Below are 461,373 nucleotides of genomic sequence, written 5' to 3'. Positions count from 1 at the left end.
ACGACGCGCTGCGCAAGGCCGCGCACGACCGCGCGGTCAGGGCGGTGCTGCTGACCGGCTCGGGCCGGGCCTTCTGCGCGGGCCAGGACCTGCGCGAGCACGCCGACAACCTGGAGTCGGGGCACGGCCTGGCCAACACCGTGCGCCTGCACTACAACCCGATCATCGAGCTGATCAGCACGATGCCGAAGCCGGTGGTGGCCGCCGTCAACGGCGTGGCCGCGGGCGCGGGCGCGTCGCTGGCCTTCGCCTGCGACCTGCGGGTGGCCTCGGAGCGGGCGAAGTTCGCGCTGGCGTTCGCCGGGATCGGGCTCGCGCCGGACTCGGGCGCGTCGTGGACGTTGCAGCGCCTGGTCGGGCATGGCCGCGCCGCCGAGCTGATGCTGCTGGGCGAGGCGATCGACGCCGCCCGCGCGCTCGAGCTGGGCCTGGTCAACCGCGTGGTGCCCGCCGACGACGTCATGAAGGCCGCGACGGACCTCGCCGCACGCCTCGCGCAGGGACCCACGCTGGCGTACGCGGCCACGAAGCGGGCGCTCGCCTACGCCGCCACGCACGCCCTCGCCGACTCGCTCGCCCTGGAGGCCGACCTGCAGGACCAGTGCGCCGCCACCCAGGACCACCGCAACGCCACACGCGCCTTCCTCGCCAAGGAGCAGCCGACGTTCAGCGGAGAGTGACCGGCCGGTACGGGTGCACCTCGGCGGGGCCGGCGGTCACCTGCTCGACGGGGCCAGGGTGGCCGTGGAGACGCGTACGGGCCGCCGGCGGGCGGGATCACACCGGCGACGGCACAGCGGGCGCCTTCGAGCCCGTCACGGCTCCAAGCGCAGCCACGCCGTCGCGCTCACCACCTACGCGCGACGCAGTCCGCGAGGTGGTCGTTGACCAGCCCGATCGCCTGCATGAGCGCGTAGGCGGTGGTCGGGCCGACGAACACGAACCCGTGCCGCTTCAGCTCCTTGGCCAGCGCCTTCGAGCCTGGCGTGGCGGCCGGCACGTCGGCCATGGTGCGCGGCGCGGGCCTGTCGGGCTCGGCGTACCGCCACACCAGCTCCGACAGGCCGCCGGGCAGGTCGAGCGCGGCCCTGGCGTTGGTGATGGCGGCCTCGATCTTGGCGCGGTTGCGTACGATGCCCGCGTCGCCGAGCAGCCGCTCGACGTCCTTGCCCGTGTACGCGGCCACCTTCGGGATCGAGAAGCCGTCGAAGGCGGCGCGGAAGTTCTCCCGCTTGCGCAGGATCGTCAGCCACGACAGGCCCGACTGGAACGCCTCGAGCGACACCCGCTCGAAGACCGCGTCATCGCCCTTGAGCGGGCGGCCCCACTCCTTGTCGTGGTACTCGAGGTACATCGGGTCGGACAGACCGGCCCATGCGCAGCGGATCGGCTCGGTCACTTGCCCTGATCATCCCCCTGGCCGTTGAGCCCGGCCCGCACGGACGCATCGCGCTCCGGCTCGCCGTCCTTCTCCTCGGCCTTGTCGCCAGCCTTCTCGCCAGCCTTCTCGTCGGCCTTCTCGTCGGCCTTCGCCTGTGCCGCCTCGGTCGTGTCGGTCGTGTCGGCGGCCTGATCGCCGGCCTCGCCGCCGGCCTCCGTCTCACCGACGGGCTCGCCCGGAGCCTCCGCCCGGGCGTCCGCCTGATGCTGAGTCTGAACGCCGGGCACCCGCCACTCCGGGTCCTCAGGCGGGCTGGTCAGCCGGGCCCCGCCGTCCCACGACACCGAGGCGCCGCTGGAGGTCACCGGGTCGCCCGACTCCGGCAGCTCCCGGGACACGGCAGGGGCCTCGGGTGCGTGCTCGGTGCGCGGCCCGGCGCCCGGCGCGGCGTAGCTCTCCTGCCGCGCGTACAGCCGGTTGGACAGCAGCTCGGAGACCCGCTGCTCCAGCACCGCGATGCGGTTGTCGCGCGCGCTGATCGCCCCCGCGGCCCTGCGCAGCGTCTCGTCGACGCTCTGCGTGTGGTAGCCGACCAGGTTGACCGGCAGGTGGATGGCCATGACGTCGGCCGCCGTGAGCTGCCCGGCCTCCGGCAGGTCGAGCGAGGGCACGTCGGGCGGGAACTCGGTCAGCTCACCGCCCTTGCCCAGGGAGACCAGGACCACGCAGACCAGGATGGCGATGGCGGCGATGGCGAGTATGACCAGCACATGGGCATCGTACTCATTGCATCGGGGCACGAGGTCCCGCACATGCCGCAACCGGTACGTCACCGGGCGGCGCGGACACCGGTCAGCCGGACGCCTCGCCCAGCTCGGCGACGCTCGGTCTGACCGGCTGCGCACGCCCTTCGAGGTGCGCGAACGCCTCCTCGACCGTCGTGGTCCACGAGATGGCGTCGAACACGTCGGGACGGGTGAAGCCCTCGTCGTACATGCGCTCGACCAGCGCCTTGAGCGGGTCGTACAGGCCGAAGGGGTCGAGCAGCACCAGCGGGCGGTCGTGGATGCCGAGCACCCGGGCGCTCCAGATCTCGAACAGCTCCTCCAGCGTCCCGATGCCGCCGGGCAGCACGAGGAACGCGTCGGAGCGTGCGTCCATGACGCCCTTGCGCTCGCGCATGCCGTCGGTGACGATCAGCTCGTCCGATTCCTCGTCCGCCACCTCCATGTCCATCAGGACCTGGGGGATCACGCCGATCGTCCGGCCGCCTGCGGCGCGGGCGGCCGCGGTGACGGCGCCCATGCAGGACACGGAGCCGCCGCCGCTGACCAGCGTGTGGCCCCGCCGGGCCAGCTCGGTGCCGACACGGGCGGCCAGCTCGATGTATTTGGCGTGGATGGTCTGGCTGGAGGCGCAGTAGACACAGATGTTCACGCCGCCGAGCCTATTGAGGCTCCGCGTGCTGCGCCGCGGCGGCCGCGATCTCCTCCTCACGCTGCCGGGAGCGGGCCCGGTCGGACTCGACGATGATGCGCACGGCCTCGTCGGGGTCGTCGGTGACGGTGATCAGGTCGAGGTCCTGGGCGGCGATCTTGCCGGTGCCGAGCAGCTGGCTCTTGATCCAGTCGATCAGCCCGCCCCAGAACTCGCTGCCGAGCAGCACGACGGGGAACGAGGTGACCTTCTGGGTCTGCACCAGCGTGAGCGCCTCGAACAGCTCGTCCAGCGTGCCGAAGCCGCCGGGCAGCGTGATGAAGCCGCAGGAGTACTTGACGAACATCGTCTTGCGGACGAAGAAGTAGCGGAACTCGATGCCGAGATCGACGTAGTCGTTCATGCGCTGCTCGAACGGCAGCTCGATGCCGAGCCCCACCGAGATCGCGCCGTCGACCTCGCTCGCGCCCCGGTTGGCCGACTCCATGACGCCGGGCCCGCCGCCGGTGATCACCGCGTAACCGGCCTCGGCGAGCTTGCGGCCGAGCGCACGGCCCAGCGCGTAGTCGGTCGAGTCGGGGGACGTACGGGCCGAGCCGAAGACGGTCACGGCCGGAGGAAGCTCGGCGAGCTGGCCGAAGCCCTCCACGAACTCGGCCTGGATGCGCAGGACCCGCCACGGGTCCATGTGCACCCAGTCGGTCGGCCCCTGGGGGGCGAGCAGCCGCTGGTCGTGGGTGGAGCGGGGGACGAGGCTGCCGCGCACGAAAGCCTGGCCCTGTCGGCGTTCTCGACGGATCTTTTCCATGCGGATCACGCTAGCCCTTCTCGTGCGTGGCCGGTCCGAGCTCGGCCTCCTCGCCGCCCCTGCGCGTCTCCAGCATGCGTGCCGGGGACGAAACCGCAGGTGGCGGAGGTGGGAAGGCGTTCTGAAAAAACTTGTAAGAAGCAGGGAACCAGATTTCGGCCCGCCCGCGTCTAATCGGCGAGGGTGCTGCTCGGGACTGAAAGTGGTCTTCCCCGCCAAATGGCCGGCGAGGAAGGCCACTTTCACGTGAGGGGCCCGTTGGAAGAGTCCCGGTGGCCGTGTCAGGCGGACAGCCAGTCGAGCATCGCGCGCTCGCTTTCCACGATCTTCTGCAGCGACACGTACTCGCCCTGCTGGTGCGCGAGGTTGGGGTCGCCAGGGCCGTAGTTGACGGCCGGCACGCCGAGCGCGGAGAAGCGGGCGACGTCGGTCCAGCCCAGCTTGGCGCGCGGCTCGCCGCCGACCGCCGCCGTGAACGCCGCCGCCACCGGGTGCGTCAGCCCCGGCCGCGCCGCGGGTGCCGCGTCCACGATGTTCACCGCGAAGCCGTCGAAGACCTCGCGTACGTGCTGCTCGGCCTCCTTGATCGACAGGTCGGGCGCGAAGCGGTAGTTGACGCTCACCACGCACAGGTCGGGGATGACGTTGCCGGCCACGCCGCCGCGTACGCCCACCGCGTTGAGCCCCTCGTGGTATTCGAGCCCGTCGACCACCGGCCGGCGCGGCTCGTACGCGTTGAGCCTGGCCAGCACCGGCTCGATGCCGTGGATGGCGTTGACCCCGAACCACGAGCGCGCGCTGTGCGCCCGCTTGCCGGTCACCATGACCTCGGCGCGCAGCGTGCCCTGGCAGCCGCCCTCGATGACGCCGTCGGTGGGCTCCATCAGCACCGCGAAGTCGGCGGCCAGCCAGTCGGCGTGCTCGCGCGCGACCCTGCCGAGCCCGTTGCGCTCGGCCTCGACCTCCTCGCAGTCGTAGAAGACGTAGGTGACGTCGCGGTTGGGCGCGGGCAGGGTGGCGGCGAGCTTGAGCGCGACGGCCACGCCCGCCTTCATGTCGGTGGTGCCGCAGCCGTAGAGCAGGTCGCCCTCGACCCTGCTGGGCAGGTTGCCGGCGACGGGGACGGTGTCGAGGTGTCCCGCGATCAGCACGCGCTCGGAGCGCCCCAGCTCGGTGCGGGCCACGACCGTCTCGCCCGACCGGGTCACCTTGAGGTGCGGCAGCGCGGCGAGCGCTCGCTCGACCTCGTCGGCCAGCGCCTTCTCGCCGCCGCTGACGGACTCGATGTCCACGATCGCGGCGGTCAGGTCGCGTACGTCCTGGGTCAGGTCAAGCATCAGGTGTTCACTCCGTGTTCGCGCAGCACATCGTTGAGCGCCGCCTTGTCGTGCCTGCTCCCCGGCTCCAGGCGCTTGAGCACGGCCACGCACGGCAGGCCGAACGTGCCTCCGGGGAACTCTTTCTGCCGCGTGCCGCCCACCGCCACGCACCACGGCGGGATCACGCCGCGGGACAGCTCCTCACCGGTCTCGACCTCGATCACCGGCATCGACGCGGACAGGATCGTTCCCGCGCCGACGACCGCGCCCTCGCCGACCCTGGCGCCCTCGACGATCATCGCCCGGCTGCCGATCAGCGCGCCGTCCTCGATGACCACCGGCACCGCGTTCGGCGGCTCCAGCACGCCGCCGATGCCGACGCCGCCCGACAGGTGCACGTTCTTGCCGATCTGGGCGCAGGAGCCGACCGTGGCCCAGGTGTCGACCATCGTGCCCTCGTCGACGTACGCGCCGATGTTGGTGAACGACGGCATGAGCACCACGCCGGGCGCGATGTACGCGCCCCACCGCGCGATCGCGCCGGGCACCACGCGCACGCCCTCGAGCGAGCTCTTCAGCGGCACCCTGTCGTGGTGGTGGAAGTCGCCGACCTGCGAGCGCGTCATGCCGAGCACCTTGAAACCGAGCAGAATCGCGCGCTTGGCCCGCTCGTCCACCACGACCTCGCCGTCCACGAGCCTCGCGACCCTGGCCTCGCCCCGGTCGAGCAGGTCGATCGCGCTCACCACGAGGTGCCGGGCCTCGGCGTCGGCGGGCGACAGCTCGGCCCTGCGCTCCCAGAGCTCGTCCACCGCGGCGGGCAGCGGAGACGTCGTGCGCACGTTGCTCATGCCCTGGGAGCTTATCCGGCCGGGTAGGTTTTCCTGCGTGCGCCCGCGCTTCTCCCGTGCAGTCATCACCATCGCGATCATCGTTGCCGTGCTCGCCGTCGGCGTGTCCGTGGGCCTGTACCACCTGCTGAAGCGGACGCCCCGCCTCGCGGTGCAGGAGGAGCCGTTCTGCGTGGTCAAGACGCCTGAGGGGGTGCTGACGCTCTCCCCCGAGCAGGCGCAGATCTCCGCGACCATCGCGGCCGTGGCGGCGCGGCGGCGGCTGCCCGAGCGTGCCGTGGTCATCGCGTACGGCACCGCGCTGCAGGAGTCGAAGCTGCTCAACCTCGACTACGGCGACCGCGACTCGGTGGGCGTGTTCCAGCAGCGGCCCTCGCAGGGCTGGGGCACGAAGAAGCAGCTCCAGGACCCGGTCTACGCCACCAACAAGTTCTTCGCCGCGCTGGTCAAGGTGAAGGACTACCACAAGATGCCGCTGGCGGACGCGGCGCAGGCGGTGCAGCGGTCGGCGGGCGGCTACGCGTACGCGCCGCACGAGGGCGATGCGAAGATCCTCGCCGCCGCCTTCACCGGCCGGGTGCCGCGGGCCGTGGACTGCTGGTATCCGACCGACAAGACCCCCGCGCCGAAGCCGCGCACCGCCGCCGCGCGCAAACAGCTCGCCAGGGCCCTGGGCAGCACCGCGATCACCAGCAAGCGGCGCGGCTGGCTGGTGGCGGCCTGGTCGGTGGCCCACGCCGAGAAGTACGCGATCACCCGCGTCGGCTACAACGGCGCCACCTGGCTCAACGACATCGAGGCCGACGGCTGGCAGGACGGCGGCACGGCCGGTACCCGCCGCGTCGAGCTGTCGTGATGGTCGACACGCGCGGTCTGTCGTGACAGGTCAGGACGCGCACCCGCCTGTCGTGACAGGTCGGGGCGCGCGCCCTGTTCCGGGCGTGTTCGGAGTGATCAGGAGGCCCGAGCCGTCCCGGGGGTCAGGACGCGCGGCGGACGATCGAGATCGAGCCGGGCGGCAGCGGCTGGGCGTAGGCGGCGGTCCACGCGCGGCCCTGGATGCGCTCGAAAGACAGCAGCCGCCCGTCGGAGGCGCGGTAGTCGGCGAAGTCGAGCAGCCCCCGGTCGGGGTTTCCGGTGTCGCCCTCGCTCCTGAACGCCGCCGTGCCCCGCTCGATGGGGTGGAACTCCACGCCCTCCATGATCAGCGAGCTCTTGGCGGGGACCATGCCCTGGGTCGGCACATCGTTCCAGAGCTGCACCTCAAGGTGCGGCGGGTCGCCGGGACGCACCTCGACGGAGAGCCACTGCAGCCGCCGCGAGCTGTCGCGCAGCAGGAACTCCACCCACTGCTGGCCCTGCCAGGAGATGTGCATGGCGCCGAGCACGCGCGCGGGCGACCCGTGCACCTCGATCCGGTCGCCGACCTGGATCGTGCGAGGGTCGGTGTAGTCGGTGCCGGCTCGACCAGGGACGCTCACCGGCGCCGCCAGCGGGGCCTCGACTGAGGCGACCTCGGCCGGTGCGGCGGCGCTTGAGCGGCCCTTTCTGTCCTGCCGCAGGGTGGCCCAGAAGGCGCCAAGCAGCAGCAAGACGGTGGCGATGCTCAGCCCGAGAACGACCATGGAGGTCACGCTCATCGATCAGCTCGCTCCACTCGCGGTCTGCCTCGGCATAAGCCCTTATCAATTTATGCGCGCGAACCCGGCTCCCGCCGGGCTTCGCCGGGTGATCCTACTGGAGGCGGCGCACCGCCGCAGCGATCCGCTCATCGGTGGCCGTGAGCGCCACCCGGATGTGCCGCTCACCTGCCGATCCGTAGAACTCACCGGGCGCGACCAAAATGCCGATTTCGGAAAGCTTGCCGACCTGGTCCCAGGCGCTCTGGCCGTTCGTGGCCCAGAAGTACAGCCCGGCCGTCGAGTGGTCGATGGTCCAGCCGGCCTTCTCCAGCGCGGGCCGCAGCAGCTCGCGGCGGGCGGCGTAGCGCTCGCGCTGCCGGTCGGCGTGCTCGTCGTCGCCGAACGCGACCGTCATGGCGGCCTGTACGGGCTTCGGCATCAGCATGCCGGCGTGCTTGCGGATCTCCAGCAGCCGCTTGACCAGGGCGGGGTCGCCGGTCACGAACCCGGCGCGGTAGCCGGCCAGGTTGGAGCGCTTGGAGAGCGAGTGGACGGCGAGCAGCCCCTCGTGGGAGCCGCCGCAGACGTCGGGGTGCAGGATCGAGACGGGCCGCTCCTCCCAGCCGAGCTCGATGTAGCACTCGTCGGAGGCCACGACGGCGCCGCGCTCGCGGGCCCAGTCGACGACCTTGCGCAGGTGCTCGGCGGGCAGCACCCGGCCCGTGGGGTTGCCCGGGGAGTTGACCCAGATGAGATCGACCCGCTCGGGACCGAGCGCGAGCGTGCTGTCGGAGGCGATGCCCGTGGCTCCGGCGAGCCTGGCGCCCACGTCGTAGGTGGGGTAGGCCAGCTCGGGGAAGACCACCTTGCGGGCGCCCAGGTAAGAGGGCAGCCACGCGACGAACTCCTTGGTGCCGATCACCGGCAGCACGTCGCGCTGGTCGACGGTCACGCCATGCCTGCGCTCCAGCCACCCGGCCGCGGCCTCGCGCAGCTCCTTGGTGCCGTGGGTGAGCGGATAGCCGGGGCTGTTCGCGGACGCGATGAGCGCGTCCTGGACGATCTGCGGCACGGGGTCGACGGGCGTGCCGACCGAGAGGTCGACGATGCCGTCAGGGTGTGCCAGCGCGCGCTGCTTGTACGGCTCCAGCCGATCCCAAGGGAAGTCAGGCAGGTTGTTCACGGTTCTCCAGGGTGTTGCGTCGCCGTACGAGGCGCGCGCGTACGGGGCGCATCCGGCCGGATGCGCCCGTGCACGACGAGGAAACGATCGTCAGTGACCCTCGCCCTGCGGCGGCAGGGCGGCCACGATCGGGTGGTCCTTTTCGATCTTGCCGACCTTCGAGGCGCCGCCGGGCGAGCCCAGGTCCTCGAAGAAGTCCACGTTCGCCTTGTAGAAGTCCTTCCACTGCTCGGGAAGGTCGTCCTCATAGAAAATCGCCTCGACGGGGCACACAGGCTCGCACGCGCCGCAGTCCACGCACTCGTCGGGGTGGATGTAAAGCATGCGCTCGCCCTCGTAGATGCAATCGACGGGGCACTCCTCGATGCACGCCTTGTCCAGGACGTCCACGCAAGGCTGCGCGATGACGTAGGTCACCTCGAGCTCCTTCTTCTCCGCACCATGGCATGACTCTGACCGCGGTTTGCTACGCCCTAGTATTGCCGTGCTTGCTCGCTGGCCGAAACGGAGGGGGGCAAACTCGTGGCCGGACGCCTCGTCGTCGCCATCACAAGTCACGATATAGGCGCCCGGATCACTACCAGAAGGCGCGTGCCCGGCGGGTTTCGTGACGCGGTGGGCATCCTCGTGTCGTGGTCGGACGGGATTCTCAAGGTCCGCAAAAGGGATGGCACGGTGGTGGAGATCCCCGAGGAGACGCTGGTGGCAGCCAAGGTCGTACCGGCCGCGCCTCCTCGACCTGGGAGGATGTAGCGGTAAGTATTCAATCTGTGACCGTACGTACCTGCGCCGCCGCAGCAGCCATCCTCGCCAGCGCCGGATGCGGCGCGTCGTCCACCGACACCGCCACCACAGAGAACAAGAACCTGCCGCCCGTCAACGTCAAGGCCACCTCGCTGAAGTCGGGCTTCGGCACCATGGAGCGCCTCGTCGAGGCAGCGCAGCGCGAAGGCGAGCTCAACGTCATCGCCCTGCCCCGCGACTGGGTGAACTTCGGCGAGATCCTCGACACCTTCGCCGACAAGTACGACATCAAGATCAACGAACTCGAGCCCGCCGCGAACAGCAAGCGCGAGCTCGACGTCGCCACCCAGCTCAAACCCGACGTCTTCGACCTGACCATGGACATGGCGGTCTACGGGGCCGCCAAGTTCGCGCCGTACAAGGTGCAGGGCTGGCAGGACCTGCCCGACCACGTCAAGGACCCGTCGGGCGCCTGGTACGCCGCCTACGGCGGTTACATGTCGATCGGCTACGACCCGCGCGCGGTCAAGCCGCCGGCCTCCTTCGCCGACCTGCTCAAGCCCGGCTACCGCGTCGCGCTCGACGGCGACCCGCTGCGCTCGTCGGCGGCGTTCGGCGGCGTGATGGCGGCGTCGATGAGCTCCGGGTCCACCTCAGGAGCACCCAGGCCCGAGCAGGGCGTGGAGCTGTTCGCCAAGCTCAAGCAGGCCGGTCGGCTGACCGACATGTCCAAGGCCAACGTGGTCGTCTCGTGGGACCACCTCAACGCCGCGCGCAGCGCCCTGCAGGGCGACGCGTGGAAGGTCGTCATCCCCAAGGGGGCCGCGCTCGGCGGCTACCACGTGCAGGCGATCAACAAGGCGGCCCCGCATCCGGCCGCGGCCCGCCTCTGGCAGGAGTTCCTCTTCTCCGACGAGGGCCAGAACCTCCTGCAGAAGGGCTTCGCCCGCCCGGCGCGCGGCGAGGCGATGCTGATGAAGGGCACGCTCGACACCGAGCAGGCCGCCAAGCTGCCCAAGCCGCCCGGCCCGCCGGTGCTCATGACGATCCCGCAGACGGATGCGGCGAAGGCGTACCTGAAGAGGGAATGGACCAAGAGTGTGGGATGAGTCCCATGTGACTTGATATGTCGTAGGGACGATCAGGCTCTAAAGTGAACGGACAGCACGGCCACGGGGGCCCGATGTCTGACCGATTGTGAGCTGATCGTCTTGCGATACGACACGCCGAGCTTGGAGCGGTGGAACAGTCGTGCCTACGACAGCAGCTTCGGCTACGTCTCCACGCAGGGCGCGCCGCTTGTCGACCTGCTCGACCCGCGCCCCGGCGAGCGCGTGCTCGACCTCGGTTGCGGCACCGGGGTGCTGACCGCGCAGATCGCCTTCAGGGGCGCGGACGTCCTCGGCATCGACGGCTCGCCCGCGATGATCGAAAAGGCGCTCGCCCAATACCCGGGCATCAACTTCATCGTCGGCGACGGGCACGACTTCACGGTCGCGGACAAGTACGACGCGGTCTTCTCCAACGCCGCACTGCACTGGATGAGCCGCGACCCCCGCGCCGTCATCGCCAACGTCCGCGAGGCACTCATGCCTGGCGGACGTTTCGTCGCGGAAATGGGCGGAGCCGGCAATTGCGCCGAGCTGACCACCGCGATGCTGACCGCCTGGCGCGAATACGGCCTGCGCGAACCCGAGCTGCCGTGGTACTTTCCCACGCCTGCCGAGTACGCGCACCGCCTCGAACAAGAGGGGTTCGTCGTCAGGCTGCTGGAATACTTCGACCGTCCCACACCCCTCGACGAGTGCCCCGGCGGCGCCGCCGACTGGGTCCGCACATTCGCCGCGTCGGCGCTCGAAGGGCTTCCCCCAACATCGTGGAGCCCCTGCTCCGGCGCGTGAACGAACTCGCGGCGCCCGCACTCCGCAGGGAGACCGGCTGGATGGCCGACTACGTGCGTCTACGCTTTGCCGCCGTTCGGCGCTGATGCGTAGAGCATGATGCGTAGGGCTGTTTTGCCGGACTATGGTCTGTTCCGTGGGCGGCGAGATTATGGCTGCACCGCTGCGGCGGCGTGAGGGGCTGGTGAACGGAACGGGATGAATTTCTGCCTGAGCGACCTCGTACCACCGTTGAGGTGGAGCGACGCGTCGACGATCACGCTACTCACCGGGCAGCCGGATCTGCCGGACGCGTGGTGGCGCAGCCTGCCCATGCCCCGGGTGCTCGCGGCCATCGGCCCCGAGTCGCTGGGCGAGCTGCTGACGGAGATCGCCCTTGAGCACTGGCCCGCGGCTGCGGTCGGCGACGTGCTGCCCGCGCTGCACGTGCTGGATCCCGAAGAGGCCGACGAGCCCGCCGTCGCCATCGCGCTCGACCGGGCCGGCTCGTGGGCGGGGCTGCTCTCGCTGACCGTCCGCGAGCTGATGGATCAGCCCTTCATCCAGGCGCGGCCGGTGCTCAACACGCTGTTCTCCGCCGCGCTGCTCCGCTTCTCGCCCGTCAGGCCCGCCGACGACGAGGACGTGGACGTGGACGTGGTGCCCGCGGGGGCGGCGTCCGTGCCTGCCGTGATGCCGATGCCCGTGCCGGGCGCCGAGGCTCCGGCTCCCGCGCCCGCCGAGGCTCCCGAGCGCGCGGCCGCCGGCGTTCCCGCGCCGGAGGCCCGGCCCGAGCCGGTCGCCGGCGGCGCACCCGCACCCGAGCCGGTCGCCCATGAGGCGCAGATCCCGGCAGAGGCGCTTGCCGAGGACGCGGCCCCCTCCGTGGAGGCTGTTCCCGCCGTCGAGGCCGCGCACGAGGCCGAGGCGGCATCCGATGCGGCGCCCGAAGCGGTGCCCGATGCGTTGCCTGATGCGGTGCCCGATGCGGTGCCCGAGCAGGAGGCCGTTCCTGAGCAGGAGGCCGTCGCAGCGGCCGACGAGGCGTCCGCGGCAGACCGGGCCGAGGCAGACCGATTCGAGGCAGATCAGGCCGAGGTCGCCCAGGCCGAGGTCGCTCGCGACGCCGAGGAGCGTTCCGAGCAGGAGGCCGTCGCCGGGTCCGGCGAGGCCTTCGAGCCCGCCCAGGTCGAGGCGGCCCACGGCGCCGAGGGGCTCGCCGAGGAGGCGGCCGGGCCTCAGGAGGAGGCCGGATCCGAGCCAGAGCCCGAGCCCCAGGCGGCTGCGGGCGAGCCCGAGGAAGCGGCCGAGGCGGAGCCCGAGCCCGAGGTCGCGGCGGCGGGCGCCGGGCACGCCGGTTACGAGTTCACTCCCGAGGACCAGCACGGCGATGAGGAGCCCGCTCAGCCCGGCGGGCAGGAGCTGCCGCAGCTCATCGAGGCCGCCTTCGCCGGTCTCGACGACAAGAGCTGGGCGGTGGCGCAGAACCGCGTCTTCACCGACGAGCCGTCGGCGGCCGACCAGCTCGCCAAGCTCTTCGCGGTGCCCGAGGCCGAGATCATCTCCACGGAGATCGAGCTGCGCGCCAAGCTGGACCGGTGGCTGTCCAGCGACGAGGCGGCCCCGTTCCGTGCGCACCTGGACGAGCTGGTCAGGACGCTCGGCCAGGGCGCTCCCAAGGAGCAGGTGATCGCCGCGGCCGACTGGCATCGGGTGCAGATCCAGGCGCTTGACGTCCCCGCGTGGCAGGTCGTGATGACCGCGCTCGCGCCGCCACCGCCGCCTCCGGCCGTGCCGGAACCCCCGGCCGAGCCGCTGCCCAGGCGGAAGGCGCAGCGCCAGCAGCAGCCGTACCCGCAGCCGCCGGTGGAGCTGGTGCCGTCGGCCTTCGGCCCGGTGCACATGACGCCCGCCCCGCCGCCGGGGCCGCCGCAGTTCCAGGCGTTCACCCCGGTCGTCCCGCCGGCGGGCGATGCGAACGGTGTCGCGGGCGAGGGCGACAAGCCGTACCAGCCGCTGAAGGACGTCTCGCAGACGCGGCGCTGCTTCCGTCAGCCCGACGGCCGCTGGTGGCTGCGCATCGACGTGACGGCCGAGCAGCTCGCGGGCGGCGAGTGCGCGCTGCCCACGGGGTTCGCGTCGTACCTGGGGCTGTCCCCCGGCGAGAGCAAGACGGTCAGGAGCGCCGCGGGCGAGCTGACGATGTCCTGGCACGGCAGGCCGGTGCTGGAGTCGATCGAGCGGCTGCTGGTGGACGTGGGCGCCCGCGAGGGCGGCCACCTGTTCCTGACGCTGTCGGACGAGGGCGTGCTGCGCGCCAGGCACCTGCCCGCGGCCGCGGCGGGTGCCGAGAAGATCACCAAGGCGCTCCGGCTTGTCGGCTACACGGCTCCGGGCGGCACCAGGGAGCAGGCGGCCAGGGTGATCGCCACCCGCATCGGCATGCCCGGCCCCGTGTCCCTGCCCGACCTGCTCGACAGGCTCCGTGAGCGCGGGGACCGCGACCTGCTCGAACTGCTGGACTGAGCCGGTGCCGCGGCTCGCGATCGGCCCTGAGTTTCCCAGGGAGCTCAGCGCACTGGCCCCGCCGGTGCGCAGGGACGCCGTGGTCGCGCTGCGCCGGTTCCTGCTGAACGTGCCGGGCGCGCCGCATCCCGAGCGGGTGCGGGGCGCCAGGGACCCGCGGGTGGCGACCCTGCGCCTGGCGCAGGGCCACCGGGGCGTGGTGGTGCGGCAGCGGGACGTGTACTGGCTGCGTACCGTCCTGCCCGAGCCCGAGGCGTGGTCGTACGCCCGCCGCCACCGCTACGGCGTCAACCCGGTGCTCGGCGTCATCGAGGAGTGGGACGCCGAGGCCCTGGAACGGGTGGAGCCCGCGTTACGCCGCTCGATGCGCCCGTCCCGGCTGTTCGACGCCATCTGCGACGGCGACCTGCTCGGCCTCGGCCTGGACGCGCCGGCACTGCCGCTGTTCCGGCTGATCACGACCGAGGCCGACGTCACCGCGCTGGAGCCGCTGCTGCCGCCCACCCAGTACGCGCCGCTGGCGGTGCTGGCCAGAGGCGGCACGCTGGCCGAGGCGTGGCGCGAACTGGACACCCTGCGGCCGTCCGACGACGAGACCGGCCCGATCGACCCCGACGACCTGTACGCGGCGCTGCGGCGCAGCCCGGACCGCGCGGTGTTCGTGCCCGACAAGGTGGCGCTCGACCGGGTGCTGGAGGCGCCCGAGTGGTGCACGTTCCTGCGTCCCGCGCAGCACCGCCTGGCCAGGGCGGCGGGCTACGACCATCCCGTGCTGGTGATCGGCGGCGCGGGCACCGGCAAGACGGTCGTGGCCCTGCACCGGGCCGCTCACCTGGCCGGTCAGGGCAGGGGGCCGGTGCTGCTGGTGACGTTCTCGCAGAGCCTGGCCGAGGAGCTGTCGGCCCGCCTGGACCGGCTCATCGACGACGAGGTGGTCCGCAAGCGGATCGAGGTGGACAACGCCGAGCGGCTGGCGATCCGCATCGTGGCCGACGCAGAGGGCCGGCGTCCCGCGCTGGTGGGGCCGGGGTCGCGGTCGCTCGCGCAGATCACCGACGAGGCGCTGCGGGTGCTGTCGATCTCCACGGGCGACCTGCTCGACGACGTGGACCCGGGGCGCAAGCCGTACCGGCACGTGGTGGTGGACGAGGCGCAGGACATCAGCCCCGCGCAGTGGCGGCTGCTGCGCGCGGTGGTGCCGCGGGCGCGCGACGACCTGTTCATCGTGGGCGATCCGCACCAGCGGGTGACCGACACGCGGGTGGCGCTCGGCGCCGTCGGCATCCCCGCCGACCAGCACATGCTCGGGGTCTCACACCGGCTGTCGCGGGAGCTGCTGTCCTTCGTCGTACGGCTGCGCGGCGGCGGCCCCGCCCCCGGCCTGGTCAAGGGCGCCACCGTCATGTACGACTACACCGCGACCCACCACGGCGAGCGGCCGGTCGTCAGGGCGTACGAGTCGGAGGAGGCCGAGCTGGCCGGCCTGCGCACCACGGTCGAGTCGTGGCTGGCCGACGGCGTGCCGCCGGACGAGATCGCGGTCGGGGCGCGCGATCAGCGGCTGGTCCGCGCGGCCAAGCAGGCGCTCGACGGCCTGGACGTGCGGGCGCTGACCTTCCAGCACCTCAAGGGCCTCGAATTCGAGCGGGTGGCGCTGATCGGCGTGGCCGAGGGCGTGGTGCCGCGGCCGCTGCCGCAGGATCCGCCGCCCGATCCGTACGCGCGGGCTCGTGCGCTGGAGCGCGAACGGAGCATACTGTTCGTCGCTTGCACGCGTGCCCGTTCGATCCTCTATATCTCCCATTCCGGAAGGGGCAGCCCGTTTCTACCCCTCTGATCACATAGTCTGAACTGCGGATATATTCCCATTGCCGGTTGGACCTCAATGAACCTCAGCCTGAGCGACCTCGCTCCACCCCTGCGCTGGACCTCTCCTGGTCAGATCGCGCCGATCGTGGAGGAGCCCCAGCTGCCCGAGGCCTGGTGGCAGGCGATCCCGCTCGATCGGGCGTGCGCCATCATCGGCACGCAGACCGTGGCGGGCCACCTGGCCGACCTCGCCGCGGCCTGCTGGGGGCATCTCATGCTCGGCGACATCCTGCCCCTGCTGCGCTTCTCCGACCCCGCCGAGGCCGAGCGGACGCCGGAGGCCCTGGGCAGGGACGTGGTACAGAAGCTGTTCACCGGCGTCTTCGACCGGCTGCTCGAACCCGCGCCCGAGGCCGCGCCGTCCCGGCCGGACAAGCCGCTGCCCGACCTGATCGACGAGCTGTTCGGCGGGCTGGACGACCGGCAGCGGGCCATCGCCCGCGACCGGCTGTACGCCACCCGCAGGGTCACGCTCGACGAGCTGGCCCAGCGCTTCTCGGTCACCCGCGAGCGCATCCGGCAGATCGAACGCGACCTGCGCGAGCACGTGGACGCGTGGCTGGGCAAGCCCGAGGCCGCCGCGCTGGTCGCCCACGTCTCGTGGCTGCGCGGGCGGCTGGGCTCGGCGGTGCCGGCCGACGATCTCCAGGCGGCCGTGCCGTGGCACCGCGCCGAGCTGCGCTCGCTGGGCATCCCGGCCTGGCGCTTCGTCCGTACGCTGCTGACCGGCTACGAGGAGTCGGACGGCTGGCTGGTCGCGGGCGGCGCCGACGACCTGCGGGAGAAGACCCGCCAGCTCTTCGCCGACGGACCGCGCCCGTTGCCCGAGGCCATCGCCATGGTGTCGCAGCTCGGCGTGCGCGAGGACCTCGCCGAGCGGTGGATCCTGGCCGTGCCGCAGCTGCGCGTGCTCGGCCAGCACGTGGTGCCGTGGCCGCGCAGCATCAACGAGAAGGCCGAGGCGGTGCTGGCGGTGGCGGGCACGCCGCTGTCGCCTGAGGAGATCCAGGAGCGCATCGGCGAGGACTACAGCCTCGTCGGCATCCGCAACCAGCTCACCGCCGACGACCGGTTCCGCCGGGTCGACCGCAACAAGTACGGGCTCACGCGCTGGGGCGGCGACGAGTACCTCGGCATCCGCGAGATGATCGTCAGGGAGATCGAGCGGGCCGGCGGCGAGGCCCCGGTGAGCGCCATCGTGGCCAACCTGACCTCGCGCTACGACGTCAGCGAGAGCTCGGTGCGCGCCTACGCGGGCGGCCCGGGGTTCGAGCGGACGCAGCGCGGCTGGATCAGGGTCGCGGGCACGTCGCCGACCGGCGAGGTGGAGCCGTACCAGCCGCGCAAGGACGTCTCGGAGACGCGGCGCAGCTTCCGCTCCCGCGACGGCCGCTGGTGGCACCGGGTGGACATCAACGCCGAGCACCTGCGCGGCTCCGGCTCGCCGCTGCCGACCGGGTTCGCCGCCTACCTCGGGATGGCGCCCGGCGGGCAGCTCACGGCCTCCGCGCCGTCGGGCGACGTGGTGATCAGCTGGCACAACCAGCCGACCATGGGCTCGATCAGGAACGTGCTGCTGGAGTACAAGGCGAGCGAGGGCGACCACGTCTTCCTCACCGTCTCCGACGGCGGCGAGCTGCTGACCCGCTACCTGCCCGCCGCCCCTCCCGGCATGCCGCCCGTCAACCGGGCGCTCTACCTGCTCGGCTACACCGCGCCGGTCAGCTCCGAGATGGAGGGCCTGCGGCTCATCGGCGCCAGGATCGGGCTGTCCGACAACGCGACCCGCGAAGAGGTGATCGCCAGGCTGCGCGAGCGCGGCGACAGGGACATCCTCGGTTTCCTCGGCGTCTGACGGCCGGGCTAAGCTCGGGTGATGGTGCGGATCCACAACACGCGCTCCGGGCGGATCGAGGAGATCGCCGCCGGGCAGGCGCTGCGGATGTACGCGTGCGGGCCCGATGTCCGGCTCCGTGCGCACGTGGGCGATCTGCGTGCCTCCGTGCTGTCCGACCTCATCAGGCGGTTGCTGGAGCGGCGCAGGGTGCGGGTCGTGGCCTGCCAGGGCGTCAGTGACCTCGGCGTGCCGCCTGAGCTTGCGCGCGAGCGTGCGGAGGCGTTCGCGGCCGACGCCGCCGCGCTCAATGTCCGCCCTCCCGAGTACGCGCCCCGGGTCGGCGAGTCTGCCGAGCCGGTCATCGGGCTGATCGCCGCGCTTCTTGAGAAGGGGCACGCGTACGCGGCGGCCGATGGATCGGTGTTCTTCGACGTACGCGCTTTCCCTGCCTACGGGGAGCTCTCCGGTGGCAAGCCCGACCAGCACGCCCTCGCCGATGAGCGCAAGCGGTTCCCCGGCGACTGGGCGCTGTGGGAGCCCGCCGGCGGCGAGGCGGCCTGGCAGGCGCCGTGGGGGCGCGGCCTTCCTGGGCCGCACGTCGGCTGCTCGGCCCTGTCCCTGCGCTTCCTGGGCGCCAGGATCGACGTCCACACCGGCGGCGGCGACCTGCTCTTCCCCCACCATGAGAACGTGCGCGCCCAGTCCGACGCGGCCGCCGGGCACGAGGTGACGCGCCACTGGGCGCACGCCGGGCCCGTGCTGTTCGGCGGGTCCGCTTCTCCGCCGCTCTCCGAGGTGACCGAGGCCGGGCTCGACCCGCTCGCCGTGCGCATGGCGTTCCTGCAGCGCCGCTACCGCGAGCCGCTCGACCTGACGTGGGACGCGCTGCGCGCCGCCGACGGCCTGGTGCGCCGGTGGCGGGCCAGGGTGGCGGAGTGGTCGGAGTCGGTCAGCGCGCCCATGGCCACCGCGTACGCCGAGCGTGCCGAGTCCGCCTTCGCCGACGATCTCGACACCCCCGCCGCCCTGCGGGTGCTGCGCGAGCTGGAGCTGGACGCCTCGGTGGCCCCGGGTGCGAAGTTCGAGACGTTCCTGCACCTCGACTCCCTGCTGGGGCTCGACCTGTCGAGCGACATCGGCAAGCCGCACGTCCTGCCGCCGGGCGCCGGTGAGCTGCTGGCCGCGCGGGAGCGGGCCAAGGAGGCCGGTGACGCGGCGGCGGCCGACCGGCTGGGTGCGGAGCTTGCCGATCTCGGCGTTCGCGTGACCGACGCTCCCGAAGGTCAGATCTGGACCTGAGCACCGCTTTGACCTGCGACGATGTCGGCTCCGGGTCTGAGGAGTGATCGCGAACTGCCAAACTTGATGCCAGTTCGGCATGAAGGAGGTGGCGGTGAGGCCCTTTGCGTGGATGCCGTGGCCCCTGCGGTGGTTCGCTCGGGTGGTGATCGTCCTGCTGGCGCTTGCGGTGGTGCTGGCAGGGGTGTTCGTCTACACGGTGCGCAGGTCGTTCCCGCAAGTGGACGGGTCGTTACGGCTGCCCGGTTTGTCAGGAAGTGTGGAGATTTATCGCGATAAATCAGGAATCCCGCACATCTATGCCGACACCGCTGCCGACCTGTTCATGGCCCAGGGCTTCGTGCACGCCCAGGACCGCTTCTACGAGATGGACTTCCGCCGCCATCTGACCGCCGGCCGCCTGTCGGAGCTCTACGGCGAGGCCACCCTCGACAACGACAAGGCGCTGCGCACCATGGGCTGGCGCCGGGTCGCCGAACAGGAGCTGCCCGAGCTGGCCCAGGAGACGCGGGACTACCTGGCCGCGTACGCGAAGGGCGTCAACGCCTGGCTGTCCGCCAACCCGAACGCCTCCGACCGCAGCCTGGAGTACTCGCTGCTCAAGCTCCAAGGCAGCGGTGGCAAGCCGGAGAAGTGGACGCCGGTCGACTCGCTGGCGTGGCTGAAGGCCATGGCGTGGGACCTGCGCACCAACATGGAGGACGAGATCGACCGCGCGCTGGCGGCGACCAAGCTGCCCAGGGAGCGGGTCGAGCAGCTCTGGCCCGGCTACCCGTACGACCGGCACGCGCCGATCGTCAACGAGGGCGGCATCCGCCAGGGCCGCTTCGAGCAGCACCCCGAGCCGCCTCCCACGCAGCAGAACGCCACCAGGCGGGCGCTCGCGCAGGCCGCCAAGACGCTGTCGAACATCCCGAGCACGATGAGCTCCGGCGACCTCGCGGGCATCGGGTCGAACTCGTGGGTGATCTCCGGCGAGTACACCGCGAGCGGCAAGCCGCTCCTCGCCAACGACCCGCACCTGTCGCCGCAGATGCCGTCCGTCTGGTACCAGGCGGGGCTGCACTGCAGGAAGGTGAGCGAGGAGTGCCCGTACGACGTCACGGGGTTCACCTTCTCCGGCGTGCCCGGCGTGATCATCGGCCACACGGACAAGATCGCGTGGGGGTTCACCAACCTGGGGCCCGACGTGGCCGACCTCTTCCTCGAACAGGTCGAGGGCGACGCGTACCTGTACAAGGGCCAGCAGCTCCCGCTGGACGTCCGCGAGGAGAAGATCAAGGTCGCCGGCGGCAAGACGGTCACGCTGACCGTCAGGAGCACCGTGCACGGGCCGCTCATCAACGAGGTGATCCCGAGCGCGAAGCCGAGCGGCGAGGCCAACGCGGTGGCGCTGCAGTGGACCGCCCTGACGCCGGGACGGACGGCCGACGCCCTCTTCGCGCTCAACAGGGCGAAGGACTGGGACGAGTTCAAGGCCGCGGCCGCGCTGTTCGAGGTGCCCGCCCAGAACCTGATCTACGCCGACACCTCCGGCAAGATCGGGTATCAGGCGCCTGGGCGCATCCCCGTACGCGAGAACGGCGACGGCACCTGGCCCGTGCCCGGCTGGACCGGCGAGTACGACTGGAAGCCCGCGCCCATCCCGTACGACCAGCTCCCGAGCATCGAGGACCCGGCGGACGGCTTCATCGTCACCGCCAACAACGCCGTCATCGACCCCAGCCGCTACCAGCCCCTGCTCACCCAGGACTGGTCCTACGGCTACCGCTCCGAGCGCATCCGCACGCTCATCCGCGAGGCCATCAAGAAGGGCCCCATCGACGCGGCCACCATGGCCCGCATCCAGCAGGACACCCACAACGGCTTCGCCGACACGCTGGTGCCCGCCCTGCTGAAGGTGGACCTGGCCGGCCCCGCCGTACAGGCGAGGGACCTGCTGAAGTCGTGGGACCGGTCACAGAGCCTCGACTCGGCGGCCGCGGCCTACTTCAACGCCGTCTGGCGGCAGCTGCTCATCCTCACCTTCAACGACGACCTGCCGGAAGGGGCCAGGCCGACCGGCGGCGACCGCTGGTACGAGGTGGTCAGGCGGCTGCTCGACGCCCCCGACGACCCGTTCTGGGACGACGTGACCACGAAGAACTACACCGAGACCCGCGACGACATCCTGCGCCAGGCCATGGCCTCCGCGCACCAGGAGCTCGCCGACCGGCTCGGCGAGGACGTCAGGGCGTGGCGCTGGGGCGACCTGCACACGCTCGAACTCGTCAACGGCTCGCTCGGCACCTCCGGCATCGCGCCGATCGAGGCGCTGTTCAACCGGGGGCCGCTGAAGGTCCCGGGCGGTAAGGACGCGGTGAACGCGACCGGGTGGAACGTTCAGAACGGGTACGAGATCACGGCGGTGCCGTCGATGCGGATGGTCGTGGACCTGGCCGACCTGGACAAGTCGCAGTGGATCAACCTGACGGGGGCGTCGGGGCACGCGTACCACGAGAACTATTGGGACCAGGCGGAGGCATGGGCGCGCGGCGACCTGATGCCGATGTACTCGTCCGAGGCCGCCGTGAAGAAGGCCGCCGCCCACACCCTGAAGCTCAACCCCTGACCGGCTCTCCCGGGCCCCCGCTACGCAGCGGGGGCCGCCGCCGGGATCGCGCCGGCGCTCCAGCCGAGCCGCGCTCTTGACAAAATCGAGTCAACCCTGGCTGCCATTCCTCCTGCGCCACCACACCGCTTTGCGCGGATAACCGCCGTCGTCCAAATCGGCTGATCGTTCGAAGATGTTGTACGCCGCCGGATTACCGCAGACCATGACGGACACCAGCATGGCCAGCAGATAGAGCGGCAGCATGGGCAGCCCGAGGCACCAGGCCCACTGCGTCGCATGCCGGCCTTCATGCAGGACAAGCCGCTCACTGAGTGCGTTTCTCCTGGTCAGGACCACATTTCCAACGGTGAAGGCCGCGGCGGCGGGAAAGCGGTAGCGGTAGCCGAAGGCCAGGATGAGCCCGTTCGGGCCGGGTCGCCTGGTCGCGCCGCCGATGACGGCGATCAGCAATCCGAGTGGCGTAGAAAGATTCACATAGTTCGCCACACGCCGGAACCGGAAGCGTCCGTCCATGCGTCTCAGTCTTGACCAAGGTTGACAAGTCGGACCAACGAGACCCGTCCTGAAATCTCCCACAAGAGCAGGATTATGAGATTCTCAATCCTGGGCGCACTTCTCGGCACCGTCGCACTGGCAGGAGCCGGTGGAGTCGCAATCACCCAGACATCGTCGTCCGAACCCCTCCAACTCACTGGTAACCCCTCCCGACAGCGTGTGGCCTTAGCCGTAGACCCCACGACGGCAGACCCCACGGCCTCACCGCCCGCGACGCCTCCCACGGCGTCCACCACGACGTCGCCGCCGCCCGCCGAGACCCTGACCCCGGCCCCCACCCCGACGGAGAGCCCCACGAGCGGGGAGTTCACCGCCGAGACGAAGGTGGTCAAGCGAAGGGGTGTCTCCTATCTGAACGTCTCGGTCACCCATGAGAGCGCGGCCTTCTTCAACATCAAGCAGCGGGTGTGCAAGAGACGGTCGTGCAAGACGGCCGGCGTCGACCTGATCGTGGTCGGCGGCCAGGGCACCGCCAAGGCCCGGCTGGGCCGGGGCACGTACAGGAAGCGCGGGGAGCCGACCGTCATCGTGGCGCCGCTGCCCACCGTCACCGTACGCGAGACCGTCACCGTGACCGAACCCGGGCCCACCGTGACCGTCACCTGTCAGCCGTACGTGGAGCCCACGGAGTCCGTCCCGCCCTCCGACCCGGCGGAGACGCCCGCTCCCACGGAGTCCGTCCCGCCCTCCGACCCGGCGGAGACGCCCGCTCCCACGGTCTCCACGCCTCCGACGGACGGGACCACCCCCACGGAGACCCCGACTCCGGCCCCGACGCAGACTCCTGCGGAAACGCCTCCGGACACCCCCACGGACACGGCGGCCCCGTCGCCTTCCGTGCCGGTCCTCCCGACCGAGACGCCCACCGGCGTCCCGACGGAGACCCCGTCCGAGACCCCGTCCGAGACCCCGTCCGAGACCCCCTCCGAGACCCCGACGGACACGATCCCGACCTGCCCGCCGCCGTCGGAGCCTCCGGCGGAGCAGCCGACGGAGGAACCGACACAGGAACCGACGGAGGAACCGACCCCGACGGAAACCAGCGTCCCCACGGAGACCCCGACATCGACGGAGACTCCGACCGAGAGCACGGCGCCCGATCCGTCCCAGACGGGGAGCGTCCCGGTTCAGTAACGCCCCGCACGGGGTCACTCGGCTCATCGCCGGGACACCTCATCGCACAGTGAACGGGCCAGGCCGGCAGCGCCTGGCCCGTCACACGTCCGCATCCTCCGTCCGGCGCGGGCCGAACGTCACAGCGACTTGTAGCGGCCCTCGTGGTACAGCAGGGGCGCGGCGCCCGACGGGGTGCCGAGCGCCGTCACACCGCCCACCACGATCGAGTGGTCACCGCCATCGTGCACCGCCGTGGTCGTGCACTCCAGGGTGGCGATGGCGTCGTCGAAGAGCGCGACGCCCGACTCGCCCCGGTGGTGGGCCCAGGTGGCGAGCTGTCCGTTGAGCGGCCGGCCGCGGTGGGCGAAGAAGCGGGAGGCGTCCTCCATGGTGGCCGGCAGCACCGAGACGCCCCACACCCCGGCCTCCAGCACGGCGTCGTGGAAGCGCGCGATCTTCTCCGCGCAGAAGAGCACAAGCAGGGGATCGAGCGAGACGGAGGTGAAGGAGTTGATCGTCATCGCGTGATCGGCATCGCCACGCCTGGTCGTGACGATCGCGACTCCGGTGGCGAAGCGGCCGACGACCTTACGGAAAGTTGCAGGGTCTACGTGCCGCTCTGTGGAATGCACTCAGATACTTTATGCCTTTAGGTCTGGTTCTTTAACGGGGTACCCCCGCAAAAGCCACGAACCGCCTCCTGACGAGGGCGAAAGCAGATAAGCCGCGACAAGGCTCACCAAACCGCCGTACAGGTAGACGTAACCCGGAGTGCCGGCGGCGATCACCAGGTCGCCCGAGCCCAGCTCCAGCGTGAACGGCATCGTCACCAGCAGCCACCCGAGCGCCGTCGCCATGGCCCCGAGCCGCGCGCTCATCAGCTTGCCCGCGCCCAGGCTCACCCCGAACAGCGCCAGCACCCACAGCACGGCCGCGCCGGGCACCGGCCCGACCTGCCACTCCGGATGCGTGAACCCGCCCACGACCGCCATGACGACGCCGAGCACGAACAGCATGCCGTACGCGGCGCCGCCGAGCGCCGATTCGGCTTGGCTGCGATGTTCCATGTCGAACGAGGTTAGTGGATGCCCGCGAACAGATCGTTCTCGCGGTTGTGCGGCTCACCGAGGCCCCCGGCCTCGACCGGCGGTCCCGGCACCGAGGGACCCGGGACGCCGATGGCCAGCCTGTAGTGCTCGACGCCGAGGATCTCCTGGCCGATGTCGTTGGACAGGGCGTACCACGGCGGGCGGACGGTGATCTGGGTGGCGTGGGCGCGCATGGCCTCGATCTTGTTGCCGATCCAGGGCCGCGCGTCGATCTCGGTGGTGACCTCCTCGTCGGCGCAGCCGAACGGCATGTCGTCGACGTCCTCGATGAGGAAGCCGGTGTCGGCCTCGCGCAGCGCCTCCGTGCCGCGCCGCAGGATCGATCGGGGGACGGCGGTGTGGTAGAACTTCGCGATCTGCCACGGCTCGCCCTCGCCGTAGCCGGGCTTCGCCGCCAGCTCGAACGCCCTGCGCGAAACCCGGTGCGCCTGGATGTGGTCGGGGTGACCGTAGAAGCCGTTGTCGTCGTACGTGACCAGGACCTGGGGGCGTACCTCGCGGATGACCTTGACCAGCTCCCCCGCCGCCTCGTCGAGGTCGGCGCGCCAGAACGCCCTCGGGTGGTCGTTGGAGGCGACGCCCATCATGCCCGAGTCGCGCCAGCGGCCGGGCCCGCCGAGGAAGCGGTGGTCCTCCACGCCGAGCGCCTGGCAGGCGGCGGCCAGCTCGCCGACGCGGTACGGCCCGAGCGCGTCGTCACGATCGGCCGCCAGGTGCGCGAGATCGCCGGGGATGATCTCCCCCTCCTCGCCGAGCGTGCACGTCACGAGCGTCACGTGGGCGCCCTCCGCGACGTACTTCGCGATGGTGGCGCCGGTGCCGATCGACTCGTCGTCCGGATGAGCGTGCACCAGCAGCAGCCGTCGGTCAGTCATGGTCACGAGCGTAGCAATGGCAGGATTGAGGCCATGAGCGAGAGCTTCCCGCGCCTGAATGCCAGGACCCGCCGCTTCACGCTGGGCGTTCCCAGAGGCTTCACGATCTCCCCGGACGGCGGCCGGGTGGTGTTCCTGCGTACGAAGACGGGCACCGATCCGGTGACCTGTCTGTGGGAGCTCGACACCGAGACCCACGTCGAGCGCCTGGTCGTCGACCCGCGCGAGCTGCACGGCGAGGACGAGGAGAACCTTCCGCCGGAGGAGCGGGCAAGGCGCGAGCGCAGCAGGGAGGCGGCGGGCGGCATCGTCGCGTACGCCACCGACTTCCACGTGAGCAAGGTCTGCTTCGCGCTGTCCGGGCAGCTCTATGTGGCGGAGCTGGCCGGCGGGCGGACGCGCAGGCTGGAGACGCCAGGGGCGGTCATCGACCCCCGCCTGTCCCCCGACGGGCGGCATGTCGCCTATGTGACGGGCGGCGCGCTGCGCGTCCAGGACCTCGCGTCCGGCCATGACCGCGCGCTGGCCGAGCCGGAGTCGCCGACGGTGACGTACGGGCTGGCCGAGTTCATCGCCGCCGAGGAGATGGACAGGATGCGCGGCTTCTGGTGGTCGCCGCAGAGCGACGCGCTGCTGGTCGAGCGCGCCGACGAGGCGCCCGTCCAGGTGTGGCACATCGCCGACCCGGCCAACCCCGACCGTCCCGCGACCGCCCAGCGCTATCCCGCCGCCGGCACGCCCAACGCGATCACCGAGCTCTACGTGCTGGGGCTCGACGGCTCGCGGGTGGGGGTGCCATACGAGGAGGAGTACCTCGCCAACGCGGCCTGGGACGCCCACGCGCTGTCGATCGTCACGCTGACCCGCGACCAGCGCACGATGCGGCTGTTCGAGGTCGATCCGGCCAGCGGCGCCAAGACGCTCGTCCGCGAGGACACCGACCCCGCCTGGGTCGACATCGTGCCCGGCGTGCCCGCCCACCTCGACGACGGCTCCCTGGTGTGGGTGGCCAACTCCGAGGGCGGCCACCGGCTGTTCGTCGGCGACCGCGCCGTCACGCCGCCGACCCTCCAGGTGCGCGCCGTGCTCGACGTCGATCACGACAGCGTGCTGTTCACCGCGAGCGGCGACCCCACCGAGATCCAGCTCTGGACGTGGGACGGCCACTCGCTGCTGCCCGTCTCGACCCGGTCCGGGGTGTTCTCCGGACGCATGGCGGGCGGTGTCGGCGTGCTGACCGAGCAGAGCCTCGACGCCGAAGGGGTCTCCACGACGGTCGTACGCCGCGACGGGATGGCCGTACCGATCCCGTCCTTCGCCGAGCCTCCGGGCCTCGACCTGCGGGTCTCCATCGGCCGTTCCGGCCAGCGCGAGCTGGCCACCGCCGTGGTGCTGCCCTCCTGGCACGAGCCGGGCTCGCGCAAGCTGCCCGTGCTGATGGACCCGTACGGCGGCCCGCACGCCCAGCGGGTGCTCAACCGGCGGGCCTCGTACCTGGAGAGCCAGTGGTTCGCCGAGCAGGGCTTCGCCGTCATCGTCGCCGACGGCCGCGGCACCCCCGGGCGAGGCGTCGACTTCGAGCGCGCCGTGCTCAACGACCTCGCCACCCCCGCGCTCGAGGACCAGATCGACGCGCTGCAGGGCGTCGCCGAGCAGTACCCCGACGACCTCGACCTGTCGCGGGTCGCCATCCGCGGCTGGTCGTTCGGCGGCTTCCTGGCGGCGCTCGCCGTCCTGCGCCGCCCCGACGTCTTCCACGCCGCCGTGGCGGGCGCGCCGGTGACCGACTGGCGGCTGTACGACACCTGCTACACCGAGCGCTACCTCGGCGACCCCAACGAACAGCCGGAGGTCTACGAGAAGTCGTCGCTGTTCGCCGACGCGGCCAAGCTCGAACGCCCCCTCCTCCTCATCCACGGCCTGGCCGACGACAACGTCGTGTCCGCCCACACGCTGCGCCTGTCCTCCGCGCTGCTGGCGGCCGGGCGGCAGCACAGCGTGCTGCCGCTGTCGGGGGTGACGCACATGACGCCGCAGGAGGTCGTGGCGGAGAACCTGCTGCTGTTGCAGGTGGACTTCCTGAAGAAGGCGCTGGGCTAGCGGTCTTCACGCGGAAGGCCGGGCGGGATTCGTGTCCCGCCCGGCCTTTTTCGCGTACGGGGACGAGGGAAGGCGGGACGTGCGGCGTGGCGTACGGCGGGCTGACGGGCGATGCGGCGTACGGCGGACTAACGAGCGATGCGGCGTACGGCGGACTAACGGGCAGTGCGGCGTACGGCGGACTGACGGGCGATGCGGCGTATGGCGGGCTGAACGGCGGAGGGACGGCAGGCGGACTGGGGTCTGTCGAACCCAGGTCGTACAACAGGCCCCTGAAAACCAAACCCTGGTCCGACGCGAACCCGGCCCCGGCTCCGGCATCGTGATCGCCATGCTGAAGCCCCTGACCGTGGCCTTGACCCTGCTCACCACGCCCTTCCACCAGCCCGCCACCACCTTGCAGCAACCCTCGACCGCCGCAGAGGCACAAGCTTCCGGGGCGACCACGATCGGCTCCCGGTCGTCGCTTAACTGGCGACCCTGCCCGCAGAGCGGCGAGACGGGCGGCGGGGGCACGGAGATGGACTGCGCCGACCTAGAGGTGCCGGTCGACTGGCGGAAACCCGAGGGGCGGAAGATCACCCTCAAGGTGGGCAGGCTCAAGGCCACCGGCCCGTCGAAAGGCCAGGTTCTGGTGGCGTACGGCGGTCCGGGAGCCCCGGGCATCGCCATGACGCGTTCGCTCGCCGACTGGTGGACGAAGCTCCGCCGCCACATGGACGTCATCACGTGGGACACCCGCGGCTACGGCGAGCAGTTCGGGGGCCTGAGCACTGGCCTGCCCTGCTCGTGGACCCGCATCCCCATCGCCGCCGTGCCGCGCGACGACGCCGACTTCGGCCGCCTGTCCGACACCAACCGCGGCTACGCCGAAGCCTGCCGGCTCAAAGACCCTGAGCTGTTCGCCAACATGAGCTCGGCCGACCACGCCAGGGACATGGAGGCGATCAGGAAGGCCCTGGGCGCGGACAAGCTCAACTTCTACGGCGCCTCCTACGCAGGCTTCTACGGCCAGGCGTACGCCCGCCTCTTTCCTGACCGCGTCCGCACGATGGTCCTCGACGGCACGCTCAACCACAGCGCCGCCGACTGGACTCGCGAGCTGGAGGCGACGGCGAAGTCCAACGAGCAGTCCATGCGGCGCTTCTTCACGTGGTGCGCCGCGAACGGCTGTGGGGACGTACGAGCCCTCTGGCGCAAGCTGATCGCCCGCGCCGACCGCTCCCCCGTCCCCACCGGCACGGCGAACGTCGCCTACCGGGCCATCGACCTCCAGTCCTTCGCCCTCGGCCTCGCCCGCCAGGGTGAGACCGCCTGGCCCAAGCTCGCCGAGGCCATCCGCAAGGCCGCCAAGGGCGACGCCTCGGGCTTCGTCCCCGCCAAGGGCGCCCGCTACCCCGACCAGGCCACCCCGGTCACCGAGTGCACCGACTGGCCTCGCCCCGCCACCCGCAAAGAGCTGATGACCACTCTGGCCAGGCTCCGCAAGCTCGCGCCCAACACGGGGGCCGCCAACACCCCGGCCTCGGCCACCCTCAACTGCATCGGCTGGCCCGTCCCGGTGACCAATCCGCCGACCACCTTGCCTAAGGGCCTGCCGCCGCTGCTCGGTGCGGGCGCCTGGCACGAGTCGGACTCGGCGCAGCGCGTGCTCTCCCAGGTCCCCGGCAGCGTCGTCATCCGCCACGACGGCCCCGGCCACACCCTCTACGGCACCAACGCCTGCGCCCGCGACCACATCGACACGTACCTGACCACCCGCGCCCTCCCCTCCAAGACCACGACGTGCTGACCGCGGCGAGAACCACGAGGTTCCCCCCCGTCGAGCACGAGGCGCTGACCCCGGAGACCAAGACGCCACTCGGACAACCGAGAAGCCGCGCGGACGCCGAGAACCCACCCGGGCAAACAAGAAGCCGCCCGCACGACCAAGAAACCACCCGGACAAACGAGAAGCCGCCCGCACGGCCAAGAAACCACCCGGATAAGCGAAAAGCTGACCGGACGACCGGGAAGCCAGCAGGACGACCGAGAAGCACCAAAGAGGAACAGAACCCCAACCCGACACAACCACCCAGCAACAGCGCCGCTGATGACACCCGATCCCCTGATGACGCCCGGATCCCTGCCGGATCCCTGATGGCACCCCGGTCCCCGACACACCATCAAGGGATGTTGGAATGCAGACATGACGCTGGATCACCTTGTCTACGCCACTCCCAACCTCGACACCACCGTGGCCGAGATCGAGCAGCAGCTCGACGTACAGATGGTGGAGGGCGGGCGGCATCCAGGGCTCGGCACCCGCAACCGGCTGCTCGGCCTGGGCGGCAGGGCGTACCTGGAGATCATCGGCCCGGATCCGGAGCAGGAGCCGCCGACCGGGCCGCGTCCGTTCGGCATCGACACGCTCACCATGGCACGGCTGGTGACGTGGGCGGCGGCGGTGACGGACATCGACGCGGCGGTCGCCCGTGCCCGCGAGCGGGGCTACGACCCCGGCGACCCCCAGGACATGTCCCGCCACACGCCCTCCGGCGAGCTGCTGAGCTGGCGGCTCACCCCACCGTCCAAGGCGGGCCTGGTGCCCTTCCTCATCGACTGGGGCGCCACCCGCCATCCCACGGAGACGGGCCTGCCGACGGTCGAGCTGACGTCGTTCCGCGCCCGCCATCCCGACCCCGAGGCGATACGCCGCGACCTTTCGGCCCTGGACGTCCACCTCGACCTCGACCTCGACCACGGCACCACCCCCACCCTCACCGCCGTCCTGAGAACCGACCGCGGCTCCCTCACCCTCACCTGACCCAGCACCCGGGCCCGACCCCGTTCCGTCCACGGGTGACCTTGCAGGCAGCGCGGAACTCCCCAGGTTGGTCTCGACCGCCTACCTGCAGGCGGACCGTCCGGGACCGAGGACCGAATCAGGACTCAGTGCTGGGGTTGGAGTTGGGGTTGCCGTGCCAGCTGCGCCAGAGTGCCGCGTACGAGCCGCCCGCCGCGACCAGTTCGTCGTGCGAGCCCAGCTCCGTGATCCGGCCGTCCTCGACAACCGCCACCCGGTCGGCGTCGTGGGCGGTATAGAGGCGGTGGGCGATGGCGATGACCGTGCGGCCTTCCAGGACGGCGGCCAAGGAACGTTCGAGGTCGCGGGCGGCCCGGGGGTCGATGAGGGAGGTGGCCTCGTCCAGGACGAGGGTGTGCGGGTCGGCGAGTACGAGCCGGGCCAGGGCTAGCTGCTGGGCCTGAGCTGGTGACACGGCGTGGCCGCCGGAGCCGACCTCGGTGTCCAGGCCGTCGGGCAGGCCCAGCACCCAGTCGAGGGCGTCCACGGCCTTGAGCGCCGCGACGACCGCGGAGTCCGCGGCGTCCGGGCGGGCGATGATGAGGTTGTCGCGGATGGTGCCCTTGAACACGTGGTGTTCCTGGGTGACGAGGGCGACCTGGCCGCGCAGCTCGTCGAGCGGCAGCTCCACCAGCGGCACGCCGCCGACGGTGACGGACCCGGTGCGGGGGCCGTGGATGCCGGCCAGCAGCCGTCCGAGCGTGGACTTACCCGCCCCCGACGGCCCTACCACGGCCAGCCGCTCCCCCGGCCGGACGGTCAGGGACACGCCGTGCAGCACGTCGTGCCCTTCCCGGTAGGCGTACCGGACGTCGGAAGCGCGCAACACGTTCTCGTCGGATTCCGGCTCACCGAGACCACTCTCGCCCGACGCGCCGCCGGGCTCGTCCGCCGACCGCCCGCCGGCAGCCGCCATCACGTGTCCGTCCAGAGTGCAGTCCTGCTCGCCTGCCGACTGTCCGGCTGAAGCCTCAGGTTCGCCGGAGGCGGTCGCCGCTCGGTCAGCCGTGGCAGCGGCCGCAACATCAGCGGAGGCGAGGGCGGGGACTGTGCTGCTCGAGGCGGTCGCCGGGCTCGTGGCGGCGGTCACAGCACCGGTGGCAGCGGCCGCAGAACCAGCGGAGGCGAGGGCGGGGACTGTGCTGCTCGAGGCGGTCGCCGGGCTCGTGGCGGCGGTCACAGCACCGGTGGCAGCGGCCGCAGAACCAGCGGAGGCGAGGGCGGGGACTGTGCTGCTCGAGGCGGTCGCCGAACTCGTGGCGGCGGTCACAGCACCGGTGGCAGCGGCCGCAGCGCTGGTGGCAGACGTCCGGTCGGCGGCGGCTGCGGCCGGGGGCGCACCGACAGCAGAAGTGTCGTCGGGGGCGGAAACGGGACCGGCGCCGATGCTGCCGAGCGCGGCCGACACACCAGTGGCGGTGTCGTGCGAGGCTGTCGCCGATCCGGCTGCGATGCCCGCGCCAGCGGCCGAGGACGTGGAGCTGCCGGTTGCAGGCGTCGGACCGGTGGCGACGGTCGCTGCGTCGGCAGCGGTGCTGGCGGCCGGGGTGGTCGTCCCCACGCCGGCGGCAAGAGCCGCAACCGAGCCAGTCGCCCCAACTCCGGCGGTGGGGGTTGTGGCAGGGCCAGCGGACGAAGTGATCGATGCTTTGGGGTGGCGGTCATTCGGGACGTTGGAGACGCCCAGGAGGCGGGCCATCGACGCGCCGCCCACCTGGAGTTCGTCGATCCACATCAGGAACCGGTCGAGCGGGTCGATGAGCTGCTGGGCGTAGAGGGCGGCGGTGGTGACCTGCGACAGGGTCACCCAATCGCTGGTGTAGAAGAGGCCGCCGACGAGGAGGGCGGCGACGACGGGGATGACGTAGCCGAGCTCGACGGCGGGATACCAGGTGGTGCGCAGGCCGAGCGTGTAGCGTTCGGCGGCGTACGAGCGGGCGATGTCGCGGTCGGTACGCACCCGCAGGCGCTCGCGCAGGCCGAGCGCTTCGACGGCCCTGGCGCCTTCGATGGTCTCGGCGAGCCCTTCGGTGATGTCGGCGTAGGCGGCGTTCTCGCGCAGGTAGCCGTCGCGGGCGCGGGCGAGGTACCAGCGGGTGGCGATGTAGAGGATGGGCCCGGCGGCCAGCATGGGGAGCATGAGCAGCGGGCTGACGAGCAGCAGCGCGCCGACCGTGATCACGAACGTGACCATGGCGATGAGGGTCTCGGGCACGGCATGGCGCACGGTGCGCGACAGGGCGTCGACGTCGCGGGAAGTGCGGGTGATGAGATCGCCGGATCCGGCGCGTTCGACGGTGGACAGGGGCAGGGAGAGCACCCGGTCCACGAACTCCTCGCGCAGCTCGGCGAGCACCTTCTCGCCGAGTTTGGCGGAGGCGAGCACGGCATACCGTACGAGGACGCCCTGGAGCAGCAGGAACGCGCCGATGGCGGCGGCGACGAGCGGTACGTTGACGGCGACGCCGTACTGGACGTTCTGCACCAGCTCGCCGAGCTGCCACGGGGCGAGCAGGCCCGCGACGGCGGCCAGGCCGTGCAAGAGGAGGGCGACGCCGAGCTCGCGCGGGTATTTGAGGGTGAGCCGCCTGGCGTAGGCGCGCACCTGTTCGCGGTCGGCGACCGGCAGGATCTCGCGTGCCATGGGTGTTCAGTTCTCCCCGCGGGTCACGGTCGCCGCGTACGCGGGCGAGCAGTCGAGCAGCTGCCGGTGCGTGCCCTCGGCGGACACGCGGCCGTCTTCGACGTGGATGACGTGCTGGGCCCGGTCGAGCACGAGGGGGCTGGTGGTGCAGATCAGCGTGGTACGTCCGGCGCGCGCGGCGGCGAGGCGTTCGGCGATGCGGGCCTCGCTGTGGGCGTCGACGGCGCTGGTGGGCTCGACGAGGATGAGCACTTCAGGGTCGGCGAGCAGGGCCCTGGCGAGCCGCAGCCGCTGCTGCTGCCCGCCGGAGAACTCCCGCCCGGCCTCGGCCACCTCGGTGTCGAGCCTGTCGGGCAGGGCTTCGACGATGTCGGTGGCGCAGGCGGCGTGCAGGGCCCGGTGGATGTCCTCGTCGGTGGCCTCGCCCCGGACGTCGAGCTCGTCGCGGAGGCGGCCGTTGAACAGGCGGGCGCCGTTGTCTGCGACGAGGATGCGGGCGCGTACTTCGTCGACGGGGAGGGTGCGCAGTTCGGCGGGACCGAAGGTGACGTCGCCCTCGGTGTAGCGGCCGAGCCGGTCGGCGATGGCGGCGGCTTCGTCGGGGGTGGCGGCGGCGAGGGCGGTGAACGAGCCCGGCTGGAGGGTGACTCCGCTGTAAGAGTCGCGCAGTACGCCGCCCGGGCTGCTGCCGTTGCCGCCGGTGACCTCGGGGCGGATCGACAGGATGCGGATCACCCGGCCGGCGGCGACGTGGCCCTTGGTGAGCTTGTCGGCGGCCTCGGTGAGGGTGCGCAGAGGGCCGATGAGGAAGACCGCGTACAGGTAGAAGGAGACGAGCTGCCCGGTGGGGATGTCGCCGGCGACGGCGAAGTTCGCGCCGATGCCGGTGACGACGGCGATGAGCAGTCCTGGCAGCACGATCTGGGCGCCTTCGAGTACGGACTCAACACGCGCCACGTGGACGCCCGCCAGCCGCACCTCCTGGGACTCCTCGCGGTAACGCTGCGCGAAGACCTGCTCGCCCCCGACGCCGCGCAGCACCCGCAGCCCGGCGACGATGTCGGCGGCGCGGGTGGACAGCTCGCCGGTCAGCTCGCGCTGGCGGCGCTGGCGCAGGTGCAAGGGGCGGAGCAGGGGCCAGACGGCGAGAGCCATGACCGGCACCCCGAACAGCACGAGCAGGCCGAGCGGCAGCGAGGTGGACAGGAGGATGACCGTGACGGTGACGATGGCGACGACCGCGCCGCTGCCGCGCAGCAGGATGTCGATGCTGCCGCCGATGTGGGCGATGTCGGAGTTTCCGACGCTGACGACCTCGCCGGTGGACAGGCGTTTGGGCAGCGTGGCGCCGAGCCTGGCGGCCTGCCGGGAGGTGAGCTGGACGGTGCGGTACGCGGCGGCGAGCCAGTTGTAGACGGCCATGCGGTGCCGCATGATCCCGCTGAACGCCTGGACGAGACCCAGCCCGGACAGCACGGCCGACCACATGATCAGCGCCGAGGTGTCCTTGGCGGTGACGGCCTGGATGCCCTGCCCGAGTACGGCAGGCATGAGGGCCTGCACCCCCCACCACAGGACTCCGAAGCCGATGCCGAGGAGCAGGGAGGGCGCCTGGCGGCCGGCGTTCCACCACAGGTAGCGCAGCGGGCTGCGGATGTCGGGCACGCCGGGATCGGCCTCAGGAAGGGAGCGCATAGCCCGACCACCTTGACAAGACGTCACGTGGACCGGCAAACCGTTTTCATCCAGTTACACGGACAGCCTCGCAGGAGTCCTCCCGGCGATCTTTACATGGTGCTCATCCCGCCCGGAACGCCTCTCACCGCGCTCTTCCCGTCCAGCCCCGCAGCACGTGAGATTTCCGGCTTATTGGGCGATTTGTTCCGTTCTTACATCGTGTATCGAGGCCGCCCGGATCGCGCGCCGGAGCGCCCGGCAGGGGTACGGGTAGGCGAGAATCGACCCTTGTGAAGCACGGGTACACCAACAGCACGTTCGGCGACGGCGCCCTGGTCGTGAAGTGCTACCAGGGTCCCGAGGCGGCCTTCAGGCTGACCACCGAGAGCCGCTACCTGCGCCGCCTGCGCGGCCGCCTGCCCGTCCCCCGCGTCCACCAGGTCACCGCCACCAGCCTGACCACCCGCTACGTCGACGGCCTGCACGGCCAGGACCTCCTCGACGAGGGGCGGGCCGAGGAGGTGTTCACCGAGTGCGGGCGGATGCTGGCCCGCATCCACCGGCTGGGCATCGTCCACGGCGACTACGGGCCCCAGAACATGCTGTTCGACCCGGCCACGTACGAGACGGCCGCGATACTCGACTGGGAGTGGGCGCACCCGGGGCGGCCGGTCGAGGACATCGCCTGGGTGGAGTGGATCGTCCGCAGCCACCACCCCGATCACGTGCCGCTGCTGCCCCGCTTCTTCGCCGCGTACGGCGAACCGGTCCCCGCCTGGCCCGAGCGCCACGCCGCCATGATCGACCGCTGCCAGGCCCTGCTCGACTTCTGCGCCCGATGGGAGCCGGGCGGCGAGGGCGAGAAGCTGTGGCGCGAACGCCTCGACGCCACCACCGCCTGGAACGAGTGACCCCACGGCCGTCGCGCCACCACCGCCTGGACGGAGTACCCCCGCCCAGGCCACAGGTTGTGCGGTTTTGTCGGTGGCCTTTGCTTAGGTGCGGGCATGACGGAAAGCGTGATCCTTGTCCTCGGCGCCACCGGCTCCACCGGCCGCCGCGTTGCGGAGATCCTGCGGGCCGGCGGCCACACCGTGCGGGCCGCGTCCAGGAGCGGCGAGACCAGGTTCGACTGGTCCGACCCCGCCACTTGGGAGCCTGCCGTCACCGGCGCGTCGGCCGTCTACCTCATGGCGCCCGACGGCGTCCCGATAGACTCCGAGTTCGTGTCGCTGGCCGTGAGCCGCGGCGTCGAGCGGGTGGTGCTGCTGTCCAGCGGCGCCATCGAGGCGATGCGTGACGAGCGCCTGCTGGCCGCCGAGCGCACCGTGCGCGGCTGCGGCGCGGCGTGGACGATCTTGCGACCGAGCTGGTTCGACCAGAACTTCGACGAGGGTTTCCTGCGGCCCGCGGTGATGGCGGGCGAGCTGGTGCTGCCGCTCGGCGAGGTGCGGCAGGCGTTCGTGGACGCGGGCGACATCGCGGCGGTGGCCGCGGTGGCGCTGACGCAGGACGGTCACGCCGGCCGCTCGTACGAGATCACCGGCCCGCGCGCGCTGTCGTTCGGCGAGGCCACGGAGATCATCGGCCGCGCGATCGGCCGTGAGGTGCGCTACCGGGGCGGCGAGGAGGACTACATCGCGGTCAACGAGTTCGCGGAGGAGGCGATCGAGGCGGCGAAGGCGTTCGCCGCGCTGCGCGCGCTCGGCGATCAGCCGGCCTCCGACGCGGTCGAGCAGGTGACGGGACGCCCGCCGAAGTCCTTCGAGTGGTACGCGCGGGAGGCCGCCGCCGCAGGGGCCTGGCGCTGAAACCGCCGAGCGGGAGCCTGCCTCGCCGGGACCGCCCAACGGGGGCTTGCTTCGCTGGGGCCGCCGGCCACCCATGCGGGCGGCGCCCCACCAACAGCCTGACCTGGCGTTTCGGCGCGCCCGTACGGCGATCGCCCCCGGGCGCGCAACCCCCCGAACCGTAAAATAGGTGGGAAATCCTCTCTGGTCACGACACACTGATCACGACTCAGTGAGGAGATCCCTTTCATGCCGAACCAGCCCGCACCCAATCTGCTGTCGTGGGCCAGCGAGATCGACGAAGGCGCGATCATGCAGGCCGCACGCACTGCTCGCCTGCCGTTCGTCGCCGGTCACGTCGCTCTCATGCCGGACGCTCACGTCGGCATCGGTGCGACGGTCGGCTCGGTGATCCCGACCGAGAACGCGATCATCCCCGCCGCCGTCGGCGTGGACATCGGCTGTGGCATGGTGGCGACCGAGACCACGCTCACGGCCGCCGACCTGCCCGACTCGCTCGCCGCGCTGATGCCGCTGGTCGAGCGGCGCATCCCGGCCGGCGTCGGCAAGGGTCACGACGATCCCGGCATCGACCGTACGCTGAGCGACCTCGGCCTGCCCCACACCGACCTCAGCCCGAAGCAGACCAAGAAGGTCGCCGACCAGTTCGGCACCCTCGGCTCCGGCAACCACTTCGTCGAGGTCTGCCTCGACGAGCGCGACCGGGTCTGGACGGTGCTGCACTCGGGTTCGCGCGGCATCGGCAACCAGCTCGCCCAGTACCACATCACGAACGCCAAGAAGCTGATGAAGAAGCAGCAGGTCGGGCTCGAAGACCCCGACCTGGCCTACCTGGTGCAGAGCACGCCGGAGTTCACCGCGTACATCGAGGACATGCTGTGGGCGCAGCGCTACGCGATGGCCTCGCGCGCACGGATGGACCGGGTGCTGATCGACGCGCTGTTCAAGGTCGTCGGCAAGGGGCAGCGGGTCAGGACGATCAACTGCCACCACAACTTCACCCAGCAGGAGACCCACTTCGGCAAGTCGTTGTGGATCACCCGCAAGGGCGCCATCAAGGCCGACCGCGGTGACGAGGGCGTGATCCCGGGGTCGATGGGCACCCGCTCGTACATCGTGCGCGGGCGCGGCAACCCCGACTCCTACAACTCGTGCTCCCACGGCGCGGGACGCCGCATGTCGCGGACGAAGGCCAAGCGTGAGCTGTCGGTGAAGTCGCTGACCGAGGCCATGAGCGGCCGCACCTGGAACGCCGACCGGGCGGCGGCCCTGGTGGACGAGCACCCGGACGCGTACAAGCCGATCGACCAGGTCATGGCCGACCAGCAGGACCTGGTCGAGGTGCAGCACACGCTGCGCCAGATCTTCAACTACAAGGGGTGAGCCGGTGGCGATGCCGAAGAAGGGCTCGCGGCGCATCACCGTCGACGGCGGTGACTACCGCTGGCGGGTGCGCCGCAAGCCGTCCTCCTGCCAGGGCAACGCCTGGACGCCGCTGACGTTCTCCGTCGAACGGACGGAGGCGCCGGGCAACCTCCTGGTGGTGTCGCTGCCGTGCGCCCGGCCGGACAACTGGCTGGGCCGGCGCACGATCCCGGTCACGCCCGCTCTGGTGGCCGCCTCCATCAGGCGGGCGCTGGAGCAGGGCTGGGACCCCGGACGGCCGGGGCGCGCCATGAGGCTGGAGGTCACCGAGGACGACCTCACCGCGTTCCTGGGCGGGCCGCCGGACTACCTGATCCCCTTCTTGTGGGGTTTCATCCGGGAGCGTCCGGCCTCCGCCTGAGCAGGCGCCTGAGCCGCCGCCCGGCCGGGCAGCAGCGGGATGAGCGCCAGGACGATGGCGACGGTGGCGAACGAGATCCAGAACACGCCGCGCAGCCCGCTCATGGTCCCGGCCGCGGTCTGGACGACGAGCGTGACGACGGCGACCCCCAGGGCGGCGCCGAGCTGGTTGAGCATGTACAGCACGGAGCTGCCCTGGGCCACCATCGGCCCGGGGAGCGTCCGGTAGAGCGAGCCCATGGTGGGCGCGCTGAAGCAGCCGCTGCCCAGGCCGAACGCGAGCGCCGCCAGCGCGGGCCACACCTCGGGCGTGCCAGGTCCGATCAGCGTCAGCCCGTACGCGCTGAGCAGCGCCACGACCGCGCCTCCCGTGGCCAGGCCGCGCGCGCCCAGCCGGTCCGACAACCGGCCGGCCAGCGGCATGGCGATGGAGCCGCCGAGCCCGAGCGGCGCCATGAGCAGCCCGGCCGCGAGCACGCCGTGCCCGTGCGCCTGCTGGTAGTACAGGGGCAGCGCGAAGAGACCGGCGTACAGGCCCATGCCGCCGAGCCCCATGATCGTGACGCTGGCGGTGAAGCCGCGGCTGCGGAACAACCCCAGGTCGATGAGCGGGCGCTCGCCGCGCCGGGCGTGCCCGCCGTACGCGACGAGCAGCGCGGCCCCCGCGACCAGCGGCAACAGCACCTGCCAGGCCCCGAACCCGCCCTGCTCCGCCGTCTGCGACAGCCCCAGCACGACGGCCGCGAACCCGGGGCCGAGCAGCGCGAGGCCCAGCACGTCGAGCCGCGCGGGATCCGTGCCCTCCTGCGGGTCGGGTGGGATCACGCGCACGGCGAGCACCAGCGCGACGGCTCCGACGGCCACGCTGAGCAGGAACATCGCCCGCCACGACAGCGATCCGAGTATCGCCCCGCCGGCGATCGGCCCGAGTACGGGTCCGAGTGACAGCACCACGCCCATGAGGCCCATCACGCGCCCGGCCCTGCGCGGTCCCGCCGCCCTGGCGAGCAGGATCAGCACGAGCGGGTCGAGCAGGCCCGCGCCGAAGCCCTGCACCACCCGGAACGCGATCAGGCTGCCCACGTCCCGCGCCAGCCCGGCGGCCAGCGATGCGGCGATGAACACGCCGAGCCCGGCGAGCCACAGCCGTTTGCCGCCGTACCGGTCGACGGCCCAGGTGGTGAACGGGATGGTGGCCGTCACCGCGAGCAGGAACCCGGTGGACGCCCAGCCGACCGTGCTCAGCGAGGTCGTGAAGATCGAGGCCAGGCTCTCGGTGGCGACGGCGGCCATCGTGCTGTTGAGGATGCCCAGCATGCCGCCGAGCAGCACCACGGCGATGGTGGCGAGCAACCGCCCGTCCATCCGGCCGTCTTCATTTGAACTCATGGGTTCAACGTAATGACCTCATCCGTCTGAACACAACCCTCTCGTTCACCGATCTGAACTCTTGAGTACAATCGAGGGCATGAGCACCACTCGCGGCCGGATCGACAAGCGCCAGGCGATCCTGGAAGGCGCGTTCACCGTATTCGCCCGTGAGGGCTACGCGCAGGCGTGCGTGCAGGCCATCGCCCGCGAGGCCGGGGTGGCCAAGCCGACGGTCTACAACCACATGACCGACAAGGCCACGCTGTTCCGGCACTCCCTGGAGGCCGCCGCGCGGGCCGTGCTCGACGAGCGCATCGCCGCGCTCGAACCGCTCGCCGACCCCGGCGACGACCTGCGCGCCGCCCTGCAGCAGGCGGCCGGCCGCCTGCTCCGGCTGCACACCGACGGGCGCTCATGCGCGCTGCGGCGGCTGCTCTACTCCGAGGTCACCCACTTCCCCGACATCCTCGACATCGTCAAGGACAGCGGGCCCGACCGGCTCACCCGGGCGCTCGCCGACCGGCTGGCCAGGCTCACCCTCGCCGGCCGCCTCCGCGCCGGCGACCCCGACCTCGCCGCCGAACAGTTCCTCGCGCTGCTGCTCGGCCCTCTTGAGGCCCGCACCCAGCTCGGCACCCGGACGCTGCCGGAGGCGGAGCTGGACGCCATGGCGCAGGCGGCCGTCGACGCGTTCGCCCGCGCCTGGGACGTCTCCTGACCTCGCCCCGCTAAGGGCGCCACCGCCCAGCCCCTTCGTTCGGTTCACCGTTCTTCCTGACACTGGGAAGTGGTCCGAACCGCCTCATCGTTACCGGCGCACCGGGAGAAACCCGGGTCTTCAGTCGCCTGAGTAGAGCCGCCGCAGATCCACCAGCTCCACGTCCCGCCGCCCCCGCGCCGCCTCCACCAGCTCGCCCGTGAACCCTGCCCTGGCGAACAGCAGCAATTTCGGCGGCGCGTCCACCTGGGCGTCGGGCAGCAGCGCGCGCAGATGCTCAAGCCGCTGCAGCTGCGGAACGTCCATCGGAGTCAGCGTGCCCTTGGCCTCGCCGATGGCGATGATGCGGTCGGCCTCGGACGCGTTCGTCTCGGTGACCACGAGATCGAGCTCGTGCCCGCGCCGGTGCGCCCGGCAGCTCACCTCGCTGGGCCGCACGGCGCTCGCGAACCCGCCCAGCGTGTCGGCCGAGGCGTGCAGGAAGCACCACTCGCGGGCGAGATCCTCGAAGTGCGGGCCGTAGATCTTGGACGCCACGGTGTCGGCGCTCGACCGCCAGACCTGCTTCGCCTTGCCGGCCACCAGCTCGGGCTCCCGCCGCTGCGTGACCAGCTGGTGCAGCCGGACGATCGGCTCGGCGATCTTGAAGACGCTGCGCTTCTGCCGCAGGGCGTCCTCCACCTGCTCGACCAGCCCGATGCCGCGCAGGCCGGAGAGCAGGTGGCCCAGCGCGCTGACGGGCCGTCCCAAGGCGGCGGCGATCTCCGTGCGGCGGTGGTTGCCCGCACTGATGGCGGCCAGGACGGCGGCGTACGAGGTGGGGTCGGCGATCGACGGCTCCTCCCGCAGCAGCAGCCCGCCCTCGCGGAACATCGCCGACGCCGGGTTCAGCAACCGGCGCTGCACCCAGCCGTCGAAGGCGTCGACTCCGTCCGGGCCCGAGCCACCGCACATCTCCCGGTACGCGGGAGTGCCGCCGACCAGCGCATGGACCCGGAAGGCCAGCTCGGGATCCTCCGTCAGCCCCCAGAACGCACCCGCGTCCCTGAACCCGAAGGGCCGCACCACCAGTTCGAGCACCGCCCGCCCGCGCAGCGGTGCTCCCCCGCCCAGCAGCTCGGCCATCGTGGTGAGCGCGCTGCCGCACAGGATCAGACGCGTGCGGGTCCGCTCCTTGGCGTGCCCCGTGGGGCTGAGCGCCTGCTGCAGATACGACGGCAGCGCCGGGGTGGCGGCGATGAGATACGGGAACTCATCGATGATCACGGGCACGGCGCGCTCATCGCCGAGGCGCAGCAGCTCGTCGAGCCCTTCCCGCCAGTCGCGGAACGACACCGGCTGCCGCAGCCCGCGATGGGCGGCGTAGGCTGCGCCCAGATCGGCGAGGTTCTGCGTCTCGCTCTGCTGGGTCGCCGCGAACAGCAGACCGCCCGTGGCCTGGGCGAGGAGTTCGAGCATGAGCGTCTTGCCCTGGCGGCGCCGCCCGTAGACCAGGCCAAGCGTCGCGCCCTCGGTGGGCGCCTCGACGAAGTCGGCGAGCGCCGCCCACTCCTCGTCCCGCCCGAACAACCGCGCCGGCTTGTCCATGATGGCCCCTTATTGACGCTGAGAATGATGGCTGCAACTATAATAGGTATAACAATCATTGCTAGCCCTGCCATCTACTGCTCGTGACTATCGGGGTTCGGGGCCGAGGCTCCGGTTGGCCGCATGCCCCTGACGATCGCTCGACCTCGACCAGCTGTCGGCTCCCATCACGCACGGCTCGCGGTCCAGCAGCGTGACCAGGCGATGGAGGTCCCGGACGGCCGACGGACGAGACGACGACCGAACGGACGCAGGCGGAGCGGGAGGCGAGCAGACCGGCGGCTGTCTCCATGACAGCCGGATCGGCCGCCGGCGCCCCGGACCGGAAGGACACTCAGCCGGTGAAGGGCGTGCGGCGGGCCAGGTACAGGGCGGTGTCGACGCCCATCGTCACCTGCTCGCCGACCGCCTCCTCGAGCGCAGCGAAGAGATCCGCGCGGGTGGCGTCGTCGAGCATCCGATAGGCCGACTGCGTGGACAGGTACGCGACGTAGTCGGCCCCTGAGAGCGTCCGCTCCGACCGGTAGAAACGCGTCGACAGGTCCCCGAACTCAGGCAGCTTCTCCAGGTCGGTGTACCACCACGATCTGGAGAACAAGCCGTCGTCGGCAGGCTCGGTCTTAGGGGTGATGTGCGGGGCATACCGGCGATGCGCGGCAAGCACCTCGGCCGCCTGCTCGGGATCCTTGAGGTGGTCGCGTTCCAGAACAGAGCCAGCACCCCGCCCGGAGCGAGCGCCGCGACCGCCCGCTCCCAACGGATCTCCGGATCGATCCAGTGCCAGACCTGCGCGCTGAGCAGCAGCCCGAACGGCCGCTCCGGCCGATAGTCCTCGAAGGCGGACACGGTGATCGTGGCCCAGGCCGAACCCCTAAGGCCCACCGCGGTCAACCACTCAAAGACACCTCAGCCGACATCCAGCGTCCCGGCCCGGCCAACCCCCAAAGGGCTCCCTCGGTCAACCACCCACAGAAACACCCCCAGCCCACACCGGCAGGGACTCCCCCGGTCACCTCCGAAGGGACGCTCCCGCGGTCCGGGGTGGGCATCGCAGGCCCACCGCATCGGCGGGCAACGGGGTGGAATGAACCACCAGCCGAAGGCGTGCGCCGACAGGCGCCACAGAACAAAACAGCCTTTGCCCACCCGGCGCCAAGCGCCCCCAAAGCGAAGCCCTTTGGACCAAGGGCGGGAATCAGCCAGGCGACCACGGAAAAAGGGCAAGGGGTGGGTGGAGCCAGGCCCACCCACCCCTTACGCGAAAAGGGCTACTTGGAGTTCGCCTTCAGGTAGTCGCTGTTCATCCGCGCGATCGCGTCCAGCGGGATCCCCTTCGGGCAGACGGCGGTGCACTCGCCGGTGTTCGTGCAGCCGCCGAAGCCCTCGGCGTCCATCTGATCCACCATGGCCTTGGCGCGGGACAGGCGCTCGGGCTGGCCCTGCGGAAGCAGGCCGAGGTGGGTGATCTTGGCGGCGACGAAGAGGGAGGCCGAGCCGTTGGGGCAGGCCGCCACGCAGGCGCCGCAGCCGATGCAGGTGGCCGCGTCGAAGGCGGCGTCGGCGTCCTCCTTGCGGACCGGGATGCTGTGGGCGTCGGGCGCCGACCCGGCCGGTACGGAGACGAAGCCGCCCGCCTGGATGATGCGGTCGAACGCGCTGCGGTCCACCACCAGGTCCTTGACGACCGGGAACGGCGCGGCGCGCCACGGCTCGATGGTGATCTCGGCGCCGTCCTCGAAGTGGCGCATGTGGAGCTGGCACGTCGTGGTGGCGCGCTGCTCGCCGTGGGGTACGCCGTTGATGACCATGCCGCACATGCCGCAGATGCCCTCGCGGCAGTCGTGGTCGAAGGCGATCGGGTCGTCGCCTTCGAGGATGAGGCGCTCGTTGAGCACGTCCAGCATCTCCAGGAACGACATGTCCGGGGAGACGTCCTCAACCTTGTACGTCACCATGCGACCCTCGTCCGAAGGGCCCTTCTGACGCCAGACGTGTAGGGTCAGGTTCACTTGTAGCTCCGCTGGGTCATCTTGACGTACTCGTACTCGAGCGGTTCCTTGTGCAGGACCGGCCCGTCGGGGGTGTACTCCCAGGCGGACACGTGCGCGAAGTTCTCGTCGTCGCGCAGCGCCTCGCCGTCGTCGGTCTGGGATTCGGCGCGGAAGTGGCCGCCGCAGGACTCGGTGCGGACGAGGGCGTCCAGGCACATGAGCTCGGCCAGGTCGAAGAAGTCGGCCACCCGGCCGGCCTTCTCCAGCACCTGGTTGAGCTCTTCGGCGGTGCCGGTCACCTTGACGTTGTTCCAGAACTCCTCGCGCAGCTCGGGGATGCGCTCGAGGGCCTTGCGCAGCGACTCCTCGGTGCGCTCCATGCCGCAGTAGTCCCACATGAGCTTGCCGAGCTCGCGGTGGAAGGAGTCGGGCGTCCTGGTGCCGTTCACGGACATGAGCCGGTCGATCTTGCTGCGGACGCGGATCTCGGCCTCGGCCACGGCCTCCTCGTCCACGTCGCCGAACGGGCCGTCGGCGAGGTAGTCGCCGATGGTGGTCGGCAGCACGAAGTAGCCGTCGGCGAGGCCCTGCATGAGGGCGGACGCGCCGAGGCGGTTGGCGCCGTGGTCGGAGAAGTTGGCCTCGCCGATGACGAACAGGCCGGGGATGGTGGACTGCAGGTCGTAGTCCACCCACAGGCCGCCCATCGTGTAGTGGACGGCGGGGTAGATGCGCATCGGCACGTCGTACGGGTTCTCGCCGGTGATGCGCTCGTACATCTCGAAGAGGTTGCCGTACTTCTTCTCGACGGCTTCGCGGCCGAGCCGGTTGATGGCGTCGCGGAAGTCGAGGTAGACGCCGAGCCCGCCGGGGCCGACGCCGCGGCCTTCGTCGCAGACGTTCTTGGCGGCGCGGGAGGCGATGTCACGCGGCACCAGGTTGCCGAAGGCGGGGTAGATGCGCTCCAGGTAGTAGTCGCGCTCCTCCTCCGGGATGTCGCCGGGGGCGCGGGTGTCGTTCTTGCGCTTCGGCACCCAGACGCGGCCGTCGTTGCGCAGCGACTCCGACATGAGGGTGAGCTTCGACTGGTACTCGCCCGACACCGGGATGCAGGTCGGGTGGATCTGCGTGAAGCAGGGGTTGGCGAAGTACGCGCCGCGCTCGTGGGCCCGCCAGATGGCGGTGGTGTTGCAGCCCTTGGCGTTCGTCGACAGGTAGAAGACGTTGCCGTAGCCGCCGGTGGCGAGCACGACGGCGTCGGCGAAGTGCCGCTCGATCTCGCCGGTGACCATGTCGCGCACGATGATGCCGCGCGCCCGGCCGTCGGAGACGATCAGGTCGAGCATCTCGTGGCGGGCGTACATGGTGACGGTCCCGGCCGCGATCTGCCGCTCGAGCGCCTGGTACGCGCCCAGCAGGAGCTGCTGGCCCGTCTGGCCGCGGGCGTAGAAGGTGCGGGAGACCTGGGCGCCGCCGAAGGAGCGGGTGTCGAGCAGGCCGCCGTACTCGCGGGCGAACGGCACGCCCTGCGCCACGGCCTGGTCGATGATGTTCACCGAGACCTGGGCGAGGCGGTAGACGTTCGACTCGCGGGAGCGGAAGTCGCCGCCCTTGACGGTGTCGTAGAAGAGCCGGTAGATCGAGTCGCCGTCACCGCGGTAGTTCTTGGCGGCGTTGATGCCGCCCTGGGCGGCGATGGAGTGGGCGCGGCGCGGCGAGTCCTGGTAGCAGAAGGACTTGACGTTGTAGCCCAGCTCGCCGAGGGTGGCGGCGGCGGAGCCGCCCGCCAGGCCGGTGCCGACGACGATCACGTTGAGCTTGCGCTTGTTGGCCGGGTTCACCAGGCGGGCGCTGAACTTGCGCTTCTCCCAGCGCTCCTCGATGGGCCCGGAGGGAGCCTTGGTGTCCCGGATCTCGGGGCCTTCGGTGTACTTCACTTGACTACTCCGAACGTGATCGCGAGGGGCGGGGCCACGAAGCCGAGGACCAGCAGGGCCGAGACGACGCCGGCGGTCGCGCGCAGGACGCGGTAGCGGTTGCGGTTGGCCCAGCCGAGCGTCTGGAAGGCGCTCCAGATGCCGTGACGCAGGTGCAGGCCGACCATGACGACCGCGACGAGGTAGATCAGGGTCACCCACCACCGGGAGGCGTCGAAGCCGGCGATCATCCGGTCGGCGGGCTCGGAGTCGAAGCCCTTGGGGTTGACGACGCCGAAGGTCAGGTCGAGCAGGTGCCAGATCACGAAGAGCACGATCGTCACGCCACCCCAGCGCATGATGTGCGTGGTGTAGCCGCTCGCCTGGGACTTCTTGGTCACGTACTTGACCGGCCTGGCCTTGCCCGCGCGGCGGGAGAGCGAGATCGCGGCCCACATGTGCAGCGCGACCGAGGCGACGAGGACGATCTCGACGATGGTCAGCAGCGTGCGGTAGGGCGCGAGGGGCTCGAGCAGCGTGCGCAGCGCGTGGGCGTACTCGTTGAAGGACTCACGGCCGAAGAAGATCTTCAGGTTGCCGAGCATATGGCCGACGAGAAAGAGCACCATCACGGCGCCCGTGACGGCCATGACGACTTTCTTGCCGTTGGACGAACTGAAGAACCCGCCGGGCCTCTTGCCCGCCGGGGTTTTCTTGGGGGCTGAAACAGGCGCGGTGGCGGAGCCGCGCTCTATCGTGGCAGTCACATCCCAAAAGCTAGGTATCCAGCAATGATCCGTCCAAGTCATCGTGGACCTGGTTTCGATAGCTCAGGGCTATGATGCGGGTAGATGAGGCTTTCTCGGAGTTCCCGTCACGCGCGGATGCGAGGAAAATCACATGCAGTTCCAGCAGCTCGCGTACTTTGTGGCGGTCGCGGAGACCCGGCACTTCACCCAGGCGGCCGAGCGCATGCGGGTCGCGCAGCCCTCGCTGAGCAAGCAGATCAAGGCGCTGGAGGAGGATCTCGGGGCCCGGCTGTTCTCCCGCGCCCGGGGCAACGTCACGCTGACGGCGGCGGGTGAGGCGCTGCTGCCGCTGGCGCGCCGCATCCTGGCCGACGCCGACACCGCCAGGCAGGAGGTGGCCCAGCTCGCCGGGCTGCGCAGGGGCCGGGTACGCCTGGGCGCCACGCCCTCGCTGTGCGCCGGGCTGGTGGCCGACGCGCTCGCCCGCTTCCACCGCTCGTACCCCGGCATCGAGCTGCTGGTCGAGGAGGGCGGCTCACGTGACCTGGTCAAGGCGCTGGCCAGGGGGCAGCTCGACCTGTCGCTGATCATCATGCCGCTGCAGAGCGACGACCCCTCGCTGGTCACCGAGGAGATCCTGCGTGAGAACCTCGTCGTCGTCGCGCCCGTGCACGAGCGGCTCAAGGGCCCCTACCTGCACATCGAAGACCTGCGGAACCGGCAGATGGTGATGTTCAGGCGCGGTTACGACCTGCGCGAGGCGACGCTCGCGGCCTGCCGGCAGGCCGGGTTCGAGCCGCAGCTCGCGGTGCAGGGCGGCGAGATGGACGCGGTGCTGCGCTTCGTCGAGGCCGGGCTGGGCGTGGCGGTGGTGCCGTCGATGGTGCTCGACGGCCGTCCGGGGCTGCGCGGCACGCCGCTCGCGCCGCCGGGGCTGAGCAGGACGATCGCGCTGGCGCACCGCAAGGACGTGGAGCCGACCAGCGCCGCGCAGGCGTTCCGGCAGACGCTGCTGTCGTACGTGGTGGAGGCCGGCCGGGACGGCACGCTTCCGCAGGGGGTCGAGCTCATCGCAGAATGAGCACCAAGGGCACCGCCTGGGCGCCGCACTCCCCGAAGAGGTGTTTTGACGGCCAATCTCTCCGAAACGCTGACGTTGCTCCTCATCGAGGATGACGACGGTGACGCCTTCCTGGTCGAAGAGCTGCTGAAGGAGGCGGCGGCGCCGCCCCGCATCTTCCGCGCGCGCAGCCTGAGCGAGGCGCGGCAGAAGCTGACCCCCGAGATCCAGTGCGTGCTGGTGGACCTGTCGCTGCCCGACGCCAGCAGGCTGGAGGCGCTGGAGGAGGTCATCGCGCTCGCGCCGTTCACCGCCGTGCTGGTGCTGACCGGGCTCAGGGACGTCCACGTGGGCGTCGCGGCCGTGCAGTCCGGCGCGCAGGACTACCTGGTCAAGGGCGACGTGGACGCGAGGCTGCTGGCCAGGTCCATCCGGTACGCGATGGAGCGCAAGCGCGCCGACGTGGCGCAGCTCAAGCTCGTCCAGGCGGAGCTGACCGCCAAGGAGAACGCGCGGCTGGAGGGCGCGCTGCTGCCCGATCCGCTGCTGCGTACGCGGGAGATCGAGCACGTCACCCGCTATCTGCCCGGCAGCGGCGGCACGCTGGCCGGCGACTTCTTCGACACCGTGCAGACCCCCGACGGCTCGGTGCACGTGGTGATCGGCGACGTGTGCGGGCACGGCCCCGACGAGGCCGCGCTCGGCGTGGCGCTGCGCATCGCCTGGCGCACGCTGGTGCTGTCCGGGCAGACCGGCGACACGCTGCTGCGCACGCTGGACGCGCTGCTGCGGGCCGAGCGCCAGGCGCCCGAGATCTTCACCACCCTGTGCATGGCCACGATCTCGCCCGATCTGCGCCAGGCCACCATGCGCGTGGTCGGCCACCCGCCGCCCGTGCTGGTGCGGGAGGGCACGGTCGAGGTGGTGGACGGCACGCCGTCCGGGCCGCCGCTCGGCATCTTCCCCGACGCCGCGTGGTCGGTCATCGACGTGCCGCTGGGCGAGGAGTGGTCGATGATGCTCTACACCGACGGCCTGATCGAGGCGTCGGCGCACGAGCAGGGCCGGATGCTCGGCGTGGAGGGCCTGGTCGGCCTGGTACGCGCGCACGGCATCGCCGACCTCGACGCTTTGATCGGCCAGGTCGGCACCCTCACCGACGACCTGGCCGTGGTCATGCTGAGGAGGAAGAAGACGTGAGCATCCACCCGCTTCCTCCCCCAAGGAGCCGATCGGGCTCGGCCGGGTGCCGGTCGCCCGCTGGTTCCTGCTGTTCGGGGCGCTGGCCGGGCTGACGTTCGCCGCCGGGGTGGCGACGGTGATGACGATGGCCGCGCGCACGGCCGAGCTGAACCCGCGCCGCGAGGTGGCCGACCAGGTAGACCGGCTGATCGTGGCGCTGATCGTGGTGTTCGTGCTGCTGCTGGTCTGCGCCGCGGGCCTCGCGCTGGTCGTCAGGTACGCGGTGCTCAAGCCCATCGATCAGCTCACCGACCAGGTGCGCGCGGTGGCCGCCGGCGACTTCGACCGCGACCTGCACGTGGACCGCCCCGCCGAGCTGGCCGAGCTGTCCAGCCACATCGACTCCATGCGCGGCCGCATCCTGTCGGGCTGGCGGACGGCCCAGGACCAGGCCGAGGAGCTGCGCCGGTCCAACGGCGAGCTCGAGCAGTTCGCGTACGTGGCCAGCCACGACCTCCAAGAACCGCTGCGCAAGGTGGCGAGCTTCACCCAGATGCTGGAGCAGCGTTACGCCGACCGGCTCGACGACCGGGCCAGGCAGTACATCCACTTCGCCGTGGACGGCGCCAAGCGGATGCAGGCGCTCATCAACGACCTGCTGGACTTCTCCCGGGTGGGCAGGGTCACCGGCGGGCGCACGCCGACCGAGTCGGGCGCGGCGCTGGACCGGGCGCTGGACAACCTGTCGGCCGCGATCGAGGAGTCGGGGGCCACGATCACCCGTGACGAGCTGCCCACGGTCCTGGGGAACCAGACGCAGCTCACCCAGCTCTTCCAGAACCTCATCGAGAACGCCGTGAAGTTCCGCTCCGAGGAGCCGCCGCGCGTCCACATCGGGGTCAGGCGCGACGGCGGCATGTGGGAGTTTCGCTGCTCCGACAACGGCATCGGGGTCGAGCCCAAGTACGCCGACCGCATCTTCCTCATCTTCCAGCGGCTGCACGCCCGCGACGTCTACCCCGGCACCGGCATCGGGCTGGCGCTGTGCCGGAAGATCGTCGAGTATCACGGCGGGCGGCTCTGGCTCGACGGCGACGCGACCGGGCCCGGCGGCCACGGCGCCACGTTCCGCTGGACGCTGCCCGCCGCGGGAGACACGTGATGAACGAATGGCGGCCCATCGAGGTGCTCCTGGTGGAGGACGACCCCGGTGACATCCTGCTGACCAAGGAGGCGTTCGACCTCAACAAGGTGCGCAACCGGCTCAGCGTGGTCAACGACGGCGAGCAGGCGATGGCGTTCCTGCGGCGGGAGGGCGCCTACGCGGACGCGCCGCGCCCCGACCTGATCCTGCTCGACCTCAACCTGCCGCGCATGAGCGGGACGGAGGTGCTGCGTGAGGTCAAGGCGGACGCCGTGCTGCGGACGATCCCGGTGGTGGTGCTGACGACCTCAGAGGCGGAGGAGGACATTCTCCGGAGCTACCGCCTCCACGCCAATGCTTATGTCACAAAACCAGTAGATTTCGAGCAGTTTATCCGTGTTGTCCGGCAAATCGATGATTTTTTCGTGACGGTGGTTAAGTTGCCGGCGCAGGGGCAGCGCCTCTGACACGGGTACGTGACGGGAATCACAGCAAGTCATCGAAAAAGTGAGTGACCTCGCTCACAAAAAACGATCCTGTCGTCGTAACGTATCCCCCACCAACGCGCGCCCGAGCGGATCCCGCCGTGTGAGCGCGCCCAGCGAAACGACACCACGGACCCCCTGCGCGAAGGGTCCGCGGGAGGTGGAGAGGTCCGCGATGACCCAGACGACGCCCGAAGCTCCGGTTCGACGGCAGCGTGCGCAAGTCAGAGTACGCACCCTGCGAACAGACAGATGGTGGCTGGCCCCGCTCGTGACGTTCCTCGGGCTCGCCTCCTTCCTCGTCTACGGCGTATGGGCGATCATCGACAACAGCATCTTCTACGATCCGTACATCGCCCCGTTCGCCTCGCCGTGCCTTGCGGCGGCGACGTGCCCGGAAGGTGCCCAGCTGTTCGGATGGGCGCCGATCGGCGACTGGTACACGCTCTCGCCCGGCCTGCTCATCCTGGGCCTGCCCGGCGGGTTCCGTCTCACGTGCTACTACTACCGCAAGTCCTACTACCGCTCGTTCTGGCTGTCGCCGCCCGCCTGCGCGGTGCAGGAGCCGCACGGCAAGTACACCGGTGAGCGGCGCTTCCCGCTCATCCTGCAGAACATCCACCGCTACTTCTTCTACGCGGCCATCGTCATCGGCCTCGTCCTGGCCTACGACGCGGTGCTGGCGCTCGTGCACAAGCCGCTCGGCCTGGGCACCTGGATCCTGATACTCAACGCGGTGCTGATCAACGCCTACACGATCTCCTGCCACTCCTGCCGGCACATCACGGCGGGCCGGCTCAACCACTTCTCCCGCCACCCGCTGCGCTACAAGGCGTGGACGTTCGTCTCCAAGCTCAACGCCAAGCACCAGCAGCTCGCGTGGGCCTCGATGTTCTCGGTCATGGGTGCCGACCTGTACGTCCGCCTGGTGGCCAAGGGCATCATCGCCTTCCCGTACGCGTAAGGACAGCTTTCAAGTGGAAAACACGCACAACATCGAGCGCCACGAGTACGACGTCGTCGTCATCGGCGCAGGAGGCGCCGGCCTGCGGGCCGCGATCGAGGCCCGCCAGCAGGGCAAGCGCACGGCCATCGTCTGCAAGTCGCTGTTCGGCAAGGCGCACACGGTCATGGCCGAGGGCGGCGCCGCCGCCGCGATGGGCAACGTCAACCCCGACGACAACTGGATGGTGCACTTCCGTGACACCATGCGGGGCGGCAAGTTCCTCAACAACTGGCGGATGGCCGAGCTGCACGCCAAGGAGGCTCCCGACCGCGTCTGGGAGCTGGAGGCGTGGGGCGCGCTGTTCGACCGCACCAAGGACGGCAAGATCAGCCAGCGGAACTTCGGCGGTCACGAGTACCCGCGGCTCGCACACGTGGGCGACCGTACCGGCCTGGAGCTCATCCGCACCCTGCAGCAGCGCGTCGTCGCGCTCCAGCAGGAGGACTACGAAAAGCACGGCGACTACGAGGCCTACATCAAGGTCTTCGCCGAGTGCACGATCACGCGGCTGCTGAAGGACGGCGACGCGATCTCCGGCGCGTTCGGCTACTGGCGCGAGAGCGGCAACTTCGTGCTCTTCGACGCGCCCGCCGTCGTCCTCGCCACCGGCGGCATCGGCAAGTCGTACGTCGTGACCTCCAACTCCTGGGAGTACACCGGCGACGGCCACGCGCTGGCCCTGCTCGCCGGCGCGAAGCTCATCAACATGGAGTTCATCCAGTTCCACCCCACCGGGATGGTCTGGCCGCCCTCCGTGCGCGGCATCCTCGTCACCGAGTCCGTCCGCGGCGACGGCGGCGTGCTGCGCAACTCCGAGGGCAAGCGCTTCATGTTCGACTACATCCCCGAGGTCTTCAAGGACAAGTACGCGACCACGGAGGAAGAGGCTGACCGCTGGTACACCGACCAGGCCAACAACCGGCGCCCGCCGGAGCTGCTGCCCCGTGACGAGGTCGCCAGGGCCATCAACGCCGAGGTGAAGGCAGGGCGCGGCTCCCCCCAGGGCGGCGTCTTCCTCGACGTCTCCACCCGGCTGCCCGCCGAGGAGATCAAGCGGCGGCTGCCGTCGATGCACCACCAGTTCAAGGAGCTGGCCGACGTCGACATCACCGCGGAGCCCATGCAGGTGGGCCCGACCTGCCACTACATCATGGGCGGCGTCGAGGTCGACGCCGACACCGGCTCGTCCTGCGTGCCCGGCCTGTTCGCGGCCGGCGAGGTGTCCGGCGGCATGCACGGCTCCAACCGGCTGGGCGGCAACTCGCTGTCCGACCTGCTGGTCTTCGGCCGCCGCGCGGGCGCGGGCGCGGCCGCGTACGTCGACTCGCTGCCCGCCCGGCCCAAGGTCGCCGCCGAGCAGGTCGATGCCGCGAAGGAGGAGGCGCTGGCGCCGCTCGGCCGCAGCGGCGAGAACCCGTACGAGGTGCACCACGAGCTCCAGCGGACGATGAACGACCTGGTCGGCATCATCCGCAAGGCCAACGAGATCACCGAGGCCCTCGGTGTGATCGAGAAGCTGAAGGAGCGCGTCCGCATGGTCGGCGCGGGCGGCTCGCGCATCTACAACCCCGGCTGGCACCTCGCCATCGACCTGCGCAACATGGTGCTGGTGTCGGAGTGCGTGGCACGCGCCGCGCTCATGCGCGAGGAGAGCCGCGGCGGTCACACCCGCGACGACTTCCCCGCGATGGACCCGGAATGGCGCCGCAAGCTGCTCGTCTGCTCCACCGAGGACGGCTCGACGATCAACGTGGAGGTGAAGGTCCAGCCGCCGATGCGCGACGACCTCATCACCCTGTTCGACCGTGACGAGCTGAAGAAGTACCTCACCGACGAAGAGATGGCCGAATTCGACAGGATAGCGAAGACGTCATGAGCTACAAGGCAAAGTTCAAGGTCTGGCGCGGTGAGGGCGGCGAGGGCAGGCTCGAGGACTTCACGGTCGAAGTGAACGAGGGCGAGGTCGTCCTCGACATCCTGCACCGCCTCCAGGCGACCCAGGCACCCGACCTCGCCGTACGGTGGAACTGCAAGGCCGGCAAGTGCGGCTCGTGCAGCATGGAGATCAACGGCAAGCCGCGGCTCGGCTGCATGACCCGGATGTCCACCTTCTCAGAGGACGAGACCATCACGGTCACGCCGATGCGGACGTTCCCCGTCATCAAGGACCTCGTCACCGACGTGTCCTACAACTACCAGAAGGCCCGGGAGATCCCGTCCTTCACACCGCCCGCCGACGTCCGGCCGGGCGAATACCGGATGAAGCAGGTGGACGTCGAGCGCTCGCAGGAGTTCCGCAAGTGCATCGAGTGCTTCATGTGCAACAACGTCTGCCACGTCATCCGTGACCACGAGGAGAACAAGACCAACTTCTCCGGTCCCCGCTTCCTCATGCGGATCGCCGAGCTGGACATGCACCCGTACGACGTGGCCGACCGCAAGGAGTCCGCGCAGCAGGACCACGGGCTCGGCTACTGCAACATCACCAAGTGCTGCACCGAGGTCTGCCCCGAGCACATCAAGATCACCGACAACGCGCTGATCCCGATGAAGGAGCGCGTGGTGGACCGCAAGTACGACCCGCTGGTGTGGCTGGGCAACAAGATCTTCAAGCGCGGCGCGAGCTCCGGCACCACCAAGCCGTAGCCGCAGGGCCGCCGCGATCCCGGCGGGCCGCCCACGTGGCTCGCCCGCCGGGCCCGCGCATGGGCCGCCGCGTACCAGACGAAGGGTCTCGTACAAGGCGAAGGGCCGGAACCCCGACTGGGGCTTCCGGCCCTTCGCTTTCGCTGCTTGCCGTGGAAGAGGCGGCGGGACGCTACTTCTTCTTCCTGCCGAAGAGGCGGCGCTTGGCGCCGGCCTCTGGCATCACCTGGGTCGCGTCCTGCTGCTGCGCCTCCTGCTGCTGCTCTTCCGCCTGAGCCTGCGGCGGCTCCGGCTGGGGCTGCTGCGCAACGGGCTGCACGGTCGTCGCCTCCCCGTCGGCCGGCAGGTAGGGAGGCGGCTCGTACTCCTTGGCCGGTTCGAACAGCCCGCGCTGGTGCTGCTGCCACGGCTCGGAGTCACCCGGCTCCGCAGCCGAGGCCGGCCCGAGCGGCTGGTCCTTGTCAGGATCGAACGGGCCGGCCCCGCCCGGCGGAATGTCCGAGGCCGGCGGCTCCGGCGGGATCGCCGGCTCGAACAGGTCGCGCTCACGGGACTTCGGCGGCTCGCTGTAGGAGTCGAACTGGTCCGGGCCGAGCACCACCGGTTCCTGCGGCTGCTCGGCGGGCGGCGCCGGCTCCTGCGCGTAGCCGTGCGGGTAGGGCTGGTTGGGGTCCTGGTAGCCGGGCGGCGGAGCGGTCGGGAACGTCTGCACCGGCACGAAGCTGATGATGGGCGCGTACGCCGTGCCGCCCGGGTAGCCGGGGGCGGCGATGTGCGCCGTCGCGTAGCCGGGGCCCGCCGGGTAGCCGCCGGGCGGCATGGGCTGCGCGTCCGGGGGCAGCTGCGGGCCCGCCTTCCGCACGGCCGCCGCGTGGGCCATCCTGCGCAGCCGTCCCTCGAAGATGAGCACACCGAACAGCGCCAGCAGCACCAGCACCAGCGCCGGGATGCTGAGCTTCTGCGTCAGCGTGCGCTGGTCGTACTCGGGGGCGGCCTGCCGCAGCTCGAGCGGTACCTCCTCGGTGGAGGCGGCCTGCGACTGGCTGGGCGGCGGCGCGGTGGTGACCGGGTCGGTCGGCGCGACCGTCGGCATCTCGACCGCCGCGTCAGGCGTGGGCGTGCTGGACGTCGGGGTCACCGGGGGGACCTCGATGTCCGGCTGCGTGGGCAGCGGCTGCTGCGGCGGCGCCTGGGTGGTGGCCGGGGTGCTCGGCTTGGTCGGGGTGGGCGTGCTCGTGGTCTTGGTCGGCTTCGCCGTGACCGTCTTGGTCGTCGTGGGCTCGGGGCTCGCGGTGACGGTCTTGGTGACCGTCGTCGCCGGGGCCTCCTGCTCCTCCTCGGGCGGTGGCGGCTCACCGATGGTGGTGGTGACCGTGACGGTGACGTCGTCGGGCGGGTCGAGATCGCACACCTGACCCACGTCACACGGCTCGACCGGGTCGGCTGCGACTACGGAGGCGCTCGCGCTCTGCATGATGAACGGCGCGGCACCGGCACCCGACAGCCCGAGCGCAAGGACGATAGCGGACACGGCTGTCGCTCGTGTGCGTGCCACCGGTGCCCTCCGCGTACTCCCGAAACATTGGTCAAGGGAATACTAGTCGGGTCAAAGTAACAGTAAAGACGAAATTAGAGCACCTTTCTCCGGTTACTTCGTTTTTGTACCGTGACAACGAGCCACAAGCCGCACATCAGAACGCCGATGGCCGCCACGACCAGGGGAAACGCCTTCGGGCCATCAATGGGGCTCACCCACGCGATTGGCTTCGCCGGCTTCGCCCGTACGCCCATTTCCCACGGCAACGGAGCTTCACCTCCCGGCAACGCCCCGGCACCTCCGGCGTCACCCGCCGTACTCCCAGGCGGCGCGACACTGGGCGCGACGGCCTGCTGACCACCCGCCCCACCAGGCGCAGCAGCCCATCCACCCCCAGCGGCACCAGGCACGCCGGGCCATCCGCCTACGCCCGGCACGGAACCCGTGACGTCGCCGGACGCGCTCCCCGTGCCGGCCGCCCCTCCGGGCGCGGCGTCCGGCAACACCAGCCCCGGCGCTCCGCCCGTCACGTCTCCGGTCGTCCCTGGGCTCACGCTTCCGGTGGTACCCGCGCCCACGTCCTTCTGCGCGCTCGCGTCTTCCGCCGCTCGGGCCGCTGCGCCCCCGTTCGCGCCGCTCGCCGCATCCGCGCTCGCGTCCCCCGCCGCTCGGGCCGCAGCCCTGTGCGCACCGCTCGCCGCTTTCGTGCCCGCGTCACCGGTCGTGGTCGCGGGCCCGGTGGCCGGCGAGGCCGCCGCGTCGGCGCGTGCGCGTTTTCCGGCGTTCGCCGTTCCGCCGCCGCGCGTGGTTCGTCTCGCGTTCGCCGCACCGGCGCGCGTCCGCCTGCCTGGTGACGCGCCCGTGCTCGTGCGCGTCCGCCTTCCGGGCTTCGCGCCCGAGACGTCGCGATCCGCGTCGCGCGGAGTCGCCGCGACGTGCGCCCGTCCGGTACGTGCCACGTCGGTGTGAGCCTCGCCCGTCTGAGTCGCGCCGGCCTGCGCCTCGCCCTGTTGCGCCGCCCTCGCGGACGTTCCGCCTGCCCTCGCAGGCATTCCGTCTGCCCTGGCGGGTGTTCCACCTGGCCCGGCGGGCGTTCCGTCTGCTCTCGCGGGCGTTCCGCCCGCCTGTGTCGCGTCCGCCTGGCTCCCGGCCGCGCGTGTCAGGTCCCTGTGCGGGGTGGCGGACTGGGCCGGGTGCGAGCCCTGGGCGGCTCGTGCGGCGGTGGCGGGCAGGCGCTGGGCGGGGCCGCTGAAGGTGGCGGCGTCACCGGTGATCGGCCCCCGCACCCGTACGGCGGCCGTCTTGCTCATGGTCGTCAGCTTCCCGCCGTCCCGCACCCTGGCCACCGCCGCGACCACCACGCGCTTGGACCCCTCCGGCGCCCGCACGGTCACGTCGACCGCCTTCGTCCCGGAGACCTTGCCCAGCGCGCACACGCGAGCGCCCGGCACGACCGCGCCCTCGGCCACCGTCGCACCCGCAGTCGGACCGGTGGGCACGGTCCCGCTCGCCCCCGCCCCGGCCGCCGTCCCGTGCAGGCTCGCGCCGGAGGACGCCTGCTCGCCCAGCGTCGTGCCCGAGGAAGCCGTACCGCTCGGCAGGGCCTGCTGAGCGGACGGGGCGAGTGCCGCGCTCAGAGGCACGGGACCGGTCGGCTCGGCCGCCCCGGCGGCGATCAGCGCCCGCGCCGCCAGCCTCCCCGCCGCCTTGGGACCGACCGCCTCGGAGCCCGCCACCCCGGAGGCCGCCGGCCCGCCACCCGCCACCGCAAAATCAGACGCCGCATAATCAGACGCCGCAAAATCAGACGCCGCAAAACCAGACGCCGCAGCACCAGATGCCACGGAACCGGACGCCCCGGCAGCTCCGGAGCCCGCAGCCCTGGAACCCGTCGTCTGAGAGCCCGACCCATGCCCGCCACCGGTCACAGCTCGGGCATCGGCGGCACACGAAACCTCGGTCAGCGCCTCCACCGGGTTGGCCGCGACCGCCACCTTGGCGCCCTTGCCCATCCCGTTCAGCCGCACCCGGAAGCGCTGGACGTCCCCGGTCCTGACCCACTTGCCGACGTCCTCGCCTCCGCTGACCCGCTCGAGCACCAGCGACACCCCGGCCGCCGCCACGGGCACGGACGGCACCGCCACCAGGGTCAGCACGCCGGCGACGATCCACCCACGCCGCATCGCTCCCACTCCCCCACCGCGACGACAAATGACAAGTAGTTATGATTGTGTCACAGAGGGTGATGTCCTAATCCTGCGGGAGTAGGTTCTCCACCGCCCGCATGATGGGCAGATCAGCCGAAAGCCACGCGACGTCGTAGTACTCGCCCGGCCCGAGCCACCGCAGCGCCAGGTGCTCCTTGGCGACGGGCTCGCCGGAGGCCAGCGAGCAGAGCCAGACGCGCATGATGTACCCCTCGGCGAGCGGCCAGTCGGCGCCCACCCGGCGGCCGACCGTGACCTCGACCCCGAGCTCCTCGCGGCACTCGCGGATGAGCGCCGCCTCGTCGCTCTCGCCGGGGTCCACCTTGCCGCCGGGGAACTCCCAGCCGCCCGCCAGCGCGGCGGGTTCGGCGCGCTGCGCGGCCAGCACCCGCCCGCCCGGAGCCACGATGACGGCGGCGACGACTGTTCTCATAGCGCTGGATTCTGCAGCTTCTTCAGCTGCTCCTGCACATCGGGGTTCTGCAGGGGACGGGTGAAGCCGACGCGGTCCTGCCTGGCCATGTAGCTGGTGACCTTGATGGGCCCGCACAGCCGGCAGCGCGCCTCCAGCATCTTGCCCTTGGAGACGACGAGGCCGACATGGCCGGGGTTGTCCGGCGAGGTGCCGGGCCCGGAGTTGAAGAACACCAGGTCGCCGGGCTGCTCGTCGCCCTCCTTGATGCGTACGCCGAACGGCCACTGACCGAACGTCGTACGCGGGATCGACAGCCCCGCCTCCCGGTAGGCCGCGTAGATGACGCCGGAGCAGTCGAACGCGTCGGGACCGGTGCCGCCCCACAGGTACGGCTTGCCGCGCTGCGCCAGCGCGTACTGGAGGATCTTGGCCACCACGTCGCTCGGCGCCGCCTCGACGAGGGGGTCGTCGCAGTCGTCGGTCGCCTGCGGCGGCACCTTCACCTCACCCGACTTGGCGTACTTCCTGGCGATCTCCTCGACCTGGTCGACGTACCACCAGGCGCGGTTGTAGACGAACAGCGCCCGCCGCACGTTCTCCGGCGCGCCGTTGCGCTTGAGCATCTTGGCGGCGCCGAGGATGGCGTCGGCCGGGTTGTAGACGTCGCCGATGCCGTCGCCGTCGCCGTCGGAGGCGTAGCCGTTGAACTTCGACGACATCGAGATCCTGGCCTTGCCGCCCCACGTGGAGATGAGGAACTGCATCGGCCCCGCCGCGCCCGCGTGGTTGGTGCCGCTCTTGACGCCGGGCAGGTTGGAGCGGCCGTGGTCGGTCTCGCGCTTGCCCACCGCGGCCAGCACGTTCCACTGGACGCCGATCTTCTTGCCGTACTCCTTGTACAGCTCCAAGTACTCGGGCGGGATGTCGGAGGTGGCCGAGTCGGACGCCTCCTCCACCTGCACCTGGTCCTCGCAGTCGACGGTGGTGCCGCCGTTGCTGAGGAACGACGGCATCGACATGAGCAGCAGCGGCGAGACGACGACCGCGGCCAGGAGCAGTAACCCGGCCAGGCCGAGGAGCAGTGCGATGCGGCCTCGTGTGAGCTTCACCCCGAGGTGTCTCCCTCCTGGCCCTCGGTGGACGGAAGGATGTCGTAGATCCGCCAGTCGCTGCCGGACTGGCTGACCGTGACGGCGTATTCCTCGTTCGCCTGCTTCTCGCCGCTCTTGGCGGAGATCTGCCTGGTGGCGGTGACGACGAACACGATGGAGTTCTTCTCGACCTGCCTGATCTCCTTGAGCTGGGCGGTGGCGGTGGAGACGATCTCGTCGTCGTGGTTCTGCTCGACGGTGCCCGCCGACGTGAGGGTCCTGGCCAGCGTGTTGCCGAGCTCGGGCGTGGTGTACGCCTTGAGCCTGGCCGCGTACGCCGCCGGGTCCTCGTCGTAGCGGAAGGTGCCGTACTCGGCGGTGAACCGCTCGGCGAGATCCGCCGCCGCCGCGAGCTGCTCCTTGGTCATCGGCAGGTACGCGTACACGTCGAACGGCGCGGAGCTCGCGGTCGCCAGCGGCGTGCTGGTCGCCACGACGGTGCTGGTGGCGCTGGGGGCCGCCGGCTCCGCCGCCTCCTGGTCGGGCGAGTCGGGCCACATGGTCAGGTAGATGCCGACCGCCGCGATGACCACGACGACGGCGGCGAAGGCCACCCCCCGCCTGTCACCTGGCTGCGCCATATCTCAGTTCTCCGGGGTCTCAGTCCTTGTCGGGGTTGCTCGGCTTGAGCCAGAACGGCACGGAAGGGCTGTCGCCTCCGGAGTCGCCGCCGTCGCGGCTGCTGCGCAGCCAGAGCGGAGGCGCTTCCGATGCGCGGGATGAGGTCTCGCCGGAGCCGAAGATCCGGGTGCCCGGCGAGGTACCGCCGCCCGACCTGCCGCCGCCGGAGGAGGAGCGTGACGAGCCGCCGAACAGCCCGCCGCCGGAGCGTGAGCCGTTGCCGCCCGAGCGCGACCCGCCGCCGAACAGGCTGCCGCCCGACCGGGAGCCTCCGGAGCCCGATCCGCTGAAGCGGGACGTACGGGTGCTACGGGTGCCGTTCGCGGATCCGCCGCGCCGAGCCCAGCCGCCGCCTGACCCGCCGCCTGACCCGCCGCCGAACCAGCCGCCGCCGGAGCCGCCGCCCGACCCGGCCGCGACACCGGAGCCGCCGGACGAGCCGTTGGAGCCGGAACCGCCGACCCGCGGGCCGCCGGGACCCCGCGTACGCCCGGAGGTGCCGCCCAGGTTGAGCGGCGGCGCGGTGCCCCTGCGCGGCTCGGGAACCGCCCGTCCCGCCGCCTTGCCGCCCTGCTGGTCGGTGTCCAGCGGGGCCGCCGTCGCGGGCACGCGGGCGCCGGAGGGCGTGCCCTCGCCTTCCTGTACGCGAACCTGCCCGGCCGCGGCCGCGGATGCCGCCGAGGCCGCCGCGCCCGTGCCGCTGACCATGCCGGCCGCCCTGATGACCGGCTCGGCCTTGCGCAGGCCCCAGCGGCCGATCCTGGCCGAGGCGACCGGCGGCAGCACGCCGGCCGACCGCTCGAGCACCGGCGAGCTGGCCGCCTCGCCCAGCATGCGGGTGGTGACGGTGTGGCCGTTGATCGAGGCGAACAGGTGCTGGAACGGCCGCCGGTAGAAGAACACCGCGATCGTCAGCAGCGCCATGAACAGCACCTGCATGCCCCACGGCATGGCGGTGGAGATGATCAGCGCGTACCCGTAGATGAGCACGCTCAGCACGATGGTCAGCACGGCCTGCCGCAGCAGCGTGCCGATGAGCATCTCGACCCAGCGCATGGCGATGATGCGGCCGCTGCCCGGATGCACGCCGATCAGCAGGAAGATCGGCCCGAGTATCAGCAGCAGCAGGAAGCCCACCTTCAGCACCAGCAGCGAGACCGCCACGAGGAAGATGAGCAGCCCGGCCACCAGCGCGGCGATGAACGCGCCGACGGCCACGCCGAGCCGGTTGGACCAGTCGCGGCCCGAGAAGGTCGCGTAGCGGGGGTCGTTGCGCAGCTTGTCGGCGAAGTCGGCGTACTCGGACTGGCGGGCGCCCACGTCGGGCGCCGGTTGCCCGGCCACGGCCTGCGGGACCGACTGCATCTCCAGCACCTTGCGGCCCCAGTCGCGCACGATGGGCTGCTGCGGGTCGGAGGTGCCGAACAGGCCGACCAGCCACGGCTTGCAGACCAGCGTGGACCACAGGGCGTCGGCGTTCTGCTCGACGCCGGGCGTGCCGGCCTGCGCGTAGCCGCCCGCCTTGACCTGCGCGTCGGGCTGTCCCGGCGGCTGCAGGCAGGACGCGCCGCCCGCGCCGGGCAGACCGGCGAAGGCGGAGTTGACGACCTCGCCCGTCTTGTCCGTGACGACCTTGCCGAGGCCGGTGAAGTCGCCGGGACGGCTGAAGAACCAGACCGCCACGGTGACCGCCAGCACCATCCAGATGACGCCTTCCGCGGTGGTGGTGGCCCGCTTGCGGATCAGGCCGTACCAGGCCAGCCAGATGGCGCCGAGGATGACGATCGGCCGCAGGTACGGCCAGTACATGGCGTTGGCCAGGTTCGTGACGATGTCGTCGACGACGTCCTTGATCGACTGGAGCGGGCCCTCGGTCGCCGCCGCCTGATAGGTCGTGATCGTGAGCCGGTCGATCGCCTTGGCCGCGGTGAAGATGCCGTTGGCCCACATGTTGCCCAGCACGGCCACGTAATCGGAGCAGGTCAGCTCGTGCGTGTGCCAGAACTGCCCGCTCATGCCGAACTGGGCGTAGTTGGTGGTCGGGGCCTGCGGGCCGCCCTCGGGCGGGGGCGGCTGGATCAGGCCGTCGACGCCGCTGCCCACCATCTCGGGCGACAGCGGGCCCGACAGGTCACAGGGGGCCGCGGCCGCCGGCGTGGAGGCGGCGCCCACCACGATCGGCACCACCAGGATCCCGGTGACGAGCGCGAGCGCCAGTGCCAGCCGTCTGGGTAGTCGGATCTTCATGACCGTACCTCCTGCGCCCTGCCCACGCCCCCTTGAAGATCATCATGCCCGGCGCCGTCGGGTTTGTCGTGTGTCGGGTTCGTGTCGAGCCAGCGGAGCAGCTCCTCGGAGATCAGGTCTACTCCGATACGGCCCGCCCTGCCATCCAGATCGCGGAATATGCATTCGCCGTTGCCCAGCGAGCGCAGCACGGCCTTGTGCTCTTCCAGCGGTTCCACCCCGAGCAGGGACATGACGTGGTCCACCTCCACCCGTTCGGTGGACCTGAAGGCGAAGACCGACGACAGGCAGTTGGTCACCTGTTCGTTCAGCAGGTCTCCGGCGTTCTGCGAGACCAGGACGAGCGCCGTGTTGCGGGAGCGGCCCATCCTGCTCACCTCGGGCACCAGCTTGGCGCCCTCCGGCGTGGAGGTGATCGCCCACGCCTCGTCCAGGAAGATCGCCTTGGGCGCGCGCCGGTCGAGGCCGTTCATCAGCCTGCGCGCGAACTGGGAGACCAGGTAGAGCAGGGCCACCGAGAGGCGCTGCTCGTAGGAGTAGTCCTCCCTGCTGGTGGCCACGTCGGGCAGGGTCAGCCCGCCCAGCGTGAACACCGTCGTCCAGCCCTCGGTGTCGATCTGCTCGCCGCCCGAGGGGTCGAAGCAGAGCCGCGCCAGATGCATCTCCGACATCGAGCGCAGCACCGCGCCCAGGTTCTTCGACGCGGCGTCGTCGGCCTGCTCCAGATAGTCGACGACCTTGCCGAGCGACGGGTTCGGGCCGTTGGAGACCGCCGCCACCGCCTGGATCATCGCCGACTCGCGCTCCTCCGACATGCGCGGCAGCAGCAGCCGCAGCGTCTCGGTGGCCATCGTCTTCTTCGCCGCGATGTCGTCGCCGAACGAGAACGGGTCGAGCAGTCCCGGCGCCGCCGAGCCGAGCGGGATCACCCTCGCCTTGCGCCCGCGCTTCTCCAGCAGCTTCACCAGCGACTCCGCGTCGCCCTTCGGGTCGATCACCGCGACCGTCACGCCGCGCAGCGCCATCTGGTAGATCATCAGCAGCGCGAGCGTGGTCTTGCCGCCGCCCGGCTCCCCGGTGATCGCGATGGCCGTCGGCCGGTTGCGGGTCGCCGCCACCAGCGGGTCGAAGTGCACGATGCTGCGCGCCCTGCCGACCGTCTCCCCGATGTACGGGCCCAGCCAGCCCTCGCTGCCCTCGCCCAGCCGGTCGCCCAGCTCCACCGTGGCCGTGGCCATGCCGCCCGCGATCGTGCGCAGCGGCTGACGCTGGGCGTAGGCGTTGACCCTGACCTTCTCGCCCGGCAGCGACTCGCAGAACAGCGAGAACTGGTCGCCCGTCGAGTTGACCACGTCGATGCCCATGTCGCGGTAGTGCTCGACCACCGCCTCCACCCGCTGCACGCAGATGTCCTCGGTGGGGGCCGAGACGATCAGGCGGTGCCAGCCGTACACGAAGGGCAGGCGCTCCTTGGTGATGCCGTGCTCCAGCATGCGCGCGGCGTCGATCTGCTCGGCCAGCGCCAGCGGCGCCTCCGCGCCCGCCTCACGGATGTGGTGGTCCATGTCGCGGGCGTGCGCCAGCTTGCGCGCCACGTCCTTCGACGCCTTGACCGGCGGGATGAGCCGCATCCGCGAGGAGATCTCCACCGGGAACGGCAGCTGGTCCGCGAAGTGCATCCACGGCTCGCCGTCCGGGAACGGCATCAGGTCGGGAAAGCGCGCGAACGACAGGTACGCCACGTACGAGTCGCCCTGCGGCTGCACGATCCGCAGCAGCGACCTGCCGTTGTGGATCTCGCCCTCGACCAGCGACTCGATCTCGCCCCTGCCCCAGCGCCGCCGCGGGCTCGCCGACGGCGGCGGATCGCCGATCGCCCCCGCCGCCGCGTGCTGGAACAGCCACGCCACCTCTGTGGAGGTGGCGTGACGGGCGTACAGCGCGCTGGACGCGAGCGCCCTGCCGAGGCGTTCCGCGGACTCGGTCCACCGGCTGATCTCGCTGTCGGGCACATGGTCGTCCTCCATGCCCAGCGCCTTCTCCGTCTTCTGGTAGAAGCCGAAGAGCTGGGAGAGCACGCCGCTGCCGAGCTGCTTGCCGCGCGGCCCGAGCCGCACGCCCAGGTAGACCTCCTTGGTCCAGAAGTCCTTCGCCCAGACGTGCCGGTACATCTCCTCCAGGTAGTCGCGCCAACCGGGCCCCTCGTCGGAGGTGGCGTTCAGCGCCATCGCCCACTCCGCCGCCGGATACGCCCGGTGCGCGACCCGCAGATGGACCTCGGCGTCGGGCATCCTGATCGCGGCCAGCGCGATCGTGATGTTGGTGGCCAGCGCCTCGCGCTCCTCCGGAGTGACGAACTCGTAGCTGACCGTCGGAAGCCGGAAGTACGCCCATGCGCAGGTGTCCGTGAGCAGGATGCGGTCGTCGAAGTAGCGGACCGCGAGGCGCTGATGCGCTCGGGACGCCCTGCTCATGCCGCCCCCTCGGCGCATGAACGGGCCAGACCTGCTCGCTTGTTCACTTATCGCTCACCGATTCTCGTGCCCGGGGGGTCACTCGCCATCTCCTCTTCGCTCGGTCGTACGGTCTGCGCCGCGAAGCCCGCGACCACCACACCGGCGAGGGCGAGATAGGCCCGCCGCCCGGCCGCGCGCAACTGCCCGGGATCGACCACCTCGGCACCGCCGGGCGCCAGGTCGTCCTCCCAGGGGACCCTGACGATGGCCCGGCACCTGCCCCTGGCCACCGACTCCGCCTGCTCGACGTCGGCCATCGAACGCCTGCTGACGCCGTTGACCACCATCACCGCGCGCCTGCGCAGCTCCGCGCAGCCGTGCCCGTCGAGCCACTCGTACGTCATCGCGACCGCTTCCGGCGCCTCCTCGCTCGCCGGCACCACCAGCACGAGCTGGTCGGCGTACGGCAGCAGCCTGGCCGCCAGCGAGGCGGCCGGGTCGATGACGGCCAGCTTGTAGTGGCGGTCGAGCAGGCGCATGGATTCGCCGATCCGGCGGTCGGAGAAGAAGGACCGGTCCGCGAGCCGCTGCTCGGCGCCCGCGTCGGTGTCCGCGCTGATCACCTCGAGCCCCGAGGCGGTCCGCGTGGTGTATCCCCGCATCGTGAGATAGCCGCTGACCCGGTCGAGACCCGACAGCAACGACGTCAGGGTCTCCGGGGTCTCCGGCTCGATCTTGCTGGTGAGTCCGCCCCCGCCGGTGCTCGCGTCGACCGCGACCACCCGGTCGTCCCGGTACTGCGCGAACGTGTGGCCCAGCATGAGCGCCGTCGTACTCTGCCCGGCGCCGCCGGTGCAGCCCAGGACGACGATCCTGCGGCTGCCGCTGAACACGGCTTTCGCCCGCGCCTCGTCGAGCTCCGAGCCGTCCGTACGGACACTGGCGCCGCCGACGACCACCTGGGCGATCCGCCGCCAGCCGCCGGAGTCGCGCCCCACCACGGACTCGACCCTGCGCACCCGGCCTTCCCCGGCCCTCGGCCCCGGCACCGGCGCGGCCACATCCCCCCGCTGCCGCGCCACCTGCCGTCCTGCCTGCCGTCCGTCGGCCTCGGTGTGCCGCGCCGCCTCACGCCCAGCCTGACGATCGCCGGTCTCGCCGTGCCACGCCGCCTCACGCCCAACCTGACGATCGCCGGCCTCCGCCTGCCGGCCACCTGCCTCGGCCTGCCGCGCCGCGCCACGTCCGGACTCCTGCGCCGCCGCGCCGCGTCCGGACTCCTGCGAGTCCGCCGCACGCCTCGGACGCTCACGGGCCGCCTCGCCCGAGCGCTCAACGGCGGCCTCCCTGTGCGCACGACGCTCCCGCTCCAGCGGGATCACCCGCGCTTCAACCGCTTCGGCTTCACGAACGGCGACCTCACGGGCGGCAACCGCCCGCTCAGCCGCGTCCGGCTCACCACCGGCGACCCACTGCCCAGCCGCCTCCGGCTCACCGCCAGCGGCCGACCGCCCAGCCGCCTCCGGCTCATCACCAGCGGCCGACCGTCCAGCCGTCCCCGGCTCGCTGCCCGCAACCGCCCGCTCAGCAGCCGCCTTACGGCCGGCCGCCGAGCGCGACCGCCCGCGGACTGTGGTCGCCGGTTGCTCACCCTCGGCCGCCTGCGGGGCCTGCTCGCCGTCCGTCGGCTCAGCCGCGTGCTCACCACGACCCTCGGGAGCCGCCGCGCCGGCCGGGTGGCTGACGGTCTCTTCGGCGGCGGTCACCGACGGGGTTTCGTGCTCGCCTGCCGCCTCAGCGCGGGCCGCCACGGCTGCGCGGGCCGCTTCCCGGTCGGCTTGGTCGTCTTCCACGGTCTCCGCGACCGCCGGCTCGACTGTGCGCTCGCCGGGATCGCTCGTGGCCGGGCTCGGCTCGACCGCGGCATCCTTCTGCCGGTCGGGGCCCGCCTGCTCGGCGACCGGGGCGTCTCGCAGGTCACCCGCCGGGTCCGCCGTCGAAGCACCTCGCTCGCCGTCACCGGCCTCCGAGCCGGCGTCGCGTTGATCATCGCCAACCCGGCTCTCCGAGGCGGCAGCACTCCGACCGTCGTTGGTCCGAGCCTTCGCGGGCGCCTCAAGCCGGCCATCGTCGGCCCTCTGCTGCGAGGAGACATCGCGCTGGCCATCGTCAACCCGGCTCTCCGAGGCGGTGGCACTCCGAGCGTCGTCGGCACCGTCCTCCGCGGGCGCGACCTGCTGCTCGCCCGTGCGCAGCACCACGTCCTGTGCGCTGTCCGGCTGGGCGGTGTCCGGCTCAGTGTCCGGCTCGGTGTCCGGCTCGGTAGCCGGCTCGGCATCCTCACCGATCGCCCGGCCGCCGTCCGTGCCGTCCGCCGGGGTGGTGTCGTGGGCGGGCGTCCGAGCCGGGACCTCGCCCGCCACCGCACGCTCGCGCGGCCTGGACTCGTCGACGGGCATCTTGGGGAGCGGCGGGAGAGCGTCGTGCTCCGCAGGGCCGCCCGCAGCCGCATCGCTCGCCACGGCCGCTCGGGCGCCCGTCGCCTCGTTCGGGCCGCCCGCGACGTCTGCCCGGGCGCTCGTCGCCTCGTTCGGGCCGCCCGCGACGTCTGCCCGGGCGCTCGTCGCGTCGGCAGGGGCGTGCGTGGCGTCGGCCGGACCGACCGGCGCGTCGGTCGCAGTCGGGGTGAGGTCGGTGGTGGTGTCGCGGGCGGTCTCGGTGGGGCGGGCCGTCTGGTCGGCGTCCTCGCGGCGGGACGGGCGCGGGGCGGGCTTGGCGTTCGCGTTGAGCGGAGGCCAGACGCGATGCGTGCCCGACAGCAGCAGCGCGGGGTTGAGCCGGGGCGGCTGGCCTCTCCTGTGCTGGTCGCGGGCGATCTCTTCCTCGTGCCGTGCGTCCTGCGTACGCGCGTCATCCTCGGCACGGGGCGCCGCGTCCGCCCGTGCCGCCGGATCGGCGCGGCCCGCCGACTCGGACGGTGCGTCGGCGCTGGCCGCCAGCTTGCGCAGCCGCCGCAGCGCCTCCGTGTCGATCGGCTTGCCTCCCACAGAGCTTCCCCGCGCGGAGCTTCCTCCCGCTGAGCTTCCGCCCACCGGGGTTCCGCCCGTAGGGCTTCCCGTTCCACGGTCACTCGCTCTCGCGCTGTCGGAGGAGTGCGCCGCATCGCCAGAGGTGTCCGCCTCGGAGTCGCGCGTCGCCCCGCCAAAGGCGTCCGGTTCGAAGTCGCGCGTCGCCCCACCGGAGGCGTCCGGCTCGAAGTCAGCGGGCTCGGTGAAGTCGTCGAGGTCCGGAAGTACGGCGTGATCGGCGTCGCGCGGCACGGCCCGATCGGTGGCTCCGGTGCGGCGGGCGGTGCCGACGACCTCGTCCACGAGCGGCACCGGCTCCTGAAGCTCCTGAGCACGCCCAGAGCCCCCTGAGAGCCCCTCCTCGCGCCGTACAGACCCGCCCCCGGCCCCGGTGCCCGCGGGCAGCCCCGAAGCCTTCAGAGCGGGCGCTGTCCCCCTGCGCGACCCCCACCCCGTACGGGCGGACGTCGGCTCGGCCACGGGTGCCTGCGACGCGGCGGCGGCAGCGGCGGCGACGGCGGGACGGACCTGGCGCGGCCCGGTGACCGGACGGCCCGCGCGCCGGCGCTCCGCCTGGCGTTCCTTGCGCGCCGTCTTGGCGACCTTGCCCGCCCGCGTGGCCTTCGTGGCCTTGGCGCGGCGCGGCGCGGCACGCCAGACGCGCCCGGAGAAGGTGACGACGTCGGGCTCGGAGGAGGGCGCGAGGCGGTACCAGGCCTTGGGCTCGCCGAGGTAGCGCAGCTGGGACTCCAGCAGCTCGGTGAGGCGCTTGCCCTCGATGACGGGACGGGTGGACAGCCACGTGACGATGCCGGGCGGCACCAGGAACAGCACGTGCCAGGGCATCTCCACCGGCACGCCGATCAGGACCAGCAGGAGGGACCACGGGACGAACACCCCGACGAACACGCCGATCCAGACGATGGGCAGCGGCATCGGCAGGCGCAGGTCGTACAGCTTGTAGAGCCGCTTCTCGATACGCCAGATGTTCGTATACGTGGGCAGGTCCAACGCGGTCCTCCTCTCCACCCGCTCGTTAATGACCGCCGGAGAACGGTCTCAACCCTTACCTGATGCCTAGTGCGCCCGCGATCGCCCTCGCCGTCACCTCGATGATGTTGGGAACGTAGAAGATCACGCCGATGGCCACGGCCAGGATCAGGAACTGCACAAAACGGGTGATCTCCCGCGTGAAGAGGAAGAAGAGCGCGACCACGGAGACGACAACGAGGAACAGCGGCGCGAAGAACGCCCGCAGGAAGTCGGCGAGACCCCCGGTGTCGATGCCCGTGGAGGTCGGCGTCGGCGTCATCTCCATCAAGGTGAGCACTATGGTCTTCAAGATCACTTCTTGTCCTCCCGGGGGGTACCGTTCAGCAGCGCGGCCGTGCGTCTATCCAACGGATCGGCCGCCGCCGCGGATGTCGGCGACGAACCATTTGTCGCCCTGCTTCTCGACGGTCAGCCGGTAGGCCTGCTCCAGCGTGCCGCCGACCGCGGCGGGGTCGGTGGCGTCGGGAGAGGGCGTCGCACTGCCGTTCGGCACGGCCCACACCACGACCGCCTGGATCTCTCTTGTGGCACCCCCCACAGGCACCACGACTTCCTTGAGCTGCGAGAAGGTGAACGCGCCGCCGAAGCTGGGCAGGCTCTTGCCGGCGGCGACGTAACGCTGCAGCCCGGCCGTGTCGCCGGACGCGTATTCCTTGAAGAAACCTTCGAGCTGGGGCTTGAGCTCCGCCGCCGCCGCGTCGTCGGTCTCCGGTGCGGCGGCCTGGGGCACGTCGGCGGGCGCGGGCGCGGGCAGGACGGCGGGGCGGCCCGAGACGGCGAAGCGCCCGCTGGAGTCGCCGGAGTAGTAGATGGGCACGGTGAGGATCATGCGGCGCGGCCCGGTCTGGAAGGCCACGCTGACCACGGCGTTCTGGGCGTCGCTCACCTCGATGTCGTACGGCTGGATGGCGACGGCGGACAGCTTGCCGTAGCCGTCCCAGCCCATCTGCGGGTCCATGCCCGCGGCGAGGAATGCGGCGAGCTTGCCCGACCTGCTCGCGGCGTCTTCCGGGTTGAAATTCAGATAGACCCCGGCGAACTGGGCGGCGAATGCCATGCCCCGCTCGGTTGGGAATCCATGGTCGGCTGGTGCGGCGCCATTGGACGTCGCGGGCTCTTGCTGGGTAAACCGCTCAAATGGGGCACGAATCCCATTCACCACGATAACCACAATAAGCGCCCATAGAATGACGCGGCCGGTCCACACCAGCCAGCGTCCGCCGCCACCCGACCAGCCGCCGCGCCGCGGCCTGCGCGGTGGCGGCGCGTCGAAGTCAGCTGAGTCAAGGGTTGCGGGAAGCCCGGGGCCGTCAGCGATCCGAGGATCGTGGACGGTAGACCTACGAGCCATCACGCCTCCGCTCGCGCCGATCCCCCCGGCTGGCGCGGTGTCGTCCAGTGCCGATCCCCATCATCCGCGGTGAAGTAGTCACCCTATCCGGTCTCCGCCATTCTTCCAGGAAAGCCACGCCCATGCTGCGGCATGACAGTCCGCACGGCAAACCGAGCCCGTATGACAGGCCACAGTGCCGATTCCTGTCAGTTCCCGGAAGAAACGGCTTTTGACCAGGCCAGATGCCTAAAAACCGGTAGCGTGGCGGCCACGGATTCCTGTCCAAAACAGGCATGGACTGTCGCGACCTGCGGATTCGGCATGAGTCGTGCACAAGTGACCACGTACCCGCTACAAGCCCCGCGTCTCAGGTCCGGATCGATCTCCCCTGGGGAGTTCACTCGGAGGTGTCGATCAAGGTTCCGCCCGGCACGTCGAGGTCCCACCCGACGATCGGCGGAGGGGTTCCGCCCGGCGGCCAGCGGCGGCACCGATCCGCCGGGCGGTACGGCCTGGCGGGCGGTGCGGCGGAGGACGCCCCGGCGGCCGGTACAGCCCGGCGGCCGGTGCGGCCTAGCGGAGGACGGCCCGCCGGCCGGTTCAGCCCGCCGGCCGGTACAGCCCGGCGGCCTGGCGGAGGACCGTACGGAAGCGTACGGAAACGTCCCCGTCAGGCCGGTTCGGGGTCCTGGTGGCTGCGCGCCTGGCGGCGGCTGTGGAGGTCGACGACGGTCGGGCGGACCGTGCGCTCCAGCGAGCCGCGCAGGTCGGCGAGCATCTCGGCGGGCTCACGCTCGCGCATGCGGGTGACCATCTCGTTGCGCTCGTCCACTTTCCTGCGGAGGTACTCCTCGCGGTCGACGCGCAGGCCGTACATGAGCTCGACCCTGATGAGGGCCAGCTCCTCCTCCAGGCTGATGCCGGTCAGTGTGGGTGCCGGGCGTCGTTTCCTGATGATGCGCCGGATCATTGAGGGCCTCCCGAGTCAGCGTGAACGCCGTGACGATTCGACGCGCGGGGGCCCAAAACGGTTGACGCGTCAGCGTTCCCGGCGGCAGACATCCGGCCACCACCGGGAGATCACGCGCCGAAGACGGGCTGCACCGCCGACCGCCGTCGGTAACCTACCGCAAGGAAAGATCACTCAGGGTGATTGACGGCGGCCGGGGTGTCAGTGACGGGACGGCTCAGACGTTGAAGCGGAACTCGACGACGTCGCCGTCCTGCATGACGTAGTCCTTGCCCTCGATCCTGGCCTTGCCGGCGGCGCGGGCGGCGGCGATGGAACCGGCCTCCACCAGGTCGTCGAAGGAGACCACCTCGGCCTTGATGAAGCCGCGCTGGAAGTCGGTGTGGATCACGCCGGCCGCCTCCGGCGCGGTGGCGCCCTTGCGGATCGTCCAGGCCCTGGTCTCCTTCGGCCCGGCCGTCAGGTACGTCTGCAGGCCCAGCGTCTCGAACCCGACCCGGGCGAGCTGGCGCAGCCCCGACTCCTCCTGGCCGACCGACTGCAGCAGCTCCAGCGCCTCCTCCTCGTCGAGCTCGACCAGCTCGGACTCGATCTTGGCGTCGAGGAACACCGCCTCGGCCGGGGCCACCAGCGCCGACAGCTGCTCCCTGAGCGCGGTGTCGGTCAGCTCGTCGGCGTCGAGGTTGAACACGTACAGGAACGGCTTGGCGGTCAGCAGGTGGAGCTCGCGCAGCTCCGCGCCGTCGAGGCCGCTTTCGAAGATGGTCTTGCCGGTCTCCAGGACGGACTTCGCGGCCTCGGCGGCTTCGAGCGCGGCCTTCTTGTCCTTGTTGTGGCGGGCCTCCTTCTGCAGGCGCGGCAGTGCCTTCTCCACCGTCTGCAGATCGGCCATGATCAGCTCGGTGTTGATGGTCTCGATGTCGCGCTTGGGAGAGATCTCGCCGTCGACGTGGGTGACGTCGGGGTCGCTGAAGACGCGGATGACCTGGCAGATCGCGTCGGTCTCACGGATGTTGGCGAGGAACTGGTTGCCTCGCCCCTGGCCCTCGGACGCGCCCTTGACCAGCCCCGCGATGTCGACGAACTCGACCTTGGCGGGCAGGATGCGGGCCGAGCCGAAGATCTTGGCCAGCACGGGGAGCCGGTCGTCGGGCACGCCGACGATGCCGACGTTGGGCTCGATGGTGGCGAACGGGTAGTTGGCCGCGAGCGCGTTGCCGGACTTGGTCAGGGCGTTGAACAGCGTGGACTTGCCGACGTTGGGAAGCCCGACGATGCCGATGGACAGACTCATCGGAGCGGCTCCGTCTCTCGCTGAGGTCTCTGACTGCTGGTGGTCGCCTGGCTGCGCTCGTTCACGGTCAGCGAGTTTATCCGCTGGCGACGTACAGACAGGTAACCGGACGATAGCCACGGGCGGCGCGGAGGTAGTGGCCCGAGCGCCGGGGGCAGTCCTCGGGCGAGGTGGTGAACGCGAGCACCTTCGCCCAGGCGCGCGGATCGTCGCAGGGGACGCGGACGAGCGCGGACCTCGCGGTCACGTCGGCGGGCGGCCTGGCCACGCAGGCGCCCCTGTCGAGCACCTGCCCGCCCCGCCCGAGGCAGACGACCTGGGAGCCGGCTTCGAGCGTGTCGAGGGTGCCGGGCGGGCAGGCGTCCTGGTCGGTGGCGAGTGCGATGGCGCGGCCGTACCAGCCGGGGCCCGAGCAGGGGAGCTCGCGGCCGTCGAGCGAGACGCAGTCGCCGGATCTGAGCAGGCCGCCGCCGCCTCCGGGCGCGCCGGGGTGCGGCTCGACGAAGTTGCGTACGCACGCCGTCCTGCCCTGGCCGACGCGCAGCACGTCATCGGTGTCCTCTGGGCAGTCGCCCGGCCCCGGCGGGTCGGAGGCCATCGCGATCACCTCGGAGCGTCCGCCGTTGCACGCGGTCAGCGCGTACTCGGCCGTCACGCACGCGCCCGGCGACCAGCGCAGCACGGGCCGCTGGGTCTTCGCGCCCGCTCGCCGGCGCGCATGCGATGACGGCCCCGGCCAGCGCGATCAGCACGGACGTCACGGCCCCGCAGGCGGCCGCCGCCTTCGCAAGCGTGTCCATTGCTTCACTCTGCGTGACCGCGAACCGGCGGCACAAGCGGAACGCCCAAGCGTGTCGGGAAGAAGCGCGGGCCCAAGTTTTGCCATCATCGCTGGGATGGACGTCGTCGCGCTTGTCATCGGTCTCGCCATCGGGCTGCTCGTCGGGTTCCTCGTGGCGCGCACCCGCGCGGCCGTGCGGGTGGCCGAGGCGGACGCCAGGGCCAGGGCCGCCGAGGAGAAGCTCGTCTACGTCGAGGAGCAGCTCGCCGAACGCTTCCAGGCGCTGTCCACCCGCGCGCTCGACGTCAACAACGTACGGTTCCTCGAGCTCGCCGAGACCCGGCTGGCCGCCACCCGCGCGGAGGCGGCGGGCGAGCTGGAGCAGCGCAAGCAGGCCGTCGAGCACCTGGTCGAGCCGCTGAAGGACGCGCTCGCCCGGGTCGAGGAGCAGCTGCGCGACACCGAGACGGGCCAGCGGGTGGCCAGGGCGGAGCTGGCCAAGCAGATCGAGTTCGTCAGGCAGAGCAACGAGCAGCTGCGCGCCCAGACGACCGCGCTGGTCAGGGCGCTGCAGCGGCCCGAGGCGCGGGGGCGGTGGGGCGAGCTGCAACTGCGCAGGGTCGCCGAGATCGCCGGCATGCAGCGCTACTGCGACTTCGACGAGCAGGTCACCGAGGGCTCCATGCGGCCCGACATGGTCGTCAGGCTCGCCGGCGGCAAGAACATCGTGGTCGACTCCAAGGTCTCGCTCGCGGCCTACCTGGAGGCGGCCGAGACCGACGACGAGGCGATCGCCTCGGCCCGGCTCGACGCCCACGCAAGGCACGTGCGCGAGCACATCGACCGGCTCGCGGCCAAGTCGTACTGGCAGGGGTTCAACCCGTCGCCGGAGTTCGTGGTGCTGTTCATCCCCGGTGAGGCGTTCCTGGCCCCGGCGCTCGAACGCGACCCCGGGCTGCTGGAGTACGCGATGGCGCGCCGGGTGCACATCGCCACCCCGACCACGCTGATCACAATGCTGCGCACCGCGCACTACGCCTGGCAGCAGGCGGCGCTCAGCCAGAACGCGCGGACCGTGTTCGAGCTGGGCAAGGAGCTGTACGAGCGGCTGGCCTCGCTGGGCAGGAACGTCGAGTCGCTGGGCCGGGCGCTGACCCGGACGGTGGAGGCGTACAACAAGTCGGTCGGATCGCTCGAAAGCCGCGTCCTGGTCACCGCGCGCAAACTTAACGAGCTGGGCGTCGTCGAGGGCGAACTCGACACTCCCGAGATGCTCGAAGGGCTGCCCAGGCCCCTGGCCTCCCCCGAACTGCTCGAAACCTCATCTCCGATAACCCACGCGAACGGTAAGTTGGCCAACGGGTCGCAGTAAATGGGGGTGGGCCAACCGTGGCTGAGAAGGGCAGGCGTTCCGCCGTCAGGCTGACGGCTCGTGGTGCCATCGCGCTCGCCCTGGTCGCCACTCTGGCGGGCTACGTGCTCGCCGCCCTGCTCGGCGTCGAGCACATCGTGGGGGCCGCGTTCGTACTCGCGAGCACGCTCGGCGTGCTGATGGTCAACAAGCGCGACCTGCTGTCGCTGGTGGTGACCCCGCCGCTGACGTTCTTCTGCGCCACGCTCTTCGTCGAGCTCGGGAGGGCGTTCGGATCGGTGTCGATCGTGCAGTCGCTGGCGCTCGGCCTCTACACCTCGATGACGCGCGGCGCGCCGTGGCTCTTCGCCGGCTCGGCCATCGTGCTCGGCATCGCCTGGCGGCGCGGCCTGCGCGACAACGTACGCGAGCTGCGCGAAGAGCTGCGGGCGGGCGCCGAGGCGGCGCGCCCGCGCCAGACGTTCGTACCCGAGCCCGAGGGCTACTTCGAGCCCCGGGTCTACGGCACCCCGCGCGGCGAGGACTGAAGACTTAGGAGACGACCCGCAAGTCCTTGCGCAGCTCGTGGGGCAGCGCGAAGCGCATGCTCTCCTGCACCGGCTCGACCTCGGTGACGTCGTCGAACCCGTGGCGGGCCAGCCGCGCCAGCACCCCCTGCACCAGCTCTTCCGGCACCGACGCGCCGCTGGTGACGCCCACCGTGGTGACGCCTTCGAGCCACTCGTCCTGGATGTAGTCGGCGTTGTCGACGAGGTACGCCGCGTCGGCGCCGTAGTCCTTCGCCACCTCGACCAGCCGCTTGGAGTTGGAGGAGTTCTCAGAGCCGACGACGATGACGAGCTGCGCCTCGGCCGCGATCTCCTTCACCGCGCTCTGGCGATTCTGGGTGGCGTAGCAGATGTCGTCGCTCGGCGGGTCGAGCAGGTTGGGGAAGCGCTGCTTGAGGCGCGCCACCGTCTCGGTGGTCTCGTCGACCGACAGCGTGGTCTGCGACAGCCACACCAGCTTGTCCGGGTCTTTGACCTCGACCTTGTCGACCGCGTCGAGGCCGTCGACGAGCTGGATGTGCTCGGGCGCCTCGCCCGAGGTGCCCTCGACCTCCTCGTGGCCCTCGTGGCCGATCAGCAGGATCTCGTAGTCCTGCTTGGCGAAGCGCTTGGCCTCGTTGTGCACCTTCGTCACCAGAGGGCAGGTGGCGTCGATGGTGCGCAGGTTGCGCTGCTTCGCCTCCTCGTGCACCGCCGGCGAGACGCCGTGGGCCGAGAACACCACGATCTGGCCCTCCGGCACCTCCTCTGTCTCGTCGACGAAGATGGCGCCCCTGGCCTCAAGGGTCTTGACGACGTGCGTGTTGTGGACGATCTGCTTGCGTACGTAGACCGGCGCGCCGTACTGCTCCAGAGCCTTCTCGACCGCGACAACGGCTCGATCGACTCCGGCGCAGTAGCCCCGTGGCTTGGCGACGAGGACTCGGCGGGAAGTGGGGGTCTGGGGCTCCATACTTCTTATGCTACGTGGAGCGGCCATCCGGCCTGCGCGTGCATGCCGGCCCGCGGTGCGCCAGACTGGCCGTCCAAAACTGACCTCCCAGGGAGACGTACATGTCCTTCAGCGACGTGATACGCAACATCGCTAAAACCGTCACCAACAAGGACGAGCTTAAGGAAAAGGCCAAAGACCTGCCGCTGCTCGTCGTCCAGACCACGCTGAGCGCCGCCGGGCAGGCGCTGCTGCTCGTCGATCGGATGAAGAACTCGATCAAGGGGCTGGGCAAGGAAGAGCGCGAGGAGGAGCAGGAGACCCGCCCCTCCGCCGCCGAGCAGGTCGCCGCCGGGCCCGCCGAGACCGAGCCCGCCTCCGAGCAGGACAAGCCGGCGCGCAAGGAGCCGGTCATCTTCGCGCCGAGGCCCGAGCCGAACGGCGTCGCCAAGACCAAGCCCGACCCGGTCATCTTCGCCCCCACCAAGACCGAGCCCGCCAAGCCCGCCGAACCCGCCGAACCCGCCAAGCCCGAGCCCACCGAGACCGAGCCCGCCGTCGCTGAAGCGGCTCCCGAGAAGCCTGCCGCCACCAAGAGCTCCAAGACCTCCAAGCCGAAGGCCACGGAGTCCAAGGCCACCACCGAGGCCGAGCCGAAGGCCGCTGAGACCAAGACCGACGAGGCAAAGGCCGCTGAGGTCAAGACGGCCGAGACCAAGGCCGACGAGCCGAAGGCCGCTGAGCCGGTGGCCGCGCCCGAGCCCGCCGCCGCCACCGAGGAGCCCGCCAAGGCCCCAGAACCCGCCGCCGCTCCCGAGCCCGCCACCGCCGCGAAGGTCGATCTGGCCGAGCCGCTGCCCGGCTACTCGCAGCTCACCATCGCCTCGCTGCGCGCCAGGATGCGCGGCAAGTCGGCCGAGCAGATCAGCGCGTTCCTCGAGTACGAGAAGGCGACCACGGCGCGTCCCGAGGTCATCCGCATGTTCGAGAACCGCCTCGCCAAGCTCCAGGCCGCGGAGTAAATCGCCCCGGACCCCGTAGTCTTCCGGCATGACCTCGAAGACCTCGCCCGAGTCTCCCCTGCCGATCCGCACGGTCCTGCAGATGGTGGGCGGCTGGATCGGCAGACTCGGCACGGTCTGGGTCGAAGGTGAGATCACCGAGCTGAGCGCCCGAGGCGGCACGGTGTTCCTGACCCTGCGCGATCCGGTGGCCAACGTGTCCGCCAGGGTCACCGCCCCGCGCGGCGTGTACGAGGCCACGGTGCCCAGGCCGTCCAACGGCTCCCGCGTGGTGATGCACGTCAAGCCCGACTTCTGGGTCAACAGGGGTTCGTTCGCCTTCACCGCGCTGGAGATGCGCCCCGTCGGGGTCGGCGAGATGCTGGTCAGGCTGGAGCGGCTGCGGCAGCTCCTGGCCGCCGAGGGCCTGTTCAACGCCGACAGGAAGCGGCGGCTGCCGTTCCTGCCCGGCACGATCGGGCTCATCTGCGGGCGCGAGTCGGCGGCCGAGCGCGACGTGCTGGAGAACTCCCGGCGCCGCTGGCCGGCCGTGAAGTTCAAGGTCGAGGAAGTCGCCGTGCAGGGGCCGTACGCGGTGGGCGAGGTGACCGAGGCCCTGCGCAAGCTCGACGCCGACCCCGCGGTCGAGGTGATCGTGATCGCCCGCGGCGGCGGCTCGCTCGAAGACCTGCTGCCGTTCTCCGACGAGACGCTGGTACGCGCCGTCGCCGCCTGCCGCACCCCCGTCGTCAGCGCGATCGGCCACGAGCAGGACAGCCCGCTGCTCGACCTGGTGGCCGACGTACGCGCGTCCACGCCCACCGACGCCGCCAAGAAGGTCGTGCCCGACGTGGGCGAGCAGCTCACGCTCATCCGCCAGCTCCGCGACCGCGGCCGCCGGGTGCTGAGCGGCTGGCTGGACCGGGAGATGTCCTGGCTGACCTCCGTACGCTCGCGGCCCTCGCTCGCCGACCCCGTACGCGAGCTGGAGCGCCGCGCCGAGCAGGCGGAGGCGCTGCGCGACCGGGCCAGGCGGGCGCTGTCGGGCTCGCTCGACCGCGCCGAGGACGACCTGGCCCACCTGCGTGCCCGCCTGGTCGCCCTGTCCCCCGCCGCGACGCTGGAGCGCGGCTACGCGATCGTGCAGCATCCGTCGGGCGAGGTCGTACGTCTGGCCAGGGACGTCAAGCCCGGCTCCCGCTTGACGATCCGGCTGAGCGACGATCGGCTGCACGTACGCACGGAAGAGCCCGACGCGACGGACTGAGCCCGCGCGGAGAAGCATCTGGCGTGGAGGCCGGCTGTGAAGCGGCGGGAGCGTCGCGGAGGGGCCGTCAGGTGAGGATCGCCTCGGCGAGCAGGGTCAGGCCCGCCTTGATGTCGTCGGTGCTCATGCCGCGCTCGCGGCGCTGGTAGGCGATCAGGTCGGCGCCGGCGGCGGCGAGCAGCGCGTCGGCCACGTACGCGGCGGGCAGGCCGGGCCGCGCCTCCGACAGCAGCCCGGCCAGATGCATGTGGTACAGCAGGTAGGGGCCCGTTCCGGCCTTCGACTTGCGGCTGCGTTCCAGCATCACGTACAGGTCCTCCTGGGCCACGACGCGATCGACGAGCGCGCGCAGGAACGCGAAAGCGCGCTCGCGGGGCGGCGCGCCGGGGCCGAGCGGTGGCGGGCCGGAGATGAACGCGTCCTGAAAGCGCCGCTCGTGGTCGTCCAGCAGCGCGAGCAGCAATCCCGTACGGTCGCCGAAGCGCCGGTAGACCGTGCCCACGCCGACCCCGGCCGCGCGGGCGACCTCATCAAGCGACAGGTCCTCGGTTCCGTGCTCGGCGAGCATCCTGGTCGCCACGTCGATGATCTTCCTGCGGTTGCGCACCGCGTCGGCGCGTTCCTGCTGGGGTTGGCCGACGACGGGCAGGAATCTGCGTTCCCTCACAGGCCGAGCATACCCGTGACAAACGGAGAGTTTTCCGGCTACCCTGCCCCAAACGGAGATTTCTCCGATTAGCTGAGAGGGAGTGAAGCCATGAACGACTTCAATGCCGAGATCATCGAAGAGTTCCGGGCCAACGAGGGCCGGGTGGGCGGCATGTTCGAAGGCCAGCCGCTGTGCCTGCTCACCACCAAGGGAGCCAAGAGCGGCAAGGACGTCACGACGCCCGTCATGTACTTGAAGGACGGGGACGACTACATCGTGATCGCCTCCAACGCCGGCGCCGACAACCATCCCGCCTGGTACCACAACCTACGCGCGACCCCGGAGGCGACGCTGGAGGTGGGCACCGAGAAGTTCACCGCCAAGGCGTCTTTCGCGGAGGGCGACAAGCGCGACCAGCTCTACGCGCGCATGGTCGAGATCTCGCCCGGCTTCGCCGAGTACGAGAAGAAGACCACCCGCCTCATCCCCGTCGTCGCCCTCACCCCCACCGCCTCCTGACCGGGGCCACGCAACGCGAAGAGGCCGCATCCCCGCTGCTGAGGATGCGGCCTCTTCGCGTCAGTTACCGAGCCGTTCGCCGACGCGCCGGATCAGGGGATGTGCGGGATGCGCTTCTCGTACCAGTCGAAGTGGCCGGAGTTGCCGTCAGGCCCGAACGTGCCGTCGAACCGGAAAAAGCTGTTGGGCGGCATCGTGAACCGGACGACCTTGTCCCCAGGCCGGTCGTCGGTGTAGAGGACGTCGCCCCGGGTGTCGTTCCTGTAGTCCGTGACGATGAGGGTGAGCCGCTCGCCGTCCGGGACGTCGAGGCAGATCTCGTACGTGGTCTCGTAACCGTTGCCGGTCCAGGCGAAGCCGTCGACCCCCTTCCTCACCGAGTTGCCGGGCGCGAAGAGACCCTTCCAGACGTAGTCCCAGTCGCTGCGGACGGCCTCGCAGTCGATCGATGACGACGTGGCCGCCGAGGCGGGGCCGCCGGCGGCCAGTGCGGTGCCGAGCACGCCTGCGGCGATGAGGGCGGAAAGAGTGCGCTTCATTACTCCCCTTAGATGAGCGCTGACACAAGCCCTTACAAGAGCGACATCCAACCTGTTGGTTGAAGGCTCAACTAATGATGCGCCAGTCTCCACTCTTGATCAAGCCCGGACAAAGAAGGCCCCATTCAGTCGCCTGCCGTTAACCGCCGCGTTCACCGCGCGGGTGCCCGGACCGGGAGACCACGGCGCGAAGCGCGGCGGGGCGCGGTCGGTGTCGGTGGAGGCACGCAAGTCCGCCGAGTCACCGCACGATCGGGCGCGGTATGCCGGGCTCCGCTGCGGCCCTGGAACGCGGCTGTTCGCCCGGGGCCAAGCTCCTGCGGGCCGGCCTCGCGTGCCGCCGCAGAGGGGCTGACGCGAGGGATCCGGCGACGGCCGAGGGCCTGGAGCACGGCGGGATAAGCCCGGGTGGCCGGCACGGACCGAAAGGCCGACGCGAGGCCAGGGGCATGGCGCGGGGCTCAGGGCCGGGAGACCGGCGCACTGCCAGCAGACCAGCGCAGGGCCGGGAGGCAGGGTGCCGGGTGGGCGGCACGCGGTCGCGAGCGGTCGGAGAAGGTGGGGAAGGGGTCAGAAGGGGGTGTCGTCGGAAGAAGGCTGGTCGGAGCGGCGGGCCATGGCGGCGGCGAGCTTGACGCGGGCCCCCTGGAGCCACTCCTCGCAGACGGCCGCCAGCTTCTCCCCACGTTCCCACAGCTCGATCGACTGTTCCAGCGTCAGCCCGCCGGTCTCCAGCCGCCGCACGACTTCGGTCAGCTCTTCGCGTGCCTGCTCGTAGGAGAGTTTCTTCTCGCCCGCGGGCTCCTTCTCGTCTGCCACGCCATCCAGCCTAGACGCGTCAGCCCACCGGCCGCTGCTGCAGGCGGCCGGCGAGGTCGGCGAGTTCGGGCCAGTCGGCGGTGCCGGTGATGACGAGGGTGACGTCGGGCAGGATGCGGACGAGCGAGCGCTGGTTCTTGTCCTTGCGGTAGCGCTGCTCCCAGGTGACGCCGCCGACCTGCTGGGTGCCGACGGCCTTGTCGCTGTTGGCCATGCGGCTGGCGAAGCCGGCGGCGGGCTGCTCGTTGCTCTGGGCGAACATGGCGTGCTCGCGCTTGGCGGTGGCGTAGCCGAGGTAGAGCACCTTCGCGCCGTTCTCGCCGTCGGCGATCCTGTTGCTGTTGGGCACCCAGCCGGGCGGGTCCTCCTTGGGCGCCCACACGCCGTACGGGACGCTGTGGCCGAAGTTGGCGACGGTGATGGAGTAGTCGCGCCGCGGGATGTGCTCATCGCGGCTTTGCGGGGTGACCAGGAGGAAGAGCCCGGCCCCCGCGAGGCAGACGAAGAGGGCTACCGTGTAGCCGTAGAGACCTTGGGTGAACCGTCGCACACCTGGCGAGGTTACCCGCTGGAGTGGCCGGTCGCCGAAGCGGCCGGGCGGATGCCGCCGATGATGGCGAGAACGTCGTCGGCGAGGCGCGGGTCGCCGGTGCGTACGACCTCGGAGACGGCCGCCGCGAGCGCGCCGGTGATCACGACGACGAGCGCGCGGTCGTCCTCGAAGAGCGCGGCGTTGCGCTGTGCCCACTGCCGGAGCCGGTCGCGCATGATGACGTCGAACCCGGGCGGCCCGTCGCCGCGCAGGAACAGCGCGGCCAGCTCGCGCTCCTCCAGGCAGCCGTCCAGGTACGCGCGGGCGGCGCGGACGAACACGCCCATGGGGTCGGCCTCGCCGGCGGTGCGGGCCGCGCGGGCGGCCTCCTTGGTGCGCTGGGTCTGCCGGGCCTGGAACTCCTCCCACAGCGTGAGGTAGAGGTCGGCCTTGCCGGAGAAGTGGTGGTAGAGGCTGCCGACGCTGGCCTCGGCCCTCGCCACCACGTCGGTCACGCCGGCTTCGGCGAACCCCTTGGAGATGAACACCTCTCGGGCGGCGGCGAGCAGCGAGCTGCGGGTGGCCGCACCGCGCTCGGATATGCGCGGCTGCAGGGCGACGGCGTCGGCGTCGCTGGTCACTTCGCTCATACGGGATCTCCTCCACGGCGGGGGCGCCACGCACCATGTTGGAGTCGAGATCCTCGGCGCGCACAGCGTATGGCACAAATTCCGCGCTCAAGTTGCAGATTATCCCCCTCCGACCGGGAATAGACCGGCAACTACGATCGAGGGAGACGTCCCACGAGGAGGCCAGCCATCATGTCCGACCAGACTTCCGTGCCGCCGGCGCTCGCCACCAGTGAGCACGCCCCTGATCGCAACCTGGCGCTGGAGCTCGTACGCGTCACGGAGGCGGCCGCGATGGCGGCTGCCCGGTGGGTGGGCAGGGGCGACAAGAACGGCGCGGACGGCGCCGCCGTGAACGCCATGCGCCAGCTCATCAACACGGTCTCGATGAACGGCGTGGTCGTCATCGGCGAGGGCGAGAAGGACCACGCGCCGATGCTCTTCAACGGCGAGCACGTCGGCGACGGCAGCGGCCCCGACTGCGACGTGGCGGTCGACCCGATCGACGGCACCCGGCTGACCGCGCTGGGCATGCCGGACGCGGTGTCGGTGATCGCGGTGAGCGAGCGCGGCTCGATGTACGACCCGTCGGCCGTCTTCTACATGGAGAAGCTGGTCACCGGGCCTGAGGCGGCCGACGTGGTGGACATCGAGGCCCCCGTCGCCGAGAACATCAACGCGGTGGCCAGGGCCAAGCACTGCTCGCCGTCCGACGTGACCGTGGTCGTGCTCGACCGGCCCCGCCACGAGCGGCTGGTCAAGGAGATCAGGGAGGCGGGCGCGCGGATCAAGTTCATCACCGACGGCGACGTGGCCGGCGCGATCATGGCGGCCCGCCAGGGCACGGGCATCGACCTGATGCTGGGCATCGGCGGCACGCCCGAGGGCATCGTGGCGGCGTGCGCGCTCAAGTGCCTGGGCGGCGTCATCCAGGGCAAGCTGTGGCCGCGCGACGACGCCGAGCGTTCCAGGGCCGTGGACGCGGGTCACGACCTCGACCAGGTGCTCACCACGAACGACCTGGTGAAGTCCGACGATGTGTTCTTCGCCGCGACGGGCATCACGCAGGGCGAGCTGATGAAGGGCGTACGGTTCCGCGCCGGCTCGGCGGTGACGGAGTCGCTGGTGATGCGCGGGCGGTCCGGCACGATCAGGAAGATCGAAAGCGAGCATCAGCTCTGGAAGCTGCGGGCGTACAGCGCGATCAACTTCGACACCGCGGGCTGACCTGGAGCGGCCCCGTCACCCCAAGTGTCACCAGCGGCGCTTGCGGCGCGGCGGCTCCTTGACCTTGATCTCGCCCGCGAAGTTCGTGGTGCGCACCTCGATGACGGGCGCGCCGGGCTCGGTGGGCTGCTTGGTCAGCCGTACGGTCTTGTCCTTGGCGACCCTGATCACCTCGAGCCCTTCGGGCACGTGGATCTCCAGCCCGCCGAAGACGAGGGTGGCGTTGATGACGATGCGGCGGTTCTGCAGGATCGCGTCGCGGAAGTCGAGCTTGGTGGTGCCGAACATGGCGGTCACGTCGACCTCGGCGGGCACCACCCAGCGTCCACCGCGCTTCTCCTGCTTGAAGATGGCGGAGACGGGCCGGCCGTCGAGGTTGAGCGGCTGCTGGTCGGCGGGCAGCAGGTCGGTGGTGAGCGCGGCCAGCTCGCCGAGCGTGCGGGCGGAGTAGAGCACGCCGAGCCGCTCCTCCAGCTCGTCGAGCTGGAGCCGGCCGTCGGCGTGGGCGTCCTGGAGCACCTGCGCGATGCGCTCACGATCGGCGTCGGACGCGCGCAGCTCGTGTGGCTGCGGCAGGTCGCTCCGGGTCTGCGGCTTGCGGGCGGACACGAACTCTTCGGCCAGCCGCTCCCCGACTTCCTGCAGTTTCGGCAACCACGATCCCGCGCGTTCGTTCACATCTCCGACGATATCCGGCGGTCGCCCGGTTCGCTCGTCCTCGACGGTGAGGTGTCCGATGACCTCGGCGAACGGCCGCGTGCCGCGCGTGTCCCGCTTTCCCCGGCGTTTCGTCACGTGATTTATCCGGCGATTCTTCGGAATCCAGGCACCCCTTGTGGTCGTTTATCCGGCAAAAGGGAGGCTTGCGTGCATCGACCTGCGCGGTGGGGACTCGGCGCGGCAGGCGCCGGCATAGCAGTGATCGTGGGCCTGGACATCTCCAGCCTGGATGAGATGGATCCGTTCCGCCGGACCATCAGCGAGCACGGGCTGGGGCCGGACGGCTGGGTGTTCGGCCTCGGCGTGGGACTGCTTGCGGCGGGGTCGATCGCCATCGGCGTGTCGCTGGCCAGGAAGAGGCTGGCCGGGGTGCTCGGCACCATCGCGTTGATGGGCTGGAGCCTGGGCTTGTTCGTGACGGCCTGGTTTGAAAAGCACGACTGGTCGGTGGGACCGAGCCTGAGCGGCAGCATTCACCGGGTGGGCAGCTTCGTGGCTTTCCTGTGCCTGCCGCTGGCCGCGGTGCTGATCGCCCGGCCGTGGCACCGGCACAGGTCGCGGGCGACGCTGGTGGCGTTCGGGTTCGGGGTGTGCTCGGTGCTGTGGGTGGTGGGCATCGCCTCGATGATGTTCTACGCCTCCGCCGAAGGGCTGCCGTGGTATCGCGTCATGCCGTTGGGGCTGGTGGAACGCGGGCTGGCGGTCACGGAGGTGGCGGCGCTGCTGGCGCTCGGGGTGTGGGCGGCGGCCCGGCGGATCGACGTGGCCGAGCCCGAACGCGGACCGGCCGGGGCGGTGATGGAGACGTCCACGTAACCGTGGCGATCTCGTGCTGGTGCCGGACGGAGACAGCGGGCTAACCTGACCCAGCCTCACGTTTGACACCCCCCATTCAGGAGGCCGCCGTGCCGTCCTTACGTGATCGCCAGGCCCGCATCGCCACGTACGTCGTCTACGGCGTCCAGGGACTGTCCTTCGCCTCGCTCCTCATCCAGGTCGCCGCGCTCCAGGCCAAGCACGATCTCGACGAGGGCAGCCTGACGTTGCTGCTGCTGGTCGTACCGGTGTTCGCGGGCGCGGGCAGCGTGGCGGCCGGCGCGTTCGCCGCCCGCTGGGGCAGCAGGCCGCTGCTGCGCATCGCCCAGCCTGCCGTGGCCGCCGCCGTGGTGCTGTCCGGGCTGGCCCCGAACGTTCCGCTGCTGCTGCCGGTGCTGCTGCTGTTCGGCGTGGCCGTCGGCGCGGTGGACGCGGGCATGAACATGCAGGGCGTGGCCGTCGAGCGCCGCTACGGCATGCAGGTGCTGAACGGCTTCCACTGCGTGTGGAGCGCGCTCAGCATGCTCGGCGCGCTGTGGGCGTCGGCAGCGGCCGGCCTGCCGCTGCCGGTCATCATGGCCGCCCCCATGGTGCTCGCGGTGGCCTGCTCGCTCTACGCCGGGCGGCACCTGTGCTCCCCCGAGGAGGAGAAGGCCGAGCCGCAGGCGGAGACGGTCGCGGGGCCCTTCCCGTGGCGGCCGATCATCCCGCTCTGCCTGGCCATGGGCTTCCTGTACGTCGGCGACGCCGCGGTCTCCAACTTCAACACCGTGTTCATGAAGGACGTGCTGGAGGCGGGTCCCCGGGTGATCCCGCTGGCCTACGTCGCGTACCAGGCGACCACGCTGGCCGTCCGCCTCGCGGGCGACCTGGCGGTGCGCCGCTACGGTCCGGCCGCCATCGTGCGGATCGGCGGCGTGATCGCCACGGCCGGGTTCCTCGGCGTCGTGCTCGCGCCGAACCAGCCGCTCGCCATCGTCGCGTTCGGCCTGACCGGGGTGGGGCTGTCGGTGGTGGCGCCGCAGTCGTTCTCGGCGGCGGGGCGGCTCGACCCGGCGGGCACCGGCGTGGCCATCGCCAGGGTGAACCTCTTCAACTACGTCGGGTTCATCGCGGGCGCCGCCCTGGTCGGCGGGATCGCGGACGCGACGGACATGCGGGTGGCGTTCGCGGCGCCGCTGGTGCTGGCGGCGGCGATCATCGCGCTCGCGCCCGGCTTCGAGCCGAAACGCGCCCCCGCCACCACCTGACGGCGCCGGGCCACGCTCCCGCCCAGCGCTCCCGGCCGTCACCCCGACCGGCCTGCAAAACCCCGCATCCCGACCGGCCTGCAAAACCCCGCGTCCCGGCCGGCCTGCGAGACCCGCGCCCCGACCGGCCTGAAGGCCCGGCGTCAGCGGCGGACCTCCGCCACCTCCACCGGGCGGCCCTCGCGCAGCGACAGGTCGGCGGCCTCGGCGACGTACAGGGCCTCGAGCGCGTCCTCGATCGTGCACGGGCTGGACTCGCTGGTGAGGAACGCGTCGATCTCGGCGCGGTAGGCGGCTTCGAAGCGGGTGACGAAGTCGGGCCAGGGCTCGGCGCCGGTCTCGGGCTGCTCGGCCGAGTGCAACGGGGCGCGCGGGCTGAGGCCGACGGCCTGCGTGCGCCGGGTGCCGGCCAGCTCCATCCGCACGTCGTACCCGCCGCCGTTGTAGCGCGAGCCCTGGAGCGTGGCCAGCGTGCCGTCGTCCAGGGTGAGCAGCGCGGCGCTGTTGTCCACGTCGCCGGCCTCGGCGAAGACCGCGGCGCCGCGGTTGGCCCCGCGCGCGTAGACCGAGACCACCTCCCTGCCGGTGACCCAGCGCAGGATGTCGAAGTCGTGGATGTGGCAGTCGCGGAAGATCCCGCCGGACAGCGGCAGGTATTCGGCGGGCGGCGGCGCGGGGTCGGCGGTGACCATGTGGACGCGGTGCAGCTCCCCCAGCTCCCCGGCGCGCAGCGCGGCGGCCGCGGCCACGTAACCGGGGTCGAACCGGCGCTGGAACCCGATCTGCACCCGGTTGTCGCCGCGTGACTCCAGCACCTTGACGGTCTCGGCGACCGTGCCCGCCACCGGCTTCTCGCAGAAGGCGGGGATGCCGCGCTCGCAGGCCGCGATGATCAGGTCGGCGTGGGTACCGGTCGGCGTGGCGATGACGACGGCGTCCGCCTCGAAGGGGTCGCCCGGCCTGCCGTACGGGGACGTGCGTACGGGATCGGCCACGATCAGCTCGTCGACCAGCGGGTGCGCGGCGAGCGTGGCGGCATGGAAGGCGCCGATCCTGCCCAGACCCAGCAATCCCACGCGCATGACGTCCTCCCCCTCGTTCCGGAATCAGATTCTTTTTCTAGGCACGCCTCTCTCTGTCAGTCAAGGTTTGTCCAGACATTCTGACCTTCAAGCCTCGTACGGCCGCCTCCGCCTTGTGCGCGGGCAACCGGGCGAACCCCATGACCACGGCCGCGGGCCCCGGCGTCCGCCGCATCGGGCCCACCGCCTCGACCAGCAGGCCCAGCTCGGCGGCGGCCCGCACCGTGCGCGGCTCGTCCCAGCCGTCCGGCAGCTCCAGGTAGACGTGCAGCCCGGCCTCGATGCCGCGTACCCGCACCTCGGGCAGCTCGGCCGCCAGCGCGCTCACCAGGGCGTCGCGGCGGCGGCGGTACTCCCTGCGCATGCGCCGCAGGTGCTTGTCGTAGGCCCCGGTACGCAGGAAGTGCGCGAGCGCGTACTGGTCGATGACCGGCGAGCCGAGGTCCAGCTCACCGCGCGCCCTGCGGATGGCCTCGGCCAGGTCGGGCGGCGCGGCCACCCAGCCGAGGCGCAGGCCGGGCGCGAGCGCCTTGCTCACGCTGCCGCACAGGATCACCCGGTCGGGCGCGAGGCCCTGCAGGCAGCCGACGGGGTCGCGGTCGAAGCGGAACTCGGCGTCGTAGTCGTCCTCCAGGATCAGCCGGCGCCCCGCGTACGCCCACTCCATGAGCGCGGCCCGGCGCGCCGGCGACAGCACCACCCCGGTCGGGAACTGGTGCGCCGGTGTGACCAGCACGGCGTCGCCGCCCGCGCGGCGCACGTCGATGCCCTCTTCGTCCACCGGCACCGGCAGCACGTGCGCGCCCGTCCGCTTGATCAGCGGCACCTGGCGATGGCTCGTCGGGTCCTCGACGGCCAGCCGCAACGGGCGCTGCCCGTTGACGACGTGCCCTGCCATCACGTGCCCCGCCATAACGTGCAGGGCCAGGCTCAGCCCCTGGGCCACGCCGCTCACGACGATGAGGTTCTCGGGGCGCACGTCGGCCGCCCTGACCCTTCTGAGGTAGCCGGCCAGCTCCTCGCGCAGCTCAGGCACGCCGCCGGGGTCCCCGTAATCGAGGGCGTCCGAGGGTACGGTGGTCAGGACGTGCCTGACGGCCGCCAGCCAGCGTTCACGGGGGAAGTGGCTGAGGTCGGGGGAAGTGGGGCGATGGCCGTGATAGGGAACGGGGCTGGGACTGGCGCTCGCCGTCCCGCGGCGCACGGGCTGCGGCCTGGGCGGTGCGGCGGCGCGCTGCGGGGTGTTCGCGGGCGTCACCTGGGTGCCGACGCCGACCCTGGAGACCAGGAAACCCTCGGCGACGAGCTGCTCGTACGCCTCCACCACCACACCCCTGGAGACCTGGAGGTCCGCGGCGAGATCGCGGGTGGCGGGCAGGCGGGTGCCGGGTGCGAGCCGCCCGCCGCGTATGGAGTCGCGCAGCTCGGAGGCGATCTGCCCGGCGATGCCGCCCTTCGCGCGGTCTATGCGGATGTGGAGGTCGGCCATGTCGGTCCTTCGAATGGTCCTGTCTTCCGGCGCGACATTGGACTGTTTTCCCGAACCATTGTCTCCCTAGCATCGCACGCATGAGAAACGGCATCCTGGGCGCCGCCACGGCCATGTTCCTCGTCGGAACGCTGGCCGGGGTCGCGGGACTCATCGGCGCTTACCCCATCTACGGCGGCCAGGCCGTCCGGTATCTCGTCGCGGCCGTCGTCCTGCTCGCCATCACCAGGGCGCTCGGACTGCGGTTCGTACGGATGACCCGGCGCGAGGTGCTCTGCCTGGCCGGGCTCACCCTGCTCGGCCTGGTGTTCTTCAACGTCTGCGTGATCGAGTCCACCCGCGCCTCCGGCCCCGCGCTGGTCGGCACCGTGCTCGGCACCGTGCCGCTGGCGCTCGCGCTGGCCGGCGGCCGCCCCGCGCCCCGGCTGCTGTTCGGCGCCGCCGTGGTGGTGACCGGCGCGACGCTGGCCACCGGGCTCGGCAGCGGCACCACCGAGAGCCTGCTGTGGGCGCTCGGCGCGCTCGTCGGCGAGGTCAGCTTCTCCCTGCTGGCCATCCCGCTGCTGCCGCGCCTCGGGCCGATCCGCGTCTCGGCGTACTCGACCACGCTGGCCGTGCCCATGCTGGCCCTGGTCGGCTGGGTGAGCGAGGGCCCCGCCATGCTGCGCACGCCCACGCTGCCCGAGGCACTCGGGCTCGGCTACCTCGCGATCGTGGTGACGGTGATCGCGTTCTTCCTGTGGTACCGCTCGCTGCCCAAGCTGGGCCCGGGGCGGGCCGGGCTGTTCGCCGGACTCATCCCGGTGGCGGCGATCGTCACGGGCGCGGTGCTCGGCATCGCCATGCCCACCGCGTACGACCTGGTCGGCGCCGCTCTCGTCGTCACCGGCATCCTCGTGGGCCTGACCTCGGCGCGCGCGGGCGGCCAGGAGCCCGCCGTCCGGCCTTCGGAGGCGTAGAACGGCGTCGAGCTGCGTAGAGCCATTCCCTGGCCGGCTTCAAGGGCGCGTAATCTCTTGGAGCGACCGAAAGGATGGACATGGGCGAGTTCGACTACACCGACCTGCTTCCGCTTGGAGCCGACGACACCGAATACCGGTTGATCACTTCGGAGGGGGTGCGGAAGGTCGAAGCGGCCGGGCGGACGTTCCTCGAAGTCGATCCCGAGGCGCTGCGGCTGCTGACCGAGACCGCCGTTCACGACATCTCGCATTTCCTGCGCGCCTCGCACCTCGCCCAGCTCAGGAAGATCATCGATGACCCCGAGTCCAGCGGCAATGACCGCTTCGTCGCCCTCGACCTGCTGAAGAACGCCTCCATCTCGGCCGGCGGCGTGCTGCCGATGTGCCAGGACACCGGCACCGCCATCGTCATGGGCAAGCGCGGCCGCCACGTGCTGACCGACGGGCGCGACGCCGAGCACATCTCGCGCGGCGTGTACGACGCCTACACCAAGCTCAACCTGCGCTACTCCCAGATGGCCCCGCTGACCATGTGGGAGGAGAAGAACACCGGCAACAACCTGCCCGCCCAGATCGAGCTGTACGCCGAGGACCCCCACGGGCACCCCGACGAGTACAAGCTGCTGTTCATGGCCAAGGGCGGCGGCTCGGCCAACAAGTCGTTCCTGTACCAGGAGACCAAGGCCGTGCTCAACGAGAAGCGCATGATGGCCTTCCTGGAGGAGAAGATCAGGTCGCTGGGCACCGCGGCCTGCCCGCCGTACCACCTGGCCGTCGTCGTGGGCGGCACCTCCGCCGAGTACGCGCTCAAGACCGCCAAGTACGCCAGCGCCCGCTACCTCGACTCCATCCCCACCGAGGGCTCCGCCTCCGGCCACGGCTTCCGCGACCTGGAGATGGAGGCCAAGGTCTTCGAGCTGACCCAGAAGCTCGGCATCGGCGCGCAATTCGGCGGCAAGTACTTCTGCCACGACGTCCGCGTCATCCGCCTGCCCCGCCACGGCGCGTCCTGCCCGGTGGCCATCGCCGTCTCCTGCTCGGCCGACCGCCAGGCGCTCGCCAAGATCACGCCCGAGGGCGTCTTCCTGGAGCAGCTCGAGACCGACCCGGCTCGCTTCCTGCCCGACACCACCGACGGGCAGCTCTCCGACGACGTCGTGCGCATCGACCTCAACCGGCCGATGCCCGAGATCCTGGCCGAGCTGTCGAAGTACCCGGTCAAGACCCGCCTGTCGCTCACCGGCCCGCTCGTCGTGGCGCGCGACATCGCGCACGCCAAGATCGCCGAGCTGCTGGACAACGGCGGCGAGATGCCGCAGTACATGAAAGACCACGCGGTCTACTACGCCGGTCCCGCCAAGACGCCGAGGGGTACGCCTCCGGCTCGTTCGGGCCGACCACCGCCGGGCGCATGGACTCCTACGTCGATCGCTTCCAGGCGGCCGGCGGCTCCATGGTGATGCTGGCCAAGGGCAACCGCTCCAAGCAGGTCACCGAGGCGTGCAAGAAGTACGGCGGCTTCTACCTCGGCTCCATCGGGGGCCCCGCGGCCCGGCTGGCGCAGGACTGCATCAAGAAGGTGGAGCTGCTGGAGTATCCGGAGCTGGGCATGGAGGCGGTCTGGAAGATCGAGGTCGTCGACTTCCCCGCGTTCATCGTCGTGGACGACAAGGGTGAGGACTTCTTCGCCGACACCACCGGCCCCGTGCTGACCATCGGCCGCCGCTGAGGCCCGGTCGCGAGGCGCGTGCCGGACCCGCCGCTGGGGGCTCGCCCCCGGCGGCGGGGCGGTCAGGCGGCGATGCCGAACGGCGCGGGATAGGTGATCGTGCCCGACGGCACCGGCCCCGACCCGAACGGCAGGGCCATCATCGCCTCGTCGGGCGCGTCGAACGGCGCCCGGATGCCGTAGATGGACGCGCGGACGAAACCGAAGCGCGGATAGTAGGACGGGTGCCCGAGCACGAGCACCAGTTGCTCGCCGAGCGCGCGGGCGGCGTCGAGCGCGGCCGTGATGGCCGCGGCGCCGGCGCCTCGCCGCTGGTAGGCGGGCAGCACGGAGCAGGGCGCGAGTGCGAGCGCCGGCGTGTCGCCGACGTGGCAGCGGGTGAGCAGCGCGTGGCCGACGACCGTGCCGTCGTGCTCGGTCACGATCGACAGGCCGGGTATCCACGCGGCGTCTTCACGCAGCGCGTCGACCAGGTCGGCCTCAAGCGCGGTCGGGAACGCGGCGAGCAGCACCTGGCGGATCGCCTCTGCGTCGCGTTCCTCCTCTGGCCTGGTGACCCAGGCGTCACTCATGCGGCGACCGGCGCGCGGTGCGGAGCGACGACGCTGCCGTCGGGAAGCAGCAGGCCGGTGTCATCGAACAGCACGACACCGTTGCAGAGCAGGCTCCAGCCCTGGTCGGGGTGGGCCGCGATGACGTGGGCCCGCTCACGGTCGGGCGAGTCGGCACTCGGGCAAGGCGGGTAGTGACTGCACATCGCGCACCTCTCAGATAGCGCTCCTGATCGTTATCTTCATGATCTCTGTCAGCGGGCCGCAGGCAAGTGGTCAGTAGGGCAGGCGGCGGCCCGACGGCGTGCGAAGGTCGAGAGCGGCGGTCCTGACCGGCTTGCGCGGTCGGCGACGAACCAGGCTCTGTCGCATCTTCATCACGTCCTTCACGGTGTGTCCGCGGTGGCGGGGACCTCGGCCTACGGCTCCAGTCTGACGATGGGTACCGACACTTTCCCGCGAGTACGCCTGGGCGCTTCGCCGGGTTCCTATGCCTTGACCCTGCCCCCGTCTCCTTACGGCACTCTTTCAACTCGCTGACGGCACCCCGTGGTGCATGACGACCAGCCTGCCGTACGGCTGAAAGACCCCTACCAGGCATCATGCACAACCGTTCGCCCGCAAGCTGTGCCGATCGACACATCTGACGTACAAGCTGGGCAAACACCGGGTCAGCGAAGCTTCCACACGGACCCCGGTGGCGACGAATGGGAGGTGATCGCGTACGCTGGGCTACCGGAGGCGGGCCGCGAGGCCGCCGGACCCTCCGGTTGCTGATGTGACCAGGGGGTTTGCTGACGCGACGAGTCATACGGGTTGACTGAAGTTCGCAACAATTAATCGGCCCTGCCTCTACTGGTCGGTTTACACAAATAGGTAAGCTGCCTGCCATGCGTGCGCCTTCCGGTTACCTCCTCGCCGCGCGCTATCGGCTTCTTGAGCCGGTTGGTCGTGGCGGCATGGGCACCGTTTGGCGGGCACATGACGAGCTGCTCGACCGGGACGTGGCGGTCAAGGAGGTGCGGCTGCCCAAGGTCCTCGACGAGGAGCTGCGCGCCGAGCTGTGCGCCCGCACCGAGCGCGAGGGCCGGGCCACCGCGATGGTCGCGCACCCGTCCGTCATCACCGTCTTCGACGTGGTCACCGAGGACGACCGCCCGTGGATCGTGATGGAGCTGCTCCACGCCAAGTCGCTGGAGCAGATCATCCAGGAGGAGGGGCCGCTCGAGCCGCGCAGGGTCGCCGAGATCGGCCGGCAGATCCTCGGCGCGCTGCGCGCCGTGCACGCCAAGGGCATCCTGCATCGCGACGTCAAGCCGAGCAACGTGCTGGTGACCGAAGACCGCGCGGTACTCACCGACTTCGGGCTGGCCGCACTCGAAGGTGACGTCTCCATCACCCAGGCGGGCATCGTTTTGGGGTCCGCCGGTTACATCGCCCCCGAGCGGGTGCTCGGCTCCAAGGCCAGTCCCGCCGCCGATCTGTGGTCGCTCGGGGCGACCCTCTACACCGCCGTTGAGGGCAGGGGCCTGAGCGGCAGGCGTACGGCCGCCGCCACGCTCGCCGCGCTCACCAGCGGCGAGCCGATCCCGATGCCGAAGGCGGGGCCGCTCGCGCCCGTGCTCGACGCGCTGCTGCGGATCGACCCCGCCACCAGGCTCGATTCCGTACGCGCCTCTTTGATGCTGGCCAGGGTGGCCGCGGGCGGCTCTGCCGAGGAGCCGCTGCCGCGCGGCAAGTCGCCCAGCAAGTCATCGAACAGGTCATCGGGCAAATCATCGGGCAAGGCGCAGGGCAAGTCCCAGGGCGGCAGGATTCCGGCGTCCCTCGCCCAGCCCCCTTCGTACGCCGGCCCTCGCACCGGGGGCTGCACCGCGCCGACCCGCCCGCGGCGCCGTTCTCCGTGCCCTCGCCCAGGCTCGAACGTAAAAGCAGCGAGGGCGTCCATCGCAGGCGTGTCGAACAGCGGCCGCAGCCGTCGTCTTATGCTCGTTTCAAAGCGACGGTGATAAAGTTGTTCCTTCCTCGGCGGTTCTGGCCAAGAGAACTTCGCAAGCGAGGGTAAAGCACTTCCCAAGCGAGAATCGATATCTTCTTCTCATGCCGGAACAGCAGACACGCCTGCTCGCGGAGCGCTACGAGCTCGTCGCCCCGCTCGGCCGGGGCACGATGGGGACCGTGTGGCGCGCCCGCGACCGCGCGCTCGGGCGCGAGGTGGCGGTCAAGGAAATCCGCCAGGACCCCGGACTCACCGAGGAACAGCGGGCGGAGCTGCGCGAACGCATGGTCCGCGAAGGACGCATCGCCTCGCGGATCAACCACCCTTCCGTGGCCGCGATCCACGACGTCATCATTCATGACAACAGCCCGTGGATCATCATGGAGCTCATCGAGGCCCGCTCGCTTGAGCAGGTGATCGAGGAGGAGGGGCCGCTGCCGCCCCGGCTGGTGGCGGAGATCGGCGTCGACCTGCTCGGCGCGCTGCGCGCCGCCCACGCCCAGGGCATCACCCACCGCGACGTCAAACCTGCCAACGTGCTCATCACCGAGAGCGGGCGCGTCGTGCTGACCGACTTCGGCATCGCCAAGGCGGAAGGCGACTCGCGGCTCACCAAGACGGGCATGGTCATCGGTTCCCCCGGCTACACCGCCCCCGAGCGGGCCAGAGGCGAGTACACCGGGCCCGAGTCCGACGTCTGGTCGCTCGGCGCGACGCTGTACTTCGCCGTCGAAGGGCGGCCGGCGTACGAGCGCTCCACGGTCGCCGAGACGCTGGCGGCGCTGCTGACCGAGAACGCCGACCCGCCCACCCAGGCGGGGCGGCTGCGTCCCGTGCTGAACGGGCTGCTGAACAAGGACTATCGGCAGCGGCTGTCCGCTGCCAAGGCGGAGACCTTGCTGCGCATGGTCGCCGACACCCCCACGAGCGAGATGCCCGCGCTGACGGCCGAGGCTCTTAAGGCGCAGGAGGCCGCATTGCCCGACCCGTTCGCTAAGTCGCCCGCAGGATCCGGCAACGGGCCGCAGGGTCCCGCCGGACAGGGACGCGGCCCTCAAGGGCCGTCCGTGCCAGGACCTCAGGGCCCTGGCGGGCCCGTTCCCGCAGGGCCCGGCGTGCAGCGCCCCGGCGCCCCCGTTCCCGGCGCTCCTGGCGGACCCGGCATGTACGGCGGCCCCGGCGCACCGGGTGGCCCAGGCGCGCAAGGCCCGAGCGGACGCCCCGGCGGACCGGGCGCCCCGGGCGGACCCGGCGGACAGGGGCCGGGCGGCCAGGGAGGACCGGGTGTTCCTAGAGGTCAGGGCCCGGGCATGCAAGGCGGGCCAGGCGGGCCCGGTCAGGGGCCGGGGCAGCGACCGGCCGCGGCCGCCGGCGGCAGGGGCCCCGCATCGGGCCCGCAGGCCGCATCCGGACCTCAGGTGCCGGTGAGCGGCCCGAACTCGCCGACGTTGCCGCACATCAACACTCCGTATCCCCCGCCGGGCCGGCCGCAGGCCTTCGCCACCCCGGCCCCGGGCACCGCGCCCGGCACGGCACCGGGCAACGGCCCGCATGGGAACGCGCCAGGCAGCCCGTACGGGAATGTGCCGGGCACCGGCCCGCAGGGGCCCGCGCAGCCGCAGGGCAACGCGCCAGGAGCCCCGCAGGCAGCCGCCCAGGGCGGTGCGGCCGGCGCCGGAGAGGACTACGACCCCGAGCGGACGATCAGCATCGCCCGCCCCAAGGGCCCGTTCCCGCCGCCGGACCAGGGCGCGGGCGGGCAGCCGCCGCAGAACGAGGAGAGCGCGGCGGTCACCACCCGCATCCCGACCTCGCCCGGCCAGCAGGTCTACCCCGTGCCGCCGGGCCAGCAGGGCTCGCAGCCGAACGCCCAGCAGCAGGGCCCCCAGCAGCCCGGCCAGCAGCCGCCTGGTCAGCAGCAGCCGGGCCAGAGCCACGGCCTGGGCACGGACCTGTTCGCCATCGCCGGCCCACCGGAGAAGCAGACGCCGGCCAACCGCAACGGCATGCTGATCCTGATGGCGGTGGCCGCCGCGGCCGCCGTGGTGATCGCCATCCTCATCGTCGCCTTCTTCTCCAGCTGACCCGCACTCCGGCCGGCAGGCACGAACGGCGTGAATGGCCACTCGTGCCCTGACCACGCCTTGAGAGCCCCGCTCACCGGCACCACAAGAACCCGCCGGTGAGCGGCCGCAACCCGCTGGTGAGCGGCGGCCCCGGGCCGTAAGCGGCAGGCTCGGTGAACGGCCGCCCCGGCCGTAAGCGGCCGGCTCGGTGAACGGCAGGCCCAGCCGGTAAGCGTCGGGCCCGAAGAAGGCGCTCGCGCAGCGACGAGCCACCGCGACACCCGGCCTGTGAGGGGGCGGCCCGCGAACCCACGGCGCTCGCGCAGCGACGACCCGCCGGCAGCAGCGGGCGGCACCCCCTCCCAGCGGAAGCCTCGCGGAGGCGTGAGCGAATTCACCGCAGGCAAGCGGAGCGGACACCCGGCCGGCCCGCTCCCGCCGGACATCACCCGGCCGCCCGACAAAGCCCCTCAGCGGCGACCCGCCACCACGCCGAACGATCGACGGAAGCGGCAAAAGTGCAGGTCAGGCCCGTAATCCAGCGGAAGCCGCCCCGCCGGACACCTCCCCCACGACGCCCTCGGCGGCGGCCCGCCGCGAAAACGCGCCTGCTGAAGGGAATACGGGGGCGTGAGTAAGACTGGGGGTCATGAGTGAGTTCAGGATCGAACATGACTCGATGGGCGAGGTACGCGTGCCGGTCGGCGCGAAGTGGCGTGCCCAGACCCAGCGAGCGGTGGAGAATTTCCCGGTTTCCGGCCGCACGCTCGAAGCGTCGCACATCGCCGCGCTCGGCCTGATCAAGGCGGTGGCCGCGGAGGTCAACGGCGAGCTGGGCGTGATCGAGAAGGACATGGCGGAGGCGATCGCGCAGGCCGCCGCCGAGGTGGCGGAGAACGAGCACGACGACCAGTTCCCGATCGACGTGTTCCAGACCGGCTCGGGCACCTCGTCCAACATGAACACCAATGAGGTGATCGCGACGCTGGCCGAGGAGCGGCTGGGCCGCCCGGTGCACGCGAACGACCACGTGAACGCCTCGCAGTCGTCCAACGACGTGTTCCCGACGTCGATTCACGTGGCGGCGGCCACCGAGGTCAGCTTCCACCTGCTGCCCTCGCTGCGTCATCTGGCGGAGGCGTTGCGGGAGAAGGCGGCGGAGTTCGGCGGCGTGGTGAAGTCGGGGCGCACCCACCTCATGGACGCCACGCCGGTGACGCTGGGCCAGGAGTTCGGCGGCTACGCCACGCAGATGGAGAACGCGGTGGCCCGGGTGGAGTCGGCGCTGGAGCGCGTGCTGGAGCTGCCGCTTGGCGGCACGGCGGTGGGCACGGGCATCAACACGCCGCAGGGGTTCGCGCAGGCGGCGATCGCGAAGCTGCGCGAGGCGACGGGCATCCCGTTCGTGGAGGCGCGCGACCACTTCGAGGCGCAGAGCGCGCAGGACTCGATCGTGGAGCTGTCGGGGCAGCTCAAGGTGGTCGCGGTGTCGCTCACCAAGATCGCGAACGACCTGCGCTGGATGGGCTCGGGACCCCGGGCGGGGCTCGGCGAGATCAACCTGCCCGACCTGCAGCCCGGCTCGTCGATCATGCCGGGCAAGGTCAACCCGGTGATCCCGGAGGCCACGGCGATGGTCGCGGCCCAGGTGATCGGCAACGACGCGGCCATCACGTTCGCGGGCGCGTCCGGCAACTTCGAGCTGAACGTGCAGCTTCCGCTGATCGCCCGCAACATCCTGGAGTCGATCAAGCTGCTGGCGAACGTGTCGCGGCTGCTCGCCGACCGCTGCGTCAGCGGGATCACGGCGAACGTGGACAGGCTGCGCGAGTACGCCGAGTCGTCCCCGTCCATCGTGACCCCGCTGAACCGCTACGTCGGCTACGAGGAGGCGGCGAGGATCGCCAAGCAGGCCCTGGCCGAGCGCAAGACGATCAAGGAGGTCGTCATCGCGCGCGGTCACGTCGAGGCGGGCACCCTGACCGAGGAGCAGCTCGACGCCGTGCTCGATGTGCTCTCCATGACCAGGCCCTGAGCATCACCGGCGCTCACCGGCCGGCGGCCTGCCGCGTCGCCTGCGCCCAGCGGGTGAGCAGCGTACGCGCCGCGCCCGAGTCGACCGCGTCGGCCGCGCGCTTGACGGCGGCGGCCAGCGCGGGCGTCAGGTCGGCCGCGGGCGGCGTGCCGTCGGCGGCGACCAGCGCGGCGGCGGCGTTGAGCAGGACGACGTCGCGCACGGGCCCGGCCTCGCCGGCGAAGACCGCGCGGGCGACCTCGGCGTTGTGCCGGGCGTCGCCGCCGCGCAGGTCTTCGGGGCGGGCGCGGGGTATCGACAGCTCGAGCGGGTCGAAGGCGGTGCGGGTGACCCTGCCCTTGCGTACCACCCAGATCGTGGAGGGCCCGCAGGTGGTCAGCTCGTCGAGCCCGTCGTCGCCTCTGAAGACGAGCGCGGAGCAGCCGCGCTCGGCGAGCACACCCGCGATCACGGGCGCCATGGACGGGTGGTAGACGCCGACGGCCTGGGCGGGCGGCAGCGCCGGGTTGGTGAGCGGGGCGAGGAAGTTGAAGACGGTCGGCACGCCCAGCTCGCGGCGCGGCCCGGAGGTGCGTTTGAGCGCCGGGTTGAAGGCGGGCGCGAAGCAGAACGTGATGCCGGTCTCCTCCACCACCCGGACCACGGCGGCGGGCGGCAGGTCGATGACCACGCCCAGCTCTTCCAGCACGTCGGCGGCGCCGGCCTGGGACGAGGCGGCCCGGCCACCGTGTTTGACGACCTTGGCGCCCGCGGCGGCGGCCACGACGGCCGCCATGGTGGAGATGTTGACGGTGCCGGCCCGGTCGCCGCCGGTGCCGACGATGTCGACGGGGTCGCCGGGCACCCGGATGGCCGCCGATCTGGACAGCATGCCGTCGGCGAGCCCCGACACCTCGGCCACGCTCTCGCCCTTGGCGCGCAGCGCGACGGCGAACGCGGCGATCTGGGCGTCGGTGGCCCGGCCCGACATGATCTGCTCCATCGCCCAGGCGGCCTGGCGGGAGGTGAGCGACACGCCGTCGAGCAGCGTGGTGAGAAGCTGCGGCCAGGTGGTGGTCATGTGGTCCCCTTTCTCGTCTGTGCTCGACGGGGGGACACCCACCACACGGTGACGGCCGCCTCGTCGAGGCGGCCGTGTGCGCATCATGCCGGGAGGACCGCCTAGGAGGCGGACCACCACTGGGACAAATGCGCGATCATGCGCCCAACATAGCAGATGCCACTGATCCACATAGGTCGCCGCCCATCTATGTCGCTCGACCCCATGCTGCCCGCGCGGGAGAGCGCCTAGGGTGCGGAGTATGGCGAAGGAGCTGACGGGGCGTACGGCGCTGGTGACGGGCGCCGGCAGCGGCATCGGGGCGGCCTGTGCCCGGCGTCTGGCCGAGGCGGGGGCCGACGTGCTGGTCGTGGACGTGCGGGCCGAGCCCGCCGAGCAGGTGGCGGGCGAGGTGGGCGGCACCGCGGTGGTGGCGGACCTGGCCGATCCCGGCTTCGTGGCGGCGCTGCCCGACGAGCCGGTGGACATCGTGGTCAACAACGCGGGCTTTCAGCATGTGGCGCCGATCGAGGAGTTCCCGCCCGAGGTGTTCACCACGATGCTGAAGGTGATGGTGGAGGCGCCGTTCCTCATCGCGCGCAAGGTGCTGCCCGGCATGTACGAGCGGGGCTGGGGCCGGTTCGTGAACATCTCGTCGGTGCACGGGCTGCGTGCCTCGCCGTTCAAGTCGGCGTACACGACGGCCAAGCACGCCCTTGAGGGGTTCTCCAAGGTGGTGGCGCTGGAAGGCGCCCCCCACGGGGTGACCTCGGTGTGCGTCTGCCCCGCGTACGTGCGGACCGGGCTGGTGGAGGCGCAGATCGCCGACCAGGCGCGGGTGCACGGCATCCCGCCGGAGCAGGTCGTCACCGACATCATGCTGGAGCCGGCGGCGATCAAGCGGCTGATCGAGCCCGAGGAGGTGGCCGACCTGGTGGCTTACCTGTGCGGTCCCGGCGGCGCGTTCATCACGGGGGTGTCGCTGCCCGTGGACGGCGGCTGGACGGCGCACTAGTGGCCAGGCGGTTTCTCGAGCTGCTGGCCAGGGAGGCGTCGGCGGTCGAGTTCGAGGGGCCGATCATCGAGGCCAGGGCGGCGGGCGCGGACCCGGCGGAGATCGAGGAGCTGGAGCGGGCCAAGGTCGAGGCGCTGAAGGTGCGCGACATGCTCAAGCGGCGGGCCCGGCGCGAGGCGGAGCTGTCGGCCCTGTACGACACCGCCGGCGACCTGGCCGCCCTGCGCGACCTCGACGCCGTCCTGGAGGCCATCGTGCACCGGGCCAGGCAGCTCCTCGCGACCGACATCGCGTACATGACGCTGCACGACCCCGAGCGCGGCGACACGTACATGCGGGTCACGGACGGGTCGATCTCGGCGAAGTTCCGTGCGCTGCGGCTGGCGATGGGGCACGGGCTGGGCGGGCTCGTGGCGCAGACGGCGACGCCGTACGCGACGGCCGACTACTTCGCCGACTCCCGCTTCAAGCACCAGGAGCACATCGACGAGGCGGTCACCGAGGAGGGCCTGGTCGCGATCCTCGGTGTGCCGCTGCGGCTCGGCCAGCGGGTGATCGGGGTGCTGATGGCGGCCAACCGCAGCGCGCGGCCGTTCCATCAGGAGGAGGTGTCGCTGCTGGCGAGCCTGGCGGCGCACGCGGCGATCGCGATCGACAACGCCAGGCTGCTGCAGGAGACCAGGAACGCGCTGGAGGAGCTGTCCCAGGCGCACAAGACGGCGAGGGAGCACGGCGCGGCGGTCGAGCGCGCCGCGCTCGCGCACGACAGGATGACCTCGCTGGTGCTGCGCGGCGGCGGGATCGAGGACGTCGCGGCCGTGGTGACGGACGTGCTCGGCGGGTCGCTGGCGGTGCTTGACGACCTGGGCAGGGCGATCTGCGGCGACGTGGGCGAGCTGGACCCCGGGGTGTTCGAGGCGGCGCAGGCGTCGCGGGCGCTGGGACGTACGGTGCGCAGGGGCGACCTGCTGATCGCCTCGGTGGACGTGGGCGGCGAGCCGCTGTGCACGCTGATCCTGCGCAGCGACGACGCCGACGAGCGGATCCTGGAGCGTGCCGCGCTGGTGTGCGCGTTGCTGCTGCTGTTCCGCAGGAGCGTGGCCGAGGCCGAGGGCCGGGTCAGGGGCGAGCTGCTCGACGACCTGATCTCCCGGCCGGACTCGCCGGGCCTCGCCGACCGGGCGCGCAGGCTCGGCATGGACCTGGGCGCGCCGCACGTCGTGGTCGTGGTCAAGCACGGCGGGCAGCGGGAGCGCGCCGCGTTCTGGGCGTCATCGGAGGCGGCCGTACGCCACGGGCTCGCGGCCGGCCGGGGCGAGGAGGTCGTGCTGCTGCTGCCCGGCGACGACCCCGGCGGCCTGGCCAGGCGGGTGGCGGCGGAGCTGACGTCCTCGCTGCACAGCCCCGCCACGGCCGGTGCGGCCAAAGTGGCGGGCGCCTGGGCACAGCCCGGGCGGCAGAAGGAGACCGGCGGCGCGCACGCCGTCGCGGCGGCCTACCAGGAGGCGCGCAGGTGCGCCGACGCGCTCATCGCGCTCGGCCGCGAGGGCGACGGCGCCGGGGCGGTCGAGCTGGGCTTCGTGGGGCTGCTCATGGGCGACGGCCGCGACGTGCGCGGCTTCGTCACCAGGGTGATCGGCCCGCTCATCGAGTACGACGCGCGCCGGGGCACCGCGCTGGCCGAGACGCTGACGACGTACTTCGGCACCGGCGGCTCGCCGTCGCGTACGGCCGAGGCGCTGCACATCCACGTCAACACGGTCACGCAGCGGCTCGACCGGGTCGCCAAGCTGCTCGGCGAGGACTGGACGGACCCCGAGCGGGCGCTGGAGATCCAGCTCGCGCTCCGCCTGCACCGGCTGGGCCGCACGGCCGAACCACACAGCTAGGCGGAAGACTGTGGGCTCTCGCACCATATGAGTGACTCCGGTCACATCCTACGGTGACCGGCATGGCCACTTCCATCAAGAAGATCGTCGCCGCGAGCCTGATCGGCACCACCATCGAGTGGTACGACTTCTTCCTGTACGGCTCGGCAGCCGCCCTGGTGTTCAACAAGCTCTTCTTCCCCGAGTCCGACCCGCTGACCGGCACGCTGCTGTCGTTCCTCACCTACGCGGTCGGCTTCGTCGCCCGCCCGCTCGGCGGCCTGGTCTTCGGCCACTTCGGCGACCGGGTCGGCCGCAAGACGCTGCTGGTCGTCAGCCTGCTGATGATGGGCACGGCGACGTTCCTCATCGGCTGCCTGCCGACGTACGAGACGCTGGGCCCCGCCGCCGCGCTGGTGCTGACGGCGCTGCGGCTGGTGCAGGGCTTCGCGCTCGGCGGCGAGTGGGGCGGCGCGGTGCTGATCGTCTCCGAGCACGGCGACACGGCGCGGCGCGGCTTCTGGGCCTCGTGGCCGCAGGCCGGTGCGCCGGGCGGCAACCTACTGGCCACCGGCGTGCTGGCGGCCCTCGCGGCCCTGCAGTCGGACGAGGCGTTCCTGTCATGGGGGTGGCGGGTGCCGTTCCTGCTGTCGGGCGTACTGGTGCTGCTCGGCCTGTGGATCCGGCTGACGATCAGCGAGTCGCCGGTCTTCCAGGCGGCGCCGCCGGAGCCGCGCGCCCCGATCGTCGGGGTGCTGCGCCACCACGCCAAGGACGTGGTGATCGCGATCGGCGCCCGGCTCGCCGAGAACATCTCCTTCTACCTGCTGACCGTCTTCGTCATCACGTACGCGACGCAGAGCGGCGTGGACAACTCGACCGTGCTGAACGCGGTGCTGGTCTCCTCGGCCATCCACTTCGTGACGATCCCGATGTGGGGCTCGCTGTCGGACCGGCTGGGCCGCCGCCCGCTCTACCTCGCCGGCGCGGCCGGCATCGGGGTGTGGATCTTCGCGTTCTTCCCGCTGGTCGGCACCGGCAACTTCTGGGTCATCACGCCGGCGGTCACCGTCGGCCTGCTCTTCCACGGCATGATGTACGGCCCGCAGGCGGCGTTCTTCTCTGAGCTGTTCGGCACCAGGACCCGCTACACCGGCGTGTCGATCGGCGCGCAGCTGTCGGCCATCGTGGCCGGGGCGCTGGCCCCGATCATCGCCGTGGCCCTGCTGCGCGAGTTCGGCAGCAGCGTGCCCATCTCCCTCTACCTCGCGCTCGCGGCGGTGCTCACGCTGGCCGCCGTGTACGCGGCGCGCGAAACTCGGGGCAGCGACCTCGCGGAAAGGATCACCACGCGATGAAGGTCACCACTTCACGGCTCACCCAGCACGTCATGACCGTCGAGGGCAGGGACACCGGCGCGCCGGTGCTGTTCGTGCACGGCAACGTCTCCTCGTCGGCGTTCTGGCGCGACACCCTGCCGGCGGTGCCGGACGGCTTCCGCCCGCTGGCGGTGGACCTGCGGGGCTTCGGCGACAGCGACCCCGCGCCGATCGACGCGACCAGGGGCGTGCGCGACTGGTCCGACGACCTCATCGAGCTGATCGAGGCGCTGGGGCTGGACGGCGTGCACCTGGTCGGCTGGAGCCTGGGCGGCGGCGTGGTGCTGCAGCTCCTGCGTGACCGGCCGTCCCTCGTCGCGAGCGTCACGCTGGTCAACCCGGTCTCCCCGTACGGCTGGGGCGGCACCGAGGGTCCCGATGGGCGGCTGACGCACGCGGACGGCACCGGCTCGGGCGCGGGCGCGGCCAGCCCCGACTTCGTGGCCAGGCTCAAGGCCGGCGACCTGTCGGAGGAGTCGCCCACGTCGCCGCGGAACGTCTTCAGGTCCACGTACGTCAAGAACCCGGTCCCCGACGAGGACTTCTACCTGCGCTCGATGCTGACCACCCGCGTCGGCGAGTCGAACTACCCCGGTGACGCGGTCGCCTCCGACGCCTGGCCGGGCGTCGCGCCGGGCAAGACCGGCGTGCTGAACGCCATCTCCCCCGTCTACTTCCGGCTCGACGACCTGCACGAGATCGACCCCAAGCCGCCCATCCTGTGGATCAGGGGCGCCGACGACGTGATCGTCTCCGACACCTCGCTGCTCGACCTCGCCCACCTGGGACAGATCGGCGCGGTGCCCGGCTCCCCCGGCACGCCCGCGCAGCCCATGGTGACGCAGATGCGGGCGGCGCTGGAGCGCTACGGCGACTACCGCGAGGTGGTGCTGGACGACTGCGGCCACAGCCCGCACATCGAGCGCCCCGAGGACTTCCGCCGCGTGCTGGCCGAGCACCTCGGGGAGGCGTAGATGTTCGTCGCGCTCACGTTAGTGGCGGGTCTGCTCACGCCCCTGCAGGCGGCGCCGCAGCTCACCGTGCCGGGCGCCGAGCACGCGGTGGTCGCCAGGCTGGACGACCTCACCACGGCGGGCACGGTCGCGAGCGGCCACACCGACCCCGACGACTGGGCGGGCCTGCACTCGGCCGCCACCGTCAACCCCACCGGCGTGCCCGGCGTGCAGATCGACGGCTACTTCCCCGACACCTCCACCGGCAACACCACCCACGGCTGGAACCACGACTCCCAGTTCGTGATCAGGCTGCCCGAGAAGTGGAACGGCGGCCTCGTCGTCAGCGGCACGCCGGGCAACAGGGAGCAGTACGCCAACGACTACACGATCTCCGACTGGGTGCTGTCGAAGGGCTACGCGTTCGCCGCCACCGACAAGGGCAACGTGGGCGTGGACTTCCACCTCGATGGCCGCCGCCCGGGCGACGCCATCGCCGAGTGGAACGACCGGCTCACCCAGCTCACGGTCGCCGCCAAGGCCGTGGTCAAGCGCCACTACGGCAGGTCGCCCAGGCGCACGTTCGCGGCCGGCATCTCCAACGGCGGCTACCTGGTCAGGTGGCAGCTGGAGAACCGCGGGTGGCTGTACGACGGCGGCGTGGACTGGGAGGGCACGCTCTGGCGGCTCAAGGGCGACAACCTGCTGAACTTCCTGCCGGAGGCGCTGAAGGCGTACCCGGACGAGGCGGGAGTGCGGGCGGCCGGGTTCGCGGCGGGCTCGGAGTTCCTGTGGCCGTTCCACCGCGACTACTACTGGGAGCTGACCCAGGAGCTCTACCAGAAGGAGCTGGACCCCTCCTACACGGGCGCGCCCGCCGACTACGACTACGACGCGCGCCGCCCCTACGCGGCCATGGCGAAGATCGCGCTGACCGGCCGCATCACCAAGCCGCTGATCACGCTGCACGGCACGCTCGACACGCTGCTGCCCATCTCGCGCGACTCCGACGTGTACGCGAAGATGGTCGGCCCGCACCGCCCCTTCCGCTATCACCGCATCGAGGGCGGCAACCATCTCGACAGCCTCGTCGACGTCTATCCCGACCGGCTCAAGCCCATGCTGCCGGCCTTCAGAAGCGCCTTCGAGGAGCTGGAGCGCTGGGTCAGTCGGTGAGATAGCGGTGGCCGCCCGCGCGCGCCAGACGCACGATGTGGCGCGCGCCGGGCAGCCTCCTGCCGATCCTGTGCAGCACCGTGTCGCGGCCCATGGGCGAGCGCTGGGGGTCGGCCGCGGCGGCCGGCCTGGCCTCGACCTTGCCGCGGCGCATCTCCAGCGCGAAGCGCAGCCCGACCTCCTCGTCGGCCGAGCGCAGCCAGCACGTCCACGAGCCGGGACCGAGGTGCTCGACGCCCGGCAGCAGCCGCTTGACCGGCACCTTGGCGACGAGCTGGCCCGCGAGCCTGCCCGGCACCCCGGCCTCGACCAGGGCGGGCGCGCACACCTCGCGGGCCCGCTTGCCGGTGCCGCGCATCACCAGCTCCAGCGGCGGGCCGCCGCTCGGCGGCACGTACGGCACCGGCAGCACCACGTACGCGTGCCCGCCGATGTGCTTGACCTCCACGCCCGGCGAGACCAGCGCGATCGACTCGGAGAACGAGCGCGGCTCCACGGCCAGGCCCAGCTCGCCCTGGTCGCTCCAGCACGGCACCACCAGCCGCATCCTGGGCCGCTGTGCCAGCACGCCCAGGCAGTTGAGCGGCCCGTCCGGCCTGCTGACCCGGCTCCTCGCCTGGTTGGCGCCCGAGAACATGCGCACGTGCACCTCCCACTGGCCGGGCCGCAGCGGCTCGCCCAGCGCGGCCTGGGTGACGTCCAGCCGGGTCTCGGCCTTGATGCGCACCCGCATCTTGCGCCGGCCGTCCTCGATGCGCTCCACCTCCTGGGTCAGCGGCAGGAAGTGCACCAGGCCGGTCTCGGCGTGCCGGACGTACAGTTCGACCCGGGCCCGCTCGACCGCGTCGGTGATGTCGGTGATGTCGTCGGGCAGCTTCCTGGTGTCGAGGACGCGCGGGGGGATCCAGTGCAGACGGTCGCCGTCCACCCGGTAGCGGTCGGGCGTGCCGTCGCCGGTCACGACCTCCACGGTCACGCCGAGCACCAGCACGTGGGCGTCCCAGCGCACCTCGGTGAGGTCGGCGCGCAGCCCGGCCTTCTTGGTGGCGTTCGCCATGAGCACGATCTGGTCGAGGCGGCCCGCGCGCACGTACGCGGCGACCAGCCGGAGCTGCACCGGCAGGTGGCGGTCGAGGCGCTCGGGGAAGCGCCGCTCGGTCAGCTCCTGCGCCACCCGGAACAGGGCGCCGCGATCGATGGAGGAGTCGGCGAACTTGCTGGTCATCAGCGGGCGCAGCACGGCCGTGCGGAACCAGTGGGCGTAGACGCGGTCGCGCTGGCGGCCCTCGCCGAGGTACTTGTCGACGTCGTCGAGCAGCCGGTGCAGCTCCTTGACGATGGCCCTCGGGTCCTCCTCGGCGCGCCGCCGCTCCCCCAGGTGGCAGCAGACGTGCTCGGCCAGCACCGCGATGACCTTGGCGTGCAGGTACGCCCGCGTCACGAACGCCTGCTCGCCCATGCGGCCGCCCGGCACCGGAAAGCCCAGCTCGTGCTCCTCAAGGAAGGCGCGGCGGTAGAGCTGCTGCGGGACGAGCACGGTCAGCAGCCGGTCGCGCAGGATGTCGGCGCGTGAGGTGCCGCGCTCGAAGGCGGTCATCGGCGGGCCCCAGTCGCGCACCAGGCGGCCCACCAGCACGTCGGCGTCGCTCTCCACGGCGCGCTCGTACATGCGGGCCAGCGCGTCCTTCTCCAGCCGGTCACCCTGGCCGAGGAAGAAGACGTAGTCACCGGCCGCCGCGGCGAGCCCCACGTTGCGCCCGCGCATGGGCGAGCCCGTGTGCGGCAGGTGGAGCGCGCGAACGTTCTGCCTGATCGCGGCGATGGCGTCGAGGCGCTCGGCGATCCCGTCCGTGGACCCGTCGTCCACGAAGATCACTTCGTATTCGTCCGCGGGCATCGTCTGCTCCAGTGTGGAGCGGATGCACGCGTCGGCGGTGTCACCCGGATTGTGGACATCGACGATCACACTGACCTTCAGACCCATGCGGCCAGCGTGCGCCCGTATACAGGATCAGGCGCGACGGCTTGCCGATTGGAGAAGGAAAGTTGACCCGTTAATACCAACCCCGGGACTGAGAGTGGGCCCACGCGGCGCAGGGCGTGCCGTAGCGGCCCTTGATGTAGCCGAGGCCCCACTTGATCTGGGTGGCGGCGTTGAACTGCCAGTCGCTGCCCGCGCTGGCCATCTTGCTGCCCGGCAGGGACTGCGGGATGCCGTACGCGCCGGAGTAGCGGTTCATCGCCCGCTCGTTCCAGCCGCTCTCCTTCTGCCAGAGGCGCTCCAGGCAGCCCCACTGATCCTGGCCGAACCCGAACGAGGCCAGCATGCTCTTCGCGGTGGCCTTGTTGCTGCCCGGCGAGGGGGTGCTGCCGGGCGGGAAGTTCTGGGCGGGGTAGCCGTCACCGCCGGGGGCGCGCTTGGGGATGATCCAGTCGAGGTCCTTGCCCGCCGCGCCGGAGCGCTTCTTCTTGAGCTGGTCGGCCCGGTACGCCTGCTCCGCCTCGGCCTTGAGCAGGTCCGCCTTGGGGTCGGGGGCGTAGAGGTCGCCACTGGCCAGACGGCCGAGGTCCTCCACGGTGAAGGACTGCTTGGGTTCGTTGGCGTTCTGCACGGCGCGGTAGGCGACGAAGCCGCCACCGCCGGCGACGACGGCCACCGAGAGCACAGCGATGATCACCCGCTTGGGGGTGAGGCGCGAAGACCGGCGCCTCGGCGGAAGGTCTTCCTTCGGGGGGCGCTCTTTCAGCTTCGGACCGGGGCTCACGATGGATGAGCTTGCCCTGACCTAGGGGGTGCTCCGCAACCGAAACACGGGAATTGCTTGCCGTAAATTTCACCAACCACCAGGTTGACTCCCGATTTCCGAAATATTGTGACCTTGGTCACAGAGTCGTCACCCGTTGGACAGATGGCCGTCACGGACGGAAACACGTGCTCAACCAGAGTGCGGTTCTTATTGATCTTGTCTAGGACATGTCACAGTTCGGTGACACAACCCGTGCAATCAGGACATGGAATAATAATGTGCGCGTGGCTGGCATCCTCCTTGTAGAAGACGATCCCTCGGTGCGCACGGCTCTCGAGCTGGCGCTGACCCGGCAGGGACACTCCGTCACGTCGTACGCGACGGGCGAGGAGGCCCTCGACCACATCAGAGCCCGCCGTCCTGAGATCGCGATACTCGACGTCATGCTGCCCGGCATCGACGGCGTCGAGGTGTGCCGCCGCGTCCGCAAGCTCGACCAGCTCCCCGTCATCCTGCTCACCGCGCGCGGCGACGACCTGGACATCGTGGTGGGCCTGGAAGCCGGCGCCGACGACTACGTGGTCAAACCGGTCGAGCCGCGCGTCCTCGACGCCCGCATCCGCGCCGTGCTGCGCAGGGCCGAGTCGGCCGCCTCCGACCGCATCACGTTCGGCGAGCTCGTGATCGACAGGGGCGCGCTGAAGGTGACGCTGTCCGGCAAGGAGATCCACCTGACGCCGACCGAGCTGCGGCTGCTGCTGGAGCTCGTCCGCCACCCCGGGCAGGTGCTCAACCGCCGCTACCTGCTGCGCGCCGTCTGGGACCACACCCACATCGCCGACTCGCGCCTGGTGGACGCCTGCGTGCAGCGCATCAGGGCGAAGATCGAGCCCAAGCCCGGCGAGCCCGTCTTCATCCACACGGTGCGCGGCTTCGGCTACCGCTTCAACCCGCCGTGATCTCCCTCCTCCGCCGGCTCCCCCGTCTTCTCAGGCCCACCGGGCTGCGCGGCCGTCTGGTCATCACCTTCACCCTCGTCGCCGTCGGCGCGGCCCTGCTGGTCGCGACCATCGGGTACGAGCTGGCCAAGACCGCGCTCGTCACCAGGGCCGAGACCACCGCGCTCGACCTGGTGACCAGGGAGCTGAGCGGCATCACCTTCCCCGTCGGCGAGCTCAGGCCGGGCGAGGCCCCGCCGACCCAGCGCGACCTCGAACGCGTGGCGCACGCGCTCGGCGGCCCAGGGCGCAGCGTGTTCGTCGAGTACCGCAACATGCTCGCCGCCGAGGGCCCGCTGTCGATGAGCGACGTGCCCAACGAGCTGTACGGCCGGGCCAAGCAGAGCGTCGTCACCCAGCGCAAGTACATCCACGACGAGCTCTACCTCATCGTCGGGGCCGAGGTCTACCGGGAGAACGCCGGGGTGCCCGAGGCCACGGGGCTGCGCGCGTTCGCGTTCTTCCCCATGCACGACGACGAGGCGCAGCTCGCCACCCTGCGCAACACGCTGGCCAGGACGAGCCTGGTCATCGTGGTCATCGCGCTGGTCGTGGCGCTGCTGTCGGCCCGCCAGGTGCTGCTGCCGGTACGCCGCCTCAGCGCCGCCGCCAAGGCTCTCGGCGAGGGCAGGCTGGACACCCGCCTGCCCGTACACGGCCACGACGAGCTGGCCGGGCTGACCGCGCAGTTCAACGACGCCGCGGCCGCGCTGGAGCTGAGCGTGGCCGAGCTGCGCTCGCTTGAGGCCATGTCGCGAAGGTTCGTGGCCGACGTCTCTCACGAGCTGCGCACGCCGCTGACCGCGATGACGGCCGTGGCCGACGTGCTCTCGGAGGAGGCCGAGCACCTGCCCGAGGCGCCCGCCGAGGCCGTCAGGCTGGTGCTCAGGGAGGTCGAACGGCTGCGCGAGCTGGTCGAGCACCTCATCGAGGTCAGCCGCTTCGACGCCGGTACCGCCACGCTCAACCTGGAGCCGGTCAACGTGGCCGACAGCATCGCCGACTGCCTGGAGGTGCGCGGCTGGACCGACCAGGTGACGGTCAAGGCGTCACAGGGCTTGACCGCCAACCTCGACCCCAGCAGGTTCGACGTCATCGTGGCCAACTTGGTCGGCAACGCGCTCAAGCACGGCCTGCCCCCGGTGATCGTCACCGCCAGGGCCACGGAGAACGGCCTGGAGGTGAAGGTGCGCGACCACGGCAAGGGCATCCCGCCTGAGGCGCTGCCGCACGTCTTCGACCGCTTCTTCAAGGCGGGCGCCGGCCGCGCCCGCAGCCAGGGCAGCGGGCTCGGCCTGTCCATCGCCCGCTCGAACGTGCTGCTGCACGGCGGCACGATCTCCGTACGCCCCCAGAACCCCGGCACTCTCTTCACCGTCTGGCTACCGCACTCATGAAGATTCTCCGTGCCCTCACCATCGTGACCCTGCTGGCCGGGACGGCGGCCTGCGGCATCTCCCCCACCGACGTCCAGGACCGCGGCAACGCCCCCACCGCGAAGATCCCGCCGCCCTCCAAGACCATCTACCTCATCAGGGACGGCAAGCTCACGCTGGAGCCGGCCGACGTCGAGGACGACACCGTGGACAGCCTGCTCGGCGCGCTCTTCGACGCCTCGAGGAAGCCGCTGCTCGACGGGCGGGACACCGCGCTGCGCGGGTTCACGTACCTGCGGACCAAGAACTCCATCAACCCGCCGCAGCGGGACGAGATCCAGCTCCCGCGCACCTCGACGCTGACCGTCTACATCAGCGGCGAGGGCACGCTCACCAGGATCGGCATCGCGCAGATCGTGTGCACCGCGCAGCAGGACGCGGCGTTCGAGCAGGTGAAGATCGTGCGCCAGAACCCACACCGCCCCCCGAAGCTCGAGGGGCGGTTCACGTGCGGCGCGCTCAAATGATCACATGGTGATGTCTTCGAGCATCTCCGTGACCAGCGCGGCGATCGGCGAGCGCTCGGACCTGGTCAGCGTGACGTGGGCGAAGAGCGGGTGGCCCTTCAGCTTCTCCACCACCGCGACCACGCCGTCGTGCCAGGCCGACCCGCAGGTTGTCGCGCTGGGCCACGTCGTGGGTGAGCACCACCCGCGAGTTGGCGCCGATACGGCTCAGCACCGTGAGCAGCACCCCGCGCTCAAGCGACTGCGCCTCGTCCACGATCACGAACGCGTCGTGCAGCGACCGGCCCCGGATGTGCGTGAGCGGAAGCACCTCCAGCATGCCCCGATCCAGCACCTCCTCGATCACCTCGGGCGAGGTGATCGCGCCGAGCGTGTCGTAGACCGCCTGCGCCCACGGGCCCATCTTCTCGCCCTCGGTGCCGGGCAGATAACCGAGCTCCTGCCCGCCGACCGCGTAGATCGGGCGGAAGACGACGACCTTGCGGTGCTGGCGGCGCTCTAGGACCGCCTCGAGACCCGCGCACAGCGCCAGCGCCGACTTGCCGGTACCGGCCCTGCCGCCCAGCGACACGATGCCGATCTCCGGGTCCATCAGCAGTTCGAGCGCGATGCGCTGCTCGGCGGAGCGGCCGTGCAATCCGAAGACCTCGCGGTCGCCGCGCACCAGCCGTACGGACTTGTCCGGCTGCACCCGGCCGAGCGCCGAGCCCTTGGCCGACAGCAGCCGCAGGCCGGTGTGCGTGGGCAGGTCTCTGGCCTCCTCCAGGTCCGCGGTGCCCGCTTCGAAGAGCGTCTCGACGTCCTCGGCGGTCACCTGGATCTCGGCCATGCCCGTCCAGCCCGATTCGTGCACCAATTCGGCGCGGTACTCCTCGGCCGCCAGGCCGATCGAGGCGGCCTTGACCCGCATCGGCAGGTCCTTGGAGACGAGGACGACGTCGCAACCCTCGCTGGCCAGCGAGCGGGCCACGGTGAGGATGCGCGTGTCGTTGTCGCCCAAACGGAATCCCGCGGGCAAGATGGATGGGTCGCTGTGGTTGAGCTCAACCCTGATCGTGCCGTCCCCCGTGGGCATCGGCTCGTCCAGCCTGCCGTACTGGACACGCAGATCGTCGAGGTAGCGAAGAGCCTTCCTCGCGAAGTAGCCGAGCTCCGGATGGTGCCGCTTACCTTCCAGCTCCGTGATGACCACGATCGGAAGGACGACGTCGTGCTCGGCGAACCTGGTCATGGCCGCCGGGTCGGCCAGCAGGACCGACGTGTCCAGCACGTACGTGCGCTTGGCCGGCTGGTGGTTAGGGTTGATCGAGGACACTGCCACACGTTCTCCCCCGGGCGCCCATTGGTGCGGGCACCCTGCAGACGAGGTGGGAATCGGACCGGACCCGCGTCCCCGACCGCTCTTCGCCGCCGGCGCCGGAGTCCGGCCCCCTCGGCAAGTGATGGTGCAAAGGCGGGCCCTCTCCGAAATGTCCGACCTGTGACCGGACATTTCCAACGTTACGTCCTGGATACCCGATTGTCGCGTCAGGAACCGTAACGTCGGTGTCTCGCAGCGTAGTCGCGCAGCGCCCGCAGGAAATCGACCTTGCGGAAGTCCGGCCAGTAGGCCTCGTGGAAGTAGAACTCAGAATGAGCGCTCTGCCAGAGCATGAAGCCGGACAGGCGCTGCTCGCCCGAGGTCCGGATGAGGAGGTCCGGGTCGGGCTGGCCGCGAGTGTAGAGATGCTCCGCGATGTGCTCCACATCGAGCACCTCGACGAGGTCCTCGATGCTCGCTCCCTTGCTCGCATGCTCTTGGAGCAGTGAGCGCACCGCATCGGCAATCTCACGCCTTCCTCCATACCCAACTGCAACGTTCACAATCAGGCCTGGACGGTGTGATGACGCTTCTTTTGCATTCTTCAGGACATTCGCCGTGCGGTCAGGGAGCAGATCGAGCGCGCCGACCGGGATGATCCGCCAGCCCTCGGCCACCAGCTCCTGCGTCACGTCCTCGATGATGCGCAGCAGCGGCTCCAGCTCCTCCTTGGGCCGGTTGAGGTTGTCGTTGGAGAGCATCCAGACCGTGACCACCTCGACGCCGGTGTCACGGCACCAGGTGAGCAGCTCGGAGATCTTGTCGGCGCCCTTGCGGTGGCCGGAGGAGACGTCCTGGAAGCCCATGGCACGAGCCCACCGGCGGTTGCCGTCGATGATGACCCCGACGTGCCGAGGGATGCTGTCCTTCGACAGCTTGGCCTCCAGCCGGCGTTCGTACAGCCGGTAGACCAGATCGCGCAGGCCCACGGAGCGCCCTCCCCAGCGTTCGGTCTTTCATGCCCTAACAGGCAATTATCACCGCGAAACGCCCGTGCCTGCTCCGTCTCTCCGATTCCTCACCATATCTCTACCTGCCATGCACCCTTCCGCCTCATTCAGCAGCTCGCGCACGAACGCCGACAGCTCAGACGAGGTCAGCACCGCGCGCGTGCCGACGCCCGAGGCGGCCCACGCCTCGACGTACGCCCGGCGGGTCAGCCGCCACTCCCCTCGCCCCGACTGCCAGACCGGGATCGTCCTGAGCTGGCAGCGCAGCTCGCCGCCCGGCAGGCCGCACCTGGTGCGGTAGCGGAAGGAGAACAGCTCGCCGTCGGGCTCGTCGCCCGGGAAACGGTCGTCGGGGTCTTCCCAGCGCCGCGCCGCGCCCCTGCCCGCGCGGGCCTCCTCGACGCCCCGTGCCAGCCGGGCCAGGAACCAGCCGCAGCGCTCGCCCACGCTGCCGTAGGGGGTGCCGTCTCGGTGCAGCTCAAGGGTGACCTCGTACGGCGTGCCGACGCTGTCGGTGCACGCGACAGGAGTGACGGTCAGGTACGAGCCGTCGACACAACGTAGTCCTCCCATCCCCTCACAGTTTCCGGCGGAATGCCCGCTAAACCCTGCCCTGCCTGCGCCGATGGACGGCCTCTGGGGCGTGCGCCGGCTTCCGGGCGGACGCCCGCGAGGCCGGGGTGCCCGTGTGCCGGGCGGACGCCCGCGAGGCCGGGTGCCCGTGTGCCGGGCGGAGGTCTGTCAGAGCGCGCGTCCGCGCAGGCCGGGCAGGCGGGACCACCAGGGCCTTCTCCGCTCGTCCTCGGGGAACGTCCTGCCGCGCTCCCTGAGCCAGGCGGCGAAGTCGTCGGCGTCGGTGCGGTAGCTGGGCGGGGGCTCGGTCCTGGCACGCGCGTACGCGGCGAACTCGGCCGCGAGGTCGGGGCCCGCCGCCTCGGCCGCGTCCGGACGGAGCTTGGCGACGATGGCGCGCCGCTTGGCCAGCAGGCTGTGGGCCTGGACCCGCATCCGTTCCGGGTCGAACCCGGCCGGCGGCTCGCCTCCGGCCACGAGCGCCGCCACCACGCGCCCTTGCCGCTCCGCCAGCGCCGCCCGCGCCGCGTCCGCCGAGTGCGCCGAGTGCGCCTGATCCGCGCCCTGACCCGCGCCCTGGGCTGCGCTCTGCCCCACGCCCTGACCCGCGCCCTGGGCTGCGTCTCCCGCAGGCGCTTGCCCCGCGCCCGGCGCCGCGCCGCCCGCACGGGCCTGTCCCCCGCCCAACGCCGCGTTCTGCGGAGGCTCCGGGGTCGCGGGCTTCGTGGCGGGCTGGGACAGGGGTGGGCGCGGGGTCATCGGCGGGCTCCGGCCGCGGCCATCGCCGTCCTGATCCTGGCCAGCTCATCGGCCAGCACGGCGTCGCTGGGGTAGTCGTCGTCCCACTCCAGCAGCACCCCGGGCGGGGTGGTCCGCACGCACAGCTCGGTCAGCAGGTCGAGCACGGCCTGAGGGGCCTCCGTGGTGTGGGTGTCGTGCCAGATCCCGTGGGCCTCGTAGCCGCCGCCGACGTGCACGTACGTCAGGTGCTCCAGCGGCAGCACGTCCAGCGCCGCCACGGCGGGCAGGCCCAGGTTGACCTCGTTGTTGTAGAGATTGGCCACGTCGATGAGCAGCCCCACCCCCGTGGCCTCCACCAGCTCGGCCAGGAACTGCGCCTCGGTCAGCTCGTCTTCGGGCCAGCCGAAGATCGCGGCGACGTTCTCCAGGGCGAGCGGCACGGGCAGGGCGTCCTGGGCGCGGCGCACGTTCTCGATGACGACCCGCAGCGAGTCGCGGGTGCGCGGCACCGGCAGCAGGTGCCCGGCCTCGATGCCGCCGCCGCGTACGAACGCCAGATGCTCGCTGACCAGCGGCGACCCCAGCGCCTCCGCGCAGGCGGCCAGGTGGGCGAGCCGGGCGGGGTCGGGCGGTGCGGCGTCGCCGATCCCGAGCGAGACGCCGTGCGGGATCACCGGCAGGCCCCTCTCCCGCAGCTTCAGTAAGGACTCCGGCAGGTCGGCCGGCCAGACGTTCTCGGCGACCACTTCGACGAAGTCGACGCCTTCCATGCGCTCGATCGTCAGATCCAGCTCCGACCGCCAGCCGATGCCCACACCCAGCCGGTCCATCGCGACCTCCTCGCCCCCGCTCATCTGGTCTTCTCCCCTTTCGTCGTTACGCGCCGGGCCCCGCGCCTCCCGCGGGGGCCCGGCGTGCCTCACGGGCTGTCGTGCCGCGGTCATCAGCCTCCGCCGCCGCCCCAGCCGAAGGTGCTACGGGTGTGCGTGTGGCGGTAGTCGTAGCCGCCGTAGGTGTAGCCGGTGCAGCCGCTGATGAGGAGCCTGCCGGCGGCGCGGTGCCGCCGTCGTTCCTTGCGCCGGGACCGCTGGAGCTCCCGGCTCACGACGCTGCCGGGCAGCGCGGATGCCCTTGAGCGCGACCGCCAGGAGCTCTTCGTCGGAGCCCGTCTCCGCTCGCCGTGCCGCCGCCAGGGCCGCCCGGCCCGACGGAGTGACCGGGGCCCGCATGTACCGCCGGTGACCGCGGAGCGCGACCCACGCGGCCACGGCGGTGCCCCCGAAGACGAGCAGGGCGATCAGGCCGTACGTGCTGGGCGCGCCGAACAGCCGCAGCAGCCAGGCGCGCGATCGCGGTCTCGGCGGCGCGTTCAGGGCCGCCCGCCAGGTACGCCAGCTCGTAGACGTCCAGCTCCCGATGGCCGGACTGGGCGGCGGAACCCCCGCGTGCGATCCGCCGCCGGCTGGCGGCCGCCGCGGCGGCGACGATCCCTGTCGCCACCGCGGTCAACAGCAAGAACAGGTTCATGAACGACCTCCCTCGTGCGGCCGATCAGCGTCATGTCCGACGACACGACTCCTGCGTCGCGCACCGCGTTCAGCAGCCTCCGCCGCCGCAACCGCCACCACCACAGCCGCCGCCACCGCTCGACGAGCCGCCGCCGCAGCTCGACGTACCGATGCCGCAGGTTCCTGTCCCGGGCATGGTCGTTTGGCTGTAGGGCACGGCGCCGTAGCCGTAGCTCGCGCCCCCGTACCGGCTACGGGTGAGCCTGCCGGCCCGCCGGGACGAGGGCTGCTTGACGCTGCGCTGCCGAGGCGGTGTCCGCCGGAGCTCCACGCGCAGCCGGGTGTCGCGCACCGCGGTCACGCCCTGGAGCGCGACGGACACGGGCTCGTCGCGGGCGTCGTCCCCCGCCGTGCCGCCGCCAGGGCCGCCCGGCCCGACGGAGTGACCGGGGCCCGCATGTACCGCCGGTGACCGCGGAGCGCGACCCACGCGGCCACGGCGGTGCCCCCGAAGACGAGCAGGGCGAACAGCGCGTACGTGCTGGGCGCGCCGAACAGCCGCACCAGCGTGACGACGACGCCCGCGAGCGCCGCCACGCCCGCCCAGAGCAGCAGGCGGCTCCACCCGCGCAGCAGCGCCTTGGATCCGTCCGTCAGGAGCAGCCCCTCCCCCGACAGGCTCTTTCCGAGTTCCTGGACGGCCACGCTGCGCGCCACCTCCTGCTTCAGCGCGGCCACCGTCAGCCCGGACCGGCGTGCGACGACTCCGGCGACGGCCTCCTCGACGGGGTCGCCGTCCATCCGGCCGGCCTTGACCTTGTGCACGCGCCCGCTGCTGGCAAGGCGCGCCGCGCCGATGCTCACCAGGCGCGCGATCACGGTCTCCGCGGCCCGCTCGGGGCCGCCCGCCAGGTACGCCAGTTCGTAGCAGGTCAGGTTCCGGTAGGAGGATTCGGCGCGGGCCCCCGAGTGCGCGATCCTCCACCGGGCGGCCGCAGCGGCTGCGACGACGATCGCGACGGCCACCGCGGCGAGCAGCAGGAACAGGTTCATGAACGACCTCCCTCGTGCGGTCGATCAGCGTCATGTCCTGACATGACTCCTGCTTCGCACGGTAAGAGACTCGTCCGGCCTAACGGGGGTTTTGCTCCTTTAGCTCGCCGCCTTCACACTTCCGTCGTCACCGTCGAGCCGCTTCTGAGACGCGGAGGAAGCCGTGTGGCCGGAGGGAAAGCCGCGCGGTCCGGCGCCGGGGGCGCGCCGCGTCGTGGCACGCGACGCGAAGCCGGCCCGCCACCCACGGGAGGGCTCGGAGCGCGCCGCGTCGTGGCTCCGGCCCGCCATCATCTCCGGACACACGAACGGCGCCGACCGTTGCAAGAGCGGCCCGGACACGCGAACAGCGCCGACCGTTGCAAGAGCGGCCCGGACACGCGAACGGCGCCGGCCGTTGCGAGGGCGGCCGGCGCCGTTCGTGGTCCCGGCAGGGTGCGCCTCAGCGGCGGGGCCCCTGCCGGGGACCGGAATCAGCCGAGGCGATCGAGCAGGGCGTGGTACTCGTCCCACAGCTCCTTGGGCAGGTGATCGCCGAACTTCTCGAAGTGGGCCGGGATCAGCGCAGCCTCTTCGCGCCAGACGTCCTTGTCGACGGTCAGCAGCGTGCGCAGGTCCTCTTCGGACAGGTCCAGGCCCTCGGTGTCGAGGTCGGCGGGCAGCAGCCCGATCGGCGTGGGCGAGGCCTTGGCCTCGCCGTTGAGGCGCTCCACGATCCACTTGAGCACCCGGCTGTTCTCACCGAAGCCCGGCCATATGAACCTGCCTTCGGCGTTCTTGCGGAACCAGTTGACGTAGTAGATGCGCGGCAGCTTGGCTCCGGGTCGGCGGCCGATCTCCAGCCAGTGGCCGAAGTAGTCGCCCATGTTGTAGCCGCAGAACGGCAGCATCGCGAACGGGTCGTACCGCAGTTCGCCGACCTTGCCCTCGGCGGCGGCGGTCTTCTCGGAGGCGACGTTGGCTCCGAGGAAGACGCCGTGCTTCCAGCTCAGCGACTCCGTCACCAGGGGCACGGCGGTGGCGCGCCGGCCTCCGAAGAGGATCGCCGAGATGGGCACGCCCTTGGGGTCCTGCCATTCCGGTGCGATGGTGGGGCACTGGGAGGCAGGGGTGGTGAAGCGGGCGTTCGGGTGGGCGGCGGGCTCGTCGCTGTCGGGCGTCCAGTCGCGGCCCCGCCAGTCGATCAGGTGCGCGGGCGGCTTCTCGGTGAGCCCATCCCACCAGACGTCGCCGTCGTCGGTGAGCGCGACGTTGGTGAAGATGCTGTTGCCCCAGAGCGTCTTGATCGCGTTGGCGTTGGTGACCTCGCCGGTGCCGGGAGCGACGCCGAAGAAGCCGGCCTCCGGGTTGATCGCGTAGAGGCGGCCGTCCTCGCCGAAGCGCATCCAGGCGATGTCGTCGCCGATCGTCTCGACCTTCCAGCCTGGGATGGTCGGCTGCAGCATGGCGAGGTTGGTCTTGCCGCAGGCGCTCGGGAAGGCGGCGGCGATGTAGCGGACCTCGCCCGACGGCGGGGTGAGCTTGAGAATGAGCATGTGCTCGGCGAGCCAGCCCTCGTCGCGGGCCATGACGCTGGCGATGCGCAGGGCGTAGCACTTCTTGCCGAGCAGCGCGTTGCCGCCGTAGCCGGAGCCGTAGGACCAGATCTCGCGGGTCTCGGGGAAGTGGCTGATGTACTTGGTCGAGTTGCACGGCCAGGGCACGTCCTTCTGGCCGGGCTCGAGCGGAGCGCCCACGGAGTGCACGGCCTTGACGAAGTCGCCGCGCTCCTCGATGAGCCGCAGCGCCCTGTCGCCCATGCGGGTCATGATGCGCATGGAGACGGCGACGTACGCGGAGTCGGTGATCTCGACGCCGAGCTGGGAGATCTCGCCGCCGAGCGGACCCATGCAGAACGGGACGACGTACATGGTCCTGCCGCGCATGCAGCCCTTGAACAGCTCGCCGAACGTGCGGCGCATCTCGTCGGGGGCGATCCAGTTGTTGGTCGGCCCCGCGTCCTCCTCGCGCTCGGAGCAGATGAACGTGCGGTCCTCGACCCTGGCCACGTCGCTGGGGTCGGACTTGGCGTAGAAGCTGTTGGGCCGGGCGGCGAGACGCGTGAACGTCCCCTGCTCGACGAGAAGGTTGGTGAGCCGCGTCCACTCTTCCTCGGACCCGTCGCACCAATGGACGCGGTCGGGCCGGGTAAGTGCGGCTATCTCGTTCACCCACGCCGCCAATTTCTTATTGGTGGTGGGCGCGGTTACTTCTACGGAAACGGACACGACGCTGACTCCTCCACTCTCCCAGGGCCACGTCATCATTAACGACGAAGCGGCTTTCACGCCAATTGGCATAGACCTGTGGTCCAGGACGTCGCCGCAGGCAGCGGCCCTGACGATTGGGGGAGCCTACCCAAACGGAGGAGATTTAAAAGAGCGATTTTCCGGGCAGTGGTCCAAACCAATCAGGCTGGTCTAAACCAATTTCCGGAGTGGTTTAGTCCATTCGCCGGCCCGTTTCCGCTGGAGGGTCTCAGGAATTGATGTCGGGGCCCGCGGCGCGAACGCGGTCGACGTGCTGAAGCGCCTCTCTCAGATCGGCGAGCCACGTGTCGGTGTGTCGCCCGACGAGCCGTACGCACCAGGCGAGCGCGTCGCTGCGGCTTCTTGCCACGCCGGCGGCCACGAGCGTGTCGAGCACCTGGCGCTCGGCCTGGCGCAGACGGGTCATGACGGGCACGGAGAGTGTGGTGAACATCACAGTCTCGCCGCCGCACACCACGCCCCAGGACACCTTCTGGCGGAACTTGTGCTCCGCCTCCCTGGCGATCTCGATGCGCCGCTCCCTGGTCTCCTCCCTGAAGCGGCGGACGAGGCCGTCGATGAGCGCGGCCCGCTCGGCCTCGGGCACGTCCTGCGGCGGGTCGGGGAGCGTGCCGATGACCGCGATCTCCTCGCGGTCGATGATGATCTCGGGGACGCCGGTGAACCAGTCGCCGGGCAGCCGTCCGGCGAACCACCCGCGCACCTGCGCCGTGACGTCATCTGTTGCCATGTAATCAACATTACATGCTTGCGTCGTGCTCGGGCAGGAGGAACGGAGGTCTTTCCCGGGCGGGTTTCAGTCGGCGGACCCGCGGCCACCGCGACGGGGCCGGGTCGCTCTCATGCGTGACCCGCGGCCCCCGCAACGGGACCGGGTTTCGTCAGCGGACCTTCGCGGCGGCGATGGGGCTGACCCGGACGACGCCGGCCAGGTTCCGGGTGTTCACCGGGACGATCTTCACGACGTCTCCGGTACGCGGCGCATGCAGCATTTTCCCGTTACCCCAATAAATCGCCACATGGGAAATGTAGTCGGGATTTGTCGGGTCGTTCCGCCAGAACAGCAGGTCCCCCGGCTGCGCCTGCTCCAACGGCACCTGCGGCCCCGTCACCCACTGCTGGTGGGTCACGCGGGGCATGCGCACCCCGGCCTGCGCGTAGGCCCACTGCACGAGCCCCGAGCAGTCGAAGGAGTCAGGGCCCTCGGCGCCCCACACGTACGGACGCCCCAGCTTCGACGCCGCCGCCCTGAGCGCCGTCGTGAGCTGCTCGCCCGTCATGAACGACCCTGCGGGCCAGTTCTGGGTCACCTGCTGCTTCGGCTGCGGCAGCACCGGGTTGACCAGCGCGATCTGGGTGCCCTTGGGCAACCGCGCGAGGATGCGCTTGCGCAGCACGTCGGAGTCGGCCTTCGGGGCGCTGACGATGAGCGCGTTGTCGCGGGGCAGGCCCAGGCGGCGGCCCACGTCCTTGGAGACGACGGCGTCCACGGCGCCGAAGCCGGTGGTGGCGTACGCGCCGACCCGCAACTGCAGCGACGAACCGGCCCAGACGCGCCTGTGCAGCGCGAGACCGCCGTCGTTGCCCAGCACGAACGACACGGCCACATCGCCGGCCGCGATGTTCTGCCACAGCGCGTCGGATGCGGCGGTCACCTTGGGCGTGTAGGAGCGGAACGTGGACGGGTTGACCGCCAGCGTCTGCACCCGCTTGCCGTCCAGCATGATCGAGGCCGCGTCGGCCAGCTCAAGGGCCCGCACACCTGGCACCTTGGCGACCCGCTCCAGCATCTCCTGGGTGAACGGCTTGCGGGTGAGCACGAACAGGTTGGGTTTGTGCAGCTTGCGCAGCGGCGCGACCGGCTGCACGGCCGCCGCCGTCTGCGTCGGCGTCGCCTGAGCACGCTGGGGCCGCTTTTGGGCCAGCAGCGACTGCTTCGGCATGGCGCGCGGCGCCTCGGGCTCCATGAGGCCCTCGGGCCGCGCGAGTAACAGCACGTCGGCGGTCAGCACCGCGACCAGCGCCACCACGATGAACGGCACCAGCCTCGTCGTGTTACGCCTCCTGCGGCTCCGCACCAGGAAGCTGAGATCCTGGCGGATTCCCGACCCATGCGAAAACACCGCCGGGCCAGCGGGGACCCGGCGGTCGTCGTGCGGTGGTGTCAGTTGCCGATGTACGGCACAGCCTCGAGGATCTCGACGGTGTTCTGCCGTCCGTTGGGCAGGGAGTAGGTGGCCTTCTCCCCGATCTTCTTGCCGTTGATCGCCGCCCCGAGGGGGGACTTGGGCGAGTAGACATCGATCGGCGCTCCGCTCTCCTCGCGGGAGGCGAGCAGGAAGGTCACCTCTTCGTCGTCGCCGACGAACCGGATGGTCACGGTCATGCCGGGGCCGACGACGCCTTCGGTCTTGGGGGCCTCTCCCACCCGAGCGTTGTCGAGGAGTTGCCTGAGGTGGAAGATCCGGGCCTCCATCTTGCCCTGCTCGTCCTTGGCGGCGTGGTAGCCGCCGTTCTCACGCAGGTCGCCCTCTTCCCGAGCGGCCTCGATCTTCTTGGCGATGTCGACGCGCCCGGGACCAGAGAGATATTCGTACTCCGCCTTCAGGCGGTCGTACGCCTCCTGCGTCAGCCATGTGACGTTCTCATCGCGAGAGTCGGCCACGGGTTCTCCTTGCTTGCCTAGGGGGCCCTGAGATCACTTGAGGTTACGTACGGTTGAATTGCGAAAGGCTAACAAGTCAACCGCCCGAACGCTTCCCCAAATGTCTCACTATACGAGATTGCAGTACTGGATGTGGACGGAAGTCGCCTGACCGCTCGTGTCGAGGCTTTCCTTGAGCTGCTTACTACCCTCACCAGCCGGGATTCTTACTTCCTTGCTGCCCACTTCCGCATGATCGACGTCCAGCGCCCTGATCCGGCAGACGGCCACCCTATCGTCGGGCTTGTAGACCTCAAAGGTGATCTCCGCGCGCGTCGGGCTGATGATCTCGAACGCGACCACCTGCGACGGCGCCTCCGACCCGCCCGACGTCATCGACCACATCACGTAGCCCCACCCGCCCGCGATGATGGCCACCAGCACGCCGATCACCACGTGGACGACGAGCCGGCCGCCCTTCCTGGGCCGATCTGGGAAGTCGTCGGGCGTGCCGAGGACTGGACCGTCCCCGGCATCTCTGGTGACCATGGCGGAATCTCCCTGCACTCCCTCGGCGTTATCCGAGACAATTGTCGCCCGCGAGGGGTGTGCCCTCGCGACCGCCCAGCAGAAACTAACCTCTCTGGGCGAGTGACCGGTCCGTGACTGAGGAGCTTCGAGCCCGTGAGTGCACCGTTGAGGCTGATGGCCGTACACGCCCACCCCGATGACGAGTCGAGCAAGGGCGCCGCCACGATGGCGCGCTATGCGCGCGAGGGTGTGGAAGTTCTGGTCTGTACGTGCACGGGCGGTGAGCGCGGATCCGTGCTCAACAAGAAGATGGACCGGCCCGAGATCGTGGCCAACATCGCCGAGGTGCGCAAGGCGGAGATGGCCAAGGCGCGTGAGATCCTCGGCGTGCAGCAGCGTTTCCTGGGCTTCGTCGACTCCGGGCTGCCGGAGAGCGAGGACGAGGCGCTGCCGGAGGGCTGCTTCGCCGTGCAGAAGCTGGAGGACGCGGCGGCGCCGCTGGTGGCCGCGGTCAGGGAGTTCCGCCCGCACGTGATCATCACGTACGACGACGACGGCGGCTACCCGCACCCCGACCACATCATGACCAACCGGGTCTCGGTGGAGGCGTTCGAGGCGGCCGGCGACCCCGACCGCTACCCGGGCACCGGCGAGCCGTGGCAGCCGCTCAAGCTCTACTACCACATGGGCTTCACCAAGGAGCGCTTCGAGGCGCTGCACGAGGCCATGATGGAGCGCGGCCTCGGCTCCCCGTACGCCGACTGGATCGCCCGCTGGGAGGACCGCCCGGCCAAGTGGCCGGTCACCACCCGCGTGCCGTGCGGCGACTACTTCGAGATCCGCGACCAGGCCCTGCTGGCGCACGCCACCCAGGTCGACCCCGATGACGGCTTCTGGTTCGTCTGCCCGCGCGAGCTGCAGCAGGAGATCTGGCCGACCGAGGACTACCACCTGGCGCGCTCGCTGGTCGAGACCTCGCTGCCCGAGGACGACCTGTTCGCCGGCATCCACGCCGACGAGGTCGAACCGGCCTGCCACTGACCGGACCACCGCATCCCGGTGGCAGACTGGAGTCGTGACCGTTCTAGCAGCAGGTGAAGTCAGCCCGGGTCTGCTCGGGTTCGTCGTCGTGGCTCTGCTCGGCTTCGCGCTCTATTGGCTGATCAAGTCGATGAACAAGCAGATGTCGAAGATCGAGGTGCCGCGCGAGGACGAGCAGGCCGCAGGCGGGGCCGAGACCTCGAAGGCGGAGACCGCGGGGGCCAAGGCGGGCGCCAAGGGCGACGCCAAGGCCGGGCCGAAGAAGGCCGACGGCAAGGCCGGGTCGTAGATGACCCACGAGATCGTCGACAACACCGCGGAGAGCCGCTTCGAGATCCACGTGGACGGGGAGGTCGCCGGCTTCGTCGTCTATCGCCTGCTGCCCACCAAGATCATTTTCCTGCACACCGAGATCAAGCCCGCCTACGAGGGCAAGGGGCTGGCCTCCGCGCTGGTCGCTCACGCCCTGCGGGCCGGCGCCGACGCGGGGCTGAAGGTCAAGCCGGAGTGCCCGTACGTCGCCCGCTACATCGAGCGCCACCCCGAGTTTCAGGAGCTCGTCGACGGCTAGGCCGGGTCAGCGGTCGCCCCAGGCGAGCCTGAGCGCCCTGGGCAGGCCCCACCAGCCCAGCGGGGTCAGGGCGTTGTCGGCGTCCACGATGCCGAGCAGCGCCCACATGCTCACCACCGACGTGAACAGCTCCTCGACGGTGCGCAGCTCGTCCTCGTCCAGCACGTCGCCCTCGGCCTTCTCCGCCTCGGCGATCAACTGCGCGATCCGCTCGGGCGATGCCGACGCGCCCGGCCCCATCCTGACCAGCTCGCCCACCCCGGTCAGCCAGTCGCCGTGCTGGAGCGCGCAGATGTTGGCCAGCGCGATGTCCTCCTCGCTCAGCTCACCGTCGAGGTCGATGAACTCCTCCAGCGTGTCCTCGTCCTCCGGCAGGTCGCCGAGCGGCCGCACCAGGCCCGCCGCGACCATCAGCCAGAGCAGCCCGTCGTCGTCGGGCATCGGCCGGTCGTCCAGCCCGGAGCAGGCCCGCAGCACGTTCGCCGGGTAGCCGGGCATGACCAGCAGCGCGCGCAGCCTGGCCGCCGCCTCCGCCAGCTCCCCCACCGGCGCCTCCGGCTGCACGGGCAGCTTGGCGAGTACGCCGTGCAGCTCCGTCAGCGCGATCTCGTCCTCGACCCGCGAGTCCTGCAGCAGCTCCTGGTCCTTCTCGTCGATGACCACGTCACTCGGCACCCGGCCGTCGGGCTGCGGCGTGCGCAGCCAGCGTTCTTGAAGGTCCTCGTACGCCGTGCGCGCCTCGGCGTCGCCGGCCGCCAGCGCGTCGGGGTCGATCTCCCCCGCCGCGACCTTGTCCTCCAGGTAGGCGACCAGCTTCGCGTGCATCTCGGTCGCCACCGGCCCGCGCTCGTCCTCCTCGGGCCAGATGAAGTACGAGGGCGTCAGGACGATCGGCTCGGTGCCGGTGGACTCGACCCAGCGCTGCACGTCCCCCGCCGTCGCCAGACCCGCCTCGACGGCGCTGAGCGTTCTTCTGGCGGACTCCCAGAAGGGAGGGGACAGGGGGTTGCCCGCCGCTTCCATGGCGCGCCGCAGATCGGGCAGAGCCACGAGGGCCACGCCGGAGGGCACGGCGAGCAGGGCGCGCGCCACGTCCCGGCGGGTGACGGCCGTCACGGGGCGGCCGGCATGCGTGCAGACGTACTCGATATCCACCCCTCGTAACCTACGCCGCCCGCCCACCGCCCGTCAGACCACCGCCCCGGCCACCCGCCGCCGAGCCCACGGAACCGGCCGCACCCACCGCACCACCGACCGCTGAACCCGCGAGCACACCCACACACCACCAGACCGACAAGGGTGGTCGGCTGGAAGCGCCGACGGCGGAGGCCCCGCCAGGAGGCGGGGCGGAGGTCGCCACGAGGGAGGGTGGTCGGCGTCAGGCGGCGGAGACGGCCGACGGCCCGAGACTGCGGCAGGGCGGCGGAAGGGACCGGCGACCTGAAGCGGGGGCAGGGAGGAGGGGTTGCGGGGAAGGGGGAGGGTGATCGGGCCGTCTAGTGTGGGCCGTGGAGGTCATGATGAACCGCTTGAAGGACGCGACGAGCCCCTACCTGCTGCAGCACGCGGGCAACCCTGTCGACTGGTTCCCGTGGGGCGAGGAGGCGTTCGCGGAGGCCCGCCGCCGCGACGTCCCGCTGCTGATCAGCGTCGGATATTCGGCGTGTCACTGGTGTCACGTCATGGCCCACGAGAGCTTCGAGGACCAAGAGACGGCCGAGTTGATGAACGCGCACTTCGTCAACGTCAAGGTCGACCGCGAGGAGCGTCCCGACGTGGACGCCGTCTACATGAACGCCACCCAGGCCATGACCCAGCAGGGCGGCTGGCCGATGACGGTGTTCGCGACGCCCGACGGCCACCCGTTCTACTGCGGCACCTACTTCCCGCGCCCGCAGTTCCGCCGCCTGCTGCAGGAGGTGCACCGGGTCTGGACGGGCGACCGCGAGACCGTGCTCGCCCAGGGCGCCAAGGTCGTCGAGGCGCTGAACGCGCAGGCCTCGCTGCCCAGCGGGCCGCTGCCGTCGGAGGAGACGCTGCGGCAGGCCGTGGCCAACCTGCGGGAGTCGTTCGATGCGGCCCACGGCGGGTTCGGCGCGGCGCCCAAGTTCCCGCCGTCGATGGTGCTGGAGTTCCTGCTGCGCTCGGGCGAGCGCGAGATGAGCGGCAAGACGCTGGAGGCGATGGCCCGCGGCGGCATGTACGACCAGCTCGGCGGCGGCTTCGCCCGCTACAGCGTGGACAACATGTGGGTGGTGCCGCACTTCGAGAAGATGCTCTACGACAACGCCCTGCTGCTGCGCGTCTACACGCACTGGTGGCGCGAGGGCGGCGGCGAGCTCGCCAGGCGGGTGGCGCTGGAGACCGCCGGCTGGATGCTGCGCGAGCTGCGCACTCCCGAGGGCGGCTTCGCCTCCGCGCTCGACGCCGACAGCGAGGGCGAGGAGGGCAAGTTCTACGTCTGGACACCGGACGAGCTGCGCGAGGTGCTCGGCGACGACGACGGCCGGTGGGCGGCCGGGCTGTTCGAGGTGACGCCGCAGGGCACGTTCGAGCACGGGAGGTCGGTGCTGCAGCTCCTGCGCGACCCCGAGGACCCGGAACGCTACGCCGGCGTCCGGGCGAGGCTGCTGGCCGCCCGCGAGCGGCGGGTGCGGCCGGGCCGTGACGACAAGGTGGTGGCCGCGTGGAACGGCCTGGCCATTGCGGCTCTGGCCGAGACCGGCGTCGCCTTCGACCGGCCCGACCTGGTGGAGGCGGCCACGGCGGCGGCCGAGCTGCTTGAACGCGTCCACATCGACGGCGGGCGGCTGCTGCGCACGTCCAAGGGCGGCCGGCCCGGCGGCAACGCGGGCGTGCTCGAGGACTACGGCGACGTCGCCGAGGGCCTGATCACCCTCTACGGCGTCACCGGCGAGACCAAGTGGCTGCGGCTGGCGGGCTCGCTGCTGGACACCGTGCTCGACAAGTTCGCCGACGGCACCGGCGGCTTCTACGACACCGCCGACGACGCCGAGCGGCTCTTCCAGCGGCCGCAGGACCCGACCGACAACGCCACCCCCTCAGGCCAGTACGCGGCCGCGGGGGCGCTGCTGTCGTACGCCGCGCTGACCGGCTCGGCCCGGCACCGCGTGGCCGCGCAGGCGGCTCTGGGCACGGTGTCGGTGCTGGCCCCCGGGCACGCCAGGTTCGCCGGGTGGGGGCTGGCCGTGGCGCGTGCGGCGCTGTCGGGGCCGGTGGAGGTCGCGGTGGTGGGGCCCGATGACGATCCGCGCACGCGCGAGCTGCACCGCGCGGCGTTGCTGTCCGGCGCGCCCGGCCTGGTGGTGGCGCTCGGCCGGCCGGGCGGCGACGGCTACCCCGCCCTGCTGGAGGGCCGCGACTTGGTCGGCGGCGCGCCCGCGGCGTACGTGTGCAGGGACTTCACGTGCCGGATGCCGGTGACGACCGTCGAAGAGCTCGAGGCGCAACTGACGGGTTGACCGGGCTGCCCCCATCTGCCGCCGCAAGGACGCGGCTCAGCAAGCCGTCACAGCGGCTTCGCACCCAGCCGTCACGGCCGCCGCTGCGGGCCCGCCCGGGTCAGGCCGTGGGCTGGCGTTCGCGGCCGCGGCCGGTGTCCTGCGGGCGGCCCTCCTGGAGGCGCTCGTCCTCCTGGATGGACGGCTGGTCGGGCTCGTCGAGCTCCGGCGGCCCCGTCTCGACCGGCGGCTCGCCGGAGCGGCCGAGGTCGTCGGGCTGCTGCCGCTCGTCCTGCGTCGGGTCGTCGGGGAACGGCATCTCGGGGTCGGGCTCGGGCCGGTCCCAGTCGGGCTCGACCGGCGGCGTGTAGTCCTGCCTGGGCTCGTCACGGTCGTGGTCGGGCTCGGAGTAGCCGGACGACCAGCCGTAGTCGGACGGCTCGGGGAACTCCTCGACGGGCTTGCCCGCCATCGCCTCGGTCATGAACGCCCGCCAGATCTGCGCGGGGAGCTGGCCGCCGAACTGGGTGCCGTAGCCGGGGATGGTGACGGTGGCGTTGTCGTCGCGGAACATGTCGACCGCGACCGCGAGCTGCGGCGTGAAGCCGTTGAACCAGACGGACTTCGAGTCGTCGGTTGTGCCGGTCTTGCCGGCGACCGGGCGGTCGTAGAGGCGGGCCGCGGTGCCGGTGCCGTACTTGACGACCTGCTGCATCGCGTACGTGGTGTCGGCGGCGGCCTGCTCGCTGACCACCCGCGTGGCGACCGGCTCGACGACCTGCTCGCGGCCTTCGGCGTCGGTCACCGACTTCACCACGTGAGCCTCCATGTGCACGCCCTTGTTGGCGAACGTGGAGAAGCCCGAGGCGTTCTGGACGGCGCTGACGGAGGCCACGCCGAGCGGGAAGGCGGCGGCGTTCTTGTGCTGCTCGAGCTGCGATGCGGGGATGCCGGCGGCCTCGGCGACCTTGGCCACCTTGTCGAGCCCGACCTTCTGGCCGAGATCGACGAAGGCGGTGTTGACGGAGTTCTGGGTGGCGGCGACGAGGTCGATCTGCCCGTAGGAGCGTCCGCCGTCGTTGGGTATGGCCTGCGGGGCCGAGGCGACCCGCAGCGGCGAGTTGCCGTTGACCCTGGTGGACAGGTCGAAGCCGTTGTCGAGCGCGGCGGCCAGCGTGTACGGCTTGAACGTCGATCCGGCCATGACCTTGGCCGAGAACGCGCTGTCGTAGTACTTCGACTGCGACGGCTTGCCGCCGTAGAAGGCCACGACCTCGCCCGTGGCGGGATCGACGGCGGCGAGCCCGGTGCGCACCTTCTTCGGCGTGTTGTCGGGCAGCACCTCGTCGACCGCCCGCTTGGCGGCCTGCATGAGCTTCTTGTCGAAGGTCGTGACGATCTTGAGGCCGCCGCTGTTGATGTCCTCGTCGGTGTAGCCGCGCCGGTTGAGCTCGGCGGTGACCTGTTCGAGCATGTACTGGGCCTGGCCCTTGAGCTCGAACGGCTTCTTCGGCTCGGCCAGCTCGGGGAAGCGCTGTGCGGCCACCTGCTCCGGAGCCAGCGCGCCGGTCTGGCCCATCGCCTTGATCACCGACTGCCAGCGGGCCCTGGCCGCCGCGAGGTCGGAGCCCTTGGGGTCGGCGAAGCGGCTGGGCTGCTGGATCACCGCCGCCAGGTAGGCGCCCTCGGCGACGGTGAGCTTCTCGACGTCCTTGCCGAAGTAGGCGCGGGCGGCCGACTGGATGCCGTTGGCGCCCCGGCCGAAGTAGATCGTGTTGAGGTACTGCTCCAGCACCCAGTCCTTCGACTTGGACTGGTCGACCTTCATCGCGATGAGGATCTCTTTGAACTTGCGGGTGATGGAGCGCTCTTGGCTCAGGCCGCTGTAGTAGTTGCGGACGAGCTGCTGGGTGATGGTGGAGCCGCCCTGGAGCTGGCGGCCGGTGATGGTGGACCAGACGGCCCGCGCGGTGCCCTTGATCGACACGCCGGCGTCCTCGTAGAACGAGCGGTTCTCGGCGGCGATGACGGCCTCGCGCACGTGCTTGGGCACCTGGGACAGATCGACGCGGCGGCGATCGACGCCCTGCCGGGCGAGCACGGTCTTTCCGTCGCGGTAATAGATCACCGAACCCTGCGCGGTCGCCTGCTTCTGCGTCTCGTCGGGAATGGGGGTCAGCGCCCACGCGACGGCGAATAGCCCGGCGAGTACGAGGATTGCCGCGCCACCGGATATCAGGATTATTCGGAGAATCCGCCGCTTTCGCATTCCCTTGCCACTCCGCACCCCTCGGCCACCCCCTCGTCGAGCCTCGCCCAACCCCCGCAAGCTGGGCGAATGCCAAGGGTAAACGATCCTCAACGGTGCCTCATCCCTAGCGATACTACGACCGCCCGCCCTCGCGACGCGGAACATCGGCGACCAAAGGCAGCACTCGGTAGGGAACCGGCGTGTCAAGGGCGATGATCGAATTAGTCCGGAGTACGCCTCGTACATCGACGATCAAATCGATAACGCGCTGCAAATCGGCGTTCGTCCGCGCCACCACGCGACAGAGAAGATCACTGTCGCCGGTGATCGTGTGCACTTCCAGAACCTCAGGAATCGCCGCGAGCCGGTCGGCCACCGGGTCGTGCCCGGCCACCTGCCTGATCTCCAGCGTCACGAACGCGGTCACGCCGTAGCCCAGCGCGGCGGGCGACACGTCGGGGCCGAAACCGGTGATCACGCCCCGGTCCATGAGGCGGTCGAGCCTGGCCTGCACCGTGCCGCGCGCCACGCCCAGACGGCGCGAGCACTCCAGCACGCCGAGCCTGGGCTCGGCCGCGAGCAGGGCGATGAGGCGGGCGTCGAGTTCGTCGATCGTCATGCTGTACAGATTTACCGGTCGTTCCGGCTATCGACTAGGCAGATTGTGCACTCATTCAGGTAACTCTTGCGCAACTCGTCCAGGGAAATCGACAGTTGGGGGTATGAGCGATGTCTTTCCTGTCAATGGCATGGACGCCGTGGTGTTCGCCGTCGGCAACGCCCGGCAGGCGGCCCACTACTACTCGACCGCGTTCGGCATGCGGCTGGTGGCATACCGCGGCCCGGAGAACGGCGACAGGGACACGGCCGCGTACGTGCTGACCTCGGGCAGCGCCGTCTTCGAGTTCCGCGGCTCGCTGCGGCCGGGCACCGACCTGGCACGGCACGTGGCCGCGCACGGTGACGGCGTGATCGACCTGGCACTGCAGGTGCCCGACGTGGAGGCCGCCTACGCCCACGCCGTCGCGAACGGCGCGAAGGGGCTGGCGGAGCCGTACACGGTGGAGGACGAACACGGCAAGGTGATGATCGCGGCGATCGCCACGTACGGCGAGACCCGGCACACCCTGATCGACAGGTCCAACTACGGCGGGCCCTACCTGCCCGGCTACGTGGCAGCCGAGCCGCTGGTCGCACCGCCCGCCACGAAGAACGGCAGGCTCTTCCAGGCGATCGACCACTGCGTCGGCAACGTCGAGCTGGGCAAGATGGACGAGTGGGTGGAGTTCTACCGCAAGGTCATGGGCTTCACCAACATGGCGGAGTTCATCGGCGACGACATCGCCACCGAGTACTCCGCGCTGATGTCGAAGGTGGTCGCCGACGGCAGCCGCAAGGTGAAGTTCCCGCTCAACGAGCCGGCGGTCAGCCGCAGGAAGTCGCAGATCGACGAGTACCTGGAGTACTACGGCGGTCCCGGCGTGCAGCACATCGCGCTCGCCACCAACGACATCCTCACCACCGTCGACCACATGCGGGCGAACGGGGTGCGCTTCCTCGACACGCCCGACTCGTACTACGACGATCCCGAGCTGCGCGAGCGCATCGGGCAGGTACGGGTGCCGATCGAGGAGCTGAAGAAGCGCAGGATCCTCGTGGACCGCGACGAGGACGGCTACCTGCTGCAGATCTTCACCGAGCCGGTGCAGGACAGGCCCACGGTCTTCTTCGAGCTCATCGAGCGGCACGGCTCGCTCGGCTTCGGCAAGGGCAACTTCAAGGCGCTGTTCGAGGCCATCGAGCGGGAGCAGGAACGCAGGGGCAACCTCTAGTCCGCCCCCCGTTTCCGCTGAAAGGCGGCGGTCGTCCACCGAGCATGGGACCGCCGCCACCGGGCCGGCGGGGCGCCGGCGACGGCCGTCCGCCGGCGCACTCGACCGGCTCATCATCGACGTCGTCACCGCCCCCTTCGGCCACACCGGCCGGGACGGCGTCTGGAACGGCGGCGTATGGGCGCGTCATCCCGCGGGGCACACCTTCTTCGCCGGTCTGCGGCCTTTCTCTATTTCTGGCTCCTGTACGCGTTCTGGGACGGTCAGAGTCTGGGCAAGAAACTCTTCGGCATCCGTGTCGCGCAGAAGGGCGACGGCAGGATGGGTGTGGGGCAGGCGGCCGTCCGTTAGGCCGTCGAAAGCGCGCTCATCCAGCTCCTTACTCAGCGTAATATTATGGTCACGATGCGAAGGGGGCTCGTATGCGTTTCGCCAGGGGCGGGCTGGCCGTGGTCGCGGCGCTCACCACGCTGGTCGCCTGTTCACCCGGCGACGAGCCACCACCGGCCGGCAACTCCGTCATCGCGGAAGAGCGCGTGGGGGCCGCCGGCATCGGCGACCCCGACTTCCCGAACGACGGCAACGGCGGCTACGACGTCGCCCACTATGACCTCGCCGTCGACTACTCTCCCGCCGACAAGCGGCTCGACGGCGTCGCCACCATCCGCGCCGCGGCCACCCAAGACCTCATCCGCTTCAATCTCGACTTCACCGGCCTGCACGTGCGCGGCATCACCGTGGACGGCGCTCCCGCCACCTTCTCCCGGCAGGGCGACGAGCTGACGGTGCGCCCGGCGAAGATGATCACCGCGCGCTCCGATTTCACGGTCAAGGTCACCTACTCCGGCCGGCCGAGGCCCGCCAACGACAGCGCCAACCTCGGCACGTACGGCTTCATCCCCACCTCCGACGGCGCCTTCGTGGCCTCGGAGCCCAATGGCTCCAAGACCTGGTTTCCGGCCAACGACCATCCCGCCGACAAGGCCACGTTCGACTTCACCATCACCGTGCCCGCCGGGGTGACCGCGCTGGCCAACGGCGAGATGACCGCCGAGCCCACCACCAAGGGCGGCAAGACGACCTACCGGTGGAGCGAGCGCCACCCCATGGCCACCTACCTCGCCACGGCCACGCTCGGCAAGTTCGAGCTGCGCCAGGGCAAGACCGCCTCCGGCATCCCCGCGCTCGCCGCCACCGACCCCAGGTTCAAGCGCTCGCTCGACGCCCTCTACACCAGGTCCGCCGAGATCACCGACTACTGGGCGACGGTCTTCGGCCCCTACCCGTTCTCCTCCACCGGCGGCATCGTCGACGACTACTCCGCCGGCTACGCCCTGGAGAATCAGACCAAGCCCCTGTACGGCGGCTTCGCGCCCGACGAGGCGATCATCGCGCACGAGCTGGCGCACCAGTGGTTCGGCAACAGCCTGACCATCAAGCGATGGAAGGACCTCTGGCTCAACGAGGGCTTCGCCACCTACGCCGAGTGGCTGTGGTCGGAGCACAAGGGCAAGAAGACCGCCGAGGCCACGTTCAACGAGCTCCACGCGCGTCCCGCGTCCGACCCCATGTGGGCCTACCCGCCCGGCCGCGCCAAGCCTGACGATCTGTTCAACCAGTCCGTCTACACCCGCGGCGGCATGACGCTCCACGCGCTGCGCAAGGCCATCGGCGACGAGACGTTCTTTACGCTGCTCAGAGCCTGGACGTCCGAACATCGGTACGGCAACGTCACCACCGAGCAGTTCATCGACCTCGCCGAGCGGCTGTCGGGCAAAGACCTCGACCCGCTCTTCGACGCCTGGCTCTTCCGGCCCGAACGCCCCGCCTGACGGCCCGTTCCACGGCCCCGAAACGCTCTCCGTCGCTCGGTCCAAGAAGAGGTGTAAGGGCGAACGACGAAGGGAGCGAGGCCAGTGCGCCTCAACGAAGACCCTGGGGCCTTTGAAGGCTTCTATCGCCGCCACGTCGACGCCGTCCAGAGATTCGTGGTCCGCCGGGTCAGCGACCCCCACATGGCGGCGGACCTCACGGCGGATGTCTTCCTGGCGGTCCTCGACTCGGCGGACACCTACCGCCCCGGCCGGGGCAGCGAGGTCGCCTGGCTGTTCGGCATCGCGCGCAACGTCGTGTCGGCGCAGCACCGCAAGGCGGCCAGGGAGGCCAGGGCCACGGGGCGCATCGCCGGCCGCCGCCTGATGGACGACGACGACCTGGCCAGGATGGAGGAGCGCATCGACGCCGAACGGCAGATGCGCGCCGCCCTGGAGGCCATGGCGGACCTTCCCGAGGGCGAGCGGGCGGTGCTGGAGCTGGTCGCGATCGACCAGCTCACCGTCTCGGAGGCCGCGGCGGCACTGGGCATCAGGCAGGTGACCGCACGGGTCAGGCTCCACCGGGCCAGACGTGCCCTCTCGAACGTCGCCTCGCCATCGGCCGTGTACCTGGAAGGACAGACATGAGCAACTTCGAGGACCGCCTTCTCAGTGCACTCAAGGACGAAATGAGGACTCGGATGGCGAACGGGACGACGACCGTGGCACCCGCGCCCGCGCGGCGCTCGCGCCGGCTGGTGGGGCTCGCCGCCGCGGTGGCGGGGGTCGCGGCGGCCTCCACGGCGGTGGCGGTCGTGCTGGGCGGTGTCGGCGGTGAACCGGCGTACGCGGTGAGCACGTCCGCCGACGGCGGGGTCAGCGTGCGGATCCACTCCTTCACCGACCCCGAAGGGCTCGAACGCGAGCTGGCCGCGGCCGGCGTCACCGCGCGGGTCGACTACCTGCCCGAGGGGCAGACCTGCAAGGGGCCGCGCGGCGAGCACGGCGACCCCGGAAGCGGGTTCGCGACCGCCATCCGCAGGAACGGCGAAGGCATCGCCTTCGAGATCGAAAAGGGGCAGGTGCCCGAAGGGTTCACGCTGGTCCTGGCCGTCACCAAGAGCGCCGATGGCGACTCGGCGCCACCGTCGGCCACGGCCATGGAGATCGTCCAGGGGCCGGTGTCGGAGTGCGAGCCCACCTCCGCTCCGCAGGCGCCGCCCGCCGACGGCCACACCACGGAGAAGACGCAGGACGAGAAGGGCGAGCAGAAGCCGTCCGACGGCAGCACCGTCGAGCGGTTCAAGGGTCCTGAGGACGGCCCGCAGACCTCTCAGATCCAGCCGGGCGACGGCCCCACCATCACCGCCACCAAGAACCCCTGACCGGCTCTGTCACCCGGTGCCCCCCCTTTCCCGAGCAGCCAGGGGGCACCGAACCGCCGGCCCGCCGCACTCCTGGGCTCCCGATGCGGCAGGCCGGCGGTTCTCTGCCGCACCTGCGCGCGGGCGCGCCGTCACGGGCTGCTCGACGTGCTGGAGAAGACCAGGACGGAGGCCGTGAAGCCGTGGACGTGGTTGTGCCCCGCGACCGGGCCGACCTCGCCGGCGGCGAAGAAGCCGGCCACGCCGATCGGGCCCAGCGTGTCGCGCAGCGCCACGGCGTCGTGGTCGGAGGTGCCGAACATGGCCGAGCCGCGGCCGTTGCAGGAGAACAGCAGCGCCCCGTCCACCTTGCCGATCTCCTCGCGGTGGGCGTCGAGCAGGTCGTAGAGGTCCTCGTCGGCGGTGGCGGCGTCGCGGACCTGGAAGCGTACGGTCCTGCCGACCTCGGCGATGTCGCCGATGGCGACGGCCTCCCTGTCGGGGTCGATGCCGATGACGCCGCGGATGAGGAAGTCGCCGCGTTCGTGGCGCTCTGCGTACTCGTCCATGGCGAGGCCGATCTGCAGCCCGGAGGCGACCAGCTCGCGGTCGTCCTCGTCCAGGTCGCTGACGATGTCCTCAAGGCGGGCGAGCGCGGGCTGGCCGGCGAGTTCGAGCAGCAGGTTGTCCTCGGCCGCGGTGACGACCATGCTGGGGCCGATCGGGCGGCAGCCCTGGCTCACCACGGTGCTGATCTTGATGGGTCCGCTGAGGATCACGCCGATGGCGCCCTCGGTGTAGATCTCGCCGTCGGCGAAGAGGCGTACGGAGCCGCGTCCCTGCAGCCCGTTGGCCAGCCCGCCGATGAGCGGCAGCTCGCCGAGCACGTCGGCCGAGCGCTCCACGAAGGCGTCGGTCGGGAAGCTGTACGGGTCGGCGAGCAGGATCGCCACGTGGTCGTCCGGGCTCCGCTCGGGCAGCCCCACGACCACGAACCGGTCCTCGGCGGCCAGGGTCTCCAGCGCGAACGTGGTGAGCCGCGCGCCTTCCAAGGTCGCCGCCAGCGCGCTGACGGAGGGCGTGAGCTCCACCCCCTGGCCGTCACCGATCACTCCGGTGGCACTGCACCCGATGACGTGCGCCTCGGGCGCGAGTTTCATCGCGGCCTCGCCGGCCCTGGCGACGTCATCGGGGTCGTCGCCGCAAATGAAGAAGCAGACCAGATCTGCTTGGCCGCTGAGCCTCGACAGTGCCTGGCCGACGGCGTTCTCCGCGGCCTCCACCAGGTCGGAACCCACGGCGAGGCCGTCGGCGATGCGGCTTGTCATCAAGGCCACGGAACTCGCCTCCCTCGACATGTCCAAGTTCCCTAGGCCCGATTCTCCCCACTAAAGGGACAAGCACGCGCACGAACCGTCACCTAATAGTCAAGATCCGAAATCTCCGCCAGGTGCGAAAGTCTCTGCCACATTCCGCGCAGGGGACGTAGTCTCGATCCCGTGCAACAGCCACGAATTCTCCGCGAGTTGCGAGAGAGCGGCCACGTTCATCGCAGCGTCAAAGCCGAGATCCGGGAAAACCTGCTGGCCAAGCTGCGGGCGGGTGAGCCCCGTTTCCCCGGCATCGTGGGCTTCGACGACACCGTCCTGCCCCACCTCGAGCGGGCGCTGCTCGCCGGGCACGACCTGGTTCTGCTGGGCGAGCGCGGTCAGGGCAAGACCCGGCTCATCCGTACGATCGCGGGCCTGCTCGACGAGTGGACGCCGGTGATCGAGGGCTGCGAGATCAACGACCACCCGTACGCACCGGCCTGCACCCGCTGCAAGGCTCTGGCGCGCGAGCTGGGTGAGGAGTTGCCGGTGGCGTGGAAGCACCGCGACGACCGCTACGGTGAGAAGCTCGCCACTCCCGACACCTCCGTGGGCGACCTGATCGGTGACGTCGACCCCATCAAGATCGCTGAAGGGCGCCGGCTCGGCGACCCTGAAACGGTCCACTACGGCCTGGTGCCCCGCACCAACCGCGGCATCTTCTCCGTCAACGAGCTGCCCGACCTGGCAGAGCGCATCCAGGTGTCGCTGCTCAACGTGCTGGAGGAGCGCGACGTCCAGGTGCGCGGCTACAACCTGCGCCTGCCGCTCGACCTGCTGCTCATCGCCAGCGCCAACCCCGAGGACTACACCAACAGGGGCCGGATCATCACGCCGCTGAAGGACCGGTTCGGCGCCGAGATCCGCACCCACTACCCGCTGACGGTCGAGGACGAGCTGCGGCTGATCCGCCAGGAGTCCATGCCGGACATCGGAGCCGACGTCCCCGAGCACCTGATCGAGGTGATCGCCCGCTTCACCCGGCTCGTCCGCGAGTCGACGGCGGTGGACGCCAGGTCCGGCGTGTCGGCCCGCTTCTCGATCGCCGCCGCCGAGACCGCGGCCGCCTCGGCGGTGCGCCGCGCCGCCATCGCGGGCGAGGACCAGCCGGTCACCCGCGTGGTCGACCTCGGCTGCGTGGTCCACAGCCTGCGCGGCAAGGTGGAGTTCGAGGTCAGCGAGGAGGGCAGGGAGACCGAGATCCTGGCCCACCTGCTGCGCCGGGCGACGGCCGAGACGTTCAGGAGCCGGCTGGGCGGCATGGACCTGTCGGCGGTGACCGACAAGTTCGCCGAGGGCAACCAGGTGGAGTCGGGCGAGCTGGTGCCCGCCCGCGAGCTGCTGACCCGCATCGGTCCTGTGGCCGGGCTCGCCAAGATCATGTCGCGGCTCGGCATGGGCGAGGGCGAGGAGTCACCCGGGCACGCGGCGGCGGCTCTGGAGTTCGCGCTCGAAGGTCTTTACCTGATGCGGCGGCTGTCCAAGGAAGATCTTGACGGGATGACCGTTTACCGGACGTGAACAAGCGGGCGGTCTCCCGCGTCAAACGGGGTGAGTTCGTTCACTTCGCCGGGGGAGACCGTCATGCGCCTGCTTGCCTGTGCCACCGCCGCCGCTCTCGTCATGGGCGCCTTCGCCGTGCCCGCCGAGGCCGCCACGTCCGCGTACGGGTACGCCTGGGCCGACGGCGAAGGCCGCCTGCGGTTGGTCCCGCAGAAGGCGAGCCGGGTCAAGGGCACGAAGTTCCACCGGCTGGCGAGCACCGCCGGGGCCAAGGAGCTGCGGCTCGGCTACGCCAAGGCGGCCTACGGCCGGGTCACCACGGCCTGCGACCTGAAGGAGACCGAGGGCAGGGTCGCGCTCGACGGCAACGGCCTCGGCCGTACGCGCTGCACCCCCTCCGACCTGACCGCCACGCTCGCCCAGGGGCCGGTCCCCGTGCGCGTCGAATACCGGGGCGGCACGGCGACCCGGATCAACGAGATCCTGCTCGACGAGTGGCCGGAGCCGCGGACGGCCACCGGCACGATCAAGCGGGTCAACGACACGACCGTGCTGTTCGCGAGCGGCGGGAAGACGGTCAAGCTCGGCTACACGTACGCGACGTCGTTCCTGCGCACCACCGCCCGCTGCGGCGACGGCTGGCTCGCGGGCCGCCCGGTCAACGCCGGCAGGAACGGGCTGGGCAAGAAGCCGTGCGGGTGGACGGACCTGACGAAAGCCCTGAAGACCGTCAAGTACCCCGTCCTGGCGAAAATCGACTACACGCCCGGCGCCGGTGCGCTCAACCAGGTGTGGGAGGTCTTCGGCGACGCCTGACGGGGAGCCGGTCGCGGGTTCGGGGCCGGATCCAGGGTTCCCGAGCCGCGCGCGGCCGGTTCCAGAGATCTCCAGTGCTCGGGGCCGTTCGAGAGGTCCTCAGCCCTGGGCGTAAGCCATGGGAGGCTTTTCGGGGTTAGCGTGGGTTCGTGATGGCCTTCCGCTATGGCGAGTACCACGACGGCCCCGATCCTCTGGCGCCTCCCTACGACGTACGCGCCGCGCTCGACGAGATGGGCGATGCCATCCTGTCGGGCTCGACCCCGGTCCACGCCCTGCGCGACCTGCTCAAGCGCGGCCTGCCGGGCGCGCGGGAGCGACGCGGGCTCGACGACATGCTCAGGGAGGTCCGCAAGCGCCGCCGCGACCTGCGCGAGCGCGGCCGGCTCGACGGCACGCTGGAGCGGGCCAGGGCGCTGCTGGACAAGGCGATCGGCCAGGAGCGTGCCGAGCTGTTCCCCGACCCGTCCGACGAGGCCCGGCTGCGGGAGGCGGGCCTCGACGCGCTGCCGGAGGACACCGCGAGTGCGATCCAGGAGCTGAGCACGTACGACTGGCGCTCCCAGGCGGCCAGGCAGACCTTCGAGGAGCTGCGCGACCTGCTGCGCAGGGAGGTGCTCGACAGCCAGTTCAGGGGCCTGCGCGACGCGCTGGCCAACCCTGACCCGCAGGCGATGGAGCGTATCCGCCAGATGATGGCGGACCTCAACGAGATGCTCGACAAGGACGCCCGCGGCGAGCACACCCAGGCCGACTTCGAGCAGTTCATGGCGAAGTACGGCGACCTGTTCCCGGAAAAGCCCCGGAACCTGGACGAGCTGGTCGACATCCTCGCCCGCCGCGCCGCCGCCACCCAGCGCATGCTGGCGTCGATGACGCCGCGCCAGCGCGAAGAGCTGGCCAACCTGATGAACCAGACCCTTGAGCAGGCGGGCCTGGCCGACGAGATGCGCCGCCTCGGCGATGCCCTCTACGCCCGCCGTCCCGACCTGGCCTGGAACGCCCCGGAACGCCTTACCGGCGAAGAGCCGCTCGCCATGGGCGATGCCGTCACCGCCCTTGAGGAGCTGGCCGACCTCACCCAGCTCGAGACCGCCCTGCGCCAGGACTACCCGGGCGCGCGGCTCGACGACATCGACGAGGCCGCCGTACGCCGTGCGCTCGGCCGTTCCGCCGTGGACGACCTCGAAGCGCTCAAGCGCATCGAACGCGAGCTGGAGGAGCAGGGCTACCTGCTGCGCAAGCGCGGCAAGCTGGAGCTGACGCCCAAAGCGGTGCGCAGGCTCGGCGAGACGGCGCTGCGCCGGGTCTTCTCCTCGCTCGACGCGGGCCGCAGGGGCGACCACGACCAGCACGACGCGGGCGCGGCCGGGGAGCTGACCGGGTCGTCGCGGCCGTGGCGGTTCGGCGACGAGCAGCCCATCGACGTCGTGCGTACGCTGGTCAACGGCGTGCGCAGCGGCGGCGTCACACTCGGCGACCGGGTCGGTGTGCGGCTGTCGGTCGACGACTTCGAGGTGGCCGAGACCGAGCGGCGCAGCGCGGCGGCCGTCTGCCTGCTGGTGGACCTGTCGTACTCGATGGCGCTGCGCGGCACGTGGGCCGCCGCCAAGCAGACCGCGCTCGCCCTGCAGGCGCTGGTGGCCTCGAAGTTCCCGCAGGACGCCGTACAGATCATCGGCTTCTCCAACTACGCCAGGGTGCTGCAGCCCGACGAGCTGGCCGGCCTCGACTGGGACATGGTCCAGGGCACCAACCTGCACCACGCCCTGCTGATCGCCGGACGCCACCTCGACCGCCACCCCGACTTCGAGCCGGTGGTGCTGGTCGTCACCGACGGTGAGCCGACCGCACACCTCATGCGCAACGGCCGCTCGGCGTTCGAGTGGCCGCCCTCGCACGAGACGCTGGAGCTGACGCTGGCCGAGGTCGACAAGATGACCCGGAGGCGGGCCACGATCAACATCTTCATGCTGGCGGCCGACGACCGGCTGAAGGAGTTCGTGGACGAGGTGGCGCGGCGCAACGGCGGCCGGGTCTTCTCGCCCAGCGCCGACCGGCTCGGCGAGTACGTCGTGAGTGACTTCCTGCGGCTGCGCCGCACCCGCCGCTGACCGGCCCCGCGCCTTTACCGCACCCGCCGCTGCCCTCCCTGCTGCGGGGCCCAGCGCCCTGACGTGCCCGGACACCTCGATGCCCGGCACGAACGGCAGCGGCACGTCCACGAACCCCTGCCGGTAGAGGATCTCGGCGAAGTTGGCGCCCGCGTACGCCACGTCGATGGAGACCTGCCCAGGCCCGGGCTCGGGTGCCTTGACGTCGTCGAGCCGGAGCACTTCAGGACCGCCGAATGCGGGAATCGTGATCGCCTTCATGCCGTCCATCGTGCGGGGACGGCCCGGAAGGAGGCAGTGCCGGCTGCATCCTGGGTGTACGACCACCAGGCTCGCCAGCTTCCGCTCGGTGTCGGTCTCGGGGCCGGGCGTGTGCAGCACCACGTTCAGATCCGGCCGGTCCGGCAACCGGAACAGCGAGTACGCGAAGACCAGGTCGCCGGCCTCGGGATGCGTGATCGCCTTGACGCCCTGCGAACGGGAGCTCACGTCGCCGCGCGCCCACAGCTCGGCGAGCTCCGGGCTCGCCGCGCACAGCTCGTCGGCGATCCGATCGAAGACCGGGTCCTCCGGATAGCGCGCCGCCGAAGCGCGGAAGTCGGCCACCACGTCCGGCGCGAACTCGTGCGTTCACCGGCGCGCCCGGCCGTCCCGCGGGCTCCGGCGGGTTCAGCCCGGCGAGCACGTACAGGTGTGCGCGCTCGTCTCATCGAGCAGCAGCGCGCGGGCCACCGCGTCGAGCACGGCGTCGGACACCTTGATGTCGCGCCCCTGCTCCAGCCACGTGTACCAGGACACGCCGGCACCGGCGAGCACCGCCACCTCCTCCCGCCGCAGCCCGGGAGTGCGGCGGCGGCCGGCGTCGGGCAGCCCGACGCCGGCGGGCGTGAGCGCCCCGCGCTTGGCGCGCAGGAAGTCCTTGAGCTGCCGGCGGCGGCGTGAGCTGGCGGTCACGTCCCCACCCTAAGAGTCTCCCGGTACGGCTGCGAGAAGGCGGGCGGCCAGTTCCCGGCAGCGGGCGGCGAGCTCGGGCGGTTCGATCACCTTGAAGTCGTGCCCGAGCAGCACCATGTGCACGAGGATGTAGTCGAGGTTGTCCGCGCCGGTGATCACCTCGCAGCGCCCGCCGCCCCGATCGAGCACGACGCCCGCCGCCGACGGCACCTGCGCCCGCACCGTGTCGTACGGCGCGTGCACGAGGAAGCGCGCCTGGTACCGGTAGACCCGGCTGGCCACGCCCTCCTGCACGAACGCCGCCGCGTCGGGCGCCTCCCGGGCCCGGAACCGCCGCGTGCGGGCGGCCACCTCGCTCATCCGATCGACCCGGAAGGTGCGCCAGTCGTCGCGGTCGAGGTCGAAGGCGAGCAGGTACCAGCGCCGGTCGGAGGCGACCAGCCGGTACGGCTCGGCCGTCCGCGTCCGCCGCCCCTCCTTGGACGGGTAGGAGAAGGCGACCTCGACCTCGTCGCGGCACGCCCTGGCCAGGGTCATGAGCACCTTGGAGTCGATCGGCGGACGTCCACCCCCGGCGAAGGACTCCACGGAGTCGGCCAGCGCGCGCACCTCGTGCCGCAGCCGCGTGGGCAGCACCCGGTCGAGCTTGGTCAGCGCCCGCAGTGCCGCGTCGCCCGCGCTGGCCACCGCGCCGCCCGCGCCGACCAGCAGGGAGACGGCGGTGGCGATCGCCTCCTCGTCATCGAGCAGCAGCGGCGGCAGTGCCTGGCCGGGGCCGAGCTGGTAGCCGCCGCCGACGCCCTGGCTCGCGTGCACCGGATAGCCGAGCGTGCGCAGGCGTTCGACGTCGCGCCGTACGGTGCGGGGCGTCACGCCGAGCCGCTCGGCCAGCTCGGGCCCGGTCCAGACCCGGCGCTGCTGGAGCAGCCCGAGCAGCGTCAGCACCCGTTCGGTCGTGCCGCGCTCGTCCTCGCCCGCCAGAGTCATTTCTTCACCATGCCAGAGAATGCGGACCGATCCTGTCCGCTAGGGGTGTCAGCCTAGGCGCATGAGCAGGAAAGAGATCGACTGGAACCAGACGCTGCGCGAGCAGATCGCATGGCACTGGGCCAACCAGCTGCGTCCCCGCCTCGAGGGCCTGACCGACGACGAGTACTTCTGGTCGCCGGTGCCGAACCCGTGGAGCGTGTGGCCGCGCGGGAAGTCCACGGCGCCCATACAGGCCGGTGCCGGCGACTTCACCATCGACTTCGCCTTCCCCGAGCCGAAGCCCGCGCCGTTCACCACCATCGCCTGGCGGCTCGGCCACGTCATCGTCGGCGTGCTCGCCGTCCGCAGCGCGAACCACTTCGGCGGCCCGCCGGCGTCGTACGAGACCTGGACGTACGCGGGCACCGCGACCGAGGCGCTCGACCAGCTCGACACCGAGCTCGACCGCTGGCTGGCAGGGGTGCGCGGCCTGAGCGAGGAGGAGCTGCGCCGCCCGATCGGCGAGACGGAGGCCTTCCCCGAGGCGCCCATGGCCGCCCTCATCCAGCACATCCACCGCGAGCTGATCCACCACCTGGCGGAGGTCTGCCTGCTGCGCGACCTCTACCTGCACACCCACGCCACCACGGAAGGCGCCCAGCGATGAGCCGTCAGGTCCAGATCACCTTCGACGCCCACGACCCTAAGGCGCTGTCCACCTTCTGGCGGGACGTGCTGGGCTACGTCCACCCGGCGCCGCCCGGCGTGAAGGTGCCCGACGGCGCCGACCCGCTGGCGGCGTGGGACGAGTTCCTGGAGCGCTCCGGAGTGCCCGAGGAGCAGCGCAATATGGCCTCGGCCATCGAGGACCCGGACGGCGTCGGGCCCCGGGTGTTCTTCCAGCGGGTGCCCGAGGGCAAGGCCGCGAAGAACCGCGTGCATCTCGACGTACGTGCGGCGCCCGGCCTTGAGGGTGACGAGCGGATGGCTGCGCTGGAGGCGGAGTGCGAGCGGTTGCTCAAGCTGGGCGCCACCCGGGTGCGCAGGCACGAGCCCGACGATCTGATGAGCGGCGGCTTCATCGTGATGCTCGACCCCGAGGGCAACGAGTTCTGCCTGGACTGAGCGGCGCGACCGCCGCGAGCACGCGGCTCGCAAGCCCGCGAGGCGCGGGGCCCTCAGCGGGCGCTCACCCCAAGACTGGGGACAGCTCGACAGGGACAGCTCAACAGGGGCGGGGTCAGGCGTCGACGAGGCGGGAGTAGAAGTCGAGTGCGACGTCGAACCCGTCGCGGCAGTTGCGGTGGGAGCGGTAGCAGGGCCGCCAGGCCGAGCTGGCTCCCACCCCGGCCCGCGCGTCGCGCAGCGCCTCGGGCACCCGCTCGGGCCTCGGCAGCAGGCCGTGGCCGAGGTAGCGGACGCCGGAAAGCTCGGTCTGCAGGCCGCGCCCGCCGGAGACGAACCGGCCGAACCGCCACCCGCTCTCTTCGTCCCACACCAGCGCGGTGCCATCGCTCAGCCGCACCGTGGCGCAGCGCGGATCACAGGGGCCTTCCCACCAATCCGTGACCTCTGACCCGAGCACCTCGACGACGCGCTGCACGTAGCTGATCGGCTGGTGCAGCCACTCCTCGGTGTACGGCTCGACATGCCTGATGGCCACAGACGGCACCCCCTTGTGCCCAAACGGTAAGGAAAAAGCGGCGTTGAACAACCATACCGGCGCCGAACTTATTCCGATGCACAGCCGTCTAGTCATTACGGACGGTATTTACGTCCCTGACGGGGAAGGAGGGGGACCCATATGCTCGCGGTGCTCCTCGTCGTGCTGATGGTCGTCACGGTGGCGGCCATGGAGCTGTGCTTGCACTGTTCGGCAAAGAGCAAAGAGAGTGTCGAGTCCCGCAGCGAGATCACCGGGGACTAGTCTCTCCGGCATGTCCCTGCTTCTCTGGCTGCACATCGGATTCGCGATCTTCACGCTCGGCCCGATCGTCGCCGCGACGATGTCCGCGCCCCGGGTGATCCGGCAGAAGAACGTGCAAGCGCTGAGCTTCATCCAGCGCACGACCAGGATCTACGCCATCGGCAGCCTCGGCGTGTTCGTCTTCGGCCTGGTGCTCGGCATCGTGATGGGCAACGGGGTGCTCGGCCGGTGGTACATGAGCGCGTCGATGACGCTGTTCATCGTGGGCGTCGTGCTGCTCTTCATCATCGACCGCGACCTGCGCGCCGCCGTACAGGCACTCTCCAGCGAGAGCACCGAGGACGACGCGAAGGTGGAGAAGGGGCGGATCGCCGCGATCAGCAGCCTGCTGTCGGTGATCTGGCTGGTGATCCTCTTCCTGATGGTGGTGCCCGAGTAGCGCCCCTGCGGGTGGGCCCGCCCCGGGCCCACCGTCGGAGGCGGCTCAGGCCAGCGCCTGGGTGAGGTCGGCGAGCAGGTCGTCGATGGTCTCGATGCCGACCGACAGCCGCACCAGGTCGGAGGGCACCTCAAGCGGCGACCCCGCCGCCGAGGCGTGGGTCATGCGGCCGGGGTGCTCGATGAGCGACTCCACTCCCCCGAGCGACTCCCCCAGCGTGAAGAGCTCGGCGCGGTTGCACACCTCCACGGCCTCCGCCTCGCCTCCGGCGACGCGGAACGACACCATGCCGCCGTACCGGCGCATCTGCTTGGACGCCACCACGTGGCCGGGGTGGTCGGGCAGCCCCGGGTAGAACACCTCGGTCACCTTCGGGTGGGAGAGCAGCAGGTCGACGACGCGCTCGGCGTTGTCGCAGTGGCGGTCCATGCGGACGCCGAGCGTCTTGAGCCCGCGCAGCGTCAGCCAGGCGTCGAACGGCCCGGCCACCGCGCCCATCGAGTTCTGGTGGAAGGCCAGTTCCTCGCCGAGCCCGGCGTCGGCGGCCACCAGCGCGCCGCCCACCACGTCGGAGTGCCCGCCGACGTACTTGGTGGTGGAGTGGACGACCACGTCGGCCCCCAGCGTGATGGGCTGCTGGAGGTACGGCGATGCGAAGGTGTTGTCGACGACCAGCAGCGCGCCGTTGTCATGGGCGAGCTGCGCGAGGCCGGCGATGTCGGCGATGCCGAGCAGCGGGTTGGTGGGCGTCTCGACCCAGACGACCCTGGTCTTCTGCGTCATGGCGGACGCCACGGCGTCTAGGTCGTGCAGCGGCACGGGGTCGTAGTGGAGGTCCCAGCGCCTGAGGACCTTGTCGAAGAGCCGATAGGTGCCGCCGTAGGCGTCGCCGGGGATGATGACGTGGTCCTGCGGCTTGCACACCGTACGCAGGAGGGTGTCCTCGGCGGCCAGGCCCGAGGCGAACGCGAGCCCGCGTGCCCCGCCCTCCACGGCGGCCAGCGCGGTTTCGAGCGCGGTCCTGGTCGGGTTGGCCGAGCGGCTGTATTCATATCCGGACCGCAGGCCGCCCACGCCGTCCTGCTTGTAGGTCGACGTGGCGTAGATCGGCGGCACGACCGCGCCGGTCAGCGGGTCGGGCTCCTGACCTGCGTGAATGGCCAGGGTCTCAAAACCGTTGCTCATACCAGCCACGTTAGTGGACGCCGGCACCGCTCAAGACGACCCACGCCCCCGCCCGGACCGTGGCCGGATCGGCGGTCAGGCCGCGCGGGTCGCGTGCCGGTCCCCGCCGGACCGCGCGCGCAGCGGCACGACCTCCGCCTCGCGTACGGGGTCCGCCTTGATGAAGCGTCCCTTGGCGCCCTCGGCGGGCTCGCCGTTGATGCGGGAGAGCAGGATCGGATCGGCCAGCGCGAGCAATACCGCGACGACCAGCCCGGCCCCTAGAAGGGTGAATCCGATGACCATCATGTCTGTCCCCTTTCCGACACGATTCAGCATCGTCCAGGGCCCGCCTGTTCCACCTCGGCTCTAAGGCTGGTCTCCGGGAAGCCCACTCGGCCGAACGGTTGATACGAGATGTCCGACTTGCGGCTTAGGCTCAAGGCCGTGGTGAGCTCCAAACGCGTCGTGTACTGGATCCGCCGGCTCAGTGAGCTGGCCATGTACGGCTGGCTCGGCCTGCTCCTGCTGCTCGACGTCGCGGCCGCCTGGCAGCTCGGGGGCGCGCAATGGCTGGTGCCGGTCTGCGGGGCGGCCGGCTGCGCGGCTCTCATGCTGCGGCAGAAGTACCGGACGCAGGGGTTCCTCGCCGTGCTCGGCCTGTCGTTCGTGGCGACGACGGCGATCGCCGCCACGAGCAAGCATGGCCTGCCGGGCATGACGGAGACGGGCGCGCTGCTCATCCTCATGCTCGGCGTGCTGCGCCACGTCGAGCCCGTGCGGAATGCCGCCCTGCTGGCCTGTCTCAACCTGTTCGTCCTGATGACGGAGGCCAACGGACGTGTCGAAGTGGGGCTGCCGGCCTCGTTCCTGCTGTTTGCGAGCTGGTCGCTGACCGCGGGCGTCGGCGGCTACCTGCGCTTCCAGCAGGAACGGCGCAACGAGGCGGTCCACTCCGTACGCCGGGCCGAGCGCCTTGAGCTGGCCAGGGAGCTGCACGACCTGGTCGCACACCACATCACCGGCATCGTCGTGCAGGCCCAGGCGGCGCGTACGGTCGCCGAGACCAACCCGCAGGCCGTGCTGCCCGCACTGGACGCGATCGCGACGGCCGGGACTGACGCGCTGACCTCGATGCGCCGCATGGTCACCGTGTTACGAGCCGAGGACGGCGCCGACAGGACGCCCGGCGTCACGCTGGCCGACCTGCGCATGATGACCGACCGGTTCTCGGCAGAAGGGCCGAAGGTGGCCTTCGAGATCGGCCAGGGCCTGGACGACCGTACGCTGCCGCCCGAGGTCATGACCACCCTGCACCGGGTGCTTCAAGAGGCGCTGACGAACGTGCGCAAGCACGCCTCCCGCACCGCCTGGGTGGAGGCGAGCCTGCGCCGCGTGGACCAGGTGGTGGTGCTGCGGGTGCGGAACTTCGGCTCGGACGCCGACCCGCGCGTCTCCCGGCTCGGCGGCGGGTTCGGGCTGGTGGGCATGGCCGAACGCGTCAAGGCGCTGGGCGGCAGGCTTTACGCGGGCCCGACCCCCGAGGGCGCGTGGGAGGTCGTCGCAGAGTTCCCGCTCCCCTGACCCGGCCGCCAGGCCCCCGGTGGCGCCGCACGCGCGTTGAGCACGACGCCACCGGAGCGCCGGGAGCGTCAGTGGTTGGCGAGGAAGGCCAGCAGGTCCTGGCGGGTGATCAGCCCGGTCGGCTTGCCGTCTTCCAGCACAACGGCCGCATCGGCCTTTTCCAGCGCTTCCACCGCGATGGCCACAGGTTCACCACTGCCGATCGTGGGTAGCGGCGCCGACATGTGATCGGAGATCGGGTCGTCGGAGGAGAGCCTGCCATGGTAGAGGGCTTCGAGGAGATCGCGCTCGACGATGGAGCCGACCACCTCGGCCGCCATGACCGGCGGCTCCTCCTTCATGACCGGCAGCTGCGACACGGAGTACTCGCGCATGATCGAGATGGCCGTGCCGACCGTCTCGTGCGGGTGCACGTGGACGAACTCCGGCAGCCCGCCTCCCTTGCGCGCCAGCACGTCGCCGACCAGCCCCTCGTCGGAGGTGGTGGTCAGGAAGCCGTAGTCGGCCATCCAGTCGTCGTTGAAGATCTTCGACAGGTAGCCGCGGCCGCCGTCCGGCAGCAGCACGACCACCACGTCGTCGGGCGACGCCTTGGCCGCCACCCGCAGCGCCGCGACCACGGCCATGCCGCAGGACCCGCCGACCAGCAGCCCCTCCTCGCGGGCGAGCCTGCGGGTCATGGTGAAGGAGTCCTTGTCGGACACGGCGATGATCTCGTCGCAGATGTTCCTGTCGTACGTGGCCGGCCAGATGTCCTCGCCGACGCCCTCCACGAGATACGGGCGCCCGGTGCCGCCGGAGTAGACCGAGCCCTCCGGGTCGGCGCCGATGATCTTCACCCGGCCGTCGGAGACCTCCTTGAGGTAGCGGCCGGTGCCGCTGATCGTGCCGCCGGTGCCGATGCCGGCCACGAAGTGCGTGACCCGGCCCTCGGTCTGCTCCCAGATCTCGGGACCCGTCGAGTGGTAGTGGGAGTCCGGGTTGTTCGGGTTGGAGTACTGGTCGGGCTTCCAGGCGTTGGGAATCTCCCGCGCCAGCCGGTCGGAGACCGAGTAATAGGACTCGGGGTGGTCGGGCGCGACCGCGGTCGGGCAGACCACCACCTCCGCGCCGTACGCGCGCAGCACCGCGATCTTGTCCTGGGCCACCTTGTCGGGCACCACGAACAGGCACTTGTAGCCCTTCTGCTGGGCCACGATGGCGAGGCCGACGCCGGTGTTGCCCGAGGTCGGCTCGACGATCACGCCGCCGGGGCGCAGCTCGCCGGATTTCTCAGCGGCCTCGATCATGCGTACCGCGATGCGGTCCTTGACCGAACCCCCAGGGTTGAAGTACTCGACCTTGGCGAGCACCTGTGCGGGCACGCCCGCGTTGACTTTGTGCAGCCTGACGAGTGGCGTGTTGCCCATCAGGTCGACAAGGGAATCGTAAACGCGCACCGGGGTGTTCACCTTCTTTGCCGAAGCTTGGTCAGCTTGCCGATGGCCGAGGTCCAGTGGGGGTGGCCGGCCCTCGGTTAGTTTCAAGCAAACGCTACCGCCGAGTTCGACTGAGGAGGGCACGTACGTGGTGTGGCCGGCAGGCATGGCACGCGCGGCGAAGAAGATCGCGATGGCAGCGGCGTTCGGAGGCGGCGGTCTGACGGCGCTCGGAGCCACCGCCTACGGGCTGTTGATCGCGGAGAGCCTGCTGGCGCGCAAGGCCATCGGCCGCCCGCACGGCCTGGACGGGCCGCCCTCCGACGGCGTCTACGGCACCGACTTCCCCGGTGAGCCGATCAAGATGGCGATGCTGGGCGACTCCACCTCGGTGGGCCTGGGCATGACCGACCCGGCCAAGACGCCCGCGGTGATGCTGGCCAACGGGCTCGCCGTGGTGGCCGAACGGCCGGTGGAGCTGAAGGTGGTGGGCAAGTCGGGCACTCCGTCGGCCGAGCTGGCCGAGCAGGTCGACGCGGTGCTGCCGATGAAGCCCGACCTGGCGGTGATCTTCGTGGGGGCCAACGACATCATCACGCAGACGCCGCCCGCGATCGCCGTACGCCATCTGACCAAGGCCGTGCGGCGGCTGCGGGATGCGGGGGCCGAGGTGGTCGTGGGCACGTGTCCCGACCTCGGCACCGTACGCCCGATCGCACAGCCGCTGCGCTGGGTGACGCGGCGCTGGAGCCGGCAGCTCGCCGCGGCGCAGACGGTGGCGGTGGTGGACGCGGGCGGCCGTACGGTGGCGTTCGCCGACGTCCTCGGCCCCGAGTTCGCGACAAATCCGACAGAAATGTTCGGACCGGATCGTTTCCATCCATCTGACCGAGGTTACGCGCAGGCCGCTAACGCGGTGCTACCGTCGGTGTGCGCTGCGTTGGGGCTGTGGCCAGAGCCGCGTCCCGCGCGCGGCGAAGCACTGCAACCGATCTACCTCGCGGCGGCGACGGCCGCGGAGGAGCCCGGCACCGAGGTCTCCGCGACCCGGGTCGACGGGCGGGCGACGGGCCTGCACGGCAAGTGGGCGACGTTGTTCCGCCGGCGACTCGGCGAGGCGGTCAACGAGCCCTGACACCTGCGCACCCTCGGCCGGTCACCTTCCGCTGCCGAGCCGCCACTCCCCGTCCTCATTGGAGTGGATTGCCCGTGCGCCGGCCCTCGTGGAAACCGTCACTCGCCCTCGCCGCAACCCTCACCGCCGGCCTCGCCACCGGCGGCTGCTCCGGCAGCGACGCCGCCACCTCCGCCTTCCCTTCCTGGCACAACACCCAGGTCAACGTCGTCAGCAGGATGGCCGTGGGCGGCGACGTGGTCGCCGTCACCTCCATGAAGCCCGAAGGCGCGCTGGAGACCGTCGCCCTCAGCCTGCGCGACGGCCGGCGGCTGTGGGCGCACCCGGCCACCATGGCAGGCCGCCTGCCCGGCATGGGCGTCTCCACCCCCGCGCTCGTGCGCAGCGGCGACCAGGCCGTGGTGGTCGCGCTCGACCCGGGCAAGCAGGGCCGCTGGAACGCCACGCTCATCGCCCGTGACGCCCGCACCGGCGCCCGCAAGTGGAGCAGGCCGGTGCACTCGACGTTCGGGCCGCAGCGCTGCGGTCCGTACGTGTGCCTGTCCGAGCACACCGCGCTGGCCAAGGCGCGCATGGTGGTGCTCGACCCGGCGACCGGCAAGGTGCTGTGGAAGCTGCCCGGCATCTCCGAGGTCGAGTGGTCGGACGACAAGCGCGTGCTGCTGCTCAGACTCGCCAGCAACCCCATGGTGGAGTCGTACGAGCTGGAGACCGGCAAGCTCCAGTGGCAGCAGCCGATCGAGCAGGCGCTCGGCCCCGGCATCGACCTGTCGGGCGGCTGGGCGTTCGGCGCGGCCGGTGACGACCTGGTGGGCTACGTCGCGCCCTACACCAACCCGCGCACGAAGAAGGTCTCGGCGTTCGGGCTGTTCTCCATCAAGATCGCCGACGGGACGATCAACTGGATGCGGCCGTCGGTCGTACGCGTCTATCCCAGCGGCAATCCCGGCCTCGCCCCCGTCGTGCGGCCCGTCGACCGCCACGGCTCCTATGGCGGCTTCGCCAGGCTCGACCCGACCACGGGGCGGGTCGTCGGCCAGATCACCGCCTCCGACGTGCCAGGATCGGGCTGGTGGCTGGCCTTCCCCGACCGCATGGACAAGCTGGGCTTCCTCCAGCACCGCGCCAAGGGCTCGGCCTTCGACCTGGCGGCGGGGCGTCCGGTGCCGCCGGAGAACGTGCGCGCGTGGTCGTTCTGCGTCACCGACCCCAAGCCGCTGCCGCTGCGCGGCCAGCCGCCCGGCTTCTACTCCACGGCCGCGCTCTGCGAGTACGACCTCGGCACCGGCAAGCGGGTCACTCCCGCCTCCACCCCGCCCTCCTGGTACACCGGCAGCCAGGACGGCTGGCGGCTGTGGCGCGACGAGCGAGGCGGCCTGCACGCGGTCAACGACCAGACGGCCGACTCACCCGGCATGTACGGATAACAGCAGCCCTGTCGGCCCCTCCCCCGCGCTCTCTTCGCCCGCCCGGCACGTACGAACAGCGGGCGAGCAGCCCTGCCGGCCGTCGCACCCCCAACCATCCGCGCACCTACGGAAACCGGGCGAGCGGGCCGGTCGGCTCTTGCGCTAAGAACTGGAATATAGTTCTACTATTAGCGCCGACAAAGGAGGGGCCATGCCCGAGGCAGTCATCGTCGCAACCGCGCGTTCCCCGATCGGACGGGCCTTCAAGGGGTCGCTCAAGGACATCCGGCCCGATGACCTGACCGTCCAGATGATCAAGGCGGCGCTGGCCAAGGTGCCCCAGCTCGACCCCGCCTCGATCGATGACATCATGCTCGGCTGCGGCCTGCCCGGCGGTGAGCAGGGCTTCAACATGGCCAGGGTCGTGGCGGTGCTGCTGGGCCTGGACAACGTGCCCGGCACCACCGTGACCCGCTACTGCTCCTCGTCGTTGCAGACCACCCGGATGGCCTTCCACGCCATCAAGGCGGGCGAGGGCGACGTGTTCGTCTCCGCCGGCGTCGAAACCGTCTCCCGCTTCACCAAGGGCAACTCCGACTCGCTGCCCGACACGCACAACCCGCTCTTCGCCGAGGCCCGCGAGCGCACCAAGCAGTTCGCCGAGGGCGGGCAGGTCTGGCACGACCCGCGCGAGGACGACCGCGTACCCGACATCTACATCGCCATGGGCCAGACCGCCGAGAACGTCGCCCAGATCAAGGGCATCTCCCGCAAGGAGCAGGACGAGTTCGGCGTGCGCTCGCAGAACCTCGCGGAGAAGGCGATCGCCGACGGGTTCTGGCAGAAGGACATCACGCCGGTGACCCTGCCCGACGGCACCGTGGTCAGCAAGGACGACGGGCCGCGGCCGGGCACCACGTACGAGAAGGTCTCCACGCTCGCGCCGGCCTTCCGCCCCGACGGCACGGTCACGGCCGCCAACTGCTGCCCGCTCAACGACGGGGCCGCGGCGGTCGTCATCATGAGCGACACGAAGGCCGCCGAGCTGGGCATCACGCCGCTGGCCAGGATCGTCTCGACCGGCGTCTCCGCGCTGTCGCCCGAGATCATGGGGCTCGGTCCCGTCGAAGCGTCGAAGCAGGCGCTGGCCAGGGCCGGCATGGCGATCGGCGACATCGACCTGGTGGAGATCAACGAGGCGTTCGCCGCGCAGGTCATCCCGTCGTACCGGGAGCTCGGCATCGACATCGACCGGCTCAACGTCAACGGCGGCGCCATCGCGGTCGGCCACCCGTTCGGCATGACCGGCGCGCGTATCACCTCGACGCTGATCAACAGTCTCCAGCACCACGACAAGAGCATCGGCCTGGAGACGATGTGCGTGGGCGGCGGCCAGGGCATGGCCATGGTCCTCGAGCGCCTGAGCTGAGCCGGTCCCAAGCGATCCTGAGGCGGCTTTGACAGGCTGCTTCATGCGGTGAGGCCGCGCACCCCGGTGACGGGGCGCGCGGCCTCAACAGTGCGGCCAGAACGGACGTAGTGCTTCCCGTGACGGCCGAAAGGGACGCCGAGGGCTCAGCCGTGGCGGTCGGGGCCGGCCTTGACCGGGGTGATGCGCATCAGAACGCGCCGGTCGCGCTCCATCGCGGCCCGGTAATCGTCCCAGTCGGGATGCTCGCCTGAGATGTCGCGATAGTAGGCGACCAGGAGCTCCATGGCCTCGGGCAGGTGGACGACCTCGGCGGTGCCGTCGATCTGGATCCAGTCGCCGTAGAAGCGGTCGGTGAACGCGCACAGCGACACGTGGGGATCCCGGATGGCGTTGCGCACCTTGGCCGCGGTCTCGCGGCTGCTGATCACCACGTGGTCGCCTTGTACGCCTGCGACGACCGGCGACATCTGCGGGCGCCCATCGCGGTGCCGGGTCAGCAGGACGGCGTGGTGATGATCACGAAGGAAGCCGAGGGCCTTGTTGAGATCCATACCCTCATGATGACGCGCCCGCGCTTGCGGCACGGGCGCGGCTAGGACGGTTGGGCTCAGATGAAGCCCATGCGGTTACGGCGGTGCCGCTCGTGCTCGTGGACGATCGCGGCGGCGTAGCCGTGGGTCAGCCCGTGCTCGTCTGCGAGCCAGTTGGCACGCTCGTCGCACCTCAGGAAGGCCGGGCCGTTGTCGATTGCTTGGAACCACTCTGGGAGTTCGCGCCCCGTGATGGCCGGGACCCTTGCGATCAGCTTCGTCTGCGTCTCCGGTGAGTGGTTCAAGGACATGGGCACCTCCGCGGATTAGCTCCTTTGCTTGACACTGCAACACGGAAGTGAGGTTGGCAACCCCTCGGCCCGGCATCATTTTGTGACGGCAGGTAGATTTTCCATCGCAGAGCGAAAGGGCCCCGCCAGTGCGGCGGGGCCCTTTCGCACGACTGTCGGTGACGGTCAGTCGCTATCGCTGAAGTAGCTGATGAACCGCAGCACCTCGAGGTAGATCCACACCAGGCTCAGGGTGAGGCCGAAGGCGCACTGCCAGGCGAACTTGTCCGGAGCGCCCTGCTTGACGCCCTGCTCGATCGAGTCGAAGTCGAGCAGCAGGAAGAAGCAGCCGAGCAGGATCATGGCGACGCTGAAGATCCAGCCGAGCGGGCTGTCGGTGCGCAGGCCGAGGCCGCCCTCGTGGAAGATGCCCACGATGAGGTTGACGACGACCAGGCCGAGCGCGGCGAGGCCGGCCGCGATGGTGAACTTCACCAGCTTGGGTGTGACGCGGACGATGCGCAACGCGTAGACCGTCAGCACCGCGCCGAACGCGAACGCCGTGCCGAGCACCGCCTGCATCACGATGCCGCTGACCAACCCCTCGAAGACCGAGCTGATCTTGCCGAGGAAGACACCCTCGAACACCGCGTACGCCAGGATGAGCGCCGGGTTGGTGCTCATCGTGAACGAGGCGATCAGGCCGAGGACCAGCGCCACGACCGCGGCGCCGATGGCGACCATCGGGGGGACGTCGAGGATCCAGGCCGCGGCGGCGGCCACGACCAGCGCGCCGAGGGTCATGAACCCTCGCACCACGACGTCGTCGAGCGTCATGGTCCGGTACGCCGGCCGGGTCGGTGGTGCGTACGACGGCGCGTCGTACATGTGCTGCAGCTGGTCGGGTGACGGGGTGGGACCGGCCCAGCCCGCCGCGGCCTGCTGCCGCGACCTGCTGAATACGGGGTTCTTGCTCTCCATCGCTGCCTCCTGTGACGACGAGCCTACGGTGCGCGCCGTCACCTTGGTCAACTGACGCTCATAACGATGTTCATACGGGACTTCGGCTGCGTTCACAACGATCCGGGCCTTCGCGGAGTTCCCGGGATCGCCTGGCGGCCGGAATTCCGCCTCCGCAGGTGCCCGGCGGCGCGTCGACGTGCTCCGATGCGCTCGGCGGCGAGTATGGCAGCATTCGGGAACCGGAAAGGATGGCTGTCAGGCGTAGTCGGACATTCACAGAAAGGGAACTCCGGCAATGCCGGAAGAAAGCAGAAAACCTGGGGCTTGTCAATATCGGACGGCCGACGAAAACTTATCGGCCGGCCAAACAGCGGGCGCCGCCCGGCCGGTGGGCGCCGACGGCCGGAGGCCCCGGGCCGGGCGGCTCGGGCCGTACGACACCGGCTCTAACAAACAGTGATCGCACGGTGACAGGACAAAATCGATAACAACTCGATATCGTCAGGTGACGGCTGAGCCGCGTCCATCCTGCCGATCGCGGTAAAGCTCCAGGTCAGAGACCTGAAGTCAATGGAGAAGGCAAGTGCCCCCGGCGGGATTCGAACCCGCACGTCAACCCTTTTAAGGGGTTTGCCTCTGCCATTGGGCTACGGGGGCGCCGTAATCATACGAAACAGACCATGCTTCCGAGGAGCACAACTTCGCATCAAGCGTCACAAGTGTGAAGCTTGCGGTGAAGTGATAGCGCCCCAGGGACTCTGTCCAAGAAGAGTAGACCGTCGAGATGGTCCAGTTGGTGCTGAATGCAGCGAGCTTCCACGGCATCCGCTTCGATGGTGACGCTCTCCCCGGTTCCTGGCAAATGCCCATGTACGGTGATACGCGTGGCTCTGCGGACATCCGCGGTCAATCCCGGGATCGATGTGCACCCCTCCCGGCCCTCGTCCCAATCGGCGGCCCCCGCGAGCCTGGGATTGACGAGGACCGTCTCTCCGGCCCAGGAACGACTCCTTGGGTGGCGACGGGCGTCAAAGGCGATCAGGCGCCAGCTCAGCCCGATCTGAGGGGCCGCCAGCCCCGTCGCGGCAGGCGTGCCGCGCAATGTCGCCAGCAGATCCGCCGCGGCGGCCACGACCTCAGGCGCGCCCGGGTCAACGGGCGCCGCCACGGCGGACAGCACAGGGTGCGGGGCGCCGAGCACGTCCCGCACGGTGCCGGTCGGTCTCGGTCCCCGCGGGTTCACAACAGATCCGGTTCGACGGGACGGAAGGTGATCTCGGAGTCGAGGCTCGCGCCGACCGCGGCCAGCCTGCGCATGAGCGCCGCCACGTCGACGTCCTTCGGCAGCTCGACGTCCGCGATGAGCACGTACAGGCGGCCGGTGAGCCGCGTGCTCATGCCGGTGATGTTGCCGCCGTCCTCGGCCAGCACGGCGCTGACGGCCGAGACGATGCCGGGACGGTCGGGGCCGTGCACGGTCAGCACGTACTCCAGCCCGCCGCCCTGCCCGCCGAGCCCGCCGTCGCCGCAGAAGTGGCGGCGGGCGGCGATCGCCGAGGCGGTGACCACGAGGTCGGGGGCGCCCACCCGTTTGGTCAGCTCGGCGGGATCCAGGTCGCCGGATACCAGCAGCATCATCGCGACGTGCCCGCCCAGCAACGTCATGGTCGAGTCCTGGATGTTCACGCCGCAGTCGGCGAGCGACCCGGTTACCGCGGCGATCACGCCTGGCCGGTCGACGCCCAGCACGGTCACCGCTGACAGACCCACTCGTGGCACCCCTTCCGCTTGCGACATGGGTGCCGTGAACGCCCCGGCGACGTGGTTCACCGGGGCGCTGCCGTACCCGAGCTAGCGGCGAGTCGTCGCCACCGCGGCCCTGAAGCCGTCGCGGGGGTGCTCCATCTCTCCCAGCGAGATCGTCTCCCGCTTGAAGAACAGAGCCAGCGTCCAGTCGACGACGACACGGACCTTGCGGTTCAGCGTCGGCACCCGCGACAGATGGTAGGTGCGGTGCATGAACCACGCAGGGAAACCGCGCAGCTTGACGCCATAGACATTGGCGACGCCCTGATGCAGGCCGAGTCCGGCGACCGATCCGACGTACTTGTGGCGGTATTGGACGAGTTCCTCCCCGCGGAGGTAGCGGACGATGTTGTCCGCCAGCACCTTCGCCTGCCGGACGGCGTGCTGGGCATTGGGCGCGCAGTACTTGCCCGGGTTGGTCACGTCGGGCACCCCGGCGGCGTCACCGGCGGCGAACGCGCCCGGCGTGCCCGCCACGGTCAGCATCGGCGTGGTCTTGATCCGGCCGCGCTCGTCGAGCGGCAGGTCGCTGTCGTTGACCACCGGGCTGGGCTTGACGCCGGCCGTCCAGACGAGCGTCTCCGCCTCGAACTCGGTGCCGTCCGAGAGCACCACGTGGCCGCCCACGCAGCTCTCCAGGCGGGTTTCGAGTCGGACGTCGATGCCGCGCTCGCGCAGCTGCTCCAGCGTCCACTTGCCCATCTCGGGGCCGACTTCGGGCAGCACCCGGTTCGTCGCCTCGACGAGCACCCAGCGGATGTCCGACGGCTTGATGTTGCGGTAGTAGCGGGTGGAGTGCTTGGCCATGTCCTCCAGCTCGGCCAGCGCCTCCACACCGGCGAACCCGGCCCCGACCACCACGAACGTCAGGGCCCTTCGCCGCACCTCCGGGTCGTCGGTCGACTCGGCCACGTCGAGCAGGTGCAGCACGCGGTTGCGCAGCGCGATCGCCTCGCCGACCGTCTTGAAGCCGATGCCGATGTCGGTGAGCCCGGGGATGGGCAGGGTGCGGGAGATCGACCCGGCGGCCATCACGATCACGTCGTACGCGATCTGGCGCGGCTCGCCCTCGGCCGGCTGGAAGGTGACGACGCGGCCGGCGTGGTCCACCTTGGTGACGGTGCCGTTCAGGATGTGCACCTTGGGCAGCACACGGCGCAGCGGGGCCACCATGTGGCGGGGCGAGAGGTTGCCCGCGGCGGCCTCCGGCAGGAACGGCTGGTAGGTCATGTAGGACTGGGGGTCGATGATCGTGATGCGGGCTTCGCCGTCGCGGAGTTCGCGACGGAGCCTGCGCTGGAGCCGTAGTGCGGTGTAGAGGCCGACGTATCCGCCGCCGACGATCAGAATGTGCTTGTTCATCCTGAGGCCACATCCCTCGTGGTTGCTTGTGAAAGCATTCACAAGCCTACGCCAGCGGCTTCCGCGTAAGCCAGCCGAGAAGTGGTGTAACGCGTCACACCGCCAGTGACCTGGCCCTTGAGAAGACGTCGTCCAGCATTCGGGCGGTGACGCGGCCGGTGAACGTGTTCTGCTGGCTCGGGTGGTAGCAGCCCATGAGCGTCACTTGGGCGTCGCCGCGCTTGATCGGCACCTCTGTCCCGTGGCCGAACGGCGGACGTGGACGCGGCAGCTCGTAGCCCGCCTCCTTGAGCGCCGGCCACACGGCCTGCCAGGCGTAGCCGCCGAGCGCCACGATCACCCGTACGGTCGGCGCGACCAGCGTGATCTCCCTGGCCATCCACGGGAAGCAGGTGGCCTTCTCCTCCGGCGTCGGCTTGTTGTCCGGCGGGGCGCAGCGCACCGACGCCACCACACGGGCGCCGATCAGCCGCTGGCCGTCGCCCGCGTGCGTGCTGGTCTCCTGGGCGGCCAGGCCGCACCGGTGGAGTGAGGCGAACAGCCAGTCGCCGCTGCGGTCGCCGGTGAAGATGCGCCCGGTCCTGTTGCCCCCGTGGGCCGCCGGGGCCAGCCCCACCAGCAGGATGCTCGGCCGTTCGTCGCCCCACCCCGGCACGGGGCGGCCCCAGTAGGTCTCGTTCGCGAACGCGCGCCGCTTCACCCGCGCGACCTCCTCGCGCCACTCCACCAGGCGGGGGCACGCGCGGCAGACGGACTGCGCGGCCGTGAGCTCCGCGAGCGTGCCGCTGCCGGCGGCGAGGTGGCGCACGTCGGCGGGGTCGAGCGCGACAGGCGTGTCGGCGGTCGCGGGGTCTTCAGGCCAGCCGGTGCCGGGAGGGACGAAGCTCATGACACCGATGGTGCCCGATCACTTCGAGCGCTCGGACCTTGACGAGGCACTCGGGCAGGGCGCGACGTCTTGATCGGAGTCCTGCGCGCCCGCGGCACCCGCAGTCGGGCCCTTACGCGGCCACTCGGGCAGGGCGCAACGACCTTTTCGGAAACCCTGCGCGCCCGCGGCGCACGCGGGAGTGATGCGCGCCCGCGGCACGCGTACGAGCGAACGGAAAACCGGGCGGCTCCCGAAGGTGCCGCCCGGTTGAACCGCTCGATTCGGCGTCACGGCGCGGTCCGCCCGGACGTCGCCCGGCGGCACCGACCGGTGCCGTCCGGACGGGCCCAGGACGCCGCCAGAGGCGTTACCCGGCGGCGTCCGTGCCGTTCCCGTTCACTCAGTGCCTGTCAGGCCTTGCTGTCCTCGGTGGCGGGCAGCGTCGTGGCCTCGGGCGCGGGCGCGGGCAGAGTGGTGGCCGACGGCTTGGGCTCCGGCTTGTCGGCCGGGGCCTTGCGGCAGGCCGGGTAGCGGTCGCTGGAGGAGTCGCTGTTGTTCGGTCCGGTGACCGTCAGCGTCACCACGCCGCCCTTGGCGTCCGGGCCGCTCAGCTCGGTGGAGAAGGCCGGCACCAGGATCGTGCCGCCGTCACGGCCGAAGTAGGTCTGGCCGTTGCTCACCGTACGGCCGTTGAGCGACCAGCGGTAGGAGACCCGGCCCGCACCGGTGGCGGTGATGGAGCCGGTGGCCTTGACCGTGCAGCTGCCGACGACCGTGGCGTTGGCGGACGCGGAGACCTTGCCGCGCGGCTTCGGAGCCTCGTGCCCGTCCTTGCACGCGACCTTGTAGTACGTCCTGTTGGAGGACTCGCTGTCCGGGCTCAGCACCTGGAGCTGCGCCCAGCCGCGCTGGCTGTGACGCGGGGAGATGCTGAAGCCGACCTTGCGCGAGTCGCGCACCTTGATCTTGCCGTAGTCGGCGGTGTGGCCGTTGAGGACCCAGCGGTAACGCACCCAGGCCGGACGCGAGGAGCTGATCACGCCGGTGAAGTTGACCTTGTCACCGGGGGCGCAGCGGTGGGCGTACGAGCTGTAGCTCGTCCAGGCGCGAGCGTTGATCTTGGGGCCGTGGTCGCGCACGACCTCCTTGAGCGACACGCAGGAGACGGAGAAGTAGCTCTTCTTCGAGGTGAACTTCTTGGGCCCGAGGACCTGGACGGCCTCCCAGCCCTTGACGTCCTCCTTGAAGGTGATGGACTGCTTGACCGTGACCGTCTTGGTGCCCTTGCCCTTGACCGTGAGCTCCTTGACCTTGCTCTTGGAGCCGTCGCCGTGCAGCCAGCGGTAGGCCAGCTTGGTCTTGCCGTTGACCGGCACCTTGATCTTGGCCGAGAAGTTGACCGTGACCGGACACGATCCTTCGTGGGCCCGCGGGGAGGCCTTCGGCGTGGTGGCCGTGACCTTGGGCTTCGACGCGGTGGCGGCCTGGGCGGGCCCGGCGACCAGGCCCGCGGCGAGCGCCGCCAGGGCCGCCGACGAGGCGCTGAACGCCACAGCCTTACGCGCTAACCCAACAGACATCATGTGAGAGTGCTCCATTCCTTGAGGGAAGAGACGCGCTCGGGAACGGTCGCCAAGCCTGCGCCTTTCGCGCATGACACATGGCAAAGCCCCCGTTTTGCCTCTTTACTGAAGCACAATACTGATCGCGGGCTCAAGACGATCACGAATCCGGAAATGTCCGGATTTCTTCAGCTTCGGGCGAGAGACCACGCCATCCCGTCGAGGATGTCGTGCTCACTCACGACGACCCGCGAAAACTTGAACCGGCGCACGATGCGGTCGAGGATCAGCGCCCCCGCGCCGATCACGTCCACGCGTCCGGGATGCATCACCGGGATCCGCGCCCGCTCCTCGTGGGTCATCGCGAGCAGCCGCCGCGTCACCTCGTGCACCTGCTCGGCCGACAGGCGGGAGTGGTGGATGCGCGCCGGATCGTAGGAGGGCAGCTCCTGCGCGATGCCCGACACCGTCGTCACCGAGCCGGCCAGCCCGACCAGCGTCTTCGCCTTGCGCACCGGCACCTCGGCCTCGACCCGGTCGAGCGCGGCCTCGATGTCGGCGACGACCGCCTCCAGCGCCTCCGCCTTGGGCGGGTCTCCGGCGTCGCGCAGGTGCCGCTCGGTCAGCCGTACGCAGCCGATGTCGACCGACAGCGCGCCCTCGGCGTGCACGGAACCGACCACGAACTCCGTGGAGCCGCCGCCGATGTCCACCACCAGGTAGGGCGCGAGCGAGCCTCGCGCCACCTCGGTCTCGGGCGACAGGCGCGAAAGACCCCTGGTGGCGCCCGTGAACGACAGCTCGGCCTCCTCGGCGCCCGTGATCACCTCGGGCTCCACCCCGAAGATCTTCCGTACGCCGGTCACGAAGTCCTGCCGGTTGGCCGCATCGCGGGTCGCGCTCGTCGCCACCACACGGGTCGCGGTGGCGCCGTGGCGCTCGATCAGCTCCTGGTACTCGCGCATCTTCGCGAACGTGCGCTCCAGCGCCTCGGGCGCGAGCCTGCCGGTGCGGTCGACGCCCTGGCCGAGGCGGACGATCTCGTTCAGCCGCTCGACGTCGGTCAGCGTGCCGTCGCCGATGTCGGCGATGAGCAGGCGTACGGAGTTGGTGCCGCAATCGATGGCCGCTACACGCATGGTCCGTCACTCCACCAGTCGGGGAGTGCGTCCAGCGCCTCCCTGCCGAACGGGTTGATCCCGGGCACCGCCAGCTCGTGGGCCACGAGTGCGTGCAGGCACTTGACCCGCTCCGGCATGCCGCCCGTGCTCTGCATGCCCGGCGGCAGCGGCTCGATGCCCTGCTCGCGGGCCGCCTGGTCACGCCGCGCCAGGTAGTCCTCGTGCGCCGCGCGGTAGGCCTCCGCCAGCTCCGGCTCGGTCGCCAGCCTGGCCTGCATCTCCCGCATCAGACCGGAACCCTCGAGGGTGCCGATGGCCGAGGCCGCCTTGGGGCAGGTCAGGTAGTAAAGAGTCGGGAAGGGCGAGCCGTCGGGCAGCCGCGGCGCGGTCTCCACCACGTCGGGGTTGCCGCACGGGCAACGGTGCGCGACCGCGCGCAGCCCTCTCGGCGGCCGTCCGAGCTGCCGCTCGACGACCTCGACGTCCTTACTGTCCAACGCGTTCCCTTCCTGTCGCCGACCCTCCGGCCGGCTGCCCCGTGGGCTCCTTGGTCGGCTGTTTCGTGGCCTGCCCGGTGGGCTCATCGCTCGGCTGCCCGCTCGACTGCCCGCTCGACTGGTTCGCCGGCTCCTGCGTGGGTTCCTTCGCCGGCTTCGCGGGCTCTTTCGTGGTCTGCCCGGTGGGCTTGCCGCTCGGCTGCCCGCTCGGCTCCTTGGTGGGCTCGCCGCCCGGCTTCCCGCTCGGCTCCGCACCGGGCTTCCCGGAAGGAGCGGCGCCCTGCTGCCCGGTCACGGCCCTGCGGCCGGTGCCCTTGTCGGCGGCCTGCACCGACTCCCACAGCGTCTCGTACCACGGCGGCACCTGCGCGGGCTGCTTGACCGCCGCCTGCGCCTTGCCCTGCTCGGGCTCCATCACCACGTAGCACTTCTCGCCGGGACCGCAGTAGTGCAGCCGCTCCTTCGCCGTCTTCTTGATCCAGTTGGGGTCGTCGCTCTGCCTGTCGCGAGCCAGCAGCGCCTGCTTCTCGGCCTCGACCCTGGCCTTCTCGGCGCGCAGCTCCGCGATGCTGCGGCGCAGGCTGATGTACTCGCGCACAGGGTAGGCCAGGCTCATCGCGATCGCGCACACCACGACGGCCAGGATGGCCGCCCGCCCGGTGAGCTGCGGTCTCTTCGCCACTTGCTGCACACCCCCTCAAGTGCGGCTCGCGGCCGGAGAATCGGGGTGCCGCGAGCCGTACTCGAAACTAGCGCCGGAAACGCGGGAACGCCGCGCGACCCGCGTAGCGGGCGGCGTCGTCGAGCTCCTCCTCGATGCGCAGCAGCTGGTTGTACTTGGCCACCCGGTCGGAGCGGGCCGGAGCGCCCGTCTTGATCTGGCCGCAGTTGACCGCGACGGCCAGGTCGGCGATCGTCGTGTCCTCGGTCTCGCCGGAGCGGTGGCTCATCATGCAGCGGTAGCCGTTGCGGTGGGCCAGGTCGACCGCGTCGAGGGTCTCCGACAGCGTGCCGATCTGGTTGACCTTGACCAGCAGGGCGTTGGCCGCGCCCTCCTTGATGCCGCGCTCCAGCCGCTCGGGGTTGGTGACGAAGAGGTCGTCGCCGACGAGCTGCACCTTGTCGCCGAGCTTGGCGGTGATGGCCTTCCAGCCCTCCCAGTCCTCCTCGTCGAGCGGGTCCTCGATGGAGACGAGCGGGTAGTTGGCGACCAGGTCCTCGTAGAAGGCGATCAGCTCCTCGGACGACAGGCCCTTGCCGTCGATCGTGTAGACGCCGTCCTTGTGGAACTCCGACGCCGCCACGTCGAGCGCCAGCGCGACGTCGTCGCCCGGCACGTAACCGGCCCGCTCGATGGCGGCCAGGATGAGGTCGAGCGCGTCGCGGTTGGAGGGCAGGTTGGGCGCGAAGCCGCCCTCGTCGCCCAGGCCCGTGGCGTAGCCCTTCTCCTTCAGCACGCCCTTGAGCGCGTGGTAGACCTCGGTGCCCATGCGCACGGCCTCGCGGAAGGACTCCGCGCCGATCGGCGCGATCATGAACTCCTGGATGTCGACGTTGGTGTCGGCGTGAGCGCCGCCGTTGAGGATGTTCATCATCGGCACCGGCAGCACGTGGGCGTTGGGGCCGCCGAGGTAGCGGAAGAGCGACAGCTCGGCGCTGTCGGCCGCGGCCTTGGCCACGGCGAGCGAGACGCCCAGGATGGCGTTGGCACCGAGCTTGGCCTTGTTGGGCGTGCGGTCCAGATCGATCATGATCTGGTCGATGATCCGCTGGTCCTCGGCCTCGATCCCGTTGATCTCCTCCTGGATCTCGTCGGTCACCGCGAGCACGGCCTTCTCCACGCCCTTGCCGCCGTAACGCTTACCGCCGTCGCGCAGCTCGACCGCCTCGAACTGGCCGGTGGACGCCCCGCTCGGCACGGCCGCCCGGCCCCTGCTGCCGTCGTCGAGAATGACCTCGACCTCGACCGTCGGGTTGCCCCGGGAGTCGAGGATCTCGCGCGCGTATACGACCTCGATGGTAGCCACGGGATGCGCTCCTCAATCGAAAGCTGATATGCCATCAGAGCCTATCGGTACGGCCACCCCGCGCAGGCTCTCAGGTCGCCGCGGCGCACCTCCACTGCGCACTTCTACTGGGCACTTCTACTGGGGGCTGGAGGACTCCCAGGCCCGCACCCGGTCGCGGTAGGCGCGGGCCGCGCCGCGCAGCTCCGCCTCGGCGTCGAGGCCCGCCTCGGCCGCCCTGCGTACGAGGTCGAACAGCTCCCTGGCCACCCCCTGGCCGACCGCCGCCGACAGCGACTCCGGCGCGCCCGCCCGCTCGGCCCTGCGCAGCAGCTGGGCCACCAGCGACAGCGCGGGCTGCCCCATCGGCACGCCGTCGAGCACCGACTCGGTGCCCTTGGCGGCGCGCTCCGCCGCCTTGATCGCCTCCCAGTTGGCGTTGACCTCGTCGGCGCTCTCCGCGCGTACGGACCCGAACACGTGGGGGTGCCGCCTGACCAGCTTCTCCACGATGCCGGCCGCCACGTCGTCGATGTCGAAGCCCTCGGCCACGCGGGCGTGGAAGACCACCTGGAGCAACAGGTCGCCCAGCTCTTCGCGCAGCGCCGCGTAGTCGCCCTGCTCGATGGTCTCCAGCACCTCGTACGCCTCTTCGAGCAGGTACGGCACCAGCGACGCGTGGGTCTGCTTGCGGTCCCACGGGCACTCGGTGCGCAGCCGGTCCATCACCGCCACCAGGTCGAGCACCCGCGCCCCCGGCAGGTCATAGGAGCCGGGGACGACCTCGATGACCGGTGGCTCGTCGAGCGAGATCGCCGCCTGCCCGACCGCCCGCATGAAGTCCTCGCTGTCGTGCTCGGCCAGCCACACCACGGTCTCGGCCACCGCCCGGCGGGCCAGCGCCGCCGGGTCGGGCTCGACGACCTCGGCGGCGATGCCGGCGTCCGCGAGGTAGGGAAGCTGCGGGTGGTCGGCCGAGCCGGTCAGCACCGGGCCGGACCGCAGCGCCTGCCACGCCTGATGGCTCAGCAGGCCCGGCGCGACCCGGGGCGAGGTGGTGACGACGATCAGCGGCACGATCAGCCCTGCGCCTGCTCGCCCGCCTTGCCGAACCTGCCGGCGTCGACGAACAGCCCCGGCTGCTTCTGGTCGGTGTTGAGCTTGCCGAAGCGCGGGTTGACGATCCGCTTGATCGAGTTGAACTCGTCGAGCAGCCGCTGCTGCCCGGACTGGCCGAACTGCTCCTGCAGCTTCCGCAGGCCGGTCATCGCCCGGCCGTAGTCGCGGGCGTCCGCCGGGGAGACGGCGTTGGCCAGGAGGTTGATCTCGGCGGACTCGTACTGCCCGGGGTCCTTGAGCGTGGCGTCCACCTCGCTCTCGCTCACCTGCACGTTGTAGCGGGCCATGAGCTGCTTGGACGCGGCCACGTCGACCAGCCGGCGCAGCACCGCCTGGGAGACCGGCACGCTCAGCGCCGACTCGTCCAGGTTCGCCCGCTTGAGCGCGGCGATGTACTCCTGGGTGTCATCGTTGAGCTTGCTCATGGAGATGCGCTCGTTGCCCACCACGGCCGCGGCTCCGGCCTGCATGGGCGAGGAGCAGGCGGACAGCGCCACGGCGGCCGCCGCGGCGGCCACAGCCACTCGTATCGACTTCACGTACGTCCCTTCCGACCGGAAACCGCCGCTAGCTTACCCGGGCGGGTTCGAGGAACATCGCCTCGACCAGGTCACCACACCATTTGAGCAAGTCGAGGTCGCGCAGCGGCTGCCCGCCCAGCGGCTTGGTCTTGGGCACCGGCACCAGCAGCGTCTCCGCGGCCTGCTTGTATATCGCCTTCTTGTACAGCCGGTCGAGCCGCACCTGCTGCGACTCCTTGAGCCGTACGGGACCGAACTTGATGTTCTGGCCCTGCAAGGTGACGTCGGTGAGCCCGGCCGCCCGCGCCTTGATGCGGAACCGCGCGACCTCCAGGAGGTTCTCCACCTCCACCGGCGGCTTGCCGTAGCGGTCGGTCAGCTCGGCGCGCACCTCGTCGATGTGCATCGGGGTGGCGATGGCCGCGATCCGCTTGTACGCCTCCAGCCGCAGCCGCTCGGAGGTGACGTAGTCGTGCGGGATGTGGGCGTTGATCGGCAGCTCGACCTTGACGTCCTGCTGCTCCTCCTGCACCTCGCCGCCCGCCAGCTTGGCCTTCTGCTCCTGCACCGCCTCGGCCATGAGGCGGACGTACAGGTCGAAGCCGACGCCCGCGATGTGGCCGGACTGCTCGGCGCCCAGCACGTTGCCCGCGCCGCGGATCTCCAGGTCCTTCATGGCGACGTACATGCCGGCGCCCATCTCGGTGTGCTGGGAGATCGTGGCGAGCCGCTCGTGCGCGGTCTCGGTCAGCGGCTTCTCCGGCGGGTAGAGGAAGTAGGCGTAGCCGCGCTCCCTGCCGCGGCCGACGCGCCCGCGCAGCTGGTGGAGCTGCGACAGGCCGTAGTTGTCGGCCCTGTCCACGATCAGCGTGTTGGCGTTGGGCACGTCGAGGCCCGACTCGACGATCGTGGTGGAGACGAGCAGGTCGTACTCGCGCTCCCAGAAGCCCACCATGATCTTTTCGAGCTGGTGCTCGTTCATCTGCCCGTGCGCCACCGCGATGCGGGCCTCGGGCACCAGCTCGCGCAGCCGCGCGGCGACCCGGTTGATCGAGGCCACCCTGTTGTGCACGAAGAAGATCTGGCCGTCGCGCATCAGCTCGCGCCGGATGGCCGCGGCGATCTGCTTCTCGTCGTACGGCCCCACGAACGTGAGGATCGGATGCCGCTCCTCCGGCGGGGTGAGGATGGTGGACATCTCGCGGATGCCGGTCAGGCCCATCTCCAGCGTGCGCGGGATCGGCGTGGCGGACATCGCCAGCACGTCGACCTGCGTGCGCAGGTGCTTCATGGCCTCCTTGTGCTCGACGCCGAAGCGCTGCTCCTCGTCGATGATGATGAGCCCGAGGTCCTTGAAGCGCACCTCCGGGCTGAGCAGCCGGTGGGTGCCGATGACGACGTCGACCGCGCCCGTGCGCAGGCCGTCGAGCGTGCCCTTGACCTCGGCGTCGGTCTGGAAGCGGGAGACCGGCCTGACCGTGACGGGGAAGCTGGAGAACCGCTCGGTGAAGGTGGACATGTGCTGCTGCACCAGCAGCGTCGTGGGCACCAGCACCGCGACCTGCTTGCCGTCCTGCACGGCCTTGAACGCCGCGCGCACCGCGATCTCGGTCTTGCCGTAGCCGACGTCGCCGCAGATCAGCCGGTCCATCGGGACGCCGCGCTCCATGTCGCGCTTGACCTCGTCGATGGCTTCGAGCTGGTCGGCGGTCTCGGCGTACGGGAAGGCGTCCTCCATCTCGCGCTGCCACGGCGTGTCGGGGCTGAACGCGTGGCCGGGCGAGGCCATGCGCGCGGAGTAGAGCCTGATCAGCTCGCCGGCGATCTCCTTGACCGCCTTCTTCGCCCGCGACTTGGCCTTGGCCCAGTCGGCGCCACCCATGCGGTTGAGCGTGGGCGACTCGCCGCCGACGTAGCGGGTGACCTCGTCGAGCTGGTCGGTGGGCACGTAGAGGCGGTCGCCCTTGGCGTACTCGATGACCAGGTATTCGCGGGTGGCGCCCTGCACGGTGCGCTGCACCATCTCGACGTAGCGGCCGACGCCGTGCTGCTCGTGGACGACGTAGTCGCCGACCTTGAGCTGAAGCGGGTCGACCATGTTGCGGCGGCGCGAGGGCAGGCGCCGCATGTCCTTGGTGGACGCCTTCTGGCCGACCAGGTCGAGGTGGGTGAGCACGGCCAGGCTCGGGGTGATGAAGCCGTGCTCGATGCGGCCGGTCGTGACGTGGACGACCTTCGGCTCGGGCGCCTTGTCGAGATAGGCGTGCAGCCTGGCCTGGCACGTCGACGCCCTTGAGCAGCTCGACCATGCGCTCGGCGGGGCCGTGGCCCTCGCTGAGCAGTACGACGGCCTTGTCCTCGGCCAGCCAGCCCTTGATGTCGGCGAGCGCCTTGGAGGTGTCGCCGCGGTAGGCCTCGGAGTCCTGCGCGTCGAGCTCGACGCCGCCGCCGAACGGCGCCATCGTCCACCACGGCTGGCCGAGCGCCGAGGCGTGCTCGCGGATCTCTTCGAGCGTGCGGAACGCGGCCGCGCCGAGGTCGATGGGGGCCTCGCCGCCGGCCGCCGCGTTGATCCAGGAGGCTTCGAGGAACTCCTGCGAGGTGCGTACGAGCTCCTCCGCCCGCCCCCTGATCCGCTCGGGGTCGCACACGAACACCGCGGACCGCGCGGGCAGGTGGTCGAGCAGCAGGTCCATCTCGCCGGCCAGCACGGGCGCGAACGCCTCCATGCCCTCGACCGGGGTGCCGTCGGCGAGCTGGTCGAGCACCTCGGCGAGCGCGGGGTACTCCCCGGCCAGCTCGCGCGCCCTGGCCCGCACCTCGTCGGTCAGCAGCAGCTCGCGGCACGGCGGCGCGAACAACCCCTCGTCGGCCGCTTCGAGCGAGCGCTGGTCGGCCACCTTGAACCAGCGGATCTCCTCGACCGTGTCGCCCCAGAATTCAAGGCGCAGCGGGTGCTCCTCGGTGGGCGGGAACACGTCGAGCAGGCCGCCGCGCACCGCCACCTCGCCGCGCCGCTCCACCATGTCGACCCGGTGGTAGCCGTTGTCGACCAGGGCGCGCACCACCTCGTCGAGGTCGGCGTCGTCACCGGCGCGCAACCTGATGGGCTCAAGGTCGCCGAGACCCTTCACGATGGGCTGCAACAGGGCGCGCACCGGCGCGACGATCACGCTGAGCGGCCCGGCGGCGGCGTCGCCCTTGACCGGGTGCGCCAGCCTGCGCAGCACCGCGAGCCGCTGGCCCACGGTGTCGCTGCGCGGCGACAGCCGCTCGTGCGGCAGCGTCTCCCACGCCGGGAACACCGCCACGGACGACGGCTCGACCAAGCTGGTCAGCGCCGCCGCCAAGTCCTCGGCCTCGCGCTCTGTGGAGGTCACGGCGAGCACCGTGCGCTGGTCGTGCGCGGCGAGGGCGGCCACGCCGAACGGACGCAGCGAGGAGGGCGCGACCAGCGCGACGTCGCCGCCCTCTTCGAGAGCGGCGGTCAGCTTCGGGTCGGCGCGAACAAGGTCAAGTAGCCCGGAAAGACTCATCAGATACGCCCACAGCCCCACGACGGCAACACGACTACCCCCGGACGGGGAAGGTCGCGGGGGTTCCGTACCAGACTACTCGCCGTGAAAGCTCAGCCGACGCGGTAACCAGGCACGGAGGGCCAGCGCACGGTGAGGACCGTGGACGGCTCCTCGGCCCGCCAGGAGTGGCCGACGCCCTTGCCCCACACCACGTAGTCGCCCGGCTTGTCCAGCAGCACGCTGCGGCCCGGCAGCTCGACGCGGAAACGGCCGCTGATCAGGATGAGCAGCGCGGTGCGCACTTCGTTCTCCACCCACGCGGCCCGCTCGTCGCCCGCCGGGTGCACGCCCCACTTGATCTCGACGTCTTCGCTGTGTCTTGGGTCGCCCGGGGGTTTGAAGTGACCGAGCAGCCATCCCCTGTCGAGCGGCGCGTCCACGTTGGCGTTGCCCACGTAGACGCCCTCGTAGACCTGATCGTCCGCCTGATCGCTCACGGGGCAGGACGCTAGCAGGGAAATGCCTTACTGATTCCACTTGGTTGATTACTGTAGGTGACATGTCTGAGGTGCGATCGGTCGCCCGCAGCGGCGACCTCTTCGAGCAGCGGCTCCGCGAGCACTGCGCCGGCCAGCCGATCCGGCGGCTCGACGTGCTGGTCGCCGGGTGCGCGCACGGCGAGCCGCTGGTGCTCGACCACATCGAGACCAGGGCCACCGGAGCCGACGAGGACCTGCCCGCGGTCAGGAAGGTGGTGGAGGAGCGGGCCGATCTTGTCTCCTACTCGCTCGGCGACCTGCGCTCGGTGCCGCTGCCGCCGCGCGGCTTCGACGTGATCCAGCTGTCGTTCCTGCTGGAGCGGGTGCGCCACGCGGAGCTGGTGTTCGACCGGCTGCTGCAGGCGCTGCGGCCCGGCGGGCTGGTGCTGCTGCGGGTCCGCGACCGCCGCTCCGCCTACGGCCTGCTCGACCGCCTCACGCCGGGCTGGCTGCGCCGGCTGCTGTGGCGGGCCCTGGTCCTGCCGGGCACGCCGGGCCCGCTGCCCGCCGTGTACGAGCCGCTGGCCTCCAGCGACGGCCTGCACGCGTTCTGCCTGAGCCGGGGCCTGATGATCACCGATGACGAGCGCGCCACCAGCGGCCCCGCCCGCGCCCGCCGTCCCGTCGCCGCCCTGGTGTCGCTGGTGTCCAAGCTGACCAGCGGCCGCTTCCCCGCCTCGCACGACGAGATCACGATGGTGATCAGGAAGCCCCAGCACCACTTCGCCCGCCTCATCTAGCGGTCGAGGCAGGCGTCGCGGAGCGGCACACTGGTCTGGTACGGACCGAGCACACTCGAATAGTTGGGATGCAGAACGTGGAGTGGACCCCCGACCCGCGCGAGCTGGCCGACCTCGAACTCCTGTTGTCGGGCGCGTTCGAACCGCTGACGGGGTTCCTGGGCCACGACGACCTGCACACCGTCTACGAGCGCGGCACGCTGGCCGACGGCACCCCGTGGCCCGCGCCCGTCACCCTCCACATCGACGCCGACCTGTCCCCCGGCGACGAGGTCACGCTGCTCGACCCCGAGGGGCTGCCGCTCGCTGCGCTCACCGTGACCGGCCACGAGCCCGACGGGCTGACCTCAGGCCCCGTCAAGGCGCTCGGCACGCCCGAGCACGGCCCGTTCGCCCGGCTGCGGCGCACTCCCGCCCAGGTCAAGGAGGAGCTCGGCGGGCGTCCCGCGCTCGCCGTCACCATGCGGGGGCCGCTCGACGACCTGGACGAGGTGACGGCCACCGCCAAGGAGCTCGACGCGGTCGTCCTGCTGCTGCCGCTCGCATACGGCGAGGCGGGCCCGGCCGTCGTGCGCGCCGCGCTGCGCGCCCAGGAGCGGCTGCCCGAGGGCACGCTCGTCGTCCCGGTGCCACTCGCGCCGCGCGATGAGCCGGAGATCGACCTGGAGCTGCGCGAACACGTCGCCACCGCCTACGGCGCCGCCGAGCACATGGCGGGCCCCGACCCCGTGCACATCCCCGGCCCGCCGCACCGCCGCGGCCTGGTGGTCTTCTTCACCGGCCTGTCGGGCTCGGGCAAGTCCACGATCGCCCGCGGCCTGCGCGACGCGCTGCTGGAGTCCGGCAGCCGCACGATCACCTACCTCGACGGCGACGTGGTGCGCAAGCTGCTGTCGAAGGGCCTGACGTTCTCCAAGGCCGACCGCGACCTCAACATCCGCCGCATCGGCTTCGTCGCCGCCGAGGCGGCCCGCCACGGCGGCCTGGCCATCTGCGCCCCCATCGCCCCCTACGCGGCCACCCGCGCGGAGGTGCGCGAGATGGTCGAGTCGGTGGGCGCCGACTTCCTGCTCGTCCACGTCGCGACCCCGCTTGAGGAGTGCGAGCGGCGCGACCGCAAGGGCCTGTACGCCAAGGCCCGCGCCTGCGCTGATCCCCGAGTTCACCGGCATCTCCGACCCCTACGAGGAGCCCGACGACGCCGACCTGGTGATCGACACCACGCACCTGTCGATCGAGGCGGCCGTCTCCCGCGTGCTCGACACGATCAAGGCCGGCGGCTGGGTGCGCTGAGCCCGTCACATGAGCATCGTCAGGGTCTGGGCACGGGCGTGGAGCGGAAGTAGGGGTCGCGGGCCAGCCGGGTGAAGGCGCGGTCGGCGCCGCCGTCGGAGTCGAAGCTGGTGTCGCCGCGCGGCGCCTGCGGCGAGTCGAAGTAGATCAGCGCCTTGATCTGCGGGTATTTCTTGATCTGGCGCAGCACGGACTCGAAGAACGTGCGCTTGAAGTCGCGGTCGTACGATCGCTCGAACACGCCCCACTCGGCCACCATGACCGGCTTGCCGGGGAAACGCGCCTGCATCCACCGGTAGAAGCCCGGCCAGTCCGGGTATTCCTTGCGCGTCTTGTTGACCAGCCCGTCGAAGTCCTGGACCCGGTCGTCGGCGTACGGGTCCATCGCCACCCAGTCGACCACGTCGTCACCCGGGTAGAGGTCCTCGAACCACGGCTTGGCCGCCCAGTTGGGCGCCCCCATGTACGTCATGACGACGACCGCGTTGCGCACGCCCTGCGCCCGCAGCCGCAGCACGATGTGGCGGAACATGGCGGCGTAGTCGGTGGCCTGCATGCCGGAGCCGGACGAGACGTCCACGTCGTTCTCCGGCTCGTGGTGCAGGGTGAGGAAGAACCGCTCGGGGAAGGTGCGCCTGATGTGCGCGGCGAGCCGGTCGATCCTGCGGTCGAGCTTGCCCGCGGCGATCTGCGCCCAGGTGTGCTGAAACGACGGCTTCCAGTTGACCATGAGCAGCCGCGGCCTGTCGGGGTCGCGGGCCAGCCTGACCTCAGCGGGCGTGGGGAACAGCTCGCGGCCCCGGTGATAGACGTGCACCACGTCGGCGGCCGCCCCCATGCGCATCTCCGCGCCGTGCAGCGCCTGCTCGATCGGGACGCCGGTGAACACCTCGGGCGCGAGGCCCCACCAGGCGCCGCAGGACGGGATCAGCCTGGAGGTGGCCGTGCAGGCGGGCGACCCCGCCGCCTGCTTGGCCGTGGGAGCCTGGACCGGCGCGGGGACGGGCGAGCCCGCGGCGGTGGAGCAGGCGGCAAGGACAGTGACCAGCGCAGCGGCCAACACGGCGGCCGGCGACATCGTGAGAACACCGGTCGTTGCTTTCCGCGAAAATCCCCGTAGCAGCAAAGTCTTCCAACCCCCTCGTCGAACGACCCCCGGCTGTCACACCTGAACCTTGCCATGTCATTCCTGGAACTTCAGCCAGTGTGAGAGTTAGCCCAGCTCGTGGCGGGTAAAGAGACGCCCGGGAAATAGCCCTAGAAACCGAAATATGGGCATTTCCCGGGCGGCTTATCCGGGAAAAATCTTGAAGTATTGAACCGGGGTGATCAGGCGCCGCCCTATAGTGGGCCCACCACTTCGGCGGTGACGCGCTGGCGCCAGGCGGCCACGCAACGTACACATTCAGGAGACCATCCCCCATGAGCTCCGGTACCGACCTGGACGCACACCTTTCGCTGCTGCGCAGGCGATGGCTGGTCCTGGTGGGCTGCGTCGTCGTCGGCGGCACGGCCGCGCTCGCGCTGCTGCGGCTGGTCCCGCCCGCCTACACCGCGACCGCACAGGTGCTCGTGCTGCCCGTCGGCGCCGGCGAGCAGGCCAACCAGGTGACCGCCCGCCACCGCGAGGCGCTCAACCTCGACACCGAGGCCCAGGTCGCCCAGTCGGCCGTGGTCGCCGCGCGGGCCGCGCGCACGCTGGGCATCGACGCCGTCGAGCCGGTCGAGGTGGCCGTGCCGCCCAACTCCTCGGTGCTGCTGCTGTCGGTGACCGCCGCCGACCCCGAAGGCGCTGCGGCGCGCGCCTCCGCGTACGCCGAGGCGTACCTCGCACACCGCCGCGAGAGCGCGCTGACCGCCATGGCCCGCCAGCAGGAGGCGGTGCTGAGCAAGCTCAAGCAGGTCAACGCCTCCATCGACCGGGTGATCAGGCAGCTCGCCACCCTGCCGAGGGGCCCGGAGCGCGCGATCGCCGTGCAGCGCCACGGCGTGCTCAACCGGCAGGCGGCCGGCCTGGCCGTCAGGTACGACGCCCTGCGCACGCTCGCCGTCACCCCGGGCACGATCATCACCAGGCCCGTGCCGCCCGCCGCGCCCAGCTCCCCCAGCCTGCCCCTCTACCTCGGGACCGGCCTCATGCTCGGCCTGCTGGCCGGTGTGGCCGCCGCCTACGTACGCGACCGCCTCGACACCCGCCTGCGCACGCCCGACGACGTCGAGCGGCTCACCGGCCTCCCCGTGCTCGGCGACCTGTCGGGCCCGCGCGGGCCCGGCGTGCTGCACGACCTGGCGAGCGCGCTCGTCGCCGCGTGCCCGGGCAAGCGGCTGCTGGTCACCTCGCTGCCCGCCGACCTGTACTCCTCGTCGCTGGCCGAGCCGCTGGCGGTGAGCGCGCCGCTGGTCGTGCTCGACGGCACCGACGTGCGCGACCTGTCCAGAGCCGACGCCGCCGTGCTGCTCATCGGTCTCGGCCGGGTCACCTCGCGCGACGTGGCCGCCGCCGCACGCCGCCTGGCCCACCACGACGTGCCGATCGTCGGCGCGGTGACCGCCACCGACGCCGTCCCGTCGTTCGTGCCCCTGCTGGAGCCGCACCCGCCCACCTCGCTCGGCAAGCTCGTCGCCACCGGCGAGCTGCGCGCCGCCCGGCCGGGAGCGCAGGACGAGACCAGCCCACTGCAGGCGCTGCACCGGCGTCATGGCCGATCGACGTGATCGGACCCGCGTGGCCCATAGCGGCGCTGCTGGTCGGCTACCCGCTGTGGTGGGCGCTGGGGTTCGGCGGGCTGTCGGTGGTGGTGCTCGCCGTGCCCATGGCCGTGCTGCTGTGGCGGCGGCGGCCGATCAAGGTGCCGCGCGGCTTCGGGCTGTGGCTGCTGCTCCTGGCCGGCTACCTGGTGAGCGGCCTGATGCTGGGCGAGTCACCACCGGGCACGTACGGCGAGTTCGGCGCGGGCCGGCTGATCGGCTACGGCATGCGCTTCGCGCTCTACTGCGCGGTCCTGATCATGGTGCTCTACCTCGGCAACCTCACCGAGCGCGAGCTGCCGCAGCTCCGGCTGGTGCGCATGCTGGGCGTATTGTTCGTCATCACCGTGGCCGGGGGGCTGCTCGGCGTGCTCGCCCCCGGTTTCGAGTTCACCTCGCCGGTCGAGCGGCTGCTGCCCGAGTGGATCGCGGGGAACCCGTTCGTGCAGAACCTCATCCACCCGACGGCCGCGCAGACCCAGAAGGTGCTCGGGTTCTCGCTGCCCAGGCCGGAGGCGCCGTACGAGTGGGCCAACGCCTGGGGCAGCAACGCGTCGGTGCTGCTGGTGTGGTTCGTCGTCGGATGGTGGGTGTACGGGCGGGCGCGGCAGAAGGTCTTCGTGGCCGTCGTGGTCGCCCTGGCCGCGGTGCCGATCGTCTACTCGCTCAACCGGGGCCTGTGGATCGGCCTGGGGCTGGCCGTGCTCTATCTGATCGTCCGGGTGGGCGGCAGGACCAGGGTGGCGCTGTGCGCGACGGTCGCGGCCGCCGTGCTGGCGTTCCTGCTGAGCCCGCTCGCGCCGCTGTTCGCGCAGCGGCTCGACCGGCCGCACTCCAACGACATCCGCGCCTTCACGGTGAGCGCCACCCTCGCCGCCGCCGCCCACTCGCCCGTGATCGGTTACGGCAACACCCGCAACGCCACCGGCAACCACCGCTCGATCACCACCGGCAAGACCGGCTGGTGCCCCGGCTGCGGGCATCCGCCGCTGGGCAGCGACGGGCAGCTCTGGCTGCTGATCATCACTCAGGGGTTCACGGGGGCCGCGCTGTACGTCGCGTTCTTCGTGGGGGCGATCCGCCGCCACTGGCGCGACCGCAGCCCGATCGGGCTGGGCGGGGTGCTCGTGATGGGCTTCGTGCTGCTCTACATGTTCATCTACGACGGGCTCGTCACGCCGCTCAGCCTCTATCTCATCTCGTTCGCCCTCCTGTGGAGGAACACGCATACGGCTGGGGGATCGTCATGAACGACGCCGCGGTGCGGCTCGGCTATCTCGCCGACACCGTACGCCTGCTGTATCCGGGCGCCGGCTCGCCCCGCGCGTACACCGTGCTGCCGCATCCCGCCGTGCCCCGCAGGCTGGCGCCGCGCCGCTGGTGGCACCTCGGGTCGCGGGTGGTGGTGCCGGTCGAGGGGTCGATCGCCGACCACCTGGGCGAGGTCTTCCAGCGCCCGGTCGAGACCGTCCTGCACGTACGCCCGGCGCGGCGGGCCAACCGCAAGCCCATCCTGGAGGCCCGCGCGGACGGCCGGCGGCTGGCGTTCGTCAAGATCGGCGACACCGAGCGCGCCCGCAGGCTCGTCGACGCCGAGGCGGCGGTCCTGCGCAGGCTGGCCGCGCTCCCCCTTCACACGGTCACCGTGCCGGCCGTGCTGCACCACGGCGACTGGCGCGGCCTGTCGGTGCTCGCGCTCTCGCCGCTGCCGGTGCGCCGGGGCCGGGTGCCCGCGCCGCTGCTGCTGGAGGCGGCCAGGGAGATCGCCGCCACCGGCGGCGACCGGCCCGCCTGGCACGGCGACCTCACCCCGTGGAACGTCAGCCGCGGCCCCGGCGGGCGGCTGCTGGTGTGGGACTGGGAGCGCTACGAGGTCGGCGTCCCCCTCGGCTTCGACGTGCTGCACCACTTCTTCCACCGGGCCCTGCGCAGGATGCGCCCGCCGGTCGCGGCCAGGGCCTGCGTCGCCCAGTCCGTACGCCTGCTCGCCCCCCTGGGCCTGTCGGCGGCCACGGCCAGGCGGACCGCACTGCGTTACCTCATCGCGCTGGCCGACCGGCACGCCGCCGACGGCCACACGCCGCTCGGCCCGCCGCAGTCGTGGCTCAACCCGGCCGTCGATCACGAGGAGCTACTCACGTGAGGACCACGAAGCGCTCGGTCCTGTCGCTGTCGCGGACCACGGGACGGTTCACCTCGGCCGCCCGCGTGCTGCCGTCGTTCCTGATCGCGGGCGCGCAGCGCTGCGGCACGACCTCGCTCTACCGCGCGCTCGCCCAGCATCCGCTGCTGCTCAAGCCCGTGCTGCACAAGGGCGTGCACTACTTCGACGTGGCCTACTGGCGCGGCATGTCCTGGTATCAGGGGCACTTCCCGCTGCGGGTGGGCGCCGCGCTGCTCACCCACCGGTACGGCCACCGCCCCCAGGCGTACGAGTCGTCCCCGTACTACCTGTTCCATCCGCTGGCCGGGCAGCGCATCGCCGCCGACCTGCCCGGCGTGAAGCTGATCGTGCTCGTCCGCGACCCCGTCGAGCGGGCCTGTTCTGCCCACGCCCACGAGCTGGCCAGAGGCTACGAGACCGAGTCGCACTTCGAGCGCGCGCTGGAGCTGGAGGAGGAGCGGCTGGCCGGGGCCGAGGAGCTGCTGCGCACCTCGCCGCACGCGCTGCACCACTCGCACCGGCACCACGCCTACCTCGCCAGGGGGCGCTACGCCGACCAGCTCGACCGGCTGGAGCCGCTGTTCGGCCGCGATCGCATGCTCGTGCTCGACAGCCACCGCTTCTTCGCCGAGCCGGAGACCGCCTACGACCGGGTGCTGGAGTTCCTGGGCATGCCGCACCTCGGTTATCCGGTCTTCGAGCGCTACAACCGGCGCTCGCTGCCGCGTCCCGTGCCGCGCACGCTGGCCGGGCGGCTGCGCGACCACTTCGAGCCCTGGGACGCGCGGCTGGTGCGCTGGCTGGACGGTGAGCCCTCGTGGCGGCGCTGACCGTCCGCAGGGGGCTCGCCGGGCTGTCGGGGGCCGCGTTCGGCGCGGTGGCGCAGGTCGTGCTCGTCGTGGTGGTGACCAGGACGTACCCGGCGGCCGAGGCCGGGGCGTTCTTCACCGCGACCGCGCTGGCGCTGATGGCGGCCGGGATCGCCAAGCTCAACGCCGGCAACGGGCTCGTCTACTTCATCGCCCGCGCCAGGTCGTACGGTTACCGCGGCGTCTCCGGCTACATCAGGGCCGCCGTACTGCCCTGCCTGGTCGTGGCCGTGGCGGCGGCGGCCGTGCTGTTCCCGCAGCTCGGGCCCGCCGCCGGGCTGCTGCCCGTCATGGTGGCCGCCGACGTGCTGCTCGCGGCCGGGCGCGGGTTCGGGGCGCTGCGGCCGACCGTGCTGCTCGACGGGCTGCTCGTGCCCGGCGGCCAGCTCCTGCTGGTCTCCGCCGCCGCGCTGGCCGGGGCGGGCGGCTGGTGGCTGCTGCCCGCGTGGGCCGCGCCGTACCTGCCGGTGCTGGTGGTCGCCGCCTTCTGGCTGCGCAGGCGCGTCACGTGGACGCCCTACCTGCCGGGGACCGCGCTCGATCTGTGGCGGCACACCGCGCCGCGCTCGCTCGCCGGCGCCATCCAGGCCGTCTTCCAGCGGGTGGACATCGTGATCGTGGCGCTGCTCGCCGGGCCCGCCTCCGCCGCCGTCTACACCGCCGCCACCCGGGTCAAGGTCGTCGGGCAGCTCGCCAACCAGGGGCTCGCGCAGGCCGTACAGGCCGGGCTGGTCAGGGCGCTGGCCGACGGCGAGCGGGAGCGGGCCAGGGAGCTGTACCAGGCCGCGACCGCGTGGCTCGTGGTGCTCACCTGGCCGCTCTGGCTCGCGTACGCGGGGCTCGCGCCGTGGCTGCTGCGCGTGTTCGGCCCCGCGTACGGCGCCGCCGCCCCCATCGCCCTCGTCCTCGCCGCCACGATGATGGTGTCGACCGCCTGCGGCATGGTGGACGTCGTGCTCACCGCCGCCGGGCACACCGGCGTCAGCCTGCTCAACCTGCTGGCCGCCATCGGCTGCACGGTGCTGCTCGACCTCGCGCTGATCCCCGCCTACGGCGCGCTCGGCGCGGTCGCCGGCTGGTCGGGCGGCATGCTGGTGAAGAACCTGCTGCCGCTGTGGCAGCTCCACCGCCGCTACCGGCTCCACCCGTTCGGCCGCCACACCCTGACCGCGCTGCGCAGCCCGCTGCCGAGGCGGCCCGCATGACGGTCCTGGTCACCGGGCTGCCGCGCAGCGGCACGAGCTGGACGGGCCGCATGCTGGCCGCAGGACGCGAGCTGATCTACGTCAACGAGCCGCTCAACCCCCAGCACCCGCCGGGCCGCTGCCCCGGCGTGCTCGCCGCCCGGGTGACGCACCGGTTCCAGTACATCTGCGACGACAACGCGGGTGTCTGGCTGCCCGCCTTCCGCGACACGGCGGCCCTGCGCTACCGGTGGCTCGCCGAGCTGCGTGCGAACCGCTCGCCGTACGACCTGGCGCGGATGCTGCGCTACGGCACGGCGTTCGCCTACGGACGGCTCACCGGGCGGCGGGCGCTGCTGGACGACCCGTTCGCGGTGCTGAGCGCCGGGTGGTTCGCACGGCGGCTGGGCTGCCGGGTGATCGCGCTCGTCCGTGACCCGGTGTCGTTCGTGGCGAGCTGGCAGCGGCTCGGCTGGACCGTCTACTTCCACGAGCTGCTCGAACAGCCGCTGCTCGTCCGCGACCATCCCGAGCTGCTGGAGCTGCGGGAGCTGGTCGGCTCGCAGGACCGGGTGGCCAAGGCGGCGGCGCTGTGGCGGGTCACGACGGGCATCCTGCGCCGCACTCCGGGCATCAGGCTCGTCTCGTACGAGTCGCTGGCCGCCGACCCGATCCCCGGCTTCCGCGACCTGTACGCGTACGCGGGGCTGCGCTGGACCCCCGCCGCCGAGCGGCGCATCGCGCGGGCCTGCACCGGCGACGGGCGGGCGGCGGCGTTCGCCTGGTCGGGCCTGTCGCGCACGGCCTACCGGCGCATGGACCCCCGGCTCGCCCTGGCCGACCCCGCCGGGGGGCTCACCGGCGAGGACGCCGAACGCGTCCGCGTTCTCACCGCCTGAGGGCCTGAGGGCCGCCGCCGGCCGGGAGGTCACGCCTTCATGCGGCGCCGGCGACGGTGGCGCAGGCGGGCGGCCAGGCAGCCGCCCAGCAGCCGGGCGGCGAACGGCAGGTCGTCCACCAGGTACCGCCGCGCCAGCCGCCCGGGCTCGCTTACGAGCCGGAACGCCCATTCGAGCCCGGCCCGCCGCACCCACAGCGGCGCTCTGGCCACGGTCCCCGCCGCGAACGCGATGGCCGCACCGCACCCCAGGAACCACGCCCCGGGCAGCTCCCGCCGTAAGTCGGCGATGAGGAGGTCCTGCCGGGGAAGCCGAGCCCGACGAACACCAGCCGGGGCGCCGCCGCCACCACCTTCACGCGCACCTCGGCCACGCCCTCGGGCGTGCGGTCGAACCCGTACGGCGGCGCGTACGCCCCGCACACCCGCAGCCCGGGGCAGGCGCCGGCGAGCCGGTCGGCCGCCCGCTCGGCCACCTCGGGCGGGCCGCCGCCGAGCAGGTACACCGGCCAGCCACGGCCGGCGGCGAGCCCGCTGAGCGACCAGATCAGATCGGCGCCGGTGACCCGCTCGGGCACGGGCGTGCCGAGCAGCCTGGCCGCCCACACCAGCGGCATGCCGTCGGCGACGACCAGATCGGCCGACCCGATGAGCGCCCGGAGGGCGGGGTCGGCGGACGCCGCCCGGCAGATGTCAACGTTCGGGGTGACGATGTGGCCGCCCCGCCCGGCCTCCAGCGCCGCCGCGACCCGCCGCAGCACGTCCTCCTCGCGTACGGCGTCCATCTCGACGCCGCCGACGCGCACCCTCCCCGGGGGCGAGGGGCAGGACGGTGGTGGGTGCGGTCATATGCCGTGTCCCCGCCGCTGCAGCGCCGACAGCACGGCGGAGGCCGGGATCAGACCGGCCGCCACGGCGGCGGCGATCGCGCCGCGCGGCTCCAGGGGGCGGGTGGTGACGGTGCGGGCGGCCCACCGCAGGGCCGCCCGCCGCTGCCCCAGCGCCGCGTGGCTGAAGGCGAGCTGGCCGTAGACCCGCGCCGCGCCGCACGGGTCCACGGCCAGTTCGGGATGCCGGGCGAGCATCCACTCAAGCCCGGCAATGCGGTCGGCCCAGCGGGCCGCGTAGTGGGACCTGGCCCAGCGCACCAGCACGAGCGGGCGGTCGATGTGGACGAGAGGCCGCCGCTTGGCGGCGCGCAGGGCCAGGTCCCAGTCTTCGTTCTGCCCGGCGGGGGCGCTCTCGTCGGGGCGGAGCGCGCCACGCCGGAACAGGAACGTCGATGAGTGCACCATCATCATGCGCGAGCGGGTCAGGTCGGCGGCGGTCACCGTGTCGGAGCCGGCCAGCCGGGCGACGCGGCGGCCGCCGTGCTCGACCTCGATCGCGCAGCTCGCGAACTCGCCCCCGGCCCGCTCCAGCGCCTCGGCCTGTGCGGCGAGCTTGCCGGGCCGCCACACGTCGTCGTCGTCGCAGAACGCGATCAGCTCGGTGGCGCAGGCGTCGATGCCGGTGTTGCGCGCGCCGGGCAGCCCGGGGGTGCGGGTGTTGGGCAGCACCCGTAACGGCAGGCCGTCGAGCGACCGCGCCGCCTCGCGGGCGAGTGCGGGGCCGCCGTCGGCGACCACGACCACCTCGAGCGGCCCGGCGTACCGCTGGGTGAGCACGGCCTCCGCGGCCTCGCGCAGCTGCCCTGGACGGTCACCACGGGTCGGGATGACCACCCCGACCGACGGCGCCGCGCTCACGCGGCCACGCCCCGATAGCCGTAACGGGCGCGCAGGGGCCAGGTGAGTGCGGCGACCAGCCGGCGGTCGCCGCCGGGCAGCGCCGAACGCCAGGAGTCGTCACGCCGCAGCTCCACCGGCCCGACGCGGAAGCGCATGGGGTTGCCCGACGCCGTGTGCGACGGGCTCAGCCAGGCCGTGCGGCCGTCGAGGAAGTCGGGCTCGGGCAGGCCGAGGCCGCGGGCCAGCGCGGCCAGGGCGGGGCCCGGGGCGGCGAGCAGGTCTTCGTACCGGATTCTGGTGACGCGCGCCCCGCGTGCGGCGAGCAGCTCGATCGCGGCGTTCTGTGCCGACCAGTGGACGGCCGTGCGGGCGGGGCTCCACCGGGTCATCGGCCGGCCGTTCTCCGGCCGGTGGACGGTCCTGCTCCAGGAGTGGGCGACGGCGCGCGGGTCGCGGACCACGTGCACGACGTGGACGTCGGCCCCGCTTGCCACGAGGCAGCAGGCCAGCGAGGCGTGCTTGCTGGAGTCGATCACCACGGGTGCGCCGGCGGCGGAGTAGAGCCGCAGGTAGGCGCGGGTGTATTCGGCCAGGTCGGGATGGCCGATGCGGGGGATCCTACGGGTGCGGTCGATGCGCGCGCGCAGGGCCAGCACGCGCTCGGCCAGCGGACGGGACCAGCCGCCGAAGGCACGCTCCCCCACCTGCCGCCAGAAGGGACAGGCGGGGAAGGCCGTGCCGCACCCGCACGGCTCCCCCGCGAGCACCCCTCGCTCCCACAGGTGCACCACCTCACCCAGCGCCACCACTCCGGGAAGCTCTCCGAGGAGCCTCTCCAGCAGAGTGGTGCCGCTGCGGCCCAGGCCGCCCAGGTAGACGACCTGGGGAGTAGCGCGATCTGTCACGGAACGAGGGGCTTTCGCGTCGTCGAACACCGAACGCGACGACCCTAGCGCGGACCGTAATCGTCAGATCAAGGAACGCTTAAAGATCTACCTGGACGAGTCGATGATCATCCCGGCGCCGACGGTGCCGTTGGTGGCCTCGTCGATCAGGATGAATCCACCGGTCAGCCGGTTGCGCGCGTAATCGTCGACGAACAGCGGCTGGGTGATCCGCAGCGAGACGCGGCCGATCTCGTTGAGGCCGAGCGCGGTCGCCTCCTCGTCGCGGTGCAGCGTGTTGATGTCGAGCCGGTAGTGCAGGTCGCGCACCAGCGCGCGGGCGGTCCTGGTGGTGTGCTTGATGGTCAGCTTGGAGCGCGGCGTGAGCTTGGTGCCGTCGGCCATCCAGCAGACCATCGCCTCCAGCTCCTGGGCCACCCTGGGCTGGTTGTTGGGCCTGGCGATCATGTCGCCGCGCGAGATGTCGAGGTCGTCCTCGAAGCGCAGCGTCACCGACATGGGCGGGAACGCCTCTTCGACCGGCCCGTCGTAGGTGTCGATCGACGCGATGCGGGTGGTCAGGCCCGACGGCAGGTGCACCACCTCGTCGCCCGGCTTGAGCACGCCGCCCGCCACCTGGCCCGCGTAGCCGCGGTAGTCGTGGAAGGCCGGGTCGGTGGCGCGCTGCGGCCTGATGACGTACTGCACGGGGAAGCGCACGTCGGTCAGGTTGCGGTCGGAGGCGATGTGGACGTTCTCCAGGTGGTGCAGCAGCGACGTGCCGGCGTACCACGGCATGTTCTCCGACCGCGACACGACGTTGTCGCCGTTGAGCGCCGAGATCGGGATGAACGTCAGGTCGGAGACGTTGAGCTTGGAGGCGAACGCGGTGAACTCCTCGCGGATCTCCTCGAAGCGCTCCTGGGAGTAGTCGACCAGGTCCATCTTGTTGACCGCGAGCACCAGGTGCGGCACGCGCAGCAGCGAGGTCAGGAACGCGTGCCGCCGCGACTGCTCCAGCACGCCCTTGCGCGCGTCGATGAGGATGATGGCGAGGTCGGCCGTGGAGGCGCCGGTCACCATGTTGCGGGTGTACTGGATGTGCCCCGGCGTGTCGGCGATGATGAACTTCCTGCGCGGGGTCGCGAAGTACCGGTACGCCACGTCGATCGTGATGCCCTGCTCCCGCTCGGCCCGCAGGCCGTCGGTCAGCAGCGACAGGTCGGTGTACTCGGTGCCCCGGTCGCGCGAGGTCCGCTCGACCGCCTCGAGCTGGTCCTCGAAGATCGCCTTGGAGTCGTACAACAACCGCCCGATGAGGGTGGACTTGCCGTCATCGACGCTTCCCGCGGTGGCAAAGCGCAGAATGTCCATCAGAAGTAGCCCTCTCGCTTGCGGTCCTCCATGGCGGCCTCGGACGAGCGGTCGTCGGCCCGCGTGGCCCCCCGCTCGGTGATGCGGGTGGCCGCGATCTCCTGGATGATCTCTTCGACCGTGCTGGCCGTGGACTGCACGGCGCCGGTGCAGGTCATGTCGCCCACCGTGCGGTAGCGCACCACCGCCTCGAACAGCGGCTCGTCGTCGCCGCGCGGCACTACATCGGAGTCGGGCAGCAGCATGCCGTCGCGCTCGAAGACCTTGCGGGTATGGGCGAAGTAGATGGACGGGATCTCGATGCCCTCACGCCGGATGTAGTCCCAGACGTCGAGCTCGGTCCAGTTGGACAGCGGGAAGACCCGGATGTGCTCGCCCTTGCGGATGCGGGCGTTGTAGAGGTTCCACAGCTCGGGGCGCTGGTTCTTCGGGTCCCACTGTCCGAAGTCGTCGCGGAAGGAGAACACCCGCTCCTTGGCGCGCGCCTTCTCCTCGTCGCGCCTGGCGCCGCCGAAGACCGCGTCGAACTCGTGCTCCTCGATCGCGTCGAGCAGCGTCGTGGTCTGCAGCCGGTTGCGCGAGGCGCGCTTGCCGGTGTCCTCGACGACGCGGCCGGCGTCGATGGAGTCCTGGACGCTGGCGACGATCAGCCGGGCGCCCAGCTCGGCCGCGCGCCGGTCGCGGAACTCGATGACCTCCTCGAAGTTGTGCCCCGTGTCGACGTGCATCAGCGGGAACGGAATCGGCGCGGGCCAGAACGCCTTCTCGGCGATGCGGAGCATGACGATCGAGTCTTTGCCGCCGGAGAAGAGCAGACACGGCCGCTCGAACTCGGCGGCCACCTCGCGCATAATGTGGATGGCCTCGGCCTCGAGCACGTCGAGCTGCGACGTCGTGTAGTCGCGCTGGAGCATGGAAGCTTCCTCCGGCGGGTCAGCGGTGCAGGTCACGGATGCCGGCGAGCAGGGATGTCGCCAGCTCCGGTAGGGAAACCAGGATATCCGGTAGGGACGGATCGGCTTGGTTGTAGGTCAGCTGCGAGCCGTCGATGCGGCTGGCGTGGGCTCCTGCGGCGAGCGCGACCGCGACCGGCGCGGCTGAGTCCCACTCGTACTGGCCGCCGGCGTGGACGTACGCCTCGACCTCGCCGGTCAGCACCGCCGAGATCTTGGCCCCGGCCGAGCCGATCGGCACCAGGTCGGCGCCCACGAGGTAGGCCAGCTTCTGGACGAACTCGGGCGGCCTGCTGCGGCTCACCGCGATGCGGAAGCGCCCCTTGTTGTCATAGGCGGGGTCGTAGGCGGGCGGCTTGGGCGGGTCGGCGGTCGTCAGCGTACGGCCCTGGGCCGGCAGCGCCACGGCCCCGGCGGTGAGCCGCCCGCGCTCCCACAGCGCCACGTGCACCGCCCAGTCGCTGCGGCCTTCACCGCCAAGGGTCAGGCGCTCGGAGAACTCCCTGGTACCGTCGAGCGGGTCGATGATCCACACCCGCTCGGCGCTCAGCCTGCGCGGGTCGAGCCGCTCTTCGCGGGTGGCCTCCTCCGACAGCACGCTGTCGCTCGGGCGCAGCCGCGCCAGGCTCTCCATGAGAAACAGGTGGGAGGATCGGTCGCCCTCGGCGCGCAGCGCGGCCGGGTCGTCGAACCCCAGCCGCTCGCGGACCTTCAGCAGCCGCGCTCCTGCCTCGGTCGCCAGGTCTGCGGCGAGGGCGTGGTCGTCGCGAATCGTCATCAATAAGCTCCTTGCCCGCGGGCGACGGCCGACCAAGTCTTCCACAGGATCTGGAGGTCCAGAGTGAGGGACCAGTTCTCCACGTAACGTAGGTCGAGACGGACGGATTCCTCCCACGATAGGTCAGATCTGCCACTGACCTGCCACAGCCCGGTCAGCCCAGGGCGTACGAGGAGTCGTCTGCGCACATCGTCACCGTAACGCGCCACCTCTTCGGGCAGCGGCGGGCGCGGCCCGACGAGCGACATGTGTCCGAGCACGACGTTGATGAGCTGCGGCAGCTCATCAAGCGAATGGCGGCGCATGAACGCGCCGAGCGGCGTGACCCGCGGGTCGTTCCTGATCTTGAACAGCACGCCGTCGCGGTCGCTGACGAGCGTGACCTTCTGCTGCTCCGAGCCGCGCCGCATGGTGCGGAACTTCAGGATCGTGAAGAGCCTGCCGTCCCTGCCCACCCGGGTCTGGCGGAACAGCGCGGGCCCGGGGCTCGTCGCGCGTACGGCCACCGCGAGCCCGGCCATGAACGGCGCGAGCAGCACCAGCAGCGCGGCGGCCACCACGCGGTCGAAGACGTTCTTGACGAGCTGCCGCGCGCCGGCCAGCTCGGGGTGCTCGACGTGCAGCAGCGGCATGCCGGCGACCGGCCTGATCATGGTGCGCGGGCCCGCGACGTCCATCAGCGCGGGGGCGACGACCAGCTCGGTGAGCGTGCGCTCCAGCCGCCAGGCCAGCCGGCGCAGCGCCTGGCCGTCCATCTCGGGGCAGGCCAGCACGGCCACGGTGTCCGCGTCGTGCTGCTCGACGGCGAGCGGCACGTCGCTGAGGTCGCCGGCCACGGTCACGCCCGCGACGCTCTGTCCTTGATGCCCGCCCGGCAGGCAGGCGGCGACGACCTCCATGCCGTGGTGGCGTTCCCTGCGGAAGAGGCCGACCAGCTCGGCGACGGAGGCGGCGTGGCCGACGGCGATCACCCGGCGCATGCACCGCCCGGCGGCCCTGCGCCGGTGCAGGTTGCGGCGCAGCGCGTAGCGGACGGTGAGGGTGAGGAGGGTGACCAGGGGCAGCGCGAGCACGACGTAGCCGCGGGCGACGTCGGTCTTGGTGAGGTAGGAGCCGATGGCGGTGGCCGCGGTGAGCGCCAGGCCGGCCTGGGCGACGCGGCGGAACTCCTCGGGGCCGTCGCCGAGCATGCGCGGCTCGTACGCGCGGTTGAGCGCCACCGCCCCGCACCACACGACCGGCAGCACGAGGCTGACCAGCAGATAGGGAAGGACGTAGGGGGTGGGCCAGCCGAACCTGACGGCGAACGCGGCGCAGGCGCCCACGCCGGCCGCGCACAGATCACCCAGCACGGCCTGCAACCGATATGTGCGCACCCAGGAGCGCGTGCGCGGTGCTGCCTTCCCCCAGCAGCCCCCATGGCCGGTCCTCACAGCCATGAGCCCCTCACCGCGCACGCGTGCCTCCAGGTGACCACTCCTGAACGGACAGTGACCGATCGTAGCCGCGCCGCGTCCCGGCATTCGGCGGAACGAAGCTATGCGGGGATCAGCGAGGAGGGCCGGAAATGTGGAGATCAGCCCGGTGGAAGTCGTTCTGGGTGGCCTCCAGGCCGCGGGTCATCAGCGACTCGACCACGTCGGCCGCCCGGTCGACGAGGAACGGCAGGTCCTTGCGCTCAGCGGTGGCGAAGTCTCTGAGCACGTAGGAGGCCGGGTCCATGCGGCCGGGCGGTCGCCCGATGCCGAAGCGGACCCGAAGGTAGTCGCGGGTGCCGAGGGCCTTGGTGATGGACTTGAGCCCGTTGTGGCCGTTGTCGCCGCCGCCCAGCTTGGCGCGCAGCGCGCCGTAGGGCACGTCGAGCTCGTCGTGCACGACGATGAGCCGCTCGGGGCCGATCTTGTAGAAGTCGCACAGCGCCTTGACGGGCCCGCCGGACAGGTTCATGTACGTCAGGGGCTTGGCGAGCACGGCGGCCCGCGTCTCGCACACCGAGGCCCTGCTCTTGTGCGCCTTGAACCGCCCGCCCGCCCTGGCGGCCAGCTCGTCGAGCACCATGAAGCCCGCGTTGTGCCGGTTGCCCGCGTATTCGGGCCCCGGATTGCCCAACCCGGCGATCAGCCAGCGATCCATGAAGTCCCCTCATAGCGGAACGGGACGGCTCGAGTCCGGCCGCCCCGTTCACGAATGAACCCGTCGCTCACTCGGCGGCGGGAGCCTCCGCGGCCTCGCCCTCGCCCTCGGCGGCCTCCTCGCCCTCGGCGGGCGCCTCGACCGGCTTGGCGATGACCTGCAGCACGATGGTCTCGGCGTCGGCGGCCAGCGAGGTGCCCTGCGGCAGCTTGAGCTGGCCGGCGGTGATGGAGGTGCCGACCTCCAGGCCCTCGACGTCGACCTCGACGCCGGTCGGGATGTGGGTGGCCTCGGTCTCGACGGCGATGGTGGTCAGCTGCTGCTCCAGCAGGCCGTCGGAGTGGACGTCGCCGACCGGGGTGACCGGGATCTCGACGGTGACCTTCTCGCCGCGGCGGACCAGCAGCAGGTCGACGTGCTCGACGAAGCCCTTGATCGGGTCGCGCTGGACGCCCTTGGGCAGCGCCAGCTCGTCGACGCCGTCGCCCTTGAGGTGGATCAGCACGTTGGGCGTGCGCAGGGCGAGCAGGACCTCGTGGCCGGGGAGCGTGAGGTGCTTGGGCTCGATGCCGTGCCCGTAGAGAACGGCGGGCACCTTGTCGGCGCGGCGGATCTTGCGAGCGGCGCCCTTGCCGAACGTGGTGCGCTGTTCGGCGGCGATACGTACTTCAGACACGACATCTCCTAGGGATGTAGATGTGGACGGTTCATCGCGCTCCCCCTCACCCGCCCTAGCGGAAGGCGTTACGAGCGCAACCTGTTCAGTCTAAGGGGCTCAGGTGTCTCCCTCGAACAGGCTCGTGACCGAGCCGTCCTGGAAGATCTCGGTGATCGCCCGCGCGATCAGCGGCGCGATCGACAGCACGGTGAGCTTGTCGAAGCGGCTCTCCTGCGTCAGCGGCAGCGTGTTGGTGACGATGACCTCGGAGATGCGGGAGTTCTTCAGCCGGTCGACGGCCGGGTCGGAGAAGACCGCGTGGGTGGCCGCCACGATGACGTTGGTGGCGCCCTGCTCGTAGAGGGCGTCGGCCGCCTTGCAGATGGTGCCGGCGGTGTCGATCATGTCGTCGATGAGCACGCAGGTGCGCCCGCGCACCTTGCCGACGACCTCGTTGACCTTCACCGAGTTGGCGACGTCGAGGTCGCGCCGCTTGTGGATGAACGCGAGCGGCGTGCCGAGCGTGTCGGCCCAGCGCTCCGACAGGCGCACGCGGCCGGTGTCGGGCGAGACGACGGTGGTGTTGGCGAGGTCGAGCTTGTTCTTGAGGTAGCTCTCCAGGACCGGCATGGCGAACAGGTGGTCGACCGGGCCGTCGAAGAAGCCCTGGATCTGGGAGGTGTGCAGGTCGATCGACATGAGCCGGTCGGCGCCCGCGGTCTTGAACAGGTCGGCGATGAGCCGGGCGGTGATGGGCTCGCGGCCGCGGCCCTTCTTGTCCTGCCTGGAGTAGCCGAAGAACGGCATGACCACGGTGATGCGCTTGGCGGATGCCCGCTTGAGCGCGTCGACCATGATCAGCTGTTCCATGATCCACTTGTTGATGGGCGTGGTGTGGCTCTGGATGACGAAGGCGTCACAGCCGCGCACGGACTCCAGGTAGCGGGCGTAGATCTCGCCGTTGGCGAAGTCGATGAGTTTGGTGGGGGTGAGGGAGACGCCGACGTGCTTGGCGACCTCCTCTGCCAGCTCGGGGTGTGCTCGCCCGGAGAAGAGCATGAGGTTCTTCTCCCCGGGCTGCTTCATGCTGGTCACTTCGTGCTCTCCTGCTGCTCTCGCTCGGCCAGCGCCCGCTGGGCGGCCGCCGCCGACTTCGTGCCCGCGCGCCTGCGCAAGACCCATTTCTCGATGTTGCGCTGCCGCGCACGCGCCACGCCGATGGCGCCGGGGGGTACGTCGTCGACGATGGTCGAGCCGGCCGCCGTGTAGGCGCCGTCGTGGACCGTCACCGGGGCGACGAGCATGGTGTCGCAACCGACGAAGGCGCCGTCGCCCACCGTGGTGCGGTGCTTTTCGACGCCGTCGTAGTTGACGAAGACCGTGGAGGCGCCGATGTTGGCGTCGTTGCCGATGGTGGCGTCCCCCGCGTAGGACAGGTGCGGCACCTTGGAGCGTTCGCCGACCTTGGTGTTCTTCATCTCGACGAAGGTGCCCGCCTTGGACTTGCGCCCGAGCACGGTGCCGGGGCGCAGGTAGGCGTAGGGGCCGACGCTGGCCTCCGGGCCGATCTCGGCGTGGTCGCAGACCGCGTTGCGCACCACCGCGCCCTCGCCGACGACGGTCGAGGTGAGCGTGGTGCCCGGCCCGACCTCGGCGCCGGTCTTGATGACGGTCTCGCCGTGAAGCTGGGTGCCGGGGTGCACGACCGCGTCGGGCTCGATGCGGACGCCGACGTCGATCCAGGTGCTGTCGGGGTCGATGATCGTGACGCCGGCGCGCATGTGCTGCTCCAGCAGGCGCCGGTTGAGGATCTTGCGGGCGGCGGCGAGCTGCACGCGGTCGTTGACGCCTTCGACCTCGACATGGTCGGCGGCGACGCACGCGCCCACCCGGTGGCCGTCGCGGCGCAGGATGGCGAGGACGTCGGTGAGGTACTCCTCGCCCTGGGCGTTGTCGGTGGAGACGCGCTTGACGGCGTCGGCGAGCAGCAGGCCGTCGAAGGCGTAGATGCCGGAGTTCATCTCCTTGATCGCGCGCTGCTCCGGAGTCGCGTCCTTCTCTTCGACGATCTCCAGGACGGCGCCGCTCTCGTCGCGGATGATCCGGCCGTATCCGGTCGGGTCGGGCACTTCGGCGGTCAGCACGGTGACCGCGTTGTTCTCGGCGGCGTGCCGGTCGAGCAGCCCGGCGAGGGTCTGGGTGCGCAGCAGCGGCACGTCGCCGTAGGTGACGAGGACGGTGCCGGAGATCGTGCCGATCTCTTCGAGCACCGTGCGCACGGCGTGGCCGGTGCCGCGCTGCTCGCGCTGGACGACGGTGCGCGCGTCGGGGCTGGTGGCGGCCAGGTGGCCGCCGACCCGCTCGAGCGCGTGGCCGATCACCACGATGAGCTGCTCGGGCTCAAGGTCGCGGGCGGCGGCGAGCATGTGGTCGACCAGCGCACGGCCGCACAGCTCGTGCAGGACTTTCGGGGTCTGGCTCTTCATCCGGGTGCCCTCGCCGGCGGCGAGGACGATGACGGCTGCCGGGCGCGGCACACTCACGGACTGAGGCTCCCTGTGACTGGACAGATCAGGGCATTCGGTACGACATCCGCACCGCTGCACATTGTGCAGCTACCCTCCCGACACCGTGAGGATACCTGGCCTCCCCCCGAACTTTCCGCCGGGGGGAGCACGTTAAGGCTCCCGGAAGAGGACTCGAACCCCTACAAAGTGGACCAAAACCACTTGTCCTGCCGATTAGACGATCCGGGACAGATCGGACACGTGATGTCCGGCACTCCCTACGATACCGACCCCACGCGCCGCCGCGCGCCCCTATTGCCGCTCATCCCCGCCTGCACCCGCGTGGCCCCATAACAGAACCTCCGCAAACCGCGCAAGACACGATTCCCACGCTGCTCGGCGGTCTCGCCGTCACGTTCTCGACATTCCGGGCTCGACTCTTTCTAACCTACGCTGGCGTAGGTTACGGTTGCGTAGCCAGGACATTCACTTACATACCTCGCGGAGGACTGCCAATGACCGTTGTCGCCGAGCGTTCCACCCCTGCCCCCAAGCCGGACTTCGAACCGGAACCGAAGTCCCGATCCGAGCTCATCACCTTCGGGCTCGTGGTCACCCTGCCTCTCGTGGCGATCGCCGCGGCCGTACCGTTCGCATGGGGATGGGGACTCGGCTGGACGGACATCGCCATCGCCTTCGTCTTCTATGTGGTCTCCGGGCTCGGCGTCACCGTCGGCCTGCACCGCTACTTCACGCACGGCTCGTTCAAGGCCAAGCGGCCGCTGAAGATCGCCATGGGCATCGCCGGCAGCCTCTCCCTGGAGATGTCGGTGCTCGACTGGGTGGCCACCCACCGCAAGCACCACAAGTTCTCCGACAAGGAGGGCGACCCGCACTCGCCGTGGCGCTTCGGCCCCGGCTTCAAGAACATGACCAAGGGCCTGCTCTACGCCCACATGGGCTGGCTGTTCGAAAGCGAGCGCACCAACAGGGAGAAGTACGCACCCGACCTGTGCAAGGACGAGGACGTGCAGAAGCTGCACAAGTGGTTCCCCGCGCTCGCGCTCACCTCGATCCTGCTGCCCGCCGTGCTCGGCCTGCTGATCACCTGGTCCTGGCAGGGCGCGCTGACCGCGTTCTTCTGGGGCTCGCTCGTCCGCATCGGGCTGCTGCACCACGTCACCTGGTCCATCAACTCGATCTGCCACGTCTTCGGCGAGGAGGACTTCCAGGTCCGCGACAAGTCGCGCAACGTCTGGTGGCTGGCCATCCCGTCCTTCGGCGAGTCCTGGCACAACCTGCACCACAGCGACCCGACCTGCGCCCGCCACGGCGCGCTCAAGGGCCAGATCGACCTGAGCGCCGGCCTCATCCGGATCTTCGAGAAGCTGGGCTGGGTGTACGACGTCCGCTGGCCGACGCCGGAGCGTCTGGCGGCGAAGCGCATTGCCTGACGATCAGCCGGTGAGCGGCGGCCCCGCAACGGCCGTCATTATGGAAACCGTGACCGAACCCCGATCCCGCAGGCGTATGTCCGGTGCCGAGCGCAGAGAGCAGCTGATCCGCATCAGCCGCACGCTCTTCGCGGAAAAGGGGTTCGACGGGACCTCTATCGAAGAGATCGCAGCTACCGCACAGGTGTCGAAGCCGGTGGTGTACGAGCATTTCGGCGGCAAGGAAGGGCTGTACGCGGTCGTCGTCGACCGCGAGATGCAGAAGCTGCTCGGCATGATCACCGAGGCGCTGTCCGCCGCGCACTCCCTGGTGAAGCTGGAGCGGGCCGCGCTGGCCCTGCTCCGCTACATCGAGGAGAGCAGCGAGGGCTTCCGCATCCTGGTCCGCGACTCCCACGCCGCGTCGGGCACCGGCACGTTCGCCAGCCTGATCAGCGAGATCGCGAGCCAGGTGGAGGACGTGCTGGCCGACGAGTTCGCGGCCAGGGGCTACGACCCCAAGCTCGCCCCCATGTACGCCCAGATGCTGGTCGGCATGGTGGCGCTGACCGGGCAGTGGTGGCTCGACGTGCGCAAGCCGAGCCGCGAGGAGGTCGCGGCCCACCTGGTCAACCTGGCCTGGAACGGCCTGACCGCGCTCGACCCCAACCCGTCGCTGACGGTCTCGCTGCGCGACCGCGTCGCCTCGGCCAAGCCGCGCACGGTCAGCGAGAAGGAGCTGCGCGAGCTGGAGAAGGCCCGCGAGAAGGAGCTCAAGGAGGCGGAGAAGGCCCGCCAGCGTGAGCTGAAGGAGGCCGAGAAGGCCCGCATACGCGAGCTGAAAGAGCGTGAACGGTTGCTGAAGGAGGCGGAGAAGGCCCGTGAACGGGAGGAGAAGCTCCGCCAGCGGGAGGCGCGCCTGGCGGAGCGCGCCGCCCGCCTTGAGCAGGTAGATCATCCTGAGTGACCCTTGAACGGCACGGTCCCGCGGGGTGACGATGGGGTTGAGCAGGGCCGACCCTCTGGGGTGAGCCGTTGCGGCGACGTTAACGTGCTGTTCAACCGAACGGGGCACCATACGCCATATGTCTGCGGAACCGTTCCCATCCGCCTCCGACCTGCCCCTCCCGCAGGAGCGGTTCCTCAACCGCGAGGAAAGCTGGCTCCAGTTCAACGAGCGGGTGCTGGAGCTGGCCGAGGACCCCTCCCTGCCCCTGCTCGAACGCGTACGCTTCCTGGCGATCTTCGCCAGCAACCTCGACGAGTTCTTCCGCGTCCGGGTGGCCGGGCTGAAGCGGCGGATGGCGACCGGGCTGCTGCTGCGCACGAAAAGCGGCCTGAAGCCGCAGGAAGAGCTGGTCAGGATCGCCACGGTGGCCGACGAGCTGGCCAGGCGGCACGCGGCCGCCTTCCACAAGCAGATCAGCCCCCAGCTCGCCGGCGAGGGCATCGAGATCGTGCGCTGGGACGACCTGAGCCGCGAAGAGCGCACCGAGCTGCGCAAGCTGTTCAAGGAGCGCATCAGGCCCGTGCTCACGCCGCTGGCCGTGGACCCCGCGCACCCGTTCCCCTACATCTCCGGGCTGAGCCTCAACCTCGCCGTCCTGGTACGCAATCCCGCGACGGGCCACACCGTGTTCGCCCGCGTCAAGGTGCCCTCGCAGCTGCCCAGGTTCGTCCAGGCGTCCAAAGACCGTTTCGTACCCCTGGAAGACGTCATCGCCGCCCATCTCGGGCAGCTCTTCCGCGGCATGGAGATCCTCCAGCACCACGTCTTCCGCGTCACCAGGAACGAGGATCTCGACGTCGACGAGGACGTCACCGAGAACCTCATGCAGGCCCTGGAGAAGGAGCTGCTCAAGCGGCGGTTCGGGCCGCCCGTGCGGCTGGAGGTCGAGGAGAGCATCACGCCGGAGGTGCTGGCCCCGCTCATCGAGGAGCTGGAGCTGGACCCGCACGAGATCTACCGGCTGCCCGGCCCGCTCGATCTGTCGGGCCTGCACGCGATCGCCGACCTCGACCGCGGCGAGCTGAGCTACCGCCCGTTCGTGCCGGCCGAGGTGATCAACGCCGAGGACGACATCTTCTCGGTGCTGCGCGAGCGCGACGTGCTGCTGCACCACCCGTACGACTCCTTCAGCACCAGCGTGCAGCGCTTCATCGAGGACGCCGCCGCCGACCCCAGAGTGCTCGCGATCAAGCAGACCCTCTACCGCACCAGCGGCGACTCCCCCATCGTCAACGCCCTCATCGACGCCGCCGAGGCGGGCAAGCAGGTCGTGGTGGTCGTCGAGATCAAGGCCCGCTTCGACGAGCACGCCAACATCTCCTGGGCGCGCAAGCTCGAACGCGCCGGCTGCCACGTCGTCTACGGCGTGGTCGGCCTGAAGACCCACTGCAAGCTGGCCCTCGTCGTACGCCAGGAGGCGTCGGGCGAGCTGCGCCGCTACTGCCACATCGGCACCGGCAACTACAACCCCAAGACCGCCCGCCAGTACGAGGACTTCGGCCTGCTCACCGCGGACCCGCTGGTCGGCGAGGACGTCACGGACCTGTTCATCCACCTGACCGGCTACTCGCACCACTCGGCCTACCGGCGGCTGCTCGTCGCGCCGCACTCCATGCGCAGCGGCCTGGTGGCGCGGATCGAGCGGGAGATCGCCCACCAGCGGGCCGGCCGCCCCGCGCGGATCAGGATCAAGACCAACTCGCTGGTGGACGAGCCGATCATCGACGCGCTCTACCGGGCGTCCAGGGCCGGCGTGCAGGTGGACCTGTGGGTACGCGGCGTCTGCACCCTGCGCCCCGGCATCCCTGACCTGTCGGAAAATATCCGGGTGCGCTCGGTTTTGGGAAGGTTCCTTGAGCACTCGCGCGTCTACGAGTTCGGACTCGGCCGCCGCCCCGAGGTGTGGATCGGCAGCGCCGACCTCATGCGCCGCAACCTGGACCGCCGCGTCGAGGCCCTGGTCAAGGTGACCGCGCAGAAGCACAAGGCGTACCTCATCGAGCTGATGGACCGGGCCATGGACGACTCCACCAGCACCTGGTGGCTCAACTCCGACGGCACCTGGACCCGCCACCCGGGCGATGACCTGCAGAGCCATCTGATCAGCACCCGCCGCTGGAGGACCGTTGACAACTGACGAGCCCATCCGGGCGGCCGGCGCCGTCATCCTGCGCGGCTCGGGAAGCGACACCGAGGTGGCCGTCGTCTACCGTCCCCGCTACAACGACTGGACGTTCCCCAAAGGCAAGCTGGAGCCGGGCGAGCACGTCGTCGCCGCCGCCGTACGCGAGGTGCGCGAGGAGACCGGGCTGACCGTCACGCTCGGCCGGCCGCTGCCGCCCGTCTGGTACCCCATCGGAGGGCGGCGCAAGCGGGTCGACTACTGGGTGGCGCGGGCGGTCCACGACGCCGGGTTCGCTCCGGACGACGAGGTCGGCGAGCTGCGCTGGGTGCCGCTCGACGAGGCCGGGCGGCTGCTGTCGTACACCTGGGACACGCCGCTGATCGAGGCCCTTTCCGCCGCGCCGCTCGACACCACGCCGCTCGTCCTCGTACGCCACGGCTCGGCCGGCTCCCGGGACGAGTGGGAGGGCGACGACGCCACCCGGCCGCTCGACCGGCGCGGCCTGGCCCAGGCGGGGGTGCTCTCCGCCGTCCTGCCCGCCTGGCGGCCCGGCCGGCTGCTGTCGTCGCCGAGCGCCCGCTGCGTGCAGACGCTGGAGCCGTACGCGCGGATCTCCGGGCTCGGGATCGGGGTCGATCCGCTGCTCAGCGAGGAGGGCCAGGACCCGCGCAAGACGCCGGCCCTGGTGTCCTCGCTGTCCTGGCCCGCCGCCGTGTGCAGCCACCGCAAGGTGCTGCCCGGCCTCATCCAGGCGCTGACCGGGGAGGACGTACGGCTGCGCAAGGGCGGCTTCGCCGTGCTGCACCGGGCGGACGGGCGGGTCGTCGCCGTGGAGCAGCACACGACGTGACAGTGGGCGCCCGGCGAGGAGCCGGGCCTCCGGCCCGCCGTTACAGGACGGCCTCGGCCGCCTTGCAGGTCTTCTTCCACACCTTGGGGAAGTCGGCGTGCGCGCGTTCGGCGGTGCCGCGTTCGAGGCCGATGAGCAGGCCGTACGTGAAGGTGTCCTGGCCCGCATCGCGGGCGCTCGCCGCCTCCCTGGCCAGCAGCTCCTGCGCGACCACGCCGTCCTGGTAGGCGCCCAGCACCTCCTGGATGTCCTCCGCCAGCCCGGCCAGCGTGCCCATGTCGTCGCCGAGGATCGGCCGGAGCGCCTCTGCGGTGTAGCGGGCGCGCTTGGCCGCCTTGCGCACGTCGTGCATGGCGATCTCGCGGCGTTCGGGGTCGCCGATGGCCTGCGCGCGCTCGTACGCGGTGGTCACCCGCTCCCAACCGGCCCTGGCGAGGTCGCGCAGCTTCTCCTGGGCGGGCTTGGCCGCCGCCTTGCCCAGCTCCGGGGCGGCGAGCAGGGCGTCCAGGGCGTCGAGGAGGCGGTAGTAGCGCTCGCCGCTGAGCTCCTCCTTGATCCGCTCGTACGCCTGCCGCTCGCGTTCCAGCAGGTCGGCGCCGAGCCGGGTCTCGACGTCGCCGACGATCAGCTCGGGCTCCAGGCCCTTGAGCGCGTTGGTGAACCTGGCCCTGATCACCTCCAGGTCGCGGGCCTCGCCGAGGACGTTGCCCAGCCGGCGCAGCTCCTCCTGCACCCCACGCGTGCCGGTCACGACGGTCTTGAACGCCTTGAGCGCGCTGCGCAGCCTGCGGGCGGCCACCCGCATCTGGTGCACGGCGTCCTCCTCGGCGCGGCGCACCCTCGGATCCTGCGCCAGCAGGGCCTGCACCTGCTCGGCCAGGTAGGCCATCACCACCTCGCCCGCGCTGCCCGGCTTCGTGGCGGCGATGGCCGGCGGCGCGGGCTCAAGCAGTTTGGCCAGCTTGTTGCCTGCCTGCGACGGTACGGCTCCGGCCGCGCGCAGCCGCTTGCCGACCTTCTTCAGCAGCTTCTGGGTGCCGCCTTCGAGCAGCTCGGCCTCCACCTCGCGCCAGCGCACCACCCTCGGCTCATCGCCGAACACGGTGCCCTTGACCCGGTCGTCGGCGATCTCCACCAGATCGGTGCCGTCCTCGCGCAGCACGGTGACGCTCCTGCGGGTCTCCAGCTCGGCCACGGCCACCAGCTCGGCGCCGCGGGTGTAGGCGCGGACGAGCTCGGCCAGCTCGGCGGGGACGATCTTGGTGCTGCGGGTGAGCGGGTGGGTGATCTCCTGGCGTACGCCCTTGGCCTTGGGCAGCTTGAGGTGCCAGCCGGCGTCGTCACCGCCGCGCCGCCTTCTGAGCGTCACGCCGCGCGCGGCCAGGCGCAGATCGGGGGTGTCGTAGTACAGGGCCACGAGCCGGAAACTCCTCGGCCCGGTCACCTCGGCCAGGCTGCTGAGGTCCGGGAGCTCATAGTCCGCCGGGACGTCGAACTTGTCCTCGATCTCGATGCCCACTGCACCTCGCAAGAGTCCTGATTCGGACCATGATGCCACCCGAAGCGGCACCTCAGAAGATGGGCCGCTACTTCTGGACCACGACGAAAATGCGCCGGAACGGGAAGGGCGTCCCGTAGCTCCTCGCCGGGTACGCCTCGGCGAGCAGCTTGCCCAGGTCGTTCTTGAACCGCCGCTGGTCGTCCTGGTCGAGCCGGTCGAAGATCGGGCGTAGCGCCGTGCCGGAGACCCACTCGAGCACCGGGTTCTCTCCTTGGAGGATGTGCACGTACGTGGTCTCCCAGGCGTCAACCTGCGAGCCGCCCTGGTTGAGCAGGTCGACGTACTCCAGGGGCTCGCTCACCGGCGTGCCCCGTGTGTAGCCGCCGAGCTTGTCGGACCAGGCGCGGGAGTTGCACAGCTCGCGGATGGCCACATGGCTGGGCGCGTCGAAGTTGCCCGGCACCTGGAAGGCCAGCCAGCCGCCCGGGGCCAGCTCCTCCATCCAGTGCTCCAGCACGGAGTGGTGGTCGGGCACCCACTGCAGCAGCGCGTTCGAAATGATCACGTCGACGGGCCGGTCAGGGCGCCAGGTGGCGGCGTCGGCGACCTGGAACCTGACCTTCGACTCCAGCTTCCTGGCCTTGCCGATCATGGCCGGGGAGGAGTCGAAGCCCTCGATCGTCGCATTGGGCCAGCGATTGGCCAGCTCGACGGTGAGTTCACCGCTGCCGCAGCCCATGTCCACGACATAATCGGGCTCTACCGCCCCCACCCTTGAGATGAGCTCGATGAACGGCCGCGACCGCTCGTCCGCGTAGACGGCGTACGTCACAGGGTCCCAGATATCTCTCGACATGAAGATAATTGATATCGAGAGGGATATCTCGATGTCAAGACAGTACACTTGTGTGTCATGACGGAAGATGCTAGGGACGAGGTCGATCGCCTCGTCGCGGCTTGGCGGACGGAGCGCCCCGATCTCGACGTTGAGCCGCTCCAGGTGCTCTCTAGGGTGTCACGACTGGCCAAGCATCTCGACCGTGCGCGGCGCGCGGCGTTCGCCGAGCACGATCTGGAGCCGTGGGAGTTCGACGTGCTGACGGCGCTGCGCCGGGCCGGAAAGCCCTACGAGCTCAGTCCCGGTGCCCTGCTCAGAGCCACGCTCGTGACCTCGGGCACCATGACCAACCGCATCGACCGCCTCGCCCAGGCCGGGCTCGTCCGCCGGCGGCCCGACCCCGAAGACCGGCGTGGCGTGCTCGTCTCCCTCACCGAGACGGGGCTGGCGCGGGTGGACGCCGCATTCGCCGACCTTTTGCGGAGGGAGCGGGAGCTGCTGTCCAGCCTCGGCCCCGCCGATCAGCGCACCCTCGCCGACCTCCTCCGCACCCTCCTCACCCCCTTCGACTCCCCTCTCTGACCCACCACGCACGCCTTCGATCCACTCCCGGCCTTCGCGGGTACGGCCGACAAGCCCCGCAGGCGATCCCCCATGCCTTTCGTGAGGGCGCCCGACGAGCCCCGAACGACCCCCCTACGCCCTTCGCGGGGACGACCGCCCAGTTCCCGACCGACGATCCCCACACCACACGCGAAGGCGACCGACGAACACCACCGCGATCCCTTTCGCCCTTCGCAGGGCGACCGACGAGCCCCGCCGGCCCACACCTCCCGCGGAAACGAGAACGGCCCCGATCCGATGCGGGATCGGGGCCGTTCGCAGCCTCCAGGCGGTCCCAGCGGGCCCACCTGGCGAGCCGGTCACTCGCCCAGGCGGTCGGCGACTTCGAGCCACTCGGCCTCGATCGCGTCCTTCTGGGCCGTGATCTCGCGGAGCTGAGCGTCGAGTTCGCCCAGCTTGGCGTAGTCGCTGGCCGCCTCCGCCATGGCCGCGTGCAGCTTGGCCTCCTGGTCGCTCAGCTTGTCGAGCTGACGTTCCAGGCGGTTGAGCTCCTTGCGAAGCTCGCGCTCCTCCTTGGCCGACAACCCGCTGGGCGTGCTCGGCGCGCTGGACGCGCTCGGCTGCGCGGCGGCGGCAGGCTCGGACGCGGCAGGCGCGGCGCCCACGCCGAGGCGGGCGGTCACGGCCGTGCCGGCGGCGCGGCGTTCGAGATATTCGTCCACCCCGCCGGGCAGCAGCGACAGCTTGCCGTCGCCCAGCAGCGCCACGCACTTGTCGGTGACCCGCTCGAGGAAGTAGCGGTCGTGGCTCACCAGGATCAGCGTGCCCGGCCAGCCGTCCAGCAGGTCTTCGAGCTCGTTGAGCGTCTCGATGTCGAGGTCGTTGGTGGGCTCGTCGAGCAGCAGCACGTTGGGGTCGTCCATGAGCAGCCGCAGCAACTGCAGCCGCCGCCGCTCGCCGCCGGACAGGTCGCCGACCACCTTCCACTGCGCCTCGCCGCGGAAGCCGAGGCGTTCGAGCAGCTGGGAGGCGGTCCACTCGCGCTTGCCGACCTTGAGGTACTTGCGGATCTCCTCCACCGACTCCAGCACCCGCCGCGTGGGGTCGAGCTCGCCCAGCTCCTGCGACAGATGCGCGAGGCGTACGGTCTTGCCCCTGATCACCCGGCCGGAGTCGGGCTTGATCGTGTCGGCAAGCAGGCGCAGCACCGACGACTTGCCCGACCCGTTCACCCCGATCAGCCCGATGCGGTCGCCGGGGCCGAACTGCCAGGTGAGGCGGTCGAGCACCAGCGGACCCGTGCCGGGGCCGCCGGCGTGGAGGGTGACGTCTTCGAGGTCGTACACCGTCTTGCCGAGCCTGGCCGCGGCGAAGCGCATCAGCTCGACGGTCTCGCGGGGCGGCGGCTCGTTCGCGATCAGCGCCTGGGCGGCCTCAACGCGGAACTTCGGCTTGGACGTACGGGCGGGCGGGCCGCGCCGCAGCCAGGCGATCTCCTTGCGCATGAGGTTCTGACGGCGCTCCTCGGCGGCCTGGGCGATGCGGGCCCGCTCGGCCTTCGCCAGGACGTACGCCGCGTAGCCGCCCTCGTAGCGCTCCACCCGGCCGTCCACGACCTCCCACGTACGGGTCGAGACCGCGTCGAGGAACCACCGGTCGTGCGTGACGACCACCAGCGCGCTCTTGCGGCCGGCCAGGTGCCCGGCCAGCCACGCGATGGCCTCGATGTCGAGGTGGTTGGTGGGCTCGTCGAGCATGATCAGGTCGTGGTCGTCGATGAGCAGCTTGGCCAGCGCCGTACGCCTGCGCTCACCGCCCGACAGGTCGCCCGCCTTGGCGTCGAGGTCGAGGTCGCCGATCAGGTTGGCGAGGATCTCACGTACGCGCTGGTCGCCCGCCCACTCGTGCTCCGCCAGCCCGCCGAGCACCGTCTCGCGCACGGTGAGCGTGGGATCGAGGGCGTCCTGCTGCGTCAGGAACCCCACCCGCAGGCCGCGGCTGTGGGTGACGCGGCCGCTGTCGGGGCGTAGCGTGCCCGATAGCACGGACAGCAGCGTCGTCTTGCCGCCTCCGTTACGCCCGACGACACCGATGCGGTCGCCTTCCTCGACACCGAGGGAGACGTCGGTGAGGAGCGGCTTGGGGCCGTAGGCGTGGGAGACCGACTCGAGATTGACCAGATTCATGGCCTTCCCAGGGTATCGGCTCCCCACGTCCCGCCCGCCCGCGCTGCCACCGCCGATGAGGCGCTCGAGAGCCGCCGAGAACCCTGCTTGGACAACCCGCCCAGACCCCCCAGGCCGCGCTTGAAGAACCCCGCCCAGACCCGCCCAGGTCACGCATGGAGAACCACCTAGACCCGCCCAGGCCACGCATAGAGAACCCGCCCAGAGACCCGCGCAGGCCGCGCATGGACGTGCGACCAAGCCCGCCTCACCAGCCGATCAAGATCGCCCCACGAGAGCTCATCGGAGTTCCCGGCTCCGGGGCGATCGCGCGAGGAGCGCGCCCCGGGCGGCTGCACCAAGATCGCTCCCGGATGCCCCTTCGACCACGCTGAACGCCCGAAGACCGAGAGCACGCGGCCCTTGGAACCGAACCTCAGCACACCCGAAGATCGACGCTAGCCCCTGAGACCAGCCCCCGGAACGAACCCCAAGCGCCCGCGACCGGGTTCAAGACCGGCCCCCCTTGAAACCGACCTTCGCCTCCGAGCACGCCCGGCTTCCCGGAAGCCGCAGACTCAGATCACGGTGGCGCCCTGGACCGGGCCGTGGGCGGCGACGGCCGTGTGGGCGGCGCCCGTGGCGGTGAGGCTCTCGGCCAGGTCGCGGGCGTGGGTGGCGTCGATGGCGAGGAACGCGCAGGTCGGCCCCGACCCGGAGACGATCGCCCCGAGTGCGCCGTGCTGGCGGCCGGAGTCGAGGGTCGGGCCGAGCTCGGGGCGGAGGTTGAGTGCGGCGGGCTGGAGGTCGTTGCTGAGGTGGGCGCCGAGTGCGTACGCGTCGCCGGTGCCGAGCGCCTCCATCAGGGAGTCGTTGAGCGTCGGCCACGGCACCTCGGCGTTGGACTCCGCTCGGAGGCGGTCGCACTCGGCGTACACCTTGGCCGTCGACAGACCGCCGTTGGCCAGGGCGAACACCCAGTGGAAGGTGCCCCCGGTGGGCAGCTCGCTCAGCTGCTCGCCGCGCCCGGTGCCGACCGCCGTACCGCCGATGAGCGAGAACGGAACGTCGCTGCCCAGGTCGCCGGCGATCTCCATGAGGTCGTCCATGGGCAGCCCCAGACCCCACAGCTCGTTGCAGGCCACGAGCGCGCCGGCCGCGTCGGCGCTGCCGCCCGCCATGCCGCCCGCGACCGGGATGTTCTTGTGGATGATCAGCTCGGCGCCGTAGCTCCGTCCGGCGTGCTTGGCGAGAGCGCGAGCGGCCCGGATGGCGAGGTTGCTGTCGTCGATCGGCACCTGGTCGGACCACTTCCCGTTCACCTGAACGGTGATCCCCTCGGCCTCCTTCGCCACCACCTCATCGAAGATCGACACGGCGTGGAAGACGTTGACCAGGTCGTGGTAGCCATCTTCCCTGAGCGGGCCGACAGAAAGCTGCACGTTGACCTTCGCGGGCACACGTACGGTCACCGAACTCATCGATCTTCTGCCACTCTCACTACTTGCCGGGGTCAAGGACACTCGATGTTATCGGGGCGCGGAGCCCTGACATGCGGTTCTCGAAATATGACGCCAAGGTCTGCCGACTCCTCACCACGGAGAGTCAAGTTGGTCACCAAATGCCCCGAACCTCCGTGATGACAATGCGTGAACACATCGGACGACTTTTGCGGAGAAGGCGAGCCCCGAGCGAATTACGCAATGTGGGTCCGCCCCGCCCTCCTTACGGCGTTCTTCCCGATGAAGGTGGTGAACGACATGGTGACAGTGATCGAGGTGCCGCAGTGGCGGGGATCGGGCTCGCGCACCGCCGAACGCCTGAAGGAAGGGGCGCGGCTGCTCGCCGACATGGTGGGCGCCGAGCGTCGGGTACGGGTCGCGGTCGAGGACGACCTCGTCATCACAGCGTCACGGGTGCGCACCGCCCTTGAGCAAACGTCCGACGGCTTCGTGGTCACCACGGGCGGGGACTGCGGTGTCGAGCTGCAGCCGATCGCGGCGGCGCGGAGACGGTACGGGGACCGGCTGGTCGTGATCTGGTTCGACGCCCACGGCGACCTGAACACACCCGCCACCTCGCCCTCCGGCGCCTACCACGGCATGGTCCTGCGTGCCCTCACCGGTGACGGCCCCACCGGCCTGGTGGCCGGCGAGCCGCTGACGTCGCGGCAGATCGTCCTGGCCGGAGTACGCGATCTGGACGCCGGGGAGAAGGAGTTCATCGAGGGCGCGGGCGTGCCGCTCCTGCCGCCAGGCGCGGACGCGGAGGCCCTGATCGAAGCGATCGAATCCCGCCGTAAGGAACGCGCGTCGACCTCGCGCACGGACGCGAGCATCGCAACCTCGGGCACGGACGCGAGCATCGCAACGAGCGCCTCCCACGCGGCAGCGGCGGCATCGGACGACGACACCGTCGTGTACGTACACATCGACTTCGACGTGCTGGACCCGGAGATTTTCGCCAGCGTGGGATCGCCCGCGCCCGACGGACTGCGACCCGAAGAGCTACTGTCACTGGTGCGCGCCGTGGGCGAGCGGTTCAAGGTGGTCGGGCTGGGACTGATGGAGTACGAGCCGTCCCGCAAGGAAGACCAGGAGCTGCTGTCCTCTCTGGTGAGCGATCTGGTGCAGGCATGCACCCCCAAGCAGGCCGGCGAAGGCGCGGCTCCGCCAGGAGGCCAGCTGAAGGCGCGACTCTCCCGAGAGGCCCGGCCGCCCACAGACCACCACCTCACAGAGCGATCACACACGCCCGTCCGGCTGAAGGCGCGACGCTTCCGCGAGGCCGGCTGGAGACGCGACTTTCCCGCGAAGCCAGCTGGAGACGCGATTCTCCCGCGAGGCCGGCTGGAGACGCGCACACGGCGCCAGGCAGGCCTACGCTCCCCCGAACCGGGACTTGAATCACGCTCGGTGCGGCATCAGCGTGCACGCAGTCCTGGCCGGGTGAGATGGAACCTGAACGTCGGAGGTCTGCACTCGAACTCGGCGTACTGTGACCACCGGCGCCCGCCCCACATGCCTGGACCTGCAGCAAGGGTGACCGGGCCCCGGAACCTGGCCCACACCCAAGTGCTCGCGAACGTGAAAGCACACGAGGAGCGCGTCAATTCGCGGAGCGGGGGTCCGATGTACGCAGGCGTCAGGCCCGCCGACCGGATTCCGGGGCACGGAAACGTTGGACGCGCCGAGGCAGGGCCGCGATGTACGCGGACATCGGGCCCACCGACCGGACCCCGGAGCACGCAAACACTGAACACACCGGAACGGGACTGCGGTCCACGCGCACGTCGGGCCTACCGCGAGTCCCGGGGCACGACAACGCTGAACGCACCGAGGCGGGGCTGCGGTCCACGCCGGCATCGGGACGGCCAACCGGATATCGGAGCACGCCAACGCTGAACACACCGGAACTGGACTGCGGTCCACGCCGGCATCGGGACGGCCAACCGGATATCGGAGCACGCCAACGCTGAACACACCGGAACTGGACTGCGGTCCACGCCGGCATCGGGACGGCCAACCGGATCTCGGAGCACGCCAACGCTGAGCCCGCAGGGCGGGGGTGCGGTGCGGACGACCGGCGTCCGCGCACGCCACGCCTCGGTTTCGCACGCCCAGCGTCCGCGCACGCCCCACCCGGTTGCACATCGGAGGTCGGACGTCGGAGCTCGGAGCGTGGTACGAGTGCCGGAGGACTGCGGCGCGGACGCTGCGTAGTCGCGACGCTTGCGGGTACGGCCGAGCTGGTTGAGTTCTCAACCTGGACGGACGGCGCCTCGGAACGAAGATCGGTAGTAGGGAATGTTGAGGAAGCTTGTCTTCCTGACCACGTCGCCGGTCTTGGGGGCGTGGATCATGATGCCGCTGCCTAGGTAGAGGGCGACGTGGGTGGGCGCGCCGGTGCCGCCGCCGAAGAAGAGCAGGTCGCCGGTACGGCGGGCCGAGAGCGGGATGCGGCGGCCTTGGCGGAACTGGGCTCCCGTGTAGTGACTCAGCCGCACGCCGGCTCTGGACCAGGCGTAGAGGGTCAGGCCGCTGCAGTCGAAGCCTCTGGTTCTCGCGCCTCTGCCTATGCCGAACGTGGGGCCTTTGGGCGAGCCGCCGCCCCAGGAGAAGGCGACGCCTAGTTGGGTCAGGGCGGCTGCGGCGGCGATCTGTCCCTTCGTCATGGCCTTCTTCTTGCGAGCGGCTTCGGCGGGGGTGGTCATGGCTGTGAGGAGAACTGCGACGAACGCGATGAGCAGGGCGGGGCGGAGAGTGAACCAGAGGAAGACGGAGTTCTTGGTCATGGGTGCCTCCCAGGCTGAACGGGGGTGGGAGGCCAGGATCCGGTGCTGGGCGAGGGCGGGATCGTGCCGAGCACGGTTCTGTGGACCCGGGAGGACACGGGGAGGCTGGACCTGTGGAAATCCCCCGGTTATCGCCTGGTCATCGCCCTCCCTGTTCACCGCCGGGTCATCGCCCTGTTCACCGCCTGGTCATCGCCCTCCCTGTTCATCGCCTGGTCATCGCCTGGTTGAGGAGCCACGCTGCTGAGCAGCGCAGGCTCCTCTTCCGCTCAGGACCCTCGCGAGTCCGGGTCCTCGCACGTCCAGGGGTCTCTCCGGTTCAGGGTCCTCGCAGCTCCAGAGGTCTCGCGGGAACAGAGGTCTCGCGGGAACAGGGGTCTCGCGGGTCTAAGGACCTCGCAGCTCCACGGGTCTCGCAGGTTTAAGGACCTCGCAGATCCAGGGTCCGGCCGGTCCGGGGTTGGACCGGGTCTGGCAGGGTCTGGCCGGTCCGGGGTCTGACAAGGATCAGCCCTGGTGGTGAGCAGGTACGGGGCCGGCCGGGTCGAAGGTTCACGACCTGGCGGATCGCGGCAAGCCGCACGAATCACGCGAATGCGGGGTGGGGCCTGCACAAACCACGAATTGCGGAGAGGCAGAGCCCGCACCGAACTACGCGGATCGCGAAGGCGGAGCCCGCACGAACCACACCGATCGCGAAGGCGGAGCCCGCACGAACCACACCGATCGCAAAGAGGCGGAGCCCGCACGAACCACGCGGATCGGGGGTGCAGGCTCCCGGCCGTGCGAACCGGTCAGGGGCGGTGTTCGGCTATGCGGGCGAAGGCCTGGACGTCGAGTTGTTCGCCGCGCGCCGACGGGTCCACGCCGGCCGCCCTCAGCGTACGTTCCGCGTCGGCGGCGCTGCCGGCCCAGGTCGCCAGGGCGGCGCGGAGGGTCTTGCGGCGTTGGGCGAAGGCGGCGTCCACCACCTCGAAGACTTCCTCGCGGGTGGCCGTGGTGGGCGGCGGGTCGCGGCGGACCAGGGAGACCAGGCCGGAGTCGACGTTCGGTACGGGCCAGAAGACGCTGCGGCCGACAGGCCCGGCCCTGCGTACGTCGGCGTACCAGGCGGCCTTGACCGACGGCACGCCGTACACCTTCGAGCCCGGGCCTGCGGCGAGGCGGTCGGCCACCTCCGACTGCACCATGACCAGCCCCTTGCGCAGCGAGGGCAGCACCTCCAGCAGGTGCAGCACCACAGGGACGGCCACGTTGTACGGGAGGTTCGCCACGAGCGCGGTGGGCCGGTGGCCGGACAGGTCGCCGGGCGTGACCTTCATCGCGTCGGCGTTGACGACCGTGAGGTTGCCGGCATCGGCGCGCTCGGCGACCGTGATGGGGAGCTGGGCGGCGAGCACCGGGTCGATCTCGACGGCGACCACGTGGGCGGCCGACGGCAGCAGCGCGAGGGTCAGCGAGCCGAGGCCGGGACCGACCTCTATGACGACGTCGTCGGGTGAGAGGTCGGCGACGCGGACGATGCGCCGGACCGTTCCGGCATCGATCACGAAGTTCTGCCCGAGCTTCTTTGTCGGACGAAGATCTAGCTTGTCCGCCAAAATACGTATTTCTGCAGGGCCCAACAGCCTCATCATCCAACCAGTCTCCCGCATGAAGGACGTGCGATGGCGCGTGGGGAGATCAGAGGAGAGGATGGCGTGGAACAGGAAGGGACGTCCCTCATGGAGCCAACGGGCGCCGCGCCGCTCCGGCCGACCGACTTGCGGGAGATCGGGCCGTACCGGCTGCTGGGCCGCCTCGGCGAGGGCGGCATGGGGACCGTGTTCCTCGCCAAGGCCCCGACCGGGCGTTTCGTCGCGGTCAAGGTGGTGAAGGCGGCGTACGCCAATCAGGAGGGGTTCGCGGCACGCTTCCATGCCGAGGTGGAGAACGCCAGGCGGGTGGCGTCGTTCTGCACCGCCCAGGTGCTCGACAACGGCAACACCGCCGACGGCCGGCCCTACATGGTGACCGAGTACATCGCGGGCACTGCCCTGTCCGCGCAGATCGCGAACCATGGGGCGCTCGACCCCGGGCCGCTGCACGGCGTCGCGCTGGGCGTGGCGGCGGCGCTCGCGGCGATCCACGTGGCCGGGCTCGTGCACAGGGACCTCAAACCGGCGAACGTGATCCTGTCCATCTCCGGGCCGCGCGTGATCGACTTCGGGATCGCGCGGGCGCTCGATCGCGAGACGGGGTTCACGATGTCCGGCGAGCTGCTGGGCAGTCCGGGGTGGTGGGCTCCTGAGCAGGTACGCGGCGAGCCGGTCAGCCCGGCGGCCGACATCTTCGCCTGGGGCTGCCTGGTGGCTTATGCGGGGAACGGGCGGCACCCGTTCGGGCGTGGCGACCCCATCACGCTGGCGCACCGGGTGCTCAACACGCCGCCCGACCTGGGGGCGCTGCCCGCTCCGCTCAACGAACTCGTACGCCGGGCCACCTCCATGGACCCCTCCCTGCGGCCCAGCGCGCAGGACCTGCTGATCGCCTTGGTGGGCGGGAGCGCGCCTACGACTACGGCTGCGGCTCCCGCCGACCCGCCGACGCTGGTGGCCACCGAGATGCTGGGCGAGTGGGAGCCGCCCCAGAACGTCGTCGATGAGCCGGACATCACGGCCACTTTCACCACCCCGCCCCCGAGTGATGCGACGCGAGAGGATCCGGATGTCGCTCCAGGTGGCGGCTCGCGGCCGACCGTGCCGCCTGCGTCGTTCGGTGCCGCCGCTTCGGATCCCGTCCCGAAGGACGTGGCCGAGCAGGCGTCTATCGAGGAGCGGGCCCGTCAGGAGGAAGAGGCGGCCAGGCAGGAGCTCGCTCGCTGGAAGGTGCCCGGCCAGACCGGCTCTCCGCAGGAGGCGGGCCGGGTGCGGGGGCTGTTCCCGTTCGGGAAGCGGTCGCTGAAGGACGACGACTCGCCGGTACGGGACGATGCCGCGCCGTCTCAGCAGGGTGCCGGACAGGACGGCGGGCCGGCCCCACGTGGCGAGGGCGCGCCGGGCGGTGGGGCGCGCGGTGGCGGAGCCTTACCGGGTGCCGGCTCCCTACCGGGTGGGGGACGGTGCCGGGTGCCAGGTCTCTGCCGGGTAGCGGGTCCGTCCCAGGTGGCGGGTCCGTCCCAGGCGGCGGGTCCGTCCCAGGTGGCGGGTCCGTCCCAGGTGGCTCCGTCTCAGGCGGCGGGTCCGTCCCAGGCAGCGGGTCCGTGCTGGCCGGCGGGTCTGTGCCGGGTGCCGCGGGCGCGGGGCAGGAATTAGGTACGGATACGCAGCCGGGGACGCGGCCTCCGCTCACCCCCGTCGACGAGCCCGACACCCTCGGCGGCCCCCGTACACCGGGCACGCGCTGGCTCCTCGCCGCTGCGGCGGCCGTGGCGGCGATCGTCGTGACGGTGGCGGTGCTGATCGCGACGTCCGGGCGCAACACCGCCATCACCGCGAACCCCGGCGCCCCCTCCCAGGCGGCGGACAGCGAGCAGCCCAATGACGTGGGACGCAGGTTCGCCCTGGGCCCCGGCTTCGACGATCCGGTGGCGATCGTCCCGGAGGCGCCGCAGTGCGGGCTGCGGACGTACCAGGACATGACGGCGAGCAAGGGGCAGCTCTGCGTGATCCGCTGGACGGTGATCAACCCGAGCGGGACGCGGCGGGATCTGATCCAGCCCGTGGTGACGCTGGTGGACGATCGGGGCGCCGAGCACGACGCGGCGGCTCTCACGCTGCCCCCGGCCATCCCGCCGGGCGGACGGCTGGACAGCGCGTTCGTGTTCGACCTGGCCCCGTACCGCAAGCCGGTGAAGATGACGGCGACCATGCTCGAGAACGGGCGGCAGATCGAGGTGGCGCTGGGGTGATCAGGAAGGCTGTGCTGCTGCTGGTCATGCTGGTCGTGGCGGGTGTCCCTCTCGCCGGCTCGACGGCCGGCGCCCAGGCGACCGCCGTCAGTGAAGCCACCGTCCACACGACCGCCGTCCACACGACCGCCGTCCATGAAACAGCCCTCCGCACGACCGGCGGTGAACCCCCTGCCTGCGCCGGTGATGCCGACTTCGACGGCGACGGGGCGGGTGATGTGGTGGCCGGTGACCCGTTCGGGGACGGGCAGAAAGGGGCCGTGCACGTCCTATCAGCGGGCAAGGTCGTGCCGGTCTCGGTGCCGGGCGTGGCGAGGGGTGACGGGCTCGGCTGGTCGGTACGGCTGGCGCAGCTCAATGGTGACTCCTGCGCCGACCTGGTGATCGGCGCCCCGTACGCGGATGTGGACGGCGTGGAGGACGCCGGCGCGGTGTTCGTGGTCTACGGCGGCCGGGTCGCGTCCCCGCAGCGGCTGACCGCGACGCGCCCGCAGCGGTTCGCCCACTTCGGCTGGTCGCTGGCCGCCAAGGGCGACCTGGTGGCGATCGGCGCGCCGTACGAGGACGAAGGGGACCTCCAGGACACAGGCGCCGTGTACGTCCGCAAGGGCGCGGGCGAGCTACGCCGCATCAGCCAGGAGAGCGTGGACGTGCGGGGCAACAGCGAGGTGGGCGACCAGTTCGGCTGGTCGCTGGCGTTCGGCCCGAAGAACGCGCTGGTCGTCGGTGTCCCGTACGAGAACGACGACGGCCTGGGCCGCCAGGTCGAGGACGGGAAGATCGACTCGGGCTCGGTGGTGTTCATCGACGACGTGCTGGCGGCGAAGCTCACCTCGGAGAAGCTGGACTCCCCGACCGGCACCTCCGGCGACCGGTACGGCTACGCGGTCGCCTACTCCGAGGGCTCCGGGTACGCGATCGGCTCACCCGGCCCCGGGTACGTCGATCTGCTCGGCACGGACAGAAAGCCCCTGCGGCGGGTGACGCAGGAGGGCGAGCAGGCGTTCGGCTTCTCGCTGGCGGCCTCGACGGACGGGCGGCTGGCGATCGGCGCTCCTTACGGGGGCGGCGTTCGGGTGATTTCGTGGAAGAACGCGGCCGAGGATCGGCGGCTTGAGGACACGGAGGGGCTGTTCGGCTGGTCGGTGGCGTTCAGCGGCAACAGGCTGTACGTGGGTCAGCCGGACGCGCGGCCGTACGGGCGGGTCGCGGTGGCGGGCAGGAACGCCGAGACGTTCAAGCCGCTGCAACCGCCGAAAGGCGCCGACTTCGGCGTCAGCCTCGCCGGCTGAACCAGGTGCGCCGCAGCGGTCAGGTGCTGGGAAACAGGCGGTCGCCGCACGCCGGCCACACCCCCTGCCACCTCCCACCCACCTGCCGGTACAGCACCTGCGCCCGATAGGTCTGCTCCTCCTCCGGCCACTCCGACGGCAGCCCCATCCCGCCCACCGATTCCCAGACGGGCAGGCTGAACTGGTACATCCCGTAGTACGGCCCGTCCGGGTTGTACGCCTGCGGGTCGCCGCCGGACTCGCAGTCGGCCAGCGCCTCCCAGTCGAGCCGGGCCACGTCGCGCGGAATGGTCACGGTACGCGGCGGCGCGACCCTGATCACGGTCCCTTCCTTGGGAAAGCTGTCGAGCGGCGGATCGACCAGGTAGCCGCGCCGCACCCGGATGCCCTGCTGGCGGAGCACGCCGCGCACGGTCTTGGCGGTGGTCCGTGAGGTGCGCCGGGTGTTGCCGGTCATGACGTGCACTTTGCGCAGGGTGTAGAAGGTCAGCGCCATGCCTTCGAGCGGCACCTCGTACGCGGGCGGTGCGGACAGCCGCCCGGCGGCGGGGGTGAGGTCGAGCTCGGCGAGCGCGTCGCCGACGTTGGTGGCGGTGACGAGGTGCGTGCTGGTCCGGCCGTCGAGGGTCAGGGTGATGGGGCGGGCGCGGCGCACCTCGATGGTGGTTCCGTCGGAGACCTCTTGGTGCGCGGCGGGGCGTACGACGTCGCCGGAGCCGAGCCGTATGCCGGTGTCGTCGAGCACCTCGCCGACGGTGGCGGCCATGGCGTGCACGGGCCTGCGCTCGCCGTCCACGACCACCGTGACCTCTTTGACGAGGAGCGAGACGGTCACGAGCGTGCCGACGGCCAGCGCGCCGGCCGCGCAGACGACGGGCGTCCATGGGGAACGCCACGGGATGGGCGGACGGGGCGCACGCCTCTTTCCTCGCAACGGGCCACCTCCGATAACCGGAAACGGCCCGAACGCTAGCGAGAAATCGACGTCCGCCCGTGATGCCTTGCCCGAATCATGGTCACCACTCGCCGAAGACCGTGACTCCGTTGGCGCTGATCGCCTCGCACAACCGGTCGGGATGGACGTTCTTGACCTCGGCGAGGCAGCGCAGGGTGAGCGGGATGAGGTAGGGGGCGTTGGGCTTGCCGCGGTGCGGGACCGGCGGCAGGTAGGGGGCGTCGGTCTCGACCAGCATCAGCTCGGGCGGCGCGACCGCGGCGGCCTCGCGCAGGTAGTGGGCGTTCTTGTACGTCACAGGCCCGGAGAAGGACATGAAATATCCGGCCTCGGCGCACTTCTTGGCCATCTCGGCGTCCCCGGAGAAGCTGTGGAACACCACCACGTCCGGCGCGCCCTCGTCGGCCAGCACCTTCAGCACGTCGTCGTGCGCCTCGCGGTCGTGGATGACCAGCGCCTTGCCGGTGCGCTTGGCGATCTCGATGTGCGCGCGGAAGCTGGCGTGCTGGTCGTCCTTGCTCGCCCAGTCGCGGTAGTAGTCGAGGCCGGTCTCGCCGACCGCCCGCACCTCGGGCCGCCGGGCCAGCTCCTCGATCTCGGCGAGCGCCTCGGGGGTGGCGGCGTGGGCCTCGTTGGGGTGGATGGCCACCCCGGCGTACACGCCCTCCTGACCGGCCGCCGCGTCGGCGTTCCAGCGCGAGGAGGTCAGGTCGTAGCCGATGGTGACGAGCCGCGTCACGCCGACCGCGCGGGCGTCGGCGAGGATGCTGTGCACGCTGGCCTCGGCCGCCTGGGCGGCCTGCGCCACCGGGTCGCCCGATGACGCCTGCCGGTTGCCCACCATGATGTCGAGGTGGCAGTGGCTGTCGAACACGGGCGAGGAAAGCGGCTCTGGCGCGGCGGGAAGCTTGCTCACGGGATCTACGGTAGCCCCCGCCGCGCCGTGCGGCTCACTCGGCCAGCCTGGCCAGCTCCTCGTCGACGACCTTCGGGTCGAGCTTCTTGAACAGCGGCGACGGCGGCGCGAGCGGAGTGCCGGGCTTGATCGGCCGGTGCTCCCAGCGCGCCTCACCGTCGTAGTCGCCGGTGATGACGGGGTACGGCGTGCCGCCGTCCTCGTCGACCTCGCGGATCTCCGGCATGCCGGACCAGACGCCCTGGCCGCCCAGCATGGCATAGACCTTGTTGGACGAGCTGGGCAGGAACGGCGTCAGCAGCGTCTTGGCGTCGTCGACCACCTGCAGCGCGACGTGCAGGATCGACTTCTGCCGCTCGGGGTCGTCCTTGAGCTTCCACGGCTCCTGCTCGGCCAGGTATTTGTTGGCCTCGCGGACGACGTCGAACGCCTCGGTGATGGCGTTCTTGAAGCGCGAGCGGCTGAGCTCGGCGCCCACGGGCCCGAACGCGTTGCGCGAGCGCTCCAGCAGGGCGCGGTCGGCGTCGGTGAGCTGCCCGGCCTCGGGCACCGCGCCGAAGTTCTTCGCCGCCATGGAGATCGAGCGGTTGACGAGGTTGCCCCAGGCCGCGACCAGCTCGCCGTTGTTGCGGTTGACGAACTCCTGCCAGGTGAAGTCGGTGTCCTGGTTTTCCGGCCCGGCGACCGCGATGTAGTAGCGCAGGGCGTCGGCGTCGTAGCGCTCGAGGAAGTCACGGACGTAGATGACGACCTGGCGCGAGGAGGAGAACTTGCGGCCCTCCATGGTCAGGAACTCGCTGGAGACCACCTCGGACGGCACGTTGAGCGCGCCGAGCGAGCCGGGCGTGCCGTTGTGGTCGCCCTGGCCGTTGTAGCCGAACAGCATCGCCGGCCAGATCTCGGCGTGGAAGACGATGTTGTCCTTGCCCATGAAGTAGTAGCCGCGGGCGTCGGGATTCTGCCACCACTGACGCCAGGCGTCGGGGTCGCCGGAGCGCTTGGCCCACTCGATGGAGGCCGACAGGTAGCCGATGACCGCGTCGAACCACACGTACAGGCGCTTGTTGGGCTGGTCGCGCCAGCCGTCGAGCGGGATCGGCACGCCCCAGTCGAGGTCGCGGCTGATGGCCCGCGGCTGGAGGTCGCCGAGCAGGTTGAGCGCGAACTTCAGCACGTTGGGCCGCCACTCGCCCTGCTTGGACTGCAGGTAGGAGCCCAGCACCTCGGAGAAGGCCGGCAGGTCGAGCATGAAGTGCTCGGTCTCGACGAACGTCGGCGTCTCGCCGTTGATGCGGCTCTTGGGGTTGATGAGCTGGATCGGGTCGAGCTGGTTGCCGCAGTTGTCGCACTGGTCGCCGCGCGCGCCGTCGTAGCCGCAGATGGGGCAGGTGCCCTCGATGTAGCGGTCGGGCAGTGTGCGGCCGGTGGACGGCGAGATGGCCCCCATCGTGGTCTTGGGGACGATGTAGCCGTTGTCGTAGAGACCCTTGAAGATCTCCTGCGTGACGGCGTAGTGGTTCTTCGTCGTCGTCCTGGTGAACAGGTCGTAGGACAGCCCGAGCCCGGTCAGGTCTTCGGCGATGACGCGGTTGTAGCGGTCGGCGAGCTCCTTCGCCGTCACGCCTTCCTTGTCGGCCTGCACCTGGATCGGGGTGCCGTGCTCGTCGGTGCCGGACACCATCAGCACCTTGTTGCCCGCCATCCGCTGGTAACGGCTGAAGACGTCGGACGGCACGCCGAACCCGGACACGTGCCCGATGTGACGGGGGCCGTTGGCATAGGGCCAAGCAACGGCGGTCAAGATGTGCTGGGACATGGTTCCAAGCCTACGGGGTGGTTGGCGATCGTTTGTTCCGCGACTCCCCCTCCGCGGCGGCGCGCGTGCCGCGGGCGGTGAAACCCGCGGGGCACGCGCGCACCGGTGTGCGGACGGTTATCGCTTGGTGGTCGGCTCTTCGAGCGAGATGGCCGCGGCGGCCTCCTCGGCCGCGGCGGCGGCGTTGTCGATGGGCGTCTCGCGGGTGCGGCGGATGCCCAGGATGCTGATGAACAGCGCCGCGAAGATGGTCTGGAAGCTCATGATGAGCGCGGTCGCCGAGGGCACGACGAGGCGCAGCGACTCGCGCGGGTCGAGCTCGCCGAAGCTGCGCACCTGCCAGTGGACCAGCGACATGACCAGGCCGATGAGACCGGCGAGCGCGAGCAGGCCGCCGACGACGAGGCCCTTCTCCAGGCTCACCATGTCGATCAGCCTGCGGATGCGCGGCGACTCCGGCAGGAAGCCCTCCTCCGCCGCGTAGACCTTGGTGAAGACGGCGAACAGCGCCGCCTGGAAGCCGATCACCACCAGGGCCGATGTGCCGACCAGGGTGTCGACGTCGAAGGCGAGCTCGCCGATCTCGACCGGGCCGAACGTCAGCGCGGTGCCGGCCACCAGGCCGATCATCATCATCAGCACGCCGGGGTAGAAGAACAGCCACTTGGGGCTGTAGAGCAGCAGGAAGCGCAGGTGGCGCCAGCCGTCGCGCCAGGAGCGCAGGTGCGGCGGGCGGGAGCGGCCGTCGGGCGAGAGCGTGGTGGGCACCTCGCGTACGTCGAGGCCGGCCAGCGTGGAGCGGACCACCATCTCCGAGGCGAACTCCATGCCTCCGGTCTGGAGCTGCAGCTTCAGGATGGAGTCGCGGCGGAAGCCGCGCAGCCCGCAGTGGAAGTCGCCGATCTTGGAGGGGAAGAACAGCCGCCCGATGAACGACAGCACCGGGTTGCCGAGGTAGCGGTGCAGCGGAGGCATGGCGCCGGGGGCGATGCCGCCCTTGAAGCGGTTGCCCATCACCAGGTCGGCACCGTCGCGAAGCTGCTCGACGAACGGCATCAGCGCGGTGAAGTCGTAGGAGTCGTCGGCATCGCCCATGATGACGTATTTGCCGCGAGCCGCCCTGATGCCGCCCATAAGGGCGTTTCCGTAGCCCTTCTCATCGACATGGACAACACGGGCACCGGCGTCGCGGGCGAGCTGCTGAGAGCCGTCCGTGCTGCCGTTGTCGGCGATCAGCACCTCGCCCTCGATGCCGTGCTCCTCCATGCACGCCAGGGCCTTGCGCACACAGACTTCCACGGTCTCCGCCTCGTTGAGGCAGGGCATGACCACCGTCAGTTCCACGTGTCTACCCTTCAGTTAAGGCTCTTCCCAGTGAACCATGATGCCCTGAACGTAACGGTGGTCGGGCACGGACGCCGAAACGGCTGGCATTCTTTACAACATGGTGAGCGTCGCGGAGATTACCCCTGTGGACCACTCCGCCCCTGGTCGGGCAGCACGTGCGCTGTCCATGTTGCGCAGGCATCGGGTGTTCGCCGCGGCCTTCGGCGCCGGTGCCGTGCTGCGGCTCATCACCATGCTCGGCTACGGGCAGGCGATGTGGTTCAACGACTCGTACGAGTACGTCTCGGTGGCGCTGCACCCGCGCCCGCACCCCATCAGGCCCGACGGCTACAGCTTCTGGCTGATGCTGCTGAAGCCGTTTCACAGCTTCACCCTGGTGGTCTTCACCCAGCACCTCATGGGACTGGCCACGGCCTGCCTGATCTACGCGCTGCTGCGGATCAAGTTCCGGCTGCCGAAGTGGGGGGCCACGCTGGCGGCCGCGCCGGTGCTGTTCGACGCGTACCAGATCCAGCTCGAACAGCTCATCATGTCCGACACGCAGTTCACCCTGCTGGTCGTGGGCGTGATCACGCTGGTGCTGTGGAAACGCCGGCTGTCGTGGAAGGCGGGCGTGGTCGTCGGCCTGCTCCTGGCGCTCACCTGGCTGACCCGTTCCATCGGCCTGCCGATCCTGGCGCTGGTGGTGCTCTACCTGCTGGTCAAGCGGACGGGGTGGCGGCCGATCACGGCGGTGGTGACGGCGTGCGCGGTGCCCGTCATGGCGTACATGGGGTGGTTCGCCGCCGTCCACGGAAAATTCGCCATGACCAACAGCGACGGGCTGATCCTTTACATGCGCACGGCGATCTTCGCCGACTGCAACAAGATGGACATCGACAAGTACAAAGAGGTCCAGCTTCTGCTGCTGTGCATCAACGACCCGGTCAGCCAGCGCAAAGACTACGCGCAGTGGTATCTGTGGGGTCAGGGCAACGGCGACGGCACCGGCACCGGCGAGGTGCTGCACCGATGGGGCGCCAACAAGAAGTGGAGCGAGATCACCAACGAGGCGGCCAGCGCGTTCGCCACGCGGGCGATCCTGTCGCAGCCGGGCGACTATCTGAAGGTGGTGGCGCGCGACTTCTTCCGCTCGTTCCACTGGGGCAGGCCGCGCTTCCCGGACGAGTCGACGTACAACATGTACCAGTTCAAGCCGTACGTCGAGATCGACGGCAACGGCCAGCCGAAGCGGCTGCCGAAGTGGGCCTCCTACGCGGGCGGCCGCACCGACACCGACGCGTTCGCCTACGAGCAGGGCCCGCCGGAGACCCGCATCGTGCACCCGTGGGCCGACATCATGAGCGGCTACCAGAAGGTGTTCTACCTGCGCGGCATCATGCTCGGCGGCATCCTGCTCATCGGCCTGTACGGCGTGGTCGTGCGCTGGCGCAAGTTCGGCGGCCCGGTGGTGCTGCCGTGGCTGGGCGCGATGGGCCTGCTGCTCGCGCCGGCGGCGACGGCCGAGTTCGACTACCGCTACGTGCTGCCCGCCGTCCCGCTGGCCTGCATCGCCGCGGCGATCACGCTGCGCCGGGGTGTCACGTGGCCGAGGTGGTCGAAGTGGTCACCCAGGAGGACAGCAGCATCCGAGCCCAGTACTGTGCGTGCGTGATGGCCTCGGCGCTCAGCACGGGCGACAGCCACCAGAAGTTGACGAGCACGATGAGCGCGAACGCGCCGACGACCGCGGCCCCGACGGCCCGTCTCGTGGGCGTGGCCGTGCGTTTGCCGAGCACGAGCCCGGCCATGAGCGTTACGGCCAGCACCATGAACGGCAGCACGGGCGCCATGTAGAACAGGTACATCGTGCGGTTGTCGGCGACCGCGTAGTAGAACCACGGCAGCCAGCCGGCGGCGTAGGCGAGCAGCACGGCCCCGGCCCGCCAGTCGCGGGTGGCGACGTACCACGCGATGAGGCCGATGAGGGCGATGGCCGAGCCGTACCAGAGCGCGGGGGTGCCGACGCCGATCACGGCCTGCGAGCACTCGGCGGCGCCGCAGCCGCCCTTGTCGCCCTCGTAGTAGAAGGCGACGGGCCGCAGCAGCAGCGGCCACGTCCACGGCTCCGACATGTACGGGTGCGGCGTCTGCAGGTTGCTGTGGAAGCCGAGGACCTCCATGTGATAGTGCAGCCACGAGCGGGCCGAGTCGACGACGAAGAACACCGGGTTGCCCGAGGTGGCCTGGTCCCAGTTGCGCCCCCAGCCGCGTGAGGTGGCGAACCAGCCGGTCCACGAGGCCACGTACGTCAGGGCGGGCGCGAGCGCGAAGGCCCCGAGCGCGCTCGGCGCGTCGTAGGCGAAAGCCCCGCGATAGGGCTCGCGCGCCCCCGTCGCCCGCCTGGCACCGGCGTCCCACATGAGCGACAGCACGGCGAAGGCCAGCAGGAAGAAGATCCCCGACCACTTGACCGCGCAGGCGGCGCCCAGGCACACCCCGGCCGCGATCCGCCACGGCCGCCACCCGAGCCGGGGCCCGCGCAGCAGCTCCGGCGCGTACCGGCCGGCCAGCCGCGTCCGCGCGTGATCGCGGTCGGCCACCAGGCAGGCGAACCCGGCCAGCACCCAGAACATCAGGAAGACGTCGAGCAGCGCCGTGCGCGAGAGCACGAAGTGCAGGCCGTCCAGCGCCAGCAGCAACCCGGCCAGGCAGCCCAGCAGCGTGGAACGGGTCATCCTGCGCGCCACCCTGGCCAGGATCAGGATGGACAGCGTGCCGGCCAGGGCCGCCGCGAAGCGCCAGCCGAACGGGTTCATGCCGAACAGCCATTCGCCGACGGCGATCATCCACTTGCCGAGCGGTGGATGCGCCACGAAGGACGCGCAGTCCTCGGGCTGGGCGCACTGGCGGAAGATGTCGAGGTCGCCGGCGAGCAGCCGCCGGTCGGCGATGGGGTCCTTGGCGTCGCCGAGCATGCTGCGCTCCACGCCCTCGACCAGCAGCGAGTAGGCGTCCTTGGCGTAGTAGGTCTCGTCGAAGACGACGGCTCTCGGCTCGCCGAGCCCGATGAAGCGGAGCAGGCCGCCGAAGACGGCGACCGCGAGCGGCCCCAGCCAGCCGGCGAGCGCGCCCTCCTGGAACGGCGGGACCAGCCGGCGCGGTGATAACCCCTGATGACGCACCCTGCGCACCCTAGTCTGCGCACCCTGACCTTGCGCGCCCTGACCTTGCGCGCCCTGACCTTCCGCGCCCTGGCCTTGCCCGCCCTAGGAGGCGGGACTCCCCCTGTGCACCAGGTCGTACAGCTCACGTTTGGGCATGCCCGCCTCCTTGGCCACGCCGGCGATGGCGGCGTTGCGCTTCTCGCCCTCCGCGACCCTGCGCTCCACCTCCGCGACCAGCTCGGCGGGGTCGCGCTCGACCTCGCCCGGCACGTGGCCGGCGACCACGATCGTGATCTCGCCCTTGACGCCGCCCTCCGCCCACGCGGCCAGCTCGCCGAGCCCGCCCCTCCGGACCTCCTCGTACGTCTTGGTCAGCTCCCGGCACACGGCGGCCCTGCGGCCGGGCCCGAACGCCTCGGCCATCGCCGCAAGGCTGCTCGCCAGCCGGTGCGGCGCCTCGAAGAAGACCATCGTGCGCTCCTCGGTGGCCAGCCCGGCCAGCCTGCGAGCCCGGTCACCCGGCTTGCGCGGCGGGAAGCCCTCGAAGCAGAACCGGTCGCTGGCCAGGCCGGACACCGCGAGCGCGGTGGTGACGGCGCTCGGACCAGGCAGCGCGGTGACCGGCACGCCCGCCTCGACGGCCAGGCTGGTGAGGCGGTAGCCCGGGTCGGACACTCCCGGCATGCCGGCGTCGGTGATCACCACGACCGTGCGGCCCTGCTTGAGCGTCTCGATCAGCTCCTGCGCGCGGCCCGCCTCGTTCTGGTCGTAGTAGGACACGACCCGGCCGGTCAGCTCGACCCCGAGGTCGGCCGCGAGCCTGCGCAGCCGCCGGGTGTCCTCGGCCGCGATGACGTCGGCGCTCGCCAGCGTCTCGCGCAGCCGCGGGGAGACGTCGCCCACCTGACCGATGGGCGCTCCTGCCAGCACCAACCTGCCGTTTCCTGTCACCCGACCATTGTGACAGGGCATCCCAATTAGACCGTGTTTCTTGGGTAACCACCGCTCTGGGGCCCGTACGATGTCCGAATGGCGGTGACCGATTCTCCGTACCAGGGATACGAGCACATGAAGGACGCAGACCCTTCCCCCGCTCGTTCCGTACGTGATCGTCTCGTGCCTCCCATGCGCGGCAGCGTGCTGTGGGGCTGGATCGGCCCGCTGTTGGTGACGCTCTTCGGCGGGATCCTGCGCTTCATGCAGCTCGGCCATCCCAATGCCGTGGTGTTCGACGAGACGTACTACATGAAGGACGCCTACTCGCTGATCACCCACGGCGTCGAGCATGTCACGATCAAGAAGGCCGACGAGGCCGTCATGGCCGGCAACACCGACATCTTCCAGTCGTGCGCCCCGCAGGAGCTGGAGAAGTGCGCCTCGTACGTGGTGCACCCGCCGCTCGGCAAGTGGATGATCGGCGCCGGCGAGTGGATCTTCGGGCTCAACCCGTTCGGCTGGCGCTTCGCCGCCGCGCTGATCGGCACGCTGTCGATCCTCGTCCTGGCCAGGGTGGCGCGCAGGATGACCCGCTCGACGCTGCTCGGCTGCTTCGCGGGCCTGCTGCTGGCGCTCGACGGCCTGCACTTCGTGCTCTCGCGCACGGCGCTGCTCGACATCTTCCTGATGTTCTGGGTGCTCGCCGCATTCGCCTGCCTCGTGGTCGATCGCGACCAGGCGCGGGAACGCCTGGCCACCTGGTACGAGCAGTCGCCGATCACCGCGCAGGGACCGTCGCTCGGCATCAGGTGGTGGCGGATCGCGGCCGGGGTGTGCCTGGCCTTCGCGATGTCGGTCAAGTGGTCGGGGCTGGCGTTCCTGGTGGCGTTCGCCGCCATGTCGCTCGCGTGGGACTACGGCGCCCGCCGCGCGCTCGGGCTGCGTCAGCCGTACGTGGGGGCGTTCAACAAGGACGTGCCGCAGGCGACGCTGGCGTTCGGCCTGGTGCCGTTCGTGACGTACATGCTGACCTGGATCGGCTGGTTCGCCACCGACTCCGGCTACGGCCGCAACTGGGACCAGGCCACCTCGACCGGCAACCCGCTGTTCTTCCTGGTCGACTCCATGCGGTCGTGGATCCAGTACCAGTGGCAGGTCTTCACCTTCCACAGCGGCCTGCAGACGCCGCACAACTACATGTCGGAGCCGTGGTCGTGGCCGCTGCTGCTGCGTCCCGTCGCCTTCTACTACGAGGGCAAGAAGGGCGGCTGCGGCGCCGGCAACTGCTCGGAGGCGGTGCTCGGCGTGGGCACGCCGGTGATCTGGTTCGGCGCGGTGGCCGCGCTGGTGGCCCTCATCGCCTGGTACGTCTCCTCGCGCGACTGGCGGGCCGGGGCGGTGCTGCTGAGCTACGCGATGGGCTGGCTGCCGTGGTTCTACTTCGCCATCGCCGACAACCGGACGATGTTCCTGTTCTACGCCATCCCCATGGTGCCGTTCATGGTGCTGGCGATCACGCTGTGCGCGGGGCTGATCATCGGGCCCGCGACGCCGACGGCGACCGGGGCCATGCCGACGCGGCGCACCGTCGGGGCCGCCGTGGTCGGCGCCTTCGCGCTGCTCGCCCTGATCAACTTCTGGTGGCTGCAACCTGTGCTGACGGGCGAGCTCATCACCTACACGGAGTGGAAGGCGCGCATGCTCTTCGAGAATCGGTGGATATGATCATCTTACAGTCGGCTCGATAGGGATTTCTTAGGTAGTCGCTGTGCAAGACCCAATACGCACTGGTTTCGGTCATCGTCAGGCCCGGGGTCGATACGGCAAACTTCGAGGCATGAGTGCACCGGATGTCACCGCCCTTCTCGCCGAGTTGGAGCGATCTCAACCGGATATGGCCGAGGAGGCCAGGACCGCCGTCGAGTGGCTGACGGGCGGGGAGCCTCTGGAGTCGGTGACCCAGCTCGACGTCTGCGAGTTCCTCTGGTACACGTTGCCGCTCAAGGTCGGCCCGCAGGGAGGCGACCACGAGCGGCTGGCACGCTCGCTGGGGCAGCTGCTCCGGCTCGGCGGCATGGACCGTTACGCCGATCTGTGCGTGTCGCCCACCACGATGCAGATCCTGCGCACCTACGCCACCGAGGGCGAGGAGGCCGGCACCAGCGCCTATCAGCAGGCTCTCGAGGCCACGGGCGTGCTCCCGCCCGACGTGCCCGAGCTGCAGTGGAGCATGATCATGGGGCCGGAGGAGCTGGGCGCCCACATCGCCTGCTCCGCCGCGCTCGAGCTGGCCATCGTGGCCGGCGAAGACGTCGACCGCACGGCGCTGACCCGGCGCTGGCTCACCGAGCCGCGCGCCGAGCTGGGCGGCGACAGCTGGCTCAACCGCGTGCACGGCGAGCGGCTCAACCGCTGGGTGCTGGGGCGCGGCCCGGCCAGGCGGGAGCTGGCGCAGCCGTTCGAGGTGCGGCTGCACGCTCCCGTCGCGCCGCAGCCGCTGCCGGCCCTGCACCGGCTGCTGTCGGTGGCCGCGTCCGGCGAGACGCTGCCGCTGCGGCTCGCGCCGTCGCCCGAGGCGCTGCGGCTGCGCGATCTGGCCGAGCGCGAGCTGGGCGCGATCCGCCGCGACGGCGCCAAGCTCACGATCACCGACTACGGGCTGCGGCTGCTGCGCTCGAAGTCGGCCATGTGGACGGCGGTCACCCGGCTGCTGCTGGCCAGGGGCGAGCACGAGTTCGAGGTGTCGGCCAGGGAGGCCGCGCTGATGTTGCTCGCCGACGGCACGCTGATGTCGCCGGCCAAGCTCATCGAGCGGGTGGCCGAGGTGGTCGGCGGCGAGGGCTGGCACCCCTCGACCGGCGTCGACGACGTCAGGGGTCCGGTGACGGACCTGGTGGCGCAGCTCACGGCGCTGGGGCTGGCGTTCAGCGACGAGCTGGCGGTGCGGATGGACCGTCCAGGCCAGCTCGCGGCGCTGGCGGCACTGCGGGCCCACGCGCTGCGGCCGAGGAAATACGTCAGCTCCGGGTGACGGCCCGACACCCCAGGCATACGGGCGAATACTCCCGGTAGTTACGATTGTCGGGAAATGCCCTATGTCGGAGGGGGACCGTCATGGAGCTGTTCCCGGCCATGCCGCTGGCGGAATGGACCGAGGCCAAGGAGACCTTTCACAGGTTCGCGCAGATCGTGGGGAAGATCAGGCTGGCATCGAGCAACCGGCGCAACCACTGGTGGCAGGTGCCGTTCCACCTGACCGGCCGCGGGCTCACCACCCGGCCCATGGGCGGGCTCGGCGAGCAGCCGCTGTTCTGCGTCGACTTCGACCTCGTACGCCACCGCCTGGTGATCGACGTCTCCGACGGCCGCAGCGCCGAGTTCAGCCTGATCGGGCGGAGCGTGGCCTCCTTCTACCAGCGGCTCTTCGACACCCTGGCCGGGCTGGGCATCCGGCCGGAGATCCGGCCGGTGCCGTTCGACCTGGGCGACGACACGCCGTTCGCCGAGGACACGCTGCACGCCCGCTACGACCCGGCGCTCATCAACCGCTACTGGCGGATCCTGTCGCAGGTCGCGCAGCTCCTCGACCGGTTCGCCGCCGAGTTCGCCGGCAAGACCAGCCCGGTGCACCACTTCTGGCACACCTTCGACATCGCGGTGACCAGGTTCACCGGGCGGGTCGTCAAGGTCTCGCCCGAGGCCGACCCGGTCACGCGGGAGGCCTATAGCTGGGAGGTGATCAGCTCGGGGTTCTGGTTCGGCGACAAGGAGCGCCCCTGGCCGGCGTTCTACTCCTACACCGCGCCGGAGCCCGAGGGGCTGGCCCGCGAGCCGCTGCGGCCCGCCAGGGCCGAGTGGATCCCGGCGCGCGGCAGCCACCTGGCGGTCCTGCGGTATGACGACGTACGGGTCATGGACGACCCCGTGGGAACCGTGCTGGAGTTCCTGGAGAGCGCCTACCAGGCGGGCGCCCGGCTGACCGGGCTCGACACGGCGGCGCTGGCCTCCCCCGGCGGCGTCACCGACCCCTACCACGAGCCGGAGGCCTGAACACACGTGAGCGCCCGCCCTCCGAGGAGGGCGGGCGCCCGACGTATGCGTACCGGTGTGCAGGTCGCCTCTCGGCGAAAGGCACAACGCGGCTCCAGCCGAACGGTATTCCGCGAAGGCAATAGGTGAGGCCCGGGGACACTGGACACACCGGCCACGCTGTATGTAACCACACCCGGGGCTCCTCCATTCCCTGGCACGCCGGAAGATTTCAGAAGTCCACCTCGACAGACCCTGACATAGCGGTCTTTTCCCGCCGGACATTCCTGCGCCGGGAGCCTCGCCGCCCGGCCGCGCAGGCAGCGCTGCCGGGGGCGGGCGCGCAAGGCGTCGGAGCGGGAGGCGCGTACCGGACAGCATCCCCCGAATTTTCTTCGAGATGTGGCGTCGGGCACTATCGAAGGCGTGCCATACGCGACGACACCCGACGGGGTGAAGCTGTCCTACCAGGTCCGCGGCCATGGTCAGCCGCTCGTGCTGCTCCAAGGTCAGGCCAACGAGCATCGCTGGTGGGACTCCGTACGCGACGACTTCGACGCCGCGTACACGACGATCACGCTCGACTGGCGCGGCACCGGCGCAAGCGACAAGCCGGACGAGCCCTACACCACGCGCGGGTTCGCCGCCGACGTGGTGTCCGTGCTCGACGACGCCGGCGTGGAACGCGCCCACGTGTACGGCACCTCGATGGGCGGGCGGGTCGCCCAGTGGCTGGCCGCCGACCACCCCGGCAGGGTCGGGGCGCTGGTGCTCGGCTGTACTTCGCCCGGCGGCGCCCACGGCGTCGAGCGCGGCAACGAGGTCCGCAGATCGCTCGCCCAGCGCGACCGCGCCGCCGCCGAGCGGGCCCTCCTTGAGCTCATGTACACCCCCGCCTGGCTGGCCGAGCATCCCGGCCCGTACCATACGACCGGCGACCCCGGCATGCCCGCCCACGCCCGCCGCCGCCACCTGGCCGCCAGCGCCGAGCACGACGCCTGGGACGCACTCCCCCGCATCACCGCGCCCACCCTCGTCGTCCACGGCACCGACGACGTCTTCAACCCGGCCGCCAACGCGCCGCTGATCGCCGAGCGCATCCCCGGCGCCGAGCTGCGGCTCATCGAGGGCGCGCGGCACGCGTACTTCGAGGAGTTCCGGCACGTCGCGAGCCCGATGGTGCTGGAGTTCCTGGCCCGGCACCCGCTCAGTTGAGCGCAAATGATTCGACAGCCGCGGCCCGGCGTTGCTAGGTTGCGGCACGTGAACAGCCCCGAAGCGTCAAGACGCCGGCCACCGGTCGTCCGGTGGCTGCTCCGCATCGCCCCCTCCAGGTGAGGGGCCGCTCCGGCATGGGGTGATCTCCCCGTCTCGCGACGTCGGGCTCGCCTGAGCCTCGCTCATCGAGCCGTGCTCACCGAGCCTCGTTTCCGAGCCGGATTCCGCGCACGAGCACGAGCGCGAGCGCGAGTACGCGTACAGCCTTCCGGACCACCGGCGACACAGGTCCTCGCCCAGGGCGCTCCCCTGGGCCGTCCACCGCGCGCCGGGAGCCGGGCTCCCGCGCGCCCTGCCTGTGCCGATCCACGATCGGGGTCGCGGAGTTTCTCATGCCTTTCGTCATCTACCTGCTCGGGCTGGCGGTCTTCGCCCAGGGAACGTCCGAGTTCATGCTGGCCGGGCTGGTGCCCGGCATCGCCCGCGAGCTGGGCGTGTCCATTCCCGCCGCCGGGCTGCTCACCTCGGCCTTCGCCGCCGGGATGGTGGCGGGGGCGCCGCTCGCGGCGGCGCTGAGCCTGCGCTGGTCCAGAAGGACCGCGCTGCTGTCCTTCCTGATCGCGTTCCTGCTGGCCCACGTGGTCGGCGCGGTCACCACCGATTACGCGGTGCTGCTCGGCACGCGCGTGGTGGCGGCGCTGGCCAACGCCGGGTTCCTGGCGGTGGCCATGGCCACCGCGGTCGCGCTCGCCCCGCCGCACGCCAAGGGGCGGGCCACGTCGATCCTGCTCAGCGGGGTCACGATCGCCTGCGTGGCGGGAGTGCCCGGCGGCGCCGCGCTCGGCGGGCTGTGGGGGTGGCGCTCGGCCTTCTGGGCCGTCGCGCTGGCGCTGGTGCCGGCGATCGTCGCGGTGCTGCGGTCGGTGCCGGGCGGCGCTCCCGGCGGCACCGTACGCGGTGAGGCGCGGGCCCTGCGCCGGCCCCGCCTGCTGCTGCTCCTGCTGCTGGCCGCGCTGGTGAACGGGGCCACGTTCAGCACGTTCACCTACCTCGCGCCGCTGCTCACCGGCGTCACCGGGATCGGCCAGGCGTGGCTGCCCGGCTTGCTCGCGCTGTTCGGGCTCGGCTCGTTCGCCGGGGTGACGATCAGCGGGCGGCTCGCCGACACGCGTCCCATGGCGCTGCTGGTGCCCGGCGGGCTCGCGCTGGGCGCGGGATGGGCGGTCTTCGGCCTGGTGGCCGGGGCGCCGTGGCCGGCGGTGGCGCTGGTCTTCGTCCAGGGGACGCTGTCGTTCGCGGTCGGCTCGACGCTCATCTCCCAGGTCCTGTACGCCGCCACCGGCGCGCCCACGCTGGCCGGGGGCTTCGCCACGGCGGCGCTCAACGTCGGCGCGGTGCTCGGCCCCTGGATGGGCGGCCTGGCGATGGACGCGGGGCTCGGCTTCCGCGCGCCGCTGTGGGTGAGCGCCGGGCTGGTGGCGCTGGCGCTGCTCATCGCCGCCGCCACCCGCCCGTTCCTCAGCCGGCCGCGAACCCAGGTGCCGACCCACCTGCCCGCCCGGGCAGAGTGAGGATCATGCAAGAGGCACCGCACGGTGGCCGTCGTCATCAGGGAAGGCCGCAAGGACCCTCCCGACATCACCGAGGTCGCCCACACCGAGGCGGCGCCCGACATGTCGGGCTGGCCGGGCGCGGGGACGCCGCGCTGATCGACCGCTACTTCACGCTGGGGCCGCCGCTCTGACGGGGGTCAGCGGGGCGTGAAGCGCTCGATGGCGGCGTCCACCGCCTGCTTGAACGCCCCGCTACCGGTGTGTCCCGCGTCCCCGATGACGGTCAGCTCGGCGTCCGGCCAGACCTGGACCAGCTCCCAGGCCGTCTGGACCGGGCTGCTCAGGTCGAGGCGGCCGTGGATGAGCGCGCCGGGGATGCCGGCCAGCCGGTGGGCGTTGCGCAGCAGCACGCCCTCCTCAAGCCAGGCGCCGTTGGCGAAGTAGTGCGAGCAGATCCTGGTCAGGGCCATCACGTCGCGCGGCGGGCGGCCGCTGTAGGCGCCGGGCGCGCCGTTGACCTCCATCGAGATCACGGCGTCTTCCCAGGTGACCCAGTCGATGGCGGCGCGCTCGCGGACCTTCGGGTCGGGGTCGTTGAGCAGCCGCGCGTAGGCGCTCACGAGGTCGCCGTCGCGGTCCTCCGGCGGCACGCCCTGCCGGAACCGCTCCCACGCCTCAGGGAAGAAGCGGCCGACGCCCCGGTAGAGCCAGTCGGTCTCGGAGCGGCGGGTCATGGTGACGCCGGTGATGATGATCTCCGAGACGCGCTCGGGATAGGTCTCGGCGTACGCGAGGATCAGCGTCGATCCCCACGAACCCCCGTACAGCAGCCACTTGTCGATGCCGAGGTGCTCGCGCAGCCGCTCCATGTCGGCGATGAGGTGGTGGGTGGTGTTGTTGGTCAGGTCGGTGTCGTGGTCGGCGGCGTGCGGCAGGCTGCGGCCACAGTTGCGCTGGTCGAACAGGACCGTACGGAACAGCTCAGGGTCGAACCTGCGGCGCGCGCCGGTCGAGCACCCCGATCCGGGCCCGCCGTGCACGACCAGCACGGGCTTGCCGTCCGGGTTGCCGCAGGTCTCCCAGTAGATGCGGTTGCCGTCGCCGGTGTCGAGCAGGCCGTGGTCGTACGGCTCGATCGGGGGATGCAAGGGAGGCTCCTTTCTCTGGTTTCGGGAACGTCCGAATATATCGGTACGGCGATGTCCCCGATCACCGGTAAAGAGGGCTAGATCCAACTATGGAGTAATCGAACCGCCACTAAGGGTAATGATCGCAACGAATAGCCGATCATCACTCTTGGGGAGCAACATGTACAGGCAGGCTATCGCCGTGCTGACCGCCACGTCCGCCGCGCTGCTCGCGCCCGCCGCGACGGCGCACGCGGAGGACGACCCGGCCGTCACCCGCGCACAGTGCAGCGACATCGACGGCGTCAAGGTCAACGTGTCGCCGCCACCGCCGCTGAGCGGGACCGTGACCACCGACGACGTCCGGGGCCTCATGGAGTCGATCGTCGCCGGCACCTCGCTCGCGGGCTTTTTCGCGCCGGGCGACGCGATCGAATCCGCTACCGCCGGCGAGATCGAATCCGCTGCCGCCGGCGAGGCCGTGCCGCTGTCCGCAGCCGGGCCGACGCCGCTGCCGCCGGTCCCCTCGCCCAGCCTGCCGCCGCTGCCGTTCCCCACACCCACCGCCACGCCGTCACCGACCGTGACCCCGCCGCCGGCGCTGAGCCCTGCGGCGGCCGGAGAGCCCGCCACGCCCTCCTCACGTGTGGAATCCATGCTGGAAGCGCTCGTCGACCGGGCCATCGCCTGCGCCCGCAGCGCGCTGCTCCAGGGCGCGCAGCCGCGTACGCAGGGAGCCTCGCCGCGTACGGCGGAGCCCGAGGCCCGCACGCAGGAGACCGAAGCCCGCACGCAGGAGACCGGAGCCCGCACGCAGGAGACCGAAGTCTCGCCCGTCACCCAGTACTTCGAGGCGCTCGTCACCACCAAGCCGATCTGCCCCGCCACCACCAGGCCCGCTTCCGCGCAGACGTCGGACACCCTGTTCGACGTGATCGGCGTGCCGCGCCTGGTCGACACGGTGCTCGCCAGCCCGCTGTTCTGCGTCCAGCCGGACCAGGTGTCGCAGTCGTCCACCACCGTGTCGGTCCTGGACTCGCTCGGCATCATCCGCGTGTTCGACGAGCTGCTGGCGCTCTGAGCCGGAGGGACTGCCACGTTCGACATCTCCCCCTATGGTGGGGAAATGGAGACCATCGACACCGACCGGCTCACCCTCGTGCCCCTGCTGCCCGAGCACGCCGGCGAGATGGCCGGCGTGCTCTCCGATCCGGCGCTGCACGAGTTCACCGGCGGCTCCCCGCTGACCGCGCTCGAGCTGCGCGCCCGCTACGCGCGGCTGGCCGCGGGTCCGGCCGGCTGGCGCAACTGGGTGCTGCGGCTGCGCGCGGAGGACCGGCTGGTCGGTTACGTGCAGGCGACCGTCGAGGGCCGTACGGCCGAGGTCGCCTGGGTGGTCGGCACCCCGTGGCAGGGCCGCGGCCTGGCCAAGGAGGCCGCCGTAGCGCTGGTCGGGCGGCTCCTTGACGAGGTGGACACGGTGATCGCGCACATCCACCCCGAGCACGCCGCCTCCCAGGCGGTCGCCGCCGCGGCCGGGCTGCGTCCGAGCGGGCGAATGCAGGACGGCGAGATCCGCTGGGAGTTGCAGAACGGGTCTTGAGCCGGTGGCGGCCGGTGGTTTTAATACGCGCGAACCACGCCCCACCCGTTCCCCGCTCAGATGAGGAGTCTCCGTGACCGTCTCCGCAGGTCAAGCCCACTCTCCCAGCGTCGGCGCAGCTGTGTTAGCGCTACCACGTCGCCGTACCACCGCATGAAACTTTCTTTTCGCCCCTTGGGAAAGCGCTTACCACGAGCAAAGGACACCACCATGCGCTTAAGCCTGGCCGCCGCGGCCGCCGTACTCGCCCTGACCGCCACCGCCACCACCGCACCCGCACCCGTGCACGCCGCCTCCGCCAAGCAGATGGAGGACCTCGACCGGGGGCTGATCAGCGTACGCTCCGGGTCCGGCAACCTGGTCTCCTGGCGGCTGCTCGGCACCGACCCCGACGGCGTCACGTTCAACCTCTACCGCGGCTCCACCCGGATCGCCTCCGGGCTGAGCGGCGGCACCAACTACCTCGACAACGGCGCCCCCGCCGACGCCTCCTACACCGTGCGGGCCGTCGTCGGCGGCACCGAGCAGCCCGCCTCACCCGCCTCGATCCGCTTCACCGGCGGCTCCTACCTCGACGTACCGATCCAGCCGCCGTCCGGCGGCACCACCCCCGACGGCGTCTCCTACACCTACAGCGCCAACGACGCCTCCGTCGGCGACCTCGACGGCGACGGCCGGTACGAGATCGTGCTCAAGTGGGACCCGTCCAACGCCAAGGACAACTCCCAGTCCGGCTACACCGGCAACGTCTTCATCGACGCCTACCGCCTCGACGGCACCCGCCTGTGGCGTATCGACCTGGGCCGCAACATCCGCGCCGGCGCCCACTACACCCAGTTCCAGGTCTACGACTACGACGGCGACGGCAAGGCCGAGGTCGCCATGAAGACCGCCGACGGCACCAGGGACGGCCGCGGCACCGTCATCGGCAACGCGAGCGCCGACTACCGCAACTCCAGCGGCTACATCCTGTCCGGCCCCGAGTACCTCACCATGTTCAACGGCGAGACCGGCGCCGCGATGTCCACCGTCGACTACGACCCGCCGCGCGGCAACGTCTCCTCCTGGGGCGACAACTACGGCAACCGGGTGGACCGGTTCCTCGCCGGGACCGCGTACCTGGACGGCGCGCGCCCGTCGCTGATCATGGCGCGCGGCTACTACACCCGCAGCGTCATCGCCGCCTGGGACTTCCGCAACGGCTCGCTCACCAAGCGCTGGACGTTCGACAGCAACAACTCCGGCTCCCAGTACGCCGGCCAGGGCAGCCACAGCCTGTCCGTCGGCGACATCGACCAGGACGGCCGCGACGAGATCGTGTACGGCGCCATGGCCGTGGACGACAACGGCGCCGGCATGTGGTCCACCCGCACCGGCCACGGCGACGCCCAGCACCTCGGCGACTTCGACCCGGCCAGGTCCGGCCTGGAGTACTTCAAGGTCAGCGAGTCCACCTCGCAGCCCGGCTCACTCTACATCGACCCGCGCAACGGCCAGATCCTGTGGTCCACCTCGTCCGGCTCCGACAACGGGCGCGGCGTCGCGGGCGACATCTCGACGGTCAGGGTGGCCAGTGAATTCTGGTCGGCCGCCGACGGCAACCTGCGCAGCGTCACCGGCAACAACGCCGGCCGCAAGCCGTCCTCGATCAACTTCCTCATCTGGTGGGACGGCGACCCCGTACGCGAGCTGCTCGACCAGACCCACATCGACAAGTACGGCACCGACGGCGACACCCGCCTGCTGACCGCCTCCGGCGTCCACTCCAACAACGGCACCAAGGCCACCCCGTCGCTGTCGGCCGACATCCTCGGCGACTGGCGCGAGGAGGTCATCTGGCCCACCTCCGACAACCGCGCCCTGCGCATCTACTCCACCCCCACGCCCACGGACCGGCGCATCTACACGCTGATGCACGACCCGCTCTACCGCGTCTCCGTGGCCTGGCAGAACACCGCGTACAACCAGCCTCCGCACACCGGCTTCTTCCTCGGCGACCGCATGCCCACCCCGCCCCGCCCCGACATCTACGTCCGCTGACTCTCTAACGGGTGGCATGACTCTCTAACGGGTGGCACCGGCGCGTACCGGTGCCACCCTCAGCCGTCTCAGGCGAGGAGCAGGACGCCGAGTGCGGCCAGGGCGGTCACGCGGGGGCGGATGCCCAGGAAGAAGACCACGGCCACACCTCGAGGGCGGGCCATTTTGTCGGTCCCGTACGCCATGATCGGCCTCCGACAGACCCCGTACACCTCTCAAGGAGCGCTCATGACCACCGCCCACGGACCAGGCTGGCACGGCGTCGACTGGCAGGACCTCGCCCTCGTCCGATCCCGTCTCGACGCGGGCGCCGATCCGGAGCAGGGAGTGTTCTCCTTCGAACGTCCCCTTCACATGGCGGCCGAGGACGGTTCGCCCGAAGTGGTCGCCGAGCTGGCCCGGCGCGTCGGCGACGTCGACGCCGAACACGAAGGCCGCACCGCGTTATGGACGGCCGTCTTCCACGACCGCCCCGACAACGCCCGCGCCCTCGTCGCCGCGGGGGCGGACCCGTTACGTCCGATGATGAACGGCTGGTCCCCCGCGCGGCTCGCCCTGATCACCCGCACCCCTGACCTGTTCGGGCCGACAGGCCTCTCACTGACCTCCGCCGAGACCGCCGCCATCGCGGAGGCGCGGCGGCTCCTCGACTCGCTGGAGCCGCAGCTCGACGACGGAGCCAGCATCGCCTGCGTGGGCGGCATCACCGCCGCTGAGGCGGTCCGGCGCCTGGGCCTGGAGCCGGCCGACATCGACCTGGAGGAGGTCTGGGAAGACCCCTGGGCCGAGGAGTACGAATACCTCGTCCGCCTCTCCGACGTGCCGGGCGGCTGCGTCGTCGTCCAGCCGTGGGGCTACCACGCCTCCGACACGGACGTCATCGAGCGCCTGTCGGCCGGCACCGTCTGCTACGCCATGTTCGCCAACCCCAAGAGCGGCGACCAGGGTGCCGTGGCCCGCGACGGCAGCGTCGTCGCCTGGGACACACATCCAGGCGGCGGCTATGTCGAGCCGGAATCCTCGGCCGAGGAGATCCTCGCGACCTACCTCTACCAGGGCGCACCGGTGCCCTACTGCTACGCGGGAGCGGGCCTTCGCCCTGCCGACGCCGACTCCCTCACCGCCGAGACCGCCGAGTGGTACGCGTTCCCAGAAGACTGACGGCCCCGGTGCGTCTGCCCGCGTAGGGGCCGGGTGGCGGGCCCGGCCCCGGCCCTGGGTCGGCCGTGTTCCGGCGCTCCTCGGCGGTAGTCGTTCTCCTCCAGTTCGATGACCCAGGCGCGGCGTTCGGCGATCTTGCCGTCTCGCATGACGAACACCTCCGCGTTCGACATGCGCATCTCGCCGCCCGACGCGCGCCGCACCGTCCCCCTGAGCTCCGTCATGACGACGTCGCCCTGCTCGACCACGCGCACCACCTCCAGGTGGGGCGGGTCGATGAACTCGGGCGGGCCGTCGATGGCCTTGTCGTAGGCGTCCTTGCCGGTCAGGTGGAAGTGGCCGAAGTCCGCTCCTTGGCGTTCGGTATGAGTCATGGAAAGGTCGGAGCGGTCCGGGCGTTCTCGACATCCCTGGACGAGAATGGCGATCAACGGCTCGGCCGTCGGGAGGAGCGGTGCGGATCTGGTTACTCGCGCGGGAGCACAGAGCCATGATGATCGTGCTCCTCGTGCTGACGTCCAGCGCGTGCCTGCTCGTCGCGGGCCTGCCCAGGGCCTTGCAGGCGTCGTACGACGAGGCGCTGCACCGCAAGCTGACCGCCGCGCCCGCCGAGCTGGCCGACCTGACGGTGGCCCAGGAGGTCCGGGCCCGCGAGCACGACCTGCACGAACGCCGCGAGTTCGCCGCCCGCGACCGCCTCTGGCGCGAGGCCCTGCCCGCGCCGCTGCGCCGGCTGGTGTCCGGCGGCCACATGAGCGCCAAGACGCACCTCACGCCGATCACCGGCACGAGCGGCCACGCCTACCTGAACCTGGGCTGGCTCTCCGACGCCGACCGGCGCGTGACCTGGGTCGCGGGGCGGCCGCCCGGCGCGCCGTCGGCGATGCGGTACGAGGGCCGCACGATCCCCGTGTTCGAGGTGGGGGTCGTCGAGGAGGCCCTGAAGGAGATGGACCTGCGACTGGGCCAGACGAAGGTCATCGGTGAGAGCGACTACGCCGCCGCGAAGATCGTCGGCGTCTTCCGCGCCAGGGACCCCGGCGACCGCTACTGGTCGCACAATGTGGACGTCCTGCGCGTACGGAGCCTGCGCCCGCTGGAGAAGCACGTCACCGCGCTGATCTCCGACGCCGGGCTGAGCGCGCTGAGCGGCGAGGGACGCTTCCTGACCTACCGCTGGGTCCTGCCGGTGAACGCGGAGGCCGCCGCCGCGTCGGCCGTGACCGACATGCGGACGGCGGTCGCCGGCTTCGGCCGCGCCGTGGGCCTGCGGTCGAATGGGCTGGTCCATCTCCAGACCGGCCTGCCCAAGCTGCTGCGCGACTTCCTCGCCGCGCTGTCCACCGCGCAGACCGTGATGTACCTGGTGCTCGGCGGCCTCCTCGCGGTCGCGGCGGGCGTGATCGTGCTGGCCGTCCACCTCCTGGCCGAGCGGCTCGAAGGCACGCTGGCGCTGGTGCGGGCGCGAGGTGGCGCGCTGCGGCAGGTGGTCGCCGTGCCCGCCGCGCTGACGGGGATCGCGGTGGTGCCCGCCGCCGCGGCCGGGTACGCGCTGTCCTTCCTCGTGCCGGGCCCCGTGCCGCCGATCGTGCACGCCGGGCCGCCGCTCGTGGTGCTCGCGGCCATCGGGTACGCCGCACTGCGCCCGGCGTTCGTACACCGCCTGCCGCTGCGCGAACGGCGTGACGACCTGGTCGCCGCCCGCCCGACCGCCCGGCGCGTGACGCTGGAGGTGCTGGTCGTGGTGCTGGCGCTGGCGGGGGCGTACCTGCTGCGGGCCCGCGGGCTGGGCGAGGCCACGGGGCAGGATCCGTTCCTGCTGGTGATGCCGGTCGCGCTGACGGTGGCGGTGGCGCTGGTCCTGCTGCGCTGCTACCCGTATCCGCTGCGGCTGGCCGTCCGGTTGGTCGCGCGGAGCCGGGCGGCGGTGCCGTTCCTGGGGCTGACCAGGGCGGCGAGGGCGCGTCCCGCCGGGGTGCTGCCGGTGCTGATCCTGCTGCCCGCGCTGGGGGTGTCGGTGTTCGCGGCGGTGGTCTCCGACGATGTCGCCCGTACGCAGTGGCTGGCGTCCTGGCAGCGCACCGGCGCACCCATCAAGATCACCTCTGACATCGAGATCCCCCAGGACGCGATCGAGCGCGTCCGTACAACCCCAGGGGTGCGTGAGGTGGTGCTCGCGCAGACCGGCGAGGTGCAGATCGGGTACGGCGGCGAGCGTGCCCAGGCCATCGCCGTGGACGTCGCCCAGTGGCGGCGCATCCTGCACGACGCCCCGGTCGGACTGCCCGCCCTGACCGACGGGGTGCTCGTCTCACCGGCCCTCCGGGGCCGGGACACGCTGGAGATCGGCTGGCAGTCCCGGCTGAAGCTGCCCGTGCGCGGCGTCGTCGAGTCCGTGCCCGGCTTCTTCGACGAGGGCCGTTTCCTGGTCGTGCCCATCGGCGTGCAGCTCCGTCCCGCCGTGAACACGCTGCTCATCGACGGGAACGCCGCTCTGTCCGAGCTGGCCCGCCTGGTCCCTTCGGGCACCGTCACGTCCCAGGACTCGGAGCTGGCCGCCATCAGGGACGATCCGCTGACGAGCGCGGTCCGCCGGTCGTTCGTGGTGGTGACGGCCGCGCTGGCGGCGTACGCGCTGATCGCCGTCGTCCTGGCGCTGCTCGTCGGCGCGCCGGAGCGGGCCAGGGCGGTGTCGTTCCTGCGCACGCTGGGGCTGTCGGACCGGCAGGCGCGGCGGCTGACCGTGCTGGAGGTCCTGCCCGTGGTGCTCGTCACCGCCGTGGCCGGGCTGGGGCTGGGCGTGCTGCTGCCGTACGTGCTGGGGCCGGCGGTCGACCTGTCGCCGTACGCGGGAGACCTGCCGGTCGATCTCGGCGGTTAGACGACGAGCGTCGCGGCGGCGGCGCCCCTGCCCCTGACCCGCCGCCGCGCGCGGCTCGCGAGCTGCCGGGTCGCCTCGGGCGCCGGATGACCGCTATGTCCCGGTGCTGCCGTCGATGTGCTCGCGCAGCATGTCGGCGTGACCGTTGTGGCGGGCGTACTCGCCGTTCATGTGGACGTACGCCCAGCGCAGGCACATCGGCCCCCAGCGCGGGCTGTCGAAGATCGCATCCAGCGAGAGTCCCGCGACGGCCTTGCGCGCGGCCTCCTGCTCGGCGACCAGCGCGGCCAGGTCCTCCTCCGCACGCGCGGGATCGGCCTCGTCGAAGGCCGCGTCCGGCTTCTCGGGGCTGCTGTAGAGGCTGGGTATCGGCTCGCCCGCGAAGCGGCGGCGGAACCAGGTGCGCTCGACGTCGGTGAGGTGGCGTACGAGGCCGAGCAGGGACAGCTTGGACGGCGGCAGCGCCCGCTCGGCAAGCTGCTCCGCGGTGAGCCCGGCGCACTTGTGCAGCAGCGTGCCGCGATGCCAGTCGAGGAACCCTTCCAGCATCGCGCGCTCGCCGGCGACGAAGGGCTCGTCGGCACGGGTGACAGGAGGAGCGGTCCAGACCATGAGACCAATCTTACGGCGTCTCTAAATTTAGAGTTACTCTAAGCTTGAGTGCCCCAGGCTTGAGGAGGTTAGCCATGGACGACGTGCGCGCGGCGCAGGCCCGCGTCGATAAGGCCGAGCTGCACGCGAGCCCCCTGGCCGCGGCGTGAGCGGGCTCCGCGAGCTGAAGAAGCAGCGCACCCGTGCCGCGATCGCCGACACGGCCCTTGAGCTGTTCCTGGCCCGCGGGTTCGACGAGGTCACGGTCGCCGAGGTCGCGCGCGCGGCGGGGGTGTCCGACGCGACCGTGTTCAACTACTTCCGCACGAAGGAAGACCTGGTCTTCGAGCGGCTCGACCGGTTCTGGACCCGCCTGATCGCTGCCATCGAGCACCGGCCGGACGGGCAAGGAGTCGTGGACGCCACCGAAGCGTTCCTGCTGGACCAGGAGCCCACGTCGCTGTCGGCCGAGGGCGATGAGCGGCTGGCCGGGATCAGCCGCATGATCGCCGCCAGCCCCGCGCTGCTCGCGCGCGAGCGAGCCTCCTACGACCACGCCGCGACCGCACTCGCCGAGGTGATCGCGCGCACCACCGCGCTGGGCGAGCACGCGGCGACGGCGGCTCACCTGATCCTCGGCGTCCACAAGTCCCTCGTCGCCTACACCCGGGAACAGGTGCTCGCCGGCGCCACCGGGCAGGCGCTCGCGGACCGCGTCGCCGCCCGTACCCGAAGCGGCTACGCCCTGCTCCGCCGAGGTCTCAGCGCATGATCGGAGAGGAACCCGGAGAGTGAAGACGAGCATCAGCGTGACCAACTTCTCCTGGCGCGACGGCACCATGGCCGAACGGCTGGGCGAGATCGCAGAGGCCGCCGACGCGGGCGGCCTGGACGCGCTCTGGGTCGCCGACCACGTGCTGCAGACCGACCCGTACGGCGCCCGCCCGCACGAGACCGAGATGCTGGAGTCCTGGACCACCCTCGGCTACCTCGCCGCGCGCACCTCGCGCATCCGCCTGGGCACGCTGGTCAGCGCGGCCACGTTCCGCCCGCCCGCACTGCTGGTCAAGGCCGTCACCACGCTCGACGTGATCTCCGGCGGGCGGGCCCTGTTCGGCATCGGCGCCGGTTACCAGGCCGACGAGGCGACCGCGATGGGCCTGCCGTTGCCGCCGCTGCCCGAGCGGTTCGACCGGCTGGAGGAGACGCTGCAGATCGCGCTGCGGCTGTGGACGGGCGACACCCGGCCCTACCGTGGGAAGCACTACGCCCTGAACACCCCGGTCTGCAGCCCCCTGCCGGTCTCCCGTCCGCATCCGCCGATCCTCATCGGCGGCACCGGCGAGAAGCGTACGCTGCCGCTGGTCGCCCGCTACGCCGACGCCTGCAACGTCTTCGACACCCCCGACGGCGGCGAGACCACGCGCCGCAAACTGGCGGTGCTGCGAGGGCTGTGCGAAGGGATAGGGCGGCCGTACGAGGAGATCGAGAAGATCATGGCGACCCGGCTCCAGCCGGGCGAGAGCGCCGCCGCCTTCGCGGACCGCTGCGCGGCCTTCACCCCGCTCGGCATCGACCACGTCGTCGTCCTCACCACCGGACCCTGGACCCCCGAGACCGTGGACACCGTCGCCCAGGCCGCGCGCCGGCTCACCTGACCGGAACATCGCGGGCGGCGCTCCACCGGGAGACGTCCTCCGCGCCCGGCAGCACAGCGGCACCGCCTGCACGCCACCGCGGTCACCCCGCAGCGTTCTGCCGCGCCGGCGCCGGTCCGCCGCTTCCCCGGTCGTCGAGTACGAGCGGCGCACGCCCGTTGACGGTGTAACGCACGTGCGTGACGTTCGGTGTGGGAACGACCCCACGGGACGACGGGATTGGGCACGATCCGGTTCAATGCCGATGCTGACCACAGACCACCCGCGCTCCGGTGCCCCGTAGGAGCACTCGAGCTTCGACATGGTGATCATCGTCGCACCTGAGCCGATGGTCGCTCAGTCGGTCACCCGGCAACGCCGAAGGCCGCTCCCGACCTCTCGGAAGCGACCTTCGGCCTGGGTGGGGTGTTCACGAGTTGGTCTGACCAGGTACGGGAGGTAAGCCTTGAAGATCGCTTCCCGCCCGAGGGATGATCGCTTTCCTCTGGCCGTTCCGGCTTGTGACCTCAGCGTGGGTCAGCGACGCAGAATTCGTTGCCCTCCGGGTCTCTCATGATCGTCCAGGAGTCGAACTCGCGCACCATCGATGCGCCGTGCGTGATCAGCCGTTCGACTTCAGCCGACCGGTCGGCGGCGATGAGATCGAGGTGGATGCGGTTGCCGGGGTTTCCAGTCTCAGGGACTTCGCTGAAGAACAGAATCGGCCCAGGGCCGTCCACGGCCACGTTGGGATCGGTCTCGGGTGTTCGGCCCAGGCTGGCGAGCCGTTCGATCTCCGCCTCGTCGTAGGGTCGTACCTCGTATCCGTCCAGCGCTTGTGCCCAGAAGCGGGCCAGCGCAGACGGCCGCTCACAGTGGAACACGATCTCCCGCAATACCGCCATCTATGTCCCTTTCGGCTTGGTGGTCAATTCACACGGAGGAACTACGGGCGCTCACCTGGTCGCACGTCAACCCGGACAGCACACCGCCGTCCATCATGGTCTGGCGCACCGTCCGAGAAGGAGGCGACACCAAGACCAAGAAGTCCCGCCGTACCCTGGCCATGCCGAGGCGCTGCGCGGCTGCTCTCAAGCCCCACCGTGAACTTCAGGACGAAGGCGGCAGGCGACCGCCGGCAGGACACATAGACACTCAGGTAGTCACCCAGGAACGCAGAAGGCCGCTTCCGATCTCTCGGAAGCGGCCTCTGGCCTTGTGGAGATGAGGGGATTTGAACCCCTGACCCCTTCGATGCGAACGAAGTGCGCTACCGGACTGCGCTACATCCCCAAGGACTCGACTAGATTACCAAACCCCAGAGGGTCCTCGCGCCATCCTTTTCAGTCGCCCACCGCTCTCTTCGGCGGCTGGGCGTACTGATCGAAGAGGACGTCCTCATGCACCGGGGTGAAGTCGATGACCTCGGCCTCCGCTTCGGCGGCGGCGCGGCGCTGCTCGCGCAGCCGCCGCTGGCGCTCGGCGCGCGCCTGACGGGCGCGTTCGCGGCGTTCCATGTCGACTTTCACCGCGATGCGCAGGAACACGATGTACGTCAGCATGATGACGACGGACGGCGCCACCCCCCACCACGGGATCACCTTGACGGCGGCCGTCACGATGGAGGCCAGCACCAGCAGCGTGGTGAAGAAGAGCAGGCGCCGCCGGCGGGCCACGATGATGGCGCGCCGCCGGAGCCGGAACTGCCGGACGTCGACCTTCTCGATCTCGACGGGCGGTGCGCCGTCGTCCTCGTCGTGGTCGGACGGCGCGAGGTTGTCGAGATCGGGCAGCTGGTGCTCGCCGGTGTAATACTCTTCGAGCTCGGCGAGCTCCTGAAGGTTCGCCTTGTCTCTGCGCAGCCACATCGGAATGAGGACGCAGAGCCACATGACGACGATGGCCAGATAGAGGAGGACGGGGCTCACGACCACCTCCGGGCAGCACAAAGACGCGGTCGTGCTCGTCGCGCCTTGAATGTGCTCACGTCACGCACCGTAAGACCGCGTGTCACTGATTGACGAGCATTCGGTGCGGTGTGTCGCGAGATCGTCAAACCTCTTCGACGGAGGACCCCCCGTGAGCCGCTGACTCACGCGCGCGACGCCATTGCACGAGCAGCCCGCCGGGAACGTCCTCGACGGTCAGCGCGTAGCAAATGTGGTCGCGCCAGGCTCCGTCGATGTGGAGTTGGCGCCGCCGAATGCCTTCTTCCCTGAATCCGAGCTTCTCAACCACCCTACGGCTGGCGTGATTCTCGGGACGGATGTTCGCTTCCAGCCGATGCAATCCGGTGGTGAAAAAGCAATGGTCAACGGCCATGGCGAGCGCGGTGGGGGTGATGCCGCGGCCGGCCAGCGCCCCGTCGATCCAGTAGCCGACCTGCGCAGAACGGGCAGATCCCCACACAATTGCACCAACGGTGAGCTGTCCGGCAAACCGCCCGTTGTACGTCATCACCCACGGCAGCGCCAGCCCCTGACGAGCCTCGCGACGCAGGGTGCCGACCATGGAGATGTAGGGCCCGAGACCGGTCCTGAACAGGGGCGTCTCGGGATTGCTCGGCTCCCACGGACGCAGCCAGTCGGCGTTGCGCACGCGCGTCTCACGCCACACGCGTACGTCGCCCAACCGTAGCGGCCGGAGGCCTACCGGACCTTCGTTGAGTGTCGCCGGCCAGCCACGAAGTCGATCCACAACTCTCATCATCCCCCTATCGGGCACGATGTCGCCACGGGGTGAGGGGCCGAATCCCCGTCAACGCGGGTGATCTCCGCCTCGGATCTGGTCCACCGCATGGCGGAGAATGGGGGCGAGTACGGCGACGCCATCCCGTACGCCACCGGAGGATCCGGGCAAATTTACGATCAAGGTTTGCCCAGCCTGACCGGCCAAACCACGGGACAGGATCGCGGTGGGCACCTTGTCGCGATTAGCCAGCCGTATTGCCTCCGCTATACCGGGAATTTCCCGAGAAATGACACGAGCGGTCATCTCCGGGGTGAGATCCGTCGGTGTCAACCCGGTGCCACCGGTGGTCACGATGACGTCATATCCGCCCGCGACCCCGTCACGGAGCGCAGCCTCGACCGGCTCGCCGTCGGGCACCACCACAGGCCCCTCGACCTCGTCACAACCGGCCTGCTCGCGCAGCAGCTCGACCAGCAAAGGTCCGGATTTATCGGCATAAATTCCGGCGGACGCCCGATTCGAAACCGTGATCACCAAGGCCCGCATCATGAACCGTCCCGCGTCCACCGCCCGGTCTTCCCGCCGAGCTTCTCCTCCACCCGCACGTCGGTGATCACCGCACCGGGATCGACCGCCTTGACCATGTCGATGAGCGCAAGCGCCGCCACGGACACCGCGGTCAGCGCCTCCATCTCCACCCCGGTGCGGTCGGCGGTCTTCACCCGGCACGTGATGCCCACGCCCCAGTCCTGGACGTCGAGCTCCACCTTCACGCCGTGCAGCGCGATGGGATGGCACAGCGGGATCAGATCGGGCGTACGCTTCGCGCCCATGATCCCGGCGATCCTGGCCACCCCCAGCGCGTCGCCCTTGGGCACCTCGCCCGACCGCAGCAGCGCCACCGTCTCGGCCGACAGCAGCACCCGCCCGGTGGCCACGGCCGACCGGGCAGAGACGTCCTTGGCCGACACGTCGACCATGCGCGCGGCGCCCGTCTCGTCGATGTGCGTCAGCTCGCTCACAGCCTGATCACCTCCACCGAGGCTCCCGCCTCGACCTCGGTCACGTCCTCCGGTACCACGATCAGCGCGTTGGCCGAGGCCAGCGCGGCGAGCTGGTGCGAGCCCTGCCCGTGGGCGGGCGCCACCGTGCCGTCGCCGGCCAGCACCCCGCGCAGGAACGACCGCCGCCCGGACGGCGAGCGCAGCGGCCCCGAAGTGCGCGCGGTCACGGTGGGCGGCATGCCGCCGGGCAGCCCGCGCATCTTGTCCAGCGCCGGCTTGACGAACAGCATGAACGACACGAACGACGACACCGGGTTGCCCGGCAGTGCGAAGATCGGCACCTGGTCGTCCCCCAGCACGCCGAAGCCCTGGGGCATGCCTGGCTGCATGGCCACCTTCTCGAAGCGGACCGTGCCCAGCGGCGACAGCGCCTCCTTCACAGGCTCGTAGGCGCCCATCGACACCCCGCCGCTGGTGATGATCGCGTCGGCGCGTACGAGATGGGTGTCGAGCTTGTCGAGCAGGACGCCGGGATCGTCCCCGACGGACCCGGCGCGGAACCCGTCGGCTCCGGCCTCGCGTACGGCGGCGGTGAGGGTGTAGCTGTTGGAGTCCCAGATCTGCCCGGGCGACAGCGGGTTACCCGGCTCGACCAGCTCCGCGCCCGTCGAGATGACGACGACGCGCGGCCGCGGGCGCACGCGTACGCGGCGGCGTCCGACCCCGGCGATGATGCCGAGCTGGGCGGGCCCGATCACGGTGCCTGCCTTGAGCACGACCTCTCCGGCCTGGACGTCCTCGCCGGCGCGGCGCACCGCGTTGCCGGCCTCGGCGGCCCTGTCGATGCGGACGTTGACCTTCCCGCCGTCGGTCCACTCCACCGGCACCACCGCGTCGGCACCTGCGGGCATGGGAGCGCCGGTCATGATGCGCACGCTGTGGCCGGGCCCCACCGCCCGCAGCTCCAGCGAGCCCGCCGCCACGTCGTCGATCACCGGCAGCGTCACCGGGGCGTTCTTGACGTCCTCGGCGCGCACCGCGTAGCCGTCCATGGCCGAGTTGTCGAACGGGGGCAGCGGCACCGGCGAGGTGACGTCCTCGGCCAGCGTGGTGCCGAGCGTCTGCTCCAGATCGAGCTCAAGGGGGGCCAGCGGACGTACAGTGGCCAGGATCTCGGCCAGATGCGCGTCAACTGATTTCATTCAGGAACTCCCGCAGCCACGGCACGAACTCCGGCGCCAGATCATCCCGGTCCGCCGCGAACTTCACCACCGTCCGCAGATAGTCGAGCTTGTCACCCGTGTCGTAGCGGCGGCCCCTGAACAGCACGCCGTGCACGGGACCGCCCTCGTCGGAGCCGCGCTGGGCGAGCGTGCGCAGCGCGTCGGTGAGCTGGATCTCGCCACCGCGCCCCGGCGGGGTGTTCTCCAGCACCTCGAAGACCGTCGGGTCGATCACGTAGCGGCCGATGATGGCCCAGTTGGACGGCGCCTCGTCGGCCGGCGGCTTCTCGACGAGATCGGTGACGCGGACGACGTCCTCCTCGTCGGTCGGCTCGATGGTCGCCACGCCGTACAGGGAGACCGACTCCCTGGGCACCTCCATCAGCGCGATCACGCTCCCGCCGTACGTGTCGCGCACCTCGATCATGCGGCTCAGCAGGTTGTCGCGGCGGTCGATGAGGTCGTCGCCGAGCAGGCAGGCGAACGGGTGGTCGCCCACGTGGTGCTTGGCGCACAGCACGGCGTGTCCGAGCCCGCGGGGCTCGCCCTGGCGTACGTAGTGCAGGGTCGCCAGCGAGGCCGGCTCGCGAACCTGGGACAGCCGGTGCTCGTCGCCCTTGGCTTCGAGCGCCTCCTCCAGCTCGAACGCCCGGTCGAAGTGGTCCTCGATCGAGCGCTTGTTCTTGCCCGTGACCATGAGAACGTCGAGCAGACCGGCGGAGGCCGCCTCCTCGACGACATACTGGATCGCGGGCTTGTCGACGATGGGCAGCATCTCTTTGGGTGTCGCCTTGGTCGCCGGAAGGAACCGGGTGCCCAGACCCGCGGCGGGCACGACGGCTTTCGTCACAGGGTCGAAGTCAGCCATGATTAGACCCTAGTGGAGGGATCTGTGGACAAGTTGAACCTCCGTCGCGAGCTGAACGCGGCGCGTACGGCTCTCTCCCCCGAACAAGTACGCGCAAACGCCATCAAGGTCCGCGAAACGCTGCTCGAGCAGCCGTGGGTGCAGATGGCCGGCCTGGTGGCCTGCTACTGGTCGGCGGGGTCGGAGCCGGAGACGCACGGGCTGGTGTTCGCTCTCTGGAAACACGGGGCCACCGTCATCCTGCCGGTGCTGCGCGACGACAACGATCTCGACTGGGCGGTGTACGACGGGCCCGACACGCTCGCACCCGGCCGCTACGGGATCATGGAGCCGGTCGACACCCGGCGCGGCGTTGACGCCATCCGCACCGCCGCCCTCGTCATCGTGCCCGCACTCGCCGTCGATCGCGTCACCGGCGTGCGCCTGGGGAGGGGCGGCGGCTCGTACGACCGGGCGCTCGCTCGCGTCGGCCCCAACGTCCCCACCGTGGCGCTGCTGCACGACGGCGAGCTCATCGACGGCGTCCCGCACGAACCCCATGACCAGCGCGTCCGCTATGCGGCCACTCCTTCGGGCATCACTAGGCTGATGTGACGGCGGGGTCGGGAAGGGGGCCGGATGACGCTCAACCTCTCCCTCCTTCTCGGCGCCCTGATCGTCATCGCGGCCATCGCCTCCGTACGCCTGGTGCACCGCACCGGCCTGCCCAGCCTCCTGGTCTTCCTCGGCTTCGGGATGGTCCTGGGGTCGTCCGGCTTCACCTTCGACAATGCCCAGGTGGCCCAGCAGATCGGGCTGTGGGCGCTGGCCGTGATCCTCGCCGAAGGCGGGCTCACCACGAACTGGTCGCGCGTGCGGCGTTCCGTACCCCTGGCCATGGTGCTGGCCACCGTGGGCGTGGCGGTGAGCATCGTCGTGCTCGCGTTCGCCGTCTACGGGCCGCTCGGCATCGACGTACGGACCGCGCTGATCATCGGCGCGATCCTGGCCTCCACCGACGCCGCCGCCGTCTTCTCCGTGCTGCGCCGGCTGCCGCTGCCGCCGCGCCTGGCCGGCGCGCTGGAGGCCGAGTCGGGGTTCAACGACGCCCCGACGGTCATCGCGGTCGTGCTGCTCACCGGCGGGACGCAGGCCTCGGCCACGGTCGGCACGTTCCTCTGGAACACCGCGCTCCAGCTCGTCATCGGTGCCGCCGTAGGTCTCGCCGTCGGCCCTGCCGGCGCGTACGCGCTGCGCCACGTCGCCCTGCCCGCCTCCGGCCTCTACCCCATCGCCGTCCTCGCGCTCACCTTCATCTCGTACGGCGGCGCCGCCCTCCTCCAGGGCTCCGGCTTCCTCGCCGTCTACCTCGCCGGCCTCATCCTCGGCAACTCGCGACTCCCCCACCGGGGCGCGACCAGGAGCTTCGCGGAGGGCGCCGCGTGGCTCGCGCAGATCGGGCTGTTCGTCATGCTCGGCATGCTGGCCGACGTCGAGGAGCTGCCGTCGGCCATCGTCCCCGGTCTGATCATCGGCACCGCACTCGTGCTGATCGCCCGCCCGGTCTCGGTCGTCGCCGCCTCGCTGCTCGCCCAGGTGCTGCACGTGGACCGGGTGAGCTGGCGCGAGCAGGCGTTCCTGTCGTGGGCGGGGCTGCGCGGCGCGGTCCCGATCGTGCTCGCCACCATCCCCTGGGCGGCCGGCATCGAGGGCTCCAAGGACGTCTTCAACCAGGTCTTCGTGATCGTCATCGTGTTCACGCTGCTCCAGGGGCCGACGCTGCCGTACGCGGCCAAGCTGCTCGGGGTGAGCGCCCCCGCCGAGGCGCAGGACCTGTCCGTCGAGTCCGCTCCGCTTGAGGAGCTGCACGCCCACCTGATGCAGGTCACGGTGCCCGAAGGGTCGCGCCTGCACGGGGTCGAGATCTTCGAGCTGCGGCTGCCGGCAGGCGCCGCCGTCACCCTCGTCGTACGGGACGGCCGATCGTTCGTCCCCGCGCCCTCCACCCGCATCCACACCGGCGACCAGCTCCTCATCGTCACCACCGTCGCCTGCCGCGACCAGGCCGAACGCCGCCTGCGCGCCGTACACCGCAGGGGCAAGCTGGCCGGCTGGTACGGCGAGCAGGGGCTGGAATAGGTGTTTGGACCTATCGGTTACCATTAGCAGTCGCATCGCTCGAGTGCCAAAGCTTGTAAGGAGGAGCGCGTGCCGACTTATCAGTACGCCTGCAACGACTGCGGTGAGCAGCTCGAGGTGGTCCAGAAGTTCACTGACGATGCGTTGACGGTCTGCCCGAGCTGCCAGGGGAAGCTCCGTAAGGTCTTCTCCGCGGTCGGCATCGTGTTCAAGGGCTCGGGCTTCTACCGGACCGACAACCGCTCGTCGTCCTCGACCTCGTCGACGTCGTCCTCTTCTTCTTCCTCCTCTTCCTCGTCGAAGTCCGGGGAGAGCAAGTCGTCGTCCGACTCCGGCTCGTCTTCTTCGAGCACGCCCGCTCCCGCCGCCGCTTCCAACTAGTTCCAGATCAGCTGACCCGCCGCGCCCCCTGTCCCCGGCTGAGCGCAGGTCAGCTGATCCGTCGTTTCGCGCCCCCGCCTTCCCCTTTTCGTACGTTGGCCGAGGCGTCGGTCGCTCGCGCCCGCAGGACGTGGGCGGCTCGTCCCGCAACGGTCGCATCCTGGGGCAGAACCGCCGCCGCCTCACCCGCGTACCAGCGCTGCCTACCTCGACCCCACCCGCGCACCAGCACCACCCACCCCAACCCCACCCGCGCACAGCACCACCCACCCCTCCCGCGCACCGGCTTGCCCGCCACAGCCGAATCCGCGCGCAGGCGACGATAAGGGACGACTGAGCACAGCCCAGCGTGCCCCGCACAGGAACGACTGACCAACGCCCGGCATGCCCTGCACGGGCAGGGTCGTCCACAGCCCACCGCCACACCAGCCCGCCCATCCACAGAACCCGTTCCAGTCGAACGCGCCCCTCAACACTCCGGCTACTCTCTCGGCCATGGTCACTCGCGCAGACATCGGCGTCATCGGCGGTTCCGGCTTCTACTCCCTCCTCGACGACGCGGAGGAGGTCGAGCTCACCACCCCCTACGGCCCTCCGAGCGACGTCGTCACCGTCGGACGCATCGGCTCCCGCAGCGTCGCGTTCATCCCCCGGCACGGGCGGGACCACCGCTTCCCGCCGCACCGCATCCCCTACCGCGCCAACCTCTGGGCGCTGCGCTCGCTCGGCGTCCGGCAGGTGCTGGCCCCCAGCGCCGTGGGCTCGCTCAAGGCCGAGTACGGCCCCGGCACCCTCGTCGTCCCCGACCAGCTCGTCGACCGCACCTCCGGCCGTCCCCAGACCTATTACGACGCCGACGGCGCGGTCCACGTCTCGTTCGCCGACCCCTACTGCCCGTCCGGCCGGGCCGTGGCCGTGCAGACCGCGCGTTCGGCAGGCTGGGAGACCGTTGACGGCGGCACGCTCGTCGTGATCGAGGGCCCGCGCTTCTCGACGCGCGCCGAGTCCCAGTGGTTCTCCGCGAACGGCTGGTCCATCGTCGGCATGACCGGCTTCCCCGAGGCCATCCTGGCCCGCGAGCTGGCGCTCTGCTACACCTCGGTCTCCCTGGTGACCGACCACGACGCCGGCGTAGAGGCGGGCGAGGGCGTCACCCACGACGAGGTGCTGAGGTTCTTCGCGCAGAACGTCCAGCGCATGCGCACGCTGATCGCGCAGGCCGTCGAGGCGCTGCCGGAAGAGCGCACGTGCCCCTGCCCCAATGCGCTCGACGGCATCAAGCTCCCCTTCGAGCTGCCGTGATCGGGTCCTGGCTGTCCCGCTACGGCCGTCGCCGCCGCCTCATCGCGGCGGCGCTCGCCGCCGTCTCCGTCGTGACCGCCTACCTCGCCACCCGCCCGGCCCCGGCCGCACCCACGGTCCTGGTGGCCGTACGCGACCTGCGGCCGGGCCCGCTGAGCCCCGCCGACTTCCGCCCCGCGGCCCTCGATCCTCCTCCCGCGGGGGCGGTCCGCGCACTCCCCCGAGGCCAGACCCTGGCGACCCCCATGCGCAGGGGCGAGCCGCTGACCGACGTCCGCCTCCTGGCCACCTATCCCCTGCCTCCCGGCATGGTGGCCACTCCGGTGCGCATCGCCGACACCGCCACGGCCTCCCTTCTCACGCCCGGCTCCACCATCACGGTGCTGGCCGCGAGCGACCAGGCGGCACCGGCGCGCGAGATCGCCACCGACGCGACGGTGGTCACCGTGCCGAGGCCCGCCCGCTCGGGCTCGTCGCAAGACGGCGCCCTCCTGGTCCTGGCCACGACCCCGGCCCAGGCCGCCGAGCTGGCGACCGCACAGGCCCACGCCCGCCTATCGATCACCCTCGGCACCCTGAGAGCCACCCCGCAGAACTGACCCACCGAACCAACCCCCAGCAGAAACCCTCAGAACCAACCGACAGAACTCACTCAGGGTAAGCAACAGACTACGACCTGATGCCATGGCTGGATTCAGGAAGTTCCTCATGCAGGGAAACGTCATCGACCTGGCGGTGGCGGTCATCATCGGAGCGGCGTTCAACTCGATCGTGCAGTCGTTCGTGGCCGACCTGCTCACGCCGCTGATCGCGGCGTTCGGCGGCCTGCCCGACTTCTCCTCGCTCAAGCTCACGGTCGGCCAGTCCAACTTCATGTACGGCAACTTCATCAACGCGGTCGTGTCGTTCCTGATCGTCTCCGCGGTGGTCTACTTCCTGGTCGTGAAGCCGTACACGCACGTCAGGGAGCGCAACGCCGCCAAGATCGAGGCCACGACGCGCGACTGCCCCGAGTGCCTGTCGGAGATCCCCAGGGCGGCCTCCCGCTGCGCCTTCTGCAGTTCTGAAGTGCCCGCGCTCTGACCTCAGAGGAGCTTGTCGATCTTCGGATCGTACTCCCAGTGCCATGGCTCGAACGGGCTGCTGTAGGCCCAGGAAGGATGGAACCACCCGTACCGCTTCGAGTTCTTCTCCATCCACACGAACTCCGGCGAGCCCGACCGCTCCACCCCGCCGCACAGGTCCACGGCCAGCCCGAGCCCGTGGTTGCTCCGCCCGGGCACGGCGGCGAACCCGGGCCGCCGGTAATAGACCGCCTGCTGCTCGGCCAGGCTCCGGTACGCGTCCGTGACGCACAGCGGCCTGCCGAACCGCCTCCTGAAGGCCTCGTTCAGGCTGACGAACGCGATGGTGGCGTCCGCCCTGAGACTGTGTCCCTTCTGCTGCAGGGGGCAGAGCATGCTCTGGGGGATGAGCCCGTTCGGGTAGTGGTCGGCGTTGGCCGCTTTGAGCGGGTTGCACCCCAGGGCCGCCCGCCCCACCTTGTCGACCTTGATGCCCAGCTTCACCAGCGCCGCGGTCAGCGACTTCACGATCTTGTCGGAGCGCTTCCGCAGCGTGTCCACCTCGGCGGCGAGCTGCGCCTCGGCCAGCAGGTTGCCGGCGCGCAACTCCTGTGCCTCGGCGGCCAGCTTCTCGGCCTCCCGGTACAGCGCGCTGGTCTGCTCGACGGCGTGCTGGCGTACGGTGACGATCTGGTTCGCGTCCATCAGCGCCCGCAGCGTCTTCTCGTCGGCGGCGCCGGACAGGAACGGAATGATCCCGCCCGCCATCAGCGGCTGCTGGTAGAGCAGCTCGGCCATCTGCGACACCGGCTGCCGCATCACGGCGAGCCGCTGTTCGAGGTTCTGCAGGGCGGTCAGCTTGCTCTTGAGCTCCTTCTCGGAGGCCGCGATCTCGGCACGCCGCTTCTCAAGGGCCCTAGTAGCGTCCTCGAGCTCCTTAGCCGACCGCTCGGCTTCCTTCCGCAGCGCCGTCAGGCTGGACGGATCCGGCTTCTGCCGCTGGACCTGCTGCACCCGTACGTCTGCACGCGCCGGCGCCTGCCCACCGGGCGTGAGGAGAGAAGCCACCGCCATGACAACCGCGATCAGACCCGCTGATCGAGGGGCTGGCACGTTCGACTCCTCCGTTTGCAAACTCGTGACCCGGGTCAGGCACGCACGTTACTACAGCCCTTCGACTGCCCGGACCGAACTCCGAAGAGCTGTTATGAGACGAATAGCCCCCTTTGTGCAACCCTCAAGCCCCACACCATCGGGTACGCCCTCCAGCCCCCACAGGTTCACACCTTCACCACAAGACACGTGACATTCGCTCCCATCACAGCCCGTACAGATGCCGCCGGGGAACCGACGCCTGCACACCCCTCAGCCCCGAAAGTCCCGCCACACTCCGTCGCCACCCGCTACGGACGCCCAAGGCCCTTCACCCACCAGTAACAGCCCAACAGCCCCACCCGCCCGCGCGCACCGCCGGCTGCCGCCTGGGGACCCGAGCAGGCGCGGATGCACAGCTCACGCCGCCCCGCCCCCAAAAGCCCTGCCCGCCACCCCCGCCGAGGACCAAGGGCCCACCCACCCGAGACGAAGACCTGGAGAGGAAGACCGACCCACCGGCATGGAGATAACGAACCCCCACCCCTGAGACCCGACACTCAGGCACCCCCCGCGAGGACGAACCGCCCCCACTCGCGAGGACGAGCCGCCCCCCACATGCGAGGAGGAACCACCCTCACCCGCGCGGAGGCACCGCCCCACTCGACCCGACCACGAACAGCCGACCAGACACGAACAGCCGACCGGAAAGGAAACAGCACTCTCAGCCCGCGCGCCCAGATGCGACACCGACAAACGGAATCCAGGAATCCCTTTCCGCCGTGGACTCCTCACCCCCGGTACCACCCTCCCGAGGCGCCTCTCTAGATGCCTCCTGGGCCCGGCGCCGCTCACTCTCCCAATCCCGGCACAAGTCCCACAACCACGTGTCCACCCACTCCCCGGCACACCCATCGGCCGTGGACTCGGGAGCGGGGGCGACCTCTTCCCGAGGCTTCCTGACCGCCCTCTCCGGCACCCGCGCCTCCCCCCGTACGACCGGCACGGCCACCGCCTCCCGCACCCGAACCCGCACGACCCCCTCGTACCTCCGCTCGGGCACATCCGGCGCCGGCACCAACCGCGGCGGCCACGCCACAGCCCGAGCCTCACCGACGACCGGCGGCCCACCCCACGGCACCAGCACCGGCACCTCTTCCGCCTCGAGCCCCTGCACCTCCCCCGCCAGCAGACCACCCGCGAGGATGGCCGGCGCCAGCAACGCACCGAACAACACCACGGGCCGCCGACGGGCCTGAGCACTACGCCTCCGAGTCACAGCCCAGAAGCTATCCACCCCCGAACACCCCGATTCTGATCACTTGTCATGCCTTTACCGCAGCTCAGACCACCCATAACCAACGCCGACGAACGGATCCCGCCCCGGCGTCGCACACAGTGCCAGACTTTCGCTAGGCTTACTGGAGTCCGCCTCCGTAGCTCAGGGGATAGAGCACCGCTCTCCTAAAGCGGGTGCCGCAGGTTCGAATCCTGCCGGGGGCACCACGTCCGACCAGCACTAAAGTGCCCTTGACCAGCGGAAACGTCGGTCGAGGGCTTTTTCGTGTGTCCGGCGGCGTCCGGCTGTGACTGATCGTTTGCGGCTGCCTGTGCCAAATACGTGCGCAAGCCAGAGGCCGTGCGACACTCGTGTGCAGTCCAGTACTGCCCACCGACGGTGGACCCGCTCTCCACCCTCAGCCACTTGACATGTCCAGAATGCCCGAATCCACGAAAGTGCTCGAAAACGGCCTCACCGACTGGTAAAGGCGCAGGTCGGAGAGAGTGCTCCCCGCGCACGCGGGGATGGTCCTCGTCCAGGAGCGGCCCGAGTCATTGTAGAGACGTGCTCCCCGCGCACGCGGGGATAGTCCCATGACGATTAGGGAAATCGCCAAAGCTGAAGGGTGCTCCCCGCGCACGCGGGGATGGTCCCGGCCCGCCCGCACGTCTAGTCGACCGCGATCAGTGCTCCCCGCGCACGCGGGGATGGTCCCTTGAGGCGGCCGTCGGGCGACGTCAGGTCCTCGTGCTCCCCGCGCACGCGGGGATGGTCCCGGCCCCGGGGCCACGTCCTCCCCGGCGTCCATGTGCTCCCCGCGCACGCGGGGATGGTCCTCTCAGAGCGCCTTCTCAGGTCCATTTCCTTCGGTGCTCCCCGCGCACGCGGGGATGGTCCCTTGTAGCCGCGGGTCTGCGGGCCGCCCCCGCCGTGCTCCCCGCGCACGCGGGGATGGTCCCGCGCACCGCGCCCACATGCGCGGCCTGGCGCTGGTGCTCCCCGCGCACGCGGGGATGGTCCCACGGACGACCTCCGCAAACGGGTCAAGCGCGTGTGCTCCCCGCGCACGCGGGGATGGTCCCTTCAACCGCCTCCCCGAGGTCATGCGGGAGGTGTGCTCCCCGCGCACGCGGGGATGGTCCCGTCCGCAACGTCGTACGTACGGCGGCCGACCCGTGCTCCCCGCGCACGCGGGGATGGTCCCGGCCGCTCGCTGTGCCCCGTGGGAGGGAGGCAGTGCTCCCCGCGCACGCGGGGATGGTCCCGGCCGCTCGCTGTGCCCCGTGGGAGGGAGGCAGTGCTCCCCGCGCACGCGGGGATGGTCCCGGCCGCCCCGCCAAGCGGAGGTTGTTCGACCCGTGCTCCCCGCGCACGCGGGGATGGTCCCTCAGCCAGGTCTTTTGCGCCGTGGGGCATGATGTGCTCCCCGCGCACGCGGGGATGGTCCGAGGGCCTCGCCCTGGTGCCGAACCAGTGGGCGGTGCTCCCCGCGCACGCGGGGATGATCCCAAAGTTGATGTGTGCATGCTCGGTTTGTCCATGCTTCGCGCGAGCGCGGTAGAGGTAGGGGACAGTTCTGCTTTGGGACGTGTTCTCATCGGGGGTGAACCTGGCGGGTCGCCTCATGCGTACGTTCTGGCGACTGGTCGGCTCTGAGGCGGGGATGGCCATGCTGGTGCGTTATGCGGCCTATGTAGGAAGGGATCGTTCAAGGGACAATCGATACGTCCTCGTACGCGCTGGAGACCCGACATGACGACCCCGCCGTCACCGACTCCTGCGCCGTCGCCCGAGCCTCCGCAACCGCAGCCACCCGCGCGCACCGAGTCGGCGCCCACGCCCTCATCCACGCCAGAGCCTCCGTCGACACCCGCGCCTCCATCGCGAACCCCGCCGGCGACCCCGCAGCCGCCCGACTGGAACTACTCGGGCATCGATCCCAAGCTGATGCACGACTTCGAGCGCGACCTCGGCCAGGCCGAGACCACACTGCGCAGGAGCGAGCCCCACATCCGCCATCTCCTGCTGAGCCTCAACCTGGACACCTCGCGGCTGAGCGCGATACGGGAACTCGGCAACTGGATACGGCAGCCGTAGATCGTGATCTTCACGGTGTTGCCGCTGGTCGTGTGGCGTGACGCGAAGAGCCGCCGCGATCATGTCGAGTTGTGACACAAGACCAGGCCGCGGCGGCTCGTGCCGTCACCGTAGCGCATACCGAGCACGCCGCTCTACACCAGGAACTCATGGCCCGGATAGCGCCCTGCTTCCCCCGCCGTGAAAGCCGCGCCACCTGCGCACAGATGCTGGCGGGGCTGCTGATGGAACTGGAGGACAAGAACTGCTGGACCCTGGCCGAGGCGGCCGGACACCCCACCCCAGACCGACTCCAGCACTTCCTGGCCCGCGCCTCCTGGGACGAGCAGCAGGTCACCGCCCAAGCCGCCCGATGGGCGATCGAGCACCTGGACGACGGCGACCCCGACCACGCCGTACTGATCATCGACGAGACCGCCGACGCCAAGTCCTCCACCGACGCCGCCGCAGCCGCCCGCCAATACAGCGGCACCCTCGGCGGTGTCGCGTTATGCCAGGTCGCAGTCCACCTGGCGTACGCCACCCCACGCGGGCACACCATCCTCGACCGCGCCCTCTACCTGCCCGCAAGCCGCGCAGCCGACGACGAACACCGCGAGCTGGCCCACATCCCCGAACAGACCATGTTCGCCACCAAACCCCAGCTCGCCGGCGACCTGCTCCAACGCGCGCACGCGACCGGCATACGCGCCGCCTTCGTCACCGGGGACGAGGTATACGGCGGCCGTGAGCTACGCACCCTGATCCGCACCCTGCTCCTGGGCTACGTGCTGGCGGTCCGCTCCAGCACCACGATCATCACCCACGCTGGACGCACCCTCGCCGCCAAAGACGCCGCCACGCTCATCCCCGCCGGCGCATGGATGCGGCTGCGCACCGGCAGCGGCACCAAAGGCACCCGCCACTACGACTGGGCGATGCTGGCCATCCGACCCGACGACACCCCCGACGAGCACGACCCCGGACACGCCGCCCTGCTGATCCGCCGCCACCGCTACACCGGCCAGATGTCGTTCTACCGCTGCTGGAGCCCGCACCCGGTGCCGCTGGCCCGCCTGATTCACGTCGCCACGTCCAGATGGCGCATCGAAGAAGATCATCAACTTGCCAAGCAGACCTGCGGCCTGGACGCCGGACAGGTCATCCGCTGGCGCTCTTGGCACCGCTGGAGCACCATGGCCTTGCTCGCCTACGCCTTCATCGCCGTGGCCACCGCCTACCAGCGTCAACTTGACGGTCCCCTCGCCGAGCATCTCGGCCTGGTCGCCATCGCCATCCCCGAACTGCTCCGCCAACTGCGCGGCGTCGTCATCCCCGACCCACGACGGGACCCCGAGCACCGTCTGACCTGGTCCATCTGGCGGCGACGGCACCAATATCGAGCGCGCCTCTGCCACCAGCGATGGCATACCTACGCCGAGACAACACCATGATCACAACAATCTACGGCTGCCGTATCGGAGTTGACGAAAATCGTCACGCAGCCCACCGTGTGGCTCATCACCGCCGTACTGCTGGCCTTACACGTTCTCGTGCAAACGCAGGGGACGGCGCTGTTCAGGAAGGCGATGGCCTCGATCACCCCGGACGGAATGATCGAGATATTCGTCGGCAGGATCGAACCGGCCGCACCCGCGCTGGTCGAACTCCTGGTGGCGGGCTCGCTTCAGATCTGCCTGTTCGTGTGGGTGGTGGGCGCGGTCATCGCGGGGTCGGAAACGCGTGCGGGGCAGCTCGGCGTGAGCGTCCTCGCCGTGCCCTCTCGTGCCCGCCTCGTCCTCGGGAAAGCGATCGCGACCGGCCTCTACGCACTCGGGCTCGGTCTGGTATTCGCCGGGATCGCGACGGCATTCATGTACGCGGTCGTGAAGGACTGGAATCCGTCGATCCTGTGGAGTCAGGAAGCGATTCTCGGCCAGGGGCGAATCCTGCTGCTCACCGTCACGATCACGCTTGCCGCGCTCGGGATCACGCTGATCGTCCGCCGTACCCTGGTCGGGATCATCGCGATAGCCGTGCTCCTCGGGCTGACGATGACACAGCTCGTCGCGCTCATCTCGCCCGCCGTGGACGCGTTCTTGCCGTACAGCGCGGCGCGGAATCTGCTGCTGCGCGAGGGCGCCACGCCGCCGCTCACCGCCGGTCCCCTGCACGCGACGATCGTGCTGATCGGGTGGGCATTCGTCAGCGTGGCCTTGGCCGGTTTCGTCGTACGCCGCCGGGACGCCCGATGACCCACCAGACCGTGGACGAGACCGCGCGCCGGAGCCTGCCCGCCATCCGCCGTCGCGATCTCGTGGCAGCCGAGGTCACGAAAATCCTCACGCACCCGGCCACGCTGATCGCGATCGGGATCACGCTGCTGCTGAACACGGCTCTAGGCGTCGTACACGCAGCCGGCTTGGTGCGTCTCGGCGTGGGCGGCCGCTTGGTGCCGCTCTCGGAGCTGGGCACGATGCTGTTCGCGCCGGTATACGTCTTTCTCGTCGTTCCCGTTCACGCGGCCGGCAGCGAATATCAGTCCGGGCAGATCCGGGTGACCCTCGCCGCCGTTCCCAACCGAGGCGCCCTTGCCTTCGCCAAACTCGCCGCGCTCCTCGCGGTCACCGTTCCTGCGGCGCTCCTCGTGCTCGTCCCCGGGCGTCTCAGCATCACCATCTCCGACGGGACGAATGCCGCGGGCATCCTTCTCGATCTGGGCCGCTGGACCGCCGCGTACACGCTGATGGCATTGGTCGCGTACGGGCTCGCGGGACTCCTGCGCAGCACGATCGCACCGCTGGCGATCCTCATCCTCACCCCGGTCCTCATCGCGACCGGCGTCTTCCAGGTGCCGGAAGTGATCCGCCTGCTCCCCGACCAGCTCAGCCTCAGCCTGCTGGGCACCCCGCAATACCCGGTCACCGAGCTCCCCGGACATCGCAGCCGCAACCCTCACCACCTGGGCACTTCTGCTCACCATGGCGTACGGGTTCGCCCTCGATCGACGTGACAGCCAGTGAAGCAGGGGCGCCTGTCCAGCCGATGTGCTCGCCCAGAAAGCGTCTCGCGGTGGCCGGCCGCGCCCTATAGTCGCCGGCGTGAGCGATCTCCAGCCGGGCGTCTACCAGCATCTGATCACCCGCCAGGTGGACGCCAAGCTGCGTACGGTGCCCGATCGCGACCTGATCGACCGCCGGTCGCTGGACCCCGCCGACTCTCACGACACGCTGGCGCGGCACCTCGCCGCGCTCACCCGCCGGGCGCTGCGTTCGGTGAACGCCGAGAACGACACGGTACGGCTGGCGCGGCAGGTCGAGATCGTCAACCGGGTCACCGACCTGATCGGTGAGCTGGTCCCCGAGGCGGCGGCGCCCGAGGAACTCTGGGCGCGCCGCCGTACACGTATGCGGGGCCGATGCGGTACGTGAGCCACGACGGCGAACGACCCGTCCGCTTCGTCTGGCGGCTGGAGCATCGGCTGCCGCCCGAGGTGTTCCACTACGCCAAGGCGACCGCCGGCTGACCCCACCGGATCTGTCGCACCCGGAAGGTACGTTCGGAGGGGTCGCCGGCGTCGATGCGAAGTGCGGGTCGTGAAGGGAACACAGGTCGGGCAGGCGTCGAGCGCGCGGTACGGCATTCTCGCCGCTGCCCTGCTGGCCGTGGAGTTCATCGCGGGCATTCAGACGTACCTGATCCGCACGGTCGTGCCGATCGTCGGCGCCGAGCTGGACGCGCACGAGTTCTACGGCGTCATCAACGGCACCGGTCAGGTCGCGATGTTCCTGACCATGCCGCTGGGGCCGTACCTGCTGCAGCGCTTTCGCGTGGATCGGTTGCTGCTGCACCTGACGTGGCTGAGCATCGCGGGCGGGGTGATCAGCGCGGTCGCGGGGAACGTGGGCGTGTTCGTGCTCGGCCGGGCGGTGGCCGGGCTGGCCAGCGGGGCGCTGGCGGCGGTGTCGCTGGCGGCGATCGTCTCGGTGATGCCCGAGACGTGGCGGCGCATGGTGCTCGCCGGCTACAACGTGATGTGGGTCTGCACCTCCCTCCTCGGCCCCCTGTACGCCGGATGGATCGCGTCGGCGCTGAGCTGGCGGTGGGCGTTCGTGCTCTACCTGCCGCTGCTGGTGATCGCGCGCATCGTCATCGCGCGCCGGCTCACCGGCACCATGCAGTCCGGCAAGGGCGGGGAACGGCTCACTCTCGGATCCGCGCTGCTGCTCGCCGCGAGCGTGGCCCTGCTGTCGTTCGTCGGGCTGCGCGGGCTGCCGGACGCCGCCGCGATCACCGTCGGCGGGGCGGGCGTGGCCGGGGCGCTGGTGGCGGCGGCAAGGCTGCTGCCCGGCGGGACTCTGCGGGTTCGGGCGGGACGTCCCGCCGCCTTGGCGACGATGGGGTTGCTGACCGCCGCGTACTTCGGCGCCGCCGCGATCATCGCCATCATCGTTCACGACCTGCTGCATGGGACGAACGGCCAGGTCGCACTGGTCCTCGGAGCGGGCGGGCTCGGCTGGGCGTTCGCCGGGCTCGCGGCCGCCCGCTGGCCGGCCAAGCCCGCGCGGGCGTACGTGCGCCGCTCCGCACTGGGAGCCGGCCTCCTCACCGCGGGCCTCGTCGCCATCGGAGCCCCGCTGCTCGCCGGCGAGATGGCCTGGCGCGTCGAGCTGGCCCTGGCCGGCTGGACGGTCGCGGGCATCGGCATGGGGCTGACGTACCTCGACACGCTCAACCACATCGTGGACGTACCGCAGGAATCCGACGGCGTCTCCACCAATAAGGCCGCCGCCTCGGCGATCCTCGTCGAAGCGATCGCCACGGCCGTCATGACCACGGTCACGACCGCGACGGTCGGGCGCGGCGTCGCCCAAGGCGGAGGAACGACGATCACGGTCGCCGTCCTCGCCCTCGCCGCCGTGGCCGCCGTGTCCGTCGCCGCGGCGGCGACCCGCGTCCGCTCACCTCGGTAGGCGGGCAACCGTTGGCGGGCTCCATCGGGTCATTACGGGAGTCAGCACAACGGAAAGGGCACGGCTGATGCGAGACAAGTCAGAGTTCGTAACGTATGTCGAGGCGCGCTCGCCGCGGCTGTTACGGACCGCGTACCTGCTGTGCCGTGACTGGACGCAAGCGGAGGATCTGCTCCAGACCGCCCTGGTACGGGTGTGGCGGGCCTGGGGCCGCATCAGCGAGAGCCCCGACGCGTACGTGACCAAGGTCTTGGTCAACACGCACCTGTCCTGGCGGCGCCGCTTCTGGCACCGCGAACTGCCGACGGACGCCCCGCCCGACACGGCCGTACCGGACGACCGGATGGGCATGACCGACGAGCGGGCGATGCTCTGGGCGGCGCTCGGACGCCTGCCACCACGCCAGCGCGCGGTCCTGGTCCTGCGCTATTTCGAGGATCTGCCCGAATCGGCCGTGGCCGAGATCCTCAACTGCTCCATCGGCACCGTCAAGAGCCAAAGCAGCAAGGCACTGGCCAAGCTGCGCATCGACCCCCAGATCACGCCGCCGGCGGTGGCGTCCCATCTGAGAGGAGAGCTGGGATGACGCCCACCTTGAACAACCTGCGTGACGTGTTCGACGACATGAGCGCCCGCGCGCCCGACAACCACCAGCGCATCGCCCAGCTCGAACGGCGCATCCGCCGCGACCGCCGCCGTCGCGCCGCCGGGGCCGTCCTGGCTGGGGCGGCCGTGATCACCGCCGCCGCCGTCACCGTTCCCGACCTGCTCCCTTCCGGTACGGTCGCGCCGCAAATGTCGGTGGCCGCGCAGCCGGCGGCCGAGGAGAAGCTGCCGGAGCAGTTCACCTCCGAGGACGGCTCCGACTACCGCCGCCTGGCCGCCACCACCCTGCACAAGGACGAGAAGGCGACGTCGCTCACGGTCCCGGTCACCGGCAAGCCGCTGGAGGTGGCCGCGGTGTGCCCCAAGGGCAAACCGACGGTGCTGGCCAGGCCCAGGGTCTTCGTGGACGGCAAGTTCGTGGGCACCTGGTTCAACCAGTGCCTCGTCAAGGAGAACATGGGGATGGTCCTGGACACGCTGAACGTGCCCGAGGGCGCTCAGCAGCTCACCGTCACCTTCGACGCCACCGACGAGGTCTGCGCCGGCCACGCGAGCGACCAGTGCCCCGACCGCCCGACCTGGCAGCCCGCCGAGTGGCCGCTGGCGGTCTACGAGTACACGCCGCCGGCCCAGCCCGTCAAGCCGGCCCCGATCGAGGACTTCCCCGCCACGATCGGCTCTCAGAAGCTGGTCGGGCAGGCGACCGGGGTCTGGCCTCAGGAGACGACCTTCAGCCGGACGTTCACCAGCCCCGGCGGCTACTTCCGCATCGAGCACCGGTGCACGGGGAGCTTCGCGGATCGCATCACCATCTCGTACCAGATCGGCGACAAGTCGTATCAGGGGGCGTGGGTCTGCGGCGATAGATCCCTGGACGAGTCCAACGTCATGCTGTGGAGCCCGAAGGTCCCCAAGGGCACAAAGATCACCATCTCCGGCAAGGTGCAGATGGACGGAGGACACCCCAACCGGCAGACGCGGTGGGCGGTGGGCGTGTACTCGAGCAAGATCGTGGAGAAGCTCGCAAACTGACGCCACTTCATGTGACGGCCCGCCAGGCCCGGCAAGGTTCGGGTTTGGCGGGCCGTTCCGCTTTTGCGCGGGGGGACCAGTCGGTACGTCTCGATCGGCCCGGTATACGAACCGGACCCCGACAACCGGACAGAAGTCAGCGCTGATCACCGATCACAGGAGTTGTGTGGATGCCTCACCGCAGATTCCTCACTGGGCCGCCGGAGATGGCATGCAGTGCCGGACAGGTGGCCTGCTACCGTTCCTGATCTTCGCGTTTCGCTCTTGCGGCAATCATCTGTGTCTGGGCCCTCATCTCATCGAAGGGGGCGCGCATGGCAAGCCGCGCAGTGACCACTTTCTCGTAGAAGCGATCTCCGGTAGGCCCGGACGAATGTTCTCCGCTGCGTATGCCGGGCCAGCCAGCGCGGCCAACCACGTCGTAGAAGGCCAGGCACCCGCATTTCAGGAATACCCGAATTGGCCGAGTCGGCGCCTGGCGATTTCGATCTCAGCAGGACTGAACAGGCTCGCAAACTGAGGCTGCACGACCAGCGCCTCGACCGTGAGATCCAGCCTGCCGCGTTCCCAGAGAGCCGCGAACCCGTCAGAGACCGCAGGCGTGTTGAGCAGCTTACGAGCTGTCGCAAGACTGCCGTGCTCTGCCAGCATGCTCAGAAAGTAGCTTGCTTGGTAGTTGGCCTCGCTTCTGGCTCTGTCGTAGATAGAGCGCATGGCCTGGTCGAACTCCGATGGTGCGCTCTCTGGGGGCTGCTCGACTTCGTCCTCCCCTGCTCGGGTCCGGTTGAGCCGCTCGGCGTATCCGAGGAGCGCGTCCACGGAAGTGAAGACGATGAAACCGAGCTCCTCCAGACGAGCTACGTCCGAAGACTCGGGGTCGAGTTCTAGGACAACCGGCTTGCCTTGCCCCGTCTGGAGACCTTCAGGCCAGAACGCCTCGGCCACGGCCAGCACGCGTCCATCTGCAGGGTCCGCTATCTCACTGTCGAGGGACGGCTCAACGTAGCCGAGCTGACGCATCCTCTCGACCATGCCTTTTATTTGCGCCACACGGACGTCGTCCTGCGCTTCGCTGACGCCGACGGGCACCAGCTGATCGGCTTTTAGGGCACCTTCTCGTAGTTCCGTCAAGAAGGACTGTGCTGCCTCGGCCAGCAGCTCTCGCCGGGCAGCCAGGAAGTCGAGATAGCGTTCAGGACGCCACAGAGCGGGGTCTTCGGGGATCCACTGAGAGGCAAGGACGCCTGGATGTTTTGCTTGAGCCTCGGCGAAGTAGTCCTCCGGCGTCCTCTTACCGATCTTGAGGTTGGTGTCCTGGGTGAGGAAACAGAAGTTCGCGATGGCGTTGACTTCGCTGCGGTCGTAGCCGGCACGGTACAGCAGTGCTTTAGGGAAGATGTGGTGGACCTGCAGTGAAGCATGCTTGCCCAGCATCTCGGCTTTCAGCTCGAGCCCGCTGCCGAGGTCGCGCGCCCCCTTGACCCGGGTCAGCATGTAGAGCAGCGGATAGAACCGTGACCCCTGCGTGGACCCCTCGAAGTCGTGCGGCTGGATGTCCAGGTTGCCGCCCCTCCAGCGCTCTAGAGCGGCGATCAGCCCATCGATGCTGGCCCGCTCGGCGACCTCGTAGTCCTGCGCTAGTGCTGTCTCAGTGGAACCAGCGAAACGACCCCACAACGCGGTGTGGATGTACCAGTAGAGCACGCGGTCGCGGTGGGAACTGTCCGTGAAGGTTCCGCCGGTAGTGAGATGGAGCAGGCGGGAGATCACGGGGATGGCGTAGCGCCCCATGAGCACGCGATCGTGATCGAGGCCGAGCCTGCCGGACACAGCGTCCAGCACGTTGCCTATATAGCCCACCGCCTTGTACAAGGCGGTCTCGAACTCCTCCGCCGATACCTCATTGAGCGCGGTGAACACCGCCCGGCCTGTCGCCACCGCGGTCGTGTTCCGCAGCAACCAGTCGAGGGAGAACGTGAAACCCGCCTCGGCCCACCGGTTGAGGTGCTCCCGCATGACGTGACGAGCAGGTGCCCATTGCGCGCAGATCTTGGCCAGCGCAAGGTCACCCTTGGACAGCGCCGTACCGCCGGAATTGACCCGGTTGAAGATGTCCACGACGACATCGACGTCCTTGTCCGGACCGGTAATCTTCTCTTCGTGGAACTCGCGCTGCTCGATGTTCTTCAAGCGGTTGAGGCGCTCAAGGTAGACCGCGAAGTTGTCCGGCAGCTGCGCAAAGTCCTTGATGAACGGCTCCAGGCCCTCCGTGAACAGCCGGGTTACGTCCACCCACCGGACGTCGTCCTTCATCTTGGCCGGGCCGTAGAACTCGAACGCCTCCTCCTCGACGTTGAACCGCAGGCCGGTGAACGCTGAGGCATCGCCTTCGAAGAAGGCCGGCGCGCGCCCGCGCATGACGCCGTACAGGGAGGTGATGCGTTGCTGACCGTCGAGCAGGAGTCGCCGGACGCCGCCATCCGGTGCTGCTCCGCGGACAGAGGCCGGTCCTGGCTCCGTCTCCCAGATGAGCAAACCACCTACCGGATATCCCTTGTACAGGGATCGCATGAGGCCGCGTACTTGATCGCGATTCCATACGTAACCGCGCTGGAACTCCGGCAGGAGCACCGTACCGTTGTCGATCTGGTGGAGAAGCACCGAGAGAGTGGCCATCATCCGTCCTGTGAGATGAGAAAGGGGCTTGGTGCGCCGTGCCATGACACGTAAAGGCGTTCTCTTGCCCTGGTGCAGGCGACGAAGAGCAGGCAGCGTTCGCGCTGCAAGTCGTGGGCGTGTGTCAGCTCGTCTTCGTCGGCCGGCGTGATCGCGCTGGGGGGCGGGAGCTGGTGTTCACCGGCGCCGATGACGGCTACGCAGCGAAACTCCAGGCCCTTCATGCGATGCATTGTCCCGGCCCGCACGACGCCGTCTTCTTCCCGGGCCTTGGCCAGCGACTTGGAGGGAATGCCTGAGCGCTCGAGTACGGCGATGGCAGAGTCGGCCAGCATGCTGGAGCGTGCCGCTATGCCGATCGCAGCCGGCTCCACGCCCGCCTCCAGCCATTCGGCTACTTTGGCGGCCAGGGCGTCCAGCTCGCTGCGTTGCGAGCCGAAACCGCGCAGTTCCGGCGGGGTGCCATGCACCAAGGATCGATATCCTGCGACCGTTTCGAGCCCGCCGTCCATGTCATCGACCTTCTCCCCGCGGATCATACCGAGACTCCACGCCAGGATTTCGGCGGTCGTTCGGTAGTTCACGTTGAGGCGGGTGGAACGTCCGGTCACATTGATGCCGACGTCTCGCAGCGAGACTCGGTTGTCGTAAATCCGCTGGTGGGTGTCACCAGCTATAAAAATGTCATCAGGCCCTGGAGCGACGGCGGCACGCAGCAGGCGCCATTGCACCGGATGCAAGTCCTGCGCCTCGTCGACGATGACATGCCGGTACGGCTTCGTCTCTCGTGCGCTCAGAAGGCGGGTCGCTTCTACACATACGGTTTCATACGTCCATACGCGGCGCCGCTTGAGCTCCTCTTGGAACTCCCATAATGCCTGCCACACCTGCGCCTTCTGCCTGACGCCGAGACGCCTCCCTCGCCCCGCGCGCTTGGCGGCCAGATAGTCGGCGGCGCTGCCCACCTGCTGCGCGAGAACGACGTGCCGCCATTCTTCGGCCAGAAAAGCTGCGCTGAAGGGCACATCGAGCTTGCGGATCACGCGACGCCAGATCTCCTTCTCCTCACGATCTTGCAAGATCGCGGGACGCCCGTGTTCCTCGGAGAAGATGCGGTACGACAGGTGGTCCACGTGGCGGACTTCGATGGCGTCGCGCGCCTTCTCGGAATCGGCCAGCAAGCGCAGGCCCGCCTCCAGCGATGCTGACAAAGTGGAGGTGAAGGTGGTCACCAGGATCGGTCCAGCGCCCAGTGACGCGAGGTGATGAGCTCGGTGCAGAGCAACGACCGTCTTCCCGGTGCCGGGGCCGCCCGTGACTCGCGCGGACCCGCTGTAGGCGGCCCGGACCACGCGCTCCTGCGAAGGGTGCAGGTAGATCTTCCAGGTGGCGAAGGGATGCCGGAAGACCTCCATCAGCTCGTCCGGCCCCTCGACAAGCACGATGCGTTCGGGCGTACGCTCGATCGCGGCCACGAGGTCCCCGGTGTCGTACCGCTCGGCCGGCACGCTGCCGCTCATCTCCTCCCACACCTCCTCTGGTGTGAGACCTGCCGCCAGCCCAAGAAGTGCGTCGTACTGCGTTTCCGGCAGGAATCCCTGCGCCGCCTCCAGCTGGATGATGTCGGTCAGCGCACGAGCGAAGGCAAGCACCTTCCCCTCCACGCCGAACCTCGCCAGGACCGCGTCGTCGATGTGCTCGAACAAACGCCGCGGCGCCACGCTCGCCATCGCGGTGAGCTGCGGCAACGTCGCCTCGACCGCCGCTGTGTCCCAGATTTCGATACGGCCGGTCGCCGCGTTCACCGAGGCATGGCGGCGCGCAGCCCAGCGATAGGCCTCGTCATGCCCCAGTACCTTGAGCAGGAGGTAGAGATCTCCCGACTCGGGCACCAGCACGACTCCACGCCAGTGCTGGTTGATCCGGATCGTGCGGAAACGGGGATCGGCGGCTCCCTGTATCCGTTCCAGATGCAGTCCGGCATGCGTGGCGTGCTCGAACTCGCGGAAAACCTCATCTACACGATCCTGAACGGAACGCTCCAAACGCGCATAGTCCCGCAGGAAGTCGCGATAGATTCCAAGCCTTGGCATATCGAGCGCTCGTCTTTCAGATAGTCACCGATCACAGCCGTGTCAGGGCTCCAGTCTTTCGAGGACCTCACGGACCGACCTCGCACTGGGGTGGTCGGTACCGTATCGCCGTTCGAGATCCCCGAGGAGAGGAACGAAGGTTCCCTTTGCCTTGGCGACGTCGCCTGCGCCCAGCTCCAGCAAGCCGATCTGCCGCCGCAGCTCCAGGATGCGCTCCTCGTCGATGCCCCATTGCTGCTCGTCCGCCAGCAGCTGCCTGAGCTTTGCCAGCGCAAGGCTCGTATCACCGAGCATGGCCAGGCAGTTGGCTTCCATCATCCGGCACCGCAGGGCCAGATCGGTGGCGGGTCCCTCGTGACGCGCGATGTCCACAGCGAGTTCGGCGAATTCAGGTGCGGCTCGCCGGTAGTCGCCGCCCAGGAAGAGCACGTCCGCAAGTTCGATCCGAAGTGCGAGCACGTCGGGGTCCATTGCCCCGAGTGTCTGGGCGGCAGGGTGCACCACTTTTCCCAGCACTTCCGCTGCTTGCGCGAAGCGCGATTCCGCCTTCAGCGCTTCGGTGTCCTTCCTCGCGAGCGATATGTCGCTGGGACGGAAGGCTACGTTTGCAACAGCAGGGCGAGCCGGGGTGGGAAGGGGGGCAGTTTCCGCCGGTGTCCCCGCATTCTGTGTGCCTATCCGGCCTACTACTCCGGCGTACATGCGCACAGGATGCGGAGAACCGGCATCCACGTAACCGATAAAAGGCGGTAACTCTACGCAGAACTCAAGCAACCGGGCGTAGACATCCGCGGCAGATGCGGGCCGCTGATGCGGCTCTTTCTGCAGAAGCCACAGGACCAGTTGCTCCAGTTTCTCCGGAACTCCCCTCCTGCGGTGTCCTAGCGGCTTCGGCGGCTGGTGCCGGTGATTCTCCATGGATGCGAGAGGCGTGGGACCGCTGAACTGATTCCTGCCGGCGATCATCTCGTCGAGCACGACCCCCAGCGAATAGAGGTCGGTCTGCGGGCTGGTCGCGCCGGCCATCGCCTGTTCGGGCGCCATGTATTCCGGCGTGCCCACCGTCATGCCGGTTCGCGTCAGGCGGGTGGCGGTGGGCGATATGGCCGCGGCCACACCGAAGTCGAGTACCTTCACGGCGCCCTCCGGGGTCAACATCAAGTTGCTGGGCTTGAGATCCCGGTGGATGAGAGAGTTGGCGTGCGCAGCGGCCAGCACCGAACACACCTGGGCGGCTATGGCCACCGCCCAGGGAATGGGAATCTCCGTCTCGTCCAGCAGCGTTTCGACGGATACCCCGGGAATCTGCTGCATGACCAGGTAGAGATTGTCCTGGTGCGTGCCACAGTCGTACACCGCGGGAACGCCTGGGTGTTCAAGGCGGGCGGTAATGCGGGACTCTCTCACGAACCTTTGAGCGAGCTCGTTGTCCGGTTTGCCGTCTGGAAGGCGATCCACACGGATGAACTTTATGGCGATCGGCCGATCCAAGCGCTTGTCGTAGCCGAACCACACTTCTCCCATTCCGCCACCGCGACGTGACAGAGGGTCAAGTTCGTATCGGCCGCCGATCGTCTGTTTGGCCATCCGGCCGCCTCTCCTCTGATCTCTGCTCTCCAAGAGGAAATTACCCGATCTCAGCGGCGTGCACAGGTGCCGCACGTACCTCTGTTTTACCTAGGATGCGCGCTATGGCCCGGCAAAACGATCACGACGACGCCACTCCTGTGCCCACACACGTCAGGCCTCCGCTGATCGATACATTGAGCTTTGTGTGGGCGGTCGTTCCCCTGCTTTCGATCGGGGTTCTCACGCCCTTGAGCATCGGGTTCGCCGCCTACCGGCTCAAGAGCCGGGCGGTCGCCGTCACCGCCGCCGGATACCTGAGCCTTGCTCTCGGGCTGCTGGCGACCAGAGAAGTCCGTTACTGGCCCTCAGGCGACTGGCGGAATGAGCTCGCCTGGGCACTGTGGTGTGCAGGCCCCTGGTTCGGTGGAACGCTACAAGGGTTCCTGCTCAGGACCAGAGTCTTCCCGGCGCGAGCAATATCCGCTACGACATCCGCCCCTTCCGAACCTGGACGAAAGCCCTCCATGACGTCATGGAATCCTTGGGGGACCTCCGCATCGACCACGGATGCACCCGTTCCCGAGAAGCCGACGAAGCGGATCCTTGCAGGTCCCACAGGGATGGCGGTGCCGCTCAGCTACCTCTGGGCGGTCGTGCCCCTCCTCACGATCGGCTTCGCTACCTTCCTGGTCATCGGCTCCGCCGCGGTGCGGCTCCGAAGTCAGAAGCATGGAGCTGCGGCGGCGGGCTATCTCGTGTGTCTGGCGATCTTGATGATCGTCAGCGAGCCGATGTCCAGGTTCTCCAACACGGGCTGGCAGTACCAGCTCATGGTCTGGTGCTGGTCTTTGGGACCGTGGTGGGGCGGCACCTTCCACGCCTTCATGCTGAGGCAGGCCGTCTTCAGCAGACGTCCGAAACCTGTGCCATCACCGGGCCCTGTCACTCATGCCCTCGGCTCCTACCGCCTGGTCAGACGGCTCGGTGCAGGTGGTCAGGCAACCGTTTACCTTGGCCTGGACCCTGCCGGCCGGGAGGTCGCGGTCAAGGTCATCCATGCCTCGCTCGGTTTCTCCCCCGCTGAGCACGAGACGTTACAACGCGAGATCGCCGCCGCTCAGCGGGTGCCGCCCTTCGCCACCGCCCCTATCGTGGACTTCGGAATCGCGGGCGATCGTGCCTACATCATCAGCGAGTACATTCCCGGCCCCTCCCTGCAGGACTCCGTTGCTCAAGGCGGGCCATTGGACACGCATGCGCTGGTCAGGCTGGCCATCGCCACGGCCGCGGCTCTGCACGGTATCCACAGCACCGGGATCGTGCATCGGGATTTCAAGCCCGCCAACGTCCTGCTAGGCCCCGACGGCCCACGAGTGATCGACTTCGGCATCGCCCGTATCTTGGATCGCGTCACCATGACTTCGGGCGGCATCAAGGGCACACCGGCGTACATGTCACCCGAGCAGGTCTCCGGCCACGTCGTCGGCCCACCATCCGACGTGTTCAGCTGGGCGTCCACCATCTTCTTCGCAGCGACCGGGCGGCTCGCCTTCGACGGGCCGACCTTCGCCGCCGTCGCCCATAAGATCTGTACGCGGCCACCGGACGTCAGCATCTTCCCGCCCGCACTTCGAGCGCTCATGATGGCCTGTTTCGCCCCCAATCCGCTGGCCCGGCCCACCGCCGCCCAGCTCATGCTCGCCCTCAGTCAGTGACGGGCTGGAGAGTGCCTCCGGTGAGGCCTTCGAGGATCTGTGCGGCCAGCTGCTTGCCCACTCGTGCGGTCTCATCAATGACCCGCTCGTAGGCCTCCAGTTGCCGGAAGGCCGCGCCATAGTGACGTTGCTCGTCGAGCGGGAGCCGGGGAATCTGCGCCCGCCGGACATCGATGCGAAGGGTGCCGGAAATACTGCTGGCCGTCCGCTCTGCGGACAACCGGAGGAAGCCGGCGAGAAAATGCGGGTCGAACAGCTCCGGATCCACTCGGATCACGAACAGATGCGGCCCGAGCGTCACCTCTTCGGTGATCACACGGGCATGGACCACCCTCGTGATGGCTGGAATGACCACGTCACCTGGTTGAGCGGTGATCGTGCCGGCCTCCACCGTGCCCTTGCCGGTCGGCCCGCGGCCCAAAGTGACGTCCTTCGCGGTGAGCAACGGCACGTCACCAGACTCGGTCTCCATGCGCATCGGCGTCTGTTCGAGCTGGACCGCCCCGGCCCGGATGAGTTCGCCGAGCATGGTCATCGTGAAGGCTCGCGGCTCCTGTAGCACTTTCGGCACGGCATCGGCGAGCTTGCGGGAAAGCGCTGCCAGCTCCGCCTGTGACTCGTCAACGCTCCGCGTCACAGGTACCGCTTTCTTGGCCAGATACCGGGAAGGCGTGAGATCGACCTCATCGTCGAGCAAGTCGATGATGGCCACGGCGCCCTTGGACTGCTCAAGAAAAGCCCGCCACGCAGGGAGCACCTCATCCACCGCGCAGTCTGCCATCAGGACCTGGGAGGGAACGACGTCGTTGTCGCTGGGACGGCGCAGCACCCATAGGTGTGGTGGCTGCGTCGATTGCGGGGCGGAGCCCGCAGGAAGCCCGATGATTCCTTGCAAGGCTCCGGTACGGAGAAGCTGTGAACGGATCCGCCGGCCCGATCGGCGTATGGCCGCGGCAGGCGGCATCAGAACAACCACTTGACCGCCGGGTCTGACTCGCGCCAGGCAGTGCTGCACCCACGCCAGCTCCGACTCTCCGCGAGGTGGCAGGCCGTATTGCCATCGAGGGTCGTTCGTTAGTTCTTCATAGCCCCAGCCACGTTCGCCGTAGGGAGGGATGCAGATCGCGGCGTCCGCTTCCAGATCCGGGAAGGCGTCGGCGGTGAGAGAGTCACCAGCCCGGATGTCCGCTTTGACGCCGCGAGCCGCGAGACGGGCGGCGGCCAGCCTCGCCATGGCCGCATCGCGTTCCTGTCCGAACACCCGCCCCGCCTGCCGGCGCGCCGCGTCCACAGCGGCGATGAGAAGCCCGCCGAAGCCGCAGTGGGGGTCGAACACCGTGGCAGGCGACTCCAACAGTGCCACCATCGCGGCGGCCACATCTGGTGAGGGAACCTGGACGCGACGCGAGTTGGTCTCGACGTAACGGCGGTAGAAGAATTCCACCGTCTCCGGAGTCCCGAGCTCCGCCGCAAGCCGGCAGGCGGCATCGGCCAACCCCGCGTCCGGTTCGGCATCCCCTCCGACCAGTGACCAGGCGACGTCACTCACGACGGACAGCAGCTGAAGGTCGTCGACAGAGTTGCGAATCTGCTGCCAGACGCGCTCATCGAAGGGGAGCTCATCCAGCTTCCCCTGGCTGCGGAGCCAGGACTCGACCTCATTGAGCGAGAAGAGCGGGTTCGACGACGTCCCCCCGACAGGCCCGGGGAAGTCTGGAAACCTCCGGCGCCAGTTGCTGACGGCTGCACGGCCGACACCCGCCAGCCGGGCGATGTCACCCGCTGTCACTGTGGCGTCGTCCCGCATGACATCCCTCTCTCGTGGTCCGGAACCAAATTTAGTGGTTCACCGTAATCGCTCGAGAATGCCCTTCGCGCGCAGCTCGGCGATGTGTTCCGCGGCACGGACCGGAGCCGTCCCACCGCGTACGAGCAGCCCGGCCTCGATGTTCTTGGCGACTCCCGACTGCGTGAGGTTTGCGCTGGAGATCAGCAGGGTCCGCCGGTCGACCACGGCGAGCTTGGCGTGCATCTTGGCGCCAGCCTCATCGCGCTTGCTCAGCGGCCAGTGCCATAGCTCTATGCCGGCCACCGAAGCGAAGGCCGCAGCAGGCTCTCCGCCGTTCATGGCCGAGCCTGCCCCGGCCAATGTCTCGACGACGACGATCACCGTCACTCCGCGAGCGACCGCGTCCGCGAGTGCGGCCAGCACCGGCTCGTACGGCTTGGCGGAGTACGTCATGATGGCCAGCTCTCGCCTGGCCTCGGATACCACCTCGGTCAGCACGTTCCCGGTCGCCCGGACGGGCACGGGCAGCGTGCGCGGGCCCGTCCACACAGGCTCGACCCGGACGCGGTCGGCGTGCGCTTCCAAGCCGGCGGCGAGGCCGCGGAGGTAGGCGGCCAGCTCGGTACTGGGCCAGCCCGAGTCGAGTACCTCCGCGGCCACGTCGGCGAAACCGGTGCGCGGCACGGCGGCGAGGATGGCCTCGCGGTGCCAGTTCTCCTCGATGCGAAGGGCGAGCAGGCGCAGGTCACTTGCGCTCAGGCGGCTCGCCGCCAGAGCGATCGTCCTTTCCTTCTGCGTCCTGTCCCTCATAGCAGATCGGCGAAGAGCGCCAGATCGGATTCCTCAGCGAGCGGTACGAGGAAACGGCGGTCCAGGTAACGGTTGCCGCGCTCGCAGGTCGTCTCCGAGACGAACAGGCAGACGTGGCATGCCGCTCCGTGCAGGAAGTCCGCGGGCGCCTGCGGCGCCCGCTCCGCACAGAGCGGGTCGGACGAGCAGTGCCGGGCGTCACGCAAGGCGCCGAACGTCAGCTCGACCAGCCTGTCGGGCTCGGCGAGAGAGACGAGACCTCCCAGAGTGCCCTCCGAGTCCGGAACAGCGGTGTAGATGAGGATGCCGCTGCGCGGGTCGTCCTTGGTGCCGGCGTAAATGCGTTCCGACAAGCTCGCCGAGCTGTAGCCGCACTGCAGCGCGATCGTACGGATGAGCAGGTGAGAGAGGGTGTGCAGAGCGTAGAAGCGCGGTCCCGGCCAGCCGCGCGCGGCATCGAAGCCGCCCTTGACGCGGTCGGAGTACCGGTAGGTCCGGAACCGGATGTACGCCTCCAGGTGCTGCTTCATGGCCTCGGATTCGATGACCCGTTCTTCCCAGCCGCGCAGCAGATCTTCCGGCAGCCGCAGGAAGATCCCCTCGCCGCGCACCTCGCTGGCCGGTACCCAGAGCGGTCTGGACCTGCTCAGCGGCGCACGGGTGATCAGGTCAGGCTCATCGGGGTCGGGAGCGTCCAGCCGGGTGAAGCCGATCAGCGCGCGGACTTCGCGCAGCCGCTCGACCTGCAGCACGTCGGCATAGATGTCTTTGAGCAGGCCGGGAACCTCGTCGAGCCGCCGCACCGCGAAGTCGTCGTTGGGCTCGGGCAGTTCCTCGGCGGAGAAGATCTCCCATTCCGCCGAGCGCAGATCCGGGTATTTCGAAGGCTTCTTCTCCGTCTTTCCCGCTTCGATCGCGCGGCGGCGTTCGGTGGCCTCCCAGATCTCCTGGTCGGACCACTTGGCGAAGTGATCGCGCATCACGGGCAGGTTCTCCCTGGCCCAGGGATACATGGACAAGATCAGCGGCTCGATGGCCTTCCAGTGCCGCTCCACCATGGCGTCGAGAGCCTTGGCGCCTGTCTCAGGCACGGCAAGCGCGGACAGCGTCTGCGGGAACCACTGGTTGGACGCACCGACCACCAGGACATGCAGCTGCCGGTCACAGCCCTTTTCGGCGAAGGAGGAAAAGTGCGGGTGCCTGCCCCGGCACTGCGGCAGGTGTTCCTGCCCTCGACGGCCCAGGACGGCGCGGATGTTGCGCTTCTCCTCGCAGTTGGTGCACCGGACCTCGACGTTGGCGCCGAGGTTCCCCCCGCGGTCGATCATCTGCAGCGTCGGATGGCTCACCTTGGTGCACGGCTGCCCGTGATGGACGAACTCCACGTAAGGGAAGTCGTCCAGGTGGCCGCCGGTGCAGGCGAGCACGAACCGTGCCGCCACCGCGAGCGGCTTGCGTCCCTTTCGCTTGCGCCCACAGTTGTCGTGGAAGAAGCGTGCCTCGTGCGGCTTGCGCGGCTTGTCGTTCTCGAAGCTGAAGGCCTTGGAGTCGATGGGCGCGAGAAGGTTGCATGCGGTGCAGCGCATCCAGCCTGGGAAGGGCACGACGGGCACGCCGACCTTGGAGGCCGGCCCTGACGGTTCCCGATCGATCCCCGCCAGCCATGGGGCGGGGCGCAGCTCCTTCACCGAACGGAGGTTCAGCTCATCCGGGTCCTCCTTCCGGTGGGGAAAGTCTGGATGGCTGCCAGCAGCCGTGGTTCGGCGATGGCCTGCCACCCGTACGCACCGTCGTAACGCCAGTCGTCCAGTCCCGAGACCAGGACGGAGAAGTTCGGCAGGTCGACGAGGGAACCGACGCCGCTGGTGAACATCAGGTGGCTGGGGCGCACCGACCCCGCACGTACCCGGTACTTGTCGCCGGCCATCTACCTGCCCACCTCTCCGAGCTCGTCGCCCTCGGGAATGTCCGCCGGATCCTGTTCCGCGTCCGACACGTCGAACGACCAGGCCGGAGCTCCGTGGAGCGGCGCAAAGATCTGGCCGCCACCCGGCAGGATCAGATTGATCTCGTTCTCCGTCTCGCGCATCGATTGGCCCACCGTGAGGTCACCCCATTTTCCGTCGCCTGCCGGTTCCAGCAGTCCGACGAGCGGCTGCTTCTTGTAGGTCCCTTCGCGATAGCCGAGCCGCGTGGAGCCGCCTTTCTTCAGCGTCCACAGATCGACGATGACCTTCAGGCGTTCGAGGAGGTACTCGCGGGCTCTGCCTTCTCCGACGGCCTCAGCCCGGTCGAGGAACCTGCCGATGATGCTCTTGACGATCTCGCCGTCCAGCGGCACGTCGTGCGCGTCGAACTCGCGCGAGTATCCCTCGGCGGTCTGGCGTACCGCGGCGACGAAGGTGGCGGTGGCGCCGCGGTCGAGCGCCCGCCGTGTGAACGGTGTCACCGAGAGCGCTTCAACCTGGCGATAGAAGGTCGCATGGTAGTGCTCGAAGTCCTCGAAGTGGGCCAGATCACGAGGTCTCGACCAGTTGTACAGCGTGAACACCAGGCCGGGTCTCGCCGCATCACGCCCGACCCGGGAGGAGGCCTGGATGTACTCGGCGGTGTTCTTGGGCTGCCCGACGACCATCATGAGGCCGAAACGGGAGACGTCCACGCCGACCTGCAGCATGGAAGTCGCCAGCACCACGTCGACGGGAGCACTGCCCTCGTCGTTGCGATCCGCCCACCTTCTTGCCAGTGGGTGGGGCTTGCGGCGCTTGTCGCGGTCCTTCTCCTTGAGGACGTCCGACCACTCCGCCGGGATCTCCAGACGGCGGCGTGACGTGTCGAGGTCGGGGTCGAAGCGGTGCTCCAGCCGACGCAGCACCTCGCTGATGTCCCCGGACGAAATACGCGACGTGAGCTCCTGGACGGCGAGCATCCCGGTCTTGCTCGCGATCCGGTTCGACAGTCCCTTGAGCCTGCCGTGCCGGCGTACACGCGTGGTGACGTCGTCGTCGACGTAACGCCGCATGCCGGCGAGCTCCCTGGTGGCGTTGAAGTAGCCGACCAAGGTCATGTAGGGGTCGGCGGGGGCTCCGTACTTGTCGAAGAGGGTCTGCCCCGCGATGAGCAGGATCTCCGCCAGGCGGATCTCCGCCGACTTGAGCCGCACGCCGTGGGCGCAGAGCCCTAGGTAGCGGCGGCCCGGGTGCTTGCGGGAGAGCGGGACCTGCCGGGAGAAGAACGTGTCACCGATGTCGATGACCTGCGGCGGGAAGATCGACAGGTCCTTGCCGAACACGCCGAGCACCTGGGCCTTGGCCCGCTTGGTGGTGGCCGTCGAAGCGACGATCTTCGGGCCGGTCTCCTGCCCGCCCGGCAGCCGCCAGGTGCACAACTCGGCGATGGCGGTCTCGAACAGGCCCACTGTGGTTCCCAGCGCGCCGGAGATCAGGTGCAGCTCGTCCTGGATGATCAGATCAGGCGGCCGCAGCCGTGTCACCGGCTCGCTCTGGGCGACGGCCGCGAGATCGTTCTTCTTGAAGTGCCGCTCGCCGCACTCGGTTTTCAGGTCCAGGTCGTCGTGACGGTAGCCATGCCGCGGGCACTTGCGAGAGACCCGGCCGAACAACAATCCGGCGTAGCCCTTCCAAGGCAGCTGGGCGAGCTTGTCGACCGTCGCGATCACAAGACTGGGCGCGTAACGGTAGATCTCCTCATCGATGGTGAGGATCGGCAGCCCTTCACGGTGCACGGCCAGCGCGGCTTTCAGGTCGTCGCCCTCGCGGCCGGCGAACAGCTCGCGCAGCATCGCATCCTCGCCGCGCTTGGAGAACGGGCAAGGGTCGTCGCCCTCGCCGCGGCGGCAGTAGAGCAGGACGCGGCGGCGGTCGGCATCGGGATGGAGATCCTTATGACCGGCCAGCTCCTCACCGCACCACGGGCAGGTCAAGGTCTGCAGGACATTGGTGCGCTTGCCGTCGCCTGCCTGCCTGGCTTCGTCGATCTGATCGACCGCCTCATCGAACCAGTTGGGCGACACACCCGCACCCACCCAGAGGCCGATTCGGAACGGCTCGGCTCCCCATGTCTCCGGCTCCTGCCTGCGCAGCACCTCGGCCGCGCAGATCAGCGCCGCAGCGCGCTGGAACTGCTGGGCGGTCAGCAACCGCAGGGTGTAGCGCATGAGCACGGCCACGCCTGCTGACCCGTCCCGGGTGTCCGCGCCCGTCCCGATCTTCCCCTGCAGCCTTCTGATGGCCAGCGTGAACGCGGTCAGCCCCAAATACGCCTCGGTCTTGCCACCGCCGGTGGGGAAGAACAGCAGGTCCACCAGCCCCGTACGGTCCACCGCCCGGTCCGCGTGCCCCGGATCGGCCAGGGCCTGGCAAGTTGAGCAGGACGAAGGCGAGCTGGAACGGACGCCAGGATGCCTCGCTCGGCCCCCGGCTCACGACCTCGGCCAGCGCTTGCTCATAGCCCCAGCCGTTCTCCTGCCGGACTTTGGCGACGGTGCTGTGGCGGCGCTGGTCGGCCATGGCGGCGTTGGCGAAGCGGAAGGCTCGGAGAGCGTGCTCGTGGCCGGGACGGCTGGGGTCGGTCAGCAGTTCAACGCCCTGCTGGACGCGCCGGGCGACCAGCCTGGCCTCGAATATCGCCTTCTCCGCTGTCTGCCGCAGAGCTTCAGGCACGTCCTCGCGGCGCTCCTGCTCGTCCAGCCAGGCCAGGTAGCCCTGCCACAGCGGTGACAGACCTCGCTTCAACTCGTCCACACCGGCGGTGGCCAGCTTGTCCATGGAGAGCTCGACGCCGCTCAGCCCGTCGCTCGCCGCGATCGTGGCGGGCACGTCGTAATGCGGGACCCAGGTGGTGACCAGCTCGTGTGCCACCCGCTCGGCGTCACGCACCTTCGCGTGCACGGCCACGTTGCGCCCCGAGGCATAGCGGCGATGGTGGCGATAGAGCAGCCGCAGGTGCTTCTCCTCGAAGTCCTCGCTGCTCCACTCGCTGTCGCCGTCAAGAGGGTCGTCGATCGGCAGGAAGATCGCCGCGTGCCCGTCGAGCGCCCGGACGCGCAGCTCCGACTGGAACAGCCACGCCGTGTCGGGGTTGCTCTCCGGCTCCGGCTGCGCGTTGACCAGCGTGATCTCCACGACCCGGCGGTCGTTGGGCTGCGGCCGTACGGTGACGGCCAGGTGGACGCCCTGCTCGCCGCCGGCCAGCGGCACGTGGTGCGTGGACTCGCCGTCGAGACGGACCTCCTTGTCCAAGCTGATCGGCTGGCGTGCCCAGGTGCTGACCTTCTTGCCGTCTTCGAGCTCGACCTCCGTCTTGGAGTACCGGCCCCATGAGGCGGTCACCGCGACGGCGTCCACATCGGCCGGAACCGCGAAGGACAGCCCCATCGAGGAGGCCCAGATGCGGCCCAGATTCTGCGGCGTGTGCTTCTCGCCGAGCTCGGAATCGCGGGCGTCGCCGCTCACCCCGGTCTCGGTGTCAGGGACCTCGCCCGCGTCTTCCCGCACGGACTTCGGCGTGTGCTTGGGGCCGAGCATGCCCAGCAGGTACCGCTCGCGGGGGCCCGCTGCCCGGTGCGAGAACGCCTCCAGGTCACCGCCCCAAGGGCCGAGCAGGTCGAGCCGGACCAGTTGCTCGAACTCCTCGCGTACCTGGAAGGAGTCGGCCTCCGCGAACTGCTGCGGGGCGTCGAGGGGCGAGCCTGGACTCTTCTCCGGTACGGCCTGCGCAGTGGCGAGGTCGAGTGTCTCCTGCCTGTTCCCCAGGTCGGGGAAGAGGTCACCCTGGTCGTCGATCAAAACAGGCGTCCTTCGGGTTCAGCCTTCTTTTTGGCGGCTTTCGGGCGGGGGGCCTTCTTACCCGGCTTGTCGTGCAGGCCGGCCTTGACCTCTTCGGCGTAGCGGGCGTGATTCAGCTCCAGCAGCCGGTCCACGAGCTCCCGCTGCACGGCCGGGCCCACGGTGAAGCGGGTCTCCCGGGCTACCGGGTGATGGCCGTGGTCGAGCTTGTCGAGCAGGTCCGTCCAGCCGTAGGCGCGGCACACGGCCTCGTCGATGGCGACATGGATACGGCGGAGCTCGGCGATGTCCTCGTCGGTGTTAGCCGGGTCGTTGACCATGTTGTAGGTGGTGGTGAGGCCGGCCTGGCGGGAGAGCATGAGGTCGCGGCGGAAGGTGTCGAGGCGGTCACCGAGGTCGCGCATTTCCTGGGTGAGCTCGGGGAGGGCCAGGGTCTCGAACACGTCGGAGGGCGTGTAGCGGAGGTCGGCCTTCATGGAGGACGCGCGGGCACGGGCCCACCAGTAGTGCGGGGCGCTCGACAGCAGGGCCAGCATCGCCGTGTCGTCGGTCGCGAAGACGCCGAGCATGTGAGAAAAGACCTGCCCGGTCGGCACCATCACCGGCATCACGACCTTGCTCACAAGCGTGATCACAATGACCCGCTGTAGGTCGGCAATCGCTGCTAGCATCGCAAGAGCCGGCCTCTTATATCGCCACCAATACTCGCGAAGCTGAGGATTGTTATTCTCCGCCAAAACGGGCTTTACTAGACGAAGCACTCGGCTATATGGCTCTGCATAGGAGGCCGCTGTCTCCTCGTCCCAGTCGAAGAAGTTGACGATCCAACGCCTTCCCGAACAGTCGGGCCTTGAATTTAGATCCTCACCATTAACAAAAGGAAAAAGGACCTCTCTGTTGCGCGGATCGCGCTGAATCATAGCCATCGCCGTTTGCGGTTCCATAGTGAATCCTTCGATGGCTGTAACCTCAGTACCTTTGAACGCGCGACCCTGGCTCGCGTACAGGCGAAATGGGTTGCCCACCACTCGCGATGCCATATCAAGCGACGGCGTTATTCCCGCAACTACGACTCCGTCGGCGATGCGCTCAGCCGTCTCGCCCAGCGCCGCCTTGCTGGTCCATATGGCACAATACTCCAGCACTGCGCTCGCTGACGGCCATGGCGCACTTTTCACTGACCGACGGATAGTCACTCCGCTCTTCACAAGCTGATCGAGCCCCACCTCGCGGCTGTCACCTTGCGCCAGAGTGTTGGTTGCGATCAGGCCGGTCTGCCCGCCTTGGTTCAGCACGTCATCGGCTCGGAGTGCGAAGTAGGCCACCAAATCGGCACTCCCCCGCGCTCCCCGACCAATTGCGGTGACCAGGTACTCACGATAGGCCACACCCATCGTCCCCGTAAGCTTTTGGCCACCTAGAAAAGGCGGGTTGCCTATTACTGCATCGAAGCCGGCTCCATTCGACCGCTCTTCGTTGAACACTTCGGGAAACATCAACGGCCAGTGGAAGGGATGACGATCAAAAGACCCGGCGACTCTATCCACCTCCAGCCATTCTCTGCGCTGCACATGCACTTTCGGCATGCTTTCCGGGTCGTTTCGCAGGCTGGCGCTCGCCAGTACCGACGCCTTCAGCGACGCGGCGTCGAAGCCGCGCGCCCGTTCGCGGTCGAGCGGCCCGGGCACGGGGTGATCCGCCTTGAGACGTCCCTGTTCGACGGCGTGCGCCAGCGACGCCCCGACCAGCAGGTCTGCAAACCTCCGAACGTGCCCGGTGTCCAGGTCGATCTGCCCCAGGATACTTCGCTTCCTGGCAAGCGCACCGAGCGGATCGTCCTCATCGACCTCGATCCCGGTCAGCGCCCGCCGCTGCTCGGCCACGTCCCTCAGCAGCGACCGAACGTCCTTGGTGAAGTCGACCGCGACATCCTTATAGAGCTTCCGCCCCCGCTGCGGATCGAGGTGCATGTACTCAAGCTGCTCCACCGAGGTGATCCCGAGCAGCGAGTCGCCGGCCACGAGCCGGTCGTCGAGGAAGGTGAACGGCCGCCGCGGGTCCATGGAGACCAGCCACAACGACAGCTTGGCCATCTCCACGGCCATCGGGTTGATGTCGACCCCGTACAGGCAGTGCTCGATGACCTGCCGGCGAGCCTCGATCACCACAGGGTCCTCGTCGGCGTCGAGCGCACGGTCCGTGTTGCCCGAGACGTAGGCGGCGGCCCGCTCGTCACCCTCACGCGACCACGCCTCCACCAGGCGGTCCCCGAGGTAGCGGGCGGCGGCGACCAGGAAGGCCGCCGAGCCCATGGCGATGTCCGCCACCTTCAGATCGAGGATCTCCGCGGCGCTCTTGGGCACCCACTTGCTGCGGTCGGCGGTTTGGAGCGGTCCGACCCGGTACACCAGGGGCTCCAGCGCGCCCTCAGCGACCTGCTGTGCGAGGTCACGCGGCGTGTAGTGCGTACCCGTGTTCTTGCGGAGCGACGACTCGGTGACGTACAGGGAACCGGGCAGGATGACCATGGGCTGGCCGCGCAGGTCGGCGCGGATGATCCGATAGAACGGCAGCAGCCGTTCGGTCAGCTCGGCATCGCCCTTGGTGACCGCGAGCAGCTTGCTCCTGGCCTCCTCGGTCTCGACCGGGCCCATCGGCGCCAGCGCCTTCTCCACCGCCGGCACGCTGCCGATGCCCGACTCCTTGTACTTCTCGGCAACTTCACGGGGAGAGAGCCCTTCGAGGTCGCGTAGCTTCACCTCCTCTTCCAGCCCTTCGGTGCCGACGAGGCCGACCACGACCTCGGTGGCCCGGAAACCCTCGAAGGAGAGCAGACCCTCGTAGACGTAACCGATCTGCTCCACGTCGAGGGTGCGGAAGCTCAGCTTGCGCCGCTCGCCCTTCTTCGCCTTGTCGCGGCTCTCGAAGTCGGGCACGTTCATGCTGCGGTTGGTGCGCTGCTTGCCGGCGCTGATCCAGACGTACTGAACGGCCCGGAGCATGTGCAGAACGGTGCGGTCGTCGATCGACAGCGGCAGCCACGCGAACTGGTCGGGGTCGAACAGCGAGCCGTCGTGCGGGTGCATGGTCAGCTTCGGGTGGTCGACGCCGCGGTAGACGGCGTTGGAGAGGGCGAGCAGCCGGTGCCAGGCGGCGTAGGTGTGCTCCAGCTCCGTCTCCGAGCCGGCGTTGGCGCGCTGCTCCAGCTCCTCGCACAGCCTCCCGGCCGAGTACGCCTTCAAGTAGAGCTCGTTGTCGGCGGGAAGCAGGCCGCGTTCCTCGGCGAAGAGCAGGAAGACCACCCGCATCATGACGGTGACGGCGCCACGGTAGACGTCGTGGGGCGTGACGTCCTTCCCGAGACCCGTTCCGCCCCGTTCCCGATCCGCGGCGTCGGCCCTGCCGATGGCGGCGACGAGGAGCTCGACCGCCTGGCGGACCTGCGCGCCCAGGCGTTCTGTGATGACCTCCTGGTTGTCCTTGCTGGCCGCGAGCAGCGCGGGCAGCGTCTCGTCGTCGGGAACGCCCAGGAAGCGCTCGCGGCCCAGCAGCGAGACGAAGGCGCGGACCACGACCAGCTCGGCTGCCTCGTTCCAAGCCATCGCGTCGAAGACCGCGGTGGTGGCTACGCTCTGCCGGGGCGCCCAGACCAGCGCCCAGCGCCGGCCATCGGTGGCCAGGCCGAGCGGCACGTCGTGCACCCGGCAGAGGTGCGCCACGCGATCAGCGGGGGTGGCCGCCCACTCCGAGCCGGGAATCCGCTTGACCGGGTCGCCGTCACAGATCAGCCCGAGCAGCCGCCCGTTCATGGTGAAGTCCGGCACGAGCGTAGTGTCGTGCTCGGGTACCGCCACCTCGTACTTGTCAAGGCCCTCGGTCTGCAGCGCGTCGCCCCACCCGAGCAGGTCGCGCAGGACGTAACCGATCCAGGCATCCCGGTCGCCGGAGCTCTGCCAGTCGCTGTGCCGGGCGCGCAGCCGTTCGCGCTCCTGCTTGGTGAGCGCGTCCAGCGAAGGCCAGGTCTTCCGCAGCACCGGCAGGCTGAGGAAGGGGCCGGAGACGTCGACCAGTCCGAGCCAGTCGAGGTGCTCCCTGTTGGGGTCACGGGGCTTGCTGAACTTCATCGGGTGGCTGCCTCACGCTCGGGAACGACAAAGATCAACGCAACGGGGAAGGTGTGGGGGCGGGGGTCAGCGTAGCGGGCGGCGATCGCTTCCAGCTCGCGGTCACGTTCCACGGCGAGCTGCTCCAGGCGCTCCTGCCACGACTGCCGGTCCCTGCGGTACTGGGCCAGCTCGCGGGCGTCCTTGGTGAGCTCGCTCAGGCTGATCAGCGCGTCGTCCTCATCCTCGGCGAGCTTGCTGCGCAGCGTCGCCTCGAACTCGCGCAGGTTGGAGACGATCGTGTTCTGCTCGGACTCCTGGCGCCGGGCGAGGACGCCGACGAGCGACTTCTCCCGTTCGGCCGAACGCGCGTAGACGGCGTCGAGCAGCCCCTCACGAGCCCGTGGCCAGGCCTCGGCCAGCCGCGAGCGCAGGTGAGCCGGGGCGGGGACGCCTTCGGCGAGCGCGTGGTCGAGGATCTCCCGTGTCTGCGTCAGAGAGGCGGCACGGGCGAACCAGGGATGGCGCTCGCGCAGCCATCCGCCGCTGTAGAGGATCTCCTCGTGCAGCAGGATGCCGTCGCCGCCGGCCATGACGAAGCGGGAGTAGGCGCCGACGAAGACGCCTTCGAGCGCGGGGTGGTCGCTGATGACGGCCGTCACGCGGTTCAGGTCGATCTCCGGGTTGGAGACGGCGGCCCGCAGCAGGCCGGTCGACATGGCCACGAGCGGATGGTTGAGGTGCGCGAGCACGACATCGTCCCGGACCCGGCCGTCGGCGTCACGCGTGGCGGCGGGGTCGAAGGTGATGGGCCTGCGCCGGGGCACGACGCCCTTGGCTAGGTCCTCGTCGGAGAGCTTCTCCAGCAGGCCGGCACTGCCCCGTTCCCAGGATCCGGTGAGGATCGGGACCTCCCACAGGCCGTCGGTGAGCTGCCGTTCGTCCACGTGGGGCCGGAGCGGCTGCTGCCGGGTGAGCTGGAGAGCCGTGTCCACCACCCGCTTGATGTTGGCCGACGTGATGCGCAGCTCGTCGATGGTGCGGTCGAGGTTGGCGCGCAGCTTGCGCACCTGCTCGGGCAGGTCGTCCTCGACAGGGACCTCGTCCGGGGGAGCTTCCTCCTCGACATGGTCGATGGAGACGTTCTCGCCGAGCAGCCGGCGCTGCAGCCGCTCGGAGATGACCGCGTTCACGGGGCCGAGGTCCTGGGTCTGCTGGGCGACCTTGCGCGCCACGCGGGACAGGAACTCCAGGTCGGCCTCGTACGTGTCGGTCGCACCGCCCTTGACCACGCCGACGAAATGGCGGATCTCCGGGGTCTTGCTCTGACCGTACCGGTCGATGCGGCCGATGCGCTGTTCGAGCTTGTTGGGGTTGAACGGGATGTCGTAGTTCACCAGGCGGTGACAGTAGTTCTGCAGGTCGATGCCCTCGCCCGCGGCGTCGGTCGCGAGCAGGATGCGTACCGGATGCTCGTCAGGGGCCTTCTGGAAGGCGCGCCGGACCTGCTCGCGCTCCCCTGCCGACTTCTGACCGTGCATCGTCTGCACGGCGTCCCCGCTCAGGCCTTCCTGCGCCAGCAGCAGTTGCAGCCAGTCCAGGGTGTCTTTGTACTCGGTGAAGACCACCACGCGTTCGGATGACCAGGTCACGCCATCCGGCTTGCAGACCGCCTTGAGGTAAGTGATCAGCTCGGTCGCCTTCGCGTCCGGCAAGGTCGCGTACTGGGCCGCCCACGCACGCATGCGGCGCAGCAGGTCGATCTCCTCCGCGGTCGCCCCACCCTGCAGCGGATAGGCCCGGGTCACCGCGTCATCTTCGGCCTCGGCGAGTTCCTCGTCACCCAGGTCGGCGACGTCCTCGTCGAAGTCCTCCATCCACTCCGGAATGTCGTCGCTGTCGGCCTGCGTCTCGACCCGGCTCTCGACGGATTCGAGGTAGACATCGATGGTGCGGGCGAACGCTTCAGGGCTGGAGAACAGCCGCTTCTTCAGGAGAAGCGTGACCAGGTCCGCCGCCTTCCGCCCGCGGCGTTGCCGCAGCCGAGCCCTGCGGAGTCTGGCGAACTCCTTGAGGAGTTCGTGGACCTCGCGCTCGTCCTCTGGGTAGAGAACGGGCATCTCCTTGGCGACCCGCTTGGGGAACTTCTGCTTGCCGTTCTCGCGGATCTGGCTCTTCAGCCGCCGGACGACGGTCTCGTTGAGAGCGCTTCGCTTCGGCTTGACGCCGCGGGCGAACCTCTGGTCGTCGAGGATCTCCAGGAGCGCGGTGAAGGACGCCTCGTAGCCGTTGTGCGGGGTCGCCGAGAGGAAGAGGCGGTGGGTGAAGTGCGGCGCAAGCCAACGAATCAGCTTGGTCTGCTGTGAGTCGACGGCGTAGGCCTGCTTCGGGGCGGCAGGCGCCACGTGATGCGCCTCATCGAGGATCAGCAGGTCGAAGGTACGCGGGTAGGACGGGCCGTCGGCCGGCAGCAGCTCGGCCAGCAACCGCTGCGCCTTCTGCCCGCGCAGCCAAGGCAGGCTGACGATGCTGAGCGGGTAGATCTCGAAAGGATTGGCGGCGCTGCCGTACGAGCGGCGCACCTTGGCGCACCGATCGCTATCTATGATCATGAAGTCGAGGCCGAACTTCTCGGCCATCTCTTCCTGCCATTTGATGGTCAGGCCGGCCGGGCACACGATCATGATGCGCCGCCCGCGATGGCGCAGCAGCAGCTCCTCGGCGACGAGCCCGGCCTCGATGGTCTTGCCCAAGCCGACGTCGTCGGCGAGCAGCAGGTTGACCCTGGGTGCGTCGACGGCGCGGGCCACCGGCTCAAGCTGGTAGTCCTCGATGGCGACCCCTGAACGGAACGGTGCCTGCAACGTCTTGACGTCAGCGCTCGTAACAGCCGACCAGCGGATGGCATCAAGGAAGGCGGCCAGCCGCGCTGGCGAGTCGAACCCAGCAGGTGTGACTTCGGGTAGTGCGCCGCTCGGCAAGACCTTGCCGCCGGGCTCGACCTCCCAGACGACGGTGAGCGTGTCACCGTAGCGTCCGTCTTCGACGCTTTGCAGCATCACCAGGGTGCTCCCCGGTCCGGGCTCCACCTCCCCGACCACCCAACGCTGGCCCCGAACGGACACGAGCCGGCCTATCTCCGGCCGCTCCATGGCAGTGCTCGTCACCCTCATCTCCTCGTTCCAAGGGCCATCAGTCTGACAGAGCGCTTCCTATGACGTGTGCCGGATCTTACGGCCAATAATCGCGTACTGTCTAGAGCAAGATTTAACTTGTGCGCTGGATTCACAGTATGGTTCTCTTGGAGCTGCATTCACCGTTAAAGGGAGACCATCGATGTTGCTCCGTTCGCTGACCGTTCTCGCGCTGGCGTTCGTCACCCTGCTCGCCCCGTCCGCAGCGCACGCCGACAAGACCTATTCAGGCTTCGGCGACCAGGTACTCCGCATCCGCCCCGCCAAGAGCGCCGGCCTGCTGACCCTCAAGCACACCGGCGAGTCCAACTTCATCGTCACGACCGTGAACTCGTCGGGGAAGCAGGAAGAGCTCCTCGTCAACGAGATCGGGCCGTACAAGGGCACCGTCCTGTACAACGGCGACGGCACCACCAAGAGCATCGCCGCCATCCAGATCAAGGCCGACGGCGCGTGGAGTGCCGTCTTCAAGCCCTTGAGCAAGGCCCGCTGCTGGTGCTCGGCCACGATCCGGGGCACCGGCGACCAGGTGCTCAAGCTCTCCCCCACCCGAGGACTGCGTACGGTGACCGCCACGCATTCCGGAGAGTCGAACTTCATCGTCCACAGCCACACCCGCCCGGGACGCTGGGGTGACCTGCTGTTCAACGAGATCGGCACGTACCGGGGCAAGACGCTGCTCCCCGCAGGCACCCGTCTGGTCGTGGTGAAGGCCGACGGTTCATGGACGCTCAAGCGCCGCTGACAGGAGAACGCCGTGCACCTCACCGTCCGGCTCGACATGAGCGCCGTCCCCCAGAACAGGGACCACGACGTCACTCTGTTGTTGCAGCTCGTCGCCCCGCCTTCCTCACCTGCCGACCGGCCGCCTGTGACCGTGCAGGTCGTCCTCGATCGCAGTGGATCGATGGCCGGCGCCCGCCTCGCCGGTGCCCAGCGTGCACTGCTGGGCCTGGTGGACCGCCTCACTCCTGCCGACACCTTCGGCCTGGTCAGCTTCAGCGACACTGCCCAGGTCGAGGTGCCGGCAGGCCCGCTGGCCGACAAGGCCGCAACAAAGCGGGCGATCAACACTCTGCACCCGAGCGGATTCACCGACCTGTCCAGCGGTCTGCTCCGTGGCATGCAGGAGGTCCGTCGCGTCATCGGCGATCACGGCGCCACAGTGCTGCTCATCTCGGACGGTCACGCCAACGAGGGCATCGTCAATCACGAGCTCCTCGCGGACATCGCTCGCGACGGCCACCGGAACGGCGTCACCACGACCGCCCTCGGCTACGGCCTGGACTACGACGAACGCCTCATGGCGGCGATAGCCGACGGCGGTGCGGGAAGCTCCCTGCACGCCACCGACGCCGACAGCGCCGTCCGGCTCATCGCAGCCGAAATGGGCGTCATCATGTCCAAGGTCGTCCAGGCCGCCAGTCTCACGATCACACCGCGCATGCCCGTCCCCGGCCTCCGGCTGTACGGCGAGCTGCCGTGCACCCGCCGCACCGACGGCACCGTCGTCGCGGAACTGGGCGACTTCTACGGCGGTGAGACGCGCAAGCTGCTTCTGCACCTGCCCGTGCCCCGCATGGCGACTCTCGGTGCGATCGTCGTCGTCGAGCTCACGCTCACGTATGTGGAAAGCCGGACGCTGACGACTCGCACCGTCACCAAGCCGGTGTCGATCCGTGTCATCCCCGGAGATCGGGCGGCCGAGGTCGTGCCCGACCTCGCGGTGCGAGCCGAACGGCTCTTCCACGATGCCCAGGAAGCGAGGCTTCGTGCCGCGGACGCCTTGCTTCGTGATGACATCGACGCGGCCGAGACCCTCCTCTCCTCGGCCATCGAAGCCCTCGATCAGGGCCTGTCCTGGGTGCCGGACGCCGATGAGTTCCTGACCGAGATGGCGATCCTGCGGAGGCACGTCCGCGATATACGACATGACGGGGCCCGAGTCTCCAAGCAGGTCCGCTCCGAGTGGCACACACGCACCCGCAAACACGGCCGCCCCTACGACTGACCCGGGCCGTCTTCGTAGCCGGTGGCCACCTCCTCGAACAGTTGGACGGCGGTCGCCACGCGCCTTAGGTGGTCGCTGGTTCAGAAAGGTGCTGATCCAGCGTTCCAGGCCGCCGACCAGCTCGCGCGTACGCCGGGCGCGGCGAGGCTGCCGGCATCGACGTTGGCGAACGGGTTGGCCAGATACCGGACCTGGTCGTACTTGGGGCCTGCCTTGCTGACCGTGACCAGTGCGAGGCGGTAATGCGGAGCCGAGTTCATGCCGGTAAGGACCTCGTTGTGGGTGACGAAGAAATCTTCGGCCCCTTCAAGGCGTGCCTTGACCTCGATACGGATGGATGGACCATTATCAGATGGCAGAGATAGGACGTCGTAGCCAGGGTTGTTGAACGCCTGCTCTTGCGGCAGGCGGCCGAGCGCACGCTCTGCGGCCAGCACCGCATCGATCCCCCGCCGTTCGACGACCGCGGCCTCCTTGGCGTGCAGAGGAGCGCTCGCGGGAATCTCGGCGGCCACCATGGCCAGCGGCAGCACCAGCGCGGCGGTCATCAGCTGCGGTGGTTTGGTGGCCAGCTGGGCCTGCTGGTCAAGCAGCGCCAACCGTGCTTGCCTGCGAATCTTCAGGTCGTGCGCCTTCCGCATGAGGCTGTCGGAGCTTTCCTTCGGCTTGATGCCCGCCTGCTCTTTGCTCATGGCCGCCCTGGCCTCATCGGCAAGCCGGCGGTACTCATGGCTCAGGCGCTGGTCGACCCGCTCACGAGTCCTTTGCAGCTCGACGAGCCGGCGAACCGACACTTCGGCGAGGAAGTCCTTGAGCTGGTGACCGATGATCCACGTGCGGGCCTGTGACTCAGCCACGCTGAGCCAGGGCAACCTCGTGGCCGCGACTACAGAAGGAGTCCGCGGAGCCGGCATGCAGTCAAGATACGGTGCGGGCCCCGCCGGGCGGACCTCGCCGGCAGGATTGACAAAGGCGTAGCCGAACCTGCGCGCGATCGACTCTCCGGTGCCGTCTACGACCTCCTCCACCACTCCGACCAGAAGGGTGGGCTCCTCGACCTGTGGTGACACCAGAACGGTGCCGCGCTCAAGGCAGTGCCGCAGCTGGCCAATGGTGAGCTCGGCAACGGCGTCGTGGAGAGGATGTCCTGGGGCGAGCAGGTCGGCACGCGGCCTGCCGTCGACGTTGATGCGTTCCAAATCGAAGGTGACACGCTCGTAGCGCACGGCGACCGGCCCGTGCTTGGTGACCGCCCGGACCGCCGGCGGAACCTGGGTTATTTCGTACCGGCCGGGCTCGCGTCGCGTGAGTCGCCCACCGAGGCGCTGAAAGGCACGGCGGAACGCCCACTCGATGTAGTACGGCTGCAGCCGACGGGCTCGGGCCTCTTCCATCATCCGCTGAGTGTGCGCCAGATCGATCTCTGACATGGCGTCGTTGGCGAGTGCGCGCTCTTTGAGGAGTTCATTCAGGCCATTGGCGACCGAGTCATCGATCACCTGTTCCATCCTTGCCCGCGTCTCCGGCAGGTCGCCGTACCGGATGGCGTCGATCAGCAGTTCGCGGAGCGGCGTCTCGTCAAAGGCCGCACCGAGAACGTCGAAGACCTTGCCGCCGTAGGCTTTACGCTGCTCTTCGACCTTGTGGAGCAGCCGGGCGAATACCTCGCCCTCCCGGGTGTTTGCGGCCACGAGGTTCCATAGGCGGCAGACCTCGGTCTGGCCTATGCGGTGAATGCGGCCAAAACGCTGTTCGATGCGGTTGGGGTTCCACGGCAGGTCATAGTTGACCATGAGGTGCGCGGCTTGAAGATTGAGTCCTTCGCCGGCCGCATCGGTCGCCACCAGCACCTGGCAGGTTGGACTCTTGGTGAATTCCTCGGTGATGGCGCGCCGTTCGGCCCGGCGCATACCACCGTGGATGGTCTGCACCGTGTCGTTCCTGCCGAACACCGCGCGAATCTTGCGAGCAAGGTAGTGGAGGGTATCGCGGTGCTCGGTAAAAATGATCAGCTTGCGTGGTTTCGCTGCGCCGGGGTGGATGAGGTCGTTGTCCTCCAGAATCTTTCGCAGCTCGACCCACTTGCGATCCGTGTCAAGGTTGCGAACTCGCTGCGCGAGATGGATGAGCTGGTCGAGGTCGGCCAGCTCGGCATTGAGCTCCTCGATGGTGCGCGCCGCAGTGGCGGTGTCGATCAAGTCCTCCTCGACCTGCTCGATGTCGGCGGCGCTGCGTTCCTCCTCGTCCCAGTCGTCCAAATCGACTTGTGCGAACTCATCGGCGACGCTACGGCCGTTCAGTAGGTCGTCGCGGCGGCGCCTCAGCCGGTCCGCACGTCGGACCAGAGACTGATGGATCGCTTCCGGGCTTGACGCCAGACGCCGTTGCAGCACCGTGAGCGCGAATCCGACGGTGTTGCGGCGCTTGTCATCCAGCCGCGCGGCCCGGTTCATTCCTTCGCGCACGTACTCGGTGACGCACTGATAAAGGTGCTGCTCGTCGGCAGTGAGCTGATAAGGGACCGTCTGGGCGATCCGCTCAGGGAAGAGGGGTTTGCCGTCGAAAGTGAGCAGGTCCTCCTTGACCATACGACGCATGAGTCCCGTGGTGTCGGCGTTGTGGATACCCGACTTGAACCGGCCCTCAAAGCCGTCGCGCTCGAGCAAGGTGAGGAACAACTGGAAATCCTCTTCCTTGCCTGCGTGCGGGGTGGCGGTCATCAGGAGCAGGTGACGGGTGTGGTCACGCAAGGTTTCGCCGAGTTGGAACCGGCGAGTCTTGTTCAGCTTGCCAGGCGAAGTAGTGCGCGCCCATCCGGTGGGCCTCGTCGACGATAACGAGATCGAACTCGGCCTCATCGAGCTGCGCGAACATACTGTCGTTCCGGGCCAGCTGGTCCATCCTCGCGATGAGGAGCGGGTATTGCTCGAAAACGTTTTGCCCGAACGCGCCGTCCACCATTGCTGGGGAGAGAATGTCGAAACGCAGCCCGAACTTGAAGTAGAGCTCGTCCTGCCACTGCTCCACCAACCCGCCAGGGGCCACGATCAGACACCGCTTGACGTCGTCACGGAGGAGCAATTCCTTCACGTACAGGCCCGCCATGATTGTTTTGCCGGCGCCCGGGTCGTCGGCGAGAAGGAAGCGCAGCGGTGTGCGGTCCAGCATCTCGCCATAGACGGCCCGAATCTGGTGTGGCAATGGCTGTACGTCGCTGGTCGCCACGGCGAGCATCGGATCGAACAGCCCGGCTAGGGAGATCCGCTGTGTCTCAGCGGCCAGCCGAAAGTCTTCGGCATCGGCGTCGAACGGACGACTGCCGGAATCAGACAGGCTGAGCCTGCTTTCATCCGAGCGGAAGAGCACTTGCTGACGCAGCCCTCCGTCCAGGGTCTTGTAGGTCAGCTCCAGAGCGTCGGAGCCGTGCCACTGTGCGGCGATCACCAGAACGGACTCGCCAGGCATGACTCCGGCTACCCGCACACCGGAACAGAGATCCTCAAGCCGCACCGGCTACCTCCAGAGTGTCAGGCGTCCGGCCTCATCGGCGAACGCCGGGTGAGCCGTCTAAGGCTATTCCTCCATAGGAGGTAGGTGCTTTACCATCACGTACTCTGATGTCCATCCATCACTTAACGAGGCATGAATAAAACAGATCGCACAGAGATACGGCGCCTCGTAGCGGACTTCCAGCAGTGGGGCCGGCAAGCCGCCGGCGTACGAGCTTGGCACTCGGCCGTGCACGTAGCCGCCGATCGTGCAGAACAAGGATTGGCCGCACGTAGCGTCGGGATCGCCCGAGCAGGCGAGATCGCCTGGGGAGTGGTTCCCCTCGGGATGGACGACAGGGACGTCGTCAGGCTTCTATGGGAACGGGCGCATCTTCCTCTGGTCACGGCAGAGGATCACGCCGTCATGCGGCTGCTCACCGACGACATCCCCCGCGCCATCGACGATGTTCAGCCTCTTCTTGGTATGCGCCGTTTCTTCACCGGAGCGGCGACGAAGCAGACGGCAGAGGCCGCCGCCGCATTCCTGCGCGGTCACCACGCGGCGCTCACCGGCTGGCCGAACCGGGCGGAGCGGCTCGGCGCCTTCAGGGGCACCTTCGACCAGGGGCGCTCGGGATTCGGCGCGCTTCTCGATCCCGCCCTTGGTTTCTCCCTTGTGGCCAGGTATGCGAGTTCGCGGCCTGAGCTTTTGGACAGTTCGATTTTCCAGGGTCTGCCTGAGGCTCTGGACGTCATCGCCAGGGTCATCGCGAGCGAGGAGCAGTACCGTGCTGCCGCATCCGATGCGGCCGAGAAGGTACGGCGCGCCGACGTTCGGCGGATGCTGCAGGAAATGCCGGTCGATGCCTTGCGTACCGCCACCCGCGAACGCCTTCGGGTAGGCGTCCTGTCCCAGGCAGGCATTCGAACGGTCCAGGAGGTGCTCGACTGGGACGCAGCCCTGACAGAGTTACCGGGCATCGGAGGGACGTCCGCCTGGCGGATACTGGGAGCCGCACACACGTTGTGGCAGACGACCTACGACGAGATGCCGGTACGGATCGACATCAGCAACCGATCACCCGAAACAACCACACTCCTGCGGCGACTCGCCGAGTGGGACTCATGCCGCCAGACCAGAGGCGCATCAGCCGACCTTGAACGTGCCGCCGAGCTCGCTCCGCTGAGGACGACTATCACCGGTGGAACGAGCCATCTCCTGGTGATTCCGACCAGGGAGCTCACTGCCGGGGAGCTCCGTGAGAGCATCCACATCGTCAAACGGCGTGCCGAGCTGCTCGACTCCTCTCTGTCGTCCGGCGGGCCGACTCTTGGTGGCGACCCATGGGATGACTTCCTCAGCCGTCCCGCGGACTACTACGCCATGCTCGCGGAACTGGGCTTCATCACCGAAGACGAGAACGCAGCGCACGGCGACCTGCCCGAAGAGATCATCAAGGCCGTTCGCGACCAGACACTCAGCGGTGAACACATGACCGCGTCTCTTCGTGGTTACCAGAGCTTCGCGGCCCGCTTCGCCCTGGTACAGCGCAAGGTCATCATCGGTGACGAGATGGGCCTCGGGAAGACCGTCGAGGCCATCGCGGTCCTCGCCCATCTACGAAGCCGGGGTGAAAGCCACTTCCTGGTGGTTTGCCCGGCAGCGGTGGTGACCAACTGGATGCGTGAGGTGGCCGGCAAGTCGAAGCTGCGGGCGCATCGAGTCCACGGTCCTGATCGGGAACGTGCCAGCCGAGCCTGGATGCGAGACGGCGGAGTCGCTGTCACGACGTACGAGACGCTGGCGTGGTGGGGACCGACCTTCAGCCGGCACCGTGACCTCGCATGCATCGTGGTCGATGAGGCTCACTACATCAAGAACCCGCAGGCCAAGCGCACGGTGCGGACGACGGAGCTGATCGCGCGCGCCGATCGGGCGATTCTCCTCACGGGCACACCGCTGGAGAACAGAGTGGCCGAATTTCGAAATCTCGCGTCGTACGTGCGCCCCGACCTTACTGTCGACGCCTCCGATCTTTCGCCACGGATGTTTCGGCGGCAGATAGCACCGGCGTACCTCCGTCGCAACCAGGAGGACGTGCTGACCGAGCTTCCCGAGCTCATTGAGATTGATGAATGGTTGCCGATGAGCTCGGCTGATGCTTCCCGTTATAGAGCGGCCGTGCAGAGCGGAAACTTCATGGAGATGCGGCAAGCAGCCCTCTTGGAAGGGCGCGACTCCGAGAAAATGAAACGGCTCATCGAGATCGTCCGTGAGGCCGAAGAGAACGAGCGGAAGGTCATCGTTTTCTCGCACTTCCGGCGGGTATTGGACCTGGTTTGCCAGTCCCTTCCCGGCCCGGTGTTCGGACCGTTGACGGGGTCGATTCCGGCGCATCACCGCCAGCACATGGTGGACCAGTTCTCGGCGGCCAGGCACGGCGCGGTGCTCGTCGCTCAAATCGTGGCCGGTGGCGTGGGGCTCAACATCCAGTCCGCGTCTGTCATCATCATTTGCGAGCCGCAGCTCAAGCCGACCACAGAGGCCCAGGCCATAGCCCGCGCACACCGGATGGGCCAGGTCCAATCGGTACAGGTCCACCGGCTGCTGTCGGAAGACAACGTCGATCAACGGATAACCGAGCTGCTCGCGGAGAAGAAGGCCCTGTTCGATGAATTCGCTCGAGTGAGCGAGATGGCCGAGTCGACGCCAGAGGCCGTGGACCTCACCGAGGCACAACTTGTCAAGGAAGTCCTTGCCGCCGAACGCAAACGTCTGGCTGAACAAGCCTCAAATAGGCACGTGTCACACTGACACCAGCCGTCGTTAGTCGACCTGTATGTAGACCGGTTCTCAAGGACGGGTGGCGAGGACGGCTATGGCTATTTCGCCGTTGACGGCGTGGTTCGCCACCCGTGGTGCTACCACGCTGTCGACGATCACCGTCGCTTGGGAGGCTGAGCCGGAGCTGTAGCTGACGCCGTCCACCACCGCTTCCTCCGCGATGACGACCGGTTCCGTGGCGTGGTTTCTGCGGCTCGGTACGTGGATGAGCTGGACGCGTTCGCCCCGTCGCAGGTCGTAGGGGGCTTGGCCTGGCTTGAGTGCCAGGCCCAGGCGGACGGGGTGTCCCGCCGTCGTGCCGCCATCGGCGCCTGCGACCATCGCCGGGGTGAGGAGCGTGCCGGGCGGGACCGTGACCGACGCCACCGTGGTCGCGAGCCGAGCCCGTTGCGACCAGGGCCAGTACGTGCCGCCGTCGTCGGCGACACGAGCCTCCTGCAGCACGGCGGGGCCGAAGGGCTGGCCGGCGCCGACCCGGCCGGTGACGCGGATGACGGACATACGCTCATCGGCGCTCATCACCAGCATCATCGTGGTCAGTGCGCCGCCGAGCACCAGCAGCACGGCCAGGGCGGCGAGGCCCGGCTTGCGCTGGCGGGACCACTGGGGAAGCTGACGGGAGGCGGCGTCGGTCAGCACACCCGCTCCTTAGCGTCTTCTGTAAGCCTTCTGTCGGAGTTGTAGGGGGTTCCGAAGCTCTCTGTCAGGCTGCGGGGGTCGGGCGTCTTCTCCTGGAGTTGCGGGGTTAGGACTTTTCTCTTGGGCTTTTCGAGTTGTGGTGGTCGGGGCGTCGGTGGATCGGCGGGGGCATGGTCGCTTCTGAGCGGCGGGCGCGGGCCGGCCGGTGTTTCTTGCCCTGCCGATCACGCCGCCACATCTTGTCACTCAGGGTGATCGGCCGCAATCCGTTCGTGTCAACCGCTCATGGGGCCCGGCGGCAGACGTCCTGATACGGCGCTCCGCCCAGGTACCGGTCCCACTCGGCGGGCGTCAACGTCCGCCCGACACGGTCGCACGCCTCCTCGGGCACCCGCCGCCCGTCAACGGGGATCGTCCGTACGGCACCCTCCATCCCGGCGTGCAGGGCCGTCCCGTCGGCGTTGAACGCGAGCGACCACGGCAGGCCCGCCCGCACCAGGTAGGAGCCGCCGAGCCGGCGCCGGGCGGGGATGTCCCAGAGCTGGAGTACGCCGTCCAGCGAGGCGGTGGCAAAGGGTCTTGCCGTCGGGTGAGAAGGCCAGGAAGTCGACCTCGCCGGCGGCCCTGGGGAGGGCGGGGAGTATGCCGCCTGAAGGGTCGGACGCGACGTCGGTCGGCTCGCCGTCGGCGCGGTGGTCGAGCACGGTGTGGCGGGTGCGCAGGTCCCAGACCTGGACGTCCCGGCCGCGGAAGGAGACGAGGTGGCGGCCGTCCTGGCTGAAGCGCAACCGGCCGCCGGTTCCGCAGGCGTCGCAGGGGACGGCCGCGCCACGCGGTCGGCCTGAGACGGCGTCGACGAGGGCGATGTCGGTACGGCCGCCGCAGGCGAGCGTCTTGCCGTCGTCGCCGATCGCCACCGCCTGCGGCCGCTTCGCGCAGGCGGCGAACGGCCGCTCGCTCCGCCACCCCGGCAGCGCGATCTGATCGAGGCGGTCCCCCGGCAGCAGCAGGCGTTTTCCTGCGGGGTCCGCGACCGGGTGGTTCCTGTGGGGTCCACGACCGGATGGCTCACCGCCTTCCCGCCGCGCCGCTCGGAGACGGGCCCGCCGAACCGCTCGCCGGTCGCGACGTCCAGCAGGTATGGCGCGCAGCGTGGAGTCGGCGGCGACGTGCAGCACCTTGACCGCGACCCGGTTGCCGGCGTCGTCGTAGACGTCGTGGACGACGCCCTGGCCGCCGGAGCCGAGCCGCCCGGCGAGCCAGTGGTCGCCGATGCGCTGGGAGTCCCCCGGGGACAGCGCTTCCATGACGGGTTGAATGTCCTCTTTCTGGTGAACGGTGGGCACGGCAAAAGAGGACCGGCGCGGCCATTCAGCCGGTTCCGGTGTTCAGCAGCCTCGGATGGTACAGAGGGCCACCGACAGCCGTTCAGGACTCCCCGACATTTCACCACTTAAGGCGAAATGTCGGAATTCACAACCGAACATCATTCGTGCTGAGGGGCGCCTATCGCGCGAATTGCCTGGTCGCCGACGCGCCGCGAAAAAACCTCAGATCGCCGCGAACCTCTGCCGCCACAGCGCTATCCAACCTGATGCACCACGGGACAATAAGCTTCCAGAGGGGACATATCCCGATGCGATCCAAACTCGCCGCCCTGATCCTCACGGCCGTCACCGCCGGCGCCTGCGTCGCCGCTACCGCCGCGCCCGCCGCGGCGACGACGTCCGCGTACGGCAAGAGCAAGTGGATCAGCGCCACCAAGGGCTGGCAGCACACGGGCGTGTACGTCGAGCCCGGCGACCTGGTGCGGATCCGCGCCACCGACGGCCGCTGGACGGTCGACCACCGCAAGTTCCCGTACGTGTCGGCCAACGGCTACCACCGCTACACCGACCGCAAGATCTACCAGGGCTGCAAGATCCTGCGCGGGCTCCCGTACGGCACGCTGATCGCCAGGGTCAACGGCGACCACTACCGGGTCGGGACGCGCGGCGTCTTCCGTGCCCGCCAAGCCGGTTTCCTGCAGCTTCGCGTGAACGACGCCGACGGCTGCCTGAAGGACAACGACGGCACCGTCATCGCCAAGATCAGGGTCAGCAACTGACCCCGTTGGAGATCACAGGGTGAGCGCGCATCCAGTGGCGCTCTGCTTCCAGCTTGATCTGCGGGGGACACGCTGTTCAGCGTGAACGGCGGCCCAGGCAGGGGCGCCTGGGCGACACGGGGAAGCGTCCGTCATAAGACGACGCGTACGGGGTTTTCAACGGGGAATTCTTCATCGGCGAAGTCAATGACCTGACTCGCATTCGGCTTAGAAAACGCCGGTCTCTTCTTCGAACGTCACCATCCTCTTATGGTCGGAGAATGATGACGCCTGCCCAGGTCTCACCATGACCAAGGCAGGCGTCGCCTTTTGGGGAAGCCGGTGAAGTGTGAAGCGGCTGCGCCGGTCATGCCGTAGGAGCGATTCGGCTCGACGGGCGTGTGGTGGCCTTTCTTGCGCGGGAGCGTGCGGATCAACGGCGTGCATCCGCCCGGTGGACTATGCGGCCTCAGCGGTGATGATTCCGGTGACGAGGGCGAGCAGGCCGTCCATGCAGACGGTCAGGCCGACGATGAGCCCGTGGCGTACGTTGATCTTGCCGGTTTAGGGTGAGGGCGTGTGGTTCGCGCTCGCCGCCGTCGCGGTGCTCGTCGTCGTTCCGGCGGTCGTCGCCCGGCGCAGGCTCGTCGTCGTCCAGGTGAGCGGCGTGAGCATGGCGCCGACCTTCCTTCCCGGTGATCGGGTGCTGGTACGCAGGACCTCGGCGGTGCGGCGCGGCCAGGTGATCGTCTTCGAGTCGACGCGGCCCGGCGGGTGGGGCACGGGGCCGCCACGGCCGCCGTGGGCGATCAAGCGGGTGACCGCGCTGCCCGGCGATCCCGTGCCGGATGACGTGGCCGGGGCGGCCAAGGCCGGGCCGGGTGAGCGGGTGCCCGAGAGGGCGCTGGTGGTCGTCGGTGACGGCACGTCCAGCGCCGACTCCCGGGTGTACGGCTATCTGCCCGCCGACCGGGTGCTCGGCGTGGTCGTACGCAGGCTCTCGGCAGGCCCGTCGTCCCCCGCGCCGCCGGACGAGCCGGTTTCGTCGCCGGCCGCCTGCAGCGTGAACAGCCTGGCGTACTCGCCGTCCGACGCCATCAGCTCGTCGTGCGTACCGCGTTCCGCGATGCGGCCCTCGCTCAGCACCACGATGAGGTCGGCGTCGCGTACGGTGCCGAGCCGGTGCGAGATGAGCACGCTGGTGCGCTCGCCGCGGTAGGCCCGCAGGCCGGTGTGGACCTCGTGCTCGGCCTGGGCGTCGAGGCCGGAGCTGGGCTCGTCGAGAATCAGCAGGTCCTGGCGCTGCCGCAGGTACGCGCGGGCCAGCGCGAGCCGCTGCCACTGCCCGCCGGACAGCGAGACCCCCGACTGCTCGTCGCGGTCGCCGAAGAGGCGGCTGAGCATGGTGTCGTAGCCGCGGGGCAGCGCGGCGATCGTGTCGTGGACGCCCGCCCGGCGGGCCGCCTCCCGCACCTGGTCGCGCCCCGCTGACAGGTCGCCGAGCTGGATGTTCTCGGCGGCGGTGAGGTCGTAGTCCATGTAGTCCTGGAAGACCGCGCCGATGCGCCCGCGCAGGTCGGCCGGGTTCACATCGCGCAGGTCCACGCCGTCCCAGGTGATCCGGCCCTTGCTCGGGTCGTACATCCGGCACAGCAGCTTGACCAGGGTGCTCTTGCCCGCGCCGTTCACGCCGACGAGCGCCACCGTGCGGCCGTACGGGATGAACAGGTCCACCCCGCGCAGGATCCAGGGGTGCTCGTCGCTGTAGCGGAACCACACGTCGCGCAGCTCGATCCCGTGCCGCAGCGCGGGCAGCGCGACGGGCTCGCGCGGGACGGGCAGGTCGGGCTCGGCCGCCACCACCTCCATGTAGTGGCCGAACATCAGCAGCGCGTTGTGCACGTCGGCCCAGTGCCTGACGATCGCGGTCAGCGCCGCCTGGACGCCCGCGACGGCCGCGACGAAGACCGTCACGTCGCCCACGCTGATGTCCCCCGACGCGGCGCCGGCGATGGCCCAGATCAGCCCGCCGGCCGCCACCGCGCTGCCGAGCAGCGCCATCGCGCCCTGGCTGCGCAGAGCGCGGCGATCGACGTCGCGCTCGGCCCTGTTGATGTCGCGCACCTCGTCGAGCATCCGGGTACGCAGATAGTCGCCCAGCCCGAACAGCCGCACCTCCTTGGCCGCCTCGGGCCGGGTGAGCAGGTCACCGAAGAACACCTGGCGCCGCATGGCGGGGGTGATGTCCCACATCACCTCGGCACGTTTGCGGCTGAGCATCAGCTCGACGCGCGCCGTGGGCAGCGCGGCGAGGGCGATGACGACGATCATGAGCGGGTTGATGGCGGCCAGGCTTGCGGCGAAGCCGGCCAGAGTGATGATCGCCTGCCCGATGGCCAGCACGCCGATGACCAGGCGGTCGGGGGCGTTGCCGCTCGCGTCGTACGCCAGCCTGAGCGTGTCGTGGAAGCCCGGCGTCTCGAACCGGCTGAGCCCTGGATGGCGGTTGACCGCGCGGAACAGCCGGTCGTAGATGAGCACGCGCAGCGACCTACGCAGCTGCGCCTTGGCGTATTCGGCCAGGTGCGGCAGCACGATCACGGCCAGTCCCGCGACGGCGAGCCCGGCCGCCGCCGGGGCCAGCGCGGCGAAGCCGTCGCCCCTGATGATCGCGTCCAGTACGAGCTTCGTCAGCCAGGCGGTCGCGACCGGCGCCACCCCGCTGAGCACGCCGAGCACGGCCGCGCTGACGGCGGCGGCGGGGTGGGCCGTCCAGGCGAGTGCGGCGGCGACGCGTATACGGCCGAGCAGGGGGTTCGCCATGACGGTCAGAGGGTCGCCGGGATCGGCAGCTCGTCCGTGGAGCGCGCCGACGCCGTCACGACGCCCGCGCCGTCCACGAGGTAGAAGCCGGGGAACGGCGGGCGCCCGAAGGCCGTGTACATGGGGCCGTCGCGCTGCTCGGTGACCACGGTCGCGACGTCCGCGAGCGCGGCGGTGAACGTCTCCTCCTTCGGCCCGCCGCCCACGACCAGCGCCACGACGCGGTCGCGGCCCAGGTGGCGGATCCGTTCGGCGAACACGGGCAGGTGCTCGTCACAGGCGGAGCAGTCGGTGGAGAACATGCCGACGACGGTCGGCCCGCCTCCTGCGCCGAACGTGGCCCTGCCGGCGGCCGCGCCGGTGACGGCGGTCGCGGTGAAGTCCGGCAGCCTGGTGCCCGGCGGGGTGAAGGCGGGCGGCGCGGTCACGTGCCGCAGGACGTTCGCGTGCTCGCGCAGGCGGCGTATGACGGCGAGGAGCAGGAAGAGGTTGAGGGCGCTCAGCGCGCCGACGAAGACGACGGCGGCGACGAGGAAGGACATCGGCGACCCTTACGTACGGTTGAACGGGGCGGAAGGGGGCGCGGCGTGGGAGGCGGGGACTCAGGGCTCGGGGCCCGGGGCTCGGGGCGGGCAGGCACGGCGCGTGAGCTCAGTGCGGCTTCGCGAACAGGTCGGCGAGGTCGTCGGTGAAGACGGCGAGCAGCGCGAGCAGGCCCCCGGCGGCGATCGCCAGCACCGCCCCGGCGACGTGCAACCGCGCGTCCCCGTACGAGGTGGCCGCCCCGGCGACGGCCACGGCGACGAGGGCGAGGTTGCGTACGAGGTGTCTGCGCCCGAGCGGCGCCGCCGGCGTTCCGAAGCAGTTGCAGGAGGCCCGGGTCCCCGAGCGGAGCGCGTGCCCGATGCCGAGGGAGAAGGCCAGCAGCGCGGCACCGGCCAGGACCAGCCCGGCCGGTGCCGTGGACCTCGTCGTCAGCAGCACGACGGTGGCGGACTCGACGGCGACCACCGCGGCGGGCAGCGCGGCCGGCACCCGGCCCCGCGGCAGCGGGACGAGCGCCGGCACCGAGCGCCGGAACGCCTCGAACGCCGCACGCCCGCGCACCTTGCCGACCACCGCCACCAGGAAGACGATCCCCAAGGTGCAGCGGGCAGTCACCGCGACGTACTCCATGCCGCTGATCCGTGAGGCCGGGAACTCAGCGGCAGTACGTCTTGCCGGCGTAGATGCAGCAGTGGATACCGGTGTCGGTCCACCAGCAGGGCTCGGCCTCCGCGGTGGTGGTGGGCAGGAACCTGCTGAGCAGCCGGTCGCTCAGCTCGTTGAGTGCACGGATCACAGGGGTCCTCCTTGTGGTGCGAGCCGGCGGCGGAAACGCCGGCAAAGGGGCGCCGTTCGCGATTTGGGTGATCTACGACGACACCTGGACAATAACCACGGATGATCAACTGACATAAGCAGTCAGGGCTGGCAGCATGCTGTAGTGCCGTGCAGCTTCCTGTCACGTCCATCGGGAGCCACATGAGCCTCAGCAGTCTCGGACTGACCGATTTCGAGGAGTGCGTCTACCGAGACCTCCTGAGCGGCCGCGAGACGGCGACGGACGATCCGGACGACTTACCTGCCGCGCTGCACCGGCTGGCCGATCTCGGCCTCGTACGCTTCGACGAGGCCGGACACCCCGTCCCCGTGGAGCCGGAGATCGGCGTCAGCCGCCTGATCCGGCGGCGGCTGCTGGAGACGCACGTGCAGCAGCGGCGCATCTCGGCGGCGTGGGAGGCGGTCCACCTGCTGAACGCGCAGCAGCGCGACTCCTGCCGTACGGTCACCATCGAGCAGATCGACGGCACCGACCGGATCTACGAGCGCATCTGCTCCCTGGCGCTCGACGCGCAGGAAGTGCTGATCATGCAGCCGGAACACCTCCGCCCGTGCACCGACGGGCTCTCGGCCCGCCTGCAGCGGATCGCGGAGGGCGCCCGCTGGCGCACGATCATCTCCAGGAAGAGCCTGCTGGATCCGGCGGTCATGGACCTCTGCGTCACGCTGCACCGCGCCGGCGACCACCATCGGCTCATGGACGACGACGGGCAGGCCATGGTGATCGTCGACCGGTCGGTGGTGTTCGTGCCCAGCGAGCCCGACGGAGGCCACCGGAGCGCCCTGATGATCTCCCAGACTGGGGTCGTCGCGGCCATGACCGATCTGTTCGAACGCGTCTGGGCGCACGCGCAGGACCTCGAACCCTGCCACGCGCCCGGCCTCACCCCGCGCGAGCGGCGGGTGCTCTACCTGCTGGCCAGCACCCATAAGGACGAGGTGGCGGCCAGGGAGATGGGCGTGAGCCTGCGGACATACCGGCGGCACGTGGCCGCGCTGCTCGAACGGCTGGGTGCGGCGAACCGCTTCCAGGGCGCGCTGCTGGCCAAGCAGCAGGGCTGGATCTGAACGCCGAGCCAGAGGCGCGGGCTCCCCGACCGGCTCCGAGCACGCGCCGAAAGGACCGGCTCCGAGCGCGCGCCGAAAGGCTCCGCGTTGGGCGCGCGCCGAAAGGCTCCGCGTTGGGCGCGCGCCGAAAGGCTCCGCGTTGGGCGCGCGCCGAAAGCGGGGGTCGCCGGGTCAGCGGGGCATCGCGCGGGCGTGCCGCGCCACCAGCTCCGCCCATCGGGCTGCGGCGCCATCCCCGGGCAGCCGGGTGCCGGGGCCGCTCACCTGATCGGGCCGAGCCCCGTCGGCAGCCCCGTCTCCGGTGCGAGGGCCTCGGCCGTACGCAGGAACAGCGCGGAGACCCCGTTCGACGGGTTCCACAACACGTCATCGCCTACCCGGTAGTACTGGCTCACCGCACCTCCTCCGACGCCGCCGCTGTCCCTCCGGTCGATCATGAGGTGGAGTGAGGGTGGGAAGCAACCCGATGAGGCATCCGTCGGATTTATCAGTAGATGCGGTACTTCTTGCCGCAGTTGTCGAACTTCCCGGCCCAGCAGGTGAACGTGTACACCTTCTGGATCCCCCGGCCGCTCCACGTGCCGACGACCTTGCCGTCCCACGCCTTGTTGAACTTCACCCAACGGCCGTTCCGGTACACCTCGAACCAGACCCAGCCCTTCTTACCACCGCGTTTGTCCACGCCGTACCACTTCGTGAACACCTTGCCGTGCGACTTCCACGTCTCACCGAACGTGTACGCCTTGTAGTCGCTGGAGAAGAACCTCCCCCAGCTCGTCCCCGCCGAGGAAGCGGCGCTCGCGGTCGTGGCCGAAGCGGCCTGCGCCGGACTGCTGATCGCCAGGCCGGTAACGGCCATCGAACCGGCAAGGGCGGCGATCGCCAAGGTCTTCCGCATTTCGGGTTCCTCCCCGTCATTCGGTGTGTTCCGCTTGATGACAGGGACAGTACGGAGCTTCACCCCGATCAACTGTGGACGAATACGCACAACGACCGTGACGGCCATCACACGCCCGCCGCTGGGACCCGCCTCCCTCGCAGAACGCCCGGTATGTGGCGACGACGGCGGCGAGCACGGTGGCGAGCGAGCCCGCGACGATGACCAGGGTGTGGTCGTGGAAAGCGAGAACCGTCAACGCGGTTCCCGCCACTACGAGGAGCACGGCCAAGGTACTGCGGTAATTCCCACGCATGGCGATGCCGGCCTTTCTCGGAATGACGACAGGAAGAGATGGAAGGAGCCGCGGAAAAGCGGCGCCCTGCGACGTCTACAGCGAAACGCATGGCCGGCGGCGGACGCCAGATTTCGAGCTGAGTTGGGACGGCTTAAGCCGGCTCCCCGCCGTATAGAGACTTCGTGGGCCGCACCGGTACGCGGAAAACCACCCCGAGGACGGATTGGGACGCTGTACGCTCGGGCCGGGAGTCAAGCTGAGACCGATTGGGACACCTGACGACCGGTCGAGGACGCTCGTCAACCGCCCGCCATCGGTACGATCACGCCATCGATGGCCGCTCTCGGTACGGCCGCCCCCCTCGCCGCACTACCAAGGAAGGAGTAGTGCTCGTGCCATGTGCAAAACAGCTGTGACCACCGACTTGAGCACCATCACGACATGGCCGGAGGCCATTGCCGAGCTGAGGAAGATACGGGCGACGAAACCCCGGCAGAGCTACCGCCACCTGCATGACAAAATGGTGCGCGGCAACCGGGACAACGTGCTGACCTCGGACAGCGTCCCCAGCAAGTCGACGCTGCAACGCATATTCACCGGCGAAAAGCGGCCCAGGGTCAGTTATCTCATCGGCATTCTGTACGCCCTCGACGTCCCGCGCGAGCAGTGGTGCGCCTGGCGTGACCTCGTGAGCCGTCTGGAAACCGCCGAGCAGGGCGATTGTCCGGCGAGTTCCAAGACGGCGCACGATGAGCTGGCGTTCATGAGGTTCCGGCTGGAAAGCGTCGAGAAGGAGATGAAGGCGCTGCGCAACCTCGTTCTCGAAAAGGAGGACAAGCTGGAGAAGGCGCTGCGTCAGGTCCAGGAGCTGCAGGAGCGGCACGAGAGCGCCGCCGAGCGGCTGCAGACATGGGAAAGACCTGCGGCTCCGCGCGGCGAGGTGCCGGCCGTGAAGCCCGGCTTCATCAAGACGCGGGCGAAGCCCGAGCAGCGCCACCTCAGCCCAGGCTCCAACGTCTCCCTCATCCGCCCCTATGTGTACGGCGAGACGTGCGGACGCAGCGCCTGGCCGGGCGACAGGAGCAAGCCCGCAGCCGAACGCGAAGCCGGGAAACCGTCCTCCGTATGAGTGGAGGGGCCCGCGTGGGCCCCTCCGAGCCGGGCGGTCGATCGTGTGCGCGGTGTTGCGCCTCTTCTCCAAGACCGCGACGACGTCGCGCCACCGGCCACCGTGGGCACTCAACCGGTCGGCATACGGGTGAACAGCGTGACGCCGAGCTCCCGCTCCAGGTTGCGGATCTACTGCGAAACGGCCGGCCGGGCGACCGCAGCACCTCGGCCGCCGCCGTCACCGAGCCCTCCTCGGCCACGAGACGTGGGCCTGTCAGTCCATCAGAGCACGGGCGGGTCGAAGTCGAAGTCGAGGCGCCGGCCCCTCTCCGCGACGAGCACATCGGGGTGCCCTCGGCCCAGGATCTGCGTGTAACGCTGCAGCGTCTCGTTCCTGAGCGCGTCCGCCTCGCGGTACGCGCCGAGCTGCCGGAGATCGACGACCAGGTTCGCGGACGCCGCCAGGGTGAGCGGATGCTCAGGGCCGAGTAGATCGCTCAGCCGCTCCTTCGTCGCCTCCCCAAGTGAGCGTGCCTGCTCGTGCTCGCCCATCGCGGCCAGGTCGCTGGCAAGGTTGATCGCGCAGGTGAGGGTGAACTGGTGATGGCGGGTCAGCCTCCGCTTGAGGCCCTCGAACGCCTCTCTGTCGAGGTCGACCGCCTCCTGCACACGTCCGTTGATCCTCAGCAGCAGCGCGTGGTTGGTGTCGCAGCCGAACTTGAACGGGTGATCCTTGCCGTACATCTTCTTGAAGCGCGGCGACAGATCCTCAAGGAGCCGCAGCGCCTCGACCACCTCTCCCGAGGCCCGCCGCGCGTTGGCCAGGCACAGGCCGGCGGCCAGGGTGTCGGGGTGGTCGAGGTCGACGTTGCGCACCTGCACCTCGAAGGTGCGGCGCGCCAGCTCCAGGGCCTCCTCGATCCGGCCGTCGCGCCGCATGGCGATGGACAGGTCCTTGGCGACGCGCAGGGTCCACGGGTGCTCGGGGCCGAGTTGCTCGACGCCGTACTCGTAGGCGTCCTCGCCGATGTCACACGCCTCGCGATACTGACCGAGCAGCCGGGTGAGGCGGGCGAGGCCGTTCCACGACGACAGGACGTTCATGCTGCTGACGTCGGTGCGCGCCCGTTGCGTCTCAAAGGTCTTCTGCTGCAGCTCAAGGGCTTCTGTGTACTTGCCGAGCAGCAGGTAGTCCAGCGCCAGGTTGTTCTGTGCCCGCAGCGTGCGCCGGCTCTCCGGCCCCCATTTCTCCTCGTGGAGGCGGAGCGACTCGCGGTCGTGTTCGAGCGCCGCCGCGAAGTCGCCTCGGAACCGGAGGTCGGCGCCATGGCTGTTGAGCAGCAGCAACGTCTGCTCGTGATACTCACCGAGCACGCGACGCATCCGCTCGAGAAGTCGCTGGTTCAGCGCGAACGACCCCTCGATGTCCCCCAGCTCCCGGCGGATGATGGCCTGGTGGCGCTGCGCGGCCAGAACGTGTTCGCCGTCTTCGCCGTCGGCCCGCCACTTCTCGATGAACCCCTCGACCATCACCTGCGCCGACTTGAAGTCACCCGAGGAGTAGAGATAGCGGACGATCTTGAGAGCGAACTCCCGAATGCGCGGATCACGAGAGCTGCGCACCTCGGAGGGCCCGATGTGGCCCAGGAGGGCGCTGTAGCGAGGCCAGGACGCGTTGCTGTCCGGCTCGGACGAGGCCACCGAGGCCGCGAGGAGGCGATGTGCCTCACCGCGCATCGCGGCGTGCTCGACTTTGGGCAGTTCGTCACGGAGCAGCGCCTGGATCAGGCGGTGCACCTGGAGCGTACGGCTGGCGGAGTCAATCTTGACCAGGGCATAGCGGCCGAGCTCGCGGATGACGCGGCTGGTCAGGATGGGGTCGGCGAGAATCTCCGCCAGTCTCGAGCCCTCGGCGTAGCTCTCGGGCAGCCGCTGGAAGAGGTCGCGCGGGATCGGCTCGGGCCCGAGGAACGCGCAGCAGCGCAGCAGCTCGACCGCCACCGGCATCCGATCGGTGAGCTGTGTCACCGACAGGGCCCATGCGGCCGACATCGACAGCGGGTAGTCGGCGGCTTGTTGGTGCCCAGCAGCCGGGTCGTCTCCCTTTCGAGCAGCTCCAGGTAATCCTCGACCGCGATGCCGGTCTCGACCTGCAGGGCACCCGCCTGCTCCAGAGCCAGCGGCAGGTCCCCCAGCGCCTCGGCCAGGCGGTCGGCCTCGGCCTCCGTGATCCCCTGGCGGGACCGCTTGATGAGGAACTCGATGCTCTCCTCGCGCGGGAAGACGTTGACCGGCACCGTGGGAACCACGCCCTGCCAGCTGTGGTTGCGCGAGGTGATCAGCACGTGGCCCGGCCCTCGGGGCGCGATCCTGTTGATCTCGTCGACCTCGTCGGCGTTGTCGAAGATCAGCAGCCACTTCTCGTACGGGTCACCGCGCCGCAACGCGTCGAGCGCGGCGTCGGCCGCTTCCTCGACACCCGTCGAGGCACTGACGGGCAGCCGCAGCTCGCGCGCCAACCCGGCCAGCGATGACTTCACCAGCATCGGCTGGTCGGCAGGGATATACCAGACGACGTCGTATTCACGGCGATAGCGGTAGGCGTATTCGATGGCCAGCTGCGTTTTGCCCACGCCCCCTAGTCCATGGAGCGCATGCGGAACGACCGCGGCAACGTTGGACATCAAGCTTTCGTGCAGCTCTCGCAGCAATTCGGCGCGGCCCGTAAAGTTGTTGTTGCGCTGAGGCACACGTCCCCAGATGGGAGGCACACGCCCCGAATCCGGCGAAAGGTGCGAAACCGACACAATACCGCCTACGCTAGAACCGGACTTTGAAATCAAGCTTAGACGTCACGCCGACTCTGGTGAACCCTTTGTGGCGGGGCGGTATCGCCATGCCGTCCTAACCATGGGAAGATAAGGCTGAACTATCACAGCTTATGGATCGGGGAACACCATGACCAGCAAGGAGACAGAGTACGGCGGCGGCCTTGTCGACGTGAGCGGGTTGAGCTTGACCGAACTTGAAAGCCTGCCGGCCTCCCGCTTGACCACGGCTCTGAAGCGCCTTGTCGATGAGGTTGACTCCGGACCGGTCGCGGGCTTTCAATCAGCTCTTTGACTTCTGACTGACACGTTCTAGCCTGTACCAAACAATTATGTACGGCGGCCTTGGGCAGGCGACGTGACGGTCGGGGCGGGTGTGTGAGAGAGCCGGATTGGGAGCGGCTGATCAGACAACTGAGCCGTGGAGACTGCACGCCTCTGCTCGGCGCCGGTGCATGTTTCGGACGCTTACCGACGGGCAGCCAGCTCGCCCAACATTTCGCAGAACGTTACGAGTACCCCTTCGCCGACACGCATGACCTGGCCCGAGTCATGCAATACGCGGCCTGGGCGAGCGGCGACCCCGTGGAGTTGAAGCACGAGGTCTGCACCTATCTTCAGGAGTACCTGCCGACGGACGATGTCTGCGACACGGACCCCCATACAATCCTGGCAAATTTCCCCATCAAGACGTATCTCACCACAAACTATGACGATTTCATGATGCGGGCCTTGCAGCAGGAGAGCGGGGGGCGCAAGCAGCCGGTCAGCCAGGTCTGCACCTGGTGGGACGTCGGGGAGAAGAAGCCGTACCTCGAGCAGCCGACCGAGGACGAGCCGCTGATCTACCACCTGCACGGCCGGTGGAACGATCCCCGCTCGCTGGTGCTCACCGAGGACGACTACCTGACGTACCTGGGCAACCTGGTGGAGATGAGCGCGTCCGCCGAGTCACCTCTGCCCAGCCCGGTGCTGAACACCATGACCGTCAGCCCGTTGCTCTTCGTCGGCTACAGCCTGCGCGACTGGAACTTCCGGGTGCTGTTCTACGGACTGCTCAAAGGAATGCCGGCGAACATGAGACGGCGGCACGTGAGTGTCCAACTGATGCCGGATCTCAACACGTCCGTGGCGGATGCCGCGAACAAAGCGCGGGAATACCTTCAGCGGTACCTCGACGGCTGGAACATCACGATCTTCATCGGCAGTACCGAGGAGTTCTTCGAAGAACTGCGTAGCAGGATGTGAGGGGGCGCATGCCAGTGACGGACCCGCAGGTGCAACCGTACGTGGGATTGCGTCCTTACCGCCGTGAGGAGAGCGCGCTTTTCCACGGGCGCGGCCGGGAGGCCCGGGAGGTCGCGACGCTCTGGCAGGCCGCGGGACTCACCGTCCTCTACGGCGCCTCCGGCGTGGGGAAGACCTCCCTGCTGCACGCCGGGGTACTGCCGCTGCTGGAGCCGGATCGCACCGACGTGCTGCCCGTCGCGCGCATCGCTCCCCGCATGAACAGGCCCAAGGCAGGCGAGAACCCGTACGTCATGGCTCTGCTGTCGTCCTGGGCGCCGGACCTCGACCGCGAGCGCCTCGCCGGCATGACGATCTCGGACTTCCTGAACGACCGGCCGGAGCGTACGGACATGTACGGCGATCCCGTACCGATCCTCGCGGCCATCGACCAGGCGGAGGAGATCTTCCACGGCTCGCCGGTGCTGGAGAAGGAGCGCAAGGCCTTCCTGGACCAGCTGGCCAAGGCCGTCGCCAAGCACCCCGGGCTGCACGTCCTGCTGGCCCTGCGCGAGGAGTACCTGTTCCTCGTCCTCCCGCACGAACGCCGGATCGGGCAGGGCTCGCGTACGCGTTTCCACCTGGAACCCCTCACCCCGGAACAGGCCATGGAGGTGGTGCACGGGCCGTTGCCGCAGACCGGCAGGACCATCACACAGGCCGCCGCCGAGCTCCTCATCGACGACCTCCGAACGGTCGTCTTCGTCAACGAGGCGGGCGAGACCTCCACCATCCGGCTCGACACGGTGGAGCCCATCCAGCTCCAGGTGGTGTGCTCCGCCCTGTGGGAGGCGCTGCCGCCGGAGGTCACCGAGATCACCGAGGAACACGCCCGCCTGTACGCCAGGGTGGAGGAGTTCCTCTTCGCCTACTACAAGCGCACCGTGGCCGAAGTGGCCGCCGAGCACGGCCTGCCGGCGAGCAAGCTCCGCCTGTGGATGCGCAACGCCTTCATCACCGAGCACGGCACCAGGAACGCCGTCTATGAAGGACTGACGGAGACCAAGGGCATGCCGAACGCGGTGCCGCGTGCCCTTGAGGAACGCCATCTCCTCCGCGCCGAGCACCGGCTCGGCATCCGCTGGTACGAGCTGACCCACGACCGGCTCATCGCCCCCGTCACCAGATCCCACTCGCCGGAGTCCTACCTGAAGGAGGCTCGCCAGGCGGTGGAGGAACACGACTGGGACCGTGCGGAACGCCTGGCGGACGCGGCCGAACGCGCCGCCGACGTGGGCGAGGCATGGGTACGCGCGGAAGCGGCGGAGATCTACGCATGGGTTGCGCACGCCCGGGGCGACATCCCCAGCGCCCGGCGGCACTGCGAGGAGGCGGCGGGGATCTTCTCCGAGTACCAGCGCTTCGACGGCGTGGCCCGCGTACTGACCAAAGAGGGGCTCCTGTGGCTGGACCAGAACGACTCAGTCCAGGCCATCCAGCGCATCAAGACGGCGCTGGACTATGCGCCCAACGACGTGTCGGCCCAGATAGCCCTGGCCAGGGCCCTCAAACGGTCGAGCACCCCCAAGGCCGCCGAGACGATTCTCGCCGGTCTTCCGTCAGGTCTTGTCCAGGAAGCGCTGCGGACACTTCGCGATCCGGACTGATTCATTATGCTCACGCCCATGACGCACGCTTCACGGGCAGGCAGACATTGCCCGAATGGCCGCTGACTCTCGATGTGGCCGCGCTGGCCGGGACCGGCCGGCGGCCGACGCCGTTCAGGCAGTTCATTCTGAAGATCCACAGCAGATGTGATCTGGCCTGCACTTATTGCTACATGTACGAGATGGCCGACCAGAGCTGGCGGTCACGGCCGAAGCGCATGGCGCCCGACGTGGTCGAGGCGGTGGCGGCGCGGATCGCCGAGCACGTACAGGCTCACGATCTCCCGTCGGTCGAGGTCATCCTGCACGGGGGCGAGCCGCTCCTCATGCGTCCCGAGGAGATCGACAAGCTGGTCGGAACGGTACGCGGCACCGTCGACGTCCCCGTCGACCTGAGACTGGTCACCAACGGGACGAGGCTGGACAGAGCGTATCTGGACCTGTTCGACCGGCACGAGATCGGTGTGGCCGTCAGTCTCGACGGGGGCGAGCAGGCACACGACCGCAACCGCAGAACCGCCGACGGCCGAGGAAGCTACCACAAGGTCGCAGCCGGCCTGCGGATGCTGACAGAACCGCCCTTCCAGCGCCTGTTCCGCGGCCTGCTCTGCACGGTGGACCTGCGCAACGACCCCCTTGAGACCTATCAGGCGCTTTTGGCATTCGACCCTCCGACCATCGACCTGCTGCTTCCGCACGGCACATGGTCGGAACCTCCTCCCGGGCTGGGCAGCGGCGATCCCGCCACGCCCTACGCCGATTGGCTGATCGCGATCTTCGATCAGTGGTATTCCACGCCGGCTCAACCAGTCGGCGTGCGGTTGTTCGACGACATCATCCACCTGCTTCTCGGTGGCAGGTCCACCAAGGGCGAACAGGTCGGCCTGGCCGCCGCCGCCATGGTGGTCATCGAGACCGACGGTGAGATCGAGCAGTCGGACATCCTGAAATCCGCCTACCCGGGTGCGCCGAGCACCGGATTTCACGTCTTCCGCGACTCCTTCGATGACGTTCTGCGGCTGCCGTCCATCGCGGCACGCCAAATCGGCTGGTCGGCGCTCTCTGACACGTGCAAAGCCTGCCCTGTGGGCCGGGTCTGCGGCGGTGGTCACTACGCTCATCGTTATCGGCCTGGCAGCGGCTTTCTCAATCCGTCTGTCTACTGCGCCGACTTGCTGCGGCTCATCACACACATTCGAAACACGATCCAGCGCGACATCACCGCACTGCAGAAGGACCACAGATGAACCTCGCAGAGCACCGCATTTCTGCTGCGGCCTTCGACGAATTGGCCTCTGGCGCCGGGGGAACGGCAACGGTAGAGCAGCTCAAGGCCGGCCAGCGCAGCAAGCATCTTCTGCTGCTCCGGGGCGTTCTCGAGAAGACGCGCACCGACGGTCATCCGAGCTGGCCCGAGGTGCGCCGGGCCTACGACCTGCTCGCCGGCATCCAGGCCGCGCACCCCGAAGCGGTCAACGCCGTGGTGCACCACCCCTCCGTCGGCGCGTGGGCGCGGCACACGATCCAGACCCTTGAGGCTCCCGAGCAGATGTCCGCGCTGGCGGCCGCCGCGGCCATCCGGGCCGGCGTCGCGTGCGACCTCGACGTCGCCGCGATGGACGGAGTGATCAACCTGCCGTCTCTCGGGCAGTTCACCGTGGGTCACGGCGTCGCCGTCGCGACCCTGCACTGCTCGCCCGACGGCGTGGAGGTCTCCGCCGGGGGCAGGTTCCTGGAGCTCACCGACGACGAGCCGAACTGGCGGCCGCTGCGCCCGCTGTCCGCGCAGGCCGACGACCTGCGGCTCGATGTACTGATCGACGACCTGGACCCGCACCGCATGCCCGGGTCCGACGCCCTGCGCGACCCCCTCACTCCGGAGGAGGCGCGGCGCTGGCAGGATCTCCTGGAAGAGGGATGGGACCTGCTGGTACGCAACCACCACCCGGTGGCCGAAGAGGTGTCGACGGCGATCAGCGTGTTCACTCCCCTGGCCCCGCCGCCCGACGGCATGTCCAGCGCCACCTCGCGGGAGACGTTCGGCTGCATCGCCATGTCGACTCCGCCCGACGCCCACGCGCTGGCCGTCACCCTGACGCACGAAACCCAGCACGCCAAGCTCTCGGCCCTGCTCGACGTCGTGCCCCTGACCAAGCCCGACAACGGCGCGCGCTACTACGCGCCGTGGCGTCCCGACCCTCGTCCGGCCGCCGGCCTGCTCCAGGGCACGTACGCCTATGTCGGCGTCACCGACTTCTGGGAACGCCAGCGGCACCTGGAGAGCGGGGAAGCGGCGATTCGCGCGAACGCGGAGTTCGCCCGCTGGCGTGCCGGGGCACGCCAGGTCGCGGACACCCTCCTCGACAGCGGCGCGCTGACCGAGCCCGGCGAGGTCTTCGTCCGGCGCATGGCGCGCAGGCTCGACGAGTGGGCGCGCGAGCCCGTACCGGCCGAGGCCGCTGCCCTGGCCGCCGGAGCCGCCGACCGGCATCGCTCCCTTTGGCGCGAACGCAATCAATGACGCATCGGGTCATGACACCTTTCATTTGACGGCGCCCGCATTCTCCGAGTGCGGCCTACCATCAAAGGGGAGGTGTCATGCTCCAATATGCCCGGCGCGTACTCCACGACATACGCGAACGCAGGAATATCGAGGCCTACGTCATCTCCCTGCTCGCCATCGTGTTCGCGGCGCTGACGCTGATCGGCGATAAGGTCGATGATCAGTTGAAGTGGGCCGTGCTGCTGGCCGGCGTAGGCGTCCTCGTCCATCAGATCACCGTGCCTCGGAACGAGGGCGCCTTGACGGATCGGGTTCTCGAGGACCGGACCGGTTTCGAACGCGTCTCCTTGAAGGACCGGCTGCGCACGAGCCAGGAAATCTGGATGTTCGCGCCGTCGGGCGTCAACTTCCTGTCAGAGGACCACTGCGGCGCGATCCGTTCGACGGTGCTGAACCGGCATGATGGGAGCGTCAAGATGGTGGTCCTCGACCACGAGGAGTCCGAGGCGGTGCGGATCGCCACCCAGCAGCTCGACAACGGGCTGGAATATCCGCTGCAGACGCTGGCCGACAGCATCGTCACCACGAGAAGCAGAATGGCCGCGATGGCGTCGTGGCCGTTGCCGGGCGGCCGCGAATTCCGGCTGTTCGGCTACAATCCCGGATTCAGCCTGGTGGCGTTCAACCCCACCCGGCCGGACGGGGTCATCATCGTCGAGATCCACGGGGTACGCAATTCATCGACGTCCGGCAGAATGCATTTGGAGTTGACCAAGAAGAACGCGCCGTATTGGTATACGTACTGGCTCGACCAGTTCAACGCGATCTGGAACGCCGCCAAGCCGTTGCCCCTGCCACCCAAGGCGCCGGCAGGAAACCTAGACTAAAGCCCACGAACCTGGACGGCGCATAGCACAGCCTTACAAGTCCGGAAATATACGCCATTCACCTTCGTAGCGCGATAGAACACTACGGCACACGGGCTCTTTCGAAGATCTTTTGGGGTTTCGCTGGGCCGCACTTTTGACGAGCCAGCAAACTGAAGGCCGTGACGAAAGATCTCACCGACGCGCGGGACCGCCTGATCTCCCCCCGCGAGCTTCACCAGGTTGCGGCCCTGCTGAACATGCCGCGTCTCGACGAGAATGCCGTGCGCGAGGACGGGGCTCCGTACACGAACCACCAGGCCGCGCTGTACGCCGGCATCGCCGCGTGGGCGCGGCTGTCGGCAGAGGCGGCCGAGCAGCTCGGCGCGTCGGAGGAGCCTGAAGCGCGCCAGGAATTCGCTTATCTCATTGAATACACCGACCGGCATGCCAAGGGCTGGTATCCGGCGCCCAGCGATGAATCCAGTGGAATGACGCTGGCGGACCGGGCCGAGACGGTCGCGCAGACCGTGCTCACCAGCTACATCAACCACCTGGCCGACAACCGGGACGACTACGAGCTGTGGCTGGTCGACTCGCTGTCCTTGCGGGCCAGCGTGTGGCACGTGAACACCGCCGAGTCGTACCCTCGCGGCCTCGGGCCCGACCGGCCCTCCTCCCCGTACGCCTTCTCGGACGCGGCGATCCCGCCGCACGCCGTCGAGATCCGCACCCCCGTCCAGATCCACCGGGTCATGGACCACCGCATCGCCCCGTGGCCCGACACCGTCTTCTGGGAGCCCGAACCGGCGGTCGGCCTCAGCCCGGCCTACCTGGCCTCCACCGACCACCGCCAGAACTGACGCCCTCTATGAGGTGGGTGAGGGCACGCCGGTCCTCACCCACCTCACCATGTCACGTGCCGAAGGACCAGGCGAAGATGTGCGCCGTGGCCGCGGTCGCCGGTGCGGGCAGGGTCAGGGACTTGACCTGTTTGCCGGGGTCGAGCTCGATCGGGGTCGTGGCGAAGACGTACACGTTGATGTCCTGGCGGCCGCCACCGCCGTCCAGCCGGTACGGCGTGCGCAGGACGATCTCGTTGCCGAAGCGGGGCGGGTAGGCGTCGCGGGCGAGCGCCCAGTCGCTGAAGCCCACCCGGGCCTGCTGGGTCGAGCCGTCGGTGTACGTGATGGTGATGTCGGTCTCGATGTCGCCGGAGGCGCCGGCGCCGAGGAAGACGAGGGTGGTGGCGCCTTCGGGGGCGGAGACGTCGATAGTCTGGCCGGTGGCCTGGACGTTGTCCCACTCCCCCGGCGCCCGGTCGGGCCAGGTGAACGTGTGGCCCTTCCAGGTGAGCTCGGCGCCGGGGCGGGCGCCGGCGGCGGCGAGCGCCTGGGCGCTGTAGCTCCAGCCGATGCCGTCGAAGTTGGCCAGGCCGGCCTGCTCGTCGTCGCCGATGCCGGCGTTGTTCTGGTGCCACTCGATGGTGCCGCGCTCGGCGACGTTGAGCTTGACCGCGGCGGTGACGCCGTCCGCGTCGAGCTCGACGGGCACGGTGGTGAAGCCGGTCGGCAGATCGGCGGCGGTGGCGAGGGTGATCTCGGCGGTGGCCTTGCCGTTGGCGGGGACGTCGAGGGTGCCGCTCTCCGGGGTCACGGTGACGCCGGTGGGCGGCTCGGCGGTCCAGGTGAGCGTGCCGCCCTCGCCGACGGCCTGGACGGTGAGCGTGGTGGTGACGGTTCCGCCGGGTTCGACGGGGGACGCGCCGGGGTCGAGGCTCACCAGGTACGGCTTCATGCCCGCCTGGAAGCTCGGCGGCGGCTCCTCCGCACCGAACGAGGTGTCGGGCCGGGAGCCGAGCGCGAAGTCGAGCCTGCCGCTGGTGAACCCTTCGGGCAGCCACGCCCGGTCCGTCGCCTTGCCGTTGACCTTGACCGCCTGGATGTAGCGGTTGGTGTCGGAGGCGCCGGGGGCGTTGATGGTGATCGTCTTGCCGTTGGAGCGGGTGACGGTGATCTTCTCGAACGCGGGGCTGTGGAGGATCAGCTCCGCACGCCCCGGGATGGCGGGATAAATCCCCATCGATGCCCAGACGTACCAGGCGCCCATCGTGCCCAGGTCGTCGTTCCCGGTCAGGCCGTCCGGCGTGGGCTTGAACAGCTCGTTCCTGGCCCGCGCCACCAGATCCTGCGTCTTGTACGGCTGACCCGCCCACACGTACAGCCACGGGCTGAGCAGCGACGGCTCGTTGCCCAGGTAGGCGTGCGGCTTGTTGGGCCCGGCGTTCAGCTCGGCGAAGAACTCATCCAGCCGCGCGATCGCCTTGTCGACCCCGCCCATGGCGTCGAACAGCCCGCGCGGGTTGTGCGGCACCATCCAGTGGTACTGGGCGCCGTTGCCCTCCACGTACATGGACGGGCTGGCCGGGTCGAAGTCCGGCGTAAACGAGCCGTCGCCGAAGCGCGGCTGGATCCAGGCGTTGGCCGGGTTGTAGGTGTTCTGCCAGGACTGGGCGCGCCGCATGAACGCATCGCGCGTCTTCGTGTCGCCGAGCCGCTCGGCGAGCTGGGCGATGCCGAAGTCGGCGATGGCGTATTCGAGCGTGGTCGAGGGGTCCGTGGGGACGTAGCCGTTCTTCAGGTACGAGGCGTTGCCCGGCCGTTCCGTGTAGCCGGTGGCCGGGTCGGCGCCGATGCGCTCCGCGCCCTTGACCATCGCGGCCAGCGCGCCCTTGGCATCGAAGTCGCGCGCGCCGAAGGCGTGGATGCTGGAGATGATCGAGTGGTACGGGTCGCCGTTCATGACGCCGGTGATCGTGTTCTGGTGCGACCAGCGGTCCCAGACGTCGCCGATGGCGTGCGCGTTCTCGTACATGGACTGGGCGATGTCGCTCGCCACGTCGGGCGCGAGCAGCGCGATGAGCTGCATCTGGCTGCGGTAGACGTCCCAGCCGGAGAACGTCGCGTAGTGGTGGTGTCCGCGCCTGACCTGGTGTGTGCGGTAGTCGAAGCCGGTGTAGGTGCCGTCCACGTCGTCGAAGACGTACGGCTGGAGCAGCGCGTGGTACAGGTTGCTGTAGAACGTGCGCTTCCTGCTCTCGTCGCCGCCGGTCACCTTGATCTGGCCGAGGCGCTCGTTCCAGACGCGCCTGGCGTTCCCGGCGATGCGGTCGAAGCCCTGAGAGCCGACCTCGGCGCGCAGGTTGCGCTTCGCGCCGTCGATGCTGACGTACGACAGGCCGACGCGCATCTGCACCGGCGTCTGCGGGTCGAACTGGAGATACACCCCGATGCCCGGGCCCTTGACGATCACATCACGCGCGGCCTGCCTGGCCTGCCGCTGTTCGGCGGGCGGGCTCGGCTGTACGGCGGGCCTCCCCTCCCCGGCGGCGGGCTCCCCCTTCCCGGCGGCGGGCTCCCGCTTCTCGGCAGGGGCGGTCGTGACGCCGGCCAGGCCGTGCGGCTTCACCGCGGGCGGCACTTTAGCGCCGGAACGGCCCTTCACCCGCAGCTCGCCGGGCACAACCGAGCCGTCGCGCCAGGTGCCGAACGCGCGTACCGGCTTGTCGAAGGTGGCGTGGAAGTAGACGTAGTACCGGCTCTGCGCGCCGCAGAAGCCGCCCGTCTTGGCCCAGCCGCTCACGGTGAGACCACCGTCGCGGCTGATCGTGGCCTCGGCGTCGTCCACGCCGTTGACGGAGCCGCTGACGTTGAGCAGCAGGGTGAGCGGCTGGCCCGCGGGACCGGTGAAGCGGCCGACGCCCGCCCTGGTCGTGGCGGTGACCTCGGCTTTGACACCGCTGTCTAAAGTGACCCCGTAATAGCCGGGCGAGGCGCTCTCGTTCTCGTGCTTGAACGTCTGGACGTAGTCGTCGAAGTCCGTGGCGGGGGAGCTCTCGACGGTGCCCGAGATGGGGAGCACCGGGAAGTCCTGGGCGCCGGTGCAGCCGGGGCCGGAGATGTGGGTGAGCGACAGGCCGCGCAGGCGGTTGTCCTCGTACTTGTAGCCGCCGCCCGAGGCGCGGACGGTGTCGGGGCTCCACTGCATCATGCCGAACGGCAGGGCCGCGCCGGGGAAGTTCATCCCCGCGCCGCCGCCGTGCCCGAAGTCGGGGCCGCCGTCCTGGGTGCCCATGAACGGGTTGACGTACGCGGCGAGGTCGGCCGGCGGGGCTGCGGCCTGGGCGGGTAAGGAGAGGCTGGGGAGTGTGACGGCGGCGGCTAAGGCCGCCACCCATGCTGAACGGGACAAGGCTCCTCCATGAGGGGCTCGCGTTGCTGCGGGCCCGCACTGCCGCGGTCGGCGGGTCCGCCCGTAGACAACGTTGTCAACCTAGGGACCACTAAACGATCCCGACCGGGGTCTGTCAAGGCGAGTCATCCCACCGTCCACAGCCCCTCCCGCCGCCGTGCGTGCACGGCCTTTTCAGGAGGGGAGAAGGCAGGACCTGTCGAGGCACGTCCGTCCACAACCTCACCCGCCGCCAAGGGTGCACGGCCTCGAGGGAAAAGGGGGCCTTCCCCCACCGAGCCGAGCGTGCGCGGGGGAGGCAGGGCCGGGCTGCCCGTGCGGGGAGGCAGGGCCGGGCTGCCCGTGCGGTGGAGGCGGAAGCCCGGCGGCACGCACGGCGGGCAGGAGCCGTCCCGGCTAACCGGGGGCTTTCAGCAGGCGCTTGTCCGGCTTGCCGTTCGGGCCTGCGGGCACCTCGTCGATGACCGTGATCGTGGCGGGCACGCAGGCGGCCCCGAGCCGCTCCCTGACCAGGTGGCGCAGGGCGTCGAAGTCGGGGGTGCGGCCGGGTGCGGGGACGACGAAGGCGTGCACGGCCTCGCCGGTGTCCTCGTCGGGCGCGCCGATCACGTACGCCTCGGCGAGGTCGGGCGAGGCGGCCAGGGCGCGCTCGATGGGGCCCGCGTAGTGCAGCTCGGCGTTGACGATGATGACGTCCCTGGTGCGGCCGATCAGGTGGAGGCGGCCGTCGGCGTCGAAGTGGCCGAGGTCGCGGGTGCGCACCCAGCCGTCCACGAAGACCCGCGCCGTCTCCTCGGGGTCGCCCCAGTAGCCGACGGCCTGGGACGGGGTGCGGACGTACAGCTCGCCGTCCTGGCCGGGCGGCACGGGGGCGCCGGAGGCGTCCCTGATCGAGATGTCGATCACGTCGGGCGGGACGCCGAGCGACGGGGGCGGGTCGTCGGGGGTGGCCATGGAGATCGTGCCGGTCTCGGTCTGCCCGTAGCCGTGGAACACGACCGGGCCGAGCACCTCGCGGGCCTCGCGCAGCCGGGCGGCCTGGACCGGCGAGCCGGACACCATGAGCGCGCGCAGGCTGCTCAGGTCGGCCGGGGTGGCGCGCTGGGCGGCCACCAGCTTGTACAGGCGGGGCACGGTGATGACGCCGGCGCTGGCCCGGTGCTTGACGATCGCCTCGGGCAGCGACGGCGCCTCGGCGGCGACGAGGGTGCCGCCTGCGGCGAGCGTGAGTATGCCGTACTCCATCATGACCTGGCTGCTCAGCGTGCCGAACACGAGATAGCGCTGGAGCCGGGAGGCCAGCTCCCTGATCGCGGGCGGCCACGACTCGGGGCGGGCGGTCCAGGCGGCGTTCATGGCGGCGTACGTCTGCGCGCACGCCTTGGGCGTGCCGGTGCTGCCGCTGGTATGGACGATCCTGGCGACGTCGTCATGACGGCCGGACAGTACGAGTGGCCCGCCGTCGTCGGGCGCCGACAGCAGGTCGTCCAGGCGCAGGTCGCCGGGGCCCGGCTCCCCGTCGGTCACGGCGGCGGTGATGTCCTGGCTCAGCAGGTGGCGGAGCTGGGCGTCGGGCAGTCCGGGACGGACGCCGACGACGCGGGCGCCCACGACATACCCGGCGATGATCGCGGCGAACGCCTCGGGCGAGATGCCGAGCAGCAGCGCCAGCCCGTCACCGGGGCCGACGCCGGCGGCGCGCAGCCCGGCCGCGCACCGGCGGACCATGCCGAGCAGCCGCGCGCCGGTGACCGCCCGGTCCCCGTGCTCGAACACGGGGCGGTCGCCGGCGGCGGCCAGCAGGTCGAGGACGGGACGGGGGTACGGATCAACCGGCATCGGCCAGGCATTCCTTGGCGAAGGCGGTCAGCGGCTGGCGGTGCACCACCGGCAGGTCCCACTCGTTCTCCAGGTTCTCGGCCAGGTGGTGTACGGCGTTCAGCTCGCCGTCGCGGTAGTAGCGCACCACCGGGTGCAGGTAGCTGGAGTCCTGGGCGTGCTCCCAGTCGTTCTCCTTGACGCGCGGGACCGAGATGTCGAACGGGTCCGTGGTGTCGTGGCCGGGGCCGTATTCGAGGGTGACGACGAACCGGTGCCTGGCCGGGCCGAGCCCGCCGTCGGCGACGTACGCCACCGGCACCTCCTCCTGGTAGAGGGCCCCGCCGTTGACGGTGACGACGTCCCCGAGCACGGAGAACTGCTGCCACAGCGCCGACGACCTGTTGACCCGCTCGATGATCGCGTCGCTGACCGCCTCGGGGCTGGGCTCGATCTCGTTCGCCGGCCAGGAGCCGCCGTGGTAGCGGGTGGTGAGGATGCGGTGCAGGGCGCGCACGCCGTACCTGAAGCCGTGGATGAAGCCGCTGGTGCCCTTCTTGAAGTCGCGCTGCTGGGTGAGCGTGCCGGCGAAGTACAGGTCGGGGACGTTGACGGACTCGTACGCGGAGGTCTGCTCGGGGAAGCGGTCGTTGACGACGAGCGCGGGCCGGCAGGAGTCGTCGAACACCGAGGCGTCGAACCGGAAGCCGGTGCACGCGATCACCCGGTCGTAGCGCAGCTCGCGCAGCGCCTCCACGGTGCGGGCGTAGCGGAAGATGACGCGGTAGCCGCCCTCGGGGAGGGGCTCGATGCTCTCCACCGTGCCGTCGAGCACCGAGTTCTGCGACTTGAGCTGGTAGGTGTCGAGGAAGTTGTTGTTGACCGCGCGCAGGTGGCCGACGTAGTGGGACTGCCAGGCCATCCTGATCGAGTGCGGCCCGGCGACGTGGATGACGGCGGCCTTGGCCACGAGCGCGTCGGCGGTCTCGAAGCCGGAGTTGCCCTTGCCGATGACGAGCACCCGCTGGCCGGTGAAGGAGGCGGGGTCGGTGTCGAACGTGTCGTAGCGCTCGGCGTGCTCGATGCCGGGGATCGGCGGGACGTACAGGCGGGAGACGCCGGTGGCCATGATGAGCCGGCGGCCCCGCCAGGTGCGGCCCGAGGCGTCGAGGATGCGGAAGCCGTCGTCGTCGCGGCCGATCCGCACGACGTCCACGCCGTACTCGGCGCGCACCCCGGTCCGTTCGGCGTAGTCGGCGAGATAGCGCACGAGGTCGTCGGCCTGCGGGAAGTACTCCTCGCTGTAGCGGGTGAACAGCAGGTCGGGATCGTCGCTCAGCAGCGAGTTCCAGTCCATGCGCAGCCGCAGCTCCGGGTCGGCGTACCCGGTGTGCACCTTGTTGATGGAGATGAGCTGGCGGTGCCGCGGGAAGCGGGTGAAGAAGGTGCCCGGCCCCGACCCGCGTTCGAGGACGACGTAGTCATGACCGTGGCGTTCGAGAAGTGCGGCGAGCTGCAGCCCGGCCGGTCCGGCTCCGATGATCACGTAGTCATGCGCCATGATCTGGAAGCTAGGGACGAATTCTCAGAGGATTCTGAGAATCACCGCCCTATCGTCCGGTCATGCGCGACATCGAACTCACCGCTCCGCTGTGTCCCGCCGATCTCCGCCGCGCCGCGGCTCCCGTGTCCGTTCTCGTCGATCCGAGCGTGCGCGGCCGCGTCGAGCGCGGCCGCGGCTACCTGCGCGAGGTGCTGAGCGAGGAGGATCGCCCGGTGTACGGCGCGACCACCGGTTTCGGGGCGCTCGTCGGCTTCGCCGGCCGGGAGGATGAGGCCGACCAGTGCGACAACACGCTCGCCCATCTCGGCGCGGGTCAGGGCCCCGACCTGCCGCTGGAGGTGGCCAGGGCGGCGCTGCTGGTCCGCGTGTGGTCGCTGGCCCAGGGCCTGTCCGGGGTGTCGGCGCACGTGGTGGACGGGCTCGCGGCGATGTTCGGCACGACGTTCGTCCCGGCGGTCCCCCGCTACGGCTCGGTGGGCGCGAGCGGCGACCTCATCCCGCTCGCCTACGCCGCCCAGGCGCTGCGCGGCCGTGGTCACGCGTACGTGGACGGGCGGCGCATGCCCGCCGCCGACGCGCTGGACGCGGCCGGGCTGAAGCCGCTCTCGCTCGACGGGCGGGACGCGCTGGCCCTCGTCAACGGCACCTCGCTCACCACCGCCGCGACCGCGCTCGCCCTGGACAGCGTGCGCGCCTCGCACCGGGCCGTGCAGACGCTCACCTGCCTGCTGGCCGACCTGCTCGGCTGCGATCCGCAGTTCCTCGATGCCCGCCTGCTCGCCGCGTACGGGCATCGCGGCGCGGCGGACGTCGCCGGCGGCATGCGCAAGACGCTGTCGGGGACACGGCCTTCGGGGACGCGGGCGCTGCAGGAGCCGTACAGCATCCGCTGCTCGCCGCAGCTCCTGGGCGCGGCCGAGGACGCGCTGCGGTACGTGGACGGCGTCGTCGCGGCCGACCTCGCGAGCGTCAGCGACAACCCGCTGTTCTTCCCTGAGGACGACCTCGTGGTGCACGGCGGCAACTTCTTCGGCCAGCCGGCCGCGTTCGCATCCGACGTGCTGGCGATGGTGATCGCGCAGCTCGGCAACCTCGCCGAGCGGCAGCTCGATCTGCTCGTCGATCCGGGGCGCAACGGCGGGCTGCCGCCGATGCTGGCCGCCGGGCCCGGCCGGCAGCACGGCATGCAGGGCGTGCAGCTCGCCACGACGGCGTTCGTCGCCGAGCTGCGGCGCGCGGCGGTGCCGGCGGGGATGCAGAGCCTGCCCACGAACCTGCACAACCAGGACGTGGTGCCGTTCGGGACGCAGGCGGCGCTGCGGGCGTACGACATGGCGGGGCTGCTGCGGCTGCTGTGCGGCTCGCTGGCCGTGGGGCTGCGGCAGGCGGCGCACGTCGGCGCGCGCCGGCCCACCGCCCCGGCCTGCGCGGAGCTGCTCGACGCGCTGGCCGAGGCGATCCCGCCGATCGACCCGGACCGGCCGCTGGACGAGGACGTCCGCACGGCCGCTGATCTGCTCACCGGGGTGAGTCAGTAGGGCGGCGAGTCAGCAGGGCCTCGGGTCAGTAGAGTGACGGCGTGGCAGGTGAGCAGCAGCCGAGTGCGCGCGTGGACAGCTGGATCTGGGCGGTACGCCTGATCAAGACCAGGTCGATGGCGGCCGACGCCTGCCGGGGCGGTCACGTGCGGGTCAACGGCGTACGCGTCAAGCCCGCCCACGCCGTCCGCCCCGGCGACGAGGTGCGGCTGCGCCACGAGGGGCGCGAGCGGATCGTCGTCGTCTCCAAGATCATCAACAAGCGGGTGGGCGCCGCCGTGGCCGCCGAGTGCTACGTCGACAAGAGCCCTCCGCCGCCGCCCCGCGAGGAGATCGTGCCGGTCGCCGTACGCGCGCGTGGCGCGGGCCGCCCCACCAAGCGCGAGCGCCGCGACATCGAGCGGCTGCTCGGCCGGCGGGCCCGCCGCGACTGAGCGCCCGCCGTGCGGCGAGCGCTCAGCGGGCGGGCGTGCGGGGCCGGTTCCACCACAGGGAGAGCCCCAAGGCGGTGCCGATGAGCAGCGCTCCCCCGGCCGCGAACAGCGCGGCCGTGTCCACCTTCTCCCGCACCACGGTGAACGCGGCAGGCAGGGAGCCGAGCGCGGTCTGCAGCTCGTCGGCGTTCTCGGCGCGGTGGTAGGAGCCGCCGGTGGTCTCGGCGATCTTCTTCAGCGTGGCCTCGTCGATGCTGCGGACGTTGCGTCCGCGGTCGAAACCGCCCCTGCCCCAGCCGCCCCATGAGCCGAAGCCGCGCCCGTCGAACTGGGAGCTGTCGCACACCATGGGCGCGGGGGTGGTGGTGCCGAAGCCGATCGGGAAGACGCGTACGTGGCGCAGCGCCGCCTCCTGGGCGGCGGTCTGCGGATCGACTCCCTGGGTGTTGGCGCCATCGGTGAGCACGACGATCGCGGCGGCGGCGTAACCGGCCTCACCGGCGGGCGGGGTGGCGCCGGTGGGCGCGACGGACGGGTCCACCTCGGCGATCGCGTCGATCGATGTGAGCATGGCCTGCCCGATGGCGGTGCCGCGGCCGGTGACGAGGTCGTCCAGGGCCTCGATCAGCGCGTCGGTGTCGTCGGTGGGCGGGACGAGCAGTCCCGAGGTGCCGGAGAACGTGACGAGCCCGATGCGCGGCCCGCCCCGCTGCGACTCGACGAACTCGGCGGCGGCCTTCTTCGCGGCGGTCAGGCGGTTGGGTTCCACATCCGTCGAGCACATGGACATGGACGTGTCGAGGGCGAGCAGGATCGTCGCCGACCGCTGCGGCACCGGCACCTCCGCCTGCGGCCGGGCGGCGCCGACCGCGAGCAGCGCGAGCCCCGCGACGAACAGCGCCGGCGGGACCTTCCTGATCCACCGGGTGCGTCCCGGCACGGCGGCGCGTACGAGCGCGATCGAGGTGACACGTACGGCGGCCCGTCTGCGGCGGCGCAGCGCCCACCAGCGCACGGCGAAGATCAGCGGGATGACCAGCGCGAACAGCAGAGCCCACGGCCACGAGAACGTCACGTCAGATCACCCCCGAGCATGTCGATGTCGGCGGCATTCAGATCACCCGTCCAGAGCGGAGCACGGTGAGCGCCGCTCCTGCGGTGAGCAGCGCGATGGCGAGCCAGATGAGCCCTCCGGCGAGGGGCAGCGGCTCGTCGGAGACGGTGAGCCGCAGGTCGATGGAGTCGGCGATGCCGTCGAGCCGCGCGGCGTCGGAGGCGGGGTGGTACTCGCCGCCGGTGGCGCGTGCGATCTGCGTCAGGGTCTCCTCGTCCAGCGAGGTCTGCAGGTGGTAGCCGTCCACCTTGACCGTGGCCCCCGCGGTGGTGCCGACGCCGACGGTGTGCACCTGTACGCCGGCCGTCTGCGCGATCTCGGTGGCCTTGTCGAGGTCCCGGCCCTGGTTCTGGCCGTCGGAGAACAGCACGATCGTCGCCGACGGCCAGTAGCCGATGTCGGGTATGTCGCCGTCCTTGCCGATCGTCACCTGCTTGCCGCTGATCGCCGTCAGCGAGACCGCGATGGCCGCGCCCAGCGAGGTGCCGCCGGAGATCTTCAGCCGGTCGATGGCCTTGAGCGCCTTGGCGTGGTCGGGATCGGGGCGCGCGGTGGTGAGCGCACCGCGTTCGAACGCGACGACCCCGATGTCCACGCTGTCGGGCTGCGCCTCGACGAACGCGCGCGCCGCCCGCTGCGCCGCCGCCAGCCGGTTGGGTGCGACGTCGTCGGCGCCCATGCTGTTGGAGACGTCGATGGCGAGGATGACGGTGCCCGCCGTACGGGGCACCGGCACCATGGCCGTGGGACCCGCCGTGGCGATCGCCAGGACGGCGACGCCGGCGATCGTCAGGCCGGTGCCGAGGCCGGCGCCGAACGACGTACGGCGGCCTCCTGACAGGACGACACCCGCGGCGGCCAGCGCCGCCCTGCGGCGGCGGGCCGAGACGACGGCCGCCCAGGCGAGCGCCGCCGTCACGAGCAGCCCGGCGACGAGCAGCAGCGGGGAGGACAGGGTCATGACGCCTCCTCCACCGGGGCGATGGGTCCTGTGATCATGAGCGCCTGTCCCTGGTCTTGGCGACCACCTCGACGAGCGTCTCGGCCAGGTCGCGGTCGGTCTCGACGCGGTGCACGGGCACCCCGGCGCGGCGCATGCCCGCCGCGAGCCCGGCGTCGCGGGCCTCCACCGCCTCGCGGAACCGCACCCGCAGCAGCGGATCGGCGGAGTCCACGACGAGCTGCTCGCCGGTCTCGGCGTCCTCGACCACGATCAGCCCGGCCTCGGGCAGCACGTCGTCGGCGCTGTCCACGATGCGCAGCGCGACCACCTCGTGCCGGCGGGCCAGGCGCTGCAGCGAGCGTTCCCAGTCGCCCTCGCCGATGAAGTCGGACAGCACGAGCACGAGGGCGCGGCGGCGGGCCAGCCGTCCGGCCGCGTCCAGCATCGCGGCCAGGTCGGTCGTGGCGCCCCGCTTGGCGGCGCGCTCCGCGGTGCGTTCCAGCTCGGCGGCGATGCGCAGCGCGTGCTTGCGCGTCGTCCCGGGTGGCACCACGCGCAGCATGCCCGTGTCGTACAGCAGCGCGCCCACCCGGTTCCCGCTGCGCCCGAACAGCCGGGCGAGAACCAGCGCCAGCTCGGCCAGCACGTCATGCTTGGCCCGCCCCGGGCGGCCCGCCGCCATCGAGGCCGACCGGTCCAGCACCAGCCACACGGTCAGCTCGCGGTCCTCGGTGAAGACCCGCAGGTGCGGCTCGTCCAGCCGGGCGGTCACGTTCCAGTCGATGTGGCGGGCGTCGTCGCCCTCGCTGTACGCGCGCAGCCCCGTGAAGTCGATCCCGGCCCCCCGGTACGTGGTGCGGTGGGCCCCCTGGAGCCGGCCGTCGAGCCTGCGCACGACCTTCCACTCCAGGCGGAGCAGGAGTTTCTCTGGGGCGGTCGCCATGGCGGCTCAGCGGTTCTGCAGGACGACGTCGGGGGCGCGGACCGCGCCGAGCACCCTGGTGACGATCGTGTCGGGATCGACGTCGTCGGCGAGGGCCTCGTACGACAGGACCAGCCGGTGGCGCAGCACGTCGAGCGCCAGTTCGGCCAGGTCGTGCGGCAGCACGTAGTCGCGGCCGCGCAGGAACGCGAGGGCCCTCGCCCCGGTGACGAGCGCGATGGAGGCACGCGGGCTGGCGCCGTGGGTGACGTACCGCTCCAGCTCGCCGAGCCCGGCGGTCGCCGGCGAGCGGGTGGCGGAGACCAGGCGGACCGCGTAGTCGATGATCGACGGGTCGACGTACACCTGGCGGGCGCGTTCGCGCATGGCCATCAGGTCGCCGGGGGTGAGCATCGGCTGCGGCGGCTCCGGCGGGCGCAGCGCCCGCGCGACGATCGCGTGCTCCTCTGCGTTCGACGGATAGTCCACGATCACCTTCATCATGAACCGGTCCACCTGCGCCTCGGGCAGCGGGTACGTGCCCTCCGACTCGATCGGGTTCTCCGTCGCCATGACCAGGAACGGCTCCGGCACCTGGAACGTCTCCCGGCCGATCGTCACCTGGTGCTCCTGCATGACCTCCAGCAGGGCGCTCTGCACCTTGGCGGGGGCACGGTTGATCTCGTCGGCGAGCAGCAGGTTCGCGAACACCGGGCCGAGCTCCGTCTTGAACTCGCCGGAGTGCTGGTGGTAGACGCGGGTGCCGATGAGGTCGGCGGGCACCAGGTCGGGGGTGAACTGCACGCGCTGGAAGGTGCCGTGGACGGCGGCGGCCAGCGACCGTACGGCGAGGGTCTTGGCCAGGCCGGGCACGCCCTCCACCAGGAGGTGACCGTCGGCGATGAGCGCGACCGCCATGCGTTCGAGCAGCACGTCCTGCCCGACGATCGTACGTTTGACCTCGAACAGCACCTGTTCGAGCGGGTGGGCCTGGTCCGGCTCTGGTCGGGTCATGGGGTCCCTTCGCGTCATATCTGCAGCCCTTCGCCGGGCGGTCCTTCGCCGTCGTCGCCGCCCAGGGCCGCGCCGATCGGCACCGCGAACGCGATGCCGGCGAACGCCTCGTCGCCTCCCGGGTCGGCGATCGAGACGACGATCCCGATCACCAGGCCGCGCGAGTCGAGGAGCGGGCCGCCCGAGCTGCCCGGGTTGGCGGCGGCGTCGAACTGGATGAGCCCGTTCAGGTCGCCGTCGTCGGAGTCGCGGTCGGCGGACCTGTTCAGGCCGGACACGACGCCGGTCGAGACGCTGTAGGTCAGGCCGAGGGGGTTGCCGATCGCGATCACGGGCGCTCCGACGGACACGGCGCCGCCGAGCGTCGCCGGGACGACGACCTCGGGCAGCTTCTGCGGCTTGAGCGTGGCGACGTCACGCTTGGGGTTCGCTGAGGTGACGGCGGCCTTGCTCTTGGTGCCGTCGGAGAAGCGCAGCGTGACGTCCTTCGCGCCTTTGATCACGTGGTACGCGGTCAGGACCGTTCCGTCGTCGGCCGCGATCACTCCGGTGCCGAGCGACTTGCCCGCCTGGATGACCACCACCGACGGCCCGACCCGTTCGAAGACGTCGGACACGCTCAACGTGGCACTGGGTGACGGCGTCGGGCTGGGGCTCGGCGCGGCCTCCCGGCCGCCCGCGCCGATGCTGCCCAGGGCGTACGCCAGCACCGCCACGATGACCAGCGCCGCACCCCCGACGACGAACCATCGGACCCGCTTACCGGCTTCGGCTTTCGGGGGCGTCTGAGCCTCCTGAGCCTCGGCCGCGCCGTCCGCCTGCGGCACGCGCTCCATCGCCCCATAGTCATAAATCTCAGGCGAAAGTGCTACAAACTTCGCCTGAGAACTTCATGAGAACCGGCTGGGAGTCTGGGTTTTGTAGCGGCGGAGGTAGCAGTGCCGACCACCCGCATATCCGACCACCAAGTATCCGACCACCAAGGCCAGACCGTCCACGCCCGCGTTCCGCCTCCCCCTCTCCACGCCTGGCCCCGCAGCCGCGCGCCGCCCCCTCTCCCCAAGAAGCCCCGCAGCCGGGCGACGCCGCCACCACCGGACTGCGTCCCCTTCTCAGCGATCGGCCCGCAGCCGAGCGGCGGCCCCGCCACCGGGTTCCGCCCTCCTTTCTTCTCCCCATGAAGTTCGCAGCCGCGGCGGTGGGGTGATCGGGGGCGCCGGTCCGGCCGGGACAGCCGGAAGCCGCACCGCAATGCTTCCACCCCGCGGCGGGGTGTGGAGGTTTGGGGGCGCGGGGCGGGGTAGGCGTCGGCCCCGGAGGACGCGGCGAGGGAGGGCTTCGATGCGCCGGTTGCTGGCGATCGTCAACGCGGCGGCGGGCGGCGCCGCCGACGACGTCGTCTCGGACATCGTGAACGTGCTGCGCGAGCACGCCGACACCGCAGAGGTCCGGCTCGACGAGCCCGATGCGCTGGCCAAGGCCCTGGACGAGCATCCCGACCGGGACCCGGTGGTGCTGGGCGGCGACGGCAGCCTGCACCGCCTCGTCGCCACTCTGGCCGAGCGAGGAGAGCTGGCCAGCAGGACCGTCGGCCTGATCCCGCTCGGCACCGGCAACGACCTGGCGCGCGGACTCGGCGTACCACTCGATCCCAAGGAGGCGGCGCGGGCGGCGGCTCTGGGCCGGCCCCGGCCGATCGACCTGCTGCGCGACGACGAGGGCGGCGTCGTGGTCAACGCCGTGCACATCGGCGTGGGCGTGGAGGCCGCCCGTACGGCGACGCCGCTCAAGCCGGTGCTGCGCCGCTTCGCGTACGCGGTCGGCAGCCTGGTGGCGGGCGCGCGTACCAAAGGATCGCCGCTCAAGGTGGAGGTGGACGGCCGGGTGGTCGCGGACGGACGGCGCAGGGTCCTCATGGTCGGCATCGGCAACGGCACCTCGATCGGCGGCGGCACGCCCCTCACCCCCGGCGCCCACCCCTCGGACGGGCAGGCCGACGTGGTGGTCTCGTTCGCCACGGGGCCGTGGCAGCGGCTGCGGTACGGGGTGCTGCTCAAGCTCGGGCGGCACGTGGACAGGCCGGAGGTGGCCGCCGTGCGCGGGACGCGGGTCCGGATCAGCGGTCCCGCCGTGCACGTGAACGCCGACGGCGAGCTGACCGGCCCCTACGCCGAGCGCACGTGGACCGTCGAGCCCCACGCCTGGCGGCTGTCCATGCCGGAGGTCGCGTCTCAAGCGACTTGAGGTCCGATAGTGGCGGGCATGGACGAGCTCTACTCGATCGGGGACGCGGCCCGCCGTACCGGGCTCAGCGTCAGCGCGATCCGCCTCCACTCCGACGCCGCCATCGTCGCTCCGCGCGGATCAGCCGCTTGTTCCCCGGTGGCCTTGGATGCTCTCGATGAGTCGCCAGACGCCCGAACTCGGGTTGGATCTCGGGGGTGAGCCGTCACCCTCGTGTTTGGTGTCCAGCTTCTGCGCGCGGTCACGGGCGACGTCGTAGCGGTCGGTCAGCTGCTCAAGCGCACGTGGGGTCAGCGCCTTCTCGCAGGACAGGTGCTTCTTGGCCAGCGTCTGCGCTAAGCCTCGTTCGAGCGCGGCCGTCTGATTCTGGAAGTGGAGCAGGAACCACAGCTCGACACACGGGTTCGAGACAGCGATGTTGATCTGGTTGTCGGCGGCCAGCCGATAGGTCTCCGGGAGGTTCGGGAACTCGTCCACATCGAACATGCACCAGTACTCGTCGAAGGCACTGCCACGACCGCGTTTCGCCTCACGCTGGTCCGCTCGTTTGCGAGCACAGGCAGCGCGTACGAGGTCGAGCGGAACGCCATGGAAGTCATCGATCTCCACGATGACGCGCTCCCTGCAGAGCCGATACCAGTACTGCAAATACAGCACCTCGGTCTTGGTGCCTTCGGTGAACACGTAGAGGGTGCGCCTGGTGCTCTGCGCCGCCGGAACCCTTTGCGAGCGGCTTCGCGGTTTGCGGGTCACTGGTGACCGCCCGCTATGAGACGAGCGACTTCGATGAACTCCTCGTGGCTGACGATCGGCGTCGCACCGTAGCGGCCGGAAAGGTACCGCTTCCCTATGGCTTCCTCCTGGCGCGGCGACAGATCCGACAAGGGGTAGAGACGGCTGCGGCCATCCGCGAGCTTCTCGGTGAACCAGATCTGATCGCGTCCCAGGGACCGCGAACGCGTGGTGCTGCCCAGAAGCGACGGAGCATGGGAGCTGAAGATCAGCTGCGCACCGTGGGGGTTGGCCTCCGGGTCCTGGAACAGACCGATGAGCCGCTCCGTGAGCAGGGGATGCAGACTCGACTCCAGTTCGTCGACCAGGAGGACGGTCCCCGACTGCAGAGCCTCGAAGACGGGCCCCACGATCCCGAGCCAGACGAGAGTGCCCAGCGACTCCTCCGACACGTTGAAGTCCACGTCATCCCGCACGCCGCGGTGACTGAGCACTAAACCCAGCTCAGTGAGGTCGATCTCCGGAAATCCCTCGGCATCGTCCTCATGCCCGGCCAGGATGAGAATGGCGCGGCGGACCCGTTCGAGCACCTTGGGGTCGGGTGGCCGGATCCTGACATCCGCGATGCCGAGGTCCGCGGCGCGAAGCAGCGCCAATACCTGCTCCCGGCTCGCGTCCTCGCGAAGGAGCTGTGCGGTGAACGCCCATCGCGCCTGCCTGCTCGACGCCTCCGCGAGCTTCAGGTTGCGACCGAACCAGTCGTAGAGCGGAAGCAGATCCGGATGCTCGCCCGCTGCCGCAGCCGACAGGAAGAGGGCGTTCGGCCTGACGATGCGCTCGATCGCCCTTCCTATCGTCCGCTTTCCTGCGGGTATCTCGATCTGTTCGCCGTGTGTCCGGTTGAAGATCAAGGCCGCGCGGCCATGCGGATAACGGTATGCCCACTCCTGGAGAACGCGCCGGCTGTCCACGATGACGCCGTACTCGTGACGGACGCCGTTGAGCACGAGATCGATCTCGTAGCGGGTCGGCTTGTCGGCCGCCTCGGGATCGAGCCGGAAGCTGTGCCGGTGAACGCCCCCAGACGGGTCACCGGACCGAAACGAGAACAGCACGAGGTCTCTGAGATGGTGCAGCGCCTTGAGCAGGTTGGTCTTGCCCGAGGCGTTGGCGCCGAACACGCCTGCCGCGGGGAGAACCCGGAGGGGACGGCCGCCTTTGCGGTGCCAGTGAACCTCTCTCGGCACGCCCTTCTCCGCTTGAGCCGTCGCCTCAAGCGAGAAGTCCAACTCGTCATAGAACGAGTAGGCATTCTCCGCCCGGAACGCCAGAAGCATCGAGAGCTGACCCGCCTCGCCGTCCGCCATGAGCGCGATTATTGCGGGAAATCTGCAATTTAGCAATTGAGCCTGACCGAAGTCGCGCTGACAGAGCCTCCATAGGCCGTGCGCAAATGGCTAGAAAATCGGACAACCGCCGATTAACAGAAACCTCCCGCCTCGACGGCCCGACTGGCGCTTAGCAGGGGCACACCTACAGGCCTTAAACAGTCTGTTCAAAACGTTATGTTGACAACACTGCATGAGGCGCGGGACCGTGGGTTCATGCACAGTGAGCAAACCGACCCCTTTGCCGCGCCGGATCCCGAACGGGCGCGCGCCGAGCGCGTCCACGCCTCCCTCTTCCGCATCGCCGAGCGCCACGCCGCCACCGACGAGCAGCGCAGCCGTCAGGTCCACCCCTCGGCGCTCGCGCCGCACGAGGCCGTCAGGCTTGTGACGTTCCTGCTCAGCGGGGCCGCACAGCTCGACGACGGCGAGCCGGAGGTGGACAGGGCCGACATCACCGCCGCACTGACCCTCGTCCCGCTGGTGCGCGGCGAGCTCGACGCGCTGGAGGCCGGGCTGCTGCGGATGGCGCGCGGACGCGGCATGACCTGGCAGGAGATCGCGTACGGCCTGGGCCTCGGAACGGCGCAGGCGGCGAGACAGCGCTACGAGCGCCTGGCCGGACGCACCGCGACCGCCGAGGAGGGCGCGGGCTGACTTTGGGCCTTGCGCGGGGCCAGGGCGTCCGTTAACTCTTAGGAAAGTTTCCTAAGAAAATCGAGGGAGAGATCTCGTGCGTAGACTCCTGGCCCACCTGGCCGCGTTATGCCTGGCCGCGGGGGTGCTCGCGGTGCTGATGCCGAGCGCGGCGAACGCCGCCGCCTGCGCGAGCCCCTGGAGCTCCTCGGCGGTCTACACCGGCGGGGCGCTGGTGTCGTACAACGGGCGCAACTACCAGGCCCGGTGGTGGACCCAGGGCGAGACCCCGGGCAGCGCCGAAGTCTGGTCCGACCAGGGCTCCTGCACCGGCGGCAGCAGCGGGGGCGGGACGAGCTGCAATTACCCGAACTGGGTGGCCGGGCAGTGGTACCCGGTGGGCAGCATCGTCCGCTACACCGACGGCAACCACTACATCGCCGTCCACGAGAACCCCGGCTACGACCCGGTGATCAGCCACTGGTACTGGGACCCGTACACCTGTGACGGCGGCTCCACCGACCCGAACCCCGATCCGTCCGGGTTCGTGGTGAGCCAGGCGCAGTTCGAGCAGATGTTCCCGAACCGGAACGGCTTCTACACCTACAGCGGCCTCGTCGCGGCGCTCAGCTCGTTCCCCGCCTTCACCGAGACCGGCAGCGACACCGTCAGGAAGCAGGAGGCGGCGGCCTTCCTCGCCAACGTCAGCCACGAGACCGGCGGCCTCGTCCACATCGTGGAGCAGAACACCGCCAACTACTCCCACTACTGCGACACCCGCCAGTCGTACGGCTGCCCGGCCGGCCAGTCCGCCTACTACGGCCGCGGCCCCATGCAGCTGAGCTGGAACTACAACTACAAGGCCGCCGGTGACGCGCTCGGCCTGCCGCTGCTCACCAACCCGTGGCTGGTCGAGCAGGACGCGTCCGTCGCCTGGAAGGCGGCCGTGTGGTACTGGATGACCCAGACCGGCCCCGGCATCATGACCCCGCACAACGCGATCGTGGGCGGGCACGGCTTCGGCGAGACCATCCGCAGCATCAACGGCGGCGTGGAGTGCAACGGCGGCAACCCGGCCCAGGTGCAGAGCCGGATCACCACCTACCAGCGCTTCACCCAGATGCTCGGCGTCTCCCCGGGCGGCAACCTGTCCTGCTGATGCCTCCCCGGACAGCCCGCTCTTACCGAGCGGCGGTCCCTTCCTGGACGGCCCGCCCGCCCCCGTGTGGCGGGCCGTCCCATGTCCCGTCCGGCCCTGCCGGCGCTCCGTACAGTCCGGCTGGCTCCGTCCGGTCCCGTCGGCTCGGTCCGGTCCGCAGTTCCGGACGGGCCCGTCACACGAAGCCGGCGAGCCGATCCCCCGACACCAGCGCGCCGACCCTGCGCACCGCCTGGTAGTACGACCAGGCCAGGCGGTCGCACACTCTCCTGCGCGCCCCTTGGTGACCCGCGCACACCTGGCGCATGTCATGCAGGAAAGCGTCGTCCACGTGGGCCTTGTTCTCGTCGAACCGGCTCACCGCCTTGTAGTTGCGGTAGCCGAAGTCGTGCCGCGTGCAGGGCATCGTGAAGTCGAAGCCGAGCGGCTTGTCGGGGCTCGCCGAGCACTGGTCGGTGGACCAGTCGAAGGCGTACGCGGCCCATGACGCCTGATCGGCCCAGGCGCTCCGCCAGGCGGCGGCGCTTTCGTCGGTGGGCTGGGTGAACGCGGCGAGCGCGGCCAGCTTCTGCTCCAGCGTCACGGCGTACGCCGGAGCCGGGTACACCAGGACGGCGGTGGTCATGGCGAGAGCGGCGAAGGATCGTCCGAGCATGAGAGCCTGCCTGTCGTGCCGGAACCTGTCCAGGCAAGCGTCACCTGATCACCCGTCGCGGCACGGGGAGACACGCGGCGGTTCTCCCCAAGTTCCGCTCATGATTCTCAGTAGATGCGGTACTTCTTGCCGCAGTTGTCGAACTTCCCGGCCCAGCAGGTGAACGTGTACACCTTCTGGATCCCCCGGCCGCTCCACGTGCCGACGACCTTGCCGTCCCACGCCTTGTTGAACTTCACCCAACGGCCGTTCCGGTACACCTCGAACCAGACCCAGCCCTTCTTACCACCGCGCTTGTCCACGCCGTACCACTTCGTGAACACCTTGCCGTGCGACTTCCACGTCTCACCGAACGTGTACGCCTTGTAGTCGCTGGAGAAGAACTTCCCCCACGTGACCGTTGCAGAGTGAGCGGTGCTCGCGGTCGTGGCCGAAGCGGCCTGCGCCGGACTGCTGATCGCCAGGCCGGTAACGGCCATCGAACCGGCAAGGGCGGCGATCGCCAAGGTCTTCCGCATTTCGGGTTCCTCCCCGTCATTCGGTGTGTTCCGCTTGATGACAGGGACAGTACGGAGCTTCACCCCGATCAACTGTGGACGAATACGCACAACGACCGTGACGGCCGTCACACTCCGATGTTGAGACGCTCACTTATGCAGATGAGCGTAATGACCATGGACCGTCTCACTGTATGGCCGTCACCATGAAGGCATGCTGGTTCTGGCTCTCGTCACCCTCCTGCTGCACGGCGCCCTCATGGGTCTCTTCTACGCCTTCTCCATGTCCGTCATGCCGGGCCTGAACGCCATCGACCCGGCCCACGCGGGGGCGGCGATGCGCAGTATCAACCGCAAGATCCTCAACCCGTGGCTGTTCATCGTGTTCATGGGCTCGCCGCTGGCGGCTTTGGTGACCGGGATCGTCACCGGGTCCGTCTGGTTCTACGCCGCGGCGGTGGCCAACGGCGTCGGCTCGTTCCTGGTCACCGTGGCGATCAACGTACCGATGAACAACACCTTGGACGCGGGCACGATGCCGTACCAGAAGTACGCGCCGCGCTGGACGCGCTGGAACACGATCAGGACCGTGGCCTGCGCGGTGAGCCTCGTCCTGACCGGTATCGGCCTGACCGCGCTCTGACGCCGGCACCACCCGCGAGGCGGTGCCGGCGCTGATGGCAGGATCGGGCGTGTTCCACCTAACGCGTCATGAGAGGCACCCGCAGATGGCACCCAACATCGCCACCGCCCGCCGCGTCGAGCTCCCCGAACTGCTCGACTTCCTCCGCCCCCGCCACCACGGCCTGCTCTCCACCACCCGCTCCGACGGGCGGCCCCAGCTCTCGCCGGTCTCATGCGGTGTGGACGACTCCGGCCGGATCGTGGTCTCCACCTACCCCGACCGCGCCAAGGCCATCAACGCCCGGCGCGACCCTCGGGTGTCGATCTGCGTGCTGTCCGACGACTGGAACGGCCCGTACGTGCAGGTCGACGGACGGGCCGAAGTGCTCGACATGCCGGAGGCACTGGAGCCGCTGGTCGAGTACTACCGGTGCATCGCGGGCGAGCACCCCGACTGGGACGAATACCGCGAGGCCATGCGCCGCCAGGACAAGTCGCTGATCCGCATCACCATCGAGCGGTGGGGGCCCATCGCGACGGGCGGCTTCCCTGCCCGCCTGTTCCAGAACGACTGACCGGTCCCCGCTGCGGCGGACCGTCACCCCTTCAGGGCGCAGAGGGCCTTGTCCAGGGCGCCCTCGACGTGCTGCTGCCCCTCGACCGTGGTCGGCAGGTGGGTGACCGCGATGGCGGCGGCGCGGCCGTCCTCGGTGGCGGCGTTCGTCGTGTAGTAGCCGGGGATGGCGCCGCCGTGACCCCACGCCGTGCCGCCGCAGGACAGCTTGACCGCGCTCAGGCCGAGCCCGTACCGGCCGCCGGGGCCGAGCTGGGGCGCCTTGACCGTGGTGCGCATCTGCTTGAGCTGCGCGGGCTTGAGCAGCTTGCCGTCGAGCAGCGCGGTGAAGAAGCGGTTCAGGTCGCTCGGCGTCGAGATCATCTGGCCGGCGGTCCACGCGCTGGACGGGTCGGAGACGGACACGTCGGTCATCGGCTTGGCCGGGTCGTCACGGTGGTAACCGGTGGGGTGGGGGTCGCGGATCTTCTGCTCGCCGACGCCCGGGAAGTAGGTGTGGGTCAGGCCGATCTTCTTGATCGTCCGCTTGGTGATCTCCTCGGCCGCCGGACGGCCGGTGACCTTCTCGATGATCAGGCCGGCGACGATGTAGTTGGTGTTCGTGTACGACCACTTCGTGCCCGGCGCGAACTGCGCCTTCTTCTTCAGCGCCATGTCCAGCAGGTCACGCGGCTGGAAGTAGCGGTGCTGGTACGGCAGCGCGCCCTTGGCCAGGAAGTCCGTGTACTCGGGCAGGCCGCTGGTGTGCTGGAGCAGCTGCCGTACGGTGATGCGGCGGCCGTCGATGCCCTTGCCGCGCAGCAGCCCCGGCAGGTACTTCTCGACCGGGCCGTCCAGCTTGATCTTGCCTTCGCCCACGAGCTGCAGGATCGTCACCGCCGTGAACGTCTTGGTGTTGCTGCCGATGCGCACGTACCCGTCGGCGGGCGGCTCGCCCTTCCCGGCCGTGTAGTCGGTCATCTCGCCGTCCCTGTCCTGCACGGTGGCGATGGCGGCGGGGAACTTGTCCTTGGTGACCAGGTCGTCGAGGAGGTCCTGCACGACGGCGCCCGAGGCGTCGGCGGTCTTGGTGGCGTACGTGGCCGTGGCGGCGTGTGCGGCGGTCACGGCGGGGCCGGCCAGGACGGCGAGGGCGAGGGCGGAGGTGCCGGTCCAGCGGAGGGTGCGTCGAGTGATCATGCGCCCAAGCTACTGACGGGCACCTGGCGCCATCGATCCCGCAGACGCGACACCCTAGGTAGGGCTACCTGTACCATCCCGGCACCGCCACGGGCGGAGTGGCGGCTATCCGCCCGGTCGAGGAGTTGCGCACCCTCCCTTCACGATCCCGCTGATCACCGCGTGCAGGGCAGCGGTACACCCGCCCGCGCCCGAACGCCCGCTGATCACAAGGGTCGAGCAGCGGCCCGCCCGCCCGGCCGAGGACGTCCGCACCCGCCATCACGGGCCCCGCCGACCGGCGGATCGCCGCACCTGAGCCCCCGTCCTCCCGCCTACACCTCCCGGGCGCGCAGGATCGCCTCCAGTGCCGCCCGTACGGCGGCCCGCGTCGGTTCGAGCATGACCCCGCGTTCCCGCAGCAATCCGACGGACTTCTCGCGGAGCAGGCCGAGCAGCATGTGCTCGGTGCCGACGTAGTTGTGCCGCAGCTCGGCCGTCTCCAGCAGCGCGGCCTGGAGGGCGCGGCGGGCGTCAGCGCCGATGGGAAGCGTGTCGGGCGACCCGGGGCCGGTGGTGAGCTCCCGTTCGAGGTCGGCGCGGAGCGCGGCGGGGTCGGCGCCCTGGGCGGCGATCGCGCGTACGGCCAGCGTCTGCTGATCGTCGAGGATGCCGAGCAGCAGGTGGTCGGCGCCGACGGCGGTGCTGCCGGTGCGGCGGGCGTGCGCCTCCGCGCGTTCGAGCGCCTCCTTGGCGCGGGCGGTGTAGCGGTCGAACGCACCGGTCTGCGCGAGGTCGGCCACGGTGAGGCTGGCCCAGCGGCGGCCGTAACGCTGCTGGGCGGCCTGGCGGCTGATGCCGAGGTGGTCGCCGATGTCGGACCACGAGCAGCCTTCGGCCCTGGCCAGCTCGACGAGGTAGCCGAGCAGCCGGTCGCCGACGCCCTGCAGCTCCGACAGCACGCCCTCGGCGACGGAGAGGCGGGTCAGCGGGTCGGCGCTGTCGCTGCGTTCTTCGACGATCGACAGCAGGGCGGTGAGGTCGGGTAGCTCGGGCACCCTCCCATTATGCTGTCAACGTAATCCTTGACACTTTGCGAACGTCAAGGACATCGTTGACGCATGGACATCGCGAAGCTGGCGGAGGCACTGGACGTCCTCACGCCGGAGATCCTCGACCACTGCGGCGCACCCGGACTCTCCCTCGCCGTCGGCGTGGGCACCGAGGTGGCGCTGACCAGGGCGTACGGGCTGGCGGACGTCGCCAGCGGCCGCCCCATGACCACCGACACGGTCGGCCCCACGGGCTCCGACTGCAAGGCGTACACCGCCGTCGCCGCCCTGCAACTCGTCGAACGCGGCCTCATCGGGCTGGACGACCCGCTGGACGAGCACGTGCGCAACCCGCTCGGGGAACGTTCCATCACGCTGCGGGACCTGCTGACCCACCGCAGCGGGCTGGGCACGAACATGGGCAACTGGGACCACGTCCCGCCCCCGCCGCTGGGCGAGCACCTGCGGCGCGTGCTCACCGAGGCCAGGTCGGACGCGTACGGGGGCACGCTGCTGCCGTTCTGGGCCGCGCCCGCCGGCGAGCGCTACACCTACAGCAACATCGGCATCGCCCTGGTCGGCCACCTGGTGGAGCTGCTCAATCCCGACGGGGTGAGCTTCTCCGAGTGGGTGGCGCGGCACGTGTTCGAGCCGCTGAAGATGGGCTCGACCGTGTTCCCGCCGGCGCAGCACCCCGACCACGTGCCGGCCGAGCTGCTCGCCCGCCGCTCCACCGGGTACGCCACGCTGCCGGGTCTCCGGCTCACGCTGCCGCCGCTCTACCCCGGCGACTATCCGGCGGGGTCGGCGCTGAGCACGCCGTCCGACCACGCCCGCTTCATCCTGGCCCTGCTCAACGGCGGCCGCCTGGACTCGGGAGCGGTCCTCGCGCAGGAGACCGCCCGGCAGATGATCACCGCCCAGGCGTCCGGCGGCACCCGCATGGGGCCCAGCCCTTCGGCGTCGGTCGGCTTCGTCTTCAACGTGTTCGACGGCGGCGAGCACCCGTACATCGGGCACGGCGGCGAGTACCTGTGGGGCTGGAACCACTTCACGCGCGGCTGGACCGAAGACCGCGTTGTGCTGGTGATCTCCACCAACCAGTACGACCTCGGCGACCTCGGCCTCTCCGACCGTCCGAGCCACGCCGCCGCCCGCCTCGTCGCCGACATCGTCACCGCCTGGGTCCACGGCACCGACCCGCGCCCCCGCCGCTCCCCGGCCTCAGGCCGCAGCTACCTGGCCGGCCTGCTCGTCGGCGACCGCCTCACCACCCGCCTCGGCATCCCCACCCCGCCCACCGCCGAGCAGATCGCGGCGATGGCGTCCACCGCCGAGGCCAAGGGCGGCTGGGACCCGGACGCCTTCGCCCAAGGCGTCCGCCAAGTCCGCCTCACCGCCAACCCCCTCCTCGACAACGCCCTCACGATCCGCCGCGAACTCCCAGACCACGAGGCAGAGCTGCTCAAACGCCAACTAGACGTCCCGAACCTGGGCGCCCGCGCCCGCACAATGTCAGCCTCGTAAGCACCGCAGACGCCCTCAGCAGTCCGCTCAGGAGATCCCCCATCTCCACCGCGGCGCCGTCGTTGTGCACCTCGGTCGAATCGAACGTCGGCCGAACCCTGCGAACGGACGCTCGCGAGCCCACCCGCATGCCGTTGGCACCGAGCTCAGTCGCGCACCGGCTCCCCGCCGCCCTGCGCACAGAGTCCCGGGCTCGCTCACGCACCGGCCCCTGCGCACGACCGCACACCGGCCGGCGGGGCCGACCACGCACCAGCCCCAGGCTCGGCCCCGCCCCGGCCCCCGCGTCCACTCGCACACCGCCTTCCGGGCCCGACCGAGCACCCAGCCCTCAGGCGCGACCACACGGCCGCCCGAAAACCCACCCACACACCGACCCCCCGGCCTCGCCCGCCCACCGGCACGCGAACGCCGACCCCGAGGTGAGTCCCCGCACAGCCATCACCCCGACGCCGCGTCCCACGCCGGCTCCCCGAGTGTGTTCGCGCGCCACCGCCGGCGCCGCCGCCCTCAACCGGTGCCGGCGGTCTCGCCGGTGCCCACCGGGACGAAGCCCGTGCCTGCCCGGTAATTCGGCGACTGGTGGCGGAAGTAGGTGTTGTAGACCTGGCAGTAGCGGCCGCCGCGGGCGAGCAGCGTGGCGTGGTCGCCCTCCTCCACGATGCGCCCGTGGTCGAGCACGATGATGCGGTCGACGTGCTCGATCGTGGACAGCCGGTGGGCGATGACGATCGAGGTGCGGCCGGCGAGCACCACGTCGAGCCCTTCCTGGATCTGCGCCTCGGTGAGCGGGTCGACGCTGGCGGTGGCCTCGTCCAGCACGACGATGGCCGGGTCCTGGATGAGCAGCCGGGCCAGCGCGACGAGCTGCCGCTGCCCCATGGACAGCGCCCGCCCGTGCTCGCCGACGTCGGTCTGCAGCCCGTCGGGCAGCGCGTCGATCCAGTCGCCGCCGCCCACGGCCGAGGCGGCGGCGAGCACCTCGTCGTCGGTCGCGTCGGGGCGCGGGTAGCGGATGTTGTCGGCGACGGTGCCGCTGAACAGGAACGGCGCCTGCGGCACCGCGCCGATCTGCCGCCGGTAGGAGGCGAGGTCGAGGGTGCGGATGTCGTGGCCGTCGATCAGCAGCCGGCCGTCCTGGAACTCGTAGAAGCGGGTGATCAGCTTGCTGAGCGTGGACTTGCCGGCCCCGGTGTGCCCGACCAGCGCCACGCTCTCGCCGGCCTCGATGGTCAGATCGAAGTCGCGCAGTACGGGATGGGCGGGGTCGTAGCCGAAGGTCACGCCGTCGAACTCGATGCGCCCGGCCAGCCGCCCGACCTGCCGCGCGTCGGTCTGCACCACCCGGGGCGGCGCGTCGATCAGCGCGAAGACGCGTTCGGACGCCGACAGCCCCTGCTGGAACTGCGACCAGAACGCGGCGATCGAGGTGAGCGGCATCCAGAAGAGCGCGACGCCCTGCAGGAACAGATACCAGTCACCGGCGCTCAGCCGCTCGTTCAGCACGGCGGTGCCGCCGAGCTGGACGAGCGCGACGGTGGCGAGCCCCGCCACGAGGAAGAGCACCGGGAAGATGCCGGAGAAGACGAACCCCTGGCGCAGCGTCACCTGGTAGCTCTGCTGGTTGATCGGCCGGAACTCGTCGTAGACCTGCTGCTCCTGGCGGAAGTTCTTCGCGACGGCGATGCCGCCCATCGTCTCCTGGAGGTTGGCGTTGACCCGGCTCAGCGAGCGCTGGGCCTGGCGGGTGCTGGCCCGCGCGATGCGGCGGAACAGCAGCGCGAGCCCCACCACCACGGGCGCGACCAGCAGCGTCAGCAGCGCCAGCTCGACGCTGCGCAGGAACAGCAGGAACGTGACGAACCCGACCATCAGCACCTGGCTGATCAGGTCCATCGTCAGCGTGGAGACGGTGGCGAAGTCGTCGGTGTCGGAGGTCACCCGGCTGACGATGCGCCCGGACGGCGTCTCGTCGTAGAACGACATGTCGCGCTCGAGCACCGCGTCGAAGGCGTCTTCGCGCAGCTTGAGCACGACGTCGCCGGTGACGCGGGCGCTGAAGTATTGGCGTACGAAGTTGAACACCCACCCGAGCGCCCCGGTCAGCAGCAGCCCGACGACGAACATCCAGCCGACCCGCCCGATCGTGCCGTCGGCGATCGCGTCGACGACGTAGCTGGTCAGCAGCGGCACGAACGCCTGGCTGGTGGACGACAGCACGATCATCACGGCCACCAGCACCATCGACCAGAGCTTGGGCCGGAAGTAGGACAGGATCCGGCGCAGCAGGTCGCGGTCGTTGTAGGTGCGGTCGTAGTCCTCGGCGTCGAGGCCGTCCATGATGAAGCCCATCAGCGCACGCTCCCCTGCTCGCCACTGAGAACAGCCGTCCCGGCCCCGGACCCGGACGCGCCTTCCCGGGTCCGTCATCCTTGGACATGTCTTCCGGAGGTCCGTCATCCTTGGACGCGGCGTCGCCGGACGGGCCATCCCCGGCCATGCCACCATCGGCCCCGCGCCCTCCGGCCACGCCGGCCACGGCCGCACCGGCCCCGGCCTCGGCCGCGCCATCCTCAGCCGCACCGGCCCCGGCCTCGGCCGCGCCATCCTCAGCCGCGCCGGCCCCGGCCTCGGCCGCGCCATCCTCAGCCGCACCGGCCCCGGCGGTGCCGTCTCCGGCCGCTTCACTCGCTGAGACGTCGTCGTCGCCCACCGGGCCGTAGTCGGCCTCGTCGTAGTGGGCGAAGATGCGGCGGTAGAGCGGGCTGCGGGCGATGAGCTCGTCGTGGGTGCCGCAGTCGACCAGCTCGCCCCTGCGCAGCAGCACGACCTTGTCGGCCCAGCGGATCTGCGAGAGCCGATGAGTGATCATCAACGTCGTACGCCCTTCCAGCACCCGCTCGATGGCCTGCTGGATCTTGTCCTCGGTGGCCGAGTCGATGGCGCTGGTGGAGTCGTCCAGGATGAGGATCGCCGGGTCGGTGAGCAGCGCCCGCGCGATGGCCAGCCGCTGCCGCTGCCCACCCGACAGCGTGACGCCGCGCTCGCCGATCACCGTGTCATAGCCGTCGTCCAGCTCGGCGATGAACTCGGCGGCCTGCGCGTCCTCCGCCGCCCTGATCACGGCCTCGCGGTCGGCGCGCTGGCCGAGGCTGAAGGCGATGTTCTCGGCCACCGAGCGGGAGAAGAGCACGATGTCCTGCTCGATGGTGGAGATCTGGGAGCGCAGCGAGTCGAGGTCCCATGCGCGTACGTCGACGCCGTCGATGAGGATGCGCCCCGACGTGACGTCGTAGATGCGCGGCACCAGCTTGGTCAGCGTGCTCTTGCCCGCCCCGGTCTCGCCGACGATCGCGACGGTCTCGCCGGGCTTGACGGTGAAGCTGATGCCGCGCAGCGCCGGCTCCCCGCCGTCGTCGTAGCCGAACGTGACATCGTCGAAGACGATCTCGCCGGAGATGCGTGCGGCGTGGCCGTCGGCGGGCTGGCACAGCTCGGTCTCGGCGGTGACGATGCCGAGGATGCGGCCGGCGGAGGCGATGCCGATCTGCACCAGCGAGAACGTCCAGATCGACATCTGGGTGGGAAAGCCCAGCATGACCATCAGCCCCATGAACGCCACCAGGTCGCCGACCGTGATCACGCCGATGCTCTGGAGGTGGATGGCGTGCCACAGGGCGGCGGCGAGCGCGCCGGCGAACAGCAGCGTCGGGAGGTAACGGGCCTGGACGAGCCCGTTGCGTACGAAGGAGTCACGGTAGCGGCGCGCGCGGGCGCGGAACCGCGTGCGTTCCTGCCCCTCCTGCGCCATCACCTTGATCACTTCGATGCCGCGCACCGCCTGGCTGAGCCCCGCGTTGAGGTCGCCGAACTCTTCGCGCATGCGCGTGGCGACCGGGTTGAGCTGGCGCATGTAGTGCCACAGCGCGAGCACGAAGACGACCGCGAACGCGCAGGGCACCAGCAGCAGCCGCGGGTCGATGGCGGCGATGAAGAGCAGCGGCACCAGCCCGGCCAGGCTGGAGTCGACGATCAGATCGACCCCCGGCGAGATCATGACGGACAGCTGCCTGATGTCGTTGGCGGCGCGGGCCATCAGGTCGCCTACCCGTTGCCGGTTGTGGAAGGTCTGGCTCTTGCCGAGCAGGCTCACGTAGAGCTCGTCGCGCGCGTCGCGTTCGAGCCGCTTGGCCAGCACCTCGCTGGACAGCCTGGCCATCAGGTCGAACAGGCCGCGCGCGAGCACGATGACCAGCAGCACGAGCACGATGAGCGTCAGCGCCCTTGCCGGGTCTCCGCTCGTGCCGAGCACGGCGTCGAACGCGGCCCCGGTGAGCTGCGGGACCGAGGCGTTGAGTGCCGTCATGATGACGGAGCCGCCGAGGAACCCGACGAGCTGGACCGGATGCCGGCGCAGGTGGGACCAGAGCCAGCGCACCGGCCCGCGCTGGTCGTAGCGCGGCCCGGAGACGTCGAACTCGGAGTTCGTCGTGGTGGCGGGCGTGGTGACGGACATGGCCTCCCCCAGGCCGGTGACGGTGGGTGTGCGTGGACTTGATGTGTACCACCGAGAACCGACAATTTCTGGCCGCCGGTCCGCCGCGCCCGTCACCAGAAGTTATGGCAGGGGACCGCACACCCCAGGCTCATGTAGGGCCCCGCGTCACGGGTGCGCCAGGCTTACGGATGTCCGTCCGCCACGGAGGTCCGCAGGCTTGCGCAAGGCCACCTCTCACAGGATGCGCAGGCTTCTTACGTAAGGCCGCCACTCACAGGGTGCGCAGGCTTCCTACGTAAGGCCGCCCGTCACAGGGGTGCGCAGCACGCCGAGGCGGTCGATCTCCACCTCCACCACGTCGCCGGGCCGCAGCAACCACGGCGGGTTGCGCACGTAACCGACCCCTTCCGGAGTGCCGGTGGCGATCACGTCGCCGGGATTGAGCGTGAGCGTACGGCTGATCAGCGACAACACCTCGCCCACGCCGAAGATCATGTCGCGCGTGTTGCCGTCCTGGACGAGCGTCCCGTTCACCCTGGTACGCACCCGCAGCCCGTCACGCAGGTCGCCCACCTCATCGGCGGTGACGATCGGCCCGAGTGGGCCGCTGCGGTCGGCGTTCTTGCCGAGCGTCCACTGGCTGGTGAGCTTCTGGGCGCGGCGGGCGGTGAGGTCGTTAAAGGTGGAGTAGCCGAGCACGGCCTTCAGCGCGGTGTCGGGGTCGGCGTAGCGCAGCGGTTCGGCGACGTACGCGGCCACCTCGCCCTCCCAGTCCAGCCCGTCCTCGCCGGCCGGGACCGCCACCGGAGCCCCGCCCACGCTCAGCGACGCCGTCCACCGCCCGAACAGCGTCGGATGCTCCGGCACCTCGAACGCCCCCTCCGCGGCGTGCGCCCGGTAGTTGAGCCCCACGCAGATCACCCGCGCGGACGGCGGCACCGGCGGCACGAACTCCACCGCCTCGGTGGACAGCGTGGCGTGCTCGTCGGCCAGCCGCAGCCCGCCGCGGATGCCGGCCACCTCGGCGACCAGCCGCCGCGCGTCCGCCCAGAACTCGTTCACCTCGGCGAGCAGCGTCACCGTCTCGCCGTCGAGCCGCGCCACCCGTACGACGTCGTCCCCGCGCACACGGACACCGACCAGCTTCACCGCTCCTCCTTCCAGTCGAGCGGCACCAGCTTGAGGTCGAACTCGATCTCCTCGTACGGCCCGTCCATCCCCCATCCCTCCGTACGCGGCACCGGCTCGCGGATCAGCTCGTCCTTCACCGCGTACGCGGCGTCGGAGCCCAGGTAGGGGTCGCCGGCCAGGAACACGTGCGTGGTCAGCGGCCGGTATCCGGTGGCGGTGACCCGGTAGTGGAAGTGCGCGGGACGCATGGGGTGGCGTCCGATGGCGTCCAGCAGCCGTCCCGCGGTGCCGTCGGTGGGCACGGGGTAGCTGCTCGGCCGGATCGTACGGAACCAGTAGCGCCCCTCCACGTCGGTGGTGAACAGGCCGCGCAGGTTGCCCAGGTCCTGCCTGTCGTCCTGGGTGTCGTACAGGCCGGTGTCGTTGGCCTGCCAGACGTCCACCACCGCGCCGGGCAGCGGCATGCCGTCGCAGTCGAGCACCCGCCCGTGCACCACGGTCGGCACGCCGCGCTCCCGCTCGGGCCCGTTGCTGATCCACGCGCCCGGCTGCCGCTCCGGGGCGGGCGAGTGGAACGGGCCCTCCACCGACGATGGCGTCATGCCCTCGGGGCCCTCGTTATTGACCGCGTCCACCGCGCTGGTCAGGCCCAGCATGTCGGACAGCAGGATGAACTCGTTGCGGTGCGCGGTGCACATGCGGCCGGTCTCGATGAGGAAGTCGAGCCCTGCGTTCCACTCGCCTTCCGTGGGCCGCACCTCCTCGACGAAGGCGTGCAGGTGACGGACGAGCGCGGAGACCACCTCGTTGATCCGGGGGTCGGGCCCGTCGATCTGGCTCAGGACCTGTCGCAGCAGCGGGGTCACATAGTCCTCCAAAGGCTTGACCGGAGCGTAGCGCCGCCGCGCTCGAAAGACCAGAATGGTTCGGGTGTTTTCTGGTACGCCTCCGACCCGCGCCGAGTCCCTGGCCGCCGACATCGAAGCGCTGATCGCCGAGCGTGGTCTCGGGCCTGGCGACCTGATCGGCACGATGGACGAGTTCCGTGACATGTCGGGTTACGGCCGCGCGACCATCAGCGAGGCGGCCCGCCTGCTCAGCGACCGCGGCACGGTCGAGATCAGGCCCGGCCGCAACGGCGGCCTGTTCGTGGCCGCGCCCAACCCGATCGTGCGGCTGCGGCACACGCTGCTCACCGTACGCTCGATGCCGGCCACGGTGGCCGACGCGATCGCCGTACGCGAATCTCTGGAGCCCCTGATCGCCGCCGACGCGGCCCGCCACCGCACCCGCCAGGACATCACCGACCTGCGCAGACTCCTCACCGCGCTCAAGCGATCGACCGCCGACCGCGACCGCTTCATGCGCGCCAACTGGGCGCTCCACGAGCGGATCGCCGAGATCACCCCCAACCACCTGGCCAAAGCGGTCTACCTGGCCATGACCCGCTGCGTGTCCGACCTGTCGGAACGCGCCGACCCCGACGGCAGCGCCGACCAGGACGAGTACCTGCGGCATCGCGTCGAGGTGCACGCCGAGCTGGTCGAGGCCATCGCGGCGGGCGACCTCGCGCGCACCGCCACCGCGGTGGAACGCCACCGCGGCGCTCGCCCGCTGACCACCTAGGAGTCGACCCAGGCGTCAGCCCCGCTCGCGACCACCTGAAAGCCCTCGACCAAGGCACCGGCCACTTGACCGCCTGACAGCAGGCGAGCACCACCGCGCTGGGCCGGCCACCGACCACCTGACGGCCGTCGAACACCACCGCACCGCATCAGTCACCGGCTTGGGCGTGGCCGCCATCCTGAAAATCGTGTCGCGGCACATCGCCGGGCCGCCGTCGTGCCGCATGAGAACGTCGCGAAGCCGCCACTGACACACACTCAAATGCGCAATAGCGACGAACCGTATTCGCGTTTCCATGCCTTCTCGGTTGTACGGCGCAACGAACGCCCGCTGCAGCGCGTCACCGCTGGTTACGCTGTTCGCGTCACCCAGTTGTCGGCAGCCTCAGGGGACGCGGAATGGCGACGCAGGAGCAGATCGACGCCGTGCGCCGGCAGATCGAGCAATTGCGGGATCAACACGGTGGCGACGTCCGCGGGGTGATCCACCTCATCAACTCCGGCGCGATGAAAGGCCCCGCCGCCGACGCGCTGGTAAGCGAGGCCCAGGGCTGGGATCGAGCGCTGAAGGGCATGTTCGACCGCGCCCTTGCCATGCTCGACACGCTCCGCCCGGACGGTGCCGGCCGATGAGCCCGCAGCCCGTGCCGCTCGGCATCGACCCGGCGCTGATGACGCAGCTCATCAACCTGATGAAGCGGCTCAGCACCACCATCCCCGACATGGGCGCCCAGGTGGACAGAAGTCTCGCCACGGTGCAGCTCCAGCTGTACGGCCCCGGCACAGCCCGCGACATCGGCCGGCAGATCGCCGGCAAGGTGCCCGACCTGCAGCGGCGGCTCGACCTCATGCTGGCCGCGCAGAAGGTCGCGCTCGACACCTCGAAAGCGCTCTGGGCCGACGAATCCAAGTGGCTGTCCGACACGCCCGCCGCCGGCGCCGCCACGGCCAAGCGCCTCGCGGACGCGCTGCATACTGGATTGAAGAAGGGCACGATCGACGCCAAGACGCTCGCCGAGCTGCAAAAGCACCAGGAGGACCCGTACTTCGCCGTGGCGTTCGCCACCCAGATGCCGCCGCACGAGCTGAAGAGCCTCATCGCGAAGCTCTACCGCGGCCAGACCACCCCGGCCGGCGCCGACCCGGAGGTCATGGCCCAGCTGGACAAGCTGTCGGCCGCGCTCGGCACCATCCTCGGCACCGCATCACGTCGGGCCGGCGGCATGAAGCTGCCCAAGGGGTACGTCGATGAGCTGCTGAAACACCTCGACATCCCGGAGACCGCGTTCGCGCTGAACAAGCTCCTGCGCAGCGGCACCTACGACGACGCCTTCCTCCTCGAGATCGCCACCAAGGTCTACGACTACGAGCGCAAGCAGCCCCGGCAGTCCCCGTACTGGCTTAACTTCACGCCCACCACCCAACCGGCCAACGATCTCCCGGCCGCCTATAAGGATCCGATGGCCGCCGTCGCCGCCGCGCTCGCCAACAATTCCCGGGCCGCCCAAGACTTCTTCACCGACCCGAAACGCAAGCCCCTCGACTACCTGATGCGCGAACGCCCCTGGCACGAGTACACCGACACCGACCTCGGCAACGCCCTCGAAGCCGCCACCAGGACCTTCCGCGACCACGACCAGCCGCCGGAGCAGTCACGCGGATACAAGTCGGCGCTGATCGCCTCATGGGCGATGCACTTCTGGGGCAACCCGCAGGTGCAGAACAACCTCCCCCACACCCGGCAGAACGTGGGGAACATCATCAGCGCGTACATGAGCGACTTACACCGCGCTTCTGTGGATCGGGTGGCTCACAAGCCGGGGGTGATCACGCGCGACCCCGACACAATGCTGGCCGGCACACAGCCGTACGGTGCCGTCTTCGATCGTGACGGTATCAGCGGCGTCATGAAGTGGGCCTTCGCGGACACTGACGTGCTCAAGACCGTCGTGACGGGCCACGGCCAGTACAGCATCGAAGTGCTGGACGAGCGCGCCGCAAGGCTCGCTGAGCAGAATCGCGCCGATTTCGAGAAATGGCACAAGGCACACCCGAACGCGACCGCCGCCGAGATCGCCGCGCAGCGTCAGAAGATCCTGGAAGAGCGGATGAACGGCGCGGACGGCGCGGTTTTCAGCCAGGCCATCGAACGGCTCAGCCGCACCCTCTTTGTGATCACGGATGCGGGCAACATCGCCAAGATCGAAAGCGCAGACCAACACGACAAAATGTTCAACGCCTTCAAAGAAGCGGTCACCAGCGTGGCGGACCTGGCCCCCGGTCCTCAAGGGAAGATCGCCGGATGGCTCTTCGACAGAGCCAAATCCCAGGTGGCAGACCAGTTCACCGCCGGGGCAGGAGCGGCGGCGCGCAGCGAGGCCGCCACGACGACGGGTCAGACCGTGGACATGTTCATGGACCTCACGGCCGACGCGATGATGCGGCACGGGCTCTTCGGCGACGGAGAGGTGCCGGCGAGGACCCACCCGCACGCGTCGGTGAACTACCCGCGCGGCTCGGAGGGCGACTTCATGGACGGCGACAAGATCATCCCGTGGAGCAAGATGACCGCCAAGCAGCGTGAGGCGTACACGGAATGGATCACCAGCCCTGACACAGGAGCCGTGTTCCGCAACCCTTCCAACGCTGTCACCGAGGGCTTCAACCAGGCCAACGACGCCGGAGGACAAGGCGGATGAGAAAGGTCTCCCTCCCTGCGCTGCTCATCGCGGGAGCACTCGTAAGCGCGGCTTGTTCGCCGTCGCCTCCACCCCCCGACACCCGCCCTCTGGGCGATGTGATGGCCGGACCGCAGGAGTGCGGTCTGATCTCAAGGCAGGTCATCGCCCGCATCACGGGCCTGGACGAGTTCCGCGCCACGGGCAGCCGCCCCGGAGAGCCCTTCGACCGCTGCATCGTCAGAAAAGAGGGAGGAGACGCGATCGGGGCGGCGCTGTCGATCACCTTCGACAACCCGTCCGCGCTCACCGTGGAAGAGCTGGAGGGCACCAAGCAGCACGACCGCGGCCAAGACCTGCCAGCCGACCTCGGCCCTGGCTTCACGGCACAGATCGAAGGCGAGGACGGCATGAAGACGTACGCCTACGCCTGGACCCCCGACGCCAGCCGCCGCCTCTCCATCTGGATCGCCCCGGGCGCACCAGGCAGAGACCACCGGGCGGACGCCATCGAACTCGTCCGGCAGCTCAAGCCGATCTTGTTTAAGGAGTCCGGATAACTTGGGCGCCTGACAACTTCGCGGCCGGCCCAGATTCTTGGCGCCGCCTCCGTGTCACCTGCCGATCGGCCCAGGCGCCGGGTGGGTACGCCGACGGGTTCACACCTCCTGGAGGTCGCCAGTGATTCGCAGAAGAGCGCGAGCGTCCGCGATGTTGCCGACGTCCATCAGGTGACCCACCACCGCGAGGACTTGCGTGCCAGGCCGGCGTCCGACCATCCTGAGCAGGGTATCCACAGCCTCCGCCAGTCCCCAGTCGCGGCAGGCCTGTATTGCGTCAGCAGCCTCCTTCGCAGGTGCCCTCCCGCCGGCATAGTCGAGCATGCCCATGGCGTGCTCATAGCGAGCGTTGTCCACATGCTTGGCGAGCTCTTCGATCGGCCACCGGACGTATGCCGTCAAGCAGTTGCGCCGGTCCCCTCCTCCCACCAGGACCGGCGCAACGTGTGGAGTACCGGGACCGGCGGTCGTCGTGCCGCCATCGGCAAGTGCACCAGCCGGCCTGGCAACATGCGGATCCTCATCCCACACTTGCTGCACCAGGCGTTCCAGCTCTTCTTCCGTCATAGTCACGGCCGGATTTTTGCGGGCCGCGAGGCGAAGGAGGTTGAGGACCGTCTTTTTGTCGGGATATCCCACCTGTCCCGCGGCCAAGCGACCGAGAGCGGAGCGAGAACTATGTATCTGGTTTGCAACGCTTCGTAACGACCCGCCCGCATCATCTAAAAGCGTTCGCACCGCCTCAGCGAGTTCACGCCGGGCAGGCGAGAGAGATGCTGGAAGAGGCTTCCTTCGCGCACGAGGAGGCATGGTCAGCTCCTTGGTATCCCCTCCGGTTCTGGAGCCATCTTGACGGACGCCTGTGACAAATTACGCCTTTGCCGGATCAGCGAGACACAGCGGGACACCACGCGGGACACACCGGGACAGAAAAGACTTCCCTGAGGTGCCTGGATCCGCTTCGCTAACAGACAACGCAGCGGGTCTCTCTGTCGCTTATCTCCCATGAGAGGAACAGACGAATGTTGGCGATGCCGTCCTGGACGGACAAGAAGCTCGGCACCATGAAGCGGGTAGCGCTGTGGCTCATACAGGAAGTCGGACCAGGAAGCATCTTCACCAAAGAACAGCTGCGCGCAGCGTTCGACGGAGTCAGTCAAATCGACCGCCGCATGAGGGAGCTACGGGACTACGAGTGGCAGATCGACACAAACCGGGAGGATTCGACTCTGGAGTCCTGGGAGCACAGGTTCGTTCGCCAGGGGCTTCCCGTATGGGAACCGGGCGTCGCTAACCGGAAGGCCGCGGAGGCTATAAGCGCGTCACAGCGCCGTACCGTTCTCATGGAGGACAACTATCTATGCCGATCGTGCGGTATCGGCATCGGCGAAGCGTATTCCGACGGCTACGGAACCACTTCACAGCTCGATATCGCACGCCGGCAGGTCACGCTACCCAGCGGCGACAAGGAAGTGCAGCTCGTCACGGAGTGCAACCGGTGCCGTGTGGGGGGACGCGATGTTGTCAGCGACCTGCGGACTCTCACAGCGGCGCTGGAGCGGCTGTCAGCCTATGAGCGCAAGATGCTGTCCGCCTGGATTGAGCAGGACTCCCGCAGCTTCAACGATGTCGAGAAGCTGTGGGGCCTCTACCGCACCTTGCCGACGCCCGCACGCAACCAATTCCGCAGCATGCTCCTGCAGCCCTGAGCGGAAGGCCGGCGCCGAGCACAGCCGGCCACCGCCCCCTCCGATCCCCTGCTGACTTACTCCTGGAAGGAACTCAACCATGTCGATCGACTTTGGCCAGCCTCGCGAGGCTGCTAGCAACCGCGAACTCGTAGAACAGCGGCTCAAGGAACTGCGGAATGGCAGCGGAGTCCCGGAGACTCTGACGGTCGAGTGGCGTGGCAAGCTCACGCACGTCGAAGTCATCGACATGCCGGTTGAGGCACTGCGGTATAACCCTGGCACCCACCGTATCCGTGCCCAGCGTGCCTTCGACCCGATAAGGGACCAAGCCCTGACCGACGATCCGTGGAGCCCCGAGAGCCAGGACTATCTGCACTTCTTGCTGAAGGCGTTGCCGGCGGATCCTTCCGTGACCGACAAGGCCTTCGAGGATCTCATGGAAAGCCTGCGCGAGTACGGCCAGAACGAACCTGGCCTCATCACCCGTGATGGCATCTTGGTCAACGGCAACACACGACGGGCCGCTCTCAAGGAGATAGGACGGCCCAGCATGCGAGTAGGCGTCCTGCCCGCAAGCTGTACATGGGACGACATACACGCCGTTGAGCTTTCACTCCAGCTGCGCCCGGACAGGCGCCGGGAGTACTCCTACATCAATCATCTGCTCGCCCTGGAAGAGCAGGTAAAACTTGGTAAGCCACTACCGGAGATCGCCCGGAACTTCCACACCACCACGCCGGCCTGTGACCGTGACTTGTGGATTCTCGCTCAGTTGAGGGACCTTATCGACCGCAGCGCCACAGGCACCACGTCGCTGCGGCTGATGGACTTCGAAGACGCGAAAGAACGACTCTTCGAGCTTTATCGGGCGTACAAAGCTGAGGCCGCGCGTAACCAAGAACGCGCAGATCTGATAAAGGAGGGGCGCTTCGCCGCTATCGTGCTCGAGTTCGCCAAAACAGACGTCCGGTTCATCCAGCCTGATTTCTATGAGCGCTTCCTGAATCAGCGGCTTCCCGCCGATCTTATGCCAGATCCCGAGCCCGAGGCTGCGGCTGTCGCGATTCCTGGCCTCGGCCGTACTGTCCAAGCGGCCGGAGTCAGGGTCACGGCCGCAAAGGCTCTTACCGACTCTCTCCTGCGAGTCAAGGCTGTCAAGGCTCCTGGGTCCACCGCCACCGAGGAGGAGCGGAGTACAGCAACCGAGCAGTTCAGGCGCGCAAAAGACGTTTTCAATGAGGCGCTGGAGTTCGCAGGCAGGGACTTCCGGCTCCGCAAGAAGCGCCTCGCCGCCCCTGACCGCGTGACTGACGCATGTAAAGACCTAGAGCAGTGCGTCACCGACCTCGTCCTGGCCCGCGGCAACGGAAGCCTGGATGAAGGCGCCTTTGACGACGCCCTGCTGCAGCTGCGCTCCATCTTGGAGCGCGTCGCCAAAGAGGCCAGCAAGAGCATTACCCTGCCAGGCGACGGGCTCACCTGGCTGCAGAAAGCTGTAGGGAGAGACCAGTGACCGCGCCACATTCAGAGCCGTCTCTGCGGATTTCGCTCGATGTCTCGAAGACACGCGTGGTTCTCCGCAGCAGGCCGGGGTACGAGCAGGATTTCGCGGATCTGGCTGCCCGCATCGCGCCAGGGGGGCAGCGTGCGCCGCTGGTGGGAGAGTTCGATCTTGACGACTTCCTCGACCGCCTCATCGAGCTCGGCAACTGGCATCACGATGATGTTGAGTGGGATGAGGCGCTTCTCCAGCTCGTCAACAGCGTCCTCGATGACGCCGAACAGGCCGAGCGCACGCTCAGCGGCGAAGCTGACCTCCCCGGGAGAACGATCGCGCCAGGTGACGTACTGAAGATGCTTGGCGAGAACTGGATTGGTGATCTCACCGACTTCCAGCTGCGTGATGCAGCCCATCTGCTGTCACTCAGTCACGGTGCGAACTTCAGCGTGCCTGGTGCCGGCAAGACCCGGGTGACCCTAGCCGTCTACTCTGCTATCCGCGAGCAGGGCCTGGTCAGGCGGCTCCTCGTTGTCGGGCCAAAGTCCGCCTACGAGGCTTGGCTGTCAGAAAGCCAGGTGTGCTTCCGCACACCGCCACGCGCGGCAGTGATGGGCCGGGCGCCGGACTATGACGCCGAGATAATGCTCGTCAACTACGAGCGGCTATCCCGGGCTGTCCCCGGGCTCGTGTCGTGGCTGACCAGCGCACCTTCGATGCTGGTGCTCGACGAGGCTCACCGCATGAAGCTTGGCGCCAGCGGAACCTACGGATCAGCATGCCTGACGCTTGGGCCTTCTGCCGCGCGGCGGCTCATCCTTACGGGCACCCCTGCCCCAAACGGGGCTCGAGATCTGGAGAATCTGCTGTCGTTTGTCTGGCCTGGACGGGGCAAACGCGTGGTATCCGATGCCGTACGTGGTGGCGATCTGGCCTACGCCAGTACCGTACTGAGGCCGCTCTTCACCCGCACCACCAAGAGCGAACTAGGCCTCCCTCCGTTCGAGCCGAAGATCCGCTACGTCAAGCTCCCACCCATTCACCGCGAGATATATGAAGCGCTGAAGGGAAACTTATCTGCACGGGCCGAAGCTTCCCGCGATGATATTGAAGCGCTCGGCCGTACTGCGCTGCGTCTGATTATGGCGGCCACAAGCCCGGCTCTTCTCATCGAGGGAGGCAGCCCATATGAGCCACTCGCGTATAGGCCAGCCCCTCTGGAGATCAACCCTGATGACTCGCTCTACGACCTGCTGCGCAACCTGCCCAGCTATGAACTATCACCTAAGTATCAGGAAACAATTCACCTGATTGCTGCCAACGCAACACTGGGCCGCAAGACGATTGTATGGACAAACTTCGTACGTAACATTACTACTTTGGCACACCTGCTCGCTCCTCACCATCCCGCCGTTGTTCATGGCGGAACAATAGATCGAGACGAGCAGATACGGCGGTTCCGCGAAGATGCAGACTGTATGGTGCTGATCTCAAATCCTGCGACCCTTGGGGAAGGAATCAGTCTCCATCAAGTCTGCCATGACGCGATCTACATTGACCGTGATTTCATGGCCGGCCGATTCCTCCAGAGCTTGGATCGAATACACCGCTTAGGTCTCGCACCCGACGCAGAAACCCGGGTCACCGTACTCGCCGCGGAAGGAACTATCGATGAAGTGGTCCAGCTACGCCTCAAGACAAAAATGGAGTTCCTAGGAAGCATCCTGGACGATCCGGATGTGCGCCAGCTAGCCGACCTCGAGGAGGCACCTGCCGATAGCTATGGGCTGGATGCCGGAGACATTCGGGAGCTCCTGCGACATTTGGGCTGATCTGCAGAGCGGAGCACCACAAACACGCGAGCGATCAAGGGGATGCCCATACAGGCCGGAAACCTAGTGCAGATGACCCATCGGGGAGGCATGATAAGGGGCGCAAATGATCGGGTTCTACGCAGAGACAGGAAGCGGCGATGGACGATTACGATCCCGCACTGGAAGAAGTCTTCTCACATCTCATGATGCTGGATGAACTTGGACCACGGCTAGGAAAGGTAGTCCGCCGCACCTTCGACATGCTTCTTGACGGCCAGCACACCGGCCGCTTCCGATGGGAGCAACTCCATAAAACGGAAAAGACGCACTGCGGAACGCTGATTGAGATCAACCTGCAACGCGAGTTCGGATTCGCTGATGGACATGTTCTCGACTACTCCATCGCGGGACATGAAGTTGATTGCAAATATGCACAGAACATAGCGAGCTGGATGATTCCCCCCGAGGCTGTTGACCAACTCATCCTGGGGCTCTGGGCCAACGACAAGAAGGGGCGCTGGAGCGCTGGTCTGGTCCGAGCCAGCGAGGAAAACCTCAACCCTGGGAGAAACAGGGACGTCAAGCGCACCTTAAATCATACCGGCCGACAGGCTATTCGCTGGCTGTTCAAGGACGAACCGCTTCAGGAGAACATCCTCCTCTCCTTGCCCGACGACGACATCGACGCCATCTTCCGCTCCACGAGCGGGCAGAAGAGAATCAATGAACTTTTCCGGCGTGTCCAGGGCAGACGCATAAGCCGCACGGTAGTTGCAACGGTGGCGATGCAGGAGGACTACATGAAGCGGGTACGCGGCAATGGCGGGGCTCGTTCAGCACTACGTCCGGAAGGCATCGTGATTTTCGGGCAGTACCGTAATCACGTTGAGGCAGCCAAGGCTCTTGGCCTCCCTACCCTTGGCCCCGGAGAGTCGATGAGCATTCGGCTGGCGCGTAAGCGTGCACACCATGCTGGGCTGCCGTCCATCACGCTGAACGGCGAAGAATGGGTGGCAGCCTTGCCAGATGATCCTCCAGAAATGGCACCCGAGCTACCCGACATCGGCCCGCTAGGCAGATGAGACACGCTGCCACGCGCCTACCGACGGCGTCAGCATCGGCTTAGGCAAAAAGGCGATAAGCACCAGATCAGCTTCAGCCGACGGGGAGAAGCCGGGCCTCCTTCGAGAGGCTGCTTCTCCCCGCTACGCATCTTCCACTGAAGCCACGCCGAGTGCCGGATACCCGCAACTGCGGCTTAGATGGATGGCGAACCTAGCAGTATCAGCTGATCTTCGACCGATACTTATTGAACAACTCGTGCCGTCGATGGTCTTCCTGCCCGAGGAACGCCTTGAACTCACCGAGCTTGTACGCCACGTCACCATTCGATCGGGGAACTTCCAGCAGCTCGAAGTCGTGACTGAGATGGTTGAGATGGCGTTCGACCTCAGGCAGCTCCATCGGCTTGCCATCATCCGCAAGCTTCTGCACGATCTGCTCGACAGTTAGCGGCCGACTGTTCTTGACCAGGATCTTGTAGACCGGATCGGTCGGCGTATCGGTGTCTTCCACCAAGGTGCGGCGCGGGCCTTCCTTGAGCAGCGCTTTTCTGATAGCTACGCCTAGCGCCTTTGCTACAGGCGGGGGAAAGGCATTGCCGATCTGCCGGTACTTAGACGTCTTCCCGCCAAGAAACTCCCAAGCGGCGAATTCCTCGCCGTACCATCCCTGAATGCGAGCCACCATTTCGACGGTCAGCATCGGATGCTTGGCGCCCTTCACCCGTGGATTATTGGGCCCAGGCGGGACGTCGGCCACGCCCTTCCCATCCACTCCCATCGCTTCCCACGCGGCCTTGGCTCTACTGGGGCCGAGGTCTGCTCCACCATGCTTCTTTGACCCTCCCACGATGGTGGGAGCGATGTCGTTCGCCCCTCGAACCCACTCTTCGAGCCTCTCGGGCGACCAGTCTCCGCGGGCCATGAGGTCCCTGAGCAGCTCGCCCACCGTAGGCGGCTTTTCGGTATTCTTCTCAGGCCAGTCAAAGTACTCTGCGTATTCGGGCCGCAAAGCGACCAGCACGAACCGGGGGCGGAGCTGCGAGACGCCGTAGTCGTTTGCCTGCAGGAGCTTCCACTGGGCGACATAGCCATGCTCCTTCAGCCGGTCTAGGACACGCTGGCGATAAGCGGTGAACCTGGTGCCAGCCAGACCTTTGACGTTCTCTAGCAGGAGCGCCTTCGGCTTCATCTGGCCACACAGTTCCACCGCCCACGCAAACAGATCGCGCTCGTCAGTGGCTCCAAGCTGCTTGCCCGCGATGCTGAAGGGCGGGCATGGCACGCCTCCAGCTAGCAAATCCACGCCCTCGTATTCCTTTGGCTTCCACACGGAGGGGTCAGCCACGTCGCCAATCCTGACGGTTTCCTCAGCCTCCTTCTTGTCATAGTGAAAAACTTTGACGAGGTTATGCCGGAGTGTCTTTGCTGCTTGCGGGTCGAGCTCAATCGCCAGGGCATGCCGGAAACCTGCCCGTTCCAGCCCGAGGGACTGCCCCCCAGCGCCGGCACAGATTTCCACAACTCTGAGTGAGCCCTCAGGCGTCCCCGCCAAGGTGCTGGCGGCATCGGACATCGCAGCTTGATCCCGCTCTGAGCTGGCACTTCCCGGGCTTACTGGCTGATCATCAGCTTTCGCCAGGGTCTCGAGGACGTGAGAGTGCTTTCTGGTCACAAGGACCCCTTTCGTAGCCCAGAGGAGGCAAGGGACAAGCGGTCAACTGTATCTTCGCGGAGAGCACTGTTGGCTGTACGCCCGTTGGGACGAGTGTGAGCGAGAGCAAGAGAGCCCAAGCCCGGCAACGGGCTCATGAGCGGAGGACCTATCCTGCGCCGCTCAACGAGGGTCGGTCGCGCAACATGCAGGCCAATCGGCGATCTAACACCAAACCCGAGGTTGCCCTGCGGAGTGCGCTGCACCGCCGTGGCTTGCGCTACAGAAAGGACCTCCGCCTTGATCTGGGCGAGGTCAAGGTCCGCCCTGACATCGTCTTCACGGCCAAGAAGGTCGCGGTCTTCGTCGACGGCTGCTTCTGGCACGTCTGCCCGGAGCACGGTCGCCAGCCCACGACGAACGAGTGGTACTGGGCGCCAAAGTTGCGCCGGAACATGGAACGCGATCAGCGCGTCAACGCCGCCCTCGAAGCAGCCGGCTGGCGGGTGATCCGGCTTTGGGAGCACGAAGCACTGGCCACGGCCGTTGAGACGGTAGTGGCCGCCGTGCAGCCAGATGCCGAACATACGAGCGAGACTAGCGCGCCTGGCTGACAATCCCGCAATCGGAACCGGACAATTGGCACCGCACCAAAGGTAAAGAATTTCCGATCTTCTGCGGAGCCTCAGGGGACACCTAACCCCCTGAGAGCGGTCCTCTAGTACACGTTTGTGCACCCCGGCAACAGTTCCGGCGACCCGTCCTTCGCATCCGTGGCCAGCTCCCTCACGATCGCCGGCGTGCCTGTGCGTTCGTGGCAGGTGAGTCCCAGTTATGCCGGATACGCAGGTAATCGAACCTGTCTTCCCGCTCCTCCCGTACGCGCTGGTGACGTCGGCGGAGGGGCGTGGGTGTGATGCGGAAGCTCGGGCTGATCGCGGCGGTGCTCGTGGCGCTGGTCGGTGGGGTGGCGTATGCCGTTGACTCCGGGGCGGCCGATGGGCCTCGCCCGGCTATGCCGCTCATCTACGAGGCGTATACCGAGCGGGCGCATGCGCAGATTTCCGCCGACAGCCTGCGGGATCGGGGGGCCGAAGGTGGTGGCGGCCTCTGCAGGTGGGCGGATCACGCTGACCGGGTTGCTGGGGAGCCGGCGGCTTGAGGAGACCTCGTCGGTGGCGCGGTTCCGGATCGAGTGCTGGGTCCGGAGCCACGTTTCGTTCACCGCCTACCAGCGGGTGACCTTTCCTCCCTACATCGATCCGACCGTTCCGCCTGAGACGGTGCCGGTGACGGGGACGATGGAGGTTCCGCCTTGTCAGCGGGTCACGAACGGGTGAACGGTCCCTACAGCGGCCAGATCTGCATCGTCGTCGGGGCTCGGGAAGGGGATGACCTCGGGGCGTCGTGCCGGCAGTTCCTTGTCGTGAGCGGGCAACTGCCGGGGCCTGAGCTGCCGGCGCTTGAAGCGGCCGGGGTGGTGACGTTATGGAGGGCCGTACTGAGGCGGAGCTGAAGTCGGTCGAGGAGAAGGGGGCCTACACCGTCATTCAGGGGCTTGAGGGCAAGTACTTCTTTCCGACGCGGGAGCAGGCGGAGAGTTTCAAGCGGCTCGCCGGGGAGCGAGGATGGGGGACGTACGTGGTCACGCAGGCGGAGATCGACGCGCGGCACCTGGCGAAGGCGGAGTCCATCGCGGCGGCCGGGGAAGGGCCCGCATACTTCCTGCGGAACGGGCTGGTGCGGCTGGTCAGGCTGGTGAGGGTTTTCCGATGACGGTGCGGGCGAGGGTGGCGTTGCGGGTTCCTGGGCTGAGGCAGCCGATGCCGCTCCCGACTCGGTCGCTCATGGCTCGTATCGGGACCGATGAGCAGGGGCGGCCGCTGCTGCTCGGGGCTGAGGTGGACGTTCCCGGTGCGGTCTCACTAACCCCTGGTCAGGGCGAGGTCGTGGGTGAGGCTGAGTTCTGGTACGAAGACGCGGCCCAGTACGTCGTTCCCGCCGCCGAGCTTCCCCTTTGGGCGAAGTCGGCAGGCTCAGGGTGCTCGACGTGCTCAGCCGTCCCTGACACGGGTGGGGAGGGGCTATCCAGCCTTCTGTTGCGGCGGTGTCCGACTCGTCGGGGGTCGGGGTGGCGGCCTTTGCCGGTTTTCGCGGGGGTGGATGGCGACAGCCGCTGGGCTCAGGAGGTGTGGCGGCTCTTTCCCTCCGTGACGCCTTCTCCAATAACAGGGCAGGTAGAAGGGGTGATTCCAGGGTGGCGATCATGAGGGTGGCGGACATGTGGTTCGATCCGTCCTGCCCGTACTCCTGGCTGACCTCGCGCTGGCTGCTCGAGGTGAGCCGGGTGCGGCCGGTCGAGGTGCGATGGCACGTCTTGAGCCTGTCGGTGCTCAACGAGGGCCGTGACGAGGACCCGGAAGGGGACACCGAGGGCTATCTGTGGGTGCCGGCGCGGGTCTGTGCGGCGGTCAGGCGCGCGCACGGGCAGGAGGCGCTGGGACGGTTCTACACAGCACTGTGGACGACGGGCGAGGGCGACTGGCCCGGTGATCTGCGTACGGCGCTGGAAGCGGCCGGTCTGCCGCCCGACCTCGCCGAGGCAGGGCTCGGGAACGAGTACGACGACGAGCTGCGGGCCTCAACGGCCGAGGCGCTGCGTCTCATCGGCGGTGAGCATGTGGGGACTCCGATCGTGGCCGTGAGCGAAGAAGGAGCCGCCCCGGTCGCGTTCTTCGGGCCGGTCATCTCCAAGGTGCCCACCGGTGAGGATGCCGGGCGGCTCTGGGACGGGACGTTGCTGGTCGCATCAACCCCGGGCTTCCACGAGCTCAAGGGCGGCCCGCCCCGCCAACCGGAGCCTTACGGAACGTGAAGAGTTGAGCCGATTCCGTGATACGGGCCCGCCGGCGGAGCTATCTTGTGGGACATCCCCGCACAGCGACGGACAAGAGTTCTCATGGACGAGCCGCACGTGATCACCACCGAGTGGGTCGACGCCCCCGACGACATCTCCTACCGCGACTACGTCGCGGGCACGTACAACACCTTCCGCTGCACCTGCGCGGTCCCGCTGCTGGACCGGGAGGCGGCGACGCTGCACGCGGCCGAGTGGGGCCGGTGCGTGGTGTGCCTGGGGTCGGGCACGGTCTCGATCGCCCCTTTCCACAGCGACGGCTGCGAGAGCTGCGCCGGCTCGGGAGCGGGCCGGCCGGGCGCGGTGGTGGTGCAGGCACAGGTGACCGAGGACTTCGTCAGGGAGGTGGCGGAGCTGCTGCCCGCGGAGTTCGGGTTGCCGGATGTGGTGGCGGTGCTGCAGGAGCACATGCCGCCGGAGTGCGGCTCGATGGAGACGGTGTTCTCGGTGGCGGCCGGGCTGATCCGCTATCTAGAGGTGCAGGGTCTCGTGGTGCTGGCCACGGCGCCCGACTTCGTGCCGGGTGAGGGTGTGGAGCAGCGGTACGGCGACCCCCGGTGGATTCGCACCCCCTGAGAAGACGATCTTCCATCCCATCGGACGGCGGTATCGGCCCGTCGGACGTCTGTTTCGGCATTCAGCGTCCTGCTGCAACGTCCGTGACAGCGAGCGTCCGCTAGAAGATCGGCAGGACGTCCACGCCGCGTTCCTCCTCGCTGCGCGCCCCGAAGATGCGGCGCTCCGACTCGGCGATCCGTACGTCGTTGATGCTGGCCTCCCTGCGCCGCATCAGCCCCGACTCGTCGAACTCCCACTGCTCGTTGCCGTAACTGCGCCACCACTGCCCTGACGGGTCGCGGGACTCGTACTGGAAGCGCACCGCGATCCGGTTGCCGAGCACCGCCCACAGCTCCTTGCGCAGCGCGTAGTCCAGCTCCCTGGCCCACTTGCGGCGCAGGAAGTCGATCACCGCGGCGCGGCCGATCAGGTGCTCGTCGCGGTTGCGCCAGACGGTGTCCTCCGTGTACGCGAGCGCCACCTTCTCCGGGTCGCGGGTGTTCCAGGCGTCCTCGGCGGCCTGGACCTTGACGCGGGCGGTCTCCTCGGTGAAGGGCGGGAAGGGCGGGCGTGACATGTGCAGGCCTCCTCAGCTGATCGTCGGTCGGGTCAGCTTAGGCACGTACCCACGACAGGCCCGCCCAGCCGCCTCACAGCAGCTTGTCGAGTGTGATCGGCAGGTCTCCGACGCGCTTCCCAGTGGCGTGCCGTACGGCGTTCGCGACCGCCGCCGCGACCCCCGTGATGCCGACCTCACCGATGCCGACGACGCCGAGCGGCATGGTCGGGTCGGGGACGCCGACGTCGTGCACCTCGATGCGCGGGATGTCGGCGTGCACCGGCACGTGGTACTCCGACAGGCTGGGGTTCACGATGCGGCCGTTGCGCGGGTCGACCAGCGTCTGCTCCGACAGCGCGAGCCCGATGCCCATGACGACGCCGCCGCGCATCTGGCTCGCCGCCGTCTTGGCGTTGACGATCCGGCCGGCGTCGAAGGCGCTGAGCCAGCGCGCGACGCGCACCTCCATGGTGTCGGGATCGACGCGCACCTCGCAGAAGTGGACGGCGGTGGCCGCCTTGACGTAGCGGCGGCGGTCGCGCAGCGTGCGCAGGACGAAGCCGAGCATGCCCGACTTGATCGCGGCTTCGACGTGGTCGCGCCCCGCGGCGGTGAGGATGTCGGCGTACGTCTGCCCGCCCCCGGCGTGGTGCAGGCCGCTGTCGCGGGCGTGGAGGTCGTCGAGGCGGTGGCCGCGCAGCGGCGAGCCGGGCACCCGGCGGGCCAGGGCGAGCACCTCCTTCTTCACCTTGGCGCAGGCGGCGATCACACCGGCGGCGACGCTCGCGGTCTGCACCGAGCCTCCGGCCATCGGGCCGTCGGGGAGGTCGGAGTCGCCGTACTCGACGCGTACGGACTCAAGGGGCACCCCCAGCTCGTCGGCCGCGATCTGGGCCTGCGCGGTCGCCGCGCCCATGCCCATCTCCTGCATCCCGCAGCGCACCACCACCGTGCCGTCGGCGTGCAGCCGCACGGTGACGCTCGCGGGCAGGATCATCGCCGGGTGGTACGCGGTGGCCACGCCCATGCCGACGAGCAGCCGCCCGTCGCGCATGGCGCCGGCACGCGGGTCGCGCCGCCGCCAGCCGAACAGCTCGGCCCCTTTCGTGTACGCCTGCCGCAGCGTCCGCCGGGTGAGCTGCTGCCCGCCCACCGGGTCGCGCTCGGGCAGGTTGGCCAGGCGCAGCTCGATCGGGTCCATGCCGAGCTTCCAGGCCAGCTCGTCCACGGCCGACTCCAGCGCGAAGGTGCCGATGGCCTCGCCTGGAGCCCGCATGAACGTGGGGGACAGCAGGTCGAGGGTGATGCCCGACTCGCGCAGCAGGATGTTCGGTGCCGCATAAAGGTGGCGGGAGGCGGAGGTGATCGGCTCGGGCGCGCCGCCGATCCTGCTGGTCCTGGCCACGCTGGTGTGGATGAGCGCGGTCAGCCGGCCCTGCTCGTCGGCGCCCAGCGCGACCCGCTGCGTGCTGGGGGTGCGCCCGCCGACCGTGCGGTAGACGCCTTCGCGGGTGAGCACGAGGCGTACGGGGCGGCCGGTGGCGCGGGCGGCCAAGACGGCGAGCAGCGTGCCGGGCCAGACCGAGCCTTTGCCGCCGAACCCGCCGCCGACGTACGGCGAGAGCACCCGGATGTCGGGCTCCGGCACCCCGAACCGCTTCGCGAGGTGCTTGCGCAGGAAGGCGATGCACTGCGAGGGCTCGTGCACGGTCAGCTTGTCGCCGTCCCAGACGGCGGTGGTGGTGTGCGGCTCGATCGCGTTGTGGTTGAGCGGCGGCGTGGTGAACGTCAGATCGACGGAGACCGGCGCGGCGGCCAGCGCCGACTCGGCGTCGCCCTTCTCCGCGTTGTGCTCCATGATCATGCTGTTCTTGAGCGGTACGGCGTTGGGCAGCTCGGCGGCGAAGTCGACCACCGAGGGCAGCTCCTGGTACGTCACCTTCACCAGCCCCGCCGCGTACCTGGCGGTCTCGGGCGTCTCGGCGACCACGACCGCGACCGGCTGGCCGTTCCAGTGCACCTCGTCGGTGGCGAGGTAGTCGACGTTCGTGCCGGACGCCATGGCGCTGAGGTCGATCGGGCCCCCTTTGCCGAGTGGCTTCATGGCGGGGGCGTTCTCGTGGGTGAGCACCTCGATCACGCCGGGCACCGCGCGGGCGGCGGAGGCGTCGATGGCGGTGATGCGGCCCCGGGCGACCGTAGAGTGCACGAGCGCGGCGTGGGCGAGGCCCGGGTAGTGGTGCTCGGCGGCGAAGCGGGCCTGGCCGGTGGCCTTGGCGGTGCCGTCGATCCGGTCCACGGCCCGGCCGACGTAGGGGGTGCGGGTGACGGGCTCGGCGCGGGTGATGGTGGTCATCGGGCGGTTCCTTCCGTGGTCAGCTCGCGCAGGGTGGCCACGATCGTGCTGCGGGCGAGCCCGGCCTTGAACGCGTTGGCCGGACGTACGGTGGCCGCCGCCAGCTCGGCCTCGGCGGCGCGGCGGAAGGCGTCCTCGTCGGCCGGGCCGCCGGCCAGCAGCCGCTCGGCCTCCCTGGCCCGCCACGGCTTGGTGGCGACGCCGCCGAGCGCCAGCCGGACCTCGGCGATCACGCCGTCGCGCACGTCGAGCGCCGCCGCGACCGAGACGAGGGCGAAGGCGTACGAGGCGCGGTCGCGGACCTTGCGGTAGCGGGAGGGCGCGGCGAACGGCGGCAGCTCCACGGCGGTGATCAGCTCGCCGGGCGCCAGCGCGTGCTCCACGTCGGGGGTGTCCCCGGGCAGGCGGTGGAAGTCGGTGAGCGGGATGCGGCGGGTGCCGTCGAGACCTTGTACCTCGACGACGGCGTCGAGGGCGGCCAGCGCCACGGCCATGTCGGAGGGGTGGGTGGCGATGCAGTGCTCGCTCACGCCGAGGATCGCCGAGCCCCGGTTGAACCCGTCGAGCGCGTCGCAGCCCGCGCCGCGCTCGCGCTTGTTGCAGGAGGCGTCGGTGTCGTAGAAGTACGGGCAGCGCGTGCGCTGCAGCAGGTTGCCGCCCACGGTGGCCATGTTGCGCAGCTGCGCGGAGGCCCCGGCGAGCAGCGCCTGCGACAGCATCCGGTAGCGGGTGCGGACCCGCCGGTCGGCGGCCAGGACGCTGTTGCGGACGAGCGCGCCGACCCGCAGCCCTCCGCCGGGCAGGTCGTCGATGGTGTCGAGCGGCAGGCCGGTGACGTCCACGACGGTGTCGGGCTGCTCGATGCCCTCGCGCATGAGGTCCACGAGGTTGGTGCCGCCGCCGAGGTAGCGGGCGCGCGGCTCGGCGGTGGCGGCCCGCACGGCGGCCTCGATGTCGGCGGGCTTGACGTACGTGAACGGCTTCATCGTCCCGGCTCCCCCGCCCCGTCCGTGGAAACGTCCAAGATCGCCTGGACGATGCCGTTGTAGGCGCCGCAGCGGCACAGGTTGCCGCTCATCCGTTCCCTGATCTCCTGCTCGGTCAGACGGGGCGGCGCGTCCTGCCCGGTCGTGACCACGCTGGGCTGGCCGGCGGCGTGTTCGGCCAGCATGCCGATGGCCGAGCAGATCTGTCCCGGAGTGCAGTAGCCGCACTGAAGGCCGTCGTGGCGGACGAACGCCTCCTGCAGCGGGTGGTCGACGCCCTCGATGGTGGTGATCTCGCGACCGTCGTACTGGACGGCCAGCGCCAGGCACGAGTTGATCCGGATGCCGTCGACCAGGACCGTGCACGCGCCGCAGGCACCCTGATCGCAGCCCTTCTTGGGGCCGGTGACGCCGAGCCGGTCGCGCAGCGCGTCGAGCAGGCTCACCCATGGCTCGATGTCGAGGCTGACGACGTCGCCGTTCACTTTCATCCGTATATCGGTCACGCGATCTCCTCACGGTGCGGTCTAGGCGGGACGGTAACAGGACAGCGTTCACCTAACAAGAGAACGGCGTTCTCTTATCGCCGCGAGCTATGCTGCTGAAGTCATGACGAGGGCGGCGTTTCGCCGGGCCAGGCGGCCCGAGCACAAGCAACAGCGGCGGGAGGCGATCCTCTCCGCGGCCCGCGAGCTCGCCCGTACCTCCGGCGTGCGCAACGTCAGCCTGGGCGCGGTCGCCGAGGCCGTCGGGCTGGCGAAGTCCAACATCGTCCGCTATTTCGGCACCCGTGAGGAGATCTACCTCGTGCTGCTCGCCGAGGAGTGGCGCTCCTGGGCCGACGCCGTACGCGCCGCTCTCCGCCAAAGCTCCGAGCCCGGCTCACCGCATCGGATCGCCCTCGGCCAAAGCTCCGAACACGGCTCACCACAACGGATCGCCCTCGGCCAAAGCTCCGAACACGGCTCGCCGCATCGGATCGCGACGCTGCTGGCCGACACCCTGATCGAGCGCCCGCTCTTCTGCGACCTGCTCAGCCACTCGTCGACCACTCTGGAGCACAACGTCTCCGTCGAGGCCGCGCGCGCGTACAAGGTCACCGCGCTCTCGCTGGTCGCCGAGCTGGGCGAGCACGTGGCCGCGGCCGCGGGGCTGAGCCCGCGCGAGGGCGCGGAGCTGGTCGGCGCGGCGTGCGCGCTGGCCGGCATGCTCTACCAGGCGTCCAACCCGCCACCCGCGCTCGCCCAGGTCTACGCCGAGGACCCCGCGCTGGACGCCGCCTGCCCCAAGATGGAGCCCTCGCTCGCCCGCGCGCTCACGGCGCTCGCTGCGGGCCTGCCGGCGCTGCGCGAGCAGCAGCCGGGCTGAAACTTTCACCCGGATCCAGGCATTCCCGACCGCCTGAGCCCCTCGACCTGTACATCGGAGCGATTTGCACGGACCATGTGTGCCCGCCAACCTAACCGGTTAACAGAGAAGGGCACCCCTCCATGAGCACACGACTCGGGGCCGCCGCGGCGGCGCTCCTGTCGCTCCTCCTCACGATGCTGATCGCCCCCGCCTCGCCGGCGCAGGCCGCCGCCGGGCTGCGGGTGGACGGCACCAGGATCGTCGAGGCCAACGGGAACGCGTTCGTCATCCGCGGCGTCAGCCACGCGCACACCTGGTACACGAGCCAGACGGGCGCCTTCGCGCACATCAAGGCGCTGCGCGCCAACACCGTACGCGTGGTGCTGAGCGGCGGCAGGTGGCCGGCCAACGGCACATCCGATGTCGCCAACGTCGTCTCGCTCTGTCGGCAGAACCGGTTAATATGCGTGCTCGAAAACCACGACACCACCGGGTACGGCGAGCAGAGCGGCGCGTACACGCTGGACCAGGCCGTCGACTATTGGAACAGCGTCAAGAGCGCGCTCACCGGCACCGAGGACTTCATCATCGTCAACATCGGCAACGAGCCGTACGGCAACAACAACGTCTCGGCCTGGACGGACGCCACGATCGACGCCATCACCCGCATGCGCGGCCTGGGCTTCCAGCACCTGCTGATGGTGGACGCGCCCAACTGGGGCCAGGACTGGCAGTTCACGATGCGCGACAACGCCCAGCGGGTGGCCGACGCCGACCCGCAGGGCAACACGGTCTTCTCCATCCACATGTACGGCGTCTTCGACACCGCCGCCGAGATCACGGCGTACCTGGACGCGTTCAGGACCGCCGGGCTGCCGCTGGTGATCGGCGAGTTCGGGCACAACCACTCCGACGGCGACCCCGACGAGGACACGATCATGGCGCAGGCCCAGGCGCGCGGCATCGGCTACATCGGCTGGTCGTGGAGCGGCAACGGCGGCGGCGTCGAATACCTCGACATGGTCGATGATTTCGACCCGGCCAGCCTGACCTCCTGGGGTGAGCGCATCTTCAACGGCGCGAACGGCATCGGCCAGACCTCGCGCGAGGCGACGTTCTTCAGCGGCGGCACCTCCGACACCACCGCCCCCACGACGCCCGGCACCCCATCCGCGTCCGGCGTGACCGCCACCGGCGCCACCCTCACCTGGGCGACCTCCACCGACGCGGGCGGCTCGGGCCTCGCCGGCTATGACGTCTACCGCGAGCAGGGCGACGACGACACGCTGCTCGGCCAGAGCGCCACGAACTCGATCACGCTCACCGGCCTGACCCCCGGCACCGAGTACGAGGTGTACGTCAGGGCCCGCGACGGCGCGGGCAACCAGTCGGCGGCCTCGCCGGCCACGACGTTCACCACCGAACCCGGCGGCGGGAACGGCGACGGCGGCTGCACCGCCGAGGGCACCGTACAGACCCAGTGGAGCGACGGGTACGTGGTGCAGCCGGTCACCGTCACCAACGACGGCGACTCCGGCATCACCGGCTGGACGGTCACCTTCACGCTGCCCGCCGGGCACACGCCGGCCGGGTCGTGGAACGCCTCGCTGTCGGTGAGCGGCCAGACGGTCACGGCCAGGAACGCCGCCTACAACGGCACGCTCGCCCCGGGCGGCTCGACCGGCTTCGGCTTCCAGGTGAACCGGCCGAGCGGCGACACCGCCACCGTCTCGTCCTTCACCTGCGCGGCCTCCTGACGTGGAAGAGCCCTCCTCCCCCACAGCTACCCAGGGGGGAGGAGGGCGGCCCGTCCCGGCCCCGGCGGAGGGTTCCGGGGCCGGGACAGGCGTCAGCGGGCCGTCACGGTGGCCTTGGCGGCGATGGTCGTGCCCGCCACCTGCCCGTCACGGTGAACGTGCCCGGCTCGGCGTACCGCTCGGGATCGACGGCCTCCCAGGTGACGGCCACCGAGCTGTCCTTGGAGCCGTCGTTGTACGTCGCCACGACCGTCTTCGGCAGCACCGGCGCGACCCCCGCCCTGGTCGTGACGGCCTCCTCGGCGATCGAGGTGATGGTCACCGCGTCGGTGGCGCGCACGTACACGGTGGCCTGGGCGGGCTCGCGCACGCCCTCGGCGAGCCCGGCGACGGTGAAGCCGGTGCCGCCGGTCTCGACCTGGTCGGGCGTCACCTGCTGCCAGGTGACCGGGGCCCGGCTGCGCGCGCCGTCGGCGTAGACGGTCTCGACGGTGTCCGGCAGCTTCGGCAGCACGCCCACGAGGGTGGGCACGTGCACGGGCCGCACCTGCTGTCCGGGCAGACGGGGACGGTGGGGCTGCTCACCTCCGACAGCGTCGGCCGGTTCGGCATCCCGGTGCTGCTGGGCGCGGAGGACGCGTTCGGGGCAGGAGAGATGGCGGTGCTGCTGTGCGACGCGCGCGGCGACGCCATCAGGGAGCAGCACCACATCCGCGCGCTGCTGTCGCGGCGCGTCGACGGGCTGATCGTCGTGGGCGAGAGCACCAACCCGCGGCCGTCGATCAGCAAGGACCTGCCGGTCCCCGTCGTGTACGCCTACGGCCCTTCCGAGGACCCCGACGACGTCTCGTTCGTCCCCGACGACGTGGGCGCCGCCGAGATGGCCGTCAACCACCTGCTGGCGCTCGGCCGCCGCCGCATCGCCCACATCACCGGCCCCATGCACTACAAGGCGGCCCGCGACCGCGAGGAGGGCCTGCGCAGGGCCCTCGCCGCGGCGGGCGTCGAGCAGGCGGGCGGCACCCTGTCCGGCGTGTGGTCGCAGCGGTGGGGGCGGCACGCCGCCGAGATGCTGCTCATGGCCGAGCCGGAGATCGACGCGGTGTTCTGCGTCAGCGACCAGATCGCCGCCGGGTTCGTCGAAGCCGCCCGGGAGCGGGGCCGCCGGGTGCCCGACGACATCGCGGTCGTCGGCTACGACAACTGGGAGGTGCTCTCCACCGAGACCAGGCCCGCGCTGACCACCGTGGACATGAACCTGGAGGTGCTCGGCAGGACGGCGGCCCAGCACCTGTTCGCGGCCATCGACGGCAAGGCGACGCCCGGCGTGCACGCGCTGCCCTGCCAGCTCGTCATCCGCGACAGCACGGCCCCACCCGGCATCTCCTGACCGGCCGTGGGCGCGGGCCCATGCCCGCCTTGGCCCGAGAGCCGCGGTCCCGCCACCCCGGAGCCGGCGCGGTCCCGCCACCCCGGAGCCGGCGCGGTCCCGCCACCCCGGAGCCGGCGCGGTCCCGCCACCCCGGAGCCGGCGCGGCCCTGCCTCCGCAGCGGCTCGCGATCGGCCGCCACCCCGGAGACCCGCGTCGGGCGCACCGCCCGCCCCTTCCCCTGGACCGCACGCCCGGCCACCGGCGGGCGGGCGGTTCGTGAGGGCGGTGCGGACGCACGATCTCCGGGGTGGTTTCCTATACCCATGCCTGATCTCGTGGTGGACGGCGGCGACAAGCTGTGCGTGCAGTTGCTCATCGAGTTGCGCGGCCACGTGCGCAAGGCCGGCCCCGGCGCGGTGATCCACCTCATCGCCACCGATCCCGCCGCCTCCGTGGACCTTCCCGCGTGGTGCCATCTGACCGGGCACACCTACCTCGGGCCCGTCGAGGGGGCGGAACGCCCGACGTACGCGCTGCGCGTGGCCGCGAGCGCCAAGGAGACGCAGGACACCAAGCCCTGGCACGCGGCTTAAGCGGTTAATATCAGTCCGTGAAACGTCCCACGATCGCCGACATCGCCAGCCGGGCGGGGGTCTCCAAAGTAGCGGTCTCCTACGCGCTCAACGGTCAGCCCGGGGTGTCGGAGGCGACGCGGGCCAGGATCGTCGCCATCGCCGAGGAGATCGGCTGGCGGCCCAACAGCGCGGCCCGCGCACTCAACGGCGCGCGGGCCAACTGCGTGGGGCTCGCGCTCTGCCGGCCCGCGCGCGTCCTCGGCGTCGAGCCGTTCTTCATGGAGCTGATCAGCGGCATCGAGGGCGTGCTCGCCGACCGCTCGTACGCCCTGCTGCTGCAGGTCGTCACCAGCCACCAGCAGGAGATCGAGGTCTACCGCACCTGGTGGGGCGAGAGCCGCATCGACGGCGTCTTCCTCGTCGACCTGCACTACTCCGACTCCCGCGTGGCCGAGCTCGAACGCCTCGGCATGCCCGTCGTGGTCATCGGGCACCCGTCGGAGTCGGGCTCGCTGTCGGCCATCTGGTCCGACGACGGCCAGGCCGTACGCGAGACCGTCGGCTACCTGGTGGCGCTCGGCCACCGCCGCATCGCCAGGGTGGCCGGGCTGCCCGAGCTGGTGCACACGGCGGTGCGCGACCAGGCGTTCGTGCAGGCGTGCGAGGGCGTGGCACAGCACGTCATCGTGCACACCGACTACACCGGCGAGGAGGGGGCGCGCGCCACCAGGCGGCTGCTCAGCTCGCCCGACCGGCCCACCGCCATCGTGTACGACAACGACATCATGGCCGTCGCCGGGCTGTCGGTGGCGCAGGAGATGCGGGTGGAGGTGCCGCGCGACCTGTCCATCGTGGCATGGGACGACTCGCCGCTGGCCCGGGTCGTACGCCCGCCGTTGACCGCTCTCACCCGCGACATCCCCGCGTACGGCGCGCACGCGGCACAGCGCCTGCTCGCCTTGATCGCGGGCGAGAGCGTGCCCCCGTACGAAGACCAGGCCGCCAGCCTCACCCCGCGTGGCAGCACCGGCCCCGCCGCCTGACGGAGTCCCTGCGCGGCACGTGCCGCGGGCGATGGGCGGGGCGGCTGGCAGACCGCCTCTCCCCGCTCTCGCGGCACGTGCCGTCCCCTCCTTCGCGGCGTTTCCTTCAGGGCCGCCTCCGCGTCCCCCGCGCGGAGACGGCTCCGTACAGAACGAGTGCGCGAGAGACCTGCTGAGTACCTCTGTACCCGAACGTGACCTGAAAGGGAGCTAATCGTAACCTTTCGCGCAGGGTCGCAGGCGTTCCGCGCAGGGTCGCAGTCGGTGCGCGAAGGGACGCGGACGGTTCGCGCAGAGACGCAGGCGATGCGCGCAGGGGCGCAGGCGGTTTCGCGCAGGGTCGCGGGCGGCGGCAGAAGGCGCGTAAGGCCAGGTCGGCCGGGTAGGCGGCCCCGTATGACCGATGCCTTCGACACCGACATGCTGTGGGAGCAGTTCCACCGGACCGTCAACATGAACTCCGAGGAGCTGCGCGTCTTCCTGCTCGCCGACGCATCCGGCGAGGAAGGCTCCCCCGCCGACCCCGACCTGGGCATCGACGAGCTGGGCCGGGGCGTGCTGCATGTCCTGGCCAAGCGCAAGGGCGACCTCACCGGCACCGACCTCGACGTGATGCGCCGGGTGGTGGAGCTTGTCGAGACCGTCGGCGACCGTACGGACGACGAGTCCAGAAGGGAGCTGATGACGGTGGGGCACGACCCGCTGAGAGGATGACCGCATGATCGACCCGCGTCCCTGGATCGAGGGGTACGTCCGAGCCTGGAACTCCAACGACCCTGACGACATCGCCGCCCTGTTCACCGAGGGCGCGGTGTACTACCCGGAGCCGTACAGCAGGCCCTGGCAGGGGCGCGAGGAGATCATCTCGCAGTGGCTGGCCCGCCAGGACAAGCCGGGCGAGACGGACTTCCAGTGGCATCCGGTTTGCGTCACCGATGACGTGAGCATTATCCAGGGAGTCACGACATATCCGGACAAAACGTTCAGCAATCTATGGGTGATCCGGTTCGCACCCGACGGGCGGTGCCGGGAATTCACCGAATGGTGGATGCGGCACGACCTCAAGTGATGCAATGGGCCGAGCCGTTTTCACCCGAGGAGATCCGTTGAGAGACAACCTCGACCTCGCCGCCAGCGCCCAGGAACTCGCAGACGCCGCCCCGACGGGATCGATCGACCGCGCCGCCGCCACGTCCGTGGCCATCACCCTGGCCACGACGCGCGACATCGACTCGGCGAGAAAGACCCTCGACGGGGTGACCCCGGCCGAAGTCCGCGAGGCCGCCCTGGCCCTGTTCGACCGCCTCGCCACCGCCGACGCGTGACGAGATACCGGCACTGACCGCGCCGGTGGCGCCACCCAGCGTGCCGTCGATCGCCGTCGCGCTGCCCGCCTGAGCGACGCGCCCCGCCCGACCGGAGCGCGGGTCCCGGCATGCTCACCCCGGCTCAGCAGGGGGCGGCCGTTTCCGGCCGGCGCGCCTCTCCCCCGAGTCCCCGAGACCCGCCTCGCGCGATCAAGATGCGGCGCGCCGGCCTTCACACGCCCCTGACCGGTCAGGGGGTGGCTCCTGCCGTCTTGCCGTTCGGGGTGCCGAGGCAGGCGGTGAAGGCTTGGCGGGCGCGCTCGCCCAGGCCGACCACGCCATCAGGGCGGGCGCCGCCCCCCGCGCCCTGGTCGTCGGCGCCGACATGATGACCGCCGTGACCGACTGGACCGACCGCACCACCTGCGTGCTGACCGGCGACGGGGCCGGCGCGGCCGTCGTCGAGGCGGCCGATGAGCCGGAGATCGGGCCCGTCGTGTGGGGTCCGCGCCCGAGCTCGGCACCGCCGTACGCATCGAGGGCACCCCCATCCGCTTCTCCCAGGACGGTCAGACCGTCTACCGGTGGGCCACCACCCGGCTGCCCGAGATCGCCAGGCAGGCATGTGAGCGCGGCGGCGTCCGTCCCGAGGAGCTGGCGGCGGTCGTGCTGCACCAGGCGAACCTGCGCATCATCAAACCCGTCGCCGCCCGGCTCGGCGCGGTCAACGCCGTCGTCGCCAAGGACGTCGTGGAGTCGGGCAACACCTCGGCCACCAGCGTGCCGCTCGCGCTGTCGAAGCTGCTGGAGGAGGGGAAGGTGGCCAAGGGGGCGCCGATGCTGCTGTTCGGGTTCGGCGGCAATCTGTCGTAGCCGGGATGGTGGTCCGCTGCCCGTGATGCGGCTCGATGCGTACTGTGGACTGCGGCACGCGGGCGTGGAGGGGCGATGCGGGTCGGGATACTGGGGCCGCTGCGGGTGGCGGGCAGCGAGGTCGGCGGCGCCCGCGTACGCGCGCTGCTGGTCCGGCTCGCGCTCGACCCCGGCCGGGTGGTCACCGCCGAGCGGCTCATCGACGACCTGTGGCCCGGCGACCCGCCCGCGCATCCGCCGGCGGCGCTGCAGTCGCTGGTGTCCAGGGCCCGCAGGGAGGCGCCGGGGCTCATCGCCTCGCATCCCGCCGGTTACCTGCTCGACGTGGCGCCCGACGAGGTGGACGCGTGGGCGTTCGAACGGCTCGTCCGGCAGGGCGACGTACGGCGGGCGCTGGCGCTCTGGCGGGGCGCGCCCCTCGCCGACGCGGCCGCACTGCCCTTCGCCACGGGTCCGGCCGCCCGGCTTGAGGAGCTGCGCCTGACGGCCCTGGCCGCCCGCATCGCCGCCGACCTCGACCTCGCCGCATCCCGCACCGTCTCTTCGAGTGCCGCCCGCTCGACCTCCTCGCCGCCCGTCGCCACCGGCCCCGCCGCGGCCCCGCCTGTCGCTCCCGGGCCTGAGGAGCTGGTGGCCGAGCTGGAGGAGCTGGTGGCGGCGCATCCGCTGCGTGAGCCGTTCCACGCGCTGCTCGTCCGGGCGCTGACGGCGGTGGGGCGGCGGGCCGAGGCGCTGGCGGCGTTCGAACGGATCAGGAACGCGCTGGCCGAGGAGCTCGGCGTGGACCCGGGGCCGGAGCTGCGCGAGGCGCACCTGGCGGCGCTCCAGGACCAGGAGCCGTCGCCCGGCCGTGGCCCAGAGCCGCCCGGGAGCAATCTGCCAGGCCCGGCTGACGAGGTTCGTGGGGCGGTCGGAGGACATCGCCAGGGTCGGCCGGCTGCTCGGCACCGCCCGCCTGGTCACGCTCGTCGGCCCGGGTGGCGCGGGCAAGACCCGCCTCGCCATCGAGACCGCCTCGGCGATGATCGGTCCTTCCGTCTCCCCCGCCGCCCGGATGACTCCGCCTCTCCAGCAGGCCGCCTCGGTGAGCAGCGGCCGCGCGGAGTCCGGTGCGGGGGAAAGAGCGTCGTCGTTCGTGCCCGAGCGGGTCTGGATGGTGGAGCTGGCGGCGGCCGGTGATGTGCGGGCGGCCGTCGAGCAGGTGCTCAGGACGGCCGACCCCGTGGCGACGCTGCGCGCCGCCCCAGGACCGGCGCTGCTCATACTGGACAACTGCGAGCACGTCATCGACGACGCCGCCAGGGTCGCCCAGTGGCTGCTGTCGGAGGCGACCGGACTGCGCATACTCGCCACCAGCAGGGAGCCGCTGGACGTCCCCGGCGAGAGCCTGCACCACGTACGGCCACTGCCGCCGGGCCCGGCGGTGGAGCTGTTCCTGGACCGGGCGGCGGCGGCCAGGCCGGACGCTACGGTGACGGCGAAGGACGCGGAGCGGATCTGCCGCGAGCTCGACGGCATCCCGCTGGCGATCGAGCTGGCCGCCGCCCGCCTGCGGACGATGCCGGTGCCGGTGCTGATGCGGCAGCTCGGCGACCGGCTGGCGTTCCGCGGCGGCCGCACGTCGGAGCCCCGGCACCGCACGCTGCGCGCGGTCATCGACTGGAGCTGGAACCTGCTGTCGGAGCCGGAGCGTGAGCTGCTGCGCGGGCTGACGGTGTTCGCGGGCGGCGCCACGTACGAGGCGATCGCGGCGGTCTGCGGCGGCGACCTGGACCTGCTCTCCTCACTGGTGGACAAGTCGCTCATCGCGCTCCAGGGCGACCGCTACACGATGCTGGAGACGATCAGGCAGTACGCCGCCGCCGACCTGCCCGAGCTGCGCCGCGCCCACGCCCGCTACTACACGGAGCTGGCCACGACGGCGGACGCGTACCTGCGGACGGGCGAGCAGCTTGAGTGGCTGGCGGTGCTGGACGCCGAGCGCGGCAACCTGGACGCGGCGCTGCGCCACACCGACGACCCGCTGGGGCTGATCGCGTTGCGCTTCTGGCCGTGGATCGTCCGCGGCCGGCATCGCGAGCTGGTCGAGCAGGCTCGCGCGGTGCTGGCCAGGGTCGGCGACGTGCCGCCGCCCGGCAGGGAGCTGGAGCACGGGTTGTGCGTGGCGATGACGGGCGGCCCGGTGAGCGACGTCGTACGCGAGTCCGACCACCCCGCGGCGCTGGCCGCGTGGGCCGTGGGCGGCGCGAACGGCCCGCGCGGCGAGGTGGTGGAGCTGGCCGAGAAGGGCCTGGCCCGGCTGCGCACCCACCCCGACCTGTGGACCCGGTCGGCGGCGATGCTGCTCGCGGGGGCGGTGCGGTTCGAGTACGGCGCGGTGACGGGCGCGGAGGACCTGCTGGAGCCGGCACTGGCCGGGTTCAGGCGGACCGGCGACCGGTGGGGCCAGTGGGCCACGTACTACTTCCTGTCGCTGGCGGCGGAGAACCGCGGCGACTTCGCGGCGGCGGTCGCGCTGACCGAGGAGCCTGAGCGGCCGGCGGCCGAGCTGGCGATGCTGGAGACGCCGCTCGGCCCGATGACGTTCCTGATCCGGCTCGGGCAGCTCAAGGCGCGCGCGGGCGACCACGCGGGTGCGGCGCGGGCGCTGGAACGCGCGTGGGCGGCCGCCGTGCGCTCGAAGGACGACGCCGTGGTGGCGCGGGTGCTGCACGCCCGCGCCGAGCTGGCCCGCAGGACCGGCGACCGGGAGACGGCCCGCGAGCTGCTCGAGCGGGCGCGGGCGCTCGGCGTCCAGGAGTCCGCGCAGTTCCGGGCGCTGATGGCGGTCGAGTACGCCCGCGTCTGCCCCGACCCCGAGGAGCCGCTGCGCCAGGCGCTCCACCTGATGGAGGGCTGCTCCGACCGTACGATCAGGGCCGCCGTGCTCGAGGGGGTGGCCGAGCACGTGCCGCCGGGGCTCGCGGCCGAGCTGCTGGGGGCGGCGCGGGCGCTGCGCGGCATCACCGAGTCGGCCGATCCCCACGTCAACGCCCTGGCCGCCCGCTGCGAGCAGGCGCTCGGCGCCGCCGCCTACCGGGCCGCGCTGGACAGGGGCGCGGCGATCCCGAACCCCGAGAGGTACGCGCTCAGCCCGCTCTCGTCCCCGTGATAGCCGATGTAGCCGTCGGGCCTGACGAGGATGACGCCGCGCTGCCCGTCGAGCGGCGGCAGCACGATCTCCGCGGTGGACGCAAAGCCGGGAGCCCGGTCGGCGAGTAGCAGGAAGCCGGTGCCGCGCTGCTCGGCGAAGTAAGCCCCGAGCCGCTCGCCCCCGCGCTCGCCCACCGACAGCGCGCTGCCGAGGTAGGCGAGGTCGAGCTGGTTGGTGTCGTCGCCGCGCCTGTGGTCGCCCTCGCGGTAGAGCCGGGTGCTCAGGCCGAGCACGTGCTCGGCGACCGCCTTGCGCTCGTCCTCGTACGTCTCCAGCAGCGCCTCCGACCCGATGGCCAGCTTCCACCCCAGGTTGTACGCGTCCTGCACGCCGGTGTTGAGCCCTTGACCGCCCGCCGGCGTGTGCACGTGGGCGGCGTCGCCGGCGAGGAAGATCCGGCCGGCCCTGAACCGCTCGGCGAGCCGGATGTTGACCCGGTACTCCGAGCGCCACACGATCTCCTCGATCCGTACGTGGGGCGCGTGCTCGGCGACGAGCGCGGCCAGGTCGTCGTGGCCGGGGTAGGGCGCCACGAGCTGGAAGATGTCGGTGCCGGGCAGCGGGCACAGCGAGAAGTGCAGTGACCGGCTCTGCAGCGACCCCCACAGGTGCCAGTGCTCGCGGTCGACGCCACGGGCCTTGACGTCGGCCAGCAGCATGCGCTCGCTCTCGTGGGTCACGCCGGTGAACCCGATGCCGGCCGCCTTGCGTACGGTGCTGCGCCCGCCGTCGGCCCCCACCAGGTAGGCGCTGCGCACGCGCTCGCCGGTGGCGAGGGTGGCGGTCACGCCTTCTGCGTCCTGCTCGACGCCGGTCACCTCGGCCCCGTACTCCACGCGGTGTCCCAGCTCGGCGAGCCGGTCGCGCAGGATGCGCTCGGTGCGCCACTGCGGCTGCATGATCACGTTGGGGTAGGGCACGCCGGGCGAGGGCTCGCGCAGCTCGTCCATCCGGCCTTCCCACACCACCTCGTCCCCGATGTAGCTGCGCAGCCCGGGGTAGACGGCGCCGGTGGCGAGGATCTCGTCGATCACGCCGAGGTCGTCGAAGACCTCAAGTGTGCGGGGTTGCAGGCCCTTGCCGCGCACGCCGCCGGGCGGTCGCGGCGAGCGTTCGACGATGCGCAGGTCCACGCCCCTGCGGGCGAGTTCGATGGCGAGGGTCAGTCCGGCCGGCCCGGAGCCGACGATCAGTACGTGCGTCATGCCCGTGACGGTGCCCGAGCCCGCTGCCGGATCGCTGTCAGCGTCCTGCCGGACCGGTGCCGGAGATGACAGCGGACGTCACACGATGACCTGATCATGGAGTACGTGGCGTCCTTTCAGTTTGCTGCGGGATGCGCCATGGTTAGGGCAGATCCCACCGCGAGGTAAGAGGTAAGGAGACCTGTGGCCAATACCGGCACGATCGACACGCGAGGCAGTGACTACGCCCGACTCGCCCAACGCATCGCGGAGGCCGGCCTGCTGGACCGGCGTCCCGTCTACTACGCCGTGCGGATGAGCATCGCCGCCGTCGTCTACGCCGGTTGCTGGGCGCTGTTCGCCTGGCTGGGCGACTCCTGGCTGCAACTCCTCGTCGCCGCCGCGCTGGCCGTGGTCTTCGGGCAGTTCGGCTTCATCGCGCACGACCTCGGCCACCGCCAGGTCTTCAGAACCCGCCGCCCGAGCGACATCGCCGGGCTGATCGTCGGCAACCTCTGCATCGGCCTCGGCTGGGGCTGGTGGAACACCAAGCACAACCGCCACCACGCCAACCCCAACCACGAGGACCACGACCCGGATGTCTCCCCCGCGGTGATCGTGTGGTCGCGGGATCAGGTGGCGCGCAGCTCGGGATTGCCTCGTTTTATCGCGAAATATCAGGCTTTCTGGTTCTTCCCGCTGCTCACCCTCGAAGCCTGGCACCTGCACGTCGCCAGCTTCAGAGCGCTGATGAACCCCGCCGCCAAGCGCCGCAAGCTGGAACTCGCCCTGCTCATCGTGCACTTCGTCATCTACGTCGGTGCGGTCTTCGCCGTGCTCTCCCCCGGCAAGGCGGTGCTCTTCCTGCTCGTCCACCAGGGGGTGTTCGGGCTCTACCTGGGCTCCACGTTCGCGCCCAACCACAAGGGCATGCCCATGCTCACCAAGGAGGACAAGCTGGACTTCCTCCGCAAGCAGGTGCTGACGTCACGGAACGTGCGCGGCGGGCTGTTCATCGACATCGCGCTCGGCCAGCTCAACTACCAGATCGAGCACCACCTGTTCCCCAACATGCCGGCGCCCAACCTGCGCAAGGCGCAGCCCATCGTCGAGCGGTACTGCGCCGAGATCGGCGTCCCGTACCTGCAGACCGGGCTGTTCGCGTCGTACGGGCAGGCCCTCGGGCACCTGCACGAGGTGGGCGCGGTGCTGCGGCGGCCTCCCGCCCAAGGCGCGGCCGTCGGCTGACGCCTACCACCCATGGCGCGGCGGTCGGCTGAGGCGTACCGCCCAAGGCGCGGCCGTCGGCTCAGGCCGTACGCGGGATGGAGGGCGTGGTCAGCGCGCGCCCTCCTCCTGCTTCAGCCGCTGCAGCAGCCCGTCGCGGCGGCGTTCCAGCTCGGAGATCAGCTCGGCCTGCTCGTCCGCCTGGCTGATCATCGACGCGATCTCCACCTGATCGGTCGCGCCGATGTCCCGGATCTGGTCGCGGATCTCCTGGTTCTCGGCGCGTAGCCGGGCCAGATCCGCCTCGACCTGCTCCAGTTCGTCCTTGATGCTCATGAACGGGCACTACCCAGCAGCGGCCGTCCGATTACCGGATGTCGAGCGCAACGTCCACAATGGTAGCCATGCCGAGGCCCTCCACCAGCACGATCGTGTCGCTCGCGACCTGCGCCGCCGTGCTCGCCGGCCTCGTCATCACCTACGCGCTGCGCCCCGCCCGGCTCAACGCGCTCGACTTCGTGCTGCCGCTCATCGCCTGCGGCGCGCTGCTGGCGCGGCGGCGGCACCCGGTCGCGGCGCTGATCGTGGTGTCGGTCTGCGCCGCCGTCTACTACCCGTTCGCGGGGCTCGACGGGCCGCTCGTCGTGCTGGTCTTCGTCGCCCTCTACACCGCCGCCGACCAGGGGCATCTGGCCGCCGCCGTGACGACGGGCGGCGCGTCACTGCTCGCCATGGGGTGCGGCGAGGCCGGCGGCGTCCGGCACATGGACGACAGCTTGTTCGTGATGATCGCGGGCTGGGTGCTGGCCGCGATCGCGTTCGGCGGCGTCACCCGCAACCGGCGCGCGTACCTGGAGGAGGCACGCCGGCACGCGCTCGACGCGCTGCGTACGAAGGAGGAGGAGGCCAGGCGGCGGGCCGGCGAGGAGCGGCTGCGCATCGCCAGAGAGCTGCACGACGTGATCGGCCACAACATCTCCATGATCAACGTTCAGGCCGCGGCGGCGCTGCACGGCCTGAAGAAGCGGCCGGAGGACGCCGAGGCGGCGCTGCGCACGATCAAGGAGACGAGCAAGGAGACGCTGCGCGAGCTGCGCAGCACGCTGGGCGTGCTGCGCCAGGTGGACGAGGATGCGCCGACCGGTCCCGCCGCCGGGCTCGCGCGGCTGGACGAGCTGGTGGCGGCGTCGGGGCTGCAGGTCCGTACGGAGACGTCGGGCCCGCTGGACGCGCTGCCCGCCGAGGTCGATCTGGCCGCCGTCCGCATCATCAGGGAGGCGCTGACGAACGTGTCCCGCCACGCGGGCACCGACCAGGCGACGCTCACCATCAGCAACACGTCCGGAAATATCATCATTTGCGTGGAAGATGATGGTCCGGGCAGCATGTACGAGGAGGGCAGCGGCTACGGCATCCAGGGCATGCGCGAGCGCGCCATCGCCCTCGGCGGCTCGCTCGAGGCCGGTCCCCGCCCCGAGGGCGGCTTCCGCGTCACCGCCCGCCTCCCCCTGAGTCCTCCGGCGAGCTCATGAAAGAACCCATCGGCCACCCCGCCGCCTCATGACCCGCCCTGCCGGTGAACCCACGATCCACCCGTAAGCCCCACCCATGAACGAGAGCCGATGATCCGCGTACTGCTCGCCGACGACCAGACCCTGGTCCGCGCCGGGTTCAGGTCCATACTCAGCGACGAAGACGACATCGAGGTGGTGGCCGAGGCCGCCACCGGCGAGGCGGCGATCGCCGGAGCCCGCGAGCACCGCCCCGACGTGGTGCTCATGGACATCCGCATGCCCGAGCTCGACGGCCTTGAGGCAACCCGCCGCATCGCGGGCGACCCGGCGCTCGGCGACGTCAAGGTGATCATCCTGACCACGTTCGACCTGGACGACTACGTCTACGGGGCGCTGCGCGCGGGCGCGAGCGGCTTCCTGGTCAAGGACACCGAGCCCGCCGAGCTGATCCACGCCGTCCGGGTGGTGGCGAGGGGCGACGCGCTCATCGCGCCGTCGATCACGCGGCGCCTGATCGCCGAGTTCGCCGGCCGGGTCAAGCGCCCGGAGCCGGGCCCTGAGCTCAACGCGCTCACCGAACGCGAGCGCGAGGTCATGACGCTGGTGGCCGGCGGCCTGTCCAACGACGAGATCGCGACCCGGCTCGTGCTCAGCCCCGCCACGGCGAAGACGCACGTCAGCCGCATCATGACCAAGCTCGGCGTGCGGGACAGGGCGCAGCTCGTGGTCATCGCGTACGAGGCCGGCATGATCACCCCGGGCTGGCTTACTCCCTGAGGAGTACGCCGGCGGGCGGCTGTCATTCCGGGAAGTACGCCGGGTGACCGCCCGAGGCTGACGCGGCAGGCGAAACCGTGCACGCAAGCTCGTCAGCATGGACACCGTTGACCTCGCCCGCTTGCAGTTCGCGCTTACCGCGGGCGCACACTTCCTGTTCGTGGCGCTGACGCTCGGCCTGGCGACGCTGCTGGCGGTCGTCCAGACGGCGGCGACGCTCTCACGGAACGACGTGCACCTGCGGATGACGCGGTTCTGGGGCCAGCTCTACATCATCAACTACGCGATGGGCATCGTCACCGGCCTGGTGATGGAGTTCCAGCTCGGGCTGTCGTGGAGCGGGCTGACGAACTACGCGGGTGACGTGTTCGGCTCGGCGCTGGCGATCGAGACGCTGGTGGCGTTCTTCGTCGAGTCGACGTTCCTGGGGCTGTGGATCTTCGGCTGGAACAAGCTGAACCGGTGGGCGCACCTGGCACTCATCTGGGTGGTGACGCTCACCGCGTACGCGTCGGCGTTCTGGATCCTGGTGGCCAACGGCTTCCTGCAGAACCCGGTGGGCCACGTGGTGGAGAACGGGCGGCTGCGGCTGACCGACTTCGGCGCGATGGTGGCGAACCCGGCGGCGCAGGCGGCGTTCTGGCACGTGCTGGTCGGCGGGCTGATCGTGGGCGGCTTCTTCATGGCGGGGGTGAGCGCGTACCATCTGCGCCGCCGTACGCCCGAACACGAGGTGTTCCGCAAGTCGCTGCGCATCGGCGTCGGCGTGGCGCTGCCGACGACCTTCCTGAACGCGGCGTTCGGCGGTATCTCGTTCGGGACCCTGCAGCCCGCGAAGGCGGCCGCCTGGTCCGGCTCGGCGAGCAAGCTGGCCGAGGTGCAGGCGGAGTTCGCCGCCAGGTTCGGGCCCGGCGACTACCTGCCCGACGTGGGCTGGGTGCGGACCGGCGGCATCGTGATGATCATGCTCTGGCTGCTGATGATGATAGTGGGCGTGCCGAGCTTCCTGCTCATGTTCGCCAAGCCCGCCGTGTACCGGTTCCGGCCGTGGCACTGGGTGCTGACGCTGATGATCCCGGTTCCGTTCGTGGCCACGCTGGGCGGCTGGGTGTTCCGCGAGATGGGCCGCCAGCCCTGGGTGGTGTACGGGCTGCTGCGCACGTCGGAGGCCATGTCGCCGGTCACGAAGGCACAGGCGACGCTCTCCCTGCTGGCCTTCACCACCGTCTTCGCGGCGCTGATCGCGGTCAACACCTGGCTGCTCGCCCGGTACGCGCGGCGCGGGCTCGGCGCGGTGGCGCTGGGCGACCGGCCGATCGAGGCGCCTGTCCCCGTCCCTTCGTTCTGACAAGCCTCTGGGAGCCCGCAGATGGAGATCTTCGTACTGGCCTTCTTCGCGCTCGGTTACCTCGTGCTGGCCGGGGCCGACATCGGGGTGGGGATGGCGCTGCCGTACCTGGGCAGGACGCCGGGCGAGCGGCGTGAGGTGATCGCCGCGATCGCGCCGTTCTTCCTCGGCAACGAGGTGTGGCTGGTGGCCACGGCCGGGGTGCTGGCCGGGCTGTTCCCCCGGCTGGAGGGGGAGCTGCTGCACGGCAACTTCACGATGGTGGTCACGCTGCTGCTGTCGTGGGTGGTGCGCGACGCGGGGCTGTGGCTGCGCGGACGTGTGCCGGGGACGCGCTGGCAGACGTTCTGGGACGGCGCGATCGTGGCCGGGAGCTGGGGGCTGGCGCTGAGCCTGGGCGTGATCCTGTCCGGCGCGCTGCTCGGCTTCGGGGGGCCGGTGGCGCTGCTCGGCGCGCTGGTGCTGGCCGCGCTGTTCGCCGTCCACGGGCTCGCGTTCGCGGCACTGCGGCTGCAAGGCGCGCTGCGGGCGCGGGCGGCCCTGCCGTCGGGGCCGCCGTCGGGCGGCGCGGGCGAGTGGCGCACGTACGCGCTGACCTCGGTGGCGCTGCTGGTGGTGGGGGTGCTGGCCGGGATCCGGCTGCCGCTGGAGCCCGGCACGTCGGGGCCGCTGCTGGTGCCGGTCGTCCTCACCCTGCTGCCGTTCCTGGTGGCGGCACAGGCGTGGGTGTGGTGGACGTTCCGGCACCGGGTCAGCGGGCCCTCCTACCTGTGACTAGAACAGCGGCTCGCCGTCCCTGGTGAGCTTCCAGTTGGCGACGGCGAAGTCGGCCGGGTCGATGGTGCCCTGCTCGGTGGCGTACTCGATGAGCGCCTGCCGGATCTCGACCTGCGCGTTGTAGACCACCTCGGCCCCGGTGACGTGCGGGAACCCGCCGCCGCCCGACTGGCGGTAGTTGTTGATCGCGACCACGAACTCCTGGTCGTCGGCGACCGGCTGGCCGTCGTAGGTCAGGTTCGCGATGCGCTGCCCGGCCGGCTTGGCGACGTCGATGTCGTACGAGACGCCGGAGAGCTGGTCGTAGTTGTAGTCGGGGGTGCCGCCCGCGTTGGTGAGCTTGGAGACGTCCACCGGCTCGCCGGGCGCGAGCTGGTTGAAGTACTTGGCCGAGTACTCCAGGTACTCCTTGATCTGCGCGCCGGTCAGCTTCACGGCCATGAGCGTGTTGTCGTAGACGTACAGGCCGGCCACGTCCCTGACGCGGACGTCACCCGCGGGGAAGACGGCGCTGCGGCTGAACGGCGCGGCGATCGACAGCACCGGCAGCGTGTTGCCGGGCAGCGCCTGCTTGACGGTCTCGACCTGCACGTGCTGGATGTAGTCGAGGATCGGGGTGTCCTTGTAGGGCGACTCGGCCGCCGACAGCTCCTGCGCCGACTTGGCGACGGGCTTGTTGACGTAGCCGACCGTGGCCTCGTGCTGCGGCTTCAGCAGCTCGACGATCTTCGGGTCCTCGGGGACCGTGTTGGTGTTGAGCGTGGTGGCCGACTTGCCGGTGACCACCCACTTGCCGCGCTTCTTGGTGAGCTGGAAGTCCAGCACCGACAGGCGCTGGCCCCACTTGCTCGGCTCGCTCAGCAGCACCTGCTGCCCGGTGACCTTGTTGGTCACGAACTTCTCGGGCACCTCGTTGTGCGCGTGCCCGAACAGCACGGCGTCGATGCCCGGCACCTGCTCGGCCACCATCGCCGAGGCGTTCTCGATCGGCAGCTCGTCGCCGTAGGAGGACATGCCGTCGTCGCCCGCGTGCGCGGTCACCACGACGACGTCCGCGCCGTGGCCGCGGATGACCGGCACCCACTTCTTCGCCGACTCGACGAGGTCGGTGAAGCGGAGCTTGCCCTCGACGTTCGCCTTGTCCCAGATGGCCACGCCGGGGTTGGTGAGCCCGAGCACGCCGACCTTGATCGGCTTCTCGCCCTTGACCTTCATGGTCTTGATGACGAACGGCTTGTACGCCGGCAGCCCGGTCTTGGCGTGCACCGCGTTCGCGCCGAGCACGGGCGCCTTCATCTGCTCGATCCAGGTGGCGAGCAGCGGCAGACCGTAGTTGAACTCGTGGTTGCCCAGGGTCACGGCGTCGTAGCCGATGGCGTTCATGGCCTTGGCCATGGGGTGGATCTGACCGGTCGTGGTGATCGGCTCGATCTTGGCGTAGTAGTACGCCAGCGGCGTGCCCTGGATGGTGTCACCGGAGTCGAACAGCAGCGTGTGATCCGCTCCCCGCTCGGCCCTGATCTTGTTGACGAGCGAGGACACCTTCGCGAGGCCGATGGAGTTGCCCTGGCTGTCGGCGTAGGCGGCGTCCTTGTAGTAGTCCCAGTTGAGCGCGTTGCTGTGGATGTCGGACGTGCCCATGACCGTGACCGTGACCGTCTTGGCCGGTTTGGCGGCCTGCGCGGGAGGTGCCGCCAGGACCAGCGCGCTGAGCGCGGCGGTCCCGGCGATGGCGAGTCGTGTGGTCTGCATGGTTGGCGAGGCTAACTGGGATGAATCACCCGTTGGTCTCATCGGTGACGAAATTCCTGATCAGCCGGGTGACCTCGTCCGGGTGCTCGTGCAGCACCACGTGGCCGCTGTCGATCTCGGCGTACGCGCTGCCGGGGATGGCCGCGTGCAGCGCCCGGTGGTGCTCGACCGGGATCAGGTAGTCCTTGGTCGCGCCGATGACCAGGGTGGGCACGGCGATCTTCGGCAGCAGGTCCCTGACGTCCACGCGCAGGGCCAGGTCGATCTGGCGCACGGTGCCGGGCGGCGCCTCCCCCGCCATCAGGGACTTGGCGCCGACCGCGCTGACGAAGCCGGGGCTGAAGGCCACCAGCGGCCCGTACGCGGCGAAGCTCTCGGGGTCGGTGTCCGCCAGCCGCGCCCACGTACGCAGGCCCAGCACGAGCCGGGAGTCGGCGAGGTGGGTCCAGCCCGCGATCAGCACCAGCCGCCTGACCAGCTCGGGCCGCCGGGCCGCGATGGTGACCGCGACCGCCGAGCCCAGCGAGAACCCGACCAGGTCCGAAGGCCCGTCGAAGGTCGCGGCGACCTGGTCGGCGAGCAGGTCGAGCGTGAGGTCGCCGCCGGGGCCCTCGGTCCGGCCGCTGCCGGCGTAGTCGGGGGCGATGACCGTGCGGATGTCTGCGAAGCCGGGCATCAGGTGGGCCCAGTTGGTCTCCGCGTCGCCACCCGCGCCGTGCACCAGCACCAGGCCGGGCCCGCCGCCCTCCTTGCGGTAGTGGACGGTTCCTGTCTCGTGAGAGATCTGCGGCATCTCGAACAATCCTATCTTTAGTGATCGCTACAGAACATAACATAGCGATCGCTATAGAATGGCCGTATGGCCAGACGGCGGGGGTTCGACAGGGACGAGGCGCTGGAGAGCGCGTTGCGGGAGTTCTGGCGGCACGGCTACGAGGCCACCTCGGTCGCCACGCTGACGGCCGCGATGGGCATCAACCCGCCCAGCCTGTACGCCGCGTTCGGCGACAAGCACGGCCTGTTCGAGGAGGCCGTCCAGCGCTACCAGCGGACCTACGGCGCCTTCACCGCCCGCGCCCTGGCCGAGGAGCCCACCGGCCGCGAGGCCGTCGAGCGGATGCTGCGCGAGGCCGCCGACGAGTACTCCCGTCCCGACCACCCGCACGGCTGCATGATCATCAGTGCCGCCGTCAACTGCGAGTCGGCCGAGGTGACCGAGCTGCTGCGCGGGTTCAGGGAGGCGACGAAGGCGGCGATCAAGCAGCGCATCGACGGCGACGTCAGCGCGGGCCGGCTGCCGCCCGGCACCGACACCGCCGGGCTCGCCACCTTCTATGCCGCGATCATCCAGGGCATGTCCACCCAGGCCCGCGACGGCGCCACCCGCGAGGAGCTGCTCGCCATCGCCGATCGCGCCATGGCCGCCTGGCCCTCGGCAGAGACCGTCACCGCGACGTGACGCCCATGACCGCCTGGCCCCGCGGCGAGGGCGTGCCCGCGACGTGACGCCTATGAGCGCCCGGCCCCGCGGCGAGGGCGTGCCCGCGACGCGCCCCTGCGGCCAAGGCGTCAGCGCGACTTGACCGAGGCGTCTTCCGGCGCGACCGCCGGCTCCGACGCGCGCAGCCAGCGGCACCCGTACGCGTCGAGCGTCAGCCGCACCACGCCGTCGTCCGGCACCTCCACCGCCCCGTCCACCAGCAGGTCCGTCAGCCGGCAGCCCTCAAGGCCGGCCAGCCGCAGCTCCACGTCCTGCGGCGCGTCCGACAGGTTGTGCGCGACCACCACCGTGGCACCGTCGGCGTCGCAGCGGTGCGCGAGCACGGCGTCCGGGCCGCCGTCCAGCACCGTGTACTCGCCCCATGCCAGCTCGGGACACTCCCGGTAGCGCTCGATGAGGAGCTGGATCCAGCGCAGTAACGAGCCGCCGTCCCGCTTCTGCGCCGCCACGTTGACGTGCTCGGGGCCGAAGTCGCCCTTGGGCATCGCGCGTACCGGCTCGGCCCGGCCGAAACCGCCGTCCGGCGACCACTGCATGGGCGTGCGGACCGCCATCCTGCCCTCCGCCCCGAGGTCCTCCCCCATGCCGATCTCCTCGCCGTAGAAGATCACCGGGGTGCTGGGAAGTGAGAACAGCAGGCTGTAGGCCATCTTCACGCGCCGCTCGTCGCCGCCCATCATCGGCGGCAACCGGCGGCGCAGGCCACGCCCGAAGATCTGCATGTCCTCCTCGGGCCCGAACGCCGCGAAGACCTCCTGCCGCTCGCCGTCGGTGAGCTTGTCCAGCGTCAGCTCGTCGTGGTTGCGCAGGAACATCGCCCACTGGCAGTCCTTGGGCGGCTCGGGACGCGCGCGCAGCGCCTCGGCCAGCGGCCGCGCGTCGCCGCGCGCCAGCGACAGCCACGCCCGCTGCATGCCGACGAAGTCGAAGCACATGGTGAGCTGGTCGCCCAAGCCGTCGCCGAAGTACGACATCAGCTCCTCGTAGTGCAGGTTCACCTCGCCGAGCAGGATCGACCCGCCCATGCGCCGGGTCATGAACGCCCGCAGGTCCGCCAGGAACTCGTGCGGGTTCGCAAGCTGCGGGTCGACGTTCTCGATGAGGAACGGCACCGCGTCCACCCGGAAACCCGACAGCCCCAGCTCCATCCAGAACCCGAGAATGCGCGCGATCTCGTCCCTGACCTGCGGGTTGCTCACGTTGAGGTCGGGCTGGTGCCGGTAGAAGCTGTGCAGGTAGTACTGGCCGGTGCCCTCGTCGTACTCCCAGACGCTGCTCTCCTTGTCGGGGAAGACGATCTGCTCCGGGACGTCGGGCTCCGGGACGTCGTTCCAGACGTACCAGTCGCGCAGCGGCGAGTCCCGGCTCGACCGCGACTCCACGAACCACGGATGCCGGTCCGAGGTGTGGTTGACCACCAGGTCCGCGATGACGCGCAGGCCGCGGTCGTGCGCCGTGCGCATGAACTCCACGAAGTCGCCCAGCGTGCCCAGGCGGGGATCGACGGTGTAGAAATCGGTGATGTCGTAGCCGTCGTCCTGGTTGGGGGTCGGGAAGAACGGCATGAGCCACAGGCAGGTCACGCCGAGCCCCGCCAGGTAGTCGATTTGCTGGGTCAGGCCACGGAAGTCGCCCACGCCGTCGCCGTTGCCGTCCTTGAACGTCTCGACGTCCAGGCAGTAGACGACGGCGTTCTTATGCCATACGTCGCTGGTGTAAGTCAGTCGCATCCGCTTCCGCTACCCAGCTCCGCCGCCCGCATCCCCGGCTCAGTCGAGCGTTCTGATGGCGTCCTCCACGAGCCGCCAGAACGCGGGCACGTCCACGCCGGTCGCCACGTTCGCGTTCGGCGGGCGGTTCAGCTTGCCCAGCAGGTCCACGCACGTCGCGCCCGCCGTCTCCGTGCCGTGCAGCTCGACGTCCACGCGGGTGCGCACCGTCGTCACCAGGCCCGGCCTGGCCACCAGCGCCACCGCCACCGGGTCGTGCAGCGGGCCGTCCGGCATGCCCTGATCGGTCTCGTACGTGGAGTTGAAGAAGTTCAGCAGCTCCACCCCGAACGCCGCCGTCCTGTTGCCCACCGCCCCGATCCTGGCGATCACCTCGCGCGTGGCCAGGACCTGGTGGGTGACGTTCAGCCCGACCATGGTGAACGGCACCCCGGTGCCCAGCACGATCGCCACCGCCTCGGGGTCGGTCCAGGCGTTGAACTCCGCGTACGGGGTGACGTTCCCCCGCCCCGTCGAGCCGCCCATCCAGACCACCTCCTTGATCATCGGCAGGCGGTCGGGGCAGGTGCGGGCGAACATCGCCACGTTCGTCAGCGGGCCGGTCGCCACGATCGTCACCGGCTCGTCGGAGGCGTCGAGGGTGTCCCTGATCAGCTCGATGGCGGTGCGCGGGTCGGCCTCGACGGTGGGCTTCGGCAGCTCGGGGCCGCCCAGCGCGTTGTCGCCGTGGATCCATTCGGCCGGCTTCAGCAGCCGCACCATGGGGCTGTCCGCGCCCGGCGCGATCGGCACGCCCTTGATGCCCGCCAGGCTGATCACCACCCTGGCGTTGTAGGTGGTGTGGTAGAGGCGGCCGTTGCCGCCGACCGTGGTGACGGCCCGCAGGTCGATCTCGGGGTCGCCGGCCGCCAGCCAGATCGCGAAGACGTCGTCGTGCCCGGGGTCACAATCGAGGATCACCGGTGTCGGCATCGCCCCATGCTAGGCGTCCCGGCCCTGCCCGCCCAGGCGGACACGGCCGGAGTCAGCGGGTGGCGAGGGCCGCACCTCGGCCAGCGCGCTGATCAGCTCCTCGTCCTTGAACAGCACCATCGTGGCCATGTGGTCGGAGCACCGCAGCAGCCCGCCGGGCAGGACCTGTGCGCGCGCACGATGTCCGCGGGTGCACGCTTCTCGCTGGTGTCACTCGGTTGGCGATCGTCCCTCCTGCCGCCACTGTGACGTGGGCAACAGGAGGACGCTAAGCAAGTGCTTGTTTGTTATCACTTCCGAAGAAAAGCGCCGAACTCCTCCACGTCGATCAGCCCGTCGCCGTCCTTGTCCAGCTTCCGTACGCCCTCCTGCGCGGCCTCCAGCGTGACCGGCTGGCCGAGCACGTCCATCAGCCGGACCAGCTCCTCGGCCGAGATACGGCCGTCCTGGTCGGCGTCGATGAGGTGGAAAGTCGTCGCGTAGTCGCTCATGAGGGCTCGCCCTTCCGGTTGATCCGTTCGTCGGGTCAGACCTTAGTGGCGGCATGCCGCAACGCGTCGACGAATGCCATCACTTGCGGCCTGTTATCCCTTTCGCGCCAGGCGATGGCGAGTTCTCCTGGAGGCAGCCCGCTCACGGGCCGGTACGTCACCCAGGCCGGCGGTACAGCTCGGCGTTGCCCTCAGCCACCAGTACGACGCCGAGGCCGCTCGACACCGCCTCGAACACCTCCTCAGCGGTGCTCGCGGTGACGCCGATCACCGGCGGGCGGGTGCGCTGCCCGACCGCGAGCCAGAAGTCGCGCAGCGGCCCCGCCTCGGGCGGCAGCGCGATGAACGGCTCGTCGGCCAGCGCCTCGAACGGCACCTCCGCCAGATCGGCCAGCGGGTGATCGGCGGGCATGGCGACGCCGCGCCGCTCGGTGGCCAGCACGTACGCCCGCACACCCGGCGGCAGCGGCAGCCACAGGAATGCCACGTCGGACGTCCCGTCGGCCAGCCCGCCGCTGGGGTCGTCCCAGCCGACGAGCCGCAGCGACACCTCCCACCCCGGCATCACGGCGCGGAACCGGCGCAGCGCCTCCTGCTGCAGCCCACGGCCCACGGCGGTCTGCAGCCCGATGACGAGGGTGCCCGCGGACGCCGCCGCGCGTGCCTGCTCGACCCCGGCCTCCCAGCGTTCGAGCACGTCACGGGCGACCGGCAGCAGCTCGGCGCCCTGCCGGGTGAGCGTCACCCCGCTCGGCACCCGCTCGAACAGCCGGTACCCAAGCCGCCCTTCCAGCGCCCTGAGCTGCTTGGACAGCGCGGGCTGGGAGACGAAGAGCCGCTCGGCCGCGCGGGTGACGTTCAGCTCGTCGGCCACGGCCACGAAGTACCGCAGCTCGCGCAGGTGGACGTCCATAACCGATGGTTATCGCAAAGGGTCTTGGACGCGCCAGCGGCCGCGGCCGCACGATCGACGGCATGAAGACACGAACTCTCGGCGAGCTGGAGGTCCCGGCGATCGGTTACGGCGCGATGGTGCTGTCGCCGGGCATCTACGGTGAGGTGGACGACGCCCGCGGCGAGGCCGCGATCAAGGCGGCGCTCGACGCCGGCGCCACGCACGTGGACACCAGCGACGCCTACGGGCCTGACGGCCACAACGAGCGCCTCGTCGGCCGGGCGATCAAGGGGCGCAGGGACGAGGTGGTGGTCGCGACCAAGTTCGGGCTGGCGGTTCCGGAGGGCGAGCCGAGCCGCGCCCACCCCGTCGGCTACGCCTTCGGCGAGCTGCACGTGAACGCCGAGCCCCGCCTGGTGCGCCGCTACGCCGAGCGCAGCCTGCGCAACCTGGGCATCGACGCCATCGACCTGTACTACCTCCACTATCCGGACCCCGGCGTGCCCATCGAGGACACGGTGGCAGCGATGGCCGAGCTGGTGCGCGACGGGCTGGTCAGGCACATCGGCCTGTCCAACGTGACGGCGGGCCAGGTCAGGGCCGCGCACGCGGTGCATCCGGTGACGGCGGTGCAGTACGAGTGGTCGATGTGGCGGCCGATCGACGCCGAGCTGCTCGCCGCGACCCGCGAGCTGGGCGTCGGCATCGTCGCCTGGAGCCCCCTCGGCAACGGCTTCCTCACCGGCACGGTCACCGAACTGGGCGTGGACGACTTCCGCCACAACGCGCCCCGCTTCTCGGCCGAGAACCTGACGCGCAACAACGACCGCTACGCGCCCGTCAAGGACCTCGCCGCGCTGCTCGGCATCACCCCGGCCCAGCTCGCCCTGGCCTGGCTGCTGCACCAGGACGAGCACGTGGTGCCGATCCCGGGCAGCCGCACGCCGGCCCACATCGAGGAGAACCTGGCCGCCGCCGACATCACCCTGCACCCGGACACGCTGGCCAGGATCGACGAGGCGCTGTCCCGCTTCGAGGTGAGCGGCGGCACCCTCCTGTGACCCCGCCGACACGGCCTCTGAAGACGGGGGATCAGAGGCCGTCGGTGGCCAGGCGGCCCCTGACGGCGGTGGCGAGCCAGACCGAGGCGAGCGCGGCGTACGCGGCGAGCAGCGCCACGGCGGGCCACCCGAAGACCACCCCCGCGGCCGCGGCCAGGGCGAGCAGCCCGGTCCAGCCGTACAGGACGGCTCTGCGGCGGGGCGCGCCGGTGTGCGCGGCCTCCTGCGCGGGGGTGACGAGCGCCATGACGGCCACGCCCGCGGTGCTCAGCGCGTCCTGGCCGACCGCGATGCCTGTGCCGAGCAGGGCCGCGCCCGCCGCGACCAGCAGCAGGCAGGCCGCCGCGACCCGGGCGGGCGCGCCTTCGAACAGCAGCCGGGTGGACGTGCCGATGGCCAGCCGCAGCGTGGTCCACGCCTCGGCCACCCACGCCACCCAGTGCAGCAGCGCGAGCACGATGAAGACCGCGATGAGCGGCGGCGCGACGGGCAGCAGGAAGATCAGCCGCCACCCGCCGGGGAACCTGCCGCGCAGCCGCGACAGCCACCGGTAGATCGGGTTGCGCTGCTTGAGCGCCACCACCAGCAGGTCGCCGGCCGCGCCGTAGCCGGGGTCGAGGCGCAGCACCTCGCGGAAGGAGTCGGCGGCCTGCCGCGCGTCGCCGAGGCGCAGCGCCACCCGCCCGTAGACGAAGTGCGCGGCGGGGCTCTCGGGGTCGAGCCGTACGGCGTGCGCGGCGGCGGCCCGCGCCGGCTCGGCCTCGCCCGCGTTGGCGTGGGCCAGCGCCAGCAGGCTCACCAGGTCGGTGTCCTCGGGATCGATGGACAGCCCCTGCCGGGCCGCGCCCGCCATGAGCGGCCACTCGCCTTTGAGCATGTGGACGCGTGACAGCACCTCCCAGGCGGGCGCGTACTGCGGTTCGAGGTCGAGGGCCGCGCGTACGGCGGCCATGGCCCTGTCGAGGTCGCGGGCGCGCAGGAACACCTGGGCGGCGGCGTAGTGGGTGAACCACTGGTCGGGCGCGAGGCGTACGGCCTCCTCCGCCTCCGACACCGCCTCGGCGACCTTGCGCTGCTCGATGAGGGCGAGCCCGAGCAGGGCGTGGCCGGAGATGTGCTGTGGCTCCTGTGCCAGCAGGCCGCGCAGCTCCCGCTCGGCGTCGGCCGGGCGGCGCATCTGCAGGAGCGTGCGCGCCCGCTCGACGGGGTCGCCGACCTTCACCACTTGCCCTTGACCCAGGGCATGAGCTCGTCCCAGGCGCCTGAGTCGTTGGCGTGCATGACGTAGTTGCGGGCGGTGGCCATCCATTCGCGTACGGCCGTCGGGCGCACGGTCTTGGCCGCCGCGAGCAGGTCGGCGGTGGTCAGCGGGATCGGGCGGCCCGCACTGATCGACTGCTGGAGCTTGGCCTCGACGGCGCGGTCCACCAGGCCCTTGAGGTCGGCGCCGACGAAGTGCTCGGTCACCTTGGCCACGGCGTCGAAGTCCATCTCGGCGAGCGGCTTGTCGCGGCACAGGATGCGCAGGATGGCGGCGCGCGCGGCGGCGTCCGGCGGCGGCACGAACACCGGCTGGTCGAGCCGGCCGGGGCGGCGGAAGGCGGCGTCCACGTACCAGGGGGCGTTGGTGGCGGCCAGCACCAGGACGCCCTCGTTGGCGTTCTGGTCCACGCCGTCCAGCTCGGCGAGGAACTGGTTGACGAGCTGCCTGGTGTGCGCCTGGCGCATGTCGGAGCGGCGGGCGGCGAGCGCGTCCACCTCGTCGAAGAAGAGCACGCACGGGCGGTTGCGGCGGGCCATGTCGAAGGTGGCGTGCAGGTTGCGCTCGCTCGACCCGATGTACATGTCGAGGATGTCGGCGAGGCCGACGTTGATGAACGCCGCGCCGAGCTCGCCGGCGGCCGCCCTGGCGAGGTGGGTCTTGCCCGCGCCCGGCGGGCCGTACAGCAGGACGCCGCCGCCCGCGCGCTTGCCGAACGCGGCGAACAGGTCCGGCTGCTGGATCGGCAGCAGCAGCTTGATGCGCAGCGCCTCCTTGACCGACTCCATGCCGGCCACGTCGGCGAACGTCAGCCCGGCCTGCTGCACCTCGGCGTTGCTCTCGGGCTCGGGCGGCGAGCCCGGCCGCGGGTTGACCATGGGCTGCCCGTACGAGGCCGCGGGGGTCGCGGTGAACGCCGTGGCGGGCCCGTTCGGCGTCTGGGCGACGGGCTGGGGGGCGGCGTACGGCGGGGTCTGCGGCTGGGCGGAAGGCTGGGCGGAAGGCTGGGGCTGCGGCGGGGTTTGAGGCTGCGACGGCGGGTTCAGCCGGGCGGCGAACTCGGGGTCGGCGAGCGAAGGGTCCCTGGAGATCGCCTCGAAGTACCGGTACGCGGCCCGCGCAAGGTCGCCCTCGCCCGCCAGCGCCCTGGCCGCGAGCACCCCGATCTCGGGCGGGTAGCCGGGCTCGGCGAGCAGCGGTTCGAGCGCGGCCAGCGCCTCGCCGTACGCGCTCTGCCTGACGAACGCCTCCGCCAGCCCGGCGATGATCTCCGGGTTGCCGGGCGAGAGCACGAGCGCCGCCCTGAACTCGGCCTCGGCGTCGGCGAGGTAGCCCTTGGCCAGGAGCTGCCCGGCGAGGTGCTGGCGAAGTGGCAGGTTGTCCGGGGACAGGCGGGCCGCCTCGCGGAGCGCCTGCAGGCCGGCGTCGTCGGGCACGTGCCGTTCCCTTCTGTCGCAGGTTGTCGGGACTCTTTCGCAGCTACGCAAGATACCGAACCACTGCCTACCGGACTTATCGGACGACCGAAACGGCACACGAAGGCAGGCGCCCCGGCCGTACAGGACCCCCTCATGACGAAGGCCGGGCGCCCCGGCGGAGGAGCGCCCGGCCTCGGCGAAGCCGGTGACAGCGGCGGAAGCGTCAGGCGGCGTGCAGGTAGACCTGGCCGAACACCTCGGACAGGTGCTTCAGGTCGGTGGCCGGGTCCACCTCGGGGTTGGCCGGGTCGTAGAGGGTGGCGAGGCGGGGCCGGATGGAGCCGAGCTTCTTGAGCTGCTCCCAGGTGTCGCTGGCCTGCCACTTCTCGCCGTAGACCCGGTTGACCTCGCCGCTAGCGTCCTGCCAGCGGGTCCACAGGGTGACGGTCTGGGCGGCGGCGTCCTGCAGCGGGGCGGCGACGCGCTCGGAGATGGCCTGGGTGAGCTGCTCGCCGGTGAGCTGGGTGCCGGCGAAGGTGGCGTCCTCGGCGGCGATCTGGGCGTAGGCGTCCCAGGCGCGGGCGCGGACCTGGATCCACTGGTTGCGCTGGGCCTCCTTGGCGTCGATCTGCCAGGCGGCGTACAGGGTGGCGAGGTGGCCGTCGTCCAGGGCGAGCTGGTCGATGTAGCCCTTGCTCAGCCAGGCGCCGATGCGCTCGGGGTCGAGCAGCGGGTACTTCTCGGTCATCGCGGCCTTGCAGGCGTCGTTGGCGCCGCAGCCGAACAGCGGGACCACGGTGTGCGCCGACAGCTTCTTGCCCGGCAGCACCTTGCGCAGCGCGGTCGCGGTCTGGCTGACGAACGCGTCCAGCTCCTCGGCGGTGCTGAAGGTCTGGTTGTAGCCGAGCTGCGAGGTGAACCTGACGCCCACGACGCCGGGCTGCGCGGCGACCAGCGCGGCCACTTTCTTGACGGCCTCGTCGAGCTTGCCCGCCTTGTAGTCGTCGGCGAGCTCGGTGTCGATCCAGACGCGCATCGGGGTCTGGGCGGCGGCCTGCGCGGCCCGGCCGGCCGGGGTGGCCTTGGCGGCGCTCTTCTCCGCGGCGGTGACGCCCGTCGGGTCGATGTAGCACTCCTCGCCGTTCTGGCACTCGGGGGTGCCGCCGTCCTCGGCGCCCGGCACGTCGGGGTCGCCGATGTCGTGCATCTCGCCGTCGCCCTCACCGCCGGTCGGGCACTCGGTGCCCGGCTCCTGGCAGTCGATGGTGATCCGGTCGAGCGGGCCGGAGTCGATCATGTTCTGGCCGTCGTCGTCGAGCCAGAACCTGGCGATGTCGGCGGCCTCGTCGGGCTTGGCCAGCCAGGTGCAGACGACGAACGCCGGAGTGTCGGCGGCCATCAGGTCGTTGCAGTTGCGGTCGCCGTCCTCCGACCACGCGGGAACGCCGATGCCGAGGAGGGAGAGGGTGAGCCCGATGATGAGGACCTGCCGTAGCCGCCGTCTCATGGCACCTTTACTTCCAGGGGGTGATCGTTGGCATATCGCACACTATCGGGATGATCACCATCGTTCAATGAGATCAGTAACGTTTTTCACCCATTTCTCCACGGGCTGTAGCCATCGCTGTCGACGCCGTGCACCGGCCATTCATCCACCCGCCGCCGCCCGGCTCACCTGCGCGTTCACCGCCTGACCCGCACCCCGGAATATGTTCGCGACAACGCCCCGCCCACTGAGACACAATGACGGGGTTTGGCATCTTTCAGGGGGTCGGGCGTATGCGTTCCTATCTTGGCGATCTCGGGCTGCTTCGGGACCGCCGCTTCGCCCTGCTGCTGTCCGCGCGCACCATCTCCATGCTGGGCAGCGCGTTCGCCCCTGTGGCGCTGGCGTTCGGCGTGCTCAACCTGCCCGGCGCCACCGCCTCGACCCTGTCGGTGGTGCTCGCCGCCCAGTCGGTGCCCCTGATCGCGTTCATGCTGGTCGGCGGCGTGATCGCGGACCGCATGCCGCGCCAGCGGGTGATGATGGCCGGAGAGCTGCTGATGGCCGCCGGGTACGCCGGGCTGGCGCTCATGCTGCTGATCGGCTGGACCCCGCTGCCCGCGCTGGCCGCGGCGGCGGCCCTGACCGGGGTGGCCAGCTCGGTCGTGTATCCCGCGCTGACCGGGATCATCCCCGAGGTCGTCCCTGCCGACCGGCTGCAGACCGGCAACGCGCTGCTCGGCCTGGGCGCCAACTCCTCCCGGGTGGCCGGCGCGGTGCTCGGCGGCGGCACGGTCGTGCTGTTCGGCGGCGGCTGGGCGCTCGCGGTCAGCGCCGCGATGTTCGCCGTGGCCGCCGCGATGATCGCCAACCTGCGGCTCAAGCCCGGCGAGCGCGCGCACCAGGAGGCCCACTCGGTGCTCGCCGACCTGCGCGAGGGCTGGCGCGAGTTCCGCTCCCGCCAGTGGATCTGGGTGGTGGTCGCGCAGTTCTCGCTGCTGGTCATGGCGGTGCAGGCCGGGCACGGCGTGCTCGGGCCGCTGATGGCCAAGGAGTCGCTCGGCGGGCCCGCCGCCTGGTCGGCGTTCCTCACCGGCGAAGCCGTGGGGACGATCGCCGGGGTGCTGGTGTCGCTGCGGCTGCGCCCGCGCAGGCCCATCCTGGTCGCGGTGCTGCTGTGCCTGCCGCCCGCGCTGCCGTACGTGGTGCTCGGGGTCGGCGCGCCGCTCTGGGCGATCGTGGGCTCGGCGTTCGTGCTCGGCGTCTGCTTCGACGTCTTCGGCGTGCTCTGGCAGACCACGATGCAGCGCGAGGTGCCGCCCGAGTCACTGTCGCGGGTCAGCTCGTACGACGTGCTCGGCTCGCTGATGTTCGGCCCCGTCGGGCTGCTGCTTGCCGGCCGGCGGCGACGTTCATCGGCACCAGGGAGTCGCTGCTCGGCTGCGCGGCCATCATCGTGATCTCCACGCTGGCCGCGCTGCTCTCCCCCGGCGTGCGCAACCTGCGCGCGCCCCGTCCGGAGCCGCGCGCCGCCGCACAGCCCGACGCGAGCCCGCTGTGAGCTACCAGGTCTGACCGCTGGTGCGCAGGCCCCGGCTGGGGGTGCGCGGGTGGTCGCCGAAGCGCGGCTCCGGCTCGTACGCGCCGTCGAGCACGCCCGCCACGTAACCGGCCCAGGCGGGGCCGTGCTTGAAGCCGTGCCCGGAGTCGCCGCCCAGCACCCACACGCCGGGCGAGATCTCGGTCAGCAGCCACTCGGCGTCGGGCGTCAGCGCGTACTGGCAGACCTGGCTGAACAACACCGGCGCGTCGGCGAGGCCGGGGAAGCGGCGGCGCAGGTAGCCGCGCGCCTGCTCGACGCTGTCAGGGTCCACGGCGCGCGAGCCGTGCTCGGGCTCATACGGCGGCCCCTCGGCGTCGGACGTGGCCTTCATACCGGTCCCGTCCACGTCGCCGTGGCCGTAGGCGGACGCGCCGTGGTCCACCCAGGCCGGCGTCTCGGGCAGCGACCACGCGGACGGGACGGCGAAGTGCAGGGTGTCCTGCTTGGTCACGGTGATCGGCAGGCCGTCGAAGAGCCTGGGCAGCCACGCGCCGCACGCCCAGACCACCCGGTCGGCGTGGTGCGTCTCGCCGTCGATCTCGACCGCGCTCCGGTACCGCGTACCGTCGCCGGGGACCGGCGTCGCCCTGCCTCTGACCAGCCGCACGCCCGCGTCCTTGGCGAGCGCGGCGGTGACCTGGGTGGCCCGCCTGGCCCGCAGCACGCCGGCGCTGGGCTCCCAGAGCAGGAAGCTGAGGTCGTCGCCGCGGAACTCGGGGAAGAAGCGGCCGCCGTCGCTCGGGTCCAGCACCTCACACCCGATGTCCAGATTTTTCAGTACTTGGGCGCTGGCGTGCTCCCACCCGTCGGGCGTCCTGGCGAACCACACCATGCCCGCCTCGATGTACAGCTCCTCGCCCGCGCGCTCGCTCAGCCGCAGCCAGCCCTCCCTGGCCTGCCATGCGAGGCGGGCGTACCAGTCGTCGGACCCGTGCGAGCAGCGCAGCAGCCGGGTCTCACCCGCGCTGGACTGCCGTACGTGTCCTGGTTTGTGCTGCTCGACCAGCGTCACCTGCCAGCCGGTTTCGGCCAGCCGCAACGCCAAAGACGTCCCCCAAATACCGGCTCCAACCACAATGACCGATTTCATGCCTCCACGGTGACCACAAAACCGGGCCGCCGCAAGAGCGATCAGGACAGCGGTCGGAACAGCGGTCGGAACAGCGGTCGGACAGCTATCAGACGACGATGAGCCGGACGACCACGCCCGCGCAGTTGCCGGCCACGCAGATGCGCACCGGCACCTCGGAGATGCCGGGCTTGACCGGGACGCCGCCCACGTGGCCGTCGGGGCCGATGCTGACCCCGGCGGGCACCTTGTCGTGGTCGGTGACGGTGAACGTGGGCATCACGCCGCTCGGGCCGCCGTTGATGCCGATCTCGCCGTCGAGCGGCGTGCCGACCCGTCCTGGGAAGGTCAGCTCGCGCGGCTCCCACGGCTCGTACGACAGCACCACCAGCGTCAGCTCCTGCTCCTTGCACGAGCCTGCCGAGCAGACGCGTACGGGGGCGCTGTAGGTGCCGGGATGCTCGGGCCTGCCGTAGAGGCGGCCTTCGCCGTCGACGCGCAGCCCGGAGGCGAGGTAGGCGGGCGTGAACGTGACGCCCTTGTCCCTGGGCAGCAGCCGCTGGCTGACCTCGATGCCCTGGGTGACGTAGAAGGTGTCCTCGACCAGGCTGTCGCTTTGGGGGGTGGCGAGCGAGGCCTGGTGGACGAGGCTCGCGGTGAGCGGCGGCACGGCAGGCGACAACGCGCACACCGCCAGCCCGGCGAGCAACAGAACCCACCCAAAGCGCATCTTTCAACCCCCCGGCTCGTCCCCTGCCCTTACGTACCCCTCCAGCAGCGCAGCGTCACCACGACCTGCGGCCGGCTGGATAATCGGTCGCATGGCCGCAGAATCCGCTCAGACCCTCGAACGCGGGCTCCGCCTGCTGCGCCTGCTCGCCGACGGCAAGGGCGGGCGCACGCCGACCGAGCTGAGCGGCGAGCTGTCGCTGAGCAGGCCCGTGGTCTACCGGCTGCTGACGACGCTGCTGGCCGAGGGCTTCGTACGCAGGGACGCCGAGGGGCGGGTGCACCTCGGGTTCGGGGTGCTCGCGCTGGCCCAGGCCGTGCAGCCGCTGCTGCGCGCGGCGGCCACGCCGACGCTGCGGCGGCTGGCCGAGGAGGTGGGCGCGACCGCGCACCTGACGGTGGCCGAGGGCGACGACGGGCTGGCCGTGGCGGTGGTCGAGCCGTCGTGGACCGACATGCACGTGGCCTACCGCGAGGGTTCGCGCCATCCGCTCACCAAAGGCGCGGCGGGGCGGGCGATCCTGGCGCTGCGCGACGGCCGGCACGACCACCGCGATTACTTCGTCACGGAGGGGCAGTTGCAGGAAGGGGCACGTGGCGTCGCCGCGCCCGTCACCGGGTTGCCGTGGCTGGAGGCGTCGGTCGGCGTGGTGACGTTCGGGCCCTTGGGGGAGTCCACGGGGCCGCGCGTGGTGGCGGCGGCAGCCGAGCTGGCCGCGGAGCTGACCGCCGGGCTCGGTTGACATCTCCCGGCCGATGACGGACGGTTGTTCCACATAAAGGACACTGCCGTCCGATAAACGGACATGTGTGGAGGGTGGATGCCGTACTACCGCGTCGTGGGAGAGGTGCCGCGAAAGCGACACGTGCAGTTCAGGCGTCCGGACGGCGGCCTCTACGCCGAAGAGCTGATGGGCGAGGAGGGCTTCTCGTCCGACTCCTCGCTGCTCTACCACCGCCACCTGCCGACGGCCATCGTCAAGGCCGAGGCCGTCACCCCGTCCGTGGAGACCACGCTGCGGCCCAACCTGCCGCTCTCGCCCCGCCACTTCCGCACCCAGGAGCTCGCCAGCGCAGGCGACCTCGTCACGGGCCGCATGGTGCTGGCGGGCAACGCCGACGTCCGGCTGTCGTACGCCACCAGCGACCAGCCGAGCGAGCTCTACCGCAACTCCATGGGCGACGAGTGCGTCTACGTGCAGCGCGGGCGGGTGCGCTTCGAGTCCACGTACGGCGTCATCGAGGCCGGCGAGGGCGACTACGTGATCGTCCCGACCGGGACCATCCACCGCTGGGTCCCCGACGGCCAGGTCAACGTGCTGGCCATCGAAGCGTCCGGGCACATCAGGCCGCCCAAGCGCTACCTGTCGCAGTACGGCCAGTTCCTCGAACACGCCCCCTACTGCGAGCGGGACCTGCGCGCGCCCACCGAGCCGTACATCGTCTCGGGCGAGGAGGTGCCGGTGCTGGTGCGCACGCGCGGCGGGCTGAGCCGGCTCGTCTACCGCCACCATCCGTTCGACGTGGTCGGCTGGGACGGCTGCCTCTACCCGTACGCGTTCAACATCAACGACTTCGAGCCGATCGTGAAGAAGACGCACGCGCCGCCGCCCGTGCACCAGACGTTCGAGGGGCCCGGCTTCGTGGTCTGCTCGTTCTGTCCCCGGCCGCTCGACTACCACCCCGAGGCGGTGCCGATCCCGTACAACCACCACAACGTGGACTCCGACGAGTTCATGTTCTACGTGGGCGGCGACTACTCCGCGCGGGCGGGCTCCGGCATCGACGTCGGCTCCATCTCGCTGCACCCCGCCGGGTTCACCCACGGGCCGCAGCCCGGCGCGGTCGAGGCGGTGATCGACGCCGTCGCACGGGGTGTGACCGCGACGAGCGAGATGGCCGTCATGGTCGACACCTTCCGCCCGCTGGACCTCGGGCAGGGCGCGCTGTCCTGCGAGGATCCCAACTATGCCTGGACGTGGGCACGATGAAGCTTTATGCCGCACTCGTCGACGACGCAGGACTGTTCCCGCCGTCGTCCCTGCACATGACCGAGGCGCTGGCCCGCAACCGGCGCGACCTGGAGCACGGCAACGAGGTGCTCACCCACCGCTTCCTCTGCCCGGCGAGCCGGCTCGACCGGCTGCGCGGCTCCGACTACCGGCCGCGTCGCATCGGGCTCATCGCCGACACCGACGAGCTGCCCGACTTCGGCGACCTGCCGGTGGACTACGTCGAGACGAGGCTGCCGCCGGACAGCACGGTCGAAGAGCTGGCCGGGCGGCTCGGCCTGCCTCCGGGCGTGCGGCTGTTCGCCGAGGTGCCCGCACACAAGACGGCCGGCGACGTGCCGCCGGGCACCGGGCTGAAGGTGCGCTGCGGCGGTGCGTCGGCCGAGGAGTTCCCGCCGGTCGAGCACCTCGCGCAGTTCATCAAGTCATGCGCGGACACCGGCATCCCGTTCAAGGCGACGGCCGGGCTGCACCACGCCGTACGCCACTTCGACCCCTCGCTCGGCGTCGACCGCCACGGCTTCCTCAACCTGCTGCTCGCGGTCTGCGAGGCCGTCGAGGGACGCGACCCGACGCACGTGCTGCGCATGACCGACGTGCCCCGCCTCGTGCACATGGCCCGCGCCGTGTCCGACGGGACCGCAGAGCGCGCCCGGCGGCTGCTGGTCAGCTACGGCTCGTGCAACACCACCGCGCCGCTCGACGACCTGCGCGCGCTCGGACTCATCGAGGAGGGCACCCGGTGAGCTGGGGTGTCGACAACCTGCCGTACGGGGTCTTCTCCTGTCCCGGGGAGCGGCCCAGGGTCGGCGTCAGGTACGGCGACAGGGTGCTCGACCTGGCGCCCGCGCTGCACGACGAGATCTTCGCCGCGCCTTCGCTCAACCCGTTCATGGCAAGGGGGCGCGCGGCCTGGCACGCCACCAGAGAGCTGATCCGCAACAAGCTCACCACCGACCTGGCGGTCATCGAGGACCACTTGATCCCGCTCGACCAGGTGCGCCTGCACATGCCGTTCGAGGTGGCCGACTACGTCGACTTCTACGCCTCGCTGGAGCACGCGAGCGCGCTCGGCCAGATCCTGCGCCCCGGCACCGAGCCGCTGCAGCCCAACTGGCGGCACCTGCCCGTCGGCTACCACGGCAGGGCGGGCACGGTCGTGGTCTCCGGCACGCCGGTCAGGCGGCCGGGCGGGCAGCTCGGGCCCGGCGCGTTCGGGCCGTGCAGGAAGCTCGACATCGAGGCGGAGCTGGGGTTCGTGGTCGGCGTGCCGACCGAGCCCGGCGAGCCGGCGGGGCCGCTCGAAGAGCACGTGTTCGGGGTGACGCTGGTCAACGACTGGAGCGCGCGCGACATCCAGGCGTGGGAGTACGTGCCGCTCGGGCCGTTCCTCGGCAAGTCGTTCGCCACGTCGATCTCGCCCTGGGTGACGCCGCTCGAGGCGCTGCCGCGCGTACCCGGGCGGGCGCAGGACCCCGAGCCCGCCGCGTACCTGCGGCGGCAGGGCGACTGGGGGCTCGACATCACCCTTGAGGTGCTGCTGAACGGCGAGGTGATCTCCCGTCCGCCCTATTCCGGCATGTACTGGACGCCCGACCAGATGCTCGCCCACATGACGGTGAACGGCGCCTCGCTGCGCACCGGCGACCTGTTCGCCAGCGGCACGATCTCCGGGCCCGAGCGCGATCAGCGCGGCTCCCTCATGGAGCTGACCTGGAACGGGGCCGACCCGATCAAGCTGGCCGGGGGTGAGACCCGCACGTTCCTCGAAGACGGCGACACGGTCACGATCCGGGCCACGGCCGGCGACCTGACCTTGGGGGAGGTTTCCGGAACCGTCGGATAAGTAACTCGACGTGCTTACATCGTGACGCACCGCTACCCTGGGATCTCCCTCTCCCTCGGAAAGCAGGAGTCACATGCGTCGTGTCGCGATGTTCTGTGTCGCCTTCCTCCTGGTCTGCGGGTGTTCGTCCGTCACGGCGCAGGCCCCGGCCGCGCCGCCCGTCGTGCGGGTCTCGCCGCCGTTCGACAGCAAGCGTGCCAGGCCCGATCGGGGGCTCATCGTCAGGGCCCAGGGCGGCACGCTCAGCCAGGTGCTCGTCTACCAGGACGGCGAGCCGGTGCCCGGGCGGCTCGACGCCTCGCGTACGACGTGGCGTACGAGCTGGACGCTCAAGCCCGCCACCGAATACACGGTCACCGCCACCGCCACCCGCGAGGGCGCGCCCGCCACGGTCGCCATGGGCCGCATCCGCACGCGCGCGGTCTCCAGCACGTTCCACGTGGCCCGCACCACGCCGCTGCCCGGCGAGACGGTCGGCGTCGGCATGCCGATCATCCTCGAGTTCGACACCCCGGTCCGCGACCGCGCCGCCGTCGAGGAGGCGCTCGAAGTGCGCGCCGCCGCCCCCGTCGAGGGCGCCTGGCGCTGGCTCGACGACACCAGGGTCGTCTACCGCCCTCGCCGCTTCTGGACGCCGCGGCAGCAGGTCACGGTCACCGCACACCTGGCCGGCGTGCGCGCCGGCGACGGACTCTACGGCGGCACCGACACCACGTTCGCCTTCACCGTGGGCCGCAAGCAGACCAGCACGATCGACACCAGGACCCACCAGATGGTCGTCTACCGCGACGGAAAGGTGGCCCAGCGCATGGCCATCAGCGCCGGTATGGCCACCACCGTCGAATACACCACGACCAGCGGATGGCATTTGACCATGGACAAGGGCCATCCGGTCCGGATGATCTCTCCGGGCAGGGAAAAAGGCGACCCCGGTTATTACGACCTGATGATCGACCACGCCGTACGCATCTCCGACAGCGGCGAATACGTGCACGCCAAGGACAATGTCTGGGCCCAGGGCAGGGTCAATGTCAGTCACGGATGCGTCAACGCCCGCCCCGACCAGGCGGCCTGGTTCTACGAGACCTCACTGCGCGGCGACCCCGTGCTCATCACGGGCACCGACCGCCCGCTCGAATGGCACAACGGGTGGGGCTATTGGCAACTGCCGTGGGAGAAATGGCGGCAGGGAAGCGCGCTGCCGAGAACCGTGGCCGTGCGCGGTGTGGTGCCGAGGGGTTGAAATCAGGATTACGGTGGAGATTGAGGGAACCAGATAAGAGCGCAGGCCCGTTATACCTTAAAGGAGGGCCGACATGGACGAATGGGTCATCTGGGTAATCCTCGCGATCGTCCTCGGTGTGGCCGAAATCTTTACTTTGACGGCGTCCCTCGGTCTGCTCGGCGTCGCCGCTCTGCTCACCGCCGCGACCGCGGCCATCGGACTGCCCGTTCCTCTGCAGTTACTGTTCTTCGCCCTGACGTCCACCGCCGGTTTGCTGGTGCTCAGACCTATCGCGATGCGCCATGTCAAACAACCGCAATTGCCACGGTTCGGCGTGGAAGCGCTCGTAGGCAAGCCCGCCTACGTCGTCTCCGAGGTGACGGGCAGAGGCGGTCGCGTGCGCATCGGGGGCGAGGAGTGGTCGGCGCGCGCCTATGACGAAACCCTGGTGATCCCTACCGGGGCGACCGTCGACGTCATCGAGATCGAAGGGGCGACAGCCCTCGTATATCCCCGGGAGTGATCCATGGACCCGCTGTTGCTGGTCGGAGTGTTCGTCATCCTGTTCGCGGTGATCACGCTGCTGAAAGCGGTGCGGATCGTCCCGCAGGCCCGGGCGCGCAACGTCGAGCGGCTCGGCCGCTACCACCGCACGCTCAAACCCGGTTTGAACTTCGTCATCCCGTACATCGACCGCGTCTACCCCATGATCGACCTGCGTGAGCAGGTCGTGTCCTTCCGCCCCCAGCCGGTCATCACCGAGGACAACCTCGTCGTCGAGATCGACACCGTGCTCTACTTCCAGGTCACCGACCCGCGGGCGGCGGCGTACGAGATCGCCAACTACATCCAGGCGGTCGAGCAGCTCACGGTCACCACGCTGCGCAACGTCGTCGGCTCGATGGACCTGGAGAAGACCCTCACCTCCCGCGACACCATCAACAGCCAGCTCCGCGGCGTGCTCGACGAGGCCACCGGCAAGTGGGGCATCCGCGTCAACCGCGTCGAGATCAAGGCCATCGACCCGCCCAAGACCATCAAGGACGCGATGGAGAAGCAGATGCGGGCCGAGCGCGACAAGCGGGCCGCCATCCTCACCGCAGAAGGCCAGCGGCAGTCGCAGATCCTCACCGCCGAGGGTGACAAGCAGAGCCGCATCCTGCGGGCCGAGGGCCAGCGCACCGCCGCGATCCTGGAGGCCGAAGGCCAGTCGCGGGCCATCGACCAGGTCTTCCAGGCCGTGCACCGCAACGACCCCGACCCCAAGCTGCTCGCCTACCAGTACCTCCAGGTGCTGCCGCAGCTCGCCCAGGGCAGCGGCAACACGTTCTGGGTGATCCCCAGCGAGGTCACCTCCGCGCTGCAGGGCGTGTCCAAGGCGTTCACCGAGGCGCTGCCCCGTACCGCGGCCAGGGAGGACCTGCCCGAGACCTCCGCCGCGGACGAGGAGGTCGCCAAGGCGGCGGAGGCGGCGGCCGAGGCGGTCGCCGACGCCCAGGAGGGCGACTCCACCGGCCCGCGCCAGCTCACCCAGGCCGTTCCGGAGCCGTCGCCGTTGGGCGACCTCGACAAGCAGCCCACCGAGGCCGAACGCCACTGAGGCCGAGCACCGCTGGGGCCTCACGACGCCGCCCGCCGAGGCCGGGCGAGCTGAACACGCGCGACGCCGCCCACCGGGCAGGGGCGGCGTCAGGCGGCTTCCTGCCGGCCTCGCGCGGCGGGCGGCCTTGAGCAGGGCTGGCCGGCCGCTCGCTCCCCCGCGCGTGACGGCGTCAGGCCTCGCGGGACGGGCCGCCTCAGGGGCCGGCCGCTCGGTCCCCTCCCGAGGTGAAGACGTCAGGCGGCTTCTTGCTGGCCCCGGTCGAAGTAGGCCGCGAGGTCGGCGTCCAGCGGCGGCACGTCGTACGGCCGGCCGCCGTCGCGCAGCGAGCGCGTGGCGAGGTAGCCGGCCGCGACGCTCATCCTAGCCGCCACCGGCGAGGTGTCGGTCACCCCGCCCTCCCTGGCGAACCGCACGAACTCCGACATGATCTGCACGTCCGCGCCACCGTGCGTGCCCTGCGCGTCGGGCACCTTGTACGCGATGTCGCAGTCCTCCCGATACTGCGTGGGCCCGGTGTTCCACACCTTGACCGTGGCCCCCGGCCCGTCGCCGAAGTTCTCCAGCCGGCCTTCGGAGCCGATGACCGTGTAGTTGCGCACGTAGTCGGGCGTGAAGTGGCACTGCTGGTAGGCGGCGATGACGCCGTTGTCGAGCCGCATGTTCATGACGGAGACGTCCTCGACGTCCACGACGGGGTTGAGGTCCTTGCGCGCGGTGGGCGGCCAGTCGTTCTCCATCAGCCAGTCGTCCGGCCGGGGCGTGCCGGGGGCGCGGCGCGGCAGGTCGCCGTGGAGCAGCAGGTCACCGAGCGCGTTGACCCTGGTGGTGTAGCCGCCGGCCAGCCAGTGGACGACGTCGATGTCGTGGGTGGCCTTCTGCAGCAGCAGCCCCGTCGTACGGGTGCGGTCGGCGTGCCAGTCCTTGTAGTAGAACTCGGTGCCGTAGCTGACGAAGTGACGTACCCAGACGGTCTTGGGCTCGCCGATGACGCCCTTGGCGATGATGTCGCGCATCAGCCGGACGACGCCCATGTGGCGCATGTTGTGCCCGACGTACAGGCGGGTGCCGCTCTCGCGCGCGGTGCGCAGGATGGCGTCGCAGCCGTCGATGGTGATGGCCATCGGCTTTTCCAGGTAGACGGTCTTGCCGGCGCGCAGCGCGTCGATGGCCAGCGCCTCGTGCGTGTCGTCGGGGGTGTTGACGATGACGGCGTCGATGTCGGGCCGGTCGAGCAGCTCGCGGTGGTCCCGGGTGAGGAAGCCGGCCGAAGGGAACTTCGCCGACTGCCGCTTGAGCACGGCGGGATCGATGTCGCACAGGGCGGCCACCACGGCGCCCTTGCCCGGCCGGTCGGCGGCCAGGGCGATGCTGGTCCGCAGGCCGAGCCCGATGACTCCGATGCGCAGATCTTCCACTGATGTCCTTCCCGCGGTCGCTCCGAGCCGGCGATGCCCTGGGGCCGGGGCAGCCCATGCATTACGTAAGTTGGTTGCCTAAATCTGGCACGCTTTTCCGAAGCAGGTCAAGACACCGGGGAATCGCGCACGAGCGCGCAGCGGATCAGTCAAGCGGGCAGCGTAAAAAGGTCACGTTCGGCGTGGTCGAGGGCCCATCTGATCGCGCCCAGCACGACGCACTCGCGGCCCAGCGTCGAGGCCACCACCGGCGGCGGATAGAGGCAGACGTCCGCGAAACGCTCCGCGATCGGCCCGAGCAGCAGGTCACCGGCCTCGGCCAGGACGCCGCCGATCACCACCAGCTCCGGATCGAGCGGGCTGACCACGGTGAGCAGGCCGTCGCCGAGGTGGCGGGCGAACGCGCGGACGGCGGCGACGGCCTTCTCGTCCCCGGCCCGCGCCCGCTCGATCGCGAACTCGGCGGCCTCGCGCTGCGAGCGCATCTCCCCCGGCTCGGCGGCGAGCGCGTAGTCGACGACGTGCCGGTGCGCCAGCCAGTGATCGCCGGATCGGCGGCCGATCTCGCCCGACGCCGTGTGCGCGCCCCGGTGCGGCCGGCCGCCGATGAGCAGGCCCAGGCCGAGCCTGCTGCCGGTGAACAGGTAGACCACGTCGTCGTGGCCGCGCGCCCGCCCGCGCCAGTGCTCGGCCAGCACCGCGAGGCGCATGTCGTTCTCGACCAGCACGGGGGCGGGCAGCCTGCGGGCCAGCTCGCCGCGCAGGTCGAGCCCCGTCCACCCGGCCAGCGCGACGCTCTTGACCACCCGCCCCGAGCCGTCGACCGTGCCCGTCGTGCCAGGCGCACACCGCCGCAAGGCCCGACACCGGCAGCCCGGCCCGCGCCGCCACCGTCTCGACCAGCTCCGCGATGGCGTCGAGCCGGTCGGCCGCGGGCATCGAGGCGTGGTGGCGTACGCGATGCGCGGCCACCACCGTGCCGTCGAGGTCGCTCACCATCGCGCGCAGCCAGGACGAGCCGACGCCCACGCCTGCCACGTGACCGGCAGCGGCCCGGAACCTGAAGCGGCGCGCCGGGCGGCCCCGCCTGCGGTCGGCGGGCTCGTCGCCGCACTCCTCGGCCCAGCCGCCCGCGACCAGCTCGTCCACGATGACCTCGGCCGTGGGGCGGGACACCCGGGCCGCGCCCGCCAGCTCGGACACGGTGGACGGTCCGCTCTCGCGCAGGACGCGCAGGATCGCCGCCGAGTTGAGCCTGCGCAGGAGAGAGGCGTCGCCGCTTCGCCGGGTCATCGCGGCCTCCCCAGGAGGGAGGCGTCGCCGCTTCGCCGGGTCATCCGACCTCCCCTCCGTTTATGCCAAGTCGGTTGCCTGATTCTGCCACCCTCAGCGCGAAACGGGTCCGTCTGCGGGCCCCAGTCGTGGAAGCCGGCCCGGCTGCCATAAGGGCCGCGTGAAGCGGGCCGACTTTGCGCGAAGGGGATATGGGGGGCAGATCCGCCTGGCGTGGGGCCGCGTGAAGCGGAGCTGTGGGGGCACTTAAGAACTCCTCGATGGACACGTCCCGAGCCGAAGCGGCACAGTGCGTTCCGACGAGTCACATCCGGCGGCTCGCCCGCCCTGCGGGGCGGCGGGGTGACGGGCCGGGGTCTCGTCAGTAGGTTGTGACAGGGGGAGCGACGTCATGAAAGCGCTGGTCAAGAACCAGGCCGAGCCTGGCCTGTGGCTGGTGGACGTGCCCGAGCCGGAGGTCGGTCCCGGCGAGGTGAAGATCCGGGTGCTGCGTACCGGGATCTGCGGCACGGATCTGCATATCCGGAAATTTGACGATTGGGCGCGCCACACGCTGGAGCTCCCGCTCATCGTGGGTCACGAGTTCAGCGGCGAGGTCGTCGAGGTCGCGCCCGGCGTCGAGGACATCGCGGTCGGCGACCTGGTCAGCGGCGAGGGCCACATCGTCTGCGGCAAGTGCCGCAACTGCATGGCGGGACGCCGCCACCTGTGCCGCAACACGATCGGGCTCGGCGTCAACAGGGACGGCGCCTTCGCCGAGTACGTCACGCTGCCCGCCACCAACGTGTGGGTCCACCGCAACCCCGTGCACCCCGACGTCGCCGCCATCTTCGACCCCTTCGGCAACGCCGTGCACACCGCGCTGTCGTTCCCCCTGGTCGGCGAGGACGTGCTGATCACCGGCGCGGGCCCGATCGGCCTCATGGCGGCCGCCGTCGCCACCCACGTGGGCGCGCGCAACGTGATGATCACCGACGTCAGCGACGAGCGGCTCGACCTGGCCGGCAAGCTCGGCGTCACGCTCGCCGTGAACGTCGCCCGCTCCTCCATCGCCGAGGGCATGCGCCAGCTCCACCTGCGCGAGGGCTTCGACGTCGGGCTGGAGATGTCCGGCAACCCGGTGGCCCTGCGCGACATGATCGCCGGCATGACCCACGGCGGCAAGATCGCCATGCTGGGGCTGCCCGCCGAGGAGTTCGCCATCGACTGGTCGACGGTCGTCACCTCGATGCTCACCATCAAGGGCGTCTACGGCCGTGAGATGTACGAGACCTGGTACAACATGTCGGTCCTGCTGGAGAAGGGCCTCGACCTCACCCCGGTGATCACCGACCGGTTCTCGTACCGGGACTTCGACGCCGCCTTCGACACGGCGGCGAGCGGCCGTACGGGCAAGGTCATCCTCGACTGGAGCGAGTGAGCCGTGAGCACGGGCCACGAGCCGACGGAGACCGCAGCGTCATCGACCATGAACAGGAGCGCTTGATGTTCACCAACGTGCGCGAGCAGCTGCGTGCGACGCTCGACGAGATCACCGAGGCCGGGCTGCTCAAGCCCGAGCGCGTCATCTCCACCCCGCAGAGCTCCCAGGTGAGCGTGGCCGGGCGCGAGGTGCTCAACTTCTGCGCCAACAACTACCTGGGCCTGGCCGACGACCCCCGGGTGATCGAGGCGGCCAAGCAGGCGCTCGACCGTTGGGGGTTCGGCATGGCCTCCGTGCGGTTCATCTGCGGCACCCAGGAGGTGCACAAGGAGCTGGAGTCCCGCCTGTCCGACTTCCTCGGCATGGAGGACACCGTCCTGTACAGCTCCTGCTTCGACGCCAACGGCGGCGTGTTCGAGACCCTGCTCGACGCCCAGGACGCGGTGATCTCCGACGCGCTCAACCACGCCAGCATCATCGACGGCATCCGCCTGTCCAAGGCCAAGCGCCTGCGCTACGCCAACCGTGACATGGCCGAGCTGGAGTCGCGGCTGAAGGAGGCGTCGGACGCGCGGCGGCGGCTCATCGTGACCGACGGCGTGTTCTCCATGGACGGCTACGTCGCGCCGCTGCGCGAGATCTGCGACCTGGCCGACCGGTACGACGCCATGGTCATGGTCGACGACTCCCACGCGGTCGGCTTCGTCGGCCCCACCGGGCGCGGCACGCCGGAGCTGCACGGCGTGACCGACCGGATCGACATCATCACCGGCACCCTGGGCAAGGCGCTCGGCGGGGCCAGCGGCGGCTACGTCTCGGCCCGCAAGGAGATCTGCGAGCTGCTGCGGCAGCGCTCCCGCCCGTACCTGTTCTCCAACTCGCTCGCGCCCGTCATCGCATCGGCGTCGCTGCGCATCCTCGACCTGCTGGAGACCACCAGCGAGGCCCGTGAACGGCTGCGCGCCAACACCGTGCGCTTCCGCGAGGGGATGACGAAGGCCGGGTTCGACATCCTGCCGGGCGACCACCCGATCGTGCCCGTCATGATCGGCGACGCCGCCGAGGCCGCCGCGATGGCCGAGCGCCTGCTCGACCTGGGCATCTACGTGATCGGCTTCTCCTACCCCGTCGTCCCGCACGGGCAGGCGCGCATCCGCGTGCAGCTCTCGGCCGCCCACTCGCCCGAGGACGTGGACCGCGCGATCGAGGCGTTCACCCAGGCCCGCGCCGCCTGACCACCGCGCCTCGGGGCTCCGCGCCTGGGGACTCCGCGCCTGGGGACTCCGTGCCTCGGCTCCGGGCCCGCCCGGCCCTCAGCCCGCCAGAACCCAGAACAGGGTGGGGCCGGGGCCGCGGGAGCGGCTGAGCAGCGTATTCTCGCTGCGTGATTGACACGCGGCGGCTGCGTACGCTGCGGGCGGTGGCCGACCACGGCACGGTCACCGCCGCGGCGGCCGCGCTGCACCTGACGCCCTCCGCCGTGTCCCAGCAACTGGCCGCGCTGGAGCACGAGGTGGGCCACCGCCTGCTCAATCGCGACGGGCGCGGCGTGCACCTCACCGCCGTCGGCAAGATCATGCTGGCCCATGCCAACGAGGTGCTCGCCCAGCTCGAACGCGCCGAGGCGGAGGTGGCGGCGTACACGACGGGCGAGGCCGGCGAGGTCACCGTGACCTGCTTCGCCACCGCGATCAGCGCCGTGCTCTCCCCCGCGATCAGCGCGCTGCGCACCACCGCGCCCGGCGTGCGCGTCCGCGTCCTCGACGCCGAGGGCGACCAGGGCCTGGCCATGCTGCTCGACGAGCGCGCCGACCTGGCCATCGCGGTGGAGTACCGCGGCGCGCCCGACGCCGCCGACCGCCGCCTGTCGCGCCATCCCCTGTACGCCGAGCCGTTCGACCTGGTGCTCCCCCGCGATCATCCGCTGGCCGGTTCCGCGACGCTGGTGTCGCTGGCCCGCGAGACCTGGATCGGCCCCTACCCGGGCAACCCGGTGCACGACGTGATCACGTTCGCCTGCCAGCAGGCCGGTTTCACGCCCGACCTCGTCCACTGCTCCGACGACTTCCGCGCCGTGGTCGCCCTGGTCGGCGCCGGTGCCGGGGTGGCGCTCGTCCCCCGGCTCGCGCTGCGCGACATGGCGCTGCGCGGGGTCGTGGTGCGCCACACGCCGGGTCCCGAACGCCGCGTCTTCGCCGCCGTACGCCGGGGCTCCGACGCCCATCCCCTGCTGCGCCCGCTCCTCGCCGCGCTCCGCGAGGTGGCCGGATCGCTCGGAACGGGCTGAAACACTCCTGTCATATCCGGACATCTCCTCGGGTGTGTTCGCCGATCGGAAGGACCACTCCATGGGCCCACCTGAGCCCGAGCAACGCTTCGAGGAGCTTTATGTGGCGCACTATCCCGCCATCGCCACATATGTCAGGCGGCGCGCGTCCCCGGACGACATCGCCGACGTGATCGCCGAGACCTTCACCACGGCCTGGCGGCGGCTCGACGACATCCCCGGCGCGAGGAGGAGGCCAGACTCTGGCTGTACGGCGTCGCCAGGCGGGTGCTCGCCAACCACTTCCGCGCCGAGGAGCGCAGGACCGCCCTGGCCGCCAGGCTCCGCGAGGAGGCCGCCTCCTGGGCCGTGCCCGACAGGACGCACGACCCGGCATACCAGGCGTTTCAGCGACTCAGCGACGACGACAGGGAACTGCTCTCGCTGGTCGCCTGGGAAGGACTCAGCGGACCCGAGATCGCCAAGGTGCTCGGCTGCTCGCGCGGCGCCGCCCGCATCCGGCTGCACCGCGCACGCAAGCGGCTGGCCAAAGAGCTGGCCGCCCTCGACCCCGACATCGCCGCCTACGGCAGCCGTGCCGTCTCCCTAGCGAACGGACACTGACCATGACCAAGCAGGACATCGACGACGTCGTCTCCCGGTTCGCCGCCCCCGCCGTCACCTCCGTCAGCGAGGGCGCCCGCGACCTGATGCACCAGATCATCGCCACCTCGCCCGCCCCCGCCCCCGCGAAGTCCCGCAAGCGCCTGGGCCTGCGCGTGGCACTCCCCGCCGGCGCGCTGCTCGCCGCCGGCGCCGTGGCCGCCACCGCCTGGGTCTTCCCCGCCCAGCCCGCCTCCGCGCTCAGCATCAAGCAGGAGGGCGGCTACTACGTCATCGAGATCAAGGACCTGTACGCCAACCCGAAGGTGTACGAGCAGGAGCTGCGCAGGGTCGGCCTCGACATCACGCTCCGGGTCCGGCCCGCGACCGCCGCCTACGAACGCCTGATCCGCCCCGTACGGCCCGACTACACGTACATCAAGGAGATCAAGAGCATCCTCCCGCCGGGCCCTTGCCACAACCAGAGCGGCTGCGCCGTCGGCGTCAAGATCCCCAAGGACTTCTCCGGCACCGCCACGATCGACGTGTTCCGCCAGGCACAGCCCGGCGAGAAGTATGAGAGCATCACCGAGTTCAACGCCAAGGGCGAGCCGATGCACTGTGTGCGCTACCTCAACAAGAGGGTCAGCGACGTGCTGGCCATGCTGAAGGAGCGCGGGGTGCGGGTCAACGAATACTTCGACTCCACCCTCGTCGGCAGGGACGACGGCACCGCCAGGCTCGAATCGGTGCCCGGCGACTGGCACGTCGACGGCGGCGCGCTCACCGAACCCGGCGTGGCTTTCCTGTCGGTCTCGAAGGACCCGATGCCCCAGGAGAAGATCACCTTCCTGAATGAGAAGTCGCTGCGGGCGTACGGCTGCCCGATCGTGTGATCTTCGCCAGGTAGCCTGCGGCGCATGACGCGCGACGGGCCGGGCGGTCTCCCCTACCGGAGGCTGCTCGGCCTGCCCGGCGTCGCGGCGCAGGCCGTGCTCGGGTTCCTCGCCCAGCTCACCCAGCAGGTGGCGCCCGTCGGCATCGTGCTCGTGACGCAGCACGCCACCGGGTCGCTGGCCTTCGCGGGGGCGACGGCGGCGGCGTTCTCGGTGGGCGCGGGCATGGGACGTCCGGTGCAGGGGCGGCTGATGGACCGGCACGACGCCGGGCCGGTGCTGGCCGGCACGGCGCTCCTGCACGTGGCGGCGCTGCTGGCGCTGCTCGCCTGCGCCCGCGACGGCCTGCCGTGGTGGCCGCTGCCGGTGCTCGCCTGGACGGCGGGCATGGGGCTGCCGCCGATCTCGGTCAGCATGCGCATCGCGTGGGGCGCCAGGATGGCCGCCGAGGGGCGCACCGCCGCCTACAGCCTCGTCTACCTGGTGCAGGAGCTGGCCATGATGATGGGGCCGCTGGCGTTCGGGCTGCTGATCGCGGTCACCTCGTCGTCGATGGCGCTGGGCGTGGTCGCGGCGGCGGCCGGGGCCGGGACACTGGCCTTCGCCCGCGCGCTGCGCACGGGGAGGACCACGGCCATACGGCAGCGGGGGCGGGTGTTCGCCGACCGGCGGATGCTCATGCTGCTGGCCGTCACCACGCTGCTCGGCGCCGTCGTCGGGGCGCTGCAGGTGGGCGTGCCCGCGCTGGCCGCCGCCCGCGACATACCCGCCGCCACCGGAGTGCTCGTGGCCGCCCTATCGCTGGGCGGCATCGCGGGCGCCGCCGCCTACGGAGCCCGCGTCTGGCGGCTGCCCGTCCCCGTACGGCTGGCCGGGCTGCTGCTGGCGCTGGGGCTCGTACTCGCGCCGCTGATCCTGGTGGGGGCGCTGGCCGTGTTCTGGATCATGCTCTTCGCGGGCGGGCTCATGCTCAACCCGTCTCTCACGACGTCGTCGCTGCTGGTGGACGAGTACGCGCCCGCCGCGCAGGCGGAGGCGTTCGGCTGGGTGTCCACGACGCTCGGCATCGGCGGCGCGCTGGGATCCGCCGCCGCCGGTACGGTGGGCGAGCATGTCGGCCCCTCGGCACCCTTCCTCGCCGCCGCCGCATTCGCCTTGGGCGGCGCCGCCCTCGCCGCCACCCTCATCCGCCGCCGCCCCCTCTGAGTGCCTCAGCCGCGCGCCACTTCGAGCGCCTCGGTGAAGCGGGCGTAGGTGGCGAGTTCCGCCTGGGCGGGCTCGATCACCAGCTCGTGGCCGACCTGGCCGATGGCCGTACGCAGCGCCTTCGCCGTACGGCGGGCCCTGCGCCGCCCGCCTGCCCAGGCCGCAAGGCGTGACAGCAGCGCGATGACCACGCCCGCTACCGCGCCGCCCACCAGCAGCACCGTCGGCCACGGCACCGGCCCGGCGGTCGGGAGCGGCGGCTGCGGCAGACGCAGATAGTCCATCGCGAACAGCACGCCCAGCCAGATCGCGCCCGCCAGCAGGGCGGCGAAGACCAGCCACTGGAGGAGGTTCACCGCCCGCCACCACCGTGGCCGCCTGGTCGCACCCGCCGAGGTCGTGGCCACGACCCGGTCGACGGCGTCCGTCAGCTCGGTGGCGCGCGACCTGGCCGCCTGCCGTACGGCGGCCGCCCAGGGGCCCGGCAGCCCGCCGGCCGCCACCTCGGCGACGTCCCTGATCGCGGTCTCGACCTGGGCGCGCTGCGCGACCGACGCGGCGGGCACCGACGTACGCCCGACGACCTCCCTGCCGTCCCCATCCCGCCTGCCCCGTGGCGGCTCGATGCGCAGCCTCCGCAGCGGATCCGGCCTGAACCTCCGCAGCCACCTCGTCACCGGCCACCCGGTGGCCACCACCGCGCGGTGCCGGTGCCCCTTCGCCACGGCCTCCACGATCACCGGCACACCGGCCGCCGCGCACAACGCCCCGGTCAGCCCCCGCCCGGCCCCGTCCAGCCGCTTGGCCACCTCGTCCTTACCAGGACCGCCACCAGCGGCGATCGCGGGCGGCTGACCGGGGGCATGCCGGCCACCGGGTGTCGCGGACGGCTCGCCGGGAGCAAGGTGGACGCTGCCGATCGGAGGCGGCTCGCCGGCGGCGAGGTGGTCGGCGGCGGTCGTGAGGTCGGCCGACAGGCGGGCCGACCACGAGCGGCGGTCCGCGACGCGCTGGGCGAGCAGCGTACGCAGGGCGTCGAGGCCCTGCCCGGTCGTGGCCGAGACGGCGAGAACAGGGACGCCGGTCAGCCCGTCGCCCTCCAGAAGGCGGCGCAGATCGTCGAGACAGCGCTCGACGGCGGCCGGAGGCAACCTGTCCACCTGGTTGAGCACCATCACCGTCACATCGCGGTGCCCGGCCAGCGGACGCAGGTAGCGTTCGTGCAGCGCGGCGTCGGCGTACTTCTGCGGGTCCACCACCCACACCAGCAGGTCCACCTGGCTCACCAGGCGGTCCACCTCCAGGCGGTGCGACAGGCGGATGGAGTCGTGGTCGGGCAGGTCGAGCAGGACGAGACCGGCCAGGTCGCCCGCCCCGGTCGCCTCGCTCGCCGAGTGGCGGTACGGCACCTCCAGCCAGTCGAGGAGCGGGCCCGCGCCGTCGCCGTCCCACAGGGCGGCCTGGGCGGCCGAGGTCGTGGGCCTGGTGACGCCGACGTCCGCGAGCTTCTTCCCGGCCAGCGCGTTGTACAGCGAGGACTTGCCGCTGCCCGTGGCGCCGGCCAGGGCGACCACGGTGTGGTCGAGTGACAGCTCGCGCCGTGCCCCCGCGCGTCCGGCCACCTCGCGGGCCGCCGCCACGGCCTCGTCGGGGAGCCGTCCCGCGCCCAGGTCGGCGGCCTCGATCAGGGCGGCGAGCCGGGAGTCGAGCGACGGCCCCTCCTTGCGGCGCAGCAGCTTCACGCGCCCTCCCCCCGCTCAGGACGCCCGCCCGGCCCGCGCTCCCCGGCCCCGGGTTCCGGCCCCCCTGCCCCAGGCTCCGGTCTTTCGGGACCGCCGCCCAGCCCTTCACCACCCGGCCCTTCACCGCCCAGCCCTTCACCACCCAGCCCTTCACCACCCGGCCCTTCACCGCCCGGCCGTCGGCCTCCGCCGCCCCCAGTCGGCTCCTCGCCACCGCCCCGCAGACCCTCGCCGCCCTGAGCCGGGCCCTCGCCACCTTGGCGCGGGTCCGCGTCCGGCGACGCGCCTTCTCCAGAGCCAGGGCCGGGCGGGAGAGGGCGGTCTTCGACCGCGCCAGGGACCGGAAGCTCGGCCGTCGGGGCGGTGCCGGGGAGTTCGGTGCGGTGTTCCTGGATGCGGCGGGCGGCCAAGCGGAGGGCGTCGGCGGTGTCCCCGGGCGGTTCGACGGTCGCCAGGAGGTCGAGGAACCGGTCCGCCTCCTCGGCGAGCAGCTCCCGCACGCGCTCCCGCAGGTCCTCGCGGGCCAGGGCGGTGAGCGTACGTACGGCCTGATCACCGAAGACGGCCTCAAGGAGCTTCTGCGACAGCACGCTGGTGCCGCCCGCGATGCCGACCTCGATCCCGGTGAGCCCTCCGGTGGAGGCGAAGACGGCCAGCATGAGCAGCAGCCCGGCGCCGTTCACGCCGAAGGAGGCCGCCCGGGCGGCGGTGCGCCGTTCGGCGCCCTCCTCGCGGACGAGGTCCAGCACGTACGCCTGCCACCCCCGCACCGCCGCCTCGGCCCGCCGTCCGAGATCAGGGGATGCCCGGCCGAGACGAGCGGACTCGACGGCGCCGAGGCGGTCGAGCAGCCCAGGACCGCCTGGCGCGGCCGACCAGCCTTCGAGCGCCCGCTCGGCGGCCCCGTCGGCGGCGCCTCTGATGAGCGATTCGACCCCGCTCTCCAGGGCGTCGCGGAGCTGCACCTCGGGCATCCGCCCGGTGAAGAACCCGACGACGCGGTCACGCAGCCACCCGACGCGGCTCTCCAGGGAACGCATGAGATCGCCGGTGCCGATGAAGTCCTGCCAGCGGGCCAGCACCTCGCCGCGCAGCAGCGAGCCGTCGCGCATGCCCTCGTCGAAGTCGGCCATGCCGCCCGCGTACGTGGCCTCCACGATGTCGCGCAGCCCGTCGAAGGCGTCCTGCTGGCGTTCGACGGCGGCGGCGAGCGCCGGCACGCGGGTGGCCAGGCTGTCGAGCGCCCCGGTGAGCGTCTGCCGCACGACCATGGACCGCTGGGCGGCGTCGGCGGCCAGCCCGGTCAGCCAGTCGGCGATGGGCCGTACGGACTCGGCGGGCAGCCGGGCCTTCTCATCGGGCAGCGCCGCCTCGGGCACGGTGAACAGCCGGGTGCCCTCAAGACCGTTCTCGCGCAGCAGCCGGCCCAGGTCGCGGGAGACGGGCTCGACGGCTTCGGGCGGCACCCGGTCGAGTACGACGGCGAGCGCGGTGCTGCGTTCGCGGGCCGAGCGCAGGAAGCCCCACGGCACCTCGTCGGCGTAGCGGGCGGCGGTGGTGACGAACAGCCACAGGTCGGCGGCGGCCAGGAGCTGGGCCGCCAGCTCGCGGTTGGCGGTGACCACGGAGTCGATGTCGGGCGCGTCGAGCAGCGCGAGCCCGGCTCCGAGCGCGGACGAGGTGACAAGGCTCAGGTCGCCGGGCCCTTCGCCGGTGGCGCGCGACAGGCCGGGCAGCACGTTCTTGCCCATGAACCAGGCCCGGTCGGCGGGGTTGACGACGAGCGTGGGCACGAGGGTGGTGGGCCGCAGCACGCCAGGCTCGGCGACGTTGGCGCCGACGAGCGAGTTGACCAGCGTGGACTTGCCGGCGCCGGTGGAGCCGCCGACGACGGCGAGCAGCGGCGCGTCGAGCGCGCGCAGCCGGGGCAGCAGGTAGTCGTCGAGCTGCCCGGTCAGCGCGCGCAGCGCACGCCGGTCGGCCGCGGCGTCGCCGACGGCCAGCGGGAACAGCTCCCGGTCCAGCGGCCGACGCAACGACTCGAGCGCGCCGAGCAGGTCCATACCTGCACGCTAACCCGCAGGTGGCTCCCTCAACACGTAACCCACGCTGCGCAGCGTGTGAATGAGCCGCGGCTCGACGTCGTCCACCTTGCGCCGCAGGTACGACACGTACGACTCGACCACGCCCGCGTCGCCGCCGAAGTCGTAGTTCCACACGTGGTCGAGGATCTGCGCCTTCGACAGCACCCGACCCGCGTTGATCATGAAGTAGTGCAGCAGCTTGAACTCGGTCGGCGACAGGCGTACCTGCCGCCCTGCCCGCCACACCTCGCGCGTCTCCTCGTCCAGCTCCAGGTCGGCCACCTTGAGCTTGCTGACCGGCGCGGCGTCGCCCCGGGTGCGGCGCAGCACCGCGCGGATCCTGGCCTGCACCTCTTCCAGGCTGAACGGCTTGGTCACGTAGTCGTCGCCGACGCGCAGCCCGGCGATCTTGTCCTCGGTGGCGTCGCGGGCGGTGAGGAACAGCACGGGCGCGTCGATGCGCTTGGCCACCTCGAACCCGTCGAGGTCGGGCAGCATGACGTCGAGCACCACGAGGTCGGGCGAGGCGCGTACGGCGACCTCGACGGCCTCCTCGCCGTCGGCGGCGGTCAGCACCTCGAACCCGGAGAAGCGCAGGCTGGCGGCGAGCAGGTCCCTGATGCTGGGCTCGTCGTCCACGACCATGATCAACGCCTCGGCATTCGTCACCTACTTAGAGTGACGCAGCATTCTGAGGGTTAGCTGAACGCTCACTCCAAGGCGAGTGGGAGTTCGACGCGGAAGGTGGAGCCGGCCTTGGGCGAGCTCTGCACGGTGACGGTGCCGTCGTGGGCCTCGACGAGGGCCTGCACGATGGCCAGGCCCAGGCCGCTGCCGCGGTCCTCGGCGGAGCGGCGGCGCGAGCGGGCGGAGTCGGCCCGGTAGAAGCGCTCGAAGACGTGCTCGACCTGCTCGGGCGTGAGTCCTGGGCCACTGTCGACGACCTCGACGAACACCTTGTCGGCGGTGCCGCCGGCCCGCACCACGATCGGGGAGCCCGGCTCGGTGTGCACGATGGCGTTGGTGACGAGGTTGCTGATGACCTGGCGCAGCCGCACCTCGTCGCCGGAGACGATGAGCGCCGCACCGCCGACCACGTCCAGCTTGATCTCCCGGTCGGGGGCGAGGATCCGGGCATCCTGTACGGCGTCCGCCGCCAGCGCCAGCATGTCCACCGGCTGCATGCGCAGCGGACGCTGCTGGTCCACCCTGGCGAGCAGCAGCAGGTCGTCCACCAGCAGGCTCATCCTGGCCGCCGCCTTCTCCACGCGCTGCATCAGCTCGGCGGAGTCGGCCTGCGGGTTCTGCCTGGCGTACTCGGCGAAACCGCGGATCGAGGTGAGCGGGGTGCGCAGCTCGTGGGAGGCGTCGCCGACGAACTGCCGCATGCGGTCCTCCGAGCGGCGGGCCGCGGCCTCGGAGGCCGACCTGGCGGCGAACGCGGCCTCGATCTGGGCCAGCATGCCGTTGAGCGACCTGGCCAGGCCGCCCACCTCGGTGCGGGGGTCGCCGTCGGGCACCCTGCGGCCCAGCTCGCCGCCCGCGATGGCCTCGGCCGTACGCTCGATCTCGGCCAGCGGACGCATGCTGCGCCGCACGATCGTGACGCCGGCGACCGCCAGGATGAGCAGGATCCCGCCACCGCCGCACAGCTCGATGAGCACGAGCCTGCGGGTGATGGCGTCCACCTCTTCCAGGTCGACCGCGACGACGAGCGTGCGCCACGGCCCCTCGGTCTCCAGCACCCGCCACTCGCCGTCGCCGCTCACGGCGGGCGCGGTGTAGGGCTCGTGGCCCGGCCTGGCCGCGAGCACGGGCTTCGGCTTGGCGTCCACGTCGCGGTCGTTCAGCATGGGGACGAACTCGCCGCCCCGCTCCTTGACCAGCGCGATCGCGTCGGACTCGATGAGGATCGGCCGCTCGGGCGTCTCCCTGTCCTTACGCCAGTCGCTCCTGACCTTCTTCTCCATGCGCGCGCTGAGCAGGTGGAGCTGGCTGTCCACCCGGTCGATCAGGTAGCCGTGCAGGACGGAGACGCTCACCAGGCCGATGAAGAACATGCCGAGGCCGAGCAGCGCCAGCATCGACGCGATGAGCTTGATCCGCAGCGGCAGACCGCGCATCAGCTGCCCGGCGGCAGGCGCATGACGTATCCGACGCCGCGCAGGGTGTGGATGAGCCTGGGGCTCCGGTTGTCGATCTTGCGGCGCAGCACGGACACGTACGACTCGACGATCCCCACCTCGCCGCGGAAGTCGTAGTCCCACACGTGGTCGAGGATCTGCGGCTTGGACAGGACGCGACCCGCGTTCGTCATGAAGTAGCGCAGGAGCTTGAACTCGGTGGGCGACAGCGCGACGGCGGTGCCGCCGCGCCACACCTCGTGGCTCTCCTCGTCCAGCTCGATGTCGGCGAACGTCAGCCTGGGCGGGGCCGCCTGCGCGTCACCGCTCGTACGGCGCAGCACGGCGTGGATCCTGGCGACCACCTCCTCCAGGCTGAACGGCTTGGTCACGTAGTCGTCGCCGCCGATCGTGAGACCGCGGATCTTGTCCTCGGTCTCGTCGCGCGCGGTCAGGAACACCACCGGCGTGTGCATCCCGCCGCCGCGCATCCGCTTGACGATCTCGAAACCGTCCAGGTCGGGCAGCATGACGTCGAGCACCACGAGGTCGGGGCGGTGGCGTTGGACGGCGGCGACGGCGTCGAGTCCGCTCTTAGCCGTGGTCACGTCGAAACCCGCGAACCTCAGGCTCGCGGCGAGGAGTTCGAGGATGTTCGGGTCGTCCTCGACTATCAGCAGGCGTGATTCCATCACATCCAAGGATGCCCTCATCGGACGAGTGCTGGGACAATTCCGGCAATGTGCCGGGCGATCGCCAGGCTCGACGTGGCCGCGGGTGAGGGCGCGTTGCGGACCAGGACGACCTTGCCGTGCACGTCCACGACGAAGTCGTCCACCAGGCGGCCGTTTCTGGCGACGGCCTGGGCGCGGACGCCGCCCGGAGCTCTCTCCAGGTCATCGGCGGTCAGCTCGGGTACGTAGCGGCGGGCGGCTTCGAAGAACGCGCCCTTGACGAGCGAGCCGTAGATCTCCTTGATGCCGGTACGCCAGTGGGCCCTGGCCATGCGCAGCGTCCCCGGCCACCCCAAGATTTGCCGAAAATTGCCGAGATTTCGCCACTTGTAGCCTTCGTAGGCGAGCGCCAGCACCGCGTTCGGCCCCACCAGCACGCCCCCGTCGATCCGCCGCGTCAGATGCACGCCCAGGAACGGATAGCGCGGGTCGGGCACCGGGTAGATCAGGCCGCGCACGAGGCCGGCTGCGGCGCCCTTGAGCGCGTAGTACTCGCCCCTGAACGGCACGATCCGCACCTCGCCCGGCGCGCCCGCCATCTCGGCCACCGCGTCGGTGCCCAGACCGGCGCAGACCACCAGGCGGTCGAAGGCCAGCCGCTGCCGCCCGGCCACCACCTCCACCTTGCCCGCGCGTTCCCTGATGGCCCTGACGGGGGCGGACAGGCGTACCGAGCCGCCCAGCTCGGCCACGTCCTGGGCGAGCCGGCGCGCGACGGCGGGGAAGTCGCAGATCGCGGTGCGCGGCGAGTGGATCGCGCCGACGCCGACCGCGTGCGGCTCGATCTCGCGCAGCCCGAGCCCGTCCAGCTCGGCGACGTCCGGCACGCCGTTGGCGCGCGCCCGCTGGGCCAGCGCCGCGAGCAGCGGCCGCTCGGCACGGGTGCTCGCCACCACGAGCTTGCCGACCTCCTCGTACGGCAGCCCGTGCCCGGAGCAGTACTCCTTGAGCAGCGCCACGCCCTCCCTGCAGAGCCGCGCCTTGAGCGAGCCCGGCGGGTAGTAGATGCCCGCGTGCACGACGCCGCTGTTGTGGCCGGTCTGGTGGGCCCCGACGCGGTCCTCCTTCTCCAGCACGGTCACCTCGGCGCCTCTGGTGCCGGCCAGCTCGCGCGCCACCGCCAGCCCGACGATGCCCGCGCCCACGACTCCGATCTTCTCCGTCACACGCCGATTGTCCGACTTACCGCCCGTCGCCGCCATATCCGGCTGGTCCGGGACCGCGCCGGGGCGCCCTCCCACCCTTAATCGAACTTCAGTACGATTGGCGGTATGTACGTCCCGCCAGAGTGGCCCGCCGAGGTCCGCCCGCCCAGCGTGCCCGACTGGGAGACCTCGGCCGTGGCCTGGCTGCTCGATGCGGTGCCGCCGGACTATCGGGCGTACGAGGTGCTCAGACGGCACCCCGTGGCGCTGGCCGCGATGGCCCGCCACCACGTGAAGTCCGCCGTCGAGGCCGCCCGCGCCGGCGACCGCGCCGCCGCCGTCGACCTGAAGGGCCACCTGCCGCCGCACGCCATCGAGGCCGTGCTCGACACCTACCGCGAGGAGGGGCCGCGGCTGGTGCGGCTGTCGCGCTCGATCGAGGTGGTCGAGCGCGCGCTGAGAGGCGACATGTTCACCGCCACCATGCGCCCCGAAGGCCGCGCTCACCGTCCCCGACCGGCACCGACCGGCCGCGACCGGACCGGACCCAACCGGCCCGACCAGCCCTGACCGGACCCAACCGGCCCGACCAGCCCTGACCGGTCCTGAGCGGCCCGACTGGCCAGCCTGTCCAACCCCGACCCGGCCTGACCAGCCTGCCCTGCCTCTGATCGGCCCTGACGGGCGCTGACGAGCGCAGACGCGGGCGCGCTCGCGAGCACCGGCAAAGCCGCGAGTGCCAGCAAAAGCCGCGTGCACTGGCAAAAGCTCGCGGGCACCGGTGAAAGCCCACAGACCCGGCGGCGGTTCAGCGGGTGCGGCGGGCCAGGAACGTGATCACGCTGATCGCGATGGCCGCGGCGGCCAGCCAGATGAGCACGTCCCTGCCGGTCAGCCCGCCCGACGAGTCCGCGGGCGCCGCCTGTGGGCTCTCACCGTCACCGCCCCCGTCCTTCGATGACGTCTCCGACGGGGTCGGCGTCGGTGTGGGTGAGGGCTCGGCGGAGCTCGGGAGCGGCACCCGATAGACCGGGCTGCGCGGCCCCTCGCTGCCGGTGAGCAGCGCCTTGCCGTCGGCCGTGTACGCGATCGACTCGGCCTGCTTCAGATCCGGCATCGTCACCCTGGCCAGCACCTCGCCATTGGGCTTGTAGAGGGTGGCGGAGAAGTAGGTGCGCACGACGTACGACGACCCGTCGGGCGCGTACGCGGCGTCCGTGGCCATGATGGGCGCGGAGGCGACCCGGCGCAGCACGTTGACCCGGTCGCTGCGCAGCTTCTTCGGCGCGGCGTAGACCGACCCGGCGAACTCCTTGGACACGACGTACAGCCGCCCGGTCTTCGGGTGCACCATGATGCCCTCGGCGTTGCGCGCCCCGTCGGCGTAGCGGAGGCGGTAACGGACGGCGGGCAGCGTGGCGTCGGCGAGAGTGCGCGGCTCGGCCACCTTGTAGACGGAGACGTCGGGCCACGCGCCGTCGAGGTTGTCGCCGATGTCGGCGAACCAGAGCACGCCGCGACCGGTCGCCGGGTCCTTGCTCGCGGCCATGGCCTCCCAGTCGCGGGCCTCGGCGCCACGGAGATGGAAAGTGGCGAGCGTGCGCCCCTTGCCGTCCACCGCGTAGAAGACGGGGGCGGCTGAGCTGTCGTTGTGGGTGTAGTAGACGCCGTCGTGGGTCGGCGACACGGCCAGGCCGCTGGACTCCGTGATGCGTTCGTCCCGGAAGGTGAACAGCTTCTCCATGCCGTCATCGCCGGGCGCCGCGAGCGCGGGCGCGGCGGGCAGCAGGCACACGGCCGCGACGACGGCGAGCATCCTGATCACGAAGTCCCCCACGCTCGCCATCATGCACCACAAGCCGGGCATCCCGGCCCAACGCCGCGCTCAGACGGTCACGGCCGCGCCGACCCTGGCGCTGTGCCGGTGGAAGCCCAGCCCCTGCAGCACCACCAGCAGCGCGTTGGCCGCCGTCATGGCCGTCCACAGCCCGGTGATGCCCCAGGTCCGCGCCACGGGCACGACGGAGAGGAGCAGCAGCCCGTACGCCACCGCGAAGGAGCCCAGGCTGGACGACGACCGCTTGAGCGCCGTGAGACCGAAGCCGCGCACCGCCTGGGCGGCGTCGAGCGCCGCCGAGAGCAGCATGAGCGGCAGCAGCCCGAGCACCCGGTCGCGCACGGCCGGATCGTCGGTGAACAGCGCCGTCAGCGGCCCGCCCGCCATAAGCAGCAGCGCCGCCATCACGAGCGTCCCCGACACGGCGAGCAGCGCGGCGACCCGCCCGGCCCGCCGCGCGCCGGCGGTGTCGGTGGCGCGGGCGATCTCCGGCACCGCGGCCTGCGCGATGGCCAGCGACATCATCATGATCAGGCTGGTCAGCGTGGTCAGCACGGCGTGGGCGGCGGTGTCGCGGGGGCTCGTGGTGCCGGCCGCGAACGTCACCGCGCCCAGCACCGCGAACTTGATGAGCACGGTGGCGGCCAGCGGGATGCTGACCCGCGCCAGCTTGGCGATCTCGCGCGGCCGCGGCCGGCTCTGTCCGATCGGGCGGCCCACGGCCAGCCGTACGTTGAGCGCCCCCACCAGCGCCGACACCACGCCGCCCGTCAGCCAGGCGATGCCCGCCCCGGTCAGCCCCATCGACGGCACGAGCAGCGCGGTGAGCCCGCCCTGCACCAGGCCGAAGCCGAGGGTGGGCCAGAGCATGTTACGGCTGCGGCCGAGCGCGACCAGGATGGTGCCCGCGCCGCCGGTGGAGGCGAAGAGCAGCACGTACCCCGCAAGGAACCAGGGCAGCAGCCCCATCTCGGCCACCACCTGGCCGGGCACCCCGGTGGCCGTGGCGAGCAGCGGCACGCATAAGACGGCGAGCGCGCCCATCGTGCCGACCGACAGGCTGAGCCAGCGCGCGTCGCGGATCACCGGAACGGCGGACGCGGGGTCGTCGCGGAAGGGCGCGACGAACGGCCCGAGCCCGCGCAGCGCCCCCGTCACGGCCGAGGAGGCCGGGTTGAGCACGGCCGTGACCACCGCGTACGCGGCCAGCGTCACCGTGTCGTGCTGCCCGAGCACCGAGGTGACCAGCAGCGAGCCGATCATTCCGGCGATCATCGCCAGACAGATCGGCACGGCCGAACGCAGGAGGGTGATCGCTAAGGAAGGGGACGGCCGCCGGATGCCGTCGCGCCGGAAATCACCCGAGAAATGGTATGGCCTGGAGTGCACTCCAGGTCTTTAGGGTTGTGAGCCATGGATTACGTCAACCTCGGACGCAGCGGACTCCTGGTGAGCCCGCTCTGCCTCGGCACCATGAACTTCGGCCCGCGGACGACGGAGGAGGACTCCTTCGCCATCATGGACCGGGCCCACGAGCTGGGGATCAACTTCTTCGACACGGCCAACGTCTACGGCGGTGTCAAGGGCGAGGGCATCACCGAGACCATCCTGGGCAAGTGGTTCGCCAAGGGCGGGGGCCGCAGGGAGCGTACGGTCATCGCGACCAAGGTCTACGGCGACATGGGCGACTGGCCCAACGAGCGCCGGCTGTCGGCGCTCAACATCCGCCGGGCGTGCGACGCCTCGCTGAAGCGGATGCAGACCGACTACATCGACATCTACCAGGCACACCACGTCGACAGGCTGACCCCGTTCGAGGAGTTCTGGGAGGCCATGGAGGTCCTGCGGCAGCAGGGCAAGATCATTTACGTGGGTTCGTCGAACTTCGCCGGCTGGCACCTCGCCAAGGCGCAGGAGACGGCGGCCCGCCGCAACTTCATGGGCCTGATCAGCGAGCAGACCCACTACAACCTGCTGACCCGCGCGCCGGAGCTGGAGGTGCTGCCCGCGGCCGAGGACTACGGCCTCGGCGTGATCCCGTGGAGCCCGCTGGCCGGCGGCCTGCTCGGCGGCGTGCTGCGCAAGATCGACAAGGGCCGCTCGGCCGCCGACAACATGGTCAAGCAGCTCGAGAAGCACCGCGACAAGATCGAGCAGTACGAGAAGTTCTGCGACGAGCTGGGCGAGCACCCGGCCAACGTGGCGCTGGCCTGGCTGCTCAAGCAGCGCGCGGTCGCCGCGCCGATCATCGGCCCGCGCACGATGGAGCAGCTTGAGGGCAGCCTGCGCGCCCTGGAGATCGAGCTGGACGAGGCCGCGCTGGCCCGCCTGGACGAGATCTTCCCGGGCCACCGCACCGCCCCGGAGGACTACGCCTGGTAAGCCGGCCGCGTCTTGAGGTGTGACCGTTCGCCGGCCGCCCGCCCTGGGCGGTCGGCGACGCGGCCCATCATCAGGCACGCACGCCGGCGAGCCGGGCGGTCAGGCCAGCACGGCTCCGACGATCACGATCAGCAGCAGCAGGCCCAGAACGACGGGCAGCAACCAGGGGCGAGGACGGTCCACGCCCTGGAGCCTAGCCCCGCTCGGCGGGTGCCAGCGCCCATTCGGCGAGTGACTCGTACCTCATCGCGGGACCGGTGTGGCTGCGGACGAGCCGTACCCGCTCGGCCCGCCACCGCGACCCGCTGAACCCCGACAGCGCCTCGACCAGCGGCCGCAGATCGGTCTCCGTCTTGGCGCGGGCCAGCGTGAGATGCGGATGGAACCGTTTCTCGTCCGTCTGCGCGGCCCCGGCCCGCCGCGCGCCCGCCCTGACGGAGTCGGCCAGCCTGACCATCGAGTCGCCGGTGACGCCCGCCCAGAACACGCGTGCCCGGCGTGCGGACGAGAAGGCTCCGAATCCTTCGAAGGCCAGGTCGAGCGCGGAGTGGCGGCGTACGGCCCGGGCCAGGCGCACCTCCAGCTCCGGCAGCACCGCCTCGGGCACCTCGCCGAAGAAGCCGAGCGTGATGTGCCACAGCGCACGGTCAGGCCAGCGCAGGCCGGGCACCTGCCCGACGTAGGGGGCGATGGCGTCGGCGATCTCGTCCAGCACCGCATCGGGCGGCACCACCGCCGCGAACAACCTCATATCTCCTCATCCTGCCGAACCATCGGCGGCAGGAAAAAGGATCGTCCGCCTGCCGGGCCCGTCAGGAGAGGTCGAACTCCCCCTTGGACGCACCGTCCAGGAAGGCGCGCCACTCGTCCCGGGTGAAGGTCAGCACCGGCCCCTTCCCGCGGTCCTTCGTGTCACGCACGAGAACGCTGTCGTCGGCACGCCGCATCACCTCGACGCAGCTGCCACCGTTTCCTCCCGACGCCTTGGCCTTGGTCCACACGCCAACGGTCAGCCCGCCCGCATCAGCCATAGCTCGCCATCACCTCACGGATCGTCTCCCGGCTCTGATCGACCGGGTACGCGATGCTGGAAAGAATCTCCCACCGCACGATAAGGGCTTGCACGGTCTCGGCGCGACAAGTGACCCGCCCTTCCTCCGCGCTTTCCAAATAGGCGTGGTCCGCGCCGCCGTCCATGAGCGTCGCCACCTCGAACGCGCCGAGACAGCCCGTCGTCAGGCCCGCGGCCAGCGGCACGATGCGCACCTTGACGTACGGAGGACGCAGGACGTCGAGGATCTTGGCCAGCTGCGCCCGCATCACCTCCTTCCCGCCGACGGGGCGCCGCAGGACGCTCTCGTCGATGAGCGCGGAGTACAGCGGCGGGCGGGCGCGGGAGAAGACGGACTGCCGGTGCATCCGGAAGCGCACCGCCTGCCGCGTCTCCTCGTCGGTGGCCCCCGGCTCGCCCAGGAACACCCGCGTCGCGTAGCCCTCCGTCTGGAGCAGGCCGGGGATCAGCATCGGCTCCCACGTACGGATCGTGTGCGCCGACGTCTCGACCCTCGGCCACTCCCTGAACCACTTCGGGGCCATGGTCTGCCCCTGGATCACCGGCACCAGCTCCATGAGCTGGCCGTCCAGGCCGAGCGCCCGCTCGACCGCGCGCGTGTAGTCGCCGGTGGGCTTGCGCACGAGGCGCTCGACGTGGCCCACGGCGCTCTCGCTGTACGGCAGCAGGCTCGCCAGGCGCTCCTGGCTCAGGCCCCTGCCCAGCCGGAAGCTGCGCTGCCGCCTGGCGTACTCCCGCCACGCCTCTCTGCTCGGATCGTCCCCCTCTGGTGCCATATCGCGCTCCTTGGGTAATTCGGCGGATCGACACGCACCGTGCTCGGCTACTAACTGTACGGAAACTGTACGCCCGAATTCCGCCCCCAACCCGGCCGATGAAAGCCCATGCTGATGAGACCCCTCCAGCGCGCGCCGGATGGCGTGCGGCGGGAGAGCGTACGAGCCGGGATCGGCGTTGTACGCCTGACGGGCCGAGGTGACCATGCAGAGAGCGGTAGCAGCGAACTCGTACACCAGCGTGAAGGTCTGGCTCATCGACGACCTGGACGACCCGGGCCGGCTGCCGGCGCTGGCGCGGCGCGAGCTGCGCGAGTGGGTGCCGGACCATCCGGCGCTGGCGGATCTCCAGCTCGCCGCCTCCGAGCTGGTGGCCAACGCGCTGGAGCACGGAGGCGGCCCGTGGGTGCGGATGAGCCTGCTCCCCGTACAGGAGGAGGGCCGGCACTACTGGCGGCTCGCCGTCATCGACCCGGGCAGGAACGGAGATGTGCCGCTGCCGCGCACGCCGGGGCCCGAGGACACGCGGGGGCGTGGCCTATGGCTGGTGCACGGCCTGACGGGCGGCTGCTGGGGCACGGGCCTGACGCGGATAGGCGAACGCGTCGTCTGGGCCCTGTTCGCCCGCTGACGGCACTCAGCCGTACGGAAAGCCGTGTACTCAGCACGGAAAGCCGCGCACTCAGCCGTACGGATAGCCGTACGAAGAAGCAGCCGGGCGAAGAACAGCCGGGCAGAAGACCCGGGCAGAGGACAGCCGGGCAAAGAAAACGGGCGCCCGCGTACGGACGCCCGCCTCTCCCCACGTTCAGCACCCACGACGTGGGCTCATGACTCATGCCACCGCGAGCGCCGACCTCCCCACCCGAGCGGTGATCAGGCGGGTCATCAGCACCGCCAGGCCCGTGCCCACGAGGACCAGCACGCCGGAGAGCAGCACGCCCATCCGCGGGCCGCCCAGCTCGGACAGCCAGCCGATCAGCGGCGCGCCGAGCGGCGCCCCGCCGGTGAAGACGAGCATGTAGATGCCCATGACGCGGCCCCGCATGTCGGGCGAGGTGGCGATCTGCACGCTGGAGTTCGCGGCCGTGTTGATGGTGATCAACGCGATCCCGGTCGGCACCAGCAGCAGCAGGTAGATCGGGTAGAACGGCGCGACGGCCGTGGCGATCTGGAACAGCCCGAACCCGATCGCCCCCGCGAACAGCACCTTGCGGGTCAGCCTGGCCCGCCGCGCGGCCAGCAGGGCGCCGGCGAGCGCGCCGACCGCGAACATGCTGGAGGCCAGCCCGAACGAGGACGCACCCGCGCCGAACACCTCGCGCGCCATCAGCGCGATGGACATCGAGAACGACTGCGAGAACATCGACACGAACGCGATCAGCAGCACCGGCATGAGGATCTCCTCGTGCTGCAGCACGTACTTCAGGCCCTCGCGGAGCTGCCCCTTGGCCCGCGGCACGGGTTCGGACTCGTTCAGCTCGGACTTGCGCATGAAGACCAGGCTGGAGATCACGCCGCCGAACGTCAGCGCGTTGATCAGGAAGATCGGCCCGGTGCCGCCCAGCACGTAGATCAGCACACCGGCCAGAGCCGGGCCGACCACGCGCGCCAGGTTGAAGATGGAGCTGTTGAGCGCGATCGCGTTGGGCAGGTCCGTACGGCCGACCATCTCGACCACGAACGCCTGCCGGGTCGGCACCTCCACGCAGGAGATCATGCCGAGCAGGAACGCCATCACGTACACGTGCCACACCTGGGCGCTGCCGGTCATCGTCAGGATGCCGATGGTCAGCGCGAGCCCGGCCATGAGGGTCTGGGCCGTGATGAGGATGGGCCGCTTGGGGTAGCGGTCGGCGAGCACGCCGCCGAACATCCCGAACAGCAGCATCGGCAGGAACTGCAGGGCGGTGGCCGTGCCGAGCGCGGAGGCGCTGCCGTGCGTCAGGTCGAGGACGAGCCAGTCCTGGGCGGTGCGCTGCAGCCAGGTGCCCACGTTGGAGACCGCGCCCCCGGCTGCGAACATGCGGTAGTTGCGAACCCTGAGAGACCGGAACATTCCGGTCCTGGGTTCTTCAGGCTCTAGATCTTGCTGAGCTTCTCCAGAATCGGCGCCGCCTGTCTGAGCACGGCTCTCTCCTCCGGTGACAGCTCCTTCAGTCGTTGCGCCAGCCAGGCCTCCTTGCGCCGGCGCTCCTCCTTCAGCAGCTTCTGGGCGGGCTCGGTCACCGAGACGGTCACCTGCCGCCGGTCGGTCGGATGCGGGGTGCGCGAGACCAGGCCGCGCTCCTCGAGCGCGGCGATCACGCGCGTCATCGAGGGCGGCTGCACCTTCTCGAGCTCGGCCAATTCGCCGGGGGTTATCCCGGAATGCCGTTCCACTGCGGCGAGTGTCGCGAACTGGGTGGGCGTCAGTGAGTGCGCCGCCGCCTGTCGTCGGAGTCTTCGGTTCAGCCTGGCGAGTGAAACGCGCAGCGCTGAAGCGAGACCTGCGTCGCTGCGCAGGTCCATCTTTGGCTGGGTGTTGGTTAGCATGAGTCATTACCTTTGCTAACTATACGGCATGGCAAGATATTTCCTTGAGCAAAGACTCTTGCCCCCCTTGATACCCGAGAGCCGCCCCGCGTGCGCGAAGCGGCTCCCTGACCGGTCCTTCGGGTCCCCCGTACGGCCGGTTTCTCAGATGCCGAGCAGCGCCCTGATGGGCCCGATCGCGAAGTACAGGCCGAACAGCACGGCCACGACCCACAGCAGCGGATGCAGCTCGCGCGCCTTGCCGCGGACGATCTTGATCAGCACGTAGCTGATGAAGCCGGCGCCGATACCGTTCGACACCGAGTACGTGAACGGCATGATCACGACGGTGAGGAACGCCGGGATGGCGATCTCGAAGTCGTTCCAGTCGATGTCACGGACCGCGGTCATCATCATGAAGCCCACCAGCACCAGCGCCGGGGCGGCGGCCTCGTACGGCACGACCGTGACGAGCGGCGCGAAGAAGATGGCGATGAGGAAGAGCACGCCGGTGACCACGCTGGCCAGGCCGGTGCGCGCGCCCTCGGCGACACCCGCCGCCGACTCGATGTAGGTGGTGTTGGAGGAGACCGAGCCCGCGCCGCCGGCCGCCGCGCCGATCGAGTCGACGAGCAGGATCTGCTTGGTACGCGGCAGCGTCCCGTCCTCCTGCACCAGGCCCGCCTGGCGGCCGACGCCGACCATCGTGCCCATGGTGTCGAAGAAGTCGGTGATGAGCAGGGTGAACACGAACAGCCCCGCCAGCAGCACATCGATGCGTACGAAGCCGCCGAACGGGTCGAACTCGGTGAACAGCGTCAGCGGGTTGTGGAAGCCGAAGATCTCGTCGGGCACGGTGGGGCGGTTGAGCTGCCAGCCGCCGGGATTGTCGGGCGAGAACGACCCGGCCTTGGCGATCGCCTCCACGATGATCGCCAGGATCGTGGTGCCGACGATGCCGATGAGGATCGCGCCCTTGACCTTGCGGGCGACCATGGCGGCCGTGGCGAGCAGGCCGACGATGAAAACGAAGATCGGCCACGAGGTGAGGTTGCCGGCGATGCCCAGCTCCAGCGGCGTGCCCTCCGCCTTGCGGACGAACCCGGCGTCCACGAACCCGATGAGCGCGATGAACAGGCCGATGCCCACGCTGATCGCGGTCTTCAACGGGGCGGGGATGGCATGGAAGATCGCCGTCCTGAGCCCGGTCAGCACCAGGATCGTGATGATGATGCCCTCAAGGAAGACCAGGCCCATGGCCTCTTCCCAGGTCATCACCGAGGCGATGGTGAACGTCACGAAGGCGTTCAATCCGAGCCCGGCCGCCATGGCGAACGGCACCTTGCCGATGACGCCCATGAGAATCGACATCACACCGGCCACGAAGGCCGTGCCCGCGGCGACCAGCGCGATGTTGGGGGCGGAGCCGTCGCCGATGTACTCGCCGGTCACGTCCTTGCCGGTGCCGATGATCAGAGGGTTCAGCACGACGATGTACGCCATGGTGAAGAACGTGGCCAGACCGCCACGTATCTCCTGGGAGATCGTCGAGCCGCGTTCGGAGATCGCGAAGAAACGGTCGATTGCAGAACGAGTGTCACTCACGGGCGAAGAGTGGCAGTAGGTCGTGAGCTGCGAAAAGAGCCAGTGATGAGATCGAGACCCTATTGGAAGCTAGGCTGGATACGTGGACAAGCAGTGGCATCCCGACCCGCCGCCCATCAAAACGAACGACACGGCCGCCATCGCCGTCGGCACCGGCCTTTGGGCGCTCGCGCTGGTCGTCCTGCTGATCTTCCGCCCTGTGCCTGAGAACACGTGGTGGATCTGGACCTGCGTGACGGGCGTGGCCTTCGGCCTCTTCGGTATCTGGTTCGTCCGCCGCCCCGGCCGCAACTGACCCCCGGCCCCGGCACCCGCACCCCGCCCCACACAGCCGGCCGAGCCGGCACCCGCACCCCGCCCCACACAGCCGGCCGAGCCGGCACCCGCACCCCGCCCCACGCACGCCAACCCGCAGCGCCGACGCCCTTCCCTCGCCCCGCACTTCCACCCCCGTTCCCGTCGTAATCGCCCAACTGACAGCCATTCCTCCGGCCCTCCCCACCCCAACCACCCTCGGCCACCAGGGCGTCCCCCTGACCCCGTGGCGCGCCGACCGGGCGGCGGGGCACTGGAGCGGAGCGGCGAGGCGCTGAGACCGGACAGCACGGCAGGGCGGCGGGACGGCAAGACGGCAGAGCCTGGCGGCGAGGCGCCGGAGCAGGCGACGGGTGACCGACACGATGCGGTGGAGGGCGGCGGACGACGAGGGGGTTCTGACAGGGGTCCTCGGTGGGAGCTGACATTCGTCATCCCGGGCCGCTCGCCGAAGTCATCAGGAAGTGGTGTTATCACCCACTACATCGGCATATGCCCGCCAAATCATGCTGGACGGCATGAAGAAGCCCATCGTGACGCTCCTTCTGGGAGCTGCGTTCCTGACCGCCTGCGGCACCGGAGGCTCCACCACACCGCCCGCCACGACCCCGGCGACGAGCGACGGCCAGGCGGGCGCGATCGCCTGGGGCCCCTGCACCGACCTCATCGGCGCCGACGGCAAGCCCGCCACCCCCGGCCCCGGCGTCGAGTGCGGCAAGCTGCCGGTCCCCCTCGACCACGCCAAGCCGGACGGCGAGAAGATCGACCTCGCCCTCATCCGCGTCAAGGCCACCGGCGAGCGCCTCGGCTCGCTCGTGTTCAACTTCGGCGGCCCCGGCGCGTCGGGCGTGGACACCCTCGCCACCACCGCGCCCATATTCGCGGCGCTGGGCAACCGCTACGACCTGGTCAGCTTCGACCCGCGCGGCGTCGATCGCAGCGCCGGCGTACGCTGCGGCGACACCGTCGACGAATTCCTCTCCGCCGGCCCCAGCGCCGACCAGGACAAGCTCGCGGCGAAGTTCGCCGCCGCCTGCGAAAAGGACTCCAGCAAGGTCCTGCCGCACGTCGGCACCGTGAACGCCGCCAAGGACCTCGACCTGCTGCGGGCCGCGCTCGGCGACGACAAGCTCAACTACCTCGGCTTCTCCTACGGCACCCACCTCGGCGCCGTCTACGCCACCCACTTCCCCGGGAACGTCGGCCGCTTCGTGCTCGACGGCGCCTTCGACCCGACGGGGACGTTCGAGGAGCGGGCGGTCACCCAGGCGCGCGGGTTCGACGCGGCCTTCGAGGCGTTCGCCAAGGACTGCGTCGCCAAGGGCTGCGAGATCGGCGGCTCACCCGCCGAGGTCGAAAAGACCGTGGTGAACCTGCTCGAACAGCTCGAGACCAAGCCCATCAAGGTGGGCGAGCGCGAGCTGACGTACGGGCTGGCCCAGTTCGCCGTCATCACCCCGCTCTACGCCGAGCAGACCTGGCCGGTGCTCGAGCAGGCCGTGGCCGCCGCGCGCAAGGGCGACGCCTCCATACTGCTCTCGCTGGCCGACGCCTACACCGGGCGGCGCGCCGACGGGACGTACAACACGATGATGAGCAGCCTGCTCGCCATCAACTGCGCCGACACCAGCGAGCGGCCCACCCTCGCCGAGGCCGCGAAGCTCGACGCCCGCGTTCGCAAGATCTTCCCCATCCTGGCGACCGGCGGCTCCACCTCGGCGTGCGCCCACTGGCCGGTGGAGGGGGACGACGCGGCCAAGCGCATCGACGCCACCGGCTCGGCCCCCATCGTGGTCATCGGCGGCAAGGGCGACCCGGCCACGCCGTACGAGTGGGCGACGAAACTCACCGACCAGCTCAAGACGGGCGTCCTGGTCACGTACGAGGGCGAGGGCCACGGCGCCTACCTGAGCGGCAGCCAGTGCGTGGCGGGGCTGGTGAACGCGTACCTGGTGGACGGCAAGCTCCCCGCCTCCGGCACCACCTGCCCCGCCTGACGACCAGGCCGGCATCACGGCCCGCCCAGGCACAGCGGGGGCAGCCTGGGCGGGCCTTCCATGCCAAGCCGCTCGTCGTGACCGCTCAAGACGGGGCGGTAGGCGCCCGTCTGTGCCGCTCAGACAGGGCCGCTGCCAGAGCTCATGCGGGCGCGGAAGGCCGCCGCCTTGACGCGGCTCTGGCACGAGCGCGAGCAGAACTGGCGTACGGCGTTGCGTGAGGAGTCGACGTACACGCGGTCGCACGGCTCGGCCCGGCAGACTCCGAGCCGCCCGCCCAGGTCGCTGCCGATGGCCAGGGTGAGCGCGGAGGCGAAGCCCGCGCTCCAGCCGACGGAGATCGAGTCGTCGGCCCCGTGGAAGTGCACCTGCCAGGGCTCCCCCGGCGCCCGGTCGAGCTGCGGCCGGGCGCCGGTGCTGATGATGAGGGCGTTGACGACGGCGGCGGCATCGTCCTCCCTGCCGGCCTCCATGGCCTCGAAGACCCGCCGCACCTTGAGCGTGGTGCTCGCCAGGTAGAGCGCCTCGTCCATGGACACCGTCACCCCACCCGGCAGCACCTCCTCGATGGCCGCCGGGAGCGCATCGCCTCTAGGCGCGGTGTACGGCCTGCTGCCCTGGTGACCGTCGGTCAGCGCGTTGACGAGCCCGACCGCCGTGTCGAGCAGGATCGCCACATGACTATCGAACAGCACTTGACCAGTCACCTGTAAGCCCATAGCGTGCATCGGTAACTCACGTTATCACTTTCGATGGTCATCGCAGGGGGACACGCTCAGATGCCGCGCACCGTGTGGTGGCTGCTGCTCGCACGGGCTGTCAACCGGCTCGGAGCCTTCTCCGTAGGCTTCCTCACCGTCCTGCTCACCACCGGTTTCGGCACCGATCCCGCGATCGCGGGGCTCATCACGGCCGCGTTCGGTGCCCGGCCACCTCGCCGCCACGGTCGTGCTAGGCGGCGGCGAGCTGCTGATGTTCGGCCGCATATACGCTCAGGTGTCCGGCATCGCCCCCGAGCACGCGCGTGCCCGCTACCTGTCGGTCTACGGCACCTCGTGGGGATTCGCCCTCGTGCTCGCCCCGCTGTGCGCCACCCGGCTCATCGCGTACGCGGGACCCACGGGGCTGTGGGGCACGCTGGCGCTCATCGCCCTGCTCCTGGCCGTCGCGCAGCCGCTCGTCGTCAGGCCGCTGCTCGGCCGCCCCGGCCTGACGACGAGATGAGACCGGACCTCAGAGGTTCAGCACGGACTCGGCCAGGTCGGCCTCGGCGAGCAGCAGCGGCACCGCCGCAGGGTCGCGCAGCAGCGCGGCCACCGCGAGCCGGTCGTTCCACTGGCCGGTCGCCCAGGCAAGCCCCCTCGCCAGCCCGTCGACGCCCGTGCAGTGGACCGTGCCCTCGAAGTAGCGCCACGCGCACTCCACGCCGTCGACCAGCAGCTTCTCGTGCTCGACGTACGTCTCGGGCGCGGTGGGCAGCAGCGAGCGCACCTCGGCCGGCACCGGCCGTGTGACGCCCTCCGAGGTGACCTCACCGGCGGTCAGCTCACCGGCGAGCGGCAGGTCGAGCAGCTCGGACAGCGCCTCGGCCAGGTCGTACGGGGCCAGGATCAGCGGCCTGTCGGTGACGAGCTGGAGCAGGTCGGGCGCCTCCACCACGACGGCGTCATCGGCCGAGGCCACCACGATGTCGCCGCCGAGCACGGCACGCACCTTGGCGGGCGGCGCCACCCGCGACGGGTCCACACCCGCGAGCGCCACCCACAGCGCCCGCAGCTGCGCCCGGTCCACCTCGATCGACTCGTCGGCCATCAGGTCGAGCAGCTCCTCGGGGCCGCCGTGGGAGGCCAGCAGCTCGGGCAGCGTCGTACGGACGCCGATCATGGACAGCGCGGCCTCGTCGAGCCCGGCGGGCGCGTCGGCGTAAAGGCCCTGAAGCAGCGGGTCGGCGCCGGGCAGCCGCAGCTCAAGCGGCTTGCGGCCGTCGAGCACCGGATGGTTGGCCAGCCACCACGCGGTGTAGGACGGCACCTCCACGCCCTGGATGCGCAGCGGGTGCAGCGCGGCGCGCAGCGGCGGGGTGGTCAGCAGCCGCAGCGCGGCCGGCCAGTCGGCCACCAGCTCCAGGTCGCGTACGGCCATGAACTCGGGGATCAACGGCGGCACGTCGAGGTCGGGCAGCAGGTCGAGCACGTGGTCGATCCAGTCGGCCTCGCCGTCGAGGTCGTGGTCGCAGTCGTCGGGGTCGAGCAGCACGTCGGCGTCGCGTACGACGGCGAACCCGTCGAGCACGCCGGCCGCCGCCAGCACCCTCGGCCCGTAGGTCTCCTCCAGCTCGGACGCCGCCACGCCGAGGTGCGTGTCGGGCTCCAGCAGCCCGGCCAGCGCGCCGTCGGCCAGCATCAGCTCGCCGGCCGGGTAGAGGTCGCCGTCGGTGCCGCGCAGCGCCAGCTCGGCCAGCCACGGAGCCTCGCCGGGCGCCAGCCCCGACGCCTCGACCAGCGACAGCACCGCCTTCGCCACCGGCTCGGGGTCTGGGCTGTCGAGCGACTGCGCGACCGCGGCCTTGGTCAGCGGGTCTTCGAGGACCGTGCGGGGCGTCGCCTCGGCCGCGCCGAGCCGCAGCAGCACGGGATGGGCCGCCTCGGGGTGCACGATGCGCAGCCCCAGCGGGGTCAGGTCGAGCTCGGCGCCGCCGTCGCTGAGGATGAGGGTGCCGCGCGGGCCGCGTACGAGCCGGCCGTCGGTCAGCGGCACCGGCAGCGCGCCCAGCGACTCGGGGTCGTCGACCGGCAGCACCTCATAGAGCGAACGCCACCACGACGGCTCGCGCCCCTCCAGCGCCTCGCCCGACAGCATGTCGACCACGTCGGCCAGCTCCACCCGGCGCACGCCGAGCGAGGCCATCGCGGGATGGCGGGCGTTCCAGCCGGAGGGCAGCAGGCCGGGTACGAAGTCGGACACCGCCGCCAGGAACTCCGACGAGGCCCCCGGCACGACGGACGCCTCGCGGCCCGACACCACCCAGCCGTCACCCTCGGGCTCGGGCACGGGATGCTCGACCCGCCACTCGGCGTCGGGCTCGTAGACCCGCTCCTCGGCGAACGACGGGGTCTCCACCACGGGCGCGGGCGCCGACAGCGCGGGCAGCAGCGGCGTGCCGGGCAGCCGCTCCAGCACCGCCCGCCGGATGCGGGCGTCGAGCTCGCCCTTGCCCATCAGCGACGGCACGAGGTCGAGCAGCTTGGGCGTGCGGGGCAGCTCGCGCAGCAGGCGTACGTAGGCGTCGGCGACCCGCTCGACCAGGAAGTCGGTCAGCGGACCCTTGGCGACGTGGCGCCGGTCGGTGGCCATCGGGAACGACGCGATCAGCAGCGCGGGCAGGTCGATCGGCTCGTCGCTCGGCGTCGGCGCGTGGAGCACCGGCGGCACGGTGGACGGCAGCGGCCCCGGCTCGCCCGTCTCGGTGACGGGGACGGCCCAGCGCAGCGACCAGTAGGGGCGGGCCCGCTCCTCGGTGGGCCGGTCGGCGAACAGCCTCGCGACCTCTTCCTGGGTGAACTCGCCGGACTCCGACACCACGTGCCAGCCCTCGGCGACCACCGTGCGGGTCTCGCCGTCGAGCTCGATCTCGATGCGCTCCAGCGCAGGCAGGCCCAGCAGCAGCGCCGGGCTGGTCTCGGCCAGCATCCGCCGGACCGCCTCGACGCTGTCCTTGTCACGCAGCGGCAGGCGTACGAGCGTGTCGAAGCCTTCGGGGATGTCGATGAACGGCGGCTCGTCGAACGGCAGCCGCAGCAGCGGCACATGGCCGCCCCGGTCGGCCAGCTCACCGGCCAGCTCGGGGATGTCGGCCACCAGGGCCGCCGTCTCCGTACGGGACCAGCGGACCGCGCCGTGGCCGCGCGAGCCGATCGCTGGCGCGTCGCAGACCGACACCACCGCCGCGAACCCGACACCGAACCTGCCCGCCGCGCCCGCCTCGTCACGCTTGCCCGAGGCGCGCAGCGTGGACAGGCTCTCCACTCCTGTACGGTCGAGCGGCGCGCCCGTGTTGGCGGCCGTCAGCACCTCGCCGCGCAACGTCAGCCGCAGCACTCCAGGCACGCCCGCCCGCAGCGCCGCGTCGGCCGCGTTCTGGGCCAGCTCGACGATCAGCCGGTCGCGGTAACCGCCGAGCGCGAAGTCCTCCTCCGCGTTGGCGTCTTCGCGGAACCGGGCGGGCGAAGCCGTCCACGCGGACAGGACGGCCGCGCGCATCCGGTCAGTGCCGTAGGTGTCGCTCATCGATCACGATCCTGGTAGAGGGTTGGGGGCCACCGTAGGTTAGCGGCCTTCACCGACACTCACGATCAGGAACCGACACTCACGATCAGGAGTGGCCGAGCTCCTCGGAAGCCGACTCGTCGACCGAGCCCTCCTCCTCCATGAGGTCGTAGCCCAGGTCGTCGAGGATCGGGATCGCCTGCTCGACGGGCGGCGGCTGCACCGCGGCCTCGGAATGGGCGCCGCAGCCGTGGTCGGCCGAGACGACCTTGCCGTCGTCGGGTGCGTACTCGTTAGTGCAAACTCCGAACATCTGCCGCAGACCACCCGAGAGCATCCAGTAGAAGCCGCAGGTGGAGCACTGCGCGGGAGCGGCGTGTGCGATCGGCGTGTGCGGCCCGTGCTCGCCCGAGTGCCAGCGTCTGGCAGCCCGGTCTCTGCCGATGGCCGAGAGCACACGTGCTCGGCCCAGGCCGTACTCGAAAACCGCCTGATGCTCGACGTCGTCGTCGGTCTCTGTGAAACCCGGCGCCAGCCTGTCGTCGTCTTCAGGGGTCGGCAGCAGGTCGCCCACGCCGAGGTCGCCAGGACGCAGCCGCTCACTCCACGGCAGCCACTCGGGCGCCAGCAGCGCGCCCGCGCCGGGCAGCAGGCACGCCTCGCTGACCGTGACCTTACGCGCGCGCGAGGCACGCGTGACGGTGACGGCCCAGCGCCAGCCGCGATAGGCGCGATCCTGGCAGGCGAAGTAGTGGGTGACGATCCGGTCGCCTTCGCTCTCGTAGCCGAGGTGCTCGCCGGGCTCGCCCGGCCGCGCGAGCTCCTCGGCCGCGGCGCGCGCCAGATCGACGGCGGCGACACAGGCCTGGTCGGGAGCGGAGACACGGGCCCTGGTGCGGCTCATCGGCCCGCCTCCGCCGAAAGGTGCTGTTCGCTCACACTTCATTCTCACCCATCGAAGGACCCGCGGGGCCCACAACCGCGCATCCCGCCCCCAAATCCCCCGCACCTTCCCACCGATCGGAACCCGCCCTTCTCACTTTCCGAAACCCACCCTTCCCACCACCCGGACGCCGCCTGAACACCTCACCGCCCCAACACCTCACCGCCTCAGCCCACCCCGCCCACCGACCTCCCGCCGCACCGCGACCACCCCGCCCACCGACCTCCCCGCCGCACATCGACCACCCTGCCCACCGGCGCGCCTCCCCTCCCTCCGGCGGGCCTCGCCACCCGCCCAACGAGCCTCCATGCCCACCGACGGGCCTCCCCGCCGACGGCCTGCCCCCTTCGTCCGCCCATCCCCCCGCGCCTCCCCAGGCCGGCGATCCGCACACACGCCGAGCCGGCGTCGGCCCCACTGACCGCGCCCGGCGTGCCGCCGCCGCGACGGGTGACGCCGCGGTGCCCGGCACACGTGCCTCAGGTCAAGTCGCCCGGTGGGCGCACACCAGCGGAGGCGAGTGCCCGCGAGGCACCGGTCGCGTTCGACGTCAGCCGGAACCACCGCCGGCGAAGCAGCCGAGGTCGGAGGCCGGACCCGCACTGAGATCGCGTAGCCGGTCGGGTAAGACTGGAAGGCGTGGAGGGTGGTGGCTGGGAGCGAGCACGCGAGATCTCGCGGCGGGTGGCGCGCGGCGCCGCCGACGCGGGACGTGCGACCGCGCGCGCGACCAAGGCCACCGCGAGCGGCACCATACGAGCGGGCAAGGCCACGGCCACGGGAGCGCGCAAGGTCGGCCAGGCCACCCGGCGGCTCACCCACGCCAACGGCGCGGACCGCACCGGGCTCGGCCGCCTGATCGAGCTGTCGGCGGGCAACAGCGCCGGCGACGCGCTCGTCACCGTCGCGCTCGCCAGCACCGTGTTCTTCGGCGTCCCGGTCGGCGAGGCCCGCGGCTCGGTCGCGCTCTACCTGGTCATCACGATGTTGCCGTTCGCGCTGCTCGCGCCGTTCGTGGGGCCGATACTCGACCGTTTCCGATCGGGCCGGCGCTATGTCATGGCCGGCACGCTGTTCGGGCGCGGCCTGCTCTGCTTCGCGATGGCCGCCGCCGTGGGACCCGGTGACCTGCCCACGCTGTTCATCGGGGCGCTCGGCGTGCTGGTGCTGTCGAAGGCGTACAACGTGTCACGGGCGGCGATCATGCCGTCGGTGCTGCCCGCCGACATCACGCTCGTGTCGGCGAACGCGCGGGTGGCGCTGTTCACGCTGGTCTCCGCCGGGATCGTGGTGCCGATCGGCGCGGGGCTGACCGCGTGGCTGGGCAGCGCGGTGGTGCTGCGCGTCGCGATGGTGGCGTTCCTGCTGCTCGGTGTCGTCGCCGTACGCCTGCCGCGCCACGTCGACTCGCCCGACCTGGAGGAGGAAGGCGCCGCGCCGCGCTGGCGCACGCTGCTCAAGGTCGGCCCCACGGTCGCGGAGGCCGTCTGGGCGAACGTGGCCATCCGCGTCTTCTCCGGCTTCCTGCTGTTCTTCCTGCTCTTCCTGGTGCAGGACGCGGCCGTGCCGTGGCTGTCGGCCGACAATCCGGCGGCGCGCGACCCGTTCTTCGACGTGACGAAGACGATCGCACTGCTGGCGGGCGCGGCCGGGCTCGGCGGTCTGGCCGGTGCCGTGGTCGCGAACTGGACGCGTAAGAACGCGCCGCAGCTCATCGTGCTGCTCACGCTGGCCGTCACCGTGGTCGCCATCATCCTCACCGCCGTCTTCTTCGGCGTCTGGGCGGCGCTGGGCATCTCCCTCGTCACCGCCTTCGCGCAGGAGCTGGGCAAGCTCGCGCTCGACGCGATCGTGCAGCGGGAGATCGGCGAGGAGGTGCGGTCGTCCACGTTCGGCGTGGTCGAGGCGGTGTTGCAGCTCGCGTGGGTGTTCGGCGGGCTGGTGGGGCTGGTGCTGTCGCTCACGCGGAGCAGCACGGCCGGGCTGGTCACGCTCGCCGTCGCGCTGACGGCCGCGCTCGGCCGGCTCCTGGCGACCCGGCGCCGTCGCGTACGCGCGGTCGAGGAACGGCTTGACCGCGAACGCGCCACCGCCGAGCCTGCGCACCGCCCGGACCCTGTCGACCCCACCAAGCCCCTGACGAACCCCAACACCTGATCGGCGGACACCGGCCTCCCCCGGTGAAGGACGCGCTCCAAAGGACTCTCTCACGTAGCCCGCACCCTGTCTCAGGCGACGGCGAAGCCGCAGAGGGTGCGGAACGGCCGTCCTCACGAGGAACGGAACGGGGGACGCCGCGTTGCCGCTCCTCCCTCGCGAGCAGGGAGGAGCGGACCCGAAATCGTGCCGTATGGGGTGGGGGCGGGGTGTCAGGCGTCGAGGTCGTCGGCGACGGCGCGGAGGACCTGGGCGATCTTCCTGGCGTGCCCGGCATCGGGGTGCTTGCCCCGCCGGTACGACGTCGAGACGTCGTCGAGCAACTTGATCAGGTCTTCGACGATGACCACCATCTCGTCCGGCTTCTTCCGCTTGCTCTTGGCCTTGACCTTGGCGAGCGACGGCGGCTGCTCCAAGATCCTGACCGACAGCGCCTGCTGGCCCCGGCGGCCCTCGGCAACGCCGAACTCGACCTTCTGGCCGGGCTTGAGCGGCCCCGCACCGGCGGGCAGCGCGGATGAATGCACGAAGACCTCACCGCCGTCGTCGCGGGTGAGGAAGCCGAATCCCTTGTCGGCGTCGTACCACTTGACCTTGCCACTCGGCACAGGAGGACCTCGTTCAAACAGTCGAAAAGAAGGACGGATGGAAGTAGGTTATGCCCCGGGAAGCGCCAGGGCGACCGGGTAAATGCCGGAGAATTACGCGGGAGCCCCTTGATCGCACCATCGGTCGAACCAGGCGGCGAATTCGGTCAGGTCGCCCAGTGCCACATCCGCTCCGTGCTCACGCAGCTCTCCCACCGTGTAAGGACCGGTCGCGACTGTCACGCTCACGGCGCCGCCTGCGCGTGCCGCCTCGATGTCCGCGACATGGTCACCAACATAAGCCGCCGCGCCGAAGCGCGCGAGTGCCGATCCCTTGGCCGCACCGAAAAGCGAGCCGACCACTTCGTCCACCTCCAGGCCCAGCGTCCGCACGGTGCCGACCGCGTCCCGGGGATTCTTGCCGGTCACGACGATGACCCGGCCGCCGGCGCGGCGCACGGCGTCGATCGCCTCGTACGCGCCGGCCATGGGCTTGTGCACCGGAACTCCGATTTTCGGATATATCTCGCGATACAGGTCGGCGGCCGCGGGCACCTCCTCGGGCGGCAACCAGTTGGCCAGCTCCACCTCCAACGGCGGCCCCAGCCGTTGCACGATCGCCGCACTGTCAAAAGGCACGCCCAATCGCACGGCCAGCTCGTCGTAAACGGCCGCGATGCCCTCCCGCGTGTCCGCCAATGTCATGTCAAGGTCGAATCCCACCGAAGTCGTCACGTGTGAAGGATGCCAAACGCTCCCCTACCACCCGTAACGGGCCTTGTTCTGGGAGCATGGGAATGGGAAGAAAGGAATTACTTATCGGAGAGGAGCGGCCGTGACCGACCCCCACCCGCCGCACGCCGGAGACCGGCTCGTCGCCTCCACCGCCGCGTCCCGCACCGCGAGCTCTTCCGCAGCGCCGCACGCGAAGAGCGGCCCGGCCGCGCCGCACGCCACCGGCGGTCCCGTGGAGCGGGTGGTATCGCGCGCCGAAAGCGACTCCGCAGGGCCGCACGCGAAGAGCGGCCCGGCCGCATCGCGCACCGAGCGTGGCTCCGCGCCCCGTCCGCACCGCCCCGCCCGTCCCGGCGGCAGGGGCGCGACGCCGTGGCGGCGCGTGACGGGCGTGCTGGCCGGGCTGGTGAGCCTGGCCGCCCGGGTCGCGGCGCTGTCCGTGCTGCTCTACGCGGTACGGCCTCGCGGCGATCGTCTGGTTGATCATCGGCTCCGCCGTGGCGGGCCTCATCCGGCGTACCTCGCGGTAGCGACTACGCTCCTTACGGAGGTATCAGCACAGACATGAGCAGATCGACCCGCGAGCGGATCGTCGACGAGGCCCTGCGACTGTTCGCGGAACGGGGCTACTCAGCCACGTCCGTGGCCGAGATCGAGGCGGCATCGGGGCTGTCTCCGGGCGCCGGCGGGCTCTACCGGCACTTCAAGTCCAAGTACGAGGTCCTCGCCGCGGCCATCAACGAGCACGCCGCGCGTACCAGGATCCAGGTGGCGGAGAGCCTGGCGGAGCTGAGCGCCATGGAGACCTCGGTCGCCCTGGAGGAGCGCCTGGCGCACGTGTGCCGCGCCGGCCTGGCCAAGGTGCGCGAGGAGTCGGAGCTGACCCGGGTCTTCTTCCGCGACCTGAGCCAGTTCCCCGAGCTGGTCGCGGTCGTCCGCGAGGGCCTGCTGCAGCCGATGTTCGACGCCATCGTGAGCTGGTTCAAGGAGCAGCCCGAATACCGCGACGCCGACCTCGACTGGACCGGCATCGCGGCCGTGCTGGGCGGCTCGGTGGTGCACTACCGGCTGTTCCAGGAGACGATCGGCGACGTGCCGGGCCACGCGGAGAAGGACCAGTTCGTCGCCGCCTGGGTACGCCTGGCGCTCGGCCTGCTGCCCAGCCCCGCCCCGGTCAGCTGACGTTCAGCGGTCCTCGAGCGCGAGCAGCCGGTAGCCCAGCCAGACGACGCCCAGCCCCGTACCGATCATGAACATCGTGCCGCTGACGTCGAAGAACTGCGTGACGAACGGCTGCCACCCGGCCTCAAGACCGACCCGCAGGCCGCCGACGAGCACCCCGCCGACGGAGTAGCCCAGCATGGGCGCGCCGATGCCGAGCAGTTTGTCGCGTACGTTCCAGTTCTCGCTGAACAGCACCAGCGCCGCGCCGAGCGCCCACACCACCACCGGCACCTGGAAGATCGCCAGCGGCGCCAGGTGGAACGGCACCAGCAGCGCGGCCAGCACGAGGATCACCAGGGCGGCCGCGTCGCGCGGGTACTCCTTGACGATGGTCCTGGCGTCCCTGCCGCCGGTGGCCAGCGGGTTGGCGCGCGACATGGCCACCCTGCGCAGGCCCGCGAACGGCAGCCCGTAGCCCCGCTCCTCCCTGGCGAGCTGCTCGTGGGCGAGCCTGCGGTACACGCGTACGCCCGGCGGCGCGTCCCGGTCGTCCACGAGGGGCGGCAGCCGGCGCGTGCCGTTCGCGGCGACGGGGAGGATCGCCGTGTCACCGCCCGCCGCCGCCCCGCCGTTCTGAGCGGCAGGCTCGGATACGGGTGCGGCGAGCGGGACCGAAGCGCCTCCCGAGGCCCCGGCCTCGGCACCGGCCGTCCCTGCCATGGCGCGGGCCGTCACAGCGGGCCTGGCGGTGGCCCTGGCAGCGGGCCTGGCGGTGGGCCCGCCGGTGGGCTCGCCCGCCTCGGCCAGCCTGCGGACCTCCCGCTCGACCAGCGCCACCGGATCGCCGTACCTGGCCAGCACCCGCTCCACGTGCCGCGCGTCCGCGCTGCCGCCGACCTCCGCCTCGATCCTGGCCCGCAGCCGCCGCGTGAAGTCGAGCCGCTGGTCGGCGCGCAGCACGCCGTGGGCGGCGTCGGCGGCCTTGGAGACGTAGTTCAGCACGAGCTGGTCAGCGCGCTCTCTCACGCCTAGCAATGCTGCCTCAATGAGGTGGGACATACCATGGCAACGATGGAGTTCACGGAGTGGATCAGGGGGCGCACCGACGAACAGCTACGGGCGCTCGTCTCCGCGCGTCCCGAGCTGATCACTCCGGTGCCCGCGCATCTGGAAGGTCTCGCCTCCCGCGCGGCGAGTCCGTCGGCCATCGCCAGGGTGCTCGACCGGCTCGACCGGTTCACGCTGGCGGTGGTGGAGACGCTGGCCGTACGCGAGGAGCCGCTGCCGAAGGACGCCCTGCGCGACCTGATCGCCGCCGCCCTCTCCGATGATGATGAAGCACGTGATCCCGAGCCGGCGCTGACCTGCGCGCTCGACAAGTTGCGCGAGCTGGCCCTCGTGTACGGCTGCGACGACGCCCTGCGCCTCGGCCCCGGCGTCCGCAAGGTGCTCGACGACCCGGCGGGGCTCGGCCCGTGCGCGGCCGACGCGTTCCGCCACCACGCACCCGAGCAGCTCGCGGAGATGGCCGACGACATCGCGCCCGGCACCACGGGCTCGGGCAAGGAACGCCTCGCGGCGGCGCTCGCCGACCCCGCCGACTTGATCGCCGACGTCTCCCCCGAGGCCAGGGCCGCGCTCGACCAGCTCGCCTGGGGCCCGCCGACCGGCCGCGTACCGAACGCCAGGCGCGAGGTGCGCATCGCCTCGGCCCGCTCCCCCATCGAGGAGCTGCTGGCGCGCGGCCTGCTCGCGGCGACCGGCGAGGAGAGCGTGACGCTGCCCCGCGAGGTCGCGCTGTATCTGCGCGGCGGCCGGGTGCACCGGGGCCTGCTCGCCGTGCCGCCGCCGCTGCGGGGGAAGGCGCGCGATCAGAAGCTGGCCGACCGTACGGCGGCGGGGCAGGCGTTCTCGTTCGTCAGGTCGGTTGAGGAGCTGTGCGAGCGGTGGAGCGTCGATCCGCCGGGCGTGCTGCGTACCGGTGGGCTGGGCGTCCGCGATCTGAAGCGGACCGCCGCCGAGCTCGACGTGCCCGAGTGGGTGGCGGCGCTGGTGGTGGAGGTCGCGCACGCGGCCGGTCTGATCGCGGCGGGCGGCGGCGTGGACGGCGAGTGGCTGCCGACCTCCGGCTACGACCTGTGGCGGGTCAGGCCCACCGCCGACCGGTGGGTGACGCTGGCGTCCACGTGGCTGCACATGGACCGCGTGCCGGGCCTGGTCGGCGACCGCGACGATCGTGACAGACCGCTGAACGCCCTGCACACCGACCTGCGGCGCTCGTCCGCGCCCGGGGTGCGGGCGGCCACGCTGGGCGTGCTCGCGGCGGAGCCCGGCCTCGCGCCCGACCGCGACTCGGTGCTCGAACGCCTGGCGTGGGAGCAGCCGCGCCGCCGGGGGCCGCTGCGCGAGCAGCTCACCGAGTTCACGCTGCGGGAGGCCGAGCAGGTGGGCGTGACGGGGCTGGGCGCGCTGTCCGTGCACGGGCGGCTGCTCGCCGAGGGCGGAGACGCGGCCGCCGCGCTCGCGCCGCTGCTGCCCGAGCCCGTCGATCACGTGCTGCTCCAGGCCGACCTCACCGCCGTCGCACCGGGGCCGCTCACCAGCGAGCTCAACCGGTGGATGACGCTGACCGCCGACGTCGAGTCGAAGGGCGGCGCCACCGTCTACCGCTTCAGCGAAGAGTCGATCAGGCGGGCGCTCGACGCCGGGCATGGGGCCGAGGAGCTGGTGTCGATGCTGGCCCGTCACTCGGCGACGCCGGTGCCGCAGGCGCTGTCGTACCTGGTGACCGACGTCGCCAGGCGGCACGGCCGGATCCGGGTGGGCACGGCGAGCGCGTACATCAGGTGCGACGACCCCGCCCTGCTCGACCAGATCACCGCCGACCGGCGCTCTGCCGCGCTGCGGCTGCGGCGGCTGGCCCCGACCGTGATCGCCTCGCGTTCGTCCAGGGCGGCGCTGGTCGACTCGCTGCGTGCCATGGGGTACGCGCCGGTCGCCGAGTCGCTCGACGGCGACGTGATCATTTCGCAGCTGGAGAGCCGCCGCACCGAGGGCGTCGCCCCGGTCCGCGCGGTGTCGGCGCCGAACGGCCTCGATCCCGAGGTGGCGGCGGCGGCCGTACGCGCGCTACGGGCCGGCGACGCGGCGCACCTGTCGCGGCGCGAGCCCGTGGACGCCCCCGGCGGCATCCCGCGCGGGCCCGCCACGGCCACCATCTCGGCCCTGCAGGAGGCCATCAAGCAGGGCGTGCGCGTGTGGATCGGCTACCTCGACTCGCAGGGCAACGCGACCTCGCGCATCCTGGAGCCGGCCAGGATGGAGGGCGGTTATCTCACGGCGTACGACGAGACGCGCGCCGCCGTGCACCGCTTCGCCCTCCACCGCATCACCGGCGTCTCCGGCCTGTGAGCGCCACCGGTCAGGGCAGCAGGGCCAGTGACTGGGCGGCCACCGCGCCTACCGGGCCGCCCGCCGACTCCAAGTCCCGCAGGCGGCGCAGGCAGTCGGCCGGGTAGCGGACGGCGGTGCCGCCGCCGAGCGCCACCGCCGCCACCTCGGCGCGCCGGTCGCGGGGGTCGTCCGACCACTCCAGCGCGATCCGCAGCGCCTCGGGGGCGAGGGTGTCGTCGGCGCACATGTACGACAACACGTTGGCCGCCGCCACCCGCTCCGCCGCGCTCCCCAGCGCCCACACCTCCAGGAACTCCTGGCGTACCTCCTTGACCGAGTGCCGCGCGAGCAGCGCGAGCCCGGCGGCGGCGCGCACCTGGACGGCCGCCCCTTGCGAGGGCAGCGAGCGCACCCAGGCGCGCAGCGGCTGCCACAGCCAGAACCCGTACCGCCCGGCCAGCTCGGCGAGCACCTGCCCGCGCTGGTGCGCGGCGCGGAAGGTCACGCGCCCGTCCGCGACATCGACGAGGGGGCCGCCGATCGACCGGGTGAGCGGTCCTGCCGCGGTGTCGCGGCAGAGGCGTTCGAGCCGGGCGAGCTGCTCGTCGAAGGCGCGCTCGGCGAGCCGGTGCGTGAACGCCAGCGCGGCCACGGCCAGCACCTCGCCCATGGGCGGCTTGGTGTCGAACCAGGTGGCGACCTCGTCGGCGGGCGGCTCGCCGCGGGCGAGCCGGGCCGCCAGGCGGACGACCTCGGCGGGGGTGGGCAGCCGTAGCGCCAGCTCCCTGCCGCGGGCCAGCTCGTCCGCCGCGACGCCGGCGCGCCGGTCGAGGCTGCTCAGGCACAGGTCGTACAGCTCGCCGGGGTCGGGCGCGGCCCACGCGAGCTCGACCTCGGCGGCGGCCGACAGCGCGCCGCTCCTGGTGACGACCAGGTACGACCCCAGCTCGGCCAGCTTGCGCGCCAGATCGACCAGGTCGGTGCGGCCCGCGGAGGCGGCGATCCAGTCGTGCAGCAGGTACGCCCGGCCCGGCTCGTACTCGATGCCCGTCAGCAGCTCCGCCACGCCGGCGGCCGGGGACAGCACGGTGATCGTGCTCTCGGCCAGCGACATGCGCGACAGCAGCGCGATGGCTCCGAGCCGCCGCCCGCTGTCCTCCTCGCCGACGAGAACGAGCAGGTGGCGCGCGGCGAGCCGCCGCACCGCCTCGGGGAAGCACCCCGGCTCCAGGTACGACCTGAGCCGCGCGTCGGCCTCCCGCCTGGTCAGGTCTCCGGTGGCGGGACCGGCGGTGGCGCGCAGGTGGTCGTTGACCGCTTTGATGCTGCCTGTGAGCGTTAAGTGGTCGAGGTCTATCTCGCCCGGATCAGGCGTATCTGTCACGAAGCACCTCGTAATAGGGCGGAAGTTTTCTCCGGAAAGAAGACCCACGCGTCAAGGGGTTTCTTTGTTTTCGCACAAGAGGTGACGGAGCGTCATCATCCCGCGCCTGACCTGCGGAAATCCGCCGCCCTTCACAACGGTTCAGACATGTGGATCATGCCTGGCATTGCCCTCTTCGAGCCTCACGGCCCGTAGATATCAACCAATACACGATCGAAGATCGTATGCAACCTCCAAAGCCAATATAGCGAGATTTATCTCTATTTACGGGCTACGACACACATGTCCACAATGACGAGTCAAGTCCCCGGCTCTTGACTCCCTGTCCCCGCTCCCGTCAGGTTGTGAATGTGACCGAGCACGCGCTGGGTCGCCCGGCCGAGGAGTCCCGGCAGCGTTTCGACGGCTACGACTCGGTGTTCGACGAAGGCGTGTGGCATCGCGGTCACGCGCTCACCGAACGCGCCCGCCGGATGTGCGGCGGCTCCACGGAGGCGGGCATCGGGCCCGGCGACCGGGTCGTGGTGATGATGGCCGACTCCCCCGAGGCGCCGATCGTCTACCAGGCGCTGTGGGCGGCGGGCGCGGCGGTGGCGCCGGCGGTGTCCCTGGTGCCGCCGGACGAGCTGGGCAATGACGCCTTGCGCGATTCGGGCGCAGGACGCCCGGCGTGCAGATCCTGGAGGGCTACGGCCACACCGAGACCAGCGCGGTCACCCCGTTCGACCCGCCGGGCCGCCGGGTGGCTAGCGCCGGCCTGCCACCGGCCGACCGCCCTGACACCGGGGTGGGCTCCTGCCAAGCCCCGCCAGAGACGCCGCGCTCAACCGGGCGCCGCACCGATCACGCCGGGAGAGACTGCTCCCCCAAGCCCCGCCAGAGACACCACGCCCGACCAGGCGCCACACCGACCACGCCGGGAGAGACTGCTCCCCCAAGCCCCGCCAGAGACACTGCGCTCAACCGGGCGCGGCGCCGGGCCTGCGAGGGTTTCGCTCTTCTACATACCGGTCAGCCACGTGCCGATTCCGTGATATCTGTTGATCCGTCTGGAGGTGAAGATGAGCCAGGAAGACTCGTCGGGCTACCCGTACATCCCTTACGGGGCGCCGTACGGCGAGCAGCCGCCGCCCCAATACGGTCATGGCTACGGCTCTCCTCCGCCCGCCCCCAGCAGCGGCCCCACGGCCAACGCCATCGTCGCGCTCGTGCTCAACTGCTTCTCGGTCGTGTCCTGCTGCAACATCTTCGGCATCCCGGGCGCGATCCTGGCCGGTCTCGCGCTCGGCAGGGCCACCACCCGCCCGCAGACCGCCCGCACGATGCTCGTCTGGAGCTGGGTGCTCTTCGGCGCGGGCCTCGTCTTCACGCTCGGCACGTTCGTGTTCCTGGGCGCCAACGGCCACCTGGACGACTGAGGCCGGACCCGCACTGGCGCCGTCCAGGACTAATCCTGGCGTGTCCGTTGTTGGAGACACGGAGCGGGGGAGCCGGGATCACGAGACGATGGTCCCGATGCGTCAGAGCCCCGTCCGCAACCCCACGGAGACAAGCCAGTGAGCGATGGACCGCTGATCGTCCAGTCGGACAAGACGCTGCTGCTCGAGGTCGACCACGAGCAGGCCGACGCCTGCCGTAAGGCGATCGCGCCGTTCGCCGAGCTCGAGCGCGCTCCAGAACACGTCCACACCTACCGCGTCACGCCGCTGGCGCTGTGGAACGCCCGAGCCGCGGGCCACGACGCCGAGCAGGTCATCGACGCGCTCATCACCTACAGCCGCTACCCGGTGCCCCACGCGCTGCTCGTGGACATCGCCGAGACGATGGCCCGCTACGGGCGGCTGCGCCTGGAGAAGCACCCCGTACACGGCCTGATCCTCACCTCCACCGACAAGGCCGTGCTCGAAGAGGTGCTGCGCTCGAAGAAGATCCAGCCGATGCTGGGCGAGCGCGTAGGCGACGACTCGGTCATCGTGCACCCGAGCGACCGCGGCAACGTCAAGCAGGCGCTGCTCAAGCTGGGCTGGCCGGCCGAGGACCTGGCCGGTTACGTCGACGGCGAGGCCCACCCGATCAAGCTGCGCGAGGACGGCTGGGCGCTGCGCCCCTACCAGCGCGAGGCGGCCGACGCGTTCTGGAACGGCGGCTCCGGCGTGATCGTGCTGCCCTGCGGCGCGGGTAAGACGATCGTCGGCGCGGCGGCCATGGCCCACGCCCAGGCCACCACGCTCATCCTCGTCACCAACACGGTCTCGGCCCACCAGTGGAAGACCGAGCTGCTCAAGCGCACGTCCCTGACCGAGGACGAGATCGGCGAATACTCCGGCAACAAGAAGGAGATCCGCCCGGTCACCATCGCCACGTACCAGGTGATGACCACCAGGCGCAAAGGCGTCTACAGCCATCTGGAGCTGTTCGACGCCCGCGACTGGGGCCTGATCGTCTACGACGAGGTGCACCTGCTGCCCGCGCCGATCTTCCGGATGACCGCCGACCTCCAGGCGCGCAGGCGCATCGGCCTGACCGCGACGCTGGTGCGCGAGGACGGCCGCGAGGGCGACGTGTTCTCGCTGATCGGCCCCAAGCGCTACGACGCGCCCTGGAAGGAGATGGAGAACCAGGGCTGGATCGCCCCCGCCGACTGCGTCGAGGTGCGGGTGACGCTGACCGACGACGAGCGGCTGGCGTACGCGATGGCCGAGGCCGAGGAGCGCTACCGCTTCTGCGCCACCACGCCGTCGAAGACGCGCGTCACCGAGGCGCTGGTGCGGCGGCACCTGGGCGAGCAGGTGCTGGTCATCGGGCAGTACATCGATCAGCTCGACGAGCTGGGCGAGCACCTCAACGCGCCGGTGATCAAGGGCGACACCAGGGTCAAGGAGCGCGAGCGCCTCTATCAGGCGTTCCGCGACAAGGAGATCCAGGTGCTGGTGGTGTCGAAGGTGGCCAACTTCTCCATCGACCTGCCCGAGGCGGCCGTCGCGATCCAGGTGTCGGGGACGTTCGGCTCCCGCCAGGAGGAGGCGCAGCGGCTCGGGCGGGTGCTGCGGCCCAAGGCCGACGGCGGTGGCGCCCGGTTCTACACAGTGGTCAGCAGGGACACCGTCGATCAGGAGTTCGCGGCGCACCGGCAGCGGTTCCTGGCCGAGCAGGGATACGCGTACCAGATCATCGACGCCGACGACGTGCTCGGCGGGGTGTGAGGATCGGTCGCGATGCCCGGCCGCTCTCACCCGAGCGGCCGAGCATTCACCGTGGTGTCACGTCCACGAGACTCCGCGGGCCGACGACATTCGAACCACCCCCCTCACCTGCGTACTATCACGCCGCCTGCGACATACCCCCATGATCCGACAATCGCACCTGAAATGCCCGAATTTTTCGGTATTTCCAGGATGACGGCTGTCGCACCTTTCCGCCCGGCTCAGCGCGCCAGCAGTCCCCCGAGGAACAACACGCCCTCGGCCACGATCCAGGCCAGCACCCCCGCGCCCATGAGGCGCGCGAACGTGCGCGAATCGGCCCTGGACCACGGGAACAGCCAGGCGGCCGCCGTGCAGCAGGCTGCCAGCGCGGCGAACAGCGCGGACACCGTGGAGACGGTATCAAGCCGCTGCGCGCACGTCGATGGGCTCTCATCGCCGGCGCAAAACGCCTGAAGCCCCCAACCGGCGAACACCGAAGCGGCCCACAGCGCCGCGAGCAGGAAGCTCGCGATCGTGGGCACGATCGGTGAGACACGGAGCCGGAGCACCTCCTATGCGTACCCGGTCGCCCGCGAGTAAATGCTTTGGAGGGCCGCCGGACTCGGCACTAAACTGGCGGATTCGCTGCCTTGACCACCTCCGTTCACGTACTCCAGGGAGGCACTTCCGCATGCCCGGACACCAGATGGCCCCTGACATACGCCCAGCGACCGGCCCGGAGACCGGCCCAGGGACCGGCCCAGGGAGCGGCCCAGGGAGCGGCCCAGGGAGCGGCATCGACGCCGACGACCCATCCGACGTACTCGCGGCCGAGCAACGGCACCTGGCGGAGTCCAGAGCCGCGCTCAAGGCCATGCGTGAGCATGCCGAGTCCCTGTCGGCCGACGCCGCCGGCGACTGGGTCTCCCAGCAGATCCTGCAATCCCTGCTCGACCAGCGGGTGGCCGCGCTGGCCGACCACCCCGACACCCCGCTGTTCTTCGGCCGGCTCGACCGCGCCGAGGGCGACGAGCTGCCCGGCACCATCTACGTCGGGCGCCGCCACGTCCACGACGCCCACAGCAAGCCCCTGGTGATCGACTGGCGGGCGCCGGTGTCCCGCCCGTTCTACCAGGCCAGCCCGGCCGACCCGATGGGCGTCATCCTGCGGCGCCGCTTCGGCTACCAGGGCGGGACGCTCACCGCGTACGAGGACGAGCCGCTGGCCGAGGGCGGCGAGATCGGCCCGTCGAAGATCCTCACCGAGGAGATCGAGCGCCCCCGTACGGGCCCGATGCGCGACATCGTCGCCACCATCCAGCCCGACCAGGACGAGATCGTCCGCTCCACGCTCGCCAAGACCGTCTGTGTCCAGGGCGCGCCCGGCACCGGGAAGACCGCCGTCGGCCTGCACCGCGCCGCCTACCTGCTGTTCACCCACCGCGAGCGGCTGGCCAGGTCGGGCGTCATGATCGTCGGCCCCAACCGGGCCTTCCTGTCGTACATCTCCTCCGTGCTGCCCGCGCTCGGCGAGGTCAAGGTCGACCAGACCACGGTGGCCGGGCTGCTCGGCGAGCACGCCGCGCCCGAGGCTCCCGAGGTCGCCGCCGTGAAGGGCGACGCCAGGATGGCCGCCGTCCTGGAGCGCGCGCTCTGGCTGCACATCACCAAGCCGGAAGACGGCCTCGTCTACACCAAGGGCGCCTACCGCTACCGGGTGGCCGACTACGAGGTACGCGAGATCGTCGCCTCCCTGCGCGGCACCACCCGCTACAACCCGGGCCGCGCGGCGCTCGCCCAGCGCCTCGCCCACATGGTGCTCGTCCGCATGGAGCAGCGCGGCGAGTCGCCCGACGACCGCGTCCAGGACGCGGTGGCCAGGTCGAAGCCGGTCAAGCAGCTCGTGGACGCCGTCTGGCCCAAGCTGACGGCCGAGCAGGTGCTCTACCGCCTGCTGTCAGACCCCGGCTTCCTCGCCAAGGCCGCCAAGTCCGACCTGACGGCCGAGGAGCAGGAGCTGCTCATCTGGCGCAAGCCGTACCGGAGCTGGAAGTCGGCGAAGTGGTCGGCGGCGGACGCGGCGCTCCTCGACGAGCTGAACGACCTCATGGAACGCACGCCCTCCCTCGGCCACCTGGTCGTGGACGAGGCCCAGGACCTGTCCGAGATGCAGCTCAGGGCGCTCGGCCGGCGCTGCCGCAACGGCTCGGCCACCGTGCTCGGCGACCTCGCCCAGGGCACCACCCCGTGGTCTGCCACCTCGTGGGAGACCGTGCTCGAACACCTCGGCCAGCGCGACGGCGAGGTGACGGAGCTGACGCTCGGCTTCCGCGTGCCGCGCGAGGTGCTCGACTACGCGGCCCGGCTGCTGCCGTCCATCGCCCCCGGCCTGGCCGCACCGCGCTCGCTGCGCCCCGGCGTCGGCTCGCTCACCGTGCTGCCCGGCGGCTCGGTCGCCGAGGCGGCGGAGCAGGCGCTCGCCAAGGAGGGCTCGATCGCCGTCATCGCCCCCGACGCCCTGGTGGAGACCGTCTCGCAGGCGCTGTCCGCCCTGCCGCACGCCGTGCTCGACCCCGACTCCACCGAGGAGCACCGCCTGCTCGTCGTGCCCGCCACGCTGGCCAAGGGTCTCGAATACGACCACGTCATCGTCGTCGAGCCGGCCGACATCGTGGCCGCCGAGCCCAGGGGCCTGGCCCGGCTGTACGTCGTGCTGACCCGTGCGGTCACCTCGCTGACCGTCCTGCACGACAAGCCGCTGCCCGCCGAGCTTCAGGTGTGAGCTGCGCGGGCACGGCCGCTTCTAGGATGGCTGGGCAAGCACCTAGCTCTCACCCAAGGAGGATGCCGTGCCCGCACCGCTTCCCCATGAATTCCTGCCATCGGTCCCCGCGCTCGTGGTCGAGAGCGACGAAATCCAGGACGGCGAACGCCTGCCCGACCTCCACGTCTTCAACGACTGGGGCATGACGGGCGGCAACCTGTCGCCGCACCTGCGCTGGTCCGGTGCTCCCGACGGCACCCGCGGCTACGCCGTCACCTGCTTCGACCCCGACGCGCCCACCGGCAGCGGCTTCTGGCACTGGGTGCTGTTCGACCTGCCCGCCTCGGTGACCGAGCTGCCCACGGGCGCCGGCACGGCCCCCGACTTCAAGGGCCTGCCCGAGGGCGCCGTGCACGCCCGCACCGACTACGGCACCAAGGCGTACGGCGGCGCCGCCCCGCCGCCCGGTGACCCGCACCGCTACGTGTTCACCGTGCACGCGCTGAGCGTCGAGAAGCTGGGTGTGGACAGCGACGCCAGCCCCGCCGTGGTCGGCTTCAACATCAACGCCAACCTGCTGGCCCGCGGCTTCATCGTCGCCCACTTCGGCGTCTGATCAGCCCATCCGAGTGACCTTTTCCGACGGGCCTGCCGGTCCTTTCCCGGCAGGCCCTTTTTCACGCCCCCTTTTCCGGCGAACGCGTTCCGGCACGCGCCGCAGCGAGCGACCGTCCGCGAGACGTCGAGCGGCGTGCGCTTGCCGCAAGCGAACATCCGCCACTCCTTCGTGTTCGTGCCAGGGGAAGTCGCGGCCACTCCCCCTTCCTCGCCAGAGGTAGCGGATCCCATACGGAACGTACCGGCCGGTCGACAAGAAAGAGCGGCCCGGAGAATCCCGGACCGCTCTTCGCCTGTGCGACGGATGAAGACTTAGAAGTCCATGTCGCCGCCGCCGGGCATGCCCGCGCCGGCAGCAGCCGGAGCCTTCTCCGGCTTCTCGGCGATGACGGCCTCGGTGGTCAGGAACAGCGCCGCGATGGAGGCGGCGTTCTGCAGCGCGGAGCGCGTCACCTTGGCCGGGTCGATGATGCCGGACTCGAACATGTTGACGTACTCGCCGGTCGCGGCGTTGAGGCCCTCACCCGGGGTGAGGTTGCGGACGCGCTCGACCACGACGCCGCCCTCGAGGCCGGCGTTGACCGCGATCTGCTTGAGCGGCTCCTCCAGCGCCTTCTTGACGATGGCGGCACCGGTGGCCTCGTCGCCGTTGAGCTCCAGCTTGTCGAAGGCCTTGGCGCCGGCCTGCAGCAGCGCCACGCCACCGCCGGGGACGATGCCCTCCTCGACGGCCGCCTTCGCGTTGCGGACGGCGTCCTCGATGCGGTGCTTGCGCTCCTTGAGCTCGACCTCGGTGGCGGCACCGGCCTTGATGACGGCGACACCGCCGGCCAGCTTGGCCAGACGCTCCTGGAGCTTCTCGCGGTCGTAGTCGGAGTCGGTGCGCTCGATCTCGGCGCGGATCTCGTTGACCCGGCCGGCGATCTGCTCGGCGTCACCGGCGCCGTCGACGATCGTGGTCTCGTCCTTGGTCACGACGACCTTGCGGGCGCGGCCGAGCAGGTCGAGGGTGGCGTTCTCGAGCTTGAGACCGACCTCCTCGGCGATGACCTGGCCGCCGGTCAGGATCGCGATGTCGTTGAGCATCGCCTTGCGGCGGTCACCGAAGCCCGGAGCCTTGACGGCGACGGAGCGGAACAGGCCGCGGATCTTGTTGACGACCAGGGTGGCCAGGGCCTCGCCCTCGATGTCCTCGGCGATGATCAGCAGCGGCTTGCCCGACTGGACGACCTTGTCGAGCAGCGGCAGCAGGTCCTTGTTGGCGGAGACCTTGCTGTTGACGATCAGGATGTAGGGGTCTTCGAGAACGGCCTCCATGCGGTCGGAGTCGGTCACGAAGTACATCGAGGTCATGCCCTTGTCGAAGCGCATACCCTCGGTGAGCTCGAGCTCCAGGCCGAAGGTGTTGCTCTCCTCGACGGTGATGACGCCTTCCTTGCCGACCTTGTCCATCGCCTCGGCGATGAGCGAGCCGATCTCGGGGTCGGCGGCGGAGATGGAGGCGGTCGAAGCGATCTGCTCCTTGGTCTCCACGTCCTTGGCCAGCTTGGAGAGCTCCTCGCTGACGCGCTCGACGGCGGCCTCGATGCCCTTCTTCAGGGCCATCGGGTTGGCCCCGGCGGCGACGTTACGCAGACCCTCGCGCACCAGCGCCTGGGCGAGCACGGTGGCCGTGGTGGTGCCGTCACCGGCCACGTCGTCGGTCTTCTTGGCGACCTCCTTGACCAGCTCGGCGCCGATCTTCTCCCAGGGGTCCTCGAGCTCGATCTCCTTGGCGATGGACACACCGTCGTTGGTGATCGTGGGGGCGCCCCACTTCTTCTCCAGCACGACGTTGCGGCCCTTCGGGCCCAGGGTCACCTTCACGGCGTCGGCGAGCTGGTTCATACCGCGCTCGAGACCGCGCCGGGCGTCCTCGTCAAACGCGATCATCTTGGCTGCCATAAGGCTAGACCTCCCAGTTGCAGGGTGGCTTGTCGTGGACCGAGCCGACGCCCGCGACGGCATGGGTCAGCATCTCCTTCGGCAGACCCCATCGTCCCGATCCGGTGTTGGCACTCTACTGCACAGAGTGCCAACGAACTGTTTAGCACTCTACCCTGCCGAGTGCAAGCGAACGCCCCTGCTCTCCCTGCTTTCTCCCAGGTCAACGGCCTTTTGCTGGTCTGCGCTCATATGCGCCGGTACGGCGAGCCGCCGGGCGGCCCACCGTACGCGAGTCGACGAAAGAGTGATGAGGGCTCGCACGGACTGCGCTGCCGTGCGAACCCACCCGGTGCGTACCAGGTCGTGGATCAGACAGTGCGGACGGACTCCGCCTGCGGTCCCTTCTGGCCCTGCGTGATCTCGAACTCGACGCGCTGTCCCTGCTCGAGAGATCGGTACCCGTCCATCAGGATCGCTGAGTAATGGACGAATACATCCTTACCACCGTCTACCGCGATGAAGCCGTAGCCCTTGTCCGCGTTGAACCACTTGACGGTGCCCTGCGCCACTTCCGACTCCTCTTACTGGTCTACCAGATCTCGCCCATTCCTCCGCGAGACCTGTAATCGCCCGACTTAACGGAAAATCAGCCGGACGATCGCCTCGACCATACCTGTGGCAAGGGGTTTGGCAACAGAGTCAATCTGCAAACAGCCTATTTCACCCATCCGAAGGTCGTTCAACGTTGAATTGGGCCTGGAAAAGGAGAAGGCGCCCACTAGGGGCGCCTTCAGGATGTGATCCTCGACACTCAGCCGCCGGCGACGGCCGGGATGATGGAGATCTGAACGCCGTCGGGGGCCGGAGTGTCGAGCCCCTGGGCGAATCGGACGTCCTCTTCTCCCACGTAAACGTTGACAAAACGACGAATCTTGCCCGATTCATCCAGAATTCTGGCGCCGATGCCCGGGTAGTCCGCGTCGAGCTTGGTGAGCACGTCACGAAGAGTCGCGCCCTCGCCACTGACCTCGGCGTTGCCCCCGGTGTATGTGCGCAGAATGGTGGGAATCCGCACAGAAACGCTCATGGTTATAGTCGCCTTTCCTGATTGATCAGACAGTCGCGCGGAACGCGTCGAGGGAGGGCCGGATCACGGCCGTGGGTACGGCGTCGTCGCTGATCGCGTCGAGCGTCTTGAGCCCGTCACCGGTGTTGAGCACCACGGTCAGGGCCTCGGGGTCGAGCACGCCGTTCTCGGTGAGCTTCTTCAGCACGCCCACCGTGACGCCGCCCGCGGTCTCGGCGAAGACGCCCTCCGTCGAGGCCAGCAGCTTGATGGCGGCCACGATCTCCTCGTCGGTGACGTCCTCGACGGCCCCGCCGGTGCGCCGGGCGATGTCCAGCACGTACGGCCCGTCGGCCGGGTTGCCGATGGCCAGCGACTTGGCGATGGTGTCGGGCTTGACCGGCCGCACGACGTCGTGGCCCGCCTTGAACGCGGTGGACACCGGCGAGCACCCGGCCGCCTGCGCGCCGAAGATCTTGTACGGCGTGTCCTCGACGAGCCCCAGCTTGATGAGCTCCTGGAAGCCCTTGTCGATCTTCGTGAGCTGGGAGCCGGAGGCGATGGGGATGATGATCTGCTCGGGCAGCCGCCAGCCGAGCTGCTCGGCGATCTCGTACGCGAGCGTCTTGGAGCCCTCCGCGTAGTAGGGCCGCAGGTTGACGTTGACGAAGCCCCACTTGTCGCCGAGCGGGTCGCCGATGAGCTCCGAGCAGAACCGGTTGACGTCGTCGTACGTGCCCTCGATGCCGATGAGCTTGCCGCCGAAGACCCGCGCCATGGCGATTTTCGCCTGCTCCAGGTTGGCCGGGATGAACACGCACGCCTCCAGCCCGGCGCGCGCCGCGGCGGCGGTGACCGCGCCCGCGAGGTTGCCGGTGGAGGAGCAGGAAAGGGTGTGGAATCCGAAGTTCCTGGCCGCTTCCACGGCCATGGCGACGACCCGGTCTTTGAACGAGTGGGTGGGGTTGCCCGAGTCGTCCTTCACGTAAAGGGACTTGATTCCGAGCGTTCGACCGAGGTTTCCGGCCTTGACCAATTTCGTCCAGCCGGGGTTCATATTCGGCTTTTCGGTCACGTCGGCCGGCACCGGAAGCAGCGCCCGGTAACGCCAGATGTTGGCGGGACCCGATTCGATCTGTTCGCGGGTCACTTCGCCGAAGTCGTAGGCCGCCTCAAGCGGCCCGAAACACTCCAGACAGGCGAAGCTGGGACCCAGCGGGTAACGAGCGCCGCACTCGCGGCAGGACAGACCGACGGCAGGACCAAAGTCAAGCGACATGAAGCGAGGCCTTCCCTCATCTTCGCCCGCGGCCACCTTGACCGCGAACCGGAATTGGCACCTTGTCCCGGTCGGCCTCGCCAGGTCGCGAGTCTCGAAAGCCGGGAGGGTTGCCGGGGCTTCACAGGGCCGGTCCCTCCACCCCTCTGGATGAGCTGTATGAAGTTGTTGAATTGGACTCTACCCGCTGAAGTGGACGAAATTACCACCCGTCTCAAGATGTGAGACGGGTGGTCTCATCGGTAGTCCTCTCCCAGCACGCTCTGCACGTATTTGCGGGCCTGGTGGATGCGGGACTTCGCGGTGCCCAGCGGGATGCCGAGCTGCTCGGCCACCTCGTTGTAATCGAGCTGGACGATGTCGCGCAGCACCAGCGCCTGCGCGAGATCGGGCTTGTCGGCCTCCAGCGCCTCCATGGCGTCGAGCAGGTCGAGCCGCGAGCCCGCGATCACGCTGACCCGCCGCACGTCGGGCTTCTGCACGGGCAGCTCGTCCGAGCTCTGCTCGGCCGCCCGACGCTTGAGCGACCGGTACGTCGTGCGGGCGCAGTTGGCCGTCACGATGTGCAGCCACGTACTGAACCTGGCCCGCCCCTCGAAACGGCTGATATTGCGCGCGACGGCCAGCAACGTATCTTGCGAGGCCTCCTCCGCGTCCTGGTGATAAGGCAGGATTCGGGCGCAATGCCGCATCACATCGGGCTCTATCCGCGCCAGGAGCTCACCGAGTGCGCGATGGTCTCCGGCGGCGGCTGAGCGAGCGAGTTCCTCGGTTAGCTCATCAAGCGCCATAGCTGGGATCCTATGATCGAAAGGAGCCTGGATGAACAGCGTGCTGTTGGCCTCCAACAGGGGGCCGGTCTCCTTCACCGTCTCCGACGACGGCGAACTCACCATGAAGCGCGGCGGAGGCGGTCTCGTCTCCGGGCTGTCGGGCGTGGCCAAGGGCGACGGCGTGCTGTGGGTCTGCGCCGCGCTGTCCGACGGCGACCGCAGCGCCGTACGCCTGGCCGGCGGCGGCCGCATCGACCACGCCGGCTACGACACGGGCCCGATGCGCATGCTGGACATCGCGCCCGCCACCTTCCACCGCGCCTACAACGCGGTGGCCAACTCGACCCTGTGGTTCGTCAACCATCTGCTCTACGACATCCCCAACTCGCCCAATTTCGGCACCCGTTTCGAGCGCGAGTGGGAGTCCTACCGCGACTACAACGGCGCCTTCGCGCTGGCGCTCGCCGAAGAGGCCGGGCACGGCGCGCGCGTGATGGTGCAGGACTACCACCTTACGCTGACGCCGGCCATGCTCAGGGCCGAACGGCCGGACCTGCGCATCGCCCATTTCAGCCACACCCCCTGGGCACCGCCCGAGTACTTCTCCCTGCTGCCCGACGACGTCGCCAGAGAGGTGCTCGAAGGCATCCTCGGCGCCGACCACGCCGGGTTCCTCACCGACCGGTGGGCGCAGGCGTTCATGGACTGCTGCGAGCGGCTGCTCGGCGCCGAGGCCGACCGGGTCGGCCGCAGCGTCACCCACGCGGGCAGGACCACCCGCATCGGCGTCCACAGCCTGGGCGTGGACGGCGCGGCGCTGTGGGAGCGGGCCAGCGAGCCCGACGTCGAGTCGCACATGGCCGCGCTCAGGGAGCAGGTCGGCGAGCGCAAGCTGATCGTCCGCATCGACCGCACCGAGCTGTCGAAGAACATCGTGCGCGGGCTCATCGCCTACCGCGAGTTCCTCGCCGCACACCCCGAGTGGCACGGCCGCGTGGTGCACCTCGCCTTCGCCTACCCCAGCAGGCACGACCTGCCCGAATACCGCGAGTACACCGCCTCGGTGCAGCGCTGCGCCCAGGAGATCGAGGACGAGTACGCCACCGAGGACTGGGACCCGCTGATACTCAACGTCGACGACGACTACCCGCGCTCGCTGGCGGCCTACCGGCTGGCCGACGTGCTGCTGGTCAACCCCATCCGCGACGGCATGAACCTGGTGGCCAAGGAGGGCCCCGTGCTGTCGCCGCGCTGCGCGCTCGTGCTGTCGCGGGAGGCGGGGGCGGCGGCCGAGCTGGGCCCGCACGCGCTCATGGTGAACCCGTACGACATCAGCGGGACCGCCGCCGCCCTGCACCAGGCGCTGATGATGCCGGAGGACGAGCGGCGCATGCGCCGCGACAGGCTGCGCGCGGCCGCGACCGCACTGCCGCCGCAGAAGTGGCTCGCCGCCCAGCTCGAAGCCCTGGCCTGAGATCATCGCCGTGCTCAGCGCCACCGGGCGCGCGCCAGCACGCCGGAAAGGCCCGGCGTGTTCCACTGGTCCACGACCAGGATCCGGGTCTGGGGCAGGTACCACTCGCGCTGGGTGAGGCGGGATTTGACCTTGCCCGTGGTGGAGCGGCAGACGACCGCCCACTCGCGGTAGGCCGCCTTGTGCCCCGGGCCGACCTGGCGCAGCCCCTCCACCTTCGGCTTCGGCGAGGCGAAGGACAGGCCCCACTTGCGGTCGGCCGGGCAGAGCTGCACGTCGGTCGCGGGGTAGAAGGGCGTCTTGCCGGTGTAGGGGTTGAAGCTCTCGTGCCCCACCTTGATCGCCTTGGGGCCGAGGATCCAGAACCCGTCGCATCCCGGAGTGAAGTAGCTCCCCTTCGGCTTGGCGCACCTGCCGGTGACCACGCGGGTCCAGTCGGAGCGGACCTCGTACACCCTCCACTCGGCCGGAAGCCGGAGCGTGAGCCCGCCTCTGAGCTCGAGCGTGCGGGTGGACGCGGCTTCGGCGGGCAGCGCCGTCAACAGCGCCGCCGCCGGGGACGGCGAGACGAGAGCGGCCGCCGCCACTCCCGCGGCGGCGAAACGAGACGTGATCATGCGAGCACTGTACGGAGTCCGGCTTACTGACGGCTGAAAACCGCCTGTCCCGACCGAGGGCGAAAACCGCGGGACGGCCCGCAAGCGCGGCTCACGTGCCGCCGATCGCCGAGACCAGCTCTTCGAGCAGCGCCACCACGCCGTCGGGACCGTCCACCACGATGTCGGCACGCTCGGCGAGCGCGGTCACCTCGGCCGAGCCGCTGCACACGGTCACGCCGGGCAGCCCGGACGCGCGCACGGCCTCGAACGCCGCGAGATCGCCGAGGTCGTCGCCCACGAACATGACCGACCTCGCCGAACGCTCGGCCAGGAACAGACTGAGCGCCTGCCCCTTGTCCATGCCGGGCGGCCGCAGCTCCAGCACCATGCGGCCGGGCTCGACCACCAGGCCGTGCTCGCCGGCCAGCTTGGCCAGCGGCTCGCGCAGCGCCTCCAGCGTGCCCTCGGGGTCGGGGCTGCGCCGGGTGTGCACGGCCACGGCGCGCCTTTTGTCCTCGATGCTGACGCCGCGCACGCCGAGCGACTCCAGCAGCAGCGGCAGCTCGGCCTTCGCGCGCGGCACGCCGGGCGGCGGCGGTGGCGC

The 461,373-nt window shown here is 70.3% G+C and carries 395 protein-coding genes, 4 tRNA genes, 15 pseudogenes, 1 CRISPR repeat array and 1 riboswitch (2 of these 416 only partly in view); of the genes and pseudogenes, 197 read left to right on the top strand and 217 right to left on the bottom strand.

Annotation, left to right across the window (positions count from 1 at the left end; genetic code table 11):
• A protein-coding gene (locus WBK31_RS40835; protein ID WP_364068994.1) for an enoyl-CoA hydratase-related protein crosses the window boundary here: on the top strand, positions 1 to 680 show its 3' portion. Its footprint begins 97 nt before the window's first position; 680 of the gene's 777 nt are visible here — the last part of the coding sequence; the start codon falls outside the window, past its left edge; it ends in the stop codon at positions 678 to 680.
• Positions 681 to 847: 167 nt separating this feature from the next.
• On the opposite strand, the gene WBK31_RS40830 is transcribed toward WBK31_RS40835, so the two are convergent.
• The 6 genes from WBK31_RS40830 to WBK31_RS40805 all read right to left on the bottom strand — a co-directional run bounded on the left by WBK31_RS40830 (position 848) and on the right by WBK31_RS40805 (position 5,796).
• Positions 848 to 1,399, bottom strand: a complete 552-nt coding sequence (locus tag WBK31_RS40830; protein WP_364068992.1) for a DNA-3-methyladenine glycosylase I — start codon at positions 1,397 to 1,399, stop codon at positions 848 to 850.
• Complete coding sequence (locus WBK31_RS40825; RefSeq protein WP_406674131.1) at positions 1,396 to 2,151, bottom strand: hypothetical protein; 756 nt, start codon at positions 2,149 to 2,151, stop codon at positions 1,396 to 1,398. The genes WBK31_RS40830 and WBK31_RS40825 overlap by 4 nt, the downstream gene beginning before the upstream one ends.
• 82 nt (positions 2,152 to 2,233) lie before the next feature.
• Positions 2,234 to 2,818, bottom strand: coding sequence for a TIGR00730 family Rossman fold protein (locus tag WBK31_RS40820; protein WP_364068988.1), 585 nt, complete (start codon positions 2,816 to 2,818; stop codon positions 2,234 to 2,236).
• A gap of 10 nt (positions 2,819 to 2,828) precedes the next feature.
• Positions 2,829 to 3,626: a TIGR00730 family Rossman fold protein gene (locus WBK31_RS40815; protein ID WP_364068986.1), complete on the bottom strand. Its 798-nt coding sequence runs from the start codon at positions 3,624 to 3,626 to the stop codon at positions 2,829 to 2,831.
• Positions 3,627 to 3,907: 281 nt separating this feature from the next.
• Positions 3,908 to 4,963: a succinyl-diaminopimelate desuccinylase gene (gene dapE, locus WBK31_RS40810; protein WP_364068984.1), complete on the bottom strand. Its 1,056-nt coding sequence runs from the start codon at positions 4,961 to 4,963 to the stop codon at positions 3,908 to 3,910.
• Positions 4,963 to 5,796, bottom strand: a complete 834-nt coding sequence (locus WBK31_RS40805) for a 2,3,4,5-tetrahydropyridine-2,6-dicarboxylate N-succinyltransferase (RefSeq protein ID WP_406674130.1) — start codon at positions 5,794 to 5,796, stop codon at positions 4,963 to 4,965. The genes dapE and WBK31_RS40805 overlap by 1 nt, the downstream gene beginning before the upstream one ends.
• A 37-nt stretch (positions 5,797 to 5,833) precedes the next feature.
• Between WBK31_RS40805 and WBK31_RS40800 the strand changes: the two genes are divergently transcribed.
• The gene (locus WBK31_RS40800; protein WP_364068980.1) at positions 5,834 to 6,652 is read left to right on the top strand and encodes a hypothetical protein; all 819 of its coding nucleotides are present in this window, start codon (positions 5,834 to 5,836) and stop codon (positions 6,650 to 6,652) included.
• A 124-nt stretch (positions 6,653 to 6,776) separates the two neighbouring features.
• Here the strand turns inward: WBK31_RS40800 and WBK31_RS40795 are convergent, their stop codons facing one another.
• The 3 genes from WBK31_RS40795 to fdxA all read right to left on the bottom strand — a co-directional run bounded on the left by WBK31_RS40795 (position 6,777) and on the right by fdxA (position 9,018).
• A complete protein-coding gene (locus WBK31_RS40795; RefSeq protein WP_364068978.1) occupies positions 6,777 to 7,436 on the bottom strand; it encodes a DUF4178 domain-containing protein in 660 nt (219 codons plus the stop codon).
• 94 nt (positions 7,437 to 7,530) lie between these two features.
• Positions 7,531 to 8,601, bottom strand: coding sequence for a succinyldiaminopimelate transaminase (gene dapC, locus WBK31_RS40790; protein ID WP_364068976.1), 1,071 nt, complete (start codon positions 8,599 to 8,601; stop codon positions 7,531 to 7,533).
• Between the two features lie 90 nt (positions 8,602 to 8,691).
• Positions 8,692 to 9,018 (bottom strand): ferredoxin, encoded by a 327-nt coding sequence (gene fdxA, locus WBK31_RS40785; protein ID WP_364068974.1) that lies wholly within the window; start codon positions 9,016 to 9,018, stop codon positions 8,692 to 8,694.
• 174 nt (positions 9,019 to 9,192) lie between these two features.
• Here fdxA and WBK31_RS40780 point away from each other — a divergent pair, with 174 nt between their 5' ends.
• The 8 genes from WBK31_RS40780 (at position 9,193) to WBK31_RS40745 (ending at position 21,367) form a co-directional block, all read left to right on the top strand.
• The gene (locus tag WBK31_RS40780; RefSeq protein WP_378785181.1) at positions 9,193 to 9,354 is read left to right on the top strand and encodes a hypothetical protein; all 162 of its coding nucleotides are present in this window, start codon (positions 9,193 to 9,195) and stop codon (positions 9,352 to 9,354) included.
• A 17-nt stretch (positions 9,355 to 9,371) separates the two neighbouring features.
• Positions 9,372 to 10,454: an ABC transporter substrate-binding protein gene (locus WBK31_RS40775; protein WP_364068972.1), complete on the top strand. Its 1,083-nt coding sequence runs from the start codon at positions 9,372 to 9,374 to the stop codon at positions 10,452 to 10,454.
• Positions 10,455 to 10,556: 102 nt separating this feature from the next.
• Positions 10,557 to 11,246 carry a class I SAM-dependent methyltransferase gene (locus WBK31_RS40770; protein WP_378785183.1) on the top strand — a complete coding sequence of 230 codons (690 nt, stop codon included), beginning with the start codon at positions 10,557 to 10,559 and terminating at the stop codon, positions 11,244 to 11,246.
• A gap of 231 nt (positions 11,247 to 11,477) precedes the next feature.
• Entirely contained in the window at positions 11,478 to 13,751 is a 2,274-nt protein-coding gene (locus WBK31_RS40765; RefSeq protein ID WP_406674129.1) for a hypothetical protein, read from the top strand.
• Positions 13,752 to 13,755: 4 nt separating this feature from the next.
• Positions 13,756 to 15,588: a UvrD-helicase domain-containing protein gene (locus WBK31_RS40760; protein WP_406674128.1), complete on the top strand. Its 1,833-nt coding sequence runs from the start codon at positions 13,756 to 13,758 to the stop codon at positions 15,586 to 15,588.
• 48 nt (positions 15,589 to 15,636) lie between these two features.
• Positions 15,637 to 17,475, top strand: a complete 1,839-nt coding sequence (locus WBK31_RS40755; protein WP_364068964.1) for a sigma factor-like helix-turn-helix DNA-binding protein — start codon at positions 15,637 to 15,639, stop codon at positions 17,473 to 17,475.
• Between the two features lie 21 nt (positions 17,476 to 17,496).
• Positions 17,497 to 18,756, top strand: coding sequence for a cysteine--tRNA ligase (locus tag WBK31_RS40750; protein WP_406674127.1), 1,260 nt, complete (start codon positions 17,497 to 17,499; stop codon positions 18,754 to 18,756).
• Between the two features lie 112 nt (positions 18,757 to 18,868).
• Positions 18,869 to 21,367, top strand: a complete 2,499-nt coding sequence (locus WBK31_RS40745) for a penicillin acylase family protein (protein ID WP_364069130.1) — start codon at positions 18,869 to 18,871, stop codon at positions 21,365 to 21,367.
• 90 nt (positions 21,368 to 21,457) lie between these two features.
• Here WBK31_RS40745 and WBK31_RS40740 read toward each other — a convergent pair whose 3' ends face one another.
• Entirely contained in the window at positions 21,458 to 21,883 is a 426-nt protein-coding gene (locus WBK31_RS40740) for a hypothetical protein (protein WP_364068960.1), read from the bottom strand.
• 201 nt (positions 21,884 to 22,084) lie between these two features.
• Here WBK31_RS40740 and WBK31_RS40735 point away from each other — a divergent pair, with 201 nt between their 5' ends.
• Complete coding sequence (locus WBK31_RS40735; protein WP_406674126.1) at positions 22,085 to 23,059, top strand: hypothetical protein; 975 nt, start codon at positions 22,085 to 22,087, stop codon at positions 23,057 to 23,059.
• A gap of 119 nt (positions 23,060 to 23,178) precedes the next feature.
• On the opposite strand, the gene WBK31_RS40730 is transcribed toward WBK31_RS40735, so the two are convergent.
• The 3 genes from WBK31_RS40730 to mshB are packed head-to-tail and all read right to left on the bottom strand — an operon-like array spanning position 23,179 to position 25,025.
• The gene (locus WBK31_RS40730) at positions 23,179 to 23,673 is read right to left on the bottom strand and encodes a flavin reductase family protein (protein WP_364068956.1); all 495 of its coding nucleotides are present in this window, start codon (positions 23,671 to 23,673) and stop codon (positions 23,179 to 23,181) included.
• A 9-nt stretch (positions 23,674 to 23,682) separates the two neighbouring features.
• Positions 23,683 to 24,108, bottom strand: a complete 426-nt coding sequence (locus WBK31_RS40725; RefSeq protein WP_364068954.1) for a DUF6113 family protein — start codon at positions 24,106 to 24,108, stop codon at positions 23,683 to 23,685.
• Between the two features lie 11 nt (positions 24,109 to 24,119).
• The gene (mshB, locus tag WBK31_RS40720) at positions 24,120 to 25,025 is read right to left on the bottom strand and encodes an N-acetyl-1-D-myo-inositol-2-amino-2-deoxy-alpha-D-glucopyranoside deacetylase (RefSeq protein ID WP_364068952.1); all 906 of its coding nucleotides are present in this window, start codon (positions 25,023 to 25,025) and stop codon (positions 24,120 to 24,122) included.
• Positions 25,026 to 25,058: 33 nt separating this feature from the next.
• Between mshB and WBK31_RS40715 the strand changes: the two genes are divergently transcribed.
• From WBK31_RS40715 to WBK31_RS40705, 3 genes are all read left to right on the top strand, one after another.
• Positions 25,059 to 27,125 carry a prolyl oligopeptidase family serine peptidase gene (locus WBK31_RS40715; protein ID WP_406674125.1) on the top strand — a complete coding sequence of 689 codons (2,067 nt, stop codon included), beginning with the start codon at positions 25,059 to 25,061 and terminating at the stop codon, positions 27,123 to 27,125.
• Between the two features lie 331 nt (positions 27,126 to 27,456).
• A complete protein-coding gene (locus tag WBK31_RS40710) occupies positions 27,457 to 28,917 on the top strand; it encodes an alpha/beta fold hydrolase (RefSeq protein ID WP_406674124.1) in 1,461 nt (486 codons plus the stop codon).
• Positions 28,918 to 29,313: 396 nt separating this feature from the next.
• Entirely contained in the window at positions 29,314 to 29,931 is a 618-nt protein-coding gene (locus tag WBK31_RS40705; protein WP_364068946.1) for a VOC family protein, read from the top strand.
• Between the two features lie 118 nt (positions 29,932 to 30,049).
• On the opposite strand, the pseudogene WBK31_RS40700 reads toward WBK31_RS40705, so the two are convergent.
• The 3 genes and pseudogenes from WBK31_RS40700 to WBK31_RS40690 form a co-directional block, all read right to left on the bottom strand.
• A pseudogene (locus WBK31_RS40700) lies at positions 30,050 to 30,817 on the bottom strand (ABC transporter ATP-binding protein); the annotation flags it as partial.
• A gap of 912 nt (positions 30,818 to 31,729) precedes the next feature.
• A pseudogene (locus WBK31_RS40695) lies at positions 31,730 to 32,614 on the bottom strand (ABC transporter transmembrane domain-containing protein); the annotation flags it as partial.
• Between the two features lie 6 nt (positions 32,615 to 32,620).
• Positions 32,621 to 34,309 carry an ABC transporter transmembrane domain-containing protein gene (locus WBK31_RS40690; RefSeq protein WP_406674123.1) on the bottom strand — a complete coding sequence of 563 codons (1,689 nt, stop codon included), beginning with the start codon at positions 34,307 to 34,309 and terminating at the stop codon, positions 32,621 to 32,623.
• A 272-nt stretch (positions 34,310 to 34,581) separates the two neighbouring features.
• On the opposite strand from WBK31_RS40690, the gene WBK31_RS40685 reads away from it, so the two are divergent.
• The 4 genes from WBK31_RS40685 to WBK31_RS40670 all read left to right on the top strand — a co-directional run bounded on the left by WBK31_RS40685 (position 34,582) and on the right by WBK31_RS40670 (position 37,888).
• On the top strand, positions 34,582 to 35,202 hold the full coding sequence (locus tag WBK31_RS40685) for a phosphotransferase (protein WP_406674122.1): 621 nt from the start codon (positions 34,582 to 34,584) through the stop codon (positions 35,200 to 35,202).
• A 96-nt stretch (positions 35,203 to 35,298) separates the two neighbouring features.
• A complete protein-coding gene (locus tag WBK31_RS40680) occupies positions 35,299 to 36,102 on the top strand; it encodes an SDR family oxidoreductase (protein WP_406674121.1) in 804 nt (267 codons plus the stop codon).
• 228 nt (positions 36,103 to 36,330) lie between these two features.
• Entirely contained in the window at positions 36,331 to 37,485 is a 1,155-nt protein-coding gene (locus tag WBK31_RS40675; protein WP_364068936.1) for an RtcB family protein, read from the top strand.
• 4 nt (positions 37,486 to 37,489) lie between these two features.
• Positions 37,490 to 37,888 (top strand): hypothetical protein, encoded by a 399-nt coding sequence (locus WBK31_RS40670; RefSeq protein ID WP_364068934.1) that lies wholly within the window; start codon positions 37,490 to 37,492, stop codon positions 37,886 to 37,888.
• Here the strand turns inward: WBK31_RS40670 and WBK31_RS40665 are convergent.
• On the bottom strand, positions 37,834 to 39,276 hold the full coding sequence (locus WBK31_RS40665) for a DHA2 family efflux MFS transporter permease subunit (RefSeq protein WP_378785201.1): 1,443 nt from the start codon (positions 39,274 to 39,276) through the stop codon (positions 37,834 to 37,836). The two genes, WBK31_RS40670 and WBK31_RS40665, sit on opposite strands and share 55 nt — an antisense overlap.
• Before the next feature lie 79 nt (positions 39,277 to 39,355).
• Here WBK31_RS40665 and WBK31_RS40660 point away from each other — a divergent pair, with 79 nt between their 5' ends.
• Positions 39,356 to 39,976, top strand: a complete 621-nt coding sequence (locus WBK31_RS40660) for a TetR/AcrR family transcriptional regulator (RefSeq protein ID WP_364068930.1) — start codon at positions 39,356 to 39,358, stop codon at positions 39,974 to 39,976.
• 120 nt (positions 39,977 to 40,096) lie between these two features.
• Here the strand turns inward: WBK31_RS40660 and WBK31_RS40655 are convergent, their stop codons facing one another.
• From WBK31_RS40655 to WBK31_RS40635, 5 genes are all read right to left on the bottom strand, one after another.
• A complete protein-coding gene (locus WBK31_RS40655; RefSeq protein WP_406674120.1) occupies positions 40,097 to 41,563 on the bottom strand; it encodes an ATP-binding protein in 1,467 nt (488 codons plus the stop codon).
• A 334-nt stretch (positions 41,564 to 41,897) separates the two neighbouring features.
• Positions 41,898 to 42,320, bottom strand: a complete 423-nt coding sequence (locus tag WBK31_RS40650) for a hypothetical protein (RefSeq protein ID WP_406674119.1) — start codon at positions 42,318 to 42,320, stop codon at positions 41,898 to 41,900.
• Positions 42,321 to 42,831: 511 nt separating this feature from the next.
• Positions 42,832 to 43,572, bottom strand: a complete 741-nt coding sequence (locus WBK31_RS40645) for a succinate dehydrogenase/fumarate reductase iron-sulfur subunit (protein ID WP_364068924.1) — start codon at positions 43,570 to 43,572, stop codon at positions 42,832 to 42,834.
• Complete coding sequence (locus WBK31_RS40640) at positions 43,569 to 45,491, bottom strand: fumarate reductase/succinate dehydrogenase flavoprotein subunit (protein ID WP_364068922.1); 1,923 nt, start codon at positions 45,489 to 45,491, stop codon at positions 43,569 to 43,571. The genes WBK31_RS40645 and WBK31_RS40640 overlap by 4 nt, the downstream gene beginning before the upstream one ends.
• On the bottom strand, positions 45,488 to 46,237 hold the full coding sequence (locus WBK31_RS40635; RefSeq protein WP_364068920.1) for a succinate dehydrogenase cytochrome b subunit: 750 nt from the start codon (positions 46,235 to 46,237) through the stop codon (positions 45,488 to 45,490). Before WBK31_RS40635 ends, WBK31_RS40640 begins: the two co-directional genes overlap by 4 nt.
• A 133-nt stretch (positions 46,238 to 46,370) precedes the next feature.
• Between WBK31_RS40635 and WBK31_RS40630 the strand changes: the two genes are divergently transcribed.
• The 7 genes from WBK31_RS40630 (at position 46,371) to WBK31_RS40600 (ending at position 53,742) form a co-directional block, all read left to right on the top strand.
• Positions 46,371 to 47,300: a LysR substrate-binding domain-containing protein gene (locus WBK31_RS40630; protein ID WP_364068918.1), complete on the top strand. Its 930-nt coding sequence runs from the start codon at positions 46,371 to 46,373 to the stop codon at positions 47,298 to 47,300.
• A 45-nt stretch (positions 47,301 to 47,345) separates the two neighbouring features.
• On the top strand, positions 47,346 to 48,479 hold the full coding sequence (locus tag WBK31_RS40625) for a fused response regulator/phosphatase (RefSeq protein ID WP_364068916.1): 1,134 nt from the start codon (positions 47,346 to 47,348) through the stop codon (positions 48,477 to 48,479).
• Between the two features lie 46 nt (positions 48,480 to 48,525).
• Positions 48,526 to 49,623, top strand: a complete 1,098-nt coding sequence (locus tag WBK31_RS40620; RefSeq protein WP_378785205.1) for an ATP-binding protein — start codon at positions 48,526 to 48,528, stop codon at positions 49,621 to 49,623.
• Entirely contained in the window at positions 49,623 to 50,072 is a 450-nt protein-coding gene (locus tag WBK31_RS40615; protein WP_364068912.1) for a response regulator, read from the top strand. Before WBK31_RS40620 ends, WBK31_RS40615 begins: the two co-directional genes overlap by 1 nt.
• A 193-nt stretch (positions 50,073 to 50,265) precedes the next feature.
• Complete coding sequence (locus WBK31_RS40610) at positions 50,266 to 51,054, top strand: hypothetical protein (RefSeq protein WP_364068910.1); 789 nt, start codon at positions 50,266 to 50,268, stop codon at positions 51,052 to 51,054.
• A gap of 13 nt (positions 51,055 to 51,067) precedes the next feature.
• Entirely contained in the window at positions 51,068 to 52,972 is a 1,905-nt protein-coding gene (locus tag WBK31_RS40605; protein ID WP_364068908.1) for a fumarate reductase/succinate dehydrogenase flavoprotein subunit, read from the top strand.
• Complete coding sequence (locus WBK31_RS40600; protein ID WP_364068906.1) at positions 52,969 to 53,742, top strand: succinate dehydrogenase/fumarate reductase iron-sulfur subunit; 774 nt, start codon at positions 52,969 to 52,971, stop codon at positions 53,740 to 53,742. Before WBK31_RS40605 ends, WBK31_RS40600 begins: the two co-directional genes overlap by 4 nt.
• A 172-nt stretch (positions 53,743 to 53,914) precedes the next feature.
• Here the strand turns inward: WBK31_RS40600 and WBK31_RS40595 are convergent, their stop codons facing one another.
• On the bottom strand, positions 53,915 to 55,273 hold the full coding sequence (locus WBK31_RS40595) for a hypothetical protein (protein ID WP_364068904.1): 1,359 nt from the start codon (positions 55,271 to 55,273) through the stop codon (positions 53,915 to 53,917).
• 1,182 nt (positions 55,274 to 56,455) lie between these two features.
• Between WBK31_RS40595 and WBK31_RS40590 the strand changes: the two genes are divergently transcribed.
• Complete coding sequence (locus WBK31_RS40590) at positions 56,456 to 56,890, top strand: hypothetical protein (RefSeq protein WP_364068902.1); 435 nt, start codon at positions 56,456 to 56,458, stop codon at positions 56,888 to 56,890.
• Between the two features lie 639 nt (positions 56,891 to 57,529).
• Here the strand turns inward: WBK31_RS40590 and WBK31_RS40585 are convergent.
• The 11 genes from WBK31_RS40585 to WBK31_RS40535 all read right to left on the bottom strand — a co-directional run bounded on the left by WBK31_RS40585 (position 57,530) and on the right by WBK31_RS40535 (position 72,776).
• Positions 57,530 to 57,919 (bottom strand): (deoxy)nucleoside triphosphate pyrophosphohydrolase, encoded by a 390-nt coding sequence (locus WBK31_RS40585; RefSeq protein ID WP_406674118.1) that lies wholly within the window; start codon positions 57,917 to 57,919, stop codon positions 57,530 to 57,532.
• Entirely contained in the window at positions 57,916 to 59,010 is a 1,095-nt protein-coding gene (locus WBK31_RS40580) for a bifunctional lytic transglycosylase/C40 family peptidase (RefSeq protein WP_364068898.1), read from the bottom strand. The genes WBK31_RS40585 and WBK31_RS40580 overlap by 4 nt, the downstream gene beginning before the upstream one ends.
• Positions 59,007 to 59,633 (bottom strand): hypothetical protein, encoded by a 627-nt coding sequence (locus WBK31_RS40575; protein WP_364068896.1) that lies wholly within the window; start codon positions 59,631 to 59,633, stop codon positions 59,007 to 59,009. The genes WBK31_RS40580 and WBK31_RS40575 overlap by 4 nt, the downstream gene beginning before the upstream one ends.
• A gap of 19 nt (positions 59,634 to 59,652) precedes the next feature.
• Positions 59,653 to 61,920 (bottom strand): type IV secretion system protein, encoded by a 2,268-nt coding sequence (locus WBK31_RS40570; RefSeq protein ID WP_364068894.1) that lies wholly within the window; start codon positions 61,918 to 61,920, stop codon positions 59,653 to 59,655.
• On the bottom strand, positions 61,917 to 64,394 hold the full coding sequence (locus tag WBK31_RS40565) for an ATP-binding protein (protein WP_364068892.1): 2,478 nt from the start codon (positions 64,392 to 64,394) through the stop codon (positions 61,917 to 61,919). The genes WBK31_RS40570 and WBK31_RS40565 overlap by 4 nt, the downstream gene beginning before the upstream one ends.
• A 47-nt stretch (positions 64,395 to 64,441) precedes the next feature.
• A complete protein-coding gene (locus WBK31_RS40560) occupies positions 64,442 to 68,455 on the bottom strand; it encodes a TcpE family conjugal transfer membrane protein (RefSeq protein ID WP_406674117.1) in 4,014 nt (1,337 codons plus the stop codon).
• Between the two features lie 55 nt (positions 68,456 to 68,510).
• Positions 68,511 to 68,762 (bottom strand): hypothetical protein, encoded by a 252-nt coding sequence (locus tag WBK31_RS40555; protein WP_364069128.1) that lies wholly within the window; start codon positions 68,760 to 68,762, stop codon positions 68,511 to 68,513.
• Positions 68,763 to 68,837: 75 nt separating this feature from the next.
• Entirely contained in the window at positions 68,838 to 69,554 is a 717-nt protein-coding gene (locus WBK31_RS40550) for a conjugal transfer protein (RefSeq protein ID WP_364068888.1), read from the bottom strand.
• 946 nt (positions 69,555 to 70,500) lie between these two features.
• A complete protein-coding gene (locus WBK31_RS40545) occupies positions 70,501 to 70,800 on the bottom strand; it encodes a hypothetical protein (protein WP_364068886.1) in 300 nt (99 codons plus the stop codon).
• Between the two features lie 217 nt (positions 70,801 to 71,017).
• Positions 71,018 to 72,094 carry a redox-regulated ATPase YchF gene (ychF, locus tag WBK31_RS40540; RefSeq protein ID WP_378785213.1) on the bottom strand — a complete coding sequence of 359 codons (1,077 nt, stop codon included), beginning with the start codon at positions 72,092 to 72,094 and terminating at the stop codon, positions 71,018 to 71,020.
• Positions 72,095 to 72,170: 76 nt separating this feature from the next.
• Positions 72,171 to 72,776, bottom strand: a complete 606-nt coding sequence (locus WBK31_RS40535; RefSeq protein ID WP_406674116.1) for a hypothetical protein — start codon at positions 72,774 to 72,776, stop codon at positions 72,171 to 72,173.
• Between the two features lie 214 nt (positions 72,777 to 72,990).
• Here WBK31_RS40535 and WBK31_RS40530 point away from each other — a divergent pair, with 214 nt between their 5' ends.
• Together WBK31_RS40530 and WBK31_RS40525 are read left to right on the top strand one after the other, a co-directional pair.
• The gene (locus WBK31_RS40530) at positions 72,991 to 74,247 is read left to right on the top strand and encodes a DNA recombination protein RmuC (protein ID WP_364068880.1); all 1,257 of its coding nucleotides are present in this window, start codon (positions 72,991 to 72,993) and stop codon (positions 74,245 to 74,247) included.
• 17 nt (positions 74,248 to 74,264) lie between these two features.
• Entirely contained in the window at positions 74,265 to 74,774 is a 510-nt protein-coding gene (locus WBK31_RS40525; protein WP_364068878.1) for a DUF6542 domain-containing protein, read from the top strand.
• Between the two features lie 4 nt (positions 74,775 to 74,778).
• On the opposite strand, the gene WBK31_RS40520 is transcribed toward WBK31_RS40525, so the two are convergent.
• On the bottom strand, positions 74,779 to 75,747 hold the full coding sequence (locus WBK31_RS40520; protein ID WP_364068876.1) for a 4-hydroxy-3-methylbut-2-enyl diphosphate reductase: 969 nt from the start codon (positions 75,745 to 75,747) through the stop codon (positions 74,779 to 74,781).
• A 101-nt stretch (positions 75,748 to 75,848) separates the two neighbouring features.
• On the opposite strand from WBK31_RS40520, the gene WBK31_RS40515 reads away from it, so the two are divergent.
• Together WBK31_RS40515 and xseA are read left to right on the top strand one after the other, a co-directional pair.
• The gene (locus WBK31_RS40515; protein ID WP_378785216.1) at positions 75,849 to 76,748 is read left to right on the top strand and encodes a hypothetical protein; all 900 of its coding nucleotides are present in this window, start codon (positions 75,849 to 75,851) and stop codon (positions 76,746 to 76,748) included.
• A gap of 28 nt (positions 76,749 to 76,776) precedes the next feature.
• Positions 76,777 to 77,994 (top strand): exodeoxyribonuclease VII large subunit, encoded by a 1,218-nt coding sequence (xseA, locus tag WBK31_RS40510; protein WP_364068872.1) that lies wholly within the window; start codon positions 76,777 to 76,779, stop codon positions 77,992 to 77,994.
• A gap of 67 nt (positions 77,995 to 78,061) precedes the next feature.
• On the opposite strand, the gene WBK31_RS40505 is transcribed toward xseA, so the two are convergent.
• Entirely contained in the window at positions 78,062 to 78,661 is a 600-nt protein-coding gene (locus WBK31_RS40505; protein ID WP_364068870.1) for a helix-turn-helix domain-containing protein, read from the bottom strand.
• Positions 78,662 to 78,751: 90 nt separating this feature from the next.
• Here WBK31_RS40505 and WBK31_RS40500 point away from each other — a divergent pair, with 90 nt between their 5' ends.
• Entirely contained in the window at positions 78,752 to 79,162 is a 411-nt protein-coding gene (locus WBK31_RS40500) for a nitroreductase family deazaflavin-dependent oxidoreductase (protein ID WP_364068868.1), read from the top strand.
• Positions 79,163 to 79,254: 92 nt separating this feature from the next.
• On the opposite strand, the gene WBK31_RS40495 is transcribed toward WBK31_RS40500, so the two are convergent.
• The 4 genes from WBK31_RS40495 to WBK31_RS40480 form a co-directional block, all read right to left on the bottom strand.
• Positions 79,255 to 79,701, bottom strand: coding sequence for a hypothetical protein (locus WBK31_RS40495; RefSeq protein WP_364068866.1), 447 nt, complete (start codon positions 79,699 to 79,701; stop codon positions 79,255 to 79,257).
• A gap of 570 nt (positions 79,702 to 80,271) precedes the next feature.
• The gene (locus tag WBK31_RS40490) at positions 80,272 to 80,520 is read right to left on the bottom strand and encodes an exodeoxyribonuclease VII small subunit (RefSeq protein ID WP_364068865.1); all 249 of its coding nucleotides are present in this window, start codon (positions 80,518 to 80,520) and stop codon (positions 80,272 to 80,274) included.
• A gap of 19 nt (positions 80,521 to 80,539) precedes the next feature.
• On the bottom strand, positions 80,540 to 81,070 hold the full coding sequence (locus WBK31_RS40485) for a DUF4245 domain-containing protein (RefSeq protein WP_406674115.1): 531 nt from the start codon (positions 81,068 to 81,070) through the stop codon (positions 80,540 to 80,542).
• A gap of 11 nt (positions 81,071 to 81,081) precedes the next feature.
• Positions 81,082 to 81,702 carry a TetR/AcrR family transcriptional regulator gene (locus tag WBK31_RS40480; protein WP_364068861.1) on the bottom strand — a complete coding sequence of 207 codons (621 nt, stop codon included), beginning with the start codon at positions 81,700 to 81,702 and terminating at the stop codon, positions 81,082 to 81,084.
• Positions 81,703 to 81,873: 171 nt separating this feature from the next.
• Here WBK31_RS40480 and glpX point away from each other — a divergent pair, with 171 nt between their 5' ends.
• Positions 81,874 to 82,908, top strand: coding sequence for a class II fructose-bisphosphatase (gene glpX, locus WBK31_RS40475; RefSeq protein WP_364068859.1), 1,035 nt, complete (start codon positions 81,874 to 81,876; stop codon positions 82,906 to 82,908).
• Positions 82,909 to 82,935: 27 nt separating this feature from the next.
• Here the strand turns inward: glpX and WBK31_RS40470 are convergent, their stop codons facing one another.
• Positions 82,936 to 83,562, bottom strand: a complete 627-nt coding sequence (locus WBK31_RS40470; RefSeq protein ID WP_406674114.1) for a DUF1707 domain-containing protein — start codon at positions 83,560 to 83,562, stop codon at positions 82,936 to 82,938.
• Here WBK31_RS40470 and WBK31_RS40465 point away from each other — a divergent pair.
• Together WBK31_RS40465 and WBK31_RS40460 are read left to right on the top strand one after the other, a co-directional pair.
• Positions 83,470 to 84,444 (top strand): DUF998 domain-containing protein, encoded by a 975-nt coding sequence (locus WBK31_RS40465; RefSeq protein WP_406674113.1) that lies wholly within the window; start codon positions 83,470 to 83,472, stop codon positions 84,442 to 84,444. The two genes, WBK31_RS40470 and WBK31_RS40465, sit on opposite strands and share 93 nt — an antisense overlap.
• Positions 84,445 to 84,533: 89 nt before the next feature.
• The gene (locus WBK31_RS40460) at positions 84,534 to 85,694 is read left to right on the top strand and encodes an MFS transporter (RefSeq protein ID WP_364068853.1); all 1,161 of its coding nucleotides are present in this window, start codon (positions 84,534 to 84,536) and stop codon (positions 85,692 to 85,694) included.
• Between the two features lie 143 nt (positions 85,695 to 85,837).
• On the opposite strand, the gene WBK31_RS40455 is transcribed toward WBK31_RS40460, so the two are convergent.
• Together WBK31_RS40455 and WBK31_RS40450 are read right to left on the bottom strand one after the other, a co-directional pair.
• Positions 85,838 to 86,776: a Gfo/Idh/MocA family oxidoreductase gene (locus tag WBK31_RS40455; protein WP_364068851.1), complete on the bottom strand. Its 939-nt coding sequence runs from the start codon at positions 86,774 to 86,776 to the stop codon at positions 85,838 to 85,840.
• 37 nt (positions 86,777 to 86,813) lie between these two features.
• Positions 86,814 to 88,265, bottom strand: coding sequence for a PLP-dependent aminotransferase family protein (locus tag WBK31_RS40450; protein WP_406674112.1), 1,452 nt, complete (start codon positions 88,263 to 88,265; stop codon positions 86,814 to 86,816).
• Between the two features lie 80 nt (positions 88,266 to 88,345).
• On the opposite strand from WBK31_RS40450, the gene WBK31_RS40445 reads away from it, so the two are divergent.
• Both WBK31_RS40445 and WBK31_RS40440 read left to right on the top strand, forming a co-directional pair.
• Positions 88,346 to 89,224 carry a DMT family transporter gene (locus WBK31_RS40445; RefSeq protein ID WP_364068847.1) on the top strand — a complete coding sequence of 293 codons (879 nt, stop codon included), beginning with the start codon at positions 88,346 to 88,348 and terminating at the stop codon, positions 89,222 to 89,224.
• Between the two features lie 80 nt (positions 89,225 to 89,304).
• A pseudogene (locus WBK31_RS40440) lies at positions 89,305 to 90,956 on the top strand (fumarate hydratase).
• Between the two features lie 62 nt (positions 90,957 to 91,018).
• Here the strand turns inward: WBK31_RS40440 and WBK31_RS40435 are convergent.
• Entirely contained in the window at positions 91,019 to 91,528 is a 510-nt protein-coding gene (locus WBK31_RS40435) for an N-acetyltransferase (protein WP_364068843.1), read from the bottom strand.
• Positions 91,525 to 91,713, bottom strand: a complete 189-nt coding sequence (locus WBK31_RS40430; RefSeq protein WP_364068841.1) for a DUF5999 family protein — start codon at positions 91,711 to 91,713, stop codon at positions 91,525 to 91,527. The genes WBK31_RS40435 and WBK31_RS40430 overlap by 4 nt, the downstream gene beginning before the upstream one ends.
• Positions 91,714 to 92,397: 684 nt before the next feature.
• Here WBK31_RS40430 and WBK31_RS40425 point away from each other — a divergent pair.
• The 3 genes from WBK31_RS40425 to WBK31_RS40415 all read left to right on the top strand — a co-directional run bounded on the left by WBK31_RS40425 (position 92,398) and on the right by WBK31_RS40415 (position 97,607).
• On the top strand, positions 92,398 to 93,516 hold the full coding sequence (locus WBK31_RS40425; protein WP_406674111.1) for a serine/threonine-protein kinase: 1,119 nt from the start codon (positions 92,398 to 92,400) through the stop codon (positions 93,514 to 93,516).
• Between the two features lie 91 nt (positions 93,517 to 93,607).
• Positions 93,608 to 95,590, top strand: a complete 1,983-nt coding sequence (locus WBK31_RS40420) for a protein kinase domain-containing protein (protein ID WP_406674110.1) — start codon at positions 93,608 to 93,610, stop codon at positions 95,588 to 95,590.
• Positions 95,591 to 96,221: 631 nt separating this feature from the next.
• Positions 96,222 to 97,607 carry a class II fumarate hydratase gene (locus WBK31_RS40415; protein WP_364068835.1) on the top strand — a complete coding sequence of 462 codons (1,386 nt, stop codon included), beginning with the start codon at positions 96,222 to 96,224 and terminating at the stop codon, positions 97,605 to 97,607.
• A 13-nt stretch (positions 97,608 to 97,620) separates the two neighbouring features.
• Here WBK31_RS40415 and trpD read toward each other — a convergent pair whose 3' ends face one another.
• A complete protein-coding gene (trpD, locus tag WBK31_RS40410; RefSeq protein WP_364068833.1) occupies positions 97,621 to 98,667 on the bottom strand; it encodes an anthranilate phosphoribosyltransferase in 1,047 nt (348 codons plus the stop codon).
• 241 nt (positions 98,668 to 98,908) lie between these two features.
• On the opposite strand from trpD, the gene WBK31_RS40405 reads away from it, so the two are divergent.
• From WBK31_RS40405 to WBK31_RS40385, 5 genes are all read left to right on the top strand, one after another.
• A complete protein-coding gene (locus tag WBK31_RS40405; RefSeq protein ID WP_406674109.1) occupies positions 98,909 to 99,661 on the top strand; it encodes a 3-hydroxybutyrate dehydrogenase in 753 nt (250 codons plus the stop codon).
• Positions 99,661 to 101,550, top strand: coding sequence for a helix-turn-helix domain-containing protein (locus WBK31_RS40400; protein WP_378785229.1), 1,890 nt, complete (start codon positions 99,661 to 99,663; stop codon positions 101,548 to 101,550). The genes WBK31_RS40405 and WBK31_RS40400 overlap by 1 nt, the downstream gene beginning before the upstream one ends.
• A 62-nt stretch (positions 101,551 to 101,612) precedes the next feature.
• On the top strand, positions 101,613 to 102,887 hold the full coding sequence (locus tag WBK31_RS40395; protein WP_364068827.1) for an MFS transporter: 1,275 nt from the start codon (positions 101,613 to 101,615) through the stop codon (positions 102,885 to 102,887).
• Entirely contained in the window at positions 102,884 to 103,882 is a 999-nt protein-coding gene (locus WBK31_RS40390) for an alpha/beta hydrolase (RefSeq protein ID WP_364068825.1), read from the top strand. The genes WBK31_RS40395 and WBK31_RS40390 overlap by 4 nt, the downstream gene beginning before the upstream one ends.
• Entirely contained in the window at positions 103,883 to 105,037 is a 1,155-nt protein-coding gene (locus tag WBK31_RS40385; protein ID WP_378785230.1) for an alpha/beta hydrolase family protein, read from the top strand.
• On the opposite strand, the gene WBK31_RS40380 is transcribed toward WBK31_RS40385, so the two are convergent.
• Both WBK31_RS40380 and WBK31_RS40375 read right to left on the bottom strand, forming a co-directional pair.
• Complete coding sequence (locus WBK31_RS40380; RefSeq protein WP_406674108.1) at positions 105,027 to 107,021, bottom strand: glycosyltransferase family 2 protein; 1,995 nt, start codon at positions 107,019 to 107,021, stop codon at positions 105,027 to 105,029. The two genes, WBK31_RS40385 and WBK31_RS40380, sit on opposite strands and share 11 nt — an antisense overlap.
• Positions 107,022 to 107,091: 70 nt before the next feature.
• Positions 107,092 to 107,715 (bottom strand): lytic transglycosylase domain-containing protein, encoded by a 624-nt coding sequence (locus tag WBK31_RS40375; protein WP_378785231.1) that lies wholly within the window; start codon positions 107,713 to 107,715, stop codon positions 107,092 to 107,094.
• Positions 107,716 to 108,068: 353 nt separating this feature from the next.
• On the opposite strand from WBK31_RS40375, the gene WBK31_RS40370 reads away from it, so the two are divergent.
• From WBK31_RS40370 to WBK31_RS40360, 3 genes are read left to right on the top strand one after another with little or no spacing between them, the layout of a single operon-like run.
• Positions 108,069 to 108,743 (top strand): response regulator transcription factor, encoded by a 675-nt coding sequence (locus tag WBK31_RS40370; protein WP_364068817.1) that lies wholly within the window; start codon positions 108,069 to 108,071, stop codon positions 108,741 to 108,743.
• Positions 108,740 to 110,179 (top strand): HAMP domain-containing sensor histidine kinase, encoded by a 1,440-nt coding sequence (locus tag WBK31_RS40365; RefSeq protein WP_364068815.1) that lies wholly within the window; start codon positions 108,740 to 108,742, stop codon positions 110,177 to 110,179. Before WBK31_RS40370 ends, WBK31_RS40365 begins: the two co-directional genes overlap by 4 nt.
• A complete protein-coding gene (locus WBK31_RS40360; protein ID WP_364068813.1) occupies positions 110,176 to 110,685 on the top strand; it encodes a hypothetical protein in 510 nt (169 codons plus the stop codon). Before WBK31_RS40365 ends, WBK31_RS40360 begins: the two co-directional genes overlap by 4 nt.
• Here WBK31_RS40360 and WBK31_RS40355 read toward each other — a convergent pair.
• The 12 genes and pseudogenes from WBK31_RS40355 to WBK31_RS40300 form a co-directional block, all read right to left on the bottom strand.
• Positions 110,686 to 111,916: pseudogene (locus WBK31_RS40355) on the bottom strand (PhoH family protein).
• 296 nt (positions 111,917 to 112,212) lie between these two features.
• Positions 112,213 to 112,974, bottom strand: coding sequence for an isoprenyl transferase (locus tag WBK31_RS40350; protein WP_364068809.1), 762 nt, complete (start codon positions 112,972 to 112,974; stop codon positions 112,213 to 112,215).
• A gap of 48 nt (positions 112,975 to 113,022) precedes the next feature.
• A complete protein-coding gene (locus tag WBK31_RS40345) occupies positions 113,023 to 113,568 on the bottom strand; it encodes a hypothetical protein (protein ID WP_364068807.1) in 546 nt (181 codons plus the stop codon).
• Between the two features lie 168 nt (positions 113,569 to 113,736).
• On the bottom strand, positions 113,737 to 114,165 hold the full coding sequence (locus WBK31_RS40340) for a hypothetical protein (protein ID WP_406674107.1): 429 nt from the start codon (positions 114,163 to 114,165) through the stop codon (positions 113,737 to 113,739).
• Positions 114,166 to 114,323: 158 nt separating this feature from the next.
• Positions 114,324 to 115,163, bottom strand: coding sequence for a DUF692 family multinuclear iron-containing protein (locus WBK31_RS40335; RefSeq protein WP_406674106.1), 840 nt, complete (start codon positions 115,161 to 115,163; stop codon positions 114,324 to 114,326).
• 89 nt (positions 115,164 to 115,252) lie between these two features.
• Complete coding sequence (locus WBK31_RS40330) at positions 115,253 to 115,414, bottom strand: hypothetical protein (RefSeq protein WP_364068801.1); 162 nt, start codon at positions 115,412 to 115,414, stop codon at positions 115,253 to 115,255.
• 760 nt (positions 115,415 to 116,174) lie between these two features.
• Positions 116,175 to 116,870 carry a TIGR04222 domain-containing membrane protein gene (locus tag WBK31_RS40325; RefSeq protein WP_406674105.1) on the bottom strand — a complete coding sequence of 232 codons (696 nt, stop codon included), beginning with the start codon at positions 116,868 to 116,870 and terminating at the stop codon, positions 116,175 to 116,177.
• 473 nt (positions 116,871 to 117,343) lie between these two features.
• Complete coding sequence (locus WBK31_RS40320) at positions 117,344 to 119,173, bottom strand: phosphoenolpyruvate carboxykinase (GTP) (RefSeq protein ID WP_406675566.1); 1,830 nt, start codon at positions 119,171 to 119,173, stop codon at positions 117,344 to 117,346.
• Positions 119,174 to 119,387: 214 nt separating this feature from the next.
• A complete protein-coding gene (locus WBK31_RS40315) occupies positions 119,388 to 119,909 on the bottom strand; it encodes a hypothetical protein (protein WP_364068797.1) in 522 nt (173 codons plus the stop codon).
• A gap of 151 nt (positions 119,910 to 120,060) precedes the next feature.
• Positions 120,061 to 121,221, bottom strand: coding sequence for a C40 family peptidase (locus WBK31_RS40310; protein ID WP_364068795.1), 1,161 nt, complete (start codon positions 121,219 to 121,221; stop codon positions 120,061 to 120,063).
• Between the two features lie 122 nt (positions 121,222 to 121,343).
• The gene (gene greA / locus WBK31_RS40305; protein ID WP_364068793.1) at positions 121,344 to 121,844 is read right to left on the bottom strand and encodes a transcription elongation factor GreA; all 501 of its coding nucleotides are present in this window, start codon (positions 121,842 to 121,844) and stop codon (positions 121,344 to 121,346) included.
• Positions 121,845 to 121,952: 108 nt separating this feature from the next.
• Complete coding sequence (locus WBK31_RS40300; RefSeq protein WP_364068791.1) at positions 121,953 to 122,372, bottom strand: DUF4307 domain-containing protein; 420 nt, start codon at positions 122,370 to 122,372, stop codon at positions 121,953 to 121,955.
• A 135-nt stretch (positions 122,373 to 122,507) separates the two neighbouring features.
• Here WBK31_RS40300 and mca point away from each other — a divergent pair, with 135 nt between their 5' ends.
• The 3 genes from mca to WBK31_RS40285 are packed head-to-tail and all read left to right on the top strand — an operon-like array spanning position 122,508 to position 123,966.
• Positions 122,508 to 123,395: a mycothiol conjugate amidase Mca gene (mca, locus tag WBK31_RS40295; RefSeq protein ID WP_364068789.1), complete on the top strand. Its 888-nt coding sequence runs from the start codon at positions 122,508 to 122,510 to the stop codon at positions 123,393 to 123,395.
• A 34-nt stretch (positions 123,396 to 123,429) separates the two neighbouring features.
• The gene (locus tag WBK31_RS40290) at positions 123,430 to 123,684 is read left to right on the top strand and encodes a hypothetical protein (RefSeq protein ID WP_364068787.1); all 255 of its coding nucleotides are present in this window, start codon (positions 123,430 to 123,432) and stop codon (positions 123,682 to 123,684) included.
• Entirely contained in the window at positions 123,685 to 123,966 is a 282-nt protein-coding gene (locus WBK31_RS40285; RefSeq protein ID WP_406674104.1) for a GNAT family N-acetyltransferase, read from the top strand.
• Between the two features lie 6 nt (positions 123,967 to 123,972).
• Here the strand turns inward: WBK31_RS40285 and WBK31_RS40280 are convergent, their stop codons facing one another.
• Positions 123,973 to 125,121 carry a hypothetical protein gene (locus WBK31_RS40280; protein ID WP_406674103.1) on the bottom strand — a complete coding sequence of 383 codons (1,149 nt, stop codon included), beginning with the start codon at positions 125,119 to 125,121 and terminating at the stop codon, positions 123,973 to 123,975.
• A gap of 365 nt (positions 125,122 to 125,486) precedes the next feature.
• Here WBK31_RS40280 and WBK31_RS40275 point away from each other — a divergent pair, with 365 nt between their 5' ends.
• Entirely contained in the window at positions 125,487 to 127,448 is a 1,962-nt protein-coding gene (locus WBK31_RS40275) for a thioredoxin domain-containing protein (protein WP_364069124.1), read from the top strand.
• 100 nt (positions 127,449 to 127,548) lie between these two features.
• On the opposite strand, the gene WBK31_RS40270 is transcribed toward WBK31_RS40275, so the two are convergent.
• Both WBK31_RS40270 and WBK31_RS40265 read right to left on the bottom strand, forming a co-directional pair.
• Complete coding sequence (locus WBK31_RS40270) at positions 127,549 to 129,696, bottom strand: transglycosylase domain-containing protein (RefSeq protein WP_406674102.1); 2,148 nt, start codon at positions 129,694 to 129,696, stop codon at positions 127,549 to 127,551.
• 115 nt (positions 129,697 to 129,811) lie between these two features.
• On the bottom strand, positions 129,812 to 130,297 hold the full coding sequence (locus WBK31_RS40265; RefSeq protein WP_364068779.1) for an Lrp/AsnC family transcriptional regulator: 486 nt from the start codon (positions 130,295 to 130,297) through the stop codon (positions 129,812 to 129,814).
• Between the two features lie 103 nt (positions 130,298 to 130,400).
• Between WBK31_RS40265 and hppD the strand changes: the two genes are divergently transcribed.
• From hppD to WBK31_RS40240, 5 genes are all read left to right on the top strand, one after another.
• The gene (gene hppD / locus WBK31_RS40260) at positions 130,401 to 131,510 is read left to right on the top strand and encodes a 4-hydroxyphenylpyruvate dioxygenase (RefSeq protein ID WP_364068777.1); all 1,110 of its coding nucleotides are present in this window, start codon (positions 130,401 to 130,403) and stop codon (positions 131,508 to 131,510) included.
• 177 nt (positions 131,511 to 131,687) lie between these two features.
• Positions 131,688 to 131,861, top strand: coding sequence for an RDD family protein (locus WBK31_RS40255; RefSeq protein ID WP_406674101.1), 174 nt, complete (start codon positions 131,688 to 131,690; stop codon positions 131,859 to 131,861).
• A gap of 71 nt (positions 131,862 to 131,932) precedes the next feature.
• The gene (locus WBK31_RS40250) at positions 131,933 to 133,342 is read left to right on the top strand and encodes a M1 family metallopeptidase (RefSeq protein WP_378785248.1); all 1,410 of its coding nucleotides are present in this window, start codon (positions 131,933 to 131,935) and stop codon (positions 133,340 to 133,342) included.
• Positions 133,343 to 133,426: 84 nt separating this feature from the next.
• Complete coding sequence (locus tag WBK31_RS40245; protein ID WP_364069710.1) at positions 133,427 to 133,972, top strand: RNA polymerase sigma factor; 546 nt, start codon at positions 133,427 to 133,429, stop codon at positions 133,970 to 133,972.
• Between the two features lie 53 nt (positions 133,973 to 134,025).
• On the top strand, positions 134,026 to 134,709 hold the full coding sequence (locus WBK31_RS40240; RefSeq protein WP_364069708.1) for a hypothetical protein: 684 nt from the start codon (positions 134,026 to 134,028) through the stop codon (positions 134,707 to 134,709).
• Between the two features lie 131 nt (positions 134,710 to 134,840).
• On the opposite strand, the gene WBK31_RS40235 is transcribed toward WBK31_RS40240, so the two are convergent.
• A complete protein-coding gene (locus tag WBK31_RS40235; protein ID WP_364069706.1) occupies positions 134,841 to 136,016 on the bottom strand; it encodes an FIST N-terminal domain-containing protein in 1,176 nt (391 codons plus the stop codon).
• Positions 136,017 to 136,187: 171 nt separating this feature from the next.
• On the opposite strand from WBK31_RS40235, the gene WBK31_RS40230 reads away from it, so the two are divergent.
• The 3 genes from WBK31_RS40230 to WBK31_RS40220 all read left to right on the top strand — a co-directional run bounded on the left by WBK31_RS40230 (position 136,188) and on the right by WBK31_RS40220 (position 140,491).
• Complete coding sequence (locus tag WBK31_RS40230) at positions 136,188 to 137,579, top strand: sigma 54-interacting transcriptional regulator (protein WP_364069704.1); 1,392 nt, start codon at positions 136,188 to 136,190, stop codon at positions 137,577 to 137,579.
• A 63-nt stretch (positions 137,580 to 137,642) separates the two neighbouring features.
• Positions 137,643 to 138,377 (top strand): hypothetical protein, encoded by a 735-nt coding sequence (locus WBK31_RS40225; protein ID WP_406674100.1) that lies wholly within the window; start codon positions 137,643 to 137,645, stop codon positions 138,375 to 138,377.
• 152 nt (positions 138,378 to 138,529) lie between these two features.
• Complete coding sequence (locus WBK31_RS40220; RefSeq protein WP_364069700.1) at positions 138,530 to 140,491, top strand: hypothetical protein; 1,962 nt, start codon at positions 138,530 to 138,532, stop codon at positions 140,489 to 140,491.
• 81 nt (positions 140,492 to 140,572) lie between these two features.
• Here WBK31_RS40220 and WBK31_RS40215 read toward each other — a convergent pair.
• The 3 genes and pseudogenes from WBK31_RS40215 to WBK31_RS40205 all read right to left on the bottom strand — a co-directional run.
• Positions 140,573 to 141,106 (bottom strand): annotated as a pseudogene (locus WBK31_RS40215) (hypothetical protein); the annotation flags it as partial.
• 54 nt (positions 141,107 to 141,160) lie between these two features.
• Positions 141,161 to 141,445: a helix-turn-helix domain-containing protein gene (locus tag WBK31_RS40210; RefSeq protein ID WP_378785252.1), complete on the bottom strand. Its 285-nt coding sequence runs from the start codon at positions 141,443 to 141,445 to the stop codon at positions 141,161 to 141,163.
• A 9-nt stretch (positions 141,446 to 141,454) separates the two neighbouring features.
• Positions 141,455 to 142,432 carry a YafY family protein gene (locus WBK31_RS40205; protein ID WP_364069696.1) on the bottom strand — a complete coding sequence of 326 codons (978 nt, stop codon included), beginning with the start codon at positions 142,430 to 142,432 and terminating at the stop codon, positions 141,455 to 141,457.
• Positions 142,433 to 142,493: 61 nt separating this feature from the next.
• Here WBK31_RS40205 and WBK31_RS40200 point away from each other — a divergent pair, with 61 nt between their 5' ends.
• Positions 142,494 to 143,081: a DinB family protein gene (locus WBK31_RS40200; protein ID WP_364069695.1), complete on the top strand. Its 588-nt coding sequence runs from the start codon at positions 142,494 to 142,496 to the stop codon at positions 143,079 to 143,081.
• Positions 143,078 to 143,539, top strand: a complete 462-nt coding sequence (locus WBK31_RS40195; RefSeq protein WP_364069693.1) for a VOC family protein — start codon at positions 143,078 to 143,080, stop codon at positions 143,537 to 143,539. The genes WBK31_RS40200 and WBK31_RS40195 overlap by 4 nt, the downstream gene beginning before the upstream one ends.
• 115 nt (positions 143,540 to 143,654) lie before the next feature.
• Here the strand turns inward: WBK31_RS40195 and WBK31_RS40190 are convergent, their stop codons facing one another.
• Positions 143,655 to 144,077: a DUF6292 family protein gene (locus tag WBK31_RS40190; RefSeq protein ID WP_364069691.1), complete on the bottom strand. Its 423-nt coding sequence runs from the start codon at positions 144,075 to 144,077 to the stop codon at positions 143,655 to 143,657.
• A 141-nt stretch (positions 144,078 to 144,218) separates the two neighbouring features.
• Here WBK31_RS40190 and WBK31_RS40185 point away from each other — a divergent pair, with 141 nt between their 5' ends.
• Together WBK31_RS40185 and WBK31_RS40180 are read left to right on the top strand one after the other, a co-directional pair.
• Positions 144,219 to 144,341, top strand: coding sequence for a hypothetical protein (locus WBK31_RS40185; RefSeq protein WP_364069689.1), 123 nt, complete (start codon positions 144,219 to 144,221; stop codon positions 144,339 to 144,341).
• Positions 144,342 to 144,351: 10 nt separating this feature from the next.
• Positions 144,352 to 144,780: a hypothetical protein gene (locus WBK31_RS40180; protein ID WP_364069687.1), complete on the top strand. Its 429-nt coding sequence runs from the start codon at positions 144,352 to 144,354 to the stop codon at positions 144,778 to 144,780.
• Positions 144,781 to 144,825: 45 nt separating this feature from the next.
• On the opposite strand, the gene WBK31_RS40175 is transcribed toward WBK31_RS40180, so the two are convergent.
• Both WBK31_RS40175 and WBK31_RS40170 read right to left on the bottom strand, forming a co-directional pair.
• A complete protein-coding gene (locus tag WBK31_RS40175) occupies positions 144,826 to 145,965 on the bottom strand; it encodes a cystathionine gamma-synthase (protein ID WP_364069685.1) in 1,140 nt (379 codons plus the stop codon).
• A 75-nt stretch (positions 145,966 to 146,040) separates the two neighbouring features.
• Positions 146,041 to 146,253, bottom strand: coding sequence for a hypothetical protein (locus WBK31_RS40170; RefSeq protein ID WP_378785256.1), 213 nt, complete (start codon positions 146,251 to 146,253; stop codon positions 146,041 to 146,043).
• A 138-nt stretch (positions 146,254 to 146,391) separates the two neighbouring features.
• Between WBK31_RS40170 and WBK31_RS40165 the strand changes: the two genes are divergently transcribed.
• On the top strand, positions 146,392 to 147,528 hold the full coding sequence (locus tag WBK31_RS40165) for a sensor histidine kinase (protein WP_406674099.1): 1,137 nt from the start codon (positions 146,392 to 146,394) through the stop codon (positions 147,526 to 147,528).
• Positions 147,529 to 147,596: 68 nt separating this feature from the next.
• Here WBK31_RS40165 and WBK31_RS40160 read toward each other — a convergent pair whose 3' ends face one another.
• Positions 147,597 to 148,967 carry a cystathionine beta-synthase gene (locus WBK31_RS40160; RefSeq protein WP_364069679.1) on the bottom strand — a complete coding sequence of 457 codons (1,371 nt, stop codon included), beginning with the start codon at positions 148,965 to 148,967 and terminating at the stop codon, positions 147,597 to 147,599.
• A gap of 172 nt (positions 148,968 to 149,139) precedes the next feature.
• Between WBK31_RS40160 and WBK31_RS40155 the strand changes: the two genes are divergently transcribed.
• The 3 genes from WBK31_RS40155 (at position 149,140) to WBK31_RS40145 (ending at position 152,919) form a co-directional block, all read left to right on the top strand.
• A complete protein-coding gene (locus tag WBK31_RS40155; protein WP_406674098.1) occupies positions 149,140 to 150,081 on the top strand; it encodes an SGNH/GDSL hydrolase family protein in 942 nt (313 codons plus the stop codon).
• Between the two features lie 74 nt (positions 150,082 to 150,155).
• Positions 150,156 to 151,508, top strand: a complete 1,353-nt coding sequence (locus WBK31_RS40150; RefSeq protein WP_378785258.1) for a PQQ-binding-like beta-propeller repeat protein — start codon at positions 150,156 to 150,158, stop codon at positions 151,506 to 151,508.
• A 193-nt stretch (positions 151,509 to 151,701) separates the two neighbouring features.
• The gene (locus WBK31_RS40145; protein WP_364069673.1) at positions 151,702 to 152,919 is read left to right on the top strand and encodes an acetyl-CoA C-acetyltransferase; all 1,218 of its coding nucleotides are present in this window, start codon (positions 151,702 to 151,704) and stop codon (positions 152,917 to 152,919) included.
• A 146-nt stretch (positions 152,920 to 153,065) separates the two neighbouring features.
• On the opposite strand, the gene WBK31_RS40140 is transcribed toward WBK31_RS40145, so the two are convergent.
• From WBK31_RS40140 to WBK31_RS40060, 17 genes and pseudogenes are all read right to left on the bottom strand, one after another.
• Positions 153,066 to 153,473 carry a PPOX class F420-dependent oxidoreductase gene (locus WBK31_RS40140; protein ID WP_364069671.1) on the bottom strand — a complete coding sequence of 136 codons (408 nt, stop codon included), beginning with the start codon at positions 153,471 to 153,473 and terminating at the stop codon, positions 153,066 to 153,068.
• 56 nt (positions 153,474 to 153,529) lie between these two features.
• Positions 153,530 to 153,763 carry a DUF4287 domain-containing protein gene (locus WBK31_RS40135; protein ID WP_357586258.1) on the bottom strand — a complete coding sequence of 78 codons (234 nt, stop codon included), beginning with the start codon at positions 153,761 to 153,763 and terminating at the stop codon, positions 153,530 to 153,532.
• Positions 153,764 to 153,928: 165 nt separating this feature from the next.
• Complete coding sequence (locus WBK31_RS40130) at positions 153,929 to 154,723, bottom strand: Bax inhibitor-1/YccA family protein (protein ID WP_364069669.1); 795 nt, start codon at positions 154,721 to 154,723, stop codon at positions 153,929 to 153,931.
• A 566-nt stretch (positions 154,724 to 155,289) separates the two neighbouring features.
• Positions 155,290 to 155,362, bottom strand: a tRNA-Leu gene (locus tag WBK31_RS40125).
• Between the two features lie 49 nt (positions 155,363 to 155,411).
• Entirely contained in the window at positions 155,412 to 155,906 is a 495-nt protein-coding gene (locus WBK31_RS40120; protein WP_364069667.1) for a peptide deformylase, read from the bottom strand.
• 38 nt (positions 155,907 to 155,944) lie between these two features.
• Positions 155,945 to 156,475, bottom strand: coding sequence for an ACT domain-containing protein (locus WBK31_RS40115; RefSeq protein WP_364069665.1), 531 nt, complete (start codon positions 156,473 to 156,475; stop codon positions 155,945 to 155,947).
• A gap of 81 nt (positions 156,476 to 156,556) precedes the next feature.
• Positions 156,557 to 157,873, bottom strand: a complete 1,317-nt coding sequence (locus WBK31_RS40110; RefSeq protein WP_364069663.1) for an NAD(P)/FAD-dependent oxidoreductase — start codon at positions 157,871 to 157,873, stop codon at positions 156,557 to 156,559.
• 94 nt (positions 157,874 to 157,967) lie between these two features.
• The gene (locus WBK31_RS40105) at positions 157,968 to 158,762 is read right to left on the bottom strand and encodes a uracil-DNA glycosylase (RefSeq protein ID WP_364069661.1); all 795 of its coding nucleotides are present in this window, start codon (positions 158,760 to 158,762) and stop codon (positions 157,968 to 157,970) included.
• A gap of 392 nt (positions 158,763 to 159,154) precedes the next feature.
• Positions 159,155 to 160,297 carry a hypothetical protein gene (locus WBK31_RS40100; RefSeq protein WP_364069659.1) on the bottom strand — a complete coding sequence of 381 codons (1,143 nt, stop codon included), beginning with the start codon at positions 160,295 to 160,297 and terminating at the stop codon, positions 159,155 to 159,157.
• Positions 160,298 to 160,494: 197 nt separating this feature from the next.
• On the bottom strand, positions 160,495 to 161,445 hold the full coding sequence (locus WBK31_RS40095) for an exopolyphosphatase (protein WP_378785262.1): 951 nt from the start codon (positions 161,443 to 161,445) through the stop codon (positions 160,495 to 160,497).
• Positions 161,436 to 161,924, bottom strand: a complete 489-nt coding sequence (locus WBK31_RS40090; RefSeq protein ID WP_364069655.1) for a DUF501 domain-containing protein — start codon at positions 161,922 to 161,924, stop codon at positions 161,436 to 161,438. Before WBK31_RS40090 ends, WBK31_RS40095 begins: the two co-directional genes overlap by 10 nt.
• Complete coding sequence (locus WBK31_RS40085) at positions 161,914 to 162,606, bottom strand: septum formation initiator family protein (RefSeq protein WP_378785264.1); 693 nt, start codon at positions 162,604 to 162,606, stop codon at positions 161,914 to 161,916. The genes WBK31_RS40090 and WBK31_RS40085 overlap by 11 nt, the downstream gene beginning before the upstream one ends.
• Before the next feature lie 67 nt (positions 162,607 to 162,673).
• Positions 162,674 to 163,951 (bottom strand): phosphopyruvate hydratase, encoded by a 1,278-nt coding sequence (eno, locus tag WBK31_RS40080; protein WP_364069651.1) that lies wholly within the window; start codon positions 163,949 to 163,951, stop codon positions 162,674 to 162,676.
• 117 nt (positions 163,952 to 164,068) lie between these two features.
• Complete coding sequence (locus tag WBK31_RS40075) at positions 164,069 to 165,007, bottom strand: MazG family protein (RefSeq protein ID WP_364069649.1); 939 nt, start codon at positions 165,005 to 165,007, stop codon at positions 164,069 to 164,071.
• A 2-nt stretch (positions 165,008 to 165,009) separates the two neighbouring features.
• Positions 165,010 to 165,588, bottom strand: a complete 579-nt coding sequence (locus WBK31_RS40070) for a SurA N-terminal domain-containing protein (protein ID WP_406674097.1) — start codon at positions 165,586 to 165,588, stop codon at positions 165,010 to 165,012.
• Between the two features lie 28 nt (positions 165,589 to 165,616).
• Positions 165,617 to 169,106, bottom strand: a pseudogene (gene mfd, locus WBK31_RS40065) (transcription-repair coupling factor).
• A gap of 92 nt (positions 169,107 to 169,198) precedes the next feature.
• The gene (locus tag WBK31_RS40060; protein ID WP_364069643.1) at positions 169,199 to 169,585 is read right to left on the bottom strand and encodes a signal peptidase I; all 387 of its coding nucleotides are present in this window, start codon (positions 169,583 to 169,585) and stop codon (positions 169,199 to 169,201) included.
• Between the two features lie 62 nt (positions 169,586 to 169,647).
• Between WBK31_RS40060 and WBK31_RS40055 the strand changes: the two genes are divergently transcribed.
• A complete protein-coding gene (locus WBK31_RS40055) occupies positions 169,648 to 170,367 on the top strand; it encodes a methyltransferase domain-containing protein (RefSeq protein WP_364069641.1) in 720 nt (239 codons plus the stop codon).
• Positions 170,368 to 170,435: 68 nt separating this feature from the next.
• A pseudogene (cysC, locus tag WBK31_RS40050) lies at positions 170,436 to 171,660 on the top strand (adenylyl-sulfate kinase).
• Between the two features lie 19 nt (positions 171,661 to 171,679).
• On the opposite strand, the gene WBK31_RS40045 reads toward cysC, so the two are convergent.
• Positions 171,680 to 172,723, bottom strand: a complete 1,044-nt coding sequence (locus WBK31_RS40045; RefSeq protein WP_364069637.1) for a hypothetical protein — start codon at positions 172,721 to 172,723, stop codon at positions 171,680 to 171,682.
• 359 nt (positions 172,724 to 173,082) lie between these two features.
• Between WBK31_RS40045 and WBK31_RS40040 the strand changes: the two genes are divergently transcribed.
• From WBK31_RS40040 to WBK31_RS40015, 6 genes are read left to right on the top strand one after another with little or no spacing between them, the layout of a single operon-like run.
• Positions 173,083 to 174,375 (top strand): Wzz/FepE/Etk N-terminal domain-containing protein, encoded by a 1,293-nt coding sequence (locus WBK31_RS40040; RefSeq protein WP_364069635.1) that lies wholly within the window; start codon positions 173,083 to 173,085, stop codon positions 174,373 to 174,375.
• The gene (locus tag WBK31_RS40035) at positions 174,372 to 175,658 is read left to right on the top strand and encodes a hypothetical protein (protein ID WP_364069633.1); all 1,287 of its coding nucleotides are present in this window, start codon (positions 174,372 to 174,374) and stop codon (positions 175,656 to 175,658) included. Before WBK31_RS40040 ends, WBK31_RS40035 begins: the two co-directional genes overlap by 4 nt.
• Entirely contained in the window at positions 175,655 to 176,551 is an 897-nt protein-coding gene (locus WBK31_RS40030; RefSeq protein ID WP_364069631.1) for a hypothetical protein, read from the top strand. Before WBK31_RS40035 ends, WBK31_RS40030 begins: the two co-directional genes overlap by 4 nt.
• Positions 176,548 to 177,402 carry a sulfotransferase domain-containing protein gene (locus tag WBK31_RS40025; protein WP_364069629.1) on the top strand — a complete coding sequence of 285 codons (855 nt, stop codon included), beginning with the start codon at positions 176,548 to 176,550 and terminating at the stop codon, positions 177,400 to 177,402. The genes WBK31_RS40030 and WBK31_RS40025 overlap by 4 nt, the downstream gene beginning before the upstream one ends.
• Positions 177,390 to 178,646, top strand: a complete 1,257-nt coding sequence (locus tag WBK31_RS40020) for a lipopolysaccharide biosynthesis protein (protein ID WP_406674096.1) — start codon at positions 177,390 to 177,392, stop codon at positions 178,644 to 178,646. Before WBK31_RS40025 ends, WBK31_RS40020 begins: the two co-directional genes overlap by 13 nt.
• Positions 178,643 to 179,524: a sulfotransferase gene (locus WBK31_RS40015; RefSeq protein WP_406674095.1), complete on the top strand. Its 882-nt coding sequence runs from the start codon at positions 178,643 to 178,645 to the stop codon at positions 179,522 to 179,524. Before WBK31_RS40020 ends, WBK31_RS40015 begins: the two co-directional genes overlap by 4 nt.
• Positions 179,525 to 179,706: 182 nt before the next feature.
• Here WBK31_RS40015 and WBK31_RS40010 read toward each other — a convergent pair.
• The 12 genes and pseudogenes from WBK31_RS40010 to WBK31_RS39955 form a co-directional block, all read right to left on the bottom strand.
• Positions 179,707 to 180,140 (bottom strand): annotated as a pseudogene (locus WBK31_RS40010) (WecB/TagA/CpsF family glycosyltransferase); the annotation flags it as partial.
• 228 nt (positions 180,141 to 180,368) lie between these two features.
• Positions 180,369 to 181,271, bottom strand: a complete 903-nt coding sequence (locus tag WBK31_RS40005; RefSeq protein ID WP_406674094.1) for a glycosyltransferase family 2 protein — start codon at positions 181,269 to 181,271, stop codon at positions 180,369 to 180,371.
• The gene (locus WBK31_RS40000; protein WP_364069619.1) at positions 181,268 to 182,158 is read right to left on the bottom strand and encodes a sulfotransferase; all 891 of its coding nucleotides are present in this window, start codon (positions 182,156 to 182,158) and stop codon (positions 181,268 to 181,270) included. Before WBK31_RS40000 ends, WBK31_RS40005 begins: the two co-directional genes overlap by 4 nt.
• A gap of 87 nt (positions 182,159 to 182,245) precedes the next feature.
• Positions 182,246 to 183,511 (bottom strand): sulfate adenylyltransferase subunit CysN, encoded by a 1,266-nt coding sequence (gene cysN, locus WBK31_RS39995; RefSeq protein ID WP_364069617.1) that lies wholly within the window; start codon positions 183,509 to 183,511, stop codon positions 182,246 to 182,248.
• Entirely contained in the window at positions 183,511 to 184,425 is a 915-nt protein-coding gene (cysD, locus tag WBK31_RS39990; protein ID WP_364069615.1) for a sulfate adenylyltransferase subunit CysD, read from the bottom strand. The genes cysN and cysD overlap by 1 nt, the downstream gene beginning before the upstream one ends.
• A gap of 19 nt (positions 184,426 to 184,444) precedes the next feature.
• Positions 184,445 to 185,242 (bottom strand): 3'(2'),5'-bisphosphate nucleotidase CysQ, encoded by a 798-nt coding sequence (locus WBK31_RS39985; protein WP_406674093.1) that lies wholly within the window; start codon positions 185,240 to 185,242, stop codon positions 184,445 to 184,447.
• Positions 185,242 to 186,681 (bottom strand): sugar transferase, encoded by a 1,440-nt coding sequence (locus WBK31_RS39980; RefSeq protein ID WP_364069611.1) that lies wholly within the window; start codon positions 186,679 to 186,681, stop codon positions 185,242 to 185,244. The genes WBK31_RS39985 and WBK31_RS39980 overlap by 1 nt, the downstream gene beginning before the upstream one ends.
• Before the next feature lie 109 nt (positions 186,682 to 186,790).
• Positions 186,791 to 187,375 carry an aminoacyl-tRNA hydrolase gene (gene pth / locus WBK31_RS39975; protein ID WP_378785279.1) on the bottom strand — a complete coding sequence of 195 codons (585 nt, stop codon included), beginning with the start codon at positions 187,373 to 187,375 and terminating at the stop codon, positions 186,791 to 186,793.
• Positions 187,376 to 187,442: 67 nt separating this feature from the next.
• Positions 187,443 to 188,051 (bottom strand): 50S ribosomal protein L25/general stress protein Ctc, encoded by a 609-nt coding sequence (locus tag WBK31_RS39970; protein ID WP_406674092.1) that lies wholly within the window; start codon positions 188,049 to 188,051, stop codon positions 187,443 to 187,445.
• Positions 188,052 to 188,150: 99 nt separating this feature from the next.
• A complete protein-coding gene (locus tag WBK31_RS39965; RefSeq protein ID WP_378790147.1) occupies positions 188,151 to 189,119 on the bottom strand; it encodes a ribose-phosphate diphosphokinase in 969 nt (322 codons plus the stop codon).
• Positions 189,120 to 189,124: 5 nt separating this feature from the next.
• A complete protein-coding gene (glmU, locus tag WBK31_RS39960; protein WP_364069603.1) occupies positions 189,125 to 190,576 on the bottom strand; it encodes a bifunctional UDP-N-acetylglucosamine diphosphorylase/glucosamine-1-phosphate N-acetyltransferase GlmU in 1,452 nt (483 codons plus the stop codon).
• A 141-nt stretch (positions 190,577 to 190,717) separates the two neighbouring features.
• Positions 190,718 to 190,789 (bottom strand) — tRNA-Gln (locus WBK31_RS39955).
• Positions 190,790 to 191,055: 266 nt separating this feature from the next.
• Between WBK31_RS39955 and WBK31_RS39950 the strand changes: the two genes are divergently transcribed.
• The 4 genes from WBK31_RS39950 to WBK31_RS39935 all read left to right on the top strand — a co-directional run bounded on the left by WBK31_RS39950 (position 191,056) and on the right by WBK31_RS39935 (position 195,957).
• Complete coding sequence (locus WBK31_RS39950) at positions 191,056 to 191,994, top strand: acyl-CoA desaturase (protein ID WP_364069601.1); 939 nt, start codon at positions 191,056 to 191,058, stop codon at positions 191,992 to 191,994.
• A gap of 40 nt (positions 191,995 to 192,034) precedes the next feature.
• Positions 192,035 to 192,940: a TetR family transcriptional regulator gene (locus WBK31_RS39945; protein ID WP_378785282.1), complete on the top strand. Its 906-nt coding sequence runs from the start codon at positions 192,035 to 192,037 to the stop codon at positions 192,938 to 192,940.
• 118 nt (positions 192,941 to 193,058) lie between these two features.
• Positions 193,059 to 195,119, top strand: coding sequence for an RNA degradosome polyphosphate kinase (locus WBK31_RS39940; protein WP_364069599.1), 2,061 nt, complete (start codon positions 193,059 to 193,061; stop codon positions 195,117 to 195,119).
• Positions 195,109 to 195,957 (top strand): NUDIX domain-containing protein, encoded by an 849-nt coding sequence (locus WBK31_RS39935; protein ID WP_364069597.1) that lies wholly within the window; start codon positions 195,109 to 195,111, stop codon positions 195,955 to 195,957. The genes WBK31_RS39940 and WBK31_RS39935 overlap by 11 nt, the downstream gene beginning before the upstream one ends.
• Before the next feature lie 40 nt (positions 195,958 to 195,997).
• Here WBK31_RS39935 and WBK31_RS39930 read toward each other — a convergent pair whose 3' ends face one another.
• A complete protein-coding gene (locus WBK31_RS39930) occupies positions 195,998 to 197,476 on the bottom strand; it encodes a CYTH and CHAD domain-containing protein (protein WP_364069595.1) in 1,479 nt (492 codons plus the stop codon).
• A gap of 67 nt (positions 197,477 to 197,543) precedes the next feature.
• A complete protein-coding gene (locus WBK31_RS39925) occupies positions 197,544 to 198,314 on the bottom strand; it encodes a trans-aconitate 2-methyltransferase (RefSeq protein WP_364069593.1) in 771 nt (256 codons plus the stop codon).
• Between the two features lie 57 nt (positions 198,315 to 198,371).
• Between WBK31_RS39925 and WBK31_RS39920 the strand changes: the two genes are divergently transcribed.
• Positions 198,372 to 198,878: a MarR family transcriptional regulator gene (locus tag WBK31_RS39920; protein WP_364069591.1), complete on the top strand. Its 507-nt coding sequence runs from the start codon at positions 198,372 to 198,374 to the stop codon at positions 198,876 to 198,878.
• 341 nt (positions 198,879 to 199,219) lie between these two features.
• Here WBK31_RS39920 and WBK31_RS39915 read toward each other — a convergent pair whose 3' ends face one another.
• Together WBK31_RS39915 and WBK31_RS39910 are read right to left on the bottom strand one after the other, a co-directional pair.
• Positions 199,220 to 201,046 (bottom strand): ABC-F family ATP-binding cassette domain-containing protein, encoded by a 1,827-nt coding sequence (locus tag WBK31_RS39915; protein ID WP_378785283.1) that lies wholly within the window; start codon positions 201,044 to 201,046, stop codon positions 199,220 to 199,222.
• Between the two features lie 557 nt (positions 201,047 to 201,603).
• Positions 201,604 to 202,506, bottom strand: coding sequence for a 4-(cytidine 5'-diphospho)-2-C-methyl-D-erythritol kinase (locus WBK31_RS39910; RefSeq protein ID WP_364069587.1), 903 nt, complete (start codon positions 202,504 to 202,506; stop codon positions 201,604 to 201,606).
• A 261-nt stretch (positions 202,507 to 202,767) separates the two neighbouring features.
• Here WBK31_RS39910 and WBK31_RS39905 point away from each other — a divergent pair, with 261 nt between their 5' ends.
• Positions 202,768 to 204,429 (top strand): arginase family protein, encoded by a 1,662-nt coding sequence (locus WBK31_RS39905; RefSeq protein WP_406674091.1) that lies wholly within the window; start codon positions 202,768 to 202,770, stop codon positions 204,427 to 204,429.
• Between the two features lie 356 nt (positions 204,430 to 204,785).
• Here the strand turns inward: WBK31_RS39905 and WBK31_RS39900 are convergent, their stop codons facing one another.
• Both WBK31_RS39900 and rsmA read right to left on the bottom strand, forming a co-directional pair.
• A complete protein-coding gene (locus tag WBK31_RS39900) occupies positions 204,786 to 205,319 on the bottom strand; it encodes an NlpC/P60 family protein (RefSeq protein ID WP_378785286.1) in 534 nt (177 codons plus the stop codon).
• Between the two features lie 794 nt (positions 205,320 to 206,113).
• On the bottom strand, positions 206,114 to 206,974 hold the full coding sequence (gene rsmA / locus WBK31_RS39895; RefSeq protein ID WP_364069581.1) for a 16S rRNA (adenine(1518)-N(6)/adenine(1519)-N(6))-dimethyltransferase RsmA: 861 nt from the start codon (positions 206,972 to 206,974) through the stop codon (positions 206,114 to 206,116).
• 69 nt (positions 206,975 to 207,043) lie between these two features.
• Between rsmA and WBK31_RS39890 the strand changes: the two genes are divergently transcribed.
• From WBK31_RS39890 to WBK31_RS39880, 3 genes are all read left to right on the top strand, one after another.
• Positions 207,044 to 208,612 carry a serine/threonine-protein kinase gene (locus WBK31_RS39890; RefSeq protein WP_406674090.1) on the top strand — a complete coding sequence of 523 codons (1,569 nt, stop codon included), beginning with the start codon at positions 207,044 to 207,046 and terminating at the stop codon, positions 208,610 to 208,612.
• Positions 208,613 to 208,725: 113 nt separating this feature from the next.
• Positions 208,726 to 209,208 carry a hypothetical protein gene (locus tag WBK31_RS39885; protein ID WP_406674089.1) on the top strand — a complete coding sequence of 161 codons (483 nt, stop codon included), beginning with the start codon at positions 208,726 to 208,728 and terminating at the stop codon, positions 209,206 to 209,208.
• Positions 209,205 to 210,500 (top strand): hypothetical protein, encoded by a 1,296-nt coding sequence (locus tag WBK31_RS39880; RefSeq protein WP_406674088.1) that lies wholly within the window; start codon positions 209,205 to 209,207, stop codon positions 210,498 to 210,500. The genes WBK31_RS39885 and WBK31_RS39880 overlap by 4 nt, the downstream gene beginning before the upstream one ends.
• Positions 210,501 to 210,519: 19 nt before the next feature.
• On the opposite strand, the gene WBK31_RS39875 is transcribed toward WBK31_RS39880, so the two are convergent.
• From WBK31_RS39875 to WBK31_RS39860, 4 genes are all read right to left on the bottom strand, one after another.
• Complete coding sequence (locus tag WBK31_RS39875; protein ID WP_364069575.1) at positions 210,520 to 211,434, bottom strand: ubiquitin-like domain-containing protein; 915 nt, start codon at positions 211,432 to 211,434, stop codon at positions 210,520 to 210,522.
• An 82-nt stretch (positions 211,435 to 211,516) separates the two neighbouring features.
• A complete protein-coding gene (locus tag WBK31_RS39870; protein WP_378785292.1) occupies positions 211,517 to 212,371 on the bottom strand; it encodes a TatD family hydrolase in 855 nt (284 codons plus the stop codon).
• A gap of 34 nt (positions 212,372 to 212,405) precedes the next feature.
• Complete coding sequence (gene metG / locus WBK31_RS39865) at positions 212,406 to 214,187, bottom strand: methionine--tRNA ligase (RefSeq protein WP_364069571.1); 1,782 nt, start codon at positions 214,185 to 214,187, stop codon at positions 212,406 to 212,408.
• 117 nt (positions 214,188 to 214,304) lie between these two features.
• Complete coding sequence (locus WBK31_RS39860; protein WP_364069569.1) at positions 214,305 to 215,531, bottom strand: glycosyltransferase family 2 protein; 1,227 nt, start codon at positions 215,529 to 215,531, stop codon at positions 214,305 to 214,307.
• A gap of 169 nt (positions 215,532 to 215,700) precedes the next feature.
• On the opposite strand from WBK31_RS39860, the gene WBK31_RS39855 reads away from it, so the two are divergent.
• Positions 215,701 to 217,188, top strand: coding sequence for a hypothetical protein (locus WBK31_RS39855; protein ID WP_406674087.1), 1,488 nt, complete (start codon positions 215,701 to 215,703; stop codon positions 217,186 to 217,188).
• On the opposite strand, the gene WBK31_RS39850 is transcribed toward WBK31_RS39855, so the two are convergent.
• Complete coding sequence (locus WBK31_RS39850; RefSeq protein ID WP_378785293.1) at positions 217,115 to 218,698, bottom strand: dolichyl-phosphate-mannose--protein mannosyltransferase; 1,584 nt, start codon at positions 218,696 to 218,698, stop codon at positions 217,115 to 217,117. The two genes, WBK31_RS39855 and WBK31_RS39850, sit on opposite strands and share 74 nt — an antisense overlap.
• Before the next feature lie 84 nt (positions 218,699 to 218,782).
• The gene (gene rsmI / locus WBK31_RS39845) at positions 218,783 to 219,631 is read right to left on the bottom strand and encodes a 16S rRNA (cytidine(1402)-2'-O)-methyltransferase (protein ID WP_364069563.1); all 849 of its coding nucleotides are present in this window, start codon (positions 219,629 to 219,631) and stop codon (positions 218,783 to 218,785) included.
• 174 nt (positions 219,632 to 219,805) lie between these two features.
• Between rsmI and WBK31_RS39840 the strand changes: the two genes are divergently transcribed.
• From WBK31_RS39840 to WBK31_RS39820, 5 genes are all read left to right on the top strand, one after another.
• Entirely contained in the window at positions 219,806 to 221,341 is a 1,536-nt protein-coding gene (locus WBK31_RS39840; protein WP_378785294.1) for a dolichyl-phosphate-mannose--protein mannosyltransferase, read from the top strand.
• Positions 221,342 to 221,453: 112 nt separating this feature from the next.
• The gene (locus tag WBK31_RS39835) at positions 221,454 to 222,647 is read left to right on the top strand and encodes a hypothetical protein (RefSeq protein ID WP_364069559.1); all 1,194 of its coding nucleotides are present in this window, start codon (positions 221,454 to 221,456) and stop codon (positions 222,645 to 222,647) included.
• Positions 222,648 to 222,730: 83 nt separating this feature from the next.
• The gene (locus WBK31_RS39830) at positions 222,731 to 223,666 is read left to right on the top strand and encodes a DUF5996 family protein (RefSeq protein ID WP_364069557.1); all 936 of its coding nucleotides are present in this window, start codon (positions 222,731 to 222,733) and stop codon (positions 223,664 to 223,666) included.
• Between the two features lie 405 nt (positions 223,667 to 224,071).
• Positions 224,072 to 224,860 carry an alpha/beta fold hydrolase gene (locus WBK31_RS39825; RefSeq protein ID WP_364069555.1) on the top strand — a complete coding sequence of 263 codons (789 nt, stop codon included), beginning with the start codon at positions 224,072 to 224,074 and terminating at the stop codon, positions 224,858 to 224,860.
• Between the two features lie 395 nt (positions 224,861 to 225,255).
• Entirely contained in the window at positions 225,256 to 226,434 is a 1,179-nt protein-coding gene (locus WBK31_RS39820; protein ID WP_364069553.1) for a Cmx/CmrA family chloramphenicol efflux MFS transporter, read from the top strand.
• A gap of 179 nt (positions 226,435 to 226,613) precedes the next feature.
• On the opposite strand, the gene pip is transcribed toward WBK31_RS39820, so the two are convergent.
• Positions 226,614 to 227,564 carry a prolyl aminopeptidase gene (gene pip / locus WBK31_RS39815; protein ID WP_364069552.1) on the bottom strand — a complete coding sequence of 317 codons (951 nt, stop codon included), beginning with the start codon at positions 227,562 to 227,564 and terminating at the stop codon, positions 226,614 to 226,616.
• Between the two features lie 160 nt (positions 227,565 to 227,724).
• On the opposite strand from pip, the gene WBK31_RS39810 reads away from it, so the two are divergent.
• The 4 genes from WBK31_RS39810 to WBK31_RS39795 all read left to right on the top strand — a co-directional run bounded on the left by WBK31_RS39810 (position 227,725) and on the right by WBK31_RS39795 (position 232,347).
• On the top strand, positions 227,725 to 228,624 hold the full coding sequence (locus tag WBK31_RS39810) for a hypothetical protein (RefSeq protein WP_406674086.1): 900 nt from the start codon (positions 227,725 to 227,727) through the stop codon (positions 228,622 to 228,624).
• Positions 228,625 to 228,669: 45 nt separating this feature from the next.
• A complete protein-coding gene (locus WBK31_RS39805) occupies positions 228,670 to 229,146 on the top strand; it encodes a GNAT family N-acetyltransferase (protein ID WP_364069548.1) in 477 nt (158 codons plus the stop codon).
• A 210-nt stretch (positions 229,147 to 229,356) separates the two neighbouring features.
• The gene (locus tag WBK31_RS39800) at positions 229,357 to 231,186 is read left to right on the top strand and encodes a rhamnogalacturonan lyase (RefSeq protein ID WP_364069546.1); all 1,830 of its coding nucleotides are present in this window, start codon (positions 229,357 to 229,359) and stop codon (positions 231,184 to 231,186) included.
• A 228-nt stretch (positions 231,187 to 231,414) separates the two neighbouring features.
• Positions 231,415 to 232,347, top strand: coding sequence for an ankyrin repeat domain-containing protein (locus tag WBK31_RS39795; protein ID WP_406674085.1), 933 nt, complete (start codon positions 231,415 to 231,417; stop codon positions 232,345 to 232,347).
• Here WBK31_RS39795 and WBK31_RS39790 read toward each other — a convergent pair.
• Positions 232,263 to 232,721: a nuclear transport factor 2 family protein gene (locus tag WBK31_RS39790; protein WP_378785304.1), complete on the bottom strand. Its 459-nt coding sequence runs from the start codon at positions 232,719 to 232,721 to the stop codon at positions 232,263 to 232,265. The two genes, WBK31_RS39795 and WBK31_RS39790, sit on opposite strands and share 85 nt — an antisense overlap.
• Before the next feature lie 116 nt (positions 232,722 to 232,837).
• On the opposite strand from WBK31_RS39790, the gene WBK31_RS39785 reads away from it, so the two are divergent.
• Positions 232,838 to 235,228 carry an FtsX-like permease family protein gene (locus WBK31_RS39785; RefSeq protein WP_406674084.1) on the top strand — a complete coding sequence of 797 codons (2,391 nt, stop codon included), beginning with the start codon at positions 232,838 to 232,840 and terminating at the stop codon, positions 235,226 to 235,228.
• 93 nt (positions 235,229 to 235,321) lie between these two features.
• On the opposite strand, the gene WBK31_RS39780 is transcribed toward WBK31_RS39785, so the two are convergent.
• On the bottom strand, positions 235,322 to 235,840 hold the full coding sequence (locus tag WBK31_RS39780) for a DinB family protein (RefSeq protein WP_378785312.1): 519 nt from the start codon (positions 235,838 to 235,840) through the stop codon (positions 235,322 to 235,324).
• Between the two features lie 145 nt (positions 235,841 to 235,985).
• Between WBK31_RS39780 and WBK31_RS39775 the strand changes: the two genes are divergently transcribed.
• Positions 235,986 to 236,591: a TetR/AcrR family transcriptional regulator gene (locus tag WBK31_RS39775; RefSeq protein ID WP_406674083.1), complete on the top strand. Its 606-nt coding sequence runs from the start codon at positions 235,986 to 235,988 to the stop codon at positions 236,589 to 236,591.
• A 19-nt stretch (positions 236,592 to 236,610) separates the two neighbouring features.
• Positions 236,611 to 237,477 (top strand): LLM class F420-dependent oxidoreductase, encoded by an 867-nt coding sequence (locus WBK31_RS39770; RefSeq protein ID WP_406674082.1) that lies wholly within the window; start codon positions 236,611 to 236,613, stop codon positions 237,475 to 237,477.
• Between the two features lie 506 nt (positions 237,478 to 237,983).
• Here WBK31_RS39770 and WBK31_RS39765 read toward each other — a convergent pair.
• The 8 genes from WBK31_RS39765 to galU form a co-directional block, all read right to left on the bottom strand.
• Positions 237,984 to 238,361 (bottom strand): VOC family protein, encoded by a 378-nt coding sequence (locus WBK31_RS39765; RefSeq protein ID WP_364069532.1) that lies wholly within the window; start codon positions 238,359 to 238,361, stop codon positions 237,984 to 237,986.
• A gap of 314 nt (positions 238,362 to 238,675) precedes the next feature.
• Positions 238,676 to 238,749 (bottom strand) — tRNA-Ala (locus tag WBK31_RS39760).
• A gap of 50 nt (positions 238,750 to 238,799) precedes the next feature.
• Complete coding sequence (locus WBK31_RS39755; protein ID WP_364069530.1) at positions 238,800 to 239,384, bottom strand: hypothetical protein; 585 nt, start codon at positions 239,382 to 239,384, stop codon at positions 238,800 to 238,802.
• A gap of 124 nt (positions 239,385 to 239,508) precedes the next feature.
• A complete protein-coding gene (locus WBK31_RS39750) occupies positions 239,509 to 240,162 on the bottom strand; it encodes a GNAT family protein (RefSeq protein ID WP_364069718.1) in 654 nt (217 codons plus the stop codon).
• 51 nt (positions 240,163 to 240,213) lie between these two features.
• The gene (locus WBK31_RS39745; protein WP_364069716.1) at positions 240,214 to 240,693 is read right to left on the bottom strand and encodes a MogA/MoaB family molybdenum cofactor biosynthesis protein; all 480 of its coding nucleotides are present in this window, start codon (positions 240,691 to 240,693) and stop codon (positions 240,214 to 240,216) included.
• Positions 240,693 to 241,169 (bottom strand): cyclic pyranopterin monophosphate synthase MoaC, encoded by a 477-nt coding sequence (gene moaC, locus WBK31_RS39740; protein ID WP_364069528.1) that lies wholly within the window; start codon positions 241,167 to 241,169, stop codon positions 240,693 to 240,695. The genes WBK31_RS39745 and moaC overlap by 1 nt, the downstream gene beginning before the upstream one ends.
• Positions 241,166 to 242,353 (bottom strand): gephyrin-like molybdotransferase Glp, encoded by a 1,188-nt coding sequence (glp, locus tag WBK31_RS39735; RefSeq protein ID WP_406674081.1) that lies wholly within the window; start codon positions 242,351 to 242,353, stop codon positions 241,166 to 241,168. Before glp ends, moaC begins: the two co-directional genes overlap by 4 nt.
• On the bottom strand, positions 242,340 to 243,242 hold the full coding sequence (gene galU, locus WBK31_RS39730) for a UTP--glucose-1-phosphate uridylyltransferase GalU (RefSeq protein ID WP_364069524.1): 903 nt from the start codon (positions 243,240 to 243,242) through the stop codon (positions 242,340 to 242,342). Before galU ends, glp begins: the two co-directional genes overlap by 14 nt.
• A gap of 24 nt (positions 243,243 to 243,266) precedes the next feature.
• Here galU and WBK31_RS39725 point away from each other — a divergent pair, with 24 nt between their 5' ends.
• The 3 genes and pseudogenes from WBK31_RS39725 to WBK31_RS39715 all read left to right on the top strand — a co-directional run.
• Positions 243,267 to 243,836: a 5-formyltetrahydrofolate cyclo-ligase gene (locus WBK31_RS39725; RefSeq protein ID WP_364069522.1), complete on the top strand. Its 570-nt coding sequence runs from the start codon at positions 243,267 to 243,269 to the stop codon at positions 243,834 to 243,836.
• 24 nt (positions 243,837 to 243,860) lie between these two features.
• A complete protein-coding gene (locus WBK31_RS39720; protein ID WP_406674080.1) occupies positions 243,861 to 245,360 on the top strand; it encodes a potassium/proton antiporter in 1,500 nt (499 codons plus the stop codon).
• A 69-nt stretch (positions 245,361 to 245,429) separates the two neighbouring features.
• Positions 245,430 to 245,570 (top strand): annotated as a pseudogene (locus WBK31_RS39715) (FmdB family zinc ribbon protein); the annotation flags it as partial.
• Between the two features lie 14 nt (positions 245,571 to 245,584).
• On the opposite strand, the gene WBK31_RS39710 reads toward WBK31_RS39715, so the two are convergent.
• A complete protein-coding gene (locus tag WBK31_RS39710) occupies positions 245,585 to 245,713 on the bottom strand; it encodes a hypothetical protein (protein WP_378790278.1) in 129 nt (42 codons plus the stop codon).
• A 523-nt stretch (positions 245,714 to 246,236) separates the two neighbouring features.
• On the opposite strand from WBK31_RS39710, the gene WBK31_RS39705 reads away from it, so the two are divergent.
• The 3 genes from WBK31_RS39705 to mscL all read left to right on the top strand — a co-directional run bounded on the left by WBK31_RS39705 (position 246,237) and on the right by mscL (position 248,126).
• Positions 246,237 to 247,043 carry an S-methyl-5'-thioadenosine phosphorylase gene (locus WBK31_RS39705; protein ID WP_364069516.1) on the top strand — a complete coding sequence of 269 codons (807 nt, stop codon included), beginning with the start codon at positions 246,237 to 246,239 and terminating at the stop codon, positions 247,041 to 247,043.
• A complete protein-coding gene (locus WBK31_RS39700) occupies positions 247,040 to 247,642 on the top strand; it encodes a flagellar biosynthesis protein FlgA (RefSeq protein ID WP_406674079.1) in 603 nt (200 codons plus the stop codon). The genes WBK31_RS39705 and WBK31_RS39700 overlap by 4 nt, the downstream gene beginning before the upstream one ends.
• 85 nt (positions 247,643 to 247,727) lie before the next feature.
• Complete coding sequence (mscL, locus tag WBK31_RS39695) at positions 247,728 to 248,126, top strand: large conductance mechanosensitive channel protein MscL (protein WP_364069512.1); 399 nt, start codon at positions 247,728 to 247,730, stop codon at positions 248,124 to 248,126.
• Between the two features lie 2 nt (positions 248,127 to 248,128).
• Here mscL and WBK31_RS39690 read toward each other — a convergent pair whose 3' ends face one another.
• Positions 248,129 to 249,181, bottom strand: coding sequence for a D-alanyl-D-alanine carboxypeptidase family protein (locus tag WBK31_RS39690; protein ID WP_364069510.1), 1,053 nt, complete (start codon positions 249,179 to 249,181; stop codon positions 248,129 to 248,131).
• A 1,448-nt stretch (positions 249,182 to 250,629) separates the two neighbouring features.
• On the opposite strand from WBK31_RS39690, the gene WBK31_RS39685 reads away from it, so the two are divergent.
• From WBK31_RS39685 to WBK31_RS39645, 9 genes are all read left to right on the top strand, one after another.
• A tRNA-Arg gene (locus tag WBK31_RS39685) sits at positions 250,630 to 250,705 on the top strand.
• Between the two features lie 279 nt (positions 250,706 to 250,984).
• A CRISPR array of direct repeats spans positions 250,985 to 251,990; the repeat unit is 29 nt; unit sequence GTGCTCCCCGCGCACGCGGGGATGGTCCC.
• A 438-nt stretch (positions 251,991 to 252,428) separates the two neighbouring features.
• Complete coding sequence (locus WBK31_RS39680; RefSeq protein WP_406674078.1) at positions 252,429 to 252,578, top strand: hypothetical protein; 150 nt, start codon at positions 252,429 to 252,431, stop codon at positions 252,576 to 252,578.
• Between the two features lie 149 nt (positions 252,579 to 252,727).
• The gene (locus WBK31_RS39675) at positions 252,728 to 254,011 is read left to right on the top strand and encodes an IS701 family transposase (RefSeq protein ID WP_364070937.1); all 1,284 of its coding nucleotides are present in this window, start codon (positions 252,728 to 252,730) and stop codon (positions 254,009 to 254,011) included.
• Positions 254,012 to 254,041: 30 nt separating this feature from the next.
• Positions 254,042 to 254,812 carry an ABC transporter permease gene (locus tag WBK31_RS39670; RefSeq protein WP_406674077.1) on the top strand — a complete coding sequence of 257 codons (771 nt, stop codon included), beginning with the start codon at positions 254,042 to 254,044 and terminating at the stop codon, positions 254,810 to 254,812.
• Entirely contained in the window at positions 254,809 to 255,570 is a 762-nt protein-coding gene (locus tag WBK31_RS39665) for an ABC transporter (RefSeq protein ID WP_406674076.1), read from the top strand. The genes WBK31_RS39670 and WBK31_RS39665 overlap by 4 nt, the downstream gene beginning before the upstream one ends.
• A gap of 88 nt (positions 255,571 to 255,658) precedes the next feature.
• Positions 255,659 to 255,988 (top strand): hypothetical protein, encoded by a 330-nt coding sequence (locus WBK31_RS39660; protein WP_406674075.1) that lies wholly within the window; start codon positions 255,659 to 255,661, stop codon positions 255,986 to 255,988.
• Between the two features lie 165 nt (positions 255,989 to 256,153).
• A complete protein-coding gene (locus WBK31_RS39655) occupies positions 256,154 to 257,530 on the top strand; it encodes an MFS transporter (protein ID WP_406674074.1) in 1,377 nt (458 codons plus the stop codon).
• Positions 257,531 to 257,597: 67 nt separating this feature from the next.
• Positions 257,598 to 258,116 carry a SigE family RNA polymerase sigma factor gene (locus WBK31_RS39650; protein WP_406674073.1) on the top strand — a complete coding sequence of 173 codons (519 nt, stop codon included), beginning with the start codon at positions 257,598 to 257,600 and terminating at the stop codon, positions 258,114 to 258,116.
• Complete coding sequence (locus WBK31_RS39645) at positions 258,113 to 259,168, top strand: hypothetical protein (RefSeq protein WP_406674072.1); 1,056 nt, start codon at positions 258,113 to 258,115, stop codon at positions 259,166 to 259,168. Before WBK31_RS39650 ends, WBK31_RS39645 begins: the two co-directional genes overlap by 4 nt.
• A gap of 444 nt (positions 259,169 to 259,612) precedes the next feature.
• On the opposite strand, the gene WBK31_RS39640 is transcribed toward WBK31_RS39645, so the two are convergent.
• Genes WBK31_RS39640 through WBK31_RS39630 form a run of 3 tightly spaced genes read right to left on the bottom strand, consistent with a single transcriptional unit; the run spans position 259,613 to position 265,524 of the window.
• The gene (locus WBK31_RS39640) at positions 259,613 to 261,844 is read right to left on the bottom strand and encodes a DUF262 domain-containing protein (RefSeq protein WP_406675565.1); all 2,232 of its coding nucleotides are present in this window, start codon (positions 261,842 to 261,844) and stop codon (positions 259,613 to 259,615) included.
• Entirely contained in the window at positions 261,844 to 263,937 is a 2,094-nt protein-coding gene (locus WBK31_RS39635) for a UvrD-helicase domain-containing protein (protein ID WP_406674071.1), read from the bottom strand. The genes WBK31_RS39640 and WBK31_RS39635 overlap by 1 nt, the downstream gene beginning before the upstream one ends.
• Before the next feature lie 42 nt (positions 263,938 to 263,979).
• Positions 263,980 to 265,524 (bottom strand): protein kinase domain-containing protein, encoded by a 1,545-nt coding sequence (locus WBK31_RS39630; RefSeq protein ID WP_406674070.1) that lies wholly within the window; start codon positions 265,522 to 265,524, stop codon positions 263,980 to 263,982.
• 104 nt (positions 265,525 to 265,628) lie between these two features.
• Between WBK31_RS39630 and WBK31_RS39625 the strand changes: the two genes are divergently transcribed.
• Positions 265,629 to 267,221, top strand: coding sequence for a serine/threonine-protein kinase (locus tag WBK31_RS39625; RefSeq protein WP_406674069.1), 1,593 nt, complete (start codon positions 265,629 to 265,631; stop codon positions 267,219 to 267,221).
• On the opposite strand, the gene WBK31_RS39620 is transcribed toward WBK31_RS39625, so the two are convergent.
• The 7 genes from WBK31_RS39620 to drmD all read right to left on the bottom strand — a co-directional run bounded on the left by WBK31_RS39620 (position 267,211) and on the right by drmD (position 282,882).
• The gene (locus WBK31_RS39620; RefSeq protein ID WP_406674068.1) at positions 267,211 to 269,028 is read right to left on the bottom strand and encodes an N-6 DNA methylase; all 1,818 of its coding nucleotides are present in this window, start codon (positions 269,026 to 269,028) and stop codon (positions 267,211 to 267,213) included. The two genes, WBK31_RS39625 and WBK31_RS39620, sit on opposite strands and share 11 nt — an antisense overlap.
• A 39-nt stretch (positions 269,029 to 269,067) precedes the next feature.
• Positions 269,068 to 269,820, bottom strand: a complete 753-nt coding sequence (drmC, locus tag WBK31_RS39615; protein ID WP_406674067.1) for a DISARM system phospholipase D-like protein DrmC — start codon at positions 269,818 to 269,820, stop codon at positions 269,068 to 269,070.
• Positions 269,817 to 271,508 (bottom strand): DrmB family protein, encoded by a 1,692-nt coding sequence (gene drmB, locus WBK31_RS39610; protein ID WP_406674066.1) that lies wholly within the window; start codon positions 271,506 to 271,508, stop codon positions 269,817 to 269,819. The genes drmC and drmB overlap by 4 nt, the downstream gene beginning before the upstream one ends.
• Before the next feature lie 11 nt (positions 271,509 to 271,519).
• Entirely contained in the window at positions 271,520 to 271,747 is a 228-nt protein-coding gene (locus tag WBK31_RS39605; protein ID WP_406674065.1) for a hypothetical protein, read from the bottom strand.
• Positions 271,748 to 274,162: a DISARM system helicase DrmA gene (gene drmA, locus WBK31_RS39600; RefSeq protein WP_406674064.1), complete on the bottom strand. Its 2,415-nt coding sequence runs from the start codon at positions 274,160 to 274,162 to the stop codon at positions 271,748 to 271,750.
• 1,461 nt (positions 274,163 to 275,623) lie between these two features.
• The gene (locus WBK31_RS39595) at positions 275,624 to 279,751 is read right to left on the bottom strand and encodes an Eco57I restriction-modification methylase domain-containing protein (RefSeq protein ID WP_406674063.1); all 4,128 of its coding nucleotides are present in this window, start codon (positions 279,749 to 279,751) and stop codon (positions 275,624 to 275,626) included.
• Positions 279,748 to 282,882 (bottom strand): DISARM system SNF2-like helicase DrmD, encoded by a 3,135-nt coding sequence (drmD, locus tag WBK31_RS39590; protein ID WP_406675564.1) that lies wholly within the window; start codon positions 282,880 to 282,882, stop codon positions 279,748 to 279,750. Before drmD ends, WBK31_RS39595 begins: the two co-directional genes overlap by 4 nt.
• A 184-nt stretch (positions 282,883 to 283,066) precedes the next feature.
• Here drmD and WBK31_RS39585 point away from each other — a divergent pair, with 184 nt between their 5' ends.
• Positions 283,067 to 283,669, top strand: a complete 603-nt coding sequence (locus tag WBK31_RS39585) for a hypothetical protein (protein WP_406674062.1) — start codon at positions 283,067 to 283,069, stop codon at positions 283,667 to 283,669.
• A 126-nt stretch (positions 283,670 to 283,795) separates the two neighbouring features.
• Entirely contained in the window at positions 283,796 to 284,935 is a 1,140-nt protein-coding gene (locus WBK31_RS39580) for a VWA domain-containing protein (protein ID WP_378785381.1), read from the top strand.
• An 80-nt stretch (positions 284,936 to 285,015) separates the two neighbouring features.
• On the opposite strand, the gene WBK31_RS39575 is transcribed toward WBK31_RS39580, so the two are convergent.
• Positions 285,016 to 287,655 (bottom strand): helicase-related protein, encoded by a 2,640-nt coding sequence (locus WBK31_RS39575; protein ID WP_406674061.1) that lies wholly within the window; start codon positions 287,653 to 287,655, stop codon positions 285,016 to 285,018.
• Between the two features lie 22 nt (positions 287,656 to 287,677).
• Positions 287,678 to 288,445 carry a DEAD/DEAH box helicase gene (locus WBK31_RS39570; protein WP_406674060.1) on the bottom strand — a complete coding sequence of 256 codons (768 nt, stop codon included), beginning with the start codon at positions 288,443 to 288,445 and terminating at the stop codon, positions 287,678 to 287,680.
• A 405-nt stretch (positions 288,446 to 288,850) separates the two neighbouring features.
• On the opposite strand from WBK31_RS39570, the gene WBK31_RS39565 reads away from it, so the two are divergent.
• Entirely contained in the window at positions 288,851 to 291,241 is a 2,391-nt protein-coding gene (locus WBK31_RS39565; protein ID WP_406674059.1) for a DEAD/DEAH box helicase, read from the top strand.
• 39 nt (positions 291,242 to 291,280) lie between these two features.
• Here WBK31_RS39565 and WBK31_RS39560 read toward each other — a convergent pair whose 3' ends face one another.
• Together WBK31_RS39560 and WBK31_RS39555 are read right to left on the bottom strand one after the other, a co-directional pair.
• Positions 291,281 to 291,910 carry a hypothetical protein gene (locus WBK31_RS39560; RefSeq protein WP_364068089.1) on the bottom strand — a complete coding sequence of 210 codons (630 nt, stop codon included), beginning with the start codon at positions 291,908 to 291,910 and terminating at the stop codon, positions 291,281 to 291,283.
• 401 nt (positions 291,911 to 292,311) lie between these two features.
• Positions 292,312 to 293,217, bottom strand: a complete 906-nt coding sequence (locus tag WBK31_RS39555) for a hypothetical protein (protein WP_406674058.1) — start codon at positions 293,215 to 293,217, stop codon at positions 292,312 to 292,314.
• A gap of 329 nt (positions 293,218 to 293,546) precedes the next feature.
• Here WBK31_RS39555 and WBK31_RS39550 point away from each other — a divergent pair, with 329 nt between their 5' ends.
• Both WBK31_RS39550 and WBK31_RS39545 read left to right on the top strand, forming a co-directional pair.
• Positions 293,547 to 294,017: a hypothetical protein gene (locus WBK31_RS39550; RefSeq protein ID WP_406674057.1), complete on the top strand. Its 471-nt coding sequence runs from the start codon at positions 293,547 to 293,549 to the stop codon at positions 294,015 to 294,017.
• A gap of 556 nt (positions 294,018 to 294,573) precedes the next feature.
• A pseudogene (locus WBK31_RS39545) lies at positions 294,574 to 294,780 on the top strand (S24 family peptidase); the annotation flags it as partial.
• Between the two features lie 170 nt (positions 294,781 to 294,950).
• On the opposite strand, the gene WBK31_RS39540 reads toward WBK31_RS39545, so the two are convergent.
• From WBK31_RS39540 to WBK31_RS39525, 4 genes are all read right to left on the bottom strand, one after another.
• On the bottom strand, positions 294,951 to 296,819 hold the full coding sequence (locus WBK31_RS39540; RefSeq protein WP_406674056.1) for an ABC transporter ATP-binding protein: 1,869 nt from the start codon (positions 296,817 to 296,819) through the stop codon (positions 294,951 to 294,953).
• Positions 296,820 to 296,824: 5 nt separating this feature from the next.
• On the bottom strand, positions 296,825 to 297,361 hold the full coding sequence (locus WBK31_RS39535; protein WP_364068094.1) for a hypothetical protein: 537 nt from the start codon (positions 297,359 to 297,361) through the stop codon (positions 296,825 to 296,827).
• A 109-nt stretch (positions 297,362 to 297,470) separates the two neighbouring features.
• Complete coding sequence (locus WBK31_RS39530; RefSeq protein WP_364068095.1) at positions 297,471 to 297,995, bottom strand: MauE/DoxX family redox-associated membrane protein; 525 nt, start codon at positions 297,993 to 297,995, stop codon at positions 297,471 to 297,473.
• 25 nt (positions 297,996 to 298,020) lie between these two features.
• Positions 298,021 to 298,161, bottom strand: a complete 141-nt coding sequence (locus WBK31_RS39525) for a hypothetical protein (RefSeq protein ID WP_364068096.1) — start codon at positions 298,159 to 298,161, stop codon at positions 298,021 to 298,023.
• A gap of 182 nt (positions 298,162 to 298,343) precedes the next feature.
• On the opposite strand from WBK31_RS39525, the gene WBK31_RS39520 reads away from it, so the two are divergent.
• On the top strand, positions 298,344 to 299,270 hold the full coding sequence (locus WBK31_RS39520; RefSeq protein WP_364068097.1) for a LuxR C-terminal-related transcriptional regulator: 927 nt from the start codon (positions 298,344 to 298,346) through the stop codon (positions 299,268 to 299,270).
• A gap of 260 nt (positions 299,271 to 299,530) precedes the next feature.
• Here WBK31_RS39520 and WBK31_RS39515 read toward each other — a convergent pair whose 3' ends face one another.
• Both WBK31_RS39515 and WBK31_RS39510 read right to left on the bottom strand, forming a co-directional pair.
• Positions 299,531 to 299,707 carry a DUF6086 family protein gene (locus WBK31_RS39515; protein ID WP_406674055.1) on the bottom strand — a complete coding sequence of 59 codons (177 nt, stop codon included), beginning with the start codon at positions 299,705 to 299,707 and terminating at the stop codon, positions 299,531 to 299,533.
• 50 nt (positions 299,708 to 299,757) lie between these two features.
• Positions 299,758 to 300,168 carry a hypothetical protein gene (locus WBK31_RS39510; RefSeq protein WP_406674054.1) on the bottom strand — a complete coding sequence of 137 codons (411 nt, stop codon included), beginning with the start codon at positions 300,166 to 300,168 and terminating at the stop codon, positions 299,758 to 299,760.
• 689 nt (positions 300,169 to 300,857) lie between these two features.
• On the opposite strand from WBK31_RS39510, the gene WBK31_RS39505 reads away from it, so the two are divergent.
• Positions 300,858 to 301,574: a hypothetical protein gene (locus WBK31_RS39505; protein WP_378785396.1), complete on the top strand. Its 717-nt coding sequence runs from the start codon at positions 300,858 to 300,860 to the stop codon at positions 301,572 to 301,574.
• A 263-nt stretch (positions 301,575 to 301,837) separates the two neighbouring features.
• Here the strand turns inward: WBK31_RS39505 and fxsT are convergent.
• A pseudogene (gene fxsT / locus WBK31_RS39500) lies at positions 301,838 to 304,305 on the bottom strand (FxSxx-COOH system tetratricopeptide repeat protein).
• 208 nt (positions 304,306 to 304,513) lie between these two features.
• Here fxsT and fxsA point away from each other — a divergent pair.
• The 7 genes from fxsA (at position 304,514) to WBK31_RS39465 (ending at position 311,509) form a co-directional block, all read left to right on the top strand.
• Positions 304,514 to 304,678, top strand: coding sequence for an FxSxx-COOH cyclophane-containing RiPP peptide (gene fxsA / locus WBK31_RS39495; protein WP_364068101.1), 165 nt, complete (start codon positions 304,514 to 304,516; stop codon positions 304,676 to 304,678).
• A gap of 83 nt (positions 304,679 to 304,761) precedes the next feature.
• The gene (locus tag WBK31_RS39490; RefSeq protein WP_364068102.1) at positions 304,762 to 305,631 is read left to right on the top strand and encodes an SIR2 family protein; all 870 of its coding nucleotides are present in this window, start codon (positions 304,762 to 304,764) and stop codon (positions 305,629 to 305,631) included.
• An 8-nt stretch (positions 305,632 to 305,639) separates the two neighbouring features.
• Positions 305,640 to 307,277, top strand: a complete 1,638-nt coding sequence (locus WBK31_RS39485; protein ID WP_364068103.1) for a tetratricopeptide repeat protein — start codon at positions 305,640 to 305,642, stop codon at positions 307,275 to 307,277.
• Positions 307,278 to 307,351: 74 nt separating this feature from the next.
• A complete protein-coding gene (locus tag WBK31_RS39480) occupies positions 307,352 to 308,524 on the top strand; it encodes an FxsB family cyclophane-forming radical SAM/SPASM peptide maturase (RefSeq protein WP_364068104.1) in 1,173 nt (390 codons plus the stop codon).
• A complete protein-coding gene (locus WBK31_RS39475; RefSeq protein WP_364068105.1) occupies positions 308,521 to 309,798 on the top strand; it encodes an HEXXH motif domain-containing protein in 1,278 nt (425 codons plus the stop codon). Before WBK31_RS39480 ends, WBK31_RS39475 begins: the two co-directional genes overlap by 4 nt.
• 77 nt (positions 309,799 to 309,875) lie before the next feature.
• Positions 309,876 to 310,667: a hypothetical protein gene (locus WBK31_RS39470; RefSeq protein ID WP_378785401.1), complete on the top strand. Its 792-nt coding sequence runs from the start codon at positions 309,876 to 309,878 to the stop codon at positions 310,665 to 310,667.
• A gap of 161 nt (positions 310,668 to 310,828) precedes the next feature.
• Entirely contained in the window at positions 310,829 to 311,509 is a 681-nt protein-coding gene (locus tag WBK31_RS39465; RefSeq protein WP_364068107.1) for a hypothetical protein, read from the top strand.
• A 52-nt stretch (positions 311,510 to 311,561) separates the two neighbouring features.
• Here the strand turns inward: WBK31_RS39465 and WBK31_RS39460 are convergent, their stop codons facing one another.
• From WBK31_RS39460 to WBK31_RS39450, 3 genes are all read right to left on the bottom strand, one after another.
• Positions 311,562 to 314,897: a GH92 family glycosyl hydrolase gene (locus WBK31_RS39460; RefSeq protein WP_406674053.1), complete on the bottom strand. Its 3,336-nt coding sequence runs from the start codon at positions 314,895 to 314,897 to the stop codon at positions 311,562 to 311,564.
• A gap of 396 nt (positions 314,898 to 315,293) precedes the next feature.
• Positions 315,294 to 316,736 carry a fatty acid--CoA ligase family protein gene (locus tag WBK31_RS39455; RefSeq protein ID WP_364068109.1) on the bottom strand — a complete coding sequence of 481 codons (1,443 nt, stop codon included), beginning with the start codon at positions 316,734 to 316,736 and terminating at the stop codon, positions 315,294 to 315,296.
• Positions 316,726 to 318,276 carry an NAD(P)-binding domain-containing protein gene (locus tag WBK31_RS39450; RefSeq protein WP_364068110.1) on the bottom strand — a complete coding sequence of 517 codons (1,551 nt, stop codon included), beginning with the start codon at positions 318,274 to 318,276 and terminating at the stop codon, positions 316,726 to 316,728. Before WBK31_RS39450 ends, WBK31_RS39455 begins: the two co-directional genes overlap by 11 nt.
• A 62-nt stretch (positions 318,277 to 318,338) precedes the next feature.
• Here WBK31_RS39450 and WBK31_RS39445 point away from each other — a divergent pair, with 62 nt between their 5' ends.
• Entirely contained in the window at positions 318,339 to 319,817 is a 1,479-nt protein-coding gene (locus WBK31_RS39445; RefSeq protein ID WP_364068111.1) for an aromatic amino acid ammonia-lyase, read from the top strand.
• A 41-nt stretch (positions 319,818 to 319,858) separates the two neighbouring features.
• Positions 319,859 to 320,251: an RNA-binding S4 domain-containing protein gene (locus WBK31_RS39440; protein ID WP_378785405.1), complete on the top strand. Its 393-nt coding sequence runs from the start codon at positions 319,859 to 319,861 to the stop codon at positions 320,249 to 320,251.
• Positions 320,252 to 320,273: 22 nt separating this feature from the next.
• On the opposite strand, the gene WBK31_RS39435 is transcribed toward WBK31_RS39440, so the two are convergent.
• From WBK31_RS39435 to WBK31_RS39415, 5 genes are read right to left on the bottom strand one after another with little or no spacing between them, the layout of a single operon-like run.
• Positions 320,274 to 321,326, bottom strand: a complete 1,053-nt coding sequence (locus WBK31_RS39435) for a VWA domain-containing protein (protein ID WP_378785407.1) — start codon at positions 321,324 to 321,326, stop codon at positions 320,274 to 320,276.
• Positions 321,327 to 321,363: 37 nt separating this feature from the next.
• A complete protein-coding gene (locus tag WBK31_RS39430) occupies positions 321,364 to 322,326 on the bottom strand; it encodes a VWA domain-containing protein (protein WP_406674052.1) in 963 nt (320 codons plus the stop codon).
• Between the two features lie 34 nt (positions 322,327 to 322,360).
• Positions 322,361 to 323,251, bottom strand: a complete 891-nt coding sequence (locus WBK31_RS39425; RefSeq protein WP_364068115.1) for a DUF58 domain-containing protein — start codon at positions 323,249 to 323,251, stop codon at positions 322,361 to 322,363.
• A gap of 6 nt (positions 323,252 to 323,257) precedes the next feature.
• On the bottom strand, positions 323,258 to 324,244 hold the full coding sequence (locus WBK31_RS39420) for a MoxR family ATPase (RefSeq protein WP_364068116.1): 987 nt from the start codon (positions 324,242 to 324,244) through the stop codon (positions 323,258 to 323,260).
• Positions 324,245 to 324,258: 14 nt separating this feature from the next.
• Positions 324,259 to 325,080, bottom strand: coding sequence for a trypsin-like peptidase domain-containing protein (locus WBK31_RS39415; RefSeq protein WP_364068117.1), 822 nt, complete (start codon positions 325,078 to 325,080; stop codon positions 324,259 to 324,261).
• Positions 325,081 to 325,585: 505 nt separating this feature from the next.
• Between WBK31_RS39415 and WBK31_RS39410 the strand changes: the two genes are divergently transcribed.
• Both WBK31_RS39410 and WBK31_RS39405 read left to right on the top strand, forming a co-directional pair.
• The gene (locus tag WBK31_RS39410; RefSeq protein WP_406674051.1) at positions 325,586 to 326,488 is read left to right on the top strand and encodes a diacylglycerol/lipid kinase family protein; all 903 of its coding nucleotides are present in this window, start codon (positions 325,586 to 325,588) and stop codon (positions 326,486 to 326,488) included.
• A gap of 18 nt (positions 326,489 to 326,506) precedes the next feature.
• A pseudogene (locus WBK31_RS39405) lies at positions 326,507 to 326,602 on the top strand (MerR family transcriptional regulator); the annotation flags it as partial.
• 6 nt (positions 326,603 to 326,608) lie between these two features.
• On the opposite strand, the gene WBK31_RS39400 reads toward WBK31_RS39405, so the two are convergent.
• Together WBK31_RS39400 and WBK31_RS39395 are read right to left on the bottom strand one after the other, a co-directional pair.
• Entirely contained in the window at positions 326,609 to 327,172 is a 564-nt protein-coding gene (locus tag WBK31_RS39400) for an RloB family protein (RefSeq protein ID WP_364068381.1), read from the bottom strand.
• A 65-nt stretch (positions 327,173 to 327,237) separates the two neighbouring features.
• Entirely contained in the window at positions 327,238 to 328,587 is a 1,350-nt protein-coding gene (locus WBK31_RS39395; RefSeq protein WP_364068119.1) for an ATP-binding protein, read from the bottom strand.
• A 237-nt stretch (positions 328,588 to 328,824) separates the two neighbouring features.
• Between WBK31_RS39395 and WBK31_RS39390 the strand changes: the two genes are divergently transcribed.
• Both WBK31_RS39390 and WBK31_RS39385 read left to right on the top strand, forming a co-directional pair.
• Complete coding sequence (locus WBK31_RS39390; protein ID WP_378785414.1) at positions 328,825 to 329,265, top strand: DNA-binding protein; 441 nt, start codon at positions 328,825 to 328,827, stop codon at positions 329,263 to 329,265.
• Between the two features lie 76 nt (positions 329,266 to 329,341).
• Positions 329,342 to 330,403 carry a glycoside hydrolase family 19 protein gene (locus WBK31_RS39385; protein WP_364068121.1) on the top strand — a complete coding sequence of 354 codons (1,062 nt, stop codon included), beginning with the start codon at positions 329,342 to 329,344 and terminating at the stop codon, positions 330,401 to 330,403.
• A 175-nt stretch (positions 330,404 to 330,578) separates the two neighbouring features.
• Here WBK31_RS39385 and WBK31_RS39380 read toward each other — a convergent pair whose 3' ends face one another.
• Together WBK31_RS39380 and WBK31_RS39375 are read right to left on the bottom strand one after the other, a co-directional pair.
• The gene (locus WBK31_RS39380) at positions 330,579 to 331,058 is read right to left on the bottom strand and encodes a phospholipase (protein WP_406674050.1); all 480 of its coding nucleotides are present in this window, start codon (positions 331,056 to 331,058) and stop codon (positions 330,579 to 330,581) included.
• Between the two features lie 107 nt (positions 331,059 to 331,165).
• On the bottom strand, positions 331,166 to 331,576 hold the full coding sequence (locus WBK31_RS39375; protein ID WP_364068123.1) for a hypothetical protein: 411 nt from the start codon (positions 331,574 to 331,576) through the stop codon (positions 331,166 to 331,168).
• A gap of 193 nt (positions 331,577 to 331,769) precedes the next feature.
• Here WBK31_RS39375 and WBK31_RS39370 point away from each other — a divergent pair, with 193 nt between their 5' ends.
• Together WBK31_RS39370 and WBK31_RS39365 are read left to right on the top strand one after the other, a co-directional pair.
• Complete coding sequence (locus tag WBK31_RS39370; RefSeq protein WP_406674049.1) at positions 331,770 to 332,198, top strand: DUF1772 domain-containing protein; 429 nt, start codon at positions 331,770 to 331,772, stop codon at positions 332,196 to 332,198.
• A gap of 85 nt (positions 332,199 to 332,283) precedes the next feature.
• Positions 332,284 to 332,754: a PPOX class F420-dependent oxidoreductase gene (locus tag WBK31_RS39365; protein WP_364068125.1), complete on the top strand. Its 471-nt coding sequence runs from the start codon at positions 332,284 to 332,286 to the stop codon at positions 332,752 to 332,754.
• 23 nt (positions 332,755 to 332,777) lie between these two features.
• Here the strand turns inward: WBK31_RS39365 and WBK31_RS39360 are convergent, their stop codons facing one another.
• Together WBK31_RS39360 and WBK31_RS39355 are read right to left on the bottom strand one after the other, a co-directional pair.
• A complete protein-coding gene (locus WBK31_RS39360; RefSeq protein ID WP_378785419.1) occupies positions 332,778 to 333,932 on the bottom strand; it encodes a serine hydrolase domain-containing protein in 1,155 nt (384 codons plus the stop codon).
• A 314-nt stretch (positions 333,933 to 334,246) separates the two neighbouring features.
• A complete protein-coding gene (locus WBK31_RS39355; protein ID WP_406674048.1) occupies positions 334,247 to 334,969 on the bottom strand; it encodes a Clp protease N-terminal domain-containing protein in 723 nt (240 codons plus the stop codon).
• Between the two features lie 63 nt (positions 334,970 to 335,032).
• On the opposite strand from WBK31_RS39355, the gene WBK31_RS39350 reads away from it, so the two are divergent.
• A complete protein-coding gene (locus WBK31_RS39350) occupies positions 335,033 to 336,490 on the top strand; it encodes a serine hydrolase domain-containing protein (protein ID WP_406674047.1) in 1,458 nt (485 codons plus the stop codon).
• Positions 336,491 to 337,000: 510 nt separating this feature from the next.
• Here WBK31_RS39350 and WBK31_RS39345 read toward each other — a convergent pair.
• From WBK31_RS39345 to WBK31_RS39330, 4 genes and pseudogenes are all read right to left on the bottom strand, one after another.
• Positions 337,001 to 338,842, bottom strand: coding sequence for an ABC transporter ATP-binding protein (locus WBK31_RS39345; RefSeq protein WP_378785423.1), 1,842 nt, complete (start codon positions 338,840 to 338,842; stop codon positions 337,001 to 337,003).
• A 652-nt stretch (positions 338,843 to 339,494) separates the two neighbouring features.
• Positions 339,495 to 340,856 (bottom strand): annotated as a pseudogene (locus WBK31_RS39340) (ABC transporter ATP-binding protein); the annotation flags it as partial.
• A gap of 423 nt (positions 340,857 to 341,279) precedes the next feature.
• Positions 341,280 to 342,137: a fumarylacetoacetate hydrolase family protein gene (locus tag WBK31_RS39335; protein ID WP_406674046.1), complete on the bottom strand. Its 858-nt coding sequence runs from the start codon at positions 342,135 to 342,137 to the stop codon at positions 341,280 to 341,282.
• Entirely contained in the window at positions 342,134 to 342,997 is an 864-nt protein-coding gene (locus tag WBK31_RS39330; RefSeq protein WP_364068132.1) for a dioxygenase, read from the bottom strand. The genes WBK31_RS39335 and WBK31_RS39330 overlap by 4 nt, the downstream gene beginning before the upstream one ends.
• A 52-nt stretch (positions 342,998 to 343,049) precedes the next feature.
• Here WBK31_RS39330 and WBK31_RS39325 point away from each other — a divergent pair, with 52 nt between their 5' ends.
• The 4 genes from WBK31_RS39325 (at position 343,050) to WBK31_RS39310 (ending at position 346,982) form a co-directional block, all read left to right on the top strand.
• Positions 343,050 to 343,745: an FCD domain-containing protein gene (locus tag WBK31_RS39325; RefSeq protein ID WP_364068133.1), complete on the top strand. Its 696-nt coding sequence runs from the start codon at positions 343,050 to 343,052 to the stop codon at positions 343,743 to 343,745.
• A gap of 398 nt (positions 343,746 to 344,143) precedes the next feature.
• Positions 344,144 to 344,377, top strand: coding sequence for a hypothetical protein (locus tag WBK31_RS39320; protein WP_364068134.1), 234 nt, complete (start codon positions 344,144 to 344,146; stop codon positions 344,375 to 344,377).
• A 185-nt stretch (positions 344,378 to 344,562) separates the two neighbouring features.
• On the top strand, positions 344,563 to 346,443 hold the full coding sequence (locus WBK31_RS39315) for a DUF6571 family protein (RefSeq protein ID WP_406674045.1): 1,881 nt from the start codon (positions 344,563 to 344,565) through the stop codon (positions 346,441 to 346,443).
• A 101-nt stretch (positions 346,444 to 346,544) separates the two neighbouring features.
• Positions 346,545 to 346,982, top strand: coding sequence for a hypothetical protein (locus tag WBK31_RS39310; protein ID WP_364068136.1), 438 nt, complete (start codon positions 346,545 to 346,547; stop codon positions 346,980 to 346,982).
• Positions 346,983 to 347,081: 99 nt separating this feature from the next.
• Here WBK31_RS39310 and WBK31_RS39305 read toward each other — a convergent pair whose 3' ends face one another.
• A complete protein-coding gene (locus WBK31_RS39305; RefSeq protein WP_364068137.1) occupies positions 347,082 to 347,636 on the bottom strand; it encodes a hypothetical protein in 555 nt (184 codons plus the stop codon).
• Between the two features lie 368 nt (positions 347,637 to 348,004).
• Here WBK31_RS39305 and WBK31_RS39300 point away from each other — a divergent pair, with 368 nt between their 5' ends.
• The 4 genes from WBK31_RS39300 (at position 348,005) to WBK31_RS39285 (ending at position 353,067) form a co-directional block, all read left to right on the top strand.
• Positions 348,005 to 348,691, top strand: a complete 687-nt coding sequence (locus tag WBK31_RS39300; RefSeq protein WP_364068138.1) for a hypothetical protein — start codon at positions 348,005 to 348,007, stop codon at positions 348,689 to 348,691.
• A 79-nt stretch (positions 348,692 to 348,770) separates the two neighbouring features.
• Positions 348,771 to 350,186 (top strand): transcriptional regulator, encoded by a 1,416-nt coding sequence (locus WBK31_RS39295; protein ID WP_364068139.1) that lies wholly within the window; start codon positions 348,771 to 348,773, stop codon positions 350,184 to 350,186.
• Positions 350,183 to 352,003, top strand: a complete 1,821-nt coding sequence (locus WBK31_RS39290) for a DEAD/DEAH box helicase (RefSeq protein ID WP_364068140.1) — start codon at positions 350,183 to 350,185, stop codon at positions 352,001 to 352,003. The genes WBK31_RS39295 and WBK31_RS39290 overlap by 4 nt, the downstream gene beginning before the upstream one ends.
• A 140-nt stretch (positions 352,004 to 352,143) precedes the next feature.
• Complete coding sequence (locus WBK31_RS39285) at positions 352,144 to 353,067, top strand: NaeI family type II restriction endonuclease (protein WP_364068142.1); 924 nt, start codon at positions 352,144 to 352,146, stop codon at positions 353,065 to 353,067.
• A 202-nt stretch (positions 353,068 to 353,269) separates the two neighbouring features.
• Here WBK31_RS39285 and WBK31_RS39280 read toward each other — a convergent pair whose 3' ends face one another.
• Positions 353,270 to 354,622 carry a DNA cytosine methyltransferase gene (locus WBK31_RS39280; protein WP_406674044.1) on the bottom strand — a complete coding sequence of 451 codons (1,353 nt, stop codon included), beginning with the start codon at positions 354,620 to 354,622 and terminating at the stop codon, positions 353,270 to 353,272.
• 194 nt (positions 354,623 to 354,816) lie between these two features.
• Here WBK31_RS39280 and WBK31_RS39275 point away from each other — a divergent pair, with 194 nt between their 5' ends.
• The 4 genes from WBK31_RS39275 (at position 354,817) to WBK31_RS39260 (ending at position 358,193) form a co-directional block, all read left to right on the top strand.
• Entirely contained in the window at positions 354,817 to 355,314 is a 498-nt protein-coding gene (locus WBK31_RS39275) for a very short patch repair endonuclease (RefSeq protein WP_364068146.1), read from the top strand.
• An 874-nt stretch (positions 355,315 to 356,188) separates the two neighbouring features.
• Positions 356,189 to 356,476 (top strand): hypothetical protein, encoded by a 288-nt coding sequence (locus tag WBK31_RS39270; protein ID WP_364068148.1) that lies wholly within the window; start codon positions 356,189 to 356,191, stop codon positions 356,474 to 356,476.
• Positions 356,477 to 356,966: 490 nt separating this feature from the next.
• The gene (locus tag WBK31_RS39265; RefSeq protein ID WP_406674043.1) at positions 356,967 to 357,575 is read left to right on the top strand and encodes a disulfide bond formation protein DsbA; all 609 of its coding nucleotides are present in this window, start codon (positions 356,967 to 356,969) and stop codon (positions 357,573 to 357,575) included.
• A gap of 84 nt (positions 357,576 to 357,659) precedes the next feature.
• The gene (locus tag WBK31_RS39260) at positions 357,660 to 358,193 is read left to right on the top strand and encodes a hypothetical protein (RefSeq protein ID WP_364068152.1); all 534 of its coding nucleotides are present in this window, start codon (positions 357,660 to 357,662) and stop codon (positions 358,191 to 358,193) included.
• A 100-nt stretch (positions 358,194 to 358,293) separates the two neighbouring features.
• Here the strand turns inward: WBK31_RS39260 and WBK31_RS39255 are convergent, their stop codons facing one another.
• From WBK31_RS39255 to WBK31_RS39240, 4 genes are all read right to left on the bottom strand, one after another.
• On the bottom strand, positions 358,294 to 358,752 hold the full coding sequence (locus WBK31_RS39255; protein WP_378785432.1) for a nuclear transport factor 2 family protein: 459 nt from the start codon (positions 358,750 to 358,752) through the stop codon (positions 358,294 to 358,296).
• Positions 358,753 to 358,825: 73 nt separating this feature from the next.
• Positions 358,826 to 361,090: a xanthine dehydrogenase family protein molybdopterin-binding subunit gene (locus WBK31_RS39250; RefSeq protein WP_406674042.1), complete on the bottom strand. Its 2,265-nt coding sequence runs from the start codon at positions 361,088 to 361,090 to the stop codon at positions 358,826 to 358,828.
• Positions 361,087 to 362,076: a xanthine dehydrogenase family protein subunit M gene (locus tag WBK31_RS39245; protein WP_364068155.1), complete on the bottom strand. Its 990-nt coding sequence runs from the start codon at positions 362,074 to 362,076 to the stop codon at positions 361,087 to 361,089. The genes WBK31_RS39250 and WBK31_RS39245 overlap by 4 nt, the downstream gene beginning before the upstream one ends.
• Positions 362,073 to 362,567, bottom strand: a complete 495-nt coding sequence (locus WBK31_RS39240; protein WP_364068384.1) for a 2Fe-2S iron-sulfur cluster-binding protein — start codon at positions 362,565 to 362,567, stop codon at positions 362,073 to 362,075. The genes WBK31_RS39245 and WBK31_RS39240 overlap by 4 nt, the downstream gene beginning before the upstream one ends.
• 118 nt (positions 362,568 to 362,685) lie before the next feature.
• Here WBK31_RS39240 and WBK31_RS39235 point away from each other — a divergent pair, with 118 nt between their 5' ends.
• Both WBK31_RS39235 and WBK31_RS39230 read left to right on the top strand, forming a co-directional pair.
• Positions 362,686 to 363,444: a TetR/AcrR family transcriptional regulator gene (locus WBK31_RS39235; RefSeq protein WP_406674041.1), complete on the top strand. Its 759-nt coding sequence runs from the start codon at positions 362,686 to 362,688 to the stop codon at positions 363,442 to 363,444.
• Between the two features lie 122 nt (positions 363,445 to 363,566).
• On the top strand, positions 363,567 to 365,183 hold the full coding sequence (locus WBK31_RS39230; protein WP_406674040.1) for a cellulase family glycosylhydrolase: 1,617 nt from the start codon (positions 363,567 to 363,569) through the stop codon (positions 365,181 to 365,183).
• A gap of 103 nt (positions 365,184 to 365,286) precedes the next feature.
• On the opposite strand, the gene WBK31_RS39225 is transcribed toward WBK31_RS39230, so the two are convergent.
• Complete coding sequence (locus tag WBK31_RS39225) at positions 365,287 to 365,721, bottom strand: Ig-like domain-containing protein (protein ID WP_378785438.1); 435 nt, start codon at positions 365,719 to 365,721, stop codon at positions 365,287 to 365,289.
• Between WBK31_RS39225 and WBK31_RS39220 the strand changes: the two genes are divergently transcribed.
• The 9 genes and pseudogenes from WBK31_RS39220 (at position 365,716) to WBK31_RS39180 (ending at position 371,533) form a co-directional block, all read left to right on the top strand.
• The gene (locus WBK31_RS39220) at positions 365,716 to 366,573 is read left to right on the top strand and encodes a substrate-binding domain-containing protein (RefSeq protein WP_378785440.1); all 858 of its coding nucleotides are present in this window, start codon (positions 365,716 to 365,718) and stop codon (positions 366,571 to 366,573) included. The genes WBK31_RS39225 and WBK31_RS39220 overlap by 6 nt on opposite strands.
• A 306-nt stretch (positions 366,574 to 366,879) precedes the next feature.
• Positions 366,880 to 367,149, top strand: coding sequence for a sulfurtransferase TusA family protein (locus WBK31_RS39215; protein WP_406674039.1), 270 nt, complete (start codon positions 366,880 to 366,882; stop codon positions 367,147 to 367,149).
• Positions 367,150 to 367,166: 17 nt separating this feature from the next.
• Entirely contained in the window at positions 367,167 to 368,174 is a 1,008-nt protein-coding gene (locus WBK31_RS39210; RefSeq protein ID WP_364068167.1) for a LacI family DNA-binding transcriptional regulator, read from the top strand.
• A 396-nt stretch (positions 368,175 to 368,570) separates the two neighbouring features.
• Positions 368,571 to 368,888 carry a DUF3140 domain-containing protein gene (locus tag WBK31_RS39205; protein ID WP_364068169.1) on the top strand — a complete coding sequence of 106 codons (318 nt, stop codon included), beginning with the start codon at positions 368,571 to 368,573 and terminating at the stop codon, positions 368,886 to 368,888.
• Between the two features lie 4 nt (positions 368,889 to 368,892).
• Positions 368,893 to 369,243 carry a nuclear transport factor 2 family protein gene (locus WBK31_RS39200; RefSeq protein ID WP_364068171.1) on the top strand — a complete coding sequence of 117 codons (351 nt, stop codon included), beginning with the start codon at positions 368,893 to 368,895 and terminating at the stop codon, positions 369,241 to 369,243.
• 37 nt (positions 369,244 to 369,280) lie between these two features.
• A complete protein-coding gene (locus WBK31_RS39195) occupies positions 369,281 to 369,499 on the top strand; it encodes a hypothetical protein (RefSeq protein WP_364068173.1) in 219 nt (72 codons plus the stop codon).
• 289 nt (positions 369,500 to 369,788) lie between these two features.
• Positions 369,789 to 369,920, top strand: a pseudogene (locus WBK31_RS39190) (3-oxoacyl-ACP synthase); the annotation flags it as partial.
• Positions 369,921 to 369,979: 59 nt separating this feature from the next.
• Positions 369,980 to 370,354 (top strand): 3-oxoacyl-[acyl-carrier-protein] synthase III C-terminal domain-containing protein, encoded by a 375-nt coding sequence (locus WBK31_RS39185; RefSeq protein ID WP_406674038.1) that lies wholly within the window; start codon positions 369,980 to 369,982, stop codon positions 370,352 to 370,354.
• Positions 370,355 to 370,429: 75 nt separating this feature from the next.
• On the top strand, positions 370,430 to 371,533 hold the full coding sequence (locus WBK31_RS39180; RefSeq protein WP_406674037.1) for a BTAD domain-containing putative transcriptional regulator: 1,104 nt from the start codon (positions 370,430 to 370,432) through the stop codon (positions 371,531 to 371,533).
• Between the two features lie 1,893 nt (positions 371,534 to 373,426).
• Here WBK31_RS39180 and WBK31_RS39175 read toward each other — a convergent pair.
• Complete coding sequence (locus tag WBK31_RS39175; protein ID WP_364068179.1) at positions 373,427 to 374,752, bottom strand: FAD-dependent monooxygenase; 1,326 nt, start codon at positions 374,750 to 374,752, stop codon at positions 373,427 to 373,429.
• A gap of 261 nt (positions 374,753 to 375,013) precedes the next feature.
• Here WBK31_RS39175 and WBK31_RS39170 point away from each other — a divergent pair, with 261 nt between their 5' ends.
• On the top strand, positions 375,014 to 375,979 hold the full coding sequence (locus WBK31_RS39170) for a fatty acid desaturase family protein (protein WP_378790150.1): 966 nt from the start codon (positions 375,014 to 375,016) through the stop codon (positions 375,977 to 375,979).
• Between the two features lie 90 nt (positions 375,980 to 376,069).
• On the opposite strand, the gene WBK31_RS39165 is transcribed toward WBK31_RS39170, so the two are convergent.
• Positions 376,070 to 376,294, bottom strand: coding sequence for a hypothetical protein (locus WBK31_RS39165; protein WP_364068182.1), 225 nt, complete (start codon positions 376,292 to 376,294; stop codon positions 376,070 to 376,072).
• A gap of 68 nt (positions 376,295 to 376,362) precedes the next feature.
• Between WBK31_RS39165 and WBK31_RS39160 the strand changes: the two genes are divergently transcribed.
• The 4 genes from WBK31_RS39160 (at position 376,363) to WBK31_RS39145 (ending at position 380,371) form a co-directional block, all read left to right on the top strand.
• Positions 376,363 to 377,490 carry a sensor histidine kinase gene (locus WBK31_RS39160; RefSeq protein ID WP_378785444.1) on the top strand — a complete coding sequence of 376 codons (1,128 nt, stop codon included), beginning with the start codon at positions 376,363 to 376,365 and terminating at the stop codon, positions 377,488 to 377,490.
• 90 nt (positions 377,491 to 377,580) lie between these two features.
• The gene (locus WBK31_RS39155) at positions 377,581 to 378,249 is read left to right on the top strand and encodes a response regulator transcription factor (protein WP_364068186.1); all 669 of its coding nucleotides are present in this window, start codon (positions 377,581 to 377,583) and stop codon (positions 378,247 to 378,249) included.
• Positions 378,250 to 378,346: 97 nt separating this feature from the next.
• Positions 378,347 to 379,597, top strand: coding sequence for a cytochrome ubiquinol oxidase subunit I (locus tag WBK31_RS39150; protein ID WP_406674036.1), 1,251 nt, complete (start codon positions 378,347 to 378,349; stop codon positions 379,595 to 379,597).
• Between the two features lie 21 nt (positions 379,598 to 379,618).
• Positions 379,619 to 380,371, top strand: coding sequence for a cytochrome d ubiquinol oxidase subunit II (locus WBK31_RS39145; RefSeq protein WP_364068190.1), 753 nt, complete (start codon positions 379,619 to 379,621; stop codon positions 380,369 to 380,371).
• Here the strand turns inward: WBK31_RS39145 and WBK31_RS39140 are convergent, their stop codons facing one another.
• Positions 380,372 to 382,126 carry a 5'-nucleotidase C-terminal domain-containing protein gene (locus WBK31_RS39140; protein WP_364068192.1) on the bottom strand — a complete coding sequence of 585 codons (1,755 nt, stop codon included), beginning with the start codon at positions 382,124 to 382,126 and terminating at the stop codon, positions 380,372 to 380,374.
• A gap of 25 nt (positions 382,127 to 382,151) precedes the next feature.
• On the bottom strand, positions 382,152 to 382,919 hold the full coding sequence (locus WBK31_RS39135; protein ID WP_406674035.1) for an alpha/beta fold hydrolase: 768 nt from the start codon (positions 382,917 to 382,919) through the stop codon (positions 382,152 to 382,154).
• Between the two features lie 66 nt (positions 382,920 to 382,985).
• Here WBK31_RS39135 and WBK31_RS39130 point away from each other — a divergent pair, with 66 nt between their 5' ends.
• Positions 382,986 to 383,585, top strand: a complete 600-nt coding sequence (locus WBK31_RS39130; protein WP_406674034.1) for a TetR/AcrR family transcriptional regulator — start codon at positions 382,986 to 382,988, stop codon at positions 383,583 to 383,585.
• A 110-nt stretch (positions 383,586 to 383,695) separates the two neighbouring features.
• Here WBK31_RS39130 and WBK31_RS39125 read toward each other — a convergent pair whose 3' ends face one another.
• The 4 genes from WBK31_RS39125 to WBK31_RS39110 form a co-directional block, all read right to left on the bottom strand.
• Positions 383,696 to 385,357 (bottom strand): alpha-amylase family protein, encoded by a 1,662-nt coding sequence (locus WBK31_RS39125; RefSeq protein WP_378785449.1) that lies wholly within the window; start codon positions 385,355 to 385,357, stop codon positions 383,696 to 383,698.
• Between the two features lie 39 nt (positions 385,358 to 385,396).
• Positions 385,397 to 386,329, bottom strand: a complete 933-nt coding sequence (locus tag WBK31_RS39120) for a nucleoside hydrolase (RefSeq protein WP_364068200.1) — start codon at positions 386,327 to 386,329, stop codon at positions 385,397 to 385,399.
• Between the two features lie 290 nt (positions 386,330 to 386,619).
• Positions 386,620 to 386,820, bottom strand: coding sequence for an EF-hand domain-containing protein (locus WBK31_RS39115; RefSeq protein ID WP_364068202.1), 201 nt, complete (start codon positions 386,818 to 386,820; stop codon positions 386,620 to 386,622).
• Between the two features lie 157 nt (positions 386,821 to 386,977).
• The gene (locus WBK31_RS39110; protein WP_406674033.1) at positions 386,978 to 387,733 is read right to left on the bottom strand and encodes a LysR family transcriptional regulator; all 756 of its coding nucleotides are present in this window, start codon (positions 387,731 to 387,733) and stop codon (positions 386,978 to 386,980) included.
• A gap of 62 nt (positions 387,734 to 387,795) precedes the next feature.
• On the opposite strand from WBK31_RS39110, the gene WBK31_RS39105 reads away from it, so the two are divergent.
• Complete coding sequence (locus WBK31_RS39105; protein ID WP_364068206.1) at positions 387,796 to 388,776, top strand: aldo/keto reductase; 981 nt, start codon at positions 387,796 to 387,798, stop codon at positions 388,774 to 388,776.
• 31 nt (positions 388,777 to 388,807) lie between these two features.
• On the opposite strand, the gene WBK31_RS39100 is transcribed toward WBK31_RS39105, so the two are convergent.
• From WBK31_RS39100 to WBK31_RS39090, 3 genes are all read right to left on the bottom strand, one after another.
• A complete protein-coding gene (locus WBK31_RS39100) occupies positions 388,808 to 389,998 on the bottom strand; it encodes a tetratricopeptide repeat protein (RefSeq protein WP_406674032.1) in 1,191 nt (396 codons plus the stop codon).
• Positions 389,995 to 391,473, bottom strand: a complete 1,479-nt coding sequence (locus WBK31_RS39095; RefSeq protein ID WP_406674031.1) for an AAA family ATPase — start codon at positions 391,471 to 391,473, stop codon at positions 389,995 to 389,997. The genes WBK31_RS39100 and WBK31_RS39095 overlap by 4 nt, the downstream gene beginning before the upstream one ends.
• 205 nt (positions 391,474 to 391,678) lie before the next feature.
• Positions 391,679 to 392,962, bottom strand: coding sequence for a hypothetical protein (locus WBK31_RS39090; protein WP_364068211.1), 1,284 nt, complete (start codon positions 392,960 to 392,962; stop codon positions 391,679 to 391,681).
• Positions 392,963 to 393,234: 272 nt separating this feature from the next.
• Between WBK31_RS39090 and WBK31_RS39085 the strand changes: the two genes are divergently transcribed.
• The gene (locus WBK31_RS39085; protein WP_406674030.1) at positions 393,235 to 394,401 is read left to right on the top strand and encodes an MFS transporter; all 1,167 of its coding nucleotides are present in this window, start codon (positions 393,235 to 393,237) and stop codon (positions 394,399 to 394,401) included.
• Between the two features lie 102 nt (positions 394,402 to 394,503).
• Here WBK31_RS39085 and WBK31_RS39080 read toward each other — a convergent pair whose 3' ends face one another.
• Positions 394,504 to 395,634 carry an FAD-dependent oxidoreductase gene (locus WBK31_RS39080; protein WP_364068215.1) on the bottom strand — a complete coding sequence of 377 codons (1,131 nt, stop codon included), beginning with the start codon at positions 395,632 to 395,634 and terminating at the stop codon, positions 394,504 to 394,506.
• 88 nt (positions 395,635 to 395,722) lie between these two features.
• A complete protein-coding gene (locus tag WBK31_RS39075; RefSeq protein WP_364068217.1) occupies positions 395,723 to 396,343 on the bottom strand; it encodes a hypothetical protein in 621 nt (206 codons plus the stop codon).
• 91 nt (positions 396,344 to 396,434) lie between these two features.
• Here WBK31_RS39075 and WBK31_RS39070 point away from each other — a divergent pair, with 91 nt between their 5' ends.
• The 7 genes from WBK31_RS39070 (at position 396,435) to WBK31_RS39040 (ending at position 403,025) form a co-directional block, all read left to right on the top strand.
• The gene (locus WBK31_RS39070; protein ID WP_364068219.1) at positions 396,435 to 397,085 is read left to right on the top strand and encodes a helix-turn-helix domain-containing protein; all 651 of its coding nucleotides are present in this window, start codon (positions 396,435 to 396,437) and stop codon (positions 397,083 to 397,085) included.
• 78 nt (positions 397,086 to 397,163) lie between these two features.
• Positions 397,164 to 398,333 carry a homogentisate 1,2-dioxygenase domain-containing protein gene (locus WBK31_RS39065; protein WP_364068221.1) on the top strand — a complete coding sequence of 390 codons (1,170 nt, stop codon included), beginning with the start codon at positions 397,164 to 397,166 and terminating at the stop codon, positions 398,331 to 398,333.
• On the top strand, positions 398,330 to 399,100 hold the full coding sequence (locus WBK31_RS39060; RefSeq protein ID WP_364068223.1) for a hypothetical protein: 771 nt from the start codon (positions 398,330 to 398,332) through the stop codon (positions 399,098 to 399,100). Before WBK31_RS39065 ends, WBK31_RS39060 begins: the two co-directional genes overlap by 4 nt.
• The gene (fahA, locus tag WBK31_RS39055; RefSeq protein ID WP_364068225.1) at positions 399,097 to 400,200 is read left to right on the top strand and encodes a fumarylacetoacetase; all 1,104 of its coding nucleotides are present in this window, start codon (positions 399,097 to 399,099) and stop codon (positions 400,198 to 400,200) included. Before WBK31_RS39060 ends, fahA begins: the two co-directional genes overlap by 4 nt.
• Before the next feature lie 73 nt (positions 400,201 to 400,273).
• Entirely contained in the window at positions 400,274 to 401,443 is a 1,170-nt protein-coding gene (locus WBK31_RS39050) for an Ig-like domain-containing protein (protein ID WP_406674029.1), read from the top strand.
• Positions 401,444 to 401,516: 73 nt separating this feature from the next.
• Positions 401,517 to 401,948 (top strand): NfeD family protein, encoded by a 432-nt coding sequence (locus WBK31_RS39045; protein WP_364068228.1) that lies wholly within the window; start codon positions 401,517 to 401,519, stop codon positions 401,946 to 401,948.
• A gap of 3 nt (positions 401,949 to 401,951) precedes the next feature.
• Positions 401,952 to 403,025: an SPFH domain-containing protein gene (locus WBK31_RS39040; protein WP_364068230.1), complete on the top strand. Its 1,074-nt coding sequence runs from the start codon at positions 401,952 to 401,954 to the stop codon at positions 403,023 to 403,025.
• Between the two features lie 236 nt (positions 403,026 to 403,261).
• Here WBK31_RS39040 and WBK31_RS39035 read toward each other — a convergent pair whose 3' ends face one another.
• Complete coding sequence (locus WBK31_RS39035; RefSeq protein ID WP_406674028.1) at positions 403,262 to 404,443, bottom strand: Gfo/Idh/MocA family protein; 1,182 nt, start codon at positions 404,441 to 404,443, stop codon at positions 403,262 to 403,264.
• 149 nt (positions 404,444 to 404,592) lie between these two features.
• Positions 404,593 to 405,300 (bottom strand): ROK family protein, encoded by a 708-nt coding sequence (locus WBK31_RS39030; protein WP_406674027.1) that lies wholly within the window; start codon positions 405,298 to 405,300, stop codon positions 404,593 to 404,595.
• Positions 405,301 to 405,353: 53 nt separating this feature from the next.
• Between WBK31_RS39030 and WBK31_RS39025 the strand changes: the two genes are divergently transcribed.
• Positions 405,354 to 405,485, top strand: a complete 132-nt coding sequence (locus WBK31_RS39025; protein WP_406674026.1) for a hypothetical protein — start codon at positions 405,354 to 405,356, stop codon at positions 405,483 to 405,485.
• Between the two features lie 101 nt (positions 405,486 to 405,586).
• Here WBK31_RS39025 and WBK31_RS39020 read toward each other — a convergent pair.
• Positions 405,587 to 405,736: pseudogene (locus tag WBK31_RS39020) on the bottom strand (ROK family transcriptional regulator); the annotation flags it as partial.
• 391 nt (positions 405,737 to 406,127) lie between these two features.
• Between WBK31_RS39020 and tdh the strand changes: the two are divergent.
• The 6 genes from tdh (at position 406,128) to WBK31_RS38990 (ending at position 412,130) form a co-directional block, all read left to right on the top strand.
• Positions 406,128 to 407,156, top strand: a complete 1,029-nt coding sequence (gene tdh, locus WBK31_RS39015) for an L-threonine 3-dehydrogenase (protein WP_364068236.1) — start codon at positions 406,128 to 406,130, stop codon at positions 407,154 to 407,156.
• A gap of 65 nt (positions 407,157 to 407,221) precedes the next feature.
• A complete protein-coding gene (locus WBK31_RS39010) occupies positions 407,222 to 408,394 on the top strand; it encodes a glycine C-acetyltransferase (protein WP_364068238.1) in 1,173 nt (390 codons plus the stop codon).
• Positions 408,395 to 408,543: 149 nt separating this feature from the next.
• A complete protein-coding gene (locus WBK31_RS39005; protein WP_406674025.1) occupies positions 408,544 to 409,446 on the top strand; it encodes a LysR family transcriptional regulator in 903 nt (300 codons plus the stop codon).
• Between the two features lie 129 nt (positions 409,447 to 409,575).
• Positions 409,576 to 410,049 (top strand): RNA polymerase sigma factor, encoded by a 474-nt coding sequence (locus tag WBK31_RS39000; protein WP_406675563.1) that lies wholly within the window; start codon positions 409,576 to 409,578, stop codon positions 410,047 to 410,049.
• A 2-nt stretch (positions 410,050 to 410,051) separates the two neighbouring features.
• Entirely contained in the window at positions 410,052 to 410,924 is an 873-nt protein-coding gene (locus WBK31_RS38995; protein ID WP_406674024.1) for a hypothetical protein, read from the top strand.
• 24 nt (positions 410,925 to 410,948) lie between these two features.
• Complete coding sequence (locus WBK31_RS38990) at positions 410,949 to 412,130, top strand: MFS transporter (RefSeq protein WP_364068246.1); 1,182 nt, start codon at positions 410,949 to 410,951, stop codon at positions 412,128 to 412,130.
• Between the two features lie 5 nt (positions 412,131 to 412,135).
• Here WBK31_RS38990 and WBK31_RS38985 read toward each other — a convergent pair whose 3' ends face one another.
• From WBK31_RS38985 to lhgO, 6 genes are all read right to left on the bottom strand, one after another.
• On the bottom strand, positions 412,136 to 413,872 hold the full coding sequence (locus WBK31_RS38985) for a GTPase (protein WP_406674023.1): 1,737 nt from the start codon (positions 413,870 to 413,872) through the stop codon (positions 412,136 to 412,138).
• Positions 413,869 to 415,935, bottom strand: a complete 2,067-nt coding sequence (locus WBK31_RS38980) for an ABC transporter (RefSeq protein WP_406674022.1) — start codon at positions 415,933 to 415,935, stop codon at positions 413,869 to 413,871. The genes WBK31_RS38985 and WBK31_RS38980 overlap by 4 nt, the downstream gene beginning before the upstream one ends.
• Positions 415,936 to 415,944: 9 nt before the next feature.
• Complete coding sequence (locus WBK31_RS38975) at positions 415,945 to 416,601, bottom strand: response regulator transcription factor (protein ID WP_364068388.1); 657 nt, start codon at positions 416,599 to 416,601, stop codon at positions 415,945 to 415,947.
• Positions 416,602 to 416,666: 65 nt separating this feature from the next.
• Positions 416,667 to 418,079, bottom strand: coding sequence for a sensor histidine kinase (locus tag WBK31_RS38970; RefSeq protein ID WP_406674021.1), 1,413 nt, complete (start codon positions 418,077 to 418,079; stop codon positions 416,667 to 416,669).
• Positions 418,079 to 418,771, bottom strand: coding sequence for a response regulator transcription factor (locus WBK31_RS38965; RefSeq protein ID WP_364068254.1), 693 nt, complete (start codon positions 418,769 to 418,771; stop codon positions 418,079 to 418,081). Before WBK31_RS38965 ends, WBK31_RS38970 begins: the two co-directional genes overlap by 1 nt.
• A 17-nt stretch (positions 418,772 to 418,788) precedes the next feature.
• Complete coding sequence (gene lhgO / locus WBK31_RS38960; RefSeq protein WP_364068256.1) at positions 418,789 to 420,015, bottom strand: L-2-hydroxyglutarate oxidase; 1,227 nt, start codon at positions 420,013 to 420,015, stop codon at positions 418,789 to 418,791.
• Between the two features lie 69 nt (positions 420,016 to 420,084).
• On the opposite strand from lhgO, the gene WBK31_RS38955 reads away from it, so the two are divergent.
• Positions 420,085 to 420,528: a hypothetical protein gene (locus tag WBK31_RS38955; RefSeq protein ID WP_406674020.1), complete on the top strand. Its 444-nt coding sequence runs from the start codon at positions 420,085 to 420,087 to the stop codon at positions 420,526 to 420,528.
• A gap of 238 nt (positions 420,529 to 420,766) precedes the next feature.
• On the opposite strand, the gene WBK31_RS38950 is transcribed toward WBK31_RS38955, so the two are convergent.
• Positions 420,767 to 421,804, bottom strand: coding sequence for a hypothetical protein (locus tag WBK31_RS38950; protein WP_406675562.1), 1,038 nt, complete (start codon positions 421,802 to 421,804; stop codon positions 420,767 to 420,769).
• Positions 421,805 to 421,843: 39 nt separating this feature from the next.
• Positions 421,844 to 423,088: an MATE family efflux transporter gene (locus WBK31_RS38945; protein WP_364068262.1), complete on the bottom strand. Its 1,245-nt coding sequence runs from the start codon at positions 423,086 to 423,088 to the stop codon at positions 421,844 to 421,846.
• A 120-nt stretch (positions 423,089 to 423,208) separates the two neighbouring features.
• On the opposite strand from WBK31_RS38945, the gene WBK31_RS38940 reads away from it, so the two are divergent.
• Entirely contained in the window at positions 423,209 to 424,177 is a 969-nt protein-coding gene (locus WBK31_RS38940) for an aldo/keto reductase (protein ID WP_364068263.1), read from the top strand.
• Between the two features lie 193 nt (positions 424,178 to 424,370).
• Here the strand turns inward: WBK31_RS38940 and thpR are convergent, their stop codons facing one another.
• The 3 genes from thpR to WBK31_RS38925 all read right to left on the bottom strand — a co-directional run bounded on the left by thpR (position 424,371) and on the right by WBK31_RS38925 (position 426,025).
• Complete coding sequence (thpR, locus tag WBK31_RS38935) at positions 424,371 to 424,928, bottom strand: RNA 2',3'-cyclic phosphodiesterase (protein ID WP_364068265.1); 558 nt, start codon at positions 424,926 to 424,928, stop codon at positions 424,371 to 424,373.
• 61 nt (positions 424,929 to 424,989) lie between these two features.
• Positions 424,990 to 425,208: a DUF397 domain-containing protein gene (locus WBK31_RS38930; RefSeq protein ID WP_364068267.1), complete on the bottom strand. Its 219-nt coding sequence runs from the start codon at positions 425,206 to 425,208 to the stop codon at positions 424,990 to 424,992.
• The gene (locus tag WBK31_RS38925; protein ID WP_406674019.1) at positions 425,201 to 426,025 is read right to left on the bottom strand and encodes a Scr1 family TA system antitoxin-like transcriptional regulator; all 825 of its coding nucleotides are present in this window, start codon (positions 426,023 to 426,025) and stop codon (positions 425,201 to 425,203) included. The genes WBK31_RS38930 and WBK31_RS38925 overlap by 8 nt, the downstream gene beginning before the upstream one ends.
• A gap of 205 nt (positions 426,026 to 426,230) precedes the next feature.
• Between WBK31_RS38925 and WBK31_RS38920 the strand changes: the two genes are divergently transcribed.
• Positions 426,231 to 426,656, top strand: a complete 426-nt coding sequence (locus tag WBK31_RS38920) for an ATP-binding protein (RefSeq protein ID WP_364068271.1) — start codon at positions 426,231 to 426,233, stop codon at positions 426,654 to 426,656.
• Positions 426,657 to 426,860: 204 nt separating this feature from the next.
• Here the strand turns inward: WBK31_RS38920 and WBK31_RS38915 are convergent, their stop codons facing one another.
• From WBK31_RS38915 to WBK31_RS38905, 3 genes are all read right to left on the bottom strand, one after another.
• Positions 426,861 to 428,084 (bottom strand): MFS transporter, encoded by a 1,224-nt coding sequence (locus WBK31_RS38915; RefSeq protein ID WP_364068273.1) that lies wholly within the window; start codon positions 428,082 to 428,084, stop codon positions 426,861 to 426,863.
• Between the two features lie 23 nt (positions 428,085 to 428,107).
• Positions 428,108 to 428,560, bottom strand: coding sequence for a MarR family transcriptional regulator (locus WBK31_RS38910; RefSeq protein WP_364068275.1), 453 nt, complete (start codon positions 428,558 to 428,560; stop codon positions 428,108 to 428,110).
• A gap of 144 nt (positions 428,561 to 428,704) precedes the next feature.
• Positions 428,705 to 430,144: an NCS2 family permease gene (locus tag WBK31_RS38905; RefSeq protein WP_406674018.1), complete on the bottom strand. Its 1,440-nt coding sequence runs from the start codon at positions 430,142 to 430,144 to the stop codon at positions 428,705 to 428,707.
• Positions 430,145 to 430,226: 82 nt separating this feature from the next.
• On the opposite strand from WBK31_RS38905, the gene WBK31_RS38900 reads away from it, so the two are divergent.
• Positions 430,227 to 430,439, top strand: coding sequence for a DUF2530 domain-containing protein (locus WBK31_RS38900; protein ID WP_364068279.1), 213 nt, complete (start codon positions 430,227 to 430,229; stop codon positions 430,437 to 430,439).
• Positions 430,440 to 430,977: 538 nt separating this feature from the next.
• Entirely contained in the window at positions 430,978 to 432,456 is a 1,479-nt protein-coding gene (locus WBK31_RS38895) for an alpha/beta hydrolase (protein WP_406674017.1), read from the top strand.
• A gap of 119 nt (positions 432,457 to 432,575) precedes the next feature.
• On the opposite strand, the gene WBK31_RS38890 is transcribed toward WBK31_RS38895, so the two are convergent.
• On the bottom strand, positions 432,576 to 433,151 hold the full coding sequence (locus tag WBK31_RS38890) for a CGNR zinc finger domain-containing protein (protein ID WP_378785482.1): 576 nt from the start codon (positions 433,149 to 433,151) through the stop codon (positions 432,576 to 432,578).
• A 226-nt stretch (positions 433,152 to 433,377) separates the two neighbouring features.
• Between WBK31_RS38890 and WBK31_RS38885 the strand changes: the two genes are divergently transcribed.
• A complete protein-coding gene (locus tag WBK31_RS38885) occupies positions 433,378 to 433,680 on the top strand; it encodes a hypothetical protein (protein WP_364068285.1) in 303 nt (100 codons plus the stop codon).
• Positions 433,681 to 433,689: 9 nt separating this feature from the next.
• Here the strand turns inward: WBK31_RS38885 and WBK31_RS38880 are convergent, their stop codons facing one another.
• A complete protein-coding gene (locus tag WBK31_RS38880; RefSeq protein WP_378785484.1) occupies positions 433,690 to 436,743 on the bottom strand; it encodes a sacsin N-terminal ATP-binding-like domain-containing protein in 3,054 nt (1,017 codons plus the stop codon).
• Between the two features lie 85 nt (positions 436,744 to 436,828).
• Positions 436,829 to 437,626, bottom strand: a complete 798-nt coding sequence (locus WBK31_RS38875) for a DUF3027 domain-containing protein (protein ID WP_364068289.1) — start codon at positions 437,624 to 437,626, stop codon at positions 436,829 to 436,831.
• Positions 437,627 to 438,304: 678 nt separating this feature from the next.
• Between WBK31_RS38875 and WBK31_RS38870 the strand changes: the two genes are divergently transcribed.
• The gene (locus WBK31_RS38870) at positions 438,305 to 439,822 is read left to right on the top strand and encodes an MFS transporter (RefSeq protein WP_406674016.1); all 1,518 of its coding nucleotides are present in this window, start codon (positions 438,305 to 438,307) and stop codon (positions 439,820 to 439,822) included.
• Positions 439,823 to 440,034: 212 nt separating this feature from the next.
• Here WBK31_RS38870 and WBK31_RS38865 read toward each other — a convergent pair whose 3' ends face one another.
• A complete protein-coding gene (locus WBK31_RS38865) occupies positions 440,035 to 440,430 on the bottom strand; it encodes a cold-shock protein (RefSeq protein WP_364068293.1) in 396 nt (131 codons plus the stop codon).
• Positions 440,431 to 440,523: 93 nt separating this feature from the next.
• A complete protein-coding gene (locus WBK31_RS38860) occupies positions 440,524 to 441,144 on the bottom strand; it encodes an HAD family hydrolase (protein ID WP_364068295.1) in 621 nt (206 codons plus the stop codon).
• 564 nt (positions 441,145 to 441,708) lie between these two features.
• Between WBK31_RS38860 and WBK31_RS38855 the strand changes: the two genes are divergently transcribed.
• Entirely contained in the window at positions 441,709 to 442,326 is a 618-nt protein-coding gene (locus WBK31_RS38855) for a helix-turn-helix domain-containing protein (RefSeq protein ID WP_364068297.1), read from the top strand.
• Positions 442,327 to 442,329: 3 nt separating this feature from the next.
• On the opposite strand, the gene WBK31_RS38850 is transcribed toward WBK31_RS38855, so the two are convergent.
• A complete protein-coding gene (locus WBK31_RS38850; protein WP_378785487.1) occupies positions 442,330 to 443,334 on the bottom strand; it encodes a hypothetical protein in 1,005 nt (334 codons plus the stop codon).
• A gap of 45 nt (positions 443,335 to 443,379) precedes the next feature.
• Between WBK31_RS38850 and WBK31_RS38845 the strand changes: the two genes are divergently transcribed.
• Positions 443,380 to 445,719: a helicase-associated domain-containing protein gene (locus WBK31_RS38845; protein WP_364068301.1), complete on the top strand. Its 2,340-nt coding sequence runs from the start codon at positions 443,380 to 443,382 to the stop codon at positions 445,717 to 445,719.
• A 10-nt stretch (positions 445,720 to 445,729) separates the two neighbouring features.
• Here the strand turns inward: WBK31_RS38845 and WBK31_RS38840 are convergent, their stop codons facing one another.
• Positions 445,730 to 447,085, bottom strand: a complete 1,356-nt coding sequence (locus tag WBK31_RS38840) for a hypothetical protein (RefSeq protein WP_364068303.1) — start codon at positions 447,083 to 447,085, stop codon at positions 445,730 to 445,732.
• Positions 447,086 to 447,429: 344 nt separating this feature from the next.
• On the opposite strand from WBK31_RS38840, the gene WBK31_RS38835 reads away from it, so the two are divergent.
• The 3 genes from WBK31_RS38835 (at position 447,430) to WBK31_RS38825 (ending at position 450,288) form a co-directional block, all read left to right on the top strand.
• On the top strand, positions 447,430 to 448,119 hold the full coding sequence (locus WBK31_RS38835) for an AMP-binding protein (RefSeq protein ID WP_406674015.1): 690 nt from the start codon (positions 447,430 to 447,432) through the stop codon (positions 448,117 to 448,119).
• Between the two features lie 27 nt (positions 448,120 to 448,146).
• Complete coding sequence (locus WBK31_RS38830) at positions 448,147 to 448,503, top strand: DUF4190 domain-containing protein (protein WP_364068307.1); 357 nt, start codon at positions 448,147 to 448,149, stop codon at positions 448,501 to 448,503.
• Positions 448,504 to 448,641: 138 nt separating this feature from the next.
• On the top strand, positions 448,642 to 450,288 hold the full coding sequence (locus WBK31_RS38825; RefSeq protein ID WP_364068309.1) for a DNA repair helicase XPB: 1,647 nt from the start codon (positions 448,642 to 448,644) through the stop codon (positions 450,286 to 450,288).
• A 221-nt stretch (positions 450,289 to 450,509) separates the two neighbouring features.
• Here the strand turns inward: WBK31_RS38825 and WBK31_RS38820 are convergent, their stop codons facing one another.
• Entirely contained in the window at positions 450,510 to 450,812 is a 303-nt protein-coding gene (locus WBK31_RS38820; protein WP_364068311.1) for a hypothetical protein, read from the bottom strand.
• Between the two features lie 149 nt (positions 450,813 to 450,961).
• On the opposite strand from WBK31_RS38820, the gene WBK31_RS38815 reads away from it, so the two are divergent.
• Both WBK31_RS38815 and WBK31_RS38810 read left to right on the top strand, forming a co-directional pair.
• Entirely contained in the window at positions 450,962 to 453,052 is a 2,091-nt protein-coding gene (locus tag WBK31_RS38815) for a HelD family protein (RefSeq protein ID WP_406674014.1), read from the top strand.
• A gap of 67 nt (positions 453,053 to 453,119) precedes the next feature.
• Entirely contained in the window at positions 453,120 to 453,650 is a 531-nt protein-coding gene (locus tag WBK31_RS38810) for a YbhB/YbcL family Raf kinase inhibitor-like protein (RefSeq protein ID WP_406674013.1), read from the top strand.
• A 314-nt stretch (positions 453,651 to 453,964) separates the two neighbouring features.
• On the opposite strand, the gene groL is transcribed toward WBK31_RS38810, so the two are convergent.
• The 5 genes from groL to WBK31_RS38785 all read right to left on the bottom strand — a co-directional run bounded on the left by groL (position 453,965) and on the right by WBK31_RS38785 (position 458,714).
• The gene (gene groL / locus WBK31_RS38805; protein WP_364068317.1) at positions 453,965 to 455,596 is read right to left on the bottom strand and encodes a chaperonin GroEL; all 1,632 of its coding nucleotides are present in this window, start codon (positions 455,594 to 455,596) and stop codon (positions 453,965 to 453,967) included.
• Between the two features lie 350 nt (positions 455,597 to 455,946).
• Positions 455,947 to 456,147 carry a cold-shock protein gene (locus tag WBK31_RS38800; protein ID WP_043633553.1) on the bottom strand — a complete coding sequence of 67 codons (201 nt, stop codon included), beginning with the start codon at positions 456,145 to 456,147 and terminating at the stop codon, positions 455,947 to 455,949.
• A gap of 242 nt (positions 456,148 to 456,389) precedes the next feature.
• Complete coding sequence (locus WBK31_RS38795) at positions 456,390 to 456,665, bottom strand: MoaD/ThiS family protein (RefSeq protein ID WP_364068319.1); 276 nt, start codon at positions 456,663 to 456,665, stop codon at positions 456,390 to 456,392.
• Between the two features lie 25 nt (positions 456,666 to 456,690).
• Positions 456,691 to 457,923, bottom strand: coding sequence for a threonine synthase (thrC, locus tag WBK31_RS38790; RefSeq protein WP_364068321.1), 1,233 nt, complete (start codon positions 457,921 to 457,923; stop codon positions 456,691 to 456,693).
• A 13-nt stretch (positions 457,924 to 457,936) separates the two neighbouring features.
• A riboswitch (SAM riboswitch) is annotated at positions 457,937 to 458,080 on the bottom strand.
• A 79-nt stretch (positions 458,081 to 458,159) separates the two neighbouring features.
• Positions 458,160 to 458,714, bottom strand: coding sequence for an RNA polymerase sigma factor (locus tag WBK31_RS38785; protein WP_364068323.1), 555 nt, complete (start codon positions 458,712 to 458,714; stop codon positions 458,160 to 458,162).
• Positions 458,715 to 458,745: 31 nt separating this feature from the next.
• Here WBK31_RS38785 and WBK31_RS38780 point away from each other — a divergent pair, with 31 nt between their 5' ends.
• Complete coding sequence (locus WBK31_RS38780; protein WP_364068325.1) at positions 458,746 to 460,170, top strand: trehalose-6-phosphate synthase; 1,425 nt, start codon at positions 458,746 to 458,748, stop codon at positions 460,168 to 460,170.
• 14 nt (positions 460,171 to 460,184) lie between these two features.
• On the opposite strand, the gene WBK31_RS38775 is transcribed toward WBK31_RS38780, so the two are convergent.
• On the bottom strand, positions 460,185 to 460,787 hold the full coding sequence (locus WBK31_RS38775) for a hypothetical protein (RefSeq protein ID WP_406674012.1): 603 nt from the start codon (positions 460,785 to 460,787) through the stop codon (positions 460,185 to 460,187).
• 91 nt (positions 460,788 to 460,878) lie between these two features.
• Positions 460,879 to 461,373 carry the 3' portion of a trehalose-phosphatase gene (gene otsB / locus WBK31_RS38770; RefSeq protein WP_364068329.1) on the bottom strand. It continues 276 nt past the right edge of the window, so 495 of the gene's 771 nt are visible here — the last part of the coding sequence; its start codon lies beyond the right edge, outside the window; it ends in the stop codon at positions 460,879 to 460,881.

This window comes from Nonomuraea sp. N2-4H, from assembly GCF_045291505.1.
Taxonomy (GTDB): Bacteria; Actinomycetota; Actinomycetes; order Streptosporangiales; family Streptosporangiaceae; genus Nonomuraea; species Nonomuraea fastidiosa.
This window is presented reverse-complemented; position numbering and strand designations above follow the sequence as displayed.

Bases quoted from the DNA above. Each gene is read 5' to 3' on its own strand.
- WBK31_RS39950 (WP_364069601.1), top strand. From the start codon at position 191,056: ATGACCGTTGTCGCCGAGCGTTCCACCCCTGCCCCCAAGCCGGACTTC.
- lhgO (WP_364068256.1), bottom strand. From the start codon at position 420,015: ATGGCGGCGACGGGCGGTAAGTCGGACAATCGGCGTGTGACGGAGAAG.
- WBK31_RS39395 (WP_364068119.1), bottom strand. From the start codon at position 328,587: ATGGCGGACGGCGAGGCGGGTCAGCTCTCGATGCTTCTGGCGTTCCGG.
- mscL (WP_364069512.1), top strand. From the start codon at position 247,728: ATGGCTGGATTCAGGAAGTTCCTCATGCAGGGAAACGTCATCGACCTG.
- WBK31_RS40095 (WP_378785262.1), bottom strand. From the start codon at position 161,445: ATGCGTGTAGCGGCCATCGATTGCGGCACCAACTCCGTACGCCTGCTC.
- WBK31_RS40450 (WP_406674112.1), bottom strand. From the start codon at position 88,265: ATGGCCGACCTCCACATCCGCATAGACCGCGCGAAGGGCGGCATCGCC.
- WBK31_RS38785 (WP_364068323.1), bottom strand. From the start codon at position 458,714: ATGGCGCTTGATGAGCTAACCGAGGAACTCGCTCGCTCAGCCGCCGCC.
- WBK31_RS38910 (WP_364068275.1), bottom strand. From the start codon at position 428,560: ATGCTAACCAACACCCAGCCAAAGATGGACCTGCGCAGCGACGCAGGT.
- WBK31_RS39200 (WP_364068171.1), top strand. From the start codon at position 368,893: ATGATCGACCCGCGTCCCTGGATCGAGGGGTACGTCCGAGCCTGGAAC.
- WBK31_RS38780 (WP_364068325.1), top strand. From the start codon at position 458,746: ATGAACAGCGTGCTGTTGGCCTCCAACAGGGGGCCGGTCTCCTTCACC.
- WBK31_RS39425 (WP_364068115.1), bottom strand. From the start codon at position 323,251: ATGGCGACCGCCCCAGAGAAACTCCTGCTCCGCCTGGAGTGGAAGGTC.
- WBK31_RS40550 (WP_364068888.1), bottom strand. From the start codon at position 69,554: ATGGCATTCGCCGCCCAGTTCGCCGGGGTCTATCTGAATTTCAACCCG.
- WBK31_RS40265 (WP_364068779.1), bottom strand. From the start codon at position 130,297: ATGACGATCGACGAACTCGACGCCCGCCTCATCGCCCTGCTCGCGGCC.
- WBK31_RS38830 (WP_364068307.1), top strand. From the start codon at position 448,147: ATGAGCCAGGAAGACTCGTCGGGCTACCCGTACATCCCTTACGGGGCG.
- WBK31_RS39750 (WP_364069718.1), bottom strand. From the start codon at position 240,162: ATGAGAGTTGTGGATCGACTTCGTGGCTGGCCGGCGACACTCAACGAA.
- WBK31_RS39585 (WP_406674062.1), top strand. From the start codon at position 283,067: ATGTTGCTCCGTTCGCTGACCGTTCTCGCGCTGGCGTTCGTCACCCTG.
- WBK31_RS38895 (WP_406674017.1), top strand. From the start codon at position 430,978: ATGAAGAAGCCCATCGTGACGCTCCTTCTGGGAGCTGCGTTCCTGACC.
- WBK31_RS39720 (WP_406674080.1), top strand. From the start codon at position 243,861: ATGACGCTCAACCTCTCCCTCCTTCTCGGCGCCCTGATCGTCATCGCG.
- glp (WP_406674081.1), bottom strand. From the start codon at position 242,353: ATGAAATCAGTTGACGCGCATCTGGCCGAGATCCTGGCCACTGTACGT.
- WBK31_RS38925 (WP_406674019.1), bottom strand. From the start codon at position 426,025: ATGGCACCAGAGGGGGACGATCCGAGCAGAGAGGCGTGGCGGGAGTAC.
- WBK31_RS39820 (WP_364069553.1), top strand. From the start codon at position 225,256: ATGCCTTTCGTCATCTACCTGCTCGGGCTGGCGGTCTTCGCCCAGGGA.
- WBK31_RS40500 (WP_364068868.1), top strand. From the start codon at position 78,752: ATGAACGACTTCAATGCCGAGATCATCGAAGAGTTCCGGGCCAACGAG.
- WBK31_RS39450 (WP_364068110.1), bottom strand. From the start codon at position 318,276: ATGGCGCATGACTACGTGATCATCGGAGCCGGACCGGCCGGGCTGCAG.
- WBK31_RS39370 (WP_406674049.1), top strand. From the start codon at position 331,770: ATGCTGGTTCTGGCTCTCGTCACCCTCCTGCTGCACGGCGCCCTCATG.
- WBK31_RS39940 (WP_364069599.1), top strand. From the start codon at position 193,059: ATGTCTGCGGAACCGTTCCCATCCGCCTCCGACCTGCCCCTCCCGCAG.
- rsmA (WP_364069581.1), bottom strand. From the start codon at position 206,974: ATGCGGGAGACTGGTTGGATGATGAGGCTGTTGGGCCCTGCAGAAATA.
- WBK31_RS39235 (WP_406674041.1), top strand. From the start codon at position 362,686: ATGACGAGGGCGGCGTTTCGCCGGGCCAGGCGGCCCGAGCACAAGCAA.
- cysD (WP_364069615.1), bottom strand. From the start codon at position 184,425: ATGCTCCAGCGCGACTACACGACGTCGCAGCTCGACGTGCTCGAGGCC.
- WBK31_RS39350 (WP_406674047.1), top strand. From the start codon at position 335,033: ATGGACATCGCGAAGCTGGCGGAGGCACTGGACGTCCTCACGCCGGAG.
- WBK31_RS38775 (WP_406674012.1), bottom strand. From the start codon at position 460,787: ATGATCACGTCTCGTTTCGCCGCCGCGGGAGTGGCGGCGGCCGCTCTC.
- trpD (WP_364068833.1), bottom strand. From the start codon at position 98,667: ATGACCACCACCTGGCCGCAGCTTCTCACCACGCTGCTCGACGGCGTG.
- WBK31_RS39605 (WP_406674065.1), bottom strand. From the start codon at position 271,747: ATGGCCGGCGACAAGTACCGGGTACGTGCGGGGTCGGTGCGCCCCAGC.
- WBK31_RS39855 (WP_406674087.1), top strand. From the start codon at position 215,701: ATGTTGCGCAGGCATCGGGTGTTCGCCGCGGCCTTCGGCGCCGGTGCC.
- drmD (WP_406675564.1), bottom strand. From the start codon at position 282,882: ATGGAGCGGCCGGAGATAGGCCGGCTCGTGTCCGTTCGGGGCCAGCGT.
- WBK31_RS40110 (WP_364069663.1), bottom strand. From the start codon at position 157,873: ATGAACAAGCACATTCTGATCGTCGGCGGCGGATACGTCGGCCTCTAC.
- WBK31_RS39765 (WP_364069532.1), bottom strand. From the start codon at position 238,361: ATGGCGGTATTGCGGGAGATCGTGTTCCACTGTGAGCGGCCGTCTGCG.
- WBK31_RS40750 (WP_406674127.1), top strand. From the start codon at position 17,497: ATGGTGCGGATCCACAACACGCGCTCCGGGCGGATCGAGGAGATCGCC.
- WBK31_RS40795 (WP_364068978.1), bottom strand. From the start codon at position 7,436: ATGAGCGTGACCTCCATGGTCGTTCTCGGGCTGAGCATCGCCACCGTC.
- WBK31_RS40435 (WP_364068843.1), bottom strand. From the start codon at position 91,528: ATGAGTGACGCCTGGGTCACCAGGCCAGAGGAGGAACGCGACGCAGAG.
- WBK31_RS39050 (WP_406674029.1), top strand. From the start codon at position 400,274: ATGCGTCGTGTCGCGATGTTCTGTGTCGCCTTCCTCCTGGTCTGCGGG.
- WBK31_RS39390 (WP_378785414.1), top strand. From the start codon at position 328,825: ATGCACAGTGAGCAAACCGACCCCTTTGCCGCGCCGGATCCCGAACGG.
- WBK31_RS38940 (WP_364068263.1), top strand. From the start codon at position 423,209: ATGGATTACGTCAACCTCGGACGCAGCGGACTCCTGGTGAGCCCGCTC.
- WBK31_RS40300 (WP_364068791.1), bottom strand. From the start codon at position 122,372: ATGGTCACCAGAGATGCCGGGGACGGTCCAGTCCTCGGCACGCCCGAC.
- WBK31_RS38930 (WP_364068267.1), bottom strand. From the start codon at position 425,208: ATGGCTGATGCGGGCGGGCTGACCGTTGGCGTGTGGACCAAGGCCAAG.
- WBK31_RS38965 (WP_364068254.1), bottom strand. From the start codon at position 418,771: ATGGAATCACGCCTGCTGATAGTCGAGGACGACCCGAACATCCTCGAA.
- WBK31_RS39665 (WP_406674076.1), top strand. From the start codon at position 254,809: ATGACCCACCAGACCGTGGACGAGACCGCGCGCCGGAGCCTGCCCGCC.
- WBK31_RS38795 (WP_364068319.1), bottom strand. From the start codon at position 456,665: ATGAGCGTTTCTGTGCGGATTCCCACCATTCTGCGCACATACACCGGG.
- WBK31_RS40740 (WP_364068960.1), bottom strand. From the start codon at position 21,883: ATGGACGGACGCTTCCGGTTCCGGCGTGTGGCGAACTATGTGAATCTT.
- WBK31_RS40805 (WP_406674130.1), bottom strand. From the start codon at position 5,796: ATGAGCAACGTGCGCACGACGTCTCCGCTGCCCGCCGCGGTGGACGAG.
- WBK31_RS40325 (WP_406674105.1), bottom strand. From the start codon at position 116,870: ATGAACCTGTTCCTGCTGCTCGCCGCGGTGGCCGTCGCGATCGTCGTC.
- WBK31_RS39650 (WP_406674073.1), top strand. From the start codon at position 257,598: ATGCGAGACAAGTCAGAGTTCGTAACGTATGTCGAGGCGCGCTCGCCG.
- WBK31_RS39470 (WP_378785401.1), top strand. From the start codon at position 309,876: ATGCTCCAATATGCCCGGCGCGTACTCCACGACATACGCGAACGCAGG.
- WBK31_RS39105 (WP_364068206.1), top strand. From the start codon at position 387,796: ATGAAGACACGAACTCTCGGCGAGCTGGAGGTCCCGGCGATCGGTTAC.
- WBK31_RS39630 (WP_406674070.1), bottom strand. From the start codon at position 265,524: ATGGCCAAACAGACGATCGGCGGCCGATACGAACTTGACCCTCTGTCA.
- WBK31_RS39475 (WP_364068105.1), top strand. From the start codon at position 308,521: ATGAACCTCGCAGAGCACCGCATTTCTGCTGCGGCCTTCGACGAATTG.
- WBK31_RS40105 (WP_364069661.1), bottom strand. From the start codon at position 158,762: ATGAGCTTCGTCCCTCCCGGCACCGGCTGGCCTGAAGACCCCGCGACC.
- WBK31_RS39555 (WP_406674058.1), bottom strand. From the start codon at position 293,217: ATGGAAGCGCTGTCCCCGGGGGACTCCCAGCGCATCGGCGACCACTGG.
- WBK31_RS39550 (WP_406674057.1), top strand. From the start codon at position 293,547: ATGCGATCCAAACTCGCCGCCCTGATCCTCACGGCCGTCACCGCCGGC.
- WBK31_RS39010 (WP_364068238.1), top strand. From the start codon at position 407,222: ATGTTCACCAACGTGCGCGAGCAGCTGCGTGCGACGCTCGACGAGATC.
- WBK31_RS40220 (WP_364069700.1), top strand. From the start codon at position 138,530: ATGGCCTTCCGCTATGGCGAGTACCACGACGGCCCCGATCCTCTGGCG.
- WBK31_RS39155 (WP_364068186.1), top strand. From the start codon at position 377,581: ATGATCCGCGTACTGCTCGCCGACGACCAGACCCTGGTCCGCGCCGGG.
- WBK31_RS38880 (WP_378785484.1), bottom strand. From the start codon at position 436,743: ATGAGCGACACCTACGGCACTGACCGGATGCGCGCGGCCGTCCTGTCC.
- xseA (WP_364068872.1), top strand. From the start codon at position 76,777: ATGACCTCGAAGACCTCGCCCGAGTCTCCCCTGCCGATCCGCACGGTC.
- pth (WP_378785279.1), bottom strand. From the start codon at position 187,375: ATGGATCGCTGGCTGATCGCCGGGTTGGGCAATCCGGGGCCCGAATAC.
- WBK31_RS39635 (WP_406674071.1), bottom strand. From the start codon at position 263,937: ATGCCAAGGCTTGGAATCTATCGCGACTTCCTGCGGGACTATGCGCGT.
- WBK31_RS40250 (WP_378785248.1), top strand. From the start codon at position 131,933: ATGCGTTTCGCCAGGGGCGGGCTGGCCGTGGTCGCGGCGCTCACCACG.
- WBK31_RS39510 (WP_406674054.1), bottom strand. From the start codon at position 300,168: ATGCGGAAGACCTTGGCGATCGCCGCCCTTGCCGGTTCGATGGCCGTT.
- WBK31_RS39415 (WP_364068117.1), bottom strand. From the start codon at position 325,080: ATGGAGCGCGTGCCGCAGGCGGACGGCGCGGCCGAGGCTCAGGAGGCT.
- WBK31_RS39240 (WP_364068384.1), bottom strand. From the start codon at position 362,567: ATGAAAGTGAACGGCGACGTCGTCAGCCTCGACATCGAGCCATGGGTG.
- WBK31_RS39125 (WP_378785449.1), bottom strand. From the start codon at position 385,357: ATGCGACTGACTTACACCAGCGACGTATGGCATAAGAACGCCGTCGTC.
- WBK31_RS40140 (WP_364069671.1), bottom strand. From the start codon at position 153,473: ATGGATCTCAACAAGGCCCTCGGCTTCCTTCGTGATCATCACCACGCC.
- WBK31_RS40565 (WP_364068892.1), bottom strand. From the start codon at position 64,394: ATGAGCAGGGCGTCCCGAGCGCATCAGCGCCTCGCGGTCCGCTACTTC.
- WBK31_RS38950 (WP_406675562.1), bottom strand. From the start codon at position 421,804: ATGGCGAGCGTGGGGGACTTCGTGATCAGGATGCTCGCCGTCGTCGCG.
- WBK31_RS39295 (WP_364068139.1), top strand. From the start codon at position 348,771: ATGTCGATCGACTTTGGCCAGCCTCGCGAGGCTGCTAGCAACCGCGAA.
- WBK31_RS39925 (WP_364069593.1), bottom strand. From the start codon at position 198,314: ATGTCGAGAGATATCTGGGACCCTGTGACGTACGCCGTCTACGCGGAC.
- WBK31_RS39890 (WP_406674090.1), top strand. From the start codon at position 207,044: ATGGAGCCAACGGGCGCCGCGCCGCTCCGGCCGACCGACTTGCGGGAG.
- WBK31_RS39140 (WP_364068192.1), bottom strand. From the start codon at position 382,126: ATGCAGACCACACGACTCGCCATCGCCGGGACCGCCGCGCTCAGCGCG.
- WBK31_RS39375 (WP_364068123.1), bottom strand. From the start codon at position 331,576: ATGCGGAAGACCTTGGCGATCGCCGCCCTTGCCGGTTCGATGGCCGTT.
- WBK31_RS39675 (WP_364070937.1), top strand. From the start codon at position 252,728: ATGGCCCGGATAGCGCCCTGCTTCCCCCGCCGTGAAAGCCGCGCCACC.
- WBK31_RS39145 (WP_364068190.1), top strand. From the start codon at position 379,619: ATGGAGATCTTCGTACTGGCCTTCTTCGCGCTCGGTTACCTCGTGCTG.
- WBK31_RS40155 (WP_406674098.1), top strand. From the start codon at position 149,140: ATGGCAGCGGCGTTCGGAGGCGGCGGTCTGACGGCGCTCGGAGCCACC.
- WBK31_RS38915 (WP_364068273.1), bottom strand. From the start codon at position 428,084: ATGTTCCGGTCTCTCAGGGTTCGCAACTACCGCATGTTCGCAGCCGGG.
- WBK31_RS39085 (WP_406674030.1), top strand. From the start codon at position 393,235: ATGCGTTCCTATCTTGGCGATCTCGGGCTGCTTCGGGACCGCCGCTTC.
- WBK31_RS39300 (WP_364068138.1), top strand. From the start codon at position 348,005: ATGTTGGCGATGCCGTCCTGGACGGACAAGAAGCTCGGCACCATGAAG.
- WBK31_RS39080 (WP_364068215.1), bottom strand. From the start codon at position 395,634: ATGAAATCGGTCATTGTGGTTGGAGCCGGTATTTGGGGGACGTCTTTG.
- groL (WP_364068317.1), bottom strand. From the start codon at position 455,596: ATGGCAGCCAAGATGATCGCGTTTGACGAGGACGCCCGGCGCGGTCTC.
- WBK31_RS40445 (WP_364068847.1), top strand. From the start codon at position 88,346: ATGAGAAACGGCATCCTGGGCGCCGCCACGGCCATGTTCCTCGTCGGA.
- WBK31_RS39255 (WP_378785432.1), bottom strand. From the start codon at position 358,752: ATGTCACGCCCGCCCTTCCCGCCCTTCACCGAGGAGACCGCCCGCGTC.
- WBK31_RS40705 (WP_364068946.1), top strand. From the start codon at position 29,314: ATGACGCTGGATCACCTTGTCTACGCCACTCCCAACCTCGACACCACC.
- WBK31_RS39485 (WP_364068103.1), top strand. From the start codon at position 305,640: ATGCCAGTGACGGACCCGCAGGTGCAACCGTACGTGGGATTGCGTCCT.
- WBK31_RS39645 (WP_406674072.1), top strand. From the start codon at position 258,113: ATGACGCCCACCTTGAACAACCTGCGTGACGTGTTCGACGACATGAGC.
- WBK31_RS39280 (WP_406674044.1), bottom strand. From the start codon at position 354,622: ATGTCCGATGCCGCCAGCACCTTGGCGGGGACGCCTGAGGGCTCACTC.
- WBK31_RS40630 (WP_364068918.1), top strand. From the start codon at position 46,371: ATGCAGTTCCAGCAGCTCGCGTACTTTGTGGCGGTCGCGGAGACCCGG.
- WBK31_RS39565 (WP_406674059.1), top strand. From the start codon at position 288,851: ATGCGGCTGCTCACCGACGACATCCCCCGCGCCATCGACGATGTTCAG.
- WBK31_RS40235 (WP_364069706.1), bottom strand. From the start codon at position 136,016: ATGACAAGCCGCATCGCCGACGGCCTCGCCGTGGGTTCCGACCTGGTG.
- WBK31_RS39920 (WP_364069591.1), top strand. From the start codon at position 198,372: ATGACGGAAGATGCTAGGGACGAGGTCGATCGCCTCGTCGCGGCTTGG.
- WBK31_RS40275 (WP_364069124.1), top strand. From the start codon at position 125,487: ATGAACCGCTTGAAGGACGCGACGAGCCCCTACCTGCTGCAGCACGCG.
- WBK31_RS40570 (WP_364068894.1), bottom strand. From the start codon at position 61,920: ATGAAGATCCGACTACCCAGACGGCTGGCACTGGCGCTCGCGCTCGTC.
- WBK31_RS40285 (WP_406674104.1), top strand. From the start codon at position 123,685: ATGACCCACGAGATCGTCGACAACACCGCGGAGAGCCGCTTCGAGATC.
- WBK31_RS39380 (WP_406674050.1), bottom strand. From the start codon at position 331,058: ATGCTCGGACGATCCTTCGCCGCTCTCGCCATGACCACCGCCGTCCTG.
- WBK31_RS40455 (WP_364068851.1), bottom strand. From the start codon at position 86,776: ATGCGCGTGGGATTGCTGGGTCTGGGCAGGATCGGCGCCTTCCATGCC.
- WBK31_RS40585 (WP_406674118.1), bottom strand. From the start codon at position 57,919: ATGAGAACAGTCGTCGCCGCCGTCATCGTGGCTCCGGGCGGGCGGGTG.
- WBK31_RS39640 (WP_406675565.1), bottom strand. From the start codon at position 261,844: ATGGCCACTCTCTCGGTGCTTCTCCACCAGATCGACAACGGTACGGTG.
- WBK31_RS40405 (WP_406674109.1), top strand. From the start codon at position 98,909: ATGGCGAAGGAGCTGACGGGGCGTACGGCGCTGGTGACGGGCGCCGGC.
- WBK31_RS40170 (WP_378785256.1), bottom strand. From the start codon at position 146,253: ATGATGGTCATCGGATTCACCCTTCTAGGGGCCGGGCTGGTCGTCGCG.
- WBK31_RS39980 (WP_364069611.1), bottom strand. From the start codon at position 186,681: ATGGCTGTGAGGACCGGCCATGGGGGCTGCTGGGGGAAGGCAGCACCG.
- WBK31_RS39150 (WP_406674036.1), top strand. From the start codon at position 378,347: ATGGACACCGTTGACCTCGCCCGCTTGCAGTTCGCGCTTACCGCGGGC.
- WBK31_RS39365 (WP_364068125.1), top strand. From the start codon at position 332,284: ATGGCACCCAACATCGCCACCGCCCGCCGCGTCGAGCTCCCCGAACTG.
- WBK31_RS40360 (WP_364068813.1), top strand. From the start codon at position 110,176: ATGAAGATTCTCCGTGCCCTCACCATCGTGACCCTGCTGGCCGGGACG.
- WBK31_RS40425 (WP_406674111.1), top strand. From the start codon at position 92,398: ATGCGTGCGCCTTCCGGTTACCTCCTCGCCGCGCGCTATCGGCTTCTT.
- WBK31_RS38955 (WP_406674020.1), top strand. From the start codon at position 420,085: ATGTACGTCCCGCCAGAGTGGCCCGCCGAGGTCCGCCCGCCCAGCGTG.
- WBK31_RS40815 (WP_364068986.1), bottom strand. From the start codon at position 3,626: ATGGAAAAGATCCGTCGAGAACGCCGACAGGGCCAGGCTTTCGTGCGC.
- WBK31_RS40135 (WP_357586258.1), bottom strand. From the start codon at position 153,763: ATGTCCTTGAACCACTCACCGGAGACGCAGACGAAGCTGATCGCAAGG.
- WBK31_RS40715 (WP_406674125.1), top strand. From the start codon at position 25,059: ATGAGCGAGAGCTTCCCGCGCCTGAATGCCAGGACCCGCCGCTTCACG.
- WBK31_RS40205 (WP_364069696.1), bottom strand. From the start codon at position 142,432: ATGACTCTGGCGGGCGAGGACGAGCGCGGCACGACCGAACGGGTGCTG.
- WBK31_RS39270 (WP_364068148.1), top strand. From the start codon at position 356,189: ATGGAGGGCCGTACTGAGGCGGAGCTGAAGTCGGTCGAGGAGAAGGGG.
- WBK31_RS38815 (WP_406674014.1), top strand. From the start codon at position 450,962: ATGCCCGGACACCAGATGGCCCCTGACATACGCCCAGCGACCGGCCCG.
- WBK31_RS39130 (WP_406674034.1), top strand. From the start codon at position 382,986: ATGGCCAGACGGCGGGGGTTCGACAGGGACGAGGCGCTGGAGAGCGCG.
- WBK31_RS39945 (WP_378785282.1), top strand. From the start codon at position 192,035: ATGGAAACCGTGACCGAACCCCGATCCCGCAGGCGTATGTCCGGTGCC.
- WBK31_RS39800 (WP_364069546.1), top strand. From the start codon at position 229,357: ATGCGCTTAAGCCTGGCCGCCGCGGCCGCCGTACTCGCCCTGACCGCC.
- WBK31_RS39520 (WP_364068097.1), top strand. From the start codon at position 298,344: ATGAGCCTCAGCAGTCTCGGACTGACCGATTTCGAGGAGTGCGTCTAC.
- WBK31_RS40430 (WP_364068841.1), bottom strand. From the start codon at position 91,713: ATGTGCAGTCACTACCCGCCTTGCCCGAGTGCCGACTCGCCCGACCGT.
- dapE (WP_364068984.1), bottom strand. From the start codon at position 4,963: ATGCTTGACCTGACCCAGGACGTACGCGACCTGACCGCCGCGATCGTG.
- WBK31_RS39805 (WP_364069548.1), top strand. From the start codon at position 228,670: ATGGAGACCATCGACACCGACCGGCTCACCCTCGTGCCCCTGCTGCCC.
- WBK31_RS40185 (WP_364069689.1), top strand. From the start codon at position 144,219: ATGCTCGCGGTGCTCCTCGTCGTGCTGATGGTCGTCACGGTGGCGGCC.
- tdh (WP_364068236.1), top strand. From the start codon at position 406,128: ATGAAAGCGCTGGTCAAGAACCAGGCCGAGCCTGGCCTGTGGCTGGTG.
- WBK31_RS39310 (WP_364068136.1), top strand. From the start codon at position 346,545: ATGGCCGGACCGCAGGAGTGCGGTCTGATCTCAAGGCAGGTCATCGCC.
- WBK31_RS40675 (WP_364068936.1), top strand. From the start codon at position 36,331: ATGCCGAACCAGCCCGCACCCAATCTGCTGTCGTGGGCCAGCGAGATC.
- WBK31_RS39540 (WP_406674056.1), bottom strand. From the start codon at position 296,819: ATGGCGAACCCCCTGCTCGGCCGTATACGCGTCGCCGCCGCACTCGCC.
- WBK31_RS39835 (WP_364069559.1), top strand. From the start codon at position 221,454: ATGAGTGCACCGGATGTCACCGCCCTTCTCGCCGAGTTGGAGCGATCT.
- WBK31_RS39075 (WP_364068217.1), bottom strand. From the start codon at position 396,343: ATGCGCTTTGGGTGGGTTCTGTTGCTCGCCGGGCTGGCGGTGTGCGCG.
- thrC (WP_364068321.1), bottom strand. From the start codon at position 457,923: ATGTCGCTTGACTTTGGTCCTGCCGTCGGTCTGTCCTGCCGCGAGTGC.
- WBK31_RS40680 (WP_406674121.1), top strand. From the start codon at position 35,299: ATGACGGAAAGCGTGATCCTTGTCCTCGGCGCCACCGGCTCCACCGGC.
- WBK31_RS38855 (WP_364068297.1), top strand. From the start codon at position 441,709: ATGAGCAGATCGACCCGCGAGCGGATCGTCGACGAGGCCCTGCGACTG.
- WBK31_RS39840 (WP_378785294.1), top strand. From the start codon at position 219,806: ATGCGCGGCAGCGTGCTGTGGGGCTGGATCGGCCCGCTGTTGGTGACG.
- WBK31_RS39360 (WP_378785419.1), bottom strand. From the start codon at position 333,932: ATGATCACTCGACGCACCCTCCGCTGGACCGGCACCTCCGCCCTCGCC.
- WBK31_RS40520 (WP_364068876.1), bottom strand. From the start codon at position 75,747: ATGGAGCCCCAGACCCCCACTTCCCGCCGAGTCCTCGTCGCCAAGCCA.
- WBK31_RS39420 (WP_364068116.1), bottom strand. From the start codon at position 324,244: ATGACCCGACCAGAGCCGGACCAGGCCCACCCGCTCGAACAGGTGCTG.
- WBK31_RS38970 (WP_406674021.1), bottom strand. From the start codon at position 418,079: ATGCGCGGTCTGCCGCTGCGGATCAAGCTCATCGCGTCGATGCTGGCG.
- WBK31_RS39090 (WP_364068211.1), bottom strand. From the start codon at position 392,962: ATGAGACGGCGGCTACGGCAGGTCCTCATCATCGGGCTCACCCTCTCC.
- WBK31_RS40710 (WP_406674124.1), top strand. From the start codon at position 27,457: ATGCTGAAGCCCCTGACCGTGGCCTTGACCCTGCTCACCACGCCCTTC.
- WBK31_RS39215 (WP_406674039.1), top strand. From the start codon at position 366,880: ATGCCTGATCTCGTGGTGGACGGCGGCGACAAGCTGTGCGTGCAGTTG.
- WBK31_RS40690 (WP_406674123.1), bottom strand. From the start codon at position 34,309: ATGCGCTCCCTTCCTGAGGCCGATCCCGGCGTGCCCGACATCCGCAGC.
- WBK31_RS39230 (WP_406674040.1), top strand. From the start codon at position 363,567: ATGAGCACACGACTCGGGGCCGCCGCGGCGGCGCTCCTGTCGCTCCTC.
- WBK31_RS39595 (WP_406674063.1), bottom strand. From the start codon at position 279,751: ATGAAGTTCAGCAAGCCCCGTGACCCCAACAGGGAGCACCTCGACTGG.
- WBK31_RS40015 (WP_406674095.1), top strand. From the start codon at position 178,643: ATGACGGTCCTGGTCACCGGGCTGCCGCGCAGCGGCACGAGCTGGACG.
- WBK31_RS39535 (WP_364068094.1), bottom strand. From the start codon at position 297,361: ATGTCCTTCCTCGTCGCCGCCGTCGTCTTCGTCGGCGCGCTGAGCGCC.
- WBK31_RS40320 (WP_406675566.1), bottom strand. From the start codon at position 119,173: ATGACGTGGCCCTGGGAGAGTGGAGGAGTCAGCGTCGTGTCCGTTTCC.
- WBK31_RS39915 (WP_378785283.1), bottom strand. From the start codon at position 201,046: ATGAATCTGGTCAATCTCGAGTCGGTCTCCCACGCCTACGGCCCCAAG.
- ychF (WP_378785213.1), bottom strand. From the start codon at position 72,094: ATGAGTCTGTCCATCGGCATCGTCGGGCTTCCCAACGTCGGCAAGTCC.
- hppD (WP_364068777.1), top strand. From the start codon at position 130,401: ATGAGCGATGTCTTTCCTGTCAATGGCATGGACGCCGTGGTGTTCGCC.
- WBK31_RS40380 (WP_406674108.1), bottom strand. From the start codon at position 107,021: ATGGGTCTGAAGGTCAGTGTGATCGTCGATGTCCACAATCCGGGTGAC.
- WBK31_RS40175 (WP_364069685.1), bottom strand. From the start codon at position 145,965: ATGAGCAACGGTTTTGAGACCCTGGCCATTCACGCAGGTCAGGAGCCC.
- WBK31_RS40495 (WP_364068866.1), bottom strand. From the start codon at position 79,701: ATGAAGCGCACTCTTTCCGCCCTCATCGCCGCAGGCGTGCTCGGCACC.
- WBK31_RS38875 (WP_364068289.1), bottom strand. From the start codon at position 437,626: ATGAGCCGCACCAGGGCCCGTGTCTCCGCTCCCGACCAGGCCTGTGTC.
- WBK31_RS40665 (WP_378785201.1), bottom strand. From the start codon at position 39,276: ATGAGTTCAAATGAAGACGGCCGGATGGACGGGCGGTTGCTCGCCACC.
- WBK31_RS39285 (WP_364068142.1), top strand. From the start codon at position 352,144: ATGGACGATTACGATCCCGCACTGGAAGAAGTCTTCTCACATCTCATG.
- WBK31_RS39175 (WP_364068179.1), bottom strand. From the start codon at position 374,752: ATGACGCACGTACTGATCGTCGGCTCCGGGCCGGCCGGACTGACCCTC.
- WBK31_RS39120 (WP_364068200.1), bottom strand. From the start codon at position 386,329: ATGCCGACACCGGTGATCCTCGATTGTGACCCCGGGCACGACGACGTC.
- glpX (WP_364068859.1), top strand. From the start codon at position 81,874: ATGTCCGACCAGACTTCCGTGCCGCCGGCGCTCGCCACCAGTGAGCAC.
- WBK31_RS40545 (WP_364068886.1), bottom strand. From the start codon at position 70,800: ATGATCCGGCGCATCATCAGGAAACGACGCCCGGCACCCACACTGACC.
- WBK31_RS40610 (WP_364068910.1), top strand. From the start codon at position 50,266: ATGACCCAGACGACGCCCGAAGCTCCGGTTCGACGGCAGCGTGCGCAA.
- WBK31_RS39410 (WP_406674051.1), top strand. From the start codon at position 325,586: ATGCGCCGGTTGCTGGCGATCGTCAACGCGGCGGCGGGCGGCGCCGCC.
- WBK31_RS40055 (WP_364069641.1), top strand. From the start codon at position 169,648: ATGTCTGAGGTGCGATCGGTCGCCCGCAGCGGCGACCTCTTCGAGCAG.
- WBK31_RS40755 (WP_364068964.1), top strand. From the start codon at position 15,637: ATGAACCTCAGCCTGAGCGACCTCGCTCCACCCCTGCGCTGGACCTCT.
- WBK31_RS40270 (WP_406674102.1), bottom strand. From the start codon at position 129,696: ATGCGAAAGCGGCGGATTCTCCGAATAATCCTGATATCCGGTGGCGCG.
- WBK31_RS40030 (WP_364069631.1), top strand. From the start codon at position 175,655: ATGAACGACGCCGCGGTGCGGCTCGGCTATCTCGCCGACACCGTACGC.
- WBK31_RS39430 (WP_406674052.1), bottom strand. From the start codon at position 322,326: ATGACCCTGTCCTCCCCGCTGCTGCTCGTCGCCGGGCTGCTCGTGACG.
- WBK31_RS40195 (WP_364069693.1), top strand. From the start codon at position 143,078: ATGAGCCGTCAGGTCCAGATCACCTTCGACGCCCACGACCCTAAGGCG.
- WBK31_RS40240 (WP_364069708.1), top strand. From the start codon at position 134,026: ATGGCGAACGGGACGACGACCGTGGCACCCGCGCCCGCGCGGCGCTCG.
- drmC (WP_406674067.1), bottom strand. From the start codon at position 269,820: ATGAGGGACAGGACGCAGAAGGAAAGGACGATCGCTCTGGCGGCGAGC.
- WBK31_RS39025 (WP_406674026.1), top strand. From the start codon at position 405,354: ATGGCGTCGAGCCGGTCGGCCGCGGGCATCGAGGCGTGGTGGCGTACG.
- cysN (WP_364069617.1), bottom strand. From the start codon at position 183,511: ATGGACATTCTGCGCTTTGCCACCGCGGGAAGCGTCGATGACGGCAAG.
- WBK31_RS38975 (WP_364068388.1), bottom strand. From the start codon at position 416,601: ATGGTCGTGGACGACGAGCCCAGCATCAGGGACCTGCTCGCCGCCAGC.
- WBK31_RS39910 (WP_364069587.1), bottom strand. From the start codon at position 202,506: ATGAGTTCGGTGACCGTACGTGTGCCCGCGAAGGTCAACGTGCAGCTT.
- thpR (WP_364068265.1), bottom strand. From the start codon at position 424,928: ATGAGGTTGTTCGCGGCGGTGGTGCCGCCCGATGCGGTGCTGGACGAG.
- WBK31_RS39165 (WP_364068182.1), bottom strand. From the start codon at position 376,294: ATGAGCATCAAGGACGAACTGGAGCAGGTCGAGGCGGATCTGGCCCGG.
- galU (WP_364069524.1), bottom strand. From the start codon at position 243,242: ATGGCTGACTTCGACCCTGTGACGAAAGCCGTCGTGCCCGCCGCGGGT.
- WBK31_RS39045 (WP_364068228.1), top strand. From the start codon at position 401,517: ATGGACGAATGGGTCATCTGGGTAATCCTCGCGATCGTCCTCGGTGTG.
- WBK31_RS40335 (WP_406674106.1), bottom strand. From the start codon at position 115,163: ATGAGCGGGGGCGAGGAGGTCGCGATGGACCGGCTGGGTGTGGGCATC.
- WBK31_RS40660 (WP_364068930.1), top strand. From the start codon at position 39,356: ATGAGCACCACTCGCGGCCGGATCGACAAGCGCCAGGCGATCCTGGAA.
- WBK31_RS38980 (WP_406674022.1), bottom strand. From the start codon at position 415,935: ATGGACCTGCTCGGCGCGCTCGAGTCGTTGCGTCGGCCGCTGGACCGG.
- fxsA (WP_364068101.1), top strand. From the start codon at position 304,514: ATGACCAGCAAGGAGACAGAGTACGGCGGCGGCCTTGTCGACGTGAGC.
- WBK31_RS38845 (WP_364068301.1), top strand. From the start codon at position 443,380: ATGGAGTTCACGGAGTGGATCAGGGGGCGCACCGACGAACAGCTACGG.
- WBK31_RS39245 (WP_364068155.1), bottom strand. From the start codon at position 362,076: ATGAAGCCGTTCACGTACGTCAAGCCCGCCGACATCGAGGCCGCCGTG.
- WBK31_RS39455 (WP_364068109.1), bottom strand. From the start codon at position 316,736: ATGCCGGTTGATCCGTACCCCCGTCCCGTCCTCGACCTGCTGGCCGCC.
- WBK31_RS39320 (WP_364068134.1), top strand. From the start codon at position 344,144: ATGGCGACGCAGGAGCAGATCGACGCCGTGCGCCGGCAGATCGAGCAA.
- mshB (WP_364068952.1), bottom strand. From the start codon at position 25,025: ATGACTGACCGACGGCTGCTGCTGGTGCACGCTCATCCGGACGACGAG.
- WBK31_RS39250 (WP_406674042.1), bottom strand. From the start codon at position 361,090: ATGACCACCATCACCCGCGCCGAGCCCGTCACCCGCACCCCCTACGTC.
- WBK31_RS40615 (WP_364068912.1), top strand. From the start codon at position 49,623: ATGAACGAATGGCGGCCCATCGAGGTGCTCCTGGTGGAGGACGACCCC.
- WBK31_RS39115 (WP_364068202.1), bottom strand. From the start codon at position 386,820: ATGAGCGACTACGCGACGACTTTCCACCTCATCGACGCCGACCAGGAC.
- WBK31_RS39070 (WP_364068219.1), top strand. From the start codon at position 396,435: ATGGCCGCAGAATCCGCTCAGACCCTCGAACGCGGGCTCCGCCTGCTG.
- WBK31_RS39625 (WP_406674069.1), top strand. From the start codon at position 265,629: ATGGCCCGGCAAAACGATCACGACGACGCCACTCCTGTGCCCACACAC.
- WBK31_RS39900 (WP_378785286.1), bottom strand. From the start codon at position 205,319: ATGACCAAGAACTCCGTCTTCCTCTGGTTCACTCTCCGCCCCGCCCTG.
- WBK31_RS40145 (WP_364069673.1), top strand. From the start codon at position 151,702: ATGCCCGAGGCAGTCATCGTCGCAACCGCGCGTTCCCCGATCGGACGG.
- WBK31_RS40415 (WP_364068835.1), top strand. From the start codon at position 96,222: ATGAGTGAGTTCAGGATCGAACATGACTCGATGGGCGAGGTACGCGTG.
- WBK31_RS40515 (WP_378785216.1), top strand. From the start codon at position 75,849: ATGTCCTTCAGCGACGTGATACGCAACATCGCTAAAACCGTCACCAAC.
- WBK31_RS39040 (WP_364068230.1), top strand. From the start codon at position 401,952: ATGGACCCGCTGTTGCTGGTCGGAGTGTTCGTCATCCTGTTCGCGGTG.
- WBK31_RS40575 (WP_364068896.1), bottom strand. From the start codon at position 59,633: ATGGCGCAGCCAGGTGACAGGCGGGGGGTGGCCTTCGCCGCCGTCGTC.
- WBK31_RS39575 (WP_406674061.1), bottom strand. From the start codon at position 287,655: ATGACCGCCACCCCGCACGCAGGCAAGGAAGAGGATTTCCAGTTGTTC.
- WBK31_RS39985 (WP_406674093.1), bottom strand. From the start codon at position 185,242: ATGACGATTCGCGACGACCACGCCCTCGCCGCAGACCTGGCGACCGAG.
- WBK31_RS40315 (WP_364068797.1), bottom strand. From the start codon at position 119,909: ATGGCAACAGATGACGTCACGGCGCAGGTGCGCGGGTGGTTCGCCGGA.
- WBK31_RS39515 (WP_406674055.1), bottom strand. From the start codon at position 299,707: ATGATCGACCGGAGGGACAGCGGCGGCGTCGGAGGAGGTGCGGTGAGC.
- WBK31_RS38990 (WP_364068246.1), top strand. From the start codon at position 410,949: ATGACGCGCGACGGGCCGGGCGGTCTCCCCTACCGGAGGCTGCTCGGC.
- WBK31_RS39745 (WP_364069716.1), bottom strand. From the start codon at position 240,693: ATGCGGGCCTTGGTGATCACGGTTTCGAATCGGGCGTCCGCCGGAATT.
- WBK31_RS39690 (WP_364069510.1), bottom strand. From the start codon at position 249,181: ATGGCGGTGGCTTCTCTCCTCACGCCCGGTGGGCAGGCGCCGGCGCGT.
- metG (WP_364069571.1), bottom strand. From the start codon at position 214,187: ATGTCCCAGCACATCTTGACCGCCGTTGCTTGGCCCTATGCCAACGGC.
- WBK31_RS40420 (WP_406674110.1), top strand. From the start codon at position 93,608: ATGCCGGAACAGCAGACACGCCTGCTCGCGGAGCGCTACGAGCTCGTC.
- WBK31_RS39830 (WP_364069557.1), top strand. From the start codon at position 222,731: ATGGAGCTGTTCCCGGCCATGCCGCTGGCGGAATGGACCGAGGCCAAG.
- WBK31_RS40040 (WP_364069635.1), top strand. From the start codon at position 173,083: ATGAGCTCCGGTACCGACCTGGACGCACACCTTTCGCTGCTGCGCAGG.
- WBK31_RS39445 (WP_364068111.1), top strand. From the start codon at position 318,339: ATGCGCGACATCGAACTCACCGCTCCGCTGTGTCCCGCCGATCTCCGC.
- WBK31_RS39060 (WP_364068223.1), top strand. From the start codon at position 398,330: ATGAAGCTTTATGCCGCACTCGTCGACGACGCAGGACTGTTCCCGCCG.
- WBK31_RS39620 (WP_406674068.1), bottom strand. From the start codon at position 269,028: ATGCGGGACGACGCCACAGTGACAGCGGGTGACATCGCCCGGCTGGCG.
- WBK31_RS40130 (WP_364069669.1), bottom strand. From the start codon at position 154,723: ATGGAGAGCAAGAACCCCGTATTCAGCAGGTCGCGGCAGCAGGCCGCG.
- WBK31_RS40725 (WP_364068954.1), bottom strand. From the start codon at position 24,108: ATGGAACATCGCAGCCAAGCCGAATCGGCGCTCGGCGGCGCCGCGTAC.
- WBK31_RS40200 (WP_364069695.1), top strand. From the start codon at position 142,494: ATGAGCAGGAAAGAGATCGACTGGAACCAGACGCTGCGCGAGCAGATC.
- WBK31_RS40345 (WP_364068807.1), bottom strand. From the start codon at position 113,568: ATGGGAGGACTACGTTGTGTCGACGGCTCGTACCTGACCGTCACTCCT.
- WBK31_RS39790 (WP_378785304.1), bottom strand. From the start codon at position 232,721: ATGACTCATACCGAACGCCAAGGAGCGGACTTCGGCCACTTCCACCTG.
- WBK31_RS40255 (WP_406674101.1), top strand. From the start codon at position 131,688: ATGGGCGCGTCATCCCGCGGGGCACACCTTCTTCGCCGGTCTGCGGCC.
- WBK31_RS39065 (WP_364068221.1), top strand. From the start codon at position 397,164: ATGCCGTACTACCGCGTCGTGGGAGAGGTGCCGCGAAAGCGACACGTG.
- WBK31_RS39905 (WP_406674091.1), top strand. From the start codon at position 202,768: ATGAAGGTGGTGAACGACATGGTGACAGTGATCGAGGTGCCGCAGTGG.
- WBK31_RS39110 (WP_406674033.1), bottom strand. From the start codon at position 387,733: ATGGACGTCCACCTGCGCGAGCTGCGGTACTTCGTGGCCGTGGCCGAC.
- WBK31_RS39530 (WP_364068095.1), bottom strand. From the start codon at position 297,995: ATGGAGTACGTCGCGGTGACTGCCCGCTGCACCTTGGGGATCGTCTTC.
- WBK31_RS40225 (WP_406674100.1), top strand. From the start codon at position 137,643: ATGCGCCTGCTTGCCTGTGCCACCGCCGCCGCTCTCGTCATGGGCGCC.
- WBK31_RS40390 (WP_364068825.1), top strand. From the start codon at position 102,884: ATGAAGGTCACCACTTCACGGCTCACCCAGCACGTCATGACCGTCGAG.
- WBK31_RS40480 (WP_364068861.1), bottom strand. From the start codon at position 81,702: ATGAGCGAAGTGACCAGCGACGCCGACGCCGTCGCCCTGCAGCCGCGC.
- WBK31_RS39180 (WP_406674037.1), top strand. From the start codon at position 370,430: ATGCGGGTCGGGATACTGGGGCCGCTGCGGGTGGCGGGCAGCGAGGTC.
- WBK31_RS38920 (WP_364068271.1), top strand. From the start codon at position 426,231: ATGCAGAGAGCGGTAGCAGCGAACTCGTACACCAGCGTGAAGGTCTGG.
- WBK31_RS39265 (WP_406674043.1), top strand. From the start codon at position 356,967: ATGAGGGTGGCGGACATGTGGTTCGATCCGTCCTGCCCGTACTCCTGG.
- WBK31_RS40745 (WP_364069130.1), top strand. From the start codon at position 18,869: ATGCCGTGGCCCCTGCGGTGGTTCGCTCGGGTGGTGATCGTCCTGCTG.
- WBK31_RS40180 (WP_364069687.1), top strand. From the start codon at position 144,352: ATGTCCCTGCTTCTCTGGCTGCACATCGGATTCGCGATCTTCACGCTC.
- WBK31_RS40555 (WP_364069128.1), bottom strand. From the start codon at position 68,762: ATGGAGATGACGCCGACGCCGACCTCCACGGGCATCGACACCGGGGGT.
- WBK31_RS39795 (WP_406674085.1), top strand. From the start codon at position 231,415: ATGACCACCGCCCACGGACCAGGCTGGCACGGCGTCGACTGGCAGGAC.
- WBK31_RS40655 (WP_406674120.1), bottom strand. From the start codon at position 41,563: ATGGACAAGCCGGCGCGGTTGTTCGGGCGGGACGAGGAGTGGGCGGCG.
- WBK31_RS38995 (WP_406674024.1), top strand. From the start codon at position 410,052: ATGACCAAGCAGGACATCGACGACGTCGTCTCCCGGTTCGCCGCCCCC.
- WBK31_RS39705 (WP_364069516.1), top strand. From the start codon at position 246,237: ATGGTCACTCGCGCAGACATCGGCGTCATCGGCGGTTCCGGCTTCTAC.
- WBK31_RS39205 (WP_364068169.1), top strand. From the start codon at position 368,571: ATGACCGATGCCTTCGACACCGACATGCTGTGGGAGCAGTTCCACCGG.
- WBK31_RS40530 (WP_364068880.1), top strand. From the start codon at position 72,991: ATGGACGTCGTCGCGCTTGTCATCGGTCTCGCCATCGGGCTGCTCGTC.
- WBK31_RS39965 (WP_378790147.1), bottom strand. From the start codon at position 189,119: ATGAAGCAGCCCGGGGAGAAGAACCTCATGCTCTTCTCCGGGCGAGCA.
- WBK31_RS40600 (WP_364068906.1), top strand. From the start codon at position 52,969: ATGAGCTACAAGGCAAAGTTCAAGGTCTGGCGCGGTGAGGGCGGCGAG.
- WBK31_RS39810 (WP_406674086.1), top strand. From the start codon at position 227,725: ATGTACAGGCAGGCTATCGCCGTGCTGACCGCCACGTCCGCCGCGCTG.
- WBK31_RS39780 (WP_378785312.1), bottom strand. From the start codon at position 235,840: ATGGTCTGGACCGCTCCTCCTGTCACCCGTGCCGACGAGCCCTTCGTC.
- WBK31_RS39160 (WP_378785444.1), top strand. From the start codon at position 376,363: ATGCCGAGGCCCTCCACCAGCACGATCGTGTCGCTCGCGACCTGCGCC.
- WBK31_RS40385 (WP_378785230.1), top strand. From the start codon at position 103,883: ATGTTCGTCGCGCTCACGTTAGTGGCGGGTCTGCTCACGCCCCTGCAG.
- WBK31_RS39260 (WP_364068152.1), top strand. From the start codon at position 357,660: ATGGACGAGCCGCACGTGATCACCACCGAGTGGGTCGACGCCCCCGAC.
- WBK31_RS39785 (WP_406674084.1), top strand. From the start codon at position 232,838: ATGATGATCGTGCTCCTCGTGCTGACGTCCAGCGCGTGCCTGCTCGTC.
- WBK31_RS39345 (WP_378785423.1), bottom strand. From the start codon at position 338,842: ATGGGCTTCATCATGGACGGCCTCGACGCCGAGGACTACGACCGCACC.
- WBK31_RS39680 (WP_406674078.1), top strand. From the start codon at position 252,429: ATGCACGACTTCGAGCGCGACCTCGGCCAGGCCGAGACCACACTGCGC.
- WBK31_RS40395 (WP_364068827.1), top strand. From the start codon at position 101,613: ATGGCCACTTCCATCAAGAAGATCGTCGCCGCGAGCCTGATCGGCACC.
- WBK31_RS39135 (WP_406674035.1), bottom strand. From the start codon at position 382,919: ATGCCGCAGATCTCTCACGAGACAGGAACCGTCCACTACCGCAAGGAG.